The 461,373-nt window shown below is 58.4% G+C and carries 373 protein-coding genes, 1 tRNA gene, 5 pseudogenes, 2 CRISPR repeat arrays and 4 riboswitches; of the genes and pseudogenes, 286 read left to right on the top strand and 93 right to left on the bottom strand.

The genetic code is table 11. The features are described from left to right. Window positions 1-136 precede the first annotated feature (136 nt). Window positions 137-1,858, bottom strand: a complete 1,722-nt coding sequence (locus CIC07_RS22650) for a VanW family protein (protein ID WP_076357840.1) — start codon at window positions 1,856-1,858, stop codon at window positions 137-139. A 142-nt stretch (window positions 1,859-2,000) separates the two neighbouring features. Between CIC07_RS22650 and CIC07_RS22645 the strand changes: the two genes are divergently transcribed. The 13 genes from CIC07_RS22645 to CIC07_RS22585 all read left to right on the top strand — a co-directional run bounded on the left by CIC07_RS22645 (window position 2,001) and on the right by CIC07_RS22585 (window position 17,588). Further along, window positions 2,001-2,645: a response regulator transcription factor gene (locus tag CIC07_RS22645; RefSeq protein ID WP_076357841.1), complete on the top strand. Its 645-nt coding sequence runs from the start codon at window positions 2,001-2,003 to the stop codon at window positions 2,643-2,645. Window positions 2,646-2,649: 4 nt separating this feature from the next. Beyond that, window positions 2,650-3,786: a sensor histidine kinase gene (locus CIC07_RS22640; RefSeq protein ID WP_076357842.1), complete on the top strand. Its 1,137-nt coding sequence runs from the start codon at window positions 2,650-2,652 to the stop codon at window positions 3,784-3,786. A 145-nt stretch (window positions 3,787-3,931) separates the two neighbouring features. Next, a complete protein-coding gene (locus CIC07_RS22635) occupies window positions 3,932-4,870 on the top strand; it encodes an ABC transporter ATP-binding protein (protein ID WP_076357843.1) in 939 nt (312 codons plus the stop codon). A gap of 11 nt (window positions 4,871-4,881) precedes the next feature. Further along, window positions 4,882-6,006, top strand: coding sequence for an ABC transporter permease (locus CIC07_RS22630; protein WP_076357844.1), 1,125 nt, complete (start codon window positions 4,882-4,884; stop codon window positions 6,004-6,006). 1 nt (window position 6,007) lies between these two features. Next, window positions 6,008-7,156 carry an ABC transporter permease gene (locus CIC07_RS22625; protein ID WP_076357845.1) on the top strand — a complete coding sequence of 383 codons (1,149 nt, stop codon included), beginning with the start codon at window positions 6,008-6,010 and terminating at the stop codon, window positions 7,154-7,156. Window positions 7,157-7,395: 239 nt separating this feature from the next. Beyond that, window positions 7,396-8,958: an FAD-dependent oxidoreductase gene (locus tag CIC07_RS22620; RefSeq protein ID WP_076357846.1), complete on the top strand. Its 1,563-nt coding sequence runs from the start codon at window positions 7,396-7,398 to the stop codon at window positions 8,956-8,958. A 312-nt stretch (window positions 8,959-9,270) separates the two neighbouring features. Continuing rightward, on the top strand, window positions 9,271-9,882 hold the full coding sequence (locus tag CIC07_RS22615) for a sigma-70 family RNA polymerase sigma factor (protein WP_234992971.1): 612 nt from the start codon (window positions 9,271-9,273) through the stop codon (window positions 9,880-9,882). Further along, window positions 9,872-11,245: a DUF4179 domain-containing protein gene (locus tag CIC07_RS22610; RefSeq protein ID WP_076357847.1), complete on the top strand. Its 1,374-nt coding sequence runs from the start codon at window positions 9,872-9,874 to the stop codon at window positions 11,243-11,245. The genes CIC07_RS22615 and CIC07_RS22610 overlap by 11 nt, the downstream gene beginning before the upstream one ends. Window positions 11,246-11,563: 318 nt before the next feature. Next, window positions 11,564-12,250, top strand: a complete 687-nt coding sequence (gene ftsE / locus CIC07_RS22605) for a cell division ATP-binding protein FtsE (protein WP_049868334.1) — start codon at window positions 11,564-11,566, stop codon at window positions 12,248-12,250. Then, window positions 12,240-13,157 carry a permease-like cell division protein FtsX gene (gene ftsX, locus CIC07_RS22600; protein ID WP_076357848.1) on the top strand — a complete coding sequence of 306 codons (918 nt, stop codon included), beginning with the start codon at window positions 12,240-12,242 and terminating at the stop codon, window positions 13,155-13,157. Before ftsE ends, ftsX begins: the two co-directional genes overlap by 11 nt. A gap of 16 nt (window positions 13,158-13,173) precedes the next feature. Further along, window positions 13,174-14,349, top strand: a complete 1,176-nt coding sequence (locus CIC07_RS22595) for a murein hydrolase activator EnvC family protein (protein ID WP_076357849.1) — start codon at window positions 13,174-13,176, stop codon at window positions 14,347-14,349. Between the two features lie 308 nt (window positions 14,350-14,657). Beyond that, window positions 14,658-16,136 carry a S41 family peptidase gene (locus tag CIC07_RS22590; RefSeq protein WP_076357850.1) on the top strand — a complete coding sequence of 493 codons (1,479 nt, stop codon included), beginning with the start codon at window positions 14,658-14,660 and terminating at the stop codon, window positions 16,134-16,136. 168 nt (window positions 16,137-16,304) lie between these two features. Next, window positions 16,305-17,588 carry a PDZ domain-containing protein gene (locus CIC07_RS22585; RefSeq protein WP_076357851.1) on the top strand — a complete coding sequence of 428 codons (1,284 nt, stop codon included), beginning with the start codon at window positions 16,305-16,307 and terminating at the stop codon, window positions 17,586-17,588. A gap of 187 nt (window positions 17,589-17,775) precedes the next feature. Here CIC07_RS22585 and CIC07_RS22580 read toward each other — a convergent pair whose 3' ends face one another. Next, window positions 17,776-19,086, bottom strand: coding sequence for a foldase protein PrsA (locus tag CIC07_RS22580; protein WP_083688257.1), 1,311 nt, complete (start codon window positions 19,084-19,086; stop codon window positions 17,776-17,778). Between the two features lie 122 nt (window positions 19,087-19,208). Continuing rightward, the gene (locus CIC07_RS22575; RefSeq protein WP_076357852.1) at window positions 19,209-20,045 is read right to left on the bottom strand and encodes an alpha/beta hydrolase family protein; all 837 of its coding nucleotides are present in this window, start codon (window positions 20,043-20,045) and stop codon (window positions 19,209-19,211) included. Window positions 20,046-20,434: 389 nt separating this feature from the next. On the opposite strand from CIC07_RS22575, the gene CIC07_RS22570 reads away from it, so the two are divergent. Together CIC07_RS22570 and CIC07_RS22565 are read left to right on the top strand one after the other, a co-directional pair. Further along, window positions 20,435-21,388 carry a M15 family metallopeptidase gene (locus tag CIC07_RS22570; RefSeq protein WP_076357853.1) on the top strand — a complete coding sequence of 318 codons (954 nt, stop codon included), beginning with the start codon at window positions 20,435-20,437 and terminating at the stop codon, window positions 21,386-21,388. Between the two features lie 164 nt (window positions 21,389-21,552). Next, on the top strand, window positions 21,553-22,467 hold the full coding sequence (locus CIC07_RS22565; protein ID WP_076357854.1) for an NAD(P)/FAD-dependent oxidoreductase: 915 nt from the start codon (window positions 21,553-21,555) through the stop codon (window positions 22,465-22,467). Between the two features lie 1,044 nt (window positions 22,468-23,511). Here CIC07_RS22565 and CIC07_RS22560 read toward each other — a convergent pair. Next, window positions 23,512-24,819 (bottom strand): MFS transporter, encoded by a 1,308-nt coding sequence (locus CIC07_RS22560; protein WP_234992972.1) that lies wholly within the window; start codon window positions 24,817-24,819, stop codon window positions 23,512-23,514. Between the two features lie 124 nt (window positions 24,820-24,943). Further along, window positions 24,944-26,134: a winged helix-turn-helix domain-containing protein gene (locus tag CIC07_RS22555; protein WP_234992973.1), complete on the bottom strand. Its 1,191-nt coding sequence runs from the start codon at window positions 26,132-26,134 to the stop codon at window positions 24,944-24,946. Window positions 26,135-26,285: 151 nt separating this feature from the next. Between CIC07_RS22555 and CIC07_RS22550 the strand changes: the two genes are divergently transcribed. Further along, complete coding sequence (locus tag CIC07_RS22550) at window positions 26,286-26,843, top strand: GNAT family N-acetyltransferase (RefSeq protein ID WP_076357856.1); 558 nt, start codon at window positions 26,286-26,288, stop codon at window positions 26,841-26,843. Between the two features lie 113 nt (window positions 26,844-26,956). On the opposite strand, the gene CIC07_RS22545 is transcribed toward CIC07_RS22550, so the two are convergent. Next, the gene (locus CIC07_RS22545; protein ID WP_234992974.1) at window positions 26,957-27,832 is read right to left on the bottom strand and encodes an aldose epimerase family protein; all 876 of its coding nucleotides are present in this window, start codon (window positions 27,830-27,832) and stop codon (window positions 26,957-26,959) included. 254 nt (window positions 27,833-28,086) lie between these two features. On the opposite strand from CIC07_RS22545, the gene CIC07_RS22540 reads away from it, so the two are divergent. Continuing rightward, window positions 28,087-29,535: an HD-GYP domain-containing protein gene (locus CIC07_RS22540; RefSeq protein WP_094248263.1), complete on the top strand. Its 1,449-nt coding sequence runs from the start codon at window positions 28,087-28,089 to the stop codon at window positions 29,533-29,535. 123 nt (window positions 29,536-29,658) lie between these two features. Further along, a complete protein-coding gene (gene mgrA, locus CIC07_RS22535; RefSeq protein WP_076357858.1) occupies window positions 29,659-30,657 on the top strand; it encodes an L-glyceraldehyde 3-phosphate reductase in 999 nt (332 codons plus the stop codon). A gap of 197 nt (window positions 30,658-30,854) precedes the next feature. Here the strand turns inward: mgrA and CIC07_RS22530 are convergent, their stop codons facing one another. Further along, window positions 30,855-31,073 carry a hypothetical protein gene (locus CIC07_RS22530; RefSeq protein WP_048746503.1) on the bottom strand — a complete coding sequence of 73 codons (219 nt, stop codon included), beginning with the start codon at window positions 31,071-31,073 and terminating at the stop codon, window positions 30,855-30,857. Window positions 31,074-31,289: 216 nt separating this feature from the next. Here CIC07_RS22530 and CIC07_RS22525 point away from each other — a divergent pair, with 216 nt between their 5' ends. Continuing rightward, entirely contained in the window at window positions 31,290-32,822 is a 1,533-nt protein-coding gene (locus tag CIC07_RS22525) for a sensor histidine kinase (protein ID WP_076357859.1), read from the top strand. Window positions 32,823-33,011: 189 nt separating this feature from the next. Here CIC07_RS22525 and CIC07_RS22520 read toward each other — a convergent pair whose 3' ends face one another. Continuing rightward, complete coding sequence (locus tag CIC07_RS22520) at window positions 33,012-33,446, bottom strand: universal stress protein (RefSeq protein ID WP_076357861.1); 435 nt, start codon at window positions 33,444-33,446, stop codon at window positions 33,012-33,014. Between the two features lie 266 nt (window positions 33,447-33,712). On the opposite strand from CIC07_RS22520, the gene CIC07_RS22515 reads away from it, so the two are divergent. After that, window positions 33,713-33,788 (top strand) — tRNA-Thr (locus tag CIC07_RS22515). A gap of 100 nt (window positions 33,789-33,888) precedes the next feature. Here the strand turns inward: CIC07_RS22515 and CIC07_RS22510 are convergent. The 3 genes from CIC07_RS22510 to CIC07_RS22500 form a co-directional block, all read right to left on the bottom strand. Then, complete coding sequence (locus tag CIC07_RS22510; protein WP_076357862.1) at window positions 33,889-34,149, bottom strand: YkgJ family cysteine cluster protein; 261 nt, start codon at window positions 34,147-34,149, stop codon at window positions 33,889-33,891. A 351-nt stretch (window positions 34,150-34,500) separates the two neighbouring features. Beyond that, complete coding sequence (locus CIC07_RS22505; protein WP_076357863.1) at window positions 34,501-36,252, bottom strand: vWA domain-containing protein; 1,752 nt, start codon at window positions 36,250-36,252, stop codon at window positions 34,501-34,503. A gap of 24 nt (window positions 36,253-36,276) precedes the next feature. After that, the gene (locus CIC07_RS22500) at window positions 36,277-37,572 is read right to left on the bottom strand and encodes an AAA family ATPase (protein WP_076357864.1); all 1,296 of its coding nucleotides are present in this window, start codon (window positions 37,570-37,572) and stop codon (window positions 36,277-36,279) included. Window positions 37,573-37,789: 217 nt separating this feature from the next. Between CIC07_RS22500 and CIC07_RS22495 the strand changes: the two genes are divergently transcribed. Further along, the gene (locus CIC07_RS22495) at window positions 37,790-38,293 is read left to right on the top strand and encodes a metallophosphoesterase family protein (protein WP_076357865.1); all 504 of its coding nucleotides are present in this window, start codon (window positions 37,790-37,792) and stop codon (window positions 38,291-38,293) included. Between the two features lie 78 nt (window positions 38,294-38,371). Next, the gene (locus CIC07_RS22490; RefSeq protein ID WP_076357866.1) at window positions 38,372-39,244 is read left to right on the top strand and encodes a hypothetical protein; all 873 of its coding nucleotides are present in this window, start codon (window positions 38,372-38,374) and stop codon (window positions 39,242-39,244) included. Window positions 39,245-39,531: 287 nt separating this feature from the next. On the opposite strand, the gene CIC07_RS22485 is transcribed toward CIC07_RS22490, so the two are convergent. Beyond that, on the bottom strand, window positions 39,532-40,197 hold the full coding sequence (locus tag CIC07_RS22485) for an NUDIX hydrolase (protein WP_076357867.1): 666 nt from the start codon (window positions 40,195-40,197) through the stop codon (window positions 39,532-39,534). 162 nt (window positions 40,198-40,359) lie between these two features. Between CIC07_RS22485 and CIC07_RS22480 the strand changes: the two genes are divergently transcribed. Next, window positions 40,360-42,144 carry an ATP-binding protein gene (locus CIC07_RS22480; protein WP_076357868.1) on the top strand — a complete coding sequence of 595 codons (1,785 nt, stop codon included), beginning with the start codon at window positions 40,360-40,362 and terminating at the stop codon, window positions 42,142-42,144. Window positions 42,145-42,429: 285 nt separating this feature from the next. Next, entirely contained in the window at window positions 42,430-43,515 is a 1,086-nt protein-coding gene (locus CIC07_RS22475) for an FUSC family protein (protein ID WP_076357869.1), read from the top strand. 86 nt (window positions 43,516-43,601) lie between these two features. On the opposite strand, the gene CIC07_RS22470 is transcribed toward CIC07_RS22475, so the two are convergent. The 5 genes from CIC07_RS22470 to CIC07_RS22450 form a co-directional block, all read right to left on the bottom strand. Next, the gene (locus CIC07_RS22470) at window positions 43,602-43,898 is read right to left on the bottom strand and encodes a hypothetical protein (RefSeq protein ID WP_021879326.1); all 297 of its coding nucleotides are present in this window, start codon (window positions 43,896-43,898) and stop codon (window positions 43,602-43,604) included. A gap of 29 nt (window positions 43,899-43,927) precedes the next feature. Then, window positions 43,928-44,071 (bottom strand): hypothetical protein, encoded by a 144-nt coding sequence (locus CIC07_RS22465; RefSeq protein ID WP_021879327.1) that lies wholly within the window; start codon window positions 44,069-44,071, stop codon window positions 43,928-43,930. A gap of 385 nt (window positions 44,072-44,456) precedes the next feature. After that, entirely contained in the window at window positions 44,457-45,056 is a 600-nt protein-coding gene (locus CIC07_RS22460) for a TVP38/TMEM64 family protein (protein WP_076357870.1), read from the bottom strand. Between the two features lie 17 nt (window positions 45,057-45,073). After that, window positions 45,074-46,270 carry an MFS transporter gene (locus CIC07_RS22455; protein WP_076357871.1) on the bottom strand — a complete coding sequence of 399 codons (1,197 nt, stop codon included), beginning with the start codon at window positions 46,268-46,270 and terminating at the stop codon, window positions 45,074-45,076. A 41-nt stretch (window positions 46,271-46,311) separates the two neighbouring features. Continuing rightward, window positions 46,312-47,469: an MGDG synthase family glycosyltransferase gene (locus tag CIC07_RS22450; protein WP_076357872.1), complete on the bottom strand. Its 1,158-nt coding sequence runs from the start codon at window positions 47,467-47,469 to the stop codon at window positions 46,312-46,314. 253 nt (window positions 47,470-47,722) lie between these two features. Between CIC07_RS22450 and CIC07_RS22445 the strand changes: the two genes are divergently transcribed. From CIC07_RS22445 to CIC07_RS22400, 10 genes are all read left to right on the top strand, one after another. Next, window positions 47,723-48,697 (top strand): aldo/keto reductase, encoded by a 975-nt coding sequence (locus tag CIC07_RS22445; RefSeq protein WP_076357873.1) that lies wholly within the window; start codon window positions 47,723-47,725, stop codon window positions 48,695-48,697. A 161-nt stretch (window positions 48,698-48,858) separates the two neighbouring features. Beyond that, window positions 48,859-49,005, top strand: coding sequence for a hypothetical protein (locus tag CIC07_RS22440; protein WP_157741970.1), 147 nt, complete (start codon window positions 48,859-48,861; stop codon window positions 49,003-49,005). A gap of 128 nt (window positions 49,006-49,133) precedes the next feature. Next, a complete protein-coding gene (locus CIC07_RS22435) occupies window positions 49,134-49,307 on the top strand; it encodes a hypothetical protein (RefSeq protein ID WP_217696600.1) in 174 nt (57 codons plus the stop codon). 771 nt (window positions 49,308-50,078) lie between these two features. After that, entirely contained in the window at window positions 50,079-51,059 is a 981-nt protein-coding gene (gene glpX / locus CIC07_RS22430) for a class II fructose-bisphosphatase (protein ID WP_076357875.1), read from the top strand. 82 nt (window positions 51,060-51,141) lie between these two features. Beyond that, on the top strand, window positions 51,142-51,348 hold the full coding sequence (locus CIC07_RS22425; RefSeq protein WP_076357876.1) for a hypothetical protein: 207 nt from the start codon (window positions 51,142-51,144) through the stop codon (window positions 51,346-51,348). A gap of 52 nt (window positions 51,349-51,400) precedes the next feature. Then, window positions 51,401-52,450, top strand: a complete 1,050-nt coding sequence (gap, locus tag CIC07_RS22420) for a type I glyceraldehyde-3-phosphate dehydrogenase (RefSeq protein WP_076357877.1) — start codon at window positions 51,401-51,403, stop codon at window positions 52,448-52,450. 29 nt (window positions 52,451-52,479) lie between these two features. Then, window positions 52,480-52,659 carry a GapA-binding peptide SR1P gene (locus CIC07_RS22415; RefSeq protein ID WP_076357878.1) on the top strand — a complete coding sequence of 60 codons (180 nt, stop codon included), beginning with the start codon at window positions 52,480-52,482 and terminating at the stop codon, window positions 52,657-52,659. 3 nt (window positions 52,660-52,662) lie between these two features. Next, window positions 52,663-55,410: a pyruvate, phosphate dikinase gene (gene ppdK / locus CIC07_RS22410; protein WP_076357879.1), complete on the top strand. Its 2,748-nt coding sequence runs from the start codon at window positions 52,663-52,665 to the stop codon at window positions 55,408-55,410. A 478-nt stretch (window positions 55,411-55,888) separates the two neighbouring features. After that, window positions 55,889-56,557, top strand: a complete 669-nt coding sequence (locus tag CIC07_RS22405; protein ID WP_076357880.1) for a helix-turn-helix transcriptional regulator — start codon at window positions 55,889-55,891, stop codon at window positions 56,555-56,557. Window positions 56,558-56,604: 47 nt separating this feature from the next. Next, the gene (locus CIC07_RS22400) at window positions 56,605-57,402 is read left to right on the top strand and encodes a pyruvate, water dikinase regulatory protein (protein WP_076358055.1); all 798 of its coding nucleotides are present in this window, start codon (window positions 56,605-56,607) and stop codon (window positions 57,400-57,402) included. Window positions 57,403-58,578: 1,176 nt separating this feature from the next. Here CIC07_RS22400 and ilvA read toward each other — a convergent pair. Beyond that, window positions 58,579-59,799 carry a threonine ammonia-lyase IlvA gene (gene ilvA, locus CIC07_RS22395; protein ID WP_234992991.1) on the bottom strand — a complete coding sequence of 407 codons (1,221 nt, stop codon included), beginning with the start codon at window positions 59,797-59,799 and terminating at the stop codon, window positions 58,579-58,581. 426 nt (window positions 59,800-60,225) lie between these two features. Here ilvA and CIC07_RS22390 point away from each other — a divergent pair, with 426 nt between their 5' ends. The 3 genes from CIC07_RS22390 to CIC07_RS22380 all read left to right on the top strand — a co-directional run bounded on the left by CIC07_RS22390 (window position 60,226) and on the right by CIC07_RS22380 (window position 62,496). Then, complete coding sequence (locus tag CIC07_RS22390) at window positions 60,226-60,765, top strand: hypothetical protein (protein WP_076357883.1); 540 nt, start codon at window positions 60,226-60,228, stop codon at window positions 60,763-60,765. Between the two features lie 481 nt (window positions 60,766-61,246). Further along, on the top strand, window positions 61,247-62,059 hold the full coding sequence (locus CIC07_RS22385; protein ID WP_139334435.1) for a hypothetical protein: 813 nt from the start codon (window positions 61,247-61,249) through the stop codon (window positions 62,057-62,059). Then, entirely contained in the window at window positions 62,056-62,496 is a 441-nt protein-coding gene (locus CIC07_RS22380; RefSeq protein ID WP_076357885.1) for a flavodoxin, read from the top strand. The genes CIC07_RS22385 and CIC07_RS22380 overlap by 4 nt, the downstream gene beginning before the upstream one ends. A gap of 107 nt (window positions 62,497-62,603) precedes the next feature. Here the strand turns inward: CIC07_RS22380 and CIC07_RS22375 are convergent, their stop codons facing one another. After that, on the bottom strand, window positions 62,604-67,514 hold the full coding sequence (locus CIC07_RS22375; protein WP_139334436.1) for an endo-1,4-beta-xylanase: 4,911 nt from the start codon (window positions 67,512-67,514) through the stop codon (window positions 62,604-62,606). Between the two features lie 266 nt (window positions 67,515-67,780). On the opposite strand from CIC07_RS22375, the gene CIC07_RS22370 reads away from it, so the two are divergent. Next, window positions 67,781-68,560: a kanamycin nucleotidyltransferase C-terminal domain-containing protein gene (locus CIC07_RS22370; RefSeq protein ID WP_076357887.1), complete on the top strand. Its 780-nt coding sequence runs from the start codon at window positions 67,781-67,783 to the stop codon at window positions 68,558-68,560. Beyond that, complete coding sequence (locus tag CIC07_RS22365) at window positions 68,557-69,048, top strand: GNAT family N-acetyltransferase (RefSeq protein ID WP_076357888.1); 492 nt, start codon at window positions 68,557-68,559, stop codon at window positions 69,046-69,048. Before CIC07_RS22370 ends, CIC07_RS22365 begins: the two co-directional genes overlap by 4 nt. Before the next feature lie 10 nt (window positions 69,049-69,058). Here the strand turns inward: CIC07_RS22365 and CIC07_RS22360 are convergent, their stop codons facing one another. Together CIC07_RS22360 and CIC07_RS22355 are read right to left on the bottom strand one after the other, a co-directional pair. Beyond that, window positions 69,059-69,475, bottom strand: a complete 417-nt coding sequence (locus CIC07_RS22360; RefSeq protein ID WP_076357889.1) for a DUF2812 domain-containing protein — start codon at window positions 69,473-69,475, stop codon at window positions 69,059-69,061. After that, window positions 69,468-69,788 carry a PadR family transcriptional regulator gene (locus CIC07_RS22355; protein WP_076357890.1) on the bottom strand — a complete coding sequence of 107 codons (321 nt, stop codon included), beginning with the start codon at window positions 69,786-69,788 and terminating at the stop codon, window positions 69,468-69,470. Before CIC07_RS22355 ends, CIC07_RS22360 begins: the two co-directional genes overlap by 8 nt. 398 nt (window positions 69,789-70,186) lie before the next feature. Between CIC07_RS22355 and CIC07_RS22350 the strand changes: the two genes are divergently transcribed. Together CIC07_RS22350 and CIC07_RS22345 are read left to right on the top strand one after the other, a co-directional pair. Continuing rightward, window positions 70,187-70,807, top strand: a complete 621-nt coding sequence (locus tag CIC07_RS22350) for a deoxynucleoside kinase (protein WP_076357891.1) — start codon at window positions 70,187-70,189, stop codon at window positions 70,805-70,807. 1 nt (window position 70,808) lies between these two features. Beyond that, complete coding sequence (locus CIC07_RS22345; protein ID WP_076357892.1) at window positions 70,809-71,444, top strand: deoxynucleoside kinase; 636 nt, start codon at window positions 70,809-70,811, stop codon at window positions 71,442-71,444. A gap of 332 nt (window positions 71,445-71,776) precedes the next feature. Here the strand turns inward: CIC07_RS22345 and CIC07_RS22340 are convergent, their stop codons facing one another. Next, on the bottom strand, window positions 71,777-72,160 hold the full coding sequence (locus CIC07_RS22340) for a VOC family protein (RefSeq protein ID WP_157741968.1): 384 nt from the start codon (window positions 72,158-72,160) through the stop codon (window positions 71,777-71,779). 299 nt (window positions 72,161-72,459) lie between these two features. After that, window positions 72,460-73,512, bottom strand: coding sequence for a ribosome small subunit-dependent GTPase A (rsgA, locus tag CIC07_RS22335; RefSeq protein WP_442953348.1), 1,053 nt, complete (start codon window positions 73,510-73,512; stop codon window positions 72,460-72,462). A gap of 876 nt (window positions 73,513-74,388) precedes the next feature. Between rsgA and CIC07_RS22330 the strand changes: the two genes are divergently transcribed. After that, window positions 74,389-75,687 carry a serine hydrolase domain-containing protein gene (locus CIC07_RS22330; RefSeq protein ID WP_076357894.1) on the top strand — a complete coding sequence of 433 codons (1,299 nt, stop codon included), beginning with the start codon at window positions 74,389-74,391 and terminating at the stop codon, window positions 75,685-75,687. 236 nt (window positions 75,688-75,923) lie between these two features. Here the strand turns inward: CIC07_RS22330 and CIC07_RS22325 are convergent, their stop codons facing one another. After that, window positions 75,924-76,355 carry an SRPBCC family protein gene (locus CIC07_RS22325; protein WP_240923492.1) on the bottom strand — a complete coding sequence of 144 codons (432 nt, stop codon included), beginning with the start codon at window positions 76,353-76,355 and terminating at the stop codon, window positions 75,924-75,926. An 800-nt stretch (window positions 76,356-77,155) separates the two neighbouring features. Here CIC07_RS22325 and CIC07_RS22320 point away from each other — a divergent pair. Then, entirely contained in the window at window positions 77,156-80,107 is a 2,952-nt protein-coding gene (locus CIC07_RS22320) for a glycoside hydrolase family 3 C-terminal domain-containing protein (protein ID WP_076357896.1), read from the top strand. A gap of 167 nt (window positions 80,108-80,274) precedes the next feature. Here CIC07_RS22320 and CIC07_RS22315 read toward each other — a convergent pair whose 3' ends face one another. Both CIC07_RS22315 and CIC07_RS22310 read right to left on the bottom strand, forming a co-directional pair. After that, window positions 80,275-80,565: a DUF3817 domain-containing protein gene (locus CIC07_RS22315; protein ID WP_076357897.1), complete on the bottom strand. Its 291-nt coding sequence runs from the start codon at window positions 80,563-80,565 to the stop codon at window positions 80,275-80,277. 128 nt (window positions 80,566-80,693) lie between these two features. Further along, on the bottom strand, window positions 80,694-81,608 hold the full coding sequence (locus tag CIC07_RS22310; RefSeq protein ID WP_076357898.1) for an AraC family transcriptional regulator: 915 nt from the start codon (window positions 81,606-81,608) through the stop codon (window positions 80,694-80,696). 142 nt (window positions 81,609-81,750) lie between these two features. On the opposite strand from CIC07_RS22310, the gene yicI reads away from it, so the two are divergent. The 8 genes from yicI (at window position 81,751) to CIC07_RS22270 (ending at window position 93,999) form a co-directional block, all read left to right on the top strand. Further along, window positions 81,751-84,087 (top strand): alpha-xylosidase, encoded by a 2,337-nt coding sequence (gene yicI, locus CIC07_RS22305; protein WP_076357899.1) that lies wholly within the window; start codon window positions 81,751-81,753, stop codon window positions 84,085-84,087. A 450-nt stretch (window positions 84,088-84,537) separates the two neighbouring features. After that, a complete protein-coding gene (locus tag CIC07_RS22300) occupies window positions 84,538-85,518 on the top strand; it encodes an ABC transporter permease (protein ID WP_076358057.1) in 981 nt (326 codons plus the stop codon). 14 nt (window positions 85,519-85,532) lie between these two features. Continuing rightward, a complete protein-coding gene (locus CIC07_RS22295) occupies window positions 85,533-86,435 on the top strand; it encodes a carbohydrate ABC transporter permease (RefSeq protein WP_076357900.1) in 903 nt (300 codons plus the stop codon). Between the two features lie 176 nt (window positions 86,436-86,611). Then, window positions 86,612-88,354 (top strand): ABC transporter substrate-binding protein, encoded by a 1,743-nt coding sequence (locus CIC07_RS22290; protein ID WP_234992992.1) that lies wholly within the window; start codon window positions 86,612-86,614, stop codon window positions 88,352-88,354. Between the two features lie 231 nt (window positions 88,355-88,585). Continuing rightward, window positions 88,586-90,382 (top strand): sensor histidine kinase, encoded by a 1,797-nt coding sequence (locus CIC07_RS22285; protein ID WP_234992976.1) that lies wholly within the window; start codon window positions 88,586-88,588, stop codon window positions 90,380-90,382. Between the two features lie 3 nt (window positions 90,383-90,385). Beyond that, a complete protein-coding gene (locus tag CIC07_RS22280) occupies window positions 90,386-91,999 on the top strand; it encodes a response regulator transcription factor (RefSeq protein ID WP_076357902.1) in 1,614 nt (537 codons plus the stop codon). Window positions 92,000-92,187: 188 nt separating this feature from the next. Beyond that, window positions 92,188-93,042, top strand: a complete 855-nt coding sequence (locus tag CIC07_RS22275) for a helix-turn-helix transcriptional regulator (protein WP_076357903.1) — start codon at window positions 92,188-92,190, stop codon at window positions 93,040-93,042. A 282-nt stretch (window positions 93,043-93,324) separates the two neighbouring features. Further along, window positions 93,325-93,999: an SOS response-associated peptidase gene (locus CIC07_RS22270; RefSeq protein ID WP_076357904.1), complete on the top strand. Its 675-nt coding sequence runs from the start codon at window positions 93,325-93,327 to the stop codon at window positions 93,997-93,999. A gap of 148 nt (window positions 94,000-94,147) precedes the next feature. Here the strand turns inward: CIC07_RS22270 and CIC07_RS22265 are convergent, their stop codons facing one another. After that, the gene (locus tag CIC07_RS22265; RefSeq protein ID WP_076357905.1) at window positions 94,148-94,831 is read right to left on the bottom strand and encodes a hypothetical protein; all 684 of its coding nucleotides are present in this window, start codon (window positions 94,829-94,831) and stop codon (window positions 94,148-94,150) included. A gap of 267 nt (window positions 94,832-95,098) precedes the next feature. On the opposite strand from CIC07_RS22265, the gene CIC07_RS22260 reads away from it, so the two are divergent. The 6 genes from CIC07_RS22260 to fumC all read left to right on the top strand — a co-directional run bounded on the left by CIC07_RS22260 (window position 95,099) and on the right by fumC (window position 103,100). Next, window positions 95,099-98,695 (top strand): chemotaxis protein CheB, encoded by a 3,597-nt coding sequence (locus tag CIC07_RS22260; RefSeq protein ID WP_094248259.1) that lies wholly within the window; start codon window positions 95,099-95,101, stop codon window positions 98,693-98,695. A 385-nt stretch (window positions 98,696-99,080) separates the two neighbouring features. Then, complete coding sequence (locus CIC07_RS22255; RefSeq protein ID WP_076357907.1) at window positions 99,081-99,278, top strand: hypothetical protein; 198 nt, start codon at window positions 99,081-99,083, stop codon at window positions 99,276-99,278. A 159-nt stretch (window positions 99,279-99,437) separates the two neighbouring features. Continuing rightward, complete coding sequence (locus tag CIC07_RS22250) at window positions 99,438-99,626, top strand: hypothetical protein (protein ID WP_021881178.1); 189 nt, start codon at window positions 99,438-99,440, stop codon at window positions 99,624-99,626. Between the two features lie 162 nt (window positions 99,627-99,788). Beyond that, complete coding sequence (gene map, locus CIC07_RS22245; RefSeq protein WP_076358059.1) at window positions 99,789-100,535, top strand: type I methionyl aminopeptidase; 747 nt, start codon at window positions 99,789-99,791, stop codon at window positions 100,533-100,535. Window positions 100,536-100,943: 408 nt separating this feature from the next. After that, the gene (locus CIC07_RS22240; RefSeq protein ID WP_076357908.1) at window positions 100,944-101,612 is read left to right on the top strand and encodes a bifunctional 2-keto-4-hydroxyglutarate aldolase/2-keto-3-deoxy-6-phosphogluconate aldolase; all 669 of its coding nucleotides are present in this window, start codon (window positions 100,944-100,946) and stop codon (window positions 101,610-101,612) included. Between the two features lie 102 nt (window positions 101,613-101,714). Continuing rightward, window positions 101,715-103,100: a class II fumarate hydratase gene (gene fumC, locus CIC07_RS22235; protein WP_076357909.1), complete on the top strand. Its 1,386-nt coding sequence runs from the start codon at window positions 101,715-101,717 to the stop codon at window positions 103,098-103,100. Between the two features lie 209 nt (window positions 103,101-103,309). On the opposite strand, the gene CIC07_RS22230 is transcribed toward fumC, so the two are convergent. After that, window positions 103,310-104,302 (bottom strand): ABC transporter substrate-binding protein, encoded by a 993-nt coding sequence (locus tag CIC07_RS22230; protein WP_076357910.1) that lies wholly within the window; start codon window positions 104,300-104,302, stop codon window positions 103,310-103,312. Between the two features lie 315 nt (window positions 104,303-104,617). On the opposite strand from CIC07_RS22230, the gene CIC07_RS22225 reads away from it, so the two are divergent. Genes CIC07_RS22225 through CIC07_RS22215 form a run of 3 tightly spaced genes read left to right on the top strand, consistent with a single transcriptional unit; the run spans window position 104,618 to window position 107,486 of the window. Continuing rightward, on the top strand, window positions 104,618-105,601 hold the full coding sequence (locus CIC07_RS22225) for a FecCD family ABC transporter permease (RefSeq protein WP_076357912.1): 984 nt from the start codon (window positions 104,618-104,620) through the stop codon (window positions 105,599-105,601). Then, a complete protein-coding gene (locus CIC07_RS22220; protein ID WP_094248258.1) occupies window positions 105,598-106,641 on the top strand; it encodes a FecCD family ABC transporter permease in 1,044 nt (347 codons plus the stop codon). Before CIC07_RS22225 ends, CIC07_RS22220 begins: the two co-directional genes overlap by 4 nt. Before the next feature lie 20 nt (window positions 106,642-106,661). Then, on the top strand, window positions 106,662-107,486 hold the full coding sequence (locus CIC07_RS22215) for an ABC transporter ATP-binding protein (protein ID WP_076357914.1): 825 nt from the start codon (window positions 106,662-106,664) through the stop codon (window positions 107,484-107,486). A 148-nt stretch (window positions 107,487-107,634) separates the two neighbouring features. Here CIC07_RS22215 and CIC07_RS22210 read toward each other — a convergent pair whose 3' ends face one another. The 4 genes from CIC07_RS22210 to CIC07_RS22195 all read right to left on the bottom strand — a co-directional run bounded on the left by CIC07_RS22210 (window position 107,635) and on the right by CIC07_RS22195 (window position 110,237). Further along, entirely contained in the window at window positions 107,635-107,955 is a 321-nt protein-coding gene (locus tag CIC07_RS22210; RefSeq protein ID WP_076357915.1) for a potassium channel family protein, read from the bottom strand. Between the two features lie 274 nt (window positions 107,956-108,229). Further along, on the bottom strand, window positions 108,230-108,850 hold the full coding sequence (locus CIC07_RS22205; RefSeq protein ID WP_076357916.1) for a ferric reductase-like transmembrane domain-containing protein: 621 nt from the start codon (window positions 108,848-108,850) through the stop codon (window positions 108,230-108,232). Further along, window positions 108,847-109,866 (bottom strand): FAD:protein FMN transferase, encoded by a 1,020-nt coding sequence (locus CIC07_RS22200; RefSeq protein ID WP_076357917.1) that lies wholly within the window; start codon window positions 109,864-109,866, stop codon window positions 108,847-108,849. The genes CIC07_RS22205 and CIC07_RS22200 overlap by 4 nt, the downstream gene beginning before the upstream one ends. A 2-nt stretch (window positions 109,867-109,868) precedes the next feature. Continuing rightward, the gene (locus tag CIC07_RS22195; RefSeq protein WP_076357918.1) at window positions 109,869-110,237 is read right to left on the bottom strand and encodes a hypothetical protein; all 369 of its coding nucleotides are present in this window, start codon (window positions 110,235-110,237) and stop codon (window positions 109,869-109,871) included. A gap of 188 nt (window positions 110,238-110,425) precedes the next feature. On the opposite strand from CIC07_RS22195, the gene CIC07_RS22190 reads away from it, so the two are divergent. The 3 genes from CIC07_RS22190 (at window position 110,426) to CIC07_RS22180 (ending at window position 113,944) form a co-directional block, all read left to right on the top strand. Continuing rightward, window positions 110,426-112,366, top strand: coding sequence for an ABC-F family ATP-binding cassette domain-containing protein (locus CIC07_RS22190; RefSeq protein WP_076357919.1), 1,941 nt, complete (start codon window positions 110,426-110,428; stop codon window positions 112,364-112,366). A 6-nt stretch (window positions 112,367-112,372) separates the two neighbouring features. Then, window positions 112,373-113,023, top strand: a complete 651-nt coding sequence (locus CIC07_RS22185; RefSeq protein WP_076357920.1) for a fumarylacetoacetate hydrolase family protein — start codon at window positions 112,373-112,375, stop codon at window positions 113,021-113,023. A gap of 330 nt (window positions 113,024-113,353) precedes the next feature. After that, window positions 113,354-113,944, top strand: coding sequence for a ribonuclease H-like YkuK family protein (locus CIC07_RS22180; RefSeq protein WP_076357921.1), 591 nt, complete (start codon window positions 113,354-113,356; stop codon window positions 113,942-113,944). 69 nt (window positions 113,945-114,013) lie between these two features. On the opposite strand, the gene CIC07_RS22175 is transcribed toward CIC07_RS22180, so the two are convergent. Together CIC07_RS22175 and CIC07_RS22170 are read right to left on the bottom strand one after the other, a co-directional pair. Further along, window positions 114,014-114,475 carry a Dps family protein gene (locus CIC07_RS22175; RefSeq protein ID WP_076357922.1) on the bottom strand — a complete coding sequence of 154 codons (462 nt, stop codon included), beginning with the start codon at window positions 114,473-114,475 and terminating at the stop codon, window positions 114,014-114,016. Window positions 114,476-114,634: 159 nt separating this feature from the next. Further along, a pseudogene (locus tag CIC07_RS22170) lies at window positions 114,635-116,163 on the bottom strand (MDR family MFS transporter). Window positions 116,164-116,634: 471 nt separating this feature from the next. Here CIC07_RS22170 and galU point away from each other — a divergent pair. From galU to htpG, 4 genes are all read left to right on the top strand, one after another. Then, entirely contained in the window at window positions 116,635-117,510 is an 876-nt protein-coding gene (gene galU / locus CIC07_RS22165) for a UTP--glucose-1-phosphate uridylyltransferase GalU (RefSeq protein ID WP_076357924.1), read from the top strand. Window positions 117,511-117,673: 163 nt separating this feature from the next. Beyond that, window positions 117,674-119,071: a zinc ribbon domain-containing protein gene (locus CIC07_RS22160; protein ID WP_076357925.1), complete on the top strand. Its 1,398-nt coding sequence runs from the start codon at window positions 117,674-117,676 to the stop codon at window positions 119,069-119,071. A 31-nt stretch (window positions 119,072-119,102) separates the two neighbouring features. Next, window positions 119,103-120,248 carry a S1C family serine protease gene (locus CIC07_RS22155; RefSeq protein ID WP_076357926.1) on the top strand — a complete coding sequence of 382 codons (1,146 nt, stop codon included), beginning with the start codon at window positions 119,103-119,105 and terminating at the stop codon, window positions 120,246-120,248. A gap of 493 nt (window positions 120,249-120,741) precedes the next feature. Next, window positions 120,742-122,622, top strand: a complete 1,881-nt coding sequence (htpG, locus tag CIC07_RS22150; RefSeq protein WP_076357927.1) for a molecular chaperone HtpG — start codon at window positions 120,742-120,744, stop codon at window positions 122,620-122,622. Between the two features lie 207 nt (window positions 122,623-122,829). Here htpG and CIC07_RS25240 read toward each other — a convergent pair whose 3' ends face one another. Both CIC07_RS25240 and CIC07_RS22140 read right to left on the bottom strand, forming a co-directional pair. Next, the gene (locus CIC07_RS25240) at window positions 122,830-123,531 is read right to left on the bottom strand and encodes a hypothetical protein (RefSeq protein WP_206109140.1); all 702 of its coding nucleotides are present in this window, start codon (window positions 123,529-123,531) and stop codon (window positions 122,830-122,832) included. A 221-nt stretch (window positions 123,532-123,752) separates the two neighbouring features. Continuing rightward, window positions 123,753-124,367, bottom strand: coding sequence for a superoxide dismutase (locus CIC07_RS22140; protein ID WP_076357929.1), 615 nt, complete (start codon window positions 124,365-124,367; stop codon window positions 123,753-123,755). Between the two features lie 463 nt (window positions 124,368-124,830). On the opposite strand from CIC07_RS22140, the gene CIC07_RS22135 reads away from it, so the two are divergent. The 7 genes from CIC07_RS22135 (at window position 124,831) to folE (ending at window position 129,341) form a co-directional block, all read left to right on the top strand. Beyond that, a complete protein-coding gene (locus tag CIC07_RS22135) occupies window positions 124,831-125,253 on the top strand; it encodes a GNAT family N-acetyltransferase (protein WP_021882252.1) in 423 nt (140 codons plus the stop codon). 140 nt (window positions 125,254-125,393) lie between these two features. After that, window positions 125,394-125,963: a DUF402 domain-containing protein gene (locus tag CIC07_RS22130; protein ID WP_076357937.1), complete on the top strand. Its 570-nt coding sequence runs from the start codon at window positions 125,394-125,396 to the stop codon at window positions 125,961-125,963. Then, on the top strand, window positions 125,960-126,592 hold the full coding sequence (lepB, locus tag CIC07_RS22125; protein WP_083688275.1) for a signal peptidase I: 633 nt from the start codon (window positions 125,960-125,962) through the stop codon (window positions 126,590-126,592). The genes CIC07_RS22130 and lepB overlap by 4 nt, the downstream gene beginning before the upstream one ends. Before the next feature lie 50 nt (window positions 126,593-126,642). Beyond that, a complete protein-coding gene (gene rnhA / locus CIC07_RS22120) occupies window positions 126,643-127,095 on the top strand; it encodes a ribonuclease HI (RefSeq protein ID WP_076358061.1) in 453 nt (150 codons plus the stop codon). A gap of 40 nt (window positions 127,096-127,135) precedes the next feature. Continuing rightward, window positions 127,136-128,347, top strand: coding sequence for a tRNA epoxyqueuosine(34) reductase QueG (gene queG / locus CIC07_RS22115; protein ID WP_076357938.1), 1,212 nt, complete (start codon window positions 127,136-127,138; stop codon window positions 128,345-128,347). A gap of 95 nt (window positions 128,348-128,442) precedes the next feature. Continuing rightward, the gene (locus CIC07_RS22110; RefSeq protein WP_021881158.1) at window positions 128,443-128,712 is read left to right on the top strand and encodes a YneF family protein; all 270 of its coding nucleotides are present in this window, start codon (window positions 128,443-128,445) and stop codon (window positions 128,710-128,712) included. Between the two features lie 35 nt (window positions 128,713-128,747). Further along, a complete protein-coding gene (gene folE / locus CIC07_RS22105; protein WP_076357939.1) occupies window positions 128,748-129,341 on the top strand; it encodes a GTP cyclohydrolase I FolE in 594 nt (197 codons plus the stop codon). 79 nt (window positions 129,342-129,420) lie between these two features. Here folE and CIC07_RS22100 read toward each other — a convergent pair whose 3' ends face one another. Next, entirely contained in the window at window positions 129,421-130,623 is a 1,203-nt protein-coding gene (locus CIC07_RS22100) for a Fe-Mn family superoxide dismutase (RefSeq protein WP_076357940.1), read from the bottom strand. 155 nt (window positions 130,624-130,778) lie between these two features. Beyond that, the gene (locus CIC07_RS22095) at window positions 130,779-131,801 is read right to left on the bottom strand and encodes an alpha/beta hydrolase (RefSeq protein WP_076357941.1); all 1,023 of its coding nucleotides are present in this window, start codon (window positions 131,799-131,801) and stop codon (window positions 130,779-130,781) included. 465 nt (window positions 131,802-132,266) lie between these two features. Here CIC07_RS22095 and CIC07_RS22090 point away from each other — a divergent pair, with 465 nt between their 5' ends. Further along, on the top strand, window positions 132,267-133,034 hold the full coding sequence (locus CIC07_RS22090) for an IclR family transcriptional regulator (RefSeq protein WP_234992977.1): 768 nt from the start codon (window positions 132,267-132,269) through the stop codon (window positions 133,032-133,034). A 323-nt stretch (window positions 133,035-133,357) separates the two neighbouring features. Then, window positions 133,358-134,719: a dicarboxylate/amino acid:cation symporter gene (locus CIC07_RS22085; RefSeq protein WP_234992978.1), complete on the top strand. Its 1,362-nt coding sequence runs from the start codon at window positions 133,358-133,360 to the stop codon at window positions 134,717-134,719. A 361-nt stretch (window positions 134,720-135,080) separates the two neighbouring features. Here CIC07_RS22085 and CIC07_RS22080 read toward each other — a convergent pair whose 3' ends face one another. After that, on the bottom strand, window positions 135,081-135,695 hold the full coding sequence (locus CIC07_RS22080) for a hypothetical protein (protein WP_076357944.1): 615 nt from the start codon (window positions 135,693-135,695) through the stop codon (window positions 135,081-135,083). A gap of 5 nt (window positions 135,696-135,700) precedes the next feature. Continuing rightward, window positions 135,701-135,890: riboswitch (cyclic di-AMP (ydaO/yuaA leader) on the bottom strand. 216 nt (window positions 135,891-136,106) lie between these two features. Between CIC07_RS22080 and CIC07_RS22075 the strand changes: the two genes are divergently transcribed. From CIC07_RS22075 to CIC07_RS22020, 12 genes are all read left to right on the top strand, one after another. After that, a complete protein-coding gene (locus CIC07_RS22075) occupies window positions 136,107-137,225 on the top strand; it encodes an amidase domain-containing protein (RefSeq protein WP_083688327.1) in 1,119 nt (372 codons plus the stop codon). Window positions 137,226-137,293: 68 nt separating this feature from the next. After that, window positions 137,294-138,427, top strand: a complete 1,134-nt coding sequence (locus CIC07_RS22070; RefSeq protein ID WP_076357945.1) for a D-alanine--D-alanine ligase — start codon at window positions 137,294-137,296, stop codon at window positions 138,425-138,427. 130 nt (window positions 138,428-138,557) lie between these two features. Then, window positions 138,558-138,875 (top strand): hypothetical protein, encoded by a 318-nt coding sequence (locus tag CIC07_RS22065; protein ID WP_048747355.1) that lies wholly within the window; start codon window positions 138,558-138,560, stop codon window positions 138,873-138,875. After that, window positions 138,872-139,891 carry a UV DNA damage repair endonuclease UvsE gene (gene uvsE, locus CIC07_RS22060; protein ID WP_076357946.1) on the top strand — a complete coding sequence of 340 codons (1,020 nt, stop codon included), beginning with the start codon at window positions 138,872-138,874 and terminating at the stop codon, window positions 139,889-139,891. Before CIC07_RS22065 ends, uvsE begins: the two co-directional genes overlap by 4 nt. 108 nt (window positions 139,892-139,999) lie before the next feature. Continuing rightward, the gene (locus CIC07_RS22055; protein ID WP_076357947.1) at window positions 140,000-140,821 is read left to right on the top strand and encodes a sulfite exporter TauE/SafE family protein; all 822 of its coding nucleotides are present in this window, start codon (window positions 140,000-140,002) and stop codon (window positions 140,819-140,821) included. 136 nt (window positions 140,822-140,957) lie between these two features. Further along, complete coding sequence (locus CIC07_RS22050) at window positions 140,958-141,785, top strand: inositol monophosphatase family protein (protein ID WP_175619196.1); 828 nt, start codon at window positions 140,958-140,960, stop codon at window positions 141,783-141,785. A gap of 165 nt (window positions 141,786-141,950) precedes the next feature. After that, window positions 141,951-143,000 carry a hypothetical protein gene (locus tag CIC07_RS22045; RefSeq protein WP_076357949.1) on the top strand — a complete coding sequence of 350 codons (1,050 nt, stop codon included), beginning with the start codon at window positions 141,951-141,953 and terminating at the stop codon, window positions 142,998-143,000. Between the two features lie 181 nt (window positions 143,001-143,181). Next, window positions 143,182-143,415, top strand: coding sequence for a hypothetical protein (locus CIC07_RS22040; RefSeq protein WP_076357950.1), 234 nt, complete (start codon window positions 143,182-143,184; stop codon window positions 143,413-143,415). Between the two features lie 4 nt (window positions 143,416-143,419). After that, window positions 143,420-144,124, top strand: coding sequence for a sulfite oxidase-like oxidoreductase (locus CIC07_RS22035; protein WP_076357951.1), 705 nt, complete (start codon window positions 143,420-143,422; stop codon window positions 144,122-144,124). Between the two features lie 349 nt (window positions 144,125-144,473). Beyond that, complete coding sequence (locus CIC07_RS22030; protein ID WP_139334437.1) at window positions 144,474-144,701, top strand: hypothetical protein; 228 nt, start codon at window positions 144,474-144,476, stop codon at window positions 144,699-144,701. Window positions 144,702-144,923: 222 nt separating this feature from the next. Next, window positions 144,924-145,343 (top strand): MarR family winged helix-turn-helix transcriptional regulator, encoded by a 420-nt coding sequence (locus tag CIC07_RS22025; RefSeq protein WP_076357953.1) that lies wholly within the window; start codon window positions 144,924-144,926, stop codon window positions 145,341-145,343. A gap of 32 nt (window positions 145,344-145,375) precedes the next feature. After that, window positions 145,376-146,995, top strand: a complete 1,620-nt coding sequence (locus tag CIC07_RS22020; protein ID WP_076357954.1) for a DHA2 family efflux MFS transporter permease subunit — start codon at window positions 145,376-145,378, stop codon at window positions 146,993-146,995. A 123-nt stretch (window positions 146,996-147,118) separates the two neighbouring features. Here the strand turns inward: CIC07_RS22020 and CIC07_RS22015 are convergent, their stop codons facing one another. Next, window positions 147,119-147,811 carry a 4'-phosphopantetheinyl transferase family protein gene (locus tag CIC07_RS22015; RefSeq protein WP_076357955.1) on the bottom strand — a complete coding sequence of 231 codons (693 nt, stop codon included), beginning with the start codon at window positions 147,809-147,811 and terminating at the stop codon, window positions 147,119-147,121. Window positions 147,812-148,097: 286 nt separating this feature from the next. Here CIC07_RS22015 and CIC07_RS22010 point away from each other — a divergent pair, with 286 nt between their 5' ends. The 9 genes from CIC07_RS22010 to CIC07_RS21970 all read left to right on the top strand — a co-directional run bounded on the left by CIC07_RS22010 (window position 148,098) and on the right by CIC07_RS21970 (window position 165,015). Beyond that, window positions 148,098-148,838 (top strand): thioesterase II family protein, encoded by a 741-nt coding sequence (locus CIC07_RS22010; RefSeq protein WP_076357956.1) that lies wholly within the window; start codon window positions 148,098-148,100, stop codon window positions 148,836-148,838. Beyond that, entirely contained in the window at window positions 148,831-149,658 is an 828-nt protein-coding gene (locus CIC07_RS22005) for an SDR family oxidoreductase (protein ID WP_076357957.1), read from the top strand. The genes CIC07_RS22010 and CIC07_RS22005 overlap by 8 nt, the downstream gene beginning before the upstream one ends. A gap of 15 nt (window positions 149,659-149,673) precedes the next feature. Continuing rightward, window positions 149,674-152,436: a non-ribosomal peptide synthetase gene (locus tag CIC07_RS22000; RefSeq protein WP_083688279.1), complete on the top strand. Its 2,763-nt coding sequence runs from the start codon at window positions 149,674-149,676 to the stop codon at window positions 152,434-152,436. Window positions 152,437-152,445: 9 nt separating this feature from the next. Beyond that, a complete protein-coding gene (locus CIC07_RS21995; RefSeq protein ID WP_076357958.1) occupies window positions 152,446-153,708 on the top strand; it encodes an ATP-grasp domain-containing protein in 1,263 nt (420 codons plus the stop codon). Then, a complete protein-coding gene (locus CIC07_RS21990; RefSeq protein ID WP_076357959.1) occupies window positions 153,698-156,895 on the top strand; it encodes a non-ribosomal peptide synthetase in 3,198 nt (1,065 codons plus the stop codon). Before CIC07_RS21995 ends, CIC07_RS21990 begins: the two co-directional genes overlap by 11 nt. A gap of 25 nt (window positions 156,896-156,920) precedes the next feature. Further along, window positions 156,921-161,972, top strand: a complete 5,052-nt coding sequence (locus CIC07_RS21985; protein ID WP_076357960.1) for a non-ribosomal peptide synthetase — start codon at window positions 156,921-156,923, stop codon at window positions 161,970-161,972. Window positions 161,973-162,081: 109 nt separating this feature from the next. Beyond that, entirely contained in the window at window positions 162,082-162,951 is an 870-nt protein-coding gene (locus CIC07_RS21980; RefSeq protein WP_076357961.1) for a carbon-nitrogen hydrolase family protein, read from the top strand. Beyond that, window positions 162,938-163,753 (top strand): thioesterase II family protein, encoded by an 816-nt coding sequence (locus CIC07_RS21975; RefSeq protein WP_076357962.1) that lies wholly within the window; start codon window positions 162,938-162,940, stop codon window positions 163,751-163,753. Before CIC07_RS21980 ends, CIC07_RS21975 begins: the two co-directional genes overlap by 14 nt. Further along, a complete protein-coding gene (locus CIC07_RS21970) occupies window positions 163,750-165,015 on the top strand; it encodes an MFS transporter (protein ID WP_076357963.1) in 1,266 nt (421 codons plus the stop codon). Before CIC07_RS21975 ends, CIC07_RS21970 begins: the two co-directional genes overlap by 4 nt. A 75-nt stretch (window positions 165,016-165,090) precedes the next feature. Here the strand turns inward: CIC07_RS21970 and dctA are convergent, their stop codons facing one another. From dctA to CIC07_RS21950, 4 genes and pseudogenes are all read right to left on the bottom strand, one after another. After that, complete coding sequence (dctA, locus tag CIC07_RS21965) at window positions 165,091-166,389, bottom strand: C4-dicarboxylate transporter DctA (RefSeq protein ID WP_094248257.1); 1,299 nt, start codon at window positions 166,387-166,389, stop codon at window positions 165,091-165,093. A gap of 56 nt (window positions 166,390-166,445) precedes the next feature. Continuing rightward, window positions 166,446-167,891 (bottom strand): NAD-dependent malic enzyme, encoded by a 1,446-nt coding sequence (locus CIC07_RS21960; protein ID WP_076357965.1) that lies wholly within the window; start codon window positions 167,889-167,891, stop codon window positions 166,446-166,448. A gap of 208 nt (window positions 167,892-168,099) precedes the next feature. After that, window positions 168,100-168,801, bottom strand: coding sequence for a response regulator (locus CIC07_RS21955; RefSeq protein WP_076357966.1), 702 nt, complete (start codon window positions 168,799-168,801; stop codon window positions 168,100-168,102). Further along, window positions 168,788-170,410 (bottom strand): annotated as a pseudogene (locus CIC07_RS21950) (ATP-binding protein). The gene CIC07_RS21955 and the pseudogene CIC07_RS21950 overlap by 14 nt, the downstream one beginning before the upstream one ends. A 218-nt stretch (window positions 170,411-170,628) precedes the next feature. Here CIC07_RS21950 and CIC07_RS21945 point away from each other — a divergent pair. From CIC07_RS21945 to udk, 9 genes are all read left to right on the top strand, one after another. Further along, window positions 170,629-171,708, top strand: a complete 1,080-nt coding sequence (locus CIC07_RS21945; protein ID WP_076357968.1) for a DctP family TRAP transporter solute-binding subunit — start codon at window positions 170,629-170,631, stop codon at window positions 171,706-171,708. A 267-nt stretch (window positions 171,709-171,975) separates the two neighbouring features. Further along, window positions 171,976-175,922: direct repeats of the CRISPR family, unit length 33 nt; unit sequence ATTTCAATCCACGCTCCCCATACGGGGAGCGAC. A gap of 385 nt (window positions 175,923-176,307) precedes the next feature. Further along, window positions 176,308-178,815 (top strand): CRISPR-associated helicase/endonuclease Cas3, encoded by a 2,508-nt coding sequence (locus CIC07_RS21940; RefSeq protein ID WP_094248256.1) that lies wholly within the window; start codon window positions 176,308-176,310, stop codon window positions 178,813-178,815. Window positions 178,816-178,832: 17 nt separating this feature from the next. Beyond that, the gene (gene cas5c, locus CIC07_RS21935) at window positions 178,833-179,552 is read left to right on the top strand and encodes a type I-C CRISPR-associated protein Cas5c (protein ID WP_076357970.1); all 720 of its coding nucleotides are present in this window, start codon (window positions 178,833-178,835) and stop codon (window positions 179,550-179,552) included. A 3-nt stretch (window positions 179,553-179,555) separates the two neighbouring features. Next, window positions 179,556-181,469, top strand: coding sequence for a type I-C CRISPR-associated protein Cas8c/Csd1 (gene cas8c, locus CIC07_RS21930; protein WP_076357971.1), 1,914 nt, complete (start codon window positions 179,556-179,558; stop codon window positions 181,467-181,469). A gap of 63 nt (window positions 181,470-181,532) precedes the next feature. Further along, window positions 181,533-182,402, top strand: a complete 870-nt coding sequence (gene cas7c / locus CIC07_RS21925) for a type I-C CRISPR-associated protein Cas7/Csd2 (protein ID WP_076357972.1) — start codon at window positions 181,533-181,535, stop codon at window positions 182,400-182,402. After that, window positions 182,389-183,069 (top strand): CRISPR-associated protein Cas4, encoded by a 681-nt coding sequence (cas4, locus tag CIC07_RS21920; RefSeq protein WP_076357973.1) that lies wholly within the window; start codon window positions 182,389-182,391, stop codon window positions 183,067-183,069. Before cas7c ends, cas4 begins: the two co-directional genes overlap by 14 nt. Next, a complete protein-coding gene (gene cas1c / locus CIC07_RS21915; protein WP_076357974.1) occupies window positions 183,066-184,097 on the top strand; it encodes a type I-C CRISPR-associated endonuclease Cas1c in 1,032 nt (343 codons plus the stop codon). Before cas4 ends, cas1c begins: the two co-directional genes overlap by 4 nt. A 17-nt stretch (window positions 184,098-184,114) precedes the next feature. Then, complete coding sequence (gene cas2 / locus CIC07_RS21910; RefSeq protein WP_076357975.1) at window positions 184,115-184,405, top strand: CRISPR-associated endonuclease Cas2; 291 nt, start codon at window positions 184,115-184,117, stop codon at window positions 184,403-184,405. Window positions 184,406-184,598: 193 nt separating this feature from the next. Continuing rightward, window positions 184,599-187,191: direct repeats of the CRISPR family, unit length 33 nt; unit sequence GTCGCTCCCCGTGTGGGGAGCGTGGATTGAAAT. 142 nt (window positions 187,192-187,333) lie between these two features. Beyond that, window positions 187,334-187,957 (top strand): uridine kinase, encoded by a 624-nt coding sequence (udk, locus tag CIC07_RS21905; protein WP_076357976.1) that lies wholly within the window; start codon window positions 187,334-187,336, stop codon window positions 187,955-187,957. Between the two features lie 216 nt (window positions 187,958-188,173). Here udk and CIC07_RS21900 read toward each other — a convergent pair whose 3' ends face one another. Continuing rightward, window positions 188,174-190,585, bottom strand: coding sequence for an MMPL family transporter (locus tag CIC07_RS21900; RefSeq protein ID WP_076357977.1), 2,412 nt, complete (start codon window positions 190,583-190,585; stop codon window positions 188,174-188,176). 48 nt (window positions 190,586-190,633) lie between these two features. Next, window positions 190,634-191,248 (bottom strand): TetR/AcrR family transcriptional regulator, encoded by a 615-nt coding sequence (locus CIC07_RS21895; RefSeq protein WP_076357978.1) that lies wholly within the window; start codon window positions 191,246-191,248, stop codon window positions 190,634-190,636. Window positions 191,249-191,598: 350 nt separating this feature from the next. Between CIC07_RS21895 and CIC07_RS21890 the strand changes: the two genes are divergently transcribed. The 13 genes from CIC07_RS21890 to CIC07_RS21830 all read left to right on the top strand — a co-directional run bounded on the left by CIC07_RS21890 (window position 191,599) and on the right by CIC07_RS21830 (window position 208,746). Further along, window positions 191,599-192,516, top strand: a complete 918-nt coding sequence (locus CIC07_RS21890) for an ABC transporter permease (RefSeq protein ID WP_234992993.1) — start codon at window positions 191,599-191,601, stop codon at window positions 192,514-192,516. An 18-nt stretch (window positions 192,517-192,534) separates the two neighbouring features. Further along, window positions 192,535-193,422 carry a carbohydrate ABC transporter permease gene (locus CIC07_RS21885; RefSeq protein WP_076357980.1) on the top strand — a complete coding sequence of 296 codons (888 nt, stop codon included), beginning with the start codon at window positions 192,535-192,537 and terminating at the stop codon, window positions 193,420-193,422. Window positions 193,423-193,506: 84 nt separating this feature from the next. Further along, complete coding sequence (locus CIC07_RS21880; protein ID WP_076357981.1) at window positions 193,507-195,198, top strand: type 2 periplasmic-binding domain-containing protein; 1,692 nt, start codon at window positions 193,507-193,509, stop codon at window positions 195,196-195,198. A 108-nt stretch (window positions 195,199-195,306) separates the two neighbouring features. Further along, window positions 195,307-197,196, top strand: coding sequence for a sensor histidine kinase (locus tag CIC07_RS21875; RefSeq protein WP_076357982.1), 1,890 nt, complete (start codon window positions 195,307-195,309; stop codon window positions 197,194-197,196). Further along, the gene (locus tag CIC07_RS21870) at window positions 197,196-198,752 is read left to right on the top strand and encodes a response regulator (protein WP_076357983.1); all 1,557 of its coding nucleotides are present in this window, start codon (window positions 197,196-197,198) and stop codon (window positions 198,750-198,752) included. The genes CIC07_RS21875 and CIC07_RS21870 overlap by 1 nt, the downstream gene beginning before the upstream one ends. Window positions 198,753-198,936: 184 nt before the next feature. Further along, complete coding sequence (locus CIC07_RS21865; RefSeq protein ID WP_076357984.1) at window positions 198,937-200,607, top strand: cellulase family glycosylhydrolase; 1,671 nt, start codon at window positions 198,937-198,939, stop codon at window positions 200,605-200,607. 673 nt (window positions 200,608-201,280) lie between these two features. Next, window positions 201,281-201,496 carry a hypothetical protein gene (locus tag CIC07_RS21860; protein WP_076357985.1) on the top strand — a complete coding sequence of 72 codons (216 nt, stop codon included), beginning with the start codon at window positions 201,281-201,283 and terminating at the stop codon, window positions 201,494-201,496. A gap of 573 nt (window positions 201,497-202,069) precedes the next feature. Then, a complete protein-coding gene (locus tag CIC07_RS21855; RefSeq protein ID WP_327205389.1) occupies window positions 202,070-202,960 on the top strand; it encodes a carbohydrate ABC transporter permease in 891 nt (296 codons plus the stop codon). Between the two features lie 4 nt (window positions 202,961-202,964). Continuing rightward, window positions 202,965-203,855: a carbohydrate ABC transporter permease gene (locus CIC07_RS21850; protein WP_076357986.1), complete on the top strand. Its 891-nt coding sequence runs from the start codon at window positions 202,965-202,967 to the stop codon at window positions 203,853-203,855. Between the two features lie 192 nt (window positions 203,856-204,047). After that, entirely contained in the window at window positions 204,048-205,427 is a 1,380-nt protein-coding gene (locus CIC07_RS21845) for an ABC transporter substrate-binding protein (protein ID WP_083688281.1), read from the top strand. A gap of 59 nt (window positions 205,428-205,486) precedes the next feature. Next, window positions 205,487-206,479 (top strand): LacI family DNA-binding transcriptional regulator, encoded by a 993-nt coding sequence (locus tag CIC07_RS21840; protein WP_076357987.1) that lies wholly within the window; start codon window positions 205,487-205,489, stop codon window positions 206,477-206,479. A 178-nt stretch (window positions 206,480-206,657) separates the two neighbouring features. Further along, the gene (locus CIC07_RS21835) at window positions 206,658-207,902 is read left to right on the top strand and encodes a family 8 glycosyl hydrolase (protein WP_234992979.1); all 1,245 of its coding nucleotides are present in this window, start codon (window positions 206,658-206,660) and stop codon (window positions 207,900-207,902) included. 256 nt (window positions 207,903-208,158) lie between these two features. Beyond that, window positions 208,159-208,746 carry a YjgB family protein gene (locus CIC07_RS21830; RefSeq protein ID WP_076357988.1) on the top strand — a complete coding sequence of 196 codons (588 nt, stop codon included), beginning with the start codon at window positions 208,159-208,161 and terminating at the stop codon, window positions 208,744-208,746. A gap of 139 nt (window positions 208,747-208,885) precedes the next feature. On the opposite strand, the gene CIC07_RS21825 is transcribed toward CIC07_RS21830, so the two are convergent. Next, window positions 208,886-209,392: a PCYCGC domain-containing protein gene (locus tag CIC07_RS21825; RefSeq protein ID WP_234992994.1), complete on the bottom strand. Its 507-nt coding sequence runs from the start codon at window positions 209,390-209,392 to the stop codon at window positions 208,886-208,888. A 204-nt stretch (window positions 209,393-209,596) separates the two neighbouring features. Between CIC07_RS21825 and CIC07_RS21820 the strand changes: the two genes are divergently transcribed. Continuing rightward, complete coding sequence (locus tag CIC07_RS21820) at window positions 209,597-210,355, top strand: MerR family transcriptional regulator (protein ID WP_076357989.1); 759 nt, start codon at window positions 209,597-209,599, stop codon at window positions 210,353-210,355. A 65-nt stretch (window positions 210,356-210,420) separates the two neighbouring features. On the opposite strand, the gene CIC07_RS21815 is transcribed toward CIC07_RS21820, so the two are convergent. Beyond that, on the bottom strand, window positions 210,421-211,467 hold the full coding sequence (locus CIC07_RS21815; RefSeq protein WP_076357990.1) for a hypothetical protein: 1,047 nt from the start codon (window positions 211,465-211,467) through the stop codon (window positions 210,421-210,423). Window positions 211,468-211,597: 130 nt separating this feature from the next. Here CIC07_RS21815 and CIC07_RS21810 point away from each other — a divergent pair, with 130 nt between their 5' ends. Continuing rightward, window positions 211,598-212,383: a gluconate 2-dehydrogenase subunit 3 family protein gene (locus CIC07_RS21810; protein WP_076357991.1), complete on the top strand. Its 786-nt coding sequence runs from the start codon at window positions 211,598-211,600 to the stop codon at window positions 212,381-212,383. An 18-nt stretch (window positions 212,384-212,401) separates the two neighbouring features. After that, window positions 212,402-214,120 (top strand): GMC family oxidoreductase, encoded by a 1,719-nt coding sequence (locus CIC07_RS21805; RefSeq protein WP_076357992.1) that lies wholly within the window; start codon window positions 212,402-212,404, stop codon window positions 214,118-214,120. Window positions 214,121-214,710: 590 nt separating this feature from the next. On the opposite strand, the gene CIC07_RS21800 is transcribed toward CIC07_RS21805, so the two are convergent. From CIC07_RS21800 to tatC, 4 genes are all read right to left on the bottom strand, one after another. Beyond that, the gene (locus tag CIC07_RS21800) at window positions 214,711-215,565 is read right to left on the bottom strand and encodes an IS3 family transposase (RefSeq protein ID WP_240923520.1); all 855 of its coding nucleotides are present in this window, start codon (window positions 215,563-215,565) and stop codon (window positions 214,711-214,713) included. Window positions 215,566-215,576: 11 nt separating this feature from the next. Next, window positions 215,577-215,873, bottom strand: a complete 297-nt coding sequence (locus CIC07_RS21795; RefSeq protein ID WP_076360304.1) for a transposase — start codon at window positions 215,871-215,873, stop codon at window positions 215,577-215,579. Between the two features lie 690 nt (window positions 215,874-216,563). Then, complete coding sequence (locus CIC07_RS21790; RefSeq protein WP_048744779.1) at window positions 216,564-216,758, bottom strand: twin-arginine translocase TatA/TatE family subunit; 195 nt, start codon at window positions 216,756-216,758, stop codon at window positions 216,564-216,566. Between the two features lie 50 nt (window positions 216,759-216,808). Continuing rightward, the gene (gene tatC, locus CIC07_RS21785) at window positions 216,809-217,537 is read right to left on the bottom strand and encodes a twin-arginine translocase subunit TatC (protein WP_076359148.1); all 729 of its coding nucleotides are present in this window, start codon (window positions 217,535-217,537) and stop codon (window positions 216,809-216,811) included. Between the two features lie 205 nt (window positions 217,538-217,742). Between tatC and CIC07_RS21780 the strand changes: the two genes are divergently transcribed. From CIC07_RS21780 to CIC07_RS21745, 8 genes are all read left to right on the top strand, one after another. Continuing rightward, window positions 217,743-218,111 carry a c-type cytochrome gene (locus tag CIC07_RS21780; RefSeq protein ID WP_076359149.1) on the top strand — a complete coding sequence of 123 codons (369 nt, stop codon included), beginning with the start codon at window positions 217,743-217,745 and terminating at the stop codon, window positions 218,109-218,111. A gap of 348 nt (window positions 218,112-218,459) precedes the next feature. Then, window positions 218,460-220,322, top strand: a complete 1,863-nt coding sequence (locus tag CIC07_RS21775; protein WP_094248254.1) for an LTA synthase family protein — start codon at window positions 218,460-218,462, stop codon at window positions 220,320-220,322. Between the two features lie 286 nt (window positions 220,323-220,608). Further along, window positions 220,609-220,808, top strand: a riboswitch (cobalamin riboswitch). 160 nt (window positions 220,809-220,968) lie between these two features. Beyond that, a complete protein-coding gene (locus tag CIC07_RS21770) occupies window positions 220,969-221,916 on the top strand; it encodes a DUF4430 domain-containing protein (protein ID WP_076359150.1) in 948 nt (315 codons plus the stop codon). Beyond that, complete coding sequence (locus CIC07_RS21765) at window positions 221,909-222,802, top strand: energy-coupling factor transporter transmembrane component T (RefSeq protein ID WP_157741967.1); 894 nt, start codon at window positions 221,909-221,911, stop codon at window positions 222,800-222,802. Before CIC07_RS21770 ends, CIC07_RS21765 begins: the two co-directional genes overlap by 8 nt. After that, on the top strand, window positions 222,775-224,448 hold the full coding sequence (locus CIC07_RS21760) for an ABC transporter ATP-binding protein (RefSeq protein WP_076359152.1): 1,674 nt from the start codon (window positions 222,775-222,777) through the stop codon (window positions 224,446-224,448). The genes CIC07_RS21765 and CIC07_RS21760 overlap by 28 nt, the downstream gene beginning before the upstream one ends. After that, window positions 224,445-225,146: an ECF transporter S component gene (locus tag CIC07_RS21755; protein WP_076359153.1), complete on the top strand. Its 702-nt coding sequence runs from the start codon at window positions 224,445-224,447 to the stop codon at window positions 225,144-225,146. Before CIC07_RS21760 ends, CIC07_RS21755 begins: the two co-directional genes overlap by 4 nt. 193 nt (window positions 225,147-225,339) lie before the next feature. Further along, entirely contained in the window at window positions 225,340-225,870 is a 531-nt protein-coding gene (locus tag CIC07_RS21750) for an RNA polymerase sigma factor (protein WP_076359154.1), read from the top strand. Beyond that, complete coding sequence (locus CIC07_RS21745) at window positions 225,830-226,882, top strand: anti-sigma factor (protein ID WP_083688629.1); 1,053 nt, start codon at window positions 225,830-225,832, stop codon at window positions 226,880-226,882. The genes CIC07_RS21750 and CIC07_RS21745 overlap by 41 nt, the downstream gene beginning before the upstream one ends. 225 nt (window positions 226,883-227,107) lie before the next feature. On the opposite strand, the gene CIC07_RS21740 is transcribed toward CIC07_RS21745, so the two are convergent. After that, window positions 227,108-227,281, bottom strand: a complete 174-nt coding sequence (locus tag CIC07_RS21740) for a hypothetical protein (RefSeq protein ID WP_157741966.1) — start codon at window positions 227,279-227,281, stop codon at window positions 227,108-227,110. A gap of 14 nt (window positions 227,282-227,295) precedes the next feature. Next, the gene (locus CIC07_RS21735; RefSeq protein WP_076359155.1) at window positions 227,296-227,673 is read right to left on the bottom strand and encodes a DUF948 domain-containing protein; all 378 of its coding nucleotides are present in this window, start codon (window positions 227,671-227,673) and stop codon (window positions 227,296-227,298) included. A 561-nt stretch (window positions 227,674-228,234) separates the two neighbouring features. Here CIC07_RS21735 and CIC07_RS21730 point away from each other — a divergent pair. Further along, window positions 228,235-228,801: a uridine kinase family protein gene (locus CIC07_RS21730; RefSeq protein ID WP_076359156.1), complete on the top strand. Its 567-nt coding sequence runs from the start codon at window positions 228,235-228,237 to the stop codon at window positions 228,799-228,801. Window positions 228,802-229,617: 816 nt separating this feature from the next. Here CIC07_RS21730 and CIC07_RS21725 read toward each other — a convergent pair. Together CIC07_RS21725 and CIC07_RS21720 are read right to left on the bottom strand one after the other, a co-directional pair. Then, window positions 229,618-230,964, bottom strand: coding sequence for a glutamate-1-semialdehyde 2,1-aminomutase (locus CIC07_RS21725; protein ID WP_076359157.1), 1,347 nt, complete (start codon window positions 230,962-230,964; stop codon window positions 229,618-229,620). Between the two features lie 660 nt (window positions 230,965-231,624). Beyond that, window positions 231,625-232,698 carry an LCP family protein gene (locus tag CIC07_RS21720; RefSeq protein WP_076359159.1) on the bottom strand — a complete coding sequence of 358 codons (1,074 nt, stop codon included), beginning with the start codon at window positions 232,696-232,698 and terminating at the stop codon, window positions 231,625-231,627. Between the two features lie 325 nt (window positions 232,699-233,023). Here CIC07_RS21720 and CIC07_RS21715 point away from each other — a divergent pair. The 29 genes and pseudogenes from CIC07_RS21715 to CIC07_RS21575 form a co-directional block, all read left to right on the top strand. Beyond that, window positions 233,024-234,067, top strand: a pseudogene (locus CIC07_RS21715) (ABC transporter ATP-binding protein); the annotation flags it as partial. A 271-nt stretch (window positions 234,068-234,338) separates the two neighbouring features. Beyond that, window positions 234,339-235,133, top strand: a complete 795-nt coding sequence (locus CIC07_RS21710; RefSeq protein WP_076359160.1) for an ABC transporter permease — start codon at window positions 234,339-234,341, stop codon at window positions 235,131-235,133. Between the two features lie 3 nt (window positions 235,134-235,136). Beyond that, the gene (locus tag CIC07_RS21705) at window positions 235,137-235,937 is read left to right on the top strand and encodes an ABC transporter permease (protein WP_076359161.1); all 801 of its coding nucleotides are present in this window, start codon (window positions 235,137-235,139) and stop codon (window positions 235,935-235,937) included. Window positions 235,938-236,033: 96 nt separating this feature from the next. Next, window positions 236,034-236,516 (top strand): peroxiredoxin, encoded by a 483-nt coding sequence (locus CIC07_RS21700; protein ID WP_076359162.1) that lies wholly within the window; start codon window positions 236,034-236,036, stop codon window positions 236,514-236,516. 157 nt (window positions 236,517-236,673) lie between these two features. Then, window positions 236,674-237,624: a glycerophosphodiester phosphodiesterase gene (locus CIC07_RS21695; RefSeq protein WP_083688630.1), complete on the top strand. Its 951-nt coding sequence runs from the start codon at window positions 236,674-236,676 to the stop codon at window positions 237,622-237,624. Window positions 237,625-237,734: 110 nt separating this feature from the next. Continuing rightward, on the top strand, window positions 237,735-239,411 hold the full coding sequence (locus CIC07_RS21690) for a polysaccharide deacetylase family protein (protein ID WP_157741965.1): 1,677 nt from the start codon (window positions 237,735-237,737) through the stop codon (window positions 239,409-239,411). Between the two features lie 246 nt (window positions 239,412-239,657). Next, on the top strand, window positions 239,658-241,829 hold the full coding sequence (locus CIC07_RS21685; RefSeq protein ID WP_076359164.1) for a peptidase G2 autoproteolytic cleavage domain-containing protein: 2,172 nt from the start codon (window positions 239,658-239,660) through the stop codon (window positions 241,827-241,829). Between the two features lie 287 nt (window positions 241,830-242,116). Then, window positions 242,117-243,139: an AAA family ATPase gene (locus CIC07_RS21680; protein WP_094248252.1), complete on the top strand. Its 1,023-nt coding sequence runs from the start codon at window positions 242,117-242,119 to the stop codon at window positions 243,137-243,139. Beyond that, complete coding sequence (locus CIC07_RS21675) at window positions 243,136-244,764, top strand: DUF58 domain-containing protein (RefSeq protein WP_094248251.1); 1,629 nt, start codon at window positions 243,136-243,138, stop codon at window positions 244,762-244,764. The genes CIC07_RS21680 and CIC07_RS21675 overlap by 4 nt, the downstream gene beginning before the upstream one ends. Continuing rightward, the gene (locus tag CIC07_RS21670) at window positions 244,751-248,116 is read left to right on the top strand and encodes a transglutaminase-like domain-containing protein (RefSeq protein ID WP_165895363.1); all 3,366 of its coding nucleotides are present in this window, start codon (window positions 244,751-244,753) and stop codon (window positions 248,114-248,116) included. The genes CIC07_RS21675 and CIC07_RS21670 overlap by 14 nt, the downstream gene beginning before the upstream one ends. Before the next feature lie 30 nt (window positions 248,117-248,146). Then, complete coding sequence (guaA, locus tag CIC07_RS21665; protein ID WP_076359168.1) at window positions 248,147-249,688, top strand: glutamine-hydrolyzing GMP synthase; 1,542 nt, start codon at window positions 248,147-248,149, stop codon at window positions 249,686-249,688. A gap of 356 nt (window positions 249,689-250,044) precedes the next feature. Next, a complete protein-coding gene (locus CIC07_RS21660) occupies window positions 250,045-251,271 on the top strand; it encodes an MFS transporter (RefSeq protein WP_083688633.1) in 1,227 nt (408 codons plus the stop codon). Between the two features lie 101 nt (window positions 251,272-251,372). Beyond that, window positions 251,373-251,472: riboswitch (purine riboswitch) on the top strand. 207 nt (window positions 251,473-251,679) lie between these two features. Continuing rightward, complete coding sequence (locus CIC07_RS21655; RefSeq protein ID WP_076359170.1) at window positions 251,680-253,086, top strand: NCS2 family permease; 1,407 nt, start codon at window positions 251,680-251,682, stop codon at window positions 253,084-253,086. 199 nt (window positions 253,087-253,285) lie between these two features. After that, window positions 253,286-254,416 carry a kanamycin nucleotidyltransferase C-terminal domain-containing protein gene (locus tag CIC07_RS21650; RefSeq protein WP_076359171.1) on the top strand — a complete coding sequence of 377 codons (1,131 nt, stop codon included), beginning with the start codon at window positions 253,286-253,288 and terminating at the stop codon, window positions 254,414-254,416. Window positions 254,417-254,701: 285 nt separating this feature from the next. Continuing rightward, window positions 254,702-255,271 (top strand): nitroreductase family protein, encoded by a 570-nt coding sequence (locus CIC07_RS21645; protein WP_048748967.1) that lies wholly within the window; start codon window positions 254,702-254,704, stop codon window positions 255,269-255,271. Between the two features lie 604 nt (window positions 255,272-255,875). Beyond that, window positions 255,876-255,975: riboswitch (purine riboswitch) on the top strand. Between the two features lie 200 nt (window positions 255,976-256,175). Then, window positions 256,176-256,661, top strand: a complete 486-nt coding sequence (purE, locus tag CIC07_RS21640; RefSeq protein ID WP_076359172.1) for a 5-(carboxyamino)imidazole ribonucleotide mutase — start codon at window positions 256,176-256,178, stop codon at window positions 256,659-256,661. Continuing rightward, entirely contained in the window at window positions 256,658-257,860 is a 1,203-nt protein-coding gene (purK, locus tag CIC07_RS21635; protein WP_076359173.1) for a 5-(carboxyamino)imidazole ribonucleotide synthase, read from the top strand. The genes purE and purK overlap by 4 nt, the downstream gene beginning before the upstream one ends. Window positions 257,861-257,941: 81 nt before the next feature. Further along, complete coding sequence (locus CIC07_RS21630; protein WP_157741964.1) at window positions 257,942-258,103, top strand: hypothetical protein; 162 nt, start codon at window positions 257,942-257,944, stop codon at window positions 258,101-258,103. 23 nt (window positions 258,104-258,126) lie between these two features. After that, entirely contained in the window at window positions 258,127-259,422 is a 1,296-nt protein-coding gene (purB, locus tag CIC07_RS21625) for an adenylosuccinate lyase (RefSeq protein ID WP_076359174.1), read from the top strand. A gap of 78 nt (window positions 259,423-259,500) precedes the next feature. Further along, window positions 259,501-260,400, top strand: coding sequence for a phosphoribosylaminoimidazolesuccinocarboxamide synthase (locus CIC07_RS21620; RefSeq protein ID WP_076359175.1), 900 nt, complete (start codon window positions 259,501-259,503; stop codon window positions 260,398-260,400). A 711-nt stretch (window positions 260,401-261,111) separates the two neighbouring features. After that, entirely contained in the window at window positions 261,112-261,357 is a 246-nt protein-coding gene (purS, locus tag CIC07_RS21615) for a phosphoribosylformylglycinamidine synthase subunit PurS (RefSeq protein ID WP_174806393.1), read from the top strand. Between the two features lie 4 nt (window positions 261,358-261,361). Further along, window positions 261,362-262,057 carry a phosphoribosylformylglycinamidine synthase subunit PurQ gene (gene purQ / locus CIC07_RS21610; protein WP_076359176.1) on the top strand — a complete coding sequence of 232 codons (696 nt, stop codon included), beginning with the start codon at window positions 261,362-261,364 and terminating at the stop codon, window positions 262,055-262,057. Beyond that, the gene (gene purL, locus CIC07_RS21605) at window positions 262,035-264,278 is read left to right on the top strand and encodes a phosphoribosylformylglycinamidine synthase subunit PurL (protein ID WP_076359177.1); all 2,244 of its coding nucleotides are present in this window, start codon (window positions 262,035-262,037) and stop codon (window positions 264,276-264,278) included. The genes purQ and purL overlap by 23 nt, the downstream gene beginning before the upstream one ends. After that, window positions 264,263-265,951 (top strand): amidophosphoribosyltransferase, encoded by a 1,689-nt coding sequence (gene purF, locus CIC07_RS21600; RefSeq protein ID WP_234993071.1) that lies wholly within the window; start codon window positions 264,263-264,265, stop codon window positions 265,949-265,951. Before purL ends, purF begins: the two co-directional genes overlap by 16 nt. 1,166 nt (window positions 265,952-267,117) lie before the next feature. Then, on the top strand, window positions 267,118-268,161 hold the full coding sequence (gene purM, locus CIC07_RS21595) for a phosphoribosylformylglycinamidine cyclo-ligase (protein ID WP_076359178.1): 1,044 nt from the start codon (window positions 267,118-267,120) through the stop codon (window positions 268,159-268,161). Next, the gene (gene purN / locus CIC07_RS21590) at window positions 268,161-268,808 is read left to right on the top strand and encodes a phosphoribosylglycinamide formyltransferase (RefSeq protein WP_076359179.1); all 648 of its coding nucleotides are present in this window, start codon (window positions 268,161-268,163) and stop codon (window positions 268,806-268,808) included. The genes purM and purN overlap by 1 nt, the downstream gene beginning before the upstream one ends. Before the next feature lie 82 nt (window positions 268,809-268,890). Further along, window positions 268,891-270,438, top strand: coding sequence for a bifunctional phosphoribosylaminoimidazolecarboxamide formyltransferase/IMP cyclohydrolase (gene purH / locus CIC07_RS21585; protein WP_076359180.1), 1,548 nt, complete (start codon window positions 268,891-268,893; stop codon window positions 270,436-270,438). Between the two features lie 195 nt (window positions 270,439-270,633). Continuing rightward, on the top strand, window positions 270,634-271,908 hold the full coding sequence (purD, locus tag CIC07_RS21580) for a phosphoribosylamine--glycine ligase (protein ID WP_076359181.1): 1,275 nt from the start codon (window positions 270,634-270,636) through the stop codon (window positions 271,906-271,908). 409 nt (window positions 271,909-272,317) lie between these two features. Continuing rightward, window positions 272,318-273,274, top strand: coding sequence for an MraY family glycosyltransferase (locus CIC07_RS21575; RefSeq protein ID WP_076359182.1), 957 nt, complete (start codon window positions 272,318-272,320; stop codon window positions 273,272-273,274). A gap of 165 nt (window positions 273,275-273,439) precedes the next feature. Here the strand turns inward: CIC07_RS21575 and CIC07_RS21570 are convergent, their stop codons facing one another. After that, entirely contained in the window at window positions 273,440-274,081 is a 642-nt protein-coding gene (locus CIC07_RS21570; protein WP_083688635.1) for a PadR family transcriptional regulator, read from the bottom strand. 153 nt (window positions 274,082-274,234) lie between these two features. Between CIC07_RS21570 and CIC07_RS21565 the strand changes: the two genes are divergently transcribed. The 5 genes from CIC07_RS21565 (at window position 274,235) to CIC07_RS21545 (ending at window position 280,315) form a co-directional block, all read left to right on the top strand. Next, window positions 274,235-275,290 carry a polysaccharide deacetylase family protein gene (locus tag CIC07_RS21565; protein WP_157741963.1) on the top strand — a complete coding sequence of 352 codons (1,056 nt, stop codon included), beginning with the start codon at window positions 274,235-274,237 and terminating at the stop codon, window positions 275,288-275,290. A 68-nt stretch (window positions 275,291-275,358) separates the two neighbouring features. Next, window positions 275,359-276,849, top strand: a complete 1,491-nt coding sequence (locus tag CIC07_RS21560; RefSeq protein ID WP_327205412.1) for an FG-GAP repeat domain-containing protein — start codon at window positions 275,359-275,361, stop codon at window positions 276,847-276,849. Between the two features lie 54 nt (window positions 276,850-276,903). Then, a complete protein-coding gene (locus CIC07_RS21555) occupies window positions 276,904-277,740 on the top strand; it encodes a response regulator transcription factor (protein WP_076359184.1) in 837 nt (278 codons plus the stop codon). Continuing rightward, window positions 277,737-279,161, top strand: coding sequence for a sensor histidine kinase (locus tag CIC07_RS21550; RefSeq protein ID WP_076359185.1), 1,425 nt, complete (start codon window positions 277,737-277,739; stop codon window positions 279,159-279,161). The genes CIC07_RS21555 and CIC07_RS21550 overlap by 4 nt, the downstream gene beginning before the upstream one ends. Before the next feature lie 332 nt (window positions 279,162-279,493). Continuing rightward, window positions 279,494-280,315 carry an alpha/beta hydrolase family protein gene (locus CIC07_RS21545; RefSeq protein ID WP_076359186.1) on the top strand — a complete coding sequence of 274 codons (822 nt, stop codon included), beginning with the start codon at window positions 279,494-279,496 and terminating at the stop codon, window positions 280,313-280,315. Window positions 280,316-280,352: 37 nt separating this feature from the next. On the opposite strand, the gene CIC07_RS21540 is transcribed toward CIC07_RS21545, so the two are convergent. From CIC07_RS21540 to CIC07_RS21530, 3 genes are read right to left on the bottom strand one after another with little or no spacing between them, the layout of a single operon-like run. After that, a complete protein-coding gene (locus CIC07_RS21540; RefSeq protein WP_076359187.1) occupies window positions 280,353-281,522 on the bottom strand; it encodes a Ger(x)C family spore germination protein in 1,170 nt (389 codons plus the stop codon). Continuing rightward, window positions 281,519-283,171, bottom strand: coding sequence for a spore germination protein (locus CIC07_RS21535; RefSeq protein WP_157741962.1), 1,653 nt, complete (start codon window positions 283,169-283,171; stop codon window positions 281,519-281,521). The genes CIC07_RS21540 and CIC07_RS21535 overlap by 4 nt, the downstream gene beginning before the upstream one ends. Further along, entirely contained in the window at window positions 283,168-284,289 is a 1,122-nt protein-coding gene (locus tag CIC07_RS21530) for a GerAB/ArcD/ProY family transporter (RefSeq protein WP_157741961.1), read from the bottom strand. The genes CIC07_RS21535 and CIC07_RS21530 overlap by 4 nt, the downstream gene beginning before the upstream one ends. Before the next feature lie 183 nt (window positions 284,290-284,472). Here CIC07_RS21530 and CIC07_RS21525 point away from each other — a divergent pair, with 183 nt between their 5' ends. The 3 genes from CIC07_RS21525 to CIC07_RS21515 all read left to right on the top strand — a co-directional run bounded on the left by CIC07_RS21525 (window position 284,473) and on the right by CIC07_RS21515 (window position 287,516). Continuing rightward, the gene (locus tag CIC07_RS21525; protein ID WP_327205411.1) at window positions 284,473-285,588 is read left to right on the top strand and encodes a DUF3048 domain-containing protein; all 1,116 of its coding nucleotides are present in this window, start codon (window positions 284,473-284,475) and stop codon (window positions 285,586-285,588) included. A 291-nt stretch (window positions 285,589-285,879) separates the two neighbouring features. After that, entirely contained in the window at window positions 285,880-286,488 is a 609-nt protein-coding gene (locus tag CIC07_RS21520) for a DUF47 domain-containing protein (RefSeq protein ID WP_076359189.1), read from the top strand. 26 nt (window positions 286,489-286,514) lie between these two features. Next, on the top strand, window positions 286,515-287,516 hold the full coding sequence (locus CIC07_RS21515; protein WP_076359190.1) for an inorganic phosphate transporter: 1,002 nt from the start codon (window positions 286,515-286,517) through the stop codon (window positions 287,514-287,516). Between the two features lie 101 nt (window positions 287,517-287,617). Here the strand turns inward: CIC07_RS21515 and CIC07_RS21510 are convergent, their stop codons facing one another. Beyond that, the gene (locus CIC07_RS21510) at window positions 287,618-288,205 is read right to left on the bottom strand and encodes a hypothetical protein (protein WP_076359191.1); all 588 of its coding nucleotides are present in this window, start codon (window positions 288,203-288,205) and stop codon (window positions 287,618-287,620) included. A 571-nt stretch (window positions 288,206-288,776) separates the two neighbouring features. Here CIC07_RS21510 and CIC07_RS21505 point away from each other — a divergent pair. The 24 genes from CIC07_RS21505 (at window position 288,777) to CIC07_RS21390 (ending at window position 315,934) form a co-directional block, all read left to right on the top strand. Further along, window positions 288,777-289,067 (top strand): YerC/YecD family TrpR-related protein, encoded by a 291-nt coding sequence (locus CIC07_RS21505; protein ID WP_021881922.1) that lies wholly within the window; start codon window positions 288,777-288,779, stop codon window positions 289,065-289,067. A gap of 53 nt (window positions 289,068-289,120) precedes the next feature. Then, window positions 289,121-289,954, top strand: a complete 834-nt coding sequence (locus CIC07_RS21500; protein WP_234993072.1) for a sirohydrochlorin chelatase — start codon at window positions 289,121-289,123, stop codon at window positions 289,952-289,954. 3 nt (window positions 289,955-289,957) lie between these two features. After that, entirely contained in the window at window positions 289,958-290,875 is a 918-nt protein-coding gene (locus tag CIC07_RS21495) for a diacylglycerol kinase (RefSeq protein WP_076359193.1), read from the top strand. A 717-nt stretch (window positions 290,876-291,592) separates the two neighbouring features. Then, window positions 291,593-293,107 carry a 23S rRNA (uracil(1939)-C(5))-methyltransferase RlmD gene (gene rlmD / locus CIC07_RS21490; RefSeq protein ID WP_094248248.1) on the top strand — a complete coding sequence of 505 codons (1,515 nt, stop codon included), beginning with the start codon at window positions 291,593-291,595 and terminating at the stop codon, window positions 293,105-293,107. Window positions 293,108-293,881: 774 nt separating this feature from the next. Next, the gene (locus tag CIC07_RS21485; protein ID WP_157741960.1) at window positions 293,882-294,487 is read left to right on the top strand and encodes a hypothetical protein; all 606 of its coding nucleotides are present in this window, start codon (window positions 293,882-293,884) and stop codon (window positions 294,485-294,487) included. A gap of 187 nt (window positions 294,488-294,674) precedes the next feature. Continuing rightward, on the top strand, window positions 294,675-295,694 hold the full coding sequence (locus CIC07_RS21480) for a hypothetical protein (RefSeq protein WP_157741959.1): 1,020 nt from the start codon (window positions 294,675-294,677) through the stop codon (window positions 295,692-295,694). Window positions 295,695-296,143: 449 nt separating this feature from the next. Next, on the top strand, window positions 296,144-296,359 hold the full coding sequence (locus CIC07_RS21475) for a hypothetical protein (RefSeq protein ID WP_094248246.1): 216 nt from the start codon (window positions 296,144-296,146) through the stop codon (window positions 296,357-296,359). Window positions 296,360-296,536: 177 nt separating this feature from the next. Beyond that, a complete protein-coding gene (locus CIC07_RS21470; RefSeq protein WP_094248421.1) occupies window positions 296,537-297,427 on the top strand; it encodes a hypothetical protein in 891 nt (296 codons plus the stop codon). 6 nt (window positions 297,428-297,433) lie between these two features. Continuing rightward, window positions 297,434-298,027: a hypothetical protein gene (locus CIC07_RS21465; RefSeq protein ID WP_094248245.1), complete on the top strand. Its 594-nt coding sequence runs from the start codon at window positions 297,434-297,436 to the stop codon at window positions 298,025-298,027. Between the two features lie 1,060 nt (window positions 298,028-299,087). Beyond that, on the top strand, window positions 299,088-299,681 hold the full coding sequence (locus CIC07_RS21460; protein ID WP_094248244.1) for a hypothetical protein: 594 nt from the start codon (window positions 299,088-299,090) through the stop codon (window positions 299,679-299,681). 25 nt (window positions 299,682-299,706) lie between these two features. Further along, the gene (locus tag CIC07_RS21455; protein ID WP_094248243.1) at window positions 299,707-300,582 is read left to right on the top strand and encodes a RasGEF domain-containing protein; all 876 of its coding nucleotides are present in this window, start codon (window positions 299,707-299,709) and stop codon (window positions 300,580-300,582) included. Window positions 300,583-300,656: 74 nt separating this feature from the next. Further along, window positions 300,657-301,871, top strand: a complete 1,215-nt coding sequence (locus CIC07_RS21450) for an MBL fold metallo-hydrolase (RefSeq protein WP_206109139.1) — start codon at window positions 300,657-300,659, stop codon at window positions 301,869-301,871. A 19-nt stretch (window positions 301,872-301,890) separates the two neighbouring features. Beyond that, complete coding sequence (locus CIC07_RS21445; RefSeq protein WP_094248241.1) at window positions 301,891-302,103, top strand: DUF3006 domain-containing protein; 213 nt, start codon at window positions 301,891-301,893, stop codon at window positions 302,101-302,103. A 1,126-nt stretch (window positions 302,104-303,229) separates the two neighbouring features. Continuing rightward, window positions 303,230-304,018, top strand: a complete 789-nt coding sequence (locus CIC07_RS21440) for a YgiT-type zinc finger protein (protein WP_094248239.1) — start codon at window positions 303,230-303,232, stop codon at window positions 304,016-304,018. 193 nt (window positions 304,019-304,211) lie between these two features. Then, a complete protein-coding gene (locus tag CIC07_RS21435; protein ID WP_157741958.1) occupies window positions 304,212-304,403 on the top strand; it encodes a hypothetical protein in 192 nt (63 codons plus the stop codon). Continuing rightward, complete coding sequence (locus CIC07_RS21430) at window positions 304,385-304,771, top strand: hypothetical protein (RefSeq protein ID WP_094248238.1); 387 nt, start codon at window positions 304,385-304,387, stop codon at window positions 304,769-304,771. Before CIC07_RS21435 ends, CIC07_RS21430 begins: the two co-directional genes overlap by 19 nt. A gap of 229 nt (window positions 304,772-305,000) precedes the next feature. Continuing rightward, a complete protein-coding gene (locus CIC07_RS21425) occupies window positions 305,001-305,195 on the top strand; it encodes a hypothetical protein (RefSeq protein ID WP_094248237.1) in 195 nt (64 codons plus the stop codon). 512 nt (window positions 305,196-305,707) lie between these two features. Beyond that, entirely contained in the window at window positions 305,708-306,202 is a 495-nt protein-coding gene (locus CIC07_RS21420) for a helix-turn-helix domain-containing protein (protein ID WP_094248236.1), read from the top strand. A 311-nt stretch (window positions 306,203-306,513) separates the two neighbouring features. Then, a complete protein-coding gene (locus CIC07_RS21415) occupies window positions 306,514-308,490 on the top strand; it encodes an N-6 DNA methylase (protein WP_157741957.1) in 1,977 nt (658 codons plus the stop codon). Between the two features lie 107 nt (window positions 308,491-308,597). Continuing rightward, window positions 308,598-310,127, top strand: coding sequence for a type I restriction-modification system subunit M (locus tag CIC07_RS21410; protein ID WP_094248420.1), 1,530 nt, complete (start codon window positions 308,598-308,600; stop codon window positions 310,125-310,127). Between the two features lie 47 nt (window positions 310,128-310,174). Then, the gene (locus CIC07_RS21405; RefSeq protein WP_165895361.1) at window positions 310,175-311,509 is read left to right on the top strand and encodes a restriction endonuclease subunit S; all 1,335 of its coding nucleotides are present in this window, start codon (window positions 310,175-310,177) and stop codon (window positions 311,507-311,509) included. A gap of 41 nt (window positions 311,510-311,550) precedes the next feature. After that, window positions 311,551-314,643: a type I restriction endonuclease subunit R gene (locus CIC07_RS21400; RefSeq protein ID WP_094248233.1), complete on the top strand. Its 3,093-nt coding sequence runs from the start codon at window positions 311,551-311,553 to the stop codon at window positions 314,641-314,643. A gap of 12 nt (window positions 314,644-314,655) precedes the next feature. Next, the gene (locus CIC07_RS21395) at window positions 314,656-315,381 is read left to right on the top strand and encodes a M48 family metallopeptidase (protein ID WP_094248232.1); all 726 of its coding nucleotides are present in this window, start codon (window positions 314,656-314,658) and stop codon (window positions 315,379-315,381) included. Between the two features lie 31 nt (window positions 315,382-315,412). Then, a complete protein-coding gene (locus tag CIC07_RS21390; protein WP_094248419.1) occupies window positions 315,413-315,934 on the top strand; it encodes a hypothetical protein in 522 nt (173 codons plus the stop codon). A 322-nt stretch (window positions 315,935-316,256) separates the two neighbouring features. On the opposite strand, the gene CIC07_RS21385 is transcribed toward CIC07_RS21390, so the two are convergent. Next, window positions 316,257-317,255 carry a ParM/StbA family protein gene (locus CIC07_RS21385; protein ID WP_094248230.1) on the bottom strand — a complete coding sequence of 333 codons (999 nt, stop codon included), beginning with the start codon at window positions 317,253-317,255 and terminating at the stop codon, window positions 316,257-316,259. Window positions 317,256-317,540: 285 nt separating this feature from the next. Between CIC07_RS21385 and CIC07_RS21380 the strand changes: the two genes are divergently transcribed. After that, window positions 317,541-318,788, top strand: a complete 1,248-nt coding sequence (locus tag CIC07_RS21380; RefSeq protein WP_094248229.1) for a hypothetical protein — start codon at window positions 317,541-317,543, stop codon at window positions 318,786-318,788. Between the two features lie 237 nt (window positions 318,789-319,025). Here CIC07_RS21380 and CIC07_RS21375 read toward each other — a convergent pair whose 3' ends face one another. Beyond that, the gene (locus CIC07_RS21375) at window positions 319,026-319,499 is read right to left on the bottom strand and encodes a hypothetical protein (protein ID WP_157741956.1); all 474 of its coding nucleotides are present in this window, start codon (window positions 319,497-319,499) and stop codon (window positions 319,026-319,028) included. A 726-nt stretch (window positions 319,500-320,225) separates the two neighbouring features. Between CIC07_RS21375 and CIC07_RS21370 the strand changes: the two genes are divergently transcribed. From CIC07_RS21370 to CIC07_RS21335, 8 genes are all read left to right on the top strand, one after another. Then, window positions 320,226-320,627, top strand: coding sequence for a four helix bundle protein (locus CIC07_RS21370; protein WP_094248228.1), 402 nt, complete (start codon window positions 320,226-320,228; stop codon window positions 320,625-320,627). 505 nt (window positions 320,628-321,132) lie between these two features. After that, the gene (locus CIC07_RS21365) at window positions 321,133-321,615 is read left to right on the top strand and encodes a hypothetical protein (RefSeq protein ID WP_094248227.1); all 483 of its coding nucleotides are present in this window, start codon (window positions 321,133-321,135) and stop codon (window positions 321,613-321,615) included. Between the two features lie 12 nt (window positions 321,616-321,627). After that, window positions 321,628-322,512 carry a tyrosine-type recombinase/integrase gene (locus CIC07_RS21360; protein ID WP_094248226.1) on the top strand — a complete coding sequence of 295 codons (885 nt, stop codon included), beginning with the start codon at window positions 321,628-321,630 and terminating at the stop codon, window positions 322,510-322,512. Between the two features lie 18 nt (window positions 322,513-322,530). After that, window positions 322,531-322,818 carry a hypothetical protein gene (locus tag CIC07_RS21355; RefSeq protein WP_094248225.1) on the top strand — a complete coding sequence of 96 codons (288 nt, stop codon included), beginning with the start codon at window positions 322,531-322,533 and terminating at the stop codon, window positions 322,816-322,818. A gap of 173 nt (window positions 322,819-322,991) precedes the next feature. Next, entirely contained in the window at window positions 322,992-323,840 is an 849-nt protein-coding gene (locus CIC07_RS21350; protein ID WP_094248224.1) for a TnsA endonuclease C-terminal domain-containing protein, read from the top strand. Then, window positions 323,824-325,992: a TnsB C-terminal domain-containing protein gene (locus CIC07_RS21345; RefSeq protein WP_094248223.1), complete on the top strand. Its 2,169-nt coding sequence runs from the start codon at window positions 323,824-323,826 to the stop codon at window positions 325,990-325,992. The genes CIC07_RS21350 and CIC07_RS21345 overlap by 17 nt, the downstream gene beginning before the upstream one ends. Continuing rightward, entirely contained in the window at window positions 325,979-327,595 is a 1,617-nt protein-coding gene (locus tag CIC07_RS21340) for an ATP-binding protein (RefSeq protein WP_094248222.1), read from the top strand. Before CIC07_RS21345 ends, CIC07_RS21340 begins: the two co-directional genes overlap by 14 nt. Before the next feature lie 6 nt (window positions 327,596-327,601). Then, window positions 327,602-329,467 (top strand): TnsD family Tn7-like transposition protein, encoded by a 1,866-nt coding sequence (locus tag CIC07_RS21335; RefSeq protein WP_094248221.1) that lies wholly within the window; start codon window positions 327,602-327,604, stop codon window positions 329,465-329,467. Between the two features lie 249 nt (window positions 329,468-329,716). Here the strand turns inward: CIC07_RS21335 and CIC07_RS21330 are convergent, their stop codons facing one another. Next, window positions 329,717-330,424 (bottom strand): hypothetical protein, encoded by a 708-nt coding sequence (locus CIC07_RS21330; RefSeq protein ID WP_094248220.1) that lies wholly within the window; start codon window positions 330,422-330,424, stop codon window positions 329,717-329,719. Window positions 330,425-330,681: 257 nt separating this feature from the next. Here CIC07_RS21330 and CIC07_RS21325 point away from each other — a divergent pair, with 257 nt between their 5' ends. The 16 genes and pseudogenes from CIC07_RS21325 (at window position 330,682) to CIC07_RS21255 (ending at window position 351,588) form a co-directional block, all read left to right on the top strand. Further along, a complete protein-coding gene (locus CIC07_RS21325) occupies window positions 330,682-331,536 on the top strand; it encodes a GIY-YIG nuclease family protein (RefSeq protein WP_094248219.1) in 855 nt (284 codons plus the stop codon). Between the two features lie 22 nt (window positions 331,537-331,558). After that, window positions 331,559-332,542, top strand: a complete 984-nt coding sequence (locus CIC07_RS25540) for an HNH endonuclease (protein WP_240923491.1) — start codon at window positions 331,559-331,561, stop codon at window positions 332,540-332,542. Beyond that, window positions 332,539-334,626 carry a DUF262 and DUF1524 domain-containing protein gene (locus CIC07_RS21315; RefSeq protein ID WP_094248218.1) on the top strand — a complete coding sequence of 696 codons (2,088 nt, stop codon included), beginning with the start codon at window positions 332,539-332,541 and terminating at the stop codon, window positions 334,624-334,626. The genes CIC07_RS25540 and CIC07_RS21315 overlap by 4 nt, the downstream gene beginning before the upstream one ends. Before the next feature lie 706 nt (window positions 334,627-335,332). After that, entirely contained in the window at window positions 335,333-336,322 is a 990-nt protein-coding gene (locus CIC07_RS21310) for a tRNA dihydrouridine synthase (RefSeq protein ID WP_094248417.1), read from the top strand. A gap of 175 nt (window positions 336,323-336,497) precedes the next feature. Then, window positions 336,498-337,067: an SF0329 family protein gene (locus tag CIC07_RS21305; protein ID WP_076359229.1), complete on the top strand. Its 570-nt coding sequence runs from the start codon at window positions 336,498-336,500 to the stop codon at window positions 337,065-337,067. Window positions 337,068-337,463: 396 nt separating this feature from the next. Then, the gene (locus tag CIC07_RS21300) at window positions 337,464-337,976 is read left to right on the top strand and encodes an AraC family transcriptional regulator (protein ID WP_234993075.1); all 513 of its coding nucleotides are present in this window, start codon (window positions 337,464-337,466) and stop codon (window positions 337,974-337,976) included. A gap of 7 nt (window positions 337,977-337,983) precedes the next feature. After that, entirely contained in the window at window positions 337,984-338,136 is a 153-nt protein-coding gene (locus CIC07_RS25535) for a helix-turn-helix domain-containing protein (RefSeq protein ID WP_234993087.1), read from the top strand. A gap of 343 nt (window positions 338,137-338,479) precedes the next feature. Further along, window positions 338,480-338,914: an ASCH domain-containing protein gene (locus CIC07_RS21295; protein ID WP_076359230.1), complete on the top strand. Its 435-nt coding sequence runs from the start codon at window positions 338,480-338,482 to the stop codon at window positions 338,912-338,914. A gap of 106 nt (window positions 338,915-339,020) precedes the next feature. Beyond that, window positions 339,021-339,719: pseudogene (locus CIC07_RS21290) on the top strand (oxidoreductase). A 24-nt stretch (window positions 339,720-339,743) separates the two neighbouring features. Beyond that, window positions 339,744-340,106: an SDR family oxidoreductase gene (locus CIC07_RS21285; RefSeq protein WP_234993076.1), complete on the top strand. Its 363-nt coding sequence runs from the start codon at window positions 339,744-339,746 to the stop codon at window positions 340,104-340,106. A 620-nt stretch (window positions 340,107-340,726) separates the two neighbouring features. Next, window positions 340,727-341,152: a hypothetical protein gene (locus CIC07_RS21280; RefSeq protein ID WP_139334460.1), complete on the top strand. Its 426-nt coding sequence runs from the start codon at window positions 340,727-340,729 to the stop codon at window positions 341,150-341,152. Between the two features lie 441 nt (window positions 341,153-341,593). Beyond that, entirely contained in the window at window positions 341,594-342,010 is a 417-nt protein-coding gene (locus CIC07_RS21275; RefSeq protein ID WP_076359324.1) for an Rrf2 family transcriptional regulator, read from the top strand. A 100-nt stretch (window positions 342,011-342,110) separates the two neighbouring features. Next, entirely contained in the window at window positions 342,111-342,983 is an 873-nt protein-coding gene (locus tag CIC07_RS21270; protein WP_076359232.1) for an SDR family oxidoreductase, read from the top strand. A 686-nt stretch (window positions 342,984-343,669) separates the two neighbouring features. Continuing rightward, on the top strand, window positions 343,670-346,786 hold the full coding sequence (locus CIC07_RS21265; RefSeq protein WP_076359233.1) for a hybrid sensor histidine kinase/response regulator: 3,117 nt from the start codon (window positions 343,670-343,672) through the stop codon (window positions 346,784-346,786). Next, on the top strand, window positions 346,758-347,870 hold the full coding sequence (locus CIC07_RS21260) for a response regulator (RefSeq protein ID WP_076359234.1): 1,113 nt from the start codon (window positions 346,758-346,760) through the stop codon (window positions 347,868-347,870). Before CIC07_RS21265 ends, CIC07_RS21260 begins: the two co-directional genes overlap by 29 nt. Window positions 347,871-348,021: 151 nt before the next feature. Then, complete coding sequence (locus tag CIC07_RS21255) at window positions 348,022-351,588, top strand: S-layer homology domain-containing protein (protein WP_076359235.1); 3,567 nt, start codon at window positions 348,022-348,024, stop codon at window positions 351,586-351,588. Window positions 351,589-351,652: 64 nt separating this feature from the next. Here the strand turns inward: CIC07_RS21255 and CIC07_RS21250 are convergent, their stop codons facing one another. After that, complete coding sequence (locus CIC07_RS21250; protein WP_159442454.1) at window positions 351,653-352,750, bottom strand: PdaC/SigV domain-containing protein; 1,098 nt, start codon at window positions 352,748-352,750, stop codon at window positions 351,653-351,655. 136 nt (window positions 352,751-352,886) lie between these two features. Between CIC07_RS21250 and CIC07_RS21245 the strand changes: the two genes are divergently transcribed. Further along, window positions 352,887-353,234, top strand: a complete 348-nt coding sequence (locus CIC07_RS21245; RefSeq protein WP_076359237.1) for a hypothetical protein — start codon at window positions 352,887-352,889, stop codon at window positions 353,232-353,234. A 267-nt stretch (window positions 353,235-353,501) separates the two neighbouring features. On the opposite strand, the gene CIC07_RS21240 is transcribed toward CIC07_RS21245, so the two are convergent. Both CIC07_RS21240 and CIC07_RS21235 read right to left on the bottom strand, forming a co-directional pair. Then, window positions 353,502-355,142 carry an esterase/lipase family protein gene (locus CIC07_RS21240; RefSeq protein WP_234993077.1) on the bottom strand — a complete coding sequence of 547 codons (1,641 nt, stop codon included), beginning with the start codon at window positions 355,140-355,142 and terminating at the stop codon, window positions 353,502-353,504. A 130-nt stretch (window positions 355,143-355,272) separates the two neighbouring features. Next, window positions 355,273-355,893, bottom strand: coding sequence for a TetR/AcrR family transcriptional regulator (locus CIC07_RS21235; protein ID WP_076359238.1), 621 nt, complete (start codon window positions 355,891-355,893; stop codon window positions 355,273-355,275). A gap of 250 nt (window positions 355,894-356,143) precedes the next feature. Here CIC07_RS21235 and CIC07_RS21230 point away from each other — a divergent pair, with 250 nt between their 5' ends. Together CIC07_RS21230 and CIC07_RS21225 are read left to right on the top strand one after the other, a co-directional pair. Further along, window positions 356,144-357,019, top strand: a complete 876-nt coding sequence (locus CIC07_RS21230; protein ID WP_076359239.1) for a GNAT family N-acetyltransferase — start codon at window positions 356,144-356,146, stop codon at window positions 357,017-357,019. Between the two features lie 169 nt (window positions 357,020-357,188). Further along, entirely contained in the window at window positions 357,189-358,085 is an 897-nt protein-coding gene (locus CIC07_RS21225; RefSeq protein WP_076359240.1) for an SDR family oxidoreductase, read from the top strand. Window positions 358,086-358,150: 65 nt separating this feature from the next. On the opposite strand, the gene CIC07_RS21220 is transcribed toward CIC07_RS21225, so the two are convergent. From CIC07_RS21220 to CIC07_RS21210, 3 genes are all read right to left on the bottom strand, one after another. Further along, entirely contained in the window at window positions 358,151-359,143 is a 993-nt protein-coding gene (locus tag CIC07_RS21220; RefSeq protein ID WP_076359241.1) for an LLM class flavin-dependent oxidoreductase, read from the bottom strand. A gap of 44 nt (window positions 359,144-359,187) precedes the next feature. Beyond that, a complete protein-coding gene (locus tag CIC07_RS21215; RefSeq protein ID WP_076359242.1) occupies window positions 359,188-359,661 on the bottom strand; it encodes an RrF2 family transcriptional regulator in 474 nt (157 codons plus the stop codon). Between the two features lie 293 nt (window positions 359,662-359,954). Beyond that, on the bottom strand, window positions 359,955-360,872 hold the full coding sequence (locus tag CIC07_RS21210; protein WP_076359243.1) for a helix-turn-helix transcriptional regulator: 918 nt from the start codon (window positions 360,870-360,872) through the stop codon (window positions 359,955-359,957). A 204-nt stretch (window positions 360,873-361,076) separates the two neighbouring features. On the opposite strand from CIC07_RS21210, the gene CIC07_RS21205 reads away from it, so the two are divergent. The 4 genes from CIC07_RS21205 (at window position 361,077) to CIC07_RS21195 (ending at window position 364,948) form a co-directional block, all read left to right on the top strand. Beyond that, window positions 361,077-362,897 carry a glycoside hydrolase family 35 protein gene (locus CIC07_RS21205; protein ID WP_076359244.1) on the top strand — a complete coding sequence of 607 codons (1,821 nt, stop codon included), beginning with the start codon at window positions 361,077-361,079 and terminating at the stop codon, window positions 362,895-362,897. Window positions 362,898-363,103: 206 nt separating this feature from the next. After that, on the top strand, window positions 363,104-363,598 hold the full coding sequence (locus CIC07_RS25775; protein WP_346775647.1) for a metallophosphoesterase: 495 nt from the start codon (window positions 363,104-363,106) through the stop codon (window positions 363,596-363,598). 57 nt (window positions 363,599-363,655) lie between these two features. Further along, window positions 363,656-364,048, top strand: a complete 393-nt coding sequence (locus CIC07_RS25770; RefSeq protein WP_346775646.1) for a metallophosphoesterase family protein — start codon at window positions 363,656-363,658, stop codon at window positions 364,046-364,048. Between the two features lie 234 nt (window positions 364,049-364,282). Next, a complete protein-coding gene (locus CIC07_RS21195; RefSeq protein WP_076359246.1) occupies window positions 364,283-364,948 on the top strand; it encodes a hypothetical protein in 666 nt (221 codons plus the stop codon). Window positions 364,949-365,012: 64 nt separating this feature from the next. Here the strand turns inward: CIC07_RS21195 and CIC07_RS21190 are convergent, their stop codons facing one another. Next, complete coding sequence (locus CIC07_RS21190; RefSeq protein ID WP_234993078.1) at window positions 365,013-366,053, bottom strand: alkaline phosphatase; 1,041 nt, start codon at window positions 366,051-366,053, stop codon at window positions 365,013-365,015. Between the two features lie 276 nt (window positions 366,054-366,329). Here CIC07_RS21190 and CIC07_RS21185 point away from each other — a divergent pair, with 276 nt between their 5' ends. The 3 genes from CIC07_RS21185 to CIC07_RS21175 all read left to right on the top strand — a co-directional run bounded on the left by CIC07_RS21185 (window position 366,330) and on the right by CIC07_RS21175 (window position 368,130). Beyond that, window positions 366,330-366,674 (top strand): YojF family protein, encoded by a 345-nt coding sequence (locus tag CIC07_RS21185; protein WP_076359247.1) that lies wholly within the window; start codon window positions 366,330-366,332, stop codon window positions 366,672-366,674. A 26-nt stretch (window positions 366,675-366,700) separates the two neighbouring features. Continuing rightward, window positions 366,701-367,351, top strand: a complete 651-nt coding sequence (gene bshB2 / locus CIC07_RS21180) for a bacillithiol biosynthesis deacetylase BshB2 (RefSeq protein WP_076359326.1) — start codon at window positions 366,701-366,703, stop codon at window positions 367,349-367,351. Window positions 367,352-367,479: 128 nt separating this feature from the next. Further along, complete coding sequence (locus CIC07_RS21175; protein WP_076359327.1) at window positions 367,480-368,130, top strand: hypothetical protein; 651 nt, start codon at window positions 367,480-367,482, stop codon at window positions 368,128-368,130. Window positions 368,131-368,190: 60 nt separating this feature from the next. Here the strand turns inward: CIC07_RS21175 and CIC07_RS21170 are convergent, their stop codons facing one another. After that, window positions 368,191-369,021, bottom strand: coding sequence for a sugar phosphate isomerase/epimerase family protein (locus CIC07_RS21170; protein WP_076359248.1), 831 nt, complete (start codon window positions 369,019-369,021; stop codon window positions 368,191-368,193). Between the two features lie 249 nt (window positions 369,022-369,270). On the opposite strand from CIC07_RS21170, the gene CIC07_RS21165 reads away from it, so the two are divergent. The 10 genes from CIC07_RS21165 to CIC07_RS21120 all read left to right on the top strand — a co-directional run bounded on the left by CIC07_RS21165 (window position 369,271) and on the right by CIC07_RS21120 (window position 378,214). Further along, window positions 369,271-370,341 carry a LacI family DNA-binding transcriptional regulator gene (locus tag CIC07_RS21165; RefSeq protein ID WP_076359328.1) on the top strand — a complete coding sequence of 357 codons (1,071 nt, stop codon included), beginning with the start codon at window positions 369,271-369,273 and terminating at the stop codon, window positions 370,339-370,341. Between the two features lie 69 nt (window positions 370,342-370,410). Continuing rightward, entirely contained in the window at window positions 370,411-370,860 is a 450-nt protein-coding gene (locus tag CIC07_RS21160; RefSeq protein ID WP_076359249.1) for a VOC family protein, read from the top strand. A gap of 135 nt (window positions 370,861-370,995) precedes the next feature. Then, complete coding sequence (locus tag CIC07_RS21155; protein ID WP_076359250.1) at window positions 370,996-371,694, top strand: SDR family oxidoreductase; 699 nt, start codon at window positions 370,996-370,998, stop codon at window positions 371,692-371,694. Between the two features lie 26 nt (window positions 371,695-371,720). Beyond that, window positions 371,721-372,605 (top strand): TolB family protein, encoded by an 885-nt coding sequence (locus CIC07_RS21150; protein WP_076359329.1) that lies wholly within the window; start codon window positions 371,721-371,723, stop codon window positions 372,603-372,605. Window positions 372,606-372,873: 268 nt separating this feature from the next. After that, window positions 372,874-373,539, top strand: a complete 666-nt coding sequence (locus CIC07_RS21145) for a YhbD family protein (protein ID WP_076359251.1) — start codon at window positions 372,874-372,876, stop codon at window positions 373,537-373,539. Continuing rightward, entirely contained in the window at window positions 373,523-374,194 is a 672-nt protein-coding gene (locus CIC07_RS21140) for a polymer-forming cytoskeletal protein (RefSeq protein WP_076359252.1), read from the top strand. Before CIC07_RS21145 ends, CIC07_RS21140 begins: the two co-directional genes overlap by 17 nt. Window positions 374,195-374,215: 21 nt before the next feature. Continuing rightward, window positions 374,216-374,950: a hypothetical protein gene (locus CIC07_RS21135; RefSeq protein WP_083688647.1), complete on the top strand. Its 735-nt coding sequence runs from the start codon at window positions 374,216-374,218 to the stop codon at window positions 374,948-374,950. A 539-nt stretch (window positions 374,951-375,489) separates the two neighbouring features. Beyond that, window positions 375,490-375,771, top strand: coding sequence for a hypothetical protein (locus CIC07_RS25530; RefSeq protein ID WP_234993079.1), 282 nt, complete (start codon window positions 375,490-375,492; stop codon window positions 375,769-375,771). Between the two features lie 317 nt (window positions 375,772-376,088). Continuing rightward, window positions 376,089-377,318, top strand: a complete 1,230-nt coding sequence (locus tag CIC07_RS21125) for an acyltransferase family protein (protein ID WP_076359253.1) — start codon at window positions 376,089-376,091, stop codon at window positions 377,316-377,318. A gap of 89 nt (window positions 377,319-377,407) precedes the next feature. After that, window positions 377,408-378,214, top strand: coding sequence for an arylamine N-acetyltransferase family protein (locus tag CIC07_RS21120; protein WP_076359331.1), 807 nt, complete (start codon window positions 377,408-377,410; stop codon window positions 378,212-378,214). Between the two features lie 383 nt (window positions 378,215-378,597). On the opposite strand, the gene CIC07_RS21115 is transcribed toward CIC07_RS21120, so the two are convergent. The 5 genes from CIC07_RS21115 to CIC07_RS21095 all read right to left on the bottom strand — a co-directional run bounded on the left by CIC07_RS21115 (window position 378,598) and on the right by CIC07_RS21095 (window position 384,179). Continuing rightward, window positions 378,598-379,239, bottom strand: a complete 642-nt coding sequence (locus CIC07_RS21115; protein ID WP_076359254.1) for an HAD family hydrolase — start codon at window positions 379,237-379,239, stop codon at window positions 378,598-378,600. 150 nt (window positions 379,240-379,389) lie between these two features. After that, a complete protein-coding gene (gene csaA / locus CIC07_RS21110) occupies window positions 379,390-379,722 on the bottom strand; it encodes a chaperone CsaA (RefSeq protein ID WP_076359255.1) in 333 nt (110 codons plus the stop codon). Between the two features lie 149 nt (window positions 379,723-379,871). Next, entirely contained in the window at window positions 379,872-380,417 is a 546-nt protein-coding gene (locus CIC07_RS21105; protein WP_076359256.1) for a GNAT family N-acetyltransferase, read from the bottom strand. Between the two features lie 254 nt (window positions 380,418-380,671). Then, complete coding sequence (locus tag CIC07_RS21100) at window positions 380,672-382,282, bottom strand: response regulator transcription factor (protein WP_165895358.1); 1,611 nt, start codon at window positions 382,280-382,282, stop codon at window positions 380,672-380,674. Beyond that, on the bottom strand, window positions 382,254-384,179 hold the full coding sequence (locus CIC07_RS21095) for a sensor histidine kinase (protein WP_076359258.1): 1,926 nt from the start codon (window positions 384,177-384,179) through the stop codon (window positions 382,254-382,256). Before CIC07_RS21095 ends, CIC07_RS21100 begins: the two co-directional genes overlap by 29 nt. Window positions 384,180-384,395: 216 nt before the next feature. Between CIC07_RS21095 and CIC07_RS21090 the strand changes: the two genes are divergently transcribed. The 4 genes and pseudogenes from CIC07_RS21090 (at window position 384,396) to CIC07_RS21075 (ending at window position 389,702) form a co-directional block, all read left to right on the top strand. Continuing rightward, the gene (locus tag CIC07_RS21090) at window positions 384,396-385,337 is read left to right on the top strand and encodes an ABC transporter permease (protein ID WP_094248214.1); all 942 of its coding nucleotides are present in this window, start codon (window positions 384,396-384,398) and stop codon (window positions 385,335-385,337) included. After that, the gene (locus CIC07_RS21085) at window positions 385,337-386,299 is read left to right on the top strand and encodes a carbohydrate ABC transporter permease (RefSeq protein WP_234993080.1); all 963 of its coding nucleotides are present in this window, start codon (window positions 385,337-385,339) and stop codon (window positions 386,297-386,299) included. The genes CIC07_RS21090 and CIC07_RS21085 overlap by 1 nt, the downstream gene beginning before the upstream one ends. A gap of 748 nt (window positions 386,300-387,047) precedes the next feature. After that, window positions 387,048-388,547, top strand: a complete 1,500-nt coding sequence (locus tag CIC07_RS21080; protein WP_076359260.1) for an ABC transporter substrate-binding protein — start codon at window positions 387,048-387,050, stop codon at window positions 388,545-388,547. A 529-nt stretch (window positions 388,548-389,076) separates the two neighbouring features. Then, window positions 389,077-389,702 (top strand): annotated as a pseudogene (locus tag CIC07_RS21075) (LysE family translocator). 268 nt (window positions 389,703-389,970) lie between these two features. Here the strand turns inward: CIC07_RS21075 and CIC07_RS21070 are convergent. Continuing rightward, window positions 389,971-390,123, bottom strand: coding sequence for a hypothetical protein (locus CIC07_RS21070; RefSeq protein ID WP_157741955.1), 153 nt, complete (start codon window positions 390,121-390,123; stop codon window positions 389,971-389,973). 394 nt (window positions 390,124-390,517) lie between these two features. Here CIC07_RS21070 and CIC07_RS25235 point away from each other — a divergent pair, with 394 nt between their 5' ends. From CIC07_RS25235 to CIC07_RS21055, 3 genes are all read left to right on the top strand, one after another. Beyond that, window positions 390,518-391,843: a discoidin domain-containing protein gene (locus CIC07_RS25235; RefSeq protein ID WP_076359262.1), complete on the top strand. Its 1,326-nt coding sequence runs from the start codon at window positions 390,518-390,520 to the stop codon at window positions 391,841-391,843. A gap of 99 nt (window positions 391,844-391,942) precedes the next feature. Beyond that, complete coding sequence (locus tag CIC07_RS21060) at window positions 391,943-392,281, top strand: hypothetical protein (RefSeq protein ID WP_076359263.1); 339 nt, start codon at window positions 391,943-391,945, stop codon at window positions 392,279-392,281. Window positions 392,282-392,466: 185 nt separating this feature from the next. After that, window positions 392,467-392,895 carry an Rrf2 family transcriptional regulator gene (locus CIC07_RS21055; RefSeq protein ID WP_076359264.1) on the top strand — a complete coding sequence of 143 codons (429 nt, stop codon included), beginning with the start codon at window positions 392,467-392,469 and terminating at the stop codon, window positions 392,893-392,895. 167 nt (window positions 392,896-393,062) lie between these two features. On the opposite strand, the gene CIC07_RS21050 is transcribed toward CIC07_RS21055, so the two are convergent. Then, the gene (locus CIC07_RS21050; RefSeq protein ID WP_076359265.1) at window positions 393,063-393,968 is read right to left on the bottom strand and encodes a LysR family transcriptional regulator; all 906 of its coding nucleotides are present in this window, start codon (window positions 393,966-393,968) and stop codon (window positions 393,063-393,065) included. A gap of 136 nt (window positions 393,969-394,104) precedes the next feature. Between CIC07_RS21050 and CIC07_RS21045 the strand changes: the two genes are divergently transcribed. From CIC07_RS21045 to CIC07_RS21010, 8 genes are all read left to right on the top strand, one after another. Next, window positions 394,105-396,114, top strand: coding sequence for a YhgE/Pip family protein (locus tag CIC07_RS21045; RefSeq protein ID WP_076359266.1), 2,010 nt, complete (start codon window positions 394,105-394,107; stop codon window positions 396,112-396,114). Between the two features lie 251 nt (window positions 396,115-396,365). Beyond that, the gene (locus CIC07_RS21040; RefSeq protein ID WP_240923490.1) at window positions 396,366-397,973 is read left to right on the top strand and encodes a phospholipase D-like domain-containing protein; all 1,608 of its coding nucleotides are present in this window, start codon (window positions 396,366-396,368) and stop codon (window positions 397,971-397,973) included. Window positions 397,974-398,139: 166 nt separating this feature from the next. Then, window positions 398,140-398,748, top strand: coding sequence for a DUF2087 domain-containing protein (locus CIC07_RS21035; protein ID WP_076359268.1), 609 nt, complete (start codon window positions 398,140-398,142; stop codon window positions 398,746-398,748). 152 nt (window positions 398,749-398,900) lie between these two features. Further along, the gene (locus tag CIC07_RS21030) at window positions 398,901-400,529 is read left to right on the top strand and encodes a spore germination protein (protein WP_240923489.1); all 1,629 of its coding nucleotides are present in this window, start codon (window positions 398,901-398,903) and stop codon (window positions 400,527-400,529) included. After that, a complete protein-coding gene (locus CIC07_RS21025; RefSeq protein WP_076359269.1) occupies window positions 400,522-401,613 on the top strand; it encodes a GerAB/ArcD/ProY family transporter in 1,092 nt (363 codons plus the stop codon). Before CIC07_RS21030 ends, CIC07_RS21025 begins: the two co-directional genes overlap by 8 nt. Beyond that, window positions 401,606-402,826: a Ger(x)C family spore germination protein gene (locus CIC07_RS21020; RefSeq protein ID WP_076359270.1), complete on the top strand. Its 1,221-nt coding sequence runs from the start codon at window positions 401,606-401,608 to the stop codon at window positions 402,824-402,826. The genes CIC07_RS21025 and CIC07_RS21020 overlap by 8 nt, the downstream gene beginning before the upstream one ends. Before the next feature lie 25 nt (window positions 402,827-402,851). After that, window positions 402,852-403,055, top strand: coding sequence for a CLC_0170 family protein (locus CIC07_RS21015; protein WP_076359271.1), 204 nt, complete (start codon window positions 402,852-402,854; stop codon window positions 403,053-403,055). A 295-nt stretch (window positions 403,056-403,350) separates the two neighbouring features. After that, complete coding sequence (locus tag CIC07_RS21010) at window positions 403,351-403,944, top strand: spore coat protein (protein ID WP_076359334.1); 594 nt, start codon at window positions 403,351-403,353, stop codon at window positions 403,942-403,944. A gap of 245 nt (window positions 403,945-404,189) precedes the next feature. On the opposite strand, the gene CIC07_RS21005 is transcribed toward CIC07_RS21010, so the two are convergent. Continuing rightward, complete coding sequence (locus CIC07_RS21005) at window positions 404,190-405,215, bottom strand: LacI family DNA-binding transcriptional regulator (RefSeq protein WP_076359272.1); 1,026 nt, start codon at window positions 405,213-405,215, stop codon at window positions 404,190-404,192. Between the two features lie 341 nt (window positions 405,216-405,556). Here CIC07_RS21005 and CIC07_RS21000 point away from each other — a divergent pair, with 341 nt between their 5' ends. From CIC07_RS21000 to CIC07_RS20970, 7 genes are all read left to right on the top strand, one after another. Next, entirely contained in the window at window positions 405,557-406,885 is a 1,329-nt protein-coding gene (locus CIC07_RS21000; protein ID WP_076359273.1) for an ABC transporter substrate-binding protein, read from the top strand. Window positions 406,886-406,901: 16 nt separating this feature from the next. Then, window positions 406,902-407,777 (top strand): carbohydrate ABC transporter permease, encoded by an 876-nt coding sequence (locus CIC07_RS20995; protein WP_076359274.1) that lies wholly within the window; start codon window positions 406,902-406,904, stop codon window positions 407,775-407,777. Beyond that, complete coding sequence (locus CIC07_RS20990; RefSeq protein WP_076359275.1) at window positions 407,764-408,603, top strand: carbohydrate ABC transporter permease; 840 nt, start codon at window positions 407,764-407,766, stop codon at window positions 408,601-408,603. The genes CIC07_RS20995 and CIC07_RS20990 overlap by 14 nt, the downstream gene beginning before the upstream one ends. 27 nt (window positions 408,604-408,630) lie before the next feature. Further along, complete coding sequence (locus CIC07_RS20985; protein WP_076359276.1) at window positions 408,631-409,569, top strand: MTP-1 family protein; 939 nt, start codon at window positions 408,631-408,633, stop codon at window positions 409,567-409,569. Between the two features lie 43 nt (window positions 409,570-409,612). Then, the gene (locus tag CIC07_RS20980; RefSeq protein ID WP_076359277.1) at window positions 409,613-410,674 is read left to right on the top strand and encodes a BtaManbiosPhlase; all 1,062 of its coding nucleotides are present in this window, start codon (window positions 409,613-409,615) and stop codon (window positions 410,672-410,674) included. Window positions 410,675-410,958: 284 nt separating this feature from the next. Beyond that, window positions 410,959-411,762, top strand: coding sequence for an AAC(3) family N-acetyltransferase (locus CIC07_RS20975; protein WP_076359278.1), 804 nt, complete (start codon window positions 410,959-410,961; stop codon window positions 411,760-411,762). Between the two features lie 215 nt (window positions 411,763-411,977). After that, window positions 411,978-413,399 carry an amino acid permease gene (locus CIC07_RS20970; protein WP_076359279.1) on the top strand — a complete coding sequence of 474 codons (1,422 nt, stop codon included), beginning with the start codon at window positions 411,978-411,980 and terminating at the stop codon, window positions 413,397-413,399. A gap of 195 nt (window positions 413,400-413,594) precedes the next feature. Here CIC07_RS20970 and CIC07_RS20965 read toward each other — a convergent pair whose 3' ends face one another. The 3 genes from CIC07_RS20965 to CIC07_RS20955 form a co-directional block, all read right to left on the bottom strand. Next, window positions 413,595-414,353, bottom strand: coding sequence for a YqcI/YcgG family protein (locus CIC07_RS20965; protein WP_076359280.1), 759 nt, complete (start codon window positions 414,351-414,353; stop codon window positions 413,595-413,597). 76 nt (window positions 414,354-414,429) lie between these two features. Next, window positions 414,430-415,053, bottom strand: coding sequence for a LysE family transporter (locus CIC07_RS20960; protein WP_076359281.1), 624 nt, complete (start codon window positions 415,051-415,053; stop codon window positions 414,430-414,432). Window positions 415,054-415,226: 173 nt separating this feature from the next. Beyond that, complete coding sequence (locus tag CIC07_RS20955; protein WP_076359282.1) at window positions 415,227-415,823, bottom strand: DUF1989 domain-containing protein; 597 nt, start codon at window positions 415,821-415,823, stop codon at window positions 415,227-415,229. Window positions 415,824-416,025: 202 nt separating this feature from the next. Here CIC07_RS20955 and CIC07_RS20950 point away from each other — a divergent pair, with 202 nt between their 5' ends. Both CIC07_RS20950 and CIC07_RS20945 read left to right on the top strand, forming a co-directional pair. Further along, window positions 416,026-416,490 carry an acyl-CoA thioesterase gene (locus CIC07_RS20950; RefSeq protein WP_076359283.1) on the top strand — a complete coding sequence of 155 codons (465 nt, stop codon included), beginning with the start codon at window positions 416,026-416,028 and terminating at the stop codon, window positions 416,488-416,490. Between the two features lie 182 nt (window positions 416,491-416,672). Further along, window positions 416,673-417,878: an MGDG synthase family glycosyltransferase gene (locus CIC07_RS20945; RefSeq protein ID WP_159442455.1), complete on the top strand. Its 1,206-nt coding sequence runs from the start codon at window positions 416,673-416,675 to the stop codon at window positions 417,876-417,878. Window positions 417,879-417,902: 24 nt separating this feature from the next. Here CIC07_RS20945 and CIC07_RS20940 read toward each other — a convergent pair whose 3' ends face one another. Then, window positions 417,903-418,328, bottom strand: a complete 426-nt coding sequence (locus tag CIC07_RS20940) for a hypothetical protein (RefSeq protein WP_076359284.1) — start codon at window positions 418,326-418,328, stop codon at window positions 417,903-417,905. Window positions 418,329-418,357: 29 nt separating this feature from the next. On the opposite strand from CIC07_RS20940, the gene CIC07_RS20935 reads away from it, so the two are divergent. From CIC07_RS20935 to CIC07_RS20900, 8 genes are all read left to right on the top strand, one after another. Then, window positions 418,358-420,145 carry a sensor histidine kinase gene (locus CIC07_RS20935; RefSeq protein WP_076359285.1) on the top strand — a complete coding sequence of 596 codons (1,788 nt, stop codon included), beginning with the start codon at window positions 418,358-418,360 and terminating at the stop codon, window positions 420,143-420,145. Beyond that, window positions 420,142-421,671, top strand: coding sequence for a helix-turn-helix domain-containing protein (locus CIC07_RS20930; RefSeq protein WP_076359286.1), 1,530 nt, complete (start codon window positions 420,142-420,144; stop codon window positions 421,669-421,671). The genes CIC07_RS20935 and CIC07_RS20930 overlap by 4 nt, the downstream gene beginning before the upstream one ends. Window positions 421,672-421,762: 91 nt before the next feature. Beyond that, a complete protein-coding gene (locus CIC07_RS20925; RefSeq protein ID WP_076359287.1) occupies window positions 421,763-423,091 on the top strand; it encodes an extracellular solute-binding protein in 1,329 nt (442 codons plus the stop codon). Between the two features lie 64 nt (window positions 423,092-423,155). Beyond that, window positions 423,156-424,031 carry a carbohydrate ABC transporter permease gene (locus tag CIC07_RS20920; protein WP_048746771.1) on the top strand — a complete coding sequence of 292 codons (876 nt, stop codon included), beginning with the start codon at window positions 423,156-423,158 and terminating at the stop codon, window positions 424,029-424,031. A 20-nt stretch (window positions 424,032-424,051) separates the two neighbouring features. Beyond that, on the top strand, window positions 424,052-424,927 hold the full coding sequence (locus CIC07_RS20915) for a carbohydrate ABC transporter permease (protein WP_076359288.1): 876 nt from the start codon (window positions 424,052-424,054) through the stop codon (window positions 424,925-424,927). A 318-nt stretch (window positions 424,928-425,245) separates the two neighbouring features. After that, a complete protein-coding gene (locus CIC07_RS20910; protein WP_076359289.1) occupies window positions 425,246-425,875 on the top strand; it encodes a DUF5317 domain-containing protein in 630 nt (209 codons plus the stop codon). An 857-nt stretch (window positions 425,876-426,732) separates the two neighbouring features. Then, window positions 426,733-427,956, top strand: coding sequence for a bifunctional diguanylate cyclase/phosphohydrolase (locus CIC07_RS20905; RefSeq protein ID WP_234993081.1), 1,224 nt, complete (start codon window positions 426,733-426,735; stop codon window positions 427,954-427,956). 157 nt (window positions 427,957-428,113) lie between these two features. Further along, window positions 428,114-429,286: a serine hydrolase domain-containing protein gene (locus CIC07_RS20900; RefSeq protein ID WP_076359290.1), complete on the top strand. Its 1,173-nt coding sequence runs from the start codon at window positions 428,114-428,116 to the stop codon at window positions 429,284-429,286. On the opposite strand, the gene CIC07_RS20895 is transcribed toward CIC07_RS20900, so the two are convergent. Next, complete coding sequence (locus tag CIC07_RS20895; RefSeq protein WP_157741954.1) at window positions 429,283-429,441, bottom strand: hypothetical protein; 159 nt, start codon at window positions 429,439-429,441, stop codon at window positions 429,283-429,285. The two genes, CIC07_RS20900 and CIC07_RS20895, sit on opposite strands and share 4 nt — an antisense overlap. A gap of 75 nt (window positions 429,442-429,516) precedes the next feature. On the opposite strand from CIC07_RS20895, the gene CIC07_RS20890 reads away from it, so the two are divergent. From CIC07_RS20890 to CIC07_RS20850, 9 genes are all read left to right on the top strand, one after another. Further along, window positions 429,517-429,837 (top strand): DUF3870 domain-containing protein, encoded by a 321-nt coding sequence (locus CIC07_RS20890; protein WP_021881040.1) that lies wholly within the window; start codon window positions 429,517-429,519, stop codon window positions 429,835-429,837. Between the two features lie 196 nt (window positions 429,838-430,033). Then, entirely contained in the window at window positions 430,034-430,858 is an 825-nt protein-coding gene (locus CIC07_RS20885; RefSeq protein WP_076359291.1) for a D-aminopeptidase DppA, read from the top strand. Window positions 430,859-430,895: 37 nt separating this feature from the next. Then, on the top strand, window positions 430,896-431,828 hold the full coding sequence (locus CIC07_RS20880) for an ABC transporter permease (protein WP_076359292.1): 933 nt from the start codon (window positions 430,896-430,898) through the stop codon (window positions 431,826-431,828). Window positions 431,829-431,830: 2 nt separating this feature from the next. Beyond that, the gene (locus CIC07_RS20875) at window positions 431,831-432,751 is read left to right on the top strand and encodes an ABC transporter permease (RefSeq protein ID WP_076359293.1); all 921 of its coding nucleotides are present in this window, start codon (window positions 431,831-431,833) and stop codon (window positions 432,749-432,751) included. A gap of 206 nt (window positions 432,752-432,957) precedes the next feature. Beyond that, window positions 432,958-433,974: an ABC transporter ATP-binding protein gene (locus tag CIC07_RS20870; protein ID WP_076359337.1), complete on the top strand. Its 1,017-nt coding sequence runs from the start codon at window positions 432,958-432,960 to the stop codon at window positions 433,972-433,974. Between the two features lie 216 nt (window positions 433,975-434,190). Beyond that, complete coding sequence (locus tag CIC07_RS20865; protein WP_076359338.1) at window positions 434,191-435,804, top strand: peptide ABC transporter substrate-binding protein; 1,614 nt, start codon at window positions 434,191-434,193, stop codon at window positions 435,802-435,804. Continuing rightward, a complete protein-coding gene (locus CIC07_RS20860; RefSeq protein WP_234993082.1) occupies window positions 435,801-436,784 on the top strand; it encodes a S66 peptidase family protein in 984 nt (327 codons plus the stop codon). The genes CIC07_RS20865 and CIC07_RS20860 overlap by 4 nt, the downstream gene beginning before the upstream one ends. A gap of 35 nt (window positions 436,785-436,819) precedes the next feature. Continuing rightward, window positions 436,820-437,926: a mandelate racemase/muconate lactonizing enzyme family protein gene (locus CIC07_RS20855; protein WP_076359295.1), complete on the top strand. Its 1,107-nt coding sequence runs from the start codon at window positions 436,820-436,822 to the stop codon at window positions 437,924-437,926. Further along, entirely contained in the window at window positions 437,923-438,933 is a 1,011-nt protein-coding gene (locus CIC07_RS20850) for a C40 family peptidase (RefSeq protein WP_076359296.1), read from the top strand. The genes CIC07_RS20855 and CIC07_RS20850 overlap by 4 nt, the downstream gene beginning before the upstream one ends. 108 nt (window positions 438,934-439,041) lie before the next feature. Here CIC07_RS20850 and CIC07_RS20845 read toward each other — a convergent pair whose 3' ends face one another. Both CIC07_RS20845 and CIC07_RS20840 read right to left on the bottom strand, forming a co-directional pair. Continuing rightward, window positions 439,042-440,394, bottom strand: a complete 1,353-nt coding sequence (locus CIC07_RS20845; protein WP_157741953.1) for a DUF4179 domain-containing protein — start codon at window positions 440,392-440,394, stop codon at window positions 439,042-439,044. A gap of 115 nt (window positions 440,395-440,509) precedes the next feature. Further along, complete coding sequence (locus CIC07_RS20840) at window positions 440,510-441,076, bottom strand: sigma-70 family RNA polymerase sigma factor (RefSeq protein WP_076359298.1); 567 nt, start codon at window positions 441,074-441,076, stop codon at window positions 440,510-440,512. Window positions 441,077-441,343: 267 nt separating this feature from the next. Here CIC07_RS20840 and CIC07_RS20835 point away from each other — a divergent pair, with 267 nt between their 5' ends. From CIC07_RS20835 to CIC07_RS20820, 4 genes are read left to right on the top strand one after another with little or no spacing between them, the layout of a single operon-like run. Then, window positions 441,344-441,631, top strand: a complete 288-nt coding sequence (locus CIC07_RS20835) for a HesB/YadR/YfhF family protein (protein ID WP_076359299.1) — start codon at window positions 441,344-441,346, stop codon at window positions 441,629-441,631. A 28-nt stretch (window positions 441,632-441,659) separates the two neighbouring features. Beyond that, window positions 441,660-442,793, top strand: coding sequence for an N-acetylmuramoyl-L-alanine amidase (locus CIC07_RS20830; protein WP_076359300.1), 1,134 nt, complete (start codon window positions 441,660-441,662; stop codon window positions 442,791-442,793). Window positions 442,794-442,810: 17 nt separating this feature from the next. After that, window positions 442,811-444,118, top strand: a complete 1,308-nt coding sequence (locus tag CIC07_RS20825) for a DNA recombination protein RmuC (protein WP_076359301.1) — start codon at window positions 442,811-442,813, stop codon at window positions 444,116-444,118. Window positions 444,119-444,134: 16 nt separating this feature from the next. Then, the gene (locus tag CIC07_RS20820; protein WP_076359339.1) at window positions 444,135-444,686 is read left to right on the top strand and encodes an SLOG family protein; all 552 of its coding nucleotides are present in this window, start codon (window positions 444,135-444,137) and stop codon (window positions 444,684-444,686) included. Window positions 444,687-444,772: 86 nt separating this feature from the next. Here CIC07_RS20820 and CIC07_RS20815 read toward each other — a convergent pair whose 3' ends face one another. Further along, a complete protein-coding gene (locus tag CIC07_RS20815) occupies window positions 444,773-445,132 on the bottom strand; it encodes a winged helix-turn-helix transcriptional regulator (RefSeq protein ID WP_076359302.1) in 360 nt (119 codons plus the stop codon). Window positions 445,133-445,273: 141 nt separating this feature from the next. Between CIC07_RS20815 and CIC07_RS20810 the strand changes: the two genes are divergently transcribed. Together CIC07_RS20810 and CIC07_RS20805 are read left to right on the top strand one after the other, a co-directional pair. Continuing rightward, window positions 445,274-446,500 carry an MFS transporter gene (locus tag CIC07_RS20810; protein ID WP_076359303.1) on the top strand — a complete coding sequence of 409 codons (1,227 nt, stop codon included), beginning with the start codon at window positions 445,274-445,276 and terminating at the stop codon, window positions 446,498-446,500. A 60-nt stretch (window positions 446,501-446,560) separates the two neighbouring features. Continuing rightward, the gene (locus CIC07_RS20805; protein ID WP_076359304.1) at window positions 446,561-447,403 is read left to right on the top strand and encodes an aldo/keto reductase; all 843 of its coding nucleotides are present in this window, start codon (window positions 446,561-446,563) and stop codon (window positions 447,401-447,403) included. 104 nt (window positions 447,404-447,507) lie between these two features. On the opposite strand, the gene CIC07_RS20800 is transcribed toward CIC07_RS20805, so the two are convergent. Further along, complete coding sequence (locus CIC07_RS20800; RefSeq protein WP_076359305.1) at window positions 447,508-448,500, bottom strand: phosphotransferase family protein; 993 nt, start codon at window positions 448,498-448,500, stop codon at window positions 447,508-447,510. 102 nt (window positions 448,501-448,602) lie between these two features. On the opposite strand from CIC07_RS20800, the gene CIC07_RS20795 reads away from it, so the two are divergent. Together CIC07_RS20795 and CIC07_RS20790 are read left to right on the top strand one after the other, a co-directional pair. Continuing rightward, on the top strand, window positions 448,603-449,850 hold the full coding sequence (locus tag CIC07_RS20795; RefSeq protein WP_157741952.1) for a hypothetical protein: 1,248 nt from the start codon (window positions 448,603-448,605) through the stop codon (window positions 449,848-449,850). A gap of 625 nt (window positions 449,851-450,475) precedes the next feature. After that, window positions 450,476-457,498 (top strand): glycoside hydrolase family 3 N-terminal domain-containing protein, encoded by a 7,023-nt coding sequence (locus CIC07_RS20790; RefSeq protein ID WP_234993083.1) that lies wholly within the window; start codon window positions 450,476-450,478, stop codon window positions 457,496-457,498. A 125-nt stretch (window positions 457,499-457,623) separates the two neighbouring features. Here CIC07_RS20790 and CIC07_RS20785 read toward each other — a convergent pair whose 3' ends face one another. The 4 genes from CIC07_RS20785 to CIC07_RS20770 form a co-directional block, all read right to left on the bottom strand. Beyond that, window positions 457,624-458,139, bottom strand: coding sequence for a phosphoesterase (locus CIC07_RS20785; RefSeq protein WP_076359307.1), 516 nt, complete (start codon window positions 458,137-458,139; stop codon window positions 457,624-457,626). 156 nt (window positions 458,140-458,295) lie between these two features. After that, window positions 458,296-459,261 (bottom strand): class I SAM-dependent methyltransferase, encoded by a 966-nt coding sequence (locus tag CIC07_RS20780; protein WP_076359308.1) that lies wholly within the window; start codon window positions 459,259-459,261, stop codon window positions 458,296-458,298. 93 nt (window positions 459,262-459,354) lie between these two features. Further along, window positions 459,355-459,855, bottom strand: coding sequence for a winged helix-turn-helix domain-containing protein (locus CIC07_RS20775; RefSeq protein WP_234993088.1), 501 nt, complete (start codon window positions 459,853-459,855; stop codon window positions 459,355-459,357). Window positions 459,856-459,970: 115 nt separating this feature from the next. Further along, window positions 459,971-461,251, bottom strand: a complete 1,281-nt coding sequence (locus CIC07_RS20770; protein ID WP_076359309.1) for an MFS transporter — start codon at window positions 461,249-461,251, stop codon at window positions 459,971-459,973. Window positions 461,252-461,373 lie beyond the last annotated feature (122 nt).

The following is a 461,373-nucleotide window of genomic DNA, read 5'->3' as shown; positions in this document are numbered from 1 at the left end:
GCGCGGTCATGGACGGAAGGCGGACAGCTCCAGCTTCTCCATGCGGCAGCTGCCGTCATCGGCAGAAGGCCAACATCGCCCGCTCGCCGGACAAGCATGCGGCCAGGGCTGAAGAGCGGGAGCATGGCGGCTGCCGTCAGGGCAGCAGCCGGATGCCGTCCTCCAGCAAGGCCGCCGACGAGCCTTCCGGCCGGCCCGTGCCGCCCATGGCGGGACCGGAGTCCAAGCCGCCCGGAGACGGAGACGCCGCGCGCTCCGGCTGCCGCCCGACGCCGACGATTTCCGGCTGGGCTTTGTACGTATCCCGCGAAATGCGGAGGCGGGACGTTTCTTTGCCCTTCACATAGCGGATTCGGTACGTATCGACGACATAACCTCTTTTGCCCGGCGTCAAAATCCGGCTCTCGCCGGGAGCGAGCAGCGAGGTCGGCTTCAGTTGAACGGCCGGGGAGAGGGAGCGTACGGTCTCGGAACGGATCTCATAGTTGACGTCCGGGGAGAGCGTGCCGTACAGCTTGACCGTCAGCTTTCCATCGCCCGAGCTTGTCTGGATGAGAATATGCTTGCCCGTGGAATTCCGGAAGCGGAAGTTGATGAGGCCATCGGCAAAGGTGGCGTCCCGCCCCAGAGGAAGATAGGAGACGGGAAGCGAGTGGTTGCGCCGCTCCACGATGTCTAGGCCGGCCAGCAGCACGGCATTGTAGAGCGTGCTCGACACCTGACAGATGCCGCCCCCGATGCCGGGGGTGAGCTGGCCGTTCAGAATGACGGGCGCTTCCCGGTAGCCGGTCTCGCGCTCCGTGATCCGGATGACCTCTCCGTAATCGAAGACGTCGCCCGGCTTCATGATCCAGCCGCTGAGAGTTCGGGCCGTCTCCGAGACGTTGAACGCCCTCCCCTGGGAGCTGGCGCTGTAGTCGGTCGTGAAGCTGGCGATCAGCCGGTCGATTCCTTCCTCCCGCAGCGACGTGAGCGTGACCTTGGGGAGCACCGCTTTCATTTGAAGCCTTCCCTCCAGAACGGGACTGACGCCCAGCCGCTTCAGCAGCGCTTTGCCTTTGAGCCCCGCCAGGGAACGTGCCGAGGGCAGAGGCGGATCCTGCAGCCCTGAGGCGGCAGCTCCGCCAAGCGCCGCCCAAGCTCTGGCCTGGGCGTACTGCCGGTCCAGGTCCAGGTGGAGGACGCTCCGCCCCGGCGTGTATACGACCCGGTCATCCGGAGCAATCGTCCGCACGGCGTCGACGGGCTTCCGCTCGTCGTAGAAGCCCCATTCCCGGCGCAGCGCGGCGTCGAACGTCCCGCGGCGGGATTCGAGCTTCGCCGGCAGCCGCTTGTCCCATTGCCAGCGGTATTTGGCCCGGCTCCACGCGGAGCCTGTGGCCAGCCGGCGGATCGCCGCCTCCGCTTCGTCCAGCCGAAGCCGGAACCCGAGCGCCCGCAGCGTCCAGGAGGCGCTGCGGGCCGCTTCGGCTTCCAGGCCGCCGGACGAACTGGCCGCTAGGCTGCCGGATGCATTGGCCGCCAAGCTGCCGGCAATTCCTTCGGAGCCGCCGGTTCCGTTCGGATTAAGGCTTGCCGCAAAGCCACCGGCGCCTGAGGCCGGGGGCTTGTCCGCGTTGAAGGAGGCGAGGCCTCCTCCATCCTGCAGGATGACCGCGCGGCCATCCATCGCTTCTCCGTACGCCTGCAGCAGCCGCAGCGCCTCCTGCTTCGGCAAGCCTCCGACAGGCAGCCCTCCCGCTGCGGTGCCGGAGGGAACGGTTGCTTTGGAGCCGTATATCCATAGAGCTCCCCATGCGGCGCAAGCGGCGAGCAGCAGGGCAAGGAGAATGATCAGCATCAGATGCAGCCTCTTCACGGGCAGTCCTCCCATCAGGCATCGTTCGTCATGTATATGCCCGGCCTGGAGCAAGTAGTCTCATCATGGCTTTCCTTTTCATGGTAAACTACCACTTAAAGCCTGCCGAAGCAGGCCCCGGACGCCATAGGGAGGAATACCGATGATCAGGGTGCTGATTGCCGACGACAATTCATTCATCAGGGAAGGAATGCGCATCATCCTCGCCAGCTTCGGCGAGTTCGAGATTGTCGCCGCGGTCGAGGACGGCCTGCAGGCCGTCGACTTCTGCAAGGCGAATGAGGTGGATGTGGCGCTGCTGGACGTCCGGATGCCGAACATGAACGGGGTGGAAGCCGCCCGGCTCATCTCGGAGGGGTCGCAGGCGAAGCCGCTCATCCTGACGACTTTCGACGATGACGCCTATATTCTCGATGCGGTGCGCAGCGGAGCCAAGGGATATCTGCTCAAGAACAACGACCCGGAGCAGATCGCGGCTGCGATCCGCAGCGTCCATGGCGGCCACAGCGTGCTGCAGGACGCCGTGCTGGAGAAGCTGAGGGCCGGCCTGACCGCTCCCGCCGCCCCGGCGGCGCCGGCGCCGGCGATCGACCGCAGCCTGTTTACGGAACGGGAGCTGGAAGTCATGGCCCGGATCGCGAAGGGGCTGTCCAACAAGGAAATTTCCCGCGAGCTGTTCATCTCCGAGGGCACGATCGCCAACTACATCACTTCCATTTTGAACAAGACAGCCCTGGAGCATCGGACGCAGATCGCGATCTACTACCTCACGGGCAAGCTTTCCTAGCGCCATGCAGCTGTGGACGATGGGCAACAAGCTGCTTGCGCTGGCCTTCATCATGGCATCGGCCTATTTCGCCGACGGGACCGCGGCGCATTCGTCGCTGCTCATGCTGCTCGCGCTTCTCTATATCGCGCTCAGCATCTCGGTCCGCCTGCTTGGCCACATCCGCATCAAGACCGGCGCCATTGCGGCGGTCATCCTGTTCCTGCTCGCCGCGAGCGCATACGGCAGCCCCTTGTTCGTGCTGCTGCTGCCTTTCAGCGCCTGCGAGCTGGCCTTTCTGCATGGCAGGCGGAGAGTCATGCTGCAGGCGGGATCGCTCCTGCCTCTGCTCTTTCTCCGGGACGGGCTGCTCGTCGGCTATATATTCGTGGCCGTTGCGGCCTGGTTCCATTATCTGCTGTACTCGGAGCAGCTCATGAAGGCCATCGGCCTCGAGGAGGAGCTCGACCGGCTGCGCATGAAGCAGGAGAGGCTGGCCCGCCGCCTGAGCGACGGGCAGGAGCAACAGCGGAACTCCGAGTATACGCACAAGCTGGAGGAGCGCAACCGGCTGTCGCAGGAAATCCATGACGGCGTCGGCCATTCCATGACCGGCGCCCTCATCCAGATGGAGGCGGCGAAACGGCTTCTGGCGCGGGATCCGGAGCGGGCGGAGCAGCTGCTGGACAATGCGATCGGCATCTCCAAGGGCGCCATCGAGGAGATCCGGCTGACGCTGCATCGCCTCAAGCCTCCGACGGAGCAGCTCGGGATGAGCCGGCTGCGCGAGAAGGTCGAGAGCTTCGGGATGAGCAGCGGCCTGCAGGCGGGCGTCAGCGGGAGCGGCGACCTGGAGTCCATCGGGCCTCTTTATTGGAAGATCATCCAGGACAACGTGACGGAATCGCTCACCAATGCTCTCAAATATAGCGGCGCGACGGCCGTCCATGTCGAGGTGAGCGTGCTGAAGCGCTACATCAAGGCGGTCGTGACGGACAACGGGCGGGGCAAGGACAAGATCGTCAAGGGGCTCGGGCTCAAGGGCATGGAGGAGAGGGCCGCTTCGGTCGGAGGCACCGTCGTCGCGGACGGCAGCCGCGGCTTCAGCGTCACGACGCTGCTGCCATTCGGGGACAAGCCTGCGCAAGGAAGGGAGGCATGAAGAACTTCAGGGTCAGCGGACGGCTGCCCTCCGCAAGAACGTGAGATTTCTCATATCCAAAGGGTGAACTTATGCACTGACATAGGGGCATCCTTTTTTCTTATACTGAGAGCATCAAATGGATGAGGGAAACGGAGTGGGGAGCATGAACGTGTTGGAAATTCAAGGTCTGACCAAAAAATTCGGAAATTTCGTCGCGGTGGACAATATGACCCTGAACGTGAAGGAGGGCGAGATCTTCGGCTTCCTGGGCTCCAACGGAGCGGGCAAGAGCACGACGATCAACATGATCTCCTCGCTGCTGCAGCCGAGCGCGGGCGAGATCCGCATCCTCGGCAAGGACAGCCGCAAGCATAGCCGCCACGCCAAGACGAACCTGGGCATCGTGCCGCAGGACCTGGCCATCTACGACGACATGACCGCCTACGAGAATGTGGCCTTCTTCGCCGGCCTCTACGGCCTGCGGGGCAAGCTGCTGAAGGAGCGGTCCGAAGAGGCGCTCGAATTCGTCGGCCTCGGCGACCGCGCCAAGAGCCGCCCGTCCACCTTCTCCGGCGGCATGAAGCGCCGGCTGAACATCGCCTGCGCCATCGCGCACAAGCCGAGCCTGATCATCATGGACGAACCGACCGTCGGCATCGATCCCCAGTCCCGGAACTACATTCTGGAGTCGGTGAAGAAGCTCAACGAATCCGGCTGCACGGTCATCTACACGAGCCACTACATGGAAGAGGTCGAAGAGATCTGCTCCCGCGTCGCCATCGTCGACCATGGCAAGATCATCGCGGACGGCACCAAGGAGCAGCTGAAGGCGATCATTACGGATGTCAAGGATCTGTCGATCGAGCTGAAGCCGGGTTCGGCTTACAGCCTCGAGAGCCTCAGCCGGATTCCCGGCGTGCGCGCGGTGAACGAAAAGGAAGGGCGTCTGAGCATCCAGAGCGACGCGGCCGTGGACAATCTGAACCGGATTCTGAAGTCGCTGATGGACGGCGGCGCCGAAGTGAAGGCATTGCAGGAAGAAGAGCCGAATCTCGAGACGGTCTTCCTGACGCTTACCGGCCGCAGCCTGCGGGACCAATAGGAGGTATCGAGATGAATGTCATCCAAATCGCGCTGAAGGAAATGCTCCTGAGCTTCCGGAACCGGCGCACGCTGTTCTTCATGCTCGCCTTTCCGCTGGTCCTGATGCTGGTGCTCGGCACGGCCCTTGCCAATGCGTTCAGCACGACAGCTTCCATGGATACGATCCGCGTGCTGGTGCAGGATCGGAGCAGCGGCGCCGCGCAGCAGGGATTTGCGGGATTCCGGGCGGAGATGGAGAAATCCGGCTTTGCTTTCACGGACTTGAAGCCCGGCATGGACGGGGCGGCGGAAGTGGAGAAAAACAACTATGACGACTATGCAATCGTGGCGAACAGCGGCATCAAGCTGTACGGAAGCGACCGCAACGCCGTCGCGAGCAACATGACCCAAGGCATGCTCTCGGCTTATGCCGACCGCTACAATGCCGCAGCCGCCATCGCGGCGGCCGATCCGGCCAAGGCTGCCTCCGCGTTCCAGCCGGCGCCTTCCGGCGGGTACGTGAAGGAGCTGTCGCTGGATCTGGACCGCATGCCGGGGTCGATGGATTACTACGCGGTCGCGCTGACCGTCATGATCGCCCTGTGGGGCGCGATGTCGGCGGCCAACCTCGTCAAGAGCGAGATCAGGCAGGGCACGGCGGCGCGCCTGGTGGCCGCGCCGGTGCGCAAGGGAGAGATTTTTGCCGGCAAGGTGCTGGGCAATCTGGCGGTCAACATGCTCTGCGTGCTTGTCGTCATTACATTCAGCAAGGTCGTCTACCATGCCTACTGGGGCGAGAACCTGCCTCTCGTCCTGCTCGTCCTGCTCTCCGTCGTCGTGCTGTCTACCAGCCTGGGGCTTGCGGTCAGCTATCTCCTCAAGTCGAGCGCATCGGGCGGTCTGATCTCCCTGGCGGTGCAGGTGGCCTCCTTCTTCGGCGGCGCGTACTTCCCGATCGGAGTGGTCGAGAAGAACAGCCTGCTGGGCATCGCCGCCAGCCTGTCCCCGATCCGGTGGGCGAACATGGCCTTGAACAATATGATCTACCTCGGCGACAACACCCAAGTGGTTCAGACCATCGGCCTCAACGCCGGTCTTGCCGCGCTGCTGCTGGCAGCCTCGGCCTATATGATGAGCAAGCGGGAGGGATTGTAACATGTGGAGAGATATATGGTGGGTGGCCGTCCATACCTTGAAGAACACCTTCCGCAAAAGGAGCAGCCTGCTCGTCTACCTGGGGCTGCCGATCATCGGAGTCGTCGGCTCGATCATGCTCTACGGCAGCTCGGGACAGCAGGTGCTGCGCGTCGGCATCGCCAATGAGGACGGCAGCGCCGTCATCGCCGCCGATACGGCGGCCTACGTCAGCAGCCTGCAGCATGTGAAGGCGACGCTGCTGACGCGGGAGGAGCTGAAGAAGAAGCTGGCTTCGGCGGATCTGGACTCGGGCCTGATTATGGAGAAAGGCTATTCCGACAGCGTGGCGGCCGGCAATCCGGAAGGAATCGCCATTCAATCCGTCAAAGGCCAGACTGTGACGGCATATATCCAAGGCATGCTGAACGCATACCTGGACAATACGGCTGCGCTAAGCCGCGCAGCCGGCGGGGACCGGGCGTCCTTCGACAAGCTGTATGCCGACTACCGCGGCGGAGAGTTCAAGCTCGAGACGCAGCAAGTCGCCGATACATCCCTGACGAAGGCGATGTCGGTCCAGTCCATCGGGTTCCTGATCCTGTTCATGATGACCGCGGCCGTCAATCTGTCGGAAATCATCCTGAAGAGCCGCGAAGACCGGACGTATTACCGCATTCTCTCTTCTCCCATCAGCGCCCGCTCGTACGTGCTCGCCAACGTCCTGGTCAACATCGCCGTCATGGTCGTGCAGGTGGCCGTCGCGCTCGTCGCGCTCCGCTACGTCTTCGGCATCGACCCGGGCCTTCCGATCGCCCAGCTCGGGGGCATGCTGATCCTGTTCGCCCTCGTCTCCGTCAGCCTCTCGCTCGTCATCGTCGCCTTCTCCAAAAACTCGGCGGTGTCCGGAGCGATGTCGAACTTCATCATTACGCCGAGCTGCCTGCTGGCCGGATGTTTCTTCCCGATCTCGATCATGCCGGACACGATCCGCAAGATCGGCGACTTCATGCCGCAGCGCTGGGTGCTCCAATCGATCGACGAGCTGCAGACCGGAGATACGAGCCGGGTCGCGATCAACCTGGCCGTGCTGGCTGCCTTCGCTCTTGTGTTCTTCCTCGTCGCAGCTTACAAGTTCGGCCGCAACAACGACACGAAAACGTTCGTCTAGGCCGTCTTCCAGCCTATGATGAGGCTCATGCAAATAGGGCATGCGAAAACAACCGGCAGGCATCCTGCCGGTTGTTCCTGCATTCAGCAAGCTTCCAATACGTTGCTGCCGCCCCGGATCATGTCGGTGACGGCGTCATGCGGCACCTTCTTTCTAAACCCTATCATACGCCTGGTTTTGATTCCGTCCGGTTGTGGGAATAAAAGAAATAGGAAATCCAGCATATGGGAGGTTGAATCATGGACAACAGCAATCCTTCTTCATCCAGCAAGCTTCCCCGCTATCCGGAATCGATGTGGAGGGCAACGGAGGAGCTGCCGCAGTTCGAATCTCTGCGCGGCACCGTGGAGGCCGATGTGGCCGTCATCGGAGGCGGCATCACGGGAATAACGGCGGCTTACCTGCTCAGCAAGCAGGGGCTCAAGGTCGTGCTTGCGGAGGCGGGCCGGCTTCTGGACGGAACGACCGGACATACGACCGCCAAAATAACGGCCCAGCACGGCATGATCTACGGCAAGCTGCTGCAGCATTTCGGCAAGGAGCAGGCCAAGCAGTATTACGATGCCAACGACGAGGCGTTGAAATGGATGACGCAAACCGTGGATGACCTCGGCATCGACTGCGGCCTGGAAACTCAGGATGCCTATATTTATGCCGATAACGATGCCGACTTGAAGCAGCTGCATGCGGAGTGGAAAGCCTACCGGACCATCGGCATACCGGGCGAATGGACGGACAAGCTTCCGCTGGACGGCTTGTCGGAGAAAGGCGCGATCAAGCTGCCGGGCCAGGCGCAGTTCCATCCGCTGCAATACCTGAAGAAGCTGCTGGCCGAAGCGCAGCGCCACGGGCTCAAGGTGTACGAGAATACGACCGCGAGCGGAAAGGTGAAGGAGGACGACAACGGCCGCCTGCAGGTGGAGACGGAAGCGGGCGGCACCATCTCCTGCAGCTGGGCGCTCTCGGCCTCGCACTTCCCGTTCACGGACGGCGGCGGCTTGTTCTTCTCCCGGCTGCATGCGATGCGCTCCTACATCGTCGCGGTCGAGCCGGAGAAGCCTTTCCCGGGCGGCATGTACATCAGCGCGGGCAGCACCGTCCGCTCGCTGCGCTCGGCGCAGCTGGGAGACAAGCGGGTCGTGCTCGTCGGCGGAGACAACCACAAGACGGGCCAGGGCATTCCGATGATCCAGCATTTCGAGGCGCTGGAGCAATTCGGGGATTCCCTGCTCGGAGCCAAGAGCATTCCTTACCGTTGGTCCGCTCAGGATCTCGTCACCCTCGACGAAGTGCCGTACATCGGGCCGATCACGGGCAAGCATCCCAACCTGCTCATCGCCACCGGCTACAGCAAATGGGGGATGACGACCGGCACGCTCGCCGCGCTGATCGTGAACGATCTTGTCGCGAACGGCCAGAGCAAGCATCTGGAGCTGTTCAAGCCTTCGCGCTTCAAGGCCGACCCGTCGCTCAAGACGTTCGTGGTCCAAAACGCCAACGTCGCCGGGGAGCTCATCTCCGGCAAGCTGGACGCTCCGTCCCGGACGCCGGAATCGCTGGAGCCCGACGAGGGCGCCGTCGTCAAGGTCAAGGGCAAGCGCGCCGGCGCCTATCGCGACTCGCAGGGAGCGCTGCATGTCGTAGATACGACCTGCACGCATATGGGCTGCGAGTGCAAGTGGAATTCCGGCGACCGCTCCTGGGACTGCCCGTGCCACGGCTCGCGCTTCGGCTTTGACGGCACCGTGCTGGAGGGACCGGCGACGCAGCCGCTGAAGCGGCTGGAGGCCGAACCGGGCTGATCGCCGGGCAAGCGTCCGCCCTCGCCGGCCGGATGCCCGGAAGAGAGCGGGATTCCAGAGGCTGTCCCTCGGGTCATGAGCATGGCCGGGGGCAGCTTCTTCGTTTTTATAGCGCATGAGGTTCCATAGGAAAGGAAGAGGGCTCGAATCGAGCCCTATTTGCGTTGGCTCGCGCATGGCCGGAAAATAAGGCTCGATAGCAGTCCATCCTCGTTCTGCGGATTTCAAGCCAGCCGAGGCCGGTTTTTTTTGCTGCGGCCAAAACCGTTTGACGGCGTCCGAAGTCTAATGCGGAGAAGGGGAGGGAAGGGCTTGGACAACGAAACGACGACAACCGCCTGCCAGGCTCCGGAACCGGCGGCCTCCTTGTCGGAAGAAGCAACAGCCAAGGACAGCTCCGCGGCGCTGGCCGCCCAAGCCCGCGCGGGCGACGAAGGCGCCTTTCTGGAGCTGATGGGCGATTCGCGGGATCGGCTGCTGCGGATCGCCCTGGCCTATCTGCGCAGCGAGGAAGCGGCGCTGGAAGCCATTCAGGAGACGACCTTGCGGGCATACATGAAGCTGGGGAAGCTGAAGGAACCGGCCTATTTCCAAACCTGGCTGATCCGGATCCTGATGAACGTCTGCATCGACGAGCAGAAGCGGCGCCGCAGGCAGAGACCGGCCGAATGGCTGCCCGAGGCTCCCGCTGCGGAATTCGGAATGCCTGGAGTCGATGACAGGCTGCGGATGGAGGAGGCCATCGCCGAGCTGGAGCCGAAGCTGAGGCAGGTTGTCATTCTCAAATATTACGACGACATGACGCTGACGGAAATCGCCAGGCTGCTGGAGAAGCCGGAGGGCACGGTGAAGACCTGGCTGAACCGGGCGCTGGCGAAACTGAGAGCATGGATGAGAGAGGGGGAGGCGCGGGATGAAGGATGAGCAGCAGCCGGATTTGTCCGTTCTGGCCGAAGACAGGGGCATTGATCCTGCTCTCGCAGGACGGGCGGACGCCGCGATCAGGGCGGGACTTGCAGCCGGCAAGGAAAGGAAGCGGGGGAGGCGGAGGACGGCCAGCCGGCGAATCCATGCCGCTTCGGCCGCTTGCCTCCTGCTCCTCGTCTGTCTGGTGACGATCCGCGTATCCCCGGCATTCGCATCTGCCGTGAGGCAGATTCCGGGAATGGCCTCGCTGGTGGACGCGATCCGCCAAGAGTACCCCAACGACCAATCCATCCTGGACGCGGTGGATAACGACTACATGCAGAAGGTAGGGCTGTCGGATGAGCATGGAGGGCTCAAGTTCACCGTGGAGGGCATCGTCGCGGACGAGTTCCGGATGAATCTGCTGTACAGCATACAAGGGCTGCGCCCCGATGAACAGGTCGAGCTGCATGATCTGAGCCTGACCGACGGTACCGACAGGCAGCTGCAACTCGGCTACGGCTCATCCGGAAACGTCACGGGCCAAGCGGACGGAGCGAAGAAAATGGAAAACATCTCCGTTCTGTTCAGCAAGGAAGAGCCGCTGCCGGATAAGCTGGGCGTCGTGCTCACGCTCCGCGGCCAGAAGTACAAGGTGGCGTTCGCGGTGGACACCGGGAAGTTCGCGGGGCATTCCCGCTCCGTCCCGATGGACTATACGCTGGAAGCCGCCGGACAGAAGATCATCTTCGAACGGGCCGTCATCTCTCCGCTTACGATTAAGATCGAAGCGCGTTTTGCGAAGAGCAATACGATGAAGATTTTCGGCGGAGGCGACATGAAGCTGGTGGACGATACCGGCAAGGAATGGTCCGTTCCCTCCATGAGCTCCGGGACGAACGATCCCGACCGGACCGTTTTCACCTTCCAGAGCAGCTACTTCCGCAAGCCGCAGGCTCTCTATTTGACGGGAACCTGGCTCCGTGCCCTGGATAAGGGCAAGAATGAGATCGTCATCGACACGGAGAAGGGCTTGCTGCTCAAGGCTCCGGACGACAAGGTGACATTGCTGGAAGCGACGGAGAGCGGGGGCGAGCTGCAGCTGCGGTTCAACCTCGATACGGGCCGCAAGGACGACAACATGAGCTACAATCTGCTCGACGGAGCGTTCATGGACGGGAGCGGAAGCTGGCATGAAGGCAAGGAGCTGGCATCCTCGGTAAGCGCGAATTCCGATGAGACGAACCAGACGCTGGCGTTCAAGTACAAGGCGGGCGCCTACAAGCAGCCGCTCACGTTCCCGATTGGAAACTATCCGAATTATATCGATCGCCCATACCGGATCCCGATATCCTTGTCCGGGGTTTGGGATCAGGATTGACTGCGAGGCAGAATGGAATTGCGGGGCACGGAACGCCGATCGGCGCGCCGTGCCTTTTTGATTTCTTTTTCGGCGGGACAGACAAGGTTTTCTCGACATTTATCTACAAATCGCTGCTCTTTTACCGATGTAAAGAGAGGGAGTTTCTCTCCCTCGTTCGACATGGCGGCGAAGGGACGTTTGTCGAATCCGGGACTGCGGACCGGACATGCAGATGAGAATTGTGAAAATTAAGGAAATCCCTTCCTGCAGGAGAGGAAATACGCCTTTTCTGTCGAACATTCATAAGCGGAAAACAGACAGGATGTGAGAACACCCGTGATTGAAATGATGGACATCTGGAAGACCTACCCCAACGGCGCGCATGCGCTGCGCGGGATCTCGGTCGTCATCGACCGCAATGACTTCGTGTACATCGTCGGGCCTTCGGGCGCCGGCAAGTCCACGTTCATGAAGCTGATCTACCGGGAAGAGTACCCGACCAAGGGGCAGCTCTTCGTGAACGGCTTCAATATAGGCAAGCTCAAGCCGCGCAAGATTCCTTATGTGCGGCGCAACATCGGCGTCATCTTCCAGGATTACCGCCTCCTTCCGAAGCTCACCGCCTACGAGAACGTTTCGTTCGCGATGGAGGTCATCGAAGCTCCCCGCAAGCTGATGAAAAAGCGCACGATGGAAGTTCTGGAGCTTGTCGGCCTCGGCGGCAAGCATGGCCATTTGCCGGCGCAGCTCTCCGGCGGCGAGCAGCAGCGCGTGGCGATCGCCCGCGCGATCGTCAACAATCCCAGCGTCATCGTGGCCGACGAGCCGACAGGCAATCTCGATCCCGAGACGAGCTGGGGCATCATGAACCTGCTGGAGGAAATCAACTTCAGGGGCACGACCATCGTGATGGCGACGCATAACCGCGAGATCGTGAACTCTCTTCGCAAGCGCGTCATCGCCATCGAGAACGGCGTCATCGCGCGCGACCAGCTGAGAGGGGATTACGGCTATGAAGGCTAGAACCCTCCTGCGCCACATGCGCGAAGGCGTGCGGAACATTTTCCGCAACGGCTGGATGAGCTTCGCCTCCATCAGCTCGATCTTCATTTCCCTGTTCATCCTCAGCGTCTTCGTCCTGCTCGCGCTCAACGTCAACAAGCTGGCCGACCAGCTGGAGAGCACGGTGGAGATCCGCGCCTTCCTGCAGCTGGACACGGCCCAGCAGCAGATCGATTCGCTGGAGACCAAGATCCGCAATATCCCCGAGGTCAAGAGCGTCGAGTTCCGGACCAAGCAGCAGAATCTGGAGGAAATGAGCCAGATGATGGGCAGCGATGGTAAGCAGCTGCTGCAGGACTATCAGGGCGAAGACAATCCGCTGCCCGCGTCCTTCGTCATCGAAGTGTACGATCCGCAGACGATCGCGTCCGCGGCCGGCCAGATCGAAGCGCTCGGCGCGGGGCAGGATCCTTCCCCGTTCCTGCGCGTCAAGTACGGCCAGGGACAGGTGGAGACGCTGTTCAAGGTGACCAACGCCGTGCGCAACATCGGCCTGATCCTCGTCGCGGGACTGGCGGTCACGGCCATGTTCCTCATCGCAACGACGATCAAGACGACGATCATCAACCGCCAGCGGGAAATCGGCATCATGAAGCTGGTAGGGGCGACCAATGCGTTTATCCGCTGGCCCTTTTTCGTTGAGGGCGCGCTCATCGGATTTTTCTCCTCTGCCTTGACCGCCGCCGTCATCCTGCTCGGATACCGGGAGCTGTTCAAGCAGTCCGAGTTCGAGCTGGGCCTCATGAGCATCAGGCTCGTCACCCTTCAGGAGGCCGCTCCGATCATCGCGCTGCTCACGATCGGCATCGGCACGCTGCTCGGCGTATGGGGCAGCGTATTATCGGTCCGCCGTTATTTGAAAGTGTAGGAGGATGCAAGCGCAGATGAAGAAGAACAGGGTTATTCTTGCCTGTCTTGCGGCTGTCCTGGCTCTGACCGTCTTTCCGGCGGGCGGAGAGGCGGCCTCGCAGGTGGACAAGATCAACAAGGAAATCAAGCAGGTCCGCGACCAGATGCAGGCCGCTTCCCATAACCGCAACCAGGCCGAGAAGGATGCCAAGACCGTGCAGGTGCAGAAGGTCCAGACGGCGGAATCGCTCAAAGCCGTCATGGCGGAGATCGACACCGTCGGCACCCGCCTCAGCCAGGTTCAGAACGAGGTTCGCGACACGACCGAGAATCTCCAGCAGACGGCACAGGAGCTCGACGATGCCGAGAAGCGGATCGGCAAGCAGGATGACCGCCTGCAGTCCCGGATCCGGATGACGTACATGAACGGCAGGGTCAGCTACCTGGAGGTTCTGCTCAATGCGGCGAGCTTCGCGGATTTCCTCAGCCGCCTCGACTCGCTTCATACGATGATGAGCCAGGACAAGGTCATTCTGGAGGAGCGCCGGCACGACAAGGAGCTGGTCGAGGAGAAGAAGAAGGAAGTGGAGTCCCAGCTCACCGAGGTCAAGGGGCTGTACGCGAAGATAGCCGACTACCAGCAGGTTCTCTCGGACAAGGAATCGGAGAAGCAGCAGCTGATCTCCACGTACGACGACAAGCTGGAGGAGCTTGGCGAGATCAGCGAGGAGCAGGAGCAGCTTCTGCTGGACCTGGCGGCCAAGGAATCCGCGCTGATCAAAAAGAAAAACGCGCTCAAGACGTATTATACCGGAGGCAAGCTTGGCATTCCGCTGAAGGCCAGCTACCGCATCAGCTCGCCGTTCGGCTACCGGATCCATCCCATCACCGGCAAGCGCAAGCTGCATGCGGGCGTCGACATGGCGGCTCCGGAAGGAACGAACATCTACGCGGCTGAATCCGGCGTCGTTCTCATCGCCCAGTGGTGGACCGGATACGGCAACTGCGTCGTCATCGATCATGGCGGCGGCTTGTGGACGATCTACGGACATATCCGCAATGGCGGCATCAAGGTGGAGAAGGGCGAGACCGTGAAGCGCGGCCAGCTCATCGCCGAAGTCGGCTCGACCGGCAACTCGACCGGCAATCATCTCCACTTCGAGGTGCGCAAGGACGGAACGTCGGTCAATCCGCTCCCTTATTTGAAATAATGGACGAAGAGCCGGCCGGCTGCGGACATTTCCTCTCCAGTCGAGTCGAGGTTGTGGATGGCAAATCTGAAAGCTTCCCGCTTTTGCGGGAAGCTTTTTTGTTCCCTGTCCGATGCGGGCTGCACCCGCGGCAGGCGCATCCCGCCATGCATGACGCTGTCGAGGAGACCAAAAAAAACCGCCGCAGAGCTGGACGGCCTGGTGGATCCGTACTTTTCCCGCTGCTGCCAAATAAAACCCGGACGGTTGTCGCATACTAGATTCTCATGCAGGTCTGGCACGATACAGCAACCGAGGAGGAGAACGGTATGAAGTCATTGTCACTGCGGATGGTCCGGAGGACAGCCGCATTGGGAGCGGCGGCGGCGATCGCCCTGGCGCTGCCTCAAGCAGCCGGAGCGGCCGCCCAGGCGCCGGCGCCGGTCCATGCGCCGGCCAAGCCGGCGGAAGCCGCGGAGCCGCAGTCCGGCGGCCTGAGCAAGGAAGAGCTGCAGAGAATCAATACGGTGCTCGACTTGATCCAGAAGCAGTATTATGAGCCCGTTGACCGCTCCAAGCTCGTGAGCGGGGCGCTCAGCGGAATGATGGAATCCCTTGGAGATCCTTACTCCACCTATATGGACGTTCCTACAGCCAAGCAGTTTTCGGAGACGGTGGAAGGGGCGTTCGGAGGCGTCGGCGCGGAAGTGTCCCTGGAAGAGGGCAAGCTGACCGTCGTCTCGCCGATGAAGGGATCGCCGGCGGAGCGGGCGGGCGTGCAGGCCAAGGATGTCATCCTGTCCGTCAACGGCACCAGCCTGGGAGGCCTGCCGATCTCGGAGGCGGTAGCCAAGCTGCGCGGTCCGAAGGGCTCCAAGGCGGTCCTCGTCATCCAGCGCGCCGGCAGCGGCAAGCCGATGACCGTTACGGTCGTGCGGGAAGAGATCGACGTGGAAACCGTGGAGGCCCGCCTGCTTCCAGGGAGCATCGGCTTGATCGAGATTCGGCAGTTCTCGCTCAACACGGCCGACCGCTTCGCGGAGGAGCTGAACAAGCTCGAGAAGCGGAAGCTGAAGGGGCTCGTGATCGACGTCCGCAACAATCCGGGAGGCATTCTGCCGGTGGTGGAAAAGATATCCGAGCCGTTCATCCCGGCCGGAAAGCCGATCCTGCAAGTCCAGCAGCGGGGACAGCGCGCCGAGAAGATCCTCTCCAACGGAAAAGGCAAGCCGTATCCCGTCGCTGTGCTGATCAACAAGGGAAGCGCCAGCGCATCGGAAATTTTGGCCGGAGCCTTGAAGGAGTCGGCGGACGCCGTGCTCGTCGGCCAGACTTCCTTCGGCAAGGGAACGGTCCAGGTCAGCTACGACCGCAACCTCGAAGGCGGACTCGTCAAGATGACGATCGCCAAATGGCTGACGCCGGACGGCGTCTGGATCCATCATGAAGGCATCCGTCCGGACATTCAGGTCAAGCCCCCGGCTCTGTACACGGTATCCCGGCTGTCGAGGTCGGGAGAGCCGCAAAGGGATGCCATCAGCGAGGATACGAAGTCGCTGCAGGCGATGCTCGCCGGCCTCGGATACAAGCCGGGACGCACAGACGGCTATTACAGCGAGGAGACGGCTGCCGCGGTGAAGGCGTTCCAGCGGCAATCCGGTCTCCGGGAGACGGGATCGGCCGACCCGGCAACGCAGGAGAAGCTGGAGCAGGCCGTTCGCGAGTGGGTGCGCAGCGGCAGCCACGACACCCAGCTGGAGGCTGCGGCGCAGGCGCTCCGCTCCGGCAAGGGAGCCCGGAAGCCATAAGCGCTTGCGGCAGGGAGCATTAAGCCTCCCGGTCAGCCGGCGCGGAACCGCCGCGCAAATCAAGGCCGAAATCCTTCCCGGGGAGGATTTCGGCCTTTTGCTGTCGAAAACAATACGACTGGATGGTACACTTTTGGGAGTCATTCTTGTGAAAATGAGGTGTTTGCTGTGGACACGGCCTTGGAGATACTCCGTCATTACGGGACAGCGGCCGTCAGGCTGTTGTCCCAGCCGTTTTATTATTTTGCGCTGCTGCTGATCATCCTCTCTTATATCCGGCAGACCCGGACGGAACGCAAGCTGTTCCATGTGCGCCTGCATGCTTGGCCCAAGCTGCTCGGGCGAGCCGTCTGGAGCGGCCTGCTCGCCGGTGCCGCCCTCTCGGCTGGCGCAGCCTTCATCGGCATGAGCCTGACGCCTTCCGCCGCGCTGTGGCTGTGGGGGACGGCCGCCCTGCTCATGCTCGTCCGCGTCCGCTATCTCTGTTTTGCCTACAGTGTCGGCGTGCTCGGGCTGCTGCAATGGCTCAGCGGCCTGCTCGGCCTGCCGGACGGGGCGGGCTGGCTCGGACGGGCCGCTCTCTCGCTGGACAATCTCGACATTCCCGGCCTCTTGCTGCTCGTAGCCGGCCTGCATGCGGCCGAGGCTTTGCTCGTCCGCCGGGATGGCGCCCGCTTCTCCTCGCCGCTGTTCCTCGAGGGCAAGCGCGGGAAGCTGATCGGCGGCTACGCCCTGCAGGGCTATTGGCCGGTGCCCCTGCTTCTGCTGGTGCCGTCCGCTTCGGCGGCGGCCTCGCTGCCATGGACGCCTCTGCTCGGCGGCTCCGCATGGGACGGCGGCTGGACGGTCATCGCGCTGCCGGCCATCATCGGCTTCACCGACCTGACGCGCTCGGAGCTTCCGAAGCTCCAGGCCCGCCTCACATCGCGCCGGCTGCTCGCCTACAGCGCCGTGCTGGCTGCGGCCGCGCTCGGGGCCGCATATGCGGAGCCGCTCGTGCCGGTCGCCGCGCTGCTTTCCCTCGGGCTTCATGAAGCCCTCATTCTGCTGGGATCGATGCGGGAGCGTCAGCGTCGGCCGCGCTTCGTCCATGACGAGCGGGGCCTGTGCATTCTCGGAGTCGTACCGGGAACGCCGGCCGAGGAGATGGGCCTTGAAGCGGGCGAAGTGCTCCACAAGGTGAACGGGCAGAAGGTAAGGACCAAGGAAGATCTGCATGCGGCGCTGCACATGAACTCCGCTTTTTGCCGGATGGAGGTGTTCAATGCCGACGGACAGCTCAAGTTCTTGCAGCGGGCCAGGTACGCCGGCGAACATCACCAGCTCGGAGTGCTGCTGGCTCCCGATGAGGATGCGGGCTATTATGCGGCTCCGGCGCATGTATCCGTGCTGGGCCTGCTGAGGCGGAGCCGCGCTGCGCGGCGCCGTGTCCGCAAGGATACGACGATGTAGCGTCGGAATGCCGGGACGCAGGCTGATCGGGCTTGAGCGGGGCGGCTTCGTTCCGCTTCCGCACCGTTGATTCAGGCCGGGAGCGGCCGCTCCTTTCAGATCGCATCCATCATTAAAAAAAAGGCTTCCGAAGCCCATCCTCATGGATGGCTCCGGAAGCCTTTTTATTGCTGTCCAGCGTGCCCGCCTAGCTGTTGTTCGCGGCCGCGTTTTCAGCGCCTGCGCTGTTTTCTGCTGCTCCGGTGTTGGCGGCGGCATTTTCTTTCTCTTCGAACGAATTCGCAATCGTCGCCTTGCCGCGGAGGTCGGTGATGAGCGTCTGGGACAGAGTGCCCAGCTGCTGATATTCAAGCGACTCCGTGATCTCCGCCTTCTTCTCTTCCAGCGTCGGCGTCGAGGCTTGCTTGTGGTCGATGACTTTGATGATATGGTAGCCGTAGTCGGATTTGATCGGTTCGGAGATATCGCCGACCTTGAGGTCGAAGGCCGCCTTCTCGAATTCCGGAACCATGGCGCCTTTGCCGAAGTAGCCGAGGTCGCCGCCATTGGCCGCGCTGCCGGTATCGGTCGATTTTTCCTTGGCGATCGCCGCGAAGTCGCCGCCGTTCTTGAGCTGCTTCTCGATGGCGTCGGCTTCTTCCTTCGTCTTGACGAGAATATGGGAGGCTTTAACCTGCTCTTCGGTCGCGAAGGAGGCTTTGTTCTCATCATAATACTTCTGGATGTCCGCGTCGGTTACCTTGACTTTGTCCTTGAGCAGCTTGCGGAGCTGCACCTGCATCTGCAGCTGGTTGTTGAGAACATCCTCCGACAAGCCGGCCTGCTTCAGAGCGTCCTTAAACGCGCTTTCGCTGGCGAAGTTCTTCTTGACGTCGGCAAGCTCCTTGGCCATCTCATCGTCGGTGACCTCGATCTTCTTGTTGCTGGCTTCCTGGTCGACGAGCTTCATCGTGATGAGGCTGTCCAGAGCCGTCGTGCCGGCGGAAGGAACCATCGCCTCGTACAGCTCGTCCTTCGAGATCTTCTCGCCGTTGACGGTGGCGACCGTGCCGCCCGATGCTGCGCCGCCGCCGCCGTTGAAGAAACTGACAAGCGCGATGACAAGCGCGACTGCCAGCAAGAGCGAGGCAATCATCCAGCCGGTAGCGGCCCCGCTGCGGCGAGGGCCCGATCCGTCGCCGTCCCTCAGCGGCAGGTCAGCCGCTCCGGCGGAAGCGTTGACGACGCTTCCTTCCATGACCGGCACCGAACCGAATGCGCGCTCGGGATCCGCCGTATGGATCTCGGCGTCGTTCTCGGCCTGCCGCAGGGATTCCTCGGCGCGCTCCTCCTCGACAATATCCTCGGCTTGAAGCGTTTCTTCGCGATGCTCGTCGCCGCTGCGGCCAGCGAATTCGACGCCCTCGTTCGTTGCCGTATCCTCCATCGTAAGATGCTCGTCCTGTTTTGGATCGACCGGATCGAGATGATCCTTGGGATCCTTGTCCTTATCTGCCATGAAACGATTGACTCCCTTCTGTATCCTTCAAAGAGTGGTGAATGGAATAGATTCTGGATAGTACTTGCTGCGAGAATAATATCAAAATCCATGCCGGGTTACCTTAACGGAACATGAAATTTCTACAAATTGGTTTTGAAAAAGCCGATCGTGGCATCCAGAGCCTGCTCCAGAGCCTCCGTCGTGCCGGCAAAAGGATGAACGGCGCCGAATGTATGGCCGGTTCCCTCCAGCTCGAGCGCCTGCTGTCGGGGCGCCGCTTCCTGCAGGCGGCGAAAGCCTTCGACCAGACGGGGAGCATCGTCGCTTCCTTGAATCATCAGGACCGGAATCCGGAGGCCGGCGAGGCGGGCGGGAATGTCGAAGCGGTCTTTATTGGCGTCCAGATCCTCGAAAAACTCGCGCCGGACAGGCATTTCCTGCTGCGTCCGGGAATTGGCGACGTAGGCGACGCCTTCCTCGCGGGCCTTGGCCTCGAAGGCGTCGTCGAACAAGTTGGCGCGGGCGATGCCGTTCCAGGTAGCGGCTGCTCGGATGAGCGGATGCTCGGCGGCGAAGATGAGAGCGTTGCCTCCGCCTCTGCTGTGGCCGATCACGCCGAGCTTAGCCCGCTGGATCAAGCTCGAGTGGGGCAGATTGCCGCCGATCGCGGCTTTGAGGACTTCCTGCAGGTCAGCCTGCTCGCGGGTGTAGGTGTTGTAGCCGAATTTGGACAGCTCGTCGAAATCCCGCTCGCCGACTCCGTTGCGCGAGAAATTGAATGTGATGGCGACAAAGCCGGCTTCGGCCAGCTTCTCGGCCGCATAAGGCATGAAGGCCCAATCCTTGAAGCCCTTGAAGCCATGGGCCAGGAACAGGGCCGGGCGATCTCCCGGCTTTTTGGCCGCACGCACTTCGCCGCGGATAATGCCGCCGTCGCCAAGCCTGATTTCGAAGGGCGACACGAATAGATGGGACATGAAACATACTCCTCTCAAGCTATAGCATTTCCAAAACTAAGCATAAACTTCCTTGCCGTTTCGTTCAAATGGAACTTGCGGCATATTCCTGCAGCGGCGCCTGCGGCTCCCTGTTCCATCCCCGGCTGCGGTCTGATACGATGGAGGACGGGCATGGAGGGTGAAACATTTCCTGCTCCGGGATCGTTCACAAGGTTAACAATCATTCATTCGACATGATGGACAAGGCTGATTGCCAGGCACCGGATCCTACGCAAGGTTGATCCTGCTTCAAGAATTTGCGAAGCCGCAGGCTCCAATGGAAGCGACACAGCTCTCCGGGGACCGGCAAGACATGGCCAGCAGGCCGCCGGCAGGCGGATTTCATACAGCAAAGGGGAACGACGACCATGAAAAACCGAAACAAACGAATCGCGGCAGCGCTTCTGCTTGCCCTTACCGCTTGGGCTGCGGCAGCCTGCTCCGACAACTCCGCTCCGGGAACGGGCGCGGCAGTCAACGAGGCGGCTGGAAATGCGCAGACGGCCTCTCCGTCGCCGTCGCAGGAGCCGGCAGCCAATGACGGCAACGACATCGGTGCGGCACCGGATGCAGGGGGCGCAGCCAATGCAGGCGGAACGAAGGATCCATCCGGCTCCAAGGGCGGCGCAGACAAGCCGGCCGGCAGCACAGGCAGCACAGACAAGCCGGCCGGGGACAAGGACGGACAAGGAACCGCTGTATCCGGGCAGCCGTCCGAACAGGTGGCGGCCCAGGCCGATACAGTCGCGGCTTTGATCAACAAGGAGTTCCGCCTGCCGAAGGGCTACGTGCCGGATGATCTCGTCTACCCGGATATTCCGTTCACCTTCAGCGAGAAGATCGACAAGCGCAAGCTCCGCAAGGAAGCTGCCGGGGCGCTGGAGAAGCTGGTGGCGGGAGCGAAGAAAGACGGAATCTCGCTTGCAGGGGTTTCGGGCTACCGTTCGGAAACGAGACAAAAAACGCTGTTTGACAACTATGCCAAAAAAGACGGAGTCGCTGCTGCGGACAAATACAGCGCACGTCCGGGGCATAGCGAGCACCAGACCGGCCTTGCGATCGACATGTCCGGGACGGACGGCAAATGCGCCGCGGAAAGCTGCTTCGGCGGTACTCCGGAAGCGGAGTGGCTGGCGGCGCATGCGGCGGATTACGGCTTCATCATCCGCTATCCCGAAGGCAAGGAATCCATTACGGGCTATAAATACGAGCCGTGGCATATCCGCTTCGTAGGCAAGGAGCTGGCCGTCAAGCTCGCTGCGAGCGGCGACACGCTGGAGGAGTACTACGGAGCCGCAGTGCCGGTTACGGGACGAAAGTAACCTCCGGGACAAAGGATTCACGAGGTTGAAGCACATTCGCCAAGGCGGAGACGGAAGCGGTGAAGCCCGCTTTTGTCTCCGTCTTTTCGTCCGGGCGGCTCCTCTTCTACGCGTGCTATTTTCCTAATAAGGTTAGAGTAGCAAGGGGAAGGGGGCTTCGGGGGATGGATTGGGACTGCGCAATCATAGGCGGCGGGCCTGCGGGCCTGAGCGCCGCCTTGATGCTGGGCCGCTCGCAAAGATCGGTCCTTCTGCTCGACGATCATCAGCCGCGCAACTCCGTGACGGAGGCCAGCCACGGCTATCTGACGAGAGACGGGATTGCGCCTGCGGAATTCCGTTCCCTCGCCAGCAATGAACTGGCGAGATATCCCTCGGTGCGGCTGAGCAAGAGCAGGGTCGTATCGGTGGAGAAGGCGAATGGAGGTTTCCGTGTCTTTACCGCAGCGGGTGGTTCCGCCGCCGCCCGCACGCTGCTGCTCGCCGCTGGATTGCAGGAGCGGTTCCCGAATATTCCCGGACTGCGGGAGATGTACGGCAAAAGCCTGTTCAGCTGTCCCTACTGTGACGGCTGGGAGCTTCGCGGGCAACCGCTGCTTGCGCTGTCGACCGGATCCGGCTTGTTCCAGCAGGCGCGGTTATTGCTCGGGTGGAGCCGCGATCTGCTCGTATGCAGCCATGGGGCGTCCAATCTGACCATGCAGCAGAGGCAAGCGCTGGAAAGCCGGGGAGTGAAGGTCTGCTCTCTCCGAATCGCTGCTCTTGAAGGAAACGGCGGCATGCTGCGCGAGGTCGTCTTCGAGGACGGCAGCCGGATAGCCCGCAGCGGCGGCTTCGCCACGCCGGACGGGATGCTTGGCACTCCGCTTGGGAGCCAGCTCGGATGCGCGCATGACGCATACGGCTCCGTTTCGGCCGACGGCTCCGGCCGCACAAGCGTCCCCGGCGTCTATGCGGCGGGGGATACGGCGGGGTTCTCGCCGTCGCAGATCGTCGTCGCGGCGGCCAGCGGCACCCGCGCCGCAGTCGGCATCATCGGCGACCTGGCCGAGATCGATTTTATCCGGATGGGCGGATGAGCAGCCGTCCTGTTCAAAAAGAAAGATCCCTTCCACGGCGGATTGGCGGCAAACATGCCGTTTCCTGCCGGGAAGGGATCTTTTTGTCTTGCCGTTCGGCCTTTTCGGAAGCTTGGTCGCAAGCTGATGTGGGTGCAGGGAAGAGACTCTGCAAACGGCGGGCCTTTTCCTACGGAACGGCTTCCTGGGGGTGAGTCCTGGAGCGAAGCCACCGGAAAGGCTCCGGCGGGTTGACCGGGAGCAAGCCACCGGAAAGGCTACTTGCGGGTTGAACCGGGGAGCGAAGCCACCGAAATGGCCCTTGGGTTGAACCGGGGAGAGAAGCCACCGGAAGGTTCCTGGGGTGGAACCCGAAAGTGAAGCCTCGGGAAAGGCTCCTGGGGTTGAACCCGGAAGCGAAGCCACCGGAAAGGCTCCTGAGGTTGAGCCCGGAAGCGAAGCCACCGGAAGGCTCCTGGGGTTGAATCCGGAAGCGAAGCCACTGGAAAGGCTCCTGGGGTTAAGCCCGGGAGCGAAGCCACCGGAAGGTTCCTGGGGTTGAATCCGGAAGCGAAGCCACCGGAAGGTTCCTGGGGTTGAATCCGGAAGCGAAGCCACTGGAAAGGCTCCTGGGGTTGAGCCCGGGAGCGAAGCCACCGGAAACGCTCCTGGGGTTGAACCCGGAAGCGAAGCATCCGGAATGGCCCTGGAGAAATGGGAATGGTCGCCTTTGCCGCCGGATTTCCACCTTTGAAACCATCTAATCGGGAAATCTGGCGGCAACAGCGATCGGAAGGGCCGTCCGGCAGCGAAGCGAATGGGGTTCACCTTACAGGGCCGTCTGGCAGCGAAGCGGATAGGGTTCACCTAACAGGGCTGTCCGGCAGCGAAGCGAATGGGGTTCACCACAGGGCCATCCAACAGCGAAGCGAACTTGGGTTCACCTTACAGGGCCATCCGGCAGCGAAGCGAAATGGGTTCACCTTACAGGGCTGTCCGGCAGCGAAGCGAACTTGGGTTTACCTTACAGGGCCATCCGGCAGCGAAGCGAACTGGTTTCAGGCTTCAAGCCTCCGCATCCACACGTGCCGGCTCGGCGGGCCAAATCCAGCGGCTGAGCAGGATTCCGGCCGCGCCGAGCAGAACGATGACGACACCGAACCGGCCGAAGATTTCCCGAGGGCCGGCCAGCTCGACGAGGAATCCGCCGAGCAGCGGAGCGGCGATCATCACCGTGCTGAGGACCATGCTCTGGATGCCGAACACCCGGCCCGTCATGTGCGGAGGCGTCTCCTTCTGAAGGCAATAATTGAAGGCGATGATGAACATGCCGTTGCCGGCTCCGAGGAGCAGGCCGAGCAAAAGGACCGGCAGCGCAGCGGCGCCGGAAGGCAGGAGACCGAGTCCGCCGACTGCCGCGCCGATCATCGCGTATCCTCCGCCGAGACGCAAGCCGTATCCCAGGCTCCGCCCGATCTTGTTCAGGAGAGCGATCGCTCCCACCGCGCCGGCTCCGGCAGCCGCAACCAGCCAGCCGAGCATGTACTCCTTGTCTGGCGCCAGCACGAGAAACAGGCTGGCGAACTGGAAATCGACGATCTGGATCGACAACGCGCCGAGCAGGCCGAACAGCATCGTATTGCGCAGCAGCCTGTTCCGGAGGATGAAGCTCCAGCCCTCCTTCCACATCTGGCGGAACGGCAGCGGCTTGCCGCCTTCCGCAGGAGCGCTGCCACTGCGGGCGGAGCCGCTGACGTCCGCAGCAGTACCGGCAACGGCATCGTTATTGATGAACAAAAGCATGGCATAGGAGAAAAGCCGCATGCAGACGTTGAATCCGATGCACCATGCGGGGGAAAGGACCGTCAAGGCCAATCCGCCGAGCAAGGGGCCGGCGATTTTGGAGCTCTGGTTCACGAGGCCGTTCAACGAGGCTGCCTGCAGCAGCTGATCGTCCCGCACAAGGCTGCGGGTCAAGGACTGCTGGGCCGGCACATTGAGCGCGGAAACGGCAGAGCGAAGCCCGAGGACGGGCAGCAGCCAGAGCATGTTCGGAACGAGCAGCAGGGCGGCGGTCAGCGCAGCGGTGAGCAGATCGCACCATCGCATCAGCTGCAGCTTGTTCAGTCGGTCGGCGGCCACTCCCGCAACGGAACCGAGCAGGATGCCCGGCAGCGCCAGGCTGACCGGAATGAGCGCCAGCATGAGCGGGCCGGCTTCCCAGCGATAGGCGACCAGCACCTGGATGGCGAGCATATCGAACCAGTCGCCGAAGGATGACGCTGCGTAAGCGGCGAAGGTGCGCCTGTACAGCTTGTTGCCGAGCAGGCCTTTTTGGGCGCGGTCATGATGGATCGGCATTTCAATTCCCATGGTGATCTTCCCCTGTCCGTTGGCATTAGCCGTTTGTTGAGCCGAGTATACCGCCGGATTGTCAGAGAATTATCAGGAGAATGAAGAAAGCTGTTGCGATTCCAGTGCCGCCAGCCTTCCAGGGTCAGTCCGCCAAGCAGTCGTCCAGCAACGCTTCGATATCCGGCACGAGGCCAGGGAGTCCGCAGCGGGCTTGCGCCTCCGCGAACAGCTCCTCGTATTTGCGCGTTACCTCGGAACTGCCCTTGAAGGCGGCTCTTCGGCAAAATTGGACGATGCGGTAAAGCCCGAACAGCCGGATCGGGACGAATCCGGAAAGCTCCAGCACGCCAAGTCCCTCGTCGAGCAGCGCCTCGCCGGAGCGGCGCTCGTTCTTTCTCAGCCGCCACAGCCCGTTCACGATGGAGTAGCTGCCGATTTCCCTCAAATAGGGCTTGGCCGCCAGGAGCTGCTCGATGGCTGTGGAGCTGGCTTGCAGCTCCTGGTCTCCCGAGCCGCTTAGGAGCTGGGCGTACATCCCGGATGTGGCCGCCGGCGTTTCGAAGCTTTCGTAGCTCGGGTCCTCCATAATCAAGCTGCGGGTCAACTCGATCCGCTCCAGAGCCTTGTGCGGCGCTCCGGCCAGCGTGTACAGATCCAGAATGTTGAGCATCTCGATTTCGCGGTGCTGGGCAGGAGGGAGCTTCCCTGTCGCGAGCACACGCTCGCAGTAGTCCAGGCTGGCCTGGGGCTCCCCGGCAAACAGGTAGAACAGAAGCAGCCAGTAGACCCTTTCGGAAGCAGGCAAGCCGCCTCCGTAGAGCAGCCATTGCACGTCTCCCTGGACAAAATGAACGTAAACGGAGTAGAACGGGTCCAGCTCATAACCGAGGATATCCTGCTGCCGGGCAAGCGCCAGCATCGAAGTCCCTTGGCCGTAGCGGTGATATTTGGCGAATATAGTGCGCATCTGCTCCCGCAGCTCTTCGTCGGCGGCTGAAGGGACGGCATGGATTTCCGCCGGCTGGGAACGTACGGTGAGGCAGTAGCCGAAGCTGCGCACGGTCCGGATCGCCAAGCCTTCGATGGGCGCCAGCTTTTTGCGGAGCCGATAGATATGGTCGTCTACGGTGCGTTCGACCGGATATTCGAGAGGCCATACCCGGTCGAGCAGCTGTTCCCGGCTGAAGGCGCTTCCCTGATTGCGGTAAAGAAACCGCATCAGGGCATATTCCTTGGCGAACAGCTCGACCGATACCCCGTTGGAGGATACCGTATAGCCGTTTTCGCTGAATTCGAGCATCATTCCGATCCCCTTTTCTTTGCTACGGGTCATTATAGCATTTTCCGGAAAAATCCGGGGGCTCGCGCGGATGAGGCCGCCGCGATACAATGGGTGGACAAGGCCCGCTTGTGCAAGACAGCTTCCTCAAGCTGCGATCTGGACGAGGAGGCGCGGGCAAACCGCTGGAAGGGACGGGATCGCTATGAGTGGAATAACGATGATGCGCGCGGAAGCGGGCGGATTGACGGTCGAGAGGCTACGGCCGGAAGGAACGGCGGAAGCGATGGACATGCTCCGGGGCATCGCCGGCTGGCTGGAATCCAGCGGTTCCCTGCAGTGGAACGGCTTGCTTCGAGGAGAGGACAGCCACGGCTTGGAAGAGGCGGCGGCCAGAGGAGAGGCGTTCCTGTTCCGGGCAGGCTCGATCGCCTCGGCGGAGGAGAGGCTGCCGCTTGCCGGAATGGTCATCCTGCTTCAGCAGCCCGGCGAATGGGACAAGGAGCTGTGGGGTGAGCAAGGCCATGAGCCTTACCTGTATCTGCACCGGCTGGCCGTCAACCGCGATTATGCCGGTCAAGGCATCGGCGGTGCCATCCTGTCCTGGGCGGAGACGGGCGCCGCTTGCGAAGGCAAGTCGGCGATACGGCTCGACTGCATCGGCAGCAACGACAAGCTCAACGCCTTCTACAGCAGGTCCGGATATACGTTCATGGGCAGATCGGACAACGGCTTCTGTCTGTACGAAAAAGAAATCCGATAACGGACATGCAAAGGAAAACGGACCTGATTCCCCTAGGAGAGGGGAGCAGGTCCGTTTTCCTTTTTGGACATATCGGCCATGCGCATCGGCGATGCCGCTGCGGCTTCAACACGTCACAGCGTATGGGACGCGCCGATGACCAGCTCGGCCTCGACCGGTTCGCCCGGCTGGACGAGCACGAGCTCCTGCTGGCGGTTGAGCTCGCCGTTCAGGGCCATCCAGGGCTCCACGCAGACGAACGGCTTGCCCTCTACGCTCCAGAGGACGACGTAGCGGAAGCTGCCGCTGTAGCGCATCCGGACCGCAAGGTTTCCGGAAGGCTTGAAGGCGATTTCCGGAGCGGCCGGATCCAGCAGGGCGGCCGATTCCTTCATGCTCCCGAGATCGAGGGAGCCTTCGAACGGCTTTTCCTCACCGTCGTTGTAATCCAGATACCGGGTCGCGTCCGTCCGGTAGGAGATGTGTTTGGAATCCGCGGCAAAGTAGGGATGGAAGCCGGGATACATCGGCATCGGCGAATCCGACAGGTTGCGGTATTGCTGGGCGATGGACAGCTCGCCGTTTTTCAGGGTGTATGTGAACAACAGCTCGAAATCGAACGGGAACTGCTCCAGCGTCCGCTCGCTGCTGCGCAGGCGGAGGGTGACGGAGGCTTCACGGTCATCGGAGATGCCGGCGATCTCCCAAGCTTCGGTGCGGGCGACTCCGTGGTTGCGCATGCGGTATTTGCGGCCGTTCCACTCGTATTCTCCGTTGGCCAGCTGGCCGCTGATCGGGAAGAGCACGGGATTGCCCCCGCGTATGTTCGCTTCCGGATCCAGGAACGTGGCCTCGTCGAGATAGAACAGCTCATAGCCGTTCAGCCGGCATTGCAGGGCGATGCCGCCGCGTTCCGGACAGATCAGCACGCGGGAGCGGGTCGCCGCCTCCGTCAGCTCGACCATTTCGAATGTTTCTTTGTATGTTTTGACTTCATATTGATATGACAATAGGTCTCAACTCCTGTAAAAATAATTCTTTTCAAAAGACAGCATCTTCCATCGTTCGTCTTTCAAACGGGACCAAAAGGTCATGAATTTGAATATTGGCTCTGTTCAAAGCTTTCCAGGATAAGGTATGCTACGGATAAAGCTTATTTTTCCCATATTAATGCAGCGGCCGCTATTTGTATAGGCATCCATAAGTCCTGCCTTTTATTCCACCATTCGTCCCGATGCGGTCATACGAGGTGATCTTCAGTCCCATGCGCGCTCCTCACCGGAAGCTGCTTACGGCTGCTGCATTCATACTGCTGCCCCTGATTCTGTTCCAGGCTTTGAGATGGTCCGGAACTCTGGACATCTATTGGCATTCCCCAGTCGGACATTTTTATATCGTGACGATCGTTTCCGTCTTCTCCTTGCTGCTTGCGGGGGCGATGGGCTACACCGGGATGAAGCTGCGCAACATCGGCGTATCGTTCCTGGCGCTGGCCTACATCTCCATGACGGCGCTGATCATGCTGCACGGGCTCGCCACGCCGGGATTCATCATGGAGCACAACTCCGTCCAGGGCCTCTCCTCGCAGCTGGGCATCCTCATCGCCTCCGTGTGGCTGGCGCTGTCCGGCGTGAACGCGGCTCGTCCGCTCGTCCTGTTCCTGGGGCGCTTCCACCGGTGGCTGGTCCCCGCCTGGACAGTCGTTCTGATGCTTTATTTCTTCTCCGCCATGAACCATCCCCATATTCTCGCGGGGTGGTCGGAGAGGGATTCGACGAGAACCGCATCGACGGCGATCGTGCTCATCCTGCTCGCCAGCGCCGCCAGAAGTTATTGGAAAGGCTACAGGGCCGCCAGGATGCCGCTGCAGCTCTCGATCGTCTACAGCTGCGGCTGGCTCGGCGCGGGTCAGCTCATCATGGTGCTCGGCGAGCCGTGGCGTCTGAGCTGGTGGCTGTACCATGTGCTGCTTCTGCTGTCCCTGCTGGCTGTGGCGGCGGGCATCCTGCTCCAATATGCCAGCTCCCATTCCTTGCTGGATTCCATGAGAGCCCTGTTCCGCTCGGATCCCAAGGAATGGCTGCAGAAATGCATCTCGCCAAGCGTCCAGGCTCTGATCCAGGCGACGGAAGAGAAGGACGGCTACACGGCGGGGCACAACTATCGGGTCGCCCTGTATGCCCTGAAGCTGGCCGAGCGCATGGGGCTGGCCTCATCCGATCTCATGGCGATCGGCCAGGGCGGCATCATCCATGACGTGGGCAAGCTGCAGATTCCGCAGTCGATCCTGAACAAGCCCGATGTGCTGACCCAGGAGGAGCGCGCGGTCGTCGAGCTCCATCCCGTGCACGGCTACGAGCTGTGCCGCAAGCTCGGCTTCATGCGGGAAGAGCTTGCCGTCATCCGGTCCCATCATGAACGGTGGGACGGAACCGGCTATCCGGACCGGCTGCGGGAGAAGGAGATACCGCTGTTCGCGCGCATTACGGCCGTCGCGGACGTGTACGACGCGCTGACCTCGTCCAGGTCCTACCGCAAGGCGATGACCCATGAGCAGGCGCTCGGAATCATCTCGGCTCAGCGCGGCCGGCAATTCGATCCGGCTTGCGTCGATGCCTGGCTGAGCCTGGCGGAGGAGGAGCCCGGATTTTTCGCGGAAACGGCTACCGACATGCATGTCGTTCCGCCGCGGACCCGGACGCTGACCGTCTGAGCCGGTTCCAGGATCGGCCAAGCCGGCGCCGAGCTCTTGAGGTATAATGAGCAGCATGGCAGGACGCCGTTTCCAGCTTGACCGCAGACGGCGATCATAGAGGTTCAAGGGAGGAAGATGGCGATGGGATATCAAGCTCATTCCGGACGGTACGAATCGATGAAGTACAACCGCGTCGGACGCAGCGGGCTGAAGCTGCCGGCAATATCGCTCGGATTGTGGCATAACTTCGGAGGGAACGACCGTTACGAGAACGGCAGGGAAATGGCGCGCAGGGCATTCGACCTGGGCATCACCCATTTCGATCTGGCGAACAATTACGGGCCTCCGCCAGGCTCCGCCGAAGAGAACTTCGGCCGGATGCTGAAGGATGACCTGGCGCCTTACCGGGACGAGCTCGTCATCTCGACCAAGGCGGGCTATTACATGTGGGAAGGCCCTTACGGCGAGTGGGGCTCGCGCAAATACATCCTCTCGAGCCTCGACCAGAGCCTGAAGAGGATGGGCCTGGAGTATGTCGACATCTTCTATCACCACCGTCCGGATCCCGATACGCCGCTCGAGGAAACGATGTCTGCCCTGGACCATGCGGTCCGTTCCGGCAAGGCGCTCTACGCCGGCATCTCGAACTACAGCGCGGAGCAGGCCAGGGAAGCGGCATACATCCTGAAGCAGCTCGGCACCCCGTGCCTGATCCATCAGCCGTCCTACTCCATGTTCAACCGCTGGATCGAGGACGGGCTTCAGGATGTGCTGGAGGAAGAGGGCATCGGCTCCATCGTCTTTTCCCCGCTGGCGGGCGGCATGCTGTCGGACCGCTATCTGCAGGGCATACCCGCGGATTCACGGGCCGGCGGCCCAAGCGTATTCCTGAGCGGCAGCCAGATCACCGAGGGCCGCTTGGCGCAGATCCGCGAGCTGAACGCTCTTGCCCAGGAGCGCGGCCAGTCGCTGGCGGCGATGGCGCTTGCCTGGACGCTGCGCGGCGGGCGGGTCACCTCCGCTCTCATCGGCGCAAGCCGGGTTTCGCAGATCGAGGACAATGTCCGCGCGCTCGACAACCTGGAATTCAGCGGAGATGAGCTGGAGAAGATCGAGGGCATCCTGCGCCGCGACGCTTGAGCAGCGGGAGGTCCGGGCTGGACGGGTCGGACAATCATGAATGAACGTCAAGCAGGCGCAAGGGAGAGCGACTCCCTTGCGCCTGCTTGTTCTGGTGCCGAATCCGTCGAGAGGCCGGACGAAAGTCCAAGCCTTCTGCCGGAGCAGGGAGGACTTCCCTGGAGGACGGCCCGGCCTGAGCCGCCTCCGGCAGAAGGCTAGCCTACTTCCAGATAGAGCTTCGTTCCGTCATGATATTGGAAGATCGCCACGTCGCGCGACATTTCGACGGAGGCGATCTCTTTCCATCGTTTGCGAAAATCGAAGTTGAGCTCAAGCTCCCTCAGCTTGCCCGGGAGCGCCTTCAGCGCTTCCTCCTGACCCGGGGGGTAGTAGACGGGGACAGAACGGTTTTTGAACGTGATCGGCTGCATCATATCGGACAGCACCCCCTTGTGAAATTAATCTTTCCTTGCCTTATTTTACATTAAACGCATTAAAGGAATATGAACGAAATAGGAACATTATTCAACAAGCATCGTTTCGGCGCCTGTCATTCGCGTGAACTCAGGGGGGAATGACAGGCGATGGATGATGAAGGCTGAGAATTGATGTAGAATGTAGGCATACAAAAGAAACTGACGGAGGCTGGCATGGCACTATCCAAAGTTTTCTTCATGAACATCAGCCTGCTTATCACCATCGCCTATCTGTTCAATCTCGGCTATAAAACCGCCTTCCAATGGCTGCGGCCCGGCATACAGGAGGCGCTGGCCTCCATCATCTTCATCGCATCCGGCTGGCTGACGATGGTTTTCGGCCTTCGGGTGAACGACCATATCCTGTTCGACCTCCGTTATGTGCCGCTGATCATGGCGGTCCTGATCCTCAGCAAGCCTTGGCAGATTATGGCCATCGGAATCGGGATCGGCATGGGCAGGCTTCTATTCGGCATCCATGCGGCCTCTCTCGCCGGCATGGGCAACATGTTCATCCTGGGCGCCGCCGGAGCGCTGCTCGCCTATTTCCTCGGCCGGAGCCGCTGGACATTTTTCCGGAAGGCCGTTGTGATCATACTCGCCATCAATCTGCTCAACTGCATAAACATTTCCTGGCTCGGCGTGCTTCCGCTGTCCGTCTATTGGAGCGAATACGCGCCGCTGACGCTGCTGCTCTCGCTCCTTCTCAGCGCCTTCTTCGTCTACATGATCCGCGACTTCAGCCTCGATCAGCAGCGGATGGTCGAGCTCAAGAATATGAACCTGATTCTGCGCAGGCAAACCAAGGAGCTGAGGGAAGCCAAGCGGGATCTGGAGGACAAGGCTCGACAGCTGCTGCTCTCGTCGCGCTACAAGTCGGAGTTCCTGGCCAACATGTCGCATGAGCTCAAGACGCCTCTGAACAGCATGCTCCTGATCTCGCAGCTGATCCAGGAGAGCGATGACGAGGCATACGGCGAGGAGGACAAGCGTTACGCGGGCATCATAAAAGCAGCGGGAGTGGATCTGCTCCATCTGATCGACGATATCCTCGATCTGTCGAAGGTCGAAGCCGGCAAGCTGCAGCTTACCCTGGAGAACGTTCCGGCCGTCGAGCTGCTGCATGCCGTCCAGGCGCAGTTCCAGCCGGTCGCCGACCGAAAGGGACTTCCGTTCCGGGTCGAGATCGAGCCGGATTCCCCGCAGCTGCTCCTGACCGACGCTCTGCGCGTCAATCAGGTGCTTCGCAATCTGCTGACGAACGCGTTCAAGTTCACCGAGTCCGGGTTCGTGGAGCTCAAGGTGTCCGGTGAACGCAGGGCGCTGCTCCCGGCACGGGACGAGGAGCTGTTCGGAGCCCGCGTGTCCGCGCGCTTGCGGAGCAGGGAGAAGCTCCGGCAGCCGATGCCGGCTCCGCCCGAAGTGGACTGGATCGTGTTCGCCGTCAAGGACACCGGCATCGGCATCGACAAGGAGAAGCAGAACCTCATCTTCGAGGCCTTCCAGCAGGAAGACGGCAGCATTACCCGCCAATACGGCGGAACCGGCCTCGGCCTCTCCATCAGCCTGCAGCTGTCCAAGCTGCTCGGAGGCATGCTCGAGCTGCAGAGCGACAAGGGAGAAGGCAGCACATTCATCTTCCGCATGCCTGCGGACAGCAGCTTCGCCGGGGCTGGAGCGGAAGGCGATGCACCGCAGCGAATATGAGCGAGAGCCCTTCGTCCCGCGGACGAAGGGCTGTTCTGCATCTTGAGCGGCATCTCATCCGCCGCCGAAAGACATGCAAAAGCGGAAAAGAACCGCCCGGCTCTTTTCCGCTTTTGTCCGCATCTCTCTATACAGCCGCGATGGAGCATGTCACAGCCGCGATGGAGCTCGTCCGGCTGGGATCTCCGCCTATTTGACGACGAGCACCGGAACCTTGGCATGCTGGGTCACGTAATGGCTGACGCTGCCCGTGAACAGCTCCTTGAAGCCGCCTTTGCCGTGGCTTCCCACGACGATAAGGTCGGAGCCGCGGTCAGCCGCGATCGAGGTGATCGTCTTGCCGGGATCGCCTTCGGCAATAAGCACCTCGATCGGAGTATCCGTGACCGAGGAGATGATGGTGCGGGCTTCCGCAGCTACCGTCTCGGCTTCGAGCTTCATGGATTCCGTTGCCGCGGGCGGCGAGCCCGCGACCGTCTCGCCAACGACGATCGGCGTCAGATTATAGACATGGACGACTTCGATCAGCGCTTTGAAGGCAGAAGAAAGCTCCAGCGCCGATCTCAGGGCACGGACGGACTGTTCCGAGCCGTCGTATCCGACAATGATTTTGGAATAGGGCATGTTCGATGCGCCTCCGTTCTGTTATGCTCGCTTCCGGTCCGGATCCATTCCGGCATCCTGATGCAGCGCGAGTCTTACTTGTCGTTACATTACCCGTGGCCGGCAAAGCGGAAACGGCGGACATAAATTCGTCACATATGCGGCCGCAGAAACCCGTCGACAAATGCTTGACATTATTCGCGAAAATGCGTATTCTATAAAAGTCGCCGCTGACGAAAACTTGTTGTAAAACATGGACAAGCAGACGTCGCGACAACCAATGATTTGCTGATGTAGCTCAGCTGGTAGAGCAACGCATTCGTAATGCGTAGGTCGGGGGTTCGAATCCCTTCATCAGCACCATTTTCAACTTTTCAGGATTCATTCCCTTCGCAAAAACGTTGTTTTCGACATCTGTCGGGAGCGGCGTTTTTTTATTTTTTCCGACAAAATCTCCCGGTCGTCATGCGCCGGGAGCGGTGGCTTTTTCCAGCCATTTCAGATAAGCGAGGGCCTCGTCGCGGGAATCTCCGCACATGTCGGCGGATGCGTGAAGCTCGCCGCATACGGCCGGCCTATCGGGCTTGCCGAACAGGGCGCAGCGCAGATCCGGCAGCAGCTGCACGCAGGGAACTCCGGCGGGCTTGCCGTCAGGCATGCCCGGAATCGGAGACGAAATCGAAGGGGCGATGCAGCAGGCGGCGCAGCCGCTTCGGCAGATCATAACGAATCACCTCTTTGCATAGAATAGATTCAAGCGCCCGTGCAGGCCGGACACGAGGTTTGTGAAAGCGCTTCACGGGGTAAAACAAGTCAACTACGCTCCGTCTAAACGGCGGCCGCAAGGGCCATAATGAATCCATTACGGAAAACAGGGAGAGATGTCTCATGATTCGACGGGAAGGCCATTTGCTGACCGGATTGTTGAACGGACTGGCTCTGTCGCTGCCGTTTTGGGCGGCCTGCGCGGCATGGCTGGCGACCCGCTGAACGCTGTTCAAGGCGGCTGGCGGCAAGGACGGCGAAAAGAAGCAAGCCGAGGCTGCGCGAAAGGCGCAGCCTCTTTGGCATGGGATCAAAGGCGCCGTCTCCGCCGGCGGTCCTCCTGCTTTTCGCCCGATGCGGCGAAGACGTCGAGCAGAAGGCTTCCTGCTTCGGCATCGCGGGAATCCCAGGCCTGCGCGAAGCGGACCCGGTGAGAGACTCCCAGGATATCATATTCGGCGGCAAGATGCTGTCTTGCCGAGCCGACGATCAGCGTATGCAGGCGCACGCTCCTGCGGGCGGAGAGCCTTGCGAGACGCTCCCGCAGCGGGGGAGTGATCTCTCCGACGCCGTCGGTCAGCATGACGAAATCGGCGGCGGCAAACCCGCGAACATGCTCCACGATGTCGATGCCTCTCGCAAGGGGAGCGTCGAAGTTCGTGCCGCCGCCGTAAGCGAGGGAGGCGATGCCGTAGAAACGGTCCCAGTCGGGCCGCTGATGATAGAGGCGATGCTCGATGACCTCGCCCTTCGCGCCGAACAGCAGCAGCGTGAAGTCTCTGCGTTCCGCCAGCGCGAACGCGGCGAATGCGGCCGTGAACACCTGGACGAGACGGAGCTTGGATCCGCGCATCGAATGGGATGTATCCATCATGCATATGACCGGGCCGCGCTGGGATTCCTCGGCCTCATCTTCCGGAGAATAGGCCAGCAGCTTGCGGTCCAGCAGCTTCATCAGGAAATAGGGCTCGAAGTCGGGATCGGCAAGCAGGCTCGCTTCTCCCGGAAGCATGCGGGCGATGTCGCCGGCGAGCTCCAGTCCTCCGTAAGCCTCATGGACACGCAGCGACGAGGCTTTCTTGCGCATGGCTTTCAGCGAGTGCACGCTGCGGCCGACAGCCTCCAGAAAAGCGAGCAGATCCTTGCGGCTCCGCAGCTGCTCGACCCAGCGGCTGTACTCCTCGAACGTCTGGCGCCGCAGGCGTCCGAGCTCGCTTCCCCAGCGCCGGTTGGCCAGCCGCTGGCTCGCCTGCATGAGCCCGAAGATGTCGCCGCTGTCCTTGCTCTCCCGCTCCAACGAGCCCCGCAGCGACTGTCCGAGCCAATCGCCGAGCTCATCCTCGATGCGCTGCATGGCCGCCGCCTCGCGGGCGCTGACGCGGGACAGGCGACGTTCAAGCTGCTGCAGCTCGGCTTCGGCCTTGGTCAGCTTGGCCCGCAGCTTGTCGCGGCGCAGATAGTCGGTCCGCATCGCCTCGCGCAGCTGCTCGACCCGCTGCCGCAAGGCGCGGCGCTCCTCGAGATCCAGCGGGCGGCTGTCCTGCTCGCGCTGCTTGTCCTCTACCGTCCGCCGGCCCTGCTGCAGCCGGTAGCCGACGAGCTGCAGCTGCTCCAGCTGGCGCTCGCTGAGCCGCTCCTTCAGCTCCCCGGAGGCCTCGCTGCCTCCGGGGCCCTTAGCCTGCTCGCCGGCCGCAAGGATCGGCCGTTTCTCCCGTTCCCGCCGCTTCGCCTCCTCCTCGTAGGATTCCGTCAGCCATGACAGCGCCTTGAGCGCCGTCTTGAACGAAGCATTCACTTCGCCGATCGTCCGCGGATGGATGAGGCGGTAGAAATGCTGCCGACGCAGGGAGGCCAGCATCCAGCGATGGAACGGATCGCCTCCGACGGGATGCTCGAAGACGGGCTCCGCCAGGTAGAAGCTCATGAAGAAATCGGCGAACAGCTCCAGATCGAACCAGCGGGCTTGCCGTTCGGCTTCCTTCATCCATTCGCGGGCGGTCCGCGAGGAGCGGACGAACGCGTCGAACTGATAGCGGTCCACCCGGGCGCTGCGAATCAGCATCGGCCCGCCTCCTTCCGTTTGCCGTCAAAGGGTATAGTCATAGGAAACGCCGGGAATATCCTTGTCGAACAAAGTGCGGTACAGACCTTGGAGCTGCTGCAGGACCTTCTCGCCTCCGATGCGCAGATGCGTGAAGCGGACGGCGTATTCGTCGGCATGAAGGATGAAAACCGATTGCGACTCGATCCATGCGGGCAGCTGCTTCTCCTTCTCCTGCCAGGCGACCAGACGTCCCTGCAAGGAACGGGCCGTTTCCTCGAGCTCGCTTCTCGCCTCGTCCGTCATTGAAACGAGCCGTTCCGCCTGCGTGCGGCCGAGGGAAGAGCCGACCTCCTTGCGGAATTGGAAGCCGCTCAGCTCTTCCTCGCGGGACAGCCATTTCTGGAGCGTGTCGCGGTAGGAGGCCAGAGGCAGCTCCTTGTCCATCTCCTTGGCGAGCAGCTCCTGCCAGACGCCGGCAAAAATGCCGCGCAGCTCCTCGAGGTCCTCGGGGAAGTCCCAGAGCAGATGCGGAGTCAGCACCGTATCCCAGACGCTGACGGCATCGCGGCCGTGGATAGCGGCGCTTACCTGCCAGGTGCGGCCGATCCGGCGCCAGCGGCGGTCCGATAGGATATATTCCTTTTCTTCCATCAAAGTCTTGAGCCGGAACAGCATGACGAGCACGGGCTCCGGCAGGGCGGCCCCGGCGGCGGCATCCTGGATGCGCCGGACATCGCCGGCATCGAGCAGTGCGGGAGGCGGCGTATCCGGCCCCTGGAACATCCGCTCGAAGCTGGCGATCTGCTGGAGATAGCGGGTTTCGTAGCGGAAGAGGAAGCGGTCGTATAGGGCGGCGAGCCCTTCCTGCTCCTCCGGCAGCTCGTTGGACGCAGCTATGAGCGAGAGCAGGGGCACTTCCTTGGCTTCCGCTCCATTGTAGAAGATCCGCTCGTTCAGAATCGAGAGCAGCGAGTTCAGGATGGCGCTGCTCGCCTTGAAGATCTCATCGAGGAAGGCGAAGCGGGCTTCGGGCAAATAACCCTGCGTCTGGCGGACGTACCGGTCCTGCTTGAGCTGCTGCAGGGAGACGGGACCGAACAGCTCGTCGGGCGTCGTGAACCGGGTCAGCAGATAATCGAAGCTGCGGCTGCTGCCGAACAGGGCGGCAGCGCTCCGGGCGAGCTGGGACTTGGCGGAGCCCGGAGGCCCGACCAGCATCAGATGTTCGCCGCTCATCAGCGCCAGCAGGAGAACGCGGATCAGCTCCTCGCGTTCCTGGAAGCGGTTCTCCAGATGGGCGGCGGCTTCGCGAAGCTTATTGGGTATGTTATGGCTCATGGCGAATACAGCCCTCTTGCCGAAGCGGCGCCGGCGGGTCTGCTCGATCCCCCTTGTTCTTGTTCGGATGCCGCCGTAGCGGTCTTCTTATTGTACCAGAGCGGCCCCGCGGAATACGAATCGCCGCCGGCGCGGAAAGCGTTGTTGAAGCGTATCGGGACGGATCCTGTTTGTGCTAAGCTGGAACCAAAGCTGCGAGAAGAAAGGGGATGGACCCATGCGGATTGGACTCGTGTCGGATACGCATCTTGGCGCTTCGGCATCCAAGCTGCCGGATGCGCTTGTGGAAGGGCTGCGGGGAGTGGATTATATCCTACATGCCGGAGATTGGACGCATCCCCGCGTCGCCGGCCTGCTGGAAGACATCGCGCCGGTGGACGGAGTAGCGGGCAACAATGACGGTCCCGAGCTCGTGCGCCGCTACGGCAGGCGCAAGCTGATCGAGCTCGCGGGCTGCCGGATCGGCATCGTTCACGGCGATCTGGGCCAAGGCCGATGGACGGAGCAGAAGGCGCGGTCCCATTTTCCCGACGACGGGGTCGGCCTGATTCTGTTCGGCCACTCCCATGCTCCTTACAGCAAGCGGGAGGGAGACCTGCTGCTGTTCAATCCCGGCTCTCCGGTCCAGAAGAGGCGCCAGCCCCGCTATTCTTACGGCATTCTGGAATTGTCGGACGGGCGGATGCACGCGGAGCACCGTTATTACGACGACCGGAGCTGAGGGGAGCGGAAGGCACTAGCCCGAGGGCGGCTGCATATCCTGTGGTAGCAACCTATGGACCAGGGAGGGCCTTCCACGATGATAATTCCCAATTTTCCAAGCGATCTGCTTGAAGAACACCGCCGGTGGCATCATGCCAACCATGTCATGGACAACGACAATCCCCCGATCGGATGGGGAGACAGGTTCCTGAACTTCCATCGGCAATATATCCGCAAGGTGCTCGACTGGTACCGCGGCCAAGGGCTCGACATGTCGCTGGTGGCTCCGTGGAGCGAAGTTCCGCAAGGCATCCGCATGTCCTCCTGCTACGACGGGAACGGCGAGATGCGCGTCCGCTACCAGCCGCAGTCCTTTGCGACGGCGGATGACCTGGGGCGCTTCATCGAGCACATCCACGCCTGCATCCACGATGCCGGCTCCGAGGTGCTGAGCGAGCCTATCCTGCGGGATCTGGACATCGCCCCGCGCTCGACCTACTTCTACCAGATTCACGGCATGATCGACAACTGGTACTCCAACTGGCAGCGGAGCCAGGGGTCGGGCGGATTCCCGGGCGGCCTATCGCCGCAGCCCGGCTTCATGCCTGGTATGCAAGGCATGGGAACGATGCCCGGAATGCAAGGCATGGGAAACATGCCCGGAATGCCCGGCATGCCGGGCTTGAGCGGCTTCGGAGGCGGAGTGCCCGGGCCGGGAGCTCCGGGACCGATTCCCGGCCTGCTGAGCAGCATCGTTCCGGCGGGAAATGTCCGCAAGAAGGCTTCCAGGCGCGGAGGCGCCCGCAAAGCGGGTACGGGATCAGCCCGAAAGGCTGCCCGAGGAGCGGCCCGCAAAGCTGCGAAGGCTGGCAAAGCCGGCAAAACCGTCAAGGCTGCCAAAGCCGCGAAAGCCGCGAAAGCCGTGCAAACAGCCAAGGCGCCAAGGCTGCCAAAATCGCGAAAGCCGTGAAAGCCGTGCAAACAGCCAAGGCGCCAAGGCTGCCAAAATCGCGAAAGCCGTGAAAACAGCCAAAGCAGCCCGGCAGGGCAGAGGCGGCCTGCATTCGAGCAAGCTGCCGGGCAGCTCCCGATAGCATTGCCGCATGCGCTATCCCTGCATGCTCCCGCAGCAGCCGGCGGCGCAATCTACATCGCCGCTCGCATGGCGAATCCGTCTGCGTGAAGGCGGCCGGCCCCGGCGCGCCTAGCCCAAAAAAGCCTTGCCGGCTCCCGATGGAGAAGGCAAGGCTTTTTGGTTCAAGGAAGCTCGCTGAGGCGCCGGAACAGCGAGGCGTAGTAGCCGGCCGGACGAGGAACGAAGTCCTCGGAGCGCAAGTTACGGGTGACCGGGACAAGCCCGGATTCGGATAAGGCCGTATCGGCTCCCTCTCCCGCGAGCTCGGGCCATTCGGCTCCCTGGACGGTTAGCTCGTCCAGCCTGCCTTCGAACAAGCCGATCAGTCCCTCGGCAGGAGCCTCGTAGATTCCGGCTACCTCCTCATGCTGGAGCCGGTGCTCCAAAAGGGGGAGGGCGCAGCGCAGGGCGAACTCCTCCGATCGTTCGTGATCCACGAAAGGAACGCCTCCCGCTATCCCCTCCGACCTTTCGACCGAATAGCCGAGCGGCAGCAGATCCTCATAAGCGGCGGATATTCCAAGCTCCTCCTCAAGCTCGCGGACGGCATCGCGGATATCCTCCCCTGCGGACAGATGCCCGGCGGCCGTAATATCGTACAGGCCGGGATAGGTGTCCTTGCTCTGCTGCCGCTTCTGAAAGCGGATGAGGGCGCCTTCGCCGGCGCCGCGGACGAGCCAGCAATGGAAGGAGCGGTGGCGCAGGCCGAGCCGGTGCGTTTCGGCGCGGGTGGCCGTTCCGATGCGCGTCCAGCTCTCGTCGTAAATATCGAACCTTTCTTTTTTCATGGGCGGATTCCTTTCATCTGCTGCTGCGGTGAGCGGATAGAACGTCTTAGCCGGAAAGACGATTGTTCATTCCAAAAGGATTTTTCGCGGGTACGTCGAATTCCAAGGCAAAATCCATTTTTTTGCAGCCCATTTCTTATACAGAACGGGATGATCTCGACGATGCAGCTTGACCATGCCTTCTACATGTCCTTAGCTTATACGATCATCGTCTTCTCCGCCTATACGATGTTCAGCATGGTTGGTAATTTGAACAGCCGCCGCCCGTTCCGCCATTACTGGTTTCTCGGATCCTCAGCCGTATTCGCCCTCGGCGTGTGGTCCATGCATTTCGTCGCCATGCTGGCTTCCAATTACCTGGTATCGATTACGTCGGAATCCTACCTGGCGTTGTTCCTGCTTGGAGGAGCGGCTTATTCCGCCTTTCTGCTGCTTGGAGACGGGGAGACGAGCAAACTCCGACTGGCGCTTTCTTCCCTGATCATCGCCTCTTCTGTCGCTTTCATGCACTACATGTGCGTCTTGATGCATCATGTCCGGCTTTTCGACTTGAATCCATCGCTGCTGGCCGCCGGTCTGGCCGTCTTGCTGGCCGGCACCTACACCTCCTTGCATGTCTATATGAAGCATGGGGGCAAACGCCGGTTTCCGGCCAGCTTCGTCTTCGGAACAGGGGCGATCGCCTTCCATCTGCTCGCCCTGGAGTCCCTCAGCTACGGCCGCGGCTCGTCGGAGCAGCCGACCGCCCGGATCGACCAGTACCTGATGTTCATGGGGCTGCTGCTTGCCCTTGCAGCGGTCATCATCTTCAGCTTCAGCATCGTCGCCTGGGTTGCAGACCGCCGCTACGGGCTGATCAATGAGCGCTACAAGCTGCTTGTGGAGAATTCCATCGATATGATTGCCGTCATCAGCGGAGGCAAGTGGGAATTCGTGAACCGTTCCGGACTGAGGATGTTCGAGGCTGCGGATGAATCCGACATGGTCGGCAAGTCGGTCTACCGGTTCCTGTGTCCGGACAGCCACGAGCGCCTGCGCAGCCATCTGGCCCGCCACCCGCGCGGTGGCAAGCAATCAGGCAAGCCGTCCCCCCAAGCTCCCGCGGTCGCGATCGAGCTGGACTGGCTCACATTGGGAGGCCGGCCGATCAGCACGGAGCTGATTCATTCGGAATCGACCTTCTCCGGCCAGCCGGTGGCGATCGTCATCATCCGCGACATATCCGAGCGCAAGAAAAACGAGGAGCTTCTGATCAACTCCGAGAAACTCTATGTGGCCGGGCAGCTCGCAGCCGGAATCGCGCATGAGATCCGCAATCCGCTCACCTCGCTGAAAGGGTTTCTGCAGCTGATCGCAAGCGGCCGAACGTCCGGCAGTCCCTACTTCGACATCATGAAATCCGAGCTCAACCGGATCGAGAACATCGTCAGCGAGCTGCTGATGCTGTCCAAACCGCAGGTATATGAGATGGATTATACCGACGTGCGCGAAATCATGCTCGACACCGTGCTGCTTCTGGAGTCTCAAGCTTCCCTCTACGGCATCGAGATCGAGGCCGTCTACGGATCGGAGCCGCTCTGGATATACGGCGTCGAGCCGCAGGTGAAGCAGGTGTTCATCAATGTGCTCAAAAATGCGATCGAGGTCATGGTCGAAGGAGGCAAGATCATCATCGCCACCGAGCTCAGCGAGGAAGAGGTGCTCGTCACGGTCAAGGACGAGGGGCCCGGCATCGACGAGGAGCAGCTGTCCAAGATGGGCCAGCCCTTTTATACGACCAAGGACAAAGGAACGGGGCTTGGCCTGATGGTGTCCTACAAGATCGTGGACAACCACAAGGGAAGGATCCGGGTGGCGAGCGAGCTGGGAGAGGGAACTTCGTTCCAGATCTATCTGCCCTACTGCGCGGACGCGAGAAGAAGCTCTCTGGGCGGCCTGGGCTCGTGACGCGAAGCCGGAGCGGAGAAGCGCGGAGCAAGGGGTGCAGATGGGAGCGCAGATCGGGATTCATGCCCGGTCCGCGCTTCTTTTTTGATCCAAGCGGCGCGGGTCTGTCTCCAGACAGGGAGTCATGCCGGGGCCAGGTATAAATTGAAATGAAAAAAATGTACAATATAGCAGTTGCCCGAATTCGAGCGGGCATGGGATACGTTACAGGCAATGGAGCAACAGGGTATAAGAGGAGAAGCAAGCATACCCATTCGCTGCCTGAGAAGGAGGATTTCAACCCTTATGACCATCGGGGCCCGAGTGCTAAAAACCGGCATCGCCGTTGCGCTGGCCATCTACCTGAGCGAGCTCTTCCAGTTCAGCTCTCCGATTCTGGCTGCCGTGTCAGCCATATTCACCTTGCAGCCGTCCATTTTCCGCTCCTGGCAGCAGGTGAGCGACCAATTCCAGACCAATCTGCTCGGCGCGATGATCGCGCTGGGAGCCGTTCAGCTCATCGGCAACAATCCGATCGCGGTCGGCATTGTCATCATATCCGTCATACTCGTCAGCATCCGCTTGAAAATGGAATCGACGGTGGGGCTGACGCTCGTGACTGTCGTGGCCGTCATGGAAGCCAATGCGACCGGCTGGATGTTCGCCGTGGAGCGTTTCCTCCAGGTATTGACCGGCATGGGCGCGGCATTCGCCGTCAACGTGCTCGTCTTCCCGCCGAGGCCGCGCAAGCAGTTCCACAGCGACGTGCACCGCTCCTACCAGCAGCTGTCGCTGCTCCTGCGCACCTCCATCTCCGACGAGATGAAAGAGCAGGTGTACAACGACGAGAAGGCCAAGCTGCACGGGACGATCGGCAAGCTGGACGAACGCTACAAGGTGCTCGTGGACGAGCGCTCCCTGCGGGCTTCCAGCCGCGCCGAGCGGGCGCGCCAGCTGCTGCTGGCCAAGCAGCTCATCAAGGCGGTCACCAAGGGAGCCGATCTGCTGGACGTCGTGGAGGAGCATTACTTCGCTTCTCCCGGAGCGGAGGATTGGGCGGTCAAGCTGGATGCCCAGATCGAGGAGCTGACCAAGTACCATGAGCATCTGCTGCTCAAGCTGGACGGGAAAATCAAGCCGCATGCCTGCGTGCCATCGGAAGCGATTACCGGAACCAGGCTGGCCCGGCAGCTGACGGATTACCTGCGGGAGGATCCGGATCAGCACCGGCGGCTCGTGTTCGTCGCCGCCGCGCTGTTCGAATACGGCTATCATCTCCGTCGGCTGGAGAAGATCATCGATCAGGTGCACAGCAGGGACCGGGAGGCGGAGGACGGCCGCCCGGCGCTTGCCGCCTCCGAAGAAGCGGAGCCGAGCCAAATCAAGAATTGATCCGTTCGGCTTCGGCAATGAGTTCCGCTTGGCCGCCGTAAAAAAGGCGTACCCACCATCAAGAGGGTACGCCTTTTGCGCATCGCTTATTCGTCTCCGCGATGCTCTTTGTGCTTGTGGCGGCGCGGATGCTGCAAGTGGTTCTCGGGGTCGTTCGCGCTGTCATGCGGAATTTCGCGAGGGTCCGTATGGCCGGCATGATGGTTGCTGAATTCAAGCTCGGCCAGCTTCCACTCCGTCGTTCCCCACATCGGATCCGCGGGGAAGGCATCGCCGCGCTGCAGCTTTTCCTGACGGCCCCACTGGTTCGTATAAACGCCGTCGACCTCGACATGCTCCCCCGAGATCGGCTCCATTTCGTTATGGCTAGGCTTCTCGCTCATGCGATCCCTCCTGAGTGTATAGGGTCTGGTTAGACGCCGTGCTTGCGGACAGCGGCGGCATCCGCTTCGGACTGCTTGGCGCTGGCCGCGGCTTTGCCCTTGCCGGAGCGATCTGCTTCCGACTGGGCTTTGCGCGCGAAGGTCTGCTTGAATGAAGGCTGTTCGCCGGACATGGCCATCCTCCTTTCGCGGGAGATGCCTTTACAGTTTGTGTAGGCGAAGCGGCCCCTAATCGGCATCGAAGCGGCCAATATCGACCATAGACGGGAAAGGGATGCCTGACGGGAAGGGAAGCCGGACTTTACGGACAGACAGCCGAGCGGGCGGCAAGGCGCGAACGCCAAAAAAAAGCCCCGTCTGCCGGACGGGGCCGCTGAAAAAGAGCGTAAGCGCGAATTCGTTGTGGTAAGCGGATGCGGTCGCCTGTGTCCCCCGGATTTCAACCGCCGACAGCGCAGCGATCGGAGAAACCGGGGGCTGACGGCGACAGCGATCGGAAAAACAGAGCCGTCGGCAGCGACACGATTTCCAGTTGCCTCCCGCCGGACAGGGCTTGTCTTATTTGGCCAAGTAACGGGTTTCGAGTCTTTTTCCGCCCAGCCACATGACGACAATGACGCATACGGCAAGCACGATGCGCCACGGGGCCAGATCGCCGATATTGAAGCTCAGCAGGGAGATGATGAAGATCATGACCGCCTTGCCGAGCACGACCGCGACGAAGAAGGTGCGGAACGGGACGCTGCTGAGGCCCGATGCGATATTGACGAGCACCGAAGGAGAGAACGGGAAGCAGGCGAGCAGGAAGATCGGCGTGAAGCCCCGGCGCTCCAGCCAGTCGAAGAAGACGCCCACGCGCGGAAATCGGCGCTCCAGCCACATCCCGAGGCCGCCGCCCATGGAGCGCGCGATCCAGAAGACGCAGATGGAACCCGCAGAGACGCCGATCCAGGAATAGAGGAAGCCCCAGCCCAAGCCGTAAATATTGGCATTGGCCGCAATGAACAGAAACAGCGGCAAAAAAGGCATGAATGCCTCGGCGAGCGGCAGCAGGATTCCCGGCAAAGGGCCGTAGGAGGAAAACTGCTGCAGCGAATGCTCCAGCTGCTGGGGGTTCATGGTCTTGATTTCGCGGATCCAATCCTGGACGATGCTCATGCTTTACACAACCTGTTCTATTTGGGATCGAGCTTGCCGGCTTCGGCCAGCGGGAGAAAGCAGTAGCAGACGCCGATCAATCCGAACAGCAGAGCGCTGATCCAGACGACGAAGGGCTCTCCTCGCCAGGACGCGATCAGCCCTCCGAGGACCGGTCCGACCATGCCGCCGACGCCTTCCACGGTGCTGAGCAGCCCCCAGCCGAGTCCTTGCTGGCCTGGAGGAACGTAGGCTGCGAGCAAAGCGTTCCATGCCGGCAGGACGGCTGCATAGGACAAGCCCAGCAGAGCGGCGATGACGATGCAGAGCCATAGGCCCGAAGCGTAGGCGAGAGCATAGAGCGCGGCCGCGACGGCGAAAAAGCCGATGACGAGAAACCAGCGGCGGAACGACCGCAGCCGGTCCGACAGCTTCCCGAACGGGACGAGCCCGGCGAGCGTGAATACGCCTCCGGCTGTCAGCAGGAGGGAGTATTGGGCGCCGGTCAGGCCCAGCCGGCCGGTGGCCAGCGTCGGGAGCACGGTCACGAGCATGCCGGCGCCGGCCGTCTGCAGCACCATGCCCGGAAGCAGCAGCTTGATCTGTGACAATCGCTGCTTCATGGCGGGCAGCTGCTCCCGCAGCGGCACCCGCTCGACGGCCGAGCGCTGCTGTCCGCTGATGAAGAGCGACAGCGCCGACGCCAGCAAGACGCTGGAGAGGATCATCAGATAAGCCGCGCGGCTGCTGTGGTCCATTACTATATTACACACAATCGGCCCGGCGCCAAGTCCCCCAAGCCAGATCATGTATAAAAATCCCATCTGGGCCGCTCTCCGCTCCTCTGTCACCTGGGTCAGGCATACGATCCAGATCGGCGAGATTCCGATTCCGTAAATGGCGGCCGCGACGATGAACAGCCAGGGAACGTCCGCGAAGGGAAGAAGAACGACGCCGGCGACCGATGCGACCATGCCCGCCATGACGACGAAGCGGATGGAGAACCGGTCCAGCAAATAGCCGATGGCCATCTTGAGCACGGTATCGGTGAGATAATGCGCCGTAATGGCGGCGCCTACCGCATCCAGCGTAAGGCCGAGCTCACGCTTGCCGTACAAGGGCAGGAAGCTGATCAGGACGGCACCGCGCGCGAATTCCACGAGCAGAAGAATGACGGCATAGAGGGGGATCTCGGTTCCTCCGATGCCAAGGGAGCGGTTCAGGAATCGATTCATGGACGGGTTCCTCCTTGCTCGGCTGGTAAGGCCTGTTGCCATTAAGTATACCCGCCCAGACGCCATAGCAAATCCTCGGCGACGGCATCCGCGCCGCCGGGGAGGCCCAGAGAGGAGCTTGCGGACCTTCTCTCGGTAAGACGTTCGGGACTGGCAAAGAGTTTCATGATTTCCTCCGCGAGCCGGGCGGGGGACCGGACGATTTCCACGGCTCCCTTGGAAGCGAGGTAGGAGGCGTTGCCGAGCTCTTGTCCCGGCACGGGGCGATAGACGAACAGCGGAACCCCGGCGGCCAGCCCTTCGGCCAGCGTGAGGCCGCCGGGCTTGGTCACGAGGCAGGAGGCCAGGGGCATGAGCTCGGGCATCGTCTCGACATAGCCGAACAGATGCAGCCGCGGCCGCTCCGGATGCCGCTCGAACCTGCGGGCAGCCGATGCCCGGAGAGCTTCATTCCGTCCGCAGACAACGGCGATCTGGAGATTCTCCATCCTCAGGAGGCGGCTGCAGGCGTCGAGGATTCCGCTCATGACGCCGCTGCCTCCGCCCATAATCAGCACGAGCGGCAGGCGGGGGTCGAGGCCGTAGCGTGCGAACGGCTCCGCTGCCCGCTCGGAGCTCTCCTGCATGCGGAAGCCCTTTTTGACCGGAATGCCGCTGACGCAGATGCGCGAGCCGGCGATGCCCAGAGCATGAAGCTCCCGGCCGAAGTCCTCGGTAGGCACATAGTAGCGGTCGATGCCGGGATGCACCCAGCGGCAATGAAGATCGAAGTCGGTGACGACGGCTGCGGTGAGCATTCCGGGAAGAAGCGTATGCTTGAAGGCGAGGCCGGCGAACAAGGGGAAGGTATGAAGCACCGCGTCGGGACGCTCGCGCAGGAGCACCTGGCGCAGCTTGCTGCGCCCGAAAGAATGCAGCCATGCTCCGAACCTGGAATCCGGCTTCATCGGCCGGGTGCGGTCGTAGAGCCAGCCGTATAAGCCGGGCATGACCGTATAGCTGGAGCGGTAGGCGAGACGGGTCATCTCATTCAGAAGCGGGTGGGCTTCGGCCATCAGATCGATCAGCACCGTCCGGTCGTTGCCTTTGCGGGCGAGCGATTCCTTCACGGCCAGAGCGGCTTGAAGATGGCCTTCTCCATAAGAAGCGTACAGGATCATCAGCTTGGGCTGCCGGTGCGGAAGCTCTGCGTGCTGCATGGTCACGGTGGCACCTCCTGGGGCGTAAATATGTCTGTCTTCCAGTATACGGGCCTCTTGTAAACGTAAGATCAGAAGGAGATGGAGATTTTGAAATTTGCCGGGAGGGTTGTTTTTGGCGTCATCCAAACGGCGGCATCGGCTGATTCGCATCGCAGATTATGCGCGGCATCGATTTATGGTATAAAGGAATAGTCTGCCAGCCATCTTGCCATAGATCCTCATTTCACTCGAAAAAAGGAGTTGGAAAGCGATGGAATACACTACGCTCGGACGAACGGGGCTCAAGGTGAGCCGCCTGTGCCTGGGAACGATGAATTTCGGCGTCGGCACGGAGGAGAAGGATGCCTTCGCCATCATGGACGCGGCGTTGGATGCCGGCATCAACTTTTTCGATACCGCCAATATTTACGGCTGGGGCGAGAATTCCGGCCGGACGGAAGAGATCATCGGACGCTGGTTCGCCCAGGGAGGCGGCCGCAGGGAACGGACCGTGCTCGCGACGAAAGCCTATGGCGACATGCACGACAGCCATGACGGCCCCAACAGGCAAGCCGGACTGTCCGCCTACAAGATCCGCCGCCATCTGGAGGGCTCGCTGACCCGCCTGCAGACGGATCACATCGAGCTGTACCAGATGCATCATATCGACCGCAGCGTCCGCTGGGACGAGCTGTGGGGGGCCTTCGAGACGGCTGTCGCCCAAGGCAAGATCGGCTACGTCGGCTCCAGCAACTTCGCCGGCTGGGATCTCGCGGTCGCGCAGGGAGAGGCCAAAGCCCGCGGCTTCCTGGGGCTTGTCTCGGAGCAGCACAAGTACAACCTGCTGACCCGCCTGCCGGAGCTCGAGGTGCTGCCTGCCGCCAAGGCGCTCGGCATCGGCGTCATTCCTTGGAGCCCTCTCGACGGCGGCCTGCTCTCCGGCAACATCCGCCGCGGCGACGCCGGCCAGCGCAGCGGCGACAAGCGCTGGGAGAAGCACAAGGACCAGCTGGAGCAGTATGGCCGTCTGTGCGACGAGCTGGGCGAGACGGAGGACCTGGTGTCGCTGGCCTGGCTGCTGCATCAGCCGGCTGTGACGGCGCCGATCATCGGCGTGCGGACGCTGGAGCAGTTCGAGCGCTCCCTGCGCGCGGTCGAGCTGCAGCTGGACGAATCCGTCCTGCAGCGGATCGACGAAATCTTCCCCGGCCCGGGCGGGGAAGCTCCGAACGCATACGCCTGGTAGGAGGCGTTTCGCCGAGGCGAGTGCTTGTGTTGGACGGGAGATAAGCGGAAACCAGATGGTTTTTAGAGGCCAGAGGCCTTCAGGCCGTCCCTTGGGGACGGCCTTTTTTGGGTTTGGGGGAGTTTTCAAGCGGACGGGCGGCGTGATGCAGCGGGAGGAGGGTGGACCGAAAAGAAGGGCGGAGGGGGAGAGAGGAGAAAGAGAAAAAGAGAGAAAGAGAGAAAGAGAGAAAGAGAGAAAGAGAAAAAGAGAGAAAGAGAGAAAGGAGAGAGGACGGTGAAGAGAAGGGAGAGTACGAGAGAAATTAGAGAGGACGGTGAAGAGAAGGGAGAGTACGAGAGAAATTAGAGAGGACGGTGAAGAGAAGGGAGGGTACGGGAGAAATTAGAGAGGACGGTGAAGAGAAGGGAGAGTACGGGAGAAATTAGAGAGGACGATGAAGAAAAGGGAGAGTACGGGAGAAATTAGAGAGGACGATGAAGAAAAGGGAGAGTGGAGGAGAGCAGAGAGAAAGGAGAGAAAGGAGAGAAAGGAGAGAAAGGAGAGAAAGGAGAGAAAGGAGAGAAAGGAGAGAAAGGAGAGAAAGGAGAGAAAGGAGAGAGACTGGTAAAGAGAAGGGGGGATTAGGAGAGAAAGGGAGAGTGCGGGGAGAAGAAAAAGGGATGAAGTGAACCGGCGCCCATTGTTGACCTATCCGACAGAAAGGCGTTATTGGTTTGCAACCTCATTCCCTGAGACTGCTCATGCTTATGCAAGCAACCTCATTGACCTATCGGACATAGGATCCGTTATTTTCGAGGTTTTCGCTCATGGACGCATTTATCGGACATAGGATCCGTTATTTCTACAGTTTGTATCGTTATATAGTTAATAGTTCACAAATAACGGATCGTATGTCCGATCCGTATAGGAATGTGTTGGTTTTCGGCCGAATAACGGATCGTATGTCCGGAACGCAAAGACAAGTATGTTTTCGAGTACCTGACTCGAATATTCAATGCAGACCGGGATGGAATGGTTTGGGAAAACAAATTAACGGATTGAGTGTCCGATCCCCATCGAATGTCTGGTCCCCATGGACTGTCCGATCCCCATGGAATGTCTGCATCCCCAAGGAATGTCTGCATCCCCATGGAATTCCCTTAGAATCTCGCTAGGCCGCCTTGAATGAGCGGTCTATTTATTTGCAAAGGGAACAAAGCAATCTTCCAAGGCAGGCTTAATAGACTATCCTCCCAGTATTCAACGGGAGGCAAATTCCATTAGGAGTCATTAATAATGCTTTATTCGCCTATTGTGCGTCATATATAAAATATGATACATTAATTCCGGAAAGATCCGGATGCGATCCGGCAGTAGAAAAGAAGAAGGGGACGAGGGCATGGAGCGGGAACTGGCATTGGAAGTTGTGCGCGTAACGGAGTTGGCCGCGTTGGCATCGGCGCCCTGGGTTGGAAGGGGCAGCAAAAATCAGGCGGACCTCAGCGCGACGGAAGCGATGAGGAGGATGTTCGGATCGGTTCCTGTCCGCGGCACGGTGGTCATCGGCGAAGGCGAGATGGATGAGGCTCCGATGCTGTACATCGGCGAGAGCGTCGGCCGCGGCAGCGGTCCGGAAGTCGACGTGGCCGTCGATCCTCTGGAAGGGACGGAGCTGGCGGCTCGCGGCTTGAACGGGGCTTTGTCCGTGCTGGCGATGGCGCCGAGGGGAAGCCTGCTCCACGCTCCGGATATGTATATGGAGAAGCTCGCTGTCGGACCCGCGCTCTCGGGCAAGCTCAGCCTGCTGGATCCGCTGTCCGTCACCATGCGCAAAGCGGCCCGAGAGCTTGGCAAGCCGCTCACCGAGCTCACGGTCGCCATCCTCGACAGGGAGCGGCATGAAGCGGCGATCAGCGAGCTGCGGAAGCTTGGCGTCCGGATCCGGATGCTTCCAGGCGGAGACGTGGCGGGAGCGATGGCGACTTGTTATCCCGAATCCGGCGTGGATATTTATGCGGGTTCCGGAGGAGCGCCGGAAGGCGTGCTGGCAGCGGCGGCGCTGAGATGCCTTGGAGGAGAGCTGCAAGGAAGGCTGCTGCCTGAGGACGAGGAGCAGGCCGGACGCTGCGCCGCAATGGGAATCGCCGACGCCAGCCGCGTCCTGGGCATGGACGACATGGTCGGAACCGGCGACGTTATTTTCGCGGCAACGGGCATCACGCAGGGAGACTTCCTCGACGGAGTCCGCTATCTTCCGGATGGAACGGTTTGGACCCACTCAGTCGTGATGCGCGCCGAAACCCGCACGCTGCGGCATATCCAGACGCGTCATGACTTGTCGCTCAAGGTCGTCGACGGGGGCCGCGAGGCGGCAGTCTGACCGGAGGTGGGTGTGCTTATCGAAGCGCTAGTGCCGATGCGCGCTTATGAATGTACTTATGAATGTGCTTATGGAAGTGCTTATGGATGTGCATGTAGATGTGCTTATGGGTGTGCCTGCGAATGTGCTCATGGGTGTGCCTGCGAATGTGCTCATGGGTGCGCCTGTCGATGTGCGAGTGCCGATCTGCTTGGAGCGGCGAAGGATTCTGGCGTTGAAGAAGCACAGCGAGAAGCTCATCATCTGCTTCGGAATGAACGCGGCGGGAAGGACTTTTCATACCCTATGAGGCGTCATATTGAATAATAGGCATCATATTTGCGGGAAATGGAGGGATGGGAATGAAAGTTGCGATCAGCGGAACCGGAAGAATCGGCAGGCTGTGCATCAGGCGCCTGATCGACCTGAAGAAGGACGGAATCGAGCTCGTTGCGGTCAATACGACCTGCACGGCCGCCGCGCTGGCCCATCTGCTGGAATACGACACGGTGCACGGCCGCTGGAAAGCGGATATCGCCGCTGCCAGCGAGCAGGAGCTGCTGATCAATGGCAGCCGGCTGGCGCTCGTATCGGAGAGGGACCCTTCCCGTCTTCCGTGGAGACAGCTGGAGATCGGGCTTGTCATCGACGCCACAGGAGCGTTTTCGGCCAGAGCGATGCTGGATCTGCACCTAAGCGCAGGCGCTTCCAGAGTATTGCTCACTTCTCCCGGCGAAGCCGATCTGACCGCGGTAATGGGAGTCAACGAAGCGGATTTCAACCCTATGGAGCATCGGATCGTATCCGCCGCCTCCTGCACAACGAACTGTCTGGCGCCTGTGCTGAAGCTTGTTCATGAAGCCTTTGGCATTCGCGAGGGATGGGCGACTTCCATCCATGCGTTCACGAACGACCAGAACCATATGGACAATCCGCATCGCGACCTGCGCCGTGCCCGAGCCTGCGGCTCCTCGATCGTGCCGGCCGCGACGGGCATGTCGAAGGCGCTGAAAGAGGTGCTGCCGGAGCTGGCATCCCGCATTCAGGGCACGGCGGTCCGAGTGCCGGTGGCAGACGTTTCACTGCTGCAGCTGCAGCTCGTGCTGGAGACGAATGCCGGCGAAGAGGCGGTAAAGGCTGTCTTTCGGGATGCAGCCTCAGGCAAGCTGGGCGCTTATGTCGGCTACAGCGAGCTGCCGCTTGTGTCGGCAGACTATATCGGCTGCTCCAAGTCGGCCGTCGTGGACGGGCTCAGCGTGATGGTCCGCGACCGGAGCATCCAGCTCATGGCCTGGTATGACAACGAATGGGGCTATGCCTGCCGTGTCATCGATCTGGCGGCGCTGATCGCCCGAGGCTGCTGCGAGCAGCCGTCCAGCAAGCAAGCTCAAGAAGCCGGCGGCGCCCGGTAATCCAATTTGCGACAGGAGAGATGGACAGGATGAACGCTCAGCCGAAAGCCGTTTCCGCAGCCCCGCTCGAATATGGACTTGTTTTGTGCAAGCATTGCAACGAAATCATGTATACCCTTCCTACGAACGGAGTCAAAACCTTCTACGGCGTGTGCGAATCCTTGAATTGCCGCGAGCAGGCAGCCGGCCGTCCGGAAGGGAGGGAGTAGGCGATGGCGATCAAGTATGCCTATTTTTTCGAAGAAGGAAATATCGGGATGAAGGAGCTGCTCGGAGGAAAAGGAGCCAATCTGGCCGAGATGACGGCAGCCGGCGTTCCGGTGCCTCCAGGCTTTACGGTGACGACCGAGGCTTGCCGGGATTATTTCCGCCTCGGCGAGCATCTTGCCGAAGAAATGTGGGCGCAGATCTCGGATGCCCTCCTTGCGCTGGAAAATAAGACCGGACAGAAATTCGGGGACCGCATGAATCCCCTGCTCGTATCGGTCCGCTCGGGCGCGGTGGCCTCCATGCCCGGAATGATGGATACGATTCTCAATCTGGGGCTGAGCGACGAGACGGTGGAGGCGCTGGCCGAATCGACCGGCAACGAGCGGTTCGCGTACGATTGCTACCGCCGGCTGATCCAGATGTTCGGGGAGGTTGTGCTCGGCTTGGACAGCTGGCGCTTCGAGCAGCTGCTGGAGAAGCTGAAGCGGGAGAAAGGCTGCAGGGAGGACCAGCAGCTGAGCGCGGATGCTTGGAAAGCGCTGATCTCCTCCTATAAAGCCTGCATCCAGCAAGAGTCGGGCAGGCCGTTTCCGCAGGATGTGAGGGAGCAGCTGCGAATGGCGGTCGAGGCTGTGTTCCGCTCGTGGAACAACCAGCGGGCTAAGGTCTATCGGCGCATCAATCGGCTTTCCGATTCGCAAGGTACGGCAGTGACGATTCAGAGCATGGTGTTCGGCAACCGGGGCGAGGATTGCGGGACGGGAGTTGTCTTCACCCGCGACCCATCCACGGGAGACGCCAGCCTGTACGGGGAGTTCCTCGTGAACGCTCAGGGCGAGGATGTCGTCGCCGGCGTGCGGACGCCGCGGCCGATCAGCGAGCTTGCCGCCGCCATGCCGGGCGTATATGAGGAGCTCGCCGGCTGGTGCGCCAAGCTGGAGCGGCTGCATGGGGATATGCAGGACATCGAGTTCACCGTCGAACACGGACGCCTCTTCCTGCTCCAGACCCGGACGGGCAAGCGCAATGCCCAGGCTGCTTTGAAGATAGCCGTCGATCTGGTCCGCGAAGGCCGGATTGCCCGAGAGGAAGCGGTGCGCAGGATGGACATCTCCCATCTGGAGCAGCTGCTGCACCGGGGCATCGATGAAACCGCAGGGGTACGGCCGCTGGCCTGCGGCTTGCCGGCGTCTCCCGGAGCGGCGATCGGTATGGCTGTATTCGATGCGGACCGCGCCGACGCCTGGGCTCGCGAAGGGAAGCCGGTCATTCTCGTGCGGCCGGAGACGACGCCTGACGATATTCACGGCGTCCTGGCGGCCGAGGGCATCCTGACGAGCCGGGGCGGGATGACAAGCCATGCGGCGGTCGTCGCGCGAGGCATGGGCAAGCCCGCCGTATGCGGCTGCGAGGATATGGCCGTCGATCTGGAGGGCAGGCGGATGAAGGCTGGCGGGCAGCTCATTCGGGAAGGAGATTGGATCACTCTCGATGGAGGTGCCGGACGCGTCATCGCGGGCCAAGTGCCTTTGCGGGAGCCGGCTGCCACGGAGGAGCTGCTGGAAGTGCTCGGCTGGGCCGACGGAATCCGCCGGCTCGCCGTGTACGCCAATGCCGATACGCCGGAGGATGCCCGGACGGCTCGCGGCTTCGGAGCCGAAGGCATCGGGCTGTGCCGGACAGAGCATATGTTTTTTGCCCCCGAGAGGCTGAAGGTCATGCAGCGCATGATCGCGGCCGAGACGACGGCGGAGCGGGAGGAGGCTCTGGCCGAGCTGCTGCCGATGCAGCAGCAGGACTTCGAGGCGATATTCGAGGCGATGGATGGCCTTCCATCGACGATTCGCCTGCTGGATCCGCCGCTGCATGAGTTCCTCCCGGGAAAAGAGGAGCTTCAGCGCAAGCTGGAAGCCGATCTAGAGAAAGAGGAGCGCAGCCGGCTGCAGAGGCTGCTGCGCATGTCGGATTCGCTGCGCGAGAGCAACCCGATGCTGGGGCAGCGAGGCTGCCGGCTCGGCATCGTTCATCCGGAAATCTACCGCATGCAGGCGGAGGCCGTCTGTCTGGCTGCCGCCGCCTGCCTTGCGCGCGGCGTGGACGTGAAGGCGGAGATCATGGTGCCGCTTGTCGGGACGGCTGCGGAGCTCAGCCTTCTGCGCGCCGATATCGAAGAGGTCATTGCTCTCTTGCTAACCCCTGGACAGCGTCAGGCTTGCCCCATTTCCATCGGCACGATGATCGAGGTGCCGCGGGCGGCGCTGACTGCTCGATCCATCGCGGCTCATGCGGATTTCTTTTCGTTCGGCACGAACGATTTGACGCAGATGACCTACGGCTACAGCCGCGACGATGCCGAGGGCAAATTCCTGGCCCATTACGTTGAGCGGCGTCTGCTGCCGCATAATCCATTCCAGGTGCTGGATGCGGAAGGCGTGGGGCAGCTGATCGCCATGGCCGCCCAAGCAGGACGGGAAGCTCGTCCCGGGCTCAAGACCGGCATTTGCGGGGAGCATGGGGGAGACAGGGATTCCATCTTCTTCTGCCACTCCATCGGCCTCGATTATGTCAGCTGCTCGCCTTACCGTATTCCGATGGCCCGGATCGCGGCCGCTCAGGCGGCGCTGGCGGCAGAGGAAGCGCAGAAGACGCAGGCTGCGCGAGCCATGGACTCGGCAGAAGTGTCGGAGTCGGCACCATCTACGAAGCAAATTCAATCAGCGGAGCCGCCACCGGCGATACAGGCGATGTAGTTAGGCAGGCAAAACAGATGAACAGGTAAGCAGATAAACAGGTGAAACAGGCAAGCAGGCAAATAGGTGAGCAGGCAAATAGGTAAGCAGGAGAATAGTTGAATAGGCAAGACAGGTAAAACAGGCAAACTCGCAATAGAGGAAAAGCAGGTAAACAGGCAAATAGTTAAATAGGTAAAACAGGCAAACTCGCATTAGAAGCAAAACAGGTAAAACAGGCAAACTCGCAATAGAGGCAAAACAGGTGTACAGGTTAAACAGGTAAACAGGTAAGCAGCAGCTCCATCCCATTTGGCGGCAAAAACAAGGCTTGGAGGGCTTGTATGGCCTATTGCCTTGATGTCCCGACAGCCGGCACAGCCGCGTGAAGCAGGAAGCAGGGATCGTGCTCTAGTCTGAGCCATGCGCTCCCCCCTCGGCCAGCCGTCCACGCCTCCCAGTGTGAAAAAATATCGGCATCGGTTACAATGAAAATAGAATGAAGCGAGCGGAGGGAACGGCGATCAAACTATCAACCCGGCAACAGAAAATCGTGGAGACGGTGCGCAGGCGCGCTCCGATCACGGGCGAGCAGATCGCGGAGCTGCTCGGGGTCACCCGTCCGGCGATCCGTTCCGATCTTGGACTGCTCGTCATGCTGGGCCATCTTGACGCCAAGCCCAAGGTAGGGTACTTTCTCGGCGAGGCCGAGGAAAGCCTCTCCCGTCCTGGAACTGCGGCCGACGCTTCGATGCTGCCGGTCCGCGAGGTGATGGGCGTGCCTGTGGCGCTGCGGGAGACGGCGACCGTGAGCGACGCCGTCGTGACGCTCTTTCTGGAGAATGTGGGGAGCCTGACCGTCATCGATGGATCCGGCTGTCTGGCCGGCATTGTCTCGCGGAAGGATCTGCTCAAGGTGGCGCTCGGCAACCCGCAGGCTTCCGCCATGCCGCTCGGATTCGTCATGACGAGGTACCCCAACCTCGTAACGGTGTCGCCCGACGATACCGTCCGTGACGCCATGGGCAAGATGATTGCTTCCGAGATCGACGGCCTGCCCGTCGTCCAGCCGCATGCGGGCGATCCGGCCGACAAGGTCGAGGTCATCGGGAGAATTACGAAAACAACGGTCATGCGGCTATTCTATGAGGCTTCGTCGAGAGGCTGAAGCCCGGCACGGGCGGTTAGGGGGCAGGATGAAGCTTGGAAGATGATATGAAAACGATCATGGTCGCATCCGATTCGGCCGGAGAGACGGCGGAGGCGGTCGCACGGGCCGTGATCAGGCAATTCGAGGCGCAGAAGGTCCGGACGGAGCGCTGGGCGAACATCAAGTCGGAGGATGAGGTCCGGGAGCTGATGGAGCGCGCTGCCGCGACCGGCAGCCTTGTCGTGTATACGCTCGTGCTCCCGGAGCTGCGTGAGATGCTTCGCCAGGAATCCGTCCGGTTGAGCGTGCGCGCGGTGGATGTGATGGGTCCTGCGATGGAAGGATTCGTGCAGGCCTTCGATTCCTTGCCGAAGGGAGAAGCCGGCCTGCACCGGATGGATGAGGCCTACTTCGACCGCGTCGAAGCCGTCGAGTACACGGTCAAGGCCGATGACGGCCAGCATATAGCCGGCTGGAACCAGGCCGATCTCATCCTGCTGGGCGTTTCCCGCACCTCCAAAACTCCGCTCGGCATCTATTTAGCGCATAAAGGCTACAAGGTGGCCAACTATCCGCTTGTGCCGGAGGTGAAGCCACCGGATGAGCTGTTCGAGCTTCCGCGCAGCGTCTTTGTCGGCCTGACGATGGACCCGGAAAAGCTGATCAATATCCGCATCGAGCGCCTCAAGACGATGGGGCTTCCTTCCAGCGTCAGCTATGCGAGCCTCGAGCGGGTGGCGGAGGAGCTGGAGCACGCCCGCAGCCTGTTCCGTCGGCTCGGCTGCCTTGTCGTCGACGTGACGGATCGGGCAATCGAGGAGACGGCCGGCATCATTCTCGATGCGCGCAAGCATCGGATCTAGCCTTAAAGCAATGTCGATGCTGCGGATCCCTTTGTAGACGGATTGAGATTCAGCTTGTGGATATCGGTAAGCCCCCGAAGATAACTTCGGGGGCTTTTGGTTTCCTGCTCGGCCGGAATGAGACGGAGGATCTGCAAGCATAATCCCTTTATGCGAATGGGAATGGTCGAAACAGAGTGGGATTGCGGTAGGGATTACCATTTAGGAGGAGCAGGAGCAGGAGCAGGAGCAGGAGCAGGAGCAGGAGCAGGAGCAGGAGCAGGAGCAGGCGCAGGCGCAGGCGCAGGCGCAGGAGCAGGAGCAGAAGCTGAAGCTGAAGCAGAAGCAGAAGCAGAAGCAGAAGCAGAAGCAGGAACCAGAATCATAGCTAGAGTCATAACTAGAGTGACAGTATCGAGTTGATCGGACATGAGATCCGTTATTTTATTAAATAGCTGGTTTTGCCTGTAGGATCGGACATAGGATCCGTTATTTATATGAATTCTATTTATATAAAGATAATAAATCTGAAATAGCGGAACGTATGTCCGATAAAGTTGGAAATCGAGCCAAAATGCTCGAATAGCGGAACGTATGTCCGATAAGATATAAACATTCATGCGTTTTCATGGAATGAAGCCGGATTCGGTTACCGGCATGGATCGGAGACACGGCAAGCAGAAACACACAAAACCCTATCTTTTATCCTAGGTCCTGCTCGACGGATTCCTTCGCCAAGCGGATCGTTCCCCTGCCGCCTAGGCAGAGATGGCAGTGTGCGAGCTCGGCTCGGAATGGATCCGTTCGCCGTTCAGCGCGATTTCAGGGAAGTCAAAGACCTCTCTTCGCACCAATTCTTATCCAGCTTAATGATGATTTTATTTCCTGTCGAAACATAAAGCTGCGAGAGCCGCCATTCGCCTTCGGTTTCTCCAAATCATGTCCAGCAGGAGAAGCATGAGGCGATAGAGCAGGGCCGAAGCGGCGAAGATCCAGTAGACTCCATGTGTCTCCTACCCGAAGGCGATGGCCGGAAGCAGTCCGGCTGGAATGGGATGAGTCCATTGTGCCGCATCCGCCGCCGCTGCGTCAGGCCCTTCTTTTATAGAACCCCCTCCTCTTCAAGCCCGGGCGGAAAAGAATTCAAAGAAAGCCGAAAAGGCCGCTGCGCAATCGCAGCGGCCCAGTCAAGCAGGCTCAGATGAGCAGATCGAACAGCACCGGATCCTTGTTGAGCTCCATGAACTGGTAGCCTCTGGCGTTCATCCGGCTGACCAGGCTGCCGTAGTCCTCGCGGTTCTTCAGCTCGATGCCGACGAGGGCGGGGCCGTTCTCCTTGTTATGCGTCTTGGTGTACTCGAATCTTACGATGTCGTCGTCCGGACCGAGCACCTCGTCGAGGAATTCGCGCAGGGCGCCGGCGCGCTGCGGGAAGTTGACGGTGAAATAATGCTTGAGTCCCTCGTACATCAGGGAGCGCTCCTTCATCTCCTGCATCCGGTCGACGTCGTTGTTGCCGCCGCTGATGATGCAGACGACCGTCTTGCCCTCGAGCTCGTCCCGGTACATGTCCAGCGCGGCCACAGGCAGCGCGCCGGCCGGCTCGGCGACGATGGCGTTCTCGTTGTACAGGCTCAGCAGCGTCGTGCAGGCCTTGCCTTCCGGCACGAGCACGACATCGTCGAGCAGGTCGCGGCAGATGGCGAAGGTGAGGTCGCCGATCCGCTTGACGGCGGCTCCGTCGACGAACTTGTCGATGGAGTCGAGCGGCGTGACCTGCCCGCTGCGCAGCGAGGCATCCAGGGAAGGCGCGCCCTTGGGCTCGACGCCGATGATGCGCGTGCGCGGCGAGACCGCCTTGATGTAGGAAGCGACTCCGGCCGCCAGTCCGCCGCCTCCGACGGTGACGAAGATGTAGTCCGGCATCGCCTCGGCCGCATCCATGATTTCCTTTCCGACCGTGCCGTTGCCCGCGATGATAGCCCGGTCGTCGAACGGATGGATGAAGGCGGCTCCGGTGCGGGCGCATTCCTTCATCGCTTCGTCATAGGCGTCGTCGTAGGTGTCGCCGGTCAGCACGATCTCGACCTGGTCGCCGCCGAAGAACTGGACCTGCGTCACCTTTTGGCGGGGAGTCGTGCTGGGCATGTAAATCTTTCCGGAGATGCCGAGCGTCTGACAGGAGTAAGCGACGCCTTGGGCGTGGTTGCCCGCGCTGGCGCAGACGACGCCCTTCTCCAGGTCCTGCGGCGGCAGCGTGCGGATGCGGTAGTAGGCCCCGCGGATTTTGAACGAGCGCACGACCTGCAGATCCTCCCGCTTGAGCAGCACGTTGCAGTTGTAACGGCTGGAGAGGACGCGGTTCGGCTGCAGCGGGGTGCGGGTAATGACTTCATTCAGCGTCAGCTGGGCATGCATGATCTCCTCGAGAGGGATGCGTACCGCTTCCTCCTTGGCTTTGCCCGCTTCGGGCAGAGGACCGGGGGACTGGGGCGTGCTGGAATTCATACGCGTTCTCTTCCTTTCCGTTTGGCAAGATGATGGGGGAGGGCTAAAATAAGAAAAAACGTCCCTGTGCGGGACGTGCGTCCTGATCACGTTCGTACGGCTGCCTGTCCGACCCGGGACCGCTTCTGGGAGACGCGTCCTTTCAAGGGGGAACCGGCCGGGAGCGGAGCCTCTGCTGCCGCTTGCAGCGTCGGCGCGGCTTGGCGGCATCCGATGGGTAGTTTTGTTATACTCCCCGTACGAACCTTTGTCAATGGAAGCCAAGCGCTGGCGGGACAGGGCGCAGAAGGCCTGCGCACAATAAAACGGTTTCGGCCGAACGGAGGTGCATCCGAGATGCGCAAAATCATAGGGGGATTCATTGTTTCGCTGCTGGTCGTGGCGCTGCTGGCGGGAGGAGCGGCGATCTGGTACGTCAGGCCGGCGGAGAAGCTGACGCTGGACCACTCTCCGCTGGACTTCAGAAGCAAGGCCGCCGAGATGATCCAATCCGGCAAAGCCGAGGTGTTTCTCTCCCAGGAGGACATCACCAATCTGGTCCGCGCCCAGCTCGCGGAAAACCCGCAGGTCAGACCAGAGCTGAGAATCGAGGGCGTGCGGATACAACTCGACGGAGAGCGCATGGCTGCGGATATAAGCGCCAAGTACAAAAGCCTGCTGACGGTAGGCGCCAAAGCGAGCTACAAGCTGGAATGGAGAAGTCCCGATCTCATCCTTACTCCGCAGTCGCTTTCCATCCGTTCACTGGAGCTGCCGGAGACGATGCTGGACGAAATCGTCATCCCGGTAGGCAGCCAGCTGCCGCCCCTTGTCGGCATCCGCTCCGTAACATTCCGGGATCATGGCGCCGCTGTCGGGCTGAAGCTTCAGCTCTAAGCCGCCGCGGCCCAGTAATGTCAGGGGCTTGAACACATTTGCCCTTTTTATATGGGGACGGGACGGCTGGTTTTACTGGCAATCGGCGTAGCTCAACAGATTTGCGTACCTGGTCTGGTTTGCGTACCGTTTTGGGTACCTGTGGGGCTTGAGTCTCAGGCTTGAGTCTCAGGCTTGACTCTCTGGCTCGACTCTCTCGCTTTTACTTTCTTGCCTTTAGCCGTATCGCCGTCAACGGCGGCACGGCTTTTTTGCATGGGCGGGAAAGGAGTTCATTTTCAAATTGACATCATAATTGAGAATGGTTATCATACAATTAATGATATTGAGAATCATTATCAAATATTGAGGCGCTTTGGTTATCTGCTGACGCAGATCAGATACATATTTCCACAGGCTTGAGAACGGAAGGCAGGGGCAGAGCTGCATGCATCGAGAGGCGCATCATCGGGCGGGAAGAAAAGGCTTGAAGGAGGAAACGATGGAAAATCAGACCGGAACTCAGAGCGGGCCGCTGTCCTGCTCGTCGGTGCTCGCAGGAAGCCGATGCCTGTACGCCGCGGCGATGGGCGGAGCCATCTATGGAAAGCACGGGCAATCGGAATGGGAACTGATCAGCGCGCCGGAGGAGCCGCATGCCGTCGTGAACCGCTTGGTCATGGCGGGGGAGACGCTGTATGCCTGCACAAGCCGCGGGCTGATGACCTATGACGGAGCCGAATGGGATCAGGAGGAGCTGGAGCTGCCCTGCTACCAGTTCCGGGCGTCCGCGGGCTGCCTGTATGCCTGCACCTCCCAAGGGCTGTGGTGCTCGCATGGCGCTTCCTGGGGAGCGGCCGCCAAAAACGACCGCAAGGTGTACGATCTGCTCAATGTCCCCCAATATCTCATCCTCGGCTGCGAGAGCGGAATCGCGCTGTACGACCGGATGAGCGCGGAATGGATGGAATTCGATCTCGGCACCGGCGTGACCAGCCTGGCCGTCTATTACGGCCAGCTGGTGGGAGCAAGCGAGCACGGGGAGCTGGTCGTCGGCAATCGCAAGGGCGGTTTCGACCGTTACCGCTACAAGGGCCTGTTCCTCTTCTCCGTCGTCGTGAAGGGAGGGCAGCTGCTGGCCTGCACCGACCGGGGCTTGTATCGGATCAGCTGGCTCGGGGGCTGCCTCACGATGGTATCGGTCCGCTCCGGGGGACCGGTCGCCGATGTGGACATCAGGGATGGCAGAGTGTACTTGGCTACGCTGTATGACGGCATCCAACAATTGGAAGAGCTGCCGGGAGGGAAAGCATGAGCAAGGTGATCGTGATATGCTGCAGCATGACGGGCAATACGGAAGAGATGGCGGAGGAGATCGCCGCCGGCGTTCGCGAAGCGGGAATCGAGCCGGTCATCCGGGATATCATGGATGCGAAGGCGTCCGAGCTGGAGGAATACGACGCGATCCTGATCGGAGCGTATACATGGGGAGACGGCGAGCTGCCCGATGAATTCCTGGATTTCTATGACGAGCTTGATGGCGTGGAGCTGCAGGGCAAGCTCGCGGCGGTGTTCGGCTCAGGAGACACCTCCTATCCGATCTATTGCGGAGCGGTGGACCTGATCGAGGAGAAGCTGAAGGAACGCGGCGCGCAGATATCCTCTCCCGGCCTCAAGGTCGAATTCAATCCTTCGGAAGAGGAGAAGGAGCTGTGCCGGGCCATCGGGCGTGCGATGGCTTCTGCGACCTGATCTATCCTCAACGATTCATGCGGCGACCCAGACCCAAAAATCCCCTTCGCGGGCTGCGAAGGGGATTCTTGTCTTTAATGAACAGAGTTTTTCGGAGGGTTAATCCTTCACGCCATGAATCCATACAAGCCGAAGATCATGACGGCTGCCTGAGCGCGCGTGGCGGAGCTTGAAGGAGCGAAGCGTCCGTCCTCCATGCCTTGCACGATGCCGGCTTGCCGGAGGGCGGCGACCGCTTCGGCCGCATAACCGGCGATCGAGGAGCTGTCGAGGAACGCTCCGGCGGCGGCAGCGCCCTTCAGCTCGATGCCTGCCTTGCCGGCGGCACGGTAAAGCATCGCGGCCATCTCCTGGCGGCTGATCGCCTCGTTCACGCCGAAGGTACCGTCCGGCCTTCCGGAGACGATGCCCAGCTGCTGCGCCGAAGCGAGCGCTCCGGCGTACCAGGCGCCGGCCTCGGCGTCGGCGAAGCTGCTGGAGCCGTCGGCGCGGCCGTTCATGCTGAGCGCATTCATCAGCATCTGGATGAATTCCGCTCTCGTCACGTCGGCGCCGGGGGCGAACGTTCCCGGCTTCATGCCGCTGACGATGCCTCTGGCTTCCAGCGCGGCGACGGCATCCTGGGCCCATGGCACGCGGACGAGATCGCCGAAGGCGGAGGCGTGAAGAACGGCCGCGTAGATGCCGAAGCGCTGCGGCTTGAAGGTTACTCCGCCTGCGGCCGCCGAATACCTGGAGCTTGCTGCCGGTGCCAGCGAACCGTTGTCCGCCGCCTGGAAAGCGACGGCTTGGGAAGGCTTGCTTCCTGCCTTCAACGCATACGGGATGGTGATGGCTGCAAGGCCCTTCGTATCTGTGACGGCGGCGCCGTTCAGGCTGAGGCCGATGCTGACCAGCGGCTGTCCGGCGAGCAGGGCACGGGCGCCTTCGGTCAGCGAGCCGGAGTCCGTCAAGGCGACGGCAAGCTCCAGCGTTCCGGATGCGGATGCCGGCATCATCGAGGCATCCAGTGCAACGGAAGCAAGGCCGGCATCCAGCACGAGAGAGCGCACGCGCCCTGCCGCATCCTGCAGCGGTCCGACAGGCAGCTGGATGACGATTTTCTTGAGGCCGGAGCCGGACTCGGCTTTGACCGTCACGACAGCTCCTTCAGCCGAGTCGGCGGCTTTGGCCAGATCGGCTACCGACACCGACAGGACGGCCGTCCCGCTTGCATCCGGCACCGTCTTGAACGTGATGACGCTGCCGGTCACGGCTGGAGCCGGAGTCGGCGAAGGCAGCACCGTCGGAATCCATGCCGGATCCGGAGTCCTGTCCGGCGACGGAGACGGGCTTGGAGCCGCCGTTGGCTCCGGCGAAGCGCTCGGGCCCGCCGAAGGATCCGGCGAAGCGGACGGACTCGGCTGCGGCGACGGGCTTGGTTCGCCGCCTTCATCCGAAGCGCCGAGCACAAGCACGCCGAACTTCGATGTGTTCTGGTAGGACAGGCCGCTCGGGTCGCTCCAGTTCACGACGCTTGCGCGGGTGCCGAGACCCGTCTGGTCGTCGTTCACCTGAAGATCGAAGCCGATGAGGTCTCCGGCCTTCGCCTGAATCGAATCGAGCGAGATCGCCGCTTCCACGATGTAGCCGTCGTCGACGATGCGGGTCGCCGTTTTGAAGTTGTCCGGCGAAGCCGCGCCGTTATAGCTGCGCTCGTTGTCGAAATTCACCCTGTACTGGCCGTCGTCGGCTTCATAGATCGGCGTCTTGCCGTTGTTCGGATCGACGAAGATCTCGACCGAATCCTGCTGGTACGCATCCGCGCTCTTCTTGCTCAGCAGCGGGTCCTTCACATGGGCATAGACGTACAGGTGGCCGTCATCCCACATCGTGCGGAAGCGGGCGGTCGCTCCGGAGGTTCCTTGCACCCAGACGCCGGTCTCCAGCTCCTCGGCATCGGCCCAGGCGACATCCTCGTCTCCGTCGACGACAGGAGTGCCCCGAACGGAGCCGGCTACCTTGAGTTCCCCGGCCAGCGTAATGATGCCGTATTTGGACGTATCGGAGTCCTGGCTGTGCGAGGCGTCGTTCCAGGACAAAGCCTGGCCGGAATCGGAATCCGTGAACCGGATATCGAATCCGAGCTTTTTCCCCGCAGCCGCCGCCTCCAGTGGTATGGCCGCTTCCACGGCATACCCGCTGCCGTCCTTCTTCTCGACGACCCGGTAATCGACGCCTGCCGCCGCGGACTGGCCGCGGGTCAGCGTGTAGTGCTTGTCGTCCGGCTGATAAGCCGGCGTCTTGCCGTTGTTGCCGTCGATGTACAGCTCGAGCTTATCCGCCGGATTCACCGATGCGTCCCGGACTTCTCCATACAGATACAGATGGCTGTCATCCCATAGAGTGCGGAAGGAGGCTCCCCACGAAGCATCCCCGGCTTCGACCGGAGTCGGAGAGACCGCACGCCACAGCGTTTCGGCGCTGCCGTCTATGACAGGGACGCCCTTGGACACTTCCTTGGTCTGGATCAGAGCCGGGAGCCTGGAAGGATCCACGATGCCCCAGTAGGCGGGCTTCGCCTGCAGCTGCGCATCGAACAGCAGCGGGAAGTCGGCGCGCTCGGGCTTGCTCAGCCACGTATGGTCGTCGCCGATGCCCCAGAGCGTGACGTTGGTCAGGCGGCCTTCTGTCTTCTCCTTCCTGAAGGCCTCGAAAATCTCCTTGTACTGATGCCCTTGCTTGTCGAGGGCGCTTTGCGGCGGAGTCGTGTACTTGTCGGAGCTGTTCGCGTAGATGCTCATGTCCAGCTCCGTCACCTGATTGTCGACTCCGAGGCCGGCGAACATTTTCATCGTCTGCTCGATGATCGCGCCGGACGGGCCTGTGACGTTGATATGCATCTGATGGCCGACGCCGTCGACCGGGATGCCGCGCTGCTTCAGATCGGCGACCAGATTGTACAGATACTTGCGCTTGGTCGCCTCCGTCGTGCTGTAATCGTTGATGTACAGCTTGGTGCCGGCCGGAGCGTACTTGCGGGCGTACTCGAACGCCTTGTCGATGTAGTCCTTGCCGAGAATCAGGAACCACTTGCTGCGGCGGAAGCCGTCCGGCTGCGACTCGTCGATGACCTCGTTGACGACGTCGTAGACATAGATCTTATCGCCGAAATGCTCCACGACATTTTTGATGTGGTTTTCCAGCCTTTGGAGCAGGAGAGCCTTGTTCTCCGGAGTCGGCGCCATGTCGCCCCCTGAGGCGTCCTTGAACACCCAATCCGGAACCTGCTGGTGCCAGAGCAGCGTATGGCCGCGGACAAGCATGCCGTTCGATCGCGCAAAGTCCACGATCTTGTCCGCCTGCTCGAACGTGAAGCCGCCTTCCGTCGGTTCGACCGAATCCCATTTCATCGCGTTTTCCGCGACGATGCTGTTGAAATGCTTCTTCAGCATGTCCGCATGGAGGCCGGTCGTCTGCGAAGGCTCGATGGCGGCTCCGATCGGGAAGTAATCGGCCAGAACTTCATGCAGCGACGGAATGTCGGTCTGGATCGGCAGCTGCGGCGGGGCAGACGTCGAGGACAGCGAGAAATCGTCGATGTAGAAGGAGGACATGCCCGCGTTCGTCTCCACATACAGAACGAGGAAATCGAACGGCTCGCTCAGCGTATATTCGCCTGTCAGCCGCACCCACGGGCCGTCCGTCACTTCTGTATTGCCCACGAGAGTACGGTAGTTCGTCGTGCTTCCGGACTTCACCGCGAGGCTGACTCTAGCCTGGGCGGCAGGCTCGCCGGAAGCCAGCTTCATCCATACCGACACATTGTACTTGGAACCGGTCTTCATATGTCCGGTCACGTCGATGGCGGGGCCGCTGTAGGTAGCCGTGCGTCCGGCCGTCAGCAGGCTGGAGCTTCCGCCATGCTTCTCCGTGGATACGACCGACAGCGTTTCGGTGCCCAATCGTCCTTGCCAGCCCTGGGTTGTTCCGTCCTCGAAGCCGGCCGAGAGGGCAGGCGGCTCCCCGTAAGGAGGATTGCCGCCGCCTGCGGAAGGAGCGGGAAGCAGCATGTCGACGGAGACGTCGTCCACATAATAAGAGGCGTTCGCCGAATCGCTCTCGATATAGAACATGAGGGCGGGATCGGCAGGTTTGTAGACGCCCGTCAGCTGGACCCAGTCCGCATCGCCGACGATCGCCGCAGCCCCGATCCCTTCATACCCGGCGCTGCCTCCGGCAGGGGTATGCTTCATGGACATCTTCAGGCTGGAGCTTCCCGCCTTCTGCTTGACCCAGACGCTGATGCGGTAGGTCGCCCCGGTCTCCAGGTAGGACATGTCGGCGCTCGGTCCGTTCCATGTCGCGGTCCGGCCGTCCGACAGCAGGGAATAGCTGCCTCCGTGGGCGGCTTCCGCGACGCTCGAGGCCGTGCCGCTGCCGCTGGCCGTCCAGCCCTGGGCCGATCCGTCCTCAAAGCCGTACCGCTGCAGCGTCGATTGCTTGAACACCATGAAGTCGTCGAGGTAGACGTCGCTGCCGGCAGGAGCTCCCTCTACGTACAGCGTAAGCCCGGATGCGCCGGCAGGCGGCGAATAGTCGCCCTGCAGCGTGGTCCAGCCGGCATCCGATGCCGGCACCGGATCCAGCACCTGCACATAGCTGTCCGTGCTGCCGCTTTCCTTCATGGTGAATTTCATGCTTCCCGCGCCGCTGCCGAGCTTGACCTTGGCGGAGATCGTATACGGCTGTCCTGCTTCCATCAGGCCGGCGGCGCTGATGGAGGGGCTGCAGCCTGCCGTATCCCGCCCGGTCAGGCGCAGAGAGCGGGTGCCGGAGCTGTAGACGGCATCGCTGATGGAGACCTGGGCGGCTGCTCCGCAGTTGAACGTCGTCCACCCTCCTGCGGTTCCTTGCTCGAAATCCTGGAACAAGCCGGCCGGCGCATTGGCGTAGGCGCGGCTGCCCGCAGCGCCTGCGGATGTCAAGGCGCCGAAAGCGAGCAGCATGGACAAGATGGCTGACAGAGATCTTCTCACTGGAATCCTCCTTGGCTTTCAAAATTGAATGAAAACGCTTACTAATTTTAGGATACCGAGGCCGGCCTCCGTGCGGCACCCATCAAACTATAGAATGTACTGCAATAACTATAGGGTGTGGGGAGGTTCCAGTCCTGCACTATCGGGAAGGGAGAAGGGGCGAGCGAATCGTTTGTCGAATTAGCAAGAAACGAATGCAAGAAACAAACGCAAGAAACGAACGCAAGAAACGATACCGGGTCTGTCCGTTCAGGGAGGTTGAAGCGATGCTGCCTTATCCGGCTGCGACTTCAAGGGAAGATAAATGGAATTTCATCCATCAGGTGAAAGAAGAGGTCCTGCAGCGGGACGGCGGAAGCGTATTGGCGGTCGGCGTTTACGGCTCGCTGGCCCGCGGGAGCGACGGACCCTATTCGGATATTGAGATCCGGATTCTGACGCCGGACGGCGTCGAACTCCCCGGACAGGAGGAGATCATTCTTCCTTTCAAGCTGGAGATCGGAGCGATGCAGCGAACGGCCTGGCTGAAGGGAGCTGCCTCCGTGGACGAGAGCTGGGCGGTCAAGGCGGGCTCTTACGCCGATGTGGTCGCCCTTCACGATCCGGGGCGTCTCTTTGCGGAAGCCAAGCTCGCTGTCGGAAGCGCTCCCGACTCCGCCTTCCGCGAGGTGATGAGGGAGTTCATGGTTTGGGAGCCCTATGAGACAATGGGGAAAATCCGCAACGCCGTCTCCGCCGGGGACGGGGCGTATGCGCGCCGAGCGGCTTACGACCTCTCCTGGCAGGCGGCCAAGCTGATCGGGCTGGCCAACCGCCGTTATTTCACGACGAGGGCCAGCAGCTTCGAGGAGGCTTCGGCGATGCCCTCGCGTCCGGACGGTTTCCTGGAGCTGGCGGCCATGGCCATGGACGGCGACCTGCGGAATGTCCATGAGGTCCATGCCCGCTGCGAGCGGTTGTGGACCGGCTTGAACGAATGGTTCCATGCCATGGGCATCGATTACCGATCGGAGACATTCCGGTGGAAGGGGGCGAACGGCGCATGATCATGGCTCCGGTCGAAGAGCGGCATCTGCCGCAAGTGCTCCAGACTTACAACCACTATGTCCTTAATACGACGATCTCGTTCCATACCGAAGCGCTGAGCCTGGAAGAAATGCGCGCCAATGTCATGGGCGGCGATCCGCGCTACCGGACCTATGTCATCGAAGAAGAGGGGTGTTATGCCGGCTACGCTCTGCTGACCCGGCACAAAAACAAGCAGGCTTACGATACGACAGCCGAAATCACGATTTATTTGGACCCGGACCGCCGGGGCAAAGGGACGGGCACCCGGGCCGCAGCTTCACTGGAGGAGAAGGCGGCCGAGCTCGGCTTCCATGCGCTGGTGGCGACCGTCTGCACGGAGAACGAGCGCAGCATCGCCCTGTTCGAGCGTATCGGCTACGAAAAATGCGCGCATTTCAAGCAGGTGGGCCGCAAGTTCGGCCGCTGGCTCGATATCTCGAGCTACCAGAAGATCATCGGATCCTGACGAGCCAAGCTCACCGGAGGAAGCGTTTCTTGAGGTTCTTGTTTACGGCAAGCAGGCGCAGGATCGCATATGCGCCCGCTCCGAATAACGGCACATAGACAAGCAGCAGCAAGGGATGGGACCGGAACAGCCAGCTGTTGCCTCCGATCAGCGGGAGCTGGACGAGCATCAGGATGGAGAATAAGGCGGCCAGGTTTTTATTGCGCTGAATCAGGGTGTCCGTATCGGAATAAATCTGCGGGCGCTCGCCCGAGTACGCTTTTTGCCAGATGAACCAGCCTCCGCTGCGGTAGACGGATTTCCAGCCGAAATCCTCGAAGATGGCCAGATAACTCGGATCATTCTTGGGCTGGTCCTCCAGCCAGTCCTCGATGATCTCCGGCTTCCAGGCCGACCACCATTTGACGACTTGCCTGATCTCATCCATTCAGCCGGTCACCTGCTTTCTTGGCATTGTGGTACAGCTCGCCGATCCGGTCGATTTCCTTGCCTAGAACGGCTTTGCCCGCATCCGTTATCCGGTACAGCTTGCGGCGCTCCTCCTCGGCCACGGCCGCGATCAGGCCGTCCTTATCCATGCGCGACAAGCTGCCGTAGATTGTTCCGGCTCCCAGGCGGATCCTGCCGCCGGTCAGCTCCTCGACATGCTGCATGATGCCGTATCCGTGCCGAACCTCGAGCAGGGAAAGCAGAGTGTAGAAGGCCGTCTCGGACATCGGCGAATACGAATCGTATCCCATGAATCACCATCATCCTGTTCTCGGAATCCGTTTTATTGACTCTCGCTATATCGTTCTGTGTTATATCGTATGATGATATAAGGGATCGAGCTTGCTATATCACGCTGCGATATAGAGGGCAAGATGAGATCGTCTATATGTTGACGGGCAGACAAGCGCCGGGATGGAAAGGCGGGAGCCTGACTCTGTCCGATTGGTCTCAAGCCAGCCCAAGCGGCAATAATTTTCGTTCCGGACGGGTTCTCCTCCGCCTCCGCAGCAGATATAATGAGGAAGTCTGTTTTTGTCGGAACATGACGCGCTTGCGATGATTCCGTGCATAGATGCAGGACATCCAATCCGCATGAGCAGCTGTTGGGCTTGTGCATCGACCGTAATCAAGGGGGATATAAGCAACGATGAAACGCGCACCGTATATAGCCGTCGAAGGCCCGATCGGAGCCGGCAAGACGACGCTCGCCACGATGCTGGCCGAAGAATGGCAGCTTCCGCTGGTCAAGGAAATCGTGGAGGAGAATCCGTTCCTGGACAAGTTCTATCAGGATATGGACGATTGGAGCTTCCAGCTGGAGATGTTCTTCCTCTGCAACCGCTACAAGCAGCTGGAGGACACCGTCATTCCCCGCCTGAACGAAGGGCTGCCGGTCATCGCGGATTACCATATCTACAAGAACCTGATTTTCAGCGAGCGCACGCTGAAAGGAATCAAGAGGGACAAGTACCGCCACATCTACCATGTGCTGACGGACGATCTGCCCAAGCCGGACGTCATTCTGTACATCCGGGCAGACCTGGACGTGCTGCTTGCGAGAATCGCGAAGCGGGGCCGTTCGTTCGAGGAGGAGATGTCCTCCGATTATCTGCAGCAGCTGATCCTCGATTACGATACGGCCATGGCTTCCCTGGCCGAGCGCGAGCCGGATACAGCCATCATACCGATCGACGGCAATACGGTCGACTTTGTCGCCGACCGCGGGCAATTCGACGAGATCGTCGCCCGTTTAAAGGAGCACTTATAAAATGAATCCATTCGGCATTCCCGAGAACGCTGTCATTACCGTTGCCGGCACCGTCGGGGTCGGCAAATCGACGCTGACCTCCGCCCTGGCGAGAAGCCTCGGCTTCCGCACGTCGCTGGAGCAGGTCGATTTCAACCCTTATCTGGACAAGTTCTACCATGACTTCGAGAGATGGAGCTTCCATCTGCAGATCTACTTCCTGGCCGAGCGCTTCAAGGAGCAGAAGAAGATGTTCGAGATGGGCGGCGGCTTCGTGCAGGACCGCTCCATCTACGAGGACACCGGCATCTTCGCCAAGATGCACGCCGATCAAGGCACGATGTCCCCGACCGATTATCAGACTTATACGAGCCTTTACGAGGCGATGGTGATGACGCCGTACTTCCCTCACCCGGATGTGCTGATCTACATCGAAGGCAGCCTTCCGTCCATTCTGGCGCGGATCGCGGAGCGGGGCCGGGAGATGGAGATCCAGACCGACGTATCGTACTGGGAGCATATGCATGCCCGCTACGCCAAGTGGATCGGCGAGTTCAGCGCCTGTCCGGTGCTCCGGCTGAACATCGACGAATACGATGTGAACGACGAGGCTTCCACGCAGGAGATCCTGACGCGGGTGGCGCGGATCATCGGCTGACGGACGCTTGCTGCTGCAAGGACGGGACAGTCAGTATGCGGGTTGAACCCATCCAAGGCTGTGGAGCGAGATGGAGAAATAAAGCTTGAAGAGTGCATGACAGTGTCGAGAAAGTGCATGATAGGATGCATGACGAAAAAAGCTGTTCCAAAAGCCGAAGTCCGGCGTAGGAACAGCTTTTTTGGCTTGCCGCCGATGTCCGAAGCCTGACCGCCCAAAGCCGGTCTCATCGCCAGAGGCGGGGAAAGGAGAGCTGGCCGGCAAGCGGTCCAGCCCGATGCGTGCTCGTGGCTGCGCTCAAGGTCCTGCTTAAAGCTTGCTCAGGGCTGTGCTCAGAGCCCTGCGTTCAGCTCGATCAAATTGCCGGCCGGATCGCGGAGGTAAGCGACCCGATGTCCCCATTCGGGGGTGTCATGCGGCTCTTTGACAAACTCGATCTTCTTGTCCCTCAGCTCTCTGTATGCCGCGTCGACATCGTCCACCTTGAGGATGACGGCCATCCGGTCGCTCGCGCAAAATTCATGCGTGCGGTCCATCGCCGCCAGCCCGTCGCCGGTGAGCGGCGGTTCCAGCGCGAGGCGGATGTCCCCCGTGAGGAACTCGGCATAAGGGGTATCTTCGGTGCCGTGTAGCACCTGGAGACCCAGAATGTCCCGGTAGAACAAAAAGCTGTCCCGGACACTGGGCACGAACAGGCGTATATGGGAGATTTTCAAGACATTCCCTCCGCGTGCTTTCATATTCCTGCCTGCAGTTGCTTCGGCTTCATCGGCGCCGAGCTTCATGAGGCAAGTACGATCAGAATACCACGACATCGGGGGGACCGTTTCTTACGGATCGCTATGCTCCAAATCGAGGCAGGCCGGACGAAGAGCCTCACGGCGAAGAAGGCGTTGCTGGGCGCGAGGCCGACAGCAGCGTCAATGGTGTACTTTTGGCGAGAGCCAGCGCTCGGCGTCATGCGCTTCATTTGGCGAAAGTAAGTACGACAGCGTCATTCCTCCCTTGGCGCCGGTCAATCCCATTCGCTGGTCGCTTTCTTGGCGCTGCGGCGCTCCTGCTTGTTGCGCAGCCGGTTCTCGGCGGGCGTGATCGTCTTGCGCGCGGCGGACTGCTCCTTGCGGGCGACACGGGCGAGCTCGCGTCCAGTTTTCAAATAGTTTTCATACCGTCCGGCATCCAGCGTGCCGTCGGCAAGCGCCGACTTCACGGCGCACCCCTGCTCGCGCTTGCTATGGGTGCAGTCGGTGTAGCGGCAGCGGGAGGCAAGCTCCTCGATATCGGAGAAGGCGCCTGCATGGCCGTCGGGAGAGCCTTCGCTGTCCCACAGCTGCAGCTCGCGCATGCCGGGGGTATCCATCAGCAGCGCGCCGCCGGGGAGCCGGAACAGCTCTCGGTGAGTCGTCGTATGCCGTCCCCGGTCGTCTCCGCCTCTGACGCCCTGCACGCGCTGCTCCTCGCTTCCGGCGAGCCAGTTGAGCAGCGTGGACTTGCCGACGCCGGAGGAGCCGGCAACTGCGATTGTCGCTCCCGGCCGCATGTACGGCCGGAGCTGTTCCAGGCCCTCATTCTCCTGCGCGCTGACGGCGTGGACCGGCACGCCGGGAGCGGCGTCCTCGACCTGCCGCACCAGATCATCGGGATCGTCGGCGAGATCGGCCTTGGTGAGCAGGACGACCGGCGTCGAGCCGCTTTCCCAGGCCGCCACCAGATACCGCTCGATGCGGCGCAGATTGAAGTCGTGGTTCATCGCCGTCGTGAGGAACAGATAGTCCATGTTGGCTGCGACGACCTGTCCGTCCTGCACCTGCCCGGCTTCCTTGCGGATCAGCGCGGAGCTCCGCTCGAGCAGGGCATGGATGCTGGCGCGGGAGCTGTCGCCGGGCTTCGGCACGGAGGCCAGCACCCAGTCGCCGACCGCGGGGTAGTCGGTCTTGCGGGAAGCGTCGAACGAATAGCGCCCGGTCACTTCAGCCAGATGCTCGCCGGATTCGGCGGCCAGCCGGTATAGGTGGGAGAACTGGGCGACGATGCGGGCGGGCTCCAGGCCGGCGATGCCTGTCTGCATTCGAGCCGCCTCCAGCCGTTCCTGCCAGGAGCCGTTCCAGCCGTAGCTGCGGAGCCCATGGCCTTCAACCGGATCATTCGTTTCGGTTGGTTCATTCCATTCACTTGGTTTCAGGTTCAAATCAGATTCCTCTTTTCGTGGGTTAGGGTCCGTTTCTGTCCAGGTTTCATTCCGGTTGTTCATCTCGTCAGGCTCGTTTGTATTCAAGGTCAAGGCGGGTTCCTCTTTTCGTGGGTTGGATGGAAAAAGCAAAAAGCCCGCAGCGAACATGCGGGCTTGCCTTGTCAGGCATGGCACCGCGGGCCAAGATGGCATGCGGGCCTATAGCAGGCCCGCGATCTCTGGATCCCGCGGGCATAAAAAAACCGCAGGAGACCAATGGTCTCCTGCGGCGCCGACGATCGACGCCCGCCTCTGCCGTCATGGCAGAAGCGGGCTGCGGATCAGAATCGGCTTGCTCCGTCAGGGACCGGCGTCGGGACAATCAGCGTGTAAGTCGCGTATGCAGTCGTCATTTGACATCGGCCTCCTCTGTTGAAAATAAGTGGCTTTAGCATAGCCTATTTGGGTCATTTTTATCAAGGGCGAGAACAAATAAAGGCGAATTGCACCTGCAGCCGGGCTAGGGGCTCGCGCGGCGTCGGCTGTTGGATAACGATCCGAGGCATTCGGAAATCCCAGCCGCGAACCAGCCAACCTCAAACCAGTCAGCCGCGAACCGGATTGCCGCAATCCATTCTCTACCTGTTTTCTACCCGCCATCGCGGCCGGAATCCGTATAAAATGAAGCCAATACGGAAGGGCGTGAATCCATTGGCATGACTCATCGATGTTCCTGACTCTCAATAAAACCGAATATGAACGGGAGGATTCATCATGAGCCGAAATGATTTCGACATGGAGCGCCTGGACGCTTTGCTGGCCGGCTTCGCGGCACAGGAGCCGCTGCCCGGCCTTGCGGTGGGCATCGTTGCCGCAGATGGAGTTTTTACCCGCGGATACGGAGTCCGCGATGCCGGTACGGGCGAGCCCGTGGACGAGCACACTCTTTTTCACCTGGCATCGGTATCCAAGCCCCTGGTGGCTACGGCCGTCATGCAGCTGGCGGAGCAAGGCCGATTGAATCTGGACGCTCCCGCGAGCGACTACGTCCCTTACTTCAAGCTTGCCGACGGCCGGGAGCGCGAGGCGACGATCCGCGACCTGCTCAGCCATACCTCCGGAATGCCCGACGAGGACGACTTCCAGTGGGACCGGCCGGAGGATGACGAGGGCAGTCTGGAGCGGTATATCCGCGGCCTCGCCGCACGCAGCCTGGACCGGAATCCCGGGGAGGAGCATGCATACAGCAATATCGGTTTCGAGCTGCTGGGAGACGTCATCGCCAAGGTCAGCGGAATGTCCTTCGAAGCGTACATGCAGGAGCATGTGCTGCGGCCTGCGGGGATGGAAGAAAGCACGTTCCTACTGGCGGAGGTGCCGTCGGCACAGCTGGCGGCACCGCATATTCTCGGAGCTCCCGAAGGACGCTACGGACCTCAGAAAAGCCTTGTTTTTCCTTATCACAGGGCGCATGGACCGAGCTCGACCTTGTATATGAACGCGGTGGACAGCTGCCGGCTCATGCTGGCTTATCTGAAGCCGGAGCAGGCGGCAGAGGGAAAGAGGCTGCTTGAGGAAGGCAGCCAAGGGGAGATGTGGACCACCCGGGCCGACATAGGCTATGGAGATTGGATGGATGGAATCGCCCTCGGCTGGTTCACGGGCTCGTACCGCGGACGCAGAGCCGTATCCCATACCGGACAAGATACCGGCTTCCGCAGTTATCTGGTGCTCTTGCCGGAGGCAGGCTTCGGCGTCACCCTCATGATGAACGACGATTATGTCGGTCTCAAGGTGCTGATGAAAGGCATTCTGGACCTGCTGCTAGGTGAGGGGACCGGCGAAGTCCAGCGCAATCTGGCCCATCATTTGACCGGCATCGCCTTGTCCGGCGGGATCGATGCGGCATGGGAGGAGTACCAGAAGATTCTTGATGAAGGATTGGAACGGTATGCCGTCTCGGCCGACGATTTCAAGTATATCGCCCAACCGCTGGAGGAGAACGGGTATGCCGGCGAAGCGCTGAAAGCACTCGAGCTCGGCCGCCGCCTTAGTTCGCCAAAGACTTCTTGATGAATAATGGATCAAATGGATCAATTACTTACAGCGGGCAACAGTGCTAATGCGGGCTGTAATGGGCAGTAAAGGATCCTTTCTCTGATTTGACGGGTCTTTCGGATACGATTAAGCTTTGGATCGCTTCTGAACAAGCAATCCCTGCTCTTTCAAGGAGAGCAGGGATTTTCACATGAATGGAAGTTGTCGGGATCATGTGTTCAGTCGGCCCGTCCGCGTTTTCAATATGCGATCTAAAACTTCCTTTTTTGATACGGAAGACCCTCGCCTTCTTCGCAGTACTGTTTGAGGCTGTACAAAAAAATAGCCCAGTTATAATTGCATAAACGATAAAACGAGGTCACTTCCTTCCAATTCATCTGCCGAAAAAGGATTGAAGTTCTCCCGTTTTTTTCCTCCATGTCAAAAGAAATAACCGTACCTATCCATTCCGGATCTGAATCTACGCATGTCCACAAAATCTTTTTATCGGGAACAAGCTCATCAACCCGCATCTTCGTTATGCCTTTTCCGCCGAATAGGAACTCATTTATCCCACCGATCTGATCATTGACGATCAGTTCATTTGTCCATATTTCTGAAAGTCCTTTTGCCGTGGTCAAAGCTTCATATACCGTTGAAGCCGGAACGTTCACCGTCTGCAAGTGCTCGATATTTGCCATCATACTCGTCCCCTTTAAGGTTTAAATTATGAAAGTACATATCTGATTTTAGTTATACCACGGTATTGTGGATGTGGTTTCTTCTCGATCGCTATGAAAGGCTGCAAGAGGCGGAGCCAGCTGGTTGGAACCCGTCCCATTTTGTACGCATTGATGTCGAGTTCCTTCACTTTGCCTTTCAGCGGGCTGCCGATAGGAACGCTAATGAAGCGCTATCGAACTGCCGATCGGACTGAAGATTGAACTGAAGATTGAACCTGACGGTTGAACTGACGGTTGAAATGACGATTGAATAGCTGATCGAACTGCGAATTGAACCGCTAGTCGGACATACGATCCGCTATTTCAGCGAAAATCGCATGACGGCGGCTGTATCGGACATACGATCAGCGAAAATCGCATGACGGCGGCTGTATCGGACATACGATCCCTTATTTCACAAAATCCTATTGCTATAAGAATATTAACGACAAAATAGCGGATCGTATGTCCGCTAACGTTTAAATAGGCCAAAAATCAATGGAATAGCGGAACCTATGTCCGATAGGAGAAAAAGAGATGGTTAGAATGTTTTTTAATATCGATAAAACAATATGAAACCCGCCGTGCAGACATTCAATATTGAAACTGGAAAGGCGCAAGGATGCAGGCAGGCATTCAATCGCCTCGACACTAAATTCAACATGAAAACGCCATCAATTTGCGGGGTACCGGAAGCGGCCGTACGACCTTATGCTAGTCTCAGTCCTCTTTTGCCCGGGAAGGGCAGAGAGAAATCGAGACGAGACAAGGAGCTGCCGACCATGAGCACCGGAACGTACGCGTATCCCTTTCTTAACCCTGGCCTGCCGCTCAAGGAGCGGGCGAAGAGCCTCGTAGCCCTGCTGACGCTGGAGGAGAAGATCTCGCTGATGAGCCAGTATCAGGCAGAGATTCCGCGCCTCGGCATCGCCAAATACAAACATGGAACCGAGGGGGCGCACGGCATCGCCTGGCTCGGGGAAGCGACCGTGTTCCCGCAGCCGATTGGGCTTGCCGCCACCTGGAACGACGAGCTCATGAAAGAGATCGGAAAGGCCATCTCCGAGGAGGCGAGGGTGTATTACGGCCGCGATCCGGAGCGCAACGGCTTGACGATCTGGGCTCCGACGGTCGACATGGAGCGGGACCCGCGCTGGGGGCGCACGGAGGAGGCCTACGGAGAGGATCCTTATTTGACGGGCAAGCTGACGGCTTCGCTGGTGCGGGGCATGCAGGGAGACGATCCGTTCTATCTGCGGGCTGCGGCGACGCTGAAGCATTTCTACGCCAACAACAACGAGAAGGAGCGCGGCTTCTTCTCCGCAAGCATCGATCCCCGCAACAAGCGGGAGTATTACCTCAAGGCATTCGAGCCGGCGTTCCGCGAGGGCGGGGCGGTCTCCATGATGACGGCTTACAACAGCGTCAACGGGATCCCTTGCAATCTGCTCGAGGACGTCAACGGCATCGTTCGGGACGAGTGGGGCATGGACGGCTTTGTCGTCAGCGACGCAGGCGACGTGCTTGGAACCGTGAACGATCACGGCTTCCTGGCTTCGTATGCCGAGGCGGTGGCGCAGTCCATCCGCAGCGGCATCGACAGCATCACCGACGACTCCGAGACGGTGCATCGGGCTGTGCGGGACGCGCTGGATCGAGGGCTGCTGGATGAGGGCGACCTCGACCGCGCGCTCGTCCATACGTTCTCGGTGCGGATTCGGCTAGGCGAATGGGATGCGGAAAATCCATACGCGGACGTGCCGGAATCGCGGCTGTGCGCTCCGGAGCACGCAGCCCTGGCGCGCAGAGCGGCCAGAGAGTCGGTCGTGCTGCTGCGCAACGAAGCTCCGGACGGGGCTCCGGAATTTCCGCGCAGCGGGTCCCGGGGCGTGACTCCATTGCTGCCGCTGCCGGCGGACGGCTCCATCGCGGTCATCGGGCCGCTGGCGGACGAGGCGTTCGTCGATTGGTACAGCGGCACTCCGCCATACCGGGTAACACCGCTGGCGGGCATCCGCGAACGGCTTGGCTCTGCGGGCGAAGCAGATTTTCAAACGGGTAGCGACATCGTCCGGCTGCGCAGCCTGTCGAGCGGCCGTTATGTCGGTCAAGCACGGGCTTTGACGGCGGATGCAGAGAACAGCGAGTCGGCCGAGACCTTCGAGCGGACGGATTGGGGCTGCGGCAATCTCACTCTTCGCGCCCTTTCCAGCGGCCTGCTCGTCACGGAAGGGGAAGAGGGGCTGGAAGCTGCGGCTGCAGAGGCACGCGGCTGGTTCGTGAAGGAAGTATTCTCCCTGAAGGAGGAAGAAGAAGGCGGTCTGCTGCTGACCTGGAACGGCACGCCGGTCGGCATGGCTGCCGAAGGCAGGCTGATGCCGGTCTCTCAGGACGGGCCGGAGAATTTCGACGCTGCCGACGCCGCCAATCCCGGTGCCGCCGAGGAGGCGGCAAGAGCCGAGCGCATGAGGCGGCGGCAAAAGCCGTCCAAGCCGGAGCGGTTCGCGATCGAGATCGTCAGCCGCGGTCTGGAGACGGCTGCAGCGGCAGCGGCGGCTGCATCGGCCGCCGTCATCGTCGTCGGCAACCAGCCGTTCATCGGGGGCAAGGAGGATGCCGACCGTACGGGCTTGGCGCTGGCGGAATCGCAGCAAGCTCTTATCCGGGCGGTTGCGGCCGCCAATCCGCGGACGGCAGTCGTGCTCGTGAGCAGCTATCCGTTCGCGCTGGAAGGGACGGAGGAGGCCGTACCTTCCCTGCTGCAGGTATGCCATGCAGGACAGGAGCTCGGAAGCGCGGTGGCGGGAGCGCTGTTCGGGGATTACAGCCCGGCGGGCCGCCTGCCGATGACCTGGTACCGCTCCGAGGAAGGGCTGCCGCCGCTGTTCGACTACGATGTGATCCGGCAGGGCCGCACGTATCAATATTGGCCGGGCGAGGTGCTGTATCCGTTCGGGCACGGACTGTCCTATTCCGAATTCCGCTACGGCGGACTGACCGTCGACCGCGAAGCCGTCGCAGCCGGAGAGACGGCTCTCGTCTCGCTTGAGGTCGCCAATACAGGCAAAATGGCAGCGGACGAGGTCGTCCAGCTGTATGTCCGGGTAGAGGGCTCCCGCGTCAAGCGGCCGCTTCGCAAGCTGGCCGGGTTCAAGCGAGTGGCGCTGCAGCCGGGAGAGACGGCGACGGTTCCGTTCGCGCTCGACAGCCGGGAGCTGGAAGTGTGGGACGTGACACGCGGCCGCTTCGCGCTGGAGCGCGGCCGCTGCATGCTGATGGCCGGAGCGAGCTCGGCCGATATCCGCTGCATGGCGGAGCTGGACATCGCCGGGGAAGAGATCCCGCCGCGGAGCTTGAACCTGTGGACCCCGGCCGTTCATTACGATGATTGCGGATCGATCCGCATCGATGCGTGCACGGAAGGCGGCGACAGCGCGGCACCTGCCGGCGGGAGCGGCTGGCTGCTGTTCCGCGACTGCCTGCTGCCTGAGGGAGAAGCGGTCTTCGAGGCTCGCGTCGCCGGTGCGGGAGCCGGCATGATCGAGCTGCGCCTGGACGGCCCGGAAGGGCCGCTCGTCGGCCGCTGCCCGGTGCCCCGCACCGGAGGGCCGCAGGCCTGGACACATCTGGAGGAAAAGGTGACGCTGCCCGCGAGCCCGGAAGGCATGGAGCGAAGAACGCTTGCCCTCTTGCCGAGCGGAGATGTCCGCTTGTCGAGGTTCCGGCTTGGATAAGGCTGTGAAAAGGCTGCAACAGGCATAAAAAACAAGGGCTGTATCCGAGCGCGATGCTCCGGATACAGCCCTTGTTCCGCTTGCCGTCACGCCGCGCGGAAAAAAGCCGCTGACCAGCCGAAGGCGGGCAAGCGGCGATTTCCCTTGCGTCCGAACAGGCCGGGCAGTTATGGATTTTTCCGGATGCGCGAGTCCAGCACGAACGTGCCGAAAGGGATGAAGGCGGCTGCGAACGCTCCGGCGACGCGCATCAGCTTCCAGCGGGCGGCGATGACGGCATGCAGCAGGGCGAACATATAGAGGACGAACAGGGCTCCGTGCGCTCCTCCTACGATCGTCACGCCCGCATGCCAGTCTCCCCAATATTTCAGAGGCATGGCGATGAAGAGCAGGATCAGGAAGGAGGAGCCTTCGAGCAGGCTGATGAGACGGAAGCGACCGACGGCACTGGTAAGCATAGAGAGCCTCCTAGGCGGTTTCTTGGACATGAGTCGTCTCTAGGTAACACGCTCGGAGGGAGGCTTGGTTTCGCTCCAATCGGCAGCAAATGTGACAACTGTGGGTCGGGAGAAATCGCAAGCGCGGCTTACCGGGCCGGTTCGCGCCGCCGCCGGAAGTCCGATGGCGTGCTTTTCATCGCCGCTTGGAAGCTGCGGATGAAGTAGCTGACGTTGTCGAAGCCGGTCTCCAGCGCGATATCGGCTATCCGGCGGTCCGTCTCCCGGAGCAGCAGCGCGGCCTGCCTGATCCGGTACGCCTTGATGTACCCGATCGGGGTCTGGCCGGTCATGCCGCGGAAAAAGCGGATGAACTGCCCTTCGCTGAGCGGGATGAGCGCGGCAAGCTCGGCGATCCGGATGGGCTGGCCGTAGTGGAGCCGGATAAACTCGATAACCCGCTTCAGCCGCTCGACCTTGAGCGCGTCGCCTTCGGGCGGGCGGGCCGCTTCGTGACGGATCCGCCGGTCCGCCGCTTCCCCGTCCGCATGCAGGACGGCCAGCATGAGCAGCAGCCGTCCCTTCACCTCGGCTTCGTATCCGGGCTTCTGCTCCCGGCAAGCCTTGCGGATGGCCGCAAGCTCCTCCAGCAGGCCGCTTCCGAGGCCGGCATCGGGCAGAGCGCGGCGGGGGAACGTCGCGGAGCGGTCCCGCAGCGGCTGGATCAGCTTCTCTTCTACGGCATCATAGACGGCCCCGGACAGCAGGGCGGGATCGAATACGAGCGCATAGAAGCTGCATCCTGCGGAGCCGCTGGCATGCCCGGCATGCAGCTCCCCGGCGTCCACGAACGCGGCCTCGCCGGCCTGGAGCACGAGCGTGTCCACCCCGACCTGGAACCGCACCTCGCCCTCCGCCACATAAAACCATTCCATCTCGTTGTGCCAGTGCGCGTCGACGACATGCTCGCCGGGACCGTACCGGTATTCATAGCTTCCGAACAGCCTCCCGGCTCCGTCCCGGACGTTCTCTTCCTTGAATAAGCTTCGGTCGAGCTCTTCCATGTTCCCAGCCCCTTTGAAGGTCATGAACAATACATCAGAATCGTGCAATAAAATGCGCGATTATATGCAAGATTCATCTTGAATGCCGCCGTATACTGTTATTATAACGCTTACAATTCACGGGATAAAGGATGGGTGCGAAGTGAAATTCACGGACGGAAACTGGCTGATCCGGGAGGGCTACTCCGTAGAGAGCGCCATGCAGGTTCACGATTGCCGGGCTGAAGACGGGGTGCTGACGGCTTATGCCTCCACGACGCCGCTGACGGGACGGGGCAGCATGATCAATACGCAGCTGCTGACGATCCGCTTCCACTCCCCGCTGCCGGGAGTGATCGGGGTCAAGCTGAGTCATTTCGAGGGTGCCGTCGACCGCGGGCCGCATTTCGGGCTTCATGGCGGGGATGCCGCCGCTGCCGGACATGCCGAGACGACGGAGACGGACGCCTACGCGGAGCTGAAGAGCGGGAATCTGAGCGTGCGGATCGACAAGGGCGGGCAGTGCTCGGTTTCGTTCTTCCGCAGCGGAGAGCGCTTGACGGGCAGCGGCTTCAAGTCGATCGCCCATGTGACGGGTCCGGACGGAGAAGCCTACATGCGCGAGGAGCTGGACCTGTCGGTCGGCGAGCTCGTCTACGGGCTCGGCGAGCGCTTCACCGCCTTCGTGAAGAACGGCCAGGCCGTCGACATCTGGAACAGGGATGGAGGCACGAGCTCGGAGCAGGCCTACAAGAACATTCCTTTTTACCTGACGAGCCGAGGCTATGGAGTGTTCATCAACGATCCCGGCGCGGTCTCGCTGGAGATCGCCTCGGAAAAGGTGAAGAAGGTGCAGTTCAGCATTCCCGGCGAAGCGCTTGAATACTTCGTCATCGACGGACCGACGCCGAAGGAGGTGCTCGGCCGCTACACGGATCTGACCGGCAAGCCGGCGCTGCCGCCGGCCTGGACGTTCGGGCTATGGCTGTCGACCTCGTTCACGACGGAGTATGACGAGGCGACGGTGAACGCCTTCGTGGACGGCATGGCGGAGCGGGATCTGCCGCTGTCGGTTTTCCATTTCGACTGCTTCTGGATGAAGGAATTCCACTGGACGGACTTCAAATGGGACGAGAGGGTATTCCCGGATCCGGCCGGCATGCTGGCGCGCCTCAAGGAGAAGGGGCTCAAGATCTGCGTCTGGATCAACCCGTACATCGGGCAGCGCTCGCGGCTGTTCGAGGAAGGGCGGAGCAGGGGCTATCTGGTGCGCAAGCCGAACGGCGACGTCTGGCAGACCAATCTGTGGCAGCCGGGCATGGCGCTGGTCGACTTCACGAATCCGGATGCCTGCGCCTGGTACGCCGGGTACCTCGACGAGCTGATGGACATGGGCGTGGACAGCTTCAAGACGGACTTCGGCGAGCGCATCCCGACGGATGTCGCCTACCAGGACGGAGCCCATCCCGAGGGCATGCACAACTACTACACCTTCCTCTACAACAAGGTCGTATTCGAGGCGCTGGAGCGCAAGCTCGGCCGCGGCGAGGCCGCTGTGTTCGCCCGTTCGGCGACGGCGGGCGGCCAGCAGTTCCCGGTCCACTGGGGCGGAGACTGCTACGCGGATTACGAGTCGATGGCAGAGAGCCTGCGGGGCGGCCTGTCGCTCGGGCTGAGCGGCTTCGGCTTCTGGAGCCACGACATCGGCGGCTTCGAGAACACCGCCCCGGCGCATGTGTTCAAGCGCTGGCTGCAGTTCGGCCTGCTGTCCACCCACAGCAGGCTGCACGGAAGCACGTCGTACCGGGTGCCTTGGGCCTACGACGAGGAATCCGTCGAAGTGACGCGGACGTTCACCAAGCTGAAAATGAAGTTGATGCCTTACCTCTACAGCGTTGCCGTCGAAGCGCGGGAGCAAGGCGTGCCCGGCATGCGCGCCATGCTGCTGGAGTTCCCGGAGGATCCGGCGGCGGAAACGCTGGACCGCCAGTACATGCTCGGCGGCTCGCTGCTGGTCGCGCCGGTATTCTCGGAGTCCGGCGACGTCAGCTACTACGTGCCGGAAGGCCGATGGACCTCGCTGCTCACCGGCGAAGCCGTCGAGGGCGGACGCTGGCGCAAGGAACGCCACGGCTTCCTCAGCCTGCCGCTGCTCGTGCGGCCGAACACGCTGCTCGCGCTCGGCGCGGTCGACAGCCGTCCGGACTACGACTACGCCGATTCCGTAGAGCTGGCGCTGTACGCGCTGGAGGACGGAGCGAGCGCGAGCGCGGCCGTATGCGATACGTCCGGAGCGGTGCAGCTGAAGGCGCAGGTCAGCCGCTCGGGCAGCCGCCTCGAGCTGCGCGCGAGCGGTTCCGGCAAGCCGCTGCGCCTCTCGCTGCACGGAGGAACCGGCGAGATCGCAGAGGTTGCCGGAGAAGGAGCGCGGCTTGCGGATGGAGCCGTCGTCCTGGACGGCTTCGCTGGAGAAGCGTCAGCCGTCATCATCCTGCGCTGACCGGCGGTCGGAAGGACAGCCGGGCCGTGCAGCAAGTCTTCGACTGGAATTCTCGTTTCATCTTCGATGACCCTGAATGAGAAAAAGGCCCTTTAAGCGCAGAAGCACACTTAAAGGGCCTTTCGTTTGTTCCGCGAACAGCTTTGCGGCGTCGTCCACGGCAGGAAATGCCGGTGCCGCGTCCCTGCCCGGCTGCCGATCCCTTCGGCCAGATCATCGCCGAACTCGACAGCTTATCACATGTCCAAGGGGCGGGCCAAAGGAAGAGGCTGGGATGGGAAGGAATGCGCTTTCAGAAATCTCTAATTTTGACCTGATTTTCGCTCCGATCCCTCCGGTAGGAAGGCCCGGGTGAATGCGTTACCATGAATGGCATAGGGAAACAGCAAGCGTGGAGATGCCCGGGCGCAGCTGCCGGGACGCCGCGGAAAGAAAGGAAGGATGGAGCTTGTGAAAGCGCTGACAGACAAGCATCCGGCTGCCGGTCCGGATGGAGCCGCACTAGCCGCAAGCTCGGGCCCGGCCCGGTTCTGGAAAGTAATGAAGTCACAGAAGTACTTGTATTTCATGTCGATCCCGTTTGTGATCTGGGTGTTCGTGTTCAGCTACATGCCCCTCTGGGGATGGACGATGGCGTTCCAGGATTTCAAGGCCGGCAAGACGTTCGGCGAGCAGAAATGGGTCGGTTTCAAGCATTTCCAGGAGCTGTTCACCGACGAGCGCTTCTACCTCGTGCTGCGCAACACCTTGGCGATGAGCCTCATGGGCCTGATCGTAGGCTTCGTCGTCCCGATCCTGTTCGCGGTGCTGCTGAACGAGGTGAAGGGGCGGATCTTCAAGCGGACGGTGCAGACGATCTCTTATCTGCCTCACTTCGTCTCCTGGGTCGTCGTAGCGGGCATCGTGACCAAAATGCTGTCGACCGACAGCGGAGCCGTCAACAGCCTGCTCATGTGGCTGCATATCACGGACGAGCCGATCCAGTTCATGGCCAAAGGAAACTGGTTCTGGAGCATCGTGACCGCCTCCGACCTGTGGAAGGAGCTCGGCTGGAGCGCGATCATCTATCTTGCGGCCATCGCAGGCATCGACCCGGAGCTGTATGAGGCTTCGAGAGTGGACGGAGCGAACCGGCTGCGGCAGATGTGGCACATCACGCTGCCCGGCATCCGCACGACGATCTCGGTGCTGCTCATCATGAGCATCGGGCATCTCATCAGCATCGGCTTCGAGAAGCAGTTCCTGCTCGGCAACAATCTGGTCAAGGATTACTCGGAGGTGCTGGATCTGTACGCCCTCAATTACGGGCTCAGCCTGGCGAGGTTCTCCTTCGGCACCGCAATCAGCATCTTCAACTCCGTCGTGAGCATCTTCCTCCTGTTCCTGGCGAACGGCGTGCTGAAGAAGGTCACGAAGGAAAGCATCATGTAAAGGGGGGACCACCGATGAACAAGGCTTTCAACGCCACACGCGGCGAACGGGCATTCGACGTCATCAATATACTCATCATGCTGCTGCTCGTCTCCGTCACGCTGTATCCCTTCCTGAACGTGCTGGCGATCTCGCTGAACGATTCGCAGGATACGGTCAGAGGCGGCATCAGCCTGTGGCCCCGGCAGTTCACGCTGGAGAACTACAAGGTGATCTTCGCCTACCAGGGGCTGCTGCAAGGCTTCAAGGTTTCCATTATGAGGACGGTCGTCGGCACCGTGCTGGGACTGCTGAGCGCCTCGATGCTGGCCTTCACGCTCAGCCGCGCCGACTTCCAGGCGCGCCGCTTCATCTCGGTGTTCCTGGCGCTGACGATGTACGTCTCCGGAGGCTTGATTCCGGTCTACATCCTGATGCGGGACCTGCATCTGATCGGCACGTTCTGGGTGTACGTCCTGCCTGGAATGGTCGGGGCGTTCAACGTCTTCGTCATCCGCTCCTTCATCGACGGCCTGCCGTTCGCGCTGCAGGAATCGGCCAAGCTGGACGGTGCGAACGACTTCACGATCTACTGGCGCATCATTCTGCCGCTCGCCAAGCCTGCGCTCGCGACGATCGCGCTCTTCCTCGCGGTCGGGCAGTGGAACGCCTTTCTCGACACCTATCTGTACAACGGCTCCAACGAGACCTGGACGACGCTGCAGTACGAGCTGATGAAGGTTCTCCAGAGCACGCAGCAGGGCGGAGCGAACATGCGGACCAGCAACGAGGACATGACGAAGCTGATGAACCAGGTGTCGCCGGAATCGATCAAGATGGCGATCACGATCGTGGTGACGGTGCCGATCCTGGCGGTCTATCCGTTCCTGCAGCGGTATTTTGTCGGCGGCATGACGCTTGGAGCCGTCAAGGCGTAAGGCTTCGCCGGGCCATCCCCGCAAAGGCGGGCCGGCTTTTCCGGGAAACAGGGGAAAGTCCGGCCGCGCAGCGCCGATCGGGGAGCCCGTTTTAAATAGAGCAAAATGAATGCGTTTGCTTCGATTCGTTTTCCAGACGGCTTTTTCAGACCACTAGGGAGGTTATGAGCTTGAAGATGCTTAAGATGAGACAAACAAGAGCGACGGCCGTGCTGGTGCTCGCCGGCGTGCTCGCCGTGACGGCAGGCTGCTCGGGCAGCAACAACAACAACGCCGGAGGCAATGCGAACGCCGCCGTGTCCTCGAATACCCAGGGCGGCGCGGCCAACGGGGATGCCGGCCAGCAGGATCTCAAGCCGGTCACGTTCAGCTTCTTCGGAGCCGACGCGAGCCCGAACTGGAACAATATGCAGGATGAAGTCGGCAAAGCCATCACCGAGAAGACCGGCGTCACGATCAAGGCCGAGTACGCGGTATCCGGCGGAGGCACGGACAAAATCTCGCTGATGGCGGCGAGCGGCCAGTATCCGGACATGGTGTTCGCCAAGGGCGACGTCGACAAGCTGGTCGACGCCGGCGCGCTGATCGACCTCACCGACCTCATCGAGAAATACGCCCCGAACCTCAAGAAGGTATACGGCAAATACATGCAGCGCCTCAAGTACAGCAAGGAAGACACATCGATCTACGTGCTGCCGAGCAACGACTCCATCGATCAGACCTACTTCGACGCCGGCGGCGGCTTCGAGCTGCAGCAGCGCGTGCTGAAGGAGCTCGGCTACCCGGAGATCAAGACGCTAGAGGACTACGAGAATGCCCTCAAAACCTACTATGCCAAACATCCGACGACCGACGGCAAGCCGACCATCCCGCTGACGCTGGACACGGACGACTGGCGCATCATGATTACGGGCACCAATCCGGCCTTCCTCGCCACGGGCCTGCCGGACGACGGCGAATACTACATCAATCCGGACACGTACGAGGCTTCGTTCCATATCCGCCGCCCCGAAGAGAGGGAATACTTCCGCTGGCTGAACAAGATGTTCAATGAAGGGCTGCTGGACAAGGAAGCGTTCGTGCAGAAGAGCGACCAGTACAAGTCCAAGATCGCCAGCGGACGCGTGCTCGGCCTGATCGACCAGGAATGGGGCTACGGAGACGCCGAGAACGCGGTCAAGAGCAAGGAAGACGGTGCGTACACGTACGGCCACTTCCCGGTCACGATCTCCGCGGACGTCAAGGATCACAGCTTCGCGCCGACGGGCTTCATGGCGGGCTACGGCATCGCGATCACGAAGGACTGCAAGGATCCCGTCCGCGCGATCCAGTTCCTCGACTGGATGGCTTCCGACGAAGGCCAGGTGCTGCGCAACTGGGGCATCGAAGGCAAGCAGTACAACGTGGAGAACGGCGTCCGCGTCATTCCGGCGGATATCCAGAAGCAGAAAACCGAGGACAACACGAATTTCACCAAAAATACGGGCATCGGGCTGTACTTCGTCTTCGGGCCGCATTACGGCGACGGCGTGAAGGATCCGAGCGGCAGCTACTACACGACGAACTTCCCGGATCAGATCGTGGCGGGCTACACGAATGCCGAGAAGGAAACGCTCAAGGCGTACGGCGCGACGACGTGGAAGGATCTCTTCCCGAAAGAGACCGAGTTCAAGGAGCGTCCTTACGGCGCGGCCTGGAACATCCCGGCGCCATCCGACTCGGATTACAACGTCATCTTCAAGAAGGCGGAAGACATCATCTGGAAGAAGATTCCGGAAGCGGTGCTCGCGAAGCCGGCCGACTTCGACAAGGTGTACGATTCCATGCTGAAGCAGCTGGACGACGTCAACCTGAGCAAGATCGAGAACATCTATACCCAAGCGGTCAAAGACCGCGTGGAGCAGTGGTCGGCCAAGTAATTCCGGCCGCGTCCGAGGCAGCCGTCCCGATTCGGGGAGGGCTGCCTTCGGGTCTTTTTATCCGGGAAGGGAACATCCCGGCTCGTCCCTGCAGGAGCCGCTTTCTGGCCAGGGGGGAGCAGCGGCCGCGCCGCCGGAGCGGGGCCGGAATTTCCCGTTTACCTTTGTAAGCGGTTGCCTTACGATACGGTCTAAGACTATCTTCAGGGATCGAAAGAGAGGCATCCGCAAGTGAGACAAGTCATCACGCAAATCGGCTTCCGGTTCAACAACCTCCGGCTCAAGAGCCAGCTGTTCATCGCCTTCCTGATCGTCGTGCTGATTCCGGTTCTGATCGTGGGCATTTTCCTGACCGCCCAATACCGGAACAACGTGCTGGAGCAGGCGACGCGGCAGACGACGAACAATGTGGACAAGATCGTCACGCAGACTGCGGACATCCTGCGCATTCCGATGGAGCTGTCGGACGATTACATGGTCAGCACGGAGCTGAGCAACCTGGTCAATACCCGGTACGCGACCGTTTTCGACTCCACCCATGCGCTGTGGGAGTTCAACGATTTCCGCAGCGCCGTGAAGCTGTACCGGGAAGTAGACTATATCCGGCTGTATGCGGACAACGCCACCCTTCTGGAAAATTGGGAGTTTCTCCATCTGACGGACGCCGTCCGCGGGACCGATTGGTACCGGGCTGCCAACGCCAAGGACGGCATTCACTGGATGTATACGGCCAACGAAACGAGAAAAGGGCAGAAATCGCTCAGCCTTGTGCGCAGAATCCCTTTCCCGACCTATAAGACAAGCGGCGTTCTCGTCATCGACGTCAATCCGAAGCTGTTCGACACGATGCTGCGCCAGGAGCCCTACGATACGATGATTGTGGACGCCTCGGACACGGTCGCCGCCGCGAAGAACGGCTCGTGGATCGGCAAGAGCCTGTCCCAGCTGGAGTTCCCCGGCCTCGCGGGCAAAGCCGAAGGAACGTACAACATGACCTTCGGCGGCGAGGAATACCGGGTCGTCATCGAGAAGCTGAATCCGGCCTCAAGCGTCAACGGGCTGCGCATCGTGTCCGTGTTCGCGGTGGAGAGCATCGTCGGAGAGGCGAACCGCGTCGCCCGCCTTGGCATGGGCGTGCTGGCCGTGAGCATGGCGATCGCGCTGGTGCTCATCTACATCGTGGCCTCGGTGCTGACCAAGCGCACGCTCGTGCTGTACCGCAACCTGAGCCGGGTCGGCAAGGGCGATCTGCAGGTGTATTCGGACATCCAGGGCAACGACGAGATCGGACTGCTGTCCCGGCAGTTCAACAATATGGTGGCGAGCATCCGCGGGCTGATGGCGGAGGTGGAGGATTCGCACCGGCAGCGGACCGAGCTGGAGGTGAGGCAGAGGGACATCAAGCTCAAGATGATGGCCAGCCAGATCAATCCGCATTTCCTGTTCAATGCGCTGGAATCAATTCGGATGAGGATCCATATGAAGGGCGAGAAGGAAATCGCTTCGGTCGTGCGCATGCTCGGAAGGCTGATCCGCAACAACATCGAGATCGGGCAGCGCCATATTCCTCTCGGCGAGGAGCTGGAGATCGTCCGGTACTACCTGGAAATCCAGAAATTCCGATACGGGGAGGACCGCCTGGAATTCGTCATCGATGTCGAGGAGGACATGTCGCTGACGCTCATCCCGCCGCTGATTTTGCAGCCGCTGGTGGAAAATGCCGTCGTGCACGGCCTGGAGGGCATCGGGGAAGGCGGGCGCATTTCGATTGCGGGAAAAAGATTGCAGGACGGAGGCTTGGAGCTGACCGTCGCCGACAACGGCGTCGGCATGACGCCGGAGCGGCTGCGGGACAACCGGGATGCCCTGGACGATCCAAGCGAGGACAAGCAGCATCGGATCGGGCTGCGCAACGTGCATCAGAGGCTGGTGCTGAATTACGGCCCGGGCAGCGGCCTGAGGCTCGAGAGCAGGGATGGGGAAGGAACGGAGATCAGGCTTCTCATTCCCCGGATGAAGGAGGAATAGCGGATGTACAGCTTGTTGATTGTCGATGACGAGCCGGCGATTCGGGAAGGCATGCAGACGCTGATCGAGTGGGAGCGGCTGGGCTTCCGGGTCGCCGGGCTGGCGGCGGACGGCCTTGAGGGGCTGCGTCTGTACCGGGAGCTGGCCCCGGATCTGATCCTGGTCGATATCCGGATGCCCAGGATGAACGGCCTTGAGCTGGTCGAGGAGATCAGGAGGCGGGATTCCGCCTGCCGGATCATGGTGCTGAGCGGCCATGCCGACTTTTCTTATGCGCAGCAGGCGATCCGCTACGGCATCGAGGGTTATCTGCTGAAGCCGGTCGACGAGGACGAGCTGGAGCAGTATGCGGCGCGCATCGCCAGATCGCTGGATGAGGAGCGGGGGAAGGCGGCCGATCCGGCCAAACGGCGGGAAGAAGCGCTGCTGGCGCTTCTGGCGGGAGATGCGGAAGGGGCGCTGTCGATCGCCGCGGATGCCGGTAGAGCCGGCATGCTTCCCGGCGCCCAAGGCGAAGCCGGCGGGCGGGACGCCTCCGGCGCGGAGCTGTGGCGGCTGCTCCATGGAGGCGCTCCCGGCGGCCGCGTGCTGCTGGCGGAGGCCGGGCTGGCGGACGGCCAGGAGCAGGCGGAATTCAGGCGGAGGCTGGAGGCGGGAGCCGCAGCCCGAGGGCTTGGACCGGTCTTCGAGGCCGGTGCCTCTCTGGGGCTGCTGATTCCAAGCGGGGAATCGGCGCTGCGGTCGGCCGCGAAGCTGCTGGAGGAAAGCGCAGGCGAAGGAGGCTTCACTGCCGCCGCGGGGCGATGCGCGGAGGAGCCGCCGGCAGCCGCGCGTTCGCTGCTGGAGGCGCAGGAGCTGATGGCCTTGCGCTTCCTGCTGGAGCCGGGCCGTATCCATACCGAGCGCCCCGCGATGGTTGCGGCGGAGACCTCGGGCGATGCGGCATCCTCGGCGGCCCGCGCGGCGGATGGAAGAGACGATGCGCGCCTGGCCGAGCTCGCGCTGGCGCTCAGCCGCGCCGTGGAGACGGGCGGCATGTCCGGCATCGTCGCCTCTCTGGACGAGGCGGCGGCCTCGCTGGCGGCCGGGAATGCGTCGCGCCCGGCGTTCTCCTCGGCGATGGCCGAGCTGATGACGCTGGTCATGGCCGAGCTTGGGCGCCATGGCGGCGCTCCTGCGGATGGACGCCACGGCGCCCTTGCGGCGAGCGTCTACCGGCACGCCAAGTGGAGCTCCATGCGCGAGGAGCTGGCGGCCGGACTCTCCGCCGTGCAGCAGTCGCTTGACGCGTCGGACAGCGGCAGCGTCCTGCGGCGCATGACCGGCTTCATCGAGCGCCACTACGGCGAGCCGCTGAGGCTGGAGACGCTGGCCGAGCTGTTCGGGTACAACAGCGGCTACTTGGGCAAGCTGTTCAAAAGCCATACGGGCGTCTCCTTCAACGCCTATCTGGACCGTCTGCGCATCGAGCGGGCGATCGCGATGCTGGAGGGCGGCATGAAGGTGCGCCAGGCCGCGGAGAAGGTCGGCTACGCGAACGTCGATTATTTTCACGCCAAGTTCAAGAAATACACGGGCAAATCCCCTTCCTTCTACAAAAAACCGAGCGAAAGCTGATGGAGTCCGATCGATTTGCTACAATAGATGCATCCGGGAAGCCGGGCCCCTCCAGAGGGAGCCCGGCTTCTGCCGATGCAACGGCCTTGGCGCGCGCCGATCCGGCAGATGCGCCGAAGCCTTGGACAAACAGCCGCAGCCGCCGGAAGCGGCTGCCGGTTTTCTAGAGATTTGGGAGAGATGAAGAAATGCCTGATACAAGACTGTTGACCTTCCGCTGCCCGCCGCTGCCCTTCCTGGTCGAGGCCAGGCGAGCGTCCTACGAAGCGGGAGAGGAGCATCCGAGCCGGACCGAGCTGGGCATGTTCGAGCTGATTCACGTCCGGCGGGGAGCTCTTTCCGTGACGGAAGGAGACAGCACCTGGACGGTGGAGCCGGGACAAGTGCTCCTCCTGCGTCCCGACCGCCCCCGGCTTGGCGCTGGAGCATGCCACGGGGAGACGGAGTTCGACTGGGTTCATTTCCAGTTCCAAGGAGAGTGGGAGGAAACGGCCGAAGGGGACGAGTCCACGCTGGTCGGAGACCATTACACGCATACGGTCAGGCTGCCCAAGCTGATCGCAGGCCTATCGGGCCAGCCTGCCGCCGCAGCCTTCGCCCTGCTGAACGAGGCGGCGTCAAGCCCGGACCACGGGGCTTTCTGGAGCCGGCAGATGAGCCTGCTCGACCTGCTGCGGCAGCTTGAGGCTGCAGGCCGGGCAGGCATCCACCGGGCTTCCGCCTCCGCGGTCGCCGAGCAGGCTGCGGCCTATATGAAGGAGAATTACCGGGAATCCGTCGCGAACGCGGAGCTGGCCGGGGCGCTCGGCTACCACGCGGTCTATATCGCCCGCTGCATGGTGGAGACATTCGGCTGCACTCCGCAGCAATACCTGCTCTATTACCGGCTGGACAGGGCCAAGCTGCTGCTGCTGACGACCGACTGGCCGATTGCCCGCGTCGCCGAGGAGAGCGGCTTCAGGCAGACGCCGCATTTCTCGCGCCTGTTCGCCGCCCATGCGGGCATACCGCCGCATCGCTTCCGCAAGCGGTTCACGCCTTGACTGTTCTGGACGGTTGATGAAGCCGAGGATCAAGCCCGCAAACCATCAACCCGGTCAATGATTCGCAGGCTGAAATGATCAGGTGACCGACCGACATTCCTTGAGGCTTCGGCCTCCGGGATAGCCGCCGCCGCTAACCGGCCGGATCCGTCCACAGCGCTCAGGAGGAGACGGATGGTCTGCGGGATCTCCTTTCCGCCATCCTTCCCGGCACGCGCATAACTTCCCTCCGGTTGCAGATACTGGAAGCGAGACGAACAACCGGGAAGGTGGCCAACAACTATGTGCGTGCGTTTTTCGCTTACGTCTGACATCGAGGAGCTTGAACGCCGGTTCGCAATCCGCGATGCCGTCCGGATTCCGACGATGCGCTACAATATCGCTCCAACTCAGAACGTCCCCGTCATCCGCAACAACCGCCACGGCGTGAGAATCATGGACGACGCCAGATGGGGACTGTTTCCGTTCTGGGCCAAGGATGCCGTCAATGCCGATGTGTCGCTGCTGGAATCCAAGCCATGCTTCAAGCAGATGCTGATCAGCGGCCGCTGCATCATTCCTTGCAGCGGGATGTACGGCTGGCAAAGGGGAGCGGTGGAGAACGGGCCGAAGCAGCCTCGCGCCATGCGGATCATGGTCCAGGGGCAGCCTTTGTTCGCCATGGCCGGCTTGTATGACGAATGGAGGACGCCGGAGGGGGCGCTGATGCGCGCGGCGACGATCGTCACCGTCTCGGCATCCGGCCCGTTGTCCCTGCTGCAGGATCGGATGCCGATCGTGCTGGACGAGGAAGGGCTGGAGGACTGGCTCAATCCGTCGATCCGCGAGTTTTCATTCCTGCGCCGGCATCTGCAGCCGCTCGAGCCTTTCCAGCTGCGCGCCTATCCCGTCAGCAACGCCGTGGACGACGAGCTGTACGAAGCGGCGGATTGCATCGCCGAAATCCGGATGGCTTGAGCCGGCACAGGCATTTACCCGAAACATAGACTAAAAAGGCCGATCTCCGGAGAGAACGGCCTTTTTGGCTTCCGCGAACGCCGACACGGGATCGATTCGGACGAGGGGAACGCTTCCCCCGGTCCGTCCTTCGATTGCCGGAAGTCCCTCAACCCGTCGTCTCGCTGAACGCTTCGACCTCCTGCTCCCGCTCGGCTTCGGCGAGCCACAGATCCAGATCCAGCAGGCTGCGCACGATTGCCGCCTCTCCTCTCGCCAGGGAAGGGAGGCCGGGAAGCGAGGCGGCCCGTCCGCTCAGAAGGACGGAGGGCGCCCACGGAAGGTTGAGAAGCTTTTCGGCGTAAGCCCGGGCGGCCGGAAGAGATTCCGGAGAGTCGGCATGCAGGCATACGGCATCGGGCGTCCACTGCATCGCGCCGAAGACGGCATGCTCCAGAGGCAGGACGGAGCCGTACATCCGGGTCATCCAGCCGCGTTCCTTGAACATGGAGGCGTCCATCCGCATGCCGAGGTCATGCGGCTCTCCGTCCAGCCCAAGCAGCATGGCCTTCCGGGAAAGGAACTGGGCTCCGCCGCCCTGCAAGGGCTCCGCAGGCTCATGCCTGCACAGCAGCCACTGGCACAGGCCATGGCCCAGCCGCTCTTCCGCCATTCCGATCCGCCTGGATTCGGCCAGCAGGGCGATATGCCCGAGCGCGGGGCTGAACAATTGCTGTAACAAGGCGAGCTGGTTGGCGCCGTTTTTTTTCCAGTGGAGGACGGTCGCCTCGGCCGCGGAACGGTTGCCGGACAGCAGCAGCTCCGCAAACTCTTCAATCTGCAATGGGTTCATCAGCAACCATCTCCTGTAGATCCAATCCAATCTTGTTCAAGTTTACCTCATGCGGGACGAGCCTTTCCATCGCAAAAAAAGACGAATCTCCGATATTCATGCCGAATAAACGGAATCATTTGGACTTTTTGCTGGACAAGAGGAAACGGACGTCCTGCGGAGAATACACTATAAGCTATTTATCTCCGGGCAGGCCGTCTGCCAGGGTCGGCTTTTATCCTTCGCAGCCCCATTTCCGTCCAAGCGCTCAACCAAGGAGGGACGAACATGAACAAAATACCTTCCGACAGCCAGCATTCCGAGCTTCCGCTCAGCAAGGCCGAACCGGTCCGAATCGTCGGCATCGGCGCCTCGGCGGGAGGACTGGAAGGCTTGAAGCATTTCTTCCAGCAGGCAAGTCCGGAGACCGGTCTTGCCTTTGTCGTCATCCAGCATTTGTCGCCCGACCACAAGAGCCTCATGAACGAGATTCTCTCTTTATATACGCGGATGCAGATCCAGCTTGCGCACGACGGCATGGAAGTGGAGCCGAACACGATCTATCTCGTTCCTCCGCGCAAATCGCTTTCCTTGAAAAAGAACCAGTTGTGGCTTTCGGATCCGCATCCCGACGAGATCCATTATCCGATCGACTATTTCTTCCATTCGCTGGCGGCCGATCAGGGCCAGCAGGCGATTGCCGTCGTCCTGTCCGGTACGGGCACGGACGGAACGAGGGGCATCGCAGCCGTAAAGCGCAGCGGCGGTATCGTATTCGCCCAGAACGAGGAATCGGCGAAGTTCGACGGCATGCCTCGCAGCGCCATCGACAGCGGGCATGTCGATTTCGTGCTCGCTCCCGAGAAGATCGCCTCCAAGCTCAAGTTTCCCGCTTCCCTGATTCCGAGCCCCGGCTATGCTGTCCATGCAGCGGCCTTGAACGACTCGGAGGCGCTGCTCGCCAAGATTTTGGAGAGGGTCCGGGAGCGTACGAACATCGATTTCAGCTTTTACAAGAAGAACAGCCTGCTGCGGAGAATCGAGAAGCGGATGGCCGAGGCGGGGGCGGCGACTCTGGCCGACTATGAGCTTCTGCTGGAGGCGAGGGAGGAGGAGGTGCTGGCGCTGAGGCAGGATCTGCTCATCCATGTCACCCACTTTTTCCGCGATCCCGAAGCGTTCGACATCATCCGGGAAAAGGTTCTGCCCAAGCTGGTCCGCGCCAAGCTGCAGAACAAGAGCACCGAGCTCAGAATCTGGACGGCCGGCTGCTCCACGGGCGAGGAGGCGTATTCCATCGGAATGCTCGCTCTCGAAGTGCTGGAGCAGGAAGGCCTGCAGAACCGCTTCAGCATCCGCATCTTCGCCACCGACGTGGACAAGCAGTCCATCGATTACGCCAATCACGGCGTCTATCCGCTGTCGATCGGGACCTCGGTGTCCAAGGCGCGGCTCGACAAATACTTCGTCCGCCATGGCGACACGTATCAGGTCACGCGCGAGCTGAGGCGGCTGATCGTGTTCGCCCCCCATAACCTGACGAAGGATCCGCCGTTCAGCAATCTCGATCTCATCAGCTGCCGCAACATGCTCATCTACCTGCAGCCGGAGATGCAGCAGAAGGTGCTGTCGCTGTTCAACTTCGCCTTGACTCCGGGGGGCTTCCTGTTCCTGGGCCCGAGCGAGACGGTCGGCAGGCAGGACCATCTGTTCGAGCCCGCCAACGGCAAATGGAACATATTCCGGCACAAGATCCAGCGCAAAAACAGCGCGTCCGGCGCGACGCTGCTCATGGACGGAGCCAGGAGCTTGTCCACTCCGGGCGAGCTGAGGGAGCGGCGCAAGCAGCAGGCCGGGGCGGATGCGCAGGAGAACCGCCGCCAGAGCCAGTTCTACAGTACATACGTGAACGAGCATATGCCTCCTTCCCTGCTGGTGGACGAGAAGCTGGACATCCAGCACTTGACCGGCAATGTGCAGCCTTTCCTGTCCCCGATGGAGGGCAGGCCTTCATGGAACCTGCAGAAGATGCTGGAGCCGGGGCTGGCCGTCGCGGTCATGACCGCCGTCCAGCAGATCCGCTCCGGGCTGGACGAGGTCGTGTTCCGCCATCTGGTCGTGCAGACGGCGTCGGGAGAACAGCGGATCAACGTGACCGTGCGCCCGTTCTCGAAGACCGGCGCGGCGTTCGCCGGCAGCATGCTGATCATTCTGGAGCTCGCTCCCGAGCTGGATGAAGTTCCGACCGCTTCCATCGATCTGAACGACAGCGTCCGCCGGCAGATGGCGTGGCTGGAGCAGCAGCTCCGCTCGACCGAGGACAAGCTCCAGTCGGCGATCGAAGAGCTGGAGGCTTCCAATGAAGAGCTGCAGAGCACGAACGAGGAGCTGATCGCCTCCAACGAGGAGCTGCAGAGCACGAACGAGGAGCTGCAGGCGGTCAACGAAGAGCTGGTGACGATCAATACCGAGTATCAGTTCAAAATCCAGGAGCTGACGGAGCTGAACAACGACATGGACCTGTTCCTTGTCAGCACCAAGATCGGCACGATCTTCCTGGATACGCAGTTCTGCATCCGCCGCTTCACTCCCGCAGTGACCAAGGAGATCCACCTTCTCCATGTGGACATCGGGCGGCCGTTCCATCATATTTCGCATCAATTCTACTACGACCAGTTCGTGGAGGACGCCTCCAGGGTGCTGCAATCGCTCCGTTCGCTGGAGAAGGAAATCAAAAGCCGCAGCGGGCGCTGGTACAAGATGCGGATGATGCCTTACCGGACGCTGGAGCATCTGACCAAAGGCGTCATCATCACCCTCGTGGACATCACCGAGCTGAAGGAAGCCAACGAGGAGCTGCTGCGCCTCTCGTATGCGATCGAGCAAAGCCCGATCCTCGTCGTCATCTCCGACCTTGAAGGCGGCATCCTTTATGCCAACAGGCAGTTCCACGATCTGACGGGCGAGACGTCGGAGAGCATCTACGGCAGGCATCTGGAGTCTCTCGATGACTGGCAGGCCAGCGGCTGCAGCTTCGCGGAGATCTGGGAGAAGCTCAAGCGCGGCGAGATCTGGGAGGGCGAGCTGGCCGGCATCGGCAGGGATGGAGCCGTCTACTGGGAGCAGGCCAGGCTGCTGCCGATCGTGAAGCGCGGCGAGACGATCCACTACATGAAGATTTCCGAGAACATCACCGACCGCAAGACGACGGAGGAGATGCTGCGCAAGTCGGAGATGCTCGGAGCCGTCGGCCAGCTGGCGGCCGGCATCGCCCACGAGATCCGCAATCCGCTCACCTCTCTCAAAGGGTTCACGAAGCTGATGCAGGAAGACAACCGGCGCAACTACATCTCCATCATGGCGATGGAGCTGGAGCGGATCGAGCAGATCGTCAGCGAGCTGCTCGTCCTCTCCAAGCCGCAGGCGGTCGACTTCCATCCCGTCGCGCTGGGAGCCGTGCTCCGGGATGTCGTGATGCTGATCGAGGCCCAGGCGATCATGAACAATGTGCAGCTGGAGCTGGAAGTGCCGGATAGCGATATGCTCGTGCAGGGGGTGGACAACCAGCTGAAGCAGGTGTTCATCAATCTGATCAAGAACAGCATCGAGGCGATGGGCTCCGGAGGCGTCATTCAGGTGAAGGCTTCCGTCGGCGAGGACAACATGGCCTGGACCCGGATCATCGACCAAGGCTCCGGCATCCCCCCGGAGAAGCTGGCCAAGCTGGGCGAGCCGTTCTTCTCCACCAAAGCGAAGGGAACCGGCCTCGGCCTTGTCATGACCTACAAGATCGTCGAGAACCATCATGGCAAAATGTACTACGAAAGCGAGCTCGGAAAAGGAACGACGGGCTTTGTCGGCCTTCCGATCATCCGCAGCAGCTGACCCGCGGCAGAGCCGTCATCCAAGCCGGAAGCGCGCCTTCCGGTTTTTTTCCATTCCTTCGCTCATACAATGGGGATAGACGCCGTAAGATGGGCCAACCCATCCCTCTGGCGACGGATGCAGGAAAGGAGAGCGATGCAAAGCCGACGATTTTCATTCCGTTCGCCAGTTTGCGTTTGAATGGCGGACACGCAGGGTAAAAAAGCTGAAAAGCTTGTCCATTCCTGTCGATAATCCTTGAAGGATGGGGAATTGATGCGGTTCCGGCGACCGCCGGCTGCAGAGGGAGATGAGGGAACGGCACGGGGTGCCGCTGTTGTAAGCGCCTTACCTTTCCGATATACTTTTCCGTAATGACATTTACTGGAGAAGCGGAGGCGGCGGCATGGTGATTGAAGGATGGGTGACGGCTCTGACGCTTGCCTTCGGCGTTGCGGCAGCTGTCGTCGGCGTCGCGGCCTACCTGCGCTTGTACCGCCGCCAGAATCCGGACCAGGCCCTGCGCAAGGCCGAGGCGTCCTTGCGGGACAGCCGTAAATCCCAGGAGGAACCGAACGATAAAGAAGTCCCTCCGCAGGAATGATTGGGAATTTGCTTCCAACCTGATGCATGAAGTGATATAATAGTGTGAAAAATACAAACATTCGCTCAACTGCCATGGAGTGTCTGCACCATAGGGATACCTGCACGTTCTCGAATCCGAGGTTTCGGATGAACATCCAGCGTTAGAGGAGGAGATTTCATGGCCAAGCACAGCCAGAATGAAGTCAAGGAAAGCCTCAAGGAACTCACGAGAATTTTTCAGCCCAAGGATCCGCGGAAGTTCGTTAAGGATTACATCCGCAAATACCGCATCACCGGCGGATATGAGGATGAGCTGACGTCACTGGTTGAGCATGAAATGGGCAGAATGAATTCCTCCGTGAGCTAGAACAAGCGAGCCTATCATATACCCGGCCCGGATACTCCCCCTGCGGAGTTCCGGGTCTTTTTTGCGCGCCGTGACGAGGCGGAATGAGGCGCGGCTCCTCCGAATAGCCTAGAAAGATTGAAGCTTGGATGGCGATCTTGGATGAAGGGCGGAGGCTCGGCCATGGCGGAATGGAAATCGGAAGAGGAAATCGGCAGAATCCGCCGCGCAGGACGGGTCGTCGCGTTATGCCACGATGCGATCGCGAAGCGGATCGCGCCCGGCGTCACGACGCTTGAGATCGACCGCTTTGTAGAGCGGCTGATGGCGGAGCACGGGGCTTACCCGGCTCAGAAGGGATACAGGGGATATCCTTATGCGACCTGCGCGTCGGTCGGCGAGGTCGTCTGTCACGGATTCCCGGATGCGGTGCCGCTTCAGGAGGGGGATATCGTGACGATCGACATGGTTGCGGATGTGGACGGCTGGAAGGCCGACTCGGCTTGGACCTATGCGATCGGAAAGGGGGATTCCGCCGTGCAGTCGCTGATGGCGGGCGCCCGGCAGGCGATGCTGAAGGGGATCGGCCAATGCCGGGTCGGACGCCGGATCGGCGACATCGGCGCCGCGGTCGTCCAGTCGGCGAAGGAGACGGGGCATTCCGTCGTGTCCAGCTTCGCGGGGCATGGAATCGGACGCTCCATCCACGAGCCGCCGGAGGTGAACCATGTCAGCAGAGGCGGCAGCGGAGCGGTTCTGCAGCCCGGCATGGTACTGACCGTCGAGCCGATCCTGACGGCAGGCGGGCCGGAAGTCTGGATTGCCCATGACGGCTGGACGGCCCGCACGAGCGACCGTTCCTGGTCGGCGCAATACGAGCATACGGTTGCCATAACCGAGCAGGGACCGGTCATCCTTACTTGTTTGTAAAGCGGGGATGCAGGACGCGCAAAAAAAGTTATCCCCGGATCTATGCACATATGCACAATTTGATATCCACAATATCCACAGGGTTGTAGGGATAACTTCAATAATTGGCTTCCAACCCTGAACATAGGATCCACAAAGGCTTTTTCGACCGTCATTGTCCCCTTGTGGATAAAAAAAGATCCGGCCTCTTCCATGTGGAAGAGGCTTTTCTGTGGATAGCTTCAATGATTGACGGTGGCGACGGGCTAGTGAGACAATGGAAGAAAGCGAACGGACAGCCGCCTGGAACAGGCGGCTGTCCGTTCCGGAGGCGGGGAAGCAGCCGTGCGGCGATCACCGCACGGCCGGCAGCATGACGAGGCCGGCCGCCGAGGCTCGAAGAGCAGAAGAATCGGGGAGGAAGCTGACATGCTTAACAAACTGAGAGTGACTCAAGCAATCGCGGAAGCGGGCGTCGTGGCCGTGCTTCGCGCGGATTCGGCGGAGGAGGTCGCCCGCATGGCGAGGCATGCCATCCGCGGGGGAATCAAGGCGATCGAGATTACGATGACCGTGCCGATGGCGCTGCAGGCGATCCAGCAGCTGGCCGCAGAGTATTCCAGCAAGGCGGATCCCGCATCGGATGCCTACGCCATCATCGGCGTCGGAACCGTGCTGGATCCGGAGACGGCCCGCGCGGCCATTCTGAGCGGCGCGGAATTCGTCGTTGCGCCGGCTGTCAATCCCGACACGATCACTCTGTGCAACCGCTATGCGGTGCCGGTCATGCCGGGAACGATGACGATCCGGGACATCCAGACCGCGATGGAGCTTGGAGCCGATATCGTCAAGCTGTTCCCGGGAAGCGCGTTCGGTCCGGATATGATTACGGCTGTCAAAGGTCCGCTTCCGCAAGCGAACATCATGCCGACGGGCGGCGTCTCGCTGGCCAATCTGGCGTTGTGGGTGAAGGCTGGCGCGGTCGCGGTCGGCATCGGCGGGGATCTGACCAAGGAAGCGGTCAAGCAGGGGGATTACACGCTTATCGAGCGGCAGGCCCAGGCATACGTCCAAGCCTACCGGGACGCCAAGGCCTGATCGCGCCGCGGGGGCGGCCCGCTGGCGGCAGACGCTCGGATTGGGTAAAATGGGAGAGTGAAGGCAAGCGGTTTATCGACTTGAGAGAGGCGGAATGGAATCATGGAATACCGGATTGAGAAGGATACGATGGGCGAAATCAAGGTTCCCGCGGACAAGCTGTGGGGCGCGCAGACGCAGCGCAGCCGCGAGAACTTCAAGATCGGCTGGGAGAAGATGCCGCTTGAGGTCGTCAAAGCGATGACCTATGTGAAGAAAGCGGCGGCTCAGGCCAATCGGAAGCTTGGCGTTCTGGAGCCGGAGAAAGCCGAAGCGATCTGCCGCGCGGCCGATGAGATCCTCGAAGGCAAGCATGACGGGGAGTTCCCGCTCGTCGTATGGCAGACGGGCAGCGGCACGCAGACCAATATGAACTGCAACGAGGTCATCGCCCGCCGCGCGAACCAGCTGCTGGAGGCGGAAGGCTCCTCCGTGCGCATCCACCCGAACGACGACGTGAACCGTTCGCAGAGCTCCAACGATACGTTCCCGGCGGCGATGCATATCGCGGCGGTCATCGCGGTATCGACCTCCCTGCTGCCGGCGCTCGAGGTGCTCAAGGCGACCTTGCACGAGAAGAGCGTCCAATTCGACGACATCGTCAAAATCGGCCGCACGCATCTGCAGGATGCGACGCCGATCACGCTCGGCCAGGAAATCAGCGGCTGGGAAGCGATGCTGGAGAAATCGTCGTGGATGCTGACGAGCAGCGTCGACGCCATCCGCGAGCTCGCGCTCGGCGGCACGGCGGTCGGCACCGGCATCAACGCGCATCCGGACTTTGCGGTGCAGGTGGCGGCCGAGGTGGCCGAGATTACCGGCCATAACTTCGTGACGGCATCGAACAAGTTCCATTCCCTGACGTCCCACGACCAGATCGTCTGGGTGCATGGCGCGATCAAGGGCCTTGCGGCCGATCTGATGAAGATCGCCAACGACGTGCGCTGGCTCGCCAGCGGCCCCCGCAGCGGCATCGGCGAGATCACGATCCCTGAGAACGAGCCGGGCAGCTCCATCATGCCGGGCAAGGTCAACCCGACGCAGTGCGAAGCCATTACGATGGTCGCCTGCCAGGTCATGGGCAACGATGCGGCGATCGGCTTCGCGGCCAGCCAAGGCAACTTCGAGCTGAACGTGTTCAAGCCGGTCATCGCCTACAACTTCCTGCAATCCGTCGTGCTGCTCTCCGACTCCATGCTCTCGTTCAACGAGCATTGCGCCGTCGGCATCGAGCCGAACCTCGACACGCTGAAGCACAACCTGGATCAGTCCTTGATGCTCGTGACGGCGCTCAACCCGCATATCGGCTACGAGAACGCGGCCAAGATCGCCAAGCAGGCGCATAAGGAAGGCACGACGCTCAAGGAGAGCGCGATCAAGAGCGGCCTGCTCACTTCCGAGCAGTTCGACGAGTGGGTCCGTCCGGAGAAGATGACGGGCAAGCGCTGATCAGGAGCAGCAGCCTCTTTCGGCAAGCAGGGGACTGTCCGCTGTCATGGAAGCATGACGGCGGACAGTCTCTTTTTGGCGCGGGGCACTTTGCGAACGGCCAGACTCCGGAATCAGTGGCGGAGGAATGGAGCAAACATGGGATGAATGCGGAAAAACCGTCCCCGGAAACGGCCAGGGACGGTTTTTTTGCTTGCTGGGCAGTGTTGTTATACTTCGTAGATCTGATACAGCTCGTCGAGCATCAGGTTGGCGGCCAGGATGCCGCCGGCCGTATTCCAGATGGCGTCGTCTACGCGCTTGGCGCGTCCTTCCTGGACGACCTTGAGGCTCTTCCAGAGAGGATCGCCCGTCCATTCCTGTTCGGTGGCATTGCCCTTGCCGTCGCCGGTGTCATAGGTGAAGTAGAAAAGACGGTCGGCTTCGACTTCCGGCAGGCGCTCCTTGGTGATTTCGTCGACGAACGTTTCCTTGCTGTTCTTCGTCATCGCGTTGCGAGCAATGCCGATCTGATCGAAGATGATGCCGGAGAACGTGTCGGTGTGGTAGACGCGTGTCTTGCCGCCCATGAAGCGAACCATCGATACGGTTTCGTTCAGCTTGCTGCCCGCTTTGGCCTTAAAGTCCTCGATGCGGGCGTCGAAGTCGGCGATCAGCTTTTCGCCTTCGGCTTTTTTGTTCAGCGCATCGGCATAGAGAGTGAAGTTTTCCTTCCAATAGCCGCGAAGGTCCTGTGCTTCGACGGTCGGCGCGATCGCGCTCAGCTGCTCGAAGATCTTCTCGTGGCGCATCTTGTTGGCGATGATGAGATCGGGCTGCAGGCCGGCGATCAGCTCGATGTTCGGCTGGCTTTCCTCGCCGAGCACGGTGACGCCTTCCATCTTGTCCTTGATGTGGGCGTACCAAGGATCGCCTGTCCAGGACTTGACCGCGCCGACCGGCTTCACGCCGAGAGCGAGCACCGCTTCGGTGCCTTCGTTGGTCAGCACGACGACCTTCTGCGGCGTGCCCTTGATTTTCGTTTCTCCGAGCGCATGCTTGACGATGCGCTCCGCGTCGCCGCTGGAGGAGCTCTCTCCGATGTTCGCGGCAGGCTGATTGGCCGCAGGCCCGCTCGCCGTGTTGTTATTGTTGCTGCCGCAAGCGGCCAGCAGGCCGATCAGCAGGATGGAGACCATGAAGGCCGCAATGCGTTTGTTCATCTCTCTGTATCCCCTTTATGTATAATGTGATAACCATTATCAGTACAGGTAGAAATTCTAGAGAAGAAGGGGAAGCCTGTCAATGAATATTTGAGAATGATTATCAGAATCGTTGACAGGGCCGTGTTCTTCTTCTACACTTTTTCCATAGCAACTGCTGCTTTTTCGAACCAGAGACAACTCGACTCCATCCTGCTGGACGGTTTTGATGAAAGCACAAGCGGAAGCGGAGAGAAATGCTGTTGTCGGGCAAAGCAGCAGATGAAGCAGATGCAGAGAGATACGTTCTTTATCTGAACAAGAAAGCAGGCCGACATGAGACTTACGGGCTTATTCCTAGTTATGGCGCTTCTGGCCTTCGCGGTTCTATGCAGCATCGCATTCGGGACGGCCGATATTCCGCTCGGCCATGTCATCGGCTCCTTCACCGGGTACAGCGGAACGCAGGAGCAGCTTATCATCCGGACGGCGCGGGTTCCCCGGGCGCTGATCGCGGCCTCCGTAGGCGCCTGCCTCGCCGTGGCCGGAGCGCTCATGCAGGTCATCACGCGCAATCCCATCGCATCTCCAAGCACCTTCGGCGTGAATGCGGGGGCGGCTTTTTTTGCTGTCATCGGCGCGGGGCTGCTCGGCTTCGAGAGCATGCAGGCCCAGACCTGGATGGCTCTGGCTGGAGCGGGAATCAGCGGGCTGATTGTATTTGTGATGGGCAGCATGGGCAAGGACGGCATGACCCCGGTGAAAATCACTCTGGCCGGAGCGTCCATCGCCGCCTTTTTCGCATCCGTAACGCAAGGGTATATGCTGACCAGCGGAAAAATGTTCGATCAGGTGCTCGTCTGGCTTGTCGGCTCCGTCGCGGGCCGAGAGATGAACGCCTTGACCGCCGTGCTTCCCTATATGGGCATCGGAATGCTTCTGGCGATCGTTCTGTCCCGACATCTCAACGTGCTCGCCATGGGCGACGACATCGCCCAAGGACTCGGGCAGAGCACGGCACGGATGAAAGGGGCGGCGGCCCTTTCCATCATCCTGCTGGCCGGAGCTTCCGTGGCGGCGGCCGGTCCGGTCGCCTTCGTCGGCATCATCGTGCCGCATATCGTGCGCCGCATCGCAGGCAGCGACTACCGATGGATCATTCCCTATTGCGCCGTGGTGGGCGCGCTGCTGCTTGTGGCGGCCGACCTGGGCTCCCGGTACATCGCGATGCCGAAGGAAGTGCCCGTGGGCGTCATGACGGCGGTCATCGGCGTGCCTTTCTTCGTGTACATCGCACGGTCGGGGAGGGTGGCACGATGAGCAGATACCGCTCTCTGCGCATGGACAGGCCGCGGCTGTCGTTCCTGATCGAGCGCCGAACGACCTGGGTGCTCGCCATTCTCGCCTTGCTGTGCGCGGCCCTGATGATCGTCAGCACCGGCATCGGCAGCCTCCCTGTGTCCCCTCTGGAAGTGATCCGTTCCATGGCGGGCAAGGGGGCTGCGGCTCATGAGGTCATCGTGAACAAGCTGCGGCTGCCGCGGATCGTCATCGCCGTGCTTGTCGGGGCGTCGCTGGCTGTTGCGGGAGCCATCCTGCAAGGTCTTGTCCGCAATCCGCTCGCATCCCCGGATGTGACCGGCATCACCGAGGGGGCGTCGCTGGGCGCGGTGCTGTTCCTGTTCCTGCTGGGCGGCTCCGTCCCTATCTCCTGGATGCCGGTATCGGCCATCGGGGGCGCTTTCGCGGTTACGGCGCTGCTGTATCTGTTGTCCTGGAGGGGCGGCGTCTCGCCGCTGCGCCTTGTGCTGATCGGCACGGGACTGTCGGCGGCGTTCAAATCGCTTTCCTACATGCTGATCATTTCCGGACCGCTCATTCTGACAGTCAAATCCCTGACGTTCATGACGGGCAGCATATACGGAGTCTCATGGGAAAAGGATGTCTACACGCTGCTCCCGTGGGTGGCGGTGCTGCTGCCGCTGGCCTGGTTCCAGGCCCGGCATGTGAACATCCAGGCGCTCGGCGACGAAGTGGCCGGAAGCGCAGGGGCGCATGTGCAGCGCAGCCGCTTGATCCTGCTGCTGCTGAGCGTGGCGCTGGCGGGAGCGGCCATCGCAATTGGAGGGGCGATCAGCTTCATCGGCTTGATGGCCCCCCATATGGCGCGCAAGCTTGTCGGCTCGTCCTTCGGCGGACTGCTGCCGGCGAGCGCCTTGATCGGCGCCATCATCCTGCTCGCGGCGGATCTTGCCGCGCGGACGGCTTTTTCGCCTCTCGATATTCCGGCCGGCGTATTCACGGCGGCGATCGGCGCTCCGTTTTTCCTTTACATGCTCTATCGGCATCGCAATTCATGACAGGCAGGAGGCAATCGAAGATGGGGATGCTGGAAGCGAAGGGGCTGGCGCTCTCTTATGGAGGGGCGCATGTCTTTGAAAACCTGGATCTGACCGTACCGGAGGGCAAGGTGACGGTGTTCATCGGCAGCAACGGCTGCGGGAAATCGACGCTGCTGCGCTCGATGGCCCGTCTGCTGAAGCCGCAGCAAGGCTCGGTCGTCATCGACGGCAGCGACATCTCCCGGATGACGACCAAGGAGGTCGCTCGCAAGCTGGCTATCCTGCCGCAAGGGCCGCAGGCGCCGGAGGGGCTGAGCGTGCTCCAGCTTGTCAAGCAGGGCCGCTACCCCTACCAGAGCTGGCTGCAGCAGTGGTCGCGGGAGGATGAGGCGGCGGTGACCAAGGCGCTCGAGGCGACCGGAATGTCGGAGCTCAGCGAGCGCAGCGTCGATTCGCTGTCGGGCGGACAGCGCCAGCGGGCGTGGATCGCCATGACGCTGGCGCAGCAGACCGGAATCATTCTGCTCGACGAGCCGACGACGTATCTCGACCTGACTCATCAGATCGAGGTGCTGGACCTGCTGGACGAGCTCAATGCCTCGGAGAAGCGGACGGTCGTCATGGTGCTGCATGATATCAACCTGGCATGCCGCTATGCCGACCATATCGTCGCCATCAAGGAAGGCTCGATCCATGCGCAAGGAGCACCGGAGCAGGTCGTCAGCTCCGCCATGATCGAAGAAGTGTTCCGGCTACGATGCGACATCATGGCGGATCCGCTGCACGGAACGCCGATGTGCATCCCGCACAGCCGCAGCGCCAGGAGGCTCTCCGCCGCGGAGCCGGAACCCGTGCTCTTCTGACCGGGGAGCAAGGAGGATCCGCGGCATTCCCTGAACGCCCGGGCGATGAAACAGGCATTCAAAAGGGACTGTCCCCTAAGTCATGAAAATGACCGGGGACAGTCCCTTTTTTCGTAGCGTCAGACGAAGCGCGCCTCTTGCGCGGCGCTCAGCGCCTGCCGATGCGGATATGGGAGGCGAGCGTGCGGATGAAGCCGAAGATGATGCCGATGCCGACGAACACATAAATCATGGTGAAGATTTTGCCGTAGTCGCTCTGCGGCTCCAGGCTGCTGCCCACGGTCGTCAGCGTCGTGACGCAGAAATACAGGGCGTCGACGGTGCTCCAGCCCTCGGCGGAGCGGTAGAACATCGTCCCGGAGACCAAGGTGATGGCGGTAATGAAGAAGAGCGCCTGGAACTCCTTGTCCTTGAAGGCGTGGAAGAAGGCGGAAAGCAGCCGCTTGCTGGTCAGGATGAAGGAAAGCATGATGTCAAACCCCGCTGTCTGTCAATTGATGTCGTTCAAGTCCATGACTTATGCACTTATCTTAGCATGGACAGCCGGGGAGATGAAAATTCGATGGAATGGAAGAAATTGCGGGAGATGGCCGGTCTGGCTCATGGCCGGGATTGGAGCAAGCCGGCGAGGTACGGGCGAGAGGTTCGGACAATAGGCAAGCGCAGGAAGGCCGGGCATGAAGGACGGCAACGGAAAAAGGCCCAGCCGGACTGCGGCCGCAGTCCGGCTGTTGAAAACTTCCTCAGCTTGCATCGGAGCCGCGGGATGCCTGATGCCGGAGGCTTCCATCCGGCCTGCGCGGGCCGGGAAGGACTTCCGCGCGGGCTCCGGGCTTGCGGGGGATGAGGCGTCCGCAGAACAGGAGAAGCGTCGCTCCCCCGGTCACGGCGTACATCCCTTGGACGACTCCAAGCGAGCTGTCCGTTCCGGCCAGCAGTCCATGCAGCAGGGCGGCGGCGAACATCGGATACGCGAGCATATGGATCGCGAGCCATAGAGGCCGCTTGAGGCGAGGGCGCAGGTCCGTCGTGAGGATGAGGAGCAGCATGCCGTACAGGGCGAGGCTTCCGATGCCGTACAGAACAGGATGGCCATGCGCCGAGAACGGAATGAGCAGCTCTCCCCAGGTGAACGGCGCATACGTGTCAATGACGAGCACGGCGGCATGGAGCAGGGCGATCGCCGTGCCGGCGACCGTCAGCCGGCTGTGCCAGCGGTAGACCGAGATTTTCGACGCTCCCTTCAAAAAGGGATAGCCGTACAAGATGCCCAGCGACATGCCTCCGAACAGGGCCAGGTAAGCCGCGATGCCGGCGATTCTCGTCAGCAGCCATGTCGGCCATTCCACCATCCATTGAATCATATCGTCGCCTCCTGGATTGTCAGCGTGCCGGGCTCCCAGACGAAGCGTCCGGGATTCCGTGAAGGAATCAGGATCAGCCGGCGCTTGTCCGTGATGACGGCGGCCTCGCAGCCGGGAGCGCCGAGCTTCATTCGGGACGCGCCCTCCTCCAGCCCGCAGATGCAGAAGGTTTTGGACCAGGCCTCGCATTCGGCAGCCTCCGCTCCGGCGACAGTCGCCTGAACGACGCCGCTGGCCGCGCTGCGCCCGGTAAGGGGGTCGATGAGATGATGAAGGCCGGATCCGTCCTCTCCCCAGCGCCGCTTCAAGGTGGAGGAGGTTGCTGCGGCTCCGTGCTTCAGCGACAGGCGCGCCGCATCCCTGACGGTGTCCCAGGGATCCTCGATGGCAATCGTGGAAGAAGGGGCGTCCTTGTCTTCCTGCCATACGCTGAGGTCTCCTCCGGCGTTGACGATGCCGGAGGGAAAGCCGTGCCGCCGGCGCAGCCAGCCGGCGAGCCGGTCGGCGGCCCAGCCCTTGACGATGCCGCCGAGATCGAGCTCGCTGCTGGGAGCGAGCCGAACCGCGCCCATGCGTCCGTCAAGCTCGAACGGCACGGCTTGGGCAACAGCTGCGGCGTGACTTCCCATATCCGGTTTGATTCCCGCTTGCCCGGAGGCTTCGGCAGGCCGGAAGGTGTACGCATGCTCGAAGGAGCGGCGATAGCCCTCCCGCTGCAGCTGGCGGAGCAGGCCGGGGTGGAAGGCGCCGCCCGTCTGCCGGCTGCATTCCAGCGCCAGCGACAGCACCTCCTCCATCATCGGCGATACGAACTGCCAGGAGCCGGCCGTCCGGTTGAGGGCGCAGAGCTCGCTGCCGGGCAAAAAACGGCTGAACCTCGCCTCGACATCGCGGAACCAGCGGCTGACCAGCGAATGATAAGCCGGCGTATCGGGAGTCCGATCGTCAGGCCAGCGGAGAATGGCCGTTATGTCCGTATTCATCGCCCTCAACGTGATTCGGGATTCGGCCGGCATGGTCAGGACCCTCCGGAGCGGGAGCCCATGCCCCCGCCGCTGTCGGATTGGCTCCAGCTTCCGCCAGCATTGCCGCCGCCTGCCGCTCCTTCGGACGGGAAGGAGCCGCCTCTCCTGCCGTGCCTGCCCGCGGGCTTGCCGGCTGATCCGTCGGCCGAGCCGCTGCCGTCCGTGCTTCCCGATTGCCAATCCTCCATGAGCTTGTCCGGATTGGCGAAGGTGGAATCCGAACCGCCGGATGCCGTCCCCCCGGACAGGATCTTTTCCTGGAAAGCCGTGCTGTTCTGCACGGTGCTGAACAAAACGAAAAGGGCTGCCGCTCCGCCGGCGCCGATTTGCCACTTTCTCCATTTGCCGATTCGCCGTTTCATCGAATCCACCTCGCTTCAAGGATTACGTCCTATCCTACTTTGTCAAAATGAACAGAAAATGAAGACAGAGCTGACATGGAAATGATTTTCGCTTATGTGCTTCACGTCCGGAACCGGACGGCCGGCTGCGCAGCCGCCAAGTTGTGGTATGATGGAAGGACGAGAAAACAAGAAAGTCGGGGCCTGATATGCATCTGTTATCGGTAGAGCATCTTTCCAAAACCTACGGGGAGAAAAAACTGTTTGAAGACGTAAGCTTCGGAATCTCCGACGGCGATAAAATCGGCATCATCGGAGTGAACGGAACAGGGAAGTCGACGTTTCTGAAGGCGATTGCGGGTATCGAGCCCGCCGACAGCGGCAGCGTCGTCATTCCGCCGCGCGTCAGCGTGCGGATGCTGCTCCAGAACCTGGAGTTCGATCCGGAGGAAACCGTGCTTGAGCATGTGCTCAGCGGGGATTCGCCTCAGCTGCGGGCCGTGCGGGACTATGCGGCGGCGCTGGAGGCGCTCGAGCGCAGCAGCTCGGATGCGGCGCTGCAGGAACGCCTGCTCCGGGCCAATGCGGCCATGGACGAGCAGGATGCCTGGCAGCTGGAAAGCGAAGCCCGCACGGCTCTCTCCAAGCTCGGCATAACGAGCTACGAGGCGAAGCTCGGCACGCTGTCCGGAGGCCAGCGCAAGCGGGTGGCGATGGCCGCCGCGCTGCTGTCGCCATCGGACGTGCTCATTCTGGACGAGCCTACCAACCATATCGACAACGAGTCTGTCGCGTGGCTGGAAAGCATGCTGCAAAAACGGCGCGGCGCGCTGCTCATGGTGACGCATGACCGCTACTTCCTTGATCGGGTCAGCAATCGCGTCATCGAGCTGGACCAGGGCCGGGCTTTCTTCTATACGGCCAACTACAGCCGGTTCCTGGAGCTGAAGCTGGAGCGCGAGGAGCGGGAGGCGGCGAGCGAGTCCAAGCGCCAGAATCTGCTGCGCAACGAGCTCGCCTGGATCCGCCGCGGCGCCAAGGCGCGCTCGACGAAGCAGAAGGCGCGGATCGAGCGCTTCGAGGAGCTCAAGGAGGCGGGGCCGGGCAAGGCATCCGGCAAGCTGGACCTGTCCGTCGCCTCCTCCAGGCTGGGGCGCAAGATCATCGAGCTGGAGGATGTGGGCAAAGGCTATGGAGACCGGTCGCTGATCAACGGCTTCAGCTACATCGCCGTGCCGGAAGACAGGGTCGGCATCATCGGACGCAACGGCAGCGGCAAGTCGACGCTGCTGAAGCTGATCGCCGGCCGGATGGAGCCGGACAGCGGTCAGGTCGTGCTCGGCCCGACCGTCAAGCTCGGTTATTTCTCGCAGGAGCATGAGGAAATGGACGAGTCGATGCGCGTCATCGAATACATCCGCGAGCAGGCGGAGCAGGTCCGCACCGGCGACGGCACGACGATCAGCGCCGGGCAGCTGCTGGAGCGGTTCCTGTTCCCTCCGGCGATGCAATGGTCCCCGATCTCCAAGCTGTCGGGCGGGGAGAAGCGCCGCCTGCAGCTGCTGCGCATCCTGAGCGGCGCTCCGAACGTGCTGCTGCTCGACGAGCCGACCAACGATCTCGACATCGCGACGCTCGGCGTGCTGGAGGATTACCTCGACGACTTCCCCGGCGTCGTGCTGGTCGTCTCCCATGACCGGTACTTCCTGGACCGGACGGTGGACCGGATCTTCGCGTTCGAGGACGGCGCCATCACGGAGCATACCGGCAATTATTCGGATTACGAGGAGCAGGCGCAGAAGAAGGGAAGTCCCCCGGACGCCTCCTCCAGGCCGATTGCTCCAACTCCGTCCGCCGCCCAGGCGGGAGGGACGGCCGAAGCTCCGCGCAAGGAAGCCAAGCTGCGCATGTCTTACCAGGAGCAGAAGGATTTCGAGGCGATCGACGGACGCATCGCGGAGGCGGAAGCCGAGCTGGAGCGGGTCCAAGAGGATATGGGCGCCTCGGGAAGCGATTCGGTGCGCCTGCAGGAGCTGATGGCCCGCCAGGAGAGCCTGGAGGCGAAGCTGGAGGAATGGATGGAGCGCTGGACCTATCTGAACGAGCTTGCGGAACAAATCGAAGCCCAAAAAGCGAAAAACAGGAGCTGACCTTTCATGAGTGCCTATGAAGACTTTAGCCTGGAGTCCGTACGCAACATCTATTGCATCGGCCGCAACTACCGGCTGCATGCCCTCGAGCTCGGCAACGAAGTGCCGAAATCCCCGATGGTGTTCACCAAGCCGACCCATTCGCTGATTCCGATGGACGGAAGAGCCGTCGAGCTGCCGGGCGGAGAAGGCGAGGTGCATTTCGAGCTGGAGATCGTGCTTCGCGCGGGACGCGACTGGGAGCCGGGAGTCGGAGCCGACGAGCTGTTCGACGCGATGGCGCTCGGCCTCGACCTGACGCTGCGCGACGTGCAGAGCAGGCTCAAGGACAAAGGCCATCCATGGCTCGCCGCCAAAGGCTTCCGGAACTCGGCTCCGATCGGCCCGTGGCGGCCCTATCCGGGCATGGCCGGCCTGGAGGCCGCCGACTTCGCCTTGCTGCGCGGCACCGAGGTCGCCCAGCTGGGCAACGCCCGGGACATGATCTTCAGTCCGGATGTGCTCGCGGAGCATATCGGCAGCCGTTACGGCCTGCGCCGGGGAGACATCGTCTTCACCGGCACGCCGGCCGGCGTCGCCGCCCTTCGGGACGGCGAGGAGCTGAGCGCTCTCTGGAACGGGGAGAAGGTCGCTTCCTCGATTGTCTCCCTCGTTTGACCGCATGCATGGAACAGCCGCATCCTGTCCTCGTTTCGGCGAGGCTTGGATGCGGCTTTTTTTTATGCCCAAGCACGGTCTGTCGAAAAGGCGGCGGGCAAGGGGAGCAGCTTGTCCTCGGCAGGGACGACGGAGAGCTGAGCACGGGGCTTATTCCGGCCGGCTTCCGCAATTGGGCAGCCCTTTAGCACGTACGAGCAATGCCGGCGACGGCTTGCTGAGCAGCGCTGCAGCCCGGCCGGAGGAGCGCCTGCTGCTTGGGCCGGTTCATAGGCGCGGCTATCCAAGCATAAGCTGACGGTAAGACAGCGAGGGCGGGTGAGAGCTAGCGTGACGAAGTCCAAGAGACAGCCGGAATCCCATGATTGCCGCAACAGGCTTCGATTTCACAACGTCAAGGAGCAGCATCTGACCTTGGGCGAGGTCGCCGAGCGGATGATGTCTTTCATAAGGGAGGATCCCCGGGCAGCGTATCATTTCGCCATCGGAACGGACTCCCAGGTTCATCCGAGCCATACCAAATTCATTACCGGCCTTGTTCTAAGACGGGTGGGCAAAGGGGCTTGGGCGTGCTACAGGCCCTTCGTGCTGAACAGAGAGCTGGCTTCGATCCGCGAGAAGCTGGCCTTCGAGACTTCTCTCTCCCAGGAGATGGCCGCTTATCTGGAGGAGCATCGCATCGTGCCCGGGATGGAGGATCTGATTCTGCCTTACGTCTACCAGGGAGCCGAGCTCCGGACGTTCATCGACATCGATGCCGGAACGGAGCCTTGCCTCAATCCGACCCATCTGTACGTCCAGGAGATGATCGCCCGCGTGGAGACGATCGGCAGCTATGTGCCCCGCGTCAAGCCGGAGGCATACTGCGCTTCGAGCTATGCGAACCGCTATACCAAGCGGCCGGCAAGGATCGTCATGTAGAGCGCAGGCAGAAAAGCTCGAAAAGGTCCGGAAGCCATCTGAAGATGGCTGCGCGAACCTTTTTTTGCTTTATTCGGCTGTGAAGGCATCCAGCATCCAGACATGCTTCTCCAGCGACGTATGGATGGCCAGCAGCATATCGGCCGTCGTTTCGTCCTGCCGGCTTTGAGCGGCGGCCATTCCTTCCTTGAGCTCGCCGATCATGCTCCTGAAGTCGGCCGAGACCGACCGGACCATGGCGATGGCGGATTCGCTGCCGGCCGCTTCCTGGACGGTAGCCGTCTCCAGATAAGCTTTCATGCTGGCCAGCGGCCGGCCTCCGACCGCCAGCAGCCGCTCCGCGAGCTCGTCGACATGAATGGCGGCCTCTTCGTAGAGAGCCTGGAATTTCTCGTGCAGGGTGAAAAATTGGGGGCCTTTGACATACCAGTGGTACTGGTGAAGCTTCACATACAGAATGCTCCAATTGGCCAGCTGGAGATTGAGGACTTGAGCAACGGACGGGACGGCTGCAGCGGATGAGGCGGTCATGCGGATCAGCTCCTTATTTATAATAATTATTATCTAGTATTAAATATAATGAACTCCCGGCCGACTGTCAAGGCCTGCTCCCCGAAGGCGGCCGAAATGAAAAAAAGGCCCCTTTTCAGGGACCTTTCAAGCGGGCTTGGAATGCTGTCGACGCCGGGGCTACTCCGTGCGGAGCTCTTGCTTGGCCTCGGGCTTGCGGGTCATCGTCATGCGGGTGCCCGGCATGAGCAGGACCATGACGACGGCCGCTACGGCCGGAATAAGAGCCCACAGGAAGGTGTGGGAGATGGAAGTCGCGAGCGCGGCCTCGATTTTGTTCAGCACTTCGGCGGGAATTTCCTTGCGGCCTTCAGGCGTAAGGAACTGCTGGTTGCCTTGCCTCCGCCGCCGATCGGCGCCTTGCCTCCGAATGCGGTTTCCAGGCGCGAGGTGAAGATGTTGCGCTGGATGATGCCGAAGATCGTAATGCCGAGCGTCATGCCGAGGGAGCGCATGAACGTCGTCGTGGCGGTAGCCGCCCCGCGCTGGCGCATGTCGAAGCCGTCGATGGCGGCCATGTTCAGCACGGAGAAGGAGTAGCCGACGCCGAAGCCGAGCAGGATCATCTCCAGCGTCACGACGAAGCGGGCCGTATCCGGGCTGATGAAGCCGAGAGAGACGACGCCGGCCAGGAAGAACACCGCCGAGATCATCATGATGGAGCGGAAGCTCAGCTTGGTGGTGAGGAAGCCGCCGACCTGGCTGCCCACGACGGAGCCGATCATCATCGGCATGAGCAGCAGGCCGGAGTTGGTCGCCGAGCCGCCGTACACGCCTTGGATGAAGATCGGAATGTAGATCGTGGCGATGATGAAGGTCGAGCCGTAGAACAAGGAGGTCAGCACGCTGCTGGCGAACAGCCGCTTGCGGAACATTTTGAACGAGATGATCGGCTCGGCGACTTTCGTTTCCGTATACAGGAACACCGCCAGCAACACGACGAATCCGGCGAACAGGCCGAGAATCATGCCGGAGTCCCAAGCGTATTTCTGGCCACCCAGCTCCAGGGCGAACATGAGACAGACGATGGCTCCGACGAGAGTGAACGCGCCGACCCAGTCGATGCGCTGCTTGGAATGGGAGAGGGATTCCTTGTAATAGGACCCGATGAAGAACAGAGCGAGAATGCCGAGCGGGATATTAATGTAGAACACCCACTCCCAGCCGATGTGGTCGGTGATGACCGCGCCGAGCAGCGGTCCGAAAATGCTCGAGATGCCGAATACGGCTCCGAACAGGCCGGACATCTTGCCGCGCTTCTCCGGAGGGAAAATATCGAATACGATCGTGAACGCGATCGGCATGAGAGCTCCGCCGCCGATGCCCTGGATGGCCCGGTACACGCTCAGCTGGGTGATGCTGCCCGCCGTGCCGCACAGCGCGGAGCCGAGCAGGAACACGATGATGCCGAAAATAAAGAACCGCTTGCGGCCGTACATGTCCGACAGCTTGCCGAAAATCGGCGTGCCTGCCATGAGGGCGATCATATAAGCGGATGTCACCCATACGAGCTGGTCGTATCCGCCGAGATCATCGACGATCCGCCCCATGGCGGTAGCGACGATCGTGTTGTCCATGGCTGACATCAGAATAGCCAGCATGAGGCCGGCTACGACGAATCGGGTCTGGCGCGCGCCTGTCTCCGACATGGAATTCACTCCTTCTTTCACCTGCAAATTAAGATCCATTCTTATTATATTCAAATTTGAGTATAAGACAACGGATTTGTTTCAGGGCTGAATCATTCCGAGGGCAGCCGGATGGGGACATCGGGTTTGATGCCGTTGCTCGGCTGCGGCTGAATCGGTTATTCCCGCCTTCGTTTGGATACAGTATACAAACGCCTATCCTCACTGGATTCGGGCTTGCTTCACTTGCACCCGGATCGTCTGTGCCTTGCGTCTTGCTCTGCCGATGCTTATATTTTCGGTTATGATCATGCGGAACGCCGCTGTGCATATACCTGAATGGTGCCCCTTGGCGGCTCTCCCATACGTCCGCTGGCGCCTTTCGACAAGAATTGGTAAACTGGAAGCAACGGAATCGGCACTGGTTACATACCGCAATTTCTTGGCCGGATCCGGCCATGTTCCCATCATGACGAAGGAGTTGGACCCGACTTGACCCATATCCGCAAAGCGATCATACCCGCAGGAGGTCTTGGAACCCGCTTCCTGCCCGCAACGAAAGCCCAGCCGAAGGAAATGATGCCGCTCATCGACAAGCCGGCCATTCAATATATCGTGGAAGAAGCCGCCGCATCCGGCATCGAGAGCATCATGATCGTCAGCGGCCGCAGCAAGCGTGCGATCGAAGACCACTTCGACAAATCGGTCGAGCTGGAGAACGAGCTCGAAGCAAGAGGCGACGAGGAGACGCTGAAGGTCGTCCGCAGCATTTCCAAGCTGGCCGACATCGTCTACGTCCGCCAGCGGGAGCCGCTCGGCCTCGGCCATGCGGTGCTCTGCGCCCGCAGCTTCATCGGCAACGAGCCTTTTGCGGTGCTGCTGGGCGACGACATCCTGCGCTCGCCGCAGCCATGCCTGGGCGAGATGATGAACTTCTACCGGGAAACCGGGTCTTCGGTCGTCTCGGTCATGGAAGTTCCGTGGGATCAGACCCACAAATACGGCATCGCGGATCTGGAAGGGGAGGGCATGTTCCCCCGCATCCGCAACCTGGTGGAGAAGCCGGCTCCCGGCGAAGCGCCTTCCAATTGGGCTGTCGTCGGGCGCTACGTGCTCGATCCTGCTGTATTCCGCCTGCTCGAAAGGGCGGAGCCGGGCAAGAACGGCGAGATCCAGCTGACGGACAGCTTGCAGAAGCTGAATTCCGTGCTGCCGATGCATGCCTTTAAATTCCAGGGACGCCGGCATGACGTCGGTGATAAGCTGGGATTTGTGCAGGCAACGATCGACATGGCGCTGGAGCGCGAGGATCTGTCTCAGGCGGTACGGGATTATATGAGAAGCAAGCTGGAGACGGAGTTGTTTTAGGCTTGCGCTGGCAGGGGCAGTCATCCGAATCATGAACCGTCCGGGGCACAGGAAGTTGTCTGGGCGGTTTTTTTGGTTTTGGATTGCTTTTACATGACTTCATCCGTTAGTAATAGATAGAGAAACCGATAGGAACAGGTTAACATGGTGGAGGCTTGGGAAGATGAGCAGGGAAACCAGTGAAGGGGAGCGCGGCCGGGTCGTGCGGACGGCATGTCCTTATTGCGGTTTTGCGACGATGGACGACGAAGCCTCGTTCTGCAGCCGGTGCGGCAAGCCGCTCCATACGGCGGCCATTTTGGCGCGCCGTCTCGAACGGGCGGAATGGCTGGAAAAAATCAAGGATGCCGGCGCCGGGACAAGCGCGCAGCCGCTTCAGGACCGCGATGCCCAGGAGATATGGAACCGCATGTCGCGAGACGGCGAATCCGGCCGCAAGGCGGATGGAGGAGGCGGGCAGGCGGAGCGGCCTCGGACCGGGCGTCTTGCCGTCTCTGCGGAGGGGGCGCCGGCGACAGGCTACTTCCGGTTATGGATGCTGCCGGCTGCTGCTTTGCTGATCAGCTCTCTGGCTGTGCTTGCCGTTTTCGTCCATGACGGGAAGGTCAACGCCAAGGTGCGTTCCTGGCATGTGCAGGCGGAAAAAGAAGCGAAGGCCGGGCAGTACCGGAACGCCGAGGAGCTGCTCGAGCTCGCTGCGGCTTCCCGGCCCGGCAATCCCGGCATTGCCAAGGATATCGACATCGTCCGTCAGGCCGCCAAGCTCGACGAGGATATCAAGGCGGCGGGGCTGCTGCTCGACCAGGGCAGCCTGGAGAAGGCCGAAAGCGGGCTGCGCCAAGCGCAGGCGACGCTGAGCAGCCGCCACGAGGAGCTGTTCGATCCCATCCGCGACAAGCTGGCAGGAGCGGGGGCAAGGCTGGCCGTGCAGCAGGTATCGAGCGAGCTGGACGGTCTGGGAACGATCCGGGAAATGGCGGAGAGGCTCCAGAGGCTGCGCGGGCTCCAGGCTCCCGGGGCGCCTGAGCTGCGCCAGCGCATTTTGGACAGCATGGTAGAGATGGGCATCGACCAGGCGCTGCAGCTGCTGAGGAAGAAGGACTTCTCTGCCGCCCGCGCCGCTGTGGACGAGACGATCAGCCATGCGGGGAACATGTCGAAGCTTCAAGATATGTCCGCCCGGATCGACAAGGAGAAGGAAGAATACGAGGAGCAGGAGCGCAAGCGGCTGAATGCGGCCATGCAGATGGCCAATCTGGAGCAGCGGCAAAATCAGACGGATGCATTCGACATCGTCGAGCTGCATGCTTCCATCGGCGAGGAAGGCAGCGCGGTCATTACCGGCCGGCTGAAGAGCAAGGCGACCCGGGGCATCCGCGCCATCCGGCTCTTCTATGTGCTGAAGGATTCGGAAGGGGTGCAGATCGGCTCCGGCACGATATCCGTTTCGAGCGGAGGGGTCATCGAGCCGGGAGGAAGCGCCGCCTTCACGGAGAAGAACGCTTCGGTCAAGAGCGAGGCGTCCGTAGCGATCACTAGCGCGACCTGGTATATCGATTGACCGTCGCGTGGATAAGAAAGGAGGGACCGCCATGAGGCTGACGAAGCCCCTTGCGGCCGCTGCGGCAGCAGCCGTCCTGCTTGCGGGAGCGGGGACGGCCTTGGCGCTGCACGGATACATTCCCCGTCAGATGGGGATGGAGCCGCTGCTCGCGGTTTCGCCGCCGGAGGGAACGGCTGCAGGCAACGCAGCCGCGCTGAAGGACATTATTTTCCGCATCCAGAAAAAAGTCGTGACCATCCAGAGCGAAAGCGGCCTTGGATCCGGCTTTCTGTACAACGCCAAGGGAGACATCATCACCAACGCCCACGTCGTGGCCGGATCGAGAACGGTGAGGGTCACGACTTCCGATGCCCGCGAGCTGACGGGAGAGGTGATCGGCATCGGCACGGATACCGATATTGCCGTCGTGCGCGTGCCGGATCTGGAGGGAACGGAGCCGCTGCGCCTGGAGCGCAGCGGGCGGGTGGAGGTCGGGGATGCCATCATGGCCGTCGGCAGTCCGCTCGGATTGCAGAATACCGTCACTCCGGGCATCATCAGCGGGCTGGGGCGCACGTTCTCGATGAAGCCGTACACCTACCGGAACATGGTTCAGATCTCGGCTTCGATCGCTCCCGGCAACAGCGGCGGGCCGCTCATCGACCAGCGGACGGGAATGGTGCTCGGCATCAACTCGGCGGAAATGCAGGATGGGGAAATCGGCTTCAGCATCCCGATCTCCGATGTCCTGTCCGCGGCCGAGGGCTGGTCGCAGACGCCGATGAAGGAGCTGCCCGGCGTTCCGGGGAGCGCGACCAATGCCCTGACCGGCAAGAAATCCATTACGGACTACGCCGGGTACCTTGTGTCGCGTTTCTATGAGAGCCTCAGCAACGGCGATTACGTCTATGCGTACTCGCTGCTGGGAATCAACTGGAAGAAGCAGGATCCCTACGAGGACTTCCGGCGAGGCTACCTGCCGACCAAAAATGTCGTCATCAAAAGCCTCAAGGTCGACAAGGACGGGGAGCGCTCCGCCGTGGTCAAGGCCGTCATTACGGCGGAGGAGCATGGCCAGGACGGCAAGACGTCCGTCCGCAGCTTCGAGGTTTCCTACGAGGTCGGATACGAGAACGATCAGCTCAAGCTGATCAGCGGCAAGGGCAAGGAGCTGGGGACCGGAGACGGGGAGTAGGCTTGCGGAGCCCCTTGCCTATGGCGCAAGCGGCTGGAGCTCGAACCGGGCAGCCCCATATCGGGCTCTCCGCTTCGCCGGCGGAACGAGCGGCAGGACGTCCGAGCCGGCTGCAGAAAAGGATTTGGCTTCTGATTTGACCTTGCCGGGAGCCTTGCTGTGCGGGACCGCTGCAGGAGCGGGGCGCATGGCTGCAGAGCGGTCGAGCGGTCAAGGCTGTAAGACCGCTGCAGGAGCAGGGTGCATGGCGCCGAGCGGTCGTACGGACAAGGCAGGACAAGCCTGGGGCTGTTGCAGGAGCGGGACGCGGCGTCCTGCGCTGCTGCGGCCTTTTTTCACGGCTTGCCGTTCACGGGGGAGCGCCTAGTCTCATCGGATTCCCTTAGAAGCAGAGGGAATCCTTGACAAGCCAATTTCCGGAGTGGTATATAAAGTTTTAGCACTCTTCATTACGGAGTGCTAATCTACCCGATCCAAGAGGAGAGATTTCAAAGTGGAAAAAAAGCAGTTCCAAGCTGAATCCAAACGTCTTTTGGAAATGATGATCAATTCCATCTACACCCAAAAGGAAATTTTTCTTCGCGAGCTGATCTCCAACAGCAGTGACGCCATCGATAAAATCTACTATAAAGCGCTGACGGACGAGAAGCTGACGTTCAATCCGGACAGCTACTTCATCCAGATCATTCCCGACCAGGCTGCGCGTACCCTGACGATTCGGGACACCGGCATCGGCATGAACCGCGAGGAGCTCGAGAGCCACCTCGGCATTATCGCGAAGAGCGGCTCCCTCGCCTTCAAGCAGGAAAACGAAGCAAAGGACGGCCGCGACATCATCGGGCAGTTCGGCGTCGGCTTCTACTCCGCCTTCATGGTCGCCGACCGCGTGACGGTCATCACCAAGCCGCTGGATGGCCAAGAGGCGTGGAAATGGGTTTCCGAAGGTGCGGACGGCTACACGATCGAGAGCGCGCACAAGGATTCGGTCGGCACCGAGATCATTTTGGAGATCAAGCCGAATACCGAGGATGACAACTACGACGAGTATTTGAACGATTACCGCCTCAAGGCGCTGATCAAGAAATACTCCGATTTCATCCGCTATCCGATCCGGATGGAGGTTTCCTCCAGCCGTCTCAAGGAAGGCAGCGAGGATGAGTTCGAGACGTACACGGAAGAGCAGCAGGTCAACAGCATGGTTCCGATCTGGCGCAAGAACAAGAGCGAGCTGACGGCCGAGGACTACGAGGCGTTCTACCACGAGAAGCATTACGGCTTCGACAAGCCGCTCAAGCATGTGCATGTGAGCGCCGACGGCGCGGTCGTCTATCAGGCGATCCTGTACATTCCGGAGACGATTCCTTTCGATTATTACACCAAGGAGTTCGAGAAGGGGCTGGAGCTGTATTCCAGCGGCGTGCTGATCATGAACAAATGCGCCGACCTGCTTCCCGACTACTTCAGCTTCGTCAAGGGCATGGTGGACTCCGAGAGCCTCTCGCTCAACATCTCCCGCGAGATGCTGCAGCATGACCGCCAGCTGAAGCTGATCGCCAAAAACATCGAATCGAAGATCAAGGGCGCTCTGCAAACCATGCTGAAGGACGAGCGCGGGAAGTACGAGCAGTTCTTCAAGTCGTTCGGCCGCCAGCTGAAATTCGGCGTCTACAGCGACTACGGCATGCATAAGGACGCGCTGCAGGACCTGCTGCTGTTCACCTCCTCCAAGGACAAGGCGCTCGTCACACTGGCTGAATACGTATCCCGCATGCCTGAGGACCAGAAGTATATCTACTACGCTTCCGGCGAATCGGCCGAGCGCATCGAGAAGCTCCCGCAGACCGAGCTCGTGCTCGACAAGGGCTTCGAGATTCTGTATTTCACCGACGACATCGACGAGTTCGCCGTGAAGATGCTTGCCGGCTACAAGGAGAAGGAATTCCGCTCCGTCTCCAGCGGCGATCTCGGCATCGAAGAGGACGAGAAGACCGCCGAGGAAGAGAAGGCCGATGAGGAGAACAAGGCTCTCTTCGAGGAGATGAAGGCGCTGCTCGGCGACAAGGTCAGCGGCGTTCGGGCTTCCAGGCGCCTGCGCAAGCATCCGGTCTGCTTCGCCACGGATGGCGAAGTGACGATCGAGATGGAGAAGATCCTGAAGGCGATGCCGAACAGCGGCGACGTCAAAGCCCAGAAGGTGCTGGAGCTGAACGTCGGCCACGATGTCTTCCGCGCGCTGAAGGAGGCCTATGAGAGCGACAAGAGCAAGCTGGGCTTGTTCACTTCGCTGCTCTACAATCAGGCGCTGCTGATCGAGGGCTTGCCGATCGAGGATCCGGTGGAGTTCACGAACCAGATTTGCCAGGTCATGGCTTAAATCCATAAAGGGCGGCCCCCAAAGTCCATGACTTGGGGGCTGCCCTTTTTCTTTAGGATGCGGCTTGGCGACTCTCGGCGGGCGGCGGAACGGGAAGCAGAAGAAGGAGTAGAACGAACTCGCGTTTATCCCTCCATGGCATGCTTGCCGCCCGCTGCGGAAAGCCGCTTCCATCCATCGAAGGCGAGCCTTGAGGGAGCCGGCCGTTCAGGTTCCGATGTGGATCAAATCGATGCCGATGACATCTCTCCGGTGAACGGGGAATGTAAGCAGGGTATGCGGTATCTGCCGTCCGTTCAGACGAAGGGTGTACTGGACGTTGTCGCCGATGCGGATATCGTCCGAGATGTCGTTGCGCACGCCGCCGACGGACTGCACGCCGCCTCCGGGAGAAATTCGGACGACACCGGTGTATTCTAGAGCCTGGGCAATGCTCATGCCGTCATAATATGGAATTTGGTAATCCTCCGTCACGTAGGGAAAGGATTCGCCGCCTTCAATGCGGACGGTCACCGGCGCAGGCGTGTTGGCCGTTCCAGCAGGACTGGCGCCAGGGGCGCCGGCTCCTGCAAAAGGTACGGGGAAGCCCGGCCCGCCGGGGAAGCCGGGTCCGCCGGGGAAGCCCGGCCCGCCGGGGAAGCCGCCGCCGGGGAAGCCCGGCCCGCCGGGGAAGCCGCCGCCCATCGGCGGGAAGATTCCGCGATCCGGCCGTTGGATCGGTGGGAAAATCCCCGGGTCGTAGCCGGAGAGAGGCGGGAAGATGCCGGGCGCAGGCTGAGCGGCCGGCACGAAATGGAAGCTGCGCTGGCTTCCGCCGCAGCCGCAGTCGCCTCCGGCTTGGACAGGCTGATAGGCGGGCTGATAAGCGGCCGGATAGGCTGGGGCATGGTAAGGATAATAAGTATTCATTCCGGACATGCAGCTCCTTTCGGACATTGCCTTGAATACACTATCCTATGCGGCATATGCCTATCCTCTTTCCGCGAATCGTGGAAAAAAGTCCCGAACGCTCTATGGACCCGGATCCAAACATCCTTCCGTCTCCGAGCGTAAGCGATGGGCGAGGAAAAAGCCCATTTCGGAAAACAAAAAAAGACCGGGCCCGAGGGCCCGGTCTTCCATTGGAAACATTATTTTACGGCTGCTTCATAACGCTTGCCGACTTCATCCCAGTTCACGACGTTCCAGAACGCTTTGATGTAGTCAGGGCGTTTGTTTTGGTAGTTCAGGTAGTAGGCATGCTCCCATACGTCCAGGCCGAGCAGAGGCGTTTCGCCTTCGAAGATCGGGCTGTCCTGGTTTGGAAGGCTGTATACTTTCAGCTTGCCTTCTTTGTCGGCTGCGAGGAAAGCCCAGCCGCTGCCGAAGCGCGTCGTTGCTGCTTTGGCGAAGTCTTCCTTGAATTTCTCGAAGCCGCCCAGCTCGCTGTCGATCGCTTCTGCCAGCTTGCCCGCAGGCGCGCCGCCGGCGTTAGGGCCGATCGTCGTCCAGAACAGGCTGTGGTTCGCATGGCCGCCGCCGTTGTTGCGTACAGCGGTGCGGATGGACTCAGGAATGCTGTTCAGGTCGGAGATAAGATCCTCAAGGGACTTACTTGCCAGTTCGGGAGCGGATTCCAGAGCGGCGTTCAGGTTGGTCACATACGTGTTGTGGTGACGGTCGTGGTGGATCTCCATCGTCTTCGCATCGATGTGCGGCTCCAGAGCGTCGTTGGCATACGGAAGTGCTGGAAGTTCATGTGCCATAATCAATTACCTCCTCAGATAATATGTAGCGATTCCAGTTCATTATCCCTCAATCGGCCTAATAAATCAACATTTTAGTTTCAAAAGTCGGCAGCTATTCCGCTCTATCCGATGCGATAAAGAGGGAATCGCTTCGAGGACAGGCCGCCCAAGCTTCCGGCAAGGAGACGGAGGTCTTGCGGGGGACAAAAGCCGGAGGCTCCGGAGCCTGTCCGGGCCCGACGGCTGCAGATCGGCAGCGCATCTTATCCTTTCACGAAAAAGCATATTTATTCCATTACCCGCATGAACTTTTCCCGAACCATGATGTAAGCGCTTGTAAGACAGCGCTTACAACAGAATGTAAGCGCAATGTTAAATTTAATTAAGGTTTTTGAGCAAAATGGCTGGATTTCGTTAACTTTTGTCGTATAATCAGAGTTAGCTTTTACAATGACATTGAATGTAAGGGAGACAAGCATTCATGCATCTTCGTTCTTTCCAGCTGGCAGACTACCATGCCGTGACGTCCTTGCTGCAGTCGGTATTGTCGGAAGAGTGTTACGAGCTGACAATCGAAGCGCTCACGCGCCAGCTTTCATGGGACAGCGATCTTGTGCTCATCGCTTCGGCGGGCGACAAGATGACGGGCATCATCATCGGAACGATCGACAACAACCGAGGCTATTACTACCGTGTGGCCGTTCATCCGGATCACCGCGGCCAAGGGATCGCCAAGAGCCTCATTTCCAGCCTCCGCGGCCGGTTCGAGCAGCGCAAGGTTTCCAAGATCATGGTTACGGCGGACGAGCACAACGAACCCGTACTGCCGCTTTACAGCTCCCTGGGCTTCGAGCCTTCCGATTTCTATCATTCGTTCCAGAAGCTCAGCATCGTAGCTGGCTGAACCGAAGAACCAAGCTTTTGTTTCCCGCAATTCTTCCTTTCCATATGGTCGTCATCCCGAGGCATATCCTTCGTCAATTGCTTTTGACGTCCGGATGTGCTTTTCTTATTAGTAAGATGTGAATGTCAGGGAGTGCGTAAGTGAACAACTATCGGCGCTGTTACATCAAAAGCTTCAAGCATGACGGCCATCTGCACCGGCAATGGCAGCGGAACTGGCTCGTGCCGCAGGAGCTGCTTCTGCCGCAGCATGCCGCGGAGGGGATGCATGTGCTCCTCAACAACCAGACGCCGATCAAGGAAGCGGACGGATCCATGTGGGTCAGCCGCGTTCCGGCGGTCTCTTTTTTTATTCCGGGCAAATGGTTCAACGTCGTCGCGATGATCGAGGATTTCGGCATCCGTTATTACTGCAATCTGGCCTCGCCGCCGTACTTGACGGGAGATGTGCTGACGTATATCGATTACGACCTTGATGTGATCCGGACTGCGGGCGGCGATCTGGCTGTCGTGGATCGGGACGAATACGAGAGGCATAAGGCGGAGTACCGCTATCCGCCTGTCGTCGACGCCAAAGTAAGCGAAGGGCTGAGGGAAGTTACCCATCGGATCCGCGGAGGCAAGCCTCCTTTCGAGGACGAGGTCGTGAAGGCCTATTACGAAGCCTGGCGGGCGAGCATCGCGAACGGAGCGGAGGGCGAGGCGGAATGAGAGGGACGCCGAGCGGGGAGAAGGATGCGCTGCCGCTGGCGGGAAGCGGTCCGGAGGGCGTCGGCATGGCCGTTGACGGGCATCCGGCGCGCTCAGGCGGAGCCTCGCATGCCAGGGAGCTGTTTCGGCTGGTCCGTACGGCCGTCCTGGCGCTGGCCGTGGTCGCCTTGCTGCAGCGATTCGTCTTCAACCTTTCGATCGTGGAAGGACAGTCGATGGAGCCGACCTTGTCGGAGGGCGATTGGCTGCTGGTCAACAAGATGGCGATGACGATGTCCTCTCCGCATCATGGCGACGTCATGATTATCCGGGATCCGCAGCCGCCGGACGGGAGCTCCGATTATCTCGTCAAGCGCGTCGTCGGCCTGCCCGGCGATCGGGTCGAGATCAGGGACGGCAGCTTGTACCTGAACGGGGAGAAGCTGGAGGAAGACTATGCCGGCGGAGACCGCACGGAGGGGGTTTTTCCGCCTCTGACCGTCGGCAAGGGCAAGCTGTTCGTCATGGGAGACAACCGCCTGCCGCTGGCCAGCCGGGACAGCCGCGCCTTCGGGCTCGTCGACGAGGAGGATGTCCGGGGCAGGGCGGAGTTCGTCCTTTGGCCGGCCGGCCATATCGACAAGCTGTAGCGGCGGAGCGTTTTGCCGAAAGGATCAAGCAGAAGGAGTTGGCCCTTTATATGAAAGAAGTATCGATCTATACGGATGGAGCCTGCTCCGGCAACCCCGGTCCGGGCGGGTGGGGAGCCGTCTTGTTCTACGGGGACAAGCGCAAGGAGATATCCGGCGCGGAGCCGCATACGACGAACAACCGCATGGAGATCCAGGCGGTCATCGAAGCGCTGTCGCTGCTCAAGGTTCCTTGCAAGGCGACCGTGCACAGCGACTCGGCGTATGTGGTGAACTGCTTCCAGAACAACTGGATCAAGGGCTGGCTGCGCAACGGCTGGAAGAACAGCAAGGGACAGCCGGTCGAGAACAAGGAGCTGTGGCAGCGCCTGTGGGAGCTGATGGGCATCCATGACGTTTCCTACGTCAAGGTGAAGGGCCATAGCGACAACGAATGGAACAACCGCTGCGACGAGCTTGCCGTCGGAGCGATCAAGGCGATGAGGGCGTCAGGCAAGGTCTGAACGGCGGGCCGGAATCGGACGGATGAAGGAGGGGAGGAAGATGGAGGAGACGATCAGGGACGCGGCCTTCTGGGCCCGTCTGAAGGCCGATATGAAGGAAGCCGCCTACGGCCTCGGCATCGACGACATCGGCATCGCTTCGCCCGAGCCGTTCGCCGAGCTCAAGGGACGTCTGATCCGGCACCGGGAGCTCGGGTATGAATCGGGCTTCGAGGCCAAGGACATCGATCGGCGCACCGATCCTTCCCTCCTCTTCGACGAGCCGCTGTCGATCATCGCGATCTCGGTCGGCTATCCAAGCAAGCTGCGCAATCCGCCCAAGTCGGAGCCGGGAGCGAGAAGGGGAATCCTGTCGCGCTCTTCCTGGGGGGAGGATTATCACACGGTGCTGCGGAGCCGGCTCGCGCGGCTGGAGGATTGGCTGCGGGAGCGGGTGCCGGAGCTGCGGGCGGAGTCCATGGTCGATACCGGCGAGCTGTCGGACCGGGCGGTCGCAGAGCGCGCAGGGATAGGGTGGAGCGGCAAGAACAGCTTCATCATGAACCGCAGGCACGGCACATGGATCTACCTTGCGGAGATGATCACCAACCTGCCGCTGGAGCCGGATTCCCCGATCGAGGACAGCTGCGGCAGCTGCACCAAGTGCATCGACGCCTGCCCGACGGGCGCGTTAGTCGGGCCCGGGCAGCTGAACGCGCAGCGCTGCGTGTCCTTCGTCACCCAGACCAAGGAGATGGTTTCCGACGAGCTCATGCGCAAGATCGGCAACCGGCTGTACGGCTGCGACACCTGCCAGATCGTCTGTCCCGTCAACAAGGGCATCAACGTCACGCGCCATCCGGAGTTCGAGGCAGACCCGGAGCAGGTCAAGCCGCTGCTGGAGCCGCTGCTCAATATCTCGGGCCGCGAGTACAAGGAGCGTTACGGCTCCAACTCCTCCTCCTGGCGGGGCAAAAAGCCGATCCAGCGCAATGCGGTCATCGCGCTCGGCAACTTCCGCGAGAAGGGCGCCGTGCCCGCCCTGATTAAGGTGCTGCGCGACGATCCGCGCCCGGTGCTGCGCGGCACGGCGGCCTGGTCGCTCGGCCGCATCGGCGGCGAGGCGGCGCTCCAGGCGCTGCGGGACGCGCTCGGCGCCGAGGACGATCCGGAGGCGCGGGATGTCATCGGCCGGGCCGCGGCCGCGGCGGAAGCCTTGGCAGCCTCGGAAGCAGCGGAAGCCGGGCAGGAGCCGGCATCGCCGCATTCTTGAACGGTCCGCAGCGCCTGTCGCCGGATTGCGCGCGATACCCGATAATGCTATCATGGACAAGTCTATGAACACCCATGAAGGATAGGTGAGCCAATATGGAATGGTATAACTACGTCATCCCCATCGTTACCCTTATCGTCGGCGGGGTCGGCGGATTTTTCATCGGCGTCTTCTATCTCCGCAAGCAGCTGGAGAAGATGCAGTCCGATCCGGAGATGCTGCAGAAGATGGCCAAGCAGATGGGCTACAATCTGAACGGCAAGCAGATGCAGCGCGCCCAGCAGATGATGAAGAACCAGGGCGGCGCCGGCGCTCCCCAAAACCAGAAGTTCATTCCGAACCAGCGCGGCGGCAAGCGCAAGTAAGCCCCTGCTGAAGCCAGAAGGGAAGAAACCCGCCTATGGCAGGCTTGAAGGACTATAGCAATTCCCATGTCTCCCGCAATCGGGAGCAGATCGAATATCATCTCCGCGAGATTCTGAGGCTCGTCGGAGAGGACGTGGAGCGCGAAGGGCTGCAGGATACGCCTGCCCGCGTGACGCGGATGTACGAGGAGATCTTCGCCGGCTACGAGGTCAATCCGGCGGAAGTGCTCGGCGTTACGTTCGACGAGAACCACGAGGAGCTCGTCATCGTGAAGGATATCGTGTACTACAGCCAGTGCGAGCATCATATGGCTCCGTTCTTCGGCAAGATCCACATCGGCTATCTGCCGAACGGCCACATCGTCGGCCTCAGCAAGCTGGCCCGGCTCGTCGAAGCCGTCACCCGCAAGCTGCAGGTGCAGGAGCGGATCACGGCCCAGATCGCCGACATCCTCATGGATGCGCTGTCGCCGCAGGGCGTCATGGTCGTCGTGGAGGGCGAGCATCTGTGCATGTGCTCCCGGGGCGTCAAGAAGCCGGGCAGCAAGACGATCACCTCCGGCGTGCGGGGGGAGTTCCGGACCAGCAGCGCGCTGCGTTCCGAATTCCTCTCGCTGCTGAAGCAGTAGCAGCACGCAGAACCCGCTTGCCTGGGCAAGCGGGTTCTTTTGTGCGTTCATCCGTTCAAAGGCGGGCATGGCTCGCTGATCAGTATGGCTCCCAGGCGATCGTCCCCGCCTTTTCGAAGCGCTGGTTCACATAGGGCCAGTTGACGACATTCCACCAGTCCTTGACGTAATCGGGACGTTTGTTCTGATGCTTCAAGTAATAGGCATGCTCCCAGACATCTAGCGGCAGCAGGGGGATGGCGTCCCATTGGGAGAGGTTCTGATGCTTCTCCGCCTGCAGTATTTCAAGCCTGCGGCTGCGGGGGCTCCAGACGAGGATCGCCCAGCCGCCGCCCTCGACCTTGCCGGCCGCCTCGCTGAACTGTTTTTTGAACGCGTCGAAGCCGCCGAAATCATGGTCGATGGCATCCCCGATCGCCCCTACAGGCCGGCCGCCGCCTTGGGGAGACATGACGGTCCAGAACAGCGTATGCAGATAATGGCCGGCGCCGTTGAAAGCCAGCTCGCGCTCCCAGTGCTTCACCAGATCGAAATTTCCGTTCTGCCTGGATGCCTGAAGCTCTTTCTCCGCCTTGTTGAGATCCGTGACGTAAGCCTGATGATGCTTGTCGTGATGGATTTCCATCGTCTTCGCGTCGATGTACGGCTCCAGGGCATCATAGGCATACGGAAGCGGCGGGAGCGCATGGCCACCGATGGGAACCTGCTGCAGCTCCTCGGCCGGATAGCCTTTGGCGGACAGCCTGCCTGGCTCGCCGTCGCGGGAAGCCGAGGCCGGCTGCTCCTGCTCCGAGCCGCCGCTGACGGAGCGGGCGGCTTCGTCGGCTTGGCTGCGGGCCTGGCTATAGGCCTCGGCCTTCCCCAGGCGGTAGCTGGCTTCCCGCAGCGCATGGTCGACGGCGGAGCGCCCGGCCTGATCCCGAGCCAATGCGAGGCTCGCTTGCAGCATTTGCGCCAGCTGCTCGGTAAAGGTTCTGGTCTGGAGCGCGGATGCCTCCAACAAGCCTGCGGTACGCCGGTCGATCATGGCCAGAGAATGCTCGGCCTCCTCGCTTCTCTGCTCGTCTCCGCTCATTCGGGCCTCTTCGCCCAGAAGCTCCTCGGCCTGCTGCCCGGTCAGCCGGAACAGAGGCTCCCACTGCTGCAGCAGTCCCCTGTAAGCCGGCTCCAGGCCGGGAGAGACGAGCCGGATAAGCTCCGCGTGGCTTTGTTCCTGCATCTTCCATTCCTTGATACCCTCCAGCAGCTTAAGCTGCCTGGCGCTTCGATCCGCTTCCGGCATATGTGACCGCCCCCTCGAGCATGTAGTTTCCATCCTCTTCTAGATGTATTCGGGCTTGGGGACAGCTATGTTCGAGCTTTTGAAGCCCAAAAAAGCCGGACCCTCGGGGTCCGGCCATAAGCTTGGATGACACATGAGGTTGCGAGGGAACGGGATCAGGCGGCCGCGCCCCCGTTCTCGAGCGACTGGTTGACCTGGCTGAGAAACAAGGCGACGCGCTGGATATATTCCTTGGGATGCTCGCGGTACAGCATCTCGTGATAGCCGCCGTTCACGATCCATTCCCGCGACAGCGGATTCGTCTGCCGGCTCGCGATCGTTTCGGCCGATTGGTAGGAGGCTTTGACATCCATCGTACCGTGGATCATATAGATGGGAATAGTGAAGTCGGTGCTCATGACCTTCTCGGCGGGAATCTTGTTGAAATCCACCCCTGTCCAGAGCGGCAGGAGAGCCTCGATCAGAGGCAGCGAAGGAAAGCGGGGAAGATCGATGATCTGCCGGACGTTCTCGAACAGCGTGTCGGGACTCGGCACGAACGTGCTGTCGAGGATCATGGCGTCGATGTCCTTCGTTTGCAGCGCGGCTTGGAGCGCGGTTCCGGCTCCCATGCTGAATCCCCACACGACCACCTCGCCGGAGCCGTGGCTGCGGGCGTAATCGACGGCGCCGAGCAGCTGCTGCGACTCCTCCCAGCCTCCCGTCGCCGGGGCGCGGTATTGCTTGGAGGCATAGCCGTAATCGAACATCAGCACGTTATAATGAAGCCTGTTGAGCAGGCTCGCCAAATCATACATGGGCACCCAGGTTTCCTCCCGGTTCGCTCCGTAGCCGTGGCTGAGGATGACGGTCCGATCGGACGCTTCCTTGACGGAATGGCCGGACCCGGCGGGGATGTACCAGCCGCTCACCGTCGTACGGCCGCTCTGGCTGGGAAAAGTGATGTCGCTGTAGCTCAGCTGCTTGGCTTCCATGGGATTGGAATAGACCGGAGCCACATAAGGGTAAGCGACCATCCAGGCGATGTAGCCGTGGAATGCGGCAGCCGCGAGCAGGGCCAGCGCGGCCAGGGCGGATACGGAAGCGATCAGCGCGTTGCGGCGCGTATCCCGGCGGGGAGCGACGGATGACCGGTTTCCCTCGAGGTTAAGCGGCGTCGACAGGGCGGTGCTGCTCATATCGTCTTCCCCTCCCTTGCAATGTAAGCGGTATAGATCCGATGTACTACTACTTTATGTGTCTTTGGTCCGGGCTGTCAATTGATGTCGGTGAATTGTTAAGGTCTTGTAATCTGCTTGTAAAAGAAAGCCTGCGGCGGCGGAGGCCAGGGGAAGAAGAGCCTGTTTCTTTACGGAATTCGGGAATACGGTTATACTAGAAGAATCTCGGTTTCATTCAGTGAAACCTTATAGGCCTAAAAAGCATAGACGAACGGAAAATGTTCCTCTATAATGATAATGATTCTCAATCAAAGCGGACATCCGCCTGCAGAGCCGTTTAAATCCGGCTGGCTCCGGCATATTCCGGCACATTGACGTACCGGACACGAGGTTTCGGATTCGGAATGAACCAATAAGCGGTATCCCGGCGCAGAGACGGGAATAGAGAGGCATCGCATCCGGTGCCGGAAGGAGATGAAGAGCGTGGAGCCAAAAGCAGCCCGTGCCGATGAAGGCAAATCGAATGTGCGAGCGGTCGAACGCGCGCTGGATATTTTGCTGTGCTTCACGACCGAGACCGATCTGCCGATGACGGAGATCGCGGAGCGCGTCGGCCTCCATAAGAGCACCGTCCACCGGATGCTGGCGACGCTGGAGGACAAGGGCTTCCTGGAGCGCGACCGCAGCTCGGAGAGATACCGGCTCGGGATGAAGATCTGGGAGCTCGCCGCGCATATATCGCGCTCCGGCGATCCCGCCGCGATCTGCCTGCCGGAGATGGAGCGGCTTCGCGACACGATCGGCGAGACGGTAAGCCTGTATGTGCAGGACGGGCGGGAGCGGATCCGCATCCAGGCCGTCCAAAGCAACCAGGCGATCCGCAGGGTCGCGCCGGTCGGCCTCAGGCTGCCGCTCTATGTGGGGGCATCGAGCAAAGTGCTGATTGCCTTCGCGGAGCCTTCCTTGGCCGACCGGCTCATGTCCGACGAGGCGATGCCTCCGGGGCTCGATCCGGCGGCGTTCCGCGAGCAGCTGGAGGAAATCCGCCGCATGGGCTACGCTACGAGCCAAGAAGAGCGGGAGCCGGGCGCCGCCGCTGTGTCGGCTCCGGTGTTCGACCGCTCGGGCCGGCTGGCGGCCGCGCTGTCCGTCTCAGGACCTTCGGCCCGATTCACGCCGGAGATCATCGCCGAGCAATCCGCTCTCATCATCCAGTCGGCTCAGCGCATGGGCGCCATGCTGTCCGGCTGACCGGAAGGAGCCAGGCTGTCCGGATGACCGGATCGAACAGGGGCCGCTCATCAACGGCGCCGCCGGTGCGGGAGCCGGGCGGTCGGAAGGGGCTTCACCGGTCCGGATCGATTCCCGGGCCATTCCTGCGTCCTGGCGCGAGAGCATGTCGAGCCTGACAATTCAAACGGACCACTCAAGCATCGGAGACCTCGAGGTCTCCGTTTTTTTGCTTTCTAGGATAAGGAAGAAGTTCACGGGGTTAAAAGTAGTTGACATATACCTTAGATGTAACTAATATACTATATCATAGTAACATGATAGGAATAAGGGAGTTGAGCTGCTTGGTTCCAAATAATAACCTGATCCATGCCATACAAACAAACTGGATCAGCTTGCTTGTCTCTATTGTCGTCATCGGCCTGCTCGTGTGGCTGGCGCGGCGCCGCGTGAACTTCGGCTACCGCGTTCTGATCGCGCTCGGAATCGGTCTGGCCGTCGGCATCACGCTGAACGCCCTCGAGCTGGATGCGACCAGCATCGGCACGATCGGGTCCATCTACGTCAACCTGATCAAGATGCTCGTCATTCCGCTCGTCGCCGTGCTTGTCATTTCCAGCATCACCTCGATCTCGAATCTCGGGCAGCTGCGCAAGATCGGGACGAAGACCATCCTGCTGTTCCTGGTTACGACCGGAATCGCAGCCCTCATCGGGCTTGTCGTCGCTCTGGTCGCGAACCCGGGAACGGGCATCGCCCAAAGCGTGCCGGAAGGCTACGAATCGCGTGCCATTCCGACCTTCTCGGAGGTCATCCTGAATCTGGTTCCGTCGAATCCGATCGGGGATATGGCGGACGGCAAAGTCGTGCCGGTGCTGATCTTCTCCATTTTCGTCGCGGTGGCGATCGTGCATCTCAGCTCCCGCAAGCCGGAAGCGGTCGAGCCGGTGCGCCAGGTCATCGAATCGCTAAAGCAGGTCATGAATCAGGTGACCAAGTACATCATCCGCTTGACTCCGTACGGCGTATACGCGCTGATCGGCTCCATGGCCGCCAAGTACGGCGCAGAGACGCTCAAGCCGCTTATCACGCTCATCATCGCGACGTATATCGCGCTGCTGCTGCACTTCATCCTTACCTTCGGAGCGCTGGTGACGTTCGGCGCGAGGCTGAATCCATTCAAGTTCCTCCGCAAAATCTATCCGACGCTCGCGGTCGCCTTCACGACTCGCAGCAGCTACGCGACGCTGCCGGTCAACCTCGAGGTCATCACCAAGAGGCTGCGCGTATCGCCGCGCATCGCCAGCTTCGTCGCTCCGCTCGGCGCGACGATGAACATGAACGGCTGCGGCGGCGTATGGCCTGCCGTCGTGGCGGTATTCGTCGCCCAGGTGTACAGCGTGCCGCTGGGCTGGTCGGATTACGTGCTCATCGTGCTGGTCAGCATGATCTCGTCGATCGGCGTCGCCGGGGTGCCGGGTCCGGCCTCCATCTCGACGACCGTCGTGCTCACCGCGCTTGGCCTGCCACTGGAAGGACTGGGGCTGGTGCTTGCGATCGATGCCGTGGTCGACATGGGCCGCACGGCGCTGAACGCCTCCGGCACGACCGTGTCGACGCTGCTGGTCGCCGTATCGGAAGGGGAATTCGATCGGGAATCCTACGAGCGGGATGAGGAAGACGAGCTCGAACTGAGCCACGCTTGATGGTGAAATAGAAAGACTGCCAGCCGTTCTAACGGCTGGCAGTCTTTTTTATGGGCTATGTCATGCTTCCGGAAGGCAGTTGGATCATTCATATTATCATTCAAATTCAATTTATAACAGATACCGGGGCATGAAGTCCGAATATGATCGAAATCAAAGGGCTTCCCTGACCGTTGCGACTTGTTCCGAACCTTGGAGGCGCATCGCCGCCGTGCGGCGGTGCCGGGCGCGAATACGGCCGGCTCTATCAGATTAGGCGGCCAATGACCGTTGCGGGCGCCAAAAAGCCAATAGGCATCCCCGGGCCGCAGAGCGGACAGGGGATGCCTATGGAAGGAATGAAGGACAGAGCGCCATCCGGCTACAGAGACAGCCGGATATGGATGTCGGATGTTTCGATTAGGGCGTTGCGTCTCCAGAAAGCGGTGGCCGGGAACAGCGTGCCTTCCTGGGAGGAAGGCTCCAGCGTCTTGCGCAGCAGGCGGTCTCTGTGGTCGCTGATCCATTCCGCGTCGTAATAGAGCACGGACATCGCCTCGTCGGAGCGGACCCCGACGAACGGCTGGAACCAACGGCTCCACGCGTCCCAGCTTCTCGGCGCCTTGGCGTAAGGAATGAGCACGGAAGCCTGACGGATGGAAGAACCGAAGCACAGATGCAGCACGACGCGGTAATCTCCGCGCTCGGGATCGACGAGCGGTCCCGTGCGGGTGATGAACAGGTCGATGCAGCGGATGCGGCGGCCCGGAGCCGGAGGCTCCTCTTCAAGCGCCTCGGGACGGAAGGACGGCCTGCCGGCCGTCTCGGCAGCCGGGGAATAAGCCTCCGCGGCCGCCATGTCCAGCGCGATCGGCGCGTCCAAGCCCGGAAACGGCGGCGGAGCCAAGAAGGCCTCGACCGCAGACGCGGAACAGACGGAAGGCGCAATGAAGCCCTCCTGCGCGGAACAAGCCGCGCGGTTGTCTTTCAGTGACATCCTGACATCTCTCCTTTGTGCGCTTACGGGGTTAGCTGACGGATTCGGGCCAGAGAGTAGCCCTACCAAAAGGAAAGAGACGCGGCTTCGGCAGCCCGGCCTGTTCCTCTCGGATTCACCCCGGCAAGCGTCGACAGACGCCCGCGTATTGGTTCCCCCGCTTCCACGATACGTGGAATTCAGCAAATATGGTGATAGAGTGGTACATCATATCATAAGCCAGCCGGGCTTGTTTTGTAAAATGCGATATTGACTGAAAATTCGATATATATCTGCCGCATTCTCGATGAAACACCGGATAACGGCGTTTAAGCGCTCTATCCGGGGATAGGTCCGCATATTTTAATGGAGAGCAGTCATAAGATCATCTTGATGATGGGCGAATACCGACCAGAAGGGATGGGGAAAGGAATGCCGCGTACCGGTACCCGGGGAGTCAAACGATCGGAGGCCCAGCGCTCGCAGCCGTCCTCCGGCAGGCAGGCTGCGCTGGAAGGCTGGAGAGGAGCCGTGCAGGAATACGTGCACGGGTACAATGAAGCCGAAGTGGAGCGGAGGCATGAGGTGCTCGGAGCCTTGCTGGAAGACAGGGACCACCGCCGCCGCCTGGAGGAACGGCTGCGCCGGCTGCGCCTCAGGGACGAGGAGCGCGGCATTCTGTCGCCGCAGAGCGAGACGAGGGCGACGCTGCTGAGGATCAACGAGTCCGCGACCGAAGTGTCGGTCGTCCTGAAGCTGCATGTGAAGCGGCATGTCGAGCATCGCGGCCGCTCCTACACCGAGGAGCGTCTGGAGCAGGAGCGCCTGTGGCTGGCCGAGGAGGGCGGAGCATGGCGCCTGACCCGAGTGGAGCCGATCGTCGGCGAGCGCAGGCCCAGATACGGCCATGCCGCGGCGGACAGCGCGCTGGCCGAGCATCGCTCCTACGGCGACGGCGGCGGCAGCGGAATCCAGCGTCCTGGCGCGGCGCGCCCTTTCCTTAATTATGGCGTCCTGTCCCGTCTGAATACCCGCGACCGCGCCGTCGAGTACAGGCGCGAGCTGGTCGCCGCCTACGCCGACCGGTGGTGGAACGAAGCGAATCCGGCTTACGAGCTGTTCGAGGTCAACTGCACGAATTACGTGTCGCAATGTGTCTTTGCAGGCGAAGCACCGATGAACTATACTGGTAAAAGAGAATCGGGATGGTGGTACAAAGGCCGTACAGGCGGCCAGGAATCCTGGAGCTACAGCTGGGCGGTGTCGAACGCGCTGCAGCTGTATCTGTCGTTCCCGCGCAGCACGGGCATGCGGGCGACGACGGTGGAGAGCGCATCGGAGCTGTCCCTCGGGGACGTCATCACCTACGATTGGAGCGGCGACGGGCGATTCCAGCATACGACAGTCGTGACGGCGTTCGATGCCGACGGCATGCCGCTGGTCAACGCCAACACCGTGCCGAGCCGGCACCGCTATTGGGACTACAAGGATTCCTACGCCTGGACGGACCGGACGCGCTATCGGTTTTATCATCTGCAGGACTATTTCTGATGCGGGAGCCGCATCGGTCCGTGCAGCGATTGGCATTCTAATTCAAGAAGGTTACCGGAGGAGCTAACATGGGAGACAAAATTCGCGTCGGACTCATCTACGGAGGCAAGTCGGGCGAGCATCAGGTATCGCTGCAGACGGCGCTGGCCGTTATGGGCGCCTTCGATTTCGATAAATACGAGGTACAGCCCTTCTATATTACGGGCCAAGGCGAATGGCGCTCCGGCGGAGTGCTGCTGGAAGCTCCGCACAGCGTCGAGCAGCTGAAGCTGTCTCCGGCAGAGGACGGCGGCATGGCGCTGGCGCCCGTATTCGGCGGGCTGGCGACGGCTGCGGCCGGAGAGGGCGCCATCCAGGCGGCGGCCGCTTCGGCCGGGGCTCCGGGAGGGACGATCGACGTCATGTTCCCGCTGCTGCACGGAACGTTCGGCGAGGACGGCACGGTCCAGGGATTGATGGAAATGGCCAATATTCCTTACGTCGGAGCGGGTGTTCTTGCTTCGGCAGTAGGCATGGACAAGATTTTCATGAAAAAGGTGTTCGCCCACGAGGGCTTAGAGCAATGCGTCTACCGCTACTTCAACCGGACCCAGTGGGAGAAGGACCGCGCGTTCTTCGTCATGGAGACGGAGGTCGCTCTCGGCTATCCTTGCTTCGTCAAGCCCGCCAATCTCGGCAGCAGCGTCGGCATCTCCAAAGCCCGCAACCGGGAAGAACTCATCGCGGCCATCGAGCTCGCGCTGCGCTACGACCGCAAGGTCGTCATCGAGGAATTCATCGACGGGCGCGAGATCGAAGTAGGCGTGCTCGGCAATGACGACCCGCGCGCATCGGTCGTCGGCGAGATCGTCAGCGGAACGGACTTCTACGATTACAACGCCAAGTACGTCGACGGAACCTCCGTCATGCACATTCCCGCCGATCTTCCGGCAGAGACGGCCGAAGCGGTGCGCGAGATGGCGATCCGGGCTTATCTGGCGATCGACGGATCCGGCCTCTCCCGCGTCGACTTCTTCCTCCGCAGGAGCGACGGCAAGATTCTGATCAACGAAGTGAACACGATGCCGGGCTTCACGCCTTACAGCATGTATCCGCTGCTCTGGAAGGAATCGGGCGTTCCTTACAAGGAGCTGCTCGACAGCCTCATCGGCTTGGCGATTTCCCGCCATGCGGAGAAGCAGAAGCTGGAGTACGGCGGCTGACCGGTTTTCCATACGCATCGCACACATTCGCGCTTCCTTCGCCTTGGCGGGAGGGAAGCTCGTTTTTTCATCCGCAGCATCCGGACAAGCATCCGCGCTTGCCGCAATAACGATCAGGAGGGTGATGACAATGGGATTCGCAACGGAATTCAATTCGGTCTGCAAGTTCAAGTCGGAGCAGGAGCTGTACGAGCTTCTGGAATACGGCAAAGGAAAGATGATGAAATCGGGGTTCCGGGTATTTCCGGCCGGACAGAAGGTCATCGCCTACACGCCCGGCAACCAGGCGATCGCCATCGTGAAGATCCTCGCCTCCATCGCGGAGATCAACTTCCAGGGCGAGGAAGTGACGCAGGTGGAGATGGAGCTCGTCCGCAAGCTGACGGAGGAAGAGTCGCGCGTGCAGACGGCGCTCGCCCATGAAATGTTTTTCGGCGGCCGGGGATGATTGTCCGCTTCGGCTTCGTCGCCATGAGCCTGCTGGTGGAGAACGCTTCGTCGTCTCGCACCATGACCTACAAGAATTTCTCCAAGCTGGAGGATCGGGAGGCGGCGCTGCGCAAGCTGGAGCGTATCGCCGAGGAAAATCTGCACAGCGCCCTGCGCATCATGCGCAACAACCGCTACGCCGGCATCCACGTCTATCGGTTCTCCTCGAAAATCATTCCGCTGGCGACGCATGATGCGCTCGCGGATTGGAATCCCTACTCCGCTCTGGCTCCTTCCTTCGCCGAAGTCGGCGCCTATGCGAGGGAGACCGGCATGAGGGTCAGCTTCCATCCCGACCACTTCTGCGTGTTCAGCACGCCTCGCCCCGAGGTTCTGAGAAGCTCGGTCAGGGACATGGAGTACCATGTGCGGATGCTCGAGGAGATGGGGCTGGACGAGAAATACAAATGCAATATCCATGTGGGCGGCGCATACGGGGACAAGCCCGTCTCCGCCGAGCGGTTCATCGCGCAGTTCGGAGCCCAGGCTGCCAGGCTGCGCGGCCGGGTGACGCTGGAGAACGACGACAAGACGTTCAACGTCCGCGAGACGCTCGACATCGCCGAGAAGGTCGGCAATCCCGTCGTGCTGGACATCCATCATCATGCGGTCAACGACGGCGGCGAGACGAAGGAAGCGTTCTACGGGGAACTGTGGCCGCGCATCGTCGCCACCTGGAACCGGGAGCAGCGGCGGCTTGGACTGGATGGGGGACCGTCAGGCCTGCCGCCGAAGATCCACGTCTCCAGTCCGAAGAGCCTCAGCGATCCGAGAGGCCATGCCGACTTCGTGGAGCCGGGCCCGCTGCTGGAATTCCTGCGCGGCGCGAACGGCTCCGTGGAGCTGCTCGACTGCATGATGGAATCCAAGGCGAAGGACCAGGCTCTGGTGACGCTCATGGAGCATTTCCGCCGGCTCGAGGCGGCGGGAGAAGGAATCCGTGTCCTGGACGGCGGCACGATCGAGGTTTTGTGAAGGCGGGGAACACGGAACGGGCACGAATCGCCACCCGCTCCGGCGGAGGGGGATCCGTGCCCTTGCCGCGCAAGCGGCGTCTGCAGGATGCCGAAGGAGGGAATACCTATGCTTGAATGGGTTCTGATCGTACTTACAGGCGTTGTCGCTTCCATATTCGGCAGCATTGTCGGTCTCGGAGGCGGCATCATCATCGTGCCTGTCCTGCTGCTGCTCGGCGAGCGCCTGACGGGAGCGCCGATACCGGAGGCGACGGCCGTCGGCACTTCGCTTGCCGTGCTCATCGTGACCGCGCTGGCATCGTCGATGACGTACGCCAAGCAGCGCAAGGTCGATTTCCGCAGCGCGTGGATGCTCTTCATCGCCAGCGGCCCGGGAGCGATGCTCGGCTCGGCGCTGACTTCCCGGTTCCATGGAGGCGCCTTTCAGCTCAGCTTCGGCCTGTTCATGCTGCTTATGGCCGTGCTGCTCATCTTGCGCGACCGAATGAATCCGCTTACAATTGAATGGCCGATCTCGCGCAAGCTGACCGACGGCACAGGCGCGACGTACGAATACGGCTACAGCCTGCCGCTGCTGCTCGGAATCGGCTTGCTCGTCGGACTCGTGTCGGGACTGTTCGGCATCGGGGGAGGCTCGCTGTTCGTTCCCGTCATGGTCATTCTGTTCCGCTTCCCGCCTCATGTGGCGACGGCGACGTCCATGTTCGTCATCTTCCTGTCCTCCATTCTGGGCAGCGGCGTGCATGGCGCCATGGGGGAGATCGACTGGCTGCTCGTGCTCGCCCTCGCTCCGGGGGCCTGGCTGGGAGGCAAGGCCGGCGCCTGGATCGCAACCCGCATGAGCGGACGCAGCATCATGTGGCTGCTGCGCGCGACGCTGCTTGTGCTGGCCGCACGGCTTATCTGGCAGGGCTGGTCGGCTCTTTGAGCGGGCCCGCAATCGGAGAGCCCTGCAGCGGATCGCCATTTGCAACAGAATCCGGATGGTGATCGTATACCTTGTAGACAACCGGCTGAAGCCGGAGGATTCTCGCTATAGAGACAAATAGAAAGAAGTGAGCAGGATGAACGAACCGGTAGTCGGGAGCAAAAGCTTTGCCGCCGTGGCCATCAACTGCGCCTCCAAAGCGGGCGAGTGGATCAAGACGAAGCTCGGGAACTATCAGAGGCTCGACGAGAAGATGTCGCCTCATGATCTCGTCACCGAGGTGGATAAAGGCTCGGAGAAGCTGATCCGCAGCCTCATCATGATGAATTTCCCCTCCCATTCGTTTCTTGGGGAAGAAGGAGTGGAGCCGGGGCCGGAAGCGTCGGCCAGAGCTCTTGAGAGCGTGCGCGACGCCGAGTACCTCTGGATCGTGGATCCGGTGGACGGAACGACGAACTTCGTGCATGGCTACCCGTTTTTCGTCGTCTCCATCGCGCTGGCGCACAAGGGAGAGATTATTCTTGGCGTCGTCTACGACCCGTCTGCCGACGAGCTGTTCATCGCGGAGAAGGGGAAGGGCGCCTACGTGCACGGGAAGCGGATGAGCGTATCGGGAGAGGAAACGCTGCGGAGCAGCCTCGTCGCCACCGGCTTCCCGGCCGAGCACAGGACGGCGCTGCCGCGCAATCTCGAACAGCTCCGGAGGATCGCGCCGAAGGTGCGCAACATCCGCTCCTCGGGCTCTGCCGCGCTGCATCTCGCTTATGTGGCGGCAGGCCGGCTGAGCGGCTTCTGGGAGATCGGGCTGAACAGCTGGGACATCGCGGCGGGCGCTCTGCTCGTGCAGGAGTCGGGGGGAGCCGTCGGCGATATCGACGGGACGCCGTATCATCTCGGCGTGCGCGACGTCGCCGCGACCAACGGGCGGATCCATGAGGAGCTGCTGGCGGAGCTGGCCGACTGAAGGCCGATCTCTGCGGCATGGATTCACTAAGGAAGAGCCAGACCTTGCATGCGGAAGATGCGGCAGGTCCGGCTCTGCTTTGTTTGGCGGCCGGGCTCGATACCGGATCCATGCGGCAGGCTCCTTCGGTGCGGCGCGGCAGGAGAAGAAGGGAGGACGAACGGAATGCTTGTCGGAGATGCGTGGAAGCTGGCGGATGAATGGGTCAGGAAGCAGGCGGCGCCCGGAGAAGGATTCGTGGGAGCCTATCTGGGCGGCTCGACGGCATCGATGCCGGAGAAGGCCGAGCTGCCTGCCGGCTCCGATGTCGATGTGTTCGTCGTGCTGGAAGGAGAGGCGGCGCCCCCCAAGCTCGGGAAGTTCCTGTATGGAGGAGCTTTGCTGGAAGTGACATATCTGCCCTGGAGCGGGCTGGATTCGGTGGAAAAGGTGCTCGGCTCCTATCATCTGGCGGGGGGCATCCGCAACGGGCGGATGTCGGCGGATCCTTCGGGACGGCTTGGCGCCATCCAGCGGGAGGCGGTCCGTTGCTTCCCGGAACGCTTCTGGGTCGAGCGGCGCTGCCGGGATGCGCTGCAGAGGATGAAGGACGGCTTGAGCCGGACGGAGCCCGATCTGCCGTGGCATGACCGCGTGACGGCATGGCTGTTCCCGACTGGAGTGGCGGCCCATGTCATTCTCACCGCGGCTCTTCGCAATCCGACGATCCGGCTGCGCTATTTGGCGGCGCGCGGCGTGCTGGAGGAATATGGCCTGAGCGGCTGCTATGACGAGCTGCTTCAGCAGCTGGGCAGCGCCAAGCTGCGGCAGGCGCGCGTCGAGCACCATCTGGCCGGACTTTCCCGAACCTTCGACGCGGCCGCATCAGCCGCGCGGACGCCGTTCTTCTTCAGCTCCGACATCACGCCGGAAGCAAGGCCGATCGCGATCCAAGCCAGCCTGGAGCTGATCCGGTCCGGCAACCACCGGGAAGCGGCCTTCTGGATCGCCGCCACGTACGCCCGCTGCCGCAAAATTCTGGCCGCGGACGCGCCGGAGCTGCTGAAGCCGCTCGCTCCGGATTTCGACGAGCTTATGGAAGACCTCGGCATACGCTCGCAGGCGGATCTGGAGCGGAGGGCGCAGCGGACGCTGGCCTATTTGCCGAGGCTGGAGGAGATTGCGGCGGCCATCATGGAGCGGAATCCTGACATTGCCGGATCGACGAGGGCTTGATGGAAGCATAGACGGTCTTCGCTGGGGAAAACCTCCAAGGAGGCTGTCTCCACAAGGACTGATTTCCTTGCCGCTTGCGTCTGGCGGTCGATTGTTAACTTGTTTTGCGCATGGCTTTAAAGGGCAAAATAGGCTACACTACAATCAGGAAAACATGACAGTTCGCATGGGAGGAATACACATGACGGAAGCACACGAGCAAGCAGGCGCGGCAGCGGCCCAGGACCAGGAAGCGGCCGAGCAGCCGAAGAAGATGACGCTGGCTGAGGCCGCCAAGCTGAAGCTGCAGCAGAAGAAGCAAGCCCAGGCGGTCGGCAAGCAGGGACAAGCAGGCGGAGCTCAAGGCGGCGCCAAGGAGCTGCGCAGTCAGCTGAACAAGAAGCCGAACAATCAGCGCAGGCGGATGGGTGTCTGATGTGATGGGCTCACCGTATGAGAGCGGCAAGGCCGAGCGGCTGAAGCGCAACGCAGCGGCGATCATGAACAAGATCAAGCCCGACGCCCGCTACGGCGACCGCGTGCCTCCGGGGCAGACGGTGACCGACCGGTTCCCGATTCTCCACGAGGGAGAGATTCCCGTCTATGACATGGACAAGTGGGATCTGCGGGTCGCCGGAGCGGTAACAGGCGGAGAGAGAAGCTTCAGCTTCGCGGAGCTCGAGGCTTTGCCCCGCGTCAGCGTGACGCGGGACATCCACTGTGTGACCCGCTGGTCCAAGATGGACACCGAGTGGGAAGGCGTCCTGTTCCGGGATTTCCTGAGCCTCGCCGGAATCGAGCCTGCGCCGGATGCCCGCCATGTCATGGTCTACGGCGATCATGACTATGAGACCAACCTGCCGCTGGCCGATCTCATGGGCGACGACATCCTGCTGGCCTTCAAGTTCGCAGGGGAGCCGCTCACGGCCAAGCACGGCGGGCCGCTGCGCCTCGTCGTGCCTCATCTGTACTTCTGGAAGAGTGCCAAGTGGCTGCGCGGCTTCGAATTCATGACCGAGGACAGGCCCGGCTTCTGGGAGCGCAACGGCTTCCACAACACGGCGGATCCCTTCCTCGAGCAGCGGTATTCCGAGCCCGGCTTCGAGCTGCCGGAGGATGAATGGGTCCACAAGGATTATGACTGAAGCATCCCTCGATGGGATGGAGAAAGACCGGGGGCATGAGCCTCCGGTCTTCTCTTTGCGTACTTATATGGAGCCCAGGAGGGACTTCGGCATGCACTCTCCGCTGTGCGTCAGCGGCAAAGAGCGATGCCGCTTGCGTATTGTTCAGCGAGCGCTTTCGTATTTTTCCTTAATCTGCTGCCATATCATGAAGACAGATCTCTGGAGGAACGGTGGCTTTCGGCCACATCGGCCGGGTAATACAGCATTTGTTCCATTCCTATTATATGGGCACGATGCCTGAATGGAGCCGTTGTTCATGCCGCTGTTTTCTTGGAAGAGAGCCCTGTGGCAAGGAGCTGCAATCGCTGTGGGCGTGGGAGCGGCGGGCTTGGCTTATCTCGCTTGGCTCCGGTTGAGGGAAGTGTATTTCGTGTCGGATGATTTTCAGTATGGCGACAGCTATTTGGTCGTCGCTGGCGGCAATACGGCTCTGTGGATCGGGGCGGCCGCCGTGCTCTCGGGCATCGCGGGGCTGTTCGCCGGAATCAAATGGACGCTCTGGCGGATGGCCGCACCGCGCCGTCACCAGAAGTGAGCGGCTGCCGTAGGCGCAGTCCGCGCCGTCATCAGAAGTGAGCGCTGCCGTGGGCGCAGCCCGCGCCAAGCCCGGGAGGCGAAAGTCTTTCCTTTTCCAAGGAAAGGCTTTTTATTTTTTTGGCGGCTGGGAATGATATGTCCAGGTGGCATCCAAATTCATTTGACATTATAATTGTTAAACTGTATAAATATATTATTGTTTAATCAAGGGGAGGCCATCATGGAGACAGAGGTCAAACGTTTCCAGGAAGCAGTACAGACCTTCACGCACAAGCTCCAGAACGCCCTGGCGGATGCTTTCAGGGACAGCCCGCTGACGTTGCCCCAGATGTTCATGCTCAGGCAGGTCCAGCTCAAGGGTCCGTGCAAGCTGGCGGCGATCGCGGAGAAGATGGAGGTCAAGCCGAGCGCGGTCACGGTCATGATCGACCGCCTCGAGAACGGCGGTTATGTGATCCGGCACCATGACACGGTCGATCGCAGATCCGTTCTGGTGGAAATAACGCCAAGGGGAAGGGAGGCGCTCGAGGAAGGACACCGGGTGAGGGACGAATTGCTTGGCCGTTATCTCACGCGGCTGACGCCGGAGGAAGTCGTCACGATTACGGAGCTGATGGAGAAGCTGACATCGGAATCCTAACCTACAGTTAAAAGGGAGAAGAGAGAGACATCATGGAACATTTATCCCACAAGCGGAAGCTATCCATCATGATCGCTGTCATGGCGGCCATGTTCTTCGCCGCCATCAACCAGACCATCACCAGTACAGCGATGCCGAGAATCATCTCCATCCTGGACGGAATGGACTACTACACCTGGACGATCAACATCTACCTGCTGACGTCCACCATCGCTACGATTCTCGTCGGCAAGCTGTCCGATATGTTCGGCCGCAAGCCGTTCATCCTGATCGGCATCCTGCTGTTCATCATCGGGGCGTTCCTGACGGGCACCTCGAGCGATGTGTTCCAGTTCATCATTTACCGCGGTATCCAAGGCATCGGCGCCGGCATCATCCAGTCCACCGCCTTCATGGCGGTAGGCGACCTGTTCCCTCCGCGGGAGCGGAGCAAATGGATGGGTCTGATGACAGCCGTATTCGGCTTCTCCAGCGTCATCGGCCCGACGCTCGGCGGCTATCTCGTCGATCATATGGATTGGCACTGGCTGTTCTGGATCTTCCTGCCGCTCGGCATCGTGGCCTTCGTCATGATCCTGATGCTGTTCCCGAAAGTGGAGCGGAAGCCGGGGGAGAAGGTCGACTACCTCGGTTCCCTGTTCATGACGACGACCATCGTGCCGCTGCTGCTCGCCTTCTCCTGGGCTGGCACGAAGTACGACTGGGGCTCGCCTGAAATTCTCAGCCTGATCGGAGGAGCCATCCTGTCGGGGGTTATCTTCGTCTTCATCGAACGGTATGCCAAAAACCCGATCCTGCCGCTCCATCTGTTCAAGAACGGCGTTGTGACCGTATCGAACATCATCGGCTTCTTCATGAACTTCGGCCTGATGGGTGCGATGATCTACCTGAGCTTCTTCGTCCAGGGCGTGCTCGGCATTTCCGCCACCTACGCCGGTTATGTCACGATGCCGATGTCGATCTTCATGGTCGTCACCAGCGCCCTGATCGGCCAGCGCATCTCCAAGAGCGGCAAGTACAAGCGCTACGCGCTGATCGGCGTGCCGATCATGATCCTCGGCATGGGCATCATGATCATCATGAACAGCGTCTGGATGGCCGTGCTCAGCATGTGCATCTTCGGCGTCGGCCTCGGGATGGGCATGCCGGTATTCTCGCTGGCGACGCAGAACGCCGTATCCCACAAGGAGCTTGGCGTCGCTACGGCCTCCTCGCAGCTGTTCCGGAACCTGGGCGGCACGATCGGCATCGCCGTCATGGGAACGGTCATGTCCAACAACCTGGCCCGCCATCTGAAGCAGGCGCTGACATCCGCGGATGCGCCGGATCTCAGCAAGCTGGATCCGGAGGTCGCCAAGAAGATGGTCGAGTTCGCGAATCCGCAGACGCTCATGAACAGGCCGCTGATTGAAGCGACCGAAAAGAGCCTTCCGGAAGAGGCGCGGGTCATCTTCGTCCAGATGATCGACCGTATCCGCGATGCGCTCGGCGACACGCTGTCGCTTGTGTTCGCGACCGGCACAGGCGTGCTCTGCATCTCGCTGGTGCTGGTGTTCTTCCTGAAGGAGCTTCCGCTGCGGACGACGAACCAGGCGCAGGACGCCGTGGTCGCGGCCGAAGCCGGCTCGAAGCCGGAGCCCGGCACGAATTGATTGTTCTGAACATCATCCCCGCGGAATTTCTTCCGCGGGGATTTTTTGTTGTCGCGACCAAAAAAAGGGGAGCCCCGCCGCAGGGGCTTCCCTTTTTTGGATGCGCAGCCATCCGGCACAGCCTCACCGACCCAGCCGCTCCTCCAGCTCCGCAAAGTAAACGACATCAACCTGGCCGGCGAAGTCAGGAACGCCGGAGCAGACCGACAGCTTGTAGGCGGGGTCGAGCTCGTACTGGCGGAAATGAGCCGCCATGGGCAGAGCCGAGTCGACGGAGATGGAACGGTCCGTTCCTATCCGCATGGCGAACGAATCCAGCGGCAGCGACAGGCCTTTGCCCACGAATTTGACATAGCTTTCCTTGAGCGTCCACAGGTCGTAGAAAAGCGCCAGCCTCTCGTCGGGCGGACAAGACTGCAGGTAGCCGACTTCCGCAGGCGCGAAAAACGACCCGGCGATCTCCATGGCGGCAGGAAGGATCTCCTCGACATCGATGCCGACCTCGGCCCGCTGCGAGAAGGCGCCTACGGCCCATTTCCCCGCGTGGGAGACGTTGAACGCCCAGCTCCCGCCGCTGCGCAGGAATGGCTTGCCGTATTCGCTGCAGGCGAACTCGATCTCCTCAGCGGCAAGGCCGCACTTGTCCATGAGCACCGTCCGCGCCAGGAGGTCGGCCGCCAGCGAACGGAGCGCGTCCTCCTGCCGATGATAGCGGAGAATCCGCTTCCGTTTTTCCGGTCCGGCCAAGGCCGCAAGCTCCTCCAGCCGGCTGCTTTCCATGCCGGAAGGGATCTCGACTGCATAAATCTCCACCATGGCAACAGATCCTCGCTTCCGTTTCCATTTACGAAATCTTCTCTCTTCCGACGACTACTTCGACGCGCCCTCTATCGAATCCTGTCGTCTGGCATGGCGCAAGATCTCACAACGCCGAAGCAGGGCGGAAAACCCGCCGCAAGCCCCCCCGTTTCGACGCGGGTAATAGAGGAAAAGCCGCGTCCTTCCTACATTTCTTGTCGAATCCTCCCGTTAAAAATCACTATTCGAATCCGAAAAATGAGCTATAATGAAAAAGATCAAAATTTGGAGGGGTGATACATTTATGTCACAAAATACTAGATCTGACATCCGTCTTTTCTGCTTTCCATTCGCGGGGGCGGGGGCCAGCTTCTACAACGGCTGGAACGAGCTGCTGGGCGGTTCCGCCGAGGTCGTTCCCATCCAGCTGCCGGGAAGGGAGCGCCAGATCGCCGAGGAGCCTTACCGCCGCATTCAGGACGCGGCCGACGATTTCGCCGAGATGATCGAGGCGCAGGGCGACGGCAGGCCGGCGGCGCTGTTCGGCCACTGCTTCCTCGGCGCGACGCTGGCCTTCGAGGTCGCCAGCCGGCTGGAAACGGGCGGAAAGGTGCCGGTGCTCCGGCTGTTCGTCAGCGCGGCCTCGTCTCCCGGCGGCAGGAGGAGCTATTCCATGTCGTCCTATGACGACGACCGGTTCCTGGAGGAGGTCGGCAAGCTGACCGGCTATACGCATCACGCTTTTTCCATTCCGGATCTGAGGGAGCTGCTGATGCCGGCGCTTCGGGCCGACTTCGAGATGGACGAGACCTATGCGGCCGTGCCGGGTCGCATGCTGAAGGCGCCGATTACGGCTCTGTATGCCGCCGGAGATTCGTTCGTGTCCAAGGAAGCGGCGGAGCGGTGGGAAGACTTCACGACGGGCGGCTTCAAGCTGGTCGAGGTGCAGGGCGAGCATATGTACATCACCGGCACGCCGGAGCAGGCGGCGGGCGTCATGGCTTCCGAGCTGGCCGGCAAGGAGGGCGCGCAACCACATGTCTAGGCTCAAGGACAAGGTCATACTCATTACCGGAGCCGGCCGCGGCATTGGCAGAGCCTGCGCGATTCTGGCCGCCGAGGAGGGCGCCGATCTCGTCCTCACGGACATCGGCGTCCCCATCGATTCCGTGCCGTATCCGCTGTCCTCGTCCGACCAGCTCGAAACGACCGCCCGCAGCTGCCGCGAGGCCGGAGCGAGCGTAGTGGCGCGCCTCGCGGATCTGTGCGAGATGGACGAGGTGCGGGAGCTCGTGGAGGAGGCGGTCGACCGGTTCGGCCGCATCGATGCGGTCGTCAACAACGCCGGCATTGGAGCTCCCGCCGGCAAGGCGGCTCATCTGTACGAGAGCGAGGAATGGGACATCCTGCTGAACGTCAATCTGTCGGGTCCATGGAGGGTCATCAAGGCGGCCGCTCCGATCATGCTGGAGCAGGGACACGGGAGCATCATCAATATCGCGTCGACCGCGGGACTGCTCGGCTACAAGCATTTTGCCGGCTATGTCGCCTCGAAGCACGGCCTGGTGGGATTGACCAAGTCGGCTGCGCTGGACTACGCCCCCCGGAACATCCGGGTCAACGCCATCTGCCCGGGGCCGGTGTACGACGACGAGCGATTGGACGGGCATATGACCAAGGTCGTGGCGGACTCGCTCGGCATCCGGCTGGGCGACCAGGAGGCGATCGATCTGGAATCCGTCGCGCTCAACACCGTCGTCTCGCCGAGGGATGTGGCCGAAGCCATGGTCTGGCTGGCAAGCGACGGGTCGCAGAGGGTCACGGGAACGACAGTAGCCGTAGATGCCGGATATTCGGCCAAATAGACAGGGGGAATCATAATGAACGCCACACGGATGGCACCGGCTGCGGAGCTTGACCGCGCAGCCGCAACCCAAGTATGGATCATCCGGCTGGACGATCCGGCCGCGGTCGCCCGCAGCGAGCGATTGCTGCTGAAGGACGCCGGTCCGGACTTCCGCGCCGCCGCCCGAGGCTGGGTGGAGCATGCCTGCTCCCCGGAGGAGCGGGAGGAGAGGCTCCGCAGAGAATCGCGGCGCCCGATCGGCCGGAGCGCCAAGATGAGAATCGTGCTCGTCACCTGCGGAGAAGGGGAGGCCGACTTGATCGTCGCGGCCGACCGGGAGTCGGTGCCGGCGGAGCGGCTGCTCGCGGCAGGCCGCTATCTCGCCGGAGAGAGCGAGGACTACTCGCCGGGCGATGCTGGAGGCATCCGGCTGGATGCCGGTCGGCAGCCGTCCTGGGGACTGCCGGGCTGGGACCGCGCGGGGGCATATCCCGACTCGCACGGCTGGATTTTGACGGAACTCGATTCCGCCGCCGAGCCTTCCACTCTCGCCGCGGCCTTGCTGCTGTCGCTGGAGCGGTACGGCACCAAAAATGCCTCCATCTATATGGAGGAAAACGGTCCGGGCTTCCGCAAGGCGGCATCGGGCACTCTCGACGAAGCCGGGCGGGTTCTGCTGGCGGAGGAGAGCTTCGACCGTTCGGCGAGGTTCGATGCCGGCATCCTCGACGTCGACCTGCCGGATCACGCCGGAGAGTTCATCCCGTGCCTCGCTCCGCCGCTGCCGGTCACCCTCAGCGCCGTCCGGTCCCAAGGCGTCCTGCGCTCCATCCGCATCGCAGCCAGCGAGAGCGTCGTCCATCCGGCCGTCCTGGCCCAATTCGCCGAGGTCTACCGGTTTTGCCTGGAGCGGCTGCTCGCCGGAGCCGAGCCCCCGGAGGGCGGCTGGCGGAGCCTGCCGCTGCCGGAGCCGCAGCCGTCTCCATCCCCGGTCCCGGTCCTGCGGCAACGCCGGGGGCAGCCGGGAGAGCTGCTGGCCCGAATCCGTTCCGTCGCCGCCGCCTGGCCGGACCGTCCGGCCGTATCCGACCAAGAAGGAGGGATCACGTACACCGATCTGGATCGCCGAAGCGATCTCATGGCCCGAAGGCTCATCTCATACGGAGTAAAGGAGGGAACTAAAGTCATCGTATCGCTCGACCAGACGGCAGAGCTGGTCGTCATCCTCGTCGCGGTCGTCAAGGCGGGCGGGACCTATATTCCGGTCGATCCCGGCTATCCGGCCGAGCGGATCCGCTTTGTCATCGAGGATTCCGAGGCCGAGCTCATCGTCACGCGCTCGGAGGAAATCCTCTCGGAGCGGCCTGTCCGGAGGGTGTCTCCGGAGGAGCTGGCTTCCGCCGCGGCGGAGGAGCTGGAGGGCGCAGCCTTGCCCGCCGAGGCGCCGAAGGAAGCTTACGTCATCTACACATCCGGGACTTCCGGCCAGCCCAAAGGGGTGCTCGTGCCCTCGGCGAACATCGTCTCGCTGATCGAGGCGACCGAAGGCGAGTTCAAGCTGAGCGAGAAGGATGTCTGGACAATGTTCCATTCCGCCTCCTTCGATTTCTCGGTCTGGGAAATGTGGGGATGCCTGCTCACCGGCGGCCATCTCATCGTCGTTCCGCGGCCGCTCGCGAAGTCTCCGTACGAGTTCTGCGACCTGCTGGCGGCCAAGGGCGTCACCGTGCTGAACCAGACGCCGTCGGCCTTCTATGCGCTCGTCCAGGCGGACGGCGAGCAGAAGCAGGCGAGGCTGGCTTCCGTCCGGCTCGTCGTGTTCGGCGGCGAGGCGCTGGATTCCCGCAAGCTGTCGGCTTGGCAGGAGCGCTATCCCGCCGGCCGCTGCCGGCTGGTGAACATGTACGGCATCACCGAAACGACCGTCCATGTCACCTGGCGGACGGTTCTCCAGAAGGACCCCGGCTTCCTGTCCCGGTCGGTCGGAGTGCCGCTGAAGGGATGGGAGATCTCCATCCGTGAGCCGGGCGGCTTGCCGTGCCGGTACGGCATGGAAGGCGAGATCTGGGTCGGAGGCGCAGGCGTCTCCAGCGGCTACCTGAACCGGGAAGAGCTGACGCGTCAGCGGTTCGTCACGGACGAGAACGGCCGGCGCTGGTACCGCAGCGGCGATCTCGGCGTGATGCGGCCGGACGGCAGCATCGACTACCTGGGCCGAATGGACAGCCAGGTCAAGATCCGGGGCTTCCGGATCGAGCTGGACGAGATCCGCGCCGTCATCGAGCAGCTGCCGCAGGTCCGCAACGCGGCTGTGCTCGTGCATGACGGGGAAGGCGGCGAGGCTTCCCACAAGCAGATTCTGGCTTTCTTCGAGGCGTCCGGGCAGCTCCAGGCCGACCGGATCCGTGCGGAGCTCAAAGCCAGGCTGCCGGAGTATATGCTGCCGGCCCGGCTGATCCGGGTGGACGGCATTCCGCTCACCATCAACGGCAAGGCGGATCATAAAGCGCTGCTGGAGGGACTTCTCCAGCCGGAGGAGCGGGAAGCTTCACCGGCAGCGGCCGAGGAGGCCGGCCGCGGCGCGGACGCCTATCTCTCCATTTGGAGCCGCGTGCTGGGGCATGCCGTCGGTCCCGACGACCTTTTCTTCGAATCCGGAGGCAATTCGCTGCTGGCCGTCGAGCTGCTGTCCGCGCTCAAGAAGGATATCGATTCCAGTCTGACTTTGCGGGACTTGTATATTCATTCCTCGCCGAGCGCCCTGCACCAATTCATGTCCAAAAAAATACTCGTCTAGGAGGCTGCCATGATATCGAATCTGCCGCTTGTAGCGGTGCTGCACGGGGAAGGCTCGGCCTCCCCCTTGACGATAAAAGCCGCCTCCATCGGGATTTGCCGGCTTCTGTTCCTGCATGAGGGCGCCGGCGGAAGAGAAAGGGCGCAGCTCGGCCTGCTCGCCGGCCACGCGGCCGTCGCGGACCGGTCGAAGCTCTCCGATGACGAGGTGATCGACCTGCTGCGCCGGGAAGGGGCGGCAGGCCTCGTCACGTTCAGCGAGCTGCAGCTGCCCGCCGCGACCCGCTTCGGAGAGGCTCTGGGGCTGATCGTCCATTCCTCGGCTGCGCTCTCCGCGCTGACGGACAAGCACCGGCAGCGGACGCTGCTGTCCCGGGCCGCCGTCCAGTCGGTCCGCCATGCCGCCGTCGACCGCCGGAACGCGGAGGCGGCGGCCGGGCAAGTCGGGTTTCCCGCCGTGCTCAAGCCGAGGACGGGAGCCGGCAGCAAATGGACCGGGAAGGTGACCTCCCTGCAAGAGCTGCTGGAGGCGCTGGAGGCCGGACCTGCCGGCTGCGAATATGTGCTGGAGGAATATTTGGAGGGCGATCCGGCCTTCCAGGGACGCTTCTACGGAGATTATGTCTCCGTAGAATCTCTCCATCGCGGCGGCGAGTCGCGGCAGGTATGCGTGACGGCCAAGCTGCCGCTGACCGAGCATTTCGCCGAGACGGGCATGTTCGTTCCGCATCCCTTTTCCCGGGAGCTGGAGCGGCGGATCCTCAATCTCGAAGCCGAGGCGATCGCGGCGCTTGGGGTCGCCGACGGCGTTACCCATACGGAAATCAAGCTGACGGCGGAAGGACCCAAAATCATCGAGGTCAACGGACGTCTGGGCGGTTATGTGCCGGAGATCGTCAAGCGGGCCATGGGCGCCGATCTCGTCCGCGCGGCTCTGCAGCTGTCGCTCGGGCAGCCTGCCGAATTGGAGCCCGAAGCGCCGGAGGAAATCGTCTATCAGCTGTTTCTGGCAGCGCCGACCGGAGAGAGCTTCCTCTTCGGCGGCATGGCCGGAATGGAGGAGGCCGAGAGCATGGACGGCGTCCTGCATCTGGAGATTACGAAGGAGACGGGGCAGACGATCGACTACCGGCTCGGCACTCAAAGCAATATGGGCATCGTGTACGGAGCCGCTCCGGACTATGAGTCGTTCTCGAGCGATATCCGCGCTCTCAAGTCCGCGCTGGCGCCGATAGCGATCGCAACGGGAGGACGGACAATCGATGCGGGATAACGATATCGCCACGACGCTGGGACGTCGCTTCGACGAGATGGCCGAGGCCTATCCCGGACATAAGGCAATCGAGGAGGACGGAGGCGCCTCCATGACCTACTCCGAGCTGCGGGCCGAAGCCGGCAGGCTGGCCTCCGGGCTGGCCGCACGGGGCGTATCCGCCGGCAGCCGGGTAGGCCTGCTGCTCGGCAAAAGCATCGACATGGCGCTTGCCATGCTCGCGGCCGTCAAGCTGGGCGCCTGTTATGTGCCGCTGTCCGAGGACGATCCGGAGCCGCATCTCGAGCGGCTGGCGGCGGACGCCGGGGCGGAACTGGTCATAGCCCGGCGGGACGTATCCTTGAGCGGCATTCCGGTCCTTCCCATCGGGCAGCTTCGGGCACAGGCATCCGCGCCTGCAGCTTCAGAAGCGGATTCGTCAGGTTCGGAATCACCAGAAGCGGAATCACCAGAAGCGGAATCATCAGGTGCGGCAGCTTCAGAAGGGGCCTCGCCGGACAGCCTGGCCTATATCCTGTTCACCTCCGGCACGACCGGCATGCCCAAGGGAGTCGGGGTGACGCATGACAACATCGTGAACCTCGTCCTGGAGGGAGGCTTCGTGGAGCTTGGCGCCGATACGCGCATCCTGCAGACCGGAGCGCCGACGTTCGACGCCTCCACCTTCGAGATCTGGGGCGCGCTGCTGAACGGGGGAACGCTGATCGTTCCGGCGGGGCAAGGGCTGACGGACTTCGATTACATGGAGCGGGCGGTCCGCAAGCACGGCATTACGACGATGTGGCTGACCTCTCCGCTCTTTACGATCGCCGCCGAGCAGAAGCCGGAGCTGTTCCGGGGCATCCGCGACCTGATCGTGGGAGGAGACGTCGTGCATCCCGCCTCCGTGCGCAAGGTCCAGGAAGCGTGCCCGGAGCTCCAGGTGCTCAACGGCTACGGGCCGACGGAATGCACGACGTTCTCGGCGGTCTACCCCATCGGGAGAGGTCTCGCGGAGAAGCCGATTCCGCTGGGAATGCCGATCGGCAATGCCGAATTCCACATCCTGGACGAGAACGGGCAGCCGGTGCCGCCCGGAGAGATCGGGGAGCTGCATATCGGAGGACGCGGAGTGGCGGCGGGTTATGTGAACCGGCCGGAGGCGACCGCCGAGGCTTTTCTGGACAACCCTTTCGGAGCCGGCCGGATCTACCGGTCCGGCGACCGGGCGAGCCGGGATGCCGAGGGGCTGTACCACTATTGGGGGCGCAAGGACCGCCAGGTGAAAATACGGGGCTACCGCATCGAGCTGGCGGCGGTGGAGTCCATTCTCCGCTCGGTCGGCATCGTGGAATCCGCGGTCGCCGGCGTGATCGAGAACGAAGCCGGACTCAAGGAGCTTTGCTGCTGCGCGACTCTCAAGCGCGGGGTTTCCGCCGGCCGGGAGGAGCTTCGCCGCCTGTTCGGCGAGCTGGCGCCGTCCCATCTCGTTCTGTCGAGAATCGTCCTTGTGGACGAGCTGCCGCTCAACAAAAACGGCAAAACGGATTCCAAGGCGATCGCGGAGCTGTTCGCCGCAGAGCGCGCCGAGCCGCCGGAGGACGGCTCCGCCGCCGATGCCGCGCCTGCTGCGGAACCATCCATCTGCGATACGCTGGCGGCAATCATCTCCAAGCGGACGGGCTTCCGGCTGAGCGGCCCGGATGTCTCCTTCTTCGAGCTTGGCATCGACTCCCTGACGGCCGTATATCTGGCGCGTGATATCAACGCCAGGCTGGGGGCCAAGCTGAGCGCGGCCGACATTCTCGCCCATCCGACGCTTGGCGCTCTGGCGGAACGATTGGATGGGGGCCAGCCCGCCGGACCGTCTGCCGGGTCGTCCAACGGGCTGTCCGTCGAGACGTCCCTTGGGGAAGGAACGGGCGGAAAAACGCAGCTTCCTCTGCTGAACGAGCAGAAGCCGCTGTTCATCGATTTCCAGCTCCATCCGGGCTCTGTCCGGTACAACACTCCCCTGCTCCTCGAGCTGGATTCCGGCATCTCGCTCGCCCGCTTGGAGGAGGCGCTGGAGCAGGCCGTCCTGCGCCATGATGCGCTGAGAACGAGATACTTCATGTCCGGAGGGAGAATGCTCCAGAGAATTCAAGCGCGGGAGGAGCTCCGCATCGAACGGCTCCAGGGCAAGCCCGATCTCGACGAGCTGATCCGTCCCTTCGACCTGGCCGCGCAGCCGCCGTTCCGGTTCGCCTTCCTGGAGGAGGGCGGACGGGCATGGCTGTTCATGGATTTCCATCATATCGCCGTGGACGGGCACTCGCTGGGCATCCTTGTCCGCGACGTGGGCCGGCTCTATTCCGGGCAGCCTCTGGAGGACGCCCGGGGGAAATTCGCCTCCGCCGTTCTCGCCTCCGAGGCCGCCTGCGAGTCCGGCCGCGCCGCCTCGCTGGCGTTCTGGAAGGAGGAGCTCCGCGCGTTCCGGGGCATGCCGGAGCTTCCGATCGACCGGGTGGACGCCGCCGGCCATTCCAAGGCGAGCCGCATGCACCGCTTCCGGATCGGCGAGGAACGCACGGCGGCCTTGAGGGCATGGGCGCAGAGCGGGAGAACGACCGTGTTCGAGAGTCTGCTCACGGTGTACGCGGCCACGCTGCATGCCGTCACCTCCGGCCAGGAGGTCGTATTCGCGACTCCGGTCCGCGACTACGCCATTCCGGAGGGTGAGACGGTCGCTGCGATGCTGACCCGAACGCTGTGGGTCCGCTCCGAATTGATCCATGGACAATCGGTGGACGCGTACAGGGAGAAGTTCGTGGCCCGGCTTCGCCGCTCGCAGCCGCATGGAAACGTCCCGATCGACGAGATCCGCAGACTGCTCCAGCCTGAAGGCACGAGCGGAGCGGTGGGCGAGACCTTGATCGCCTACCACACCGCGGCGGACATGCAGGCGGAATGGCTCGGCCGGCAGGCAAGCCTCCGGCCCGCAGCCCCGCCGGAAGGAATGTTTCCCTTGAATTTGCAAATCTACGACGGAGGGGATCAGATGGAGGCGGAGTGGGAGTACATGTCGGAGCTGTTCGAGCCGGACACGATGTCCAGCCTCGGCGACATGTTCGCCTTCATGCTGGATCTCCTGACGCATCCGTACGCTTTCGGCGCGGAGAGCATGCCCGATCTGGTCGCGGCCTGCCTTCAGAAGCAAATGGCTTGAAGATCAAAACGGGAATGGGGCTCTGATGATGAAAACGAAACGAACGACCGGCCAGAAAAAAATGCTGGCCGCCGCCATGCCTCGCTCGGCGGAATTTTGGACCCGGGAGCTGGCCGAGGCTATCCCGAGCGTCTACCCGGCTGACTTCCACGGCTCGGGACAGCCGTCCGGGGAGCGCTTCAGCGCTTCGGGCGTCCTGCCTTCGGAGCTGCTGGACAGAGCGGCCGAAGCATGCGGCGCCGCCGGGGAAGAGCGCGGCGAAATGCTGGCTTCCGCCGTCATTGCTTTGGTGTATTCGGCCTACAACGGCGTGGCCGAAGACCTCCTGCTCCATTATTCGCCGGATGGGGAGCGGGCAAGCCTCCCGCTGCGGGTGAGGGCCTCGAACGGAATGACGTTCGGGGACTTGTTCCGGCTGGTCCGTGAAGCCGGAGAGAGGATGGAGGAGCATGGCCGCTATCCCGTCGACCTGCTGATGCCGTCCGCTTCCATCGAGGTATGCGCCGGCGGACAGCGGCTGTCCGAGCCGGCTGCGCCTCTGGCCATCGCATTCGCGGCAGCCGGAGAAGGGGAAGCGGATGTTCTGCTGACAGTCTCGGGCGACGCTTCCCGTTATTTGGAGGGCACGGTTCGCAGCCTGCCGGTCAGGCTGCTTCTGCTGCTGGAAGGGGCTGCGCTCGCCCCGGAGCAGAGCCTGCTCGGGCTGGAGCTGTCCACCTCTTGGGACCGCTCCGTCAGCGAGAGCATGAATGCCACGGCGCAGCCGTATTCGGATGACGCCGCGCTGACGGATCTGTTCCGGCTGTCCTTCGAGGCGCGGAGAGATCGTCCCGCCATCCTCGGCCCGGACGGAGTCCTGACCTATGCGGAGACGGAGCGCCTCTCGGGGCAAGCCGCCGCCCTCGTCCTGGAAGCGGCGGAGAGCTCGGATGAGATTGTCGCCATCCTGGCCGACCGGTCGCCGGAATTCCTCGTCGGCGTTCTCGGCATTCTGCGGGCCGGACGCGCCTATCTCCCGCTGGACCCCAAGGCTCCGGAGGAAAGGAACAGCCGCATCCTGAACCAGAGCGGAGCCCGGCTCGTCCTCTGCTCCGCGAAGTACGCCGGCCTCGTTCCGGATGGCCTGAGCGTCCTTCCTCTAGATCGCCTGCCGGCGTCCGTCGCGGCGGTTTCAGGCGGACCGGCGGCGACTCCACGGTCGCTGGCCTACGTCATTTTCACCTCCGGCTCGACCGGCATGCCCAAGGGGGTCGGCGTGAGCCACGGCAGCGCCGTCAACCGCATCGAATGGATGCAGAAAGCATATCCGCTCGGCCCGGACGACGTCATTCTCCACAAGACGCCCGCGACCTTCGACGTCTCGGTGTGGGAGCTGTTCTGGTGGCTGCTCGCCGGCTGCTCTGTGGCGCTCCTGGCCCCGAACGAGGAGGCCAATCCCGAGGCGATTCTGGAGGCGATCGAGCGCAGCTCGGCGACGGCCCTGCACTTCGTCCCCTCCATGCTGAACGCGTTCCTGGATTACGCCGAGAGCACGGGAAGCTTGCCGAGGCTGAAGTCGCTGCGCCGCGTCTTCTGCAGCGGGGAGGCGCTCAGCCCTCACCATGTAGGCAAATTCCATGCCCTCCTGGGCGGACAGGCCGAGCTGATCAACCTCTACGGGCCGACGGAGGCTACGGTCGACGTCAGCTACCATCTCACGCAGCCGGGAGACCATCCGGTGCCGATCGGCCGGCCGATCGACAACCTCCGGCTGTACGTCGTGGACGGGCTGGGCAGGCAGCGGCCCGTCGGCATGGTCGGCGAGCTGTGCATCGCCGGCGTCGGCGTAGCGGAGGGTTACATCCGCGATCCCGAGCGGACGGCGGAGCGGTTCGTGGCGATGCCGTCGCTCGGCGAGGAGCGCGTCTACATGACGGGCGACCTGGCGCGGCTGAGGGCGGACGGCTCCATCGATTATCTGGGCCGCAACGACCGGCAGGTCAAGGTGCGGGGCTTCCGCATCGAGCTGGGAGAAATCGAGGCGGCGCTGACGAGCCTGCCCGGGGTGAGCGATGCTCTCGTCCTCGGACATGTCGAGGGAGACGGCCTGCTGCATCTGTACGGATTCGTCCTGCCGGCCAGCCGTTCCGTCACGGCGCGGGAGCTGAGCGGGAGTCTCGCGGCCCTCTTGCCCAAGTACATGATTCCTGAAGGAATCATCGTCGTGGATGCCATCCCGCTCACGCCCAACGGCAAAGCCGACCGGGCCGCGCTGCTCGCCCTGCGCGGGCGGCAGGACGAGCCGAGCCCCGACCGCATTCCTCCGGCCACCGAGGAAGAGCTGCGGATGGCGGGCATCTGGGAAAGCGTGCTTGGCGTTCAAGGCATCGGCGTGAAGGACAACTTCTTCGCTCTTGGCGGCAACTCCATCAACTTCGTCACCGTGCTGGCGCTGGCCAACGAGCAAGGGCGGAAGATCACCTTCCAGCAGCTGTTCAAAAACCCGACGATCCGCGGGCTGCTGGAAAGCACAGGCGAAGGGGGAGACGGCGAGGAACCGGAGCGGGAGGTCGGACAATTCGACCTCGTGTCGGCGGAGGACCGCAGCCGCATGCCGGCGGGCATCGAGGACGCCTATCCGATGTCGATGCTGCAGGCGGGACTCGTGTACCAGAGCATCGTCATGCAGGGGGACAACAACTACCACGACATCGTCTCGTACCTGATTTCCGGCAAGCTCGACGTTCCGGTCTTCCGCGAGGCGGTCCGCCGCCTTGTGGCGGAGCAGCCCATTTTCCGCACCAGCTACAATCTGCGGGACTTCTCCCGCTATCTGCAGCTCGTCCACGAGAACCCGGAACGGCTGCCGCTGAACGTCTACGACCTGAGCGGCCTCCGCACGCGGGAGGAGCAGGAGCGCTGGTACGAGGACTGGTTCTGGAAGGAGCAGCACCGCTCGTTTCAGTGGGAGTCTCCGGGACTCGTCCAGCTGCATATCCATATCCTGAGCGACGATCTGTACCGCTACAGCATCAGCCAGCATAATTCCGCCCTGGACGGCTGGAGCATGAACAAGGTCCACGCCTATCTGTTCCAGACGTACTTCGACCTGAAGAACGGCGTGAGCAGGCGCAGCGTGCGGATCAGCGGCAACGACCATAACCGCTACTTCATCTACCTGGAGCAGCGGGCGATCCAGTCCGAGGCTCACCGCAACTTCTGGCGGGAGCAGCTGGACGGGGCTCCGAGCGGCCTCATTCCGCGGGCGAGGCCGTCCCGGCCCGGCCGGGGCAACGAGGTCGTCTTCCACGACGTGAAGCTGCCCGAGGGGCTGTCCGGCAAGCTCGTGCGGCTGGCCGCGGAGCTCATGGTGCCGGTCAAGGACATCCTGCTGGCCTCCCATATCAAGTTCCAGTCCTTGCTGACGCGGACCAGCGACGTGTTCACGGGCTACGAGATCGGCGGCCGTCCGGAACGGCTGGGAGCGGAGGATGCGCTGGGCGTGTTCCTGAACACGATGCCGTTCCGGGTCGTGCTGGACGAGGGCGGCAGCTGGCGCGGGCTCATCCGCTCCGTGTACGACGCGGAGGCCGCGGCGCTCCCTTACCGGCGCTATCCGATGGCCCAGGTGAAGCAGGATCAAGGAAACCGCAGCATCCTGTTCGAGACGGTGTTCAATTTCACCCATTTCTACTCCCTGAAGGACATCCGGGATCTGCCGGGCTTCAATCTGATCGACGTGCGGGCGGCCGCCATCACGGAATTCCCGCTGCGCATCGAATATTCGCGCCATTTCTACACCGACGAGGTGGAGCTCAGCCTGCACTACCACACGGCGGAATACGACGTGGAAGACATGGCCGTGTTCGGAGAGGTGTTCATCGACATCCTCCAGAGCATGGTCGACCGCACGGAGGAGGCCCATGCCGAGACGGCAGCCGGCCTTCGGCTCGCCCGCTTCGACAGGCTGCCGAGCGGACAAGCCGAGGAAAGCGGACTGGCCCAGGCCGCGCCGGCCGAGGCCGCATTCCGGACGGACGAGTCCGGACAGGAGGAGGGCAAGCCGGAATACCTGGCCGCTGTCGGCAGGGTCAAGGAGATCTGGTCCGCCGTCCTTGGCCGTCCGCAGGAGGAGCTGGATGCGGACGACGACTTCTTCCTGATCGGGGGCAGCTCCCTGTCCGCGATGAAGGTATCCCTCTTGCTGGACAAGCGGGTGCCGCTCAAAACCATCATGCAGAAGTCGATCCTGCGCGAGCTGGCTCTCGAGATCATCGACGCGGGCGGCAGTGAGGAGGCGCCGGCGCAGCTGCTGCAATGCCTCAGCAGATCGTCCGAGGCGGCAAGGAGCGTCGTTTTCTTCCCGTACGCGGGCGGCAACGCGCTGAACTTCCTGCCCGCCGCCAAGGCGGTCGAGGCCATGGACGCGGACATCGCCGTGTATGCCCTGGAGCTGCCCGGGCATGATCCGCATTCCGGCAGCGGCCCGCTGACGGACTTCCATGCGCTTGCCCGCAAGGCTGCGGACGAGATCGGCTCGAGGCTCGGCCGCACGGAGCTGATTCTCTGGGGACACTGCGTCGGCACGGCTCTCGCTCTGGAGGTCACCCGGCTGCTGGAGGAGCGCTCGCTGCCTCCGAAGAGGCTGGTTCTGGCGGCGAAGACGATCGGCCTGCCCCATGACATCCTGGAGACGATCGGCAATGCCGAGCGGCTGGAATTCGCCGATATCGCCGGCCTTCATGCGGAGTGGAGCGGGACGGACGAGCTGTCTACTCTCGGCGAGGACTACGAGCGCCATCTGGTCCGGTCGTTCGCCCATGATTCCATCGAGTCGAACCGTTATCTGCTGTCCCTCTGGGACAGGGAGGGCGAGGTTTGTCTCCGCACGCCGGCCGTCGCCGCATTCGCCCAGGACGATCCCGCCACGGCGGGCTTCGAGGCCAGCTGGAGCCGCTGGAGCCGCTGGGTGCCCGGCCTCGAGCTGAAGACATTCGGCGGAGGCGGCCATTATTTCTGCCGGACGCTGCCGTCCGACGTCGCCGCGTTCATCCGGGCGGAGGCGGACAGCTTCTCCCGCCCGCTGGCTCCCCGCTGAAGCTGCCGCCCGCCGGATTCCCGCCTGCCCGCATCTATGCGGGAGGCCGGAAATCCGGGAAGTCCATCATAGGCCTGAGCAAGAACATGACCGAGGAGGAACAGCTACGATGACGAGTCTCAAGGAAAGCTCTTATCCGCTTCAACCGCTCCGCATCGCCGTCGCCCAAGCCGCGGCGGCATCCGGGGACATCCCGGAGAACGTACGGCGGGCAACCGCCATGATCGGCGAAGCCGCCCGCGGAGGCGCGCGGCTGGCGGTCTTTCCGGAAAAATATTTGACCGGCTACGTTCCGGAAATCATCGTTACCGACCCCGAGCTCTACGCTCTCTCTCCCGGGGACGAGCGGCTGGAGCCGATCCGGCAAGCCTGCCGGGAGCACGGGATCGCCGCCATCGTCGGGGCGCCGACCCGGGAAGGCGATGATCTGTACATCTCTTCAATCGTGATCGATTCATCCGGAGCCGATCTCCATGTTTCCCATAAGGCCCATCTGTTCCACAGCGAGAAAGGAGTCTTCAAGAGCGGCGGCAAGCGGACCCTGCTGAAGATCGGGGACTGGACCATCGGCCTCGGCATCTGCTACGACGCCGGATTCCCGGAGCATTCCCGCCTCCTGGCGCAGGCCGGCTGCCACGTCTATCTCGTCAGCTCGCTGTTCAGCAAGGGCATGGGCTATCAGGAATCCCGGGTGTGGTTCCCGGCCAGAGCGCTGGACAACACCGTCTTCGCGGTCATGGCCAACCACGCCGGGAAGACCGGCGTCTGGGACGCCTGCGGAGGCAGCGCCGTCTGGGACCCGTACGGGCGCCTGATCGCCGAAGCTTCGGAGTCGGAGCCCGAGGTCATCTTCGCGGAGCTGGACCCCGGCCTGCTGCGGGAGGCCCGGGCGTCGGAGCAGATGCTTGCCGATTCGGCGGATCTTGCGCAGCCGGAGGCTATCGTCGCGGTACGGGCGGGCGGGAATGAACGGGCCTGAACGGCGCCGCTGGCTGCGCCGGTTCGACGAGCCGGAGCACGCCCGGAGCCGCATCATCGTGCTGCCACATGCAGGCGGCTCCGCCAGCTATTACCGGGAGCTGAGCCGGGAGCTGCGCGGAGCGGGCCTGGAATGCCTCGCGATCCAATATCCCGGCCGGCAGGACCGCTTCGGGGAAGAGATGGCTTCGACCATCGAAGCCTACGGGGATCGGATCGCCGAAGCTCTCTCCGGATGCGACGACAAGCCGGCGCTGCTGCTGGGCCACAGCATGGGGGCGCTGATCGCCTACGACATGCTGCAGAGGCACGGCTCCAGGCTCGGCTTCATCGAAGGCTTCGTCGCTTCGGCGCATCCTCCGCCCCGCTCCAGCTCCTCGTATGAGTCCATGAACGAAGAGCGGGTGAGGGACTATCTCCGGCGGCTTGGGGGCTTGGATGAAAAGCTGCTCGACGATCCGGCCGTCATGGAGATCGTCCTGCCCGCGATGAAGAACGATCTCGAGGCGGTGCGGGCCTATCGCCGGACCGCCCCGGCCAAGCTGGACATGCCGATTACGGCCGTCGTCGGCATGCAGGATCCTCATGTCCAGGCCGAAGCCGCGGCGGGCTGGGAGGGGTGGACCCGGGACTCCTTCGAGCTGGTCAGGCTGCCGGGAGGCCATTTCTATTTTGCCGACGCTCCCGAGGAGCTGTGCGCCGTGCTGCTTCGGGCGGCGAGGCGCAGGAAGCCGGCCGCAGCCGCCGGTCAGCCGCCGGGAACCGTGCGTGAGTATATAACGCGAAGGGGATTGGAGCTATGAACGAAGCATCCGCCGCAGGACGCTGGGAGATTTTCCGGTTCCGGCCGTACCTGCTCTATTTCATCGGACATACGATCTCCATGCTGGGTACCGGAATGCAGTTCATCGCGACCAGCTGGCTCGCCATGCAGCTGACCGGCAATCCGGCGTCGGTGGCGTACGTCCTTATTTTCACCTCGCTGCCGGGCGTCGTCCTCTCCCCCCTCATCGGGGTGTTCGTGGACCGCTTCGACCGCAAATGGATCGCTGTGCTCATGGATATCTTCCGGGCAGCCGCCTTGCTTGCCATCCCGCTGCTGTGGTGGCAGGGCATGCTGGAGCCGTGGCATCTGTATCTGGTCACGTTCCTCGTCGCGCTGGGAGATGAAATCTACACCCCGGCCGCCATGTCGCTGATCCGGGAGGTCATTCCGCCGCAGAAGCTGCTGTACGCCAACTCCACCAACGCCATCGCCATGCAGTCGGGCGTGCTTCTCGGAGCGGGCGTCGGCGGACTTCTCGTCGGCCTGTCGTCGGCCGTGTCCGTCATGGGCATCAATGCGGCGAGCTTCCTCGTGTCGGCGGTCTGCATCCTGCTCATCCGCAAGGGCGTCGTCCGTCCGACGAGAGCCGAACAGGCCTCCAGCGGCGGCTTCCGGAGCTATTGGGAAGACATGAAGGAGGGGTGGACCCATATCCGCGGGCGCCATACGATCCTCATTTTTTACGCCATGATCTTTTTCATCCGCATGTCGCTGTACACGATCAACGTCCTGCTCGGTCCTTTTGCCAAGGATACGCTGATGGTGGGGGCGGCCGGATTCGGCTACATCGACGCGAGCTTCGCCCTCGGAGCGGTCACGGGCAACCTGATCCTGCCTCCGATCGCCCGCGCGCTGGGCAACCGGCTGGTCATGACCGGAGGGATGGCCGGCATCGCGCTGGCGATCTTCCTGTTCGGCTTCAGCGGCGGCCTCGGCGTCGCGATGCTTCTTTATTTCCTGATCGGCGCCTTCTTCCAGGTAGGCATCCTGTTCATCACCCGGGCGCAGGAGGAGACCGAGCTGGCTTACCAGGGACGGGTCCACTCCACCTTCAATACGGTCTTCTCCGTTCTCTCGCTGGGCATCTATCTGATCATGGCTCAGCTGATGAACGAGCTTTCCTTCCGTTACCTGTTCGCCATCCAGGGCTTGATCGTGGCCGTGGCCGCCTTCATCGCCTTCTATGCGCTGTACGCGCGGCCAAGGTCCAAGCCGGCTGTGCAGAATCTGTCCAATTAAGCGTGCAGAAAACCGCAGCCCTCGGGGCTGCGGTTTTTTCGCGCAAGGGACTTCGCCCGGCTGCTGGAGCCGGCTTCAGGCAGAGGCGGCGCGGCTGGACGAAGGGTCGAGCTCAGGACCGGCTTCCTTCAGAGGCTGGAACTGGTTTTCGCTCTTGGCGATGACGACGGTAGCGACGGAGTTGCCGATCAGATTCGTGATGGCGCGCGCCTCCGACATGAAGCGGTCGACGCCGATCAGCAGCGCGATGCCTTCAAGCGGAATCGGCGTGCCGGGCAGGGCGGCCAAGGTGGCTGCGAGCGTAATGAAGCCGGAGCCGGTGACGCCGGCCGCTCCCTTGGAGGTGAGCATGAGCACGCCGAGGAAGGTCGCGATCTGGAGCAGAGTCAGCTCGATGCCGTAAGCCTGCGCGATGAAGAGCGCCGCCATCGAGAGGTAGATGCTGGTGCCGTCCAGATTGAAGGAATAACCGGTCGGGACGACGAGACCGACGACGGGCTTGGAGCAGCCGTAGGACTCCATCTTGTTCATGAGGCGCGGCAGGGCGGACTCCGAGGAGGAGGTGCCGAGCACGAGCAGGATCTCGTCCTTGATGTGGCGGATCAGGCCGAAGATGCTGAACTTGTAGTAGCGGGCGATCAGGCCGAGCACGACAACGATGAACAGGAACATCGTCATGTATGTCGCGAGCATCATTTTGCCCAGCGAGAGGAGGGAGCCGAGGCCGAACTTGCCGATCGTATAGGCCATCGCTCCGCCCGCGGCGTACGGAGAGAACTTCATGATGATGCCGACGATCTTGAAGAAGATTTCGTTCAGCTTCTCGAAAAATTCCGTAACCGGATGGCCCTTGTCGCCGAGCATGGACAGCGCGAGGCCGAACAGGACGGAGAAGAAGAGCACCGGCAGCATCTGGCCGCTCGCCATCGCGGCGATCGCGTTGTCGGGAATGATGCCGAGCAGGAAGTCCTTGAAGCCATGCGAGGTTTCGGATGCCTGCTGCGCATAGCCGGCGACCGCGTCGGCCTTGCTGCCGACGCCGGAGGTGTCGGCAGCAAGGCCGACGCGGTCGCCGGGACGGATCAGGTAGGCGATGGCGATGCCGATCGCCATGGCGAAGGTCGTCACGAGCTCGAAGTAGAGCAGCGCCTTGCCGCCGATGCGGCCGATCTTTTTCATGCTGCCCATGCCTGCGAAGCCGATGACGATCGTGAAAAACACGATCGGTGTGATGACCATCTTGATCAGCTTGATGAAGATGTCGGCGAGCACCTTGAGCGAAGCGCCGAAGCTCGGGAAGAAATACCCAATGGCGATGCCGATCACGATAGCGGTCAGCACCTGGACGGTCAGGTTTCTGAAGTTGATTTTCATCGGAATCCCTCTTTCTGGTCGGGTCGGTTGTTAGGATCGGATTCGGATTGTTTCCTTCAAATAGGCGTTGGAGCCGAGGCTTTCGGCTTGGAGGGGGTCTCCTTGCGGGCGACGCCGGAGGCGTATGCGGCTTCGATGACCGCCTCGCGCACCTTCTCCACGACCTGGTGGTTGAACACGCTCGGAATGATATACTGCTCGTTCAGCTCCTCGTCCGTCACGACAGAAGCGATCGCCTTGGCGGCGGCCAGCTTCATCTCCTCCGTCACGCGGGAGGCGCGGCAGTCGAGGATGCCGCGGAAGATGCCCGGGAAGCAGAGCACGTTGTTGATCTGGTTCGGATAGTCGGAGCGGCCCGTCGCCATGACGCGGACATAAGGCTCGGCCTCCTCCGGCAAAATTTCCGGGGTTGGGTTCGCCATCGCGAATACGATCGGGTCGGGGGCCATTTTCTGCAAGTCGTCGGTCTTCAGCACGCCGGGACCGGACACGCCGATGAAGATATCCGCGTCCGCGATGACGTCGGAGAGGCTGCCCTCGAGCCGGTAAGGGTTCGAGTTGTCGGCATACCATTGCCAGTATTCGTTGGCGTAGCTCTTGCCGGGGACAAGGGCGCCCTCGCGGTCCACGCCGATGATGTTGCCGACTCCGGCGGCCATCAGCATCTTGGAGCAGGCGGTGCCTGCGGCGCCTATGCCGCATACGACGACTTTGCACGATTCCAGCGTCTTGCCGATGAGTTTGACGGCGTTGAGCAGTCCGGCCAGCAGCACGACGGCCGTGCCGTGCTGGTCGTCATGGAAGACGGGAATATCGAGCTCCTCGGCGAGGCGCCGTTCGATCTCGAAGCAGCGCGGAGCGGAGATGTCCTCCAGATTGATGCCGCCGAAGGTCGGAGAGAGAGCCTTGACGATCGCGATGATCTCTTCGGTATCCTGGGTTTTCAGGCAGATCGGGAAAGCATCCACCCCGGCGAACTGCTTGAACAGGACGGCCTTGCCTTCCATGACCGGCATCGCGGCTTCCGGCCCGATGTTGCCGAGGCCGAGCACGGCGGAGCCGTCGGAGACGACCGCGATCGTGTTGCGCTTGATCGTCAGCGTATGGGCGCGGGACGGCTTCTCATGGATGGCCATGCATACTCTCGCGACTCCGGGCGTGTAGACGCGGGACAGATCGTCGCGGTTTTTGATCGGCGTTTTGGGCGTCGTCTCGATCTTGCCTCCGATATGGAGCAGGAACGTCTGGTCGGACACCTGCAGCACGCGGACGCCGGGAAGCTGGCCGACTGCGGATGCGATCCGGTCGGCATGGCTCTGGTCGTACACGTTGACGGTGAGGTCGCGCACGGTGGAGGCGGAATCCGAGCGCGTGACGTCGATCGCGACGATATCGCCGCCCGTATCCCCGATGACCGTAGCGATCTGGGCGAACGAAGCGGTGGCCCGGCTGAGCTCCAGCCGGAGAATGATCGGTGTTGAAGCGCCTGTAGGTATGGACATGGGACTGCACATCCTTTGCATCTGAAGATTCATGTCATTGGTTCTGCTCTTCATGATATCGCTTTCAATTGAAAGCGCTAGCATACGGTCATAATGGTTGTTTTGGTCTTTATGGTCATGAAGGGATAAGGTGCCCGGCGAAGGCGACACCTCCCGGACGGAATGCAAAAAAAACCGCAGCCGGCGCTTGCTGCGGTTCGTATGACGATCAGGTTTTGTTCAGAGAATAAAGGTTGACCGGCCGGCCGAGGCCGTATTGAAGCTGCAGAGTGACCTGGCCGCTCTTGGCCAGATGCTCCAAATACCGTCTGGCGGTCACCCGGGCGATGCCGACGTTTTCGGCGACGCTCTCGGCCGACACAGCTTCCGGCTGCAGCCCCAGATAGCGGAGAATCTGTGCCAGCGTAGCCGCTTGCAGCCCTTTGGGAAGGCTGCCTCCGCTCCCGGAAGGAGGGGCGGCTGATGCCGAAAGGCCCGCGCCGTGCAGGAACCGGTCCAGCTCGCCTTGATCCAGCTCCCCGCCGTCGGCGAGCTGCTCGCTGCGCTGGCGCCAGCGCAGGAGGGCTTCCCGCACGCGCTCCGCCTTGAACGGCTTCATGATGTAATCGTCCGCTCCGCCCTGCACCATGGAGCGGATCGTGTCCCGGTCGTTGGCGGCGCTGATGACGATGACTCCGGCTGCATGGCCTTCGCTGCGCAGCTGGCGCAGCGTCTGGATGCCGTCAAGTCCAGGCATGTAAATGTCGAGAATGACCAGATCCGGATTCATGCGCCGGATCAGCTCCATGCCTTCCCGTCCGCCGGAAGCGGTGCCGACGACGCGGAAGCCTTCCGCCGATTCCACGAATTGCCGGTTCACCTCGCGGACCATGGGATCGTCTTCGATCAGGATGACCTCAACCGTCTTCATTTTCGCCTTTTCCTTTCTCCGGCTGTCTCTCCTCCGTCATCGGGAAGAACAGCGTGATGGATGTGCCTGCTCCGGGCGCGGATTCGACCTGGATCGTTCCGCCGCCCTTCTCGGCGATGCCTGCGATCAGATGCATGCCGATGCCCCGGCCGTCGCCGGGCTTGGTGCTGAAGCCTCGCTCGAACATGCGGCGGCGGACATGCTCGTCCATGCCGCAGCCGTTGTCCTCGACGAGCAGCGAGAGCTGCTAGTCGTCCTGCTCCAGGCTGACGAGCACGCGTCTGGGTTCAGGAGCGGCCGCCAGCGAATCGAAGGCATTTTCGATCAGATTGCCGAGCAGGACGACGAAGTCATGATGGTCGAGATGCTCCGGGAAATGCTGCAGCCGGCTGTGGGGATCGATCTGCACGTCGATGCCGAGCTCCTGGCCGCGGCTGATCTTGCCGAGCAGCAAGCCTGTCAGGCTGTCATGGAAAAACCGGGTGCCGAGGAACCGGTTCAGCTCCTCCCGCTCTCCCGACATGCGGAACAGGTAGTCGAGCGCCTGCTCGCCCTGTCCGAGCTGGATCAGTCCCCCGATCGTATGCAGGCGGTTCATATACTCATGGTTTTGGACCCGCACCGTGTCTACGAATGCTTTTACCCCGGCCAGCTCTTCCGCCATCCTGGCGACTTCGGTCCGATCCTGGAAAATGGCTACTGCTCCGACGGTATGCCCCTGTACGCGGATCGGAACGCGGTTGCTGACAATATGCTGGCCGCCGATGAAGATTTCCTGCTGGTAGACCGGAGCATCCAGCTCCAGAATTTCCGGCAGCCGTGTATCGGGGAGGACCTCGCGGATGGGCCGTCCGACCACTTCGCCGCCGATATGGAAAATCTGCCGGGCCCGTTCGTTGAAGACGGCGATCCGCTCATCGTTGTGGATGGCGATGACGCCCTCATGCATCGCGTGGAACGTCGCGTCACGCTCCACCAGCAGCCGCGCGATCTCCAGCGGTTCCATGTCGAACATATCTTTTTTGATTTGTCTCGCCAGCGCCCATGAGCCGGCTAGTCCGACCAGCATCGACAGCAGCAGAATGGTGGAGATCTGCCCGGCGAAGGGCAGGATGACCTCGCGTGGCGAGGGGAGGACGCGCCCTACGAGAACGGTGCCGATCTGCATATGCGAGCTGTCCATGACCGGGACGAAGGCGCGCAGCGCGGTGCCGAGCTCTCCCTTCGCTTTGGATACATAGCTGTGCTCGGCGAATGCCGGCCCTTCATCGGTTCCCCGGGAGTAGGTGCCGACCCGATTCGGCACTGGATGCGCCAGCCGCTTATGCCGCATGTCCATGACCACCACATAGGTGGCGTCATGGATGATGCCGATTTTCTCGGCCGCTTCCCGCAGCTCGGGCTGCCGGGCTTCATCCTCCAGCCCTGCGACGATCTCCGGAAGGCTGGCCGCCGTCCTGGCGGTGACGAGCAGCCGCCTTCCGAGCTCCTCCTCCTGCAGGTGGAGGATGCTGCCGACCGCGACGCCGCCGCCGGCAATGAGCGCGAACAGGACGATGCCGAAGGAGAGCAGCGCGATTTTCCAGTTGATTTTAAGCTGCTTGAGCATGTTCGGGCCTGTCTCCTTGCAGGTTGGAATAGGGCTGGGCCGCTTTCCCATCATCATACACCAGAGCATGCGGCATGCAAACCTGCGGGCATAGCGGGCCTGGGCTTCTACAAAAGCGGTCGGGTAGGGTAAGATGATGTCCATGAGGATCGGCTCTACATGGAGCTGAAGTCCATGAGGATGAGCTCCATGAGGGCAAGGACAGGAGGCGCGGAGGAATGGGCAGAAGGCGATTCAGGTTATGGGGCGGCGGGCTGCTGCTGGCGGCAGCGGCCGTGCTGTCCATATTCTGGCTTGGAGGGTACAAGCTGCCGGGTCCTCTGCCGGCGGATGACGAGCAGATGGGCTTCAGCGGCAGGCATGTGATCAAGTTCAGCTACGTCGTGGCGGAGAATACGCCCAAAGGGCTCGCCGCGCAGCGGTTCGCGGACTTGGTGGAGGAGAAGTCGGGCGGCAAGGTGCAGGTGCAGCTGTTTCCGAACGGAACGCTGTTCACGGAGCCGGACGAGCAGGCCGCTCTGGCGCGAGGGGATGTGCAGATGATCGCGCCGGCCTTTTCCAATCTATCGACCCATATGCCGGAGTGGAGCGTCATGGACCTGCCCTTCGCCTTCCGCACGGAAGAGGCGGTGGAGGAGGCGTTCAGCGGCGAGGTCGGCTCGCTGCTGTTCAAGCGGCTGGAGAGCCGGGGCATGATCGGCCTCGCCTTCTGGGGCAACGGGTTCAAGCAGATGACGTCGAGCGGCAAGCCCCTTGTGCATCCCGAGGATTTCAGCGGCATGAAATTCCGCATCCTACCGGGCCCGATCGTCGATGCCCAGTTCCGCGCTCTGGGCGCTTCGACTTCGGACATTCCGTTCAACAGCGTGTACAAGGCTTACGAGAGCGGAGGGGTCGACGGCGGGGAGAATACGATCACGAATATTTACAGCAAGAAGTTCTACCAGGTGCAAAAATACATGACGGTCAGCAATCACGCCTATCTCGGGTATGCCGTGCTGATGAACCGCTCCTTCTGGGAAAGCCTGCCGGCCGACGTTCAGGCCATCATCCAGGAGGCGATGCGCGAGACGACCGGCTGGGCCAACGAGAGCGCGCGGGAAATGAGCCGCAAGGAGCTGGCGGAAATGCGGAGCGGCCGCCTGATGAACATCGTCGACCTGCAGGAGCCGGAGCGGCGGGAGTGGATGGCTCTGTGGGAGCCGCTGTACGGACAGGCGGAGAAGCTCGCGGGGCGGGAGCTGATGGATGCGGTGCGGCGGCTGCGGAGCAGGTATGGGGGCGAGGGCGGGGAGTGACGGGGATGCAACATTTTTTGGTGAAACACTTCCGTAAAGGGATGATTGAGCTAGTTAACGAACCCACTCAAGTTTTAAACCACGCTCCCTGATAAGGGGAGCGATTTTTTTAATGGTGTCATTTGTGTGGGGGCAGTTTAAACGCAATATGCCTAAACGGAGAGTGATCCGGCTTTAGGACCGTTCTGACAATAGCCATCAGTTTCAATTCACCTTCCCATACGGAGAGCAACTCATTAGCACACCGCCCTCGGTGACATAGATGTTGTTTCAATCTACGCACCCCATGCGGGGAGCGACGACCGGATTAAACGCGGGCTCGACTTCGGGTACGCATTCAATCCACGCTCCCCATGCGGGGAGCGACTCTAACGCTGCCCGCCCGCGTGGTCAACGAAACATTTCTATCCACGCTCCGCATACGGGGAGCGACTTTCTCATAGGCAATTCCGCGCTCCGCAGCAGTAGATTTCAATCCACGCTCCCCATACGGGGAGCGACCGTAGTCTTGAGCTCGTCCAGATCATTTCGAGCCGATTTCAATCCACGCTCCCCATACGGGGAACGACGATCCTTGTAAGGAGCATAGTAATATTTGTAATTAATTTCAATCCACGCTCCCCATACGGGGAGCGACATGCACCGAGAGCAAGGATACAGCACTCGACAAATCATTTCAATCCACGCTCCCCATACGGGGAGCGACGCAATTTCGGGGTAAAGGGAGGGGTTGATTTGGCTATTTCAATCCACGCTCCCCATACGGGGAGCGACCCTCTCGCTTGTCGCTTACGAAGCCGGCGATTCGATTTCAATCCACGCTCCCCATACGGGGAGCGACCAGCCCGCAAGCCTTTCTGATCCTGAGCGGAGCAAGATTTCAATCCACGCTCCCCATACGGGGAGCGACATGCAGGCCCATACCATCAAAGACGATTACAGGATTTCAATCCACGCTCCCCATACGGGGAGCGACGGTAATCCGCAGCGAATTGGATTGACGCCAGCAGCATTTCAATCCACGCTCCCCATACGGGGAGCGACGGTCAATCTGGCAACTGCCCTCATCGGACTTTATCAATTTCAATCCACGCTCCCCATACGGGGAGCGACATGGTCGGCGCCAGTGAAACCGTCCTGTACGAATGATTTCAATCCACGCTCCCCATACGGGGAGCGACCTGCACAATTTTGGTAGATCGAGAGGGGACCGGATTTCAATCCACGCTCCCCATACGGGGAGCGACTCAAGGTGACGGATGCTCTCAATGCCCATGAGGACATTTCAATCCACGCTCCCCATACGGGGAGCGACGGTGACCTTTGCATCAGAATAGATTTCCATTTCGAAATTTCAATCCACGCTCCCCATACGGGGAGCGACTGCAGAAAACAAGCGTATCACCACAAAGACAGCAATTTCAATCCACGCTCCCCATACGGGGAGCGACTGCAGAAAACAAGCGTATCACCACAAAGACAGCAATTTCAATCCACGCTCCCCATACGGGGAGCGACAGCCATCCGATCATTATCAGCAGGCACCTGTATTATTTCAATCCACGCTCCCCATACGGGGAGCGACGTAGGAATACCGTTACCCATTTCAACACACCTCTTTATTTCAATCCACGCTCCCCATACGGGGAGCGACGCTTCAATTTGGTCCAATTCATCGTTGATAGGATTATTTCAATCCACGCTCCCCATACGGGGAGCGACTAGCTTTGACACGTCGGATGGTAAACCGTGTTCCGATTTCAATCCACGCTCCCCATACGGGGAGCGATGAGTTTTCGGATAAAACTATTCGAATTACATTGCCTATTTCAATCCACGCTCCCCATACGGGGAGCGACCCACATCAGCCAGGGAATAACCAAGGCTGATTGTAGATTTCAATCCACGCTCCCCATACGGGGAGCGACGATAGAGGGTGTTCAGGTATTCGGTATCTTGATGGATTTCAATCCACGCTCCCCATACGGGGAGCGACAACTTCTCCGTCACGGTGTCACCGCCGAAAATGTATTTCAATCCACGCTCCCCATACGGGGAGCGACTAAAGCAGAGTTTGCCCTTCGGGAACTGGTGGAATTTCAATCCACGCTCCCCATACGGGGAGCGACGGTAGCCGATGCCACCTTTGCTCCAAGTAACGATATTTCAATCCACGCTCCCCATACGGGGAGCGACCGAGGATGGATGCGATGTTCTTTACCATTGCTGATTTCAATCCACGCTCCCCATACGGGGAGCGACTTCCTTTCTGCAATAGCTCCCCGCCGATAATGCCATTTCAATCCACGCTCCCCATACGGGGAGCGACGGATGTGCGTCGTGACGATCAGGTCGCCGAGCTTATTTCAATCCACGCTCCCCATACGGGGAGCGACTTGGACCAGGACGCGGTTCGTGTGTTTTCTGTGGCATTTCAATCCACGCTCCCCATACGGGGAGCGACGGCCTGCCCTGGATGACATCGCCTGCGAGTAAAAACATTTCAATCCACGCTCCCCATACGGGGAGCGACCGGATGCCATTATCAGCATCACGAGCCGGACGGCATTTCAATCCACGCTCCCCATACGGGGAGCGACACTCGGGCGCGTGACGGAATTGTACATAGACACGCGATTTCAATCCACGCTCCCCATACGGGGAGCGACTAGGCATACAAAATCGTATTACGTAAGGTGTAGTATTTCAATCCACGCTCCCCATACGGGGAGCGACAGCACTTCTTTCAAAATCAAGTATTTGTCTGGATATTTCAATCCACGCTCCCCATACGGGGAGCGACGCCTTTGTTCAGGAATTCGCTGTAGGTCTTAGAAAATTTCAATCCACGCTCCCCATACGGGGAGCGACGTGCATTATGTGGAGGCAGACTTCACCAACGAGATTTCAATCCACGCTCCCCATACGGGGAGCGACCCTTTTCCACAGCCGGATAAGCCACCAACTGCCATTTCAATCCACGCTCCCCATACGGGGAGCGACCCTTTTCCACAGCCGGATAAGCCACCAACTGCCATTTCAATCCACGCTCCCCATACGGGGAGCGACAATGATAATAGCGTATTGGTGGGTTTTTGTTGGGTATTTCAATCCACGCTCCCCATACGGGGAGCGACGATTTCCTCTATTTCGGAGACAACAAATTCCCACGATTTCAATCCACGCTCCCCATACGGGGAGCGACGTCGATCCCGTTCGGGGAGTTCGGGGGATACTGATTTCAATCCACGCTCCCCATACGGGGAGCGACCCCCATCGACGTAGGTCATAGGCAGGTCAATGTTATTTCAATCCACGCTCCCCATACGGGGAGCGACCGTTATCCGCCTTTTCAATCGGGATATACGGGCATTTCAATCCACGCTCCCCATACGGGGAGCGACTGTTCTCCATCAACCCAGCGAACGCATTGATTAAAAAATTTCAATCCACGCTCCCCATACGGGGAGCGACCCTGGCGGGATGGTGTCATTGTTGGTTTCGAGCATTTCAATCCACGCTCCCCATACGGGGAGCGACGGAGGGAGGGAGCAGACAGCCCCGGATGATCCGATTTCAATCCACGCTCCCCATACGGGGAGCGACTCATGCTTAATCGCATTCGCCAGCATTTCCGTGATTTCAATCCACGCTCCCCATACGGGGAGCGACGGCGACAGATTACGAATTGCCGATCTAAGAGGGGATTTCAATCCACGCTCCCCATACGGGGAGCGACCTACAAAATCCAATTGGTAGCTGGCAGCGCCTTGCGATTTCAATCCACGCTCCCCATACGGGGAGCGACCGCATCGGGTAGCTTGTCCCAGCTAACAACCTTTATTTCAATCCACGCTCCCCATACGGGGAGCGACGAAGAGGCGGCGCAATTTCGGGACGATCAAGCCATTTCAATCCACGCTCCCCATACGGGGAGCGACAAACCTCAAAAATGCAATCATTCTGTTCCAACAGCAATTTCAATCCACGCTCCCCATACGGGGAGCGACTACAGTCAGGGGTCAAGGCTGTTGAAGAGTGTTATTTCAATCCACGCTCCCCATACGGGGAGCGACCTGACCGTCAGCCTGTCCCAAAGGGACACACGGACGGATTTCAATCCACGCTCCCCATACGGGGAGCGACAACCCATTTCAATAGTTTTTGAGGCCCAAGAACGCATTTCAATCCACGCTCCCCATACGGGGAGCGACAGCGGAAACAGCCTCGAACCTTTCTGGAAAGGTATGAGAATGGCTGATTTTGCGAATTTTGCAATCAAAATAGGTATGTATCAAAGATTGACGAGAATACTTTTTTATGAAATTGAACTTCATTCGACAAGTTTCGAGGTGCGAATCTCCCCGGCTTTTTATGGGAGCTTGCCATTCGCACAAGGATTGCACCCCTATCATAATGGAACAAAATTATTATTGCCAAACGGAATGTTCAATCTTAACCAGGATTAAATCACATCCAAATCCCTATTGGAATATTTTCCATAATTTAAGAAGGATTGTGTGTGCGATTGTCGAACCTTAGTTCTCGTAATAACTTTTAATTAGGTGCTTTGGTCCTGTATTTCTAGGAGGGAAGAGGATGCCGAATAATTCAGAACTTACCAATCATCCAGAATTTGTAGCTCATATCCGGCAAATGGACGGTCAGCGCGAGTCAGTCCATGACCACCTTCTAGCGGTTCAACAATATGCGGAGAAGCTTGGGGCCAAAATCGGAGCTAAGCACCTCGCAGGCTTGTCGGGCTTGCTTCATGACGTAGGAAAGAACACGATTGAATTCAAGACATATATCGAATCGGCGGTTGCCAACCCCCATGATCCTCCAAGACGCGGCTCGGTGGATCACTCTACGGCAGGCGGCAAGTGGCTCTTTGAACGGTTTCATTTGAACACGGACGATCAGGCAGACAAGCGGACGACAGAATGGATAGCGAATTGCATCCTTTCTCATCATGGGGGCCTGAAGGACTACTTAGATCCGGAAGGAAACTCTCCTTTTCTCAAAAGAATTGAAACTCCGCTAGATAAGCTTCCTGGGTATGATAACGCCATTAAAGAATTTCTTTCCTCTACAATGGGAGAGGCAGAGTTGGACGCTTACTTTGAAAAGGCCAGGGGAGAGATGCAGCATCTCATTCGGCGCATGAAAAACTGCAAACCCCCATCCATTACCGCCTCGTTGACAGTGAAATATCTATTTAGTTGTCTGATCGATGCGGATCGGACCAAGACTCGGCAATTCGAAGAAGAAGAAGAGGACGATCCTGTCTTTGACAGCTATGCCTTTTTCACCGTGACCTATCGATCTCTGCTTGAAAAAATGGATAGCTTCCGACAGGCCGATGATGCCGATCATCCCATTAATCGTCTTCGCAATGAGATGTCCAAGCAATGCGATGATTTTGCTGTTCGTCGTCCGTCCGGCATTTACACGTTGTCTATCCCTACAGGCGGCGGAAAAACGCTAGCCAGCTTTCGCTATGCGCTGCGTCATGCAATCGAGACGGGTAAGGAAAGGATCGTTTATGTCTTGCCTTACACGACGATCATCGAGCAGAATGTGGCTGAGCTTCGGAAGATCGTACAAAACGATGATATGATTCTGGAGTATCATTCCAACGTGGCGGAAGATTTTGATGTGCGGAAGTGGCTAGATCCGGAACAAGCTCCCGATGAGGAAGACGAAGATCAGTCCTATGACCTGGAGAGGAAAAAGCTGCGTCTGGCACGAGATACCTGGGATCGTCCGATTATATTTACGACGATGGTTCAATTTCTGAACACGTTTTATGCCAAAGGTTCCCGCAATGCCAGGCGGCTGCATCAGCTGGCCAATGCGGTTGTAATCTTTGATGAGGTGCAGGCTGTGCCTTCTCATTGCATCTCGTTGTTTAACGGAGCAGTCAATTTCCTGCATGGCATATGCGGTTCGACCGTTGTTCTTTGCACCGCGACTCAGCCTGCGCTACAGCAGGTCCGGCGGAATGTGCATCTTTCTTCCGAGCCGGAAATGATCTGCAATCCGAATCAAGTAATGAAGCAATTTAAAAGAGTGGAGCTGCGGGATGTTACGGACCAAGGGGCAATGACAACCGAGCAATTGGCTGCATTCGTTTCGGAACGGATGGCCGACATCGACAGCTTGCTGATTATTCTCAATACAAAGGCGGCAGTACGAAAGCTTTTTGACTTTCTGAAAGCGCAGGAATGGATGAACGAGGAAGCTATCAAGCTTTATCACTTGAGCACATTTATGTGCCCGGCGCATCGCAAAGATAGTTTGGATGCCATTCGCAATTCACTGAGGGGAAAAGAGAGAATCATCTGTATCAGTACGCAGTTGATCGAGGCAGGCGTAGACATCAGTTTTCAAGGCGTCATCCGCTCTCTCGCCGGATTGGATTCAATCGCCCAAGCAGCGGGGCGATGCAATCGTCACGGCAAAGACTCGCTGCGCGAGGTGTACATTATTCAATCGGCTGAAGAAAGCTTGCGCAGTTTGCCGGAAATCAAGCTTGGAGCGGAGCAGACGGAACGGTTGCTGGGTGATTTCAGGCGCAAGCCCGAATGTTTCGATAATCAGTTGCTCTCCATAAAAGCGATGGATTTATATTTCTCTTATTACTACGACAAAATCAAGGAAAAGATGGACTATCCCGTTTCTCAGGAGGGTTTTGCATTATATCCGTTATTGGATCTCAATAGTTCCTTATGCAACCGTTACAAAGACAAGCACAATTCAGCCCCGCCGATGTACACTCGAAGTTCAATTGCTACGGTTGAACGACATTTCGAGGCGATTTCGAACACGGGGAAGTCCGTTATTGTACCGTATAATGACGATGCATCCGAGATTATTTTGGCTTTAAACGGAGAGCTGCGGCCGAATGAGCTGGGAGATTGGCTGCGAAAAGCCCAGCCATACACGGTTAGCCTGTATGATCAGGAGCTTCGCAAACTGGATAAAGGCGGGAACTTGAACTACCTGTTTCAAGGTCGAGTGATGGCGTTGAACGAGACGGCGTATTCGAAAGAGTATGGCGTAGATCCAGCGGGAAATGGGGAATTCCAGTTGGCGATTATATGAAAAAGGAGGCTCTCCTTTTGAGAAATCAAATCGAATTTGAGCTTACAGGCACTTATGCGCTGTTCACTGATCCCCTGACCAAGATCGGCGGGGAGAAGTTCAGTTATCACGTGCCGACTTACCAGGCTCTCAAGGGAATTACGGAATCGGTTTATTGGAAGCCGACCCTGATTTGGTACATAGACGAAGTCCGGATCATGAACCCGATCCAAACGGAGTCGAAAGGTATGCGGCCTATTGATTATGGCGGCGGGAATACATTGGCGTATTACACCTACTTAAAGGATGTTCGATACCAAGTGCGTGCCCATTTCGAGTTCAACCCCCACCGCGAAGAGCTGGCGCATGACCGCAACGAACATAAACATCACAATATTGCCAAAAGAGCTGTAATCGCCGGTGGAAGAAGGGATATTTTCCTCGGCGCCCGTGAATGCCAGGGATATGTTGAATTTTGTGAATTCGGCTCCGGGCAAGGATATTACGACGACATGCCTGAGCTTGATTTTGGGGTCATGGTGCACGGTATCAGCTACCCGGACGAAACTGGCCGCGAGGAGCTCGAAACCCGTTTATGGCGCGCAAAGATGCAAAGAGGAATTATCCATTTTAAACGTCCCGAAGAATGTACGCTCACCCGTCAGACGGGCAGAGGAAGCATCAAGCCGTTTGGCCCCGGCAACATGGAGCCGGCGGACAAGCTTTACGAGGAATGGTTTGCGGAGGGAGGAAGCTGACGCATGACCTGGCTGGCCAAGCTGAACGAAACCTACGACAATCACGCCGATTATGTCGGACAATTCGAGAAAAATCGCTACGATCGAGAATACGCTCTTCTCCCGCTCTCCCATACGACACAGACTGCACATATTGAAATCGATTTGGACGATCAAGGGTGTTTTTTGAGAGCGAAAGTCGTGGATAAAGAGAGCGGGAGTACGATTATCCCTTGCACGGAGGCGTCCGCGAGCCGTACAAACGCTCCTGTTCCCTACCCGCTTCACGACAAGCTTATGTATGTTGCAGGGGACTACAGCCGCTACTGCCCACCGATTGCCAAGTATACGCCTTATGAAGATTACGTCAACCAATTGAAGGAATGGAGCGGGTCTCCATTTTCTGTACCAACTTTATGCAGCGTGTATCAGTACGTGCAAAAAGGAACCCTTCTGGAAGACCTGATAAGGGCGAAGGTGTTATGGCTGGATGGAGATGGCCAACTGGCCGAGAAGTGGACGCCGGAACTGGCGGAATTTTATGGAGTGGAGAAGCCAGACATCTTTAAGGTTATCGCATCCGGCCAGAACGCCGCATTTGTACGGTTTGCCGTCGAGATGCCGGGAGTGCCGGAAGCGCGGCTGTGGCGCAGACGGGACGTTCAACAGTCTTTTATTGACTTCTACAATACAAAGCTGCTGGATACGGAGCTCTGTTATGTAACGGGAAAACAGCTTCCATATGCCGACAAGCATGCTTCCCGCATTCGCCATTCAGGTGACAAGTCCAAGCTGATCTCAGCCAATGACAGCTCTGGATTTACTTATCGAGGCCGATTCGAGACAAGCAGAAATGCCGCAGCCGTTAGCTATGAGGTATCCCAAAAAGCGCATAATGCCCTGAAGTGGCTGATTGAAAGGCAATCGTTCACGATTGATGGCAAGGTTTTTGTCATATGGGGAACGAAAAGCCTTGAAGTGCCCGATCCTTTCGCGGATACGGACGATTTGCTCGATGAGGAAGACCGTGAGGAAGCGGATGCAGGGGATGAGACACATGCAGTGTACGCCAAACGAGTCCGCCTCGCCATCAGCGGTTATCGGCATGACCAGGACGACTACTATTCGGATGTCATCATCATGGTGTTGGATGCGGCAACCCCTGGGCGAATGTCTATGACCTACTACCGCGATGTAGAGAAAGAGAAGTTTCTGCAGCGAATCGAGGAATGGCATTTATCTTGCTGCTGGCTACAGCCTTATCGCAAAAACGGCAGGACGCTTTTGTTAATGGGAGCTCCGGCAACGAGGGACATTGCTTTTGCTGCTTATGGCCCTAGGGCGAGCGACAAGGCTGTAAAAGGGTTGATTGAGCGCATGCTTCCCTGCATTCTTGACGGGGCCCCGATACCGATGGATATTGTGCGCAGCGTCATTGCCCGAGCCTCGAGTCCGGTCGCGATGGAACCATGGGAGTGGGAGAAGACGCTTGGCATCGCTTGTGCGCTTGTGAACAAAACCTATCGCAAGGAGGAGCTCGAAGTGGCTGTGGACAAGGAAATGGATGATCGAAGCTATTTGTTTGGACAGATGCTGGCCGTGGCGGATGTTCTGGAAAGAAGACAGCTTGGATCGGAGGAGAAACGGGCTACCAATGCAATTCGGTATATGAATGTTTTCGCTCAGCGTCCAATGCGAACCTGGACCGTCATTCATGGGGCGATTCAGCCATACCTGGTCAAGCTTGGTCCTAAAGCCGGCTATTACAAAAAGCTGATCGGTGATATCAGTACAAAAATGAATCCGAATGATTTTTCGGACCAGCCATTAAACGGAAAGTACCTGCTTGGATACTACAGCCAGCGACACGAGTTGAACAACTATAAAAAAATGGATTCATACACCGAAGACGAGACAAGCGAAACAACAGAGGTCTAAATGGATCTCCTTCATAACCTGTTCACTCCAATAACTCTAAACCCGATTAAGGAGCGATATCGCATGAAACCATTGGATCGGAAAATTGATTTTGCCGTTGTCTTGTCTGTACACAATGCCAATCCGAACGGGGACCCTCTTAACGGCAACCGGCCGCGTCAAAACTATGATGGCAAAGGAGAAATTTCAGACGTATGCCTGAAGCGGAAAATCCGTAACCGTCTACAGGATCTAGGGGAAGCGATTTTGGTGCAATCGGATGACCGGCGATCGGATTCGTTTCGCAGCATCAAGGATCGAGTCGACGGCAACGCCGAAGTGCAGGAATTCATTAAAGGGAAAAAGAAAAATAGCGAGCTTTTTGCCAAGGCTGCCTGCGAAAGCTGGCTTGATGTGCGCGGCTTTGGGCAGGTGTTTGCTTTCCCTGGCAATGATGCGGTTTCAATCGGCGTTCGCGGTCCCGTATCCATTCATACGGCCGTAAGCCTGGAGCCCATTGATATTACCAGCTTGCAAATTACGAAGAGCGTCAATCTTACGACAGGTTCCGATCCGGATAAAAGAGGCTCGGACACGATGGGCATGAAGCATCGCGTCGACTTTGGCGTTTATGTGTTCAAAGGCAGCATTAACGTGCAGCTCGCGGAGCGTACGGGCTTTTCGTATGAAGATGCTTTGAAAGTCCGTGAAGCGCTGGTCACGATGTTTGAAAATGATGCTTCATCAGCGCGTCCAGACGGAAGCATGGAGATTCATCGTGTGTATTGGTGGGAGCATAACTCCAAGCTGGGTCAATATTCCTCGGCCAAGGTGCACCGTTCCTTGCAGATTTCTTTGAAAGACGGCGTGACGCTGCCTAGAGATGTTGAAGACTATGAAATTGCCTTGCTGCCGCTTGAAGGGCTGGATGTGCAAGAATATGCCGGAATATAAGGAAGAAGATTATCTGCTTCTTTCGGGAATCCAGCATTTTAACTTTTGTCGCAGGCAATGGGCACTGATTCATATTGAGCAGCAATGGGTGGACAATGTGCGCACGATCGAGGGGGAGCATGTGCATCGCGTGGCGGATCAGCCGTTTACCCGCGAGAAAAGAGGGGATCGGCTGGTCGTGCGGGCGATGCCGGTTCATTCGAGAGTGCTGGGTATAACCGGGATCTGTGATGTCGTTGAGTTTGTGCTCGAAGAGGACGGAATAACTCTGGCAGGCGAAGAAGGAAGGTACAAGCCTTACCCGGTCGAGTACAAGCGGGGAAAGCCGAAAAAGAACGATTCCGATTTTTCCCAGCTTGTGACTCAATTGATCTGTTTGGAGGAGATGCTGGCCTGTGAGCTTTCGGTCGGCTTCTTTTTCTATGATGAGATCAAGCGGCGTGTCGAAGTGACGGTGACGGAAGCAGACCGTCAGCGGGTGAGAAGCTCCATCGATGAAATGCGTCGTTACTACGATCGAAGGCACACACCCAAAGTAAAAACGGGTCCTCATTGCGACAGCTGCTCCATGCATTCCGTTTGTTTGCCGGAGCTGATGAGTAAACGATCGGCGTCAAGCTATATCGATAGTCGTTTGAAAGAGGAAGAAGGCGGGGCTGTTCGATGAAGAAGCTGCTCAATACCTTGTTTGTAACGACACCGGATACCTATCTGTCCAAGGATGGAGAGAATATTGTCATTCGTCTGGATGATCAGCCGCTCGCACGGTATCCTCTTCACAATCTGGAGGCGGTCTGCACATTTGGATATGCCGGGGTTAGTCCGGCTTTGATGGGAGCGTGTGCGGAGCGAGGGATCGACTTGGCGTTTATGACAAGGAACGGTCGTTTCCTGGCACGCGTAGTTGGGGAGTCGAAAGGAAATGTCGTGTTGAGAAAGGAACAATATCGCATTTCCGACGACGAGCGGCGAAGCGCATGGATGGCTCGCAATATGATCGTGGGGAAGCTGTACAATATGAAATGGGTGTTGGAACGAGCGTCTCGTGATCATTCCCTTCGGTTGAATGTCCAGAAGCTAAAGCGGGTCAGCTCCTCTCTAATAGAAACGATGGGACTCGTCCGGAGAGTCGAGGATCTTGAAGTGCTTCGTGGACTGGAAGGCTCGGCGGCGGTGCAGTATAACTCGGTATTTGACCAGCTTATTTTGCAGCAAAAAGAGGACTTTTTCTTTCACGGAAGAAATAAGCGACCGCCGCTCGATAACGTCAATGCTTTGCTTTCTTTTGCCTATTCTTTGTTAGCGAATGAGATGAGGGCTGCCCTTGAGGCGGCAGGACTGGATGCTTACGTCGGATTTATGCACCGAGATCGTCCGGGAAGGGCTTCATTGGCGCTCGACTTAATGGAGGAGCTTCGTTCCGTCTATGCGGATCGTTTTGTATTGACATTGATTAACAAGAAGATCGTCTCTGCAGCTGGGTTTACCCGTAAAGAAAATGGAGCCGTCCTCATGGACGACGAAACCCGTAAAAAGGTGCTTAAGGCTTGGCAGGAGCGCAAGCAGGAGAAGATCGTCCATCCTTATTTGAACGAATCGATTTCCTGGGGATTGGTGCCTTATGCGCAAGCGCTGCTGCTGGCTCGAACGATTCGGGGGGATCTGGATGAGTATCCGCCTTTGCTTTGGAAATAAAGGAGGAGGACAACGGAGTGCTTGTATTGATCACCTACGACGTAAGTACCATTACCAGTGATGGACGCAGGCGTCTTTCGCAGGTAGCGAAAAAATGCCAGGATTACGGACAGCGGGTGCAGAACTCGGTGTTTGAGTGTATCGTTGATTCGACCCAATTTCGCCGCCTTCGGTTTGAACTGGAGGAGCTGATTGACCCCGAAACAGACAGCTTGAGATTTTACAATATAGGCGATAAATACAAAACAAAGGTTGAGCATATCGGGGCAAAACCTGCTTACGATATGGATAGTCCGCTAATTCTATAGGAGCAGTACTTTGGTGCGAATGGGAAGCTCCCATAAAAACCTTGGGGGATTCGCACCTCGAAAACTGTCGAAAACGATCTATTTTCGGATAAGTGAAATGTAGTCAAGTATCGGAGCATACCGTATTTATTTGTTTTAAGGCGAAATGAACTTTTTCCATACCTTTATTAGATGGTTTTAGGTGATTTTTGCTGTCGCTCCCCGTGTGGGGAGCGTGGATTGAAATGTCATCGCTCAGCACCTCATTGATCGCGCCTTCCGTCGCTCCCCGTGTGGGGAGCGTGGATTGAAATTGATTGTGAAATTGCTCGGGGTCATACGGAACAGGTCGCTCCCCGTGTGGGGAGCGTGGATTGAAATAAAGGTTGTTAGCTGGGACAAGCTACCCGATGCGAAGTCGCTCCCCGTGTGGGGAGCGTGGATTGAAATGGAAGCAATTGCTGTCTTCCAGCGGATCAAGCAGTCGCTCCCCGTGTGGGGAGCGTGGATTGAAATTCGAAAAGGTGTTCCCGTTTGAAATCAACTTCGCGTCGCTCCCCGTGTGGGGAGCGTGGATTGAAATAAAGGTTGTTAGCTGGGACAAGCTACCCGATGCGAGTCGCTCCCCGTGTGGGGAGCGTGGATTGAAATTTACGCCGGCTTGTGGACAAGCCGGCCAGCCGGGGTCGCTCCCCGTGTGGGGAGCGTGGATTGAAATCTGCCTGGAGAAAAGATAGACTGCTTGCAACTCCTGTCGCTCCCCGTGTGGGGAGCGTGGATTGAAATAAAGTCACCGTCGAGTACAACATGGTCGCTTCCCACGTCGCTCCCCGTGTGGGGAGCGTGGATTGAAATGAAGTCCAGGTTGTTGATCAGGTTGAAAATGTCTGTCGCTCCCCGTGTGGGGAGCGTGGATTGAAATAAGGTGCCGGGTCTTGATCTCTGCCACCTCAGATGTCGCTCCCCGTGTGGGGAGCGTGGATTGAAATCCATAAGGAGGAACAGAGATGAAATTGACAATGGTCGCTCCCCGTGTGGGGAGCGTGGATTGAAATATGAGGTAGAGGTTTCGCTCATACGCAGATAGTGTCGCTCCCCGTGTGGGGAGCGTGGATTGAAATTAGAGGCGGAGAGAGCCGAGCATAACACCACTCGGGTCGCTCCCCGTGTGGGGAGCGTGGATTGAAATGCCGATGCATTACGCATAGCCGATGAAGCACTCGGTCGCTCCCCATGTGGGGAGCGTGGATTGAAATCGGATCCGCAAGAGCAAGAGCCGGAGCCGATCGGGTCGCTCCCCGTGTGGGGAGCGTGGATTGAAATACCTTTGGCCCAGTCCAAAAGCTTGGTAGATGGAGTCGCTCCCCGTGTGGGGAGCGTGGATTGAAATCGCAATTAAGCTCTGGAAGGATACGGATGTTTCGGTCGCTCCCCGTGTGGGGAGCGTGGATTGAAATCTTGCTGTAGGCGCTCGATCTCTCCCTGCTGGCGCGTCGCTCCCCGTGTGGGGAGCGTGGATTGAAATAGGAACACAAGACTTACCGAGGCGCGGCCAGATTGTCGCTCCCCGTGTGGGGAGCGTGGATTGAGATTGGAGACGTTGAACCATCGCGGGGAAATCGTCGCGTCGCTCCCCGTGTGGGGAGCGTGGATTGAAATATCAGAAAGTACCGAAGCGCAAGAAGGGAAAGAAGTCGCTCCCCGTGTGGGGAGCGTGGATTGAAATAAGACCTATTGGGACTTAGATAAACTCATTGACAAGCGTCGCTCCCCGTGTGGGGAGCGTGGATTGAAATTGGCGGCGGTACTGATCCTGGCGGCGGCACCGATCCGTCGCTCCCCGTGTGGGGAGCGTGGATTGAAATAGAAACACGACCGTACCGATGCCCTGACTCGTCCAGTCGCTCCCCGTGTGGGGAGCGTGGATTGAAATCAAAATGGTAATGTTTGTAACGCGCGGAAATCTGGTCGCTCCCCGTGTGGGGAGCGTGGATTGAAATATCGTCGCTCAGCACTTGTTGAACGGTATAGTCGGTCGCTCCCCGTGTGGGGAGCGTGGATTGAAATCCGCGAGTTTACGGTATGGTGCGGCGGGTGCCGGTCGCTCCCCGTGTGGGGAGCGTGGATTGAAATAGAAACACGACCGTACCGATGCCCTGACTCGTCCAGTCGCTCCCCGTGTGGGGAGCGTGGATTGAAATTCCGGTACGTCGCGCTCCAGAATATCGCGTAGGCGCGTCGCTCCCCGTGTGGGGAGCGTGGATTGAAATATCCGGAATATCGAAAAGCACATGGAATGGGGCAGTCGCTCCCCGTGTGGGGAGCGTGGATTGAAATGACCATTTGACGCATAAACGGCAAAAGTATGCCGTCGCTCCCCGTGTGGGGAGCGTGGATTGAAATCTACCGAAGGACGAACTCGCAGCCTACAACGACAGTCGCTCCCCGTGTGGGGAGCGTGGATTGAAATGCAGAGGATACCGGCTACAAGGTCCAGAAGCGAAACGTCGCTCCCCGTGTGGGGAGCGTGGATTGAAATAAAAGGAAAAAGGGTATACGCCGATTGCCCATGTGTCGCTCCCCGTGTGGGGAGCGTGGATTGAAATCTTGATTCTGGGCAGCAGAAAGCCAGAGGCGAAGTCGCTCCCCGTGTGGGGAGCGTGGATTGAAATTTTTGAGAGGGGTAGCCCATGAGTAACGAACAGCGTCGCTCCCCGTGTGGGGAGCGTGGATTGAAATTTGCCATAGACGGCATCTGACAGGAGCCAGATGACGTCGCTCCCCGTGTGGGGAGCGTGGATTGAAATATCATTTGGGTGATCGTCAATAATATCGGTCTTGTGTCGCTCCCCGTGTGGGAGCACGGAATGAAACTGAGACGGGTGAAAAAATCCCCCGGCTGTGCTAAACTACAGGAATTGCATGTAATTTGGGGGGTAACAAAGCTTTATGCTTATCATAGGAATCGCCGGCGGCACCGGCTCGGGCAAGACGACCGTCGCCCGCTCCGTCATCGACCGGATGGGACCGGGCAAAGTGACATTCGTCTCGCAGGACAACTATTATAAGGATCACTCGGAACTCAGCATGAGCGATCGGGAGAAGATCAACTACGATCATCCCTTCGCGTTCGACAACGAGCTGCTCATCGAGAATCTCAAAACGCTGAAGCAGGGGCTGAGCGCCCAGGCTCCCGTCTACGACTTCACGGTCCACGCGCGCCGCACGGACAAGTCCGTCGAGCTGAAGCCGAGCAATATCGTCATCATCGAGGGGCTGCATGTCCTCTCGGACGAGCATCTGCGCGAGCTGCTGGACATCAAGGTGTTCGTCGACACCGACCCGGATGTCCGCATCCTGCGCCGCGTGCTGCGCGACATCGAGGAGCGGGGCCGCACGATCCACTCCATCCACGACCAGTATCTCAATACGGTTAAGCCGATGCATGAAGCGTTCATCGAGCCGTCCAAGAAGTACGCCGACATCATCATTCCGGAAGGCGGCCACAACGAAGTCGGCATCGAGCTGCTCGCGGTGCTGACCGAAAAATACCTGCATGGCAGCCGCAAGTAGCCATCCTGCCTGATCCGGCAGCCGGCGCGAACCGGTTATGCCTCATGAGCCTCCCGGCCGGGAGGCTTTTTTTTGCGTCCCGAGACCGGTGATGCGGTTTCGTTTCATGCCCTGATCGTTTAAGCCCATAAAAAATGCACCCCCTAAATAACCAAGGCCGACACAGGAGTATCGGCCTTGGTTATTTACAGAAGGTGCCTTTGTCTTTTTCGCGGCTTAAATGCGATCCTGGCCTTGAACGGTCCCGTGATGCGCTGCCTGCTCCTTGGCGTTGAGCTGGGCGATCAGCTTGTCCCCCTCGACGTCGAGGTTCGGCAGCATGCGGTCGAGCCACTTCGGAAGCTTCCAGGCCGCATCTCCGAAGATGGCCATGACGGCGGGCACGAGCGTCATGCGGATGATGAAGGCGTCGATCAGGATGCCTGCCGCGAGGGCGAAGCCGATCTGCTTGATCATGATATCCGGAGCGAAGATGAAGCCGGCGAATACGGACACCATGATGACGGCGGCCGCCACGACGACGCGGCTGGACTGCTCATAGCCGTGAATGACGCTGTCCGTTCCTTTATGTCCGTGGACGTACGATTCCCGCATGGAGCTGACGAGGAACACCTGATAGTCCATCGCGAGGCCGTACAGGATGCCGGTCACCATGATCGGCATGAAGCTGAGCAGCGGACCGCCCGTGTCGAAGCCGAAGATGGAATGGAGCCAGCCCCATTGGTAGACGGCGGTGGTGATGCCGAACGTGGCGAGCACGCTGAGCAGGAAGCCGACCGTAGCCTTGATCGGAACGATGATCGAACGGAACACGAGCAGGAGAATGATCACCGACAGAATCACGATGATGAGGATGTAGGTCGGGAATACGTCGGCCAGCTTGGAGGACATGTCGATGTTGATGGCCGTGAAGCCGGTGACGCCGATCGTGACATGGTTCTCCTTGGCGACGGCGGAGTCGGGAGCGCGGAGCTCCTGGACGAGAGTCCGGGTTGCCGCGTCGGTCGGTCCCGTGGTCGGGATGACGCTGATGATGCCGATGTCGCCGGTCTTGTTGATGCCCATCGGCGAGACGAGAGCGACGCCCTCCTGGCCTTGAAGCCCTTGGACCAGCTTGTTGAGACCCTCCGGCGTAATGGCGCCGGATTCCGAGGCAGGCTCCGCGACGAGGAGCAGCGGGCCGTTGTAGCCTTCGCCGAAGCCGTCGGAGATGGCGTCGTAGCTCTGCCTGACGGGAGTGTCGAGATTGGCGGTCGCGCCGGAGGGAATGCCCATCTCCATCTTGGCGACCGGAATCGCGGCAGCGCCGAGCACGGCCACGACTCCGATCACGACGAGCCAACGGGCCTTGACGACTCCTGTGGCCCAGCGATGTGCGAAGCCGTGGCTTTTTTTCGACGAAGCGGCGTTTTTTGCCCGCGCCTTGGGCGAGACGATCTTTTCGCCGATGAGGCCAAGCAGCGCAGGCAGCAGCGTCAGGGAGAGCAGGACGTTGACGAAGACGGTCGCAGCGGCGACCAGCGCCATCGCGGACAGGAAGGCGATGCCGATCACGAGCATGCCGCAGAGGGCGATGATGACGGTCAAGCCGGCAAAGAAGACCGCGCTGCCGGCCGTGCCGACGGAGCGGCTCGCCGCTTCGCGCGCGCTGAGGCCCTGATCGAGCATCATCCGCCGCTGGCGGTTGACGATGAACAGCGAGTAGTCGATGCCGACGGCCAGGCCGACCATGAGCGCCAGCACCGGCGTGATGTCGGTCATCGGAATGAACTTGGAGAAGGCGAACGCCGCGCCGACGCTGATTCCTACCCCGAGCAGGGCGGAGAGCAGCGGCAGTCCTGCGGCGACGACCGAGCCGAGCGTCATCAGCAGGACGACGGCGGCGACCGCTACGCCGATGGCTTCCGTGGAGCCGATGGCGGGCTTGCCCGTCAGCGAGTCGCTGGGCAGCGCGGTGATGCCGGAGCCGTTCTGCTCGACGGTGTCGATGGCTGCGATGACGCTGTCCGTCACCGATTTGGGCAGCGAGGTCTGCTGCACGGTGAACTGGAACTGGAGCATCGCTACGCTGCCGTCGGCGGAAAGCATGACTCCGGGCAGCGGCGCGCCGTCGACCATCATCGGGCCATAGGACGGCGCGGCGCTCTGCGTATGCCCGCCGCCTGCCGCTCCGGAAGCGGCGGCGTCTCCTGCCTGGCTTTGTCCGCCCGTGGCATCCGCCGTGCCCGCGGCGCCAGCCTCGGGAGAGCCTCCGGCCTGGCCTTGCGCCGCGGCGGCTGCCGCCGCCTGCGCAGCCAGCTCGGCGGGATTGATGACATAGTCGAGGTGATACACGTCGTCGACGGCTTTTTGGATCAGGGCCGAACGCTCCGCCGTATCCAGGCGTTCGCCTTTTGGAGCGGTGAATACGACGCTGGCTTGTCCGCCGGAGGCTTCCGGCAGCTCTTTTTGCAGCTGATCCAGCACCTTCTGCGATTCCGTGCCTTCGATCTTCATCTCGGAGGTGACGTGGATGCCGTTGATTCCGAGCAGGGCAAGGACGACGCCGAGAATCGCGACCCAGCTCAGGATGAACCGCCATGGCTTGTCGTAGGCGGATTTACCCGCCCGATAAAGAAATGTGGACATAAGCAGCAGATCTCCTTTTTGATTGAACGAGTTGAGGGGAAAAGCGGACTAAAAGCCGTTGCGCAAGTAGCTGAAAGCCGTGTCCAGGTAATGCTCGAACGTTGCGGCTCCGGAATCGGCCGGCTCCGGCTCGTCCGGCAGGAGGACGTCGAGGCTTCCGTCGATGAGAGGCAGCACGGCTCCGTACAGGGCCCCGGCGAGAAGATGGGAGTAGCCCTCCGGATATCTCCCGCGGGAAATATCGTTCAAGGTCGTCTGCGCCTCCAGCTGCAGGCGGCGCAGAAGGCTGAGGATATAAGGCTCCAGGGAAGGCGAGCGCTTGGACAGCGCCACGAGCGTGCGCAATCTCCGGATCAGCGTTGCCGTCAGCCGCATCGTCATGAGCCGGTACAGCACGTCCAGCGGGTGAGCGCCTTCCGGCAGCGCCTCCAGCAGGTCCATCGGCTCCTGCTTCTCCTTGAAGGCGAAGGCCGCCATGACGACCGCCTCCTCCTTGCAGGTGTAATAATTGGCGAACGTTCTTCTGGAGTAGCCGGCGCGGCGCGCGATGTCGTCGACGACGAAGCCGTCCAGCCCATGCTCCACGGCAAGCTCGAAAGCCGCTTCGGCCAGCGCGTGGGCGGTGACTTCTTTTTTCAGTTCACGCAAGGTAAGTTTGTTCATGGTTCTGCTGTTTAAGCGCGCACCTCTCTTTCCCAAGGATTTACCGATTGACAACTAAAGCCTACTCATAGTATTGCCCATAGGGCAAACATGCACAATGGGCAAGATGTTTCGAAATGATGTCTTTTTTCGGATCCTGCCGGAAAGAAGACCGCTCCAGCCGAGCGGGAAATCGACGCAGGAGCTGGGAATCCGATCGAAGCCGCACCTGAAAAATAGTAACCTTATCTAGAATCCGGTACCTGTTTTTGTCCTCTAGAAGCGCTTACAATGAGGGCAGTTAACGGAGGTGCAAGGCAATGAAGTCAGACGCTCAGGTGAAATCCCCGTCCTTAAGGACCGCCGCAGACATGGGGAGAGGGCAGAAGTGGCTGAGAAGGCTGTACAGCCAGAGGTATTTGCAGATCATGGCGCTGCTCGGCGTCGCCTGGATGGTCGTTTTCAACTACATTCCGATGTACGGAATCATCATCGCGTTCAAGGAATACGACATCATCTTCCCGATGTCGATGGCGCCTTGGGTCGGCCTCGACAACTTCAAGGAATTCCTGAACGACGACATGCTGCTGACCGTCATCAAGAATACGCTCGGCATCAGCTTGATCAAGCTGATCATCGGATTTCCGCTCCCGATCGTATTTGCGCTCTTGCTGAATGAAGTCCGGTCCGTCCTGTTCAAGAAGTGGACGCAGACGATCACGTACCTGCCTCACTTCCTGAGCTGGGTCATCCTCGGAGGCATCCTCGCCACCTGGCTGTCCGATGTCGGCGTCATCAACAAGATTTTGCTGTCATTGAATGTAATCGATTCACCTATAACTTATCTGGCCGAGCCGAAGTATTTCTGGTCCATCATCATCGTCTCGGATATCTGGAAGGAGCTCGGCTGGTCGGCGATCATCTATCTCGCGGCCATCAGCAGCGTGTCGCCCGAGCTTTACGAGGCCGCGACGATCGACGGAGCGGGGCGCTTCCAGAAGATGCGCAACATCACGCTCCCATCCATCATGGGCACGATCACGATCCTGTTCATCCTGGCGGTCGGCAACGTCCTGAACTCCAACTTCGACCAGATTCTCGTGCTGCGCAACCAGCTCAACGCCGATGCGAGCACCGTAATCGATTACTACGTCTACCAGACCGGCCTGATCGACAACCGCTTCTCCTACTCGACAGCGGTCAACCTGATCAAGTCCGTCATCGCTCTCATTCTGCTCGTCGGGGCGAACTTCGTCACCAAGAAGCTCAACAACAACTCGCTGTTCTAAAGGAGGTCCGTGCCAACCATGTTTACCCTCAAAAGGCAAACCCCCGGCGAAACGGCCTTCGGCATCGTCAACGGTTTCCTGATGCTCGTCATTTGCTTCCTGACGCTCTATCCCATTTGGTACGTCCTCGTCAATGCTTTCAACGACGGGGCGGACGCGATGCGAGGAGGCATCTACTGGTGGCCGCGGCAGTTCAGCCTGGACAGCTTCGGAGCGGTCTTCCGCAGCCAAGGCATCATGACCGCCATGGGCGTCACGGTGGCCAAGACGCTGATCGGGGTTCCCGTCCACGTCCTGTTCACGGCGATGGTCGCCTACGCCGTGAGCCGAAGGGAGCTGATCGGCCGCAATATCTACATGATCATCGGCACGATCACGATGTTCTTCGGAGGCGGCCTGATTCCGTACTACCTGCTGATCCGCGATCTCCACATGCTGGACAACTTCCTTGTCTACATCATTCCGGCAGCGTTCAGCTTTTTCGACCTCATCATCTTCCTCAGCTTCTTCCGGGAAATTCCGGCCGGACTGGAGGAGGCGGCCAAGATGGACGGAGCCAACGACTTCACGATCTTCTTCCGGGTCGTCATTCCGGTCTCGATGCCTGTCGTCGTCACGATCGCACTGTTCCACGGGGTTTATCAATGGAACGATTATTTTACCGGAATGATCTACATGAACAACATGGACCTGCAGCCGATTCAGACGTTCCTGTATCGCGTCGTCGCCCAATCCAGCTCCAACCAGATGCTGGGAGCGATGCCGAGCGGCGTCACGCAGACCGTGACCAGCCAGTCGCTGAAGCTGGCGACGATGGTCGTCACGACCGCGCCGATCGTGTGCGTGTATCCATTCCTGCAGAAATACTTCGTCAAGGGCTTCATGGTCGGCTCCATCAAGGGCTGACGCAAAGAGGATTATCCTTCCCGCCAGGCGCGGGTTTGATAATATAGATCGCACTCATCATCCATAGAAAAGGGGCAACTTTCAATGGGAACAACGCGTAAGGTGGCAACGACGCTTCTGGCGCTCGCCATGACCTTCTCCGTGGCGGCCTGCTCCGGAGGCGGCAATAATGCCGGCAGCAACAGCAAAGGGAACGAAGGCGCCGCATCTCCGGCTCCGGCGGCAAATACGGAAGCATCGACATCTCCGGCTCCCGCGGCGAGCGACGAGCCGGCTTGGAAGCAAGACACCTCGCCGATCACGTTCGACTGGTACATGAACTTCAGCTGGTTCAACAAGAAGTGGGGCGGCGACGCAACAGCCGAGTACATCACGAAGAAAACCGGCGTCAAGCTGAACTTCATCGTGCCGGCCGGCAACGAGAACGAGAAGCTGAACACGCTGATGGCGTCCGGCTCGCTGCCTGACTTCATCACGCTCGGCTGGTACGAGGAAGGCGTCCGCAAGATGATCGAGGGCAAGCTGGTGCTGCCGCTCAACGAGCTGGCGAAGGAATACGATCCCTACTTCTTCAAGGTCGCCGACCCGGCCAAGGTGGGCTGGTATACGAAGGACGACGGCAATGTATACGGCTACCCGAACGCATCGTCGTCCCCGGCCGACTACGAGAAATACGGCGAGAACTTCACGTCCAACCAGACCTTCGCCGTCCGCAAGGATATGTACGAGGCGCTCGGCAAGCCGGATATGAGCACGCCGGAAGGATTCCTGAATGCGCTTAAAATGGCCAAGGAGAAATTCCCGGATGTGAACGGCCAGCCGCTCATTCCGCTCGGCCTGCATGAATTCACGGAAACCGGCAACTACTCGCTTGAAGCCTACCTCCAGAACTTCCTTGCCATTCCTCAGGTGAAGGACGGCAAGCTGTATGACCGCCGCCAGGATCCGGAATACCTCAAGTGGCTGAAAGTATTCCGCCAGGCGAACCAGGACGGCCTGCTGGCGAAGGACATCTTCATCGACAAGCGTCCGCAGATGGAAGAAAAGATCGCCCAAGGCCGCTACTTCGCGATGCTGTACCAGCGCTCAGACTTCGCGGCGCAGAACACGCAGCTGTTCCAAAAGGATCCGAACATGGTCTACATCGCCGTGGACGGACCGAAGAACGCAGCCGGCGAGCAGCCGACGCTGTCCGGTCCAGGCATCTCCGGCTGGACGGTCACGCTGATCTCCAAAAACGTCAAGGACAAGAAACGCGCCATCGCTTTCCTCAGCTACCTGATGAGCGAAGAAGGCAATAAAGATATGTATCTTGGTGAGAAAGGCGTCACCTATGATACAATCGACGGCAAAGACCAGTTCAAGCCGGAAGTGCTGGACCTGCTCAACAAGGACCGCACGGCGTTCGACCAGAAATACGGCGCTTCGTTCACGTACTGGATGCTCATGGACACGAACATGAACCTGCAGTGGGTGCCTCCTAGCGTCGAGCCTTCCAAGCAGATGGAAGACTGGACGAAGGGCAAATCGATCAGCATGGCCGAATACGACAATCTCGACCCGGCCGCTACGAGCAAGGAAGGCGTCGCCCAAAGCAAGAACAACCGTGCGTGGGGCAAAGCGCTGCCGAAGATGCTGCTGGCGAAATCGGATTCCGAATTCGACGAGATCTTCAACAAGTACCTGAAGGACCGCAACGAACAGGAAGCGATCGATGCTTACCGTCAATCCGCATTCGAGTCCAACCTGAAAAAGCTTGAATCCTTCGGCAAATGATTCATCCGGCTCCGGCCGATAGAGGTTGACCATCAAGCCTGGCCGTCCGCTTCCTTCCGAGGCGGATGACCGGGCTTGTACCATCATGAGGCAGGATGTGAAGGCGGCATGGCGAGAGCGGGAAGGCAGTTGACGGCAACGGTTCGGGAGTACGCGGGCAGTCTTCCCCTGCAGGTGAAGCTGATCGCTTCATTCGTGCTCATCATCATCGTGCCGGTGGTGCTGTTCGCCTGGTATACGCTCCACGGGGTGTCCGATTACTCGATTCGGGAGCTGACCAAGAAGAACGAGAGCATCCTTGACATCGAGAAGACGAATATCCGCAACAATATGGAGCTGATGGAATGGACGGGGCAGATGGCCTTGTCCAACCGGGAGATGGTCGACTATCTCCAGACGCAGGAGGATATGGATACCGCCTGGCTGCTGGAGTTCAAGACCAAGACGTTCAGCATGTTCCAGAATTTCCTCTTCAACAACCCGCGCATCGCCAACATCCGGCTGTTCAACAACAATCCGTACGTGCATGAGTTCTGGCCGGTCATTCTCAATGAAAGCCGGATCAAAACCAAGTATTGGTACGATACGGTCAAGCAGCAGAAGGGCATGGTCTGGTGGGAGCTGCAAATGGACCGTTCCGTCCTCACCAATTCGACTGCCGGTCCCTTTGTGGAAATTCCGTACGTGTCCCTTCTCCGGGAATTCAAATACCCGGACGATACGACCCACAACGGCATCCTGGAAGTCAGCATGGAGCTGGAGAACTTCTTCAACAAGACGTTCGGCAGCGTCCAGGATCCGACCTCGCGGCTGCTGGTGGTGGGGCGCAACGGCGTTTTGTACACCGACAGGGGAGCGCCGATCTACGGGAGCAACACGCCGGAGAGCCTGCTGAAGCATGTGAAGCTGACGGATTCGGAAGCGAACGCCATCTCGGCCTTCTCGGAGGGAGGCCAATCCTATCTGGCGCTGCACACGTATATCCCGATGCTGGACGTCCATCTCGTCAATCTCGTCAACCGGACGGACACGCTGGCCGACATCCAGAGAACGCGCGGCAACCTCGTCATCATGATCGTGGTGCTCGTCGCCGTCCTCAGCCTGCTGTCCTATTTCATGCAGTCGATCATTCTGAAGCGCCTGCGCGTCCTGAGGGATTCCATGAAAAAGGTGCGCAGCGGCGACTTCCACGTGGATGTGCCCGTGACGGGCAGCGACGAGGTCGGCGAGCTCGGCCATCACTACCGGCAGCTGCTGAAGAAGATCAACGAGCTGATCGTCGACCAGGTCAACCGGCAGGCGGCCTCCAAGGAGGCGGAGCTGCGCTCGCTCAAAAACCAGATCGACTCGCATTTTCTCTACAACACGCTGGAGAATCTCAAGATGCTGGCGGAGATCGAAGGCCAGTACACGATCTCCGATTCCTTGACCTCGCTCGGCGGCATGATGCGGTACAGCCTCCAATGGACGAGGGGGCATGTGCGGCTGCGGGACGAGATCCAGCATATCCAGAATTACATGGCGATCATGAACGTCCGCTATGATGGCCGGCTTGAGCTCAAGCTGGATATTCCGCCGGAATGCATGGACCAGGAAGTGCTCAAGATGTCGCTCCAGCCGATCGTGGAAAATGCCGTCAAGCATGGCATGGACGGGGAGTCGGGCGTCTCCCGGCTGACCGTGACGGTATCCGCCGCGAACCGGATGAACGAATGCGTCATTGAGGTGACCGATTCCGGCGCCGGCATTCCCGAGGAGAAGCTGCGCATGCTCTCGGGCATGCTGCGGATGGAGGAAGCGGACTATCAGGAGCTGAGGAGCCGCGTGCAGAAGGGCGGCCGTGAAGGAAGCGGCATCGGGCTGAGGAATGTGGACCATAGGCTCGTCATGAGCTACGGCAGGGAGTACGGCATCCGGATCGAGAGCATCGAGGGCAGCTTTACGAAGGTGGTCATGACGCTGCCGCAACTGATTCTAACACGGGGGGAGAACATCTGATGCTAAGTCTGCTCATCGTCGACGACGAGAAAAATATCCGGCTCGGCCTGCAGGCCATGATCGAGCGCCAGTCTGCGGGCCGCTTCACGTATTTCTTCGCCGAGAACGGCCGCGAGGCTCTGGAGCTTCTCGGCAGGGAGAGCATCGATATCATGATCACCGATATCCGCATGCCCGTCATGGACGGCATCGCCCTGCTGGAGAAAATGCAGGAGCTTCCCTCGATTCCGGCAGTCATCATCCTGAGCGGACACGACGATTTCCCTTACGCCCGGGCAGCCATACGCTATCAGGCGAAGGAATATCTGCTGAAGCCGATCGTTCGGGAGGAGCTGTTTGCCGCTCTCGGGAGGCTGGAGGAGGAAGCCGAGCGCCGCAGGGAGCGGGAAGCGGCGGCTTCCTCTTCTCCTCCTCCGGGCCAGCAGGATTCCGGCGGACAGCTTGCCTACGTCCTGTCCCAGGAGCGGATGGACATCGACGAGATTCGCGGCAGGCTGCTTGGCGCCGGACTCGGCTGGCTGGAGGCGGGCTTCTCCGTGGCTTTGGTGAGGATGCCGGAATCAGCCGGGGCCGATGCTCTGTCCCTGATCGTGAGGGCGGTGAAAACGCTCGGAGGAGAAGAGCGTTGGACGGCCTGCCGGGATCGGGAAGGGCTGTTCGTCCTTGCGGCGGCCGACGAGGGACTGCTGCGGCGGCTGTCGGAGCAGCTGTCCGGCAACGTGCTGCTTCCGGCCCGGATGGCGCTCAGCTCCCGCGCTTCGGGAATTGCCCAGCTGCGCCGTTCCTGCAGCCAGGCCAGGCAGGTTTTGAAATACTTCCTGCTGTATCCCGAGTCGGAGCTGCTGTCGTATGTCGGGCTTGGCGACCGAAGCTCGGGCTGCCCGGTTCCCGTCGAGGCCGTCCGAAGACTGTCCAATATTCTCGGTACGGGCAAGCTGCAGGAGATGAAGCGGCTGCTGCAGCAGATTCTGGATATCCGGACGGTGAGCCGCTGCGAGATCGGGTATTTGGAGGCAATCAGCCGCGTCCTGAACGAAGAGGTGTTCGACAGCGTCTTCCGCCACTACGGCGAGGAGTCCATCGAGATTCTGAGGCTGTACCGCCGGGCGGGCCATATCGAGAACTTCGAGCGCTTCGACGACTACTACCGGCTGGTGGAGCAGCTGCTGGAGCGCCTCGACGAGTATGTCGCCGGCGTCCGGGGCGCCCATGGCGAGCGCAAGGATATGCAGAAGGCGGTCGATTATTTGCATGAGCATTTCGCCAGCGACGTGAACATGGCCGTGGTGTCCAATCATATTTCGCTCAACTACACCTATTTCAGCCAGGCATTCAAGGAGTATACGGGGGAGAGCTTCTCGGTGTACCTCCGCAGGCTCCGGCTGGCCAAGGCCAAGGAGCTGCTGGGCAGCTCCGACCGGAAGGTGTACGAGATCAGCACGATGTCGGGCTTCGACAACGTGAAGCATTTCACGCGGGTGTTCAAGGAAGTGGAGGGCATCACCCCGCTGGAGTACCGCAGCCGCCAGCTGACGCATGGTGCGGGACGCTCCTGACTCGGCAGGAGCTGAAGCTTGTGAAGCATTTGCCTGAAAATCACGATTCCAGGGCGGACCTGACCTGGCGGCGGCGGTTGACCTATTTCGCCGTCGCTCCTGAAAATGCTGGGTAACAGGCGAAACGGACCGAATGGATTCAAGAAAATGTAACCGATTACGTTATCTCAGGGAGGAACCGGATATGGAGAGCCGTCAGCAGGAAGTGGAAGGCTGGGTAAGGGCGGAAGGAAAGCGGCTGGTCAACGGCAGAGGCGAGGATCTGATCCTGCGCGGAACAGGGCTCGGAAGCTGGCTGCTGCCGGAGGGCTATATGTGGAAGCTGCCCGAGGGCGGCGACCGGCCGCGGCGCATCGAGCGCATGGTGTCCGATCTGATCGGGGAAGAGGAGTCCGTGGCTTTCTGGCGGACGTACCGTGACCGCTATACCGCCGAGGCAGATATCCGGCAGATGGCGATGGAAGGATTCAACTCCGTGCGGGTTCCCTTCAATGCGAGGATGCTGCTGGAAGGAGAGCGGAATGCCCAAGGCTACAATGATGAAGCGCTGAAGCTGCTCGATGACGTCATCGGGTGGTGCCGCACATGGAAGCTGTATGTCATTCTGGACATGCACGGAGCGCCGGGCGGCCAGACGGGGGCCAATATCGACGATTCCGAGAAGGATCTGCCCGAGCTGTACATATCTCCGGAGCATCGGCAGGCGGCCATCGACATGTGGCGCATGCTGGCCGAGCGCTACCGCGACGAGTGGATCGTGGCGGGTTACGACCTGTTGAACGAGCCGCTGCCGGAGTATCACGGACAGTACAACGGAGAAGCCCAGCCGCTGTACCGGGACATGATCGCCGCCATCCGCGAGGTCGACGAGCGCCATCTGATCATCCTGGAGGGCGTCCATTGGTCGACCGACTGGTCGATCTTCACCGAGAAGCTGGACGGCAACGTGCTCTATCAGTTCCACAAATACTGGAACAACCCGGATACGGAAAGCATCCGCAAGTACCTCGAATTCCGCGATGATTGGAATGTGCCGATCTTCATGGGAGAGGGCGGGGAGAACGACCTGGACTGGTATGTTGGAGCGTTCCGGTTATTCGAGGACCACGGCATCAGCTGGAATTTCTGGACGTGGAAGAAGATGGACACGGTCAATTCCCCATGCTCGGTGGCCAAGCCGGCCGGCTGGGAGAAGCTCGGCGCCTATCTGGACGGCGGAGAGAAGCCGGATGCGTCCGAGGCCCGCGCCATTCTGGGCGCTTACCTGGATGGCCTCCCGCTGGAGGCATGCGGCTATCATCCGGAAGTCGTACACGCGTTGTTCCGAAGGCTGCCGGTCCGCATCCCGGCCATCCATTACGGTTACGAGGGAGCGGGCATCGGCTTCGGAAGCATGGGCGCCAAGGAATGGGAGAGCGGCTACCGCAAGGAAGACGGCATGGAGATCCGCGATCTCGACGGCCGTCCGAAGCTTCCTCCGACGGAGCCGGGCTGGCATCGCTGGGATACTGAGGGTGGGCTCTGCCTTGAGCTGAAGGATGGCGAATGGGCGGCATATGACGTTACCGTCCGCGGCGGATCCGGGGCTGCGGAGACGGATAAGGGTGACGAAGCGCATTCGGCCGAAGCAGCGAGGTACCGGCTGAAGCTCCACGCGATCGCTCTCGATCCGGCCGGAGCGGCGGCGGTCGAGCTGGACGGGCATCCGCTTGCGGAGCTGTCTCCGGCAGAAGGCTGGGACGCAGCCGTCCAGGAGGCTGAGCTGCCGGCTCTGGAGGAAGGCGCGCATCGGATTGTCGTCAAGGCTCGGGGAGCCTCCCTGCGGCTGGAATCCCTTGTGTTTGAGCAGATTTGAGATGCGGCATTGGGACTGTTTGGGATTGATTTCGGTGATATAAAGGATGTGCCTGAAAGACGTGCCTGAAAGGCGTGCCTGAAAGACGTGCTTGAAAGACGTGCTTGAAAGACGTGCTTGAAAGACGTGCTTGAAAGACGTGCCTGAAAGACGTGCTTGAAAGAAGTGCTTGAAAGACGTGCCTGAAAGGCGTGCCTGAAAGACGTGCTTGAAAGACGTGCTTGAAAGACGTGCTTGAAAGACGTGCTTGAAAGACGTGCCTGAAAGACGTGCTTGAAAGACGTGCTTGAAAGACGTGCCTGAAAGACGTGCCTGAAAGACGTGCTTGAAAGACGTGCTTGAAAGACGTGCTTGAAAGACGTGCTTGAAAGACGTGCCTGAAAGACGTGCTTGAAAGACGTGCTTGAAAGACGTGCCTGAAAGACATGCCGAAAGGCATGTCTTTCATTTTGTTTGCCTGCTGCCTAGCAGAGGTACATGCTCGGAGAAATGTAGGGCAGGCATTCAGAGATCCCGCCAGCAGCAGGATCTCATGAAAGATGTGTTTGAAAAACGCCGAATGTGGGGGCGCACCGAACATACATAGGTTCAGGGAGCGTCACAGGGAATGAAGCAGGCAGTCACAGGGAATGAAGCAGGCAGTTACAGGGAATGAAGCAGGCAGTCACAGGGAATGAAGCAGGCAGTTACAGGAATTAAAGCAAGCAGCGTCCGAAGGAATAAAGAAGGCGCCAACACAGAAATGAAGCAGGCAGTCACAGGGAATGAAGCAGGCAGCGTCATAGAAATGAAACAGACGGCGCAACAAGAGGCAGAGGTGAGGGAGGCAACGGAAATGGAGGAAGCGGAAGGAAGAAACGTGCAGAGAGTTGGGAATGAAGCATTTTGAGCGGCTGCGGTATGAAACCTGCAGCACTCTGTGTGCATGAAGCCAAATTGGGGAGAACGGGAGAGAAAATGACCGATTTCCGATTTATCGGACATAGGATCCGTTATTTTGGGGAAATGGACGGATTTCGAATCCTATCGGACATAGGATCCGTTATTCCTGCAAATTGTATCGGTATGAGAGTAAGAATTGAAAAATAACGGAACGTATGTCCGATAAATCCTCTTATCTGTCCAAATGAGCCGAATAGCGGATCGTATGTCCGATCCGTATCCCATCATGCCCCTACTTTGGAAGACAGCCGCGAAATTTAGTGGCAGACGCCTTGAGATCGAATCGTCCAAGTCGAATGAAGCTACTGAATGGAGGGGCGATCCTAACCGCCCTCGATTTTGGTTATTGACAAAAATTACAGGCGTGAAATATACTGACATCAATCAAATAATTAAACCGGTTTAACTTTCGTTGGCCGGTACCCCGATCCTACTCCGGGGAGAAGGTATCCTCGGCTGCGGTCCATTTTTTTGCCTTAAAAGTTAAACCGCTTTAACTTTTGTCGAAGAGAGGGTCCCTATGATGAAAAGAACGATCGGAGCCTCCCAAAGCCGAGCCTTTTACGCGTTCATATCGCCCTGGCTGATCGGCTTTGCGGTGCTCACCTTGCTTCCCATCCTCGCCTCGCTGTACTACAGCTTCACCGATTACGACGTCATCCACGCCCCGGCATGGGTCGGGCTGGGCAACTTCCGCGAGCTGTTCCATGACGAGCAGTTCTGGAATTCCATCTCCGTCACGCTCAAGTACACGTTCATCAGCGTCCCGCTCACTCTGCTCCTGTCCTTGCTGCTCGCCATCCTCATCAATCAGAAGGTTCCTTTTCAAGGCTTTTTCCGAACCGCGATCTACTTCCCGAGCATGATTTCCGGCGTCGCCATGTCGCTGCTGTTCACCTGGATCTTCAATCCGCAGGCCGGCCCGTTCAACTATGTGCTGTCCCTGTTCGGCATGGACCCGATTCCTTGGCTGCTCGACGAGCGGTTCGCGCTATGGGCGCTGATCGTCATGTCGCTCTGGGGAATGGGAGCGGGCATGCTGATCTTCCTCGCGGGGCTCCAGGGCGTTCCCGCCTCGCTGCTCGAAGCCGCGCGCCTCGATGGGGCGGGCAGGCTGCGATCCTTCTGGCATGTGACGCTGCCGATGATATCTCCCGTCTTCCTGTTCCAGCTCATCGTCGGCATCATCGATTCGTTCCAGGTGTTCACGCAGGCCTACACCATCACCCAAGGGGGCCCCAACTACACGACCTGGTTCTACGTCTACAACATTTATATAAGCGCTTTCAAAAACTTCCGCTACGGCTACGCATCCGCCATGGCGTGGCTCCTGCTCGCAGCCGTGCTGCTCATCACCTGGTTCATCCTCAAGGCGTCGAACCGCTTTGTCTACTACGAAGGGAGCCGCTGATTCCATGAGTCCATCCGCAACCGCCGGCCTGCAGGCCCAGCCTGCCTCCCGCGCCGGACGAAGAGAGCAGCTCTGGAGCAAGGCCGTCAGCCTGATCCTGCTGCTGCTGGTCACCGCGGCGATGCTGTCGCCGCTCGCCTTCATGGTGTCGACCTCGCTCAAGACGAGCAAGGAGCTTCTGATCTATCCGCCGCAGCTGCTCCCGGACGCGCCGGCTTGGGGCAACTACGCCGAGCTGTTCCGCAACGGCGAGATCAAGTTCGGCCAGCAGTACATGAACAGCCTCATCGTCGCCGTATCCGCCGTCGTCGGCACCGTCCTGAGCTCGGCGCTGGTCGCCTTCGGCTTTGCCCGTTACCGGACCAAGGCCAGCGGTTTCCTCTTCCTGCTCGTGCTCAGCACGATGATGCTTCCTTATCCGGCCATCATGATTCCCCAATTCCTGCTCTTCACGAAGCTCGGCCTTCACGATTCGCTGCTGCCGCTCATCCTGCCCAACTTCTTCGGCTCGGCGTACATGATTTTTCTGCTCAAGCAGTTCTTCTCCACGATGCCTTCCGAGCTGTACGAGGCGGGACGGATCGACGGCTGCAGCGAATTCCGGCTGTTCTGGAACCTGACGCTGCCGCTGGCCGGGCCAGCCATGGCGACAGTGGCCATCTTCACCTTCATCGGCAGCTGGAACGACCTGCTCACGCCGGTGCTCTACCTGGATTCCCAGGAGAACTTCACGCTGCCGATCGGCCTCGCCTCGATGATGTCCTCCAAGTTCCGGCTCGCTCCATGGAACCTGCTCATGGCCGCATCGATGCTGACGGCGGTGCCGATCATTCTCCTGTTCGCCGTCGCGCAGCGAAGGTTCGTGGAAGGAATCGTCCTGACCGGAATCAAGTAGACTGCGCTTGCAAGGTTGCCGGCCGGCCCATCGTGCCCCGTCCGCTGAGGCTCCTGCTGATGCAGCTCATCCAGGTATTGAAAAGACCCTTCCTTCCGCGCCCCTTTTTCCGCCAATTGGAAATGCCTCCGGCTTCCAGCAAGACTCACCGCAATATCACCAAACTATCGCCATCCAGGGAGGACGATACTCATGAACACTACCGAAAAAGCAGGTCCGCTCGCCAACAGCGCAGCCAAGCCTGCAGGAAAACTCGCCAAATCGGCCGCCGCCGCAGCGCTCCTGACGGTTGTCCTGTCCGGCTGCTCCGGCAGCGGCAATTCGGGAGGCGATACGGTCACCATCACGCATTATACGATCGATTCCCCGGACCGCACGTTCGTGGAGAAGCTCATTCCAGACTTTGAAGCCAAGCATCCCGGCATCAAGATCAAGGTGACCAAGGCCCCCTACGAGCAGTTCGATTCCAAGCTGCAGTCGGCGATCGCGGCCAAAAATTCGCCTGACGTCACCTCCCAGTGGGGATACGGCGGATTCATGGAGTATTACAATAAAGGCATGCTGATGGATCTCTCGCCTTATCTCGGGGACTTCAAGGCTGCCGACTATCATATTCCGGACAACGTGATGAAGATTTACGAGGTCGGCGGCAAGACATACGGAATTCCGCTGAACAGCTATGTGTCCGTCCTGCTGTACAACAAGGATATGTTCGACAAGGCCGGACTCTCCTATCCGCCGACGGATTACGAGGACAAGAGCTGGACGTTTGATAAAATGGTGGAGGACGCCAAGGCGATGACGGTCGACTCCAAAAATCTGGCGGAAGCCCAGTACGGCCTCGACTTCGGCTTCGGGGAGCGGGACCAGCGCCCTCAATACTTCGGCGCCAATGTCTACTCGGACGATACGTGGACAAACGGCGGCAAGCCGTCCCAGGTCAATCTCGACAAGCCTGAGGTTATCGACGCCTACAAGAAGATATACGGCCTCATCTGGGATCAGCATGTCTCGCCTTCGCCGGCGTTCAGCAAATCCGTCGCAGGACAATTCGGCGATCCGTTCCTCTCCGGCAAGATCGGCATGTCCGTCGTCGGCTCGTGGAGCTTGGCCGCATCGAGCGACTTCAACTTCAAGGTCGGCGTAGCGGCCGTTCCGCAGGGGCCGAATCCGAAGGTGCGCAGCGTCCTCTATATCGATCCGTTGTTCGTGCTCAAGGATTCCAAGCATCCGAAGGAAGCGCTGGAATGGATCAAGTATCTCGTATCCACCGAGGTGCAGAAGAAGTCCATCGACTTGTCCGGCGGCAACCCGCCCGTCAACCAGGAGGCGGCGGAGGCGTACTACGCGCACTTCGACGGCATCGATGCGGCGCAGATCAAGCAGGTGTACGAGGGCGCATACAAATACGGATTTGAATCGTATAACCATCTGATCGACAACTATTCCCAAATCAACGAGCTGTTCATCAACGAGCTGGCGAGCGTCGAGAACGGCGACAAGAAGCCGGAGGAAGTGCTGCCGGGACTTCAGCAAAAACTGCAGAAGCTGCTCGGCCGGGTCAACAAGTAGGCCGGGCCGGGTCCGCCAGCCTGCAGGCCATCCTACGCCGCAAGGAGCCAGAAGCAATCATGAAAGCAAGCATTTACGATGTCGCCAAAAAATCCGGACTCTCGGTCGTCACCGTCTCCCGCGTCCTCAACCATGATCCTTCCGTGCGGGAGAAAAACCGGGAGAAGGTGCTGCAGGTCATGCGGGAGCTGGACTACCGGCCCAAGGCGGCCGCGCGCAGCCTGGCCAAAGGCAAAACGAGCCTGATCGGAATGAAGCTCTCGACGCTGGACGATTCCTTCTTCGACGCCGTCGTGAAGGTCATCAGCGAGAGGCTTGCCGAACGCGGCTACTTCCTCACCTTGTCCGTCTCGACGGACAAGGAGCCGGCCGGCTCTCCGCTGCTGTTCCAGGAAGAGCATGTTGACGGCGTCATTCTTCTCTCCCCGATGAGGGAGGAGGAGGATCGCAAGGAGCTGGAGAAGCGGGGCATCCCCTATGTGATGGTCGATCATCAGCATCCGGCTCCGGCCGTGCCGGCCATCGTCGTGGACAACTACGCCGGGGCGCTGATGGCGACGAACCATCTCATCGGGCTCGGGCATCGGGAGATCGCCCATATCGCCGGCCCGGAGCTGTTCCTCAGCAGCCGCGAGCGGGAGAGGGGATTCAGGCAGGCGATGCTCGAGGCGGGCTTGGAGCCGTTCTCGGTCGAGCCGGGCCAGTTCCAGATCTCGTCGGGGCTGGAAGCGGCCGACAGATGGATCTCGGCGGGAAGACTGCCGACAGCGGTGTTCGCCGCGGACGACTATACCGCTCTGGGCATGATGGATGCCTTCAAGACGGCGGGCATCCGCATTCCGCAGGATGTGTCGGTCGTCGGCTTCGACGACCAGATCATCGCCTCGCAGTTCCGGCCGAAGCTGACGACGGTGCGGCAGCCGGCGGAGGAGATCGGGCGGCGCGCGGTGGAGCTGCTGCTCGCTTCGCTCGGAGGCGGACGAGCGGAGCAGCTCGAGCTGAAGCCGGAGCTGGTCGTGCGCGAATCGACGTCGCCGCCGACCGGCGGATAGACATGATTGGGCCTGGAGGCATTCCGGCGATCCTGCATTTTCCATGCAGGCGCCGGGGCTGTCCATGCCGGACCCTTTTGAAGGAGGTGAGGCAGGCAAACGGGCATCGCAGAGGCAGTTCGCCACGGAACCGAGGTCGACCGCTGACAAGACAAAATGAATGAGGAGGAATCATGTAATGGGAATCAAAGGGATGGCAAAAGGAAAGTTCCAACCGAAAATGAAAGCGCTTATCTCCATGGGGCTGTGCGTCGTCATGCTGCCGGCAGGAATCGCCTTCGGCGCCGGGGAAAGCCGGCCGTTCCCGCAGCATGCCGCCTATACGGCGGGCACCATCAAGCCGAGCAACGTCACGCAGAGCGCCATGGACAGCTCCGTCCAGAGCAAGTGGAGCGCCTGGAAGAGCAATTACCTGAAGACGGCGGGCAGCGGCAAGTATTACGTGAAATACAACGATGCCGGGGAAACGGTATCCGAGGCCCATGGCTACGGCATGCTCCTGACGGTGCTCATGGCGGGAGCGGACAGCGGCGCCAAAACGTATTTTGACGGCCTGTACGCCTATTACAAAGCCCATCCGAGCGTGAACAATTCCGCGCTCATGGCATGGAAGCAGAACAGCAGCTTCCAGAACGTCGAAGGCCCGGATTCCGCCACGGACGGAGACATGGACATCGCCTACTCGCTGCTGCTGGCCGACCGCCAGTGGGGCAGCTCGGGCACGATCAACTATCTCTCCGCGGCCAAGTCGGTCATCAATGCGATCATGCAGAGCGACGTGAACCAGTCCCGCTGGACGCTGCGCCTCGGCGACTGGGCGACGAGCGGCACGGAGGCGACGGCGACGCGCCCTTCCGACTTCATGCTGAACCATCTCAAGGCGTTCAAGGCCGCGACGGGCGATACCCGCTGGGATCAGGTGGCGGACCAGACTTATTCCATCATCAATGCGATTTTCGCGAACAACAGCTCCACGACGGGCTTGCTGCCCGACTTTGTCGTCTACTCCGGCGGCACCTACAAGCCGGCTCCGGCGAACTTCCTGGAGAGCGACCAGGACGGCAATTACAACTACAACTCCTGCCGGACGCCATGGCGGATCGCGACCGACTATCTTCTGAGCGGCGACAGCCGGGCGCTGAGCCAGCTCAAGAAAATGAACAGCTGGATCAAGTCGAAGACGTCGAGCAATCCATCCTCCATCAAGGATGGATACACGCTGACGGGCGGAGTTGCCGGAAGCTACAACAGCGGCGCGTTCTACGCCCCGTTCGGCGTGAGCGCCATGACCGACTCCTCCAATCAGGCCTGGCTGAACTCGGTCTGGACCAAGACGGCGGGCAGCTCGGCCGAAGGCTACTATGAAGACAGCATCAAGCTGTTCTCCATGATCGTCATGTCGGGCAACTGGTGGACGTACTGAGCGAGGCTTCATGAGCGGGAAGAAAAGGAATGGATAGAGTCCGGCAGGCTGCTCGGCAGCCTGCCGGGCTTTTTTTGTCGGGCAAGCCGATTATTCAGGATTCGAGGGATAAATTGCCTGTCCGCCTAACGTGAGATTCCGCGCAACATATCGGCGGGCGAGGACGTCGGGTACATATGAATCCATTACGAGGTAAATAGTTTATCTCTAAAATGGGTAAGGGTATCCATACCCCAATCTACAGGAGGTCTTCATCATGAACATGCAATGGACGAAAAAAACCGCCTTCGCCGTTCTCGCCGCCGGGGTTCTGGCCAGCGCCGGATCCGCTCTGCCCTTCTCATCCGCCCATGCGGCTGCTTCCACCGCTGCCGTATCGGCGCATGACCAGGCCGCTGCCAAGCTGAACAGCTTTTATAAACCGGCTCTCAAGGGCCAGTTCCCTGATTTCAATTCCTTCACGGTCGGAAAGACCACCCGCCAGACCGTCGTCAAGACGATCGGAGCGCCAATGGTGCCGATGAAGGACTCGGACGGGTTCGACGTGTATACGGCGGACATGGGACATCCCGGCTACGCCTTCAACTACAAGCTGGGCAAAATCCGCGAGATGCGCTACTTCGGCACGAACGTGGAGCGCCAGACGAATATCGGGAGCATAACGGTCAAGCTGCTCGTGCAGCAGTGGGGAGCGCCGGACGCATCCGTCATTTTCAAGACGGGCAAGACGCAGCAGAAGAAGATCAGCTACGTGCGCGGGGATTACCAGCTCGACTTCATCTTCAACAACATCAACGGAACCGACTGCGCGCATATCAACCTGAAGGCCAAAACGTTGAAATAAGGCCCGGCATCCATTTTCATGGGCGGAAAGGTTCAAGACAGGCCATGTTCATGCCGCGCGAATGGAGAAGAGGCTGCCCGGGAATGTCCGGACAGCCTCTTTTTGTTTGCGGATCGTGCCATGAATCCGGCAGCCTGGCTCAGGAAGCCTTGTACTGCGCTTCGATAGACTCGCGGATCTGTTCGGGAGTCTTGCCTTCGGCAAGCATGCCGATGGACTGGGCCGCGATCTGCAGGCAGACGCCGCAGCGGGTGCCGTGGTCGTCCCAGACGACGGAGCCGTCCTCCTTGACCTCATGGACGAAGCAGTTCATGTTGCTCTTATGTCCGGCGGAGCTTTCCATGCAGCCGCAATAACACGGCATGCCCGACAGCAGCTCGGTCGCCTGGCCGGCAGCCTGATAGACGAGCCGCACCTGCTCCGGCTGGCCGTCCAGGAACTTCGGCATCGTCTCTGCCGATGCGGTCGTCTCCTGCAGATCGCCGCTGACCGTGTGGACTTCGCCGTCCCCATGCCCGGCATGGCCTTCTCCGCCGGATTGCGCGGCCTTGTCCGCTTCTCCGCTGCCGCAAGCAGCGGTCAGCAGCAGCAGGGACAGGGAGCCGAGCAGCGTGATTCTTCGAATCCTTCCGCCTAACGCCATCATCATGTCGCACAGCCTTTCCGGGAACTCTTAAAGGCGAGCCTGCGGCCCTGCCGACGCCAGCCCGGAACGGCTTGTCCGAACGTCTGGCGCCAAGCGGGCTGGCTTGTCCCCGCGTATTCTTTTTCTTACTATAACATAGGAAGATGCTGTTGACTCTCACGCAGCGTGAGGCCTTATCCTGAGGCAGAAGGGAGAGACGCGAACATGCTCAAGGTGAAGGAAGCGGCGGAGCTGGCCGGCATCAGCGTGCGCACGCTGCATCATTACGACGAGATCGGCCTGCTTCATCCGGAGGAGGCGACGGAGTCCGGCTACCGTCTGTATTCCGACCGCGATCTCGCCATGCTCCAGCAGATCCTGTTTTTTCGCGAGCTCGGATTCCCTTTGAAGCAGATCAAGTCCATCCTCCAGGATCCGGGCTTCTCGGAAGCCGAAGCGCTGCGGCTGCACCGGGATATGCTGCTGGAGAAGCGGAGGAGGCTCGATGCCATGATCCGCACCGTCGACAAGACGCTGCGGCATGCCGAAGGAGAGATGAAGATGAGCGGCAAGGAAAGGTTTGAAGGATTCGATTTTTCGTCCAATCCCTACGAGAAGGAAGTGCGCGAGCGCTGGGGAGACCGGAAGGTGGACGAAGCGGAGGCGGCAGCGAAGGGCATGACCGGGCAGGACCTGGAAGCCTTCAACGGCGTTTATCGCCGGCTGGCGGATGTTCGGCATCTGCAGCCTGATTCGGCCCCGGCGCAGGAGGCGATCGGGGAGTGGTGCCGCATGCTGCAGACGTTCGGCTCGTACACGCCGGAGATGCTCCGGGGACTCGGCCGGATGTACGTCGACGATGCGCGGTTCACAGCCAACATCGACAAGTTCGGCGATGGTCTGGCTGTCTTCATGCGCAACGCGATGGCTGTGTATGCGGATCGAGCCGGGGAAGCGGAAGCCGGAGGGAATGAAATGGAATAAAGGAAAGGCAGCCTCGGACGAAGGTCCCGGCTGCCTTTCTTTTTTTGCATGAGCAGCAATGCCGATCAGCGCTGCTGCTGTCCGACCATCTTCAGCAGCTCGGCGAGTAGATCGCCGGCCTTGGCCGCATCCTTGTTGGAAACAGCGCCGGAGCCGGCCTTGTCGCTTGCCGGCGTTCCCTCGGGAGCCGGCTGCACCGTTTCCCCGGCTGCGCCTTCTCCCGTTCCTGCCGCAGCGTCTCCCGCGGCACCTCCAGCCGTGTCTCCCGCGGTACCTCCCGCAGTGTCTCCCGCAGTGCCTCCCGCAGCGCCTCCGGCAGCGCCGTTCTGGTCGAGCAGGCTGCGGAGCTTGTCGATCAGCTCGATCGCCTGGGAGCTTTCAATGCTGTCCACGTCGACTTGGTCGCCGAGGTATTCCTTGAGCTTGGCCTTGGCCTGCTCCAGGCTGCTGGAATCGACGCTTTTGGCGCCGTAAGTGCCCTCGGACTTCGTGTTCTCGGCTCCGTGGCCGCTGAAGCCTGCCGTTCCGCTCAGCAGCTTCCTCTGCATCGGATCGTAGCTTGCGGACGTCATGCCGCGCTTCGAGGAAGCGAGAATGAGGTGGTCGTCGAACACGAATACCTTCACGCCTTCGATGCCGTCGGCCTTGAGGCGAGACTGCAGATGAGACGAGAAGCCGCCGCTGTGCAGGCCGGAGCTGCCGATGAGGCTGTAGGTCGACGTGCCGAGTCCATGCGTCGTTCCGGCATGCTCGTAAGTCGTCGTTTTTTTGTTCCGGTCGATGCTTGGAATTTCCGTCGTGCCGTCCGCCATTCCGTACCCGGAAGCTCCGTATGGATGGTGGCCGTCTGCGCCCATGCCGTAGCCGGTTATCCGCTCTCCCGTGCGCTCCAGCGCGCGCGTGCCGCTGCGGGCCGAATGGGCCGCGTCGCGGCCTGCGATCTCGACTCCTCTAACCGTATCCTTGCCCGCTCTCTCCAAACCCCGCACGGCCGAATGACCGGCTCCATGCATCTGATTCCCATTTTCTTTGGCCGGGCCCGCGCATGCGCCAAGCGCCGCCATGCTGCCGACGAGCACGCCGGCGGCCGCAAACCGTATCGCTTTTTTCATCAGGTGCAACCTCCATCCGCATATTGACAAGCGCACATAGGTTATCCTTTCGAATCCAAATGTATAATGCTTTCTTCTTGGAAAATAATACGGGCATTACCATCTTGCAATCAGGGAGGAATCTATCCGCATGGACACAGACCAGCAAGGCTCCGGCGCGGACCGGAAGGATCCCGTACAGGAGCCGTCAAGAAGGCGGTTTCTCATTCGTTCCGGGTATGCGCTTGGAGGACTTGTCGTCGGGGGAGCCGTAGGCGCCCTCATTAACCGCAAGCCGAAGGCAGAGGCGAACACGGGCAAGGAAGGGGAAGGAACCGCCGCCAAGGTTCCCGGCAACTTCAACCGCGCGCTCATGTTCTTCACCCAGTCCCAGTTCGCGATCGTGCAGGCCGCCATGGAGCGGATCTATCCCGAGGACGACCATGGGCCCGGGGCCGCTTCGCTGGGCTCCGCCTTCTTCATCGATCACCAGCTCGCAGGGGATTACGGCTTCAACTCCCGCGACTACATGTCCCCGCCATTCTATGCGGGCGAAAAGGTCCAGGGCTACCAGGGCAGGCTGTTCCGGCGGGACATGTATCTCATCGGGCTGCAGGAGATGGACAATTACAGCCAGACGAAATACCAGAAGGGCTTCGCCTCGCTCGATCCTGCGCAGCAGGACGAGGTGCTGGCCGCGTTCCAGGCCGACGAGGTGAAGCTGACCACGATCTCGGCCAGCGGCTTCTTCAATATGCTGCGCGCGAACACGATCGAGGGCGCCTACAGCGATCCGCTGTACGGCGGCAACGCCGACATGGCCGGCTGGAAGATGAGGAACTACCCGGGCAACCAGATGAGCTACACCAGCATCATCGAGAAGGATTTCACGAAGATCGCTCCGCAAAGCCTGCAGGAGCATATGGCGACCCATTAGCCGGAAGGAGCTGTCAGTATGGCAAGGAAATTACCGAAAACCGATGTCGTCATCGTCGGAGTCGGCTGGGCAGGCGGCATCATCGCCTCCGAGCTGACCAAGCAGGGTCTGGGCGTCGTCGGGCTGGAGCGCGGAAGAGAGCGCAAAACCGAAGACTACTTCATGGTGCATGACGAGCTTCGCTACGGCGTGCGGTACGATTTGATGCAGGATCTGTCCAAGGAAACGATCACCTTCCGCAGCAAGGAGCAGGTAAGGGCGCTGCCGATGCGGCAGTACGGCTCGTTCCTGCTCGGGGACGGGCTGGGCGGCTCCGGCGTGCACTGGAACGGACAGACGTTCCGCTTTCTGCCCTATGACTTCCAGATCCGGACGAAGACGATCGAGCGCTACGGCAAGGCGAAAATTCCGGACGGCATGACGCTGCAGGATTGGGGCATCACGTACGACGAACTGGAGCCTTACTACGACAAGTTCGAGAAACTGATCGGGCTGTCCGGCGAGGAGAATCCGCTTGGAGGCAAGCGGTCGAATCCTTATCCGACGCCACCGATGAAGAAGACTCCCGCCATGCAGAAATTCATCGAAGCGGCCAAGAAGCTGAACCTGAATCCCTATATGCAGCCTTCCGCCAATCTGTCGGAAAACTATACGAATCCGGACGGAGTGTCGCGCGCGGCTTGCCAGTATTGCGGGTATTGCGAGCGGTTCGGCTGCGAGTACGGAGCCAAGGCTGATCCTGTCGTGACCGTCATTCCGGTCGCCAAAAAGACGGGGAAATTCGAAATCCGGACCCATTCCAACGTCCGCCGAATCCTACATACCGGGGGCAAGGCGACAGGAGTGCTCTATACGGACGTCACGACCGGCGAGGAGATCGAGCAGCCGGCGGACATCGTCGTCGTCACGAGCTATGTGTTCAACAATGTGCGTCTGATGCTGATGTCCGGCATCGGCAAGCCGTACGATTCCGCCACCGGCAAGGGCGTCATCGGCCGCAACTATGCCTATCAGGTCATCAAGGGCAATGCGGCGGGATTTTTCGAGAACGAGGAATTCAACAACTTCGCGGGGGCAGGCGCTCTCGGCGTCAATCTCGACAACTACAACGGGGACAACTTCGACCACAGCGACCTGAAGTTCATCCATGGCGGCTCCATCAGCATCGGCCAGACCGGCCAGCGCCCGATCCTGAACAACCCGGTTCCTTCGGGAACGCCGGCATGGGGTGCCGAATTCAAGAAGAATTCCTTGAAATACGCGAACCGGGTGCTGTCTGTCGGAGGCCAAGGGTCGTCGATGCCGTTCCGCCATCACTTCCTCGATCTCGATCCGACCTACAAGGACACGTTCGGCGACCCGCTCGTGCGCATCACGTTCGACTTCGAGGAGCAGGACCGCGAGCTGGCGGTGTTCCTGGCCAACAAATCGGCCGAGATCGTCAAGGAGATGGGCGCCAGCCATGTCGACCAGCTCAAGGAGCTGGGGCCGTACGACATCGTGACCTACCAGTCCACGCATAATACGGGCGGCGTCGTGATGGGCGATTCCCCGGAAACCTCGGCGGTGAACAGCTACTCCCAAAGCTGGGATGTCGACAATCTGTTCGTCGTGGGCGCAAGCTCGTTCCCGATGAACTCGGGCTACAATCCGACCGGCACGGTCGGGGCGCTCGCTTACCGGGCCGCGGAGGGAATATTGGAATACCGCAAGAAAGGCGGCAGCCTGGCGAAATAAAGCTTCAAGGGCCAACCTGATCCGGTTGGCCCTTTTTCTTGCGCATGTGGCGGCGCGCAAAAGCAGGATAAGGCGGGAAACGGGCCTTAATGGTGCTTCCAGCGGTCAAAAGAGGTGGATTAAGGGCCAAAACGGGCCTTAATGGTGCTTCCAGCGGTCAGTAGAGGCCGATTAAGGACCGAAACGGGCCTTAATGGTGCTTCCGGGGGTATGCAGAGGCCGATTAAGGACCGAAACGAGCCTTTATGGTGATTCCAGCGTTCTGCAGAGGCGGATTAAGGACCGAAACGAGCCTTAATGGAGCTTCCAGGGGTCAGCAGAGGAGGATTAAGGATCGAAACGAGCCTTAATGGTGCTTCCGGGGGTATGCAGAGGTGGATTAAGGATCGAAACGAGCCTTAATGGGGCTTCCAGGGGTCAGCAGAGGAGGATTAAGGACCGAAACGGGCCTTAATGGTGCTTCCGGGGGTATGCAGAGGTGGATTAAGGACCGAAACGAGTCTTAATGGTGCTACCAGCAGTCAGCAGAGGCGGATTAAGGACCGAAATGGACCTACGTCAAGAAAGTAGATAGTCGATAACGGACACCTTTAGGAAATCTGCTTAAACGTAGCTGCAAAACGAGCAGGTGAAAGATACCCAAGCGAACCGTGGATTCGCTTCCGGTTATAGAAAAACTCAATGTAGTGGTAGAGATCATGGTAAGCCTGCTCCCGAGTCTTAAAACGGGTACAGTAAATGAATTCTTTCTTCAGAATACTGTGAAAAGACTCCATGCTGGCGTTGTCATAACAGTTGCCTCTACGGCTCATACTCGCCTTCATGTTGTACTGAGTTAGTTGGCTACGGTATTCGTGGGAAGCGTACTGGCTTCCTCGATCCGAGTGGTGCAAGAGTCCCTGCAAAGGTCGTTTGGCGTCGTGAGCCATCTTCAGCGCGTCGAGCACAAGATCCGTTTTCATATGGGGAGCCAGCTTCCAGCCTACAATTTCACGCGTACAGAGATCCATGACGCTAGCCAGAAACAGTCGTCCCTCCCGACAGGGAATATAGGTAATGTCAGCGACCCAAACCTGGTTCGGTTTCTCAACCGTAAATTGCTGGTTGAGAGTGTTGGGGGCAATGGCAAGGTCATGACTGGAGTCGGTTGTTGTGACTTTAAACGTGCGGGAGACACAAGAGCGGAGACCAAGTTCGGCCATATATAGGCCTACGGTTCGTTCGGTGATGCGGTGCCCTTCCTGGTGAAGCATGTGCGTAATCTTCGGTGCACCGTAGCGCTGTTGGGCATCGTGAAAGAAGAACCGAATTCGCTCCTGCAGCTGGGCTTTGCGGAGCGTTTGAGCACTAGGCTTTGTACAGTGCCACTTGTAATACCCGCTCCGGGACACCTCAAGAACACTGCACATCTTCTCCAGACGGAACTCGGAGCGATGGTCTTCAATGAACTGAAAATTCAGTTCCGTGGTTTGCTGAAGATGTGCACGGCTTTTTTTACAATGGCCAGTTCCTCTTCCACATCGGCGATCCGACGTTCTTTTTCTTTCAGCTGCTGTTCAAGCTGGCGTATGCGTTCCGCGCTGTTAACCGGCTCCGTTTCGAATTGTCGATACTGAGAAAGCCATTGATTCAACGTGCTCTTGGGGATGTCGAGCTCCTCTGCGATCTCTCGGACTGACTTGGTCTGTTCTTGTATGAACTTCACGGTTTGTTTCTTGAATTCTTCATTGTACCGCTGCCGTTGCTCACTCATGTGAACACCTCCATTTACGGTTATTATTGGCTGTCCGTTATTTGGTGTCCACTTTTTATTCTAGCTGCAAAACGAGCCTTAATGGTGCTTCCGGGGGTCAGCAGAGGCGGATTAAGGACCGAAACGGGCCTTAATGGTGCTTCCAGCGGTCAGCAGAAGCGAATTAAGGACCGAAACGGGCCTTAATGGTGCTTCCGGGGGTATGCAGAGGCGGATTAAGGATCGAAACGAGCCTTAATGGTGCTTCCAGCGGTCAGCAGAAGCGAATTAAGGACCGAAACGAGCCTTAATGGTACTTCCAGGGGTCAAAAGAGGTGGATTAAGGGCCAAAACGGGCCTTAATGGTGCTTCCAGGGGTCTGAAGAGATGGATTAAGGACCGAAACGGGCCTTAATAGTGCTTCCAGGGGTCAGCAGAGGCGGATTAAGGACCGAAACGGGCCTTAATGGTGCTTCCAGGGGTCAGCAGAGGCGGATTAAGGATCGAAACGAGCCTTAATGGAGCTTCCAGGGGTCAGCAGAGGCCGATTAAGGACCATAACGGGCCTTAATGGTGCTACCAGCGGTCAGCAGAGGCCGATTAAGGACCGAAACGAGCCTTAGCCTGGGCCAGCCTAAACACAGCAAAGAGGCTGTCTCCCGCCGAAGCGGCGCTTGAGACAGCCCCATTCGAATGCTCCAGAGCAAGAAGCTAGTTCAGCTGCTTGCGCTCTTCCTTCGACGGCTCGATGACATCGTCGTCGACGATTCCTTTGGTCGAGTTGCGGAACTCGCGCAGCGTATCGCCGAAGGCGCGCCCGAGCTGAGGAAGCTTGGCCGGGCCGAACACGATCAGGGCAATGGCGAAAATGATGACCAGCCCGGAAATGCCGATATTGTTGAACATGATGTTGGTCTCCTTTTCAGATCAGATCAGCCGGCAGCGCCTTCGGCGCCTCACGGGGAAGCGACGGGCTGCGCTCGGCGGTTATAGAGCCTGACGGACAGGAACGCGCTGATCTCGTACAGGACGACGAGCGGAATCGTCACCGACAGATGGGAGACGAAATCCGGCGGCGAGATGCAGGAGCCGACGACGGCCAGGCCGAGATAGGCGTATTTGCGCGTCTGCTTGAGCCTGGCCGGAGTCAGCATGCCGATCCGGGTGAGGAACAGAATGACGAGCGGCATCTCGAAAGCAAGCGCGAGCGGGAACACGACGCTGAACAGGAAAGAGAAGTAGCGGTCGATGCCGTACGTTTCCACGGCGCCTACCGTCCGGTTCATCTTTTGCATGAACTCCAGCATCATCGGGAACACGACCCAATAGCTGAAGGCCAGTCCCGTCAGGAAGAGCAGGAAGGAGGCCGGAACGTACATCAGCGTTCCCTTGGCTTCCCTGTCGGTGAGCCCGGGCTTCACGAAAGCCCACAGCTGGAACAGAACGACCGGCAGCACGAGCACGAGGGCGAACAGCGTCGCGCAGCGCAAGTAGACGAACAGTCCATCCGTGTAGGCGAACACATTCCATTGAACGTCTGTGCCGGCATGCGAGCGGATCAGCTTCAGCAAATGGGGGGAGGCGTACATGCCGCCGCAAAATGCGGTGACAAAGCAAGCTCCGACCACGATCAATCGCCGCCGCAGCTCCTCCAGATGGCGGATCCATTCCTCCTGCGCGGACATTGGGCAGCACCTCCTTTACCGGTTCGGGCCGCCGGCAGGACGGCAGCTTCCGCCTCGGCGGTTTCCAGGTACAGGAATAGATTCTCCGAATGGAAGCAGCCTTATGCACAAAAGGAAATCGCAGCATGCGAAAAACAAGCATGAGGAAGGAAAATTCGGGGATTCTACATGTATCCGAAAGGATAATTGAAGGAGGCATGTACCGATGGATCCTAAGAAAAAATGGCTTCTCGCGGCCGTGCTGGCTCTGTTCGTGCTTGCGGCTGCCGCCTGCGGCGGAGGCAGCAAGAACAACGGCGGGACAGGGAACGCCGGCGAATCGACGCCGGCCGGCAACGGCGGAACGACGACCGCTCAGGCGGAGGAAGTGTACAAGTCCAACTGCATCAGCTGCCATGCGGCTGATCTGGGGGGAGGCGTCGGCCCGAACCTGCAGAAGATCGGCGCCAGCGAGTCGGCGGAGAATATCCGCCATCAGATCGAGAACGGAGGCGGAGGCATGCCGGCCTACAAAGGAACGCTCAGCGACGCGGATATCACCGCGCTGACCGACTGGCTTGCCTCCAAGAAGTAAACAGCCGCGAAAATCCCCGCAGCCTCACGATGAGGAGCGGGGATTTTTTGCGTTCCGGTTTGCCGGTGGGAGGGGCAGGCCTGTCGAGCCGGGAGGCGGCCGCACCTGCTTGCAGGTCCAGCTCTCGCGCCTTGGATCATGCCGTCCGCCGTCCCCCTGTTTCAGGACCGGTCCTCCTAGTTTATGGGTCTATAACCATTTCCAAATGATTCCTCGCAAGGAGCCATGATTTAATTGACTACTTAAATAACCGGATGTATGATATATGGCGTTGGCGGCGTCCGATGCGAATCCGTCCGATTTCACGTTCTCATTCCATCATTCTACAGGTAAGGAAGTCATGTCGAAATGAAGATCATTCTACGGCTGGGCAACCTCCGTTTTTTGCTGTTTACCCTTATTCTGCTCGCCAAGAGCGCTCTGGCCTGGTACATCGTCTTTGAAGACGGCCCAAGCTGGACCATGCTTCTGACCGAAATTCCGTTCATGTGGGCCGTATTCTGCCTGATCGAGTGGCTGGCTTCCAAGCGCAAGCTGCTGTATTACACCCTGGCGGATCTGGCGTTCACTTTCCTGTATTTCGCGGTCCTGATGTACTTCAAGTATTACGGCGTCATCGTCACCTACCATCAGCTCAACCAGGCGGGCAAAGTGACCGAGGTCGGGGAAAGCACGTATTCCTTGATGGATCCTTATTATCTGCTCGTCTTCGCCGACATCGTCATCCTGCTGTTCCTGCATGTGCGCCTGCGGATGAAAAAGAAATCCGGATATGTCGCCAGCAGGCTGCTGCCGTACCGGAAGCCCGCGGTGCTGGGCATTCTCGTCCTTTCCGTGGCGCTCTGCGTCTTCGATATCTGGCCGAACCGGGCCAGCATGAACGAGAGCAAGCAGGCGGAGGAAATGGGCATCCTCAACTACGAGTTCTACACGCTTCTGTCGGACGGCATCGACAAGCAGGCGACCGAGACGGTTCCGGTCACCCAGGCGGCGATCGACGATCTCAAGGGCGTCCCCGCCAACCCGAGTCCGGATGCCTTCGGCGCGGCGAAAGGCAAGAACGTCATCATCATCCAGATGGAATCGTTCCAGAACTTCCTGATCGGGCTCAAGGTGGACGGCCAGGAAATTACGCCGAACATCAACAAGCTCGCCGATGAGAATTACTACTTCAAGAACTTCTACAGCTCTGCGGGCTCCGGCACGACCTCCGACGCCGAGTATGTGGTCAACACGTCGCTGTATGTTCCCGCGCATGAGCCTGCGGTGCAGGCGCTTCCGAAGAACGGCCTTCCGAGCCTGCCCAAGCTGCTCCAGAAGAGCGGCTACGAGACGGCGACCTTCCATACGAACGACGTCCAGTTCTGGAACCGCTCCGAGCTGTACCCGGCTCTCGGTTGGCAGCATTATTACGACAAAAGCTATTTCGGAGACGGCGACCATGTGGCGTTCGGCGCCTCGGACAGCGTCCTCTTCGCCAAAACGATGCCGAAGCTGGAGGAGATGAGCGCATCCGGCAAGCCGTTCTATGCTCAGATCATTACGATGAGCGCCCACCATCCGTACAATATCCCGGAATCCAAGATGACGCTGGACCTGCCGGACAACTTGGACGGCACGCTGCTTGGCCGTTATTTGCAGGCGCAGCACTTTGCGGACCAGGCGCTTGGCCAGTTCATCGACGAGATGAAGAGCAGCGGAATGTGGGACAACAGCATGGTCATGTTTTACGGCGACCATCAAGGCCTGCCCGTCTATACGCTAGACAAGAATGAAAAGACGTCCATCGACGCGATGATCGGCCACGAATACAGCTATGCCGATATGTTCAACATTCCGTTCATCCTTCACGCTCCAGGCGTTACGGGACCTTCCGTCATTACCGAGACGGGCGGACAGATCGACATCATGCCGACCGTGGCCAATCTGGCGGGCGTTTCGCTGGCGGACCAGATCCATTTCGGAACCGACCTGCTGAATCTCAAGGGACGTCCGAACATGCTGCCGATGCGGCATTTCCTTCCTACCGGCTCGGTCATTACGGATTCCGATGTGTTCGTTCCCGGCAATTCGTTCGAGGACGGCAAAAACTACCCTCTCGTGGGCAAGGACACCGGCGGACGCAAGACGACCGAGGAAGAATTCAACCGCACCCTTGAGCTGCTGAAGCTGTCCGACAGCTACAGCCAGACGCTGCGGGATGAGCCTTGATTCATCCGGAAATGTTGAAGACAGTCATGCTCGGGAGCATGGCTGTCTTTCTTTTTTCGCGGCGGGCCGGGCTCTCCAAGCGATCGGACGCGGCGCCCTTGGAGTTGTAGAACCGCAACACCGGAACGTTGGGGTTGCGGGAGATCATGCTGCACGCCAAGTACTGAAGGAAGCAAGCGGAAATGATCCGGGAAGCCGCTGCCGATCCGCCGCGGTGCTGGGAGCCGCAAACTGGGTACTGTGTTTTGGGGCGGAGTCTGCTACAATGAGGGATGACTTTCAACAATTTCATAGCTGCTTTTATGGTGCCTGCGCGGGTATTTCCGCCTGCGGGCTTAATAGGGAAGTTCGATGGAAATTCGACGCGGTCCCGCCACTGTGAAGCCGAGCGGCTGCCCGAGGCATCCACTGTCCCTGCCGGGATGGGAAGGAAGGGCGGCGCGATGAAGCGAAGCCAGGAGACCTGCCATGCAAAGCTTGAATCATAGCTTCCCGCGAGGATGGGAGGGAGAGCTGCGGGCAGCGGCTGTTTGCCTGCATGCCTGCCTGCGGCAACGCATCCCTTTCGGACATCTTTCACGTGAAAGATGTCTTTTTTGGCTTGTCCGCTCCGGGGAGATCGCGGGCATAGAGGAGGCTTCAGGGCATGAACGGAAAAAACGGCTTGAATAAAGCTGTCGGCATGATCGCCGCGATAATGATTTTGGCAGGCACCGCATGGCTGTACGGCGCCGGACCGCTGGCGAAGCCGGCGGAGCGGCAGGAAGCCTCGCTGGCGGGCCTGTCCGATGCGGCGCTGACTTCGGGGGCAGAGGGGTTGGTTCCGCCGAAAGCCCCGGAAGGGCAGGCTGCGGGAAGTCCCTTGCCGTCTCCGGGAGCGGCGGCGCAGCCGTCGGTCGGACCGGAAGCGGCGGCACAGGGGGGCTTGGCCGCGCCGGCTGCGCCTGAGCCGGGCGGGAACGGGTCCGGCGCAGAAGGAGCGGAAGGAGCGGCCCCCCCGCCGCAACCGCCGGGATCTGAAGCAGGCACGGCCAAACCGGCGCCGACAGAATCGGCGACAACTACGGCCGAGCCGACGGCGACGGCAGATGCGGCATCGGGCACATCGAAGCCGAAGCCGACAAGCGGCGCGGCATCGCCTTCACCCAAGCCGGCGGCCCCGGCGGCATCTCCCTCGGCCAAGCCGAAGCCTTCCGCGCCGGCCGCCAAGCCGCCGCAGGATCAAGCCGTCACGATATCGGTTGCCGGCTCGGCCAAGACCGGCGTCATTCTCAAGTCGACCCGGGTCGAGGCCGAGGAAGGCGATACGGTGCTGGATGTGCTGAAAAAAGCCGCGCGAAGCCAGAAAGTGGTCGTCGATTACAGCGGCAAGGGAGCGGCCGCCTATGTGAGCGGGATCGGCAGCCTGTATGAATTCGACGAGGGAGCGGGCAGCGGCTGGCTGTTCAGCGTGAACGGCATCTTCTCGAGCCGCAGCGCCGGAACGTCGAAAATCAAGCCGGGCGATGAGGTCCGCTGGGTATACACGACCGATTACGGCAAGGATGTCGGCGCCTCGGACGGAGCTGGAAGCGGCAAGGGTTCCGATGATTAGGGGGCTCGGGTTTGCCGGTCTCCACCCCGCCGTGGCGATGCTTTATTTCCTGGTGCTGCTCGTCTCCTGCATGATGTTCACCGATCCCGTCATGTCGCTCATGACGCTGCTGGCGCTCATGACGCTGCATCTGTCTCTCGACGGCGGAAAGGCCATGAAGCGGGGCTTGAAGGTGTATGCCATCCTCGCTTTATTCATCCTCGTCACCAATCCCTTGTTCTCCAGCAGAGGCGTCACGATCCTGTTCTACTTCCGCGACCGGCCGGTCACGCAGGAATCCGTCGTTTACGGGGCCTTGTTCGCCCTTTCCCTGGTCAATGTCCTGCTCGCTTTCGCTGCGTACAGCCTGGTCATCACCTCGGATAAATTCCTGCTGCTGGCCGCTCCAATAGCGCCCCAGGCGGCGTTCGCCGTCACCGTGACGCTCCGCTTCATCCCGCTGCTGACGCGCAGGCTGAAGCAGATCGGGGCCGTTCAGCGGGCATTCGGCTACATCTACCCCGGCATGCGCAAGAAGCTGCTGATGCGGGAAGGGATGGAGACGATGCACACCCTTGTCGCCTGGTCGCTCGAGGAGGCGATGCAATCCGCCGCTTCGATGCGCTCGCGCGGGTACGGGAGCGGCAAGCGCAGCAGCGCCGTCCGGTACCGGATGGAAACGCGGGATTGGGCCTTCCTCTGGCTGATCGTGCTTGCCGGGAGCAATGTCGTCATCGGACGGCTGTACGGCGTCCACGACTACGAAGTGTTTCCCAGGCTTCAGCCGCTGGACGGATCGCTCCCGGCATGGGTCCATTTGGGCTGTTATGCGGTCTTTCTGGCGATTCCGCTGGTCATGAACGGAAAGGAGCGTCTGCATTGGCGCATTATCAGATCGAGAATGTAAGCTTCCGGTATGCGGGCGCCGACGCCCAGATATTGGAGGGTGTTTCAGTCGATATCGAGGAAGGAGATTTCGTCCTTCTATGCGGCCCGTCCGGCTGCGGCAAGACGACGCTGCTGCGCCAGCTGAAGAACGAGGTGCGGCCGGCGGGCAAGATGGAAGGCAGCATCCGTTATGGCGGAGCGTCGATCGAGGAGCTGCCTGCCCGGCGGTCCGTGGAAGAGATCGGCATGGTGTTCCAGCATCCCGACAGCCAGATTGTCATGAACACGGTCTGGCAGGAGCTTGTCTTCGCCATGGAGAACCTCGGGTACCCGGCGGAGCAGATCCAGCGCCGGATCGGCGAGCTCGTGCCGTTCTTCGGCATGGAGGAGTGGCTGCATCGGCAAGTGCATGAGCTGTCCGGCGGCCAGAAGCAGCTGCTCAGCCTGGCATCGGTCATGTCGCTGCGTCCGAAGGCGCTGCTGCTCGACGAGCCGACGGCGCAGCTGGATCCTATCGCGGCGAGGGAATTCATCGGCCTGCTGGCCCGGATAAACGAAGAAATGTCGATCACGGTCATCATCAGCGAGCATCGGCTCGAGGATCTGTTCCCGCTCGTGACGAAGGCTCTCGTCCTGAGGGAAGGCCGCGTCGCCTACGCGGGCTCTCCCGGAGAGGTCGCCCGCCGGATGGGCCGCTCCGGCGACGGAGACTACGCGGCGTTTCTGCCTTCGGCGACCCGGCTCTATCTGCAGGGCGGAGGAGACGAGGAAGACGGAGCTGTGCCGCTGACGGTCAGGGACGGCAAGCGATGGCTGCAGGCGCGGACAGGCAAGCTTGACGGGGCGGACGGTCAGCGTGGCGAAACGTTCATGGCGGAAGCAAAGCCGGCATCGGCCGCTGCGCCTCCCGGCAAATCGCTGCTTACGGGCAAAGGACTTTATTTCGCCTATGAGAAGGATGCGCCCATGGTGCTCGGAGGGCTTGATCTGGACATCCGCGAAGGCGAGCTGTTCGCCCTGTTCGGCAGCAACGGCAGCGGCAAGTCGACGCTGCTGCAGGTCATCGCGGGGGTCATCAAGCCGCTGCGGGGCAGCTTGTCGCTGGAAGGCGAGAGCCTGCTCAGGAAACGCCGCTCGGGCTCGGTCGGGTATGTCGCCCAAAATCCGCTGCTGTATTTCACGCGCGATACGGTCGGAGCGCAGCTGGACGACAGGCTGGAGCGGCTCGGCCTGGACAAGCGGGAGAGCCGTCTCCAGGAGCTGCTGGAGCTGTTCGGGCTGGAGGGGCTGGAGTCCCGCCATCCGTTCGACCTCAGCGGCGGCCAGCAGCAGAAGCTGGCCTTGCTGCTCGTGCTGCTCGGCAAGCCCCGGCTGCTGCTGCTCGACGAGCCGACCAAGGGGCTTGATCCGCTCTTCAAGGGAAAGCTGGCCGGGCTGCTTGGCGATCTTCGGAGACGGGGGACGACCATCCTGATGGTCAGCCATGATGTCGAATTCGCCGCTTCCCATGCGGACCGCTGCGGGCTGCTGTTCGACGGCCGCATGGCGGCGGCCGAGGAGACCCGCTCTTTCATGCGGGAGAATTACTTCTATACGACTGCCGTGCAGCGGGCGGCCGGCAGCCTCTATCCGGAAGCCGTCGTCCTGGAGGACGTGCCGTTATGAGCGGATCTCTGCGCAAAGGAGCGTACGTCCTCAGCTTCGGCGGAATCGCCGCGCTGCTCGTGCTCGTTCTGTGGAGGAGGGAGCTCTATCTCCCGCTCAGCCTCCTCATGATCGGGCTGGCCATGCTGCCGTTCTTCATCCGCTTCGAGCGCCGGCGGCTGCGTGCCGAGGAGCTGCTGCTGATCGCCATGCTCGGAGCCATCGCTGCGGTGAGCCGCGTGCCGTTCGCGGCGCTGCCGAGCGTGCAGCCTGTCTCTTTCGTCGTCATCATGGCGGCGCTCGTCTTTGGAGCGGAGACGGGCTTCCTGGTCGGAAGCATCGCCGCGGCCGCCTCCAATCTGATGCTCGGCCAGGGCCCGTGGACGCCGTGGCAGATGTTCGGCTGGGGCATGATCGGCTTCACAGCAGGCCTGCTGAGGCATACCCGCTTCATGGCAAGCCGCTGGGGCCGCGCGGCGTTCGGCTTCGGCTGGGGCATGCTGTTCGGCTGGATCATGAATCTGTGGTCCCTGCTCGGCTTTTACGACCGGCTGAGCTGGCAGGCTTTCGCATCGGTCTATGCGGCCAGCTTTTATTTCGATCTCGCGCATGCGCTTTCCAACGTATTCTTCCTGACGCTGTTTTCCGGCATCTGGCTGAACATATTGGGCCGGGTCAAGCAAAAATACGGCTTGCTGGACAACGGGCGGGCCGGATAGCATGCCGGAGTCGGATAGATGAATCCCTGATAGGTCCTCCGTCAAGAAAACCGAGGCGCAAGGCAGCCAAGCTGCTCTGCGCCTTTTGTCTTTGCCTTTGCCGCCGGCCAAGGGAGAAAAAAGGTCGGAATCGAAGGCGGCGTTGTATACAAGCGGGCATGGCGATCCGTTATAGGGCAAGGAAGGGAGGCGCATGGTGGAGCAGAGGATGCGCGAAGCGCTCAGCAGGAAAGCAAGGCAAATCCAAGGGTATCTGATCCGTCTTGGCGCCGAACGGACGCTCGCGGAGGATATCGTTCAGGAAACCGTCTACAAGGGGCTTGTCCATATGGACGCCATCCATCCGGACAAGTTTTCAGCCTGGCTGTACAAGGTTGCTTTGAATCATTATTACGATATATGCCGCAGGCAGAAGCGCATCATGGTTCCTTATGAGGATAGCCCTGCGGATGATGCCGGAGGAGACCCGGAGCTGAGCATGCTGCGCAAAGAAAAGCGGGAAGAGATCGACCGCGTGCTGGACCGGCTGAATCCGGTTTATAAGCAGCTGCTGATCATGAAGTACGAGCTGGACCTCAGCTATCAGGAAATTGCGGGTCTGCTCGGCATTCGCTCGGAGAAGGTGAAAACCTATCTGTTCCGGGCGCGAAAGCAATTCCAAAAGATGTACGGAGGGATGGACGATGACGGAGGAAAAGAAGAACGATCCCGAAATGGAGCCTGATGGCAGCGGGACGGGGCAGGAAAACGGCGGATGGAGGGAGGATGGCGATCTCTCGGGACTGGTGCGCAAGGCGAAAAGGAGATCGCTGCTCCGCAGCGCGGCCATCTCCGTGTCTGCCGCCGTCATCGTCTTGGGAGGAGCGCTGGTTGCCAATCTTCAGCTGCTGTACAGGAGCTCGGATAACGCTCTTCGCGATATTTCCCTGTTCAAGCAGATCAGCGGACCCAACTCGTACGAAGGAGGCTACCGGGCGGATTTCGGCCTGCTGACAGGAAAGCTGGACATCCAGACCTACAAGCTGATCGAGGGGGTGCCGGTCGTCCAAGGCGCCGAGCCCTACGAATACAATGTGCTCGGTCATTTCTCCAAGCCGGCGGGAGGGTACAATCTGGGACTGGCGGATGCGGTCACGAAGGCAGAGAAGCTGGACTACATGCGCCCTTACAATCCCAAGACGGGTGAGCGCGAGATGCTCTTCTATCTCCCTGACATTTCCTATCCGCGGACGTTGAACGAGCTTCCTCAGCTGGAGGCCATGGATTCGGACAAGCTTGTCGAGCTTGCCGTTTCATTCGACAAAGCCTACACGGTCAAGGAAATCGGGGCCATGCTGCCTCCCGATGCCCATCCCGTATGGTATTGGGTGGACACCTACTCCAACCGCTTCCCGTATGAAGCGAAAAAAATGCCGGATGGAAGCTCTGTCAGCCCGTTTCCGGACAGTGAAGCCGGCGTGTATGGCTTTGGGCGGCACCCCGATGCCGAGACGGATACGGCGACGGAAGAGGATTTCCTGGAGCTGATTCAGGCAGGTCTCAGCCAGAAGGGAAAGTATGAGGGCGAGTACAAGCGGATTTACGATTATTTGCGCAAGGACAAGCCGGCTCCCCAGACGAGCGATGTGCGCATATGGGGTGTCGTCGTGACGGGCACGGCGGAGCATCTCAAGGAGCTGAGCGGGAAGCCTTACTTGAAAGCCGCCGTATTCGGAACGATTGCGGACCGGTATTAGAGCTGGCGGAAGTTGAAGGAGATGGAATGGACTTTCATGGAAAGATCATGATGTCCGATGACGGACTCTAAGGAGGCCTTCGGCCAAGTCCCGGACATCCCCGGCTGGATCATGCTGAAAAAAATAGAACACTAAGAGAAGAGGGGCTGTCCCAAAAGCCGGATGCTTTTGGGCCGGCCCCTTCGTTTGTGCCGTGAATGGTTGAGGGCATAGAAGTTCTGCCTGCTAAAGCGAATAGTTGATGGAGTGAAGGAACCAGTTCAAGGTGACGACGGCTACCGCCAGATGGAGCAGGATGGGCAGCCAGGCTTTGCGCGGAAGCTGCAGATCCTGGACGAGGCTGATGACGGCCCAAATGAATATGACCAGATAGGAAAGCTGAATAAGAAGCGTGGGCATCGCGTATTCCCCCTTTACTTCAAGTTGATCTGGATCGCTTTTCTCTTCGGCGCTTCCGTCTCCGCCGCAGGGTGGAGCACGTCCCCGATCGCGGCGGCTGCCTGCTTGACGGTTTTCGTTACGCTGTGAAGCGCTTCTCCGACATCATGCGCGGATTCGAAGATCGGTTCTACCGTACGGATTTTGCCTTTGACGTCGGCAGTAATCAGATTGGCCGTATGGATCAGCTTCTTGGACTCGTCGGTCAGCCCGTGAATGGCGTTGCGGACTTCCGAGAGGGTGCGGTTGGTCTCGGTGAGAGTGCTCATGCCTTTATTGAGAATGCGGATGACGAAGAACACCAGAACAACGAAAGCGGCGGCGCTTGCCGCTATGCTCAGCGGTATGATCATGTCTCCTCCTCCTTACTAGGTAGCCTATGTGCAAGCCCGGCAGATATGCCTCTCCCTTGATATCCCGGCTGCTCCATGACGTTGCGGGGAACGAGCGCAGACGGGCTTTTGCGCTGCCTGCAGAAGCTCTATTCTTAGCGGATATTCTGGCTTAGGATAGAGAAAGACGAGGCGGAGGTCCTGAGGTCAGAAGAGCATGAGGAAGGCGGCAGAAGGACGAGATGGCTGGGCCGGAGCATAGAACAGGACAACAGGATTAGCCGGATAGGATAGCAGGGGCGGGTTATAGAATAGGGACGCAGGATAGGATAGCAGATAGGATAGCAGATAGGATAGCAGGATAGGACAGCGAGATAGGACAGCAGGTCAGGACAGCAGGTTAGGAAAGCAGGATAGGAAAGCAGGATAGGACAAGAGGATAGGACAGCAGGATAGGACAGCAGGATGAGGAGCAGAAAGAATGAATTTTCCGAGGAAGAGCAGCGACAGGATGTGCAGCGATAGGTTGAGCAAAGACAAGAAGGAAGGTAGTCATGGTGCAGATCGGCAGGAGGGGATAACATGGCGTTATGCGTCGGCATCGCGGGAGGTACGGGCAGCGGGAAAACAACCTTGAGCCGCTATTTGGCAGGGAATCTGGAAGAGTTTCGCGTCCGAGTGATCCATATGGACAAGTTCTACAGAGAGCTGCGTCCCCGGACGATCGCCCCGCTCAGCGGCCAAGAGTATGAGGATTTCAATCATCCGGACGCTTTGGATCTTGAGGCGGTCGGCCGGGAACTCCGGGAGGCGCTGGAGGAAGAGGACATTGTGCTGATCGAGGGCTTTCTGCTGTTTGCCGTCAAGGAATTGGTGGATAGGCTGGATTATAAGATTTTCGTCGATTGCCCTTCCGACGAGCGGCTGGCCCGCCGGCTCGGGAAGTTCAAGAGCGGCAAATATACGCAGGAGGAGACGGTCAGGGAGTATTTGGAGCTGGTGCGGCCGCGGCATGATAGTTGGGTGGAGCCGACCCGCTGGCAAGCGGATCTCGTGCTCAATGGCTCGCTTCCAACCGCTAAAGGCGGGGAAATGCTTCTGGAATGGATCCGGTTCAAGGCAGCTCAGCCGATGCCGCGCAGCATTTGAGCGTGAAAATGAATGCGTGCTCTTCCGAACCGACCCACCGCAATCCGAGGGCTCTCCTGATTCATGTATTGAAAGCATGCTTAATACGGACGGATCCGGCTGACCCTAAGAGCAATAAGGCTTGTTTCGAGTCTTAAAGCCTGCTCATGCAGCCCGAGGAGTGCCGATAAGGCTTGTTTCGAGCCTTAAATCCTGCTCATGCAGCCCGAGGAGTGCCGATAAGGCCTGTTTCGAGTCTTAAAGCCTGCTCATGCAGCCGGAGGAGGGCCAATAAGGCCTGTTTCGAGTCTTAAAGCCTGCTCATGCAGCCCGAGGAGGGCCGATAAGGCTTGTTTCGAGCCTTAAAGCCTGCTCATGCAGCCCGAGGAGTGCCGATAAGGCTTGTTTCGAGCCTTAAAGCCTGCTCATGCAGCCCGAGGAGTGCCGATAAGGCTTGTTTCGAGCCTTAAAGCCTGCTCATGCAGCCCGAGGAGGGTCGATAAGGCTTGTTTCGAGCCTTAAAGCCTGCTCATGCAGGCCGAGGAGTGCCGATAAGGCCTGTTTCGAGCCTTACAGCCTGCTCATGCAGCCCGAGGAGGGCAATAAGGCCTGTTTCGAGCCTTAAAGCCTGCTCATGCAGCCCGAGGAGTGCCGATAAGGCTTGTTTCGAGCCTTAAAGCCTGCTCATGCAGCCCGAGGAGTGCCGATAAGGCTTGTTTCGAGCCTTAAAGCCTGCTCATGCAGCCCCTTGGAGCAAATAAACCTAAAAAAGAGCGGTTCCGGAAGTCGGAAATGACTTTCGGAGACCGCTCTTTTTTGGGCAGCATGCTTGGGCTTCTAGCTCGACATGGCCGCGAACGATTCCGCCGCCGCCTCCAGAGTCCGGGCGATGTCGGCTTCCGCATGCGCCGTCGTCAGGAACCAGGCCTCGTACTTGGATGGCGCGAGGCAGATGCCGCGCTCCAGCATGAGGCGGAAGAAGCGGGCGAACTGCTCGCCGTCCGTATCCTGCGCCTGGTCGTAATTCGTGACCGGATGGTCGCAGAAGTGGGTGGAGAAAGCGCCGCGGATCCGGTTGACCGTCAGCGGAATGCCGTGGCGAGCCGCAAGATCGGCCAGGCCGTCTGCCAGCCCTGCGGCTAGACGGTCCATGCGCTCATAGACGCCGGGCTCCTGCAGAACCTCCAGGCAGGCGATGCCGGAGGCGATGGAGGCCGGATTGCCGGCCATCGTGCCCGCCTGATAGGCGGGGCCGAGCGGAGCGACCTGCTCCATGATGATTTTGCGGCCGCCATAGGCGCCGATCGGCAGCCCGCCGCCGATGATTTTGCCCAGCGCGGTCAGATCCGGCTCGATGGCGGCGTAATCCGGGAATGCGGCGAAGGTCTGGGCGCTGCCGTAGTGGAAGCGGAACGCCGTAATGACCTCGTCGTAGATGACGAGAGCTCCGGCTTCGCGCGTCAAGCGGCACAGCTCCTCGAGGAAGCCGGGCTCCGGCATGACCATGCCGAAGTTGCCGACGATCGGCTCTACCATGACGGCGGCCGTCTCGCTGCCCCAACGCTCCAAAGCCGCCTTCAGCGCCGGAATATCATTGAACGGCACCGTGACGACTTCGCTGGCGATGCTCTGCGGAATGCCCGCGCTGTCCGGAATGCCAAGCGTGGAAGGGCCTGATCCGGCGGCGACGAGTACGAGATCGGAGTGGCCGTGGTAACAGCCGGCGAACTTGATGATCTTGTTGCGCCCCGTGTAGGCCCGGGCGACGCGGATCGTCGTCATGACGGCCTCTGTGCCGGAATTGACGAAGCGGACCTTGTCCATGGACGGGATGGCTTCCTTCAGCATGCGCGCCAGCTTGATTTCGAGCTCCGTCGGCGTGCCGTAGAGCGTGCCGTTGGCCGCTGCCCGGCTGATCGCTTCCGTAATATGCGGATGGGCGTGGCCCGTAATGATCGGACCGTAAGCACACAGGTAATCGACATATTTATTGCCGTCGACATCCCAGAAATAAGGGCCTTCGGCACGCTTCATGAACACGGGAGCGCCGCCGCCGACCGCCTTGAAGGAGCGGCTCGGACTGTTGACGCCGCCGACGATATGCTGGAGAGCTTCGCCGTACAGCTCCTCGGAGCGGGCTCGGGAAGAGCCGGGGACGGCGAAGGGATCGGTTGAAAGGGACATGATAGGCCTCCTGGAAGATAAGGGTTGGGATAAGGGGGTAGGGGCGGATCGACAATTCGGAAATATCGGCCGGCTGCAACGGAAGTATGGCGGAAAGCGGGCTGCAAGCATGGGCCGGCTGGAAACACGCGGGCCGAGCAGGAGAGCTGACCGCCGCGCAGCCGTCAAGAAAGGAGGGCAAGACGCATCCTCGGGGGATGGTCCTGCCCTATCGGGTCAAGGCTTCAGTTAAGACGGTCGGGCCGATATTCTCTTCCGGCGTTGCAGACCAGGGTTGCTGCCTTGTGGGCTAAGGTTGCTCCGGCCTTGGAGGCCAAGGATGAGAGCCTGTCAGGGCAAGGTTGCTCCGGCTATGGAGGCAAAAGGTTATCCGGGCTGGCGAAGTTGGCAAGAGCAAGCCTCCCGGCTCCGGACAGCTGTACCTGCTCCGGACTGCTGTCCCTGCTGCGGACTGCTGTCCTTGCTGCGGACTGCTGTCCTTGCTGCGGACTTCTTTGTCCCGGCTCCAGACTGTTGTCCCGGCTCCGGACTGCTGTACCTGCTCCGGACTTCTTTGTCCCGGCTCCGGACTGCTGTACCTGCTCCGGACTGCTGTCCTTGCTGCGGACTTCTAGTCCATGCTCCGGACTGCTTTTCCTTGCTGCGGACTGCCTGAACCTGCTAAGGGCTGCCTGCCCCAGCATTCGAAGCATTTTCCGCGCCGGAATTCGCGGCCGGCTCCGGCTGGGAATCATCCTCCGTCAGGACCTCCTGCACATAGTCGCGAAGCTTGGCTTCGTTGCGGACGGTGAGCACGGATGCGCCGCCGATCTTCTCGTCGGCGAGCAGATCGCTAGGCGGCAGCTGGGCGGTACCCGCGTTGCGGAGGCCGAAGCCGAGCTGGCCGAGCTTGAACATGTCGTCGGACGACAGATTCGTTTCGACATACGGGCTGACGCTGCGGATGATCGAGCTCAGCTTGGTGATGTTGCCGAGATCCTGCATCTTGACGGCGACGGCGCTGAGGAACTTGCGCTGGCGCTCGGTGCGGGTGAAGTCGCTCGTCGCATCGTGGCGGAACCGGACGTATTGGAGCGCCTGGTCGCCGTTCAAGTGCTGGTAGCCCTTCTGCAGGTCGATGTCGTATCGGTTGCCGTCGGCGTTGTCGGTGTACTTCATCCTCTTCTCGACATCGATGTCGATGCCGCCGATGGCGTCGACAAGCGATTTGAAGCCTTCGAATTCGGTGTATATATAATACTGGATCTCAAGTCCCGTCAGTTCGCTGATCATCTGCATCGACAGCTTGTAGCCGCCCTGCACGATCGCTTCGTTGGCGCGGCCCTTGCCGTGGCCGGGAATGCTCACGTACGTGTCGCGGAGCAGGGAGAAGAGATGGGCTTTCTTCGTGACGGGATCGATCGACAGCACCATCATGGAATCGGAGCGGGCCGGTTCGTTCGGGCTCTTGTTCTCGCGTCCGTCCCCTCCCATGAACAGGATGTTCACTCGCTCCTTGCCTTCCCACTCGGGAGGCTGCTCCAGCGAGGCGTCGTTCTCGAACTGGGTGAATTTGGACTTGTCCGGCGGCTTCTGGAGCTCGTCAAGCGCCCTGACATTGTCGACAATATAATAGGCTATGGCAGCGGCCATAATAAGCAGGACGCTGAAGAGCACCCATAACCAAGTCCGTCGCTTTCGTTTTGGCGGCTTCGGCTTGGATGAGCCCTGCTGCCGACTTTTTCTGCTTTCCATTCGGCGGTGTAACTCCCTTCGCATGTTGAGGCTGAAATGGATTCTAACGGAACAAATCGGCAGAAAAGTCGGGATATTGAACCCCCGGGCGGCAATTGGAGCCTGTCCGACGCGCTGGAGCAAGGCGCCAATGCAGCCGGCCGCCGGGTTATGGGCTCTGCTGGCCGATCCTGGGGAATGCTGTCCGGCTTGCTTCCCCCGGCTGTCGTAACATATCATAAAATTATAAATCCGGGGTCGGTTGGACGCAAGTTTTAACCGCGGGAGAGGAAATCACTCCCAATTTCCCGGGAAATGTCGAGTCGCCTTACGAGAGGAGCTACGCATGAGCAAGAAGCCGGCTATAGAGGTGCGGGATCTGCGCAAGGAGTTCCGCGTGCAGAAAAACCGCGAAGGGCTGTCCGGGGCCCTCAAGGATCTATTCAAGCGCGAATACCGCGAGGTAGCCGCCGTGAAGGACATCTCCTTCGAGATTCCCCAAGGGGAAATCTGTGGATATATCGGAGAGAACGGGGCTGGAAAATCGACCACGATCAAGATGCTGACCGGCATCCTCGTGCCGACATCCGGCCATTTGAGGGTCAACGGCTACGTGCCGCATAAGGATAGGGAGAAGTTTGTCGGAGGGATCGGCGTCGTGTTCGGCCAAAGGTCCCAGCTGTGGTGGGACATCGGCGTCGTCGAGTCGTTCCAGCTGCTGCGCAAGGTGTACCGGGTGCCGGAGGCGGACTACCGCAAGCGTCTGGATGAGCTGGTGGAGCGTCTGCAGCTGGGCGAGCTGCTGAACCGTCCCGTTCGCAAGCTGAGCCTCGGCCAGCGGATGCGCTGCGAGATCGTGGCGAGCCTGCTGCATAATCCGTCGATCCTGTTCCTGGACGAGCCTACGATCGGGCTCGATATCGTCGTGAAGACGGAGATCCGGGATTTCCTGAAAACAATGAACCGCGAACACGGCACGACCATCCTGCTTACGACCCATGATCTTCAGGATATTGAAGCGCTCTGCTCCAGAGTCATCATGCTGGATGACGGGCGCATTATTTATGACGGCGGCCTGGAAGAGCTGAAGAGCCGCTGGAGCCGCGGGCGCGAGATCGTGTTCCAGTTCGCAGGCCGGGTGCAGGCGGAACGCCTGCGGGCGCTGACCTCCGGGCTGGAGGGCGTGGAATGGAGGCTGGACAACGAAGTGACGGCCTCGATGTGGCTGCCGCATGAGGTGAACGTGTCGGAAGCGCTCGCCCGCGTCGTCGGCGACGCCGGCCTGGAAATCCGCGACATGAAGATCATCGAGACGAACACCGACGAGATCGTGCGCGAAATCTACCAGTCTGGGGATGCCCAGTCACCGGGCAAGGCGAGAGCGGCGGAGCTTGCCGTAGATGCCCCGGACGGCTCCGGCGCAGGCGGCGAGGCAGGCTCGCCGCCCGGAGCTTCGGCAGACAGCGGAGAAGCGAAGGCTCCGGGCGGCGAATCGCCGTCCATGCCGCTGGCGGAGGCATCCGCAGCCGCGGCCGGACCGCAGCAGCCGGCGGGACGGGACGCCCTCGATCCCGGCGACCGTGACGGCGGGGACGCCTTGTCCGAGCCCGATGCGGGAACGCCTGTCCTCGCAGGGGCGGAAGGGAAGGGGCCGGTGAAACGTGGCTAGCGCCTATCTGGACCTGATCCGGATCCGCTTCCTGATGATGCTTGCTTACCGCGTTAACTATTACAGCGGCATCATTATTTATGCGATTAACATCGGGGCTTACTACTTCCTGTGGGGGGCCATCTACGGGCAGCAGGATACGCTCGGCGGATTCACGGTCAGCCAAATGACCACTTACGTCGCCGTATCCTGGATGGCCCGAGCGTTCTATTTCAATAATCTGGACCGGGAGATCGGCAACGAGATCCGCGACGGGAGCGTGGCGATCCAGATGATCCGGCCTTACAACTATCTGGTCGTCAAGATGATGCAGGGCTTCGGGGAAGGCATCTTCCGCTTCCTGCTGTTCATGATTCCCGGCATGGCTCTGGCCTGCCTGCTGTTCCCGGTGAAGCTTCCGTCCGACCCCGGCATCTGGGCGGTGTATCTCGTCATGCTGTTCTTCAGCTTCCTGATCAACTCGCAGATCAACATCCTGACCGGCCTGGCGGCGTTCTTCGTCGAAAGCAGCGAAGGCATGATGCGGCTGAAGAGGGTAGCGGTCGATCTGTTCTCGGGGGTCATCGTTCCGATCAGCTTTTTTCCCGGCTGGCTGGAGGGCGCCATGAAATGGCTGCCGTTCCAGGCGATCACCTATCTGCCGAGCTCGGTGTTCACGGGAAGGACTCCCGCCAGCGAGATCGGCGGCGTCTTGGGCCTGCAGCTGCTCTGGTTCCTCATTCTGCTGCTGCCGATCGCGCTCGTATGGCGTTCCGCGCGAACCCGGCTGTTCGTACAGGGGGGCTGAGACATGAAGCTGCGTTTCTATCTGTCGCTGCTGATGGACTACTTCAAGAATTACGCCAAAACGAAGCTGACCTACCGGGCCGACTTCTGGATCGAGGTGCTGTCGGATCTCAGCTTCCAGGCGGCCAACCTCATCTTCATCCTGGTCGTCTTCCAGCATACGCCGACGCTCGGCGGCTGGAGCGAGGCGGAAGTCATTTTCGTCTACGGGTTTTTCATGGTCCCGTTCGGAATCTTCGGCACGTTCTTCAATCTGTGGAATTTCAGCGACCGCTACATTACCAAAGGCGAGATGGACCGGGTACTGACCCGTCCCGCCCACAACTGGTTCCAGGTGACGCTGGAGAATATGGATCCGCCTTCGCTCATCGGCTCTCTGGCGGGCATCGCCATCATGATCTCCTGCTGGCTGAAGCTGGGCTTGCCGCTGGAGTGGTGGGACATCCCGGTCATGATCGTGCTGGTGCTGGGGGCGGTGCTCGTGTACGGAGGCATCTATACGGCGCTGACGGCCATCTCGTTCTACTCGGATGCGCCGACCGGCATTCTGCCGCTGATGTTCAATATCCAGAACTACGGACGCTATCCTGTCAATATCTACAATAAAGTCATCCGCTTCCTGCTCACCTGGCTCATCCCTTTCGCCTTCGTGGGCGTCATCCCGGCCTCGTATTTCCTCGGAGACCATGGGGACGGATTGTCGCAGCTCGCGCTGCTGACGCCGGTTGTCGGCATCGTCTTCATGACGGTCGGCATGGCCGTATGGAACCACGGGGTCAAGAGATACCGGGGCGCAGGCTCGTAGCGCAGAGAGCTCCCTGCCTCCATGAGGCGGCAGGCTTGCCGCAGAAAGAACGGTTGCCATACGCAAAGGGCCAGAGCCCAACGAGGAGGAGACATCATGTCAGCCACGCCAGCGCCGGGACAGCCGGCGCCCGATTTCACGCTGCCCGCTGCAGGAGCGGAACGGGAGGCCGTCACCCTGAGCCAATATCGCGGCCGAAAGGTCATTCTGTATTTCTATCCCAAGGATCTGACCTCGAGCTGCACGCAGGAGGCTTGCGATTTCCGCGATGCTTGGCCGGATTTCGACGGCCAAGGGGCGGTTGTCCTCGGCATCAGCCCGGATCCGGTCAAGTCCCATCATCGGTTCCGGGACAAGCACGGGCTTCCGTTCCCGCTGCTGTCCGATCCGGAGCATGCCGCCTGCGAAGCCTATGGCGTCTGGCAGCTCAAGAAGCTGTACGGCCGCGAATATATGGGCGTGGTCCGGTCGACCTTTCTCATCGACGAGGAAGGGCGTCTCGTCAAGGAATGGCGTGGCGTCAAGGTGAAGGGCCACGCAGCCGACGTGCTTGCAAGCCTTGCTCCGGATCCCGGCTGAAGGGAACGAACTGCCGGAGTCTCGGCTCTCGAACGTCTGTAAGGCCGCTTTTGCGGGCAGATCTCGTCTGCCGCAAAAGCGGCCTTTGTTTTGCAGTGGTAAATAACTCCTTTTTGGGACATAGTAGACATAAAGGGAACTCCAGGGGGGATAAGGCATGAGGAGCGGATGGAAGAAAATCGGGCCGGCCGCGGCAAAAATGGGGATCGGCCTTTGCGCGGCGCTGCTTCTTCTGCAAGCGCTGCCTGCGCGCGCAGACGCCCTCAAAGCGAAGGCTCCGGTCCGGACAGCTTCAGCCCAAGCGCCGGCCCGCCCGCTCATTCTCGCGCACAGGGGAGCTTCGGCCTATGCGCCGGAGAACACGCTGGCGGCTTTCGATCTGGCCGTCCGCCAGGGAGCCGATTACATCGAGCTGGATGTCCAGCTGTCCGCCGACGGCATCCCGTTCGTGCTGCATGACGAAAACCTTGAACGGACGACCGGCGGCAAAGGAAGGGCCTCGCTCCGCACGGCGGAAGAGCTGAAGCGGCTGGACGCCGGAGCCTGGTTCTCTCCTCGCTTCGCCGGACAGCGGATTCCGCTGCTCGAGGACGTCCTGCTGCGCTATTACAACCGCATCGGCCTGCTCATCGAGCTGAAGGACGCCGAGCGGCAGCCGGGCCTCGTGCAGGCGGTGGCGGAAGCGATGAGACGCTGCGGCATCAACGGCGAAATCCGCCTGCAGGACGCGGTGAACGGCCCGCCCTGGAAGAAGGAGCCCGTCATGGTCCAGTCGTTCCACATTCCCGCGCTCAAGCAGTTCCACGCCTTGTTGCCGTCGATTCCGCTGGGCGTGCTGATCTCGGAAGACAAGGCGCTGAATCCGGCGGCGCTGCACGCCATGGCGGAATGGGCCGATTACGCCAATATCCGCAAGCAGCTGGCCAAGCCGCTCAAGGTGAAGATGATCCACGACAGCGGCCTGCATACGTTCATCTGGACGGTCGACAGCAAGCGGCAGGCGCTCAAGGCCGCGGCGGCGGGGGCGGACGGCATCCTCACGGACGACCCGGAGGCTCTGGGATCGTTCTGGTCGCAGAGAAGGCCGAAGCCGGGCTTGAAGAAGTAACGCCAGCGCCGGGCGGGGAATGGATGAGGCAAGCTTGTCATAGAGCCGGACCCTCTCTCATAGAATCTAGCAAAGAGGATTCGTTTTTCATAGAAAGGGTGCATCCATTCATGGGAAAAAGTACGCTTCGATTGATGGCGGCCGCCGCGGCGCTGCTGACAGGATTGACGGGATTCGGCAACGATTGGGCTTCTCTCGCTCCAGGCCGGGCGCTGACAGCGGGGCCGCCTGCGGCGATGGCCGCAGCTTCTGCACCGTTCGCTTCGGATGGAGCCGCCGCTCAAGCGGGCAGGCCGCTTCCTTCAGGAGCTGCCGTCGCCGCTGCGGGACAAGCCGGATCCGGAAAATCAGGCGGAGCGGCCGCAGGATGGAACAGCATCGCCTTGTCCGGAATGACGGAGAAGCAGCTGATCGCGGCATTGGAGCAGGCTTCCGGCGCGGGACAGGACGGAGGGACGGCGGACGCGGCTCAGGCAGGCCGGGGCGATTCCGGCGCGGCGCCTGAAGCGGACAAGCAGGGAGCGGCGGCGGAGGCTGGCGGAACGGCCGGAACCAGCGCCGCAGCTTCTGCTGCGGGCACGGGCAAGAGCGCGGCTGCGGAGCGTCCCGCCAAGCCGACCGTCTACCTGACCTTCGACGACGGGCCGAGCATCTACACGCCTCAGGTGCTGGATATATTGAAGAAAAATGGAATCAAGGCGACCTTCTTCATGGTCGGCCGCCATGTCGAGGAGCGTCCGGACCTGGTGCGCAAGGTCAAGGCGGCCGGCCATTCCATCGGCAACCACTCCTATGATCATGTCTACTCCGAGATCTACGGCAGCTTCTCCGTTTATGCGGAGCAGACGGTGCGGACGGAGAAAGCGCTGCTGGAAGCGGGAGTGGCGACGGATCTGGTGCGGGCTCCAGGGGGGACGTACAGCAACTTCGACTCGGGTTATTTCGAGGCGATGAAAAATGCGGGCTACAAGATGGTGGACTGGAATGTGGACAGCGGCGACTCCAAGCGGGCCGGAGTGCCGGCCAAGGAAATCATCGCCGGCGCGACTTCGGCGCCGCTGAAGCATGAGATGACGATCCTGCTGCATGACGGCACCGGCCATGCGGAGTCGGTCAAGGCTCTTCCGGCCATTATCGCTTACTACAAAGACAAGGGCTACAGCTTCGCTGCCGTCACCCCTTCCGCCGAAGTTCCCTTGTTCCCGCTGGCGAAGCAGCTCAAGTGGCAGCGGCCCGCGCCGCTTCCGGGCGAAGCGGCCGCCTTCGCGGCGGAGAGCGGCAGGCTGAGGGCGAGCCAGTCCTGGCTGGCTGCGGACGACGGGGACAAGATCTCCGTGCCGGCGATGGCTCCTGTCGGCCAGGTGCAGCCGCACAGCCTTCCCGCAAATGCGGCAGGCAGCGGAACAGCGGCACATGGAAAGGCGTACGGCACTCTCGACGCGGATCTTCTCCTTCATACCCCGCTGGGAGATCTGAAGCTTGCGTACGGCGGTTATTCGCTGCATGGAGACAAGCTGTCCGTACCGGTCCGCCGCGTCGTTGAGGCGCTCGGAGGCTCGGTGCAATGGGACGCCGCGTCAGGCACAGCCGCCATCATCGCCGCCAGCGGAGCAAGCGGCAGCCTGCAGAAGGAGCTCGTGTTCCAGCAGCCGGCCGGCACCCTGCGGGCGCCGCTGACCGATCTGCTGGAGCTGCTTGGCCAGCGCGCCGTGCAGATGAGCAGCTCCGCCGGGCTTGTCGAGGTATGGACGGACGAGGGTCTTGATTCCGGCAAGGCGGCCGCCTAAAGGCGATCGCAGAGGCCGTCGCATAAATTTCGCAGGAAGCCATCGCAATAACGATCGCAGAAGCCATCTCAAAAACGATCGCAAAAGCCATCTCTAAAACGATCGCAAAAGCCATCGTAAAAATCAAAAGCAAAGGCTGACCGGCTTTCCGGTCGGCCTTTTTGCCGCATTTTCTTCTTTTCTCCTTCGGTTATGCATAGGGATGGAAGGATGCTTGAAAACGGATTGATGGAGGAGGCTCGTTCCATGCCCGAAGATTGCAACCGGGACCCTTCCGGGCTTTGCTCGGAGGCGGAAGGCATCAATACGACGGCAAGCGGAGTCGCATCCCATGCGGAAGGGAGCGGCACGACCGCATCCGGCAATGCAGCCCATTCCGAGGGCTACGACACCCAGTCGATTGCGGACAGCGCTCACGCGGAAGGGGCGGAAACGGCGGCGAGCGGATCGGCGTCCCATGCCGAAGGCTTCAGGACGGCGGCGAATGCCGATGCGTCCCACGCGGAAGGATCGGAAACGGTCGCCAGCGGCAACGCCGCTCATGCGGAAGGCGCGCAGACGATGGCAAGCGGAGAAGCCTCCCATGCGGAGGGCGACGAAACGCGCGCGACGGGCACTGGCTCCCATGCGGAAGGCTACAATTCGCAATCGCTCGCAGACAGCGCGCATGCGGAAGGATCGGGGACGGTGGCGAGCGGCTCGGCCTCCCATGCGGAAGGCTTCTCGACGACGGCCGGCATGGATGCGGCCCATGCGGAAGGCTCTCAAACGAACGCGAGCGGAACGGCGTCGCATGCCGAGGGCTACCGCACGGCGTCAAGCGGGGAATCCTCCCACGCCGAGGGGAGATTCGCGACGGCGTCGGGATTGGCCGCCCATGCGGAAGGCTCGGGCACGGATGCGAGCGGGGATTACGCCCATGCGGAGGGCTCCGGCACCGAGGCGTCCGGCAACTATTCCCATACGGAAGGCTACAATACGGCGGCCAGCGCGAACTATGCCCATGCGGAGGGATCGCTTACGGTCGCCAGCGCCTCCAATACCCATGCGGAAGGCTACGCGGCGACCGCGGAGGGCTATGCCTCCCATGCCGAAGGGAATACGACGATCGCCTCCGGAAACAATTCGCATGCGGAAGGGATCGGTACGGCCGCCGAAGGCTTCGCCTCCCATGCCGAGGGCAGCAGCACGGCAGCCATCGGCGGGAACTCCCACTCGGAAGGCTCCGGGACGACGGCTTCCGGAACGTATTCCCATGCGGGAGGCTTCGGATCCGCCGCCGAGGGGCTTGGCTCCCATGCGGAAGGGATATCGACGCTTTCCTCCAACAACGGCACTCATGCGGAAGGAGTCAGCACGACGGCATCGGGGACTTCGGCCCATGCGGAGGGATCCAATACGACGGCATCCGGGAACTTTTCCCATGCGGAAGGTTACATGACCGAGGCGTCCAACAATTACGCCCATGCGGAAGGCTCGAATACGATCGCCAATGCCTTCAACTCCCATGCGGAAGGGTATACATCCACGGCTTCCGGTTATGCCTCCCATGCGGAGGGCAACACGACGGCCGCCTCGGGCAACAACTCTCATGCCGAAGGAGTCGGCACGACAGCAGGCGGCTTCGGCTCCCACGCCGAGGGCTCGGATACGTCGGCGCTTGGCAGCCGGGCCCATGCGGAAGGGGTGCTTACGGTCGCGAGCGGGGACTTCTCCCATGCGGAAGGGCTGCAGACGACCGCCAGCCTCAATGGATCTCATATCATGGGCCGGTATGGGACGACGCTGTACCCCTTTTCCTGGCATGTGGCGAATGGGACCTCCGCCGCCGCGCCGGGGCTGGCCGCCGTGCTGCAGGGCTCTTCCGGGAACATGTCCATCGACGGCAGCTATTTTTCCGGCGGCGCCGACTATGCCGAGATGTACGAGACGATCGGCGGCAGCGCCATCGAGCCGGGTTATTTCATCGCTCTGGACGGCGACCGGATCCGGACGGCTGCCGCCGGCGACGACATCCTCGGCATCTCCAGCGCGGTTCCGACGATGGTCGGAAATGCAGCGGAGCTCCGGTGGGAGGAAAAGTATGTGAAGGACGAGTGGGGCAGGGTGCAGGTCCGGGAAGCGGCCGTTCCCGAGGAGAGGGACGCGGACGGCGCTCTCATCCGTCCCGCCTATGCGCTGACGGACCCGGTCCTCAATCCAGCCTGGGATCCTTCCCGGAGCTACGTCCCCAGAAGGCTGAGGGCGGAATGGGTGTCCGTCGGCCTGCTCGGCAGGCTGCTCGTGAGAGACGACGGCTCCTGCTCGGTCAACGGTTATTGCCTTCCGAACAATCAGGGCATCGCGACGAGCTCGGAGACGGGGTACCGGGTCATGAGGCGGACGGGCGACAATCAGATCCTCGTATTGTTTCGATAAAAGGGCCAAGACCGGCGGCGGTCCCGGCCTTTTTTTGCATCTGGCCGATTCCGAACGATACCGCTTCCACAGCGATCACCGAATGAAAATGGGACTCCCTAAACCCAAGAGCGTGCTCGGCTTTCATCGGTCTGCCCGGTCATGCAAGCTTAGGCTGGCGGGAAGAAAGAGGGAGAATCCGTTATATTCCGCGATCCCTGGGGGTTCGGGGTCTATTTCTTCCTTGCGGTGGAGAGACTGATAGCATGGAAGATTCATAGAATCCGGAACATGCGGGAGGAATCGAAATGCTGAACAGGGAACCGCAGCCGCAGGAGACGCCCGGCCATCGTGGGGCTGAGGAGTGGCCGGAGCCGAAGCAGGCGCTCGTCGCGCGCCTGGAGGCTCGCGCTGAGAGCGTGCTGCTCGGGAAGAGGGAGACGATCGGACTGGCTGCCGCGGCGATGCTGGCGGGCGGTCATATTTTGCTGGAGGATGTGCCGGGGGTCGGCAAGACGCTGCTGGCCCGAGCGCTCGCGCGGCTGACGGGAGGCCGCTTCCAGCGCATCCAGTTCACTTCGGACCTGCTGCCGGCGGATGTGACGGGAGGCTCGGTATGGGACGGCAGGGCAGGCGAGTTCATTTATCGCGAAGGTCCGATCATGGCCAACATCGTCCTGGCCGACGAGATCAACCGCACGTCGCCTCGAACGCAGTCGGCGCTGCTGGAGGCTATGGAGGAGAGATGCGTCACCGTGGACGGGACGACCCGCCGGCTCCCGGAGCCTTGGCTGCTGATCGCGACCCAGAATCCGCTTGACGACGAAGGAACGCATCCGCTGCCGGAAGCTCAGATGGACCGTTTCATGATGAGGCTGTCGATCGGCTATCCGGATAGCCGGGACGAGGTGCGGATGCTGGAAATGATGGCGGCCGGCGAGCAGCGCCAGCCGGAGCTGCTGCGGCCGGTCGTCTCCGCGCGGCAGTGGCAGGCCATGATAGAGGAGAGCCGGACCGTGCATTGCAGCCCGGAGCTGCTGACTTATATCGTACGGGTCGTCCAGGCGACGCGGGTGGCCCCGGAGCTTGCGCTCGGAGCAAGCCCGAGGGCGTCGCGGGATTGGCTGCGGGCGGGCCAGGCGATGGCTTACGCGGCAGGCCGGGATTACGTGCTGCCGGATGATTTGAAGGCCGTCGCGGCTGCGGTGCTGTCCCACAGGCTGTGCGCCCGGGACGGATACGGCCAGCCGGACCCGGCAGCCGCGGCAGGCGCGCTGATCCGCATCCTGGGCTCTGTGCCGGTTCCCGGTTCCCGGGGGGCGAAGCTGTGAGCGCGTCCGGAAGCGGTGCGGGAGGGCCGGGGCCGCATGCGGCCGGAGGGCCGGCGTCGAACGGAGCCGGTTATGCGGCTGCGCAAGGAATTGCGGCGCCAGGCGGAATGGCGGTGCCCGGAGCGGGAAGCATGGCGTCTCGAGGGCATTTAGCTGCTGGCGGAGGGGGAATGGCCGCATCCGGCTCCGGGAGCATCCGGCAGGGAGGCGGAGGCGTGGCGGCATTTGGCTCGGGAAGCCATATGCAGGGCAGCACCGATAAAGCGCAGCCTGGGGCGGGAAGCCATATGCAGGGCAGCACCGCCAAAGCGCAGCCTGGAGCCGGAAGCTTCGCAGTCCGGGACGCTTCGAGCTTGCCCGCGGCCATCAGGCCGCGCCGTCTGGCGCTTGCCGCGCTTGCCATGCTGGCTGCCGCCGCTATGGCCGCGGCAGCTGTCCGAGGCGGAGCGGCGGAATGGCTCGCCGCTTCTGTCCTGGGTGGCGTGCTTGCGCTTGCCGCCTTGCCGGGATTATGGATGGCGGGCAGCGGGCTTCAGGCGGAGCGGCGGCTGGCGCCGGGAAGCCAGGACGGCTCGCTGGAGGTCACCCTTGTGATTCGGGGGCGCCGGGTGCTGCCGCTGCTCATGCTGCAGGTCCGGGAGGAGCTGGTCAATGAATCGGCGGGCCTCAAGCAGCCTTTGACGATGGCAGGATGGTCTCTTCCTTGGCTGAAAAAGGAGTGGACGCTGAAGTATGAAGCGGCGAACCTGGGACGGGGCTGCTACCGGTTCCGGGCCTTGACGGTGACAGCCGTCGAGCCTTTCGGACTTGCCGCTTCCCGGCGGAAGCTGGAATGCGGCGGTGAGTTCACCGTCCTTCCCCAGCCTGAGGGAGACCGGGAAAGCCTTCCTCCGGCCGGAGCGGACAGGCCGCAAGGCGGAATCGGCGGCGGGGAGCCTGGAGAAGGGCGGCGGGAGCGGCGTTCCGGCGGCGCCGGCCCGGGCACGCGGCCTTACCGGGAGGGAGACTCCGTCCGGCATATCGATTGGCGGGCGGCGGCCAAGGGACGCGAGCTCCGGATCAAGACGGACGAGGCCGGTCCCGGCGCCGTGGCCGTCGTGCTTCTGGGCTCGGGAGCCGGCTTAGGCGACGCGCTGCTAGACCGCAGCGCGGGACTCGCGCTGGCTGCGATGCTGGAAGAGCGGCGAAGCGGACGCTCCGTCCGGCTGCAAGCCGGAGCAGGCACGGTGCTTGTCCGCGCCGGCGGCCAAGGCAAAGGAGCCGTCGAGGCGGCGGCGCGTCTGCTCGCGAGGCTCAGCCCGGCATCGATGGGCACGCTGGCAGAGCAGCTCGACCGGCTGCGCTCGGACAGGCTGCTGCCCCACGGGTGCAGCCTGGTCATGGTGACGCCGGACTGGCAGGACGGAGAAGCATGGAGCCATGCGGCGGAGGCGGCCCAAGCGGCCGGCTGCCGCTTTGAATTCAGGGTTCCGATACTGCAGACGGTGCCTTCCGCCGCCATGCGGGAGCGGATGCGCTGGGCGCAGGCCAGAGGATACCGCGTCTCCTGGATGTCTCTTTCCTCGCCGGCCGCCAAGCCGGTTCTTCATCAGGGAAAGGAGGGCGGCCGCCATGACGGGAGGTAAGGGTGCCGGCAAGCGGCAAGGAATCGGAATACAGCAAGGAACCGGCAAGCAGCAAGGAACCGGAATGCAGCAAGGAACCGGAATGCAGCAGGGAACGGGAAAGCGGCAAGGAGCCGGCGCGAGGATAGAATCGAGAGCCCACGGGGCCGGATATCCTCCGCAAGCTGATGATAGGCAGGGAAAAAGCGCAAGGGGCGGAACGCTCCCCGGGCCGACTTTGAAGGCGGCAGCGCCTGCCGCCCCGCTGACCGGCAAGGCCGGTCATGCGGGTTTGCCTTTGCTGGCCGCACATGGGGCAGGAAGCGGCATTCCGTCCGGAAGCCAGCCGGGACAACCGGCAGCAGGAGGCTTTTTGGCGCCAACGGGAACCGGCTTGCCGGCGGCAGGAACAGCCGCTCCGGCGAATAAGCCGCTGAAGAGCACGAGCGCGCGCTCACATTCCGGCCGTCCTGCAGGAGGAAGCGGGAAGATCGCCGCTCCCGCTTCGGGAAGCGATCTGTCGGGACATTCGCTGAGCCTGCCGCTGCGTCTTGCCACCAGCCTGCTGCTGCTTGGACTGCTGGCGGAGTGGCTGCTTCCGCTCGCTCAGCTGCCGGGCTGGAACAGTTCCTTTCCGCTGGCGCGCCTGCTGCTTATCGGAGGGGCTTTTTTGGCTGCAGGCGCTCTTTTGCTGCCGGGCTGGGCCGCTTCGCTGCTGAGGACGGCCGTGCTGATCGGCGGGGCGGGATGGATGGCCGGGGGCATGCGGCTCTTGCTGAACTGGATCGGCGGCTTGCCTGGCATACTTGCGGATGATATCCGCAGCGTGGGCGCCCAGGGCATCTCCGGCCTATCCGCTCCGACGCAGGCGCTTCTGCTGCTTGCCGGACTTGCGGCGCTGCTGTCCGCGCTCCAGACACTGGTCTGGATCCGCCAATGGGGATTGGGACTGACCGTGCTGACGGGCTTGTATCTCGGCCTGCTCTATCAATGGATGGGCCTCGACTTGCTGCCGGGCATGGCCCGTGCGGCGGCGGAGGGCCTGCTGCTCTCCGCGCTGCTGACCGGACATCGGCTGCGGCGGCGGGCGGGCGAAGCGCCTCCGCCGGTTCCGGCCGGGGCTTGGGGCTTCCCGTCCGGAGGGCATCCTGTCCGGCTGGGCGGGTGGGCTGCGGCGGCGGGCGCCGCCCTGCTCGTGCTCGGCGCCGCCCTCCTTCTGTCCAGCGGCAAGCCGCGCCTGTACGGCCCGGCGTCTTGGGCGCTCGAGGTCCAGCACAGCATCCGGGAAAGCGCCTCCGCAGCGGCTTCGGGCGCAGGGAACGTATCCCGGCTTGTCGTGGGAAGCGGCACGCTGCAAGGGGCCTTTTCCGGCTACAGCCAGGACGATTCCGTCTTGGGGGCGCCTCTCGCGCTGGCCAGGACGCCAGTCTTCACGGCGCTTTCTCCCGCTCCGCTCTATTGGAGAGGAGAGTCCAAGTCCGTCTATGAAGGACGCGGCTGGAGGGAGGATTACGGGCAGCTCCAATCGGTTCCGATCGGTTCGGTCGAGGGCTCGGAGTCGGGCGGGGGCGATGAGATCACCCAGACGGTGCGGCTCGCAAGGCATGCCGAAGGACAGCCGCTTCCGGTATCGGGCAGGAACGCCGAGCTGATGGCGGCGCAAGGGGAAGGCGCCGAAAAGGGGGCCACCGCTTACCTGAAGGACAAAATTACCGAAGCGATCTATTTGCCCCAAGGAGGCTCGGGAGAGCTGCAGTACGAGGCGCGCTCGGTCAAACCGGAGACATCCGCCTCGGTTCTCCGCGTGCAGGCGGAGGTCAAGGAGGCGGCGGAGGGCGCCGATGCGGGGTGGCTGCAGGAGCAGATCCAGGCGAATCTGCAGCTTCCCTCCAACCTGCCGAAGCGGGTGAAGGATCTGGCCTCGTCCATCGTCCGCGCGGCTGGTCCGAACCGGTACGACCAGGCGGCGGCCGTCAGTCAATATTTGAAGCAGCATTACGTCTACTCGCTGACGGACACTTCCATTCCGAAGGAAGGCCAGGATCTGGCCGACCAGTTCCTCTTCGTGCAGAAGACGGGCTACTGCGTGCATTTCTCGACGGCGATGGCGGTCATGCTCCGCTCGCAAGGCATCCCGGCACGCTGGGTCAAAGGCTACACCGCCGGAAGTCCGGCCAAGGATCAAAGCGAGGCGGAAGCGGGAAGCCGGGTTTACGAGGTCACCGCCGCCGACGCGCATGCCTGGGTAGAGGTCTATCTGGACGGCGCGGGCTGGGTCGCGTTCGATCCGACGCCGGGCTTTGCCGGCCCGGCCGGAGCGGCGGCCGCTCCGCAAGGCGCGAGTCCGCAAGCGCCGAACGGGCTTGAGCAGCCTGGCGCCGCGCAGGACGGCTCGCCCGCGCAGCGGCTGCGCGATGCGGCCGGCTCCGCCGCGGCCCGCCTCGCCGCAAGCGCGGCCGCGGCCGCGCAAGCCGCCGGCTCGGCGGCCGCGCGCCTGGCGCAGGCGGCTGCAGCCCGGCCCCGCGGCTGCGCTCGCGGCGCTCGCCGCCGCGGCCGGCGCGCTGGCTTCGCCCGCGCTGCGCGGGCGGCTGCGCCTCGCGCTTGCGCTGCGCCGCTACGCGCGCGCCTGCGCCGCAGCCGCCGCGCCCGGGCGCCGCGGCGGCCCGCCGCCGGAGCTCGCCGGCGGGCTGCGCCGCCGTCCGCGCGGCCGGCGCGCCGCGCCGCAAGCCGCGCTGCTCGCGGCTGCGGCTGCGCTCGGCGCCCTGCTCGAGCGCAGGCATGCGGCGGCGCACCTGGCCGCAGGCAGCGCCCGCGAGCGGGCCGCCGCGCTGGCGCCGGCGCTCGAGCCGCAAGCCGCGGCCGCGCTGCGGCGGCTTGCGGCCTGGGAAGAGGCCGCCCGCTTCGGCCCGCCGGCGGCGGCCTGGAGCGGCCCCGCGCCGGGCGAGCTTGCGGCTGCGGCTGCGCTGCTGCTGGCTCGGCCAGCCTCCGGCGCCGGCCCGCCAGGCGCTTGATGCGCAGCTCTCTCGCAGTTTGCCGAAGCCCGGATCTGGGCTCGCCAGGCGCCTTGCTCCTGCAGTCTGCGAAGCCTGGCGCAGGGCTCGTCCGGCGCCTGATGCTCTGTGCATGCAGCCTCCTGAATCCCGGCTGCATCAAGGGCCATCCGGCATCTGCAAGCGGAGCAGGCTCCCCCGGCCTTCCCGTATTTGGACCGCCGGCGCGGCGCCTGATCCCGCCGCCGGGCTGCCCTCGGCAAGCCGGGCTTCCCTTCTGCCAGGGAAGCCGCAGCCCGCGCGCCGCTGGATTTCCGGGGGGATTTTACCTGTGGAGACGGCTTGCCGTGCGCCTTGACTGCCCGGAGAGGGCTTGGATATAATGAGTCCAATTGATTGAGGGAGGTTCGGCAGTGAACAAGCCAAATGAAATGATCGTAGTTCTCGACTTCGGGGGACAATACAACCAGCTGATCGCGCGTCGCATCCGGGATTTGGGCGTCTACAGCGAGCTGCTGCCATACAACACGTCGGCAGAGCGGATCCGGGAACTCGCGCCCAAGGGCATCGTGTTCTCCGGCGGGCCGGCGAGCGTATATGAGGAAAATTCCCCGATGGTCGATCCGGAGATCTACGAGCTGGGGCTGCCGATTTTCGGTATTTGCTACGGCATGCAGCTGATGAGCCATCAGCTCAAGGGCAAGGTTCAACGTGCGGGCAAGCGGGAATACGGCCGCGCAGACGTGACCTTCGAGAACGGAGCCGCGCTCGCGCTCGGCCTGGAGAACACGCAGACGGTATGGATGAGCCATACGGATCTGGTTGTCGAAATGCCGGAAGGCTTCCGCTTGGATGCGGGTACGGAGCATGCGCCGATCGCGGCCATGAGCCATCCGGAGAAGAATTTCTACGCCGTCCAGTTCCATCCCGAGGTTCGCCACTCCGTGTACGGCAACGATATGATCCGCAACTTTCTGTACACGATCTGCAAATGCGAAGGCACATGGAGCATGGAAACCTTCATCGAGGACGCCGTGCGCGACATCCAGGAGAAGGTGGGAGAGACCGGACGCGTGCTCTGCGCCCTGTCCGGAGGCGTCGATTCCTCCGTTGTCGCCATGCTCGTCCACAAAGCGATCGGAGACCGCCTGACCTGCATGTTCATCGACCATGGCCTTCTGCGCAAGGGCGAGGCGGACAGCGTCATGGAGACCTTTGTCGGCAAGTTCGGCATTGAAGTGATCAAGATCGACGCCAGCGAGCGGTTCCTCGGCAAGCTGAAGGGCGTGGACGATCCCGAGAAGAAGCGCAAGATCATCGGCAACGAGTTCATCTACCTGTTCCAGGAGGAGTCCGAAAAGCTGGCGAACTACGAGTTCCTGGCGCAAGGAACCCTCTATACGGACATCGTGGAGAGCGGCACGGCGACGGCGCAGACGATCAAGTCCCACCACAACGTAGGCGGGCTGCCGGAGGACATCAAGTTCAAGCTGGTCGAGCCGCTGAGCGCGCTGTTCAAGGACGAGGTCCGCAAGGTCGGCTCCGAGTGCGGCTTGCCGGACGCCATCGTCTGGCGCCAGCCGTTCCCGGGTCCGGGGCTCGCGATTCGCGTACTGGGCGAGGTGACGGAGGACAAGCTGGAAATCGTTCGCGAATCCGACGCCATCCTGCGCGACGAAATCGCGAAGGCCGGCCTCGACCGCGAGATCTGGCAGTACTTCACCGCCCTTCCGGGCATGAAGAGCGTAGGCGTCATGGGCGACGCCCGCACGTATTCCTACACCGTCGGCATCCGCGCCGTCACGTCCATCGACGGCATGACGGCCGATTGGGCGCGCATCCCTTGGGATGTGCTGGAGAAAATCTCGGTGCGCATCGTCAACGAGGTCGACAACGTCAACCGCGTCGTGTACGACATCACCTCCAAGCCGCCGGCGACCATCGAGTGGGAATAAGCGGATCCTAATTGACCTTCCGGCTGCCGCCGCAGCGGCGTGCAGCCCATTGCTTTTCTCACCGGAGCCCTGCTGTTGCAGGGTTCCGGTGTTTGTTTTTTTCACGGCTCCGGCGCTGTGGCGATGCGCTGCCGAAGCCGTGCGGCGATGCGGCGGCGGAGCCGGACGCGGAGGCTCTTATTCAGTCGTCATCCGTCATCATCCGTCTATCGTCGTCCGCATCCATCGTCATCCATCGTCATCTGCGACCGTATCATCCGTGATCGTCTCGTCTTCATTCGAACAGCGGGATGGGGATCACGCGGCCCGTTCAGCCCCGCATCCATGAACAATGACCAAAAGGAGCCCGACCCGTCATGCCACTGAAGCAAGAAGGCGTCCTGCTGCACGCCGAGGAGCCGATTTTCAGCTACCGGCTCATCGTCCTGCTGCTGGTCGTCGTTACCGCCGGAGCAAGCCAAGGCCTGCTGCTGCCGCTGCTTACGATTCTGCTGGAGCGCGGCGGCGTACCGGAACATATCAACGGCCTCAATTCCATGGCTCTATACATCGGCACGTTCTCTACCATGTTCTTCATTGAAAGGCCGGTGCGCCGCTACGGCTTCCGGATCGTCATCCTCGCCGGCATCGTCATGATTATCGCCGCGACGCTGCTGTTTCCGCTGACGGCGGGTTCGTTCGCCATCTGGTTCGCGCTTCGCATCCTGGTCGGAATCGGAGACAGCGGGCTTCACTTCGCGACCCAGCTCTGGATCGTCAGCCGGGCGCCGGCACGGCAGCGCGGGAAATTCATCTCCCTGTACGGAATGTCGTACGGAGTCGGCTTCAGCATCGGTCCGCTCGGCATCAATCTGCTGCATTTCGGAGACCAGGCTCCCTTCCTGATCAGCGCCATGCTTTATGCCCTCGTTCTGCTGCTCGTGCTGAAGCTTCCCGCCGATCGTCCGGAGCCGAGGGAGCAGGGCGAGGCTGCCGGCTTCAGCCGCTACAAGTCGATTTACCGCGTCGCCTGGTACGCGCTGCTTCCGGCCATGCTCTACGGCATCATGGAAGCATCCATGAATACCGGCTTCCCGCTGTACGGCCTCGGCATCGGCCTGGACCGCGCGGCGATCAGCGGCCTGCTGCCGGCTATCGGCATCGGCGGCCTGCTGCTGCAGCTGCCGCTCGGCATGTGGAGCGACCGCATCGGCCGCCTGCCCGTGCTGATCTTCTGCGGAGCCGGGGGCGGGCTGCTGTTCCTCGCCGTTCCGCTGGCCGGATCGTCCGTCTGGACGATGGCGGCGCTGATGGTCGCGGCCGGAGGGCTCGTCGGCTCGTTCTTCTCGCTCGGCCTCGCCTATGCGGCCGACATGCTTCCGAGGAACCTGCTTCCCGGCGCCAATGTTCTCGCGTCCATCCACTTCTCCGTCGGCAGCATCGCCGGTCCCGTCCTGAGCGGATACGGCCTTCGCTACCTGTCGGAGAGCAGCCTGTTCGATCTGCTCGGCGGCGCTTTTTTGATTTATGCGATTACGGGCATGATAACCAAAGGAGGAAGGACCTCCCGCGAGGCCGACAGCGGAAAAACCCTTAATTCCTGACGAAAACAATTATTTTATCATTAATGTTCGGGAATAACCGGAATTCCAGTCGTTTGAGTGTTGACATTTGTCGTGAATTCAGTAATATTAGTTACGTTCCGCAATGATAACTAACCAACTTTCGTATAATTCCGGGAATCGGCCCGGAAGTCTCTACTCGGTCACCGTAATGACCAGGCTACGAAAATTCAGGGGGCGTCCACGACGAAGCATCGCTTCGGACGGGCGTCTGCAGCTTCCATTCCATCGGGCCGGCCTTTGCCTCCGATTGCCTGGACAGCCGACCTGGACCCGGGAGAGACGCCATCGCAATGCCGGCATGCCGGCTTCGGTTCCGTCTCTGCCGGGTTTTTTGCTTTTTCGGATTCCGCGCAAGGAAAATAACGCATTTCGGGGGGAACTTGCATCATGGAGCGCTTCTTCAAGCTCAAAGAGAACGGAACCAACATCCGCACGGAAATTATGGCGGGCATCACGACGTTCATGACGATGGCCTACATTCTCGCCGTCAACCCAAGCGTGCTGTCGGCTTCCGGCCTCAGCTGGAACTCGGTGTTTCTGGCGACGGCGCTGGCCGGCGGCATCTTCACGATCGCGATGGGGCTGTTCGTCAACTTCCCGGTCGCGCTCGCTCCGGGCATGGGCCTCAACGCCTACTTCGCGGCCACGATCGTCGCCTCCCAGGGGACGGACAAGCCGATCTCGCCTGCGATGGGCCTTACCGCCGTATTTATTTCCGGCATCATCTTCATCATCCTGACCGTCACCCAGGTTCGGCAAATGCTCATCAGCGCGGTGCCGGACAGCCTCAAGCATGCGATCACCGTCGGCATCGGCCTGTTCATCGCCATCGTCGGCCTGAAGAACAGCGGCATCATGACGATCGCCGCCGAAACGGCTGTCACCGACGTGCAGAAGCATCAGTACGTGGACCTGCTCAGCTTTGAATCCGTCATCCATTTCGGCGACATCAAGGACCCGTCGGTCTACCTGACGATCATCGGCCTGATCCTGATCAGCCTGCTGCTCGTGCTGCGCGTACCGGCCGCATTCCTGTGGGGAATTCTCGGCACGACGGTCGTCGCCTGGATCACAGGCAACCTCGACCTTCAAGCCGGGCTCAGCGGCAAAAGCTGGGCTCCGCAGTTCTCGGAGCTGAACTTCTGGCACTTCGACTTCGCGGGCATCATGCATGTCGGCATCGTCACGGTCATCCTGACGTTCACGTTCGTCGAGCTGTTCGATACGTTCGGTACGCTCGTCGGCACGGCCAACCGCGCCGGCTTCATGAAAAATCCGGCCGAAGGCAAAAAACGCGTCGGCAAAGCGATGTTCGTGGACGCGATCGGCGTCGGCGGCGGCGCCGTCCTCGGTACGAGCACCGTAACGACCTTCATCGAGAGCTCCGCGGGCATCGCCCAGGGCGGCCGCACCGGCCTGACCGCGGTCACGACCGGCATCTGCTTCCTGCTCTCGCTGTTCCTGGCTCCGCTGATCGCCCTGATTCCAGGCTCCGCGACGGCGGCGGCGCTCATTCTCGTCGGCCTGCTCATGATGCAGTCCGTAACCGACATTGATTTCAAGGACATGGTTTATGCCGTTCCGGCTTTCTTCACCATCATCCTGATGCCGTTCACGTACAACATCGCCAACGGCGTTTCGTTCGGCATCGTGTTCTACGTCGTGCTTGCCTTCTTCGCCAATGCGACGGGACGCCTCCCCGAAGGCAAGGAGAAATACAAGATTCATCCGCTTATGTGGATTCTTGCGGTCCTGATCATCGCCCGCTACGTTTACCTCGGCGCGGCCGGCTGAACGGCTTCGCGCTTTCCAAAACCTTCGGAACCCCGGTTCCGGAGGTTTTTTTGTCCGGCAAAGTCCGAAGCATGGGCTGGAAAGGCTTGTTCGGCCGCTCTCTTCTTTCTGGACTCTGCGGACATATCGGCTATACCCAACCATTACCTTGAAACGTGGGAAATAAAGGTTAGGATGAGGAGACAAGGAGGGACTCACCATGCCGGACGTGTTTGAGGTTGCCGATAAGCTTGTGGATCACATCAAGGCCAATTATCCCGATGATGTCGCGCTTGCAGCCTATTACGGCTCTTACGCACAAGGGACCGCGACGGAGCGCTCGGACCTGGATTTCTTTTTCATTCCGGCCACCGCCAGAGGTTATGAGGCGAGCCTGCAATTCATCCTGGATGACATCAGCTTTGACTTCTGGCCCATCAGCTGGGAACGGGCGGAGAGGATGGCTGCGTTTCAGGAGGCGAAAACCTCGATCATCGCCGATTGCAAGCTGCTCTATGCGCGTTCGGATGAGGACCGCGGCCGACTTTTGCGGCTGCAGGAAGGGATTGTAGCCCTTCAGAGTCCGGAGCATGAACGCGAGTTTGTGGAAAAAGCGGAAGCGGAGCTGAGCCGGGTCTACGCCAGGCTCTACAAGCTGATCCGCGCAGGGGATTTCGGCAGCGGCGTCTATAGCCGGACGGAAGCGGCTGGAATTCTGGAGGGAGTCCTGCAGGGGCTTGCTTTGCTGAACCAATCCTGCTTCACGAGAGGTTTTGGCCAAAACAAGGATCAAATCCATCGGCTCCCGTTGAAACCGGCGCTGCTGGATTCCTATATGCATGCCATTATGCATGGGGACCAAGCGGCGGATATTCTCCATGCTTGCGAGCGGCTGGCGGAAGACACCGTTGCGCTGATATCGGCTCGGAAAGAGCGCTTGAAAGGAACCCCTTCCTTCGGGGATCGCATGAAGGGATTCTATGAAGAGGAGAAGGGGATTCTGGACAAAATCCAATCGGCCTGCGAAAGAAACGATTATGATACGGCTTACTTTCATGCTGTGAAGGCGCAGGATAATATCGCCGCCTTTCTCTGTTATGCGGAGACCGGACAGTGGCCAAGCGACTTGAAGCTGAGCGCCGATCATCACGACCTCTACCGGCAGGCGGGGCTGCCCGAGCTTGTTCCGCTGCTCGATCCGCATGATCTGACGCGGCTGCAGGCAGGCGCGGAGCGATTGAGCGTTGTTCTGGAAAGCTATCTTCGGAGCAAAGGAGTCGAAATCAACCGCTTTTCTCATATGGCTTCATTCGAAGCCTTTCTTAAAGACGCTTCGGCAAAAGAAAAATAGAAGGAAACGAGTGCGAATACTCTCCGGAGCTGATTCGATGCGCCGCCATTTTGTCGGCTGCCGGATAAACGCCTTCCTCGGGCGCAAGCTCGGTAGCGCCGCCGTTCTGCCCGGCCAGGCTGACAAGGCGCGGCCGACCGCCGAATGAAAGGCCGTTTTTGTGCCCGCGCTGCGGATGGACGGGCTGGTTCCGGCGACCGGCCTTTCCCGGGCGAGCATTTCACAGGTATAATAATCATAGGCAATCATTGTCTATTCAACTCATTCGCTCAAGGAGGGACAGGAATGGAGCTACAGCAAGCAATTCGTCAGCGCCGCAGCATCGGAAAGGTGGAGGCTAGGCCGGTCGAGAAGGAGAAAATCGAACGGATCCTGGAGGCGGCTGTCTGGGCGCCTAACCATCACCACACCGAGCCTTGGAAATTTTTTGTCATGACGGGGGATGGACGCCGGGTGCTCGGAAGAGCTTATGCCAATGCCGCCTCCGACGCGCTTGCCGGACTGGATCCGGAGGAAAGGGAACAGAAGCTGTCGAAGGAAGAGGCCAAAGCGATGAGGGCCCCTGTCGTCATTGCCGCAGCCTGCTCGCCTTCCGACAACCCCCGCGTCATTCGATCGGAAGAGCTCGCCGCCGTGCATGCGGCCGTGCAGAACCTTCTGCTAAGCGCTTATGAAGAAGGTCTTGGAGCGGTATGGCGCAGCGGAGATCCCATGCACCATCCGGCCATGAAGTCGGCTTTCGGGCTCAAGGACAAGGAAGAGCTGGTCGGCCTTATCTATATCGGCTACCCCGATATGACCGCGCCGGAAGGCCGCCGCATTTCGGCCAAGGACAAGACGTTCTGGGTCAACTGATTCCTCGACCCGGCATGGAGCTTGCCTGACCGCCCATCCATGCAAATGCAAACCCTCTTGTCGAGGGTTTTTTCTTTTTTTGTCCATGAATACCGATGCGGCAGGGATAGCCGAGATTGTGGAATAAAGTTCGGATTTAGAGAATTTTCGGTACGGAAATAGAAATTTTTATGTCAGCATTCTTGACGCTGGATGAAGAAGGGTTGCTCCGAATTAGAGACATGGCATAATAGCTGTCATGGAATTGGGGCCGAGATAGCGACAGGTGTCCGAGGAAGCGTTTCCTTGAGAAAAGCCGGGTCGAACCTCGATTTCCGCTGCCGTCGATGAAGGGGATGACCTTCGACGGGAGCAATCCGGCTTGCAGGATCAGGAGGAAGATGGAGGCCATGCATGGAAATGGCGCTGCGGAGCCCATGGCATTTCCCTTGGAAGGCGGCTTTATCAAAAGCGAACTTTAATCATATATTTTTTATCTAATGTTCGTGTTTTCGAGTTGACAGGCTCTGCTCGGGTTGGTAAACTAGGGAGGCAAAGCGGGCAGGGAGCGGTTTGAATCATCCTGAGATTGTCGAATCTTGTAGGAGGCCGCATTCCCTTGCTCCACATATGATTTCAAGCAACTCGTATATCTTCGGGAATCGGCCCGAAAGTTTCTACCTGGCGACCTTAATCGCCGGACTACGGGATGCCGGAAGCAGGCTGGCTGTCCACGACTGGAGAGCGAGCTGTTTGGCTTCGGCTGCGCTTTTCAGCGTACCTACATCCCGCAGGCTTTCGAGTCGCCCGTGCCGGATTCTCCTACCGGAGATTCCGCCGGCTGGCCGGCATGCGGTTTTTTTTGTTTCCGGCATCCGATCGGATTTTGACACAAGGAATATAGATAAAGGCGGGATGAACAATCATGACTGCTATCGTGGGCGTCATTATGGGCAGCAAATCCGACTGGGAAACGATGAAGCTTGCCTGCGGCATTCTGGACGAGCTTGGCATTCCTTATGAGAAAAAGGTCGTATCCGCTCACCGAACCCCTGATCTGATGTTCGACTATGCCGAGACCGCCGTCGAGCGAGGCTTGAAGGTCATCATCGCCGGAGCCGGCGGAGCGGCTCACTTGCCCGGAATGGTAGCCGCGAAAACGGCGCTTCCGGTTATTGGCGTTCCCGTCAAATCGTCGAGCCTGAGCGGACTCGATTCGCTTCTCTCCATCGTGCAGATGCCGGCCGGCATCCCCGTCGCCACGGTGGCGATCGGCCATGCGGGAGCAAGCAACGCAGGCCTGCTGGCGGCGCAGATTGTCGGCGCATTCGATCCGCAGATCAGGCGGCTAGTCGAAGAGCGGCGCGAAGCCGTCAAGCTGCAGGTGCTCGAAAGCGGCGAAGAGCTGTGAGGAATTCCGGCAAGGTTACAGGAAGCGGCAGCGGAGCTGTCCGGACCGATCAAGCGCGCGTCATACCGCCGGGATCGACTGTAGGCATCCTTGGGGGCGGGCAGCTCGGCCGCATGATGGCGCTGGCCGGCAGCGCGATGGGCTACCGCTTCGTGGCGCTTGATCCTGCGGAGGACGGGCCTTGCGCTCAGGTCGCCGAGAGCATCGCGGCCGGCTACGACGATCGGGAGGCGGCGCGGGAGCTGGCATCGCGCGCGGATGTCATCACGTATGAGTTCGAGAACGTGGATGCGGGTGTCGCCGCCATGCTGGCGGAGCAATCTTACGTACCGCAAGGCAGCGAGCTTCTCTATACGACGCAGCATCGGCTGCGGGAGAAGCGGGCGATCGAGGCGGCGGGAGCGCGCGTCGCTCCGTACGAGGAGATTTCAAGCGAGGCAAGCCTGCGGGAGGCTTGCGGCCGTCTCGGCTTGCCGGCGGTGCTGAAGACGGCGACCGGCGGCTACGACGGCAAAGGGCAATGGGTCATCCGCAGCGAGGCGGAGATTCCGGCAGCCTATGCGGAGCTGAGCCGATCCGGAGCGGAGCTGGTGCTGGAGCAGTTCGTTTCCTTCCGGATGGAGCTGAGCGTCATCGCCGCCCGGAGCTCTCTGGGCGAGGTGAAGACGTTTCCGGCTGCGGAAAATATCCACATCGACAACATTCTCCATCTATCCGTCGTTCCCGCCCGCGTCCCCGCCGCCGTTCTGGAGGAAGCCGAGCGGCTGGCGGTCCGGATCGCCGAAGGGCTTGAGGTCGTCGGCCTGATCGCGGTGGAGCTGTTCCTGACCGGGGAAGGGGAGCTGTTCGTCAACGAGCTGGCCCCTCGCCCCCACAACAGCGGGCATTATACGATGGAAGCCTGCCGCACCTCGCAGTTCGAGCAGCATGTCCGCGCGGTATGCGGCTTGCCGCTCGGGGATGCGGGCCTCATGAGCCCCGTCGTCATGGTGAACGTCCTCGGCCAGCATGTGGAGCCGCTGGTGCGGCATCTGACGCGGCCCGATGGAGAGGCGGCCAGACTTGGCGCCGTCCCGAAGCTGCATCTGTACGGCAAGGCGGAGGCGAAGCCTGACCGCAAGATGGGCCATGTCAACGTGCTCGCTCCGGACACGGCCGCGGCGCTGGAGTGGATCCGCGGAACGGGAATCTGGAGCTGAGCCTGCGGGGCGACATAAGGACACGGATCGGAATTTGGGAGTAAAATGAAATGATGCGCTGCTTGCCGGGCGGTCAAGGCGATGGAACGATTATCGTCCGGAACCGGAGCCGAGGCGATGGATGCCGGAGAGAGCTTGGGCTGGCCGGGACCGGCGACGCAACGACAGCGTCCGCAGCCCGGCGCCGAGACAATCGATGGCCGGAGAGAGCTTCGGCCCGCCGAAGCAAGCGGCTTCGAATAAAACAGACAAAGGTGGATGAATGCATGCTTGAGCGTTACAGCAGGCCCGAGATGAGGGCGATTTGGACGGAAGAGAACAAATTCAAGGCGTGGCTGGAGGTCGAGATCTGCGCCTGCGAGGCATGGTCCGAGCTTGGAGTCATCCCGCGCGAGGATGTAGCCGCGATCCGCGAGAAAGCCGGCTTCGACATCGACCGGATCAACGAGATCGAGCTGGAGACGCGCCATGACGTCATCGCCTTCACCCGCGCCGTCTCGGAGACGCTCGGAGCCGAACGCAAGTGGGTTCATTACGGCCTCACCTCGACCGACGTCGTGGATACGGCTATGGGGTATATCCTTCGTCAGGCCAATGAAATTCTGGAGAAGGATATCGTTCAATTCATCGACATTTTGCGCGGACAAGCCGTCGCTTACAAGGATACCGTCATGATGGGCCGCACGCATGGTGTCCACGCCGAGCCGACGACGTTCGGCCTGAAGCTGGCGCTCTGGTACGAGGAAATGAAGCGCAACCTGGACCGCTTCCGCCATGCGGCCGACGGCGTGCAGTTCGGCAAGATCTCCGGCGCTGTCGGCACCTATGCGAACATCGACCCCTTCGTGGAAGAGTTCGTCTGCCGCAAGCTCGGCACGAAGCCGGCGCCGATCAGCACGCAGACGCTTCAGCGCGACCGCCACGCGGAGTACATGGCGACGCTTGCCCTGATCGCGACGTCGCTCGACAAGTTCGCGACCGAGATCCGCGCCCTTCAGAAGAGCGAGTTCCGCGAGGTGGAGGAGCCTTTCGCCAAAGGGCAGAAGGGATCGTCCGCGATGCCGCACAAGCGCAATCCGATCGGCTGCGAGAACATCTCCGGCCTTGCCCGCGTCATCCGCGGCCATATGATCAGCGCCTACGAGAACGTGCCGCTCTGGCATGAGCGCGACATCAGCCACTCCTCGGTGGAGCGCGTCATCCTGCCGGATGCGACGATGCTGCTGAACTACATGCTGAACCGTTTGGGCAATATTTTGAAGAACCTGCAGGTATTCCCGGAAAACATGAAGCGCAACATGGGCCGCACGTTCGGCGTTCCGTTCTCCGGCCGCGTCATGACCAAGCTCATCGACAAGGGCTTCAGCCGCGAGCAGGCGTACGACACCGTGCAGCCTCGCGCGATGCAAGCCTGGGAGGAGCAGCGCCAGTTCCGCGACATCATCGGCTCAACGCCGGAGATTACGGCGGTGCTGAGCGCGGAAGAGCTCGACGATGCGTTCAACCCGAGCTGGCATCTGAAGCATGTCGATACGATTTTCCGCAGGCTGGAGCTTATCTAGGCTCCAATCCGCAGCAGCCTCCAATCGGGAGCAAGCAAGATCCATTCATTTATTTCTAATTGAGGCAGGGGAGAAATCATGGCCGCAACGTCCGAAGCGCTGTCCACGGCAGCGGATCTTATCCAGGCGCCGCTGCTCTACAAGGGCAAGGTGCGGGAGCTGTACGATCTTGGCGAGCACTATCTTATCGTCGTGACGGACCGCATCAGCGCGTTCGATTACATGCTTGACCCGGCCGTGCCGGACAAGGGCAATGTGCTGAACCGGCTGAGCGCCTTCTGGTTTCAGCAGACGGCCGGCATCCAGGCGGGCCATGTCGTCCACACGGATGTGGAGCGGCTTGGCGGCATCGTCACCGACAAGGAAGCCTTGCGCAACCGCATCATGGTGACCCGCAAGGCTGAGCGAATCGATATCGAATGCGTCGTGCGGGGATACATCACGGGCGGAGGCTGGAAGCAATACCGGCAGAACGGCGAGATCAACGGCATCCGGCTGCCGGAAGGGCTGCGCAAAAACGAGCGGTTCCCGGAGCCGATCTTCACTCCCGCGGCCAAGAACGATGTCGGCCATGACGAGGACATTCCGTTCGCCCGCATGGAAGAGCTCGTCGGCGCCGATATCGCGGCCCAATTGCGGGACCGCAGCATCCGGCTGTATGAATTCGCCCGCGGGTACTGTGCGGAGCGCGGCATCATCCTCGCCGACTGCAAGTTCGAGTTCGGCCTCATTGATGGCGAGATCGTCCTGATCGACGAGATCTTCACGCCGGACTCCTCCCGCTTCTGGGCGGAGGACAAGTACGTGCTCGACGCCGACATCGACAGCATGGACAAGCAGATCGTCCGCGACTACCTGCTCGGAACCGACTGGGACCGCGACAGCAAGCCGGCTCCTCTGCCCGAGGCTGTCGTCTCGAAGACGACGGAGCGCTACCGGGAGATCTACCGCCTTCTGACCGGCGCGGAGCTGGTATAGGGCGACCTCCGTTTCCGACTGATGAGGAATGCCTAAAGCCGCTTGGCCTCAGCCTTTAGCTGAGCATAGAGCCGCCGACGCCATGCGAAGCGTGGTTTAAGGCTCGAAACGAGCCTTGCAGAGCCGCTGGCGCCATGCGAAGCGTGGTTTAAGGCTCGAAACGAGCCTTGCAGAGCCGCTGGCGCCATGCGGAGCGTGGTTTAAGGCTCGAAACGAGCCTTGCAGAGCCGCTGGCGCCATGCGGAGCGTGGTTTAAGGCTCGAAACGAGCCTTGCAGAGCCGCTGGCGCCATGCGGAGCGTGGTTTAAGGCTCGAAACGAGCCTTGCAGAGCCGCTGGCGCCATGCGGAGCGTGGTTTAAGGCTCGAAACGAGCCTTGCAGAGCCGCCGCGCCATGCGGAGCATGGCCTAAGGCTGTTCTTTTTCCGCAAGCGGAGCGGAGGAGGCCGAATCTGGAGAAGCTGGTCTGGTCGTACAGTCCCTCGCGTAGAGCGAGGGAAGCGGTGTGCAAGCGTTCGCCTTTGAAGACGGGATGGCCTCCTTGTGAGAGTAGTTCCGAGTGAAGCCATCCCGGGTTCAGCAGCGATCGGAGGATCGGCGCCATGCGCGGAGCGGTTTCCGGACAACAAGCTTTTCAGACGGTCGAGCATTCCAAACGCATTCCGGACTTTTCAACTTATTCATCTCACATTCCCCCATAAGAGGAGTTGCCATAATGAAAGCAACGGTATACGTGACGATCAAGCAGAACGTGCTGGACCCGCAGGGAACGGCCGTGCAGGGAGCGCTTCACAGCATGGGCTTTGCGGAAGTGGACAAAGTGCGCATCGGCAAATACCTGGAGCTGACACTGGACACCGAAGACCGCGCCGAAGCGGAGCAGCGGGTGCGCGCCATGTGCGAGAAGCTGCTGGCGAACACCGTCGTCGAAGACTATCGCTTCGAGCTGGAGGGCTGAGCCGATGAAGTTTGCGGTCATCGTTTTCCCGGGCTCCAACTGCGACATCGACTGCTACAAGGCCGTTGAAGAAACGATCGGGCAGTCCGTCGACTATGTCTGGCACACGGCAACCGACCTCTCGGCGTACGACGCGATTCTCGTGCCGGGCGGCTTCTCTTACGGGGATTACCTGCGCTGCGGCGCGATCGCCCGTTTTGCCCCGGTCATGAACGAGGTTGTCAAGGCGGCCGAAGCCGGCAAATACGTGCTCGGCATCTGCAACGGCTTCCAGATCCTGACCGAGGCGGGACTGCTGCCGGGAGCGCTGCTGCGCAACCGGGATCTGAAGTTCCTTTGCCACCAGTCGCCTCTGGAGGTCGTCAACGCGGCGACTCCTTTCACGAACCAATACGCGCAGGGCGAGGTCATCTCGATCCCGATCGCCCATGGCGAAGGCAACTACTACTGCGACGACGAGACGCTCCAGCGCCTCCGGGCGAACAACCAGATCGTGTTCCGCTACGCGAACGGCGGCAATCCGAACGGCTCCGTCTATGACATCGCCGGAGTCTCCAACGAGCGCGGCAACGTCGTCGGCATGATGCCCCATCCGGAGCGAGCGGTAGATCAGATTCTCGGCTCCGAAGACGGCAAGCGGATGTTTGCATCGATTTTGAACGCATGGAGGGAACAGCATGACGCAGCAGTTAACAGCTAAGGAACCGACGGCGGAGCAGATTGCCGAGCAGAAGATCTACCAGCAGTTCGGCGTAACCGATCATGAGTATGGGCTTATCTGCGGTTTCATGGGCCGCCTGCCGAACTACACCGAGATCGGCGTATTCAGCGTCATGTGGTCGGAGCACTGCTCCTACAAGAATTCCAAGCCGATTCTGAGGAAGTTCCCGGTGACGGGGCCGAAGGTGCTCATGGGTCCGGGCGAAGGCGCGGGCATCGTGGATATCGGGGACAATCAGGCGGTCGTGTTCAAAATCGAATCCCATAACCATCCGTCCGCAGTCGAGCCTTACCAGGGCGCCGCGACCGGCGTCGGCGGCATCATCCGCGACATCTTCTCCATGGGCGCCCGCCCGGTGGCGCTGCTGAACAGCCTTCGCTTCGGCAAGCTGGAAAATGACCGCGTCAAATACCTGTTCGAGCATGTCGTCAGCGGCATCGCGGGCTACGGCAACTGCATCGGCATACCGACCGTCGCGGGCGAGGTGATGTTCGACGAGAGCTACGAGGGCAATCCGCTCGTCAACGCGATGTGCGTCGGCCTCATCGACCATGACAAGATCCAGCGCGGCGTCGCCAAGGGTGTCGGCAACCCGGTGTTCTACGTCGGACCCGCAACGGGCCGCGACGGCATCCACGGCGCGACCTTCGCTTCCGTCGAATTGTCGGAAGAATCCGAAGAGAAGCGCACCGCCGTCCAGGTCGGCGATCCGTTCATGGAGAAGCTCGTCATGGAAGCGACGCTTGAGCTGATCGATTCCGGCATCGTGCTCGGCATCCAGGACATGGGCGCGGCCGGCCTCACCTGCTCCAGCGCCGAGATGGCGTCCAAGGCCGGCAACGGCCTCGAGCTATACCTCGACGAGGTGCCGCAGCGCGAGGAAGGCATGACGCCCTACGAGATGATGCTGTCCGAGTCGCAGGAGCGCATGCTGTTCGTCGTCACGCCGGAGAACGAAGCTCAGGCGCGCGAAATCTTCGAACGCTGGGGCGTCATCTGCGCCAAGGTCGGCAAGGTGACCGACGACGGCCGCCTGCGCCTGTTCCACCAAGGCGAGGAAGTGGCCGACATGCCGGTCACCGCGCTCGTCGACGAATGCCCGGTGTACGACAAGCCATCCAAGGAGCCGGCCTATTATGCGGCGAACGGGCGCGTTGACACGGCTGCCTATGGCGAAGCCGCCGACCTGAACGCCGCTCTGGAAAAGGTTCTGGCCTCCCCGACGGTTGCAAGCAAGGAATGGGTATACAAGCAGTACGACCATATGGTCCGCACCAGCACGGCGGTTCCGCCGGGCTCCGACGCGGCGGTCGTGACGATTCCCGGCACGCGCAAGGCGCTGGCGATGACGACCGACTGCAACGGCCGCTACGTCTATCTCGATCCCGAGGTCGGCGGCGCGATCGCGGTCGCCGAAGCGGCGCGCAACATCGTCTGCTCAGGCGCCGAGCCGCTGGCGATTACGGACAACCTGAACTTCGGCAACCCGGAGAAGCCGGAAGTGTTCTGGCAACTGGAGAAATCCGCGGACGGCATGAGCGAAGCCTGCCGCGTGCTGGAGACGCCGGTCATCGGCGGCAACGTCAGCCTTTACAACGAGAACGCCAAGGGCGCCATCTATCCGACGCCGGTCATCGGCATGGTCGGTCTCGTGGAGGACCTCAGCCATATTACGACGCAGGAATTCAAGAATGCCGGCGACGCCATCATCCTGCTCGGAGAAACGAAGGCCGAGCTCGGCGGCAGCGAGCTGCAGCAAGTGCTGGAAGGCAAGACGGAAGGACGCCCTCCGGGCCTCGATCTCTCGGTGGAGAAGCGGCTGCTCGAAACCGTCCTGTCCGCCATCCGCGGCGGTCTCGTCGCCTCGGCGCATGACCTGTCGGAGGGCGGCTTGGCTGTCGCTCTGGCGGAATCCGCTTTTGGCCGCGGCCTCGGCGCCGAAGTGAACGTGGCGACGGACCTTCGTCCGGACCACGCGCTGTTCAGCGAATCGCAGTCGCGCATCCTGCTGAGCGCATCGCAGGACAACAAGGCGGCGCTGCTGGCGCTGCTCGCGGAGCGCGGCGTTCCCCATGCGGAGATCGGCACAGTCGGCGGAGAAGAGCTTCTCATCAAGGTGAACGGCAAGCCTGGCGTCCAGGCTTCGGTCGGCGGGCTCCGGAAAGTCTGGAAGGATGCGATTCCATGCCTGATGAAGTAAGCATAGCGGTCCAGCTCGGCTCCCGCTGGGGAGAGGGCGGTCCGTCCGCCGTTCCCGAGCTGGACGGCGACGGCATCGCGCTGACGGGTTCGGCGCCGGAGCTGCCGGCTCCTGGGGGCATGCCTAGAGGGGGTTCAGTACCCGAGGTTCGGCCTGCCGACGCCACAGCACCCGCCCGCCGACTTTCCGGCCCCCAATCCAAGGAGCTTCAATCCGTATCCCGCACATGGGAAAATGCCCATTACAATGCGGGCATCGGCCGCGACGACATTTTCGACAAGCTGAAGGAAGAATGCGGCGTGTTCGGGGTATTCAACACCCCGAATGCTTCGTCGCTGGCCTACTACGGCCTGCATGCTCTGCAGCATCGCGGAGAGGAAAGCTCGGGCGTCTGCACCGTGGAAAGCTCGGATGGCAGCTTCGCGTACCACCGCGGCATGGGACTGGTCAAGGAAGTGTTCACGACGGACATCCTGGCTTCGCTGCCGGGCGACCGCGCGATCGGCCATGTCCGATATTCCACCTCCGGGGGCAGCCAGCTCGGCAACGCCCAGCCGCTCGTCTTCAAATACCGCGGCGGCGACCTCGCCGTAGCGACCAACGGCAACATCGTCAATGCGCCGTCGATCCGCCGCGAGCTGGAGGCGCAGGGCTCGATCTTCCAGACGACGAGCGACACCGAGGTTATCGCGCATCTCATCGCGCGCTCGTCCAAGGACTTCGTCGAAGCCGCCAAGGACGCGCTGCAGCGGATCATCGGCGGTTTCGCCTTCCTGATCATGACCAACGACCTGCTGCTCGTCGCCTCGGATCCCAACGGGCTGCGTCCGCTTGTCATGGGCCGCCTCGGCGATGGGTATATCTTCGCCTCGGAGACCTGCGCGTTCGAGACGATCGGCGCGACTTATGTCCGCGACGTCCAGCCGGGCGAACTGCTCATCCTCGACAAGGACGGCCTGCGCGCCGACCGCTTCGAGCAGGAGCAGCGCCGGGCATCCTGCGCGATGGAGTACATCTACTTCGCGCGCCCCGACAGCGACATCAACGAGGTCAACATCCATACCGCCCGCAAGCAGATGGGCCGCCGCCTCGCGGTGGAGGCGTTCATCGACGCCGACATCGTCACGGGCGTGCCGGATTCCAGCATTTCCGCCGCCATCGGCTACGCGGAGCAGACGGGCATTCCGTATGAGATGGGCCTCATCAAAAACAAATACACCGGCCGCACGTTCATCCAGCCTTCGCAGGAGCTGCGCGAGAAGGGCGTCAAGATGAAGCTGTCCGCCGTCCGCAAAATCGTCGAGGGCAAGCGCGTCGTCATGATCGACGACTCCATCGTTCGCGGCACGACGTCCCTGCGGATCGTCAACATGCTCCGCGAGGCCGGCGCCAAGGAAGTGCATGTGAGGATCAGCTCTCCGCCGTTCGCCAACCCTTGCTATTACGGCATCGACACGCCGGACCGGCGCGAGCTGATCGCCTCGTCGAAGACGGTCGAGGAGATCCGCCAGGCGATCAACGCCGACTCGCTGTATTTCCTCAGCGCCGAAGGCTTGATCGAGGCGGCTTCCGTGCCGGGCGACTCCAGGGGCGGCGGCCTTTGCCTCGCCTGCTTTACGAATGAGTATCCGACTCCGATCGACGAGAGCTCGGACAAGAGCTGCAGCTGTTAGAGGCGTTTTGAACGGCTGAGCTAGAAGCAAAGGGTGGGTGATTGCCGCCGCGAAAGCGGACGGTTCCTCCGATCGCTGTCGAACCTCGGAGGGAAGAAATCGCTTATGTCGGACTGGACGTCAGGAAAAGCTGCTGCGAAAGCTGATGGTTCCTCCGATCGCTGTCGAACCTCGGAGGGAAGAAATCGCTGATGTCGGACTGGACGTCAGGAAAAGCTGCTGCGAAAGCTGATGGTTCCTCCGATCGCTGTCGAACCCGGATTCCTCGATTGAAGTTTTAGTCAGGGATGGAATCCGGTTTCAAATGCGAGCGCTGGCGCTTCTCCGGAATCCATCTGCCTTCTCCGCCTTCCCCCTCCCAACCGCTCCACCCAATTCCTTCCCTCCAGCCGAGGAAAGGGAGGGTGGAGCCCGGCATCGCAGCTCGCCGGCCCCGTCAAAAGCAGCCGCTCAACCTCCGTCTCGGCAGCTTCGCCGGGATAGCAGCTACGGCTGGCCCAAAGGGCTTCGCGCGCTCGGCATCGCGCGAATTCCAGAACTGGCGGCAACGGCAGCGCCGCTCCAAAGGCTTCGCGCTGCCGCTGTGGGCGACAGGGCTAAGCCAAGCAGTGCCAAGGCCCAGCCGCAGCTGTCCCGGCAGCTAAGAGCACGCTCGCCTGCGCATTCGGCGAGCGGCCGAGAATGAGCCCGGAGCGGTGCTCGACCGCCCGGGCAAGCTCTTGCCGGCGGATTCATCCGCCCGGCCATCCAGGCCCGCCGGCGCGGGGGCCTGCAGGTCGGACTTGCCGCCCTTGAGCGATTGCGCGAGGGCGGAATCATCCCCAAATAAGCGTGTTGACGACGGCATTCCCGCTCGTTGGCGAGCTTTTGGCCCTTTCCAACGGGGAAGCGTTGGCATTCAAGATCGGCGCAGCCTGACCGCTCGAATCCGTAGAAGCTTTAGCGTTCGCATTTGAAGGCGGATGGCTTCCTTGTCATCGTACATTCAGGCCATCCGGCTTCAACAGCGATCGGAGGATCGGGCGGTCGGGCGGAGCCAGCTTTTGAATTCCCTCAGGCGAAGCCAGCTGTGGAACTTCCCTCAGGCGAAGCCAGCTGTGGAACTTCCCTCAGGCGCAGCCATTTCAGCCAGTCGATGTTTTTCATACCAAAGGAGTGAACGTTCAGTGGCAGAGGCATACAAGCAGGCCGGAGTCGACATCGCGGCGGGCAACGAAGCGGTCGAACGGATGAAGAAGCATGTGAAAAGAACGCTCCGCCCCGAGGTGCTGGGCGGCCTGGGCGGCTTCGGAGGCATGTTCGGCCTCGACAAGGACAAGTACGAGGAGCCGGTGCTCGTCTCCGGCACCGACGGCGTCGGCACGAAGCTGATGCTCGCTTTTGCCATGGACAAGCATGATACGATCGGCATCGACGCCGTCGCCATGTGCGTGAACGACATCATCGTGCAGGGCGCCGAGCCGCTGTTCTTCCTCGACTACCTGGCGACGGGCAAGGTGGAGCCGTCCAAGATCGAGGCGATCGTCGCCGGCATCGCCGAAGGCTGCGTGCAGGCCGGCTGCGCCCTGATCGGGGGCGAGACTGCCGAGATGCCGGGCATGTACACGCCGGAGGAGTACGATATCGGCGGCTTTACGGTCGGCGTCGTCGACCGCAAGAAGATCATCGACGGCACGACGATCGCGCCGGGAGACGCCGTCATCGGCCTGGCCTCGAGCGGCATCCACAGCAACGGATACTCGCTCGTGCGCCGGCTGCTGCTGGAGCAGGCGGGCTACGGCCTGCAGGATGAGCTCCAGGAGCTCGGCGGCAAGAAGCTGGGCGGCGTCCTGCTCGAGCCGACGAAAATCTACGTCAAGCCGGCTCTGGAGCTGATCAAGCGCGTCGAGGTGAAGGGCATGGCCCATATTACCGGCGGCGGCTTCATCGAGAACATCCCGCGCGTGCTGCCGGAAGGCGTGAACGTGGAGATCCAGTACGGCAGCTGGCCGATCCAGCCGATTTTCTCCCTCATGCAGGAAAAAGGCGCCATCACGCATCGCGACATGTTCACGACGTTCAACATGGGCATCGGCCTCGTCGTCGTCGTCCCCGCCGATCAGGCGGAGGCGGCCGTTGCCGCGGCGAACGAGCTGGGCGAGCAGGCATTCCGCATCGGCACGGTCACGGAGGGAAGCCGCATCGTCACGTTCCGCGGAGCCGACGTCTAATGGCGCCATTGCGCGTAGCGGTTTTCGCCTCTGGCGAGGGCAGCAACTTCGCGGCGCTGGCCGCGGCCGCATCCGTCGGCCGTCTGGCCGGCGCGTCGGTGGAGCTGCTTGTCTGCGACAGGCCGTCGGCCCCCGTCGTCGCCAAGGCGCAGGCGGCAGGCATCGATGCCTGGACCTTTGCCCCCAAGGACTATTCCTCCCGCGAAGAGTACGAGAGCGGAATTCTGGCCGAGCTGCGGCAGCGAGGCGTCGGCCTCGTCGTGCTGGCGGGTTACATGCGTATTTTGACGCCGCTGCTTGTCGAAGCCTTTGAAGGCAAAATCATCAACATCCATCCGTCGCTGCTGCCGGCATTTCCGGGCATGCATGCGATCCGCCAGGCGCTGGAGCATGGCTCCAAGGTGACGGGAGTCACCGTGCATTTCGTCGACGGAGGCCTCGACAGCGGTCCGATCATCGCCCAGCGCGCGATCGAGATCGGCGAGGACGAGACGGAGGCTTCCCTCGCGGAGCGCATGCATGCGGCGGAAAACGTCCTTTATCCTTGGGTCGTGAGGCAGTTCGCCTCAGGCCTCATCGCGCTGGAGGGCCGCCGGGTCCGGCTTCCGGACCGCATCGTGCCGGAGCACGATTCGGAGGACAAATAGCCAGCGGCATTTATTCCGTCATTGTTAGTGATGCAATCCGCCATTATGAATCATTGAATACAACCGATCAGGAGGGGACAAATTGGCTATCCGCAGGGCGTTAATCAGCGTATCGGACAAGACCGGCATCGTCGAATTTGCCCGCGAGCTTGCGGCTCAGGGCGTACAGATCATTTCCACCGGGGGCACCCACAGCCTCCTCGAAAAGGAAGGCGTCCCGGTCATCGGCATCTCCGACGTGACGGGCTTCCCGGAAATCATGGACGGACGCGTCAAGACGCTCCATCCCGCCGTCCACAGCGGCCTGCTTGCCGTGCGCGACAACGAGGAGCACCGCAAGGCGATCCAGGAGCTCGGGCTGGATTACATCGATCTCGTCGTCGTGAACCTGTATCCGTTCGCCGCTACGATCGCGAAGCCGGATGTCACCTATGAGGATGCGATCGAGAACATCGACATCGGCGGTCCGACGATGCTCCGCTCCGCGGCCAAAAACCATGCCTTCGTCACCGTCGTCGTGGATGCCGCCGATTACGCCTCCGTGCTGGAGGAAATCAAGGCGGACGGCGACACGGCGCTGGACACCCGCAAGCGCCTCGCGGCCAAGGTGTTCCGCCATACCGGCGCTTACGACGCCCTGATCGGCGACTATCTCTCCAAGCTCGGCGGCGAGCCGCTGCCGGAGCGTTATACGGTCACCTACGAGAAGGTGCAGGATCTCCGCTACGGCGAAAACCCGCATCAGCGCGCGGCCTTCTACCGGAAGCCTCTGGCCGAGGAAGGCAACGTCACGACGGCCGAGCAGATCCACGGCAAGGAGCTCAGCTACAACAACATCAACGACGCGAACGCGGCGCTCGCCATCGCCAAGGAATTCGACGAGCCTGCGGTCGTAGCGATCAAGCATATGAACCCTTGCGGGGTCGGCGTCGGAGCCGATATCCACCAGGCCTATCAAAAAGCCTATGCGGCCGACCCGACCTCGATCTTCGGCGGCATCGTCGCAGCGAACCGGATCATCGGCGCCGATACGGCGGCGCTGCTGTCGGAAATCTTCCTGGAGATCGTCCTGGCGCCGGACTTCACGCCGGAAGCGCTGGAAATTCTCTCCCGCAAGAAAAACATCCGCCTGCTGAAAACCGGCGAGCTTCCGGCTGCTTCACAGCGCAAGAGCGATTGGGTGATCACGAGCGTCGCCGGCGGCATGGTCGTGCAGGAGAGCGACGTGCACAGCATCGCGGAAGGAGATCTCAAGGTCGTGACCGACCGCCAGCCGACCGAGGAAGAGCTGAAGCAGCTTCTTTTCGGCTGGAAAGTCGTCAAGCATGTGAAGTCCAACGCCATCCTGCTGGCCAAGGATGACATGACGGTCGGCGTCGGCGCCGGCCAGATGAACCGCGTCGGCGCGGCCCGCATCGCGGTGGAGCAAGCCGGCGGGCAGGCGAAGGGAGCGGTGCTCGCATCCGACGCTTTCTTCCCGATGGGCGACACCGTCGAGCTCGCCGCTGCTGCCGGCATAACGGCGATCATCCAGCCTGGCGGCTCCATCAAGGACGAGGAGTCCATCAAGGCGGCCAACGAGCATGGCATCGCGATGGTGTTTACCGGCGTCCGCCATTTCAAGCACTGAGGACAGCTTCGGCAACAAGGCCTTCCGCCGTCTGCCGGCAGGCGTCCGGCGCGGAAAGGCGGAACGCATCGAGAGGCGCTTAGAGGCGCCTCTCGTTTTGTCCTTCGCCGGTCATGACGACGTCTTCTCTAGTTCCGGCTCGCCCGATCGGGAGGGCGGAAGGATCGACCTATATCATCTACAGGGGGCATGAATATGCGTATTCTGATCATCGGCGGCGGCGGCCGCGAGCATGCCATCGCATGGTCGCTCGCGAAGAGCGCCAGAGTGGAGAAGCTGTACTGCGCGCCGGGCAACGCGGGCATCGCGGAAGTCGCGGAGTGCGTGCCGATCGCGGCCGACAAGTTCGCGGAGCTGGCCGCCTTCGCCAAGGAGGCGGCCATCGACCTGGTGTTCGTCGGTCCCGACGATCCGCTTGCAGCCGGCATCGTCGATGTCTTCGAGGCGGCCGGCATTCCGGCATTCGGCCCGGACAAAAAAGCCGCTGAAATCGAAGGCAGCAAAATTTTCATGAAAAACCTGCTGCGCAAATACAACATCCCCACCGCCCGTTATGAAGCGTTCACGGACTTCGAGCAGGCTCTCGCCTACTTGCGGCTGCAGCCGCTGCCGGTTGTCGTGAAGGCGGACGGCCTCGCCGCGGGCAAAGGCGTGACCGTGGCCGCGACGCTGGAGGAAGCGGAGGAAGCGCTCCGGGGCATGATGCTGGGCGGCATGTTCGGCGCCTCCGGCAGCCAGGTCGTTATCGAGGAGTTCATGACCGGACAGGAGATGAGCATCCTCGCCTTCGTGGATGGCGAGACCGTGCGGGCGATGGTTCCGGCTCAGGACCACAAGCCGATCTTTGACGGCGATCTCGGTCCCAATACGGGCGGAATGGGCACCTATTCACCGCTGCCGCATGTGGATCCGGCTCTCGTCGAGGAGGCACTCCGCACCATCATCGAGCCGACGGCACGGGCGATGGTCAGCGAAGGCCGCCGGTTCCGCGGCGTCCTGTTCGCCGGCCTCATGCTGACGCCCGAGGGAGTCAAGACGGTCGAGTTCAACGCGCGCATGGGCGATCCCGAAACCCAGGTCGTGCTGCCCAGGCTGCGGACGGATCTGCTCGATATCGTGCTCGCCGCCATGGACGGCACGCTGGACCGGATCGAGATTTCATGGAGCGACGAGGCGGCCGTATGCGTCATTGCCGCATCGGAGGGTTATCCCGGCTCGTATCCGAAGGGCCGCACCATCTCCGGCCTTGAGGAAGCCAAAGCCGCCGGCGCGCTCGTCTTCCACGCCGGTACGGCGCTGCAGGACGGCCGAATCGTCACGAACGGCGGACGCGTGCTCGGCATCGTCGGCCGCGGCCGCGATATCGCGGAAGCGCGCTCCCGAGCCTACGAGGCGGCGGCAGCCGTTTCCTTCGAGGGCATGCAGCTCCGCTCCGACATCGCGATGAAGGCGCTGCAAGCCGACAGATAGGCTGAAGCCGCGGCTGCCGAGCAGAGGACAAGGATGCCGCGTCATGCAGCACCGTGAAAGCCCCTTTCCTCCGGACCGCCGGGAGAAAGGGGCTTTTTTTGTCATGCCATGCTTCGGAAGTCTCCGTCCGCCGTTTAATGAAGCGTTCATCTGACGTTCATCTGGCGTTCACGGTCGCCGGTTACAGTGGGCATGAGCCTGTTTGCGGAAGGATTCTCTTTCATGGCGTCAGCCTCGGCAGCCTGGCAGGCTCTGCTTGTCCGCTCCGACCGGGAGCGGCGTTTCCTGGGCCTGTCTCGAAAGGTGTCGAAGCAGGTCCATTAACAGGAGCTGCCGGGAGATATTGTCGTTGACAATGCCATTTTTGCCCAGATAAGATCGAATGGACAAACCTGGAAGGGAGTGGGGCATGAGTTACGCAATCGCTTTTCTGCTATCGTTCATTATTGTCGTCGCCTTGATTCCGCCGCTTCGCAGAGCCGCCCTGCGAATCGGCTTCGTGGATAAGCCCCGTGCGGACAGCGAGCGCAAAATACACCGGGAGCCGATTCCGCTGACAGCCGGAATTGCGATCTTCGCCGGGTTCACCGCCGTCTACTTAATCTTTGTCCGCGACACGTGGACGCAGTCGCTTGCCATTCTCGGGGGAGGGCTGCTCATCCTGCTGATCGGCCTCGTGGACGACTGGTACAAGACGCATGGCAAGGAGTTCCCGGCGCTGCCCAAGATGGCGGTCCAGCTGTCCGCAGCCGTGCTCGTCTATGCTTCGGGCATCGTATTCGCGGGCTTCGAAAATCCGTTCACCGGCTCCTACGTCTCGCTGCCGGAGTGGCTCTCGTTCCTTTTCACGGTCCTCTGGATATTCGGCGTGACCACGGTCATCAACTTCTCGGACGGCATGGACGGCCTCGCCGGCGGCCTGTCCGCGATCTCGGCGGGCACGCTGCTCGTCGTCGCGCTCGTCATGAGCCAGCAGGGCTCCGCGATGATGGCCGTCATCACCGTCGGCATCTCGGCGGGCTATCTCGTCTTCAACCGCCCCCCGGCCAAGGTGTTCATGGGAGATGCGGGTGCGACCTATCTGGGCTTCATGCTTGGCGTCATCGCGCTTGACGGCGCGTTCAAGCAGGCGACGCTGCTGTCGCTGTTCATTCCGATCCTGTCGCTCGGCGTGCCGATTCTCGACAACCTGCGCGTCGTCATTTCCCGCATCCGCAGCGGAGTGCCGTTCTACAAGGCGGACGCCTCCCAGGCGCATTACCGGCTGCTTGCCACCGGGATGAAGCCGGTCCAAGTCGTGTCCTTTCTTTATCTGGTGAACATCTGCTTCGGACTGTTCTCCATCGTGCTGCTGCTGGCCCAGTGAGGGACCATTAAAAGAGCCTCGATTCCATCGGCAAAAGGTTCCATTCCATTCAAAAGAGCTTCGTCCCATTCGGGAACGAAGCTCTTTTTTTGATACCGGCAGGCTGCGGGCAAGGACACCATTCCAGCCCCGCCCCGCCATCCCGGGCAGGAGCCTGCGCAGCCATCAATCCTCCAGCGGGTCCAGCGGAGCGCCGATCTCCCCGAGCCGTCCGGCGGCGGCATCCGCATGCAGCCTGCGCAGCCAGCGCAGCTCCGTCAGAGCATGCTCGTGCATGCCGGACATCATGTGCAGGGCAGCCCGCGGCACATCGGATATGTGCTCCTCGTACACAGCCTCCCAGTGCCGTACGACCTCTTCCTGCTCCCGGATGCGGTTCTCCAGACTGGAGACGAGCTCCTGCGGATCGATGAAGCGGGCGAATCCGAGCGCTCCGAGCATAGGGTGGTAGATCGGGCCGATCTCATTCATCCGGGCCATGAACAGTTCATGGAACAGCATTTTGCCCGGCTCGGTGATGCGATAGACCGTCTTCTCCAGGCCGCGCGGATTCAGGACGGTGCGGGCCGGCTCGATGTCATGGCTGGCCGCCAGCTGGTCGACCGCATAGTAGAGCGAGCCCATCTGGACCTTCGTATGCTGGTCGATTCTGCGCTCGAGCATCGTCGTATAGATTTCGTAAGGATGCCGGTCTTTCTCCATGAGCATGCCGAGGATGATGAGCCGCAGCGGATTGGAACGGGCGGATGACTTGTTCAGGACCGCCACCCCCTTTACGGAAATGTCTGCATCGAATGATATAGACATATTGTACCACAGACCGTGTCGAATATCGGGGACGGCTGTCAGGCCGTGTTACCGGATTGTAACTCCTCCTGGAGCCGGATCCCTTACGATGGTGTCATCCAATCATGTGGGGAGAAGTTGCGCGAAATGAAAGAACGAAGGAAAAACGACATCATGACACGACAGACGTTCGGGCATTGGGAAGAAAACAACGCGGGAGCGGCGTCCAGGGAGCAGCCTCGCCATCATACCGCAACAGGAAAAGGAAGATCGCAGGGGGCTTGGATCGGCCGGAGGCTGCTGCTGCTGCCGCTGGCCGCGGCTTTGGCGGCAGCGGGAGGCTGTTCCGCTGGCGAGCTGGCTGACCGCGTATCGGCCGGAGGATTTCCCGCGAGTCCAGTTCCGTCCGTCTCGCCGGGGACGGATGCATCCGTGACATCGCCGATGCCGGCCGGAAGCCCGGATCCGTCAGCCGTTCCGGCTACTCCGAGCCCGAGCCCGCGGCCAACTGCGAGTCCGAGTCCCAAGCCGCATGTGAATCCTGCGCCGGCTCCTGGAAACAACGTGGCCGACAGCGTCTACGGCCAAGGAAAGCCGTCGGTTGCCGGCCTGGCCAAGCCGAATGACGGAAGGCAGCATACGGCGAAGGTTGCGAAGGGAACGCGCGCGGTTGCCCTGACGTTCGACGACGGGCCGGACGGCCGCACGACGCCGGCCATTCTCGATATGCTGAAGAAAAATGACATCAAGGCGACCTTTTTCGTCGTCGGCACGCAGGTCAAGCAGTATCCGGATGTCGTCGCCCGCATCGTCAAGGAAGGCCATGCCCTAGGCAATCATACCTATCATCATGCCGATCTGGCTAAAACAGGCAGGACAAAGACCCTGCAAGAAATCGCGTATAATGATACACTTATCGAAAGGGCCACCGGGATCATTCCGAGCCTGTTCCGCCCGCCATACGGCTCGACATCGCCGCAGCTGAAGCAGCTGCTGCGGGACAGCGGCCGGAGCATGGAGCTCTGGAACGTCGATACCCGGGACTGGGCCGGCACATCCGTCGCCACGATGCGGGCCAACGTGAATCGCAACGTGAAGCCCGGAAGCGTCATTCTCATGCACTCTTTCGGCAGCAAGCTGCATACGGCCGAGCTGCTGCCGCTGATCATAAAGGATTTGAAGAACAAAGGCTACGTGTTCGTCACAGTCGACGAGCTGCCTGAAGCCTGATTCCCGCCGCCATGCGGGAATCGCAGGGCGGGGATAATCGGCATGAAGGAGGAGCAGGCGACTTGACCATGCGCTTTAAATACACTCGGCGGGAGGCGGGCCCTGCCCGCCGTCCGTCCTTGAAACGCCGCACGGCCTGCCTGGCCGCAGCGGCTTGCCTTATGCTGCTGGCAGGCTGCCGTTACACGGCTGCGCCCGCCGACCTGCTCACGGCGCCGGAGGCGGCCCAGCCGTCCGGCAAGCTGACGCAGGAAGTCCGGGCTTTGCTGCCTCCGGGAAGCTCGCTCGCCCTGCCGCAGCGGGAGAAGCAGCCGGAAGCCATACGCACGCTGGATCTCGACGGCGACGGCAAGCCCGAGGCGCTGGTCTCCTATACAGACAGCTATGGGGGCTGCCAGCTCATGATCGCCAAGGAGGAGGCCTCCGGCTGGAAGAAGTGGGCTACCATCCGCTCTGCGGCCAGCACCAGCCTGGACTGGCTGTCCATCGTCGATCTCGACGGCGACAAGCGGCCCGAGCTTGTGGCGGGCTGGGCGGTCAGCGTGCCCGGTGATTCGACGGCCGTGCAGCAATATATGCTGCAGGTTTACTCGTTCCTGAATCCGCAATTCGAGGAAGGGGACAGCGGGCTCGTGCTGAAGCCGCTCGCCGAGCTCGCCTACGAGACGGCTGAGACCGGCGATGTGGATGGAGACGGCTTGCCCGAGATTTCCCTCGTGAACCGGAACAAAAAAGGAACTCTCCCTACGCTTCGCGTGTACCGCTTGGCCGAAGGCCGCTTGGCGGAAGCGGCATCCCTGCCGCTGTATCCCGACGTGAATCTGTACGACAGGATCGCCGCGGGCAAAGTGTCCAAGGAGCGGTACGGCCTCATCGCCGAAGCAAGCGTTGGAGCGCATTCCTCCATGAGCGCCATGTTCATGTGGAGCAAAGGAGCTCTCGAGCAGGTGTATCCTCCGTACGGCAATCCCGACCTCGGCTTCAGTCCGAGCGGCGTCATGAACGGAGACATCAACGGAGACGGCATTCTCGAATGGAGCCGCCTCACGGAGGCGGCCGGACAGAAGCAGGACACTCCATATGCCGACATGCTGTTCTACACGGAGTGGATGCAGTGGAACGGCCTGCTGCCCGGCGACGAGAAATACGATGCCAGGGAGCCGTTCGCGCCGGTGTCGATCGAGTACAACAGCTATCCGTACGGCTTGTCGCTGCAGATCCCGTCGCGCTGGCGGGGCCAGTTCACGCTGACGCGCCCGGAAGACATCGCGAACGGAATCATCACCGTCAATTATTACAACGCCAAGTCGGGCCGCATCGCCCCGCTCTGGACGATCTGCGCCGTTCCGGTCAAGGAATGGGACGGCTGGTCGGCCGGGCTCGGCGCTCCGCGCAAAAAAGTCGTCAACCTCCGCACGGCGGGGGGATTCGTCTACGCGGCCGTGCAGGAGCCCGATCCCGACGGCAAGTGGCCGGAGGCGGAGCTGAACCAGTACCGCTCCATGCGGCTGACCGACGAGCAGCTGGCCTCATCGGTCAGGCTGCTCCCGGAAAATTAGCGATGCCATGGAACGGACGGTTCCCATTTCAAGCGGAAAGGAGGAGAGGGAAGCTTGAGAATCTTGCTGGTGGAAGATGAAGAGGCGATCCGCGGCTTCGTCCGCATCAACCTGAAGCGCAGCGGCATGGAGATGCTGGAGGCCGGCAGCGGCGAAGAGGCTCTGGAGCTGGTGCTGTCGCAAGGAGCGGTCGATATCGCGCTGCTTGACGTCATGCTGCCCGGCATGAGCGGCTTCGACGTCTGCGCCTCGCTGAGGGAAGCCTATCCGGCGATGGGCATCATCATGCTGACGGCCAAGGCGCAGGAAGAGGACAAGATCCGCGGCCTCGAGCTCGGCGCGGACGACTATATCCACAAGCCGTTCAGCCCCGGCGAGCTCATGGCGAGAATCCATTCGCTCTCCCGCCGGCTGCGCCTGTCCGCTCCCGCGGCGGGCAGCCACGTGCCGGCATCCGGAGATGCCGACGCCTCCTTGCGGCCGGCTGGCCAAGCCGCGGCGGGCCCGGTTGCCGGCGGCGCCCAGGAATCGGCCTCTCTCTCCCGGGGGCAGGCGGCCGCGTCCTTCGAGCCCGAAGCGGCCGACATGCTCGCCGCCGGTCCGTTCCGCTTGTCGGAGCGGCTCCACAAGCTGTGGAAGGACGGAAGCGAGATCGTGCTTACGCCGACCGAATGGACGCTCGTCAAGCTGCTCATGGAGAGATGCGGCCAGAGCGTATCGCGGGACGAGATTCTCAGCGAGGTGTGGGGACGTTATTACGTCGGGGATCTGAAGGTCGTCGACGTCAACATCCGCCGCATCCGGCAGAAAATCGAGAGCAATCCTTCCGAGCCGGCGATCATCGAGACGGTATGGGGCTACGGCTACCGCTGGAAGCGGGGCGAAGCATGAAAAGCCTCCGGACCCAGATGGTGCTCAGCTATTTCCTGCTCATCTTCCTCGTCGTGCTCGTGCTCGGCGGCATGTTCATGACCCTTATCTGGAACTATTACTACGGCAGCGCCTCCAGCGCGATGAAGCAGCGCGTGGAGTCCTCGATGACGCTGCACGCCCGTTCCATGCAGTGGATGACGCCGAACGAGCGGGCGGATTACATGCTTCAGAACATGACCGAGGGCTACCCCCGCATTCAGATGCTGCAGGCCGACGGACGCATGTTCATGGATTCGGACGGCATCTCCGACAACCGGACGATCCGCACGCCCGATGTCGTGCACGCGGCGGCGGGAGATACGACGGCCTGGTACGGCAAGGACGACGCGACCGGAGAGCGGATCGCCGCAGCCTCCTCGCCGCTCTACCGGGACGGCCGGATCATAGCGATCATCCGTTATTCCGCCTCGCTGAAGGAAGTCGACGCGATGGTCGCGCGTCTGTTCCAGATGACCGCATTGACAGCCGCCGCCATCGTCGCTCTTTTCCTGCTGCTCAGCGTCCTGATGGCCAACCTGATCGTGCGGCCGCTCCGGGAGCTTACCCGCAGAGCCCGCCGCATGGCGGATGGCGACTGGTCGCTCGGCATCTCCGGCAGCGGCAAGCGCAATGAGATCGGCCAGCTGTCGGACACGCTCCATACGCTCGCTGTCGAGCTCAACAAGCGGGAGAAGCTGAAGAACGACTTCATTTCCTCCGTATCCCACGAGCTCCGGACGCCGCTCACCTCGATCAAGGGCTGGAGCGAGACGCTCGCCGATCCCCATACGGATAGGGAAGAGCTGCGCGAAGGGCTGTCCATCATCTCCCGCGAGACGGAGCGGCTGACGGGGCTGGTCGAGGATCTGCTCGATTTCTCCAAGCTGAGCTCCAAGAGCATGGATCTCCATGAAGAAGAGCTCGACCTCAATCTGCCTGTGCGCGAATGCGTCCAGCAGCTTGCGGTGCGGCAGGAGGAGACCGGCGTGCGCCTGATCAGCCTGCTGGAGCCGCAGCCGCTGTATGTAGCCGGCGATCCGAACCGGCTGCGCCAGGTGATGATCAACCTGATCGACAACGCCTTCAAATTCACCCCTCACGGCGGAACGATCCGCGTCATGTCCTCCCGCGAAGGCGACGAGGCGGTGCTGCGCGTCGAGGATACCGGGGTCGGCATCGAGCCGGAGGACCTGCCGCATGTGACCGACAAGTTCTACAAGGCCGGCTCATCCCGCTCGGGAAGCGGTCTGGGGCTGGCCATCTGCCAGGAAATCGCCGAGCTGCACGGCGGACGGCTGCTGCTACGGAGCGAGCCGGGATCCGGCACCTCCGCCGAGCTCATCCTGCCTCTGCTGCCGGCCCGCGCCGGAGCCGAGAGGCAGGAGGCTCATTCCTTGTAGAAGAGCGACTTGCGGTTGACGAATACGAATCCGAGCGCCACGAGCAGCGCTGCGGCCAGGAATGCAGCCAGCCAGTGGCGCCCGATCCAATCGATGAGCTGTTCCATGTGGACTTCTCTCCTGTCTCTTGATCATGTCTGTACGCCATATAGGGTTGCACCGGCCAAGCCGTTCCATTCGGAGCGGCTTTTTTGCCGCGTTCCGGCCGCCAGCCTCGTTCCATTGACAGACGGCGGAGGGAGATGCTAAGCTGATCTCAGATAATACTCACTAATTCGGTCGGAATTATGAGGATGAATGAATCGGACCCTGATAGAGAGGATGGAGCGCATATGGAAAAACAGCTGACTTTGCATCATGGCGGACTGGAACTGACAGCTACCTTGCATTACCCTGCCGGAGGAGGAGCGGAGCGGGAGGAGCGCAAGCCCGCCGTCCTGATCTGCCACGGCTTCGTCGGCAGCCGGATCGGCGTGGACCGGCTGTTCGTCAAGACGGCCCGCCGGCTTGCGGCGCAGGGCTCCTATGTGCTGCGCTTCGACTACGGCGGCTGCGGGGAGAGCGGCGGCAGCTACGGCTCGCTCGGCTTCGATTCCATGGTGGAGCAGACCCGGACCGCGCTTGATTACATCCTCTCGATGGACTGCGTCGATCCGCAGCGGATCACCCTGCTGGGCCACAGTCTCGGCGGAGCGGTCGCCCTGTATACGGCGGTCAAGGACAAAAGGGTGACGAGACTGGTCATGTGGTCCTCCGTCGGCTATCCGTTCAACGACATCGTCCGCATCGTCGGACGCGGAGGCTACGACGAAGCCGTGCTCAAGGGCTCCACGGATTATGCGGGCTACACGCTCGAGCCGGTGTTCTTCGACTCGCTGCAGCAGCATCAGCCGTTCCAGGCGGCGTCCCGCTTCGGCGGCGACGTGCTGCTCGTGCACGGCACGAGCGACGATGTCATCCCGGCCGACTACAGCTTCCTGTACCAGAAGGTTTTCTGGACCCGGGGCGACGGGCTGTGCGACAAGGAGATCATTTTCCAGGCGGACCACACCTATTCGACCCGCGCCCATCAGGAGGAAGCGATCCGGCTGACAGCCGACTGGCTGGAGAAGCTGGAGGGCCGCCGGCAGGAGTGGCAGCACTGGAGCATCTGAGAGGATGGCGGAGCCGCGGCACTGAAGCATCCGAGCCTCACAGCGGCTTGTATTTCCCCGACGTCTGCAAATCCACGGCAACTTCCACATCGAAGGAATCTTTCCTCAGCATATACTCCTTGCCATCCCGGGTCAGCTGCTTCCAGCGTCCGGGATGTTTGCGGTACATGATCTCCTCCAGGCCGAAAGGATCGGCTTCGATCGCCAGCGCGTTCCGATAGACCGCTTCGATCTGCCGCTTGATCTGTCCGGCAGCGAACTCCTCCATCTCCTTCATCGCAATCGGCTCCATCATCGTCTGCTGGATGCCCTTGATGCTGACGCGGGCGTGATACCGGGGGCGGCCCTGGGCATCGAGCTTCAGGCCGATCTTGACCTTGGGAGCTTGCATATGGGCGGTGCCGAGGTCGAGCGCCCCTTTTTTCACCATGAACAGCTTGTTCTTCATGTTGGGGTTCATCCAGGTCCAGCCCTCCAGCTGCTCCTCGGTCAGCATCCCGGCGAATTTTCCTCCGCGATAGAAGCAAGCCCCGTCGACTTTCATCTTTGAGCTCGGCTTCTCCATCAGCTTCCAGCTCTTCTTGTCCAAAGACAGCTCCGGCACGTAAGCGGTAAGAGCCGGATGGTTCACCTCCCGCAGGAACCGGAACAGATATACAGGTTGGATCAGGGATTGCTGCTTGTAGCTCTCCTCCGGCATATGCAGCAGCGTTGTCGTGTCGGACAGGTTGAAGAAGCCCTTGGCCGTGAATATATCCTCCAGCGATTCCTGCGTGCCGTAGATCCAGATGTTGAACCGCACCTCGGGGTGAGCTCCTAGAACCTCGCGGTAATCATAGCTGGTCATATGCTCCTTGGCTTTCCGGGACAGCAGCAGAGCCGATACATGGGTGAAGCTCATCCGCATCTGGGACGACTCGTACATTTGGCTGAAGGCCATGTTGATGTCCTTCGCCTTGCCTTTGCCGGTCCAGATCGGAGTCGCGTTCTCCGATCCCGGCGCGCTCTCCCGCTTGGCTTCGTTGCTGAAGTCCAGCATCTGGACATAGACGGTGTAGTCCTTGCTCTCCTCGTCGTAGTCGATGCCGACGGCTTTGACGAACATCAGGTTGGCGGAGATCTCGCTCTTGAAGCAGCCCGCAGTCAGCGCAAGCAGAAGCAGCGCAGGAGCAAGGCGGATGGCCGGGGACAGGCTGGAGAGCTTCATTTGAACGGGTCCTGGACGTCGAGATAGCCCGGCCGCTCGGGCTTGCGCCGGAACGGGAGGATAAACAGCCCCGTCAGCAGATCCTTCGGACGCATCGGCGACAGCGGAGCCAGGAACGGAACGCCGAACGACTCCAGGCGCGCGAGGTAAACGGCGACACTGATCACCGCCAGCATGAAGCCGAAGATGCCGAGCATGGCGGAACAGACGAAGCAGTAGAAGCGGATCAGCGTCACAGCCCCGGAAAGGCTCTGGTTGACCAGCGTGGAGCCTGCGACGAATGTCATGGCGGCGATGACGATCATGACGGGGGAGACGAGGCCGGAGCGGACGGCGGCATCCCCGATGATCAGGCCGCCGACGACGGTCAGCGTCTGGCCGATCGCGCCGGGCAGGCGGGCGCCGGCTTCGCGGAATATTTCGATCAGCAGCAGGGCGAGGATCATCTCCTGCTCCACGTTGAGCGGCAGGCCGCGCCTGGCGTTCAGGATCGTCGCAAGCAGGCTGAACGGAATCTGATCCACATGGAACAGCGCCAAGGCCACATACAACCCCGGCAGGAAAGCGGAGATGAACAGGCAGACATAGCGCAGCAGCCGGGTGAAATTGACGTACATGTAATTGGATTGGACATCCTCGGCCGCCTTCATCAGGAGGAACAGATTGGCGGGAGCGACGATGACCGTCGGATTGCCCTCGAGCATGATGACGACCCGCCCGTTCATGAGGCATTCCACCGCGAAGTCCGGCCTCCCGGTGTACGTGGACAGCGGCACGAGAGTCCAGGATTTCCCGACGAGCAGGTCCTGCAGCTGGCGCACCGAGCCGACGTCGTCGACCTTCAGCTGCAGCAGCCTGCTCCGGATGCCGTCGGAGAGAGCCGGGTTGGCGATGGAGCTCTCGTACAGGATGGCGACCTTGGTGCGGGACCGGTCGCCGATCCAGAGATGCTCGCATTTCAGAGCCGGGGAGCGGAGGCGGAAGCGGATGAGCGCAGTATTGACCTCGATCTGCTCGACGAAGCCGTCCTTGGGACCGCGGACCGACACCTCCGTCGCCGCCTCGGAAGGCGTGCGTCCCGGGATGCTGCCCGCAAGCGCGGACCAGGCCTGCCGGGAGACGGGATCGAGGAGAATGGCTTCCGCCTGGAAAATGAGGCTGTTCAGCAGCGCCTGCCAGCCGATCCCCGAATCGCCGGAGCTGCCCGGATGCTCAAGCGGCTTCCAGCCGTCCGGCATGTCTTCCTGCCGGTCTCCTGCCGCGGCCTGCAGGCGTTGCGGCAAGCCGGCCCGGGCTTGCGGAAGGATGCGGTTCTGCAGCCGCACATCCGCCATCGAGCTGCAGTAGAGAAGCAGCAGCTGGGGGCCACCCGAGCCGGTATCGGCAGCCACGCTGCTTTTGGAGCCGGCTATTGATTCCGAGCGGCTTGCCGTGTCGGTCTCCATAACCGAGCTCGGGAGAGGAGCGGTCCTTTCCGGCTCGGCATCGTTCTTGGCCACAGAAGAAGCCCCGACGCTCGCTGCGGCGAGATCGCCTTGCGGCTGCGGTTGCGGATGGGGAAACCGCAGAACGGCCACATCATCATTGCCGGCATACCATTTCGAGAGAGCTTCATAGCTCGGGAAGGCTTCCTGCACCTTTGCGTTCATGATTCGGCAGCCTCCGTTTCCTTGTTTCCTTTTTTCCCGCTGCCTGTCCATCCCAGCACGGCGGCGAGGAACGAGACCATGAGCACGCCTCCGGCGAGGAAGAACGGATATTGGACGTAGGTCATGTACCGGATGACGGCCGTGTCCGGAATCGGCCACACCGCGATGGCCAGCACGGCAGCCGAGATGGCCGCCATCGCCCAGCTCCGGCCTTGGAGGGATTTGAAGCCGAGAAGCCGGACCATGAGATAGAATTCAAGGGAAATGCGGGCGAAGCCGCTGGAAATCCGCTGTACGATGGCGAACAGATCGATATGCTCGATGGTTCTGCCCAGCGAGACGACGCGCCATACCTCCAGCACCGGATTGCGCAGACGGACGGCCTCTATGGGCCCGAATACGGTGATGGCCGAGATGATCGGAATGAGAGAGAGCCAGGCCAGGAAGAGGGCGCTGAAGGCGAAGTGATGCCACCGGAACGTTCCCTTGACTTCCTGCTGCATCCAGATCAGCGTCCAGATCTCCATCATGGAGACGAGCGCAAGACCGGCGCCGGTCAGCATAGGAGCGTAGCCGTGCTGGAGAACGGGAAACAGCTGGCGGTAATCCTGGTTCGGCCGGTTGAGCATGAGCAGCAGCGCGTCCAGCACGATCGCGATCGGGATGAGAATGACGCTCGTGAGTCCGATGGCGCGCAGGCCGCTCATAGCCGAGAAGGCGCAGAGCAAGACCATCGAGCCGGCGATCAGAAGGAGCGGCATGTTCGCCATGTAGCTGCGGACAGCGATATGGCCGGTCTCCCACATCGTCGTGGACGCCTGCAGGAACAGCGCCAGAACGGCCAGGAGCCGGAATGCCCAGGAGAAGAAGGAGCCGAGCGTCTGCTGGAGCCACGATTCCAGAGAGCGGCCGTCGAGGCGCTTCACGACATACCAGGCGCCTGTCGCCCAGAGTAGCCCGGCGGGAACCGCCGCGAGCACGGATACCCAGGCGTCGTTCCGCGCCAGGCTGAGGATATAAGGCGGAACGATGATGTTGGCGACAGCCCCGCTGCTCAGCAGGGCGAGAGAGAGGCTGGTCCAGATGCCGATGGTTCGAATATGCGAGCCGGGATTCATGAGTCGCACCGCTTTCCTGTCCGAATTGACATCCCCTTCCGGGATGGAAATCATGATGGCAATTGGTAGTATGATCCACTTTTTCCTCCTCTATCCGAAGTCCGGCGGGAGACAAGCGGCGGCAAGTATGCTTAAATGGACATAACTGCCAACCTATGGATATTGGAGGAGGAACATCTGGATATGCACATGGAACTGCGGAGCCCCGGCTTGCTGCCCCGTCCCAGGCGCTTCAAGACGGCGGCAGCGCTGCTGCTGGCCGCCGGCTTGCTGCTCGGCGGATGCGGCTCTCCCGCCTCGGTGCAGCCGACGGCGGCGCCGACATCGGCGCCCGCCCCGGAGAGCCCGTCGCCGGAGCCGAGCCCTTCCGCTCCGCCGGAGCAGGCCGGACCGGCCGCGCCGCTGACGGGGCTGCCGCTGGCGGACGGAGCCGCCCTGACGGAAAGGCCGTATACGGTCATGGTCAACAACTTCTCCGCGGCTCGCCCCCAGAGCGGGCTGACCCATGCGGACATGCTGTGGGAGGTGCTCGCCGAAGGCGGAATCACAAGGCTGATCGCCGTCTTCCAGAGCGACGCCGGGTACAACGGAGCCGTCGGCCCCGTCCGCAGCATCCGGCCCTATCTGATCGAGATCGGAGAGTCTTTCCACGGCGTCCTCACGCATGCGGGCGCGAGCACGGACGCCTACGATATCCTGCAGCATCAGGGCAAGCCGTATCTCGACGAGATATCCAATGCGGGCGGCTACTACTGGCGGGACAAGACGCGCAAGGCGCCGCATAACCTGTACACCGATCTGGAGAAGATCACGAAGATCGCCGAGCGCAAGGGCTATCTGAAGTCGGCGGGAGGGCCTTCCTATACCTTCTCCTCGAGCCCTGCGGTGGATGCCGCCTCTCCTGCGGCCACCTCCGTGGAGCTGAAGTTCCAGCTGCAGAATTACAAGGTTGCCTATGAGTACGATGCCGGCTCGGCAACGTACAAGCGCTTCATCGACGGCAAGCCGCATGAGGACCGGGAGACCAAGGAGCAGCTCTCCGCCGCCAATCTGGTCGTCATCGGGGCCAAGCACCGGGCGTACGACGATTATGGACGGCTGGAGGTCGGCCTGAAGGATGGAGGGCCGGCGCTGCTCATCCAGCGCGGGCAGGTCATGGAGGCGCAGTGGAAGCGGGGCTCGGACGGCTCGTTCCGCCTCGTGAAGGACGGGCGGGAGCTGAGCTTCGTGCCGGGCAAGACGTTCTGGCATGTCATGCCGCTCGATCCTTCGCTTGAGGGGCATGTCACGTACAGCTGAATTCATTCGAGCCTAGAAGCCGGGAGGGCAGCAGCTCCCGCATACATGGACGCCGGAGCGGATAACCCGCCCGGCGTTTTTCGTTCTTCCTTTTTCGGCATAGGAGCGGAAGAAAGGGGAAGACTGGGAACAGCGAAAAAGGTCGAACGTTGTCGAAAAAACGACAATTTCGTGTCCGGCGGTCCGTTTTCGTTTACAAATTCTTTACAAGATGCGGAGCAACTGTGATAAGATTAGTTCGGCCCAAAATGGGCAAGCAGCATCATTTTCCTGAAAGCAAAGGGGACGAACATGGCCAAGAAGAATATTTTCTTCAAGACGCTGGAAGAGATGGCGGACACAATTGTCGAATGCGTGGAGTATTTCGCCCGCGGTGTCGAGGATCTGACGAATGTCGGCGAGTTTGCCAAGGTGATGAAAGATTACGAGAGCCAGTGCGACCGCTATACACATACGATCATTATGGAGCTCAACAAGACGTTCATTACGCCGATCGAGCGCGAGGACATCATGGCGCTGACGACGGCTCTCGACGATGTCGTGGACGAGATCGAGGCCTGCTCCTCCCGCTTCGAGATGTATCAGGTTACCGACCATGACGAATACATCCGCCTGTTCGCAGACAATCTGGTCCGCAACTCGCATCAAGTCAAGAAAGCGATCTACCTGCTGTCCCAGAAAAAGCTGCTTGCCATCCGCGAGCCGAATATCGCCATCAACGAGCTGGAGAACCAGGCCGACGATCTGCTGCGCGTCTGCATCAAGGCGCTCTTCACGAACGTCAAGGACCCGATCGAGCTCATCAAGCGCAAGGAACTGTATGAAATGCTGGAGCAGACGACCGACTACTTCGAGGACGTCGCCAACACGCTTGAAACCATCATCATGCGTAACAGCTAAATAGGATAGGGGACTAACCGCAGCCCATGGATACTACATTTGTCGTCATGATAGCGGTGGTGTTTCTGGCGTTGGCATTCGATTTCATCAACGGATTCCACGACACGGCCAACGCCATCGCCACCTCGGTCTCGACCCGGGCGCTCAAGCCGCGCGTAGCCATCATCATGGCCGCCGTCATGAACTTTGTCGGCGCGCTCAGCTTCACCGGCGTCGCCAAGACGATCGGCGGCAGCGTCGCCGACCCGGCCACGCTCGCCCACGGCGAGCAGATCGTCATCGCGGCGCTGCTCGGCGCCATCATCTGGAACCTGGTCACCTGGTGGTTCGGCATCCCGTCGTCCTCCTCCCACGCGCTGATCGGCGGCCTTGCCGGCGCAGTCATCGCGGCGGACGGCTTCGGAGCCATCAACGCAGGCGGCTTCACGAACATCATCAAGGGCCTGATCTTCTCTCCGTTCATCGCCTTTGCGATCGGCTTCACGCTCATGTGGATTCTGAAGCTGATCTTCGCCAACGGCAACCCTCATCAGCTCAACAAGGGCTTCCGCACCGGCCAGATCATCACGGCTGCATTCCAGTCGTATACGCACGGCACCAACGACGCGCAGAAGGCGATGGGCATCATCACCTTCGCGCTCGTGGCCGCAGGCATCCAGGACCATCTGGAGGTTCCGCTGTGGGTCAAGCTGTCCGCAGCGACGGCGATGGCGCTCGGCACGTCGGTCGGCGGCTGGAAGATCATCAAGACGATGGGCACCAAAATCTTCAAGATCGAGCCAATCAACGGCTTCGCGGCCGATCTCGGCTCTGCCGCCGTCATCTTCACCGCGACGCTGATCCACTTCCCGGTCAGCACGACGCATGTCATCACATCGTCCCTGCTCGGCGTCGGCAGCGCGAAGCGCTTCGCCAACGTCAAGTGGAGCATGGCGGGACGCATCGTCATCTCGTGGATCATCACGATTCCGATCGCGATGGGCCTGTCCGCCCTGATGTACAAGATCATCGAGTGGATCTTCCTGTAGGCGCATTGGACGGCTCCTCTTCATCCTGCAAGGCAAGCAGCCCGTCCGGACCGCTTCAAGCGGCCGGGCGGGCTGTCTTTTGCGCCTCAACAAGGCTGACGTTATTCATCAAACTTCTGTCTGCGTCCTTTCCGGCGCCTGCGGCTGCGGCTGCGCGGGCCTTTGGCGTAACCGCCTTTGCCTTTGCGGGAACCGGCCGGCCGGCGTTTCTTGTTCTTTCTTCTTTTTTTCGAAGGTTTCCAGTCGTCGTCCTCGAGATTCACCAGCTTGGATTTGTCCGAGCCCTTCTTGCCGAACGATCCCATCATGACCTTCACCAGCGGAGCCATCTGCTGGACGCTGCCGATGATTTTCTGGGCTTTGGTCATCGTGCCGAGAATGCCGTCAAGACCGCCGATCCGGTCTACGAAGCCTTTGAGATCCGACAGCTTGTCGAGCGAGAACAGGCTGCCCTTCTTCTCGGCTGCGGGAGCGGCCGCTTCCAGCGTGGCCAGCGGTCCGATCGACGTAGCGGGACCCGACGGCATCGCGGAAGGGAACGAAGACGGCATCGGAGCGAAGAGCGACTGCTGGGGCATATGCTGAAAAGGGAACGAATCGCCGAGGCCTGGGAAAATGCCTCCCTGAGAAGGCGGTCCGGAAGCAGGTGTGTTGCGCTGGCCGGATGGAGGGTAATAATTCGGGTTCACTTGCAATCACATCCTTGGTATGAGGCGGATTTACTCCGCTTTTGTTACAGTGTATGGAATAGGCGGGCGGAAGGTATGGACGATAGCCCGGTTTTTGCCGAAAAACCCATGGGGGGACGCCAGCGGGAAATTCCCATGGGAAAGGAGAGCTTCCGGTCCTGCGGCATGGAGATGGTCAGGAACAAAACGGGGATTCATTGGCTGGTGCGAGCAGGTTGCGTTGGGACCGCATCTCCAGACTCCTTGGAGGATACTCTTTCGCCTTCTCCCGATGAGAGCGGCGGCCAGCCGGAAGCATCGGCAGAATGCCGCGCGGCGACGCCGATATGGATGGCGTGAAAGCAGCCGTTAGGCAGCGTTTAGGCAGCATGAGACCGGGCTTGCCGAGGGAGAGCTCCGCCGCGGAATAAGAGCTGTTTCGGCGATTTATTACGATAGCGTTTTCATTTTTCTATTGTCCTCTAAAGCGTGAACACGGTGACTGGTTGTTTTCTTCGCCGTATCCCTTTAGAATGAAAGGTAGCGACACTAGCCAGAAAGTCAGCGATACTCTTACCGAGGTGAAGGATTAATGCAGCTAAAGAAGCTGAACGATAAAGCAATCGACCAATTATTCGAAGCGGTGCTCACGCTCAAGAGCGTGGAAGAATGTTATGTGTTTTTTGACGACCTGTGCACGGTCAACGAGGTCCAGTCCCTCTCTCAGCGTCTGGAAGTCGCGCGCATGCTGGGCAAGGGAAGCACCTATAACCAGATCGAAGCCGAGACGGGAGCGAGCACGGCGACGATCTCGCGCGTCAAGCGCTGCCTGAACTACGGCAATGACGGGTACAAGATGACCCTCGACCGCCTGAACCGCTAATGAGCTCCGCAGGCCATCCTGTTCCGCTCGGCAACCCGGATGGGGAGCGGTCCTTGCAAGCATCGGCGACGCCATCATCCTCTTTTCCTTCCCCGATTGTCCGTCCCGGCATTCTTGTCATCAGCCACGGCTCCCGCGACGGGGGCTGGGTGGCGCTCGTGGACGAAGCCGTCGAGGCGGCAGCGATACGACTTCAGCAACCGGCCGGCCCTGTGCCGGTCGTTTCGTCGTTCCTGGAGCTCGTGGACGGGCGTCTGATCCAGGACGGGGTCGACGAGCTGCTGGGACGCGGAGTGACGGATATGCTCGTGCTGCCGCTGTTCGTCTCGTCGGGAGCGACGCATGTCGACGACATCATGCAGGCGTTCGGCCAGCCTCCTGCGGGGAAGCGGGCAGGAGAGCTCGGGATGTTTCGTGTCGGCGGCGCCCGCATCCATCCCGGCCGGCCGATCGACGACGAGCCGGAGATCGCGGAGCTGCTGCTCGCGAATATCCGGGAGCTCTCCCGCGATCCGGCGAGCGAGGCGCTGCTGCTGATCGGCCACGGCTCGCGCGAGCCTGTGTTCCACGGCCGCTGGCGCGAAGGGATGACCCGGATGGCGGAGCGGATCCGGGCTGCGGGCGGCTTCGCCCGCGCGGAGACGGCGATGCTGCTGCCGGATCAGGCGGCATGCAAGCTGTCGGCGATGCGGCGCAAGCGGCCTCGGGAGCGCGTCATCGTCGTTCCGCTTTTTCTTAGCCAAGGATATTTCACAACCTCGGTGATTCCCGGACGCCTGAGTGAGTTAGAATATGAATATAATGGTCGGGGGATGCTCCCGGATGAAGCGGTCGTCCGCTGGATGCGGCGGCAGATGCTGCAGTGGCTGGAACAAGCAGGAGGATGAAGCATGAGCAAGACGTACAAGAGAGCCCGTCTGATCTACAATCCGACTTCCGGGCGCGAAGAGATGAAGAAAAGGCTTGGCGATATCCTCACCATGCTGGAGCGCGGGGGCATCGAGACGAGCACCCATGCCACAGCCGGGGAGGGCGACGCCTCCATCGCGGCGGCCGATGCGGCTGACCGCGGCTTCGACATGATCATCGCCGCCGGCGGAGACGGCACGCTCTACGAGGTCATCAACGGCCTCGGCGAGAAGGAGAACCGCCCGCCGCTCGGCATTCTGCCGGTCGGCACGACCAACGACTTCGCCCGGGCGCTCGGCATTCCGCGCAACCTGGAATATGCGTGCGAGCTCATCACACGCCAATATACCCGTCCCATCGACGTCGGCCGCGCGGGCAAGAAGTACTTCATCAATATCGCCGGCGGCGGCTCCATGACGGAGCTGACCTACGAGGTGCCGAGCAAGCTCAAGACGCTGATCGGGCAGCTCGCCTATTACATGAAGGGTCTGGAGAAGATGACGCGCCTGCGCGCCACCGAGGTATCCATCCAGGCGGAGGGAATTCCGGACATCCATGAGGAGATCATGCTTTTCCTCATCTGCAACAGCAACTCCGTCGGCGGCTTCGAGAAGCTGGCCCCCGATGCGAGGCTGGACGACGGCCTGTTCGAGGTCGTCGTGCTCAAGAAATGCAACCTGGCGGAGTTCATCCGCATCGTCACGCTCGCCCTGCGCGGCGAGCATTTCAACGACCCGCATCTGATTCACTTCAAGACGCCGCGCATGCAGATCACTACGCCGGACTACGTCCAGCTCAATCTCGACGGCGAGTACGGCGGCACGCTGCCCTGCATGTTCACGATGCTTCCTTCGCATTTGAATATCTTTGTGGACCAGGATGGGAAGGCTAGCTACTAGCAATTGGAGAAGCTCTTGAAGAGCAGCCTCCGAAGCCGGAAGGTCGTTCCGATCGCTGTTGAAGGCCGGATTTCTTGATTTGATTACCCCCTTGATGGGGGAAACCCGGCCTTCAAAGGCGAACGCTTACGCTTCTTCACGACCATTCCGGCCTCTCCGGCTAGAAGGATTAAGTGCTTATCCATGGCTGCATGCTACGCTTCCTGCACCATTGAGTAGGTTGCATATAGGTGGCTGAAGCCCGCCACATGGAAGCCTGTGACATGTAGGAAATGAACTTATATGGAGGAACTGGCCTCACCTTCCGCCCTTAGCCCACTTCTTTGAAAGTGTCAACCTCACTTTCTGTACCTGTTAATATGCTCGTTGAATGGTATATTTGCACATCGGTGGCCGATGTCAACACATGTCAATGAAAAGAGCGCCAGACATCATGATGTCTGGCGCTCTTTGTCTTCCTGCTGCTTTGCTTTCAGGAGGCTCAGGATTAGGATCACCGCTTCGGCTCGCCAGTAGACCGACCATCGAGAACGCTCTATGGTCGCATCCCTCTGAAAAGGGCTTGGAGACTTCTGCCACGGAGCGAAAGAGGCGGAAATATGGTATTCTTGACAGACGGACAAGGCCGCGAGCGGAACCGTTCGTTCCGCGACATAAGAGGCATCAAGCCTCTTATCGGAGCTTTTAGACTACGAAGAGAACGGATGAAACGAAGAGATGAAACCAGCTTTGCCAGTCGGCAAAAACGATACGGTCACGCTCGACATCATCGGGCTGACGCATGAAGGCGAAGGGGTAGGCCGAGTCGACGGCTTTACTCTATTCGTCCAGGGAGCGCTGCCGGGCGAGAAAGTCACCGCCAAGGTGCTCAAGACCAAGAAGACCTATGGATATGCCAAGCAGCTGGAGCTGCTCCAGGCAAGCCCGGACCGGGTCGAGGCTCCGTGCCCGATCTACAAGCAGTGCGGCGGCTGCCAGCTGCAGCATATGAGCTACGAAGGACAGCTGGCCTGGAAAAGGCAGCATGTCATCGACAGCCTGGAGCGCATCGGCAAGCTGACCGTGACCGGCAGCTCGCGGGCGGTTGAAGGCCGCGAGACCGCTGAGTCCGGCGCTGCTGCGGTCTCCGAAGAGCATGGCTCGCGCGCAGGCGTGGTCGTCCATTCGACGATCGGGATGGACGAGCCATGGCGCTACCGCAACAAGGCGCAGGTCCCCATCGGCATGGCGATGGCGGACCTGGACGGAGGCGCGGCCGGCAGCCTGATCGGCGGCTTCTACGCCCGCGGCTCGCACCGCATCGTCGACATGGACTCGTGCTTGATTCAGCACGAGAACAATGACTCTGCGGTGCGGCAGGTCAAAGCCATCGGCAACCGCGTCGGCATCTCCGCGTACGACGAAGCCACAGGGCGCGGTATCCTCCGCCATGTCGTCGTCCGGACTGGATTCGTCACCGGCGAGATGATGGTCGTCCTCGTCACGAACGGACCGCGCATTCCGCGCCTTGAGGACTGGATCCAGGGTATTCGCGAAGCACTGCCCGCAGTGACGAGCATCGTGCAGAACATCAACAAGCGGCAGACCAACGTCATCTTCGGCGACGAGACGCGCACCCTCTGGGGCAGCGATGTCATTTACGACGAGCTCGACGGAATCCGCTTCGCCATCTCTGCACGTTCGTTCTACCAGGTCAATCCGGCGCAGACGCTCCGGCTCTACCAGTCCGCCGTCGATTATGCCGGCTTGACCGGCAGCGAGAATGTCATCGACGCCTATTGCGGCATCGGGACGATCTCGCTGTTCCTGGCCCGCCGCGCGGGACATGTGTATGGGGTTGAGATTGTTCCGGAAGCGATCGAGGATGCCAAGCGGAACGCTTCATTGAATGGAATTGAAAATGCATCGTTTGAAGCGGGAGCTGCCGAGGTCGTCATTCCACGCTGGCGCTCGGAAGGCATCAAGCCGGACGTCATCGTCGTCGATCCGCCTCGTAAAGGCTGCGACGAGCAGCTGCTGGATACGATTCTGGAGATGAAGCCGGAGCGGGTTGTATATGTGTCGTGTAACCCAGCGACCTTGGCGAGGGATCTGCAGGTGTTGGAGGCCGGAGGGTATAGGACGGTTGAGGTACAACCGGTGGATATGTTCCCGCATACGGTGCATGTGGAGTCGGTGGCGCTGTTAGTACAAAAGGATGTGAATATCTCAAAAAGTCATCTCAGAGCCTAAAAAGTCATCTCAAAGCCTAAATAGTCGTCTCACGAGCCGAGCGAAACGCAGGTATCCACTCCTGTTTTCCTCGGCTTCTTTTGTAAATCAGGGAAGCGGGTTTAGGGAGAAGGGGAGAACTCAAACTCCTCGAATCCCTTGTTCTATCAAGCTTTTCCTCAATATCTTCTCCAATTTTTACTCCGATTTCTTTTCCTCTGATCCCTGTTTTATCCCTGCTCTACCCTGCCTTTCCCCCTGCTCTTAATTCGACTTTATTTACTTTTTTATCACAGTTTTTCTCCGATTTGCCCCCGATATTACTCCGATTTATAGGACGACTTTATTTGCTCGTGTTGAAACAGGGGAGTTAGGGTGAGAGGCGTTAAAGCCAAGTGGCGCAAGGATTTGTGGCGATTTGGTGGGGGATGGTGGCGCAACACGACTTTTTGAGTAGTTCACATAGTAGGGATAATAATAGGTTTTGCTATTTTGATTGAGTTGTTTGTATTGGGAAAAGGGGACAGGGAGGACATGTGTTTTTACAATTGCATTAAGAAGAACTTGAATTAAGCGTGAAAAGGGATCGTCTCAATTGTCAGAGACCCCATTCGGTTTCTGAGGATAAAATAAGGTGAAAACGTATCTTTTTAATGGATCGAATATAGATCAATTATAGAACTAATATAAAATGATATTTGTAAATATCGTATTTGATTTATTGTGTACTTTTGTGATAACATTTTCCTACAAGGAGTTATTATCCAAGCCCAAATATAGTGAGGTGAATAGTTCATGCATTCTGATTTTGAATTGAAAGTTTTATCACTGATTGGTTCTATGAAAAATGAGATTGATATATTAAAAGAGGAGGTAGCACTTTTGAAGAATCAGTTACAACATACTCAACCAGATTTGGCTTCAGAAGTTGATAAATTGTCCATTAATGATGTGCGTGATTATATTAAGAGTCAGTTGTTCAAACTGAATCCACAATTGCAGTTTACAAATGGAAGTCGTTCACTAGGGAAACTAACGATTTCAAACGGAGAAAATACCATAGATAGAATATTGATTCGAACATCAAAGTCATTTCGAGAAAAAGAAGGATATGCATCAGGGTGGTTTACCTTTAATGAAAGTCTTTTGAATAAGTATGATATTTACTTTTTCGTGGTAAAGGACTTTGACAAAGAGCTACATGTTCTTGTTTTGAATAAAACCGAAATTCAAGAGTGGATAAGACATAAAACAACCGATTCGAACGGTAATTATCATTTTTATGTCAATCATATTCATGGAAAATGGATTGATGATCGAGAAGGAGTTTATGATTGCAGTAGATTTTACAACAACTGGGGTGTCGTAGAGCAGTTACTAATTTCGAAAGAATGTGACTAGTTTGTTTTTAGATGGATTGATAGTTGAAATATATCTTCCGCAGACGTTATTGTGAAAATGGTTCAAAAAATGGTAAGCAACTTATGATCCTGAAGTAATTCGCATAAGTACGAAATAGATCAATTGTTGAGTAAATACTTTAATGGAGTTATATTCGACAATTCAAAAACTACAAGGAGCTAAAAGAATGACGAAATGGCACATAAGCAAAGAGCAGTATCAAACACTTTTATCGTATGTTGGATGCGGAGATTTTCAGAAATCGAAGATTTACGTTTTTGGAATTGAAGAGGGACTGGGTGGACATGATGAGGAATCAAATATTGTTGCTAGAGTCGAAAAATTTGGTTCCTTTGATTCCAACGGTAATCTTACCTCCGCACTCAGTCCTCCAAATAGAGAACAAGGTTATTGGGAACCAAATGCTCAGTCAGGTGGTCAAAAAATCAGAGATTACATATATAAAAGGGATAGAACTTTGTTAACTGGAAAGCCAGCTAAGGGAGCATTTAACGAGATAATTGCAAGGATGTGCCTGGAATTAGAACAACCAAAAGAAAGTAAAGATTACTGGTTTCGATTAATGAATGATGATAAGGACATAGCCAGAAAAATCAAGGATCGTATACAAACACTATTTCAATCCTCTACTGATGATCTTCTACATACTGCTCTTACTGATTGGAAGCCATTGCCTAGAAGAGATATGAAAAAGTGGCCAATTGAATTTCAACCGACATCTACACAATTTGGTTTGGATTCAAAGTTATATGAAAGGGCATTTTCATTAAAATATGAACAGGAGTTCTGTGACAACAATACGAACTATACCGAGGATGTAGAGAAACGCCTTGCTATTTTGCGCAATCTCTTTAATAGTACAAATTCTCCAATCATGATGTGTTTGGGTGAAATACCCACTAAAAGACGTGTGTTAGAAAAAATTTTTCCTGAAGCTGAATTTAGAACTTTTCAATCGACAGTTCACCCAACTCATTCAAGTTTAAAAGCAGAAATACAACTGGAGGCTCGAACATTCAATATCTTCTTGCTTCCATTCCCACTAAGAACATCAAAGGAATGGGGAAGAAGAGATGATATAAATGAAACCGCAGGAAGCTTCATGCTGAGATACTATCAAGAACTAACACAGGAATATTTTAAACCAATTATCTCAACCATGAATGAATTCAGTAGCAAATCGTAAAGTTGTTACTGAGCCGACGGAGTGAGGCAAAGAAAACGTAAAGATATAGAGTCGGTAATCAAAGATGTTTTGATCTTCCTACTCCATATTGATTGCTCAATGTGTAGCTGTTACATAACTCACGCATTTTTATTCGCCGAAAAACTCGTCCTAGAGCAAATAGCTAATTTCATTTATCTCAACCTCCAACCTATCTCCCAACGAAAAGCAGGAAATGTTGGGAATAGCGGAGTTAAAATAGGACAAGTTGGGTAAAATGCCTGTAATCACAAGGGTCAGCAAGGAATAGAGCAAGAGGGTTTAGGGGTAGCGCTTCTCCTAACCCCTCCTTTTTCTATCCCCTACCCTTCCCCTGAAAAGGCTAAAGCTCAAGCATGCTAGAGAACCAAATTGGTAGTTATGTCGTACAATCAAGTACATAGAAGAAATCAAAAGAGGAGGTGCTTAACTTGTACGGGCATCAGTTTTATCAGTATCGAATCTCCAAATGTGTTGACTTTTTATACAGGTATTTGCGATCGGGAAATTTTGAATCGCTGGAGGTATTAGCGGCAGACATATACATTGCTGTTGAAGATATGAAAGAAGAGCTTCGAAGCTGTGGATACTTTATCGTTCCAGAATTGAATCAGTTTATGAAGATTGATATGGGAGAAGCAAACTAAATGTTTTCCCTTGTACATAAATCAATTTCATGTTGATAAGGTGTCTTTTCGGAAATTTTCTTTACCAGATTACTTGTTCTATTAAATGCGATCTGATCTTGTAACTAGCTAGCAGGTTAAAAAGGGAGGTATTTCCAATAATTTGTCGAATAAGCAAAATGAAAGGAGATGGTGATTGTGCCTGCAAAAAGAAAAAGCTTCTATGCATATCAGATTGATTTACATTTCTTGGATGGACAAAGACAAGTTGATTCGATTAAATGGGATTTTACAATAATGAGCACTCTAATGGATCATATTTCCCAATTACCCAGCGCAATAAAGACTGAGAGGTTTCATGATTCATGGTTAATTTACCTTGACCATTTTTCGATTGAGACAAATTATTTGTTTGGGCGGTTTGCATATGCGGAATATGGAACAACTGGAGAATTAATTCATGCGGATAACCTTACTAGACGACCAAACCCAAAACATTTAAGGGAAGGAGAAACAATCTATACATATTTTTTGATTAGAAAAAGTGATGGGTTGCTTCTACTTCAGTCACATTCGAAATTGAATCGTCCTCGTATTGAGGAGTATATTGAGCGATTCGGAGATCCAGTCATTAGACAGAACCAATTAACGTATATACAAATATGCACCTTGTTAGATAACTCATTTTTTGAAAATATTCAAGCTTTAAACTCAGTAAATAAAATTTCAATTGAAGTGACGACAGCGCAGCCTGCCGCTGATGAAAATGCGGCTGTGAGGGCACTACAAGATGAGGCGGAACTTACTGACGCTACAAGTGTAAAGCTGGATTTCTCGGCGAAATATAGAAGAAGCGGTCTTGCTGGTGCAGTTCCATTTGTAAGGAGGTATAAAGATAAACCTGGCGTAACCAAAATCGTTGTAAAAGGAAAGTTAGCAGGAGCCGAAAAGGTTATCAGGATGGATGAATCACAAGAAAAATACAAGCGAAGTGTCGAAGTAGATGGTACTGGGCAACCCACATTAAGGTCTGTAGAGACAGTTCTATTTGAGATTGCACAAAGAAGGGAATTACTAAGGAGAGGATAGTTTGAAATGCGAAAGCTAAAAGCTTTTTATAAAGCAAACAATTTCCCTTGGATTACATTCAAAAGATATTGGAAATATGCTTCTGTCTCCGAAATCCTGGTCGATTTTTTCTTTCCTATCTTGATTTCTATCGTTTTATTATTCTTTACATCATATTCAGTTGATAAGTTATCAATTTTAATAGAAAAGTTTCAACAAATTAGTGGGCAAGTAATTGCCGCTATTTCTATTCTTGCAGGATTCAATATAGCAAGTATTACAATCCTCTCTACGATTACAAGTGGTCCAACGGGTGTATTGAGAAATAGAAGATCCAGTGATGGAGCAATGAATCTTTATGATATGTTAATTTGCTTCTTTACTTGGGCGGTAATAATTCAACTTATAGTTGTTTTTTTGAGCATTATTCTATTTTACGTTGGTTCTTTCATCCCTCAGAATCTAAAAGAGTGGCAAATTTCATGGTGGGCATGGGGGCTGGCAGGTTCATGGCTTACCATAACAATACACTCGATTTTGCTTTCGATTCGGAATATGAAGACACTTTTCTTATATGTTACTTACAAAGAACCAAGCAATAACGGCTCAAGCAATCACTAGAAATAGCCGCATATAATGCGACTTTACTTTACTGCTTTACGAATCCCTAGGTCATTCGGTTCACTAAGGAGTGGAACTTACAAATTGAGGAGACTGAATATGTGTAAAGAATTATTGGAAACAATAAGTCCTTCTGTAACTCTTACGATAAACCAAATTGATGAATGTGCTAAAATTAATGGTACGGGAGTATATGTCATTTGGGATTAAGATAAGTCTGTAGAACAACCATCATGCTATGAATCAATACATCGTTTATATGTTACAAAGGGGTTTCATCAGTCAAATCATCAGAAAACTTGGCTTACGTAAAGTGACGCTAATAAATTGGGAATTCCGCTTGAGTATAAGTATGACCAATACTGTAAGCAATGTGGAGTATATACTTATGACAGCACACAGACAACATTTAATCAAAATTACAAATACTCGTTTTGTATATAGTGACAAGCACATACCATTTTACTATATCCACCAAAATAAACACATAACGCAAATAAAACTCATACCGCCGCTGAATACTTTTGAATCAATTGTTATAGTGAATGTGAATTGAATATTGAATCGGAAGCACCGCAGACCAACCCTAATGGGTTAGTCTGCGGTTTTTTTGCATTCTAAAACAAATTGGAGGATTGAGAAGATGAAATATTGTACGTTCTGTTCCGAAAAAACCGAGATGGTATTTAACCACCCTGTACATGAGATCGGAACGCTTTGTGCTAGTTGCTACTTGCAATTACATGGATCGTACGGTACTTGTGGCGGGAGCTTTTTACCGACAGAGATCAAAGAAAATGTGAATTATCAAGTCAGAGCTAAGTTTGTTAGGATGGGTGAGAATAATTACGTTGCCTGTTTCGATTGTTTTGATGTGATTCAAAATGGATTTCTACGGCAGATTGTATAGAACAGCAGTTTTTCAGTTCAATAATTTTTCAATATTTTTTTATAAATGCGTGTGAAAAATAGTCTCTATTATATGCCTATACAAATGAAAAAAACGGTAATATAATTCGATCATAACTAACAGGAAATATACATAATTGGGGGAAGAGATATGGGGGAATTGGTTTACTTTCAGAAGAGGGATGTTGGAGCACTTGAAAAATATATTGATTTAATAATTGATGCGTCTGAATTGGTTAAGGATGTTGATTTTGAGATAGTTTCGATGATTGTAATGGACAATGAGTTTGATACTTATTCATTGGGTGGTTTCCTTGGAACCAGTAGCAATGACTTATTTCAAGGGAATAGTGGTGCTTTAGAACAAGCAAGGAGTCTACTGAAAGAGAAAGGGAAGTTAGACGATATTGAAGCTGTATTCACTACTCAATTTCAGAGCAATAGCAATCTTGCATTTTACAGGATAAAAGACAGAGTTGATATTGATCTCGCAACAGAAGTTGGCTTAGGGGTTGTTTCGTATAAAGGTGAATTAATGATTTATTCTCCGCAAGTGGATGAGGATCCTACGGATACGGTGTATGAAATGGTTAGGTTGAAGGTGTATTTTCAACTTATTCATCCTGAAAGTATTGACGAAAATCTAAAAGAATCTTTTAAGAAGAGTGCTGATTTGATTCAGTCTTTGATGCTCATCGATAGTTGGAAGCACATAGGGATATTAGAGGAGATATTCGGATATTGATTTTACATCGAGAGGAGATATAAAGATGTACTTTACAGAAGAAGAGCGGAAAGCAATTATCCGATCATTATCGAAGAGCCAAAGAAATGCTTTACACGTTTTCTCAAGATTATCAAAACAATCATATTTCGCCAATGTATTAGCTTCTTATAAAGGAACTGAACGTTTTTTCTTTGATGGCTATGTCGATCACGGGGGAGTTAAAAAGGGGGTTACTTGCCTCTGTGGAAAGTCGTTACGATACGAATTTATACTTAGAGATATAAAGAGCGGGCAAAAAATAAGTTTAGGGAGAACACACTTTCAAAAAGAGTTGGATATTCCTGATCATATTGCAAGACAGGTACATAAGGGGATTCATCAGATTAACATTGAATTGGATGAGATTTTAGATAAAATTTGGCGGAATGATACCAAGTTGCCACAGTCTATAATCAAGCATATTAATGAGATCGAGTTTTCTGAAGAAATTGAGTGTTTGTTAAATGCCAATCTCCCGCTGTTAAGAAGGCATATCGATTATTTGTTTGATGTGACAAAAGAATTAAGACAGGTAAACAACGTAAGTAAAGTTGAAATGGATGAAGCATATATAGAATTTCGGGATATTCATGAAGGAAAAATTAATTATAAAGATTACATTGAAAGAAAATTCGAGAAGTCAATAGAGGAGTATATGTTACAACAGGATTATCCCGAATCTGTTGGTCGAATAATCAAACATTTGATTAGACATGATGGGCTTAAAGACTTAAAGCTATACGGTGAGACACATGCATTAGAAAAACATTTTGAACTCTATCTATCTGAACATCCTAAATATATGGAACGGGAGAATGGCTACTTCAAGAATTATATTCACATTGATAATGAGAGTTTACGATCAAAATATCAGATGTAGAAGATGCTTCAAATGCAAACTCCGATCAGGAGGAGGCAATAAAAAACTGATGATAGCTATTTAGGGGGGGAATCTTGATTACAAGAATAATGAAATTAACATTTGCAATGATCATGTCTATTGTTTTACTTGTCGGTTGTACTCAAACAAATTCGATCGTACAGCAAATCCATGGCAATGACAATGCAGATGTGAAACAGGTCGCCGAAACAAAGTCAACTACTCAGCAATCGGTATCAGAAACAACAACATCATCTATTGATTTGATTAAATCGAGTGAAGAATCAACTCAATCCAAAAAACAAGCGACGAGTCCCGAAGTGTTGAAAGGGAACATGGCTGTTCATTTTATTGATGTAGGTCAAGGCGCATCTCAGCTCATTGTTGGACCATCGGGTAAGACAATGTTGATTGATGCAGGCAATAACGATAAAGAGGAATTGATTGTAGCCTATTTGAAGAAACAGAAGGTTAACAAAATTGATATTTTGATCGGAACTCATCCCGATGCCGACCATATTGGCGGATTGGATGCGGTCATTGATAATTTCGATATTGGCAAGATCTATATGCCGAAGGTACAGTCTAATACAAAGACCTTTGAAGATGTCCTATTAGCAATTCAAAGGAAGGGATTGAAGATTACCACAGCAAAAGCAGGTTTAACACTTGAGTGGGAGTCGAATGTGACAGTAAAGATGATTGCTCCTGTCAATCAGTACGATGAAACGAATGAAATGAGTGCGGTTATTCATCTTAGTTACGGCTCTACCTCCTTTTTGCTCACAGGTGACGCTGAGGCTGGATCCGAAAAAGATATGATTAGCTCCAATGCAAATTTACGGGCTGATGTCTTGATGGTCGGGCATCATGGTTCAAAATCATCTACAACTCAAGCCTTCTTAAATGCTGTTCAACCAACATATGCTGTCATCCAGGTCGGCATAGACAACAAATACGGTCATCCAACCTCTGAGGTGTTTCAGCGGCTAAACGCTAAGAAAATCAAGATATATCGGAATGACGAACAAGGAAATATCATTTTCACAACGAATGGCAAGGAAATAACAGTAAAGACATCGGGTGGAGGGAGTCCATCGAAATCGACTGCAAAGCCATCCGAGCCAGCGGCGGCAAAGCCGACTGAAGTTCCGAAAAAGCAGGAAGATAATGTGGTGTACAAGAACTGTACAGCAGTCAGAGAGGCTGGGAAGGCTCCGTTACACAAAGGCGATCCTGGCTATTCCACAAAGCTAGATAGGGATGGCGATGGCATAGCATGTGAATGATAGAATGGGAGGGATAGATATGAAGGGGATAGTTGATCGATTTGAAGGCGAATTCGTTGTCATTGAGATAAACGGAGTAACGAAGGACTTTGCAAGATCGGAAGTGGACAGTGCCGTTGAGCCTGGAGATTCAGTGATCCTGATTGATGGCAAATGGGTGACTGATGATGATGAAACGAAAAGTAGAGTTGGGGTAATAAAAGAGCTGATGAAGGATGTTTGGGAGGATTAGTGATGGGTTGTGCTAATGCTGGGAAGTGACGGATTCCTTTTCTTGAACAGTCAGACAGCAAAAAAATCTTGCGTATACTATGGTTATCAAGTATATTAAAATCAAATAAATATTGATCGGATTTGCGGAAGTACCGCAGACAAAAACCTTTAAACGGGTTAAGTCTGCGGTCTTTTTGCGTTTCCGAAACAAAATGGAGGATGAAGAATATGAAATGTTGCACGTTTTGTTCTAATGAATCAGAGATGCTATTCAATCACATGATCAATGATATAGGAGCGCTTTGTTTGGATTGCTACATGAAGCTTCGAGGGGGATGTTCGGTATGTAATGAGAGTCTGTTGCCAGAGACAGTTGAAGAAGGGGCTAGTTATAGAGTAGAGGCGAAGTTCATTGGGATGGTCGAGAAGAATATCATTGTGTGTGATTACTGTTATACAGAAATTCTACGGAGGTTCCCAGAAATGATGGCGTGAAATGGAAGAGGAGTAGGAAGAGTTGGGCATAGGGTTTAATATTACACAATGAAACAACTTTATTTCACGTACTAAGGACGGGAAATGTGCTATACTAAAAAAATAAAATCAACTTAATCGAAATTGAGGGGATTCGAATGTGTATATTTCGAAACGAACCCAACAAAATATTTTTGAAATTACCTGTCGGTCATTAGATCGGCAGGTTTTTTATTATTGCATATAGTCATAAATTTGATGCTGTTGTCTAAAGTCAGCGCTCCTGACAAAGAGAAGCTGAAAGGCTTGGGATCTCTTTTTTACAAATAGTGAGGTTGATAGAATGAATGAAGCAGTGGACAACTTTGATTGGAGAGAATTTGAAGAACAAAAACAAAGAATACTTTCTATATTGAAACAGGAGTATTCAGTCTTTGGGGGGGTTATTGGTGAGGTCTGCTACTGTTTTGGAGCTATTTCCAGAATCATATAGCAGTTCAAATGATAACTGGACCTATTTCTAGCTTGGTGCAGGATGCGTAATTGTTATCTACATATTTTCGGATAAACGTCGAAAGTAAGATCAGGGTAATACGAGGAGGGGTTAAAATACGGTCATATTCAAAAGAGCAATTGGCTAAGAATCAGGAGAAAAGAGGAGGAATGTGACAATGGAATCTATTTGTACTTGTGGCAAAACCAAAGAGTTTAGAGTCGGCTCGAATGAATTATTCGTAGGTACTCGGAAAATCGTCATTCATAACATTCCACATTACTTCTGTTCGCAATGCAACAAGGAGTCATATGATTCAAAGTTACCCGTTGATGCTGCACTAAAATATGCTTACAAGAACAATGTAGCTGAGTTCAATTGGGAAGAATATAAGGCGTATGCATCTGCATATGAAAAAGCTTTCGAGATCGGTATATTAATGGTTGTCAGAAGGATGGCCGATAGCGGGATGCAAATGGAAGAGGTCGCTAAGTATACCGACTATTCCCCTGGTGAGTTGGAGCGATTGCTTGAAGACGAAGCTGATTTGATAAAAGAAAGAATGCAATATCACATCCACGCATCTGCATTTGAAAGAGAATGGCATCGACAAATGAAGGAAGCAAGTGATCAGACGATTGAAGGAAGATTGAGCAAGATTAAAGCACGGATCCAGGTGTTTCAATCACAGTATGGCGATACATATGAAAACTGTTTTGGTCATCTTGCTGACGACTTTGAAATAGACGCCCACCCCGAAGCTGTAGACATCTTTGATTGGCGGGATCTCGAAAAAGAGAAGGATCGCATCGAACTTGCACTTGAAGATGATTTTCAAGATGGCGTTTTCGCTATACCTTCATCCTCAAAAGTAAAGGTTCGTGCATTGTTTAATTATTGCAAACAGGTTGGCAAGGAACCGTCTGAACTTAGTGCAGATGAGCTTGAGCAGTTTATGGAAGAATGAGGAGGGGGTTAGATTGCCGCTGAGACGAAATCGTGAAGTTAAAAATCCGAATAGAAAAGACATGAAGGTGCTTGATATGAGCTTCTCTGTCTCGAAGGAAAATCAGAGATTGCTAAAGTATATTGAAGAACTCAAAAGGAAATCGAAGTAATAGTACGAATATGGAGTTGAATTAGAGGGGAGGGAACGATTTTTGGTTAAGGTAAAGAAAGAATTACCCCAAAAGAGTTGTAAATTTGAGACTAAGATCCCGCAAATGGGAACTAGAGAATTAAAATTGTCGCAGGATGCACTACAATATTTGAAAGTAAACTCGCCTGTTTCTAAAATTCCTGTAGATGCAAATGAGATGGGAGGACATCATATATGTTTGATTCATATTTGATTTGGTGGAGAGAGAGCTTTTTTGCGGGGGAATCGATTGATGAAATCATTGCTGGCATAGAAGACAACTATAGAAAGAATCGGTTCATTGCGATGTGGTTCATGAAAAGCAAGGAAGAGTTTTGGACTTATTATGCGATGAGAAAAGAACTCAAACTTGAACGTGTTTTTAATACGATTATTGCGACGATATTCTATGAAACGGAGAAAAAAGAATGGAAGCAAAGATTAATCGATTTGCTCGAAATTACTCACGATCTGCAAGAATCTGAGGAGGTTCCGCTTTATGAAATTAAGGTGTTGCAGAAAGACATGAACTCCTATGAGGTTTACCGCCGCAAGAAGCTCGGCATACCGCTTTATCCTTGATTTTAAGCCTATACTAGACATGTTGTGGAGGTTCTAAAATGAAAGTAACCTCAGTCTATCCGACACGAACATTCAAACTCATAATGGAATTTGATCCTGTCGAGCTGTATGAGAATAGCAGAGATATGATGCAATATGATATTTGCGTTTGTGAATTGCTGTGAAGCAACGTTCTAGGCCTTAAAACTGGCAAAGGGTACTGAGGTCGGAATCGAAGAGGAGGCTATCATTGGACGATCAAATTTATAATACAGAGAGAATCAAAGAAATAGTGAATATGATATGCTTTTTCGAAGATAGATATGGAGGAACGTTTGAGGAAGTTGTAAAAACGATGGGGGATCCATATCAAAGTAATGATTGGAAGTGGTGCAGGGAAGGTAAGGAATGGAGGGGGCATCTCAAAGAAATTGGTGATCTGTAGGAGATTGCAGTGCTTGTTATCTGCCAAGTTGTGAACCTACCTCATAATAGTTATGAAAGACTTGCTAAAGAATTATGCACAAATTATGAGGTTTATAAGATGTGTAGTGATAGAGATTGGAGTTTTCGCTGTGAAGAAATGAAGATGATCATATTTCTGATGAATGTTGTATGAAATATTTACGTAAATTGCTAGAGATCAAGACAATCTGACTCTGGGGTAACTAGCTCTGTAATAGATAATAATTGATTTTGCCAAAAGGGATACTTGCTCAGAGGAGAGATCGCTTGAGAGAAAGTGTTCATATTTACTCTCATAGAGTTACAACCCAAACACGATTGGAATTATATGCGAATCCGTTTATTAAGAGCTATCTGCAACTGTTATGATGGCTATCCAAAAATCTAATTGTTGTACTAATGAAGTAATCATGAACGTTAGATTTGCTTATAATACAGCGTTAATAGAAAAAAAGGATTCTTAATTGAGAATTGAAAAAGGAGTCGATCAAAATGAATGACGACAATCAGAAGCAGGTGCATTTGGATGAGGATGAATCGGAAAAAGGGAAGGGGATAGAAATCTCGGACAGCTTCGGACTATTACTTAAACATTTTAGGTTACTGCGGAACTATTCACTCAAGGAGCTGGAGGATATTAGCGGGGTCAGTTCCTCATACATTTTCAGACTTGAATCAGGAGAAAGAAAGTCGCCGTCCATCTCGAAAATATTTCAGATCTGCGAAGCACTGGATATTCCATATCACGAGGCCCTAAAAACAGCTTTCAAAGATGTAGAGAAAGAAAGGACTATGGAAAATACGTTGCAAGAAATGATGATCTCAAACGATTTCATGCTTGATGGAGAACTAGTGAGTAGGGAAATAAAGGAAATTTTTGTGAAGATCAATGATCATGTAATTACTTGCCCATGGAAAGAACAAACAAAAGTACGAGATTTGTTCGTTTTATCTGAGCTGATTGATGAATTAAAAATTGCAATGTAGTAAAGCGGGGGATAAAAAGGTTCGAGGGGATGGGGCAACCCATCTCTATTTTTAATATTGAAAATTGGATCAATGAATACTTTGGCGTATCTGAATCAGAATCCCGTTGCAATCAGTAGGTTTATAAAATTTAGATAAAATGGATTTTTTATATTCAAAAAAAGTATCATAGATACACTTTACAAAGAATTGACGACATGATAGCATAGGTAACAGATGGGAAATGCGAATAAGGATTTATCAATGAATCCATATAAAGTGTATTGCTAATACACAAAAAAAGTAATTAAAAACGAAAGGCGAGGATGATAATGAGAAAAACGTTAATGAATGAGGCTGACAAAGATGCGTGGGTTATTGGGGATAGTTGGAGAGGCATCATGCAAACAACTGAGATAAGGCACTATCTACAGCCAATGTTGACCTACAAGCTTCTTTGTGAAAACACAAATCACAGCTTTATTATTCCCGAAAGTCATTCCTGGGAAGCAATCACTTCTAATGGTATTGATTTTGGTAAAAAGCTTCATATGGCTTTCCAGCAGTTCGAGAACTGTAATCCATCATTAAAGGATGTCTTTACAATCTTTAACTTCGACAGCATTAAGGATGATCTGAGCTTATTCAAGGTTGCAGATAAGGTGCTAAATCGTCAATCATTCAATCGAGAGTTGTATGATGACCCTAATCCGTTGACTGGAACTGTAACAAGGTACTTAGAAGATTTGCTAGAGGCTTTCGTTTCTAGGGAAGGTGCTTACGGAGGAGAAGCAAGTAGTCCGAGGAGTATCACGACGCTTCTTCCACGCCTACTTGATAAGTCGAGTGGTACGATATGCGATCACGCTTCAGGTTTAAATGGTTTTCTTATTGAAGCAAATAAATATGCACAATTGAACAAAGGTGAAGTTAAACTGTACGGTCAGGAAATCAATGCACAGACTCGTGCACTAGGAATTATGACCCTAATTATTCATGGTATGTACCCTGATACCGCAGATGTGAAACTCGGTAATACCATCACGAACCCTCAACTAAAGGATGATGATGGTCAATTAATGAAGTTTGATGGGATACTGTCATCCCCGCCATTCGCATTGAGTAACTGGGGATATGAAGAAGCAGAAAAAGATGTATATGGACGTTTTCGTTATGGCCTACCGAGTCGGTCTTATGGGGACATGGCATTTGTTCTACATAGCATCGCATCTCTCAAAGAGGATGGTAAGGCAGTGGTTATAGTTCCGCATGGCGTTCTATTCAGAGGGGCATCTGAAGCGAAGATTCGTACCAGCTTGATTCAAGAAAATCTGATTGAAGCAGTCATTGGTTTGCCAGCGAATCTTTTTATCGGCACAGGTATTCCTGTAGCTGTGCTGGTGATAAATAAGAACAAACCTGATGCAATGAAGGATCGAATACAGTTTATTAATGCCGAGGACAGTTATGGAAAAGCGATTCGGAATCAGAATGTTCTGCGGGAGTCTGACATCGTAGATATTGTTCATGCTTATCAGAACTATAAGCAGATTGAGGGTTATAGTCGAATTGTTCCGATTAACGAGCTTGCTGACAACGATTGGAGTTTGCATCCAATGAGGTATTTTGAAAAAGCAGAGGTTTCTTCAAGGATAGGGAATGCAAATATTAACCGAAAGAAATACGAGCAGTCGGAGCTTCCTAAGGTCTTGCTTGGCGAGATTGCTGATGTTGAACGAGGAATCAATCCGACCAAAGATGAAAGCGAGGAGTCAGAGGCAACGCACTATCTGGTTAATCTGGCTAACGTTAAGGAGGATCGAATCATTGCTGAGGGATTGAAGGGAGTCACTTTAAGTTCAAGGCGAGCAAGAAATTATGAACTTGAACCAGGTGATGTCTTGCTATCCAGTCGAGGAACGATGCTTAAAATGACTGTTGTGACACCAGAAGACATCCAAGAGAAACCACTTGTATTTTCGAGTAACTTTCTTCGGATTCGGGTGTCAGATCGAGCAAAGTATGAACCTCATTTCATTAAGGCATTCCTGGAAAGTCCAATCGGACAGTATTATTTACAAGCGTATCAGCGAGGTACGACAGTCACGGTACTCAGCCATAAGGATGTTGCTTCGATTAAGATGCCGAAACTTACATTTGATCAGCAACGAGAAGTTGGCCAGATGTTGCTTCAAGCTGATGAATTGTACCAAAAGGCGATGGATGAAGCCAAGGTTAAGCATGAGCGAAGTTACACGGATAGCTATCAAATGATGGGTATCTCAGATGCTTATGTGAAAAATGATTAATCCCGAAAATTGTTAGGAGGGGGAGGCATACTCCCTTCCCTTCCTTTCATGTATAATTGAAGAGCTGGTTTATGGAAAAAACGGAAAAGTTCATAGGGGGAACAAGGATGAGTGAGCAAGTGACTTCACAGCAAATAAATGCAGTTTTATGGCAAGCGGCGGATACATTTCGGGGGAAAATTGACTCCAGTACATATAAGGATTATATCCTTACTATGTTGTTTATCAAGTATCTGAGCGATGCGTACAAAGAACATGTCGAAGAATATACAAAACGTTATGATGGCGATCAACATCGAATTCAACGTGCTTTATCCAGAGAACGTTTCGTATTAGATGAACTATCCACTTTCGATTATTTATATAGTAAACGAACGGATACGGAGATTGGTGAAATCATCAACAAGGCTTTGGAACGTTTGGAGAACGAGAACACAGGGAAACTGCGTGGTGTATTCCGTAATATCGACTTTAACAGTGAAGCCACTCTTGGAAAAGCAAAAGAACGAAATGCGATGCTTCGTGCATTGCTGGAAGACTTCAATAAGCTTACCTTGAAGCCTTCCATTGTCGGTAGTGAAGATGTCATTGGTGATGCGTATCAGTTTATGATCGAACGGTTTGCTTCTGATGCTGGCAAAAAAGGTGGGGAATTTTTTACGCCTTCGATGGTGTCGGAACTGCTGGCTCGATTGGTTAAGCCAAAAGAAAATGATCGCATTTATGACCCAACATGCGGATCAGGCTCCTTGCTGATAAAGGTGGCAAATCAAGTTCCATCCAAGAAGGTCGCTATCTATGGGCAAGAACGGAACGGACAAACTCACTCTCTTGCACTGATGAACATGTATTTGCATGGTATTGATGATGCAAAAATCGAATGGGGAGATACATTATCAAACCCACTTCACTTAGAAGACGGTAAGTTGATGAAGTATCAGGTAATCGTTGCCAACCCGCCTTTTTCGCTCGATAAGTGGGCAATAGGTTTTGCAGGTGAGGGAAACACTGATGAAAAATTTAAAATGGCGGCGAGTTTGGATCAGCATAAACGATTTGAATGGGGGGTTCCACCTGGGAAATATGGTGACTATGCTTTTGTTCAGCATATGCTTTATTCATTAGCTGAGAATGGCAGAATGGCAACTATTCTTCCTCATGGGGTATTGTTCAGAGGGGCGAGTGAGCGAGCAATTCGAAAACAAATAATAGATATGAATCTATTAGAGGCGGTAATTGGTCTACCAGAGAATTTATTCTTTGGTACAAGTATTCCTGCATGTATTATGATTTTCAAAAAAAATCGTAAGCGTAAAGATGTACTGTTCATTGATGCTTCTTCAGAAGACAATTATGATAAAGCAATTAACCAATATATAATCAGGGAAGAGGATATTCAAAAAATTATTAGCACATATGAAGGATTCCAAGTAATTGATAAATACTCATACGTTGCTTCGAGTGATGAAATAGTCGAGAACGATTATAACTTAAATATTCCTCGATATGTTGATACGTATGAAGAAGAAAAAGAAATTGATATAAGACAAACAAGGTTGAATATAGATCAAATAAAAAAAGAACTTGCTCATGCTGAAGCTCAGATGGAAAAGTATCTAAAAGATCTTGGATTGTAAGTGTAATATAACTTCTATCCAATATGATTGTTAAAGGTGGTAGCACAATGAGTATGGAAGTTAAAGAGAGACAATCTGCAAGAAAAAAACATGTTCCTGAAGGCTGGAGTGTTTATAAGATTAACGAGTTGTTAGTGAGATTGAAAAATCCCGTGAATGTAAAAGATGATGAAACTTATAGAGAAATCGGAATACGTTCACATGGGAAAGGAATCTTTTATAAAGAGAGCATTACTGGAAAGGATTTAGGTGGTAAATCAGTTTTTTGGATCGAGCCTGACTGCTTTATAGTCAATATTGTCTTTGCATGGGAAATGGCAGTAGCAAAAACGACAAATAGAGAATTAGGTTTTATTGCGTCTCATAGATTCCCAATGTACAGACCAGTTGAAAGTAAACTAAGCATTGACTTTATTACGCACTTCTTTAAATCCAGCAAGGGCAAACACTTGTTGAAGTTAGCATCCCCTGGTGGAGCAGGTCGAAATAAAACTTTAGGGCAAAAGGAGTTTGCAGAAACAGAAGTCACAATTCCCATTAGTGTTAATGAACAAAAGGGTATTGCGAATGTATTGTCTACCTGGGACGAAGCAATCGAACTAAAAGAAAAACTAATTGAACTGAAAAAAGAGCAAAGAAAAGGATTAATGCAGAAGTTATTGACGGGACAAATCAGGTGGAATGATAGGGAGAGGTGTACTACAGAGGAGGTACAAGATCGTATTGCAATGATTAGTCGTGGCGAAGTGCCAGAAGGCTATATGGACACAAAAGCAGGAATACTCCCCGAAGAATGGACGGCAAAAAAGTTAAAAGAGATTTCGAAAAGGATTCAGCGAAAAAATGAAGGAAAAGAAGATAAGCCTGTTTTAACGATTTCTTCGTTAAGTGGTTTTCTTAATCAAAGTGATAGATTTAGTAAAGTTATTGCGGGTGAAAATCTATCGAAATATACATTGATTAAGAAAAACGAATTTGCCTATAACAAAGGTAATTCTAAAACGTACCCTTGTGGATGTATTTTTAGACTCGAAGACTATGAAGAGGCTCTTGTCCCAAATATTTATTATAGTTTTCAGATCGTTGAGGGTGAAACTGAGTTCTATAAGCATTACTTTGCATCAGGAAAAATGAATAGACATTTAGGCAAAGTGATAAATACTGGTGTTAGGAATGATGGATTGTTGAATGTCGATGCAAGTGACTTTTTCAACATTCCAGTAGTTTGTCCACCCAAGCATGAGCAACTTAAAATTGCTGAGGTACTAACGAATGCGGGCAATGAAATAGATTGTCTTGAGAAAGAAGTTGTATCTATAAAGGAACAAAAGAGAGGTCTTATGCAACTCTTACTTACAGGGAAATTAAGGGTAAAGGTCTAGCCTTTCCCCTTTCCTTTTATCCTTATCATGGAGGTGTAAACGTGGAACGACCAAATAGTTATGACGAGCAATACATCAGCCAACAGCCTGCACTTGAGTTGTTACATCGCTTAGATTATAAGCCTCTAACTCCAGAGCAAGCCGAGTCTATGCGTGGCGGTTTCTATAACGTTTTGTTGAAAACGGTATTGGAAGACCAGCTAAAAGAGTTCAACTCTTATGAGTACAAAGGTGTGACATATAAGTTCAGTCAGAACAATATTCAGCAAGCTATGCGGGATCTTGACGAGCCATTAACAGATGGACTGGTCAAAACCAATGAAAAGATCTTCGAGACATTGATGCTGGGACGGAGCTATACGGAATTTTTGCCCGATGGCTCAAAGAAATCATTTACAATCCAATATATTGATTGGGAGAACTTCGAGAATAATGTTTTCCATGTAGTTGAAGAGTTCGCAGTAGAGCGTATGGACGGGCGTGGGACGGTACGTCCTGATATTGTGTTGTTTGTAAATGGGATTCCATTTGCAGTTATTGAATGCAAGAAGGCATCGATTTCCATGGAGCAAGGTATTAGCCAGATGATTCGTAATCAGGGGAAAGACTACGCTCCTCAGCTCTTTAAGTACGTGCAGATCGTCATGTCAACGAACAAAAATGAAACCAAGTATGCAACATGCAACACGCCAAAAAAGTTCTGGTCAGTGTGGAAAGAAGAAAAGGAAGAATGGTTGCAGGCGTTATTGGATGAAACAGTTGATGGTCGTTTGCCGACGATGCAGGATAAGAATATCATTTCGCTTTTTCATCCAGAACGATTAATAGAGCTAACTGATTTCTTTACCCTGTTTGATAAAGATGTTAAGAAGGTTACTCGTTACCAGCAGTATTTTGCAATCAAGGAGATCATCAAGACTATTCAAGAACGTGATGAAAACGGAAATCGTCAGTCTGGGGTTATTTGGCATACGCAAGGCTCAGGCAAAAGTTTAACGATGGTGATGCTGGCGAAATATATCCTTTCTGAAATGAATGAGTATAATCCGAAAGTAGTTGTTGTTACGGATCGGGTGGAGCTGGATAAACAAATATTTAAGACATTTAAGCACACCAGGTTGAAGGCGAGCAGGGCAACATCAGGCTCACATTTGGTAGAACTTATCAATGACAATAATGCGGATATTGTAACGACATTGGTACACAAGTTTGATACCGCTTCGGCAAAGCAAAAGCCTGTTGAATCTAGGGATATTTTTATCTTGGTTGATGAATCCCATCGTACACAGTATGGTGAGTTTCACATCAAAATGAAAAAAGTGTTCCCGAACGCATGTTATCTGGGTTTCACGGGTACGCCGCTGATGAAGAAAGAAAAGAACACCATGATTAAGTTCGGCAAGTTGATACATACATACACGATTGCAGACGGCGTAAGAGATAAGGCGATTGTTCCTCTTTTATATGAAGGAAAGATGGTTGATCAGACCGTCAATCAGAAGGCAATTGATACCCGCTTAGAGATGATCACACGCAACTTAAATGACAAGCAAAAAGATGAGGTCATGAAAAAGTGGAGTCAGTTCGAACGAATTGCATCGTCTAATCAACGGATCAGCATGATTGCCTTTGATATTAACCAACACTTTTTGGACAACTATAAAACGCAGGGTAGCCAATTCAAAGCCATGCTTGCGACGAATAGCAAGATCGAAGCGATCCGCTATTTGGAGGCATTCGAGGAGTTTGGCGATCTTACCTGTGCGGTTGTTATTTCACCTCCTGATCAACGAGAAGGGCATGAGGTTGTTGATGAGGTATCAAGAGATAAGGTACTCAATTTTTGGAATCGAATGATGAATAAGTACGGTGACGATGAATCATACGAAGATGCTATAAAAGAGGATTTCATCGAAGGCGATGAGATTGAGCTGTTAATTGTCGTTGATAAGCTTCTTACAGGTTTTGATGCACCAAGAGCAACTGTTTTATATATCGATAAACCAATGAAGGAACATACGTTACTGCAAGCAATCGCTAGAGTCAATCGTTTGTATGAAGGCAAGGATTATGGATTTATTATTGATTATCGAGGTCTGCTGAACCGACTCGATCAAGCGTTAGAATTATATTCAGGTTCAGGGCTGGAGAACTTCGATCCAAAGGATTTGCAGGGGGCTATTTACGATGTGATCAGTATCATTGGATCACTGCGGCAATATTACTCCGACTTACTTCAAATTTTCGCTCCAATCAAGAACAAACAGGATACGGAAGAATATGAAGTGTGGTTGGAAGATGAAGAGCGTAGGCAAGAGTTCTATGGAGTCCTCTCGAAGTTTGGTCAAAACCTTGGTATTGCGTTGGAGTCCGAGAAAGTCTATAACGCACTGCCAGCAGAAGAGCTAAAGAAATATAAGAGAGACTTGAAGTTTTATCAAGAGCTTAGAAAGGCAGTCAAGCTACGGTATTCGGATTCCATTGATCATAAAGAATACGAAGCAAAAATGCAAAATCTAATGGATCATTACATTTCGGCAGAAGAAGTCATTCGTATCACGAATCCTGTGGATATTCTCAATGAAAAAGCATTTGAAGAGGAATTGGAACGGTTAGAATCAAAACGTGCCAAAGCAGATGCAATTCGGACACGTCTTACGAAGAGTATTAATACAAGGTGGGATGAGAACCCTGCCTACTACAAAAAGTTTTCGGAACGGATCAAGGAAGCTATTGATGCTTATAAGCAACAGCGCATTTCGGAAGCTGAGTATTTACAGCGAATGAATGATCTGAAGAAGGAGTATCAGCAAGGTGAACCTGTTGAAGCGTACCCTGACAGCATCAAGAAAAATTCTAATGCACAGGCCTTCTATGGAGTAGCTAAAGATATTATGCAAGAACAGAAGATGAGTGATGAGTTGTTAGCTGAATTAGCCTTGCAAATGGAAGACATCATTCGCTCCTATACCAAGGTAGATTGGTATGACAACATGGAAGTTCACAATCGAATTGCCCAGAAGTTAGATGATCTCATTTTTGATTTTACAAAAGAACATAAAGTTAGCCTGGGATTCGAGCAAGTAGATAAGATTATCGAACAAATAAAAACAGTAGCATTACGTCGTTATTAAGGTTGTGACAGCATGGATAAGCATCAGATTGAGTATGCCAATCGAATAATCGAATTTTTCATTGAACGTAAAGATGTAAAGAATGTGAACCTAAACATTAAACCTGACATGACGATTATGGTATCTGCTTCGGAGAAAGTACCGCTCAGTTTTATTTACGATTTCGTCAAGAGTAAAGGCGGCTGGATCGTCAAAAATGTGAAGACCTTCGAACAGGTCCAGCCATATAAACAAAGTGAACGGGAATATGTCAGCGGCGAATCGTACAAATACTTAGGCAAGCAATACCGATTACGAGTCGAGGTAACATCCGAAGAAGAACGAGTTAAGTATTATAGGGGTTTCATTATCTTGATGGTTAAAGATCCGAGTAATCGTGCTCGAAAGGTTAAGTTGATGGATGATTGGTATCATGAGAAGGCAACAAGGATATTTGAAGAATCATTAGAAAAACAGTACCTATTGGTGCAAAAGTATGGAATACAAAGACCAAAGATTGAACAACGTGTAATGAAGGCTCGATGGGGTTCGGCTCTTATCGATTCGAATACGATTCTGCTTAACTCTGAGTTGATCAAAGCACCGAAACATTGTATTGATTATGTTGTTTTACATGAGTTAATTCATTTTCAATATAATGATCATAAGGATAGCTTCTATAATATGCTTTTTTCGTTGATGCCTGATTGGGGAAAACGGAAGGCGATGCTGGATGAAGAAATAGTTAGAGAACTGTAAAGGAAAACTTTGAAAGGGGAGGTAAATGGGGATGGGAGTTTTAAGTAAGGCGGATTTTTATTATGGAGCATTATTATCGGGGCTGATAAATAGTGGATTTGCTCCAGCTATCATTGAGCAAGCGGAAAACCGTAGGCTATATAATATTACTGCGAACACTGGCGACTTTATGATTTATTCAAAGTATGCTTCCGAACCATTAGCCAGGCAGAAGAAGGATGTCCAATTATGGCAGTTTGTTTTTGTGCAGGATGAAATCGAGATGATTCGGAATTTTACTGAGAATAACAAGAAATATTACTTCGCTTTAATCTGCGGGAAGAAAGAGTTTAAGGGAAGTGAGGTCGCTTTGCTTTCACTTTCCGATGTAAGAGATTGTCTTGATTACGATTATACAAGAGATACCTATCGGATAACGATTCGAGCAGAAAAAGGCAAACATGGTTTAGGTGCATATGGAACTGGCCGTGCTGATAAGCTGGATGGCAACGATAATACAATTCGTGTGCCAAGGGATATTCTTACAGTCTTTCATAAGGAACAAGTTTCGTAGAACCCTGTATGAAAGAATTCAAAAAGCCACTGACAACTACAGTGGCTTCTATTTACATTTGCATCTTACGAGGCTCAATGTCAGAACAACTGATTGATCAGATTAACATCCTCATTTGAAAGCGTACTTTTCTTCTCTTCCCTCAGCCCCCAATGCCTACTGATCTGCTCCCCAAGTATCCCCACCACTACCCGTCTTATCTCATCCTCTGAAAATTGCCCCTTCTTGTTCATATCAGCCTCTATCAGCCGACATACATAATCACTACGGTTCGGTTGAAGCAGAAGGTGTTTGTAGATGTGTATATATTGCCTCCTGAAACTTATTGAGAATTTGTGCTCAGCCATTTCGCTTCGCCTACCTTCAAGTAGCTTCTGACGTTGCCGAACTGCGGATCATCACATATAGTTGCGGATGGAAATTGCCGAAGAATATGCTCTCTCAGGAGTAAACTGCCACCACCACAGAATACTAATTCACTATTCGTATTCGTGACCCCACGACTCAATGCAAAGTTGGTAATTTCCTGTATATGGTCAGAGAACATGTGATTAATGAGTTCATAACTATCTTCCTGCTTTGTACCATTTAAAATCAGGAATTTATCTCGCATGATTTGTTCGGCATCATTTTCTGTTATGGCAATCCCATACTTACTTGAGAAATGATCAGCTATCTTACCTCTTAGTATATTCATCCCATAATTAGCACTAACCATTTGATCAAATGAAGGAATGAGTTGATTTACTTGCATGACACTTGCATTTAAGCCACCAATATCGAGGATTGTTGCACGTTTGGATCGATATTCGGCTGTGTTTTCATAAATGGGGCCGAGAGATTCTGGAAGAAGCACAATTTGCTTTATACGGAATGCATAGGCTTTTCCATTGACCGTTAAGCAAATCGGCTCACCACTATTTTGAATTGTCTCTGCATAGGCATTCTTCTGTTCCTCTGATTTATATAAATTAATCGGAATGTTACAGGCTAAATGCACAGCGGCGAAGCCAATAGATTGCTTTGACTTGCTCAAACATTGGCAAATGGCAACATATATGCTAAGGATGTGCTCAATCGAATTTTTGCTGAGCTGGTATGATGACTTTTCCTCGGAAACCGCATCGCCTAACAGATAAGTTTTACCATCATACTCTACTCGGAACGTATTTCCGCTTGCCAATACTTCCTTTCCTAAACTAACGTCAGTTTCCCACGCTTTAGTTCGAAACTTTACTCGGTGGAGCGTGTCCCCCTCTGCCATTAACGCCTTTGTTGAATATTTCCCCGAATCCACTCCTACTATAAATTTTTGATTCATTTGAAATCTACCTCCTTGTTATTTTTGATTCTCTATCATATTCAAAAAAATGAGATTTAATCGGAAATAGTCGTACTAATTTGGTCGAATAGTGTTTGATAAGCACGGAGGTGCGAAAAGGGCGGACTAAATAGGAGATAGTTCTACTATTAATGGCTCTTCACTCTTTCTTCTAATAGTCAACCCCAAATACGTCCGACCTAACTCGACACATAACTTCTTTATCGTGACTTCAAAAACCAGTATCTTTGTATATAGAGATAGTCCGAGGAGGGAATACTGAGAGTGACTGATATTGATCGCATATTTAACACAGTAACGAGACGGCAAAAAGCTGTTGTAATAAATCGAGTACGTAAAATGGTAGACGAGAAAAGACAAGAAGGGTTGATGGGCAGGCAACTATCTAAAGCGGCATTCCATATCAAAAAAATAGGGGAAAGAAGGATGGAGGAGGGGTATGTTAAAGTCAAAGGTCGTGACAAAATAGTTCTTCGAGAACATGCAATTGATACTGGGAGATTGAATCAGTTCGTTAAAACACAGCATCGTTTACAGTTATATAAGCTCATAGGAACAACGCAAAAGCTTGTTGATCTTGCAAATCGAGTGAATATGTTCGAGATCGTTTTTGAAAATTTGAAATGTATTCAAGAGAATACCTATTTTCCATGCCAATTAGTGCAAAACAATTTTGCCTGGATCTCAAAGCACGAGAAGGATGTATACCGTTATTACTCAAAGCGAGATGGAGGTAACACAATAGGTTTAAGTATTTTTGATCTAATCGAAATCATCGATGGTGTAAATATCGGGGAAAAAGCGGGCTTTCGTCATGCACAAGAAGAATTGGCGAGATTGTTGGATCTGGAGGGTCTTAGGGATGAGTGGAAGATAAATCAGTGGGAAAAGTACCAAAATAACTTGCAGGCACTACGAGACAATAATCAAAAGTTTGAACGAGAGTTTCCCAGCCTCTATAAATTGGTTCAAAAATACCTGACTTACTTAGAGTATTTCAATACACATGAGGAAGAGGGGATTTTCCGATCTTTTAGCTATAGAGAGGAGCATGTGTTTTTTACATCGACTAATCGAATAAAAGAAAAATTGGGAAAAAGCCAATCAACGGTTACAAGGTCGGTCAATTTGTTAACTCTACTTGGCATGATTGAGAAAATACCGCATAATCAACTTCCGAGTCATTTGCTTGAAATATCAAATCGAATTTTAGAACGACGGATTAATAAGGGGTATAAAGGTGGGAAACGTATCACTTTCTATCAAGTACCGAAATATACAAAACAAACATTAGATTCGGCTGAAGATATAGCAACAAAGGTTCATGAGTCTGGAATGTGGGAAAGCCAAATTAAAAGGGAAAAAGTAGAAAAGGTATTTGGTAAAGAGATTGCAGATAGAGTTTTTCTGTCGGATTACCATGTTCCAAAGAATAAGTCTGATACAGTAGGTGTTCGACTGAATGATGATGATAATCCATACATTGAAAAATTTGATGATATACCATTCTGAAGCGGAGTAGTGGCACTTCGCTTTTTTAATTCGCACTTTCTAACTTGAATAACGCATTGAAGGCATGAGTTTACTTTAGCAGTACACCGAATGACAAATTGCGATAATACGGTATAACTAGGACGTGTCTGAAAACTACAGATTGTTGTAGCTGCCATTTTTAATTGAAACTGTGAGTTTTCAAACACGTCCTAGTAAGAGCCATTATCTTATACCGTAATACTTGTCGCAAGTGGGCTAAATATATTTGAATGTATCAAATACTCCATAAATATCCCATAAAAAAATGCTGATATTAGCTAGAACCATAACTAATTGAAATTTTCCAATTGAATCATAGTCAATATCGGGGATTTCAATAAACTTTTCGATTATCTCCATTGCGATTTTTGGAAACATTAATGCAATGGTTGTGAAAATACTTGCAAAGCTGCTTAGTAAGAGGTGGATAAGAGCGGACCTAGCCGTACTAGCTAATTGCTCTGCTTTTATTTGTATTTCATTTGAGTTATTACTTTCAGGTATGCTTTGTAAAGATTCAATTAGTCTCTCAAATCCTTGAGAAATGGTTGCTGCTTGGCCTGAGTTATTAAAATCGTGTGTTAGTCGGCTGTGTTCAATAGTTGACCAAGTTGAAAAACCAATATTAATGATGAAAATAAGAATTAAATAAATAATTGCACAGTTTACTGACCAGTGATTATTTCGCATATATTACTCCCCCTAAGCCTATTATCGGCATAGAGAAGTGTTTTGCGTAGCTCATTCACGATTGCTTACCTGTTTGGTAGTATCGAGTATATGGCAAGTCATTCCTAGCATTTATATACGTAGCCGCCATCTCTAGGCTGACTCAGTTACGAGTTTTCAGACACGCCCTAATCAAGTTTGCGAATGCGTTTAGTGAATTTTTTTTCATATTCCCCAGCAACAACAGTATATCGAAAAAGAAATTGCGAAAGGCAGTATAACTTGCCGAGTTTGCGGAAATACCCAAGCGCAGGCCATTAGTGAATGTTATGCTGTGCTGTGTTCATAGATTGAAACAGTGAATTAAACAGAAAGATCAACGTTCGGTATAACTTGATGAGTTTACGAAAATACCTAAGCGTAGGCGTTTAGTGAATATAATGCTCTTATATAAGTTGCTGGAGACACTACCACTATGAAATTGCGGATTTGCAGTAAATCCGAGTGGTTTTTCTGCAAATTAAAGATATTTAATATATGCAACCAATAAATTACATTTTTGATGAGGAGAGATTGTATTTAGTCACTGAAGTATAACTCACGAAGATAGATAATTCTCGAACCACATTCGACGTAAAATAGCGACTGAGGGGTTGCAAAATAAAGTATGATTAAAGTGTAAGAGATAGAGAGTGAAGGTATTCAAAAAAACAAGTGATCAGAAAAATATAAGGAGTGGATTAATAAATGATAGCGATGAGGGAGCCGCAAATCCGTGATTTCAGAAGATTGACCGTATATCAAAAAGGTGTGGTATGGATCGGAGAGATTAGAGAGATCGTTAAGAAATGGAAGTGGGAGGACAAACAGGTAATCGGGGATCAATTACTGAGATCATCGACATCGGTAATAGCAAATTTAGCGGAAGGAAACGGCCAGTTATATTTTAAAAAGGAAATCAACTTTATCAACAATGCACTCGGTTCAGCCGCAGAGAGCCAGGTGTGGTGTGAATTAGCTTATAATGCTGGGATCATCTGTAAACAGACATTTGAACGATTAGATAACGAGGCGGTTGAACTTCGCAAGATGCTGATTGCGCTGATGAAAAAGATAAAGGGGGAAATTGCTGAGAAAAAGTCGGCATAGTGTGAAACTCACGTTTCACTAGTTATGCTGAATGTGGTATACTCTGACTCAAATAGTCATTAACTTAATAGCACTCTGCTTATCAGTTTAAAAAAACGGAATCCGTTGACTGGTAGGCAGGGTGCTATTTTTTATGCCTAACAGGCAATTGACGAAGGGACTTGTGCGGGAAACTCATGTTCGAGAAGTAAAGTTCGAAGCAAAAAGGGCTAAAAAAGTTATGTACCAAGTTTTTTTAATCTAGTTTTCGAAGTGTTGATGCAGGAATGCGGCTTGTCGCAATCGAAAAAAAGAAAACTCTCTACAGAACTGACAATTATGATAACAGAATATGTGTACAGCATTTTTACTTGTCAATAGAGTTATTTGTAACTATAATCAGATTATAGTTAACAAATCCATAAAGTGCTTTGTCTATATTGCGAATACTTTCTTAAAAAAAAGGAAGTTCATTGCATATAGTCAAGCACTTTTTTTTGTTGCCAAAAATGAAAGGGTGATGTAGATGGAAGAGCAATATCGTTGCATGGTATTTAAGTATGATCCAGAAGATGATTTCAAGCAAAATGCTGTTATTATGTTGGCTTTCGAATTCGAAGTAAAAGTATTTCGTAATTTTGTAAAGAAATTACTAGGTTCAAATTCTTACTTCCCTTTCTTATCTTTTTTACCATTAACTTCTGTTGAATTTATTGATAACAAATTCGGAAAGTTTCCTGGTTTTTATTATGGTGCACTTACGAATCAAGCCACTGTAGAATTCATCGATCGATATAACTTTGTTATCCATTTCCAAAATGGTTATATCAAAGGATGGATGGAGGAGAAAGATTTTGTTAGATGTGAGGTGCAAGGTGCTAGTGAATTTTTCAATGGGGATTTAAGTAAACAACTAATATTGACTAACTATTGGAATGTTAATCAATCTGATAGTTTAACAGAAACCTACCTCATTTCGATAGGTAAAACTATCAAATCACAAAATTGAAGGAGGGGAATCATGTTAGCCATATTCATTAAAGAGCTGGGGAGAGAAGGTAGAAGTCTTCTTACGATTGAGGCTTATCGTACCGACATCAGTCAATTCCATGATTGGCTTCGAGGAACACTGGGTTATGAATGCGATACGATAACCGAAACCGACGTTCGAGAATATCGCCAATATTTGAATTTGCAAAAGAAACTCAGGCCAACCAGTATCAATCGGAAGCTGAAGAGCGTAGTGTTGTATCAGAGATTTTTGGTAAGGGCGGGAATTTGTAAAGAGGAGATCGAGCTAAAAAAGGTGTTGTTAAAACATACGTTAGATTTTGATCACGAAGTAAAAGTAGTGGAGAAACAAGAATTGTATCGATTAAAACGAACCGTCGAAGCGGAAAATAACAAGCGTGATATTGCTATTTATTATTTGTTGTTTGGGACTGGAATAAGATGTTCAGAGATGGTGGGGATTGATTTGGAGGATCTCTCCTTGACAGAACGCAATGGTAGGAACAATTACAGTCATGTGCTTATTCGAAGTGGAAAAGGTAACAAGTCCAGGAAGGTAAACTTAAATGCCGCAACTGTGACTGCCATAAAAGAATATTTGGAAGTCAGACCTTATGATCCATCGAATAGATTGTTAATCGGTCAACGAGGACCCTTGAGTAGATTGGCAATAAACAAAATTTTGGATAAATACTCCTCAAAGGCTCAGTTGGAACAAAAAGTTAACCCCCACGCCGCTAGACACACATTCTGTACGCAACTAATCAAAAGCGGCGTTGATCCTAAGACAGTCGCCTTACTCTCAGGTCATAGCTCTATTGACATTGTTTACCGTTATTATGTAGGTAGCAATGCTGAAGATAAACAAAAAGCGGTAGATGGATTGCAAATATAATAGAAGGAAGATGAATGCATGGATCGAGACATTACATTTTCGATAGTTTATCACTTAATTCAAGATATGCGGGGACGAGACAGCATCGAAATCCCCGTAGAAGATGTAAATATTCGGGATCTCGCTAGTGCTCAGATTTTGATGTATGAAACATGGAGAGAGTTAGTTTCACAGGAGCTTCTAAAATACGGGATGATCGATGAGGGTTATATTCGAAAAAGTAACGAGGAATTGAGGGCTATGAGCCTTTACGATCTTTTGGAACTTCGTGATCTCTATATACGGTATCGAGGGGAAGATGATTGAAGACGTTGTGATATAACGGATTCGAATCTTCTTTGGGGACAGAAATCTAAAAAGTGTCATCTTAATTAATAAAGCCTTGGATGAGTAGCGCAGTACCGTAAATAAACGGAACAAAGTGCCTACAAAACAATCCAAAGCTTTTCCTTTTTATTAGGCAAAGGAGGGACAGATAAATGGCAACAAATTCAACTTGGACTGAAGCCAAATTCAAAAGGTTTCTCTCTGAAAAGAGAGGGCAAGGTAAACACGAACAATATCATCCATGGCTCACTGTATCTGATATTCCAAGCAGAGGAAGATCCACTCGCATCTTTTCACATAAAGCTAATCGTATCGTCCATTTGCTTACGGATACCCAGCTCAGATATTTCTATCTGCTTGAATGGAATGAATCAATAACGGACATCAACGAGCAATTTCCATTATTGGAGATGGAACTCATAGTGGATCAACTAGATGAGTCGTTATTAAAGCGATTGAAGAACAGCAAGACAAATGTACCGCACATCATGCTGACGACATTTCTAGTGACAGCGATCAATGAGCAGGGGCAAGAATATCAGTTTGCCCGAACGTTAAAAGATGCGGCGGAGCTTGAAAAGAAGGCAACCATCGAACGACTGGAATTACAAAGAGTTTACTGGAACTCTCGAAAGATTAATTTCGGTATTGTTACACCTCATGAAATCCCTATTCAAAAAAGCAAAAATATCGAATGGGTATTGCCAGCATTGAATATTCAATATTTTGGTGTTTCAGAGCGGGAAATGAGCCAATATGCAGAGTGGATGTCGCAACTTATTACTAATACCGATGAACAAATACAATCTATCCTTCATTCGTTTGATCGTGAAATGAAGGTAGAGGTAGGAACAGGTCTTCTTGTATTTCGCTATTTAATTGCCAGTCGTCGGATAAATATCAACATGAATAAGGAGATCAATCTTAAATTTTCTCCTGAAGAACTAGAAGTTCAGATTATAGATCGGGGAGGGGAAACGAAAGATGCTAGTAACAGTTAATACGTTGTATCGGTATGCGGATGATTCTTCTCGAATTGAAAGGGTGCTTTGGATTTCTCCAGATCGTTCTTCATGTTTTGTAATAGACGTTCACAATGACTTTCTTCCGTATGCCAAACAGATTGTGGACATTGAAGAGGGTATAAAAGAAGGTATATATATAATAGAAGAAACAGATCCGTGGTTCGTAATTGTTGATCTCGAAACGATGTCTAAAAAGGAAGAAAAACGCTGGAATCAAGCGAATGAAATCATCCAAATGATTGCGTCTAAGGAATTTGAGCCAAATATTTTCCTGCCAAAAGAACGGTCAAAATTGATCGTAAAGGCTTCTGAATCTATTGGCGTAAATAAAACTACTGTAGTCAAATATTTAAAGCGATACTGGAAACGAGGTAAAACAAAGCATTCGCTATTATCAGATTTCGATTCTTGCGGCGGAGCGGGAAAAGAGCGCACGTCTCGAAAGGATAAAAAGTTAGGTCGTCCCCGTAAATATGCTTCCCTCTATTCGGATATGGCTATCAGCGAGGAACTGAAGCGATTGTTTCGAATATCACTGGATAAATACTATTACACGGCAAAACCAAAGCAACCATCATTGAGATGGGCTTATGAGCAAATGATTAAAGAGTATTTTTCATCAGAACAGGAGGTAAGTAGCGGCATTATCCTACCAGTTGTAAAGGAAGGTTCACCGATACCTAGTTTTGGTCAGTTTCGATATTGGTTTAACAAATGGAGAGATCCGAAACGAGAGGTACTTAGTCGAGAGGGGTTCAGGAAGTTTCAACAGCAAAATCGTTCAGTTTTGGGATCGAGCCAGCAAGATGCATACGCTCCAGGTTCCGTTTATCAAATAGATAGCACAATTGCCGATGTGACAATCGTATCTGCGTTTGACCGAACGAAAATTATAGGTCGCCCTATTCTATATTTCGTGGTTGATGGCTATAGTCATTTGATTGTCGGTCTCCATGTAGGTCTTGATTCACCGAGTTGGGCAGGTGGAGCGATGTTAGCCTTATTAAACGCATCCGAATCCAAGGTGGACTTCTGTAGGCAATATGGAATAGAGATCAAAGACGAAGAGTGGCCAGTATCGGGTTATCTGCCAGAGTCGATCCTTGCAGATCGGGGGGAGTTAATTTCAAACAAAACGCTTTCGATGATCGAATATCTCCAAATTGCTGTGAAGAATACGCCCCCATTTCGTCCCGACTGGAAGCCGCAAGTCGAACGTTATTTCGGATTGCTTCAGACGCATATCAAGCCGTTTATGCCAGGTGCAGTTTATAAGGATGCAAATGATCGAGGGGTAAAGGACAATCGTTTAAACGCCTCTCTAACCTTATCGGAAGTGACAAAGATTCTGATAAAAGTTGTCCTTCATTATAACAATCATCATCTCTTAGCGGATTATGAGCGTGATGAAAATCAAATAGCTGAGAATGTAAGAGCGATTCCGATTCACTTGTGGAACTATGGCATACAAAACAAGTCGGGAAAACTCCGTAGAGTTTCACAGGATGTTCTCAAATTTAATCTGCTTCCTTCTGTGAAGTCTGCGGTGGTCACTGCAAAGGGAATCAAAGTCAATGGCATGCTATACAGTTGTGATACGGCTTTGCGTGAACACTGGTTCATTCGTGCAAGGACAAGTGGACGATTTCAAGTAGATGTTAACTATGATCCTCGTTGCGTTAACCAGGTATATCTAAGACTAAGTCGTAATGAGTATGATGTCTGCTATTTGCTTGACTCTCAAGCTAGATATAAAGATAAATCAATAGAAGATGTTCACTCTCTATTATCAATGGAAAAGCAAGAAAGAACGGGCTTACAGGAACAGGAGTTAGGACGAAAGATTTCATTGGCAGCTGAAATTGAAACGATTGTTAAGGAAGCAGTCCAAAAAACAAAAGCTGAAAAAGTACCACAATCTAATGCGAAAAGGTTAAGGGACATTCGTGAGAATAGGAAATTAGAGAAAGGGAGGAATCGAGGTCAAGAGCAATTCGTTTTAAAAGCCGTGAAACAACCGAAACCCTCCGCCGCTGATATGGATCAGATAGATAAAGATAATGAACTTCCGAATCATTATGACTTGCTGAAACAATTGCAACAGGAGGGTTTGTATGGAGATCGTTAAATTACCAAATGGAACAGAAGCGGTTGTAGCTGAATATAGGGAGCAGATCATTAAGGATTATGCGGGAAATCCTTATATTGAATGCCTTCCTGATGTCATGTCGCCACAGCAAGTGATTGAACAGTTAGCGTATTATCCTCCGTTTGATCCTAATGAAAGACTGCTGGAGTCATATATGCGGGTACATTTATTGCAACGATTGAATCAGTTCTTCCAACCCCTTGAGGAACATCTTAGGCTCGAAAGTACGATTTCTACCATGCTTCGCAATGGTTACTTGGATCGTAATCCTTTTTCTTCAAGCTATATTAGAAGGCTAACATCAGAGGATGGAGCAAGTGGGAGTCTGACCTATCAAAGTTCAAGTGCTAAATCGCTTACGTTGGTGGGAATCAGTGGTTCAGGAAAGACCAGCTCACTTGCTAAAATTCTTTCTTTGACACCTCAAGTGATTGTTCACTCGAAGTACAGAGGAAAGGACTTTCCCAGATACCAGGTTTCACATCTGCGAATTGAAGCCCCATACGACGGCAGTTTGAAAGCTCTTTGTTTACAATTTTTTATGACGATTGATGCATTACTTGGCACAAATTATATGGAGAAGCATGGAAACGGACGGAAATCTACCAATGTCATGATCCCTATAATTTCTAAGCTACTTCTGAATTTAGGATTGGGATTATTATGTATCGATGAAGTCCAGCATTTGAGTATGGCAAGAAGTGGTGGTGGATCCGCAGTTCTCAACTTTTTCACAACACTAATCAATACGGCAAATATCCCGATTATTTTGGTCGGAACCCCGAAGTCATTAAATGTACTCCAAAGCGAATTCCGTCAAGCTCGTCGGGGCTTAAATGGACATGGTAACTTCTTTTGGGATCGGTTGAAAAAGGACGCAACATGGGAATTATTCATCCATGGATTATGGAAGTATCAGTGGGTTCGTAATTCGGTTGAGTTGACCGATGAGATTTCCTCTATCTTTTATGAAGAAACGCAAGGCATTCCAGATATAGCTGTGAAACTGTTTATGATGACACAGGCAAGAGCTATTTCATCGGGCAATGAAACCATTACGGGATCGCTCATTCGGAAAGTGGCAAAAGATCAATTGAAACTCATTCGTCCAATGATAGATGCACTAAAAAGCGGAAGGAAATCGCTAGTCTATCAAGATATTATGATGCCTGACATGATGGAGTTTATTCATAAGGAACAGTCGCAAATTCAAGTTAAATCCTATATTCAAGAAGCGCAAAAACGTTCGGAATCAAGAGGACAGCAAATAAAGTATTTAAAAGAGGAAGCGATAGTTCGGCTTCAACTATTAGGATTAACAGAGAAGCTTGCTGGCGGCTTAGTGTATGAAGCCATGGCTAATCAACCAAGCATTTCAGATTTGAATGAGCTTGTTCAAGTGGCGTATCAGCTTTCTTTGAGTGATCCTAATGAAAAAGAATCTGTGAAAAAGAGACTGAGAATAAACAATGAAGGGGATTTAAGAGTGATAGTAGCTGAAGGAAAGGAAATGAATATATCAGTATATGAGGCTTTGAAGCAAGCAGGTATGATCCGAAATGATTTTGGTAACGTGGGGTGAAGAAGAATGCTTGTGTTTTTTCCTACCCCATATCCAGATGAGTTGGTTTATTCGATTATCGGTAGATATAAAAAGTGGTCAGGTGAACCGAATCACCGAAACATGTTGCAACACATATTTGGAGACAAGCATATTTCCGCTTCCGTTGATCTCCCCTCAAAAATCGGAGGGCTGGTAGAGAGACTGCCGATTACCTCTCAAATAACAGTAGAACAATTGATTATGGAACATACCTTGTTCCCATTTTATTCGGCATTCTTGCCTGCTGGTCAAGCAGATGCAGTATTTAGATCTATGGTTGAGGGGATCGGAAACGAAATTTACTCTCGGCTTGGTATTATGGGGAGTTCAGTACGGCGGAATAAATTGATTCGATATTGTAAGGAGTGCCTGTCCCGTGACATCGAGATCTATGGCGAAAGTTATTGGCACAGAATGCATCAAATCCCTGGATTAGACGTATGTGTTGAGCATGGGATTCATCTTTTAGATAGTGAAATCCATATACACGGAGAAAACAAATATAAGTTTATAGCGGCGGACGAATGGAATAGTCCTCTTAATTGTGTTGCCAAGGAAACACAATCGAGCGACATTGTGAAATACCAACTGCTTAGCGACAGTGCAAAGATGCTTCTACGCAACAGGTATCCAAATCGAGCGTTCGATTGGTTCGAACAGTTTTACTGGAATAAGCTAAAAGAACTAGGGTATTCGAGTGTTCTAGGGCATAAAGTTGATCAAGATCGGCTTTATGTGGACTTTATTTCTTATTTTGGTGAGGAGTTTCTTGAGCGGTTGCAGTCAGGGATTCATACAAAAAACAATTGGCTAAAGCAGTTAACCAGGAAGCACCAGAGGACATTCCATCCTTTACGTCATCTATTATTCTTGCAATTTCTAAATTCTACTCCAGATGATATGTTTCTATATAATGATTTCTACAAGCCTTTTGGTAATGGACCGTGGCAATGTTTGAATCCCGCCGCTGATCATTATGAAAGATATGTCATTAATGAAGTTGCTTTGACAGTGAAGGACAGAATAGCTATTGGCACATATCATTGCTCGTGTGGATTTGTCTATACCCTTCGGGCTGGTGAAGATGTGAAGAAAATAAGGGTCAAGCAATTCGGATTGACTTGGGTAGAGGAATGTAAACGGTTAGTCGATTCGGGAATGAGTGTGAAAGCGATTGGAAGAAGGCTTGGTGTAAGTGTACAGACGATTAAAAAATACTTAGATAAAGCAGATGGGCGGGAAGAGGTGGAATTGCAGTTGGTAGGGGAGATACAAAGAAATGAGGATCGAGTGGAATGGGTGGCTATGCAAAAAAAATATCCCTTTTTGTCCAGAACAGAGTTGAGGGAATTAAATCCTACGTTATTTAATAGGCTTTATCGTTCTGATCGACAATGGCTTGAACTGGAATCGCCGTCAAAGGTGAGCAAGAGAGTTACACCAAAGCCTAGGGTAAACTGGGAGAAGCGAGACCAGGAACTATTGGAGAAAATAAAAAGAGCAGTTGTTGCTATTCAAGCAAAAGAGGGAAAGCCAAAACAAATTAGCAAGAGTTCAATTGGTCATGAGATTGATCATAAAAGTCTCGTGGACAAGCATCTTGATAAGTTACCCTTAACAGAGGCTTATTTAAAGCTTGTGGTTGAAACTAACGAACAGTATCGATGGCGGAGAATTACATGGGCTATTGAAGAGTTGAAGCGGGATGGAAGGAAGTTTTCAAAATGGGATTTGTTACGTAAGGCAGGGGTTCGTCCTGAAAACGTAGATCTAAAGATGATTGAAGCTAAATTAAACTCGAAAGATCATTTAAGGGGAACGCTGACCTGGTATCTTTCTAGTGATAAATAGCAATAGTCCGCAGTTTCAGTCAAACGAAACTGCGGTAACTCCTATTAAGAATATGAATTTTGGAGGGCACCTTTTCCAATATCGCATCGACTCTTCTATAAGTCTCCATTAATAAATTGAGGTCGAGTCTCTAAACAATCAGTTAATTGTTAGGTCAACGAGGGCGATGAAAGGTTTATCGGAAGGCACGTTCGTGATGTTGGAAGATAAGCTTCAATAAGCTTAAAAATATGCATTAAATCATTGCAATCACTCATTTACTACGTTACCTTCTCCGATTTTTTTGAGGACCATTTTGAGGTATTTTATTGCTCCCTTCATAATAATATCTTTCATTTCTATTCGTGTAATATCAATAGTGTATGCATCAAGATTTTCATCGCTCATTGTGTAAGTTGATAAGTATGAAGTTTTCTCACCTGGAATTGTAACTATGTTGCTATCCCCAGATTTTTCTGGGAATGTAAACATCCAAAAGATGCCTTCATGGGCAACCATATTTCTGACGGTATTTAACAAATTAGCAACCATATCAATGGTGGTTTGCACAGGTGGCTCAGATATTTTGGAAACTTTTCTTTTCAGGATGTCCTGATCTCTTTCTTCTAAATAATTGGAGAAGAACTCTCGGACAATTTCAATTTTTGGTTTTGTTGAATATGGTGTGGATGCCTTGTAAATTGCCTCAATGGTCACAACCCAGAAGAACACTCTAAAACTGTCTTTTACAGTTGCGGTTTTAAGTTCAGCCATTTCATTAGATAAGTTGATATGCCTGTATATCTGATGCAATACACGCTTTGGTGTTGGGTCCTGATGACTTTCACATTCGATTACAAAATTGTGGGCTTCATCTTCAGAAGGGAAATAGGGGGTGAGGAATGTTGTCAATTCAGGTATCATATCTTCTCTGATTTTTTTTATTTCATCTTTGAAGAATATCTCAAACTCGTGCATAAGAATCCGCTCCCATTACGAAATTATTTGCATTTACTACCAGTAATTATAAGACGTGTTTTAATTATAGCAAAGGTAATGATAAAAAAGAGGTAAAGTATCAGATCAAGGGTCGAGCAATATTCAGGCATTCACTCCTGAATGTTATCGGCTTTTCTTATATATTCGTAATAAGCTGAACTACAGAAAGTTATTTACAAAGTGTTATAATGTGGTAAATGCAATAGATGAGAGAAACTTTTAGAGGAGTAATATACATGAATCTTTCCGAATTGATTGCTATGAGGGGATTTGATCTCTCAAAAAAGATTAAGTTGGTTCGACATCAAGACCAGAATTATGATACCCAGCACTTATATAAGCTCAAGATGCTCGATTTCTATCAAAGTCTTCAAAGCAACGATGTGTTTGGCAATTGTGAATATATTCTTTCCTTTTTGGGATATGAGGGAACAAAAGCCATATATATCGGGGCATATAAAGTGGATGGAAAATCAAGCTTTGATAGTAAGGTCAGTCAAGTGCCTATTTATTATCCTTATATGGAGATACTGAATCAACCACTTATTCAATATCAACTAAAAAAGATCAGTCTCTTGGACGATTTAATTGATCGTCTGGTAATTGAATGGGGATCAGGAGCAAGAAGTTGGTATCAATGGTTAATGAAAGAAGACTCCAAGTCGGTAGTTGAGATTCTTCCTGAAGGGTACGTAAAGGATTTTCCAGGATTTGACGATGTGCTGTTAACCTTCAATGAACTTCATACCATCATAAACAATCCTAATTCCAATCGGATATGGCATAGCATGCTCTCTTCTGTTGCAGGAGTATATTTGATTACTGATTTCACGGATGGGAATCAGTACGTAGGTTCAGCATCAGGAAAGAATGGAATCTTGGGGCGATGGAAGGATTATTCCACATCGTTTCACGGAGGAAATGCAAAGCTTGTGTCATTATTACAATTAGAGCCTGATCGATACAGACGGTTCCAGTATTCTATTCTACGGACATTGCCGAAAACGCTGACGAAATCAGAGGTTGTCGCTTACGAACAAAAATATAAACAGAAGCTTGGAACACGAGCTTTTGGATTGAATGGTAACTAAAAATGTGTATAGGGGGCTAGGCGTGCCAATACCTAAAAATATTCATAGAGAGCATGTAATTCAAGCTATTGAGTACATTGACATGCATGGAGTGCCGCAAAAAAGGGAATCAACGAAGTATGATTTATTTTATAATAATAAACTCTATCCTTTAAAGTATGTTATATCGAGAGCGAATGTTTATGCGAATGGTCACGAGCTTGATGTAACTGATTTTAGTGGCGGGAACGAGACAAATAATGTATTGCAAGGGATTGGGTTTGAAGTTCGTTTGTCTTCTTATGAGATACCACCATTGGAGCCAAAGATACGATCTAGGGAATATGATGGCTATTCGGAAACAATTCGTGATCTAATAGTATTTAATTACTTATTTCATTCACAAACACATCGATGGCTGGATGAGCATATTATCGGTTTAAATTCTGATGAGAGCCGTGGATACCAGGCAATGGGCATTTTGCATTACATCGGACTTCGAGATAAGCACAAGGGGATCTTTAAAGATGTGTCTTTATCCAGAGCTATTAAGCAATTGCGAAATGCTAAATATGATTTTTCGCTAGTAATCGCTTCATTGGAGCGATTACTAGGTGGAAGCATGAGCGACCTCTCGGCAAACATTAATAGTAATATTGAGTATGGAAAAGATCAATATGAGGAAGGGAAGGAACTTCTTCGATTACATAAAGTTCGAGAACGTGATCCTCAGCTCATCAAAGATGCCAAGAAGAGATTTATGAAGGTGCATGGAGAACTGTTCTGTGAAGCATGTGGAATCAATTTCGAAAAAGTATACGGTGAACGAGGAAGAGGTTTTATTGAAGGACATCATAAGAAACCAGTATCCGAAATGAAGGTGGGTGAGACAACTAAGGTAGAGGAGATCGGAATGCTTTGTTCTAACTGTCACCGTATGATCCATCGAATCCCGATGATAAGTATTGATGAATTGAAGAAAAGTCTCAAATTGATGTATACGATTGTTGAGGAGATGACACAGTGAAGGCAGTTGAAACAAACTTACTTAAATTTTTACAAGGAACGAAGCAATTTATCATTCCGATTTATCAGCGTAAATATAGCTGGACGATTAATCAATGTCGCCAACTTTGGAATGACATTGTACGAGCGGCGGAAGATGAAAAAGTGAAAGGTCACTTTGTTGGTTCAATAGTTTATATTGAGCGTGGTTTGTATCAGATTTCTTCTGTCCCTCAGCTACTTGTCATCGATGGACAACAACGTATGACCACTTTGACATTATTTCTACTTGCATTAGGGAAAGCCATTGAGGAAAGTGGTCAAACTTGGGATATTACAAAGAAGAAAATTATGAACTACTATCTTGTAAACAATGAAGAAGAGGGAGATTTGTATCACAAGCTCATTTTAACAAAAAGTGATAAGGACACGCTGATCAACTTGGTGTCAGATAAAAAACTCCCTGAAGAATATTCAGTGAGAGTAATGGAGAACTTCAATTTTTTCCTCGAATCCATTAAGAATAGTGGCATTGATTTGAATAAGCTCAATGAGGGTATTTCAAAATTGATTGTAGTGGATATATCGTTGGATCGTGATCACGATAATCCTCAGTTGATTTTTGAAAGTCTGAACTCGACAGGACTTGACCTTTCGCAAGCTGATTTGATTCGAAACTTTGTTCTAATGAGACTGGAGCCAACAGAACAAACTGATCTATACACCGAATATTGGTATCCGATGGAACGTAGTTTTGGCAATCTTAATGATTCGGCAATATTTGATCGTTTCATGCGTGATTACTTAACTGTGAAAACAGGGAAAATCCCCAATATACAAGATGTATATTCGGTATTCAAGGATTATGTATATCAAAAAGATGGTCAATCCGTTCATGAGATCGTAGAGGATATTTATCGATTCTCGAAATACTTTGTAAATCTAGCATTTCAAACTGAAAAAGATAAGGGAATCAACCAAGTGTTAGAGGAAATAAATACATTAAAAGTAGATGTATCTTATCCATTCTTACTTGAGGTCTATAACGACTTTGCAGAAGAAAGGCTACCTAAGGAGGACTTTATTTCGATTCTGAAATTGGTTGAAGCATATGTATTTCGCAGAGCAATTTGCGGGGTTCCAACTAATTCGTTGAACAAAACGTTTGCAACGATCAGTAAAGAAATCGATAAATCGAATTACTTGGAAAGTACAATTGTAGCCTTCTTGAATAAAGATTCTCATCGACGGTTTCCTAAAAATGAAGAATTCATAAATGAATTAACCGTAAAAGATGTGTACAATTTCAGAACCCGCAATTATTTGCTTCGTAAGCTTGAGAACTTCAATCGCAAAGAGATAGTTGACATCGAGAGTTACACGATAGAGCACATCATGCCTCAAAACCCGAACTTATCGGTTGAATGGAAACAAGACCTCGGAACAGACTGGGAAGAGGTTCAGAATACATATTTACATACGCTTGGAAATTTAACACTGACACGTTACAACTCTGAGCTGAGCGACAAGCCATTCACTGTGAAGCGAGATATGGATGGCGGCTTTGCAGACAGTCCTTTACGGTTGAATAGAGGGCTAGGTAAACTAAGTGTTTGGAATAAAGATGAAATTACAAAACGTGCTCACTCACTTGCAGATCAGGCAGTAAAAGTTTGGGAATACCCGAATATCTCAGATGATGCATTATTGAAATATAGCAAAAAAGGTTCTGGAAGTGAAAATGTCACTTATACCATTGCAGATCATCCTGAGTTGCAGGGTGAAATGATGGTGTTATTTGAGGAGCTGTCAAAGCGAATCTGTAATCTGGATAGTTCTGTTCGGATGGAGTTTAAAAAGCTATATATAGCTTTCAAGACAACAACAAATTTCGTCGATATTGTTCCACAGAAAAGTAAGCTTCGTTTAAGTTTAAATATGGCTTTCCACGAGATAAACGATCCACAGGGCATCTGTAAAGATGTGAGCAAACTTGGTCGATGGGGCAATGGTGATGTAGAGATTGGAGTTTCTTCAATTGATGAGGTTGAGTATACAATGTTCCTAATCAAACAGTCGTTCGAAAATCATCGGGATGATGAATAGGGTAAAGTAAACCCTTGTTCTCCCCTTATAACCCAATCCCTACTATGTGAATATCTCAAAAAGTCATCTCAGAGCCTAAAAAGTCATCTCAAAGCCTAAATAGTCGTCTCACGAGCCGAGCGAAACGCAGGTATCCACTCCTGTTTTCCTCGGCTTCTTTTGTAAATCAGGGAAGCGGGTTTAGGGAGAAGGGGAGAACTCAAACTCCTCGAATCCCTTGTTCTATCAAGCTTTTCCTCAATATCTTCTCCAATTTTTACTCCGATTTCTTTTCCTCTGATCCCTGTTTTATCCCTGCTCTACCCTGCCTTTCCCCCTGCTCTTAATTCGACTTTATTTACTTTTTTATCACAGTTTTTCTCCGATTTGCCCCCGATATTACTCCGATTTATAGGACGACTTTATTTGCTCGTGTTGAAACAGGGGAGTTAGGGTGAGAGGCGTTAAAGCCAAGTGGCGCAAGGATTTGTGGCGATTTGGTGGGGGATGGTGGCGCAACACGACTTTTTGAGTAGTTCACAAAGGACAAGTAAAACGGAGATCTATCGGAGGAAATAGTAAAGAGGGGGCACCCTCTTTTTTTTTGAATCTATTGGTTGACTATGATTCTCTCGGGGTTATAATATACTTTGCTTTAACATCCCTAAGTGAGTTTTACCTCTTCGGGATAAGATTTTCTCCTAGTATTAATAGAGAGGTTTTTGATATGACAGATAATTTTTGGCGTGATTTACCACGGCCTTTTTTTATACTGGCGCCCATGGAAGATGTGACGGATGTTGTTTTTCGCCATGTCGTTAGTGAAGCAGCCAGACCGGATGTGTTTTTTACAGAGTTTGCGAATACAGAGAGTTACTGTCACCCGGAAGGGAACCATAGTGTGCGCGGGCGCTTGACTTTTACAGAGGATGAACAGCCCATTGTAGCCCATATCTGGGGGGATAAGCCGGAATACTTTCGTCAGATGAGCATCGGTATGGCGAAAGAAGGATTCAGAGGCATCGATATTAATATGGGTTGTCCTGTAGCGAATGTAGCAGAGAACGGGAAGGGTAGCGGCCTGATCTGCCGTCCAGAAACCGCAGCGGATATCATCCAGGCCGCAAAAGCCGGGGGATTGCCCGTCAGTGTAAAAACAAGGCTCGGTTTTAGTGCCTTAGACGAATGGCGCGGCTGGTTAAGCCATATTTTGCGACAAGACATTGTTAATCTGTCCATTCATCTGCGGACAAGAGAGGAAATGAGCAAAGTAGATGCTCATTGGGAACTAATTCCGGAGATTAAGAAACTTCGTGATGAGGTGGCACCAGATACACTTCTGACCATTAACGGGGATATCCCTGACCGACAGACCGGCTTGCAGCTCGTTGAGCAATACGGTGTAGATGGTATTATGATTGGGCGCGGTATTTTTCATAATCCATTTGCTTTTGAGAAGGAGCCGAAGGATCACAGCAGCGAGGAATTGCTTGATTTGCTAAGGCTGCATCTAGATCTCCATGATCAATATTCAGAACTGGAACCACGCTCGTTCAGACCGCTTTCCCGATTCTTTAAAATATATGTCCGTGGATTTCGAGGGGCAAGCGAATTAAGAAATAGTTTAATGAACACAAAATCAACAACTGAAGTGCGTGCGCTGCTCAATGAATATGCAAAGAAGGAGCATGATGGGGCGGAGGAAGAAGGAAATTAAGTGGCCAAGTCAGGAGAGGCAACGGACGATTGCGGTAAAGAGTGGTTGGTTCGATAGGGAGAATTCGGCGTAGAAATTAGAAAAAAACTTGAAGATGTTGAGGATCGGATGAATGGAGACGGGGCAAACCCAGAGACAACTATCCGTTCCTCTTTTTTTATATGGAGGGGATTACATGTCCTGGAGCAAATTGAAGCAGCAACTGGAGAGCTTTCTCTGTCCTGCGTTAGAAGGAAGGGTAGAATACCGCGCACCGGGTTACCGTTATTTACCTGATAAAACAGGTACTTGTTATATCTCTGTAGATAAAAAGAACGTACTCAATATGATGGATAAAACCAGCTTCATCAAATGGTATCAGACGGAGCTGGAAATCAAGAATGATCCACATATTCAAATTCCTATCAGCAATGACGATATTGAAGCGGTTAGAAAAGCTGCCAAGGGGACCGTGCCGGAAGATCGTCTAAAAATAATTGCCAGAAGCAAAATAAGTTCAGAATATGCAAAAGAGCTTTTGTCAGCGCAGGCTTCATTAAGTAAATCGAATTTTATCGTTGTGGCTACTAAGTTTTTATCTACTTCTATAGAGGAAAGCTTAGAGAGCAATGAGATCTTATTGAATATCCTAGCCTTGGTGGACAGAAGGTTTGGAAAAAAGCGGATCTTAACCATGTCCGAGAAGATGAAGTTAAAGCATCCGAGTGTGCAGTATTTCTATGAACTAAGGCGTAACACATTGTGAAGTTAAGTTTTGTTCTCACTGTCTACTCCACACATGTGGAGTCGGTCATATTGAGGGTTCGAACATGAGATGCGACAGTTTCGATTGTCTCCGGCTATCGCGGTGCATTTCGCACAATGACGGCCGGTTGGAGGAACAGTATGCCGTACCGAGAGAGGAATCTGCTAGAGATAAACGATGCGAGCAATTGATAGGCGATCCCGAGAATGTCGTAAAATGAAGGGGTGTCCCATTAGTCATGATAATGACGATGGGACCCCCTTTTTTATACGGGCTATTTATTGACTTTTTTCACATGGGAACTAAAGTAAATGTCCGCCAGACTTTACGGTTCAAGGAACATAGATTCTTTCCATCGGGGAGCGCAGCACTGACCTGAAAGGGCCAACATATTACGTGTTGCCGGTGCATGTTCCTGCAAAAGCGAGTGTACATACAGACCGTGAGGGCCGTCCTTACATGTCCCTTGGCCTTAAGTTGAATCAGAATGTTCTTCAGAGTTTATTGAGAGATCTTCCTGAAAATCAATTACCGACTGCTTCAGAGCATTTCGCAGCTTGTGAAATGGACATTGAATTTATGGAGGCATGGCTGCGCTTATTGCGTTTATCGAAAACATCAAGAGACATTCCTGGTCTTGCACCAGCTTATAAGCGCGAAATTCTATATCGCTTTCTAATGGGACCACAAGGATGGTATCTGAGGCAATTTGGTCTACGGGAAAGTAATCTATCTAAGATTCCCCATTGTATAAAATGGTTTCGCAATAATTTTATGAAGCCAATAGACATTGGCGAGATGGCATCAAAATCTGGCATGGCTATAAATACCTTTCACCGTCAGTTTAAAAGGGCAACGGGTTTAAGTCCTATTCAATTTCAAAAGCAATTAAGGCTTTTGAAAGGCTAGAAGCCTCATTGCATTTGAGGGCTATCCAGTAGCAAGTGCCGCATATCAAGTTGGCTATCAAAGTCCCTCGCAGTTTAATCGAGAATACTCTCGCTTCTTCGGCTCATCTCCAGCTCGAGACACTGAGAATCTAAGACGAATTGAAAGCACAAGGGATTAGATAGCGGGCTAAGGCGCATCGGCGATCAAGCCCTTTCTAAAATATGGAAGGGCTTTTATCCCGTTCATCCCGTTCAACAAGTGGATGACGAATCTTATGCCAGCATAATGAGCAGCGTAGGTGTACCTGAACCGCTCGTTCCGATTCGGGTTGAAATTCGGAGTGCGAGGGTCTGCGTCAAATCGTAAACGAAATTTAGGCTTAATGGAGCGTATGAAACAGATGTTGATCCCGAAGGTCTAATGCGACCGGAGGGATTGCGTCATTTAATGCGGGGTAAGGAAAGTTTGGAGATTGTTTGGGGAATAGTACTTCATTATGAACCGTAATGGAGCGTAGAGGAATGAAAGTATTATCCATGATTCAACCGTGGGTGGCTCTGCTTGTCCAAGGCGAGACACTCTATGAAACAAGATCCTGGAAGACCCGGTATCGCGGACCGTTGGCCATTCATGCAAGCCGGAAAGTCGATAAGCAGGCCTGCAAATATGAACCCATCCGTTCTTTACTCGCCAAGAATGGCTATACGGAACAAAACCTCCCTACGGGGGTTATCCTTGCAACCTGCGAGCTTACGAATTGTTATCAAGTCATCGACGCTGATGATACGTCAGCCATTCTGGATTCCGGGAAGGTCGTGACGGGGGATGACTTCCTGTTGGGCGATTACAGTCCAGGTTATTTTGCGTGGGAAATAGCGGGTTTCCGCCTGCTGAAGCCCTATATTCCAGCGAAGGGAAAACTGGGACTATGGGAATATCCGATAGGAGAAGAGTGAATGATAGGATCGATAAAAATGAACCATTAACGGAGGTTCTGACTGGACCAATCACTTATTTTTTCCTTATGAAATTAAAGGGCTGCAATTGAAAAACCGGGTAGTCATGGCGCCCATGTGCCAATAGTCCGTAACCGCCAGGGATTGGCAAACCCAACGAATGGCATTACGTTCACTACCTTAGCCGCGCAATTGGCGGTGCAGCCTTGATCATCATGGTAATGACGGACGTTGAGCCGGATGTGAATAACCGACTTTGATTTAGGGATTTGGTCCGATGACCATATTCCGGCATTTGCCCGATTTATGGATGGGGTTCATGCTCACGGGGCCAAGATTGGGATTCAAATTGCTCATGCTGGCCGGAAAGCGGAAGATGCTGAAGAGCCAGCGGCCCCTTCCGCCATACGCACGGATATTTAATTCAACCGTTTCAATCCTCTTATACCAACAAACGCCAAGATGCGTATGGACAAGACCTGACCAAATTTGGGATAGAGGTCATTCAGGCGGCCAAAAAGGAAATGCCTGCAAATATGCCGTTATTTTTCCGAATCACTGCCGTAGAGTACGCGGATGGGGGTTATGGCGCAAAATACGGGAGGCTCTTGGGGTGCCCGTCGTAGCTATAGGCATGCTTGAGGACCCGGCACTTGCTCAATCCGTCGTCTGCAGAGAAGAAGAGGATTTAGTGGCGATCGCCCGTGGCATGCTTCGAGATCCATACTGGACTATCCATGCTGCTAAATCGCTTAGAAGTGAATATACCCCCATTCCAAAGCAATATGAGCGGGCTTATTGTTAAAGGGAAAATAGGGAGGATATCGAAATGTCATTGAAAGAGAAGCGAGTCATCGTTGTAGGAGGCACATCGGGCATTGGATTATCGACTGCCAAGGCATTTCTGGATGAAGGGGCGAAGGTAGTTATCGCCAGCCGTTCCGCTGCCAAGCTCTCGAAAGCCAAACAAACGCTTGGCGGGAATGTGGAAGCTTACGAGCTGGATTTTCGGAGTGAAGAGAAAGCCGCGGAATTTTTCGAAAAGGCTGGCAAGTTTGATCACTTGGTGCTCACCGCTGGCGAAGGCGCGATGGGCGAGTTCCGCGAATTGCCGGTTGAACAGGCGAAACTGCCTTCGACAGCAAGTTCTGGGGCCAGTATATCACCGTTAAAGCGGCTATCCCCTATTTGAACCAGGAAGGTTCCATCTCCTTGACTTCCGGCGTTTACGGCAAACGGCCTCCGAAGGGGGCATCCACGCTGGCTGCGATCAACTCGGCGTTGGAGGGGTTAATGCGGGGATTGACGTCTTATCTGGCTATATAAAATCAAATCCAATTGTAAGTTTCTTCACTGGGGAAGTCCTTAGTGCATTAAATAATGGATTTAAAGGACAAGGTGATGCAACTGGATACGAAAGACTAGTATTCAAATATGGACAGGTGTATCATAATGGTAGTTGGAGAAATTACTTTGAAACGTATCAGCTAGAAGCGTACTGGAAACATGAGCAAATTAGTTATAATGCAGAAAATTCATTGAAGAATGCTACAACAGCTTATTTCCTTCCAGCAACTTCTGGTCAAAGTTATTGGCCATTTATGTGGAAGCGTACAGGTAGTTTCTCGAATAATAATGAGATAGCTGAAATTGCTCTTTATCAATACGGTCATGACCCAGCCCGTTCAGTACCAGTTCGTGATTATTATAAATATGAAGGCGGCCTTGCGAATTGGGCCACACAAGGAACGTTTCCTTACTAAAAAATACAAGGACCCCTCAGGGGTCCTTGTATCTATTAGGAGAGATTCTGTGAAGAAATTTAAAAAATACATATTTACACTTATTTTAGCCGCTCTACTAACATTAGGGATTTCCTATTACTCTATATCATGCAAAGCACCTGAGCTTTTAATTAAAGAGACCATTGAACAATCTTTAAAAGGAAACTTTAATAGTCTCTCTGTCAATGAGGGAAATAAGCAAATATTACACGATTTTTTTACTAACGATAATTCAATACCAAACAGCGAATTAAATTATTCCATTGACATAGTAACTAATCAAAAAGTGAAAAAAGAGTTTATTGTTTATATGGAAAGAATTAACTACAATGGTGATAATCAAATAAATAATGTAGTTAATGGCACCTTGTACTTTCGGCTTGAAAAATCATCAGTTATTAAATATATCATAACAGATGTTCAAATACTTAAAGCACTTCAAATAGTTGCTTAACTGCCTCTTGTGCTCATGCTGAAAGAGTCTGTTAAAAACCTTGTGTAAACTCCAAAACTATGATGTTGCCAAATCAGTACGTCGCCAGCCCTGTTGCCAACACACGAGTCCGAGAAGATCTATATAGCTAGAATAACATGTGTAGTTCTCCTCACCTTGTCGCCCCGAAAATATTCAGATACTTCACCGCCACCCCCGGAGGTTTCACTCCCATGACTCAACGGGTCATTGCCCTCTCATGTTTTCATTACGCCTGTCCAAGGGGTGGAGGCCCGTCTTGCTCATTTTCCTGCCGACTCCTGTCATACAAGGTGATGAAATCCTGCGAATGAGTGAGTGAACGTAAATAAACCCTTAAAACCGAGGGACGGGCAGTTTTAGGCACGGATATTGACTTCACTTTAGGTAGTAACTATAATGGTTACAACGGTGGTGATGCACTTGAAACAGATAAGTACTCGCTTTTCTATTGCTGTTCACATCCTTTCCCTGATTGCGGTCAGTCCAAACGAATGTACGGGGGACTTCATTGCGGGCAGCGTAAATACAAATCCCGTTATCATCCGGAGAATTATGGGGATGTTGAAAAAAATGGGGTTAGTGGAAGTACGGCCTGGGGTTGGAGGTGCTTCTCTACTCAAAACACCTGAGGAAATTACGCTGCTCGATGTTTATCGGGCTGTAAATGTGATTGAAGACAACCAATTATTCCGTGTTCACGCAGATCCGAATGAGCGATGTCCAGTCGGGGCGAACATTGAGTTGGTTCTCCAATCCGAGTTGAATGAGGCTCAATCCGCTATGGAACACAGGTTGGCACAAACGACTTTGAGCCAACTCACACCAAGGTTCAAATAAATGAGAGCTCTTTAAGAGAGCTTTTATTTTATAGACTTGTTGTAACCTGTATTGTTATAACTATGATAATTACAATAAAACATAATTGGAGGAATAGAAGATGAAAATGTTGGTCACAGGTGCGACAGGGAAATTGGGAACTATAGTTGTAGAGACGCTATTGAAATCTGTACCAGCGAGTGATCTGGCTGTCAGTGTCCGCAATCCAGAGAAAGCGGAAGGATTGCGAACTCGTGGAGTAGAAGTCAGCCTAGGAGATTTTGACCGTCCAGAAACATTGGATTCTGCTTTTGCAGGCATCGATCGTTTATTGATTATTTCTGCGGATGGAGACAACGAAACAAGAATTCGGCAGCACACAAATGCTGTTGCTGCTGCAGAGCGTGCTGGAGTTAAATTCATTGCATATACAAGTGCAACGAATGCAAATGAAAGCAAGTTATTCCTTGCTGAAGTACACCGTGTCACAGAACAAGCCATCGTCAAAACGGGCATTCCTTACTCCTTCTTGCGCAACAACTGGTACTTGGAGAATGAAATTGCAAGCATTCAAGGCGTGACAGCAGGAGCTCCTTGGGTGACCTCTGCTGGAACTGGCAAAGTGGGTTGGGCACTGCGGCAAGATTACGCGGCGGCGGCTGCAGCCGTATTGGCGGGGAACGGACACGACAATACAACTTATGAACTATCGGGAAAACTGATGACTCAAGAAGAACTGGCGTCTGCCCTTGGAACGGTATTAGGCAAGGAAGTGCCTGTCCAACAGGTCGATGACGCCGCTTATGCCGACATCATGAAGGGCGCAGGTGTACCCGACTTCGTTATCCCTATTCTCGTAGGTATCCAGCAAGGCATTCGAGAAGGCGCACTGGAGATCGAAAGCAATGATTTCGAAAAGCTGCTCGGTCGTCCAGTTACGCCAATTAGGGAGGCACTGACTCAAGTAGTTGACGAAATCTCTCAAACAAAATAATTGAACTGTGTCGAAAACCGACCTTTCCTAATGTGAGGTCGGTTTTTTTGATTTAAAGGTTCCAATAGAGGGACTGAGTTGAAAATCATCGCCCTATCATTAGGAGATTTTTTTCTTTATCTAAGAAACGATATGCGGCGACCATGCGGAATATTTAAGCACCAACACAACACATCGGAGTGTCGCTCGCTGTTGGTACGAAAAGACTAGGCTGAGGTGGAATGGCGAAAATACCAAAGAGGGGAAATTAATCCCCTCTTTTCTTTACCCTATGAACTATCATTCCGTCACCCCAAGCATGAACATGGTGTTATCTCAAGGAAACGGCTTTTATGAAACACCAACACTTCTTTTAGCTAACTTCTTGAAAGCGTCAGGCTTGACGACTTCTTACATTATCGTGGGGTTATTCGTTAACAGATGCGCCTCGTCCAAGATCCACGAGTAAAGTGGCCTTGAGTCGGGACCTGGCTCAGCGCCCCTCTTTCACGATCTTGCCGGCAGGTCTATTTTTTTTCGTATCTTAAAACTGGAATTCAGGATAGAAATAACAATTGAGATATAATAGTGATGTATGTACAGGATAATAAGTTGTTATCCGGAGCCATTAGTCAGGCTGCATCTATTGAAATCATCGTTCAAATCGGTTTGAATCTTCTTCTAGCAACAGGAAGGAACACATTTCCATGAAGAAACAATTGCTCGTGCTGATCGGCATGGTCCTGATCTTTGCCGCCGCCACCTCTGCGCTCATCTACAACTGGCTTCATCCCGTGGAGGACTACCCTGAAGCGCGAGGGGGGATTCTTGACGCCAGGGATTGGAATTTCGCGCAGCAAGGAATCATCCCGCTGAGGGGCGAATGGGAGTTCTATAAGGATGAACTGCTGACTCCCCAGGATTTTGCCGTCCATGGAGAGGAGCTGCAAAGCCGGCGGAGCCTGCTGGGCGTCCCCGGCAACTGGAAGGGAAGCGTCTCGGCCAACGGCTTCGGCGCGGGCACGTACCGGCTGCTGGTGGAGGTGGGCGATGCCGGTTTTTACAGCCTGAGGGCGAAGAAAATCCGCATGTCCAGCCGCATCTATATGGCAGGCGACGATCTTGGAGGCAGCGGACGGCCGGACATCGCTCCGGGAGACTTTGTTCCCAGCAACCTGCCGTTCTTCGGGACGGTCAAGGCCGAGAGCCGGAACATCGAAATCATCGTGCAGGTGGCAAGCTACCGCTATCTCCAAGGCGGACTCGTGCAGCCGCCGGAGTTCGGGCTCAGCGATGAGGTGCTGAACCGGCGAGACAATTCCCGCATGGCCGACATGATTCTCGTCGCCACCCTGCTCGTCTTCGGCATTTATTTCGCAGGCATGTTCAGGCAATGGGGCCGAGAGCCGTACCTGATCTTCTTCAGCCTGTTCTGCCTGTCCCTAGGCCTGTTCTTCAGCATCGACAACGAGATTGTGCTGGCCTCCCTGCTGCCGTCGATCTCTTTTCTGCCGCTGCAGAAGCTGCTCTTCATCCTGCCGGCGATGTCGATTCTATTTTTCATCTATTACGTCCGGCTTTATCTGGAGGACAAGCCCGGCAAGCGGATGAAGGCGTTCCTGTGGGTCAGCTATCTGTTTCTGGCCGTCCTGCTGGCGATTCCGAATGAGTTTCTGGTTCCGATCATGTGGCCGGGCATTGCGATGCAGCTTCTGGCTTTCGGCTTTATTTTCACGTCGATATTCCGCAATCGGCATCATGGGGTGAGGATTTACTCCATTCTGCTCGGGGCGTTCTTTCTCATTATCAGCTGGGTGTTCGCCCAGACGCGCTATCAGCTGGCTCTGGACAGTCCGTATTATATGATCGTCACGCTGCTGCTCGTCGTATTGTCGCAGTCTTTTCTCATGACGGACCGGATGCGTGAGGCCTATCTGCAGAGCGAACGGCTCGCTCGGCAGCTGCTTGTCTACGATCGGCAGAAGGATGAGTTCCTGGCCAAAACGTCGCATGAGCTCCGGACGCCTCTGCACGGCATCGTCAACCTGTCGCAATCGCTGCTCGACAACACCGACGCCCCGCTCGACTTCAAGCACCGCGACAACATCCGGCTGCTGAATCTGATCGGACGGCGGCTGGCCGGACTGGTCAACGATATTCTCGACATGAACCGGATCCGCTACGGGGAGCTTCGGGTGCAGCTCAGGCCCGTCGATCTGTACATCTCGACCGGCTTCGTCATGGAGACGCTGTCGATTGCTCCGGTCAATCCCGAGATTCAGCTCGTCAACGAATTGCCGCCGGGGCTGCCCCTGGTTCTGGCCGACGAGAACCGGCTCCGGCAAATCCTGCACAATCTGCTGGAAAACGGGCTCAACTATACGGATCACGGAACGGTATCCATATCGGCCGAGCGGCAAGGAGAGATGCTCGCCGTCACGGTCAGCGATACCGGCAGAGGCATTCCGCCGGAGATGCTGGACCGGCTGTTCCAGCCCTTTTTCCAGTACGACGAGGAAGGCGCCCGCTCGCGCAACGGCATCGGGCTAGGGCTCGGCATCGCCAGGCAGCTTGTCGAGCTGCAAGGCGGCGTCATGTCTCTGGAATCCGAGGTCGGCCGCGGCTCGCGGTTCATGTTCACGCTGCCTGTTGCCGGGAGCGCGGAACTGGAGGCGGCGGCTTCTGCGGGAGACGCTAATACGCAGTTTGCCGGCACTCAATATGGTGGTGTGGAATATGGCGGTGTCGACAATACGGACTACCATCATCATTCCATCCATGACTCCGGCCCCCGGAAGGAAGGCGACGGGGAGGAGGCGTTCCACATTCTGATCGTCGACGACGAGCCTTCCAATCTGAAGGTGGCAATGGACGCGATCTCCTCCATGAAGCATTCCTTCACGGCGGTGAGGGGAGGCCGGGAGGCGCTCGAGGCGCTGCGGAGCCGCAAGCCGGATCTCGTGCTGCTGGACTTGATGATGCCCGGCGTGTCCGGCCTGGACATCTGCCGGGAGATCCGGTCGCTGCAAGGTCTGGCCGAGCTCCCGGTGCTCATGCTTACTGCGTCGGGGCAGGCGGGAGACATCCTCGCCGCGTTTGCCGCCGGAGCCAACGATATTTTGCAGAAGCCGTTCGAGCTTGCGGAGCTGAAGGCCCGCGTCCAGTCGCTGCTGGCAATGAAAAGCTCCTCGGAGCAGGCGGTGCGCCGGGAGATGGATTTCCTGCAGACGCAGATTACGCCGCATTTCCTGTACAACACTTTGAATGCGCTGGTCGGACTCAGCTATAAGGATGTGGACAAGCTGCGGGAGACGATCCAGCATCTGACCACCTATCTTCGCGCCAAGTTCACCTTCGTCCTTCAGGGAGAGGCGGTTCCGCTGGAGCGGGAATTGGAGCTGGTGCGGGCCTACCTGGCGATCGAGCAGCTGCGCTTCGGCCGGCGCCTCCAGGTCCGGTATTCGATTGACGAAGGCGTTCAGTGCCTTCTGCCGCCGCTGACGCTGCAGCCGATCGTGGAAAATGCCGTCCGGCATGGCATCGGGCCGAAGCCCGAGGGGGGGACGGTGGATATCCTTGTCCGCAAGGTCGGGGATATCGTGGAGATTGTCGTCGAGGATGACGGCGTCGGCATGGACAAGGATATGCTGGCTCGTCTGGAGGAAGGGCGCGGCGGGGGCATCGGCATCGGCAATGTCAATCGCCGGCTGCAAATGAGATACGGGCGGAGGCTGGAGATGGCCAGCCATCCGGGATCCGGAACCCGAATGACGATTTTTTTGACGGAGGGGCGACATGCGCAGAGCGATTCTGATCGACGATGAAGAAATGGCGCTCGATGTGCTGGAGATCAAGCTGAACGAGGTCGGCGGAGTGGCGGTCGTCGGCAAATTTCAACTCGTCGGCGAAGCGCTTCGTCTGTGCGAGTCGCTGCGTCCCGAGCTCATTTTCCTGGATATCGAGATGCCGGGCATGAACGGACTGGAGGCTGCCGGGGAGCTCCGCGCCCGATGTCCGGATGCCGAAGTGATCTTTGTGACGGCCCATCACCACTATGCGGTGGATGCTTTCGGCACGGAAGCGATCGGCTATCTGCTCAAGCCGGTCGCCAAGGACAAGCTGCTCCAGGCGCTGTCCCGCTACGAGAGCCAGCGAGCCCGGCTTCGGAGGCGCGGCAGCGCAGCGGAGAGGGCCGGCAGCGGCGCGCCGGAGGAGGACAAGCAAGCAAGCGGGCCGAGCAGCCTTGAACGTTCGCGGGCCGACAAGCAGGCGCTGTCGCTGAAGGTGCTGGGAAGCATGGAGCTGTACAGCCCGGACGGCCGCCTGCTCACCTGGCGCACCCGCAAGACCAAGGAGCTGTTCGCCTATCTCTGGCATCATCGGGGACAGCCCGTCTACAAATACGCCATTCTGGAGCATTTATGGCCGGAAGATCCGGCAGAGCGGGCGCAGAAGCTGCTGCATACGTCGCTCTATTACTTGCGGAGCCTGTTGAAGTCGGAGGGCTGCGGGGAGATTGTCCGGTACGGCGACGAACGGTATTGGATCGACCCGGCGGCCATCCGCAGCGATCTGGAGGAGCTGCTGGACGGTTTGAAGGCAGGCTTTGGCGGAGAAGGCGGACAGCATGCGCTGGCGCTGTATCGAGGCGATTATCTGGAAACGGATCATTATCAATGGGCGGACGCTTATCGGCTTGAGCTGCGCTCCGCCTTCACTGCCGGTCTTCTGGAGTGCCTCCACAGAGCGGGCAAGGAGTTCCGTGCGATGCTTCTGAGCAAGCTCGTCGAGCTTGGCCATGGGGAGTACGACGATCTGCTGGCGGACGCCTATGATGGCGGCGGCGACCGGAGCGGCGCGCCCCAAGCGCTGGCCATCAAAGAAAGAAATAGGCTGGAAGAAGGCTAGCGAGGAAAAAGCCGACACTGCGAAGAAAAAGGCTGTCGAATATTCATTTCGATAGCCTTTTTTGTCGTTTTTTGGAAGAGATGTTGTGAAAATGTTGAGAATGGGTCTGCTACAGTAGGCAAAACGCATTCTAGCATAAGGTGGGAGACAGATGAAAAAATGGGGATCTCTGCTGCTTGTCCTCTCGATCCTGTTCACATCCGTGCCGACGGCATTCGCAGCCGTCCGGACGGGCTGGGATCTGAGATCTCCGCGCGGCATCGCGACGGACAGCGCAGGAAAATTATATGTGGCGGATGCGGGCAACCATCGCATTCAGATTTACAACCGCGATGAGAGCCTGTACATGACGCTGGGAGTGAAAGGCGTCCTCGGCTCGGACAACGATCATTTCAATACGCCGAAAGCAGTAGCCGTCGATCAGGCGACAGGGGATATCTATGTCCTGGATTATTCCAATGCCCGCATCCAGGTGTTCGGGAGCCAGGGGGCCTATATCCGGTCCATCGCCCTTCCCAGCGGGAATCCCGTGCCGGAGGCGATAGCGCTTGACGGCAGAGGCCATATATTCGTCACGGACCAGAATTATCTGGTCTATCGCTTCAATACGAATGGCACCGGCTATAAGCTCATCGCCAATTCGCCGCAGCTCGCGGACAGGCCGATGGGAATCGCAGCGGATTCCAAGGGGAATTTGTTCATTTCGCAATATTGGACCAGCACCGTGGTCGTGTATGCCTACAACAGCGCTGCGGACACGTATGCCCCTCAGAAGACGATCGGGGAAAAGAACGTAAGCGGCGCCGACAACGCTCATTTCAAGCAACCCTGGGGAGTGTCCATCGACGGCAGCGACCGCTTGTACGTCTCCGACGGCGGCAACAAGCGCGTGCAGGTGTACAACAGCAACGGCAGCTACGCGATGACGCTCGCCGATTCGGTCTTGGTGGAGCCTTCCCAGGCGACCGCGGACAAGGACGGCAACATTTACGTCGTCGACGGCAACAGGTCGCAGCTTCTCTTGTTCAATGCGCAGGGGAATTTCGTGAAAATTCTCGGCCAGAATGTAGCTCCGACCTTCGAGGGAAGCCAAGCAGCACTGACGGTAGCCCAGAATGCTTCCCCTGCCGATATCAAACCTCTGCTGCGCGTCGGCGACAGCGATACGGGGCAGACTCTGACCTGGGCGCTGACGGCAGCGCCTTCGCATGGTACGGTGAGCTTCGGGCAGACAACGGCCGCAAGCGGAGGCGCGGGGCTTGCGCCGACCGGCGCGATGACGTATCAGCCGGCCGAAGATTATTTCGGCCCGGACAGCTTTACGGTGACGGTAAGCGATGGAGCAGGCGGCACGGCCGTCCGCACGATCGCCGTAACCGTGAAGAAGCAGGCGTCGGCTCCGACAGCGGATCTGGCCAGCGGCACTGTCGTGCCGGACAACAGCTATGTTGTCCTGAGCACGGCAACGGCTGGCGCGACAATCTATTACACGCTCGACGGAACGGCGCCGACAACGGGCAGCCCTGCCGGCACAAGAGTGGGCATCAGCGGCGCTCCCGGAGATACGGTGACGGTCAAGGCGACGGCTGCGGGACCGAACCTTGTCTCCAGCGATACGGCCACCTTCACGTACACCATCGAAACGCCGGCTCCGACGGAGCTGACGGCGAGCGCGGGCGACGGACAAGCTGTGCTGGCCTGGAATGCCGCGCGGGGAGCGGTGGCATACAGCATCTATCAAAGGACGGAAGCGGGCAGCTACGGGCCGCTTCCGGTCGCGACTGTCGAGGGCACCTCTTACACTGCAGCTGGCCTGGACAACGGAACGGCCTATTATTTCAAAATCATGGCTGTCCTTGCGAATGGGGACGGCGGTTATTCCAATGAAGCCGGCGCGACGCCGATGTCCGGCAATACAGACCTGACGGACCTTACGCTGTCTGCCGGCGAGCTGAGCCCGTCCTTCTCGACCGGAACGACGCATTACACGGTCAGCGTAGGCAGCGAGGCGGACAGCCTGACGATCTCGCCGAGCGTGGCGGATACGGTATACGGAACCGTAACGGTCAGCGTGTATGACAGCGCGGGCTTGCTGATCGACGGTCCGCATATCCTGCTCGGCGGCTCGGGATCGCCGGCATTGCCTCTGGCTGTAGGGAACACCAGGATCGAACTGTTGGTGAGCGCGCAGGACGGCAGCACGATGACCTATACGCTGACGGTTTCCAGGGCGGCGCCGGCAACACCGACGCCGGCACCGTCAGAAGAGCCGACAGAGCCGCCGACCGAAAAGCCGACTGAAAAACCGACCGAAAAGCCGACTGAAAAACCGACAGACCAGCCAACACCGACACCAACGCCAACACCGGCACCGACTCCATCCCCGGACTCGGATGGAGATCAGAGCGGCAAGGCTTCCGCCCAGCCTTCTCCGACACCTGCCGCTTCGCCCGGCTTGAGCGTGACGGTAAACGGGCAGCCGAAGGATCAGCTTGTGGCTGTATCGACTGAAATCGTGAACGGCCAGACGATGCTGAACGCGACAATGGATTCGGCGAAATTGCTGGCTCAGCTTGCAGCCTCAGGGAGCGAGCCTCGAATTGTCATTCCGGCCGCAGGCGAGAAGGTCGATGGAGTATCCGTCGTTCTGGCCGGCGACCTCGTCAAGGCGATGGGCGACCGCAAGGCCGTGCTTGAAGTGCAGTCGCCGGGCGGCAGCTACACGCTGCCGGCGGGACTTCTGGATATGGAACGCCTGTCGGCTCAGCTTGGCGCCGCGGACCGGCTGTCAGAGGTGACGGTTCGCATCCATGTCGTCAAGGGCGATGCGGCGCTGGCCGCGCGCGCGGAACATGCAGGCGCCAACAATGGCTTCAGCGTGGCCGCGGCACCTGTGGAGTTCACGGCGACGGCATCCTACAACGGAAAAAGCATCGCTGTCGACCGCTTCAGCTCCTATGTGAAGCGTGAAATCCCGCTGCCTGCGGAAGCGGATCCGGCTCGAATAACGACCGCGATCGTTCTGGACAAAGACGGAACGGTCCGGCATGTGCCGACCTTCATCCAGAAGCGGGAGGGAAGCTACTATGCCATCGTCAACAGCTTGACGAACAGCGCCTACGCGCTCATCTATCATCCGGTCGCTTTTGCCGATGTTGCGGGCCACTGGTCCGAATCGGCTGTGAACGACCTGGCCTCCCGAATGGTCGTCAACGGCGTCGACGCCGCGCATTACAAGCCTGATGCGCCTGTCACCCGCGCCGAAATCGCCGCTATCATCGTGCGGGCGCTCGGCCTTGCTCCAAGCTCCGACGCCTCCGCGTTCGCCGATGTCCGCTCCAGCGACTGGTTCGCAGGCTCGGTAGCTGCGGCGCAGGAATACAGCCTTGTCAAAGGCGCAGGAGATGGGACCTTCGCTCCGAACCGAAGCGTGACCCGCGAGGAAGCTTTGACCATGCTGGCTAGAGCGATGACGCTGGCCGGTCTTGACGTCAAGGGCGGCACGAACGGCGGCGATGTCCTGGCGCCGTTCGCCGACGGCGGGAAGGTCAGCGCATGGGCGCAGGAATCGGTGATCGCCGTCCTGGAGCTCGGCCTGGCGCAAGGCTCCGGCAAGGAGCTGGAGCCGAAGCGGCCGATCACCAGAGCGGAGACGGCGGCCCTCGTGCAGCGGCTGCTCGTGAAAGCCCAATTGATCGACACGACTCATTTAAAATAAGGCGGGAAAGGCCCCGGGCGGTTGCCCGGGGCCTTTCATTCGGTTTTCGTCCAGCTGGAGCAGCTTATTTGAAGACCGAATAAGGAATGACGAACTCCGGCATGCCTTCCGCATAGGAGGTGTACTCGTACTGGGTGAAGTAAATGACGATTCCGTTGCGGTTGAGGAAATAGTCGCGGTCGGCCTCGATGGTCTGGAACGGTACCATCAAGTCCATATGGCGGCTTTTGATCTGCTCCTTGATTTCCTTGTTGATCGCGGAGACATAGTTCTCCTTGCCGCCGGCAGCTTCTTTCAAGGAAAGCACGTCGCCCGTCGCGAGATCGAAGGTGTAAGGCTCGCGGACCGTCATGCCATGCGCCCCCCCGGTATAGACATAATAGTCCACGTAGAGGCTCAATTTCCCCTTTTCGTTATAGGAGACCGTGTATCGGCCATCCAGGCTCGGCGTGCGGACTTCGGCTTTCGGGTTGCCGGCCAGAATCTTCTTGTTCTCTTTGGCTTGAGGGTCCATCTCCTTGGAGCCTTCCGCCACGTTCCGGTCCGCTTCTTTCTTCAAGAAGGCATTGATCTTGTCTTGCACGGCCGTGTCGCTGTAACCCGACAGAACGGGATAGTACACATGGATCGACTTGCCGCCCTCCTCCGAGGCGATGGCTTCCGTGCCGATCTTCAGCTTGTTTTCCTGAACGGCATGAATGCCGATCCTTTTGCTGGCTTGCTCATAGGAAACGGCATAGCCCATCTGCTCCAGCAGGACGCGGAGCGGCAGATACGTCGTGTTGTCCTGTACGACCGCTTCCGATCCGTTGTATATAGGCTGCCCGTTGAGCTTGAAGCTGCTGTCCTTGAGGCCGATCTGCAGGACACGGTCTCTTCCCGTGATCTTCACCGTATCGGTTGCCTTCTCGTACGTCGTGCTGAGGCCGAGGCTGGCGTTCAGGCTGCGCAGCGCGATGTAGGTCGTGCTGTCTTTATTGATCGTAGCGATGCTCGTTTCTTTTCCTTCAATGCTGAACGGCGTCGCGGCGGTTTTGAGAACGGGGCCGGCCTTCGCCGCGGCTGCTTGCTCGGCAGGCAAGGAGAGCGCCATCGGCGCCGTCAGAAGAGCGGCAGTCAGCGTGGCCGCGAGCAGATTTCTTTTCCGGTTCTTTTTATTCATATTCAACATTCCTTTCTCTTGCTGGTCAACTGCTTATCTGGTTGATTACCCTCCATTAACGAGAGCTATTCGGTAAATGTTGCAAGTCCTAAAAAACCCCCCCCGGCATAAACATGCTGATGAGGAGGGTGAGGATATGGACAAGATGGCGCAGCGTTTTTACCAGTTGAAGCAGAAGCAGAAAGAGATCGAGCAGGAGCTTTCCGAGCTCCGCAGCGAAATCATCCGGCATTGCCGGGAGCTGGAGGCGTCCGAGCTGGAAGCGGGGAGCTACAGGATCAAGCTGGTTTCACAGGAGCGCAAGGAATATGACGATAAGAAGCTGCAAGAGGCTTTGCCCGACCCCGAGCTGTGGCGGCTGCTCTCCAAAGCCGATTCGGCCAAGATCGCGAGCCTGGTCAAGCTGAACGTCGTAACGGAAGAGAGCCTGAAGGACACTTATTCGGTTAAGAAAGTGACGCTGCTGCAAGTGGACAGGAAATAGGAAATAGGAAACCGAAAACAGGAAACAGGAAACAGGAAACAGGGAGCAACCGGCCCTTGATGCTCAAAAAACCGAGGCGAACGGACGCATTCGCGCGCGTTTGTTTTTGTTTTCTTTGATCCATGGAATTAATCCAATGGGGAGAAAGGGAGCGGCAGCAGCGGTTGCTGCCCTCCGAAATCGAGGCTTGATGTCTCAAGAAAAAGAAAAAGAAAAAGAAAAGAAAAGACAGGCGGACTAATTCCCGCCTGTCTTTTGTTCGTTGGGTTAGTTGACGATGCCTTGGTCATCCGTCACCGCGAAGTTGTAGTTCACCGACCGGACGAGCTTCTCGCCTTGGTCGTTCACGCCCTCCACGTCGAAGGAGATGTTGTAGATGCCGGGCTCGGCCGGCGCCGTCAGCGGCATGTTCAGGCTGCCCTCGACAGCCAGGTCAGGCAGCTCGCGGGTCGGGGAGAAGGATGCCGGGCGCCCGGGGACCGATTTGGTCAGCTTGGGACGCTTGACGCTGCCTTTGATCGGCTTGCCGAAGTCGACGGAGAGCTGGAACGCTTCGCCCTTGCGGACCACTTTTCGGCTCGCCTTCAGCTTCGCGGAGGCTGAGCCCTCGATCTTCGCCATCGCGAAGAAGGCATCGTTCTTGCCGTCCAGCTTCAGGCTCCATGGTCCCGCCTCGGGCTGCATGACCTGGAATACGCGGCGGACCGCCTTGCCGAAGATGCCGTCGGGATCGCTGTCCGCCGGAGCGGCCGCGGAAGGGTAGACTTGGCCCGATGGGGAAACGAGAGACAGCGCCGTGTCCTCCCGGCTCGTCATCACTTCCAGGGCGACGCTGCCGATTCCGCTCTCGAGTGGGAACGAGACGGCCGATGAGCCATCCACGGGGCCGCCGCGAAGGATCAGGCTGGCATCCTGCTCTCCTGCATTTGCAGCAAGAGACGGCGAACCGAGTGTTGCTTGCAGCTGCCCGGAAGAAGCTGCTTCCGGCGCTGTCTGCGGCTGTCCGCTCGGCATCGCGGCTCCGGATGGGGCAAGAGCGGCCGTGGCCAGCTTCAGCTTCGGCTGCACGAGGCTCCACGTCTGGGAAGCTCGCGCCATGGCGCTGTGCGAGATGTTTTTCGTAAAGCTCTGGATGCCGTAGGGAAGGCCCATGGCGGAATACACGGATACTGCCCCGTCATCCTCACCCGGAAGCACCGCATGGGCGAACCAGTAGCTGGTGAAGATGCCGTCGTCGCCCTCGCCCCCGGACATATAGGTCTTGGTCGCGTTCACTTCCGGCTTGACGTCGGTCTGGGCGCGGAAGTTCGCCATATAGGACGTTTGCAGCGAGTAGACGGCGTCATCCTGCTGTCCCATGATCGCGCCGAGCCAGGAGGTCCAAGTGCTGTAGGCCATATCCGCCAGCTCCGAGCCCCGGTTGGGCGTCGAGAGCTGATGGACCACATTCACGTAAGGAGAGGCCCCGTAATAGACCAGCGCCGCCTGCGTGTCGATGCCGCCTTTGGAGTGGGCGATAATGTTGAGCTTGGGCACGTTGTAATAGGCAGCGACCTTGCGGATCAGGGAGGCGAGAATCGGACCGTTCTTCCACATGTCTCCGCCCGGGCCGTCGGCGTCGGGAAGCTGCACGAACGCCGTCCGGTACCCGGCATTATAGGCGGCGTCATAGTAGCTGTCGGTCCCGATCCAGCGCTCGTACGTGGAATGAAGCCCCTGGACGAACAGCAGGACGGGCTTGTCGGACGAGGCTTGAGACGGCACCGCGCCGGTGTACCAGTTGCCGGATTGGCCGGCGGCATTTTCTTTGTGCAGCAGCGGGGCCGGAGCGGCATGGATCGCTTGGGGAAAAGCCAAGGCTGCCCCCATGACAAGCGCAAGCGCGGCTTTCAATCGTTTTGTTCTCAACGTAAATCTCTCTCCCTTCGGCAAATGGAATCGTTTTCCATCTCCAAATTAAATGAGAAAGATTTACGGAGTATTCGAATGAAATGAAGGTTCTACGAAGACAGCCGGTCCACGGACCGCTGCCGCAGCGTCAACGCAGCGGCTCCTTCCGGAGATGCCTCAGCAGCATCTCCTCCATCCGATCCAATATCCGCTTGTATTCCTCTTCATCGCCGCCCAGCATGAAGTTGACGGCCAAGCCGTCTCGGACGGACCAGAATATATACGACGCCGCGGTTTCATCGAGATCGGAGCGGAATTCCCCGCTTGCCTTGCCTTCGGCCAGCAGCCGGCCGACAAGGCCGAGTCCCTTGTCCCGGTAGTTGCTGTGCATGCCGATCAGCTCGGGATTGCGGGAGATATAGACCATGAACTCGAGATGGAAGGCCAGCCATTTCCGCAGGTCGGTCAGCGGCTGGTTCCGGAAGCGGGCGAACAGGCTCTTTATTTTAGCCGTGGCGCCGTTCAGCTGGCTGAACGGGCCGTGCACGATCTCTGCCATTTCATCCATGCGGCTGTGGGCCAGATCGATATACATTTCTTCCTTGCTGGAGAAATATCCGTACAGGGCGCCCTTGCTCATGCCCGAGCGGCGGACGATATCGTCCACGGATGTCGCCTGAAACCCCTTTTCGACAAAACAGTCCAGGGCCGCTTCCAAAATGGAAGCCCGTTTTTCTTTTCGGTACTGCTCGGTAACCTTTGGTGCCATCGTCGATCTCCTTTTGCCTGATGTCTGCTTCCCCTCGGATAAAGCTCCTATGCCATGGGACGATGAAGGATCTATCCGCTAGGCAAATCATAGCATAGATAGGCTCCCAAGCAGGCGGAACGCGAGGAGAAGATGATTCTGGAAAGATTATAATTGCCGCCCATAAGATTTTTCTTTTATAATAAAGACTGACTAGTCGGTTTAATTGAGACGGTTCTTATTCTACCATTCATTGCGGAGGGATCAAGCCTTGATCACATTCAAACGTTTGAGCGAGTGCACGCTGGAGGAAGCCGTCAAAGTATGGAATGAAGGCTTTGCCGGGTATTTCGTTCCCATTGCCATGTCCGTCGAATCGTTTGTGAACCGGCTTGTGCTGGAGGAGCTTTCGCCGGCGCTTTCCTTCGTCGCCAGCCGCGACAACCGCGCTGTCGGCATCGTCCTGAACGGAATCCGAGAGGTGCAAGGCCGCAAGGTCGCCTGGAACGGGGGGACGGGTGTCGCTCAGGAGGAGAGGGGAACCGGAATCGGAAAGGCGATGATCGAGCACGCGCTTGAGCTTTATCGGGAGCAGGGCGTGCATATCGCGACGCTGGAGGCGATCCGCGAGAATGGAAGGGCGATTGCCCTGTACAAGAGCAAGGGCTATGAGGTTGCGGACGACATGGTCTACCTGGCCTGCGACTCGCAGCTGCCCGGTCTTGCTGCGGACGGCGATGGCGGCTGGACAGTGGCGCATGGAGCCGCGCCGGACTTGAAGCCCTACGAGAGGCTGCTTCCATGGCAGCTCCAATGGCCCGGCTGCCGGCGCGACGGACAGTCCATGCTTGTGCATGAGGAGGGCAAGCCGGTCGCATTCGCTCTATATCGGCGGAGCTTCGATCCGGCCGGCGCGGACATCGGCGTTGCGATCAGCCAGCTGCGGGTGCTGGACGACAGAGAGGACCGCGAAGCTCTGCTTCGTTTCATGCTGGCCCGCATCGCCGAGCCCGGGCGGAGCCCGTACAAGCGGACGGTGCCGATGCTCCGTTCCGATGGCGCGCTGCTTCGGCTGCTGACGGAGCTCGGGTTCAAGCCGTCCAATCTGGAGCAAGTGTTCATGCTGCAGGAACTGCGCAGGGAATAGCTGGATCGGATAGGATCAGGAGCCGTGAACATAGCCGCCTCCATTCGGAGTCATTCCGGATGGAGGCTGATTTTATTTGGCCGCGAAAGAGGGGAGAATGAAGGTGGACCCTTTGAACGGCTTCAAAGTGGGTATATACAGTAGACAAGAATCTGAAGGAGGATTAACCATGAGCGATCAATACAAAATGCAGGATCCGACTGCCCAGTACCAGAAGGCGGGTCCGGAGTTTCAACAGAAGCAGAACCCGCCGGGCCTGGAAAAGGAAATGACGCCGAAGCCGGATGCAGGGGAGAAGACGTATCGCGGCACCGGCCGCCTCACCGGCCGCAAAGCGGTCGTCACCGGCGCCGACAGCGGCATCGGCCGCGCCGTTGCCATCGCCTTCGCCCGGGAAGGGGCGGATGTCGTGCTCTCCTATCTGCCGGAGGAGGAGCCGGACGCCAAGGAAGTCGTGCAGCTCATCGAGGAGGCGGGCCGCAAGGCCGTCGCCATGCCCGGGGACGTGAAGGACGAGTCGTACTGCGAGTCGCTCATCGCTGCCGCGGTGGAGCAGCTTGGAGGCATCGACCTTCTTGCCAATGTGGCGGGCATGCAGCAATTCGTGGAGGATATCGCGGATCTCACGACGGAGCAGTTCGACGCCACGTTCAAGACGAACGTCTACTCGCTCTTCTGGCTGTGCAAGGCGGCGGTCAAGCATATGCCCCCGGGCAGCGCGATCATCAACACGAGCTCCATTCAGGCGTACAAGCCCTCGCCTATCCTGCTCGACTACGCCACGACCAAGAGCGCGAACAATACGTTCACCAAGGCGCTTGCCCAGCAGGTCGCTCCCAAAGGCATCCGCGTGAACGCCGTCGCCCCGGGTCCGGTATGGACTCCGCTGCAGATCAGCGGCGGCCAGCCTCAGTCCAAGCTGGCGAAGTTCGGCGAGAACACGCCGCTCGGCCGTCCCGGTCAGCCGGCGGAGATGGCTCCGGCCTATGTGTTCCTGGCGAGCCCGGAATCAAGCTACGTCATCGGCGAGACGCTGAATGCCAATGGCGGAGAGCCGACTCCTTAAGCCGCGCTGCAACGGAATTTCAACAAGCCGACTCCCTGGCGGAGCCGGCTTGTTTTTATTGCGGTCTAGAGAAGAGCCTTCGCCAGGAGCCGGTATCCGTTCAGACGCGATTCGAACCCGTGAGGGGTGCTGTTGATCATGACCTCGTCGAAGCCGTACAGCTCGCGTTCCCGGTACAACCGCTCGGCAATCTGCGGCCCCGTCCCAACGAAGTGGATGTTGCGGTTCTCGGCGATCTGCATGCGGTCCATCTCGGTGAGCGGATAGTCGCGGGCTTCCTCCGGCGACATGATCGGCTGCAGCATGCCTTTGGCCAGGAACAGCCGCATCAGGTCGACCGGCTTGGCGAGAAACTCCGCTTCCTCCTCCGTCTCTGCGGCTGTGGCGGCGTAGGTGACGCTGACGACGGGCTCCGGCATGAAGGCGGTGGGCTCGAAGTTCAAGCGGTAGGCGTCGAGGATTTCCTTGGACAGCTGGCCGTTGAAAAACTGGGCGAACGAGTAGCCGACTCCCAGCCGGCCGGCCCGTACGGCGCTGTTGCCGCTGGAGCCGAGCAGCCAGGCTTGTGGCAGGGCGGCGCCGGCAGGCGAGGCGACGACGTTTTTGTACAGCGGATCGGCCGGCGCCCCGCCGGCGATGAGCTGCAGCGAGGCGGCGAGCTTGTCGTACAGGTCGCTCGGCAAGTAAGGCCGCCCTTCGGCCAGCGCTTGGGTGGCGAAATGGTCTCCTCCGGGAGCTCGGCCGACGCCGAAGTCGATCCGGCCGGGCGACAGGGCGCTCAGCGTGTTGAACACCTCCGCGAGCTTGAGCGGGGAGTAATGCATCATCATGACGCCGCCGGTTCCGAGGCGCAGCCGTTTCGTTTTGGCGGCGAGATGGGCGATGATGACTTCGGGAGCCGCGCTCGCGAAATGGCGGGTATTGTGATGCTCCGCCATCCACATCCGGTGGTAGCCGAGCTCGTCGGCGAGAACGGCGATCTTCTCGGCGTTCAGGAGGGCGTCCGGGGCCGCATGGCCCTTGGTGACCGGAGCCTGGTCCAGCAGGCTGATTTTCATGGCGCTTCAACATCCTCTCTTCCAGCTTTTAATGAAAAGGCCCGCTACAGCACGAGTTTTTGCTTCACCCAAGTGTCCAGGCTGCCCACTTCGGTCTCCGAGCACATATGCGCGTACAGGGACGCGATCGTCTCGCGCTGCAGCACGGATTTCCAGGACTGCTCGGCCTCCAGCATGAGCTCCGACAGCAGGCAGCCGGAAGCCGGCTCCGGCCGGTCCAGCACATCGTGCAGGATGCCGCAGGAGGAGTATAGAGACTGCTGCCCCTCGACGGCGAGGTAAACATCGTAGACGGTGATGTCCTGCGGCTGCCGCTTGAGCCGGAAGCCGCCCTTCACTCCCGCTGTCGAGGCGATGAGATCGGCGCTGACGAGCTTGCGCAGCAGCTTCTGGAAATAGGTCGGGGAAGCCCCGATGCGGGCGCTGATGGCTTCGCCGGGCAGGACGGCTTTGTCCGGCAGCATGCCGAGCAGCAGCACGGCATAGACCGCCTGCTCCACGCCGGTTTTCATTTGCATCCCGATGAGTCCTCCTTTCTCGATCTCCGGCATGAGGAGAATGATTGAACTGTATATAACGTGGATACTTGTTATCCTTATTTAAAACACTATACCCAACTTGGCGCAGGAAGTAAAACTGTCCAGCGCCATGAGGCTGCTTGAGCAGCAGAAAAAGGGCTTTCCCGCGAGGGACAGTCCTACGCAGAAGGCCTTGCCTGACTGTCCGCAGAAGGCCTTGCCTGACTGCCCGCAGAAGGCCTTGCTTGACTGCCCGCAGAAGGCCCTGCTTGACTGCCCGCAGAAAGCCCTGCCTAGCTCCCCGCTCCTTCCCGCTCCTGCTTCCGGTACTGGCTCGGCGTCAGGCCGGTCCAGCGGCGGAACTGGCGGGAGAAATGATGGACCGAACGGAAGCCGAGCTGCTCGGATACGGTGTAGACGTTGAGATTGGAGATGGCGAGCAGCTCCTTGGCTTTGCTCCATTTGCGCCGGGTCAAGTATTGGCGGGGGGAGAGGCCGTAGACATGGACGAAGATCCGGCACAGCTGGCTGCGGCTGATTCCCATCTCCGCCGCGATCGCCGACACGGACGGGCTCTCCGACCAGTCGGCCGTCAGCCGCTTCTCCGCGGCATGGGCGATGTCGAGCTCATAGGCGGATGCCGTCAGGCCGTGATGGCCTGACGGCTGCGGAATCTCTTCCAGCAGGCGAATGACCTCGCCCAAGATCGCCAGGATCGCGGACTGGAAGGCAAGCTGCTGATGCAGTCCGAGCGGGATGGCGTGGCTGCGGGGGGCATCGGCCGGGCAGGCTGGATCGCTATCGCTGATCAGCTGCTTCCCGAGCAGGCTCTCCAGTCCGGCCACGCAGCCGGGAAGTCCGCTGCCGGCGGCAAGCCGTCCCGGAATGAGCCGGAACGGAGCGGCTCCCAGCCTGCCGCGCACCTCCAGATCGTCGAGGTCGAAGTGGAAGTTGAAGAAGGCGAGCGGACCCGGGCCGGCATTGGTCAGAGTATGGCTGACGCCGGGACGCAGCAGGAACCAGTCGCCTGGAGCGAGCGGAACGGAGCTGCCCTGCATTTCCTGCACCGCGAAGCCGTCCATGCAGCAGAACAGCTCATAGAGATGATGATGATGCTTGTCATAGGACCACCCGGCCGGCTTGAGGCCGAAATGGCAGCCATAAAGCTGCAAGGTATCGGAGCGGTTCTGGAAGGCAAACAAGCGGTCCATGCTGCATAGGCTCCTCTCGGGGATGGACGTACGGTCGTGCATCTACAACCAGTATACGGGTCTCTTGCGACAAATGGTTAAGAAATTGCGGACATTGTGCATTGTTGAAGCCGCTCCTCTCCCGATACGATAAGGGAAAGAATTGGACAAGGCGCGGGCTGCGAAGGCAGCGCCGGAAATCCATCCCAAGGAGGAGCTGTCCGTATGACCACTCTGACCATTCAAGGTCCCAAGCTGATGCTCGGGAATCAGGAAATCCGCATCCTTTCCGGAGCGATCCATTACTTCCGAGTCGTGCCGGAGTATTGGAGGGACCGCCTGCTGAAGCTGAAGGCCGCCGGCTTCAATACGGTGGAAACCTATGTGCCGTGGAACCTGCACGAAGCTGTCGAAGGCCAGTTCAATTTCGAGGGCTTGGCGGACATCGAGCGCTTTATCCGGACGGCCGGGGAGCTGGGGCTGCATGTCATCGTCAGGCCAAGTCCTTATATTTGCGCGGAATGGGAGTTCGGGGGCATGCCCGCCTGGCTGCTGAAGGACGGGAACATGCGGCTGCGCTGCGCCTACAAGCCTTTCCTGGACAAGGTGGATGCCTATTACGACGAGCTGATTCCCCGGCTGGCGCCGCTGCTGTCCACGAACGGCGGACCGGTCATCGCGATGCAGATCGAGAATGAATACGGCAGCTACGGCAACGACAAGGAATATTTGGCCCATCTGCGGGATGCCCTTATCCGCCGCGGAGTGGACGTGCTGCTGTTCACCTCGGACGGTCCCTGCGATTTCATGCTGCAGGGCGGCATGGTCGAGGGGGTATGGGAGACGGTCAACTTCGGCTCGCGTCCCGGCGAGGCGTTCGCGGACCTGCTGAAGGCGCAGCCGGATCAGCCGCTCATGTGCATGGAGTATTGGAACGGCTGGTTCGACCATTGGGGCGAGGAGCACCATACCCGCGACGCCGCCGACACGGCTCGGGTGCTGGATGAGATGCTGGCCGCCGGCGCTTCGGTCAACTTCTATATGTTCCACGGCGGCACGAACTTCGGCTTCTACAGCGGGGCCAACCACGGCGAAAAGTTCGAGCCGACGATCACGAGCTACGACTATGACGTGCTGGTGAGCGAATCGGGCGAGATCACGGATAAATTCCATGCGGTGCGCGAGGTCATCGGCAAGTACGCGGAGCTTGGTCCGCTGGAGCTGCCGGAGCCGATTCCAAGCAAGGGCTACGGCAAGGTCGGCCTGTCGGAGCGGGCGCCGCTGTTCTCCGTCCTGGACAGCCTGTCCACCCCGGTGACACGCGCCTGCCCCGAGACGATGGAGCAGCTTGGGCAGAACTACGGCTTCATTTTATACACGACGCATCTGTCCGGACCCCGGGGGGAGAGCCGCCTGACGGCGCAGGAAGTGCGCGACCGCGCGATGGTGTTCGTGGACGGCGAATACAAGGGGACTCTGGAGCGCTGGAATCCGGAGCGGGAGGTAAGCTTCTCCGTGCCCGAGGGAGGCGTGACCGTAAGCCTGCTCGTGGAAAATATGGGCCGCATCAACTACGGTCCGCTGCTCAAGGATCCGAAAGGCGTCACCGAGGGCATCCGCTTCGGCCAGCAGTTCCTCTACGGATGGACGATCCGTTCGCTGCCGCTGGAGGATTTGTCCGGAATCGGCTACGGGACGTCCGGCGCGGGTTCTCCGGATTCAATTGCGAGTGCCGCTGCTGAAGCCTCCGCGAATGAGCCGGCCTTCTACCGCGGGGAGTTCGAGGTAGAGGGAGAGCCGGCGGATACGTTCCTGAACGTGAAAGGCTGGACCAAAGGCGTCGCTTACATCAACGGCTTCAATCTGGGCCGTTACTGGGAGATCGGTCCGCAGGGGACGCTGTACATCCCGGCTCCGCTGCTGAAGTCCGGCGTCAACGAGCTGGTGCTTTTCGAGCTGCATGGCGCCGCCGTCGCGGAGGTCGAGCTCCAGGACCGCCCGGTATTGCAGATCGAGGCAGGCGAGCCCGACAAGCCTTCCGAGTAAAGGCGCGTTGTTTCAGCGGAACCGGCTGAAAAAAAGTTTTCGCCATCCAAGCGGCAGGAGCAACAAATAAGGCCCTGCTCACCTTATCTTTAGGAAAGAGCCGGCAGGAAAAGACTCCAAGGCCGCCGAAAGCTATCCTTTCGGAATAAAGGCGATATGGCAGCGCCATTGAAGCTCGATTGGAGAATATGAGGGAGGTCGGCCACATGAGCGGCACCTTGCAGTTCCGCAAGGACGGCACATTCAAGATCGTTCAATTCACGGATACGCATTGGCAAAACGGCGAGGCGGAGGATCAGCTGACCCGCGCCTTAATGGAAAGGGTGCTGAAGGCGGAGCAGCCGGATCTCGTCGTCTTCACGGGAGATCTGATCTTCAGCCTGCATTGCCGCGACCCGCTGAGCTCGGTGCGCGAAGTCGTCTCCGCTGCGGCGGAGAGCGGCATTCCCTGGGCGGCGGTGCTCGGCAACCATGACGCCGAGGAAGGCTGCGGCGTCAGCCGCGAGGCGGTGCTGCGGGAGCTGATGGCCGCCGGCGGCAGCGTCACCGGCCATGAGCCGGGCATCGGCGGCTGGGGCAATTACGACCGCGCCGTGTTGGGCGCCGACGGCAAGCCCGCCGCGACGCTGTATTTCCTGGACAGCGGCGATTACTCCCGCGTCGATCGGATTCCCGGTTACGGCTGGATCGGCCGGGACTAGACGGAATGGTACCTGTCCCGCTCGGCGGAGCATAGGAAGCTCGGCGGTGGCGAGCCTTTGCCGTCGCTGGCCTTCTTCCACATTCCTCTGCCGGAGTATAATGCAGCCTGGGAATCCGGCTCCTGCTCGGGCAGCCAGCATGAGCGGGTATGCTGCGCCGAGGTGAACGGCGGCTTTTTCGCCGCGATGGCGGAGGCGGGCGATGTGATGGGAACCTTTTGCGGCCACGACCATATCAACGATTACTCGGGAGAGTGGCTCGGCATCCGCCTCTCCTACGGGCGGGCGTCGGGGTATGCCACCTATGGCCGGGAGGGCTTCCAGCGCGGAGCGCGCGTCATTCTGCTGACCGAGGGCAGCCGTGAATTCGATTCCTGGCTGAGGCTGGAGGACGGAACGGTTGAACGGCAGCGGATGAGCGAGGTAGCGGATGGCGCGCCGCTGGCTTGAGCCGAAGAGTTACATCCGAAAGAGTCGGCTGGCTGGGAAGATTCCGCCTGCGGCAAACACGGGCATTTCCAGGTCAGACGGCCCTGATGAAAATGATGAGACTGATTTCAGACTAAAGTCCCCGTTTCGGGACTTTTTTTCTTATTTCGAACAAGTGTTCGCATACCAACGGTCGATAAGCGGCGTTCTAATCATGCAGGGATTCGTACATACTCGAGGAGGACATCATTTTTCATGATTCCAACCGTAACCTTTACATACGCATGGAGCCGCCCCTATCTGCCGGCTGACGGCACAGAGAAAGTTCAGCTGATCATAGAAGCTCAAGGAGCCGCTAGCGGCCAGCCGGCTTCGGAGAAGGTGAAGGACCCCGTCGCTCACGACATGCAGGCCTCCGACTTATTCCGGGAGGAGCTCAACAGCCGGCAAGCCATCGCCGCCCGCAAAGTCAAGCTGACGCTGCAGCCCTCGGATTACATCCGGTTTGACGCCGTATCAGGCCTTGCGGCGGAGGATATTTTCGGCGAAAAAATTATTCATGCCGGAGATATTTACCATAAAGAGTATAAAACCGTTCTGGTAGAGCTGGAAATCATGCCCCATCGGACGGGTACCCATCCCGTCATGCTGCTGGAAATGGAATATAAAAACGGGGTGTGCGGCTCCTCCAGCTCGTTTACGTTGGAGGTGACGGCGGAGTTCACCCGCGATTCGAAGCTGCTGGATCTTCCTCCCCATGCCGGCCTGGATCACCGCATTCAGGCGCTGAGGCAAGCAGGGACTATAGGCCGGCGTTTATTCGAGGACGGAGCCATAGAACGCACCGACGCTTTCCCGACGGTGCTGCTTCCGTCAGCCGGGGGACGGGTAACGGAAGCGGGAACGATCATCCGGTTTTGACCGGAGATGTTCCGGTGGAAATCACAAAAGCTGCTCCTTTAAAGAAGCAGCTTTTTGTCATCTCTTATTTTTTCACCTTGATTCCCATCGCTTCGGCCAGCTTGTGGAATACCTCCGTATTTTCGAACACGCCGGTGAACAACTCGGAACCTCTGCCTGTCGCGGTGACCGGAACGTCGACGCCGGTGTGGCCGGATGTCGTCCAATCCACAACGAAGCTGTCCTTGGAGCCGATGATGGCAAACGGGCCGTCTTCTTTGGAAATGCCGTCGCCGGACTCGTCCTTGTCGTCCACGGCTTCGATGGAGAAGCCGCCTGTCTCATGATCCGCCAGCACGAGCACCAGCGTGTCTGGGTTTTTCTTGGCGAAGTCCTTGGCGATCTGAACCGACTTGTCCAGTTCCTGTCCCGCCTTGATCGTCAGCTTGGCGTTGTTCTCGTGGGCCATCTCATCCGTCGCTTCTTCCTCCACCATCAGGAAGAAGCCTTTTTTATTCGCCGACAGTGTGCTCAGCGCCTTTCGCGTCATGTCCGGAAGAGAGACGACCGGATTGTACAAATCTCCCTGGCCTTCCTCGCGCTGCTGGAACATTTCTTCGTTGGCGAACAGGCCGAGCAGCTTGCCGCTCTTTGCCTTTTGGAGGTCGGCCGAACTCGTGACATAGCTGTAGCCGAGCTTTTTCGCCTTCTCGACGAGGTTTCCTTGCGTTCCCTTGCTCTTCTCGGAAGGATCCTCGGCAGGCTCGTCTTGGAACTTGCCGGCTTGTCCGGCCGGATACCAGAAATCTTCGCCGCCGCCGAGAATGACGTCGACCTTGCTTTTGGTCAGGTATTGAAGCGCGATATCGCTCTGGGCGGAGCGGTCCTCGACATGGGAGGCGAATGCTGCTCCCGTCGCATCCGTGACTTGGCTGGTCGTCACGATTCCAGTGGAGCGGCCGGTTTCCTTGGCATATTCGAGGATCGTTTTCACCGATTTTTTGCTGGCATCCATGCCGATCGCACCGTTATAGGTTTTGACTCCACTGGCGTAGGCCGTAGCGGAAGCAGCGGAATCGGAAATGATTGATTTGACCGCATAAACTTTCTGGTCATAGAATTTCAATCGGACGCATCTCCGCCAGCGGCATTTTCCCCGGACCGCTCCGTTGTGGTAGGGTAGAAGCAGAGGTCTCGGATGTTAAGCCGAGTCAGCCGCAGACAAGCCTTGGAAATGACGACCTCGAACCGGCTTTTTTTATAAGCGGTTAATCCAGGAAGTTTACTTGCAATTTCCTTCTGATGAGCGTATCTTTTTTTCTACAGAAGGAGTTTGATGCAGACGTCTGCCGCCTTCCTCAATGGCGGAGAGTCAGCTTGATATCGGATAGGAGGGACGAGGATGCAGCTCATCAACGCGCTTGAAGTCCAGCGCCGCATCGACCAGCTGAAGGATCAGGACATTTATCTTCACCTTGAAATGACGACGGGCGCCTACGCGTCCCATAACGATAGCTCGAAGCACCCGGCGGCTACGTTCATCAGCAATGCCTCCATTCAATATTCGCAGGGCTCGATTTCGGGTGTCGGCCCTTTCCGGGTCGGCCTGAAGATGGAGCGGGGATGGGTGTACTCCGAAGGACTGACCCATTACGAAGAGACCGAGCCGGAGCGGCTGATCCTGGCCGGCCATGACAGCGCGGGCAAGCTGGTCGTGGCGCTGCAGCTGAGCCGGGAGCCGTTCTGATGGCGGCGGAGAAAGGAGAGATCGGTATGAACAAGCGTATACTAGTCGTGCTCCCTCACCCCGATGACGAATGCTTCGGCCTGTCGGGCACGCTGGCCAAAATGATCCGGGAAGGCGCCGAGGTCACCTATGCCTGCCTGACGCTCGGAGAAATGGCCCGCACGATGGGCATTCCGCCGTTTGCGAACCGGGTCACGCTGCCTCAGGTGCGCAAGCTGGAGCTGGAGGCCTCATGCCGAATCATCGGCATTCAGGATCTGCGCATGCTGGGCTTCCACGACAAGACAATCGAGTTCGAGGAGCGGGAGCTGCTCGACGGCGGCATCGGCGCCATTCTGGAGGAGCTGAAGCCGGATATCGTGTTCACCTTCTATCCCGGCTACAGCGTGCATCCGGATCACGACGCGACCGGCGCAGCCGTCGTCCGCGTCATCGGAGGCCTTCCGGAGAAGGATCGGCCCATCGTGTACTGCATGGCTTTCGCGAGAGATCATCAGCTGGCCATCGGCATGCCGGATACCGAGTTCGACGTGAGCGACTATCTGAAGCAGAAGATCGGCTCCATCCAGGCGCATCGGTCCCAGTTCCAGGTTCCGGGGCTGGATGACAAGAAGCCGTCCCGCGAAGTCCGGGAACGCTTCGGCACGGAGCGGTTCTGGACGTACCGGTTTGAATAATGGCAGCAGAGGCCGTCCTTTTCAGGGCGGTCTCTTTTCTTTTGCTCTCTTGCAGCCGATAAGTGGAAGGAGGAAGGAAATCCTATCCTTTCCAGAAGAAGCTCGATCTCAGGGGGGAAAAAGAAACCATGAACAAACATCTCTTCATCGGCACCATGGTTGCGCTGAGCCTGACGCTCTCCGCCTGCGGCGGCAAAAATGATCCGGCATCGTCCACTGCGCCGCAGGCATCCGCGCCGGCGGCTTCGACGAAACCGGCTGCGGAAGGCGATTCCGGGAAGGCCGAAGGCAAGGTCGAGGTCGACAAGGGCCTGTTCCATAATGAAATCACGATTCCGGCCTCCATGCTGGACGGGCAGGATTTGGACGCCGTCATCGCCAAGGCGAAGGTAGACGGCGTCAAGGAAGCGACGAAGAACGCAGACGGCTCCGTGACCTACAAAATGACCAAGGATGTCTACAGCAAGATGATCGGCGGCATGAAGGACAACCTGCTGGAGGGCATCGAGGAGCTGAAGAGCGGCAAGGACTTCGCTTCGGTCAAGGATATCGAGCATAACGATTCCTTCACGGAGTACACGCTCATCGTGGATAAGGCCGCCTACGAAGGGAGCTTCGACGCGTTCGCCGCTCTTGGCGTCGCTTTGCCGTCCATGCTTTATCAGGTCTACAGCGGGACGGATTCGGACAAGACGAAGGTCACCGTCCATATCCAGGACCAGGCATCGGGCGAAGTGTTCAACACGGTCGTGTATCCCGATGCGATGAAGAACGGCTGATCGCTCTGTACGGACGTTAAAGCCCGCCCCGTCGATCGGGGCGGGCTTTTGTGCTCCTGCTCAGAGCCGGATTCCAAACTCCGCGGCCACGCCGCGGATATAGGCGGCTGCCTGCCGATAGTCCTCGTTGGTCGACAGATGCTCGATGATCAGCGTTGTATCGGGATGAAGCTTGTTCAGCTCCGTCAGGAAGATCCGGTAGTCCAGCGCTCCCGTGCCCGGGATGACCTCGTCCAGATGCACGGTCAGCTTGCCGCCGAGCCGGATATCCTTGGCATGGCAATTGCGGATATGAGGCCCCAGCTTCCGGAAGAAGTCCTCGATCAGCTCCCCGTTCCGATAATAGGCGCGGGGGCTGGAGATGATGTTGACGGGATCGAAATGCACGCCGAATCCGGGTCGGTCGATCGCCCGGATCAGATCCAGATAGGAATCCGCGGAGTCCGGGAATACCCAGGGCATCATCTCCAGGGCGAATACGGTCCGCTCCGGCTTCACGGCGTCGATGATGCCGCGGGTCGTCTCGACGATCAGCTCGAATGTCTCGCTGCTGAAGTTGTCCGGATCGGGGCCGTCCCATTGCCCGCCCCGCGATCCGGCGATATTGACGCAGCAGCCCGCGCCGATATGCTCCGCAAGCTTCAGCCGCTCGATGCAATAAGCGGCCGCCCGGCTCCGCGTCTCCTCATCCCGGCTGATGGGATTGCTCCAGGCGCCGACCTCGGAGATGAGAATGTCGCGCCTGCCCGCAGCCTTCACGTAATCGTCGACCTCCTCAAGGTCTTTGCCGTCCACGGGGCAGGGGGCGGCGCGGAAACCCGCTTCCGCCATCGCCTCTGACCAGCTCTCCGCGTTCATCTCCTCCAGAAACACTTGTCCGCCCAGTCTCATTCGCAATCCCGCCCTTTGCTCGCATCGTCTGTGGAGCCGGTCCGATGTTCCGGTCCGCATCGCTTCCCATGCACTGTTAACAGCGCTTTCATCATTCAGTATAGCATATCGTAAACGCGCGTTCATACCCATTCGGAATAAAATCAATCCGCTTTTTCCTGATCTGCCGAGGAAGTTGACAGCGCTTTCCATTCTGCGTATAGTGGAAGGTGTAAACACGTGTTCACGCTGAAGGGAGCTTGCAGCCGGATGAAAAAGACCGATATCAACAGCGTGGAAATCGCGAGGCTGGCGGGGGTGTCCCGCAGCACCGTGAGCAGGGTCATCAACAATTACTCCAATGTCCCCGTCCACACTCGGGAGAAGGTCATGGAGGTCATCCGGGAGCATAATTACTTCCCGAACGCTTCCGCCCAGATGCTGGCCGGCAAGCGCTCCCGCACGATCGGGCTGTTTCTGATCGAGCCCGGCACTGTCGCCAGCGACACGCTGACCAACATGCTCATCGTGAGCGTCATCGAGCATGCTTCGTCCCTCGGGTACTTCGTGCTGACCCATATTATCCGGGATCCGGCCGATACGGTCACGCTCCGCAGGGTCAAGGAAATATTCTTTCAGCGCCGGATCGACGGCGGCATCTTCATCGGAGCGGCGATCCGGGAGCCCTTCCTGGACGAGCTGGCGGCGGAGGGCTTCACGATCGGAATCGTGGATCAGGTGCAGGGCGGCCGGCAGCAGCCGGGCCGGCTGACGGCGGAGTTCAACAACGCGCTCGGCATGGAGCAGGCCGTCTCGTATTTGCATAAGCACGGCCACCGGAATATCGCACTCATCAACGGCGATATGAACCGGCTGTCCGGTCCGCAGAAATACGAAGGCTTTCTGGACGCCATGCGGAAGAACGGCCTGACCGTCCGTCCCGAGTGGGTGCTGTCCGGAAGCTTCAGCGAAAGCGGCGGTTATGCGGCCGCGCAGCATCTGCTCCAGGCAGGCGGACCGCTTCCAACCGCCCTCATCGCGGCCAATGACAGCGCAGCCTTCGGCGCTGTCCGGGCGCTGCGGGAGCATGGACTGGCCGTGCCGGAGGAGATGTCCGTCATCGGGTTCGACGACCATCCGCTCAGCAGCCGGCATCAGCCCGCACTCACGACGATCCGCTTCGACATGGGGGAGATGCTGCAGGGGCTGACCTCGGCGCTGATCGGAGAGATCGAGCGAGGACAGGAGGGGTCGGACGAGGACGATCCGGCCGCCGTCCCCGTCCGTTCGATCCGGCAGGACTGCAGCCTTGTCATCCGGGATTCCTGCCGGAGAATCTGACCGCAAGACATCGACAAGAGCATTTTCATGAGAGACAACACTCCCAAACCGGAAAGGAAGCTGCTCCCTATGGCAGGATTGCTTGGAAACAACATCGTGACCCAGATTGGAATTCTCGTCCACGATATCGACAAGGTCAGCCAGGCCTACGCGGATTTCTTCGGCATTCCGAAGCCGGAGGCGATGCTGACCGACGCGGCCGACGCCGCGCAGACCGAATTCATGGGAGCCCCCAGTCCCGCCCGCGCCAAGCTGGCGTTCATCGACATGGGCTCGCTGCAGCTGGAGCTGATCGAGCCGGACGAGCATCCCAGCACATGGAGGAACTTCCTTGATGAGCATGGGGAAGGCCCCCATCATATCGCTTTTGTCATTGAAGGGATGAAGGAGAAGATCATGCTGCTGGAGGGCAAAGGCTTCCCGCTGCAGCAGAAGGGCGAGTATACCGGAGGCCGGTACGCCTACATCGATACGATTCCGCAGCTGAAGATGCTCGTGGAGCTGCTGGAGAACGACTAGAAGCAAGACCGCATGGACTTGGCCCGCATCCGAAGCGGACCATGGACAGACGGTATTCAGCTCGACGGGACAGCGCCTGGATCCGCCGAATAGGATGGACAGGAGACCAGCCCGATCCAAGGAGGCAACGCGGATATGAACATTCTCATTACGGGAGCCGGAAGGGGACTCGGCTTCGAGCTGGCTGCCGAAGCTCTGGAGCGCGGCCATTACGTCCTCGCAGGCATGCGGGAGCCGCAGGACAAGAGCGCGGCCATGCAGTCTCTCGAGGCGGATTTTCCCGGGAAGCTGGCAAGCGTGCGTCTTGACGTGAGAGACGAGGCGGGAATCGCGGAGCTGGCCGCCTCTCTCAAGCGGGAGGGCGTGCAGCTCGGCGCCATCGTCAACAACGCAGCGGTGCTGAAGGCTCGCGACACGGCTATCGAGGAGCTTGACATGAAGGATGTCGAGCATTCCTTCGACGTCAACCTGTACGGGCCGATGCGCGTCGTGAAGCATCTGCTGCCGCTGCTTCTCCAGCCTCGGGCTTCCATCGTCAACATTTCCTCCGAGGCGGGCAGCTTGACGGGCGCCCATCCCGGCGACTATCCGTACGGCATCACGAAGGCTGCGCTGAACATGTTCACCGAGCAGCTGCGCAGCCTGCTGGGGGCGGACGGCGTGCAGGTGCTCAGCGTGCATCCGGGCTGGATGCGGACGGATATGGGCGGCGAGAGCGCGCCTACTGATCCTCGCCGGAGCGCGGCGGGCATTCTGGACTTGATCGAGCGCAAGACGGAATTGCAGTCGAAGTTCCATTTCGTCGATTACGAAGGCAAGGAAATGCCGATCTAATATCTATGCAGAGCGGAGGCAAAGCGATGAAAACGAGAAGAGGGCAGGGAGCGCGCCTGAAGGAAGACCGCGGCGTCGTCAGCATCCTCGAGACGCTGGATATCGGGACGGGCGAGCGAACCGTGCTGGCCGAGTTCGAGGAGCTCATCGAAGCTCCGAACTGGACGGCCGACGGCAAAAGGCTGATCTACAACAGCGGCGGTCTGCTGCATTCGTTCGATCTGGCAAGCCGGACAAGCGCTCCGATCGACTCCGGCTTCGCCGATTGGTGCAACAACGACCATGTGCTTTCTCCGGACAACTCCCAGGTCGCCGTCAGCCATCATGCCGAGGAGGACGGGCAATCCCGGATCTATGTCCTTCCGCTGGCGGGCGGACAGCCGGTGCTCGTGACGCCGATGGCGCCGAGCTACCTGCACGGCTGGTCGCCGGACGGCCGCATGCTGGCCTACTGCGCCGAGCGGGACGATGCGTACGACATCTACACGATTCCCGTCCATGGCGGGGTAGAGACAAGGCTGACGGATGCGCCCGGTCTGGACGACGGGCCGGAGTATTCGCCGGACGGCAGGCACATCTGGTTCAACTCCACCCGCAGCGGCCTGATGCAGATCTGGCGGATGGACGCAGACGGCGGGGAGCAGATCAGAATGACGGACGAGGAAAGCAACAACTGGTTTCCCCATGTCTCGCCGGACGGCCGCTCCGTCGCCTATATCGCCTACCGCAAGGGAGATGTCGCCCCCGCCGACCATCCTCCGAACAAGCAGGTGGAGCTTCGCCTCATGCCGGCCGCAGGCGGTCCTTCCCGGGTGCTGGCCGAGCTGTTCGGCGGACAGGGGACGATGAACGTCAACTCCTGGTCGCCGGACAGCCGTCAGCTGGCTTTCGTGAGCTACCGGCCGCGCTGAATCGGTTCATTCCAGCCGAGGGAGCTCAGGCCAAAGGCCCGAATCCTCCACGCATATATGGCGAATCCTAGTGCAAGTCAGTACCAGCCGTTCGATCTGATGAGCATAAGCCGGGCTCCGCTGATCTCTCGCCTGAGAGATCGCGGAGCCTATTTGCTTTTCCGTGTAGTCCCGCCTCCTTCTCCAGGAGGAGATCCGCTCCGGCTGCAAACGGATTTACAACGTAACAATGTTATGTTACGTTATTAGCAGCAAGGGAGGCTGCTTCATGGAGGAAGAGTTGATTTCCAAGAAAGAACTGCTGGAGATGACCGGCATCTCCTATGGCCAGCTGTACCGGTGGAAGCGCAAGCAGCTGCTGCCGGAGGATTGGTTCATACGCAGATCCGCGTTCACGGGGCAAGAAACCTTTTTCCCCCGCCAGCAAGTGCTGGGACGCATCCGCCAGATCATGAACATGAAGGAAGGCCTGTCGCTGGACGAGTTGGCGGATCTGTTCTCGCCGGCTCCGGCAGAGGTGGATTTGAGCCGTGGAGATCTGCTTTCGCGGAACATTGTTTCGCGGGCGGCGCTGGAGTACAGCGAGCCGTATCTGGGGACGCCGCATACGTACAGCTTCCAGCAGCTGCTGATTTTGTACGTGTTCGATTGCAGCCTGCAGACGGGACAGATTCATTTGGAAGAAGGCAAGGCCGTGCTGGCCGTGCTGCTGGATGATCTTGGCCGCCTGGAGGAGTATGAAGGCGAGCTGGTGCTGCTGCGCAAGATGGGCATGTCTCTTGTCCTGCTTCTGTCCGGGGACCGGGAATTCTATGCGGAGAAGGATGCCAGGATCGCGCTGCGCATTCCGATCGCGAAGAAGACCGAGGAGCTGAAGCTGAAACTATCGGCCCGGGAAGGGCGAATGGAGGATTCAAATGGGAACGAGGAATGATTTAATCATCTCCGGAATCGGCGTCTCTTCCGGCGGAGACGTCGGAGCGGTTCGGATCGACGGCGTGGGCACGATAAACGGAGCTCTGTCCTGCGAAGAGGAATTCGTCGTGAACGGCAAGGCGACGGTGAAGGGCGGCGTGGAGGCGCGGAAGACCGTCATCAATGGAATGGTGACGATTGAAGGGCCGCTTCGGACGGAAGGATGCACGGTTGAAGGCAAGCTCAAGATGGAGGGGAACCTGGCTGCGGAGTCGATCCAGATCAACGGCAGCGTCACCGTCCACGGGAGCGTCGAGGCGGAAAGGCTGGCCTCGAACGGCAAGCTGCAGATGGACTCGCTCAATGCGGACGAGATCAAGCTCATGCTGCAAGGAAGCAGCAGCATCCGCGAGATCGGAGGCGGCACGATCGAGGTCATCGAGCTGGAGAAATCGTCCTCAAGGTGGCTGAAGCTGCTGCCGGTGTCCTTGGAGAACAGCCTCACCGCGCAAGTCATCGAAGGCGATGTCATCTACCTGGAGAACACGGCGGCCGGAGTGGTGCGCGGCGCAGTCGTCCGCATCGGACCGGGCTGCGAGATCGGCCTGGTGGAATACAAGGAGAGCTTCGAGCTGTCGGACGGCTCCGTTGTGAAAAGCAATGCCCGGCTGTAGCGCCGGAAGGAGGGATTGGCCGTGAATACGGATTCTGCAAGCCCATACCAGGGAAATCTGAAGCTGACGGGGACCTCCACCACGATGGGAGGCAGCTACGACAAGGTCCGGATCGTCGGGGATGCCGTCGTGAGCGGCGGCATCGCATGCAGCGGGATGAGATGCATCGGCACTTACGACATCAAGGGCAGTCTCGACGCGGGGAGCATCCGGCTCGTAGGCGACGGGGTCTCGGAAGCTCTGCGCGCCGGAACGGTGAAGCTGACCGGGAAGGCGGTCGTCGGACGGGATGCCGAGATCGGCGAGCTGGCGGGAGCGGGGGATATCGAGGTGGGCGGCGTTCTCAAGGCCGGAGACATCAGCCTGCGCGGCAGCTTGAGAGTCGCAGGAGATTGCGGAGCGGAGCGGTTCCGGCCAAAAGGGATGTTCGCGATCGGCGGTCTGCTGAACGCCGGCGACATCGACATCAAGCTGTACCAGAGCTCTTCCGCCAAGGAAATCGGAGGCGGCAGGATCGAGGTCGCTCGCGGAAGCGTCATCAGTCCGCTCAGCCTCGTATTCCGTCCCTCGTCGGATGCGGTCCTTGAGGCTTCCGTCATCGAAGGCGACGATATTCATCTTGAGCATACCCGCGCAGGAATCGTGCGGGGCAGCCGGATCACGATCGGGGAGGGCTGCGAGATCGGTCAGGTGGAGTATAAGGAGCGGCTCGATGTGAAGCGCGGCGCCGCGGTGGGGGAGCAGCGGAAGGTGTGACTGACCTTTCGAGCAAGAGACGCGTGAACAAGGAGCCGTTATAGAAGATGCCTACCCGTACAGGTATGGAAAGGCCGTTCCAGGGCGGGCATATATGAACCCCAAGAAAAAGAGATGCAAAAAGAACATACGAATTCCGTATGTTCTTTTTGCGTATCCTTGATTAATACCCTCAGGAATAGCTTTATGATTCGGACCCTTCCTATGTCCAATAAAAGAAGTTATGGTAGATTTTATATTTATAATGATTTAACTGGTTCCATATCAAAAATCTATACTCTGCAATCACATCTCCCGAGAGTTGCTAAAGTATGCTTCCCAATCTGCCTCTTTTGAGTAACCTGAATACATTTCTTCGCTGTCATGCAGTGATAAATGTTCGCTTAATTTTATGACGAAATTATGTGGATCATATTTATTATCTAGAAAAATAAACCAAAAGTACCAAATTAAATAGTTCTTATTTATCATTCCATTTTTTAGGTTATAACCATATAATAAAATTTTTATTAAATACAAAATTGAAAGGATGATAGTTAATGGAAAACAAATTTTTGAAGGTTGTGGGTACGACTACTTTGGCTATTTCACTTATTACTGGAGCCTCCAGCGCTGTTTTGGCAAATGCGGATACAGCATCCAAAGAAGGAAATAAGGCTATTGAAATTACTCCCTATGCAATAAAGGATACACTTACTTGGGATTTGCTGGGCAATAAAACCGACCCAACAAACAGCTTCAGTGTGACAATCGGAGCTCCAAATATTAAGCTATATGCAAAAAATACAGGAGCTGCATCATTTAGAGTTGAAGTAAAATAGCAAGAATACAGTTATCTTTAATGAAACCATTCACAGGAAAAGAATTTATTAATAATGATAGTAATCCACTTGTTCCTTCTGGCACTTATACTGTGACTATATACGGTGGATCAGGTCTTCCAAAAGGACAAATTGTACTTAAAAGTTCTGACACTAAGTGGTGAAATAGAGGTTAGAAAATAGCGTTATGATTTTGCAATACAGATACAACACGAGTTGTATCTGTATTGTTTTTTATTTTGTGACGCTAAAGTATCAAAGGACTCACGCGCAATTTGCATGTTAAAATAGTTTGATTCATGAAAGAAGGGAGAAAAATGAACAAAGAGATATCTGAAACCAAACGATTGTATTTAGACGGCATCAGGGGACTGGCGGCATTTGCCGTCGTTGTTTCGCATTATATCCAAGTCTTTTATCCGGCTGCGTTAAATGGAAAGCCGCAGCAGGCTCATTTTGAATGGGATGTCTGGTACGGACATTCTCCCATCAATTTATTTTTTAACGGACAATTTGCCGTTTGCCTGTTTTTTGTGCTCAGCGGGTATGTGCTCAGTGTCAAAATGGTTGAAGAAATCGATAGCGAGACCTTTCTAAAGATGCTGCAATCCAGCGCCATACGCAGGTACATTCGGCTTGCTGTGCCGGCAGCAGTATCGGTATTCCTTGTGTATCTGGCCCTTGTCATGAATGCCTTCCATCTCCACGAAATATGGGAAACAACATGGACGGACATGAAAAAGGATTATTACGCTTTAGATCCCAATCTATATACCGTCATCAAGGCCGCTATTTTCGATCCGTTTTTCCGGTTCAAGGCGCATGCTTACAATCCAGTCCTTTGGACCATGAGCTATGAGCTGGCAGGTTCTTTTTTGATTTTCGGATTTCTTGCTTTATTTGGACGAGTGAAAAAAAGATGGATTGTGTATGCGGTTCTGTCCCTTGCTTTTATTCAAACCTATTTTGTCGCCTTTTTGTGGGGAATGTTGCTTGCCGATCTGCTCAAGCACAGATGGGTCCAAAGTAAAATACTGCCGGTACTTGCGCTTATCATGGGAATTTACTTAGGCTCGGCGCCTTATACTCCATTAATGGGCACGATGTACGAACCCATACAAGTGTGGACACAACATATCCATGAATGGATCCAACTCAATCTCGATCCACGGCTTCTTGCGCGAACGCTGGGTTCTTTCCTGATCCTGTTCGCCCTTCTTCGTTTGAAGACGCTACAGCATTTGTTCGGATGGAGAATGTTTGCCTATTTAGGGAAGGTTTCATTTTCCCTCTATCTCATTCATTTCACTTTTCTCACTACGTTCTCGGCGTTTCTGTTCAGTAAATGGATTCATCATTTCAGCTACAATGTGGCCTATGCAATGACGTTCATGGCTTCCATGGCGCCCTTATTTGTTTTGTCGCATTATTATATGAAATATATCGATCAAGGCGCATTGAAGCTGGCTCGCCTAGTTGAAAGGAAGATGGCCGCATCAAGCGATAAACGCAAAGCCAAAACCGACAACTCTGCGTTTTTTGGATAGATTATAGGGCTTTACGGACTGCATGGAGGGGTTCCTCCAGCTCGCCAGGTGTGGTACAACTAGGAAAACGCCGAAGCGAGGTGCCGACGATGAACCTGCAGCCATTGCCTTTGCCGGATGCCGAATTCCTGTCCGAGCCGATGATTGATGCCTATCTGGAGCGGATCGGTTACGAGGGCGCGCGAGAGGCGTCCGCCGAGACGCTCTTTGCCCTTCAGAAATGCCATGTCCACACGGTTCCCTACGAGACGCTGGATGTCGTGGGCGGCATCCCGATCTCTCTGTCGATCCAAGATTTGTACGACAAAATCGTCCGGCGCCGGCGGGGCGGCTACTGCTTCGAGCAGAACGCGCTGTTCGGAGCTCTGCTGCAGGCGCTGGGCTTCCGGGTGACGAATTACTTCGGCCGCTTCTGGCGGGACGAGAGCCCGCTGCCTCCGAAGCGTCGCCACCATATCCTGCAGGTCGCGCTGGACGGGCGGCGGTACATGTGCGATGTCGGCGCCGGGGCCGGGTCGCCGGTCTACCCTTTGACCATCGAGGAAGGAACCGTGCAGGAGCAGGACGCGGAAGCCTACCGCTTCACTCGGGACGAGGTCTACGGCTGGATGCTCTGGGAGCGGAAGCGGGGCGAGTGGAGCTGGGTGTATAGCTTTGCGGAGGATCCGCATCTGCCGATGGACTTCGCCGCATCGTCGTTCTGGTGCCAGCATGCTCCCGACTCGCCCTTCCGCCAGGAGAACAAGGCTTCGATTCGGACTCCGCATGGCCGCAACACGCTGCTGGGGGGCGAATTCCGCATTTTCGAGCTCGATTCGGTGCGGATAGAGACGCCTGCTGATGAGGAGCAGTACGCGGAGGCTCTGGAGCGCTGCTTTGGAATCCGCCGTGAATAGGCGATGCCGGAAGCCTGTGTTTTTGTGAGTCGAAACCAATTCTCTCGCCTGCTTCCCCGCTTGGAAAGGGTTATGCAGAAGAGCGGATTTCCGCGCCTTGCTCGTTTTGGAGCGGGAGCCGCTTGAGATCAAAAAAAATGATGTCCCGTCTGCTTGCAACAGCCTGGGACATCCTATTTCTACTGTTTTCGGACATACGATCCTTTAAATGGTCTCTCGGACAGGTTTTTTCGATTTATCGGACATACGATCCGTTATTTGCCTGTTTCATCCGCCATTCAAGGCTAAATCAGATGAATAGCGGAACCAATGTCCGATAAATCCGCTTTTAGGCCATATTGGCTAAAATAGCGGAACCAATGTCCGGTACATAGGAGATTCCATTAAAGCTCCGAGTGCTTGATGCCGCTGATCCGATCGACCGTGAAATCCGCCTCCGACAGATCCTGATTGCCCGAGTTGGGATTGATGAACCCGATCGCCCGCATGCCGGCGGACTTGGCCGCTCTCACGCCGTTGCGCGAGTCTTCCAGCACGACGCAGTCGGCAGGCTGGACGCCGAGCACGGCTGCCGCTTCCAGGTAGACGTCGGGAGCCGGCTTGCCCTGCGGGACTTCCTCGCCGCTGACGATGCAGCCGAAATAATCGGCGAGGCCGAATTTGCCCAGAACCGCTTCAATGAAAATGCGCGGGGAGGAAGAAGCCAAGCCGATTGCGATGCCGCGGGACTTGAGCTCATCCAGCAGCTCGCGGATGCCTTCGATGGGTTCGATCTCCAGCTTATCCAGCTCCTGAAGCTTGTCCTTGAGCTGGTAGGCGATGATCTCCTCGGTCGTATGGGTGAAGCCGTATTGTTCCTTGATTGCCGCCCACATGGCGGGATTGGTCATCCCCACGTAGGGTTCTAGTTCCGTCTGCGTAATTTCCGCTCCAAGATAGGCCATCACCCTGATGTCCACGTCGAAGTGAAGCGGCTCGCTGTCGATGATGACACCGTCCATGTCGAACAAAAAAGCTTTGATCATGAGGTTGCGCCTCCGAATAGGTTGTATTTAGGGATGCATATGATGCTGAAATCAGACTTCGCCCGTCGTTCATGCAGCTTCTATGATTCTCAGTTGCCATCGTTTTGGTGAAGCTTTCGTGATCGCTTCCATAGCTTCTATAACTGGCCTTTAAGCGATCGGAGTGCCGCAAGGCACATCGCTGTCGGGACGCAGCAGCACGACGTCGCCATCTTCCGGACAGCCGCCAAGCACGAGCACCTCGGAGCGGTAGCCGGCGATGCGGCGCGGCGGGAAGTTCACGACAGCGGTGATTTGCCGTCCGATCAGCTCCTCCGGAGCGTAACGCTTCGTGATCTGAGCCGAGGACTGCTTGAGGCCGAGCTCCCCGAAATCAATGGTCAGCTTGATCGCCGGCTTGCGCGCCTCGGGAAAAGGCTCCGCCGTCCGGATCGTGCCGATGCGGATGTCCAGCTTCAAAAAATCCTCCAAACTAGCTTCCATTCTTCAGCCTCCTTCGAATCTCTTGTACGATGCGGCGGCGAACCGGCTGCAGCGGATGAAGGACGAGCTCGGTCCGTTCTTCGATCTGCCCTCCGTCCAGCGCCGGACAGGCCGAGCTTTTTGGAATCAGCGGCTCTTGGCGCACGCGCTCAAGTCCGCGCTGCTGCCGCGGCTTCCATGGCTTCCCACTCTTCCCGCAGGATGCCCATCCGGATGGAGTCGTAATACTCGCCGTTCCAGTACCGGCATTTGCGCAGCCGGGCTTCCATCGTCATGCCGAGCTTTTCTCCGACCCGGATCATCCGCATGTTGCCGGACCAGGTCGTATACCCCACGCGTACGAGCGGCATTGACGAGAACATCTCTCTCATGAGCAGGCGAATGGCTTCGGTGCCGCAGCCTCCGCTCCAATATGCAGGCTCGTAGATGACGATTCCCATTTCCGACCATAGAGAAGGCTCATGCTCCCAGTAGAAGCCGGCTGTGCCGATGACGGTTCCGGCCGTTTCGACGACCCACCGGTTTTGCGCGAAGGCTTCCTTCCCGCTCAGGAACTCTTCATAGGGAATCGGCTTATGTTCGTAGTAGGGCGCATCCCATTTCTTCCATTCCGGCGCCTCGTCCTTGTAAGCAAGCTCCCAGATGCGGAACAGATCCCTGTCTTCGATTTTCCGCAAAATGACATCCGAATGCATGACCAAACCTCCATCCCCCGCATCTGTTCAATTGGATTTGAATTCGGCATCTAGTTTGGTTCTCTCTGCTAGAGCAAGCTGCCGATACTCCCTAGACGGGATGCAGCCGACCGGAGTTGCATCGCGCCTTCACTAGCTTCCAGCTCTCGACTGCAATCAGCTATCGACCCTCGATTGCAACCAGGTATCGGCAGCAACGAGCCCTCGATTGCAACCAGCCCTCGACTGCCTTTTCGCCGCCAAGCGCCGAAATCCTACACGAGCCGCCGGAATTGGGAAGGAGGAACGCCGACGAGCTTTTTGAAATGCTTGTAAAAATGCGCCGTATCCCAGTAGCCGACCGCTTTGGCGATGTCATGGGTTTTCATCCCCGTGCCGCGGAGCAGCTCCATCGCCTTGTCGATCCGCACCCGGTGCAGGCAGTCGGAGAAGCTGTGGCCGGTCTCTTTGTGGATGAGCTGGCCGAGATAGACCGGATTGATATGGTAAGCGGCGCCTAGCGTCTTGAGCGAATAATCGTCCATATATGAAGTCTGGATCTCGGCCATAATCTGGCGGACGACCGGACTCTGCTCCTGCCTGGCCCCCAGCGCCTGCAAGGCGGTCCGGGCGATTCTCCGCACCTGCTCCTTGAGCTCCGCGAGGGAGGAGCAACGGTACAGGTCGGCGGCGGCACCCTGAAAGGGAGGGAGATCCCCCTGCTGAAGCGCGTCTCCGACCTGGCGCTTGATTTCCAGCACCATCTCCGCTGCTCCGAGCCGGACATCCTCGGGCCGGACGCCGGAGCTGCCGGCGAGATCGTCCAGATCCCGGCTGATTTTCGCCATCAAGGCCTCCTCGTCCAGCGCCAGCAGCAGCCTCCCATACGTTTCTGCCGATAGGGCAGGACTGGCCGGCAATGAAGTCGACTTCTCCGAAGCGGCTGCAATCTCTTCATATTCGAGAAGCATCTTCTCCGGGTGAAGCAGAGCGTACCCGAGGGAGGTCAGAGCCTTGCGGTAGGAATGCGGGGCTTGATCAAAGCCTTGCTCTGCCGTACCCGCGCCGATTCGAAGCGAGCAGCCGACCGGGGATTCCAGTTCATTCCCGAGCGCCAGCAGCAGCGAGCGGGCTTGCTCCAACGCTCCGGCACTTGCATCCGGGAGTCCGAGCAGGACGACGAGGCGGTCGTTGTCGTCGAGAAACAATAGATGCGGCGCGCCGGTCTGCGTCAGCCAGGCAGCTGCGGCGAAACGGATGCTCTCGGCGGACGAGCCCTCCGTCATCGAGCCGGCAGCAACGCTTGAGCCTGTCTCCGGATTTCCAGCCGCGGCATCCCATGCCGCAACCGCCGCCATGACGTAAGGGCGGTCCAGCTTGAGGCCAAGGAATTCGGCCCGCGCTTCCCACTGCTCGGCGCTGATGCGGCCGTTCATCCAGCGGTACATGATGTTGTCGCGGACAAGCTCGACCTGCTCGCCGGTCAGCGCATCGATCCGGGCGCGGTTCAGCTTCTCCACCGTGGCGCGCAGCGTTTCAGCCAGCTCCGCCATGTCGATCGGCTTGAGCAGGTAGTTTTCAATGCCCAGGCGCATGCCTTCCCGGACATAGTCGAATTCGCTGTAGCCGCTCAGAATGATGCATTTCAGAGCCGGATTCCGGCTGCGGCAGGCTCGGATGAGCTCAAGCCCGTTCATCTCCGGCATGGAGATATCCGTGATGAGAATATCGACCGCCGCCTCGGAAGCCTTCATGTCCTCGAGCGCCAGAAGTCCGTCCTCGGACTCCCCGGCCAGCCTCAGCTGCAGGGAAGGCCAGTCGACGAGGCGGGCGAGCCCTTCAAGGATGAACGGCTCGTCATCTACGATCCAGACGTTGTACATCATCTTCCTCCTTTGCATGGAGGGGCAGGCGGAGCGTGATCCGCGTGCCCCTGCTCTTTTGGCTGGCCAGGCTGAGGCCGTAAGCGTCCCCGAATTGAAGGCGGATGCGCTCGTTCACGTTGCGCAGCCCGATGGAAGAGCCGGCAGGCGGGCCGCTGCCTGCAGGAGCCGAGGCAGTTGAAGCCCCCTCTGCAGGCGGGGAGCCCGCAGCGCCTCCGTGCGATCTTCTCTCCAGCAGCTTCTGGATGGCGAGCAGCCGGTCGATTTCCATGCCTTTGCCGTTGTCCTCCACCTCGATGATCAGGCACGGCTCGCCGTTCGCCGTTTCCTTCCGGGCGGAGATGTCGATCCGGTTATCCGGCGACTTCGGGTTGAACCCGTGCACGACGGCGTTCTCCGCCAGCGGCTGCAGGCAGAGCTTCAGCAGCGGAGCTTCGCGAAGGCCTTCCTCGATCTCGATGGAATAGTGGAGCTTGTCCCGATGGCGGATGCGGTGCAGCTCCAGGTATTGGCGGCAGTAAGCCATCTCGTCCTCCAGCTTGACGATCGTCTCGGGCCGCACGGAATAACGGAAGAGGGAGGCGAGCACGAACGTCATCTCGCCGACGTCGTCGGCTCCCTGGATCATGGCGCGCATCCGGATCGCCTCCAGCGTGTTGTAGAGAAAATGCGGGTTGATCTGCGCCTGCAGCGCCATCAGCTCGGCCTGCTTTTGCCGGGCATCCGACACATAGACCTGATCGATATAGGCGCGCAGCTCCTCCAGCATCCCGTTGAAGGTCGAGGAAATCTCGCCGAGCTCGTCCTGGCTCCCCACCGGCACCCGAATCGAGAGATTGCCCTGCTTGGCCTGCTTCATCGCCCGGATGAGAATCCTTGTGCGGCGCGCGTGCCGGTAGACGGCTCCGTAAGCGAGCCCGATCATGATGAGGATGCCGAGAGCGGTCAGCGTGAAAAGCTTGAGCTTGAGCCCCTTGTACTGCCGCTCCATCTCGGCGGCCGGCACGATCGCTCCGACGAACAGATTGCTTCGCGGTGTCCAAAGGGCGGACGTATAGGAGGCCCGGTCGAGCTTGGCGTACCCTTGGGAAGCCAGCAGCGGCTGCATGTGCGGATAGCTGCCTTGCCACTTGCCGGCGGAGTCGAACAGCACCTGCCCGTTCGGATAGAGGACGAGCTGGGAGCCCATGGCGGTGCCGGGATCGCTGCGCAGCAGGCTTCGAATGCTCTCGGCGCTGTAGGTGACGAGCAGGGCGCCTTCATTTTGCAGCGTATCGGGATCGTTGATATCGAAAGTGAACGTATAATCGCCGCTGCCAAGACCGAGCACCGCATTCAGCCCGGCCGTTCGGGAGCTTGCCGTCCGGCTGCCCCTCATGGCGTCGATGGCGCGCTGGACCTCGTCGCCGTCGCGGCTGATCCAGCTGATCCCTTGCGTGTTGCTGCTGTTGAACACGAAGAAGAAGCGCTGGCTGCGGCTGTACAAGGCGATCTGGCGGATGTCGTCCTTCTTCTTCATCTGGGCCCGGACATACGTCTCGATGTTGCGATCCTCCGAGCCGCCGGAGGCGATATATTGGTTCAGCCGGTTCTGGATATAGGAAGGAAAGTCGTAGCGGAGGCAGTAGAGCAGATCGCTCAGCACCGGCTGGTTCTGATAGAGAGTCAGCATGATGTCCTGCGCCTGGTCGAGCCGCTGGTCCAGGTATCGGCTGACGCTGCCCGCCGTCTCGGCCTGCAGCCCGCGCTCCTTGCCCAGCACGGAGTCCCGCGAATAGCTGTACACTAGCGCTCCGAGCGAGCAGAAGGTGACGATCGTGACGAGGGAAAAAACGAGGATGATGCCGTTGAACAGCTTGGAACGGAAATAGATATGGTAGATTTCGGTCAGTTTGGCCATGTCCGGTTCCCTCCAGCGTCAGTATGCAGCCAGCCTTACCATAGCATGAAGGGGATAGGCGGGCAATGGAATCGGAGGCGCCGGGAGGCTGCTTGGCGGGATTACCTTTAATCTGTACATCAAAGCTAAAGTATCGTCTCTACTTGGGGGCAAATCCGCCGTGCTACAGTTGAGAGGCTGGTAATACCGAGGCAAACTTCGGAAGGGGGACAACTCATGAATAGGCTTGCAACCGCATTCCGGAATCTTCGGCGGAACGGCGCGTTCCTCCTGATGGTGCTGCCTGGCGCCGCCTGGTTCATCCTGTTCTGCTATCTGCCGATGCCGGGGGCGATCTTCGCTTTCAAGGAGTTCCGCGTCGATCTCGGCGGCGGATTTTTCGGAGCGATCTTCCGCTCGGAATGGGTCGGATTCAAAAACTTCGAATTCCTGTTCAAAGCCCATGACGCTTATATCATTACGAGAAACACGGTTCTCTACAATCTCGTGTTCATCGTCCTTGGCCTCGTCTGCTCGGTCGCGATGGCGCTGCTGCTCTTCCAGCTGACGCAGAAGCGGCTCGCCAAGCTGTACCAGACGGCGATGTTCATGCCTTATTTCCTCTCTTGGGTCATCGTCAGCTACTTCACGTTCAGCTTCCTGAGCGTGGACAAGGGCGTCGTCAACCAACTGCTCGGCACGCTCGGGGTCCAGCCGATCGACTGGTATTCCGATCCCAAGTATTGGCCGTACATCCTCGTATTCATGAACCTGTGGAAGGGAGTCGGCTACTCCAGCGTCATCTATCTGGCGGCCATCGCGGGCATCGACAAAACCTATTACGAGGCGGCGATGATCGATGGAGCGAGCAAATGGCAGCAGACCTTGCGCATCACGCTGCCGCTCATCCGGCCGATGATGATCATCCTCACGATCCTGGCGGTCGGCGGCATCTTCCGGGCGAACTTCGGCTTGTTCTTCCAGATTCCGCGCGATTCCGGAGCGCTGTTCCCGGTCACCAACGTCATCGACACGTACGTCTACCGCTCGCTGAAGGTGCTGGGAGACTTCGGCATGAGCACCGCGGCAGGCCTGTATCAGTCCGTTGTCGGCCTGATCCTCGTGCTGACCACGAACAAGATCGTCAAAAAAATCAATGAAGAGCAGGCGTTGTTCTGATGAGCATGATCCCAAAACCCGCAGACGCCGCCGCTGTGCCGGCCGGAACAAGCCGCCGCAGCCGCGACTTCCACCGCCTCTCGCCGTTCTGGAACACCGTTTTCCATCTCGTGTCCGGGGGCTTCGCCCTGGCTTGCGTGTTCCCGTTCATTTTCGTCGTCATCATTTCCCTGACAAGGGAGCAGTCGCTGCTGGAGGTAGGCTACCGGATCATTCCGGATGCCCTGAGCTTCAGCGCTTACCGCTACATTTTCCAAACGGGCGACCAGCTGCTGCAATCCTATCTCGTCACGATCACCATCACGGTGCTGGGAACGCTGCTTACGGTCGTGATGACGACCCTGTATGCCTACGCATTGTCCCGAAAAAGCTTCAAGTACCGTGGCTTCTTCTCGTTCCTGGCCTTCTTCACGATGCTGTTCAGCGGCGGCCTCGTGCCGACGTACATCGTCGTGACGCAGTTCCTGCACCTCAAGGATACGCTGTGGGCGCTCATCCTGCCGATGGCGATGAACGCCTTCAACATTCTCGTGCTGCGCACGTTTTTCCAGACGATGGTTCCCGATCCCATCATCGAGTCCGGCAAGATCGACGGGGCGGGAGAGTTCCGCGCGCTGTTCAGCCTGGTGCTGCCGATCTCGCTGCCCGGACTCGCGACGATCGCCCTGTTCAGCACGCTGGGCTACTGGAACGACTGGTTCAACGCGCTGCTCTACATCGATTCCAACAAGCTCGTTCCGCTGCAGGCGCTGCTGATGCGGATCCAGAACAGCATGCAGTTCATCATCCAGAACTCGTCGCTGCTGAGCAGCGGCCAGAGCAAGGAGATGATCCGCTCGCTGCCGCAGGAGACGTCGCGGATGGCGATGGTCGTGCTGGCCACCGGCCCGATCGTGCTGGCTTATCCGTTCTTCCAGCGGTATTTCATCCAGGGGCTGACGATCGGGGCGGTGAAGGACTGACCGGGCAGATAGGGCGCCGCTCCGCGGCAGGCTGAAGCTGCTGTAAGGCTAAAGGCGAGTGGCGCCGCTCCGCGGCAGGCTGAACACTGCGTGATGCCGCTGCGCAGGCGGATGGCCGTTCCGGTCGCTGTTTAAGGCCGGATTTTCTCGATTAGCTGAGGTCAAGGTGGAAATCCGGCCTTTAAAGGCGAACGCTCACGCTTCTCCACGGCCATTCCGCCTGCTCCGGGCATCCGGTTCAGCCTCATAGACAGCGCCGTCGCCGAGCACCCGCGCTCCGGCTTCACGGACCTGCCGCCGCCACTGCCTCGCAGCCAAGCGTCGGCTTCACGGACCCGTGCCGCCGCCAGATCAGCTTCGCAAAAATTGGCGCGACAACTGCCGCAGCTTGATCCGCCGACCGGCTGGCTGCCTTAGCCAAGCCAATTTCGGGCCGCTATCGGACATACGATCCGTTATTTGGCCGATTCGAACGGAAATGGACTTTTATCGGACATCAAATCCGTTATTTGTCCGAAAAAGGGTGGTTTAGGGGCTGAAAGAGGGAAATAGCGGAACGTATGTCCGATAATTCCGGAATTCGCTCCAAAACATCAAAATAGCGGAACGTAGGTCCGATAGATCCGGCGCCGATCGGAGGAGAAGCGATCCGGAATCCGGGGAGCGACCGATCCAACGAATATTTGCGGCCGCCCTCTGTACCGGGCGTCCCTGAATAGATAATCTTATACTTACGGGGGATGAGAACATGAAGAAACGGATGGGAATCATGGCCCTGCTTCTGCTGGCGGGAGCTGTAGCCGGCTGCTCCGGCGGCGGCAATAACAATAACGGCGGCGGCAATGCCGCAGCGGGCAATGCCGGAGCGGCGGCCAACGCCGGAACGCCGAAGGCGGACGAGAAGCCGGTCAATCTGGTCTGGTACACAATCGGCACGCCGCCGAAGGATCTGGCCGCCGTCAACGATGAGATCAACAAGTATATCAAAGACAAGATCAACGCCACCGTCGAGATGAAGCTGCTGGACTGGGGCGATTATTCCCAAAAGATGCAGATTACGATCAACTCCGGCGAAAATTATGACATCGCTTTCACCAGCTCGTGGGCCAACGATTATTTCGCCAACGCCAAAAAAGGCGCCTTCTACGAGCTGGACGGCCTGCTCGATAAGCAGGGCGCGGGCATCAAGCAAGCGCTGAACCCGGCCTTCCTCGAAGGCACCAAGGTGAACGGCCACAACTACGGCGTGCCGACGAACAAGGAGCTGCCGCAGCAGCGCGTATTCCGCTTCAACAAGACGTATGTCGACAAGCTGGGGCTGGACATCAGCAACGTGCGCACGATCGACGACCTGGAGCCGCTGCTCAAAACGTTCAAGGAAAAAGAACCTGGCATTGCGCCGATTCCGGCCAAAATCGCGGAGTTCCTGCCTTTCGACCTTCCCGTCAACGATCTGCCGTTCATCGGCGTGCCGCTGAAAACGACGGATTACAAGCTGATCAACGTCTGGGATACGCCGGAAGCGATGAGCTACCTCAAAACAATGCACAACTACTATGAAGCCGGCTACCTGCCGCGCGACGTAGCGACGCAGAAGGATGCGGGCGATTATTTCAAGACGGGCAAATGGCTTGTGGACGTCGCCGACGCCCAGCCATACGCCGACAACCTGTGGTCCGCCGACGCCGGCTACGAAGTCGTTTCGAAGCCGATGCAGGACCCGATCACGTTCAACTGGTCCGTCGCAGGATCCCTGCAGGCCATTAATGCGAAATCCAAGCATCCCGAAAAAGCGATGGAGTTCCTGAACCTGCTGTATACGGATGCGAATCTCATCAATCTCGTCGACTTCGGCATCGAAGGCAAGCACTACAAGAAAACGGGCGAACAGGTGAAGGAGACGATTCCGGACAGCGGCTACGGCTTCCCGGCATTCTCCGTCGGCAACATGATGCTGACCTACCTGAATCCGACCGATCCTGCGGACAAATGGGAAAAGTTCAAGGAATTCAATGAATCCGCGACCAACGCTCCGCTGCTCGGCTTCCAGCTTGATACGAGCAACATTACGACCGAGCTCGCGAACCTGAAGAATACGAAGGAAGCCGTCTACAACGGCCTGTTCTCGGGGACGCTTGATCCGGAGAAGAATATCGCCCAGATCAACCAGAAGCTGAAGGACAACGGTCTCGACAAAGTAATGGCCGAGGTTCAGAAGCAGATCGACGCCTGGAAAGCGTCCAAGTAAGTCCACGTCATGACCGAACAGGCGTCCCGAAGCCGATAGGCAGCCGGCTCGGGAAGGCCTGGACTTCGTCCAAGCAAGCTTGCGCAGCATGCTTGCGCCATAATCAAACAGGCGTCCTGAAGCCAAGCCGGCTCGGGACCGCCTGTTTTTTGTCTTCCCAATATTCGATGCGGAAAGTAATAGAGGATGTTACTAGACAATTCGAGCAGCCGTGGGGCCGTGGGGCGAGGAGCAGGCTGAGCAGCTGCAAGCGAAAGTTTACGATGAACAGATAAGCGGCGGGCAGAGTTTATGTGAACAGATGAAGCGGCGGACGAGTTTACGATGAACAGATAAGCGGCCGACAATGCTTGCGACGAACAGATGAAGCGGCAGCAAGCGAATCCAAGGGGAGAAGGCTGAGCATCAGAAGGCGAAGGTCTAGGTATCGGAGACGACGCAGTGCAGATTCAGGAGCCGATTATGAGAGTTGGCGGGGGCCGATGTTTATAAATCCTCCGCCTCCAACAAGCAGGAAAGGGCTGGGAAAATGAGCGCTGGAGCTTTGCTGGCATTCGGCCTGGTATCGCTAGGCATGGTTGCGCGCCTGGACCGAACATGATTTATCTCCTATCCCGGTCGGTCACGCAAGGCCGCGGAGCGGGGGTCATTTCCCTGCTGGGGGTCATGCTGGCCTTTATCGTCTACATCACGGCGACGATGCTGGGGCTGTCCGCTCTGTTCACCGCCGTGCCGGCGATGTTCGTCATCGTCAAGACGGCCGGAGCCGCCTACCTGCTTTGGCTGGCTTGGAATGCGTTCCGCACCGGCAATAAGCAGGGCTTCGCGCTGCGCTCCCTGACGATCGATCCGCCGAAGAAGCTGTTCCTCATGGGCTTCATGACCAATCTGCTCAATCCGAAAAGCGCCATGCTGTATGTCTCGCTGCTGCCGCAGTTCCAAAATCCCGGCGCAGGCCCGCTTCTCGTCCAGAGCGCCACGCTGGGCGCGGTGCAGATGACGGTCAGCTTCGCGGTCAATCTGCTCGTCATCCTGTCGGCCGGCACGATCGCCTCCTGGTTCGGACAGCGGCCGTCGTGGCTGAAAATCCAGCGTTGGTTCATGGGTACGGCATTGACGGCTCTCGCCGTCCGAATGGCTTTCGAGCGCCGGTAACTTCATGAGGACAAATACGGACATTTTGGGACGGGCGCCGAAAACCCGCAGCGGCATTTGATCCTTGCTCGAAGCTGAGAAACGGGCGTTTTTATGTTCTCCGGCTCTCTGGGGAACAAGGAAAAAGACAGCCTCCGAATAGCCGGAGGCTGTCTTTTTCAGTCCCTGAACTCCTCAGTTCCTCCGCCTAGAATCCGCCAATCCACAGGAGCCAGCGCGTTGACGAGCAGCACATAGACGGGGTATGCGAACATCGCCCCCAGAAGCATCAGCCCGACGACGGGGTTGGGCTTGTCTCCCGGCCGGTGAGCCGTTCGATCCGGTAGTAGTTCGCGCCGAGCTCGAAATAGATCGTGAACGGAAGCGCATAAAGCGCGCTGATCAGGTTGAGCCGCAGAAAGCCCGGAGCGAATGTCTTCACGGCAAGATCTACTCCTCTTCTCATTCCCTTATATTCCCTGTCCATACGGACGATTGGGGAAGGGGGAAAGTCGATCGGCCAAGCTCTTTCGGCTGTAAGACGCTTTTTTCTCGCCGGCTTGTCCCCGTTAGGAATTGTCCGTCCCGGATTCCACGGCATCGGAGCAGGCGGCATGCACAGGAGACAGGCAGCAGGAGGGGAAGGAAAGGAGACGTTCAGGGACATCAACTATCCTTTGTACATCGGAGATTTAATTTGGCAACTGGCCGCGCGGGAGATCCGAGGGTACGGTAGAAGAGGAAGGGTAGAGCCCTCCGCCGCGCTCCGAGCATCTGCAAGCGGGATCAGAATCGGATGCGGAATAGCGGCAATCCATTCTAAAGGAGGAAGATTGATGAGCAAGCGCATGTTGAACTGGCTGGTGATGGCGGCGCTTCTGCTGGGCCTGACGGCTGCGGCGGGAGGCGCGCCCGGGAGGGCTGCGGCAGCCGCAGGCGGCGAGTCCGTCATCTATGGAGGAGGACCGTTCTACAGCGGCGGAGCCGCAACGATGAACGATCTCAAGGCATCCGGCTTCACGACCGTCATGCTGTGGACGATCCATGTCAACGCGAACGGCGATCTCGTCTACAACGATCAGCTGGTGGCATCCGGCGGGTCTTACGTAGGCAAGGCTTCCTGGCCGTCCGAGCTGGCCTCGCTCAAGCAGGGGACGACCGGAGTGAAGCGGATCGAGCTGAGCGTCGGCTCCGCGGCGGTGAACGACTTCCACAACATCCAAAGCCTCATCGCCTCCCAGGGAACAGGCAGCGCCAGCATTCTGTACCGCAACTTCGCCGCGCTGCTGCAAGCGACGGGCGCGGATGCGGTCAGCTTCGACGACGAGGATCTGTACGACTCGAACACGACGGTTTCCTTCGGCAAGATGCTGACCGGACTTGGCGCGAGCATCACGCTTTGCCCCTACAACAACCAGACCTATTGGAAGAACGTCAAAACGGGCATCGGCGCCAAAGTCGACCGCATTTATCTGCAGGTATACGACGGGGGAGCCGGCAACAGCCCCTCTGCCTGGAGCAGCGCCCTCGGATTGACCGTCATGCCCGGCCTCGACAGCAAAACGCCTTCCTACGGAAACACGCCGGCGCAGGTGCAGAGCCGGATGGCGGGCTGGAAGAGCAGCGCAGGCATTGCGGGCGGATTCATGTGGCTCTATGACGACATCCTCAAATACTCGCAGTACGGCTCGGCCGCGGATTATGCCGGCGCCATCAACAGCGCTGTCGGCGGCTCCGCGGGCAACGGCTCGCTGACAGTCGGCGGCGCGTCTTCGGCCAGCCAAGGCGGCAGCCCGTCCGGCGAGGACGTGTCCAAGGCATTCGACGGGGCGAGCGGCACCAAATGGCTGATCTTCGCCGGCAGCGGCTGGCTCCAGTACCAGTTCGGCGGAGGCAATGCCTATGCCGTCCGCCAGTACAGCCTCACCTCGGCCAACGATTTTCCGGCGCGGGATCCGAAGAGCTGGACGCTTCAAGGCTCGAACGACGGCAACAGCTGGACGACGCTCGATACGCGCAGCGGGGAGACGTTCGCCTCCCGATTCCAGACCAAATCCTATGCGATATCCAATACGGCCGCCTTCAAGCTCTACCGGCTGAACGTGACCGCCAACAACGGCGGCACAGAGCTGCAGCTGGCGGAGCTCGGATTGTACGCCTGATTTGCCGGTCTGAGCGAGGATGGCTGCGGCGGATGATGGTAGTATTTTGTAGATTCTCCTGATATAGTTGCTCTATCCGACTATAGGGGGAATACGTTCATGCCTGCATCCCGCACGATGAAATGGCTGACGGGGGCTATGGAACTGGTCCTCGGCATCCCGCTGGCAGGAGCCTTGATCGTGATCGGCTTCGGTTATGTGCCTTTATTCGTCATGCTTATCCTGCATATCGTTACTTTCGCCTTGTCCAAAAGCAATGGCGAATCCAGCAGCGGCTCCATCCTCGGCATCATCACTTCGCTGATTGCCTGGATTCCGTTTGTCGGCATGGCTATGCATCTGGCCACCGCCATTACGCTGTTCGTCAGCGCGTCCAGGACATTCGTTCCGAGTCGGCCCCCGCATCCGCCTGTACCGCCTCCGCCGAGCAGCTTCTAGGCGGAGCGGCTCGGCAAGAAGCTCCCTTCGGCGATAGGGAGCTTCTTTTTTTGCGGGTGCGTCAGCAGAAGCCGGGCGGGCGGCATCGGCCGAATGACGCGTTCCGAGTGATCGGAATCGGCGCTGCGGCTTGACATTTCCTCCTCCCGGAACTACTATCGCTACCATAGAAGGTGGGATGAACGATGAAGCAGATCAGCAGCCGGTTTTCCATAGCGGTCCACATCCTTACCCTTGTCTCGGCGTCGGCGCAGCCATGCACGGGGGACTTTTTGGCGGGCAGCGTGAACACGAATCCCGTCATCATCCGCAAAATTCTCGGCATGCTCAAAAAAGCCCGTCTTGTCGACGTCCGTGCCGGAACGGGAGGCGCCTCCCTTGCCCGCGGATCGTCGGAGATTACGCTGCTGGATGTCTATCGGGCCGTAGAGGCCGCCGCCGCGGAGGGCCTCTTCAGCTTCCATGACCATCCGAACCCGGCCTGCGAGATCGGCCGCGGCATCGAAGGCGCGCTGCAGGCCGAGCTGCGGGCTGCCCAGGCCGCCCTGGAGGGGCGGCTTGCGGCGGTGACCATCGAAAGCCTGCAGGCCGGCATTCTGGACGGACCTGCCTGAGGGCGGCTTCGGCGTGTGTATGGCTTCGAACTAAAGAAGAACTGCCCCCTCGCCTTAGGAAACGGCGCGGGGACAGTTCTTTTTTTCGTTGCCCCTTCAAGCTTGCCGGGAGAGGTTGGGGATAAGCCGAAATGGCCGTCGATTTCGCTTCAAGCCTGCTGAACCGTTCAGGGAAGGAGGCTGGCCACATCCGAGCCGACGGAGTCGAAGTATAGCCGGACATGCCGCCGGAACTGCTGCGCCGCCTCGGAGAGATAACGGCGGCTGCCGAAAGCCATTCCGATCGTCCGCCTGCAGGACGGGCCGGCCAGCTTCAGCAAGCGAAGCTCCGGGGAGAGAGGGCGGTTGACCGACAGCTCCGGGACGAAGGCGACGCCGAGCCCGCGCCGCACGAGGTTGCCGATCACCTGGGGCTCGTCGCCCTCGAAGGCGGTGAACGGGCTGAAGCCCGCCTCGCCGCACAGCCGGTCGGTCAGCACGCGGAAGTCATGACCGGCATTCATGCTGATGAAGCGTTCTTCCCGCAGGGCCTCAAGCCGGACCGAGGCCTGTCCGGACAAGCGGTGAGATGCGGGCGCCAGCAGGAAAATCTCCTCTTCATAAAGAGGCTCCCAGACGACGTCTTTTCCTTCCACGATAGCGGAGGAAAGGATGAGGTCCGCTTCTCCGCTCTCCAGCTGGCGCTTCATCGAGGCGGAGGAGCCGATGCGCTGGCGCAGCCGCACCAGCGGGAATTGCGTCAAGAAAGGGCCGAGAAGTCCCGGGAGCAGATGGGGGAGCGAGACGGCGATCGTCACGGAGCCCTCCTGCAGACCGGCCAGCTGCCGGATTTCACGGCGTCCCTCCAGAAGCTCCACGAACGCCTTGTCCACACGCTCCAGAAAAGCGCGTCCAAACGAATTGAGCCGCAATTGGCGGCCCTGGCGGTCGAACAGCGGCACGCCGAGATCGTCTTCCAGCCGGGATATCGTCTTGCTGAGCGACGGCTGGGCGATCTTGAGCTCCTCCGCGGCCCTGGTCATATGCTCCAGACGGGCAACCGTCTGGAAATACTGCAGCTGAAGCAGTTCCATTCCGCATTCTCCATTCATAGCTTTGAGTGTATGGTTTTATTAGTTTTCATGTATTATACATAATCGATTCTCCCGCGTAAAATGGGAAGCCGATACGGTCCGCACGGAGCGTGATCATGGAGGAGGAGTGAATGGCGTGGAAGGATGGCGGCATATTTTCGGGGATTGGAAACGGCTGCTGCATCATGCGCATGGACGGATCGCGCTGGGCTTCCTGATTTTGGTTCCCTTGATTTATTTGGGACTGTTCCTGTCCGGATACTGGAATCCGTACGGCAAGCTGGACAAGCTGCCGATTGCGGTCGTCAATGAAGACGTGGGAGCGATGCTAGGCGGCAAGCCGATTCATGCCGGAGCCGATTTCGTAAGCGAGCTGCAGCGGAAGCGGACGATGGATTTCCGCTTCGTCACGGCCCGGGAGGCGCATGACGGCCTCAAGGATGGAACGTACTACATGACGGTAACCGTTCCGGAGGACTTTTCCGCCTCCGCGGCCAGCCTGATGGACGCCGATCCGAAGCCGGCCCGGCTTCTGTACGAAACCGACGCGGGACGCAATTTCGTCGCCTCGCAGGTCGGCTCGAGCGCCGTCAAGGAAATGAAGGCGGGCATTCAAGCGAGCCTGACCAAGGCTTATGCGGACGGCGTGCTCAGCTCCATGAGGAGCATGGCGGATGGGCTCGGGAGCGCCGGCAGCGGCGCGCTCGCGCTTCATCAAGGCACGGAGGCGGCCTATGCGGGGCTGAAAAGCCTTGCGGACGGGGCCGGAGAGCTGGCTGCGGGAACGGCTAGGCTCAGCGGCGGCGGAGCCAGGCTGTCGGCGGCCTCGCAGCAGCTGCGGCAAGGCGCCGCAAGCGCGGCGGCAGGCGGCTCCAGCCTTGCGGATGGCATGGAAAATCTCGAAGCGGCGCAGAAGCGGCTTCAGGCCGGCTCGGACACAGCCGCATCCGGCATGGACAGGCTTGCCGCTTCCAGCGGTCAAGCCGCGGCCGGCCAAGCCAAGCTGTCGGCCGACCTGGCGAAGCTGCAGGATGAGCTTGCCGCCTATGCGAAGGATAAGGAAGGAGCGGGCGGCGACTCCGCTCTCGGCCGGCTGCGGGAGCAGCTTGCTCAAGCCGAAGCGGCCTCGCAAGCGTTGGCGGCAAGCCAGCAGCAGCTGGCTGCCGGAGCCGATAAGCTCGCAGCCGGGGAGCAGAGGCTCCAGAGCTCGCTGAAGCAGTTCGGCAGCGGGCTTGCCGATGCCGCCGCCGGAGCTTCCGGCTTGAAGGCGGGCACCGCCAAGCTCAGCGCCGGCATGGACGGCTGGGCAACAGCGTTCCAGTCGCTGCGCAGCGGCATGGAAGGCCTCGCCGGCGGCGCGTCGGGACTGGACAGCGGCACCGCCAAGCTGCTCGGCGGCATGAGCAGGCTGGACGCCGGCACGGACGAGCTGTCGGCCAAGCTCGCGGACGCGTCGCAGCGCACGGACAGCCTCCGCACGGGCAGCGGCGTCTCCGCCATGCTCGCGGAGCCGGTGCGGCTGGTGGAATCGGAGCTGCACGAGGTTCCAAGCTACGGGGTCGGCATCGCGCCTTACTTCCTGTCGCTTGCGCTGTTCGTCGGCGGCATCATGGGCGCCAACATCCTGCCGCTCGGACGGAGGCAGGACCAGGCCCTCGGCGGCACCGCCCAGTGGATCAACAAGCTGGGCCTGTTCTGCACGGTCGGCATCGCGCAGACTGCGATCGTCGTCGCCGTCGCTCTCTTCGGCTTCGGGATCGAGCCGGCCAGCACGCCGGCATTCATCGGCTTCAGCCTTCTGGCCTCGCTGACATTCCTGACGATCATTTACATGCTGGTCACGGTCTTCGGCTTCATCGGCAAGTTCCTGTCCGTCACGCTCCTTGTCGTGCAGCTGGCGACATGCGGCGGCACGTTCCCAAGCGAGCTGAGCGCCCCGGTTCTGCAGGCCGTCGGCCGGTATCTGCCCATGACCTTCTCGCTGCACGGCTTCCAGAGCGCGATCTCGATCGGCGACGGCTCCTGGACGGCGGCGAATGCGCTGGCGCTGGCGGCATGGCTAGCAGCCGCCGCTCTCGTCAGTCTCGCCTTCAACATCGCGCATGCCCGGCGGGATCCGCGGCTTGCAGGGGAGGCGGCGGCTTAGAGAGCCTGCCGCCGTCCGCAGACCCGGATTCGGTTGACAGCCCGGCTGGCATGGACAACCGTCTACGGAGCAAGCCTCCGCATCGGCCTTCGCCGCTGCGGGGGCTTTTTTTGCCGGAGAGCCAATGCCTGTCCCGAGCCATGAAGGTCCAGGCTGTCCTCCAGATTCCCCGAAGCTGGGACAGAGCGGCGGTTTCCGTTTAATGTTCCCTATCGGCATTCAGGCTGCGGACACGATCGGAGGAATGGACAGTGGAACATAGACGAATCGCGGCGAAGGATTGGGACGGCCGGCTGCGCCGGGGAATGGTGGATTTTTTCAACTATTGGCTTTCGGGCGGATTCAGCAGCGGCGTGATGGAAGACGGGAAGGAAGCTGCTGCCCTGGCTCAGGAGCGGATGGATGCGGAAGCGGCGGCAAAGTACCGGCAGGAGCGGCTTGGCGGCTTTCTGACCGAATGCAGCCAGCTGATCCTGCTGCCCGGAGCCACGGAGGAAGGATTGGAGAAAATCGCTTATGAGGTGAACGGGATGCGGCTGGAGCATCTCAGCCTGCTTGCTCCCCATACGACGCAGGGCAACCGAGCGGAGGCGTTCGTGAACGGGCCGGACAGCCTGGCGGCCATTCTGGAAGAGATCGGACGCGCAAGGCGCTACATCCATTTCTCCGTCATGCTCTTCTTCAACGACAAGTCCGGCGGCCGGGTGGCCGCCGCACTGGAAGCGGCTCTGAAGCGCGGCGTCCAGGTGCGTCTCATGGTCGATGCGACGCTGAGCGCGCTGGGCTACGACCATAATCTGGAGTACGGCCGTTTCCCGCTCCTCAGGGAAAGGCTGGAGGCGGCGGGCGCGCAAGTCGTCGACACGTTCGAGAGCTGCTGTCCCAAGGAGGCGTGGCCGGCGAGGCGCAAGGAGCTGGCGGAGAAGGGCGTGCGGGACAGCAGCCTGTATGTCCATGATTTCGCCCAAGCCGAGGCAGAGACGGGGCTCAACATCATCAACCACCGGAAGTTCATCGTGCTGGACGGGCATACGCTCCTGCTCGGCAGCCTCAACGTAGGCGACCAGTACTTGGGCGACACGCCGATCATCGCCGAGGGGAATGTCATTGCCGGCGGCCGTCGGATGGGAATTCCGGGCAGTCCGAAGGAATGGCATGACGGCTGCTTCCGGATCCGGGGAGAGGCGGCGTATTCCGCGAACCGGATCTTCGCCGCTCAATGGGGGGTAGCGACAGGGGAATCGTTCGATCCCGGAGATGAATTCTATCGCCCCTCCTCGGAGAACAGACGATACGGAGACGAGGAATGCACGCTGGTCGCCAGCTTCGCGGGCAATCCCGTGAATCTGATCCAATCGTATCATCTCTCCCTGCTGGAGCATGCAGCCGATGAGACCGTCATCGTGAATCCTTACCTCATCGACGATGAGTTCTGGAAGAAGCTTCAGAGCCTGGAAGCGGACAGGGCGTCACATATATCCATTTGCAATCCTCTCCATATCAACGACCACCCGACCAATCTCGCCGCCGTCCGAGGCCATATGCGCCTCCCTTTCGAGAAGGGCGTTTCCTTCTACGATTACAGCGGCACGGAACGGTTTTCCCATTGGAAAGTCGCTTACGACCGCAGATCAGACGCGGTGTTCCACGGCTCCTACAACTTGAACGAGCGCAGCGCCTGCCATGACTTCGAGCTTGGCATCCTGGTGAGAGGCGGAGCCTTCGCGGATACAGTCCGGGAGATGATCGGCTACGATCTCGGCGTATCCCGCAAGGTCGAGGATGCCGGGGAGTTTTTCAAGCATCCGGCGCTCCATCCCAGCACCTACCTCAACAAGCTCACGAGCAAGTTCGCTTAGTCGTTTCATCCCTATCGAAGCCTCCGCCTCAGGCGACATCCTGAAGGAGGCTTTTCATCGTTCCTTTCCTTCTGCGGAGCCGCGGATCACCTCTTGACGAAGGAATCAAATTCGATTAGTATCTAATTAGATATGGATTGAATTATTGAAAAGGGGGCTGGCCTTCATGCAGCTGGAGAAGGTTGTCGCTTACCACAAGGCTCTGGCCGATCCGACGCGGATCCGGATGCTGATCCTGCTGGCCGAGGGCGAGCTGAACGGACAGGCGCTCGCCGAGAAGCTGTCGCTGACGCCGGCGACGATTACCCACCATGCGGCCAAGCTGCGGGAGGCAAGCCTGATCAACGAACGGCGCGACAAGAACACGATCTATTTCACGCTCAACGATTATTTCATCCGCAGCGGAGCGCAAGGAGCCGCGAGCTTGATCTACCGCCGGACGGCGGACGGCAGGGAGGAGAACCGGGCCATGGACGAACGGATGGAGAAGTTCCGCAGCGGGGTGCTGAACAATTTCTTCGACAAGGACGGCAGGCTGAAGAGCATCCCGGCCCAGCTGAAGAAGAAGCTGGTAGTGCTGGAGCATCTGGCAGGCCGGCTGGAGGCGGGGCGCAGCTACGAGGAGAAGGAGATCAACGCCTTCATCAAGGAAGTTCACGACGACTTCGCCACGATCCGGCGGGAGTTCATCATGCATCAATTCCTGTTCCGGGAAAAGGAAATCTACGAGCGGAATCCGGTCGAGATGTGGCCCCGGTGGGACGCCTTGTCCTAGCTTTTCTCGAACTCCATCCCTCCTTCAAGGCTTCGGACCCCGCGTCCGGAGCCTTTTTCCGCCTCCCCTTCCCTTGCCGCGCGAGGCACATACCCTGGAACAGGCTGGTTATACTACCGGTACTTGCACATTCAGGGGAGGGGAGAAGGCCGATGGGAAGCTGGCGGGGCAAATCCAATCTGTTCAAGCGTACCGGTTCCGTTCCCGTCAAAGACTTGACGCTGAGAAAGTATGAGAGCATGCAGGCTTCCTCCAGGCTGGATGAGATGCTCCGCATGCTCAAGGAGGTTTTCGGGGAAACGGACGACATCGCGATCCGGCAGTTCCGCATCTTCGGAAGCTTCAACGCCGCAGCCGTCTTCCTCGAGCCGATGGTGGACCAGGACCGGATCAACCGGGACATCCTGCAGCCTCTGATGACGGCCTTGAAGGACGAGCAGGCGCAAGGGCTGCATGCGAGCCGGGTCGCCGATTATGCGCTCCATGACTATCTGCATGCCGCGGATGCGAGCGCGGAAGTGATGATCGTCCCGATGCTTCTCGCGGTGACCTCGGGCGAAACGGTGATCTGCATCGACGGGAGCCACAAGGCGCTGATCGTCAACACCCGCGACATCAAGAAACGGGCGATCGAGCAGCCCCAGACCGAGCAGGTCATACGCGGCCCGCGCGAAGGCTTCATCGAGTCGCTCGATACGAACATCGCGCTCGTGCGGTCCCGTCTCTCGACGACCGACCTCAAGGTGAAGATGGCTCCGATCGGCAGGCGCGGGAATACGAATGTCGCCGTCTGTTATTTGTCGAGCATCGCGGATCCCGCCATCGTCGAGCGCGTGCTGGGCCGGCTGGCCAAGATCGATACGGACGCCATCCTGGACGCCGGTTATATCGAGCAGTTCATCGAGGATCAGCCGTTCTCCCCGTTTCCGCAAATCCAGAACACGGAGAGGCCGGACAAGACCGCAGCGGCGCTGCTGGAGGGACGGGTCGCCATCCTGAGCAACGGCTCCCCGTTCGCGCTCATCGTGCCTTGCTTCTTCAGCCAGTTCTATCAGACGCTGGACGATTATACGGAGCGTTTCCTCATCGGCAGCCTGATCCGGATCATCCGTCTGGTGGCGCTTGTCACCTCTCTTATTTTCCCGGCTCTTTATGTATCGCTGATTTCCTTCAACCCGGAGCTGATTCCGACCGACTTCGCCGTGGCGGTGGCGGGAGGCAGAGCCGGCGTCCCCTTCCCGACGGTTATGGAGGTGCTCATGATCGAAATATCGATGGAGATTCTCCGCGAAGCGACCATCCGCCTTCCCCAGCTGATCGGCGGCGCGCTCAGCATCGTCGGCGTGCTCATCATCGGGCAGGCGGCCGTCTCGGCCGGCTTCTCCAGCCCGATCACCGTCGTCATCGTCGCCTTTACGACGATCGGCTCGTTTGCTACGCCCGCCTACAACGCGGCCATCGCCTTGCGGATGCTGAGGTTCCCGCTCATTATGCTGGCCGGCTCGTTCGGCTTGTTCGGCGTGCTGATCGGACTGCTCTTCATCGCGAACCATCTGCTCGCCCTGGAATCGTTCGGCGTGCCCTATATGGCGCCGTTCGTGCCGAACAGTTGGCAGGGCTTCAAGGATCTGCTCATGCGCGGCCCGATCTGGTGGATGAGGAAGCGCCCTTCGCATCTGCACACGCTGGATGCCGACCGGCTGCCGCCCGATGCCGCGGACGCGCCGATGCTGAGAACGCTTCAGTATGCCGGCGAGGAGGATTCCCGGGCCCATGAGTGATACGCTGTCGGTTTCTTCCATTCGGATGGCCGCGCTCGTGACGAGCGCCAATGTGGGCATCGGCGTTCTGACCTTGCCTCGATTCGCCGCCGTTGGAGCGGAAAGCGGAGCTCCGCTGCTGACCGCGGCGGGAATTGTATGCGGCACCGTGTCTCTGCTGCTGCTCGCTTATCTCTGCAGCCGCCATCCCGGAGAGAACCTGATCTTTTTCAGCGAGAGGCTGATCGGCGCTCCGGCCGCGCGAGTCATGAACGGGCTGCTGATCCTGTATTTCCTGCTCGTGTCCGGCATATCGCTGCGGCAGTTCGGGGAAGTCGTCGTGCTTGTCCTGCTCCAGAAGACGCCCATGCAGATCATCGAATGCATGCTTCTGCTGGTCGTCGCCTTGTCGGCCCGACGGGACCTGATCAAGTTTTCGTTCGTCCACTCCTTCTACCTGCCGTTCATCCTGCTCCCGGGCCTGTTCATCGTACTGATCGCGACCCGCAGCATCGACCCGGACAATCTGCTGCCGCTGATCGGCAACCACCGCGGAGACTGGCCGAACGAATCGGTGAAGATCGCTTCCCTGTCGCAAATGTCCTTCGTGTTCTGCCTGCTCGTACCGCTCATGAAATTCCCCAAGCGGGCGGCATCATCCGTCGCGATCGGCGCCGCGATCGGGGGCGCGCTATATATGCTGGTCGTCCTGACGACGGTCGGCATGTTCGGAGCCGAGGAGACGAAGATTCTGACCTATCCGACACTGGAGACGGCGCGCAGCGCGTCTATGGGCGCCGGACAGCGGCTCGATGCGCTGTTCCTGATCATCTGGGTCATCTCGATCTATACGACCATCTATGCGACCTACTACTTCTCCGTCCATGCCAGCCGCGATCTGTTCCGCCTCGGAGACCATCGCATGTTCGCATCCTTCTATATGCCGGCCGTGTACGCCGTGTCGATGATTCCGCCCAATATCCATGTCCTATATTCCTTGTGGGACTGGTCCGGGCGCTACGGATTTTTGCTGACGGCGGCGTATCCCTTGCTGCTGCTGATCATGTCGTTCATCCGGTCGGGAAGGAGGCGGGCCCATGCCTAGATGGAGGCGGATGCTGGCCTTGGCGCTGGCGGCGGCGATCGCATTGCCGATGCTTGGGGGCTGCTGGGACCGGCAGGAGCTGGAGGACCGCGCCCTCATTCTCGGCATGGCGATCGATGAAGTGGATGAGGAAGCCGCCGGCGACCACGAGCATACGACTTATCTGCATGAGCCGAAATCGCTGCGTAACCACCGGGTTCTGGTGACGGCCCAGATCGCCATTCCCGGCAGGGTTCCGCTCGGTCCGGGAGAGAGCGGGGGCGGCAAGCAGGCAGGGCTGCCGGTATGGGTCGTGAAGGTGACGGGTTATTCCATCGACGATGCGCTCAACAACCTGCAGCAGGAAATCGCCGATCCGCGCAGCCTGATCCATCTGCGGATCATCGTCGTCAGCGAGAAGATCGCCCGCAGAGGGATGGAGGACATCAACGACTACTTCCGCCGCAACTCGGAGGTGAGGCGCTCCACCTGGATCGTCGTCTCGGATATCGAGGCGAACAAGCTGATGAACGTGGCGCCGCCGCTCGAGCGCGTCCCTACCCTCTATCTGCTGTCCATGATTGAAAAGTCGGTGGAGATGGGCAAATTTCCTCCCCAATACTCCGGCAGCTTCTGGAGCGCCGAATCGCGCCTTGGACAGGACGAGTTCCTTCCCTATGTATCCATTCGCCAGAAGGAGAACATCCTGCTCAAGGGAATGGCGCTGTTTCGCGGGGGCAAAATGATCGGCCATTCCGAGCCGATCGAGATCGGCAGCTACATGGCCATCAAAGGGCTCAATCCGGGCGGGTATTCCATCCTGGGGGAAGTGCCGGGCATAGGCGCGATCATGCTCAAAAGCAACCGCCGCATCGCCGAGACGAAGGTTTCCATCCGGGACGGCAAGCCTCACGCGCATATCGTCGTCCATCTGGACACCAGCATCGAGGAGAAGATCGACGGCCAATCCGAGCGTTATACGGCGCAGGATTTCGACCGGATCCGCAAAAGCATGGAGAAGGAGATTGCCTATTTCCTGCTGGAATTCATCCGCAAAACCCAGCGCTACCGGAGCGATCCGTTCGGCTTCGGGGAGATGTTCCGCGCCCGGGAGCCCGCATACTGGAACAGCCGCATCCAGTCCAAGGAGGATTGGGAGCGGGAGTACGCAGGCATGGAATTCGAGCTGGATTGCAGGGTCGCGATCCGCAGGGAAGGGCTGAAGCTCAATTGATCTCCCGCAAGGAGGCTTGGACCGAATGCTGAATTATAAATACAGTCTCGCCGTGTTCGTCATTCTGAGCCTGTTATGCGGCTTGTTCATGCTGACGGCGGATTTGCGGATGTACGAATGGCTCGGCAAAAAGAAGGAAGGCGGCTGGACAAAGGGGCTGGCCTGGATTCAAATCGGCTTTTGCGCGGCCGGAGCGGCCGTTCTGGCGGTGTTCCAGCTGCTGTTGTGAGCCTTGGACGGCGGCTATGCCGAATAGGGAGGATGCTTTTGGCTCATCTTAACGAAGCCTGAATTCACATGTAGGAGGACTAGCCTTGAACAATCAGCCCTACCAGCCTCAGTTCCAGCCCATGAGCCAGCCTGGACAGCCGCAGCAGCATCCGTTCGCGCAGCCGTACCAGCAGCAGCAAGGATATCAGCCGCAAAATCAGCATGCGCAGCAAGCATACCAGCCGCAGCAAGCGAATGCGCAGCCTTACGAGCAGCAGGCCCAAGCCGCTGCTCCTTCCGCTCCTCAGCGGCAGATGAATCTGAACCACGGCGGACATGAGTTTTTCGACATGCACGAGATTCTGTCCGGCATGATCAACGTCCTCGACCAGTTCATGATTTTCCGCGGCTTCGTCAAGGATCAGGAGCTGCTCGGCATTTTGGACCGCCAGTACAACTTCATCCTTTCCCAATACAACCTGACGGCCGAATGCTTCGCGACGGGGCAGAAGCCGCATCAGGAAACCGGCACGTACATGATGCAGCAGCCGACGAACGTGGCGTTCGGCATCAAGCCTTCCCAGCCGAAAAAGCCGAACCAGTCGCTCGCGGACGTCAAGGATGCCGGAATCAGCGGCCATATGCTCGGCCTGATCAAATCAACCGCGTCCTTGCTCGCGATGGCTTCGCCGGAGATTACGAATCCGGTCGTGCGCCGTGTCGTCGCTTCCCAGATCCAGAACTATGTGGAGATGGCATTCGAGATTTTCCTCTTCCAGAACAAGCATGCCTATTATCAGGTGCCTCAGCTGAAGCAGAACGATATGCAGTCGATGCTCGGCTCCTACGTTCCGGCTCCCGGCCAGCCCCAGATGCCGGCTCCGAACTCCTTCAGCCGCTACCAGTAGCCATTCCTGAAAAATGTAGACGGCTCATGCGATGTCGCATGAGCCGTCTTGTCGTTGGTCCGGAGGAGGCGGAGCGGTCGTTGAGGCCTCCGGCTGCCGGCATCAGCGGCCGGAGAACATGTTGGCCGAAGCATTCATTCCGTATATGCCGGTCAGCAGAAGGATGATGAAGAATGCGGCTGCGGCCGCAAGCAGCCAATAAAAGGGCTTGCTTCCGTTCATGGCGTCGGCTCCTTTCGGTCCGCTCAGCGGCGGGGAGGATTCCCGGTCGATTCCCGGATGAGCAGCTTCGTATGCAGCAGCGTTTCGGCGTACGGCATGCCGGGGTCTTCCAGTCTGGCGAGCAGCCGCTCGACGGCGCACCGGGCATAGAGCGGAAGGTCGACATCGACCGTCGTGATGGGCGGTGTCGCGAGCCGGGAGAGATAGCCGTTGTCGAAGCTGACGACGGAGGCGTCCTCGGGCACGCGCCGCCCGAGCTGCTGCAGCGCGGAGCTGACCATGAAGCCGTATCCGTCGTTGACGCAGAACCAGGCGGTAGGCCCGCCGCTCAGCCCTTCCAGCCGTTTGCGGATCTCGTCGCTGTCCTCGGCCGCATCGGTCAGCAGCCAGGCCTCCTTCAGCTGCAAGCCGAGCTCGAGGGCTGCGAGCCTCATCCCCTCCAGCCTCTCGTAATAGCTCGGAGCAAAAGAGATGTTGCCGACATAACCGATATCGCGATGGCCGAGTCCGTGCAGATGCCGGATGGCTTCGTAGGCGCTGAACCGGTTGTTGGTCAGGATGCAGTCCGCCTGCAGATCGGGATGGTGATGGTCGATCAGGACGGCGGGAATGTCCGTATCCAGCACGGCCTGGATATAGGGAGTCGTAATATGGGACAGGATGAGCACGCCGTCCACGGCCCGCTGCTGGATGAACGGCGGGAGAGTCAGGGACTCGGCATCGTTCGGGCTGATGGACTGGATGACCAGCTCGCAGCCGAGCTTCTTCAGCTCCCGGTCGATGCTGAGGTAGATGTCGCTGAAGAAGCTCTTCATGGAAAAGGCGTAATCGGAAGCGATGAGCGCGATCGTCCGCGGCTTCGCCGTCGGGCCGGCTTCCTCCGTGTTGCCCCTTCGGGTATACGTATAGCCCATCTCGTCGGCCGTCTTCATGATGAGCCGGCGTGTCTCGTCGCTTACGCCGGGCTTGCCCGTCAAAGCTTGGGAGACCGAGTTCTTGGACAGATTCAGCCTGTCGGCGATGTCCTGCATCGTAATTTTCGATTTCAAAAGAGTCAGCCTCCGTCATGCTCGCTTTTCGGACCGGAAGCCCGACGCGCAGCCATTCGTTTATCATTGTTTCCGCAGCGGGGCGGTAATGTCAAGCTTCGGGCGGGAGGAAAATACATATCGGAACGGATCGAAATCCCGCTTTTTAATTGTAACGTTACAAAACAAAATAGTAAAGTGTATCATTCGAAAAAAGAATGACTTAATCGGTTTGTAACTTGACTTAAGGAGAATCATGCTCCATAATGGGTCTCATAAGCGCTTTCATTTCACTTTTTCTCATTGACAGCTTGATGACGGAGAATGATTTTTAACATGACAAGTTAGGGAGGCCATGCATAATGAAAAAGAGAGTCCCAATGGTTTTATCCGTTGCTTTGATCGCGGGCATGCTGTCCGCTTGCTCCACCGGCCAGGGCGGCCAGAACGAATCCGGATCGGCGTCCGGGGAAAGCGTGACGACGATCGAGTTCTGGGCGGCGCCGAATCCGACGCAGCAGGCTTACTGGCAGGAGATGGCCAAGGCGTACGAAGCCCAGAACGGCAAGGTCAAGATCAACGTCAGCGCGATCAAGGAATCGCCGACCTCCGAAGCCAGCATCCAGGCCGCGCTCGCGGCCAAGAGCGCGCCGACGATGTCGGAGAACATCAACCGCGGCTTCGCGGCCCAGCTGTCGAGCAGCAAGGCGCTCGTGCCGCTGGATACGCTGGAAGGCTACGGCGACCTGCTCCAGGGACGAAGCATGAGCAAGACGATCGAGCCGTGGAAGTTCGCGGACGGCCATCAATACGTGCTTCCGATCTACTCCAACCCGATGCTGTTCGGCTGGCGCCTCGATACTCTGAAGGAGCTCGGCTACAGCGAGCCGCCGAAGACGTACGGCGAAGTGCTGGAGCTGACCAAGAAGCTCAAGGACAAATACGGCGACAAGAAATACCTGTGGGCGAAGCCGGATCTGGCCGATCCTACCGCCTGGAAGCGCTGGTTCGACTTCTACATGCTGTATGACGCCGCGTCGAACGGCAACAAGTTCATCGAGGGCGACAAGTTCACCGGAGACGAGAAAGCCGGCATCGAGGTGCTGACGTTCGTCGACAGCCTGCGCAAGGAGAAAGGGCTGCTGGCGCGCCAGGTGACGGATCCGTTCGAGAACGGCACGGGCGTGTTCACCGATGTCGGTCCGTGGACCTTTACGACCTGGGCGGAAAAATACCCGAACCTGAAATACAACGAAACCTATGCGCTGACGATGCCTCCGGTGCCTGACGGCGTCGATCCTGCCCAAAGCAAGACGTTCGCCGATACGAAGGGACTTGTCATCTACGCTTCCGCGACGAAGGCGCAGCAGCAGGCGGCGCTTGATTTCGTGAAGTGGGTGTACAGCGACGCCAAGAACGACGCAGCCTGGTTCAAGCAGACGAATCTGCCGCCGGCCCGCGACGACCTGTCGACCAACGAATCGTTCCAGGCGATCCTGGACGAGAGTCCGCAGCTGAAGCCGTATGCGGAGAACGTGCCGAATGCGGTGCCGCCGATGGACAACGCCAAGTACAACGACCTGCAGACGATCATCGGCACGGAGGCTTTCAACAAAGTGGTCAAAGGCGAAATCGCCCCTGCCGAGGGCTGGGCGGCGATGAAGGCTGCGCTGGAGAAAGCCCTGAAATAAGGGAGGTTCCGCTGTCATGGACCAACGCAACAACAAGCTGGGCTGGATGTTCGCCAGCCCTTACCTCATCTATTCGCTGATCTTTTTCTTTGTGCCGCTCCTATGGTCTTTATTCCTGTCGTTTACGAACTGGGACCTTATCGCCCCGACGTTCAATTTCGTCGGGATCGGCAATTTCCTGGACGCGCTGCAATCGCCGGCCGTCCATGCGGCATTCTGGAATACGTACAAATTCATGATGATCTTCGTTCCGCTCGTCACCGTGATGGCGATCGGCGTCGCCGTCGTCGTCCATGGCCTGCCCCGGTTCAAGGGGCTGTTCCTGATCGGATTTTTCCTGCCGTACCTCAGCTCGGGCGTCGTGTCCGCGCTGATCGTGAAGGGGCTGCTGTCCTACACGAGTCCCGTCAATGAATTCCTGAGAGGCATCGGCATGGATATCAACTGGCTCGGCTCGCCCTTCTCGGCGCTCTTCGTCGTCGGCCTGATCCTCGCCTGGAAGTTCACCGGCTATTATGCGCTCATCATCACATCCGGCCTGGAGAGCATCGACAAGGAAGTGTACGAGGCCGCCGCCATCGACGGAGTCAAGGACAGCCAGCGCTTCTGGCGGATTACGCTGCCGCTGCTGTACCCGTCGCTCTATACGACGCTGATTCTGGCATTCGGAGTGACGTTCGGCATCTTCACCGAGGTGTACCAGCTGACCGGCGGCGGTCCCGGCAACGCGACGAACACCTGGCAGATGGAGATCTTCAAGCAGGCGTTCTCGAACATGCAGGTCGGCTACGCCTCCGCGGTCGCGCTGCTGGCGTCGCTGGCGACGTTCGCCTCGATTTTCGTAATCCGCAAACTACTGGAGATATGGGGGAAGCGGAATGGTTGGGTCTAAGAAACGCAGCGGAGCCAGGCGGGCCATCCGTTACTCGCTCGCCCTCGCGCTCCTGCTCGTCATGGTTTATCCCTATCTGTACATGGTGCTCAGCTCGTTCGCGGACTGGACGCAGATCGACAAGAAGCTGTTCCCGACGAGCTTCACGCTCAAATCCTACGAGTGGCTGTTCAGCGGCGGCGAGACGGGCATCACCCGTCCTTGGCTGAACGCGTTCATGAACAGCATCATCGTCTCGGTCGCCTCTACGGCGCTGATGATGCTGTTCGGCATCATGGTCGCCTATGCGCTGTCCAAGCTGAACTTCTTCGGCCGCAATGCGATGAACAACTTCGTCCTGTTCCATATGTTCTTTCCCGCGATCATCCTGCTGGTGCCGACGTTTCTGGTCATCCAGCGGGTCGGGCTCTACGACACGTATCTGGGCCTGATCATTCCGAAGGCGGTCAGCCTGTGGGCCATCTTCATGTACACGAATTTTTTCAAGGCCGTGCCGACGGTGTTCATCGAGGCGGCCAAGCTGGACGGGGCATCCGATCTGAAAATCATGTTCCGCATCATGCTGCCGATGTCGAAGTCGATCACGACCGTCATCTTCCTGTTCCTGCTCATGGAGCGCTGGACCGAGCTGCTCTGGGACATGATCGCGGTCAAGAGCGATTCGATGCTGACGCTGAACGTGCTGCTCTCGCAGATGTTCGGGCCGTACGGCTCCTATCCCGGACCTCTGTATGCCGCTTCGACCATCCTGACGCTGCCGATCATCGTCATGTTCCTGATCTTCAGCAAGAAATTCCAGGAAGGCATGCAGTTCAGCCTCAAATAAACATCCCATGCAGGGAGGAAACCTTCTATGAATACTCGGAAGCTTGAGCCGTCATCATGCCGCGAGCTGCTGGCGGAATACCGGGCATCCGGAGCGCGCGCCGAGGCGCCGGAGCGGATCCCGTTCGCCGAAGTCGGCGGCAAGGATGTGTACAATATCGCCGCGCCTATCGCGGAGAACGGCCGGGACATCATTCCGGGCCGCGTGGAATCCCGTGACAGCGAGCATGCCGCAGTCGTCTTCTTCGAGGAGGCGGACGGACGCTGGCTGCCGCTGGAACGGGCTCCGGTGCTGGAGCTCCAAGACCCGTTCCACTGCCGCATCGGCGGCGAGCTCATCGTCGGAGGCGTGGAGATCTATCCCCATCCGGACAACGAAGGCGCGCTGATGTGGAGGACCGTCTTTTACCGCGGCGGCGGCCTGGAGCATTTGAAGCCGTTTTTCAAAGGGCCGGACGGAATGAAGGACATCCGCCTTGTGGAGCTTGCCGATGGAACGGTCGGGGTTTTCACCCGCCCCCAAGGCGAGAAAGGCGGCCGCGGCAAGATCGGATTCGCGCAGGCGGCGTCGCTGGAGCAATTGACGCTCGGCCTGATCGAGGACGCGCCGCTGCTGGAAGGCCAGTTCGCGGAAGGCGAATGGGGAGGGGCCAATGAAGCCCATCTGCTGCAGGACGGCCGGATCGGCGTGCTCGGACATGTCGCCTGCTTCGACGAAGCGCAGGACCGCCACTATTACCCGATGGCGTTCGTGTTCGACCCGGCCGGCGCCAGCTGCACGAAGCTGCGCATCATCGCCGAGCGCAGCGATTTTCTGCCTGGTCCGGCCAAGCGGGCGGACCTGCAGGATGTCGTCTTCAGCGGGGGGCTGCTTCGCAGGACAGACGGCACGGCCGTCCTGTACGCAGGCATCAGCGACGCGGACGCGCAGAGGCTGGTCATCGACGACCCGTTCGCCGGCTTTTGAGCTTTGTCCGCATTAATAGTTGAGATACAAAGGAGTTCATGCCATGAATAGCTACCGTTACGAACAAAATCCGCTGGTGACCCCAGCGGATGTGAAGCCGCATCGCGAGGATTTCGAGGTCATCGGCGCCTTCAATGCAGGGGTGGCGGAATACGACGGCGAAGTCATCCTGCTGCTGCGCGTGGCGGAACGCCCGATCAGCGAGGATCCGGACACCGTGCTGGCTCCCGTGTACAACAGGGAGAAAGGCGACCTGGACCTCATTCCGATCCGCAAGGACGACGAACGCTACGACTTGTCCGATCCGCGAGTCATCGTGCGCAAGGAGCATGCGCCGTCCTTCGAATACCTGACTTCCCTCTCGTACCTGCGCATCGCGCGCAGCCGGGACGGCAGGAGCTTCACGGTCGACGAGGAGCCGTTCATCTATCCGACGCAGCCGCTGGAGATCTTCGGCATTGAAGATCCCCGCATCACCCAGATCGGGGACACCTACTACATCTATTTCTCGGCCGTGTCGCCCGTCGGCATCGGTGAATCGCTCGTCTCGACGAAGGATTTCAAGAGCGTCACGCATCACGGCATGATCTTCGGGCCGGACAACAAGGATGTCATCATCTTCCCCGAGCGCATCGGAGGCAAGTATTACGCCCTTCACCGCCCGACGACCAAAAGCTGCGGCCGCCCCGAGATGTGGATCGCCGAATCGGACAACCTGCTGTACTGGGGCAACCACCGCCATCTCATCGGCCTGCGTGACGGCATGTGGGACAGCGGCCGCATCGGCGGCGGAGCCGTTCCGATCCGGACGGAGCGCGGCTGGCTGGAGCTGTACCACGGCGCGACCAAGGATCACCGGTACTGCATGGGAGCCGTGCTGCTCGACCTGGAAGATCCGTCCAAGGTGATTGCCCGCTCCGGCAAGCCGGTTCTGGAGCCGGACGCCGATTATGAGCGGGACGGCTTCTTCGGAGGCGTCGTCTTCTCCTGCGGCGCCCTCGTCGACGGAGACCGCGTCCGCATGTATTACGGCGCCGCCGACACGTCCATGGCTTGCGCGGAGCTCAGCCTGGCCGACATTTTGGACAGCCTGGAGCCGGTCTGATCTGCTGCAGCATCAAGAGCATCAAGAGCATCAAGAGCATCCAATCATCAAGAAAGCCTCGGCCATTTTCCGTTCCGATGCGAAGGAATCTTTCTGCATAACACCAGCCCTGGCGGCATGCCGGGGCTTTTTTTGCCCTCGTCGCGGGGAGGCTTATAATCGGTCTTAAACCGTTCTTCACCTGCGAAGCGGGGCGGAGTCTGGTAGACTGGCGAAAAGAAGAGGTCGGGAAGGCAAGGCATCGGAATCGACGCTTGCCTATCCCGCGATACGGAGGCTGCACCATGATCAATGAGAACGAAATGCCCCTTACAAGCAAAGACATTGAGGCAGGGCTGCGGGCGATAGGAGTCGGGGAAGGGATGCTGCTGCTGGTCCACTCCTCCATGAAGGCATTCGGCCGCTGGGTCGTCGGCGGGCCGGAAGCCGTCGTGCTTGCCCTTGAGGAAGCCGTCGGGGATAGCGGCACGATCGTCATGCCATCGCAATCGTCGGACCTGTCCGAGCCCTCCTACTGGATGCGCCCGCCGGTTCCGGAATCATGGTGGCCGCTTATCCGCGAAGAGATGCCTGCCTATCGTCCGGACTTGACGGCCACCCGAGGGATGGGCGCCGTCGTGGAATGCTTCCGCCGCCAGGAAGGCACGCTTCGCAGCGCCCATCCGCAGGTGAGCTTCGTCGCCCGCGGACCGCTGGCGAGGACGATTCTGGAGCCGCATCTGCTGTCGCCCTCCCTCGGCGAAGGCTCCCCTCTAGAGCGGATGGCCGAGCATGGCGGCCGGGCTCTGCTGCTGGGAGTCGACCACGAAAGAAACACCACGCTGCATCTGGCCGAGCATCGCGCCGTCTATCCCAATAAGGAGCTGCTCAGCCAAGGCTCGCCCATGCTGAGGGACGGCAAGCGGGAATGGGTGGTTTTCGACGATCTGGCCTACCGCGACGACGATTTCAACACCGTGGGCGAAGCCTTTGAAAGGGATTGCCCGCTGGCCGCGAGAGGGCGGATCGGCGATGCGCTCGTACGGCTGCTGCCGCAGCGGGAGCTGATCGGCTACGCGGCTGCCTGGATGGAGGCCAACCGTCATTGAACCATGCGGCCGGCTGGTCATAAGGCCCAGGATCGCTGGAACAAGCAGTCGGCCGTCCATGAAGCCCAATCGGCGCTGGACCGCGTCCGGCTGGAAGGCAGGCCGACACGGGCCATGCGGCTAGCTGTCTTTCCGATGCGCTGTTTGCCGCCACCCCTTGCCGGATAGTCCCGGCTGAATTGGCGAATCCTACCTCCATAAGGAGGATGGGAACCATGTCCGAACATCTCAAGCATCCTCAGGCTGCCGCCGGGGATTCGTGCTCCTCCGAAGGGGGCGCCAAAGGCGATCTTTCCTGGTGGAAGCTGTCGCTGTTCGGAGCGGGCTGCACGATCGGGACCGCATTTTTCCTCGGAACCGGCATCGCCGTCCGCCGGAGCGGCTTTCTCGTGCTGCCGATTTTTCTGGCTGCGGCCGCGGCTACTTATTTCGTCTATGAGGCGCTGGCATCCATGACGGCGGAACGGCCGGAGAAGGGCTCGTTCCGAGCGTATGCCAAGAAGGCATACGGCAGATGGGCCGGCTTCAGCACCGGCTGGATCTATTGGTCTTCCGAGCTGCTCATTCTCGGCGGCTCGCTGACGGCGCTCGGGCTGTTCACGCGCTACTGGCTTCCGTCTGTTCCGCTGTGGGTTTTCGCGGCTGCCTACGCCGTGCTGGCGCTCGCCGTCGTCGTGCTGGGCGCGAGCGGAATCAATACGGCTGAGAACCTGTTCGCCGTCGTGAAAATCGCGGCCGTCGGCATGTTCATCGTCGTGGCCGCCTTCATGCTGCTGAGCGGAAAGGCATCCTCGGCGGCAAAGCCGGCCGAGTGGAGGAGGCTGCTGGAGGCCGGGGGCTGGAGAGGCGCCTGGAGCGGGCTTCTGTACGCCTTCTACGCCTTCAGCGGCATCGAGGTGATGGGTTTCATGGCCGCCGGCCTGAAGCGGCCTGACGATGCCCCCAAGGCAGGTCGCATCATGCTGCTCGGCATCGGCATTCTCTATCTTCTGTCGATCGGCCTTGCCGTTCTGATCGTGCCGCGCTCCGCGATGAACGCCTCCGAAAGCCCTTTTCTCCAGGCGCTCGAGGCCATGAGGCTGCCCGTGCTTGTCCACGCGCTGAACGGGGTGCTGATCGTCGCGGGATTCTCGATCCTCGTCGCCTCCCTGTACGGCGTCTCCACCATGCTGGTATCGCTGGCATCGGATGGAGACGCCCCGCATTGGCTGGCGCGGACGGCGGGTGCCCGACGCCTGCCTTGGGCGGCGCTGCTTGTCAATGCGGGCGGCATGGCCGTCTCCGTCGTGCTGGCGCTGCTGCTGCCCTCGACGCTGTTCGAGCATCTGGCGACTGCCGGCGGCCTCGTGCTCCTATATGTATGGATGTTCATCGTCGCGACTTACCTGAAGCTGCAGAAGCCGGGGCTTCCGGGCTGGATCAAAAGCGGAACGGCGCTCGTCCTCATGGCGGCCGCGGCCTCAGGCTCGCTGCTGGAGCCTGCAGGACGCCCCGGCTTCTGGGCGAGCCTGGCGATCGCCGCGGCGGTAGCCGCCGTCACGCTCGCCGTGTCGAGGCGCTGGAAGGGCGAGCCGCCTCTCCCGGCGGAGGAGGAGCATCCCGGGAGCGATGCTTGCCGGGAAACGGCTTCATCCTAAACGCGGGAACAGCTGATGGCGTTCTGTCCTCTCGACTGAAGGCTCTCCAAGCGATGAGCTGAAAAACGATCCGACAACGAGCCAATCCCATCCGGGCGCCCGCTTTGTGCCGCTTGCGCATTCGGGCGCCCTGGTTTCGTTTCAGAGGCCATGCCCAAAATCCCGCAAGATCCATCTCTCGCGGGAATCCGACGTTCAATCGCCGGCAGGCAGCTTGATTTTGCCGTTCAGGAACGGGCATTTCGACAAGGCGCTGTCGTCGTCCCGCAGGTAGTATTGCCGCCATTCCTGGTTGTCCTGCTGGCCGTACCATTTGAGCGACGGGTGGGCGGGAATGCCGTCGTAGTCCGCCAGCTTCCGGCGGATGATTTTTTTCATGTTGCGGCCGAAGGGCGTGGAGTCGTTGATTTCCTGGAATACCCAGCGGGGCTGGAAAGCCACGAGAAAGCCGGGAAAAGAACGGCTGCGCCGGACCGCATGGGCCGGAGTGGCGCAAAAGGCGAAGTACGGCTCGCCGCCGTAGCAGAATTCCCATTCGTGATGCCCGGGATCCCGAGGGATCGATTCCGGCCAAGATGCCGCGTCCAGCTTGGAAGCATCGCGGAGAAGAGACCAGAACAGCTCCTCGTAGTCTTCCACGGAAGCGCTCTGCAGCAGATCTTCGGGAGTGTGGAAGAAGATGACCAGCGAGGCGTATTTGCCCGTATCCCGGGACAAAGGACCGTACTGCGCAAGCAGATCGGCCGCTTCGCGCGCCGCCGCTTCCGTACGGGGGTCCGGAGCGAACCCGAACCGCAGATTATCGGTCAGAAACCCCTGCCTGCCCGGCACGCAAGGATAGGAATTGCCGTCGTCGGCGATCATGGAAGCAAAGCTCAGGTAGGCTTCACGTTCCCATTTCTCCAGTGATATCGAGTGATGATCAAGCCAGCTTTTCGCATGCAGTTGTGCCATCCGTCCTTGCCATCCTCCTTTGATACGTCGCTTCATCGTATGAAAGGAGGAGGGGATGGGTGAACGTCCCGGCAGGCTAGGCCGTCAGCTGGAGGAAGGCCTGCCAGCCGAAGTAAAGGCCGAAGCCGATCAGCGACAGCCCTGCCAGGGAGGAAATGCCTTGCAGGACGCGGCTGCTGGCGAATCGCCGCAGCGAGCTTGCGAGTGCGGCCATGGCGACGTCCCAGAGCAGGATGCCCGCGAAAATCCCGGTGCTGTGCAAGAGCAGCAGGGAGAGGCCCTCATGGGAGCTGCCGGCGATCAGGGACCCGTAGATGCCGAGCCAGAACAGGATATTGAGCGGATTGAGCAGCGCCATCAGGAAGCCGGAGCGGAAGGAGGCGGTCCGCGTCGTTTCCTCATGGAGCGGACCCGGAAGCGAGGGAGAAGCGGCCTTCAGCGTTTCGAGCCCGGTGTACATGAGCACGAAGAAGCCGAAGGCGAACAGCAGCGTGCGCATGAAGCCGGTCGCGAGGAAATTCGCCACGCCGAAATAAATCAGCAGCATGTACAGCGCGTCGGCGGCCATGGCGCCGATTCCGACCAGCCAGGCATGGGTGAAGCCGAAGCGGGCTCCCTTGTCCAGCTGGGCGGCGTTGATGGGGCCGATCGGAGCCGACAGGGACAGTCCCAGCAGCACATAGGCCATAAAGGCGTTCATTCGAAAACCACCTCCGAAGGAAATAGGCTTGCCTGCAACGGGTACAAGTCATCCTATTCCTATTCGGAGGCGCATTTTTGTAGAAGGACAAATAGGGGCGCCGGAGCGGCGTCCCTGGAAACAATTCGATTCAACGGCTCCGATGTATCATCCGGCCGATCCATCCGTCGCAATCATCCGTCGACAACTTCGACGAGGATCGGCGTGCAGGCATAGCCGTTGCAGGCGCTCTCCGAGCAGGGGCAGGCAGAGACGGCGACGACGAGATCCATTTCCGCCCTCAGCTCCACGGAGTCGCCTGCCTTCGACAGCGGTCGCTCGACGGAAATGCTGCCGTCCGGATGGATGACCGTGTTCATGAAGACATTGAACGCGTAATGCTGGTCCGGCTCCGGCAAGCCGTACGGCTCCAGCGCACGGGTCAGGTTTTCATGGCAGCTGGCGTGGTTTTTCTTGCCGTACAGAAACTCGTACATCTCCGGACGGCACGATGCGTTGATGAAGTCGTGGACGCCGACGTCGTCGGCGACAACGGTCAAGATCGGACGATATTTGTTGGAGTAAAGAATATCCCCCGGACGGACCTTCATCTTGTGGAGGGCGTCCATTGTCACGTTCGGATCGATCCTCTCGCTCGCATCGTCGGCACGGTAAGCGACGAAGTCGGCCACCTGCTCGCCCTCGACATCCGTCACCCGGATGATCTGGCCTTTGTTCACCTTGAAGCCGATTCCTTCACCGGCGGGAATCAGCCACTTGCTCTGCGGCATGCCCGGTTGCTCCCTTCCTATGGTCATCTAGTCAGTATGGGCGTATGGCGATGAGGGCATGCATCTGCAACTCAAGATCGTCGTCGGCTGCGGAAAAGTTGTCTGTCCGGCTCGCGGCGTGATATCCTGCTTGATAGACATATCGTTTCCGGCAGTGGCGTGTGCAAGGACCGGGAGCATGCTGAAAGGGGCATTGCGCATTATGAGCAAGGGCGCATTCATGGGGGAAGACAGGCAAGCCTGGCTGGAGTCGTTCCAGTTCTCCATTCCGCTGAAAATCCGTTATTGCGAGACGGACATGCTGGGGCATGTCAACAACGTCAGCTACTTCATGTATTTCGAGCAGGGCAGGATCGAGTACGTCGAGAACCTGGGGCTCACCGACGAGCTGTTCAGCGACAAGACCGTATCCGTCGTGGCGGATCTCGAATGCCAGTACCTGGGCCAGATTTATCTCCGCGACCGGCTGCGGCTGCATGTGAAGACGGCCAAGCTCGGACGCTCGTCCATGGATATCCACTACGCGCTTACCGTCGGGGAAGAGCTCAAGGCCGCGGGACGCGGCACGGTCGTGCTGATCGACACGGCCAGCGGCCGCAGCACCGCCATCCCGGATCATGTGCGCGAGGCGCTCCGCTCCTTCGAGGGCGAGAGAATGACCGAATAACCGGACTTCGGTCCAGGACAGGAACATTCCACAGACGGTATGCCTCTCGCGCCCGATCGCGGTAAGCTGGTTCCAGACGACATCTTGCGGGCAGGGCATGCGGAAGAAGACTATTTCGGCCGAACGAGCCGTATGTATAAGCGGAAGCTGCCACCGGCTAAGATTTGAAGGAGGAACCCCCTTTGGTACCTATAAGCCAGCAGAGGATCCTGGTCTTGACCGGGACGCTGGGCGACGGCCACAACCAGGCGGCCAGAGCCATCGCCGAAGCGGCGGCGCGGCAATATCCCGACGCCGTTGTCCGGGTCGTGGATTTCATGCAATGGACGCATCCCAAGACGCATTCCGTAGGCAGATTCTTCTACATGCAGGGCGTCAAAGGCTTGCCGTCCTTGTACGGATATCTATACCGCGCCACCCGCGACGAGAACCGCCTGTCCGGGATGTTCAAGCAGATGCGCACGTTCCGCTCCGGGAGGATGATGGAGCTGCTGGAGGAATTCCAGCCCTCCGTCGTGGTCAGCACCTTCCCGCCCGCGGCGGCCGCGATGTCCCGCCTCAAGACGGCCGGGCTGACATCGGTCGCCACGGCGACGGTGATGACCGATTACGCGCGGCACAGCTACTGGCTGCATCCGGGCACGGACCGGTACATCGTCGGCTCGGAATCGATTCAGAGCTCCCTGACGGAGCTCGGCATACCGGCGGGAGCCGTATCGGTCACCGGCATGCCCGTCCGCTTCTCCTTCGGTCGCGCCTACGACCGTCTGGAGCTGCGGCGCAAGCATGGGCTCAGCCTCGCGCTGCCGGTCGTTCTCGTCATGGGCGGGGGCGACGGCTTGATCGGACGCCGGCTGCTGACGCTGCTGGATTCCGCCGAGGACATGCCGCCCGCCCAGTACGTCTTCGTCTGCGGGCGCAACGAGAAGCTGCGCCGCCAGCTCGAGAAAAGGCTGGAAGCGATGGGCGGACCGCATCGGATCCTGGTGACGGGTTTCATCGACTACGTGCATGAGCTCATGGCGGCAGCCGACGTCATGGTGACGAAGCCGGGCGGCCTCACCGTCTCCGAGGCTCTGTCCCAGGAGCTGCCGATGATTCTGTTCAAGCCGATTCCGGGACAAGAACAGGAGAACTCGGCTTATCTGACCCATCTGGGAGCGGCGGTGGAAGCCCGCTCCAAGTCGGACCTCATGCGGAGGCTGCGCCAGGTCATCGCGGAAGACGCGCTGCGCGCCCGCCTGCGCAAGAACGCCTCGCTGAACAAGCCGGAGCATGGCGCGGACCGGGCCGTGCATGTCATCATCCGGATGCTCGGCCAATCGGCCGAAGGGGCGGACGCCGCAGCTCTTCTCCAGTCGGGACGCTTGGCGGCTGCCCATGCGTAAGGCTGCATAAGCTTGGGACCTGGCTCAAGCATGAAGGGCACGGGCATGAACGGCAAGCATGCCCGAGCGTCTGCGACAGCACGAGATGCTGCAAAACTCGGCTGCGCACACAGGAGAGAGCATGCAAAAAAACCGGCTGCGACGCATGATGAGAACATGCAGAAGCCCAGCTGCGCGAGAAATGGGAGATACCGGAAGGAATTCGGCCGTCAGGCCGGATTCCTTTTTTGCTGTCGGAGGCATCGTGATTTTGGGCTGTTTTCGCCTGCCGCCTGCTTTATTTTTCAGGATGGCTTGCCTGATCAAAAATGTATGCGCTATCATGAAAATTGTGACGAAAACGATCAAAACGATGTCAGATTTTCCGATATTTAATGGAAATACAAGGGAAATCGGCTTCGAAATGTTCTGGCGCTCGTCCAAATCCTTGACTATGATGGTAGAAAACATCCCAAAACTCGCCTGGGGGAATCGGCAGCATGGAAAACTGGCTCGGCAAATCACTCAAACACAAGCTATCCCTCCTGACGATTCTGGCCGTGCTCGTGCCGCTGATGTCGCTGGGACTGCTGTCCTACTCGATCGCCGAGGGGCTGTCGGAAGAGAAGGCTAAGATCGACGGCATGAAAACGCTGGATCTGCTGCAGGCTTACCTGGACAACATGGTCGCGGACGTGGAGAACATGTCTCTCTTCCTGATCGGCAACGAGAATGTCCAGAAGGATCTGCAGGCCGGTCAGCGCGATGCGCGCAAGCAGACGGCCATCATCAGCTTTCTGACCGATCTGGCCTTCTCCAAGCCGTATATCAGCAACATCACCATCGATGGATCGGGCGGAAGCTCGCCCGTGAGCATCCGCTCCGTCGTCTCCTCCGGCCTGGACCGCCTTGCGGCCGAGGATCCGGAGCATTACGGACCGCATGCCAAATGGTGGTCGTCCGTCTACGTGCAGACCACCTCCCTGGACAGCCAGCAGGTGCTGACGATGTCCCGGCCGATCCGCAGCACGACGCGTTACGACAAAGTCATCGGCCAGCTGCGCATCAGCCTCGACCAGTCGGTCATCGCCCGCCAGCTGCGCCAGTCCGAGCTGGAAGGCTCGGGCTCGGTCGTGCTGCTCGACGGACAGGGCCGGATCATGGCCGGACCGCCGCGCTGGGAGACGAACCGCCCCCTCACGGATTATCTGCCCGGCTTGACCGGGCTGGACGGAGAGAGCGGCGTGCTCACATACGGCCGGGACGACGCCCGTTCCACCGTCCTGTACCGCTCGCTCGGCAGAGCCGACTGGAAGCTCGCCGGCATTATCCCCTTTCAGGAGTACCGCTCCCAGAACCGCTATTTCCTTACGCTCACCGCAATCTCGGTATGCATCGCGCTCCTGTTCGTCATTGTCGTCGTCGGCTTCATTGTGCGCAAGGTGACCGGGCCGCTGTCCTCGCTGACAAGGCAGCTGCGGGGCGCGAATCCCGAGGAGCCACTGCCGGTCATTCCGGTCACGACGATCGACGAGGTCGGCCAGCTGGTCATCAGCTACAACCGGCTCAGCAGCCGCATCGTCAACCTGACGGAGGAAGTGAAGCGGAGCGAGAGCATGAAGAAGGAAGCGGACATGCTGGCGCTGCAAGCCCAGATCAACCCTCATTTCCTCTACAATACCCTGTCATCCGTCCAGTGGATGGCGCTGATGAACAAGGATGCCCGCACGGCGGAGATGGTCGGCTCGCTCAGCGACTTCCTCCGCTTCAGCCTCAACAAGGGGCAGGAGTACTGTACGGTGTCCCAGGAAATCAGCCACGTGCAAAGCTATATCAAGGTCCAGTCGATCCGCTATCCGGAGCGCTTCTGGTTCCGCACGGAGGTGCCTCAGGAGCTGCTGGAGCGGCGCATGCTGAAGCTGCTGCTGCAGCCGCTGATCGAGAACGCCCTGCTGCACGGCATTCTCAAGCGGCCCGAGCCCGGAGGCATCGAGGTCATCGCCGCCGCCGCCGAGGAGGGAATCCGCTTCACGGTCCGGGATGACGGAGTCGGCATCCCGCCGGCGAAGCTGGAGGAGCTGCGGGGACTGCTCGTGAGCCGGCTGCTGCCGGGCCTCGACACGGCGACCGGTGGGGAATACGGCAGCTACGGGCTGCGCAACGTGCATAACCGGCTGCTGCTCCATTATGGTCCGGGAGCTGGCCTGCAGGTGGAGAGCCGCGTCGGAGAAGGGACGGTCGTCATGTTCGTGCTGCCGGAGCCGACCGAGGAGGAGGGAAGCGGATGAAGCTGCTCATTGTCGACGATGAAGTCATCATCCGGACCGGTCTGAGCACAGTCATTCCTTGGGCGGAGAACGGCTTCAGCCTGCTGCCCGCAGCGGCTTCCGCGGAGGAGGCGCTGATGCGCATTCCGGTGGAGAGGCCGGAGCTGATTCTCACCGACATCCGCATGACGGGAGCAAGCGGGCTCGAGATGAGCTCGGAGGTGCTCGCCTCTTATCCCGATACCGAGGTGATCGTGCTGTCCGGTTACGATGAATTCACCTACGCCCAGCAAGCCATCAGGCAGGGCGTGAGCGAGTATCTGCTCAAGACGAGCGGCCCGGATGAGATTCTGCAGGCTGCGCTGCGGGCGCGCGACCGGCGCCTCGGCAAGCTGGAGCGCGAGGAGAGCAGACGGATGCAGTCGGAAGCCTATTACGGGCAGCAGATATCCCGCCTCCTGGGAGGGGGGCGGCCGGAGCCGGAGCTGCTGGAGCAGGCGTTCGACTGGCATCCCGCCCTGCGCGCTGTCGGCCGCAGCCGCGGCCTGCAGCTGTGGCTGCTCGGCTATGCCGGTCCTGCCGCTGCGCGCGCGCTCGCCGAAGAGGCCGTCCAGCGGCTGGCCGGCCTTCTCGGCGTCCCTGCCGCCGCGCATGAACGGGGCTGGCTGCTCGCGGCCGCTGCCGGCGATGGACGGGAGCTCGTTCCGCAGATGAGCTCCATCATCCGGAAGGCTGCGGCGGCCGGAGCGACGCTCCATGCGGCCGGCGGCGACGTCCAGCCGGGCTGGGACGGCATGGAGGCGGCGAGAAGGACGGCGCTGCATGCGTATTCCAGCCGCTACCTCGCCGGCAGCGGCGGCGTCGTCCTGCATGCCGAGGTGAGCGGGCGCGAGGGCATGCGCACCGTCTGCTCTCCGGAGGAGGAGAGGGAGATCGCGCGTCTGCTCCAAGCCGGAAGGGCGGAGGCGGTGGAGCAATGGACCGATCGTCTCCTGGAGGGCATCCGCTCCGAGGGGAAGGCGACGCCTGCTTCCGCAACCGCTTATTTCCACTCCGTGCTCATCGCCGGCTGCCGCTGGCTGGACCGCAGCGCGGAATCACTCGGAGCGGATCCGATTGCTCCGCTCGAGGGCCTGGAGATCAGCGGCCTGGAGGAGCAGCCTCGAGAGACGCTCATCGCCTGCCTGATCACGCTCGCAAGCCGGTACAGGGATCTGGCTTCCGGCGGCCATGGAGCTGTCAGGCGAGCCTGCGAGTACATCCGCGAGCATCTCAGCAGCAGCCTGTCGCTGCAGCAGGTCGCCCGTCATGTCCACATGAACCCGACTTATTTCAGCGAGCTGTTCAAGCGGGAGGCCGGGCTCACCTATCTGGAGTTCGTCACGGCAGCCCGCATGGAACGGGCGCGGGATCTGCTGCTGCATACGCCTGCCAAGGTGGCGCGCATCGCCGCGGAGGTCGGTTATGAGGACGCCAAGCATTTCAACAAGCTGTTCAAGACGCATAGCGGCTGCACGCCGACCGAATTCCGCCAGGCCGGCAGGTGAAGAATGCCCCCCCTGCTCCCGAAGGATCCCCCCTGCTGCGGCGGGGACCCCTGGCTTATACTGAGGTCAATTCATGACAGGGGGAATGGTTATGAGAAACATAAGCAAGCTTGGAATCGCCGCCGTCACGGCCATGACGCTGCTCACCGCGTGCAGCGGCGGAACGAACAATGAAGCCTCCTCCAAGAGCGGGGAAGGGGCGGACGCCGGCAAGAAGATCAAGCTCACCGTATGGCATAATTTCGCCGGGGACGACGCCCGCGCCAAGACGGTCCGCGCCAAGATCGAGGAATTCGCCGCCAGCCGTCCCGACGTGGAGCTCGACGCTCAAGCCATTCCTCCGGACGGATACCGCCAGCGGCTGAGCACGGTCGCCGCCGCGGACGAGATGCCGGATGTGTTCCTCTCCTACTCCGGCAGCCATATCAAGGGCTTCCAGGAGTCGGGGCTCGTGCAGCCGATCAACGAGCTGCTCGACAGCAAGCAGGAATGGAAGGACAACTTCCTGCCCGGAGCCTTCGACGGCTCCACGATCGACGGCAAGACTTACCTCGCTCCGCTCGCCATGTCGGCGACTTCCTTCCTTTATTATCGTACGGACTTGTTCGAGCAGAACAACGTCGCCGTGCCGAAAACCTGGGATGAGCTGATGGCCGCCGTCGCCGCCTTCAACAAGGCGGGCATTACGCCGATCGCTCTCGGCAACAAAGCCCCGTGGGTCGCGCAGTCGACCCTGCTCGGCTCGCTGGCGGACAGGGTGACAGGAACCGACTGGTTCAAGAAAGCGGTTGCGCAGGACGGGGCTTCCTTTGCCGATCCGCAATTCGTGGAAGCTCTGGGCTACTTCAAGCAGCTTGTCGACGCCGACGCCTTCGCCAAGGACGCCAATACGATCGACAACACCCAGGCGGAGCAATACTTCGTGCAGGGCAAGGCAGCGATGATGGTCAGCGGCGCATGGACGCTTACGAATCTCGCCGCCACGAGCGAGGAGGAGTTGAAGAAGATCGACATCACGGTGCTTCCTTCCGTTCCGGACGGCAAAGGCGAGGCGAACACGATTACCGGCGGCGCCGGCGCCGGATTCGCGCTCAGCAAAAAGGCGGAAGGCGACAAGAAGCAGGCCGCGCTCGACTTCATCTATGCGGTGAGCGGACCGGAGACGCAGAAGGCGATCGCCGAAAGCAACTCCATGATCATGTACAAGACGGACGTCGACCAAACGAAGGTCACCTCCCTCTATTACAAGGCTTTCGAGCTCGTCAAAACGATCGGCATCACGCCGGTCTACGATGCCTACCTGTCGGCCGAAGCGGCGGAGGCCATCAACAACGGCCTGCAGGAGCTCATGATGGGAGGCAAGCCGGAGACGGTCGCCCAGAATCTCCAGGATGCTCAAGCCCGTTCGCTCAACCCATAACCGCACAGTCGGAGACCCGTGCCCGCAGCGGGTCTCCTTTTTTGCACAAGGAGGCTGATAACCCGTGCCGACCCCTCTCCGCAGCAGAGGTTTCATCGCGGCGGCGCTGCTGCCCGCACTGATCGTATTCATCCTGTTCGCCATCGTGCCGATTCTGTGGTCCGTCTATTACGGCTTCTTCCAATGGAAAGGAATGGGCCAGCCGAAGTTCATCGGATTCGGCAACTACTCGGCCATGCTGCAGGATCCCGTCTTCTGGAGGGCTCTGAAAAACAACTTGATCCTCGTCGTTTCCGCCATTGCAGGGCAGATCCCCATCGCGCTTGTCGGCGCGCTGCTGCTCACCGCGAACGGCTGGTTCAACCGGCTGATCCGCTCCGCGCTGTTCATGCCGATGGTGCTCTCCACCGTCGTCATCGGGATGATCTGGGGCTACATCTACAACTCGCAGTTCGGCCTGCTGAACGAGGCGCTCTCGCTGCTGGGGCTTGAGAGCTGGACCCGGGCGTGGCTGTCCGATCCCAAGGTCAACATGTACGCGGTCTCGATTCCGATCAACTGGAGCAACATCGGGCCTTACTTGATCATCTTCATTGCCGCGCTTCAAAACATATCCTCGGAAATCCACGATGCCGCCGCCATCGACGGCGCTTCCGGCTGGCGCAAGCTGCGTTCGGTGACGCTTCCGATGGTATGGAGCACGGTCGTCGTCACGCTGGTGCTCTGCATCGCTGGCAGCCTGAAGGCTTTCGACCATGTCATCGTAATGACCGGAGGCGGACCGGCCAAGTCGACGGAGCTTCTCGCTACTTATATGTACAACAACACGTTCGCCGTCTACCGCTACGGATACGGCTCCGCCGTCTCCACCATGATCATCGTCATCAGCCTGCTGCTCATCGCGCTCAACCTGCTCGTTACCCGCAGGAAGAACGGCTGAGGAAAGAGGAGGGATTCCTTATGAAAGCAACCGCTGCTCCTGTCCGGTCTGAGGCTGTCGCCAGAGCCCGGGCCGGCTCGGCCGCCGGACGCTTCGCGGTGAAGCTCGCCCTGCTGCTCTATGCGGCGGGCACGCTGTATCCGCTCTACTGGCTGTTCATCAGCGCGCTTAAGACCAACGACGAATTTTTCGCCCATCCCTATGCGCTCCCGCAGAAATGGGTGCTCTCCAATCTGTCCCGAGCCTGGGAGCTCGGGCATATGGGCCGCGCCATGTTCAACTCCGTTCTCGTATCGGTGCTGTCCGTCGCCCTGACGCTGCTGCTCGGCACGATGGCCGCCTACGTGCTGTCCCGCTTCCGCTTTCCGCTGTCGCGGGTGGCGACGGGGCTGTTCGTACTCGGCATGCTGATTCCGATCCACAGCACGCTCGTGCCCCTGTTCATCGTCATGAACAAGGTCGGGATGCTCGATACGTATGCCTCCTTGATCCTGCCTTACACCGCCTTCGAGCTGCCTATCGCGATCTTTGTGACGATCGCTTATCTGGCCTCGATTCCGCGCGAGATCGAGGAGGCGGCGCTCATCGACGGCTGCGGCTGGTGGGGGATCTTCTTCCGGATGATCCTGCCGCTGTGCAAGCCTGCGCTCGCCACGGTGGCGATCCTTGCTTTCCTGCGCTTCTGGAACGACTTCGCGTTCGCGCTCGTGTTCATCAACTCGCAGGCGCTCAAGACGCTGCCTCTCAGCCTGGCCCTGTTCTCCGACGGTTTCGGCACGGATTACAGCCTGACGATGGGGGCGATGGCCATTGCCGTGCTGCCGACCATCGCCGCTTATCTGGTCTTCCAGGAACAGATCATGAAGGGCATGACGGCGGGCGCCGTCAAAGGATGAAGAGAATCGTTCTTAATATGGAATTTTATGTATAAAAATGAATATTCAATAGGCCTTTTGATTTAAAATATTCATAAAATTAGGTCGTTAGATGCAATAAAACCCGGTTCCGTTTGGTTGGGAACCGGTTTTTTAATGTGAAGTCAATAGGACCTCTGTGCAAAAAAAGATAGGTTATGCTACTTAGTTCATATTGACGGGTTGTCTTTATGCATTCTATAATGGCAATGATCAAATGCAAATGTTGGTAATTGTAGAACTTTACTGCAATATTGATATTGTCGTCGATTGCCGTAATATTCTGAAGGGGAAACTGCTATGGTCTATGATGGCATCCTTATCGGTCTTGTCGTCGGATTTATCCGGGCAGGCTGGAAGAGCGGCTTGATCGCTCTAAGCAATGTCAGAATCAAGGGCGGATGGGTATTTCCGCTGCTTCTGATTCTTCAGTTTGTATTGTTTTACATGCAGGAAAGCATCCCTTTCTTTGCCGAATTCAACGGCTACTTTTATATGGTCATTTATGTGGCTGGTCTCATTCTTTTGACGATTAACCGCAAACAAAAAGGCTTTGGTCTTCTAGCAATCGGCGTTTTAATGAATTTCCTCGTCATGGTATTTAACGGTGGGCGCATGCCTGTATCGTTGGAAGCCGCATCGGTTTTAAAAGACCCTGCTTTCGTCGAAATGCTTAAAAACGGCGATATTCTTTATAAGCACGTTTTGATGGATTTCCACACCCGCCTCGCCTTCCTAGGCGACATCATTCCATTGGGACCTCCTTACCCAAGAAGACAAGCAATCAGCATCGGCGATGTCATCATGAACATTGGCGTGTTCTTCTATTTGCAGGATTTGATGCTCTCCAGAAAACAACAAGATAAGGAAGATCGAGCCAAGGAAGAGGAATCAAAAGGGGAACAGGGCTTAGGAGCGCGGGCAATTTGAAGACGGGGAAACTTCATATGGAAGGAGGTGGACAAACATGAAGAAAATCAATGTTAAAGCCATTCTTTTCAATGTTGCAATCGTAGCATCTGTAGCGGTTTCGCTTACTTCTGGAATTAAAATCAACTAATTAAAAACTTCTTGATAAGGAACAGGCATCTTCTGTTCCTTTTGTCTTTTCTTTTACTGCTAATGAGGGAGAATGCGTGATGAAGAGGATGCTTGGATATTTTAAAGAGCCGTCAAATATTTATTTTCTGTTGATTACTCTTATAGGCTCTTTTTTGTTTCTGTCTTACTTCTATCCATTCGACTTCGTTTTCTCCACCTCGGAATGGGTTTTGATTTATGCCATGATCGCCGGTGTCATCCTGATGGATCACTACATGTTCCAAATTCCGCCGGAAGGGAACCGGCAGTCCATGGATTCAACCGTTTTTCTCGCAGCGTTATTCATCTATGGTGCGAGAATGGCATTTATTGTTCTGTTATTAAGCGCGATCATCATTGCTTTTTATAAGAAGCAGGTTCCTTGGTGGAAGCATATGATTAATTTCGCCGTATACACAATCATGATCGCTTCTGCTCAAACGGTATACTCCTCGATGGGCGGCATGGAAAATGGATTCAGCCTCAGTCTGCTTCCTGCGTATTCTCTATCCCTCACCGTATACTTCATGGTCAATGTCCTCCTTATCGCAGGTTATTATTTTCTGCTATACAAAGGCAAACTGGTTGTTGAGATATCAAGGCTGTTTCTCCAGGAATGCATTTTCGCCTATCTGATTACGTTGTTATTAGCCATCGTGTTGCAAATCCTCATTGTAAACACGCACTTTTTCGGCCTTTTTCTGTTTTTGATTATTGCCGTCCTGCTGTCCCACGTCTTCAAGCAGCTGTTCTTCATGTACCACGAAATCAACGACAAAGCCAACAAGGACCAGCGGACGGGGCTGTACAACCACAGCTACCTGGAAGAGAAGCTGGATGACTTCATAAAAACCTACCGCGAGAACGGGAAGATATTCTCCTTCGCGATGCTGGATCTCGACGACTTCAAGAAATACAACGATCTCTACGGACATCCGCAAGGCGACAAGCTGCTCAGCTTTGTCGGCTCCATCATCAAGGCGGAGTGCGAGCCTCAAGAATTCGTCTGCGCCCGCTACGGGGGAGAGGAATTCGCGGTCATCATGCCGGGCTGCGGCAAAAACGAAGCCCGCAAATTCATCAACCAGCTCCGCAAGACGGTGAACAACTCTCCGTTCGAAGGCGTGGAAATCCTCCCGCATGGATGCGTGTCGTTCTCGGCCGGCGTCATGGAGATGAATGCCGAAACATACGAGAAATCGCAGCTTGTCGGCTTGTCCGACCGGGCGATGTACATTTCCAAGTCCAAGGGCAAGAACACGGTGACGATCTACGGGGAGCAGACCTATCTGCCGCAGAAGTTCGAGCATGAAATCAACGAGCTGGAGCAGCAGATCCGGGTATTCCTCTCCAAGGATGTGTACACGTTCAAGCATTCCAAGAGGGTGTTCTCCTACGCGGTGGACATGGCGGAGAAGCTCGGCCTGAACGAGGAGGAGCGGCGGACGCTCATTCTCGGCGCGCTTATCCATGACATCGGCAAGCTGGAGATTCCGAGGGAAGTGCTGACCAAGAGAGCGAAGCTGTCCAAGGAAGAATGGGAGCTCGTCAAGCAGCATGTCACCTTCGGCAAGGAGTTTCTGCTCGCATCGGGAACCTATTCGGATCTCGTGCCGCTTGTCGAGCTGCATCATGAACGCTATGACGGGACGGGTTACCCGCATGGGCTCAAGGGGACGGAGATTCCGAAGCTGGCGAGGCTGCTTTGCATCATCGATTCCTTTGACGCGATGACGACCGAGCGTCCTTATCAGCGGACCCGGACGTTCGCGGAGGCCGTGGAGGAGATCCGGGCTTGCTCGGGCTCGCAGTTCGATCCGGAGCTTGCCGTTCCGTTCATCGCTTATGTCAACCACCGGATCGAGCAGGACGATATCCCCGAGGAGATCATCCAGCAGCTCCGGGAACAGCAGGAAAGGGAAGGCGCTTGATTCGCTGGCCGTTTGCCGATGTGGCAAACGGCTTTATTATTTTCCTTTAGCCTATTGACGTTTTAGGGGACGAAAAGTCATAATTTAATAGAATGTAAACGCTGTACAGGTCTCCTGGACGACAAACGCAACTTCAAAAGGAGGCTGAAAGCATCGCATGGGCAAACCTGACAAAGTAGCTCTGAGGCTGCAGGAAACGATGGATCGCCGCCGCATCGTCGGCATGGCCTGCGCGTTTCTGATTCGCGGACGGCTCGTATGGAGCGGAGGTCTGGGACTGTCGGACAAGGAAAGAGGCTTGCCGGTGTCGGACAAGACGATCTTCCGCATCGCATCCATATCCAAGACGGTCACGGCGGCCGCGATGCTCCAGCTCGTGGACCGCGGGTTATGCGGCTTGGACGACGACGCAGGCAAGCTTGTCGGCCTTCCGCTCCGCAATCCAGCCTTTCCCGACCAGCCGGTTACGCTGCGGCAGCTGATGACCCATACGTCGGGACTGCGCGACGAATATGCCGGCTTCGCGGCCGCTTCCCGCCAGGATCCGATGATTCCGCTCTCCGAACTGATCATTCCCGGAGGACAATGGCATCCGGCCAAGCTGTGGGGGGACAAGCCGCCGGGGGATCCGGCCGGTTATGAATATTCCAATCTTGGCGCGATTATCATGGCTACGATCATCGAGCGGCAGAGCGGAGAGCGCTTCGACCGCTACTGCCGCAAGCATCTTTTCGAGCCGCTCGGCATGCGGGATTCCAGCTTCAACCTGCAGCATTTCGAGGAGCCAGACCGGATCGCGGTCCTCTATGAGTACGATGCCGATGCCGGAGATTATGCTCCGGCCGCAGACGCATTTCGCGGCCGTCTGCCGGAGCCGACGGACCTGCGGGATTATGTTCCCGGCGCCAACGGATCGTTGTTCGGCCCGCAGGGCGGCCTTCGGACGACAATCGCGGATCTGTCCCGCTGGCTGGAGATGCTGGCCGGCAAGGGCGAGCGCAGCGGAGTCCGGATTCTCCGCAAGGAGACGGCGGAGCAGATGCAAGCCCGGCAATGGTCCAGGGTTCCGCAGGAAGGCTTCTACCGGGAAGGCGGCCTGCAGCTTCAGCGGACGCATGACCTCATGCCCGGCAGGCTGATGATCGGCCATGCCGGCGACGCCTATGGGCTGCGCAGCGGGATGTATTTCGAACCCGAAGCAGGGATCGGCATGGTCTACGCCATGAACGGGCTGGACGACGCCAAGGAAGGCCATGTGTTCACCGCCGCGGAGACCGATCTGGCGGCTGCGATGGCCGATATATTCCTGCGCAAGAAGGCGGAGCGTTAGCGGGCCTCTGCCCGGTCGTTGACCGGGCGCCGCGCCTTCAGGCGCAGCTGGACCCGGAAATCGGGATTGGCCGATAGAAGGGCATGGCCTGTCGGCGCGTGCCGGTGGTCGCAGCCAGCGCCGAATCGGCATGGGCCGATAGCAGGATTTCTCATTTACAACCCGCTCGAATCGATGTTAGAATAATTAACATCAAGCGAGCGCATGAAGCAGACAAGGGAGAATGACGGATGCCTTTCGACAAGAACACGCTGTATCTCATAGGCGATGCCCAGTCATCCGTGAACAATCCGATCACCCAGCAGTACAGCGCTTTTTTCATCGGGCTTGTCGTTGGGAAGGAATCCGGGATCATCATCGACGCCGGCTGCTCCTCCACCATTCCGCTCACTTCGGAGTTCGTCCGCTCGATCTTCATCGGCCACTCCGTCCTGGACGTGGAGCTGGTAGCCGAGGAAATCCGGAGCAGGTACCACGGCTCTTCGCAGAAGGCATTGATCGTCGCCTTCAAGGACGCCTCCAAAAAATTCAAATCCACGCTCATCGACTAGAAGAGCAGGCCTTTGCGCCTACTTCCGGTACAGCGTAAACGCTGCTTTATTTATCCGTATGGCGGGACATTCCGGCATGCACGTAAATAAAACCCAGCCAACGGATCCAGGGACAAGCATGTCCCCGGCTGTTGGTCTGGGTTTTTTTCATACTCTTTACCGATTGATTATTTCTTATATTCCGGGAGGATGGCCTATGAAGCTCTATATTTCGGTAGACATGGAAGGCATAACAGGACTTGTGGACAGCACGCACGTCGATTCGAGCCAGCGCAGCTATCCTCGCGGCCAGGTCATCATGACGGACGAGGCCAATCATGTCATCGGCACGGCATTCGACGAAGGCTGCTCCGAAGTGATCGTCAACGACAGCCATTCCAAAATGAACAATCTGCTGATCGAAAGGCTGCATCCCGACGCCCAGCTCATCACCGGAGACGTCAAGCCCTACTCCATGGTGCAGGGGCTTGATGCTTCGTTCGGAGGAGCCGCCTTCCTCGGCTACCATACGATGGCGGCCACCCGCGGCGTTCTCAGCCATACCATGATTTTCGGCGTGACGAAGATGTACATAGGGGATACCGCCATCGGGGAGCTCGGCTTCAACGCCATGGCGGCCGGCCACTACGGCGTTCCCGTCCTGCTTGTGGCAGGCGACGACGAGACGGCGGCGGAGGCGGAGGCGCTGCTGCCGGGAGTGACGACGGCAATCGTCAAGAAGGCGATTTCGCGCACGGCGGCTCTGTGCCTGACTCCGGACAAGACCGGCCAGCTGCTGAGGGAGAAGACGAAGGAGGCTCTCGACAATCGTACCCGCGTCAAGCCGCTGGCTTCGCCGGAGCGCCCGCATCTGTCGATCGAATTCGCGAACTACGGGCAAGCCGAGTGGGCGAACCTGATGCCGGGAACCCGGATCGAGGGCAACAGCCCGGTCGTTTCCTTCCAGGCCAAGGACATTCTCGAAGCCTACCGGGCCATGCTGGTCATGATTGAGCTGGCGACAAGGACCAATTACTGCTAAGACGTTTTGCCAGACCGATTAAGGGGAGTGACAGAAGGTGGCATCTTACATCCTGAAGCGGCTTGTTTCTATGCTGGTTACGCTGTGGCTGATCATCACGGTGACCTTTTTCCTCATGCATTCCGTGCCGGGGTCTCCGTTCGACAAGGACGGCAAGAACAGCAACCCGACGGCGGTGCAGAACATGATGGCTTATTACCATCTGGACGAGCCGATTGGCGTTCAATACGTGCTCTATCTGAAGTCTCTGCTCAAGCTCGATCTCGGTCCGTCGATCGGACATTTTCCCGACAGCGTGAATTCGATGATCAGCCGCGGCTTCCCCGTCTCCTTCCAGCTCGGCATGATCGCCATCCTGTTCGCCATCGTCGCCGGCATCGCGCTCGGAACGGTCGCCGCCCTGTACAAGAACCGGCTGATCGACCAGGCGGCGATGGTGCTCGCCGTGCTCGGCATCGCCGTGCCGAACTTCGTCGTGGCGACGCTGCTGATCAAATATGTGGCCGTGGAATGGCATCTGCTGCCGGTCGCCATGTGGGGAACCTGGCGCCACGCCGTGCTGCCGGGGCTGGCGCTGGCTACCGGTCCCATCGCCATCATTGCCCGCATGACGCGGGCCAACATGGTGGAGGTGCTCACCTCCGACTATATCGAGACGGCCCGCGCCAAAGGACTGCATCCGTTCGTCATCGTCACGAAGCATGCGCTGCGCAACGCGGTGCTGCCGGTCGTCACCCTGCTCGGGGCGCTGATCGCCAACGTCCTGACGGGAAGCTTCGTCATCGAGAAGATCTTCGCCATCCCCGGCATGGGCAAGTATTTCGTGGACGGCATCAACAACCGCGATTATTCGGTCATCATGGGCACGACCGTGTTCTACAGCGCTTTGCTGCTGTTCATGATGTTCCTCGTCGATATCGCCTACGGCCTGATTGATCCCCGCATCAAGCTGCACCGGAAGGAGGGCTGAGCATGAGCGTACCGGATTCCCTGTTTGTCCCCATGAACCGCTCCGCCGTGGATGCGGAAGCGATCGTTCGGCCCCGCCTCGGCTTCTGGAAGGAATCATGGAACCGGCTGCTGGCCAACAAGCTCGCGTTCGCCGGAGCCGTCATCATCATCCTGCTCGCCCTGCTCGCTTCGTTCGGCCCGATGCTGACGGACCAGAGCTATTCCAAGCAAGTCCTCACCGATGCGAACATGAGCCCGTCCGCCGAGCATTGGTTCGGCACGGATGACCTGGGCCGGGACGTATTCGCCCGCATTCTGTACGGAGCCCGCATCTCGCTGTTCATCGGCCTGATGGCCACCCTGATCGACCTCGTCATCGGCATCGTGTACGGCGGCATCGCCGGGTACGTCGGCGGCCGCGCAGACAACCTGATGATGCGTTTCGTGGACATGCTGTACGGCGTTCCCTATCTGCTCATCGTCATTCTGCTCATGGTCATCATGGGGCCGGGACTGCTGACCATCATCGTCGCGCTCAGCGCGACGGGATGGATCGGAATGGCCCGCGTCGTCCGCGGCCAGGTGCTGACGCTGAAATCGTCGGAATATGTGCTGGCTTCCCGTTCGATCGGCTCCAGCGGCTGGCATATCATCCGCAAGCATCTGCTGCCCAACGCGATGGGCGTCATCATGGTGCAGATTACGTTTTCCGTGCCTTCGGCCATCTTCGCGGAAGCGTTCCTCAGCTTCCTCGGCCTCGGCATCCAGCCGCCGCTTGCGAGCTGGGGCGTCATGGCGAGCGACGCGCTCGGCGTCATCCTCTCCGGCCATTGGTGGAGGCTGTTCTACCCGGCATTCTTCATCTCTATGACGATGCTGGCGTTCAATCTGGTCGGCGACGGCCTGCAGGATATCTTCAACCCTAGGCAGAGGAGGTCATGAGCATGTGGAGACGTTCCAAAAAAGCGTCGATATCCGCGGTCGCGGCTCCCGATGCCCCGGCCAGGGAAAAGGCTGACGACCCGTCGAAGCAGCCTTCCGAGGCCTATCATGGAACCCGGACGGAGCCGTCCGATCCGGCAGCAAGGGAAAAGCCGGCCGGCCGTGAGCCGAAGGAGGCTGAAGACAGGGCGCCCGGCAAAACCCTGATGGCCGTCGAGAATCTGCGGGTCAGCTTCCGGACCCATGGCGGAGAGGTGCAGGCGGTGCGCGGAGTCGATCTCCAGCTTCGCGAAGGCGAGACGCTGGCCATCGTCGGGGAGTCGGGCTGCGGCAAAAGCGTCACCGCCCGCAGCCTGATGAGGCTGCTGCCGGAACAGACGTCGAAGCTAGGCAAGGACTCGCGCATCGTCTGGAAGGGCGTTGACCTGACGCGGCTCAAGGAAAAGGAGCTGCGCAAGCTGCGCGGCGCGGAGATCTCAATGATCTTCCAGGATGCGATGACGGCGCTCAACCCGACGCTCACCGTCGGAGAGCAGCTGATCGAGAGCATCGCCCTGCACCGCAAGGTGCCGAGATCGGAAGCGCGCAGGATCGCGGTGGAAATGCTCGGCCTGGTCGGCATTCCGAGTCCGGAAACGCGGCTGAAGCAATATCTGGGCGAGTTCAGCGGAGGTATGAGGCAGCGCATCATGATCGCGATCGCCGCCTCCTGCAATCCTTCGCTCCTCATCGCCGACGAGCCGACGACCGCGCTCGACGTGACGATCCAAGCCCAGATTCTGGAGCTGTTCCGGATGCTGCAGCGGAAGACAGGCGTCTCCATCGTGCTGATCACCCATGATCTGGGCGTCGTAGCCGAAACGGCCGACCGCGTCTGCGTCATGTATGCCGGCGAGATTGTGGAGTCGGGCTCCGTTCGGGAGCTGTTCCGCAGGCCCCGGCATCCGTACACGAGAGGGCTGCTGGCCTCGATGCCGAGGCTCGACCGAGACCGCTCGCGCCAGCTCGAGCCGATTCCGGGCACGCCGCCGGATCTGTTCGCGCCGCCGCCGGGCTGCGCCTTCGCGGCTCGATGCCCCCATGCGATGGAGGTGTGCCGGCTGCATCATCCGGCAGCGACCCAGGTAGGAGGCAGCCATTCGGTGTCCTGCTGGCTGGAGGATCCTCGGGCGCAGCAGGCTCCGCCGTCCTCCGCGGCCGGACGGTCGGCCGCGATCGGCTAGCCTGGCGGCGCGCTGGACAACCGGGAGCCGTCTGCTCCGCTTCATTCAAGCACCTTTTTATTCGGGGCCAAGGGGGGACAAGGGGAGCGCAGGCCTGCGGCAGACAAGAGCAGAGGCAGGCCGTCTGACCGGAATCATCCGCCGGCGGAGTGCAGCGAGGCGTGCAACGACTTATATCCACTATTCGAATCAAAGGGGAGAGCCACGAACATGTCCATGAAAAAAATGTCCGTTACGCTGATCAGCTGCGTGCTGCTGGCCGGAACAATTCTGGCCGGCTGCGGAGACGGCAACGATGGAGGCGGCACCGGAGAAGCCTCCGGCAAGATTCTCCGCTACAACAACAGCAAGGAGCCGACCTCCCTCGATCCGCCGATCGGCTTCGACCAGATTTCCTACGACGTGGTGAACAACGCCTTCGAGGGGCTGACCCGCCTCGGCAAGGACCAGAAGCCGGAAGCGGCGATGGCGAAGGAGTGGAAAGCGTCCGACGACGGCCTGAAGTACACCTTCACCCTGCGCGACGGCATCAAATGGTCCAACGGCGATCCCGTGAAGGCCTCCGACTTCGAATACGCCTGGAAGCGGCTGCTGAACCCCGACACGGCCTCCGACGCGGCCTTCCTCGCCTATCCGATCGCAGGAGCGGAGGCGTACAATTCCGGCAAGGGCTCCGCCGATGCTGTCGGCATCAAGGCGACGGACGACAAGACGCTTGAGGTCACGCTCGCCCACCCGGCTGCCTGGCTGATCCAGATGACGGCGAGCCCGGCCTTTTTCCCGGTCAACCAGGCCGTTGTCGAGAAGAATGCGAAGTGGGCGGGCGAAGCGGCGACGATCGTCGGCAACGGACCGTTCACGATTACGGAATGGAAGCATGACGACGAGCTGAAGATGGTCAAGAACAAGGATTACTGGGATGCATCCAGCGTGAAGCTGGGGGGCGTCACCTATAAAATGGTCAATGATACGAATACCGCCTACCAGCTCTTCCAGTCCGGCGAGCTCGATACGACCGGCAGCATTCCATCCGACATGGCCGACAAGCTGTTCGAAGAGAACAAGGTCAAGGTCGAAGAAGCGGCGGGCACGGCGTTCTACCGCTTCAACGTCACGATGGAGCCGTTCAACAACATGAACATCCGCAAGGCGTTCGCCGAAGCGGTCGATCGCCAGCAGCTCGTCGATCTCGTGCTTCGCCAGAAGCACAAGCCGGCCGTCGCCTTCGTATCCCCGGGCCTCGAGGATGCGGCCGGAGGCGACTTCCGCGAGAAGGGCGGAGACCTGCTGAAATTCGACGCGGCCGATGCCAAGGCGCTGCTCGACAAGGGCATGCAGGAAGCCGGCTATTCCAAGCTTCCGGACATCACGCTGACCTACAGCACGAACGACATCAACCAAAAGGTCGCCCAGGCGATGCAGGCGATGTTCAAGGACAATCTCGGCGTCGATGTCAAGCTGGAGAGCAAGGAAAGCAAGGTGATGGTCGCCGAGCAGAAGAAGCTGCAGCTGCAGCTGTCCCGCTCCTCCTTCCTGCCTGACTTCGCGGATCCGATCAACTTCCTGGACGGCTTCCAGTCGGACAATCCGTTCAGCCGCACGGGGTGGAAAAACGCCAAGTACGACGAGCTGATCAAGGGCGCCTACCAGCAGAGCGACGAGAAGAAGCGCTATGAAATGATGCATGAAGCCGAAGCCATCCTGATCGACGAGGCTCCGATTCTGCCGCTGTACTTCTACAACACGGTCAATCTCGAGAGCGACAAGCTGTCCGGCGTCGTGCGCCATCCCTTCGGCTTCATCGACTTCAAATGGGCGGAGCTGAAGTGAGCCGTCCGGGCCTGATCCGCCCGCGCAAGCTGCAGCCCGGCGACACGGTCGGCGTTCCGGCCCCCGCGAGTCCGGGAGACCGGGAGCAGGCGGAGGCCGCCGCTGGCCATCTGCGGCGCCTCGGCCTGAACGTGAAGCTCGGCCGGACGCTCTCGCTGCGCCGGGGCTACCTGGCCGGAAGCGACGAAGAGCGCGCGGAGGAGCTGAACGGACTGTTCGCCGATCCGGACATCGCGGCCATCATCTGCGCGCGCGGCGGATACGGGACGGCACGCATCGCGGACCGGCTCGACTACGGCATGATCCGGCGCAACCCCAAGATTTTCTGGGGATACAGCGACATTACGTTTCTTCATTCGGCGATCGGGCGGCTCAGCGGCCTGGTCACCTTCCACGGGCCGATGATGATCGACCTCAAGGAGCTGCCGGATGGCGAGGACGGAGCCGGCCATGCCCGTCCCCATCCGCTTACTCTGGAGGGGTATAACCGTCTTCTCGCCCCGCATAATCTTCACTATACGGAAGAAATCGCTCCCCTTTGGGAGCTGGTTCCGGGCGAAGCGAGCGGCCCGCTTGCCGGAGGCAACCTGTCGCTCCTCGTCAGCACGCTGGGAACGCCGTACGAAATCGATACGAGAGGCAGGCTGCTGCTGATCGAAGACATCGACGAGGAGCCTTACCGCGTCGACCGGATGCTGTGCCAGCTGAAGCAGGCCGGCAAGCTGGATGATGCCGCCGGCATCGTCGTCGGCGACTTCCATAACTGCGAGCCTTCGAAGCGCAGGGAGTCTCTGAGTCTAGGAGACGTTCTGGCGGATTACATCGTGCCTGCCGGCAAGCCGGCTATGGCCGGCTTCCGAATCGGGCACTGCTCGCCCAACATCGCCGTTCCGCTTGGGGTGGAAGCTGTACTGAACACGAGCGGCCGAAGCCTTGTTTTCAACGAATCCGGATTCTCGGACGGCGCAGAGCCGGCCTAGAGCATCCCGGCCAGCTGCATGAGGAGGACAACAGCATGAACATTGAAAGCATACAGGTGATGAGGCAGTCGACCCCTCTCCACAAGCCGTTCAAAACCGCGCTGCGCACCGTGCACGACCAGGAATCCATCCTGGTCCGGATCCGGGACCGCGACGGCCGCGTCGGCTGGGGAGAGGCGCCGTCGACGATCGTCATCACCGGCGACAGCCTCGAGAGCATCGAGTCGGCGATCCGGCTGACGTTCGCCCCGCTGCTCGTCGGGCAAAGCCTGCTCGGATACGAGCGCCTGCTGCAGAGCGTGCACGGTGCGATGGTCGGCAGCAGCAGCGCGAAGGCGGCTGTAGACATGGCGATCTATGATTTGGTCGCCCAGCATTGCGGGTTGCCGTTGTACCAATTCCTCGGCGGCTACAAGGACCGCCTGGAGACGGACTTCACGGTCAGCGTGAACTCGCCCAAGGAGATGGGCGAGGATGCGGCGAGCTGCGTCCGGGAAGGCTTCAACGTGCTCAAGATCAAGGTCGGCAAGGACGACGTGCAGGAGGACATCGAGCGCATCCGGGAAATCCGCAGCCGCGTAGGCGGCGGGGTGAAGATCCGCCTCGACGCCAATCAGGGCTGGCAGGTGAAGGACGCCGTCCGGACGATCCGCCGCATGGAGGATCTCGGGCTCGACATCGAGCTGGTGGAGCAGCCGGTCAAAGCCCACGACATCGAGGGGCTGAAGGCGGTCACCGACGCGGTCCAGACTCCGATCATGGCGGACGAGGCCGTCTTTTCGCCGGCGGAGGCGCTGCGCGTGCTCCAGATGCGGGCGGCCGATCTCATCAACATCAAGCTGATGAAGTCCGGCGGCATCTACAAAGCCCAGCTCATCAACGGCATGGCGGAGCAGTACGGCGTGGAATGCATGGTCGGCAGCATGATCGAATCGCGGGTGGCGGTGACGGCGGCCGCCCATCTGGCGGCGAGCAAAAAGAACATCACCCGCTTTGATTTCGACGCTCCTCTGCTGCTGAGGAGCGACATCGTCGACGGAGGCGTCCGCTACGACGGCCGCGTCATGACGTTCCCGGATGCCCCGGGACTGGGCATCCGGGATGTGCGCGTAGCGGCCAGCCCGGGGGCGGCGGTATCATGAGCGCGGCCTTGAGGGAAGCGCGCGCGGCGGTGTCTGTCGCGACCGTATGGACGGGACCGGGGTCTCCGCGGGAGCTGGATGCTCCGGCGCTGGCCAATCCGGCCGAATTGCGCGGCTGGCTGTCCTCCATGACGGTGGACGACCGCCTTGACCTTTGCGATCGGAATCGGGTGCAGACGCAGCTGCTCTATGGCGAGCGCGTGCTCGTGGCGGAGGAGAGGGAGGGCTGGGCTCGTGTATTCATTCCGGGGCAAAGCAGCTGCAAGGAGCCTCTCGGCTATCCCGGCTGGGTGCCTCTGGCGCAGCTGGCCTTCCCTTCTCCGGGAGCGTTTCCGGACGGAGCCTGCCGAAGCGGCAAGGACAGGCAGGACGGAGAGCGGGCTTCCGGCCGCTGCGCCGTGGTCACCGCCGGCACCGCCTGGCTGCTCGATTCCGATCCGGACGATGCTGGGGGCGGAGCGCCCAAGCAGCTCATGGAGCTGAGCTATCTCACGCGGCTGCCGGTCGCGGAGGATGACGCCGAAGGCTTGACGGTGCTGCTGCCGGAAGGCGGCAAGGGCTGGCTCCAGCGCGGCGATGCCGATGCTGGAGCCAGCCCTCGATCGGCCGGCGGCCGCGGCGATCATGCGGGCCGCTTCGTCGTGGAGCAGGCACGCCGCTTCCTCGGCCTTCCCTACCTGTGGGGCGGCATGTCGTCGCTCGGCTACGACTGCTCGGGCCTGGCGTTCAGCATGCACCGGGCGGCCGGCATCGCCATTCCAAGAGACGCCTCCGACCAGGCGCTGGAAGGGCAGGCCGTAGACCGGGAGGACCTGACTCCGGGCGACCTGCTGTTCTTCGCTTATGAGGAAGGCAAAGGGAGAGTCCACCATGTCGGCATCTACGCCGGCGGCGGGCGGATGATCCATTCGCCCCGGACGGGACGCTGCGTGGAGCTCGTCAAGTTCGACGAGAACTATGAGCTGTACCGCGAGCATTGCGCTTCGCGGCGATATTGGAACCAATAGGACTTGCGGGTCCGGCATGCTGCCTTTCGGCGGCGGCCGGGCTTTTTTCATTTGCGGAATTTATGGCGCGGCATGCGCTCTTGGATTGCTGCTGGAGGCATCGCCGCTTTACTTTTGTTTCGGCATCAGCTCCACTTCGACGGGCATCTTGGCATAGCCGGGGTAATCCTCGACATCGAAGGTGAGCGGCTGAGGAAAGCTCCCATTTGGAAGCGGGTAGAACAGAGTCACGGCATCTTTGCTCGTTTCCGATTCGCTTGCCTGGAAACGGTCCGGGTAAGCAATTTTATGGACGGCGCCTTGGCCATCGGTAAACGTATTGGAGAGCATATTGTAGCCGATGTAGTGGCGATCGTTCGGATCCAAGGCGGTCAATTCCAGAGCCATGACTTGATAATCGGATCGGTTATCTTGAATGGAGCTGCTCCCGCCTATTTTCAGCCTGGAATCCGGAGCTTGAAGCACTTGTTTTTTTTCCGTATCGACAACCACTTTCTGTCCTTTATCGAACATATAAAACCCGTCTGCGAGCAGAGTGAGTTTGCCGGGAGAGTCGAAATAGCTGTTCTGGAACGCCAGGGACATGATTTCATTTCCGAGGAATCCGGTATTATCGATCCATTGCTTGCCGGTTCCGTCGATCAACCGCAGGTTGAGGAAGCCTTTGATCTCCTTGGTATTGGCGGAATCCTTGCGCAGCGTAATCTCCATCTGCAGCGGAGTTTGCCGAGCCCGGACGATCGTGAGCTTCTGCCCCTCGATGGACAGGGTCTTGTTCAGCTCGTAGGTTTTCGCCATGCCTTCGGACCGGCCGGTGTCGATGTCGAGATCGGTTTCCAGCATGGTCCCGTCCAGTTCGGCCTTGAGCGTGACCCGATCCGGCATCGTCTCGCCCTGCTGCAGCAGGACGTCCACGTAGTCCTGGGGCCCTCTCGGCTGGTAAGCCGTTTTCCCCATTGCGGAATGGTTCGTTCGGATGCTTCCCTTAAGCTCTGTTCCGTTCTCGTCCAGGATTTTGATCTTGACGCTCTTTTCCCAGCCCGCCGTCATATTGGTGGTGTAAAAAATGACCAGACGCCGGTCATCGGCGATAAGGGCATCCACCGTGAGCCGTATTCCCTTATTCTCCACCGTCTTGCCGACGGGCTGGAGAAGGTCCATGTCGATGGCGCTGCGCAGGGCGGAGTCCTCGCCGATCAGCTTCAGGAAGCCGCTGAGACTGGGAATCTGCTGCAAGGCGCGGGCAATAGCAGGGGAAACCTTGGCGGCTCCGGCCGTCACCAGCACGAGAGCAAGCAGCAGCGAGGCGGCGCCGAGCGACCACCGCTTGCGCCGGCGGGGAACCGAACGGCTCTTGCCTCGGTCGAGGCCGTCGCGGATGGCTGCGCGGAGCCTGTCGTCCTCCGGGGAACCTGGTATCGGGACGGTGAATTCTCCCGGTCTCGACAGTCCATTCTCCAAGCTGTCCTCTATTAAGCCGGCATCACCTTTCAGACCTTCCCGCTCCTTGAGGCTATCGGAATGACTTCCTCTCGAGCCATCACTGCAATCGGATTCTTTTGCATTCCGTCCCGGCTCATGAGCCATTTGACGTTTCCTCCTTTCCTTTCTCCGCTGCGGCGAGCGCCGCACGCAGCATCTTCAGAGCTTTGTGAAGCCAAGTTTTGACGGTTCCGTCCGGCTTGCCCAGAATGCCGGCGATTTCCGTCAGCGTCATATCCTCCCGGTACTTCAGGACGATGACGTCGCGGTATGGCTGATCCAGCCTTCTCACCGCTTCATCCATATCGAGCCTGCTGTCCACCTCGGAGGCTTCGTCCGGCCATCCCGAGGCGCCGTCCTGCTCCAGCTGCTCATGAATGCTGCCTGTCGCGTCCATCCGCTTGCGGCGCGCCAGCTCATCGGAGCATACCCGGATCAGAATTCGCACGAGCCATGTCGTCATGAATTCCGGCTTGCGTAGATGGCGCCGCTTCAGCCAAGCCCGGCATACCGTCTCCTGCACGGCTTCCACGATATCGGCTTCCCGCTGGAGGTATGCGGCTGCGATCCGGTACATTCGCTGCCGCTCAGCGTCCATCAGCTGGATGAATGCCGTTTCGTCTCCTTTGGCGGCCGCGGCCGCCATTCGTGTTTTGTCCATGACGGATCTGCGTCCTCCCGTCAGGCGCTTTGGCTAGTGCCCAAGGCGCCTGATTTCAATTCGGCGCGGCTATTCGCTGCGTCATCTTCCTTTTATCCTCTATCTATTAGACCTGCGGGGAAGAGAAACGGTTTCCCGATGCCGGATTTTATTTCCTCCGGGTTAGAAACTTTTCATCCGGTGGCCCGATTGGGCTCCCTTTGTTATACTAATGGCAAATCTAGCAAACACTGAATGATAGAGTGGAAAGAAAGGGGAGCCGCCCATATGAAGCTGACGGTCGATCCGGAAGCGGCCCGCTGGTATAAGGAAGAGCTGAATCTGCAGGAAGGCGACCAGCTGCGCGTCTTCGTGCGTCTGGGAGGCTGCGGCAGCGTGCAGCCGGGGCTGTCGCTCGGAATCATGAAGGACGAGTCGCGCCGGCCCGGCTTGCGGCAGGAGGAGGAAGGGCTTGTCTTCTTCATGGAAGAGGACCAGCTCTGGTATCTCGACGGAAAGGAGCTTCATCTGCGCTATGATTCCGCGCAGGACGAAGCTTTCATGGATGTCTACTAAATTCTGCAAGCGGAAGGGAGCGCATGGAATGAGAAGATGGCTGGTTGTCCTGCTGGCCGCCCTGGTAGTGGCGGCCAGCGTGCCTGCCGGACCGCCCTCGGCCGCGGTTGCAGCGGCAGCGGTATCGTACAAGGTCGCGACCAGGTCGCTGCCTGTCCTCAAGGAGCCGGATCAGAAAGCAGCCGTCAAAGGGTATCTGACCCAAGGAGCGACGGTTCAGGTTACGGACGAGCAATTCGGCTGGATGAAGGTGAGCGGACAGGGTCTCACCGGATGGGCGGCGGGCCATTACCTGGTCAAGTCGGCCTCCGGCGCCGGAACGCCGGGCTCGGCATCGAGCGTGTCCCTGTCCGGTGCTGCCAACCAGAAGTCGGGTGTCATCACGGGAAGCGGAGTGCGGGTGCGCAGCGGCCCCGGCACCGGGTATTCGGTCGTCGGGAGCGTTACGACCGGCGACCGGGTGACCGTGCTCAAAACCTCCGGGCAATGGAGCAGCGTCAAGACGCCGGGCGGTCTGGCCGGCTGGGTCAGCAGCCAATACATAAGCGCCAGCGGGACTTTGGTGAGCACGGGCGGAGGCAGCGGCCCCGCAGCCGGCAGCGCGATCGGGAGCCTCAAGGGCAAGCGGATCGTCATCGATCCCGGCCATGGCGGCAACGATCCCGGCATGATCGGCACCACGCACAAAACCGAAGAGAAGGATCTTACGCTCAGCACCTCCAAGCTGCTCGCCGACGAGCTTCGGGCGCGAGGCGCGAGCGTGGTCCTGACCCGTACGAAAGACAGCGAGAAGCCGTCGCTCCCGGACCGGGTCCGGATCGCGGAGCAGGCGTCGGCGGACGCCTTTGTCAGCATTCATTACAATTCCTCTCCTACCAAGGCATCCGGCACGCTGGTGTTCTATTATTCCAAGAACAAGGATGCGCCGCTTGCGAGAGCGGTGGAAGGCCCCCTGGAAGGGCTGAGCCTCGGCACGAACGGCATATCGTTCGGAGACTATCATGTGCTGCGGGAGAACAGCCTGCCGTCGGTGCTGCTGGAGCTTGGATTCCTCAGCAACGCCAAGGACGAGGCGGAGGTGCGGACGGAGAAGTATCAAAAGGAAGCCGCTGCCGCGATCGCGCAAGGCTTCGAAGCCTATTTCGCCCGCAAATCAACCTGAGAGAAGGATAAACGCCCATGAATTATGCCATCCTGGGATTGCAGGCCGTCATTCTGGCTGCTGTCGCGCTGCTCTATATCACACGTCCCAGAGGCCGCTCCGGGACAGACCCGTCGCTGCTGCGGGAGCTGGACCGGATCCGGGACGACGTCCGCAGCTACACGGCGGAGCATGCGGCGCAAGGCCGGCAGGAGGCCGCCGCAGCCGCGCGCCAGAACCGCGAGGAGCTGGCGGCTTCCATGAACGCCATGAACCGCACGCTCATGGGCAACATGAACGACATGGCGCTGCAGCAGAAGCATCTGCTGGACAGCTTCTCCGAGCGTCTCGCGGAGCTGACCCGCGTGAACGAAACGAAGCTTGAGATGATGCGCAGCACCGTGGAGGAGAAGCTCAGGCATCTGCAGGAGGACAACAACCGCAAGCTGGAGCAGATGCGCGCCACGGTCGACGAGAAGCTGCATGCGACGCTGGAGCAGCGGCTGGGCGAATCGTTCAAGCTGGTCAGCGACCGGCTGGAGCTCGTGCATCAGGGACTCGGCGAGATGAAGAGCCTGGCGAGCGGCGTCGGAGACCTGCGCAAGGTGCTGACCAACGTCAAGACGCGGGGCACGCTCGGCGAGATCCAGCTCGGCAACCTGCTGGAGCAGACGCTGACGGTAGAGCAGTACGACCGCAATGCCGCTACGCGCCGGGGCAGCAGCGAGCGGGTGGAATTCGCCGTCCGCATTCCCGACAAGCATAATCCCAATCAGATCATCCATCTGCCGATCGACTCCAAGTTTCCGATCGAGGATTATCAGCGCCTGCTGGACGCCTTGGACGCGGACGACCATCTGGCTGCGGCGGAATGCTCCAAGCAGCTGGACGCGCGCATCAAGCAGGAGGCGAAGTCGATCCGCGACAAATATATCGATCCGCCGAATACGACCGACTTCGGCATCATGTTCCTGCCCGTAGAGGGCCTCTTCGCGGAGGTGCTGCGCCGCCCCGGCCTGTGGGAGCAGGTTCAGCGCGAGTTCCGGGTCGTCATCGCAGGTCCCACGACGCTGACCGCGCTGCTGAACAGCCTTCAGATGGGCTTCCAGACGCTGGCGATCCAGCAGCGCTCGAGCGAGGTGTGGCAGGTGCTCGGCGCCGTGAAGACGGAATTCGGCAAGTTCGGGGATCTGCTCGACAAGACGCAGAAGAAGCTGCAGGAGGCAAGCAACTCCATCGACGCGGCGGCGGTCCGATCCCGCGCGATCGAGCGCAGGCTGCGCAAGGTGCAGGAGCTGCCGGCCGGAGAGGCGCCGGACCTGCTTCTGGAGGCCGCATCGGAATGAGGAGGCTGCCGTGAGCATCGCCAATCTGCTCGTGACCGGGTACCGGGCGCATGAGCTGAACATTTTCTCGCAAAAGCACGAAGCGATTCCGTTCATCCGCAAGGCGGTGGAGAACCGCCTCGTACCATTATTGGAGGAAGGATTGGAATGGATCATCTCGCCGGGGGGGTATGGCTTCGATCTGTGGGCCTGCGAGGCCGCGATCGGCCTCAAGCGGGACTACCCGCAGCTCAAGATATCGATCATGACGGCGTACGCCAATCCCGACGAGAAGTGGAAGGAAGACCGCAAAGCCTATTATGAAGGCATTCTGCGGCAGGTCGACCATCATGCCAGCGTCAGCAAGCAGCCCTACGAGGGCGTATGGCAGATGACCGCGCGCGACAGCCTGCTGCTGCGCAAGACCGACGCCATGCTGCTGTTCTACGACGAGGAGATGGGGGAGGGCAGTCCGAAGTATTTCAAGGAACGGGCGCTGCGGAAGCAGCAGGACGAGGATTATCCCCTGTTCACGATTACGGCGGAGAGCATCCAGAGCATCGCGGAGGAAGAGCGGCTGGCGGATTGACCCATAGAAAAAAGGCTGGAGCGCGCAGAAGTTCTGCGGCTCCGGCCTTTTTCGCGTTTAGATGAAATGTCGGTCCATGGCCGGATTCATCGCGGATTCAGGACGCTTTCCTCCAGCGCCTCGAACCGGTTGCCGTACGTCTTCTCCAGATGGCGGTCGCCCCATTCGCATAGCGAGGTCAAAATGGATTGAAGGGATTGGCCATAGTCGGTCAGCTCGTATTCCACCTTGGGCGGCACCTGGTTGTAGCTGATGCGGTTCACGATGCCGTCCTGCTCGAGCTCGCGCAGCTGCTGGGTCAGCATCTTCTGCGTGATGTTCGGCATGAGCTGGCGGAAATCGCAGGTCCGCTTCTTTCCATGCGTCAGATGGCACAGGATGACGGTCTTCCATTTGCCTCCGATGACGTCCAGCGTGGCTTCGACCGCGATATTGTATTTTTTCATGGTTGCGGTTTCACTCTCCTTGCTTCGCAAAAGGAACTAAAAAGTAGCTATGGCACTTGAAAGTGCGTTCTGTTCAAATTGTTGTCACAGTTCCATAATAACACTTGCCGGCACGAGATAACATAAAGGAGTTGAGTTCAAGTGCAATCAAGTTCTAGAAAAAATACGCTGGCGCTGCTGTCGCTTGCTATCAGCGCCTTTGCCATTGGAACGACGGAGTTCATCAGCGTAGGACTGCTGCCGATGATTTCCGGAGATTTGGACATACCGGTCACGATGGCCGGTTTGACCGTAACGCTGTACGCGCTCGGGGTCATGTTCGGCGCCCCGGTGCTGACATCGCTGACGTCGTCGATTCCCCGCAAGACGCTGCTGATCGCCATCATGCTGGTCTTCATCGCCGGCAACAGCCTGGCCGCCTTCTCGACCGGGTTCGGCATGCTGCTCGCGGCCCGGGTTCTGTCGGCGCTCGCGCATGGCGTGTTCATGTCGATCGGTTCGACGATCGCCGCCGATCTCGTTCCGGAGGACAGGCGCGCCAGCGCGATTGCGGCCATGTTCACGGGCCTCACCGTCGCGACGGTGACGGGAGTTCCGCTCGGAACCTTCATCGGGCAGCAGCTGGGATGGCGTTCCGCTTTCGTCGGCATTGTGGCCATCGGAATCATCGCTCTCGCAGCGGCATGGGTGCTTGTGCCCGGTCAAGGCTTGCGTCAGGGAGAAAGGACGCCGCTGAAGGAACAGGTCAAGCTGCTGACCAGCGGCAGGCTTGTGCTGGCCTTCCTCATCACGGCGCTCGGATATGGAGGAACGTTTGTCGTCTTCACTTATTTATCCCCATTGCTCCACGAGATAACCGGATTCAGGGAATCCGCAGCGGCGCTGATCCTGCTTCTGTACGGTATCGCGATCGCCATCGGAAATCTTATCGGGGGAAAAGCGGCCAACCGCAGGCCGCTGCCGGCCCTGCTCGCCATGTTCACCGTGCAGGCGGTCATTCTGCTCGTCATGATGGCGGCGCTGCCGCATAAGACGGCCGGACTGATCGCGGTGTTCGCGATGGGGCTGTTCGCCTTCATGAACGTGCCGGGACTCCAGCTCCATGTCGTGCAGCTGGCGGAGCGTTACGCTCCGAAGGCGGTCGATGTCGCTTCGGCCGTCAACATCGCCGCATTCAACGGCGGCATCGCGCTGGGAGCTTGGCTTGGCGGCATGGTGACCGACCATATGGGGCTGATCCATACCACGTGGACGGGAGCCATCATGGTGGCGGCCGCAGTCGTCTTGACGGCATGGAGCCTGCTCTTGGAGAAGAAGGGCTCGAAGGATGAAGCGGAAGCGATGCCTGCCGAAAGGCAGACGGTCTGAGCTTCAGAGGATGCAAGAAACAAGGATGCAAGAACAGGGCACAACGAGAGGAAGAGGGGAATGAACGCATATACGAATCGAACGGTTGCGCTGGCCAACGGGGTCGCCATGCCTTGGCTTGGCATGGGGGTATTCAAGGTCGAGGAGGGGCAGGAGCTTGTCGAGGCGGTCAAGGCCGCCGTGCGCCTAGGTTACCGGAGCATCGATACGGCAGCTGTATACGCCAACGAGAACAGCGTCGGGCAAGGCATCCGGGAAGCGCTGGAGGAGAACGGGCTGTCCCGGGAAGAGCTGTTCGTCACCTCGAAGGTATGGAATGCCGACCTCGGCTATGGGGAGACCCTGGCCGCCTATGAGGCGAGCTTGAGCAAATTAGGGCTGGATTATTTGGATCTGTACCTGATTCATTGGCCCGTTGCCGGGAAATACAAGGCTGCATGGCGGGCTCTCGAGACGCTGTACAAGGACGGCCGTGTGAAGGCGATCGGCGTCAGCAACTTCCATGTCAGCCATCTGGAGGATTTGATGAAGGACGCTGAGGTGCGCCCGATGGTCGATCAGATTGAGCTCCATCCGCTGCTGTCGCAGCCGGAGCTGCGCCGTTTCGCCAAGGCGGAAGGCATCCAGCTGGAAGCCTGGTCGCCGCTGATGCAGGGCCAGCTGCTGGATCACCCGCTGCTGCTGGACATCGCCTCCAGACATGGCAAATCCGTCGCGCAGGTCATTATTCGCTGGGATCTCCAGCATGGCGTCGTCACGATTCCGAAATCGACGAAGGCGGAGAGGCTGGCTGAAAACGCAGCCGTCGACGGCTTCGAGCTGACGCCGGGCGAGATGGAGTCCATCGACGCTCTCAACGAGAACCGCCGCGTCGGCCCGGACCCGGACAACTTCGATTTTTAAGGACGAAAAACGCTTCGCAGACGGAAGGAGGAATCCTTTCCGCTGCGGAGCGTTTTTTTTTGAGGGGCGAGCCGAGAAAGAAGGGACGCCGGCGAACGGCCGTCCTAAATCACAGCATGCCGCCCTTCTTCGGCCCGGTCCATCGTGAAGCCGATCAGCCGCCGCAGATCCGCCGTGCGGATGGGTGCATGCTCCCCGGAGCGGCTCAGCAGGTCGCACAGCGCCACCATATCCTCCAGCAGCGACAGCTCTCTCCACCGCTCCGGCAGGAAGCCTCCGCCTGACCGGTAGCCGGCGGCGAAGGCTTCCTCGGCCGCGGAGCCGCACGGCTCGTATCGGAGCCAGTTGCCGATGTCCGCCATGGCGCTGCCGGCATAGGCGAATTCCCAGTCCAGGACGGCCGACAGCTCGCGGCGGCCGTCTGTCCGGACGCCAAGCACGTTCAATGCGTTGTAATCGGAATGGACGAGCACGGGCTGCATGGCATGCAGGTCGAGAAGAGGCGAGAAGCTGAAGCCGAACTGTTCGAGCCTCCGCGTCATGTCCGTCCCCAGCAGGCTTCCTGCTCCCGTCTCCAGGCAATGCGCGATGAATCCTCGCCAGCCCTCTCCGTTCAAGGCGAGCGGCTCGCTGACCGCAAGCTCCCCGTCCAGGAAGCCGGCTTCCCGGAACCGGATGTCGTGGACGGCGGCCAGCGTATGCCCGGCTGCATGATGCCATTCCGACTCGGCCTCGATGCTGCAGGAGCGGAGCTCGTCCGCGAGCAGCGCGCCGGGCATCCATTCCATGACCGCCCAAGGAGCGGGGTAGAGCGAGCCGCTCCAGTCGGAGGCCAGGAGGCGCGGCACCGGAAGGCTTCCGGCGAGCAAGCGGGAGATGGACGCTTCCTTGCGCGCGACGACATCATCCTGCCTGTAAATTCTCAGGGCGTAGGAACGCTCCCCCGAATCCAGTCTGTATACCAGGTTGCTGAGCCCGGCTCCGGTGCGCTGAAGCGTGCAATGCCGCAGCTCCGGCAAGGCGGCTGCAGCAAGCTCGCGGATGATGTGCGGCTCCGGCTCGGGCGGCGTTTCTCCTCTTTCCCAATTTTCCTTCATGCGTCGGGTCCCCTTTCGAATCCATCGTGAAGGCCATCTCACCAACAATCCCGCAAAAGCATAAAGTAGGCATATGCCAATATCGAGATGGAGTGAGAGCCTGTGCTTGAACCGTTTTCTGCTGACGGCGTGTCCGAACATTTCCCTGTGGAGCCGTTCCCTGAACGCTTCCGGCTGCTTGGGCGGCAAGGGGCCGGCTTGGCGTTGACGGCGGCTGTTCCGCTCGGCTTGCCTGGCGGCTTCGGCAGCCGCGGCCTCTTCGGCCGGTTTGGGAGCTTCGGTCCGAAGGCGGGCAAGGGAGAGCCGGGAGGCATGACCAAGTCCGTGCCGAAACCGCTGGCCAAATTCCTTCCGAAGGAGCTGCTGCAGGTTGATGCGCTGAGCCCTATCTCGATCCAGGTCATATTCAGCAGGCCGTTGGCGGACGAGGAGCTCGAGGTCGATACGGCAAGGGCCTCGTTCAAGCTTGGAAGCGATCTGGAGCTGTCCGGACCGCCCCGGCTGAAGGCGGGAACGAAAGCCTGCTACATCGTCCCGACTGCCCTGCAGCAGCCGGGCAAGCGGTACACGATCTCCTATCGGGGCGGCGACAAGCTCGGCTTCAAAGCCGGTGTGGACCGCCTGTTCTTCCGCTATGTGCGGCAGATCTCGTACGACACCATCGAGGCGGTGTCGCTTCTCGCCGACGGCGTCGCCGATTGCGGGATGGTCTGCGCGGATGAGGCCGGGACGGACCGTTCGGGCCCGCAGCTGAAGCTGAATCCGGACAATGTGAGCGGCAGCAGGCACTACCAGATCGTTCCGCCTTTGGCGGGAACGACGGTGCGGGTGTGTCCCGCAGGAGGCTTGCCGCTCCATGCCGGATATGTGGAGGGAACCCAGCTCGAAGGCAGCGTGCAGGCCCCGCAGTTCCGCCTGCCCGAAGGCTATGCGTTCACGCCGGGACAGCTCTATGCCGCGGATATGGATTGGGGCCGGATCGGCCGGGACGAGTTCGCGGGGAGCGCCTGGCAGGCGCTCAAGATCAAGGGAATCCGCTTGATCGAGCCGGATCTCATCCGGGTCGAGCTTGCCGCCGACCCTGGCTGCGATCTGTTCGCCGGACGCATGCTGCAGCTCGCCTGCCGCGGCGAAGCGCCCAAGCGGGCTTCGTACGTTCCGGGCAGCAGAGACGGTGCGGCGGGCGAATTCCGCCTGCAGCCGGGCTGGAGCCTGCAGCCGGGCATAACGTACAGAGCCATCCCGGTCGGACCGTGGGCATCCTGTCCGCCGGAAGGCATGCCGATCCAAGGTCTCGCTCCAAGTATAACAGGAATGGCGCAGAGGGCGAAGTCCGGCGCTCGGCAATGACGGCCAAGCGATTTTGCCAAGGGGAATTCCAATGTCAATGCTGCCCGGAAAGAGGCTTTCGACAGAAGCGGGTCTTTCGTCGGGCGTCGGCTGAAGGTTCGACAGGTGCGCGAATAGTTCCATAGCACTTCCTTTCGACAAGAGGGCAGGCCAAAGGAATGAGGGATGTAAACGATTTCATAGAAAATGAGGCAAAAGCCCCGCCATACATCGCAAAAAAAGCGCAGCTGCCGGCAGGGGGATGGTTTGCATTCCGGGAGTTTGGTCCCTTGCCTCCGTATTCGCCGCGACACTATAGTGAAAGGGATACTTGCCGCGTCTGCTCTTTTTCGCTGGACCGCCTGACCGCTTAAGCCGTGTCTACCGCATGGCGGCTATCGCCTTGCTTGATGGATGGAGCGTCGCCTCGATCGAGGGTTGCTGCTGTCCGCGCTTTGATGGAATGGCGCTTGGGTTCATGAGACAAGCCGACAAGCCGCCTCAAAATGGAAACGCTTACGTACGGGGCGGGGTTGTTCGGGATGGCGAAGGGGAATCAGGGCGGCCAAGCAAATCAGGTTCAATCCACAAAATGTAATCGATAACATTTTGGCCATATTCATTCACAGGGAGGTTCAAGCCATTCATGCCAACGATGAAAAGAACCCAGGCTGATGATTCCAGAAACGGCCGCTGCAGCCGCCGATCCCCGTCCGTCCGCCGTCCGGCGGTACGGTGGCTCGCTGGAGCGACGGCCGGATCGCTGCTGCTCGGCCTGCTGCCGCTGCATGCCGCCGCCGCGCCGGCAGATCAGGCGCCGCTGCCGGCTTATTTCAATCCCTCCAAAGAGACATCGGAGCGGGTCGCGGATCTGCTCGCCCGGATGACGCTGGACGAGAAGGTCGGCCAGATGGTCCAGGCGGAACGGGCATCCGTCACGCCGGAGGATGTTCTGGCCTATGGGCTCGGCTCGGTGTTCAGCGGAGGCGGCTCGTTCCCGAACGGCAAGCTGGCCGACAGCACGCTCGAGCAGTGGACCAAGCTGTACAACGGCTATCAGGACGGCGCCCTGTCGACGCGTCTGGGCATTCCGCTCCTGTACGGGGTCGACGGCGTGCATGGCCACAACAACGTCAAGGACGCCACTCTGTTTCCCCATAATATCGGTCTGGCGGCTGCGCATGACGCCGGGCTGGCGGAACAGGCGGGCGCTGCGGCTGCGGCGGAGATCCGCGCCACCGGCATCAACTGGACGTTCGCGCCGACGCTCGCCGACGTCCAGAACATCTCCTGGGGCAGAACCTACGAAGGCTTCGGCGACGATCCGGCCGTTGCGGCCGAGCTTGGAGCGGCTTACATCAAGGGGCTGCAGGGCGGGAAGCCCGAGGACTTGAAGCGGCCGGACAAGGTCGTCGCAACGGCGAAGCATTTTATCGGAGAGGGCTATACCGACAAGGGCATCAACCAGGGCAATGTGACAGGGTATTCGGAAGAGCAGATCTGGGAGCTGGAAAAGCAGGTGTACGAGGCGGCCGTGCAAGCGGGCGTCGGCACGGTGATGGCTTCGTACCACAGCATTCAAGGCCTCAAGATGCACGCCAACCAGCGGCTCCTGCAGGACAAGCTCAAGGGAGAGCTCGGATTCAAGGGCTTCGTCGTCTCCGACTACAACGCGATCGACCAGATCTCGAAGGACTGGCAGGGCAACGCCGTCAGCGGCTTGAAGGCCCAGGTCAAGACGGCCGTCAACGCGGGCGTCGACATGATCATGGAGCCGGACAAATGGAAGGAGGTCGTGACCGACCTCAAGCAGCTCGTCGAGGAAGGCGGAATCTCGCAGGCGCGGATCGATGACGCCGTGTCGCGGATTCTGACGGTGAAGTTCGATTCCGGCGTCTTCGAGCATCCGAAGTCCGATCCGGATCAACAGGCCGCATTCGGCTCGGCACAGAGCCGGGCGGTCGCTCGCGAAGCGGTGGCGAAGTCGCTTGTGCTGCTCAAGAACGATGCCGTCCCAAGGGAGGACGGCTCCGAGTCGCCGATTTTGTCCCAGCTGTCCGGAATGAAGGATATCTTCGTTGCCGGCAAGGCGGCGAGCGATATCGGCAGGCAGGCAGGCGGCTGGTCTGTCACCTGGCAGGGCAGCGCCGGAGCGATCACCAAAGGCACGACGATTCTGCAAGGCTTGCAGAAGGCGGCCGAGTCCAGCGGCAAGAAGGTGACTTACAACGAGCACGGCCGCGGCGCGAAAGGCCATGATGCGGCCATCGTCGTAGCCGGCGAGATGCCGTATGCCGAATCGGACGGGGATACGTCCAACCTGAACCTGAACACGGAGGATCTGGCCACGCTCGCCAATGTGCGGGCCGCCGATCCGGAGCTGCCGATCGTGCTTGTGCTCGTGTCGGGCCGCCCGATGACGATCGGCGACCAGCTGAAGGATATCCAGGGGCTTGTTGCCGCCTGGCTCCCCGGCACGGAGGGAGATGGAGTCGCGGACGTTCTTCTCGGAGGCAAGGACTTTACGGGCAAGCTGCCGCTGAAATGGCCCTTCAGCCTGAGCGCCTACGATCAGGCCGACGATCCCGGGCAGTTCCTGTTCAAGACAGGGTACGGCTTGACCAAGTCGCAGCCGACTCCGGATGATCTGCCGCAGCCCCCGGCCCAGCCGGATACGAGCATTCCGGTTCCGGGCGTCGTGCAGGCGGAGGATTACAGCGCGATGAGCGCGCCGGGAGCGGTGCAGACGGAAAATACCCAGGATGAAGGCGGCGGCAAGAACGTCGGTTATATCGATGCCGGCGACTGGCTCCAATACGACGTCCACGCGCAAAGCGGCCTGTACGACGTCGAGGTGCGCTACGCCTCCTGGGGGGATTCATCGGGCGTCAAGATTCTGGACGGAAGCGCCAAGGAGCTCGGCTCCGTGAGGCTGCCGAAAATTAACAGCTACCAGGACTGGGGGACGGCCGTCATGCATGGCGTTCCGATAGCCGCCGAAGGCAAGCAGAGCCTGCGCGTCCTGTTCGCCGGAGGGAGCATGAATCTCAATTGGCTGAAGTTCACACGCACGGGAGACGCGCCGGCGGATGGAGGCCAGCCAGGCACCGGGGATCCGGGAGACGGCACGGTACCGGAGGTGGTTCAGGCGGACGCGGTGCAGAGCTGGACGACGAGCGAGCGGGATCCCGGCAATATCCAGTGGTATTACGCGGACCGTTCCAAGCCGGAGGACAAAAAGCTGGAGCAGCAGCGGCCTCTCGATATCGTCCGGCCGAACGAGGCCGCTGGAACGGTCATTTCGCTCGATCCGGATGTGACTTATCAATCGATGGTCGGCATCGGCTCGTCGATGGAGGAATCGACGGTCGGCAACCTCGCCAAGATGTCGGCGGACAAGCGCAAGGAGCTGCTGGGCAAGCTGTTCGATCCGGCGGACGGCGCTGGCATGAGCCTTGTCCGCGTGACGATCGGCACGGCCGATTTCACCGGGCAGCCGTTCTACACCTATGATGACATGCCGGCGGGACAGACGGATCCGGGCCTGGAGCATTTCTCGATTCAGAAGGACCGCGACCTGCACATCATTTCCACGCTGAAGGAAATCCAGGCGATCAACCCGGACGTGAAATTCTTCGCTTCTCCGTGGAGCGCTCCGGGCTGGATGAAAACGACGGACAGCATGATCCGCGGAGAAATCAAGGAGGAGTATCTGTCGGTCTATGCGGACTATCTCGTGAAGTTCGTGCAGGCCTACCAAGCGGAGGGCATTCCGATGGAAATGCTGACCGTGCAGAACGAGCCTCTGCTGGAGATCGATTATCCGAGTACGAAAATGCCTTGGCAGCAGCAGGCCAGGCTGATGGTGCTGCTTCGCCAGAAGCTGGATGCGGCGGGCTTCGGACAGGTCGGATTGCTCACGTTCGACCATAATCCGGGCGACACGATGGCTTACCCGGCCCAGCTTCTGCGCGACAAGGCCGCATACGCGGCTGTGGACGGAACGGCTTTCCACGATTACGGCGGAGAGCTGAGCGAGATGACCAAGCTGCATGACCTGTTCCCGGACAAAAATGTCTACTTGACCGAACGCGCGGTCTGGGGCACGAAGGGAGCCGACCGCATCGCCCAGTATTTCCGCAATTGGGCGCGCAGCTACAATTCCTGGGTCGTCATGCTCGACAGCGACATCAAGTCCCATCAGTGGGTAGGCACGCCGGATCCGACTCCGGTCATCCAGGATTCCTCGGACCGCGACAACTACTGGATCGCGCCGGAGACGTACCTGATGGGCCAATTCTCGAAGTTCGTGCTCCCGGGCTACAAGCGGATCGAGAGCGATTACGGCTCTTCCGACACCGTGACGAATGTCGCTTTTGTCAGTCCGGACGGACGCAAGGTCGTAACCGTCGCTATCAACCAGACCGACAAGGACCAGCAGGTCAAGCTCATGAGCGACGGCACGCAAATCTCCGCGGTCGTTCCGGCCAAGGCGGTCACCACGTTCTCGTGGATTCGTCCCGAGCTGGGCCGGACGGCCCCGGGCAGCTTCCGCGCGGCGGACTTTGACAGCGCACGGGGCGTCTACCAGACCGATACGGTTTCAGGCGCCGTATACGGCCTCAATGAAGGCGGGGCTTCCGAGCCGGCTTCCTTCTCGTACGGCCTGACGGTCAAGAGGGCCGGAAGCTATTTCCTGGATCTCGGTTATGCCGGACAGCCTTCCGGCGCTTCAGCGGCCATCGCGATCGACGGCTCAGACGTGGGGACCCTCACGGTGACTCGCGATACTTACGCAGGGCCGAATCCGTTCGGCTATGCGCGGGTGAAGGTGGCGCTGCCGGCCGGCGAGCACGTCCTGGGCGTGACGGCGCAAGGCACCGGCTACAGCTTGCGCGACATTCGATCGACGACGGCCGGCGACAGCGCCGCCGCCCTGCCGAAGCGGGTTCAGGCCGAGCAGGCGGACGAATCCTCGGGCGTCCTCATCGAGGATGGAGCGGCCGGCACCGTTCCGGGCAGCTGGCTGGACTACCGGGTCAGCGTTCCGGAGGACGGCGCTTATCTGCTGACCTACCGTTACCGGACCGGTGGAGGAGACTCGGCCGCCGAAGCTTCCTGGAAGCTGGACGGAGGAGGAGCTGTCCAACGGGATGTCCTTGCCGCGTCCGACGAATGGACGACGCTGACCTCGGCCATTCCGTTGTCCAAGGGGACGCATTCTCTCCGCCTGTCCATTGTCGGAACGAACGTATCGCTGGACTGGATCGAGGTCGGTCCGCGCATCGTCCGCAAGGACAACCCGCCGCTCATTCCGGTTCCGGGCACCGCAAGCGCGCTTGATTACGCCGCCATGAGCGGCCCTTCCGAGGGCGCGGGCGGAGCGGCGGACGGCCATAAGCTCACCGGCATCAAGGCGGGCGACTGGATCGACTACAAGCTGGATGTCCCGGAATCGGGCCGCTACACCTTCACGCTTGAGATGAGCTCACAAGCCGGCGGCATGGGCGCCTTCGATCTCAAGCTCGGGGACGCTGTCCTGGCGTCGTACGACGTTCCGCAGATTTACGGGAACTGGGTCAAGAGCCGCAAGACGGCCGCGTTGCCGCAAGGGGAAATCACGCTGCGCCTTGCCGCGAACGTGGAGGGCTTCGAGATCGGGGCGCTCGCCATCGAGCCGATCCGCACCTTCGCTGCGGACCCTGCCGGCATCCTGAACATCGAAGCGGAGAGCTACTTCGATTCCGGGCGCAATGCCATCGAGACGAATAAAGCGGCCGGAACGGCCAACGTAGGCTACACGAATGCGGGCAATCTGCTGCGTTATCGGGTGGACGTCCCGCAGGACGGCAACTACAAGGCGACCTACCGCTACGCGACAAAGCAGGGAGGAGTGTCCGCGGCCCTGTTCGCGGACGGCGAGCTGAAAGGCATCGCGGCCCTGCCGTCCACAGGCGATTGGGGCGCGTACAAGACCGCCTCCCATATCGTCTCCCTGAAGGGGGGCGTGCAGGAAATCGGCGTGCTGGACCAAGGAGACGGCTTCAACATCGACTGGATCCGGCTGGAGCCGACGTCCGAAGAGAACCAGCCGGCGGTCAGCCGTGCGGCCGTTCCGTCCGCTTCCTTGAAAGCCGGCAAGTATGACTTGCCGCAGGAGCTGCTGCTGGCGAGCTCGACCGATGGCGCGACGGTGTACTACACGCTGGACGGCTCGCTGCCTTCGCCTGACAACGGCATCGCGGCAGCCGGTCCGATCGCCGTATCCGGAATTGCCGTCATCCGCGCAGCCGCGTTCAAGGATGGCTTGCCCGGCAGCTTCACGGCCGCGTTCACGTATGTGACCGGCAAATCGCAGCCAAGCGAGTCGCCGTCGGCCACGCCAAGCACGACGCCGTCGGCAACGCCAAGCGCAACGCCGTCCGCAACGCCAAGCGCGACGCCGTCCGCAACGCCAAGCGCGACGCCGTCCGCAACGCCAAGCGCGACGCCTTGGCTGCCATACTCGCCGGCTCCGTCGCCATCGCCGGCTGCATCGGCTGCACCTTCGGGCGCTGACATCACAACCGCCATTCCTGTGCTCGATCCCGCATCGGGAATCGCCGCGGCATCCATCGACGCCGCTGAGCTGCGGCGTGCGGCAGGCCAGGGAGCGGCGGATATCTCGATTCAAGTTCCCGCCTTGTCGGGAGCTAAAGGGTATCGCATCTCCATACCGGCAGCCGCTCTGACAGACGGCAAAGCCGCGCTTGAGATTCGAACCGCTGTCGGAATCGCGACGCTTCCGGCGGAAATGCTGAAAGGGTACGGAAATCTCGCCTCCGGAACCGTGGAGCTCGAAATAGCCCGGATTCAAGGCGTCTCAAGCCAAACGGGCGTACGAATCGCCCTATCGGCTGACGGCAAATCTCTCTTATGGCGCGGCAAGCTGCAGGCGGTCGGGGTCAAGCTGCCGTACTCGGCAAGCGTGGAGGAATCCGCGCATCCGCAGCGCGTAACGGTTCGGCTGACGGACGAAAGAGGTATCGCCGCAGCCGTGCCGACCGCCCGCTACAGAGCGGGAGCGGGCAGCGTCGAGTTCCAGACTTCCCTGCTCGGGGATTTCCGGATTGAATATGTGGTCAAGGAATTCAAGGATACGGCCCGTCTGACATGGGCCGCCGAAGCGATCGACGCTCTGGCCGCCAAGGGCGTCATCAAAGGAACCGGAGCGGAATTGTTCACGCCATCCGCGAATGTGCGCCGTGCCGACTTCGTCCTCATGCTCGTAAGGGCGCTCGGCCTTCGCGGCGAAGCAGCCGCCTCCTTCACGGATGTCCCGGCGGGCTCATACTACGAGGAGGAGGCAGCGATCGCCAAATCGCTAGGAATCGCGACAGGCAGGGAGGATGGAAGCTTCGATCCCATGGCTCCGATCACGAGGCAGGAGATGATGGCGCTCGCATTCAGAGCCCTGAAGCTGGCAGGCAAGCCGGTGCCGCCGGCGGCGGCCGAGCTGGACGGTTATGCAGACCGCTCCTTGGTGGCGGCATACGCGGCTGAGGCCGCAGCGGCGCTCGTCCAAGCCGGACTGCTGAGAGGGGATGGCAGCGGCCTGAATCCGGCAGGCCTGACGACACGCGCCGAGGCAGCCGTGCTGATCTATCGCCTGTACGGTTGGATGGACTGACCCGTCCAAGGAAAAAAAAGCTTCCCGGCCGCAATGGCCGGGAAGCTTTTTTTAATTCATTCAGAGCGGAAATGGGAGGAATCGGGCTGTGCGGGATGCCGATGCAGCGATTCGGCAAGCCGTATTCATGTGGACCGGCCTACTCCGGAAGAAACGAATTCCAGCACTTGTTCGAAGGAAACAGGACGATAGTCCCAATGCTCGACCGAGACGTTGAAATGACTCCGCCCGGCGTATTTCTGTCCATGGATATGTCCGTGCACGTTCAAATAAGGCATGCTGCGGTTCATATACATGGGTTCATGGCTGAGGAAGTAGAAGCCTCGGTATACGATCGGCTGCTCGTGCACCTCGTCGAAGCCGGCTTCAAGCCACCACTGGCGGCTTCTGTCGCGGTCGTGGTTGCCGAGGATCAGATGCTTGTACCCGTTCAAGGCGCCTGCGATCTCACGGGTTCTGCCCAAGCCGCCAAAGGAGAAGTCGCCCAGATGGTAGACGGTATCTCCTGCGGAGACGGCTTCGTTCCAGCGTTGGATCATGGCGCCATCCATTTCCCCGGCATCGGCGAACGGCCGGGATTCATAATCGATGATTTCCCTGTGTCCAAAATGATGGTCCGATGTCATAAAGATTTCCGGCAAGGCTGTTCCTCCCCTTTCGACTGCATGAGCTATGAAGCGATTGTTTCCATCGTCGCCTAGATGTATGAGGCCGGCAAGGAATGTCCAGGATGCTCAGCATGCTGTCGTCCCCCTGCATGAAAGGCGGAAAAAGCCGCAGGAATCGATCCTGAGGCTTTATTTAGGCTGCCTCCGTTTTCCGGCACGCTTGCTTCGGATGGGCTTTTTGCGGGGAGCCGGCGTTTTTTTGAGTCCGCGCGCCGCCCGTTTTTTTCGCCTGGAGGAAACGAGCCGACGAGTGACAGGCGGATACTGCTGAGCAGCCGGAGATTCCATTTCCAGAGAAGCTGCCTCCTCGGGAATGGATTCCGAACCGAGCTCGCCACCCCGCATTCCGTGCAGGAGCAGATCCATCGGACCCGTGTATAGAAAAGGCTCGCCGCTTTTTTCCTCTAGGGGCCGAAACCGCTGGGAGTCCGCGTAAGCAGGCTCTTCAAGCGGCTGCGACGCCAAAACCGAAATCTCCTCATCGGAAATCCGATCTTTGACAACGACCAGATGGAGCATCATTTGATAGGCGACATTCATCTGGCTCTGACGAAGCAGGGAGAGCTCATGAGGCTCGTAAAGCCCGTCGTAGGGAGGGAAGTAAAAAAACTCCAGCTTGAGCAGCCTCAGATCCAGCTCTTCGCTATCCCGTTCGGGATTTTCCGGTTCGGCATCCTCTCCATCCATCGGCAAGACGGCGGCTTCTTCCATCAGGGACCAATTCCGGCTGCCGGAAAGCTTGTATTCGTCCGGATCGACGTAACAGACCGGATGGCGCGTCCAGTACCGGGGGGCGTGCTCATTCAGCAGCTGACGATACCGGCGGTTCGCGATGTGCGCCGATACATGGGCATAAGGAACGACGATGCACACGACGGCGCGGTGACGGCATACCCGGTAGATTTCACGGAGCACAAAGTCCGCATCCGCGGCATATTGCAGGCTGTTGGAAGCCATGACGAAGTCGACGGCTCCATCCTCGAACGGAAGCGGGGAATCGAAATCATGGACGAGATCGACGCCGTCATAGGGCAGCTTGTCGATCCCGCGGCATCCTGGATGCTTGATCGTCCCGCAGCCCAGGTCTATTTTCACATTACCTCATCCTTCGCGTAAAGCGGTTCATACAGTCTATTCACGAAGGAAGCTTGCCGTCTATGCGGTAGTCCATGGCCTTCAGCTTGGGCTTCAGTTGCTTTGCGAACCTTCTTCGCTCATCGCAGAAAGGGAGAGGAAAAGATGGTATTCCTCTTGCTCGCTCCGGCTCCGCTTGGAATGGGTCTGCGCGAATTCAATGGCGATCTTCAGGAATTCCTCGGCTTCCTCCTTGGTCAGAAAGACATCCGAGTTGGAGATCGTGCCGGCTCTTTTCCGTCCTTTTTCAGCGCTGTCAAGATACTTCTCCTTGGCCGAATCGAACATATGGGAAGCCAGCTTCTGGGATTCGGAACGGAAGATTTCTTTGATGGACTGGTCATCCACCTCGTCGCGGCTGATGCTGACGGTTCCCTCGTAGGCTCTATAGTACTTGGCCGTTATCCCGTTGATCTGCTTCGTGTCGACGAGCTCAAGCAGGCCGATCCTTTCGAGCTTGCGGGCATGATAATACACCTTGGCCGGAACTTCGCCCATTCGGTCCGCAATTTCCTTAATCGTTGCCGGATGGTCGGATTTATGAAAGAAATTCATGATTTTCATTCGGTATGGATCGGAAAAAATCCGGATTTCCTCGATCGTCTTGAGTACCTTCGTTTCGATAAGGGTCACTCCTGTCCGCTGCTTCGTACATGCTCTCCTTATTATACTATAATTTCATGAAATTCTTTTGGGTTAAAAGCAGCAGGCCAGGGATGATCATGATCAGGCCGGCAAGGAGATATAGGGTCTGGACGGGCAGATGCTGGCCGGCGAAGCCGGTGGCCACGGAACCGAGCGGAATGAGCGAGGAGCCGATCATCCCGGAAAGAGCGCCGATCCGGCCAAGCATGTTTTTGGGAGTCACCTCCATCATGTAGGTGGATACGGGCGTTCCGATCATCGGCACCGCGAGTCCGCCCATGATGGACAAGACGGTGACAACGGCGAGCGGCTGCCATTGGATCCAGGATGGGACGATGTACAGCGCCTGGCTGACGCCGAGCAGCAGGCAGCCGAAGACGATGAGAGAGCTTTTGCGGAAACGCGCGCCGTAGGCGCCGATCAGCAAGCCGCTGGCGATCATGCCGCACATGAATCCGATTCCCATGATACTTTGGCCCGATGGACCGGAATGCAGCACTTCTTTGACGTATACCGTCTCCATGACGTTATGGGGGGTGAGGCATACATTGAGCACCGCGGCGGTGAGCATCGTCAGCATGATCAGGCGATGGGACCTCACGAAGGACATGCCTTCCTTGAACTGGCTCCAGTAGGTTGCTTCGGAGGATGCGGCCGTTGAGGAAGAGGCTGCAGAAGCTTGATCTTCAATCGGAGAGATTCTCATGAATGCCAGTACCGCTGCAGCCGTTAAAAAGGTGCATGCATCGATCAGGATGGCTCCTGACAAGCCGAAGGCGGCAATCAGGGCGCCTGCCGCCGCTACGCCGGCAAGCTCGGCAGTCCGCGAGGAGGAAGCGCTTAGGGAGTTGCCGCTAAGCAGCAGCTCTTTGGGCAGAAGCCGGGGAACCACAGACATTTCAGCCGGGCTGGAAAAGCATTCGAAGGAGGAGTTCATGAAGGTGAAGATGAACAAATGCCAAGGCTGGAGCCAGCCTTTCCAGTAAAGAAGAGCGGTCAGGGCTACGATTGTCCCGCGCGCTGAATAGGAGGCGATGATGACCGCTTTTTTGGACCAGCGGTCGACGAGGACTCCCGTGAACAGGCTGAAGACGATGCCTGGAATGAAATTGATGGCGAAGAGGGTGCCCATCAGGAGTTTGGAGCCTGTCAGCATATAGACCATCCAGCTGTAAGCGATGGAGTCGAGGGAGTCTCCGAAACGTGAAATGACTCGGGCCGCCAGCAGGAATAAAAAGGGCTTATGCTTTTTTAAACCTCTGATGCCTTGTGTCGGGGCTGAAGCTGCAACGGCGGGGATGCTCATCGTCAACACTCCATTCAAATTTTATGAACATGTAATTATAATTAACGTTAAATTTATTTTAATGATGGAGGATCGAATTTGCAAGCCCTTTTTTGGAGGCTTGTCTTTATGCATGCAGCGGC

The sequence above is a fragment of the Paenibacillus sp. RUD330 genome (assembly GCF_002243345.2).
Taxonomy (GTDB): domain Bacteria; phylum Bacillota; class Bacilli; order Paenibacillales; family Paenibacillaceae; genus Paenibacillus_O.
Note: the sequence above shows the minus strand (reverse complement) of the source record. Positions and strands in the feature narration are given on the sequence as shown.

Excerpts from the sequence above, each read along its gene's own strand:
- CIC07_RS21695 (WP_083688630.1), top strand. The coding sequence starts at position 236,674 with ATGAGGAGCGGATGGAAGAAAATCGGGCCGGCCGCGGCAAAAATGGGG.
- CIC07_RS21845 (WP_083688281.1), top strand. The coding sequence starts at position 204,048 with ATGAACACTACCGAAAAAGCAGGTCCGCTCGCCAACAGCGCAGCCAAG.
- CIC07_RS22050 (WP_175619196.1), top strand. The coding sequence starts at position 140,958 with ATGAACGAACCGGTAGTCGGGAGCAAAAGCTTTGCCGCCGTGGCCATC.
- CIC07_RS21485 (WP_157741960.1), top strand. The coding sequence starts at position 293,882 with ATGCATTCTGATTTTGAATTGAAAGTTTTATCACTGATTGGTTCTATG.
- CIC07_RS22255 (WP_076357907.1), top strand. The coding sequence starts at position 99,081 with ATGGTGATTGAAGGATGGGTGACGGCTCTGACGCTTGCCTTCGGCGTT.
- queG (WP_076357938.1), top strand. The coding sequence starts at position 127,136 with ATGGAGGAGACGATCAGGGACGCGGCCTTCTGGGCCCGTCTGAAGGCC.
- CIC07_RS21140 (WP_076359252.1), top strand. The coding sequence starts at position 373,523 with ATGGGAACGAGGAATGATTTAATCATCTCCGGAATCGGCGTCTCTTCC.
- CIC07_RS21540 (WP_076359187.1), bottom strand. The coding sequence starts at position 281,522 with ATGAAGCTCTCCAGCCTGTCCCCGGCCATCCGCCTTGCTCCTGCGCTG.
- CIC07_RS22045 (WP_076357949.1), top strand. The coding sequence starts at position 141,951 with ATGCTTGTCGGAGATGCGTGGAAGCTGGCGGATGAATGGGTCAGGAAG.
- CIC07_RS22275 (WP_076357903.1), top strand. The coding sequence starts at position 92,188 with ATGCCTGATACAAGACTGTTGACCTTCCGCTGCCCGCCGCTGCCCTTC.
- CIC07_RS21270 (WP_076359232.1), top strand. The coding sequence starts at position 342,111 with ATGAAAATGTTGGTCACAGGTGCGACAGGGAAATTGGGAACTATAGTT.
- lepB (WP_083688275.1), top strand. The coding sequence starts at position 125,960 with ATGAGAGGGACGCCGAGCGGGGAGAAGGATGCGCTGCCGCTGGCGGGA.
- CIC07_RS21080 (WP_076359260.1), top strand. The coding sequence starts at position 387,048 with ATGAAGAAACGGATGGGAATCATGGCCCTGCTTCTGCTGGCGGGAGCT.
- CIC07_RS22000 (WP_083688279.1), top strand. The coding sequence starts at position 149,674 with ATGAACGCCACACGGATGGCACCGGCTGCGGAGCTTGACCGCGCAGCC.
- CIC07_RS21825 (WP_234992994.1), bottom strand. The coding sequence starts at position 209,392 with ATGATGGCGTTAGGCGGAAGGATTCGAAGAATCACGCTGCTCGGCTCC.
- CIC07_RS21565 (WP_157741963.1), top strand. The coding sequence starts at position 274,235 with ATGACACGACAGACGTTCGGGCATTGGGAAGAAAACAACGCGGGAGCG.
- CIC07_RS21245 (WP_076359237.1), top strand. The coding sequence starts at position 352,887 with ATGGACAAGATGGCGCAGCGTTTTTACCAGTTGAAGCAGAAGCAGAAA.
- CIC07_RS21365 (WP_094248227.1), top strand. The coding sequence starts at position 321,133 with ATGGAAGAGCAATATCGTTGCATGGTATTTAAGTATGATCCAGAAGAT.
- CIC07_RS22190 (WP_076357919.1), top strand. The coding sequence starts at position 110,426 with ATGCATCTGTTATCGGTAGAGCATCTTTCCAAAACCTACGGGGAGAAA.
- CIC07_RS21670 (WP_165895363.1), top strand. The coding sequence starts at position 244,751 with ATGACGGGAGGTAAGGGTGCCGGCAAGCGGCAAGGAATCGGAATACAG.
- CIC07_RS22260 (WP_094248259.1), top strand. The coding sequence starts at position 95,099 with ATGAACAAAATACCTTCCGACAGCCAGCATTCCGAGCTTCCGCTCAGC.
- CIC07_RS21700 (WP_076359162.1), top strand. The coding sequence starts at position 236,034 with ATGTCAGCCACGCCAGCGCCGGGACAGCCGGCGCCCGATTTCACGCTG.
- CIC07_RS22465 (WP_021879327.1), bottom strand. The coding sequence starts at position 44,071 with ATGTCCGGCGAACAGCCTTCATTCAAGCAGACCTTCGCGCGCAAAGCC.
- CIC07_RS21645 (WP_048748967.1), top strand. The coding sequence starts at position 254,702 with ATGGAGCTACAGCAAGCAATTCGTCAGCGCCGCAGCATCGGAAAGGTG.
- CIC07_RS22570 (WP_076357853.1), top strand. The coding sequence starts at position 20,435 with ATGAAAAACCGAAACAAACGAATCGCGGCAGCGCTTCTGCTTGCCCTT.
- glpX (WP_076357875.1), top strand. The coding sequence starts at position 50,079 with ATGGAGCGGGAACTGGCATTGGAAGTTGTGCGCGTAACGGAGTTGGCC.
- CIC07_RS22095 (WP_076357941.1), bottom strand. The coding sequence starts at position 131,801 with ATGAGCAGCACCGCCCTGTCGACGCCGCTTAACCTCGAGGGAAACCGG.
- rnhA (WP_076358061.1), top strand. The coding sequence starts at position 126,643 with ATGAAAGAAGTATCGATCTATACGGATGGAGCCTGCTCCGGCAACCCC.
- CIC07_RS21875 (WP_076357982.1), top strand. The coding sequence starts at position 195,307 with ATGGCGAGAGCGGGAAGGCAGTTGACGGCAACGGTTCGGGAGTACGCG.
- CIC07_RS21150 (WP_076359329.1), top strand. The coding sequence starts at position 371,721 with ATGAAAACGAGAAGAGGGCAGGGAGCGCGCCTGAAGGAAGACCGCGGC.
- CIC07_RS25530 (WP_234993079.1), top strand. The coding sequence starts at position 375,490 with ATGGAAAACAAATTTTTGAAGGTTGTGGGTACGACTACTTTGGCTATT.
- CIC07_RS20835 (WP_076359299.1), top strand. The coding sequence starts at position 441,344 with ATGAAGCTGACGGTCGATCCGGAAGCGGCCCGCTGGTATAAGGAAGAG.
- CIC07_RS20985 (WP_076359276.1), top strand. The coding sequence starts at position 408,631 with ATGAATACTCGGAAGCTTGAGCCGTCATCATGCCGCGAGCTGCTGGCG.
- CIC07_RS21855 (WP_327205389.1), top strand. The coding sequence starts at position 202,070 with ATGATGAAAAGAACGATCGGAGCCTCCCAAAGCCGAGCCTTTTACGCG.
- CIC07_RS22595 (WP_076357849.1), top strand. The coding sequence starts at position 13,174 with ATGAAGAAGAACAGGGTTATTCTTGCCTGTCTTGCGGCTGTCCTGGCT.
- CIC07_RS22065 (WP_048747355.1), top strand. The coding sequence starts at position 138,558 with ATGGGATTCGCAACGGAATTCAATTCGGTCTGCAAGTTCAAGTCGGAG.
- CIC07_RS20895 (WP_157741954.1), bottom strand. The coding sequence starts at position 429,441 with ATGAGAAATCCTGCTATCGGCCCATGCCGATTCGGCGCTGGCTGCGAC.
- CIC07_RS22530 (WP_048746503.1), bottom strand. The coding sequence starts at position 31,073 with ATGATGCAGCCGATCACGTTCAAAAACCGTTCTGTCCCCGTCTACTAC.
- CIC07_RS20915 (WP_076359288.1), top strand. The coding sequence starts at position 424,052 with ATGAAAGCAACCGCTGCTCCTGTCCGGTCTGAGGCTGTCGCCAGAGCC.
- CIC07_RS22020 (WP_076357954.1), top strand. The coding sequence starts at position 145,376 with ATGGAACATTTATCCCACAAGCGGAAGCTATCCATCATGATCGCTGTC.
- fumC (WP_076357909.1), top strand. The coding sequence starts at position 101,715 with ATGGAATACCGGATTGAGAAGGATACGATGGGCGAAATCAAGGTTCCC.
- CIC07_RS21795 (WP_076360304.1), bottom strand. The coding sequence starts at position 215,873 with ATGAGTGAGCAACGGCAGCGGTACAATGAAGAATTCAAGAAACAAACC.
- CIC07_RS22475 (WP_076357869.1), top strand. The coding sequence starts at position 42,430 with ATGACCATCGGGGCCCGAGTGCTAAAAACCGGCATCGCCGTTGCGCTG.
- CIC07_RS22110 (WP_021881158.1), top strand. The coding sequence starts at position 128,443 with ATGGAATGGTATAACTACGTCATCCCCATCGTTACCCTTATCGTCGGC.
- ilvA (WP_234992991.1), bottom strand. The coding sequence starts at position 59,799 with ATGCATGCCCAGCTGACGCTGAATGAAGTCATTACCCGCACCCCGCTG.
- CIC07_RS22220 (WP_094248258.1), top strand. The coding sequence starts at position 105,598 with ATGAGCAGATACCGCTCTCTGCGCATGGACAGGCCGCGGCTGTCGTTC.
- CIC07_RS21265 (WP_076359233.1), top strand. The coding sequence starts at position 343,670 with ATGAAGAAACAATTGCTCGTGCTGATCGGCATGGTCCTGATCTTTGCC.
- CIC07_RS21260 (WP_076359234.1), top strand. The coding sequence starts at position 346,758 with ATGCGCAGAGCGATTCTGATCGACGATGAAGAAATGGCGCTCGATGTG.
- CIC07_RS20830 (WP_076359300.1), top strand. The coding sequence starts at position 441,660 with ATGAGAAGATGGCTGGTTGTCCTGCTGGCCGCCCTGGTAGTGGCGGCC.
- CIC07_RS20965 (WP_076359280.1), bottom strand. The coding sequence starts at position 414,353 with ATGGCACAACTGCATGCGAAAAGCTGGCTTGATCATCACTCGATATCA.
- CIC07_RS21370 (WP_094248228.1), top strand. The coding sequence starts at position 320,226 with ATGATAGCGATGAGGGAGCCGCAAATCCGTGATTTCAGAAGATTGACC.
- CIC07_RS22365 (WP_076357888.1), top strand. The coding sequence starts at position 68,557 with ATGATCATGGCTCCGGTCGAAGAGCGGCATCTGCCGCAAGTGCTCCAG.
- CIC07_RS21100 (WP_165895358.1), bottom strand. The coding sequence starts at position 382,282 with ATGATGTACAACGTCTGGATCGTAGATGACGAGCCGTTCATCCTTGAA.
- CIC07_RS21255 (WP_076359235.1), top strand. The coding sequence starts at position 348,022 with ATGAAAAAATGGGGATCTCTGCTGCTTGTCCTCTCGATCCTGTTCACA.
- CIC07_RS20925 (WP_076359287.1), top strand. The coding sequence starts at position 421,763 with ATGAGAAACATAAGCAAGCTTGGAATCGCCGCCGTCACGGCCATGACG.
- purB (WP_076359174.1), top strand. The coding sequence starts at position 258,127 with ATGCTTGAGCGTTACAGCAGGCCCGAGATGAGGGCGATTTGGACGGAA.
- CIC07_RS20975 (WP_076359278.1), top strand. The coding sequence starts at position 410,959 with ATGATCAATGAGAACGAAATGCCCCTTACAAGCAAAGACATTGAGGCA.
- CIC07_RS22330 (WP_076357894.1), top strand. The coding sequence starts at position 74,389 with ATGAGCCGAAATGATTTCGACATGGAGCGCCTGGACGCTTTGCTGGCC.
- CIC07_RS21115 (WP_076359254.1), bottom strand. The coding sequence starts at position 379,239 with ATGATCAAAGCTTTTTTGTTCGACATGGACGGTGTCATCATCGACAGC.
- CIC07_RS22645 (WP_076357841.1), top strand. The coding sequence starts at position 2,001 with ATGATCAGGGTGCTGATTGCCGACGACAATTCATTCATCAGGGAAGGA.
- CIC07_RS22525 (WP_076357859.1), top strand. The coding sequence starts at position 31,290 with ATGGCACTATCCAAAGTTTTCTTCATGAACATCAGCCTGCTTATCACC.
- CIC07_RS22325 (WP_240923492.1), bottom strand. The coding sequence starts at position 76,355 with ATGATGGCAAATATCGAGCACTTGCAGACGGTGAACGTTCCGGCTTCA.
- purF (WP_234993071.1), top strand. The coding sequence starts at position 264,263 with ATGCCTGATGAAGTAAGCATAGCGGTCCAGCTCGGCTCCCGCTGGGGA.
- CIC07_RS21735 (WP_076359155.1), bottom strand. The coding sequence starts at position 227,673 with ATGATCATACCGCTGAGCATAGCGGCAAGCGCCGCCGCTTTCGTTGTT.
- CIC07_RS21880 (WP_076357981.1), top strand. The coding sequence starts at position 193,507 with ATGGGAACAACGCGTAAGGTGGCAACGACGCTTCTGGCGCTCGCCATG.
- CIC07_RS20935 (WP_076359285.1), top strand. The coding sequence starts at position 418,358 with ATGGAAAACTGGCTCGGCAAATCACTCAAACACAAGCTATCCCTCCTG.
- CIC07_RS22160 (WP_076357925.1), top strand. The coding sequence starts at position 117,674 with ATGAGCAGGGAAACCAGTGAAGGGGAGCGCGGCCGGGTCGTGCGGACG.
- CIC07_RS21175 (WP_076359327.1), top strand. The coding sequence starts at position 367,480 with ATGAACAAACATCTCTTCATCGGCACCATGGTTGCGCTGAGCCTGACG.
- CIC07_RS22520 (WP_076357861.1), bottom strand. The coding sequence starts at position 33,446 with ATGCCCTATTCCAAAATCATTGTCGGATACGACGGCTCGGAACAGTCC.
- CIC07_RS20805 (WP_076359304.1), top strand. The coding sequence starts at position 446,561 with ATGAACGCATATACGAATCGAACGGTTGCGCTGGCCAACGGGGTCGCC.
- cas1c (WP_076357974.1), top strand. The coding sequence starts at position 183,066 with ATGAAGAAGCTGCTCAATACCTTGTTTGTAACGACACCGGATACCTAT.
- CIC07_RS21550 (WP_076359185.1), top strand. The coding sequence starts at position 277,737 with ATGAAAAGCCTCCGGACCCAGATGGTGCTCAGCTATTTCCTGCTCATC.
- CIC07_RS22470 (WP_021879326.1), bottom strand. The coding sequence starts at position 43,898 with ATGAGCGAGAAGCCTAGCCATAACGAAATGGAGCCGATCTCGGGGGAG.
- CIC07_RS22415 (WP_076357878.1), top strand. The coding sequence starts at position 52,480 with ATGAACGCTCAGCCGAAAGCCGTTTCCGCAGCCCCGCTCGAATATGGA.
- CIC07_RS21385 (WP_094248230.1), bottom strand. The coding sequence starts at position 317,255 with ATGAATCAAAAATTTATAGTAGGAGTGGATTCGGGGAAATATTCAACA.
- CIC07_RS21495 (WP_076359193.1), top strand. The coding sequence starts at position 289,958 with ATGAGCAAGACGTACAAGAGAGCCCGTCTGATCTACAATCCGACTTCC.
- CIC07_RS21790 (WP_048744779.1), bottom strand. The coding sequence starts at position 216,758 with ATGTTCAACAATATCGGCATTTCCGGGCTGGTCATCATTTTCGCCATT.
- CIC07_RS22265 (WP_076357905.1), bottom strand. The coding sequence starts at position 94,831 with ATGAACCCATTGCAGATTGAAGAGTTTGCGGAGCTGCTGCTGTCCGGC.
- CIC07_RS21105 (WP_076359256.1), bottom strand. The coding sequence starts at position 380,417 with ATGCATTCGGATGTCATTTTGCGGAAAATCGAAGACAGGGATCTGTTC.
- CIC07_RS21125 (WP_076359253.1), top strand. The coding sequence starts at position 376,089 with ATGAACAAAGAGATATCTGAAACCAAACGATTGTATTTAGACGGCATC.
- CIC07_RS21360 (WP_094248226.1), top strand. The coding sequence starts at position 321,628 with ATGTTAGCCATATTCATTAAAGAGCTGGGGAGAGAAGGTAGAAGTCTT.
- CIC07_RS20910 (WP_076359289.1), top strand. The coding sequence starts at position 425,246 with ATGGTCTATGATGGCATCCTTATCGGTCTTGTCGTCGGATTTATCCGG.
- CIC07_RS21730 (WP_076359156.1), top strand. The coding sequence starts at position 228,235 with ATGGCGTTATGCGTCGGCATCGCGGGAGGTACGGGCAGCGGGAAAACA.
- CIC07_RS22010 (WP_076357956.1), top strand. The coding sequence starts at position 148,098 with ATGTCACAAAATACTAGATCTGACATCCGTCTTTTCTGCTTTCCATTC.
- CIC07_RS22320 (WP_076357896.1), top strand. The coding sequence starts at position 77,156 with ATGAGCACCGGAACGTACGCGTATCCCTTTCTTAACCCTGGCCTGCCG.
- CIC07_RS20850 (WP_076359296.1), top strand. The coding sequence starts at position 437,923 with ATGAGCGCGGCCTTGAGGGAAGCGCGCGCGGCGGTGTCTGTCGCGACC.
- rlmD (WP_094248248.1), top strand. The coding sequence starts at position 291,593 with ATGAAACCAGCTTTGCCAGTCGGCAAAAACGATACGGTCACGCTCGAC.
- uvsE (WP_076357946.1), top strand. The coding sequence starts at position 138,872 with ATGATTGTCCGCTTCGGCTTCGTCGCCATGAGCCTGCTGGTGGAGAAC.
- CIC07_RS22385 (WP_139334435.1), top strand. The coding sequence starts at position 61,247 with ATGGAAAATCAGACCGGAACTCAGAGCGGGCCGCTGTCCTGCTCGTCG.
- CIC07_RS21655 (WP_076359170.1), top strand. The coding sequence starts at position 251,680 with ATGGAGCGCTTCTTCAAGCTCAAAGAGAACGGAACCAACATCCGCACG.
- CIC07_RS22640 (WP_076357842.1), top strand. The coding sequence starts at position 2,650 with ATGCAGCTGTGGACGATGGGCAACAAGCTGCTTGCGCTGGCCTTCATC.
- CIC07_RS22565 (WP_076357854.1), top strand. The coding sequence starts at position 21,553 with ATGGATTGGGACTGCGCAATCATAGGCGGCGGGCCTGCGGGCCTGAGC.
- CIC07_RS22500 (WP_076357864.1), bottom strand. The coding sequence starts at position 37,572 with ATGAGCCATAACATACCCAATAAGCTTCGCGAAGCCGCCGCCCATCTG.
- CIC07_RS20960 (WP_076359281.1), bottom strand. The coding sequence starts at position 415,053 with ATGAACGCCTTTATGGCCTATGTGCTGCTGGGACTGTCCCTGTCGGCT.
- CIC07_RS22460 (WP_076357870.1), bottom strand. The coding sequence starts at position 45,056 with ATGAGCATCGTCCAGGATTGGATCCGCGAAATCAAGACCATGAACCCC.
- CIC07_RS21020 (WP_076359270.1), top strand. The coding sequence starts at position 401,606 with ATGCCTAGATGGAGGCGGATGCTGGCCTTGGCGCTGGCGGCGGCGATC.
- CIC07_RS21235 (WP_076359238.1), bottom strand. The coding sequence starts at position 355,893 with ATGGCACCAAAGGTTACCGAGCAGTACCGAAAAGAAAAACGGGCTTCC.
- CIC07_RS22580 (WP_083688257.1), bottom strand. The coding sequence starts at position 19,086 with ATGGCAGATAAGGACAAGGATCCCAAGGATCATCTCGATCCGGTCGAT.
- CIC07_RS20775 (WP_234993088.1), bottom strand. The coding sequence starts at position 459,855 with ATGAATTTCTTTCATAAATCCGACCATCCGGCAACGATTAAGGAAATT.
- CIC07_RS21030 (WP_240923489.1), top strand. The coding sequence starts at position 398,901 with ATGGGAAGCTGGCGGGGCAAATCCAATCTGTTCAAGCGTACCGGTTCC.
- CIC07_RS22155 (WP_076357926.1), top strand. The coding sequence starts at position 119,103 with ATGAGGCTGACGAAGCCCCTTGCGGCCGCTGCGGCAGCAGCCGTCCTG.
- CIC07_RS22225 (WP_076357912.1), top strand. The coding sequence starts at position 104,618 with ATGAGACTTACGGGCTTATTCCTAGTTATGGCGCTTCTGGCCTTCGCG.
- CIC07_RS20885 (WP_076359291.1), top strand. The coding sequence starts at position 430,034 with ATGAAGCTCTATATTTCGGTAGACATGGAAGGCATAACAGGACTTGTG.
- purE (WP_076359172.1), top strand. The coding sequence starts at position 256,176 with ATGACTGCTATCGTGGGCGTCATTATGGGCAGCAAATCCGACTGGGAA.
- purL (WP_076359177.1), top strand. The coding sequence starts at position 262,035 with ATGACGCAGCAGTTAACAGCTAAGGAACCGACGGCGGAGCAGATTGCC.
- CIC07_RS22480 (WP_076357868.1), top strand. The coding sequence starts at position 40,360 with ATGCAGCTTGACCATGCCTTCTACATGTCCTTAGCTTATACGATCATC.
- CIC07_RS21210 (WP_076359243.1), bottom strand. The coding sequence starts at position 360,872 with ATGGACCGCTTGTTTGCCTTCCAGAACCGCTCCGATACCTTGCAGCTT.
- CIC07_RS20890 (WP_021881040.1), top strand. The coding sequence starts at position 429,517 with ATGCCTTTCGACAAGAACACGCTGTATCTCATAGGCGATGCCCAGTCA.
- CIC07_RS21840 (WP_076357987.1), top strand. The coding sequence starts at position 205,487 with ATGAAAGCAAGCATTTACGATGTCGCCAAAAAATCCGGACTCTCGGTC.
- CIC07_RS21415 (WP_157741957.1), top strand. The coding sequence starts at position 306,514 with ATGAGAAAAACGTTAATGAATGAGGCTGACAAAGATGCGTGGGTTATT.
- CIC07_RS21170 (WP_076359248.1), bottom strand. The coding sequence starts at position 369,021 with ATGAGACTGGGCGGACAAGTGTTTCTGGAGGAGATGAACGCGGAGAGC.
- CIC07_RS22315 (WP_076357897.1), bottom strand. The coding sequence starts at position 80,565 with ATGCTTACCAGTGCCGTCGGTCGCTTCCGTCTCATCAGCCTGCTCGAA.
- CIC07_RS22355 (WP_076357890.1), bottom strand. The coding sequence starts at position 69,788 with ATGGGATACGATTCGTATTCGCCGATGTCCGAGACGGCCTTCTACACT.
- CIC07_RS21830 (WP_076357988.1), top strand. The coding sequence starts at position 208,159 with ATGAACATGCAATGGACGAAAAAAACCGCCTTCGCCGTTCTCGCCGCC.
- CIC07_RS21870 (WP_076357983.1), top strand. The coding sequence starts at position 197,196 with ATGCTAAGTCTGCTCATCGTCGACGACGAGAAAAATATCCGGCTCGGC.
- CIC07_RS21350 (WP_094248224.1), top strand. The coding sequence starts at position 322,992 with ATGGCAACAAATTCAACTTGGACTGAAGCCAAATTCAAAAGGTTTCTC.
- CIC07_RS22610 (WP_076357847.1), top strand. The coding sequence starts at position 9,872 with ATGAAGGATGAGCAGCAGCCGGATTTGTCCGTTCTGGCCGAAGACAGG.
- CIC07_RS22455 (WP_076357871.1), bottom strand. The coding sequence starts at position 46,270 with ATGAATCGATTCCTGAACCGCTCCCTTGGCATCGGAGGAACCGAGATC.
- CIC07_RS21355 (WP_094248225.1), top strand. The coding sequence starts at position 322,531 with ATGGATCGAGACATTACATTTTCGATAGTTTATCACTTAATTCAAGAT.
- CIC07_RS21765 (WP_157741967.1), top strand. The coding sequence starts at position 221,909 with ATGATTAGGGGGCTCGGGTTTGCCGGTCTCCACCCCGCCGTGGCGATG.
- CIC07_RS25240 (WP_206109140.1), bottom strand. The coding sequence starts at position 123,531 with ATGAATACTTATTATCCTTACCATGCCCCAGCCTATCCGGCCGCTTAT.
- CIC07_RS21215 (WP_076359242.1), bottom strand. The coding sequence starts at position 359,661 with ATGCAAATGAAAACCGGCGTGGAGCAGGCGGTCTATGCCGTGCTGCTG.
- mgrA (WP_076357858.1), top strand. The coding sequence starts at position 29,659 with ATGGGATATCAAGCTCATTCCGGACGGTACGAATCGATGAAGTACAAC.
- CIC07_RS21535 (WP_157741962.1), bottom strand. The coding sequence starts at position 283,171 with ATGAACGCAAAGGTGCAGGAAGCCTTCCCGAGCTATGAAGCTCTCTCG.
- CIC07_RS22590 (WP_076357850.1), top strand. The coding sequence starts at position 14,658 with ATGAAGTCATTGTCACTGCGGATGGTCCGGAGGACAGCCGCATTGGGA.
- CIC07_RS21405 (WP_165895361.1), top strand. The coding sequence starts at position 310,175 with ATGAGTATGGAAGTTAAAGAGAGACAATCTGCAAGAAAAAAACATGTT.
- CIC07_RS21160 (WP_076359249.1), top strand. The coding sequence starts at position 370,411 with ATGGCAGGATTGCTTGGAAACAACATCGTGACCCAGATTGGAATTCTC.
- CIC07_RS22435 (WP_217696600.1), top strand. The coding sequence starts at position 49,134 with ATGAAGAAAAGGGAGAGTACGGGAGAAATTAGAGAGGACGATGAAGAA.
- CIC07_RS21430 (WP_094248238.1), top strand. The coding sequence starts at position 304,385 with ATGTTTGATTCATATTTGATTTGGTGGAGAGAGAGCTTTTTTGCGGGG.
- CIC07_RS21085 (WP_234993080.1), top strand. The coding sequence starts at position 385,337 with ATGAGCATGATCCCAAAACCCGCAGACGCCGCCGCTGTGCCGGCCGGA.
- CIC07_RS22505 (WP_076357863.1), bottom strand. The coding sequence starts at position 36,252 with ATGCTGATTCGCAGCGCCCGGGTGGACCGCTATCAGTTCGACGCGTTC.
- CIC07_RS22350 (WP_076357891.1), top strand. The coding sequence starts at position 70,187 with ATGAAACGCGCACCGTATATAGCCGTCGAAGGCCCGATCGGAGCCGGC.
- CIC07_RS22575 (WP_076357852.1), bottom strand. The coding sequence starts at position 20,045 with ATGTCCCATCTATTCGTGTCGCCCTTCGAAATCAGGCTTGGCGACGGC.
- CIC07_RS25235 (WP_076359262.1), top strand. The coding sequence starts at position 390,518 with ATGAGCAAGCGCATGTTGAACTGGCTGGTGATGGCGGCGCTTCTGCTG.
- CIC07_RS21575 (WP_076359182.1), top strand. The coding sequence starts at position 272,318 with ATGAGTTACGCAATCGCTTTTCTGCTATCGTTCATTATTGTCGTCGCC.
- CIC07_RS22445 (WP_076357873.1), top strand. The coding sequence starts at position 47,723 with ATGGAATACACTACGCTCGGACGAACGGGGCTCAAGGTGAGCCGCCTG.
- CIC07_RS20900 (WP_076359290.1), top strand. The coding sequence starts at position 428,114 with ATGGGCAAACCTGACAAAGTAGCTCTGAGGCTGCAGGAAACGATGGAT.
- CIC07_RS22295 (WP_076357900.1), top strand. The coding sequence starts at position 85,533 with ATGAACAAGGCTTTCAACGCCACACGCGGCGAACGGGCATTCGACGTC.
- CIC07_RS21060 (WP_076359263.1), top strand. The coding sequence starts at position 391,943 with ATGCCTGCATCCCGCACGATGAAATGGCTGACGGGGGCTATGGAACTG.
- CIC07_RS21120 (WP_076359331.1), top strand. The coding sequence starts at position 377,408 with ATGAACCTGCAGCCATTGCCTTTGCCGGATGCCGAATTCCTGTCCGAG.
- CIC07_RS22400 (WP_076358055.1), top strand. The coding sequence starts at position 56,605 with ATGAAAACGATCATGGTCGCATCCGATTCGGCCGGAGAGACGGCGGAG.
- CIC07_RS21680 (WP_094248252.1), top strand. The coding sequence starts at position 242,117 with ATGCTGAACAGGGAACCGCAGCCGCAGGAGACGCCCGGCCATCGTGGG.
- CIC07_RS22240 (WP_076357908.1), top strand. The coding sequence starts at position 100,944 with ATGCTTAACAAACTGAGAGTGACTCAAGCAATCGCGGAAGCGGGCGTC.
- CIC07_RS21505 (WP_021881922.1), top strand. The coding sequence starts at position 288,777 with ATGCAGCTAAAGAAGCTGAACGATAAAGCAATCGACCAATTATTCGAA.
- CIC07_RS21445 (WP_094248241.1), top strand. The coding sequence starts at position 301,891 with ATGAAGGGGATAGTTGATCGATTTGAAGGCGAATTCGTTGTCATTGAG.
- CIC07_RS21740 (WP_157741966.1), bottom strand. The coding sequence starts at position 227,281 with ATGCCCACGCTTCTTATTCAGCTTTCCTATCTGGTCATATTCATTTGG.
- CIC07_RS21940 (WP_094248256.1), top strand. The coding sequence starts at position 176,308 with ATGCCGAATAATTCAGAACTTACCAATCATCCAGAATTTGTAGCTCAT.
- CIC07_RS21900 (WP_076357977.1), bottom strand. The coding sequence starts at position 190,585 with ATGTCCACATTTCTTTATCGGGCGGGTAAATCCGCCTACGACAAGCCA.
- CIC07_RS20870 (WP_076359337.1), top strand. The coding sequence starts at position 432,958 with ATGGCCGTCGAGAATCTGCGGGTCAGCTTCCGGACCCATGGCGGAGAG.
- bshB2 (WP_076359326.1), top strand. The coding sequence starts at position 366,701 with ATGAACAAGCGTATACTAGTCGTGCTCCCTCACCCCGATGACGAATGC.
- CIC07_RS21250 (WP_159442454.1), bottom strand. The coding sequence starts at position 352,750 with ATGAATAAAAAGAACCGGAAAAGAAATCTGCTCGCGGCCACGCTGACT.
- CIC07_RS21155 (WP_076359250.1), top strand. The coding sequence starts at position 370,996 with ATGAACATTCTCATTACGGGAGCCGGAAGGGGACTCGGCTTCGAGCTG.
- CIC07_RS22175 (WP_076357922.1), bottom strand. The coding sequence starts at position 114,475 with ATGACCGCCTCATCCGCTGCAGCCGTCCCGTCCGTTGCTCAAGTCCTC.
- CIC07_RS22055 (WP_076357947.1), top strand. The coding sequence starts at position 140,000 with ATGCTTGAATGGGTTCTGATCGTACTTACAGGCGTTGTCGCTTCCATA.
- CIC07_RS22370 (WP_076357887.1), top strand. The coding sequence starts at position 67,781 with ATGCTGCCTTATCCGGCTGCGACTTCAAGGGAAGATAAATGGAATTTC.
- CIC07_RS22625 (WP_076357845.1), top strand. The coding sequence starts at position 6,008 with ATGTGGAGAGATATATGGTGGGTGGCCGTCCATACCTTGAAGAACACC.
- CIC07_RS20990 (WP_076359275.1), top strand. The coding sequence starts at position 407,764 with ATGGTTGGGTCTAAGAAACGCAGCGGAGCCAGGCGGGCCATCCGTTAC.
- CIC07_RS22560 (WP_234992972.1), bottom strand. The coding sequence starts at position 24,819 with ATGGGAATTGAAATGCCGATCCATCATGACCGCGCCCAAAAAGGCCTG.
- CIC07_RS22390 (WP_076357883.1), top strand. The coding sequence starts at position 60,226 with ATGCGCAAAATCATAGGGGGATTCATTGTTTCGCTGCTGGTCGTGGCG.
- CIC07_RS21205 (WP_076359244.1), top strand. The coding sequence starts at position 361,077 with ATGACCACTCTGACCATTCAAGGTCCCAAGCTGATGCTCGGGAATCAG.
- CIC07_RS20855 (WP_076359295.1), top strand. The coding sequence starts at position 436,820 with ATGAACATTGAAAGCATACAGGTGATGAGGCAGTCGACCCCTCTCCAC.
- CIC07_RS21895 (WP_076357978.1), bottom strand. The coding sequence starts at position 191,248 with ATGAACAAACTTACCTTGCGTGAACTGAAAAAAGAAGTCACCGCCCAC.
- CIC07_RS21225 (WP_076359240.1), top strand. The coding sequence starts at position 357,189 with ATGAGCGATCAATACAAAATGCAGGATCCGACTGCCCAGTACCAGAAG.
- csaA (WP_076359255.1), bottom strand. The coding sequence starts at position 379,722 with ATGGAAGCTAGTTTGGAGGATTTTTTGAAGCTGGACATCCGCATCGGC.
- CIC07_RS21850 (WP_076357986.1), top strand. The coding sequence starts at position 202,965 with ATGAGTCCATCCGCAACCGCCGGCCTGCAGGCCCAGCCTGCCTCCCGC.
- CIC07_RS22270 (WP_076357904.1), top strand. The coding sequence starts at position 93,325 with ATGTGCGTGCGTTTTTCGCTTACGTCTGACATCGAGGAGCTTGAACGC.
- CIC07_RS21335 (WP_094248221.1), top strand. The coding sequence starts at position 327,602 with ATGCTTGTGTTTTTTCCTACCCCATATCCAGATGAGTTGGTTTATTCG.
- CIC07_RS22205 (WP_076357916.1), bottom strand. The coding sequence starts at position 108,850 with ATGATTCAATGGATGGTGGAATGGCCGACATGGCTGCTGACGAGAATC.
- CIC07_RS21015 (WP_076359271.1), top strand. The coding sequence starts at position 402,852 with ATGCTGAATTATAAATACAGTCTCGCCGTGTTCGTCATTCTGAGCCTG.
- CIC07_RS20790 (WP_234993083.1), top strand. The coding sequence starts at position 450,476 with ATGCCAACGATGAAAAGAACCCAGGCTGATGATTCCAGAAACGGCCGC.
- CIC07_RS22495 (WP_076357865.1), top strand. The coding sequence starts at position 37,790 with ATGCGGATTGGACTCGTGTCGGATACGCATCTTGGCGCTTCGGCATCC.
- CIC07_RS21990 (WP_076357959.1), top strand. The coding sequence starts at position 153,698 with ATGCGGGATAACGATATCGCCACGACGCTGGGACGTCGCTTCGACGAG.
- CIC07_RS21460 (WP_094248244.1), top strand. The coding sequence starts at position 299,088 with ATGGGGGAATTGGTTTACTTTCAGAAGAGGGATGTTGGAGCACTTGAA.
- ftsX (WP_076357848.1), top strand. The coding sequence starts at position 12,240 with ATGAAGGCTAGAACCCTCCTGCGCCACATGCGCGAAGGCGTGCGGAAC.
- CIC07_RS21220 (WP_076359241.1), bottom strand. The coding sequence starts at position 359,143 with ATGAAAATCAGCCTGCTGGACCAGGCTCCGGTCACCAAGGGCCATGCG.
- CIC07_RS22490 (WP_076357866.1), top strand. The coding sequence starts at position 38,372 with ATGATAATTCCCAATTTTCCAAGCGATCTGCTTGAAGAACACCGCCGG.
- CIC07_RS21660 (WP_083688633.1), top strand. The coding sequence starts at position 250,045 with ATGCCACTGAAGCAAGAAGGCGTCCTGCTGCACGCCGAGGAGCCGATT.
- CIC07_RS21985 (WP_076357960.1), top strand. The coding sequence starts at position 156,921 with ATGATGAAAACGAAACGAACGACCGGCCAGAAAAAAATGCTGGCCGCC.
- CIC07_RS22555 (WP_234992973.1), bottom strand. The coding sequence starts at position 26,134 with ATGACCCGTAGCAAAGAAAAGGGGATCGGAATGATGCTCGAATTCAGC.
- CIC07_RS22230 (WP_076357910.1), bottom strand. The coding sequence starts at position 104,302 with ATGAACAAACGCATTGCGGCCTTCATGGTCTCCATCCTGCTGATCGGC.
- CIC07_RS21775 (WP_094248254.1), top strand. The coding sequence starts at position 218,460 with ATGAAGATCATTCTACGGCTGGGCAACCTCCGTTTTTTGCTGTTTACC.
- tatC (WP_076359148.1), bottom strand. The coding sequence starts at position 217,537 with ATGTCCGCGCAGGAGGAATGGATCCGCCATCTGGAGGAGCTGCGGCGG.
- CIC07_RS22035 (WP_076357951.1), top strand. The coding sequence starts at position 143,420 with ATGGGCTCACCGTATGAGAGCGGCAAGGCCGAGCGGCTGAAGCGCAAC.
- CIC07_RS22210 (WP_076357915.1), bottom strand. The coding sequence starts at position 107,955 with ATGCTTTCCTTCATCCTGACCAGCAAGCGGCTGCTTTCCGCCTTCTTC.
- CIC07_RS20770 (WP_076359309.1), bottom strand. The coding sequence starts at position 461,251 with ATGAGCATCCCCGCCGTTGCAGCTTCAGCCCCGACACAAGGCATCAGA.
- CIC07_RS21035 (WP_076359268.1), top strand. The coding sequence starts at position 398,140 with ATGCAGCTGGAGAAGGTTGTCGCTTACCACAAGGCTCTGGCCGATCCG.
- CIC07_RS21955 (WP_076357966.1), bottom strand. The coding sequence starts at position 168,801 with ATGAAGACGGTTGAGGTCATCCTGATCGAAGACGATCCCATGGTCCGC.
- CIC07_RS22635 (WP_076357843.1), top strand. The coding sequence starts at position 3,932 with ATGAACGTGTTGGAAATTCAAGGTCTGACCAAAAAATTCGGAAATTTC.
- CIC07_RS22135 (WP_021882252.1), top strand. The coding sequence starts at position 124,831 with ATGCATCTTCGTTCTTTCCAGCTGGCAGACTACCATGCCGTGACGTCC.
- CIC07_RS22630 (WP_076357844.1), top strand. The coding sequence starts at position 4,882 with ATGAATGTCATCCAAATCGCGCTGAAGGAAATGCTCCTGAGCTTCCGG.
- CIC07_RS21440 (WP_094248239.1), top strand. The coding sequence starts at position 303,230 with ATGGAATCTATTTGTACTTGTGGCAAAACCAAAGAGTTTAGAGTCGGC.
- CIC07_RS20865 (WP_076359338.1), top strand. The coding sequence starts at position 434,191 with ATGAAAAAAATGTCCGTTACGCTGATCAGCTGCGTGCTGCTGGCCGGA.
- CIC07_RS22290 (WP_234992992.1), top strand. The coding sequence starts at position 86,612 with ATGCTTAAGATGAGACAAACAAGAGCGACGGCCGTGCTGGTGCTCGCC.
- CIC07_RS21835 (WP_234992979.1), top strand. The coding sequence starts at position 206,658 with ATGGGAATCAAAGGGATGGCAAAAGGAAAGTTCCAACCGAAAATGAAA.
- CIC07_RS22040 (WP_076357950.1), top strand. The coding sequence starts at position 143,182 with ATGACGGAAGCACACGAGCAAGCAGGCGCGGCAGCGGCCCAGGACCAG.
- CIC07_RS21310 (WP_094248417.1), top strand. The coding sequence starts at position 335,333 with ATGACAGATAATTTTTGGCGTGATTTACCACGGCCTTTTTTTATACTG.
- cas4 (WP_076357973.1), top strand. The coding sequence starts at position 182,389 with ATGCCGGAATATAAGGAAGAAGATTATCTGCTTCTTTCGGGAATCCAG.
- CIC07_RS21810 (WP_076357991.1), top strand. The coding sequence starts at position 211,598 with ATGGACACAGACCAGCAAGGCTCCGGCGCGGACCGGAAGGATCCCGTA.
- CIC07_RS21330 (WP_094248220.1), bottom strand. The coding sequence starts at position 330,424 with ATGCACGAGTTTGAGATATTCTTCAAAGATGAAATAAAAAAAATCAGA.
- ppdK (WP_076357879.1), top strand. The coding sequence starts at position 52,663 with ATGGCGATCAAGTATGCCTATTTTTTCGAAGAAGGAAATATCGGGATG.
- CIC07_RS21530 (WP_157741961.1), bottom strand. The coding sequence starts at position 284,289 with ATGAATCCCGGCTCGCATATTCGAACCATCGGCATCTGGACCAGCCTC.
- CIC07_RS21805 (WP_076357992.1), top strand. The coding sequence starts at position 212,402 with ATGGCAAGGAAATTACCGAAAACCGATGTCGTCATCGTCGGAGTCGGC.
- CIC07_RS21480 (WP_157741959.1), top strand. The coding sequence starts at position 294,675 with ATGACGAAATGGCACATAAGCAAAGAGCAGTATCAAACACTTTTATCG.
- CIC07_RS21055 (WP_076359264.1), top strand. The coding sequence starts at position 392,467 with ATGAAGCAGATCAGCAGCCGGTTTTCCATAGCGGTCCACATCCTTACC.
- map (WP_076358059.1), top strand. The coding sequence starts at position 99,789 with ATGGCGGAATGGAAATCGGAAGAGGAAATCGGCAGAATCCGCCGCGCA.
- CIC07_RS21970 (WP_076357963.1), top strand. The coding sequence starts at position 163,750 with ATGAACGAAGCATCCGCCGCAGGACGCTGGGAGATTTTCCGGTTCCGG.
- CIC07_RS21050 (WP_076359265.1), bottom strand. The coding sequence starts at position 393,968 with ATGGAACTGCTTCAGCTGCAGTATTTCCAGACGGTTGCCCGTCTGGAG.
- CIC07_RS21560 (WP_327205412.1), top strand. The coding sequence starts at position 275,359 with ATGCGCTTTAAATACACTCGGCGGGAGGCGGGCCCTGCCCGCCGTCCG.
- CIC07_RS20955 (WP_076359282.1), bottom strand. The coding sequence starts at position 415,823 with ATGCCGCAGAGCAAGTGGCTGATTCCCGCCGGTGAAGGAATCGGCTTC.
- dctA (WP_094248257.1), bottom strand. The coding sequence starts at position 166,389 with ATGAAAATCAACTTCAGAAACCTGACCGTCCAGGTGCTGACCGCTATC.
- CIC07_RS21650 (WP_076359171.1), top strand. The coding sequence starts at position 253,286 with ATGCCGGACGTGTTTGAGGTTGCCGATAAGCTTGTGGATCACATCAAG.
- CIC07_RS22425 (WP_076357876.1), top strand. The coding sequence starts at position 51,142 with ATGGATGTGCATGTAGATGTGCTTATGGGTGTGCCTGCGAATGTGCTC.
- CIC07_RS20950 (WP_076359283.1), top strand. The coding sequence starts at position 416,026 with ATGAGCAAGGGCGCATTCATGGGGGAAGACAGGCAAGCCTGGCTGGAG.
- CIC07_RS22100 (WP_076357940.1), bottom strand. The coding sequence starts at position 130,623 with ATGCCGGAAGCGGATCGAAGCGCCAGGCAGCTTAAGCTGCTGGAGGGT.
- CIC07_RS21820 (WP_076357989.1), top strand. The coding sequence starts at position 209,597 with ATGCTCAAGGTGAAGGAAGCGGCGGAGCTGGCCGGCATCAGCGTGCGC.
- CIC07_RS21295 (WP_076359230.1), top strand. The coding sequence starts at position 338,480 with ATGAAAGTATTATCCATGATTCAACCGTGGGTGGCTCTGCTTGTCCAA.
- rsgA (WP_442953348.1), bottom strand. The coding sequence starts at position 73,512 with ATGCAGACAGGCATCGCCGGCCTGGAGCCCGCCCGCATCGTCGCCCAG.
- CIC07_RS22550 (WP_076357856.1), top strand. The coding sequence starts at position 26,286 with ATGAGTGGAATAACGATGATGCGCGCGGAAGCGGGCGGATTGACGGTC.
- CIC07_RS22185 (WP_076357920.1), top strand. The coding sequence starts at position 112,373 with ATGAGTGCCTATGAAGACTTTAGCCTGGAGTCCGTACGCAACATCTAT.
- CIC07_RS21520 (WP_076359189.1), top strand. The coding sequence starts at position 285,880 with ATGGCCAAGAAGAATATTTTCTTCAAGACGCTGGAAGAGATGGCGGAC.
- purQ (WP_076359176.1), top strand. The coding sequence starts at position 261,362 with ATGAAGTTTGCGGTCATCGTTTTCCCGGGCTCCAACTGCGACATCGAC.
- CIC07_RS21750 (WP_076359154.1), top strand. The coding sequence starts at position 225,340 with ATGGTGGAGCAGAGGATGCGCGAAGCGCTCAGCAGGAAAGCAAGGCAA.
- CIC07_RS21980 (WP_076357961.1), top strand. The coding sequence starts at position 162,082 with ATGACGAGTCTCAAGGAAAGCTCTTATCCGCTTCAACCGCTCCGCATC.
- CIC07_RS21340 (WP_094248222.1), top strand. The coding sequence starts at position 325,979 with ATGGAGATCGTTAAATTACCAAATGGAACAGAAGCGGTTGTAGCTGAA.
- CIC07_RS21570 (WP_083688635.1), bottom strand. The coding sequence starts at position 274,081 with ATGTCTATATCATTCGATGCAGACATTTCCGTAAAGGGGGTGGCGGTC.
- CIC07_RS21720 (WP_076359159.1), bottom strand. The coding sequence starts at position 232,698 with ATGGAAAGCAGAAAAAGTCGGCAGCAGGGCTCATCCAAGCCGAAGCCG.
- cas8c (WP_076357971.1), top strand. The coding sequence starts at position 179,556 with ATGACCTGGCTGGCCAAGCTGAACGAAACCTACGACAATCACGCCGAT.
- CIC07_RS22250 (WP_021881178.1), top strand. The coding sequence starts at position 99,438 with ATGGCCAAGCACAGCCAGAATGAAGTCAAGGAAAGCCTCAAGGAACTC.
- CIC07_RS21420 (WP_094248236.1), top strand. The coding sequence starts at position 305,708 with ATGAATGACGACAATCAGAAGCAGGTGCATTTGGATGAGGATGAATCG.
- CIC07_RS21690 (WP_157741965.1), top strand. The coding sequence starts at position 237,735 with ATGGGAAAAAGTACGCTTCGATTGATGGCGGCCGCCGCGGCGCTGCTG.
- CIC07_RS21285 (WP_234993076.1), top strand. The coding sequence starts at position 339,744 with ATGTCATTGAAAGAGAAGCGAGTCATCGTTGTAGGAGGCACATCGGGC.
- CIC07_RS21145 (WP_076359251.1), top strand. The coding sequence starts at position 372,874 with ATGGAGGAAGAGTTGATTTCCAAGAAAGAACTGCTGGAGATGACCGGC.
- CIC07_RS20815 (WP_076359302.1), bottom strand. The coding sequence starts at position 445,132 with ATGAAAAAATACAATATCGCGGTCGAAGCCACGCTGGACGTCATCGGA.
- CIC07_RS21890 (WP_234992993.1), top strand. The coding sequence starts at position 191,599 with ATGGGGAGAGGGCAGAAGTGGCTGAGAAGGCTGTACAGCCAGAGGTAT.
- CIC07_RS20825 (WP_076359301.1), top strand. The coding sequence starts at position 442,811 with ATGAATTATGCCATCCTGGGATTGCAGGCCGTCATTCTGGCTGCTGTC.
- CIC07_RS21995 (WP_076357958.1), top strand. The coding sequence starts at position 152,446 with ATGATATCGAATCTGCCGCTTGTAGCGGTGCTGCACGGGGAAGGCTCG.
- CIC07_RS22380 (WP_076357885.1), top strand. The coding sequence starts at position 62,056 with ATGAGCAAGGTGATCGTGATATGCTGCAGCATGACGGGCAATACGGAA.
- CIC07_RS21725 (WP_076359157.1), bottom strand. The coding sequence starts at position 230,964 with ATGTCCCTTTCAACCGATCCCTTCGCCGTCCCCGGCTCTTCCCGAGCC.
- CIC07_RS21395 (WP_094248232.1), top strand. The coding sequence starts at position 314,656 with ATGGATAAGCATCAGATTGAGTATGCCAATCGAATAATCGAATTTTTC.
- CIC07_RS21705 (WP_076359161.1), top strand. The coding sequence starts at position 235,137 with ATGAAGCTGCGTTTCTATCTGTCGCTGCTGATGGACTACTTCAAGAAT.
- CIC07_RS21375 (WP_157741956.1), bottom strand. The coding sequence starts at position 319,499 with ATGCGAAATAATCACTGGTCAGTAAACTGTGCAATTATTTATTTAATT.
- CIC07_RS21325 (WP_094248219.1), top strand. The coding sequence starts at position 330,682 with ATGAATCTTTCCGAATTGATTGCTATGAGGGGATTTGATCTCTCAAAA.
- CIC07_RS22075 (WP_083688327.1), top strand. The coding sequence starts at position 136,107 with ATGCCGCGTACCGGTACCCGGGGAGTCAAACGATCGGAGGCCCAGCGC.
- CIC07_RS22450 (WP_076357872.1), bottom strand. The coding sequence starts at position 47,469 with ATGCAGCACGCAGAGCTTCCGCACCGGCAGCCCAAGCTGATGATCCTG.
- CIC07_RS21305 (WP_076359229.1), top strand. The coding sequence starts at position 336,498 with ATGTCCTGGAGCAAATTGAAGCAGCAACTGGAGAGCTTTCTCTGTCCT.
- CIC07_RS21545 (WP_076359186.1), top strand. The coding sequence starts at position 279,494 with ATGGAAAAACAGCTGACTTTGCATCATGGCGGACTGGAACTGACAGCT.
- purD (WP_076359181.1), top strand. The coding sequence starts at position 270,634 with ATGCGTATTCTGATCATCGGCGGCGGCGGCCGCGAGCATGCCATCGCA.
- CIC07_RS21455 (WP_094248243.1), top strand. The coding sequence starts at position 299,707 with ATGTACTTTACAGAAGAAGAGCGGAAAGCAATTATCCGATCATTATCG.
- CIC07_RS21685 (WP_076359164.1), top strand. The coding sequence starts at position 239,658 with ATGCCCGAAGATTGCAACCGGGACCCTTCCGGGCTTTGCTCGGAGGCG.
- CIC07_RS21390 (WP_094248419.1), top strand. The coding sequence starts at position 315,413 with ATGGGAGTTTTAAGTAAGGCGGATTTTTATTATGGAGCATTATTATCG.
- CIC07_RS21410 (WP_094248420.1), top strand. The coding sequence starts at position 308,598 with ATGAGTGAGCAAGTGACTTCACAGCAAATAAATGCAGTTTTATGGCAA.
- CIC07_RS21010 (WP_076359334.1), top strand. The coding sequence starts at position 403,351 with ATGAATCTGAACCACGGCGGACATGAGTTTTTCGACATGCACGAGATT.
- CIC07_RS22195 (WP_076357918.1), bottom strand. The coding sequence starts at position 110,237 with ATGAAACGGCGAATCGGCAAATGGAGAAAGTGGCAAATCGGCGCCGGC.
- CIC07_RS21945 (WP_076357968.1), top strand. The coding sequence starts at position 170,629 with ATGGGCAGAAGGCGATTCAGGTTATGGGGCGGCGGGCTGCTGCTGGCG.
- CIC07_RS20940 (WP_076359284.1), bottom strand. The coding sequence starts at position 418,328 with ATGTTTTCTACCATCATAGTCAAGGATTTGGACGAGCGCCAGAACATT.
- CIC07_RS21770 (WP_076359150.1), top strand. The coding sequence starts at position 220,969 with ATGAACGGAAAAAACGGCTTGAATAAAGCTGTCGGCATGATCGCCGCG.
- CIC07_RS21515 (WP_076359190.1), top strand. The coding sequence starts at position 286,515 with ATGGATACTACATTTGTCGTCATGATAGCGGTGGTGTTTCTGGCGTTG.
- CIC07_RS20800 (WP_076359305.1), bottom strand. The coding sequence starts at position 448,500 with ATGAAGGAAAATTGGGAAAGAGGAGAAACGCCGCCCGAGCCGGAGCCG.
- CIC07_RS21755 (WP_076359153.1), top strand. The coding sequence starts at position 224,445 with ATGAGCGGATCTCTGCGCAAAGGAGCGTACGTCCTCAGCTTCGGCGGA.
- CIC07_RS22405 (WP_076357880.1), top strand. The coding sequence starts at position 55,889 with ATGAAGCGAGCGGAGGGAACGGCGATCAAACTATCAACCCGGCAACAG.
- CIC07_RS22485 (WP_076357867.1), bottom strand. The coding sequence starts at position 40,197 with ATGAAAAAAGAAAGGTTCGATATTTACGACGAGAGCTGGACGCGCATC.
- CIC07_RS20875 (WP_076359293.1), top strand. The coding sequence starts at position 431,831 with ATGAGCGTACCGGATTCCCTGTTTGTCCCCATGAACCGCTCCGCCGTG.
- CIC07_RS22540 (WP_094248263.1), top strand. The coding sequence starts at position 28,087 with ATGCGCGCTCCTCACCGGAAGCTGCTTACGGCTGCTGCATTCATACTG.
- udk (WP_076357976.1), top strand. The coding sequence starts at position 187,334 with ATGCTTATCATAGGAATCGCCGGCGGCACCGGCTCGGGCAAGACGACC.
- CIC07_RS20970 (WP_076359279.1), top strand. The coding sequence starts at position 411,978 with ATGTCCGAACATCTCAAGCATCCTCAGGCTGCCGCCGGGGATTCGTGC.
- CIC07_RS22005 (WP_076357957.1), top strand. The coding sequence starts at position 148,831 with ATGTCTAGGCTCAAGGACAAGGTCATACTCATTACCGGAGCCGGCCGC.
- CIC07_RS21630 (WP_157741964.1), top strand. The coding sequence starts at position 257,942 with ATGGAACGATTATCGTCCGGAACCGGAGCCGAGGCGATGGATGCCGGA.
- CIC07_RS22310 (WP_076357898.1), bottom strand. The coding sequence starts at position 81,608 with ATGGAAGAGCTCGACCGAAGCTTATTCAAGGAAGAGAACGTCCGGGAC.
- purN (WP_076359179.1), top strand. The coding sequence starts at position 268,161 with ATGGCGCCATTGCGCGTAGCGGTTTTCGCCTCTGGCGAGGGCAGCAAC.
- CIC07_RS21525 (WP_327205411.1), top strand. The coding sequence starts at position 284,473 with ATGCACATGGAACTGCGGAGCCCCGGCTTGCTGCCCCGTCCCAGGCGC.
- CIC07_RS21345 (WP_094248223.1), top strand. The coding sequence starts at position 323,824 with ATGCTAGTAACAGTTAATACGTTGTATCGGTATGCGGATGATTCTTCT.
- CIC07_RS22345 (WP_076357892.1), top strand. The coding sequence starts at position 70,809 with ATGAATCCATTCGGCATTCCCGAGAACGCTGTCATTACCGTTGCCGGC.
- CIC07_RS22080 (WP_076357944.1), bottom strand. The coding sequence starts at position 135,695 with ATGTCACTGAAAGACAACCGCGCGGCTTGTTCCGCGCAGGAGGGCTTC.
- CIC07_RS21465 (WP_094248245.1), top strand. The coding sequence starts at position 297,434 with ATGCGAAAGCTAAAAGCTTTTTATAAAGCAAACAATTTCCCTTGGATT.
- CIC07_RS20840 (WP_076359298.1), bottom strand. The coding sequence starts at position 441,076 with ATGGACAAAACACGAATGGCGGCCGCGGCCGCCAAAGGAGACGAAACG.
- CIC07_RS21090 (WP_094248214.1), top strand. The coding sequence starts at position 384,396 with ATGAATAGGCTTGCAACCGCATTCCGGAATCTTCGGCGGAACGGCGCG.
- CIC07_RS20995 (WP_076359274.1), top strand. The coding sequence starts at position 406,902 with ATGGACCAACGCAACAACAAGCTGGGCTGGATGTTCGCCAGCCCTTAC.
- CIC07_RS22070 (WP_076357945.1), top strand. The coding sequence starts at position 137,294 with ATGGGAGACAAAATTCGCGTCGGACTCATCTACGGAGGCAAGTCGGGC.
- CIC07_RS21885 (WP_076357980.1), top strand. The coding sequence starts at position 192,535 with ATGTTTACCCTCAAAAGGCAAACCCCCGGCGAAACGGCCTTCGGCATC.
- CIC07_RS21975 (WP_076357962.1), top strand. The coding sequence starts at position 162,938 with ATGAACGGGCCTGAACGGCGCCGCTGGCTGCGCCGGTTCGACGAGCCG.
- CIC07_RS22620 (WP_076357846.1), top strand. The coding sequence starts at position 7,396 with ATGGACAACAGCAATCCTTCTTCATCCAGCAAGCTTCCCCGCTATCCG.
- CIC07_RS21095 (WP_076359258.1), bottom strand. The coding sequence starts at position 384,179 with ATGGCCAAACTGACCGAAATCTACCATATCTATTTCCGTTCCAAGCTG.
- gap (WP_076357877.1), top strand. The coding sequence starts at position 51,401 with ATGAAAGTTGCGATCAGCGGAACCGGAAGAATCGGCAGGCTGTGCATC.
- CIC07_RS21960 (WP_076357965.1), bottom strand. The coding sequence starts at position 167,891 with ATGTCCATACCTACAGGCGCTTCAACACCGATCATTCTCCGGCTGGAG.
- CIC07_RS22280 (WP_076357902.1), top strand. The coding sequence starts at position 90,386 with ATGTACAGCTTGTTGATTGTCGATGACGAGCCGGCGATTCGGGAAGGC.
- CIC07_RS21815 (WP_076357990.1), bottom strand. The coding sequence starts at position 211,467 with ATGAAAAAAGCGATACGGTTTGCGGCCGCCGGCGTGCTCGTCGGCAGC.
- CIC07_RS22025 (WP_076357953.1), top strand. The coding sequence starts at position 144,924 with ATGGAGACAGAGGTCAAACGTTTCCAGGAAGCAGTACAGACCTTCACG.
- CIC07_RS21865 (WP_076357984.1), top strand. The coding sequence starts at position 198,937 with ATGGAGAGCCGTCAGCAGGAAGTGGAAGGCTGGGTAAGGGCGGAAGGA.
- CIC07_RS22140 (WP_076357929.1), bottom strand. The coding sequence starts at position 124,367 with ATGGCACATGAACTTCCAGCACTTCCGTATGCCAACGACGCTCTGGAG.
- CIC07_RS22200 (WP_076357917.1), bottom strand. The coding sequence starts at position 109,866 with ATGCCGGCCGAATCCCGAATCACGTTGAGGGCGATGAATACGGACATA.
- CIC07_RS21780 (WP_076359149.1), top strand. The coding sequence starts at position 217,743 with ATGGATCCTAAGAAAAAATGGCTTCTCGCGGCCGTGCTGGCTCTGTTC.
- CIC07_RS21025 (WP_076359269.1), top strand. The coding sequence starts at position 400,522 with ATGAGTGATACGCTGTCGGTTTCTTCCATTCGGATGGCCGCGCTCGTG.
- CIC07_RS22015 (WP_076357955.1), bottom strand. The coding sequence starts at position 147,811 with ATGGTGGAGATTTATGCAGTCGAGATCCCTTCCGGCATGGAAAGCAGC.
- CIC07_RS21165 (WP_076359328.1), top strand. The coding sequence starts at position 369,271 with ATGAAAAAGACCGATATCAACAGCGTGGAAATCGCGAGGCTGGCGGGG.
- CIC07_RS21745 (WP_083688629.1), top strand. The coding sequence starts at position 225,830 with ATGACGGAGGAAAAGAAGAACGATCCCGAAATGGAGCCTGATGGCAGC.
- CIC07_RS22215 (WP_076357914.1), top strand. The coding sequence starts at position 106,662 with ATGGGGATGCTGGAAGCGAAGGGGCTGGCGCTCTCTTATGGAGGGGCG.
- CIC07_RS21620 (WP_076359175.1), top strand. The coding sequence starts at position 259,501 with ATGGCCGCAACGTCCGAAGCGCTGTCCACGGCAGCGGATCTTATCCAG.
- CIC07_RS21000 (WP_076359273.1), top strand. The coding sequence starts at position 405,557 with ATGAAAAAGAGAGTCCCAATGGTTTTATCCGTTGCTTTGATCGCGGGC.
- CIC07_RS22360 (WP_076357889.1), bottom strand. The coding sequence starts at position 69,475 with ATGGATGAGATCAGGCAAGTCGTCAAATGGTGGTCGGCCTGGAAGCCG.
- CIC07_RS20930 (WP_076359286.1), top strand. The coding sequence starts at position 420,142 with ATGAAGCTGCTCATTGTCGACGATGAAGTCATCATCCGGACCGGTCTG.
- folE (WP_076357939.1), top strand. The coding sequence starts at position 128,748 with ATGGCAGGCTTGAAGGACTATAGCAATTCCCATGTCTCCCGCAATCGG.
- CIC07_RS21185 (WP_076359247.1), top strand. The coding sequence starts at position 366,330 with ATGCAGCTCATCAACGCGCTTGAAGTCCAGCGCCGCATCGACCAGCTG.
- CIC07_RS21860 (WP_076357985.1), top strand. The coding sequence starts at position 201,281 with ATGAAGCAGGCAGTTACAGGAATTAAAGCAAGCAGCGTCCGAAGGAAT.
- CIC07_RS21195 (WP_076359246.1), top strand. The coding sequence starts at position 364,283 with ATGATTCCAACCGTAACCTTTACATACGCATGGAGCCGCCCCTATCTG.
- CIC07_RS20980 (WP_076359277.1), top strand. The coding sequence starts at position 409,613 with ATGAATAGCTACCGTTACGAACAAAATCCGCTGGTGACCCCAGCGGAT.
- CIC07_RS25775 (WP_346775647.1), top strand. The coding sequence starts at position 363,104 with ATGAGCGGCACCTTGCAGTTCCGCAAGGACGGCACATTCAAGATCGTT.
- cas7c (WP_076357972.1), top strand. The coding sequence starts at position 181,533 with ATGAAACCATTGGATCGGAAAATTGATTTTGCCGTTGTCTTGTCTGTA.
- CIC07_RS22510 (WP_076357862.1), bottom strand. The coding sequence starts at position 34,149 with ATGATCTGCCGAAGCGGCTGCGCCGCCTGCTGCATCGCCCCTTCGATT.